The 461373-nt window shown below is 41.2% G+C and carries 420 protein-coding genes, 27 tRNA genes, 1 other RNA gene, 2 pseudogenes and 1 riboswitch (1 of these 451 only partly in view); of the genes and pseudogenes, 192 read left to right on the forward strand and 258 right to left on the reverse strand.

What is annotated here, in order from left to right:
* A partial coding sequence (locus LPA49_RS00005) for an integrase core domain-containing protein (protein ID WP_230235243.1) occupies window positions 1-257 on the forward strand: 257 nt, incomplete at its 5' end.
* 39 nt (window positions 258-296) lie between these two features.
* On the opposite strand, the gene LPA49_RS00010 is transcribed toward LPA49_RS00005, so the two are convergent.
* The 6 genes from LPA49_RS00010 to yejK form a co-directional block, all read right to left on the reverse strand.
* On the reverse strand, window positions 297-1163 hold the full coding sequence (locus tag LPA49_RS00010) for a PhzF family phenazine biosynthesis protein (protein WP_180310891.1): 867 nt from the start codon (window positions 1161-1163) through the stop codon (window positions 297-299).
* Between the two features lie 286 nt (window positions 1164-1449).
* Window positions 1450-1869: a hypothetical protein gene (locus tag LPA49_RS00015; RefSeq protein WP_180310892.1), complete on the reverse strand. Its 420-nt coding sequence runs from the start codon at window positions 1867-1869 to the stop codon at window positions 1450-1452.
* Window positions 1870-2849: 980 nt separating this feature from the next.
* Complete coding sequence (locus tag LPA49_RS00020; protein WP_180310893.1) at window positions 2850-3122, reverse strand: hypothetical protein; 273 nt, start codon at window positions 3120-3122, stop codon at window positions 2850-2852.
* A gap of 24 nt (window positions 3123-3146) precedes the next feature.
* Window positions 3147-3512 carry a cupin domain-containing protein gene (locus LPA49_RS00025; RefSeq protein WP_074989399.1) on the reverse strand — a complete coding sequence of 122 codons (366 nt, stop codon included), beginning with the start codon at window positions 3510-3512 and terminating at the stop codon, window positions 3147-3149.
* Window positions 3513-3667: 155 nt separating this feature from the next.
* Window positions 3668-4171 (reverse strand): DinB family protein, encoded by a 504-nt coding sequence (locus LPA49_RS00030; RefSeq protein ID WP_180310894.1) that lies wholly within the window; start codon window positions 4169-4171, stop codon window positions 3668-3670.
* A 190-nt stretch (window positions 4172-4361) separates the two neighbouring features.
* On the reverse strand, window positions 4362-5378 hold the full coding sequence (yejK, locus tag LPA49_RS00035; RefSeq protein WP_180310895.1) for a nucleoid-associated protein YejK: 1017 nt from the start codon (window positions 5376-5378) through the stop codon (window positions 4362-4364).
* Between the two features lie 63 nt (window positions 5379-5441).
* Between yejK and LPA49_RS00040 the strand changes: the two genes are divergently transcribed.
* The 6 genes from LPA49_RS00040 to LPA49_RS00065 all read left to right on the forward strand — a co-directional run bounded on the left by LPA49_RS00040 (window position 5442) and on the right by LPA49_RS00065 (window position 11119).
* The gene (locus tag LPA49_RS00040; RefSeq protein WP_036967930.1) at window positions 5442-5654 is read left to right on the forward strand and encodes a DUF1414 domain-containing protein; all 213 of its coding nucleotides are present in this window, start codon (window positions 5442-5444) and stop codon (window positions 5652-5654) included.
* Window positions 5655-5659: 5 nt separating this feature from the next.
* Entirely contained in the window at window positions 5660-7153 is a 1494-nt protein-coding gene (locus tag LPA49_RS00045; protein ID WP_036967927.1) for a DUF3413 domain-containing protein, read from the forward strand.
* 75 nt (window positions 7154-7228) lie between these two features.
* A complete protein-coding gene (locus LPA49_RS00050) occupies window positions 7229-7702 on the forward strand; it encodes a DUF4124 domain-containing protein (RefSeq protein WP_036967925.1) in 474 nt (157 codons plus the stop codon).
* A 100-nt stretch (window positions 7703-7802) separates the two neighbouring features.
* A complete protein-coding gene (aceK, locus tag LPA49_RS00055; protein ID WP_036967922.1) occupies window positions 7803-9527 on the forward strand; it encodes a bifunctional isocitrate dehydrogenase kinase/phosphatase in 1725 nt (574 codons plus the stop codon).
* Between the two features lie 16 nt (window positions 9528-9543).
* Window positions 9544-10482: a LysR family transcriptional regulator gene (locus LPA49_RS00060; protein ID WP_036967919.1), complete on the forward strand. Its 939-nt coding sequence runs from the start codon at window positions 9544-9546 to the stop codon at window positions 10480-10482.
* 193 nt (window positions 10483-10675) lie between these two features.
* Complete coding sequence (locus LPA49_RS00065; RefSeq protein ID WP_036967916.1) at window positions 10676-11119, forward strand: PA2169 family four-helix-bundle protein; 444 nt, start codon at window positions 10676-10678, stop codon at window positions 11117-11119.
* Window positions 11120-11176: 57 nt separating this feature from the next.
* Here the strand turns inward: LPA49_RS00065 and LPA49_RS00070 are convergent, their stop codons facing one another.
* Window positions 11177-12154, reverse strand: coding sequence for a catalase family peroxidase (locus LPA49_RS00070; RefSeq protein ID WP_230235244.1), 978 nt, complete (start codon window positions 12152-12154; stop codon window positions 11177-11179).
* Window positions 12155-12443: 289 nt separating this feature from the next.
* Here LPA49_RS00070 and LPA49_RS00075 point away from each other — a divergent pair, with 289 nt between their 5' ends.
* Entirely contained in the window at window positions 12444-12842 is a 399-nt protein-coding gene (locus tag LPA49_RS00075; protein WP_036969180.1) for a biopolymer transporter ExbD, read from the forward strand.
* A 58-nt stretch (window positions 12843-12900) separates the two neighbouring features.
* Here the strand turns inward: LPA49_RS00075 and LPA49_RS00080 are convergent, their stop codons facing one another.
* The 3 genes from LPA49_RS00080 to LPA49_RS00090 form a co-directional block, all read right to left on the reverse strand.
* Window positions 12901-15717, reverse strand: a complete 2817-nt coding sequence (locus LPA49_RS00080; protein WP_230235575.1) for a TonB-dependent siderophore receptor — start codon at window positions 15715-15717, stop codon at window positions 12901-12903.
* Window positions 15718-15932: 215 nt separating this feature from the next.
* Complete coding sequence (locus LPA49_RS00085; RefSeq protein WP_036967913.1) at window positions 15933-17003, reverse strand: FecR family protein; 1071 nt, start codon at window positions 17001-17003, stop codon at window positions 15933-15935.
* Entirely contained in the window at window positions 17000-17560 is a 561-nt protein-coding gene (locus LPA49_RS00090; protein ID WP_074989402.1) for an RNA polymerase sigma factor, read from the reverse strand. Before LPA49_RS00090 ends, LPA49_RS00085 begins: the two co-directional genes overlap by 4 nt.
* A gap of 674 nt (window positions 17561-18234) precedes the next feature.
* Here LPA49_RS00090 and LPA49_RS00095 point away from each other — a divergent pair.
* The 8 genes from LPA49_RS00095 (at window position 18235) to LPA49_RS00130 (ending at window position 29972) form a co-directional block, all read left to right on the forward strand.
* Window positions 18235-19440: an efflux RND transporter periplasmic adaptor subunit gene (locus tag LPA49_RS00095; RefSeq protein WP_065978498.1), complete on the forward strand. Its 1206-nt coding sequence runs from the start codon at window positions 18235-18237 to the stop codon at window positions 19438-19440.
* Between the two features lie 14 nt (window positions 19441-19454).
* Entirely contained in the window at window positions 19455-22628 is a 3174-nt protein-coding gene (locus LPA49_RS00100) for an efflux RND transporter permease subunit (RefSeq protein ID WP_036967904.1), read from the forward strand.
* A gap of 117 nt (window positions 22629-22745) precedes the next feature.
* A complete protein-coding gene (locus LPA49_RS00105) occupies window positions 22746-23339 on the forward strand; it encodes a hypothetical protein (protein ID WP_065978500.1) in 594 nt (197 codons plus the stop codon).
* 84 nt (window positions 23340-23423) lie between these two features.
* Window positions 23424-24482: an agmatine/peptidylarginine deiminase gene (locus tag LPA49_RS00110; RefSeq protein ID WP_118844375.1), complete on the forward strand. Its 1059-nt coding sequence runs from the start codon at window positions 23424-23426 to the stop codon at window positions 24480-24482.
* Window positions 24475-25368: a carbon-nitrogen hydrolase gene (locus LPA49_RS00115; protein ID WP_036967897.1), complete on the forward strand. Its 894-nt coding sequence runs from the start codon at window positions 24475-24477 to the stop codon at window positions 25366-25368. The genes LPA49_RS00110 and LPA49_RS00115 overlap by 8 nt, the downstream gene beginning before the upstream one ends.
* A 22-nt stretch (window positions 25369-25390) precedes the next feature.
* Window positions 25391-28864: a transcription-repair coupling factor gene (gene mfd / locus LPA49_RS00120; RefSeq protein ID WP_180310898.1), complete on the forward strand. Its 3474-nt coding sequence runs from the start codon at window positions 25391-25393 to the stop codon at window positions 28862-28864.
* Window positions 28864-29697, forward strand: coding sequence for a CsiV family protein (locus LPA49_RS00125; protein ID WP_036967893.1), 834 nt, complete (start codon window positions 28864-28866; stop codon window positions 29695-29697). Before mfd ends, LPA49_RS00125 begins: the two co-directional genes overlap by 1 nt.
* A gap of 11 nt (window positions 29698-29708) precedes the next feature.
* Window positions 29709-29972 carry a lipoprotein gene (locus LPA49_RS00130; protein WP_036967891.1) on the forward strand — a complete coding sequence of 88 codons (264 nt, stop codon included), beginning with the start codon at window positions 29709-29711 and terminating at the stop codon, window positions 29970-29972.
* Between the two features lie 26 nt (window positions 29973-29998).
* Here the strand turns inward: LPA49_RS00130 and LPA49_RS00135 are convergent, their stop codons facing one another.
* The 3 genes from LPA49_RS00135 to LPA49_RS00145 all read right to left on the reverse strand — a co-directional run bounded on the left by LPA49_RS00135 (window position 29999) and on the right by LPA49_RS00145 (window position 35175).
* Entirely contained in the window at window positions 29999-31366 is a 1368-nt protein-coding gene (locus LPA49_RS00135) for a hypothetical protein (protein ID WP_036967889.1), read from the reverse strand.
* A gap of 108 nt (window positions 31367-31474) precedes the next feature.
* Entirely contained in the window at window positions 31475-34177 is a 2703-nt protein-coding gene (locus tag LPA49_RS00140; RefSeq protein ID WP_075593483.1) for a TonB-dependent receptor, read from the reverse strand.
* A 575-nt stretch (window positions 34178-34752) separates the two neighbouring features.
* A complete protein-coding gene (locus tag LPA49_RS00145; protein ID WP_230235245.1) occupies window positions 34753-35175 on the reverse strand; it encodes a hypothetical protein in 423 nt (140 codons plus the stop codon).
* 343 nt (window positions 35176-35518) lie between these two features.
* On the opposite strand from LPA49_RS00145, the gene ccoN reads away from it, so the two are divergent.
* The 11 genes from ccoN to ttcA all read left to right on the forward strand — a co-directional run bounded on the left by ccoN (window position 35519) and on the right by ttcA (window position 45447).
* Window positions 35519-36952 (forward strand): cytochrome-c oxidase, cbb3-type subunit I, encoded by a 1434-nt coding sequence (gene ccoN, locus LPA49_RS00150; protein WP_036967883.1) that lies wholly within the window; start codon window positions 35519-35521, stop codon window positions 36950-36952.
* A gap of 12 nt (window positions 36953-36964) precedes the next feature.
* Window positions 36965-37639, forward strand: coding sequence for a cytochrome-c oxidase, cbb3-type subunit II (gene ccoO, locus LPA49_RS00155; RefSeq protein ID WP_036967880.1), 675 nt, complete (start codon window positions 36965-36967; stop codon window positions 37637-37639).
* A gap of 5 nt (window positions 37640-37644) precedes the next feature.
* A complete protein-coding gene (locus LPA49_RS00160; protein WP_010373992.1) occupies window positions 37645-37830 on the forward strand; it encodes a cbb3-type cytochrome c oxidase subunit 3 in 186 nt (61 codons plus the stop codon).
* Entirely contained in the window at window positions 37827-38792 is a 966-nt protein-coding gene (gene ccoP, locus LPA49_RS00165; RefSeq protein ID WP_065978503.1) for a cytochrome-c oxidase, cbb3-type subunit III, read from the forward strand. Before LPA49_RS00160 ends, ccoP begins: the two co-directional genes overlap by 4 nt.
* 150 nt (window positions 38793-38942) lie before the next feature.
* Window positions 38943-39434 (forward strand): FixH family protein, encoded by a 492-nt coding sequence (locus LPA49_RS00170; protein WP_036967874.1) that lies wholly within the window; start codon window positions 38943-38945, stop codon window positions 39432-39434.
* 9 nt (window positions 39435-39443) lie between these two features.
* On the forward strand, window positions 39444-41819 hold the full coding sequence (locus tag LPA49_RS00175) for a heavy metal translocating P-type ATPase (protein WP_230235246.1): 2376 nt from the start codon (window positions 39444-39446) through the stop codon (window positions 41817-41819).
* A complete protein-coding gene (gene ccoS, locus LPA49_RS00180) occupies window positions 41816-41983 on the forward strand; it encodes a cbb3-type cytochrome oxidase assembly protein CcoS (protein WP_036967866.1) in 168 nt (55 codons plus the stop codon). The genes LPA49_RS00175 and ccoS overlap by 4 nt, the downstream gene beginning before the upstream one ends.
* Complete coding sequence (locus LPA49_RS00185) at window positions 41976-42647, forward strand: sulfite exporter TauE/SafE family protein (protein WP_036967863.1); 672 nt, start codon at window positions 41976-41978, stop codon at window positions 42645-42647. Before ccoS ends, LPA49_RS00185 begins: the two co-directional genes overlap by 8 nt.
* Before the next feature lie 38 nt (window positions 42648-42685).
* Window positions 42686-43420, forward strand: coding sequence for an FNR family transcription factor (locus LPA49_RS00190; RefSeq protein WP_036967860.1), 735 nt, complete (start codon window positions 42686-42688; stop codon window positions 43418-43420).
* A gap of 102 nt (window positions 43421-43522) precedes the next feature.
* Window positions 43523-44446, forward strand: a complete 924-nt coding sequence (gene uspE / locus LPA49_RS00195; protein WP_036967857.1) for a universal stress protein UspE — start codon at window positions 43523-43525, stop codon at window positions 44444-44446.
* A 95-nt stretch (window positions 44447-44541) separates the two neighbouring features.
* Window positions 44542-45447, forward strand: a complete 906-nt coding sequence (gene ttcA / locus LPA49_RS00200; protein WP_065978506.1) for a tRNA 2-thiocytidine(32) synthetase TtcA — start codon at window positions 44542-44544, stop codon at window positions 45445-45447.
* A gap of 74 nt (window positions 45448-45521) precedes the next feature.
* On the opposite strand, the gene LPA49_RS00205 is transcribed toward ttcA, so the two are convergent.
* From LPA49_RS00205 to LPA49_RS00220, 4 genes are all read right to left on the reverse strand, one after another.
* Window positions 45522-46097 (reverse strand): NAD(P)H-dependent oxidoreductase, encoded by a 576-nt coding sequence (locus LPA49_RS00205; RefSeq protein ID WP_036967851.1) that lies wholly within the window; start codon window positions 46095-46097, stop codon window positions 45522-45524.
* A gap of 46 nt (window positions 46098-46143) precedes the next feature.
* Window positions 46144-46503: a MerR family transcriptional regulator gene (locus tag LPA49_RS00210; RefSeq protein ID WP_180310901.1), complete on the reverse strand. Its 360-nt coding sequence runs from the start codon at window positions 46501-46503 to the stop codon at window positions 46144-46146.
* Window positions 46504-46890: 387 nt separating this feature from the next.
* Window positions 46891-47559, reverse strand: coding sequence for a DUF2987 domain-containing protein (locus tag LPA49_RS00215; protein ID WP_180310902.1), 669 nt, complete (start codon window positions 47557-47559; stop codon window positions 46891-46893).
* Window positions 47552-48370 carry a glucosaminidase domain-containing protein gene (locus tag LPA49_RS00220; protein ID WP_180310903.1) on the reverse strand — a complete coding sequence of 273 codons (819 nt, stop codon included), beginning with the start codon at window positions 48368-48370 and terminating at the stop codon, window positions 47552-47554. The genes LPA49_RS00215 and LPA49_RS00220 overlap by 8 nt, the downstream gene beginning before the upstream one ends.
* Before the next feature lie 214 nt (window positions 48371-48584).
* On the opposite strand from LPA49_RS00220, the gene LPA49_RS00225 reads away from it, so the two are divergent.
* Window positions 48585-49880 (forward strand): anti-phage deoxyguanosine triphosphatase, encoded by a 1296-nt coding sequence (locus LPA49_RS00225; RefSeq protein ID WP_036967839.1) that lies wholly within the window; start codon window positions 48585-48587, stop codon window positions 49878-49880.
* Window positions 49881-49977: 97 nt separating this feature from the next.
* Window positions 49978-51069 (forward strand): YdiY family protein, encoded by a 1092-nt coding sequence (locus LPA49_RS00230; protein WP_051501754.1) that lies wholly within the window; start codon window positions 49978-49980, stop codon window positions 51067-51069.
* 79 nt (window positions 51070-51148) lie between these two features.
* On the opposite strand, the gene LPA49_RS00235 is transcribed toward LPA49_RS00230, so the two are convergent.
* The 6 genes and pseudogenes from LPA49_RS00235 to LPA49_RS00260 all read right to left on the reverse strand — a co-directional run bounded on the left by LPA49_RS00235 (window position 51149) and on the right by LPA49_RS00260 (window position 57180).
* Window positions 51149-53302, reverse strand: a complete 2154-nt coding sequence (locus LPA49_RS00235; RefSeq protein ID WP_036967836.1) for a prolyl oligopeptidase family protein — start codon at window positions 53300-53302, stop codon at window positions 51149-51151.
* A 159-nt stretch (window positions 53303-53461) separates the two neighbouring features.
* Window positions 53462-54463, reverse strand: a pseudogene (locus LPA49_RS00240) (branched-chain amino acid aminotransferase); the annotation flags it as partial.
* A 176-nt stretch (window positions 54464-54639) separates the two neighbouring features.
* The gene (locus LPA49_RS00245; protein WP_065978510.1) at window positions 54640-55428 is read right to left on the reverse strand and encodes an SDR family oxidoreductase; all 789 of its coding nucleotides are present in this window, start codon (window positions 55426-55428) and stop codon (window positions 54640-54642) included.
* A 35-nt stretch (window positions 55429-55463) separates the two neighbouring features.
* Window positions 55464-55967: a DUF962 domain-containing protein gene (locus LPA49_RS00250; RefSeq protein ID WP_036967827.1), complete on the reverse strand. Its 504-nt coding sequence runs from the start codon at window positions 55965-55967 to the stop codon at window positions 55464-55466.
* Between the two features lie 92 nt (window positions 55968-56059).
* The gene (locus LPA49_RS00255) at window positions 56060-56464 is read right to left on the reverse strand and encodes a hypothetical protein (protein WP_180310904.1); all 405 of its coding nucleotides are present in this window, start codon (window positions 56462-56464) and stop codon (window positions 56060-56062) included.
* A gap of 53 nt (window positions 56465-56517) precedes the next feature.
* Complete coding sequence (locus LPA49_RS00260; protein ID WP_180310905.1) at window positions 56518-57180, reverse strand: Crp/Fnr family transcriptional regulator; 663 nt, start codon at window positions 57178-57180, stop codon at window positions 56518-56520.
* 54 nt (window positions 57181-57234) lie between these two features.
* Between LPA49_RS00260 and LPA49_RS00265 the strand changes: the two genes are divergently transcribed.
* Window positions 57235-58524: an amidohydrolase gene (locus tag LPA49_RS00265; protein WP_230235247.1), complete on the forward strand. Its 1290-nt coding sequence runs from the start codon at window positions 57235-57237 to the stop codon at window positions 58522-58524.
* A 70-nt stretch (window positions 58525-58594) separates the two neighbouring features.
* On the opposite strand, the gene LPA49_RS00270 is transcribed toward LPA49_RS00265, so the two are convergent.
* The 5 genes from LPA49_RS00270 to LPA49_RS00290 all read right to left on the reverse strand — a co-directional run bounded on the left by LPA49_RS00270 (window position 58595) and on the right by LPA49_RS00290 (window position 69110).
* A complete protein-coding gene (locus LPA49_RS00270; protein ID WP_036967814.1) occupies window positions 58595-59050 on the reverse strand; it encodes an N-acetyltransferase in 456 nt (151 codons plus the stop codon).
* The gene (recD, locus tag LPA49_RS00275; protein WP_230235578.1) at window positions 59037-60971 is read right to left on the reverse strand and encodes an exodeoxyribonuclease V subunit alpha; all 1935 of its coding nucleotides are present in this window, start codon (window positions 60969-60971) and stop codon (window positions 59037-59039) included. The genes LPA49_RS00270 and recD overlap by 14 nt, the downstream gene beginning before the upstream one ends.
* A 104-nt stretch (window positions 60972-61075) precedes the next feature.
* A complete protein-coding gene (gene recB / locus LPA49_RS00280) occupies window positions 61076-64657 on the reverse strand; it encodes an exodeoxyribonuclease V subunit beta (RefSeq protein WP_230235248.1) in 3582 nt (1193 codons plus the stop codon).
* Window positions 64644-67946, reverse strand: a complete 3303-nt coding sequence (recC, locus tag LPA49_RS00285) for an exodeoxyribonuclease V subunit gamma (protein ID WP_230235249.1) — start codon at window positions 67944-67946, stop codon at window positions 64644-64646. Before recC ends, recB begins: the two co-directional genes overlap by 14 nt.
* Window positions 67947-68066: 120 nt before the next feature.
* Complete coding sequence (locus LPA49_RS00290) at window positions 68067-69110, reverse strand: alkene reductase (protein ID WP_065978515.1); 1044 nt, start codon at window positions 69108-69110, stop codon at window positions 68067-68069.
* 126 nt (window positions 69111-69236) lie between these two features.
* Here LPA49_RS00290 and LPA49_RS00295 point away from each other — a divergent pair, with 126 nt between their 5' ends.
* Both LPA49_RS00295 and LPA49_RS00300 read left to right on the forward strand, forming a co-directional pair.
* Window positions 69237-69818 (forward strand): TetR/AcrR family transcriptional regulator, encoded by a 582-nt coding sequence (locus tag LPA49_RS00295; protein WP_036967802.1) that lies wholly within the window; start codon window positions 69237-69239, stop codon window positions 69816-69818.
* Between the two features lie 631 nt (window positions 69819-70449).
* Window positions 70450-70848 (forward strand): DUF2750 domain-containing protein, encoded by a 399-nt coding sequence (locus LPA49_RS00300; RefSeq protein WP_074989413.1) that lies wholly within the window; start codon window positions 70450-70452, stop codon window positions 70846-70848.
* A gap of 119 nt (window positions 70849-70967) precedes the next feature.
* Here the strand turns inward: LPA49_RS00300 and LPA49_RS00305 are convergent, their stop codons facing one another.
* The gene (locus tag LPA49_RS00305; protein WP_065978516.1) at window positions 70968-72380 is read right to left on the reverse strand and encodes a polysaccharide lyase family 1 protein; all 1413 of its coding nucleotides are present in this window, start codon (window positions 72378-72380) and stop codon (window positions 70968-70970) included.
* A gap of 174 nt (window positions 72381-72554) precedes the next feature.
* Between LPA49_RS00305 and LPA49_RS00310 the strand changes: the two genes are divergently transcribed.
* Both LPA49_RS00310 and LPA49_RS00315 read left to right on the forward strand, forming a co-directional pair.
* Window positions 72555-75512, forward strand: coding sequence for a TonB-dependent receptor (locus tag LPA49_RS00310; RefSeq protein WP_180310908.1), 2958 nt, complete (start codon window positions 72555-72557; stop codon window positions 75510-75512).
* Window positions 75513-75592: 80 nt separating this feature from the next.
* Window positions 75593-81760 carry a pectinesterase family protein gene (locus LPA49_RS00315; protein WP_230235250.1) on the forward strand — a complete coding sequence of 2056 codons (6168 nt, stop codon included), beginning with the start codon at window positions 75593-75595 and terminating at the stop codon, window positions 81758-81760.
* Between the two features lie 94 nt (window positions 81761-81854).
* Here the strand turns inward: LPA49_RS00315 and LPA49_RS00320 are convergent.
* The 21 genes from LPA49_RS00320 to LPA49_RS00420 form a co-directional block, all read right to left on the reverse strand.
* Window positions 81855-81942: transfer RNA gene (locus LPA49_RS00320), tRNA-Ser, on the reverse strand.
* A gap of 150 nt (window positions 81943-82092) precedes the next feature.
* Window positions 82093-83133 (reverse strand): quinolinate synthase NadA, encoded by a 1041-nt coding sequence (gene nadA / locus LPA49_RS00325; RefSeq protein WP_036967789.1) that lies wholly within the window; start codon window positions 83131-83133, stop codon window positions 82093-82095.
* Window positions 83134-83263: 130 nt separating this feature from the next.
* Window positions 83264-83339: transfer RNA gene (locus LPA49_RS00330), tRNA-Lys, on the reverse strand.
* A gap of 53 nt (window positions 83340-83392) precedes the next feature.
* Window positions 83393-83468, reverse strand: a tRNA-Lys gene (locus LPA49_RS00335).
* Window positions 83469-83521: 53 nt separating this feature from the next.
* A tRNA-Lys gene (locus LPA49_RS00340) sits at window positions 83522-83597 on the reverse strand.
* A gap of 64 nt (window positions 83598-83661) precedes the next feature.
* Window positions 83662-83737, reverse strand: a tRNA-Lys gene (locus tag LPA49_RS00345).
* Window positions 83738-83799: 62 nt separating this feature from the next.
* Window positions 83800-83875: transfer RNA gene (locus LPA49_RS00350), tRNA-Lys, on the reverse strand.
* Between the two features lie 61 nt (window positions 83876-83936).
* Window positions 83937-84012: transfer RNA gene (locus LPA49_RS00355), tRNA-Lys, on the reverse strand.
* Window positions 84013-84076: 64 nt separating this feature from the next.
* A tRNA-Lys gene (locus LPA49_RS00360) sits at window positions 84077-84152 on the reverse strand.
* A gap of 168 nt (window positions 84153-84320) precedes the next feature.
* A complete protein-coding gene (gene ybgF / locus LPA49_RS00365) occupies window positions 84321-85079 on the reverse strand; it encodes a tol-pal system protein YbgF (protein ID WP_036967786.1) in 759 nt (252 codons plus the stop codon).
* A 12-nt stretch (window positions 85080-85091) separates the two neighbouring features.
* Window positions 85092-85634 (reverse strand): peptidoglycan-associated lipoprotein Pal, encoded by a 543-nt coding sequence (gene pal / locus LPA49_RS00370; protein WP_036967784.1) that lies wholly within the window; start codon window positions 85632-85634, stop codon window positions 85092-85094.
* A gap of 34 nt (window positions 85635-85668) precedes the next feature.
* Window positions 85669-87027 carry a Tol-Pal system beta propeller repeat protein TolB gene (gene tolB, locus LPA49_RS00375; protein WP_036967780.1) on the reverse strand — a complete coding sequence of 453 codons (1359 nt, stop codon included), beginning with the start codon at window positions 87025-87027 and terminating at the stop codon, window positions 85669-85671.
* 9 nt (window positions 87028-87036) lie between these two features.
* Window positions 87037-87975: a cell envelope integrity protein TolA gene (gene tolA / locus LPA49_RS00380; RefSeq protein WP_036967778.1), complete on the reverse strand. Its 939-nt coding sequence runs from the start codon at window positions 87973-87975 to the stop codon at window positions 87037-87039.
* A 2-nt stretch (window positions 87976-87977) separates the two neighbouring features.
* Window positions 87978-88412, reverse strand: a complete 435-nt coding sequence (tolR, locus tag LPA49_RS00385) for a protein TolR (protein WP_036967776.1) — start codon at window positions 88410-88412, stop codon at window positions 87978-87980.
* Window positions 88399-89103, reverse strand: coding sequence for a protein TolQ (tolQ, locus tag LPA49_RS00390; RefSeq protein ID WP_036967773.1), 705 nt, complete (start codon window positions 89101-89103; stop codon window positions 88399-88401). Before tolQ ends, tolR begins: the two co-directional genes overlap by 14 nt.
* Window positions 89104-89581: 478 nt before the next feature.
* Entirely contained in the window at window positions 89582-89824 is a 243-nt protein-coding gene (locus LPA49_RS00395) for a hypothetical protein (RefSeq protein WP_036967770.1), read from the reverse strand.
* A gap of 337 nt (window positions 89825-90161) precedes the next feature.
* The gene (gene ruvB / locus LPA49_RS00400; RefSeq protein ID WP_036967767.1) at window positions 90162-91166 is read right to left on the reverse strand and encodes a Holliday junction branch migration DNA helicase RuvB; all 1005 of its coding nucleotides are present in this window, start codon (window positions 91164-91166) and stop codon (window positions 90162-90164) included.
* Window positions 91167-91173: 7 nt separating this feature from the next.
* Window positions 91174-91794 (reverse strand): Holliday junction branch migration protein RuvA, encoded by a 621-nt coding sequence (gene ruvA / locus LPA49_RS00405; RefSeq protein WP_036967766.1) that lies wholly within the window; start codon window positions 91792-91794, stop codon window positions 91174-91176.
* A gap of 1 nt (window position 91795) precedes the next feature.
* Window positions 91796-92320 (reverse strand): crossover junction endodeoxyribonuclease RuvC, encoded by a 525-nt coding sequence (gene ruvC, locus LPA49_RS00410; protein WP_036967765.1) that lies wholly within the window; start codon window positions 92318-92320, stop codon window positions 91796-91798.
* 126 nt (window positions 92321-92446) lie between these two features.
* Window positions 92447-94948, reverse strand: coding sequence for an ABC transporter permease (locus LPA49_RS00415; protein WP_118844392.1), 2502 nt, complete (start codon window positions 94946-94948; stop codon window positions 92447-92449).
* Window positions 94938-95657: an ABC transporter ATP-binding protein gene (locus tag LPA49_RS00420; RefSeq protein ID WP_036967761.1), complete on the reverse strand. Its 720-nt coding sequence runs from the start codon at window positions 95655-95657 to the stop codon at window positions 94938-94940. The genes LPA49_RS00415 and LPA49_RS00420 overlap by 11 nt, the downstream gene beginning before the upstream one ends.
* Between LPA49_RS00420 and LPA49_RS00425 the strand changes: the two genes are divergently transcribed.
* Both LPA49_RS00425 and LPA49_RS00430 read left to right on the forward strand, forming a co-directional pair.
* Entirely contained in the window at window positions 95658-96275 is a 618-nt protein-coding gene (locus LPA49_RS00425; RefSeq protein ID WP_065978522.1) for an arylesterase, read from the forward strand.
* A gap of 103 nt (window positions 96276-96378) precedes the next feature.
* A tRNA-Pro gene (locus LPA49_RS00430) sits at window positions 96379-96455 on the forward strand.
* A gap of 22 nt (window positions 96456-96477) precedes the next feature.
* On the opposite strand, the gene LPA49_RS00435 is transcribed toward LPA49_RS00430, so the two are convergent.
* Window positions 96478-97809: an AarF/ABC1/UbiB kinase family protein gene (locus LPA49_RS00435; protein ID WP_180310910.1), complete on the reverse strand. Its 1332-nt coding sequence runs from the start codon at window positions 97807-97809 to the stop codon at window positions 96478-96480.
* 280 nt (window positions 97810-98089) lie between these two features.
* On the opposite strand from LPA49_RS00435, the gene LPA49_RS00440 reads away from it, so the two are divergent.
* The gene (locus LPA49_RS00440) at window positions 98090-99388 is read left to right on the forward strand and encodes a diguanylate cyclase (protein ID WP_182395014.1); all 1299 of its coding nucleotides are present in this window, start codon (window positions 98090-98092) and stop codon (window positions 99386-99388) included.
* Window positions 99389-99475: 87 nt separating this feature from the next.
* Window positions 99476-100369, forward strand: coding sequence for a TIGR01777 family oxidoreductase (locus LPA49_RS00445; RefSeq protein WP_036967749.1), 894 nt, complete (start codon window positions 99476-99478; stop codon window positions 100367-100369).
* Window positions 100370-100480: 111 nt separating this feature from the next.
* Here LPA49_RS00445 and LPA49_RS00450 read toward each other — a convergent pair whose 3' ends face one another.
* Window positions 100481-101440, reverse strand: a complete 960-nt coding sequence (locus LPA49_RS00450; RefSeq protein WP_036967747.1) for a LysR family transcriptional regulator — start codon at window positions 101438-101440, stop codon at window positions 100481-100483.
* A gap of 108 nt (window positions 101441-101548) precedes the next feature.
* Here LPA49_RS00450 and LPA49_RS00455 point away from each other — a divergent pair, with 108 nt between their 5' ends.
* The gene (locus LPA49_RS00455; RefSeq protein ID WP_065978525.1) at window positions 101549-102493 is read left to right on the forward strand and encodes a sodium-dependent bicarbonate transport family permease; all 945 of its coding nucleotides are present in this window, start codon (window positions 101549-101551) and stop codon (window positions 102491-102493) included.
* Between the two features lie 85 nt (window positions 102494-102578).
* Window positions 102579-102998, forward strand: coding sequence for a hypothetical protein (locus LPA49_RS00460; protein ID WP_065978526.1), 420 nt, complete (start codon window positions 102579-102581; stop codon window positions 102996-102998).
* An 11-nt stretch (window positions 102999-103009) separates the two neighbouring features.
* Here the strand turns inward: LPA49_RS00460 and LPA49_RS00465 are convergent, their stop codons facing one another.
* From LPA49_RS00465 to LPA49_RS00475, 3 genes are all read right to left on the reverse strand, one after another.
* Window positions 103010-103390, reverse strand: a complete 381-nt coding sequence (locus LPA49_RS00465) for a hypothetical protein (protein WP_036967741.1) — start codon at window positions 103388-103390, stop codon at window positions 103010-103012.
* 125 nt (window positions 103391-103515) lie between these two features.
* Window positions 103516-104091, reverse strand: a complete 576-nt coding sequence (locus LPA49_RS00470) for a hypothetical protein (protein ID WP_075594360.1) — start codon at window positions 104089-104091, stop codon at window positions 103516-103518.
* A gap of 73 nt (window positions 104092-104164) precedes the next feature.
* Complete coding sequence (locus LPA49_RS00475) at window positions 104165-104350, reverse strand: hypothetical protein (protein WP_075594361.1); 186 nt, start codon at window positions 104348-104350, stop codon at window positions 104165-104167.
* Between the two features lie 266 nt (window positions 104351-104616).
* Here LPA49_RS00475 and sbcB point away from each other — a divergent pair, with 266 nt between their 5' ends.
* The gene (sbcB, locus tag LPA49_RS00480) at window positions 104617-106062 is read left to right on the forward strand and encodes an exodeoxyribonuclease I (RefSeq protein WP_074989316.1); all 1446 of its coding nucleotides are present in this window, start codon (window positions 104617-104619) and stop codon (window positions 106060-106062) included.
* Window positions 106063-106166: 104 nt separating this feature from the next.
* Entirely contained in the window at window positions 106167-106970 is an 804-nt protein-coding gene (locus tag LPA49_RS00485) for a hypothetical protein (RefSeq protein WP_180310912.1), read from the forward strand.
* Between the two features lie 65 nt (window positions 106971-107035).
* On the opposite strand, the gene LPA49_RS00490 is transcribed toward LPA49_RS00485, so the two are convergent.
* Window positions 107036-107917 carry an NAD(P)-dependent oxidoreductase gene (locus tag LPA49_RS00490; RefSeq protein WP_036967732.1) on the reverse strand — a complete coding sequence of 294 codons (882 nt, stop codon included), beginning with the start codon at window positions 107915-107917 and terminating at the stop codon, window positions 107036-107038.
* Between the two features lie 119 nt (window positions 107918-108036).
* Between LPA49_RS00490 and LPA49_RS00495 the strand changes: the two genes are divergently transcribed.
* Window positions 108037-108552, forward strand: coding sequence for a glutathione peroxidase (locus tag LPA49_RS00495; RefSeq protein ID WP_065978532.1), 516 nt, complete (start codon window positions 108037-108039; stop codon window positions 108550-108552).
* On the forward strand, window positions 108518-109501 hold the full coding sequence (locus LPA49_RS00500; protein WP_180311636.1) for a 2-hydroxyacid dehydrogenase: 984 nt from the start codon (window positions 108518-108520) through the stop codon (window positions 109499-109501). Before LPA49_RS00495 ends, LPA49_RS00500 begins: the two co-directional genes overlap by 35 nt.
* 131 nt (window positions 109502-109632) lie before the next feature.
* Here LPA49_RS00500 and LPA49_RS00505 read toward each other — a convergent pair whose 3' ends face one another.
* Window positions 109633-110958 carry a sodium-dependent transporter gene (locus LPA49_RS00505; RefSeq protein ID WP_065978682.1) on the reverse strand — a complete coding sequence of 442 codons (1326 nt, stop codon included), beginning with the start codon at window positions 110956-110958 and terminating at the stop codon, window positions 109633-109635.
* A 148-nt stretch (window positions 110959-111106) separates the two neighbouring features.
* Between LPA49_RS00505 and LPA49_RS00510 the strand changes: the two genes are divergently transcribed.
* Window positions 111107-111847: a 4'-phosphopantetheinyl transferase superfamily protein gene (locus tag LPA49_RS00510; protein ID WP_180310913.1), complete on the forward strand. Its 741-nt coding sequence runs from the start codon at window positions 111107-111109 to the stop codon at window positions 111845-111847.
* Here the strand turns inward: LPA49_RS00510 and lysC are convergent.
* Both lysC and nhaD read right to left on the reverse strand, forming a co-directional pair.
* On the reverse strand, window positions 111824-113203 hold the full coding sequence (gene lysC / locus LPA49_RS00515; RefSeq protein ID WP_065978684.1) for a lysine-sensitive aspartokinase 3: 1380 nt from the start codon (window positions 113201-113203) through the stop codon (window positions 111824-111826). The two genes, LPA49_RS00510 and lysC, sit on opposite strands and share 24 nt — an antisense overlap.
* An 81-nt stretch (window positions 113204-113284) precedes the next feature.
* Window positions 113285-113457: riboswitch (Lysine riboswitch) on the reverse strand.
* Between the two features lie 85 nt (window positions 113458-113542).
* Complete coding sequence (nhaD, locus tag LPA49_RS00520; protein WP_074989311.1) at window positions 113543-114790, reverse strand: sodium:proton antiporter NhaD; 1248 nt, start codon at window positions 114788-114790, stop codon at window positions 113543-113545.
* A gap of 148 nt (window positions 114791-114938) precedes the next feature.
* Between nhaD and LPA49_RS00525 the strand changes: the two genes are divergently transcribed.
* From LPA49_RS00525 to LPA49_RS00545, 5 genes are all read left to right on the forward strand, one after another.
* Window positions 114939-116213: a hypothetical protein gene (locus LPA49_RS00525; RefSeq protein WP_036967717.1), complete on the forward strand. Its 1275-nt coding sequence runs from the start codon at window positions 114939-114941 to the stop codon at window positions 116211-116213.
* Between the two features lie 2 nt (window positions 116214-116215).
* Window positions 116216-116761, forward strand: coding sequence for a hypothetical protein (locus tag LPA49_RS00530; RefSeq protein ID WP_062564547.1), 546 nt, complete (start codon window positions 116216-116218; stop codon window positions 116759-116761).
* Window positions 116761-119547, forward strand: a complete 2787-nt coding sequence (locus LPA49_RS00535; protein WP_180310915.1) for an ATPase — start codon at window positions 116761-116763, stop codon at window positions 119545-119547. The genes LPA49_RS00530 and LPA49_RS00535 overlap by 1 nt, the downstream gene beginning before the upstream one ends.
* A 164-nt stretch (window positions 119548-119711) precedes the next feature.
* Window positions 119712-120263, forward strand: coding sequence for a DUF4136 domain-containing protein (locus LPA49_RS00540; protein ID WP_036967710.1), 552 nt, complete (start codon window positions 119712-119714; stop codon window positions 120261-120263).
* 181 nt (window positions 120264-120444) lie between these two features.
* Window positions 120445-122283, forward strand: coding sequence for a TonB-dependent siderophore receptor (locus tag LPA49_RS00545; protein ID WP_180310916.1), 1839 nt, complete (start codon window positions 120445-120447; stop codon window positions 122281-122283).
* 51 nt (window positions 122284-122334) lie between these two features.
* Here LPA49_RS00545 and LPA49_RS00550 read toward each other — a convergent pair whose 3' ends face one another.
* Together LPA49_RS00550 and LPA49_RS00555 are read right to left on the reverse strand one after the other, a co-directional pair.
* A complete protein-coding gene (locus LPA49_RS00550) occupies window positions 122335-122586 on the reverse strand; it encodes a hypothetical protein (RefSeq protein WP_065978689.1) in 252 nt (83 codons plus the stop codon).
* Between the two features lie 107 nt (window positions 122587-122693).
* Window positions 122694-122942 (reverse strand): YkgJ family cysteine cluster protein, encoded by a 249-nt coding sequence (locus LPA49_RS00555; RefSeq protein WP_180311637.1) that lies wholly within the window; start codon window positions 122940-122942, stop codon window positions 122694-122696.
* Between the two features lie 162 nt (window positions 122943-123104).
* Between LPA49_RS00555 and LPA49_RS00560 the strand changes: the two genes are divergently transcribed.
* From LPA49_RS00560 to LPA49_RS00580, 5 genes are all read left to right on the forward strand, one after another.
* Window positions 123105-124277: an efflux RND transporter periplasmic adaptor subunit gene (locus LPA49_RS00560; RefSeq protein WP_036967700.1), complete on the forward strand. Its 1173-nt coding sequence runs from the start codon at window positions 123105-123107 to the stop codon at window positions 124275-124277.
* A 3-nt stretch (window positions 124278-124280) separates the two neighbouring features.
* Window positions 124281-127433, forward strand: coding sequence for an efflux RND transporter permease subunit (locus LPA49_RS00565; protein ID WP_036967697.1), 3153 nt, complete (start codon window positions 124281-124283; stop codon window positions 127431-127433).
* 320 nt (window positions 127434-127753) lie between these two features.
* Entirely contained in the window at window positions 127754-129373 is a 1620-nt protein-coding gene (locus tag LPA49_RS00570; RefSeq protein ID WP_036967694.1) for a murein L,D-transpeptidase, read from the forward strand.
* 8 nt (window positions 129374-129381) lie between these two features.
* The gene (locus LPA49_RS00575; protein WP_180310917.1) at window positions 129382-130245 is read left to right on the forward strand and encodes a D-Ala-D-Ala carboxypeptidase family metallohydrolase; all 864 of its coding nucleotides are present in this window, start codon (window positions 129382-129384) and stop codon (window positions 130243-130245) included.
* Between the two features lie 189 nt (window positions 130246-130434).
* Window positions 130435-131877, forward strand: a complete 1443-nt coding sequence (locus LPA49_RS00580; RefSeq protein ID WP_180310918.1) for a serine hydrolase domain-containing protein — start codon at window positions 130435-130437, stop codon at window positions 131875-131877.
* A gap of 166 nt (window positions 131878-132043) precedes the next feature.
* On the opposite strand, the gene LPA49_RS00585 is transcribed toward LPA49_RS00580, so the two are convergent.
* On the reverse strand, window positions 132044-132982 hold the full coding sequence (locus LPA49_RS00585) for a LysR family transcriptional regulator (protein WP_036967684.1): 939 nt from the start codon (window positions 132980-132982) through the stop codon (window positions 132044-132046).
* Between the two features lie 103 nt (window positions 132983-133085).
* On the opposite strand from LPA49_RS00585, the gene LPA49_RS00590 reads away from it, so the two are divergent.
* A complete protein-coding gene (locus LPA49_RS00590) occupies window positions 133086-133742 on the forward strand; it encodes a nitroreductase family protein (RefSeq protein WP_074989299.1) in 657 nt (218 codons plus the stop codon).
* Window positions 133743-133786: 44 nt separating this feature from the next.
* Here the strand turns inward: LPA49_RS00590 and LPA49_RS00595 are convergent, their stop codons facing one another.
* The 5 genes from LPA49_RS00595 to dapB form a co-directional block, all read right to left on the reverse strand.
* Window positions 133787-134830: a S66 peptidase family protein gene (locus LPA49_RS00595; protein ID WP_065978695.1), complete on the reverse strand. Its 1044-nt coding sequence runs from the start codon at window positions 134828-134830 to the stop codon at window positions 133787-133789.
* A 118-nt stretch (window positions 134831-134948) separates the two neighbouring features.
* Window positions 134949-135425 (reverse strand): transcription elongation factor GreA, encoded by a 477-nt coding sequence (greA, locus tag LPA49_RS00600; RefSeq protein ID WP_036967677.1) that lies wholly within the window; start codon window positions 135423-135425, stop codon window positions 134949-134951.
* 51 nt (window positions 135426-135476) lie between these two features.
* Window positions 135477-138695, reverse strand: coding sequence for a carbamoyl-phosphate synthase large subunit (gene carB, locus LPA49_RS00605; RefSeq protein WP_036967675.1), 3219 nt, complete (start codon window positions 138693-138695; stop codon window positions 135477-135479).
* 16 nt (window positions 138696-138711) lie between these two features.
* Window positions 138712-139848, reverse strand: coding sequence for a glutamine-hydrolyzing carbamoyl-phosphate synthase small subunit (gene carA / locus LPA49_RS00610; protein ID WP_036967672.1), 1137 nt, complete (start codon window positions 139846-139848; stop codon window positions 138712-138714).
* A gap of 207 nt (window positions 139849-140055) precedes the next feature.
* Window positions 140056-140853 carry a 4-hydroxy-tetrahydrodipicolinate reductase gene (gene dapB, locus LPA49_RS00615; protein WP_065978698.1) on the reverse strand — a complete coding sequence of 266 codons (798 nt, stop codon included), beginning with the start codon at window positions 140851-140853 and terminating at the stop codon, window positions 140056-140058.
* A gap of 290 nt (window positions 140854-141143) precedes the next feature.
* Here dapB and LPA49_RS00620 point away from each other — a divergent pair, with 290 nt between their 5' ends.
* Window positions 141144-142457: a Na+/H+ antiporter NhaC family protein gene (locus LPA49_RS00620; RefSeq protein WP_036967666.1), complete on the forward strand. Its 1314-nt coding sequence runs from the start codon at window positions 141144-141146 to the stop codon at window positions 142455-142457.
* Between the two features lie 126 nt (window positions 142458-142583).
* Window positions 142584-143366 (forward strand): nucleoside-binding protein, encoded by a 783-nt coding sequence (locus LPA49_RS00625; RefSeq protein ID WP_065978699.1) that lies wholly within the window; start codon window positions 142584-142586, stop codon window positions 143364-143366.
* 215 nt (window positions 143367-143581) lie between these two features.
* On the opposite strand, the gene LPA49_RS00630 is transcribed toward LPA49_RS00625, so the two are convergent.
* The gene (locus LPA49_RS00630; protein WP_180310919.1) at window positions 143582-143770 is read right to left on the reverse strand and encodes a hypothetical protein; all 189 of its coding nucleotides are present in this window, start codon (window positions 143768-143770) and stop codon (window positions 143582-143584) included.
* An 89-nt stretch (window positions 143771-143859) separates the two neighbouring features.
* Window positions 143860-144657, reverse strand: a complete 798-nt coding sequence (locus LPA49_RS00635; protein WP_065978701.1) for a M48 family metallopeptidase — start codon at window positions 144655-144657, stop codon at window positions 143860-143862.
* Window positions 144658-144852: 195 nt separating this feature from the next.
* Here LPA49_RS00635 and LPA49_RS00640 point away from each other — a divergent pair, with 195 nt between their 5' ends.
* Complete coding sequence (locus tag LPA49_RS00640) at window positions 144853-146052, forward strand: multidrug effflux MFS transporter (protein WP_036967656.1); 1200 nt, start codon at window positions 144853-144855, stop codon at window positions 146050-146052.
* 24 nt (window positions 146053-146076) lie between these two features.
* Here the strand turns inward: LPA49_RS00640 and grpE are convergent, their stop codons facing one another.
* Entirely contained in the window at window positions 146077-146685 is a 609-nt protein-coding gene (gene grpE / locus LPA49_RS00645) for a nucleotide exchange factor GrpE (RefSeq protein WP_036967654.1), read from the reverse strand.
* Window positions 146686-146743: 58 nt separating this feature from the next.
* Complete coding sequence (locus LPA49_RS00650; RefSeq protein WP_036967651.1) at window positions 146744-147688, reverse strand: HrcA family transcriptional regulator; 945 nt, start codon at window positions 147686-147688, stop codon at window positions 146744-146746.
* 121 nt (window positions 147689-147809) lie between these two features.
* Between LPA49_RS00650 and nadK the strand changes: the two genes are divergently transcribed.
* From nadK to LPA49_RS00670, 4 genes are all read left to right on the forward strand, one after another.
* Window positions 147810-148694, forward strand: coding sequence for an NAD(+) kinase (nadK, locus tag LPA49_RS00655; protein ID WP_036967648.1), 885 nt, complete (start codon window positions 147810-147812; stop codon window positions 148692-148694).
* Window positions 148695-148789: 95 nt separating this feature from the next.
* Complete coding sequence (locus tag LPA49_RS00660; protein ID WP_036967646.1) at window positions 148790-149353, forward strand: hypothetical protein; 564 nt, start codon at window positions 148790-148792, stop codon at window positions 149351-149353.
* Window positions 149354-149421: 68 nt separating this feature from the next.
* Window positions 149422-151095: a DNA repair protein RecN gene (gene recN / locus LPA49_RS00665; protein WP_065978704.1), complete on the forward strand. Its 1674-nt coding sequence runs from the start codon at window positions 149422-149424 to the stop codon at window positions 151093-151095.
* 78 nt (window positions 151096-151173) lie between these two features.
* On the forward strand, window positions 151174-151572 hold the full coding sequence (locus LPA49_RS00670) for a hypothetical protein (protein WP_036967641.1): 399 nt from the start codon (window positions 151174-151176) through the stop codon (window positions 151570-151572).
* A 188-nt stretch (window positions 151573-151760) separates the two neighbouring features.
* Here LPA49_RS00670 and LPA49_RS00675 read toward each other — a convergent pair whose 3' ends face one another.
* The 3 genes from LPA49_RS00675 to gltB form a co-directional block, all read right to left on the reverse strand.
* Window positions 151761-153878, reverse strand: coding sequence for a S8 family serine peptidase (locus LPA49_RS00675; protein ID WP_180310920.1), 2118 nt, complete (start codon window positions 153876-153878; stop codon window positions 151761-151763).
* Window positions 153879-154094: 216 nt separating this feature from the next.
* Window positions 154095-155510 (reverse strand): FAD-dependent oxidoreductase, encoded by a 1416-nt coding sequence (locus LPA49_RS00680; RefSeq protein ID WP_065978706.1) that lies wholly within the window; start codon window positions 155508-155510, stop codon window positions 154095-154097.
* Window positions 155511-155519: 9 nt separating this feature from the next.
* Window positions 155520-159977, reverse strand: a complete 4458-nt coding sequence (gltB, locus tag LPA49_RS00685) for a glutamate synthase large subunit (RefSeq protein WP_036967633.1) — start codon at window positions 159975-159977, stop codon at window positions 155520-155522.
* A 696-nt stretch (window positions 159978-160673) separates the two neighbouring features.
* On the opposite strand from gltB, the gene LPA49_RS00690 reads away from it, so the two are divergent.
* The 6 genes from LPA49_RS00690 (at window position 160674) to LPA49_RS00715 (ending at window position 167918) form a co-directional block, all read left to right on the forward strand.
* Window positions 160674-161927 (forward strand): efflux RND transporter periplasmic adaptor subunit, encoded by a 1254-nt coding sequence (locus LPA49_RS00690; protein WP_074989286.1) that lies wholly within the window; start codon window positions 160674-160676, stop codon window positions 161925-161927.
* Between the two features lie 21 nt (window positions 161928-161948).
* Complete coding sequence (locus LPA49_RS00695; RefSeq protein ID WP_036967628.1) at window positions 161949-162656, forward strand: ABC transporter ATP-binding protein; 708 nt, start codon at window positions 161949-161951, stop codon at window positions 162654-162656.
* A gap of 2 nt (window positions 162657-162658) precedes the next feature.
* Window positions 162659-163972: an ABC transporter permease gene (locus LPA49_RS00700; protein WP_036967626.1), complete on the forward strand. Its 1314-nt coding sequence runs from the start codon at window positions 162659-162661 to the stop codon at window positions 163970-163972.
* Between the two features lie 11 nt (window positions 163973-163983).
* Window positions 163984-165189: an ABC transporter permease gene (locus LPA49_RS00705; RefSeq protein ID WP_180310921.1), complete on the forward strand. Its 1206-nt coding sequence runs from the start codon at window positions 163984-163986 to the stop codon at window positions 165187-165189.
* 117 nt (window positions 165190-165306) lie between these two features.
* Window positions 165307-166635: a sigma-54 dependent transcriptional regulator gene (locus LPA49_RS00710; RefSeq protein WP_075594377.1), complete on the forward strand. Its 1329-nt coding sequence runs from the start codon at window positions 165307-165309 to the stop codon at window positions 166633-166635.
* A complete protein-coding gene (locus LPA49_RS00715; protein WP_118844413.1) occupies window positions 166635-167918 on the forward strand; it encodes a PAS domain-containing sensor histidine kinase in 1284 nt (427 codons plus the stop codon). The genes LPA49_RS00710 and LPA49_RS00715 overlap by 1 nt, the downstream gene beginning before the upstream one ends.
* 40 nt (window positions 167919-167958) lie before the next feature.
* Here LPA49_RS00715 and LPA49_RS00720 read toward each other — a convergent pair whose 3' ends face one another.
* On the reverse strand, window positions 167959-168297 hold the full coding sequence (locus LPA49_RS00720; protein WP_036967616.1) for a Grx4 family monothiol glutaredoxin: 339 nt from the start codon (window positions 168295-168297) through the stop codon (window positions 167959-167961).
* Between the two features lie 262 nt (window positions 168298-168559).
* On the opposite strand from LPA49_RS00720, the gene LPA49_RS00725 reads away from it, so the two are divergent.
* The 5 genes from LPA49_RS00725 to LPA49_RS00745 all read left to right on the forward strand — a co-directional run bounded on the left by LPA49_RS00725 (window position 168560) and on the right by LPA49_RS00745 (window position 175038).
* A complete protein-coding gene (locus LPA49_RS00725; RefSeq protein WP_036967613.1) occupies window positions 168560-169141 on the forward strand; it encodes a superoxide dismutase in 582 nt (193 codons plus the stop codon).
* A gap of 239 nt (window positions 169142-169380) precedes the next feature.
* Window positions 169381-171303: a PrkA family serine protein kinase gene (locus LPA49_RS00730; protein WP_036967610.1), complete on the forward strand. Its 1923-nt coding sequence runs from the start codon at window positions 169381-169383 to the stop codon at window positions 171301-171303.
* A 26-nt stretch (window positions 171304-171329) separates the two neighbouring features.
* Window positions 171330-172616: a YeaH/YhbH family protein gene (locus LPA49_RS00735; RefSeq protein ID WP_036967607.1), complete on the forward strand. Its 1287-nt coding sequence runs from the start codon at window positions 171330-171332 to the stop codon at window positions 172614-172616.
* A 20-nt stretch (window positions 172617-172636) separates the two neighbouring features.
* Entirely contained in the window at window positions 172637-174151 is a 1515-nt protein-coding gene (locus LPA49_RS00740) for a SpoVR family protein (RefSeq protein ID WP_036967604.1), read from the forward strand.
* A 5-nt stretch (window positions 174152-174156) separates the two neighbouring features.
* Entirely contained in the window at window positions 174157-175038 is an 882-nt protein-coding gene (locus tag LPA49_RS00745; protein WP_118844414.1) for a universal stress protein, read from the forward strand.
* A 203-nt stretch (window positions 175039-175241) separates the two neighbouring features.
* On the opposite strand, the gene LPA49_RS00750 is transcribed toward LPA49_RS00745, so the two are convergent.
* Together LPA49_RS00750 and LPA49_RS00755 are read right to left on the reverse strand one after the other, a co-directional pair.
* A complete protein-coding gene (locus LPA49_RS00750) occupies window positions 175242-176207 on the reverse strand; it encodes a diguanylate cyclase (RefSeq protein ID WP_036967597.1) in 966 nt (321 codons plus the stop codon).
* A 3-nt stretch (window positions 176208-176210) separates the two neighbouring features.
* A complete protein-coding gene (locus LPA49_RS00755) occupies window positions 176211-177215 on the reverse strand; it encodes a response regulator (RefSeq protein WP_036967595.1) in 1005 nt (334 codons plus the stop codon).
* A gap of 222 nt (window positions 177216-177437) precedes the next feature.
* Here LPA49_RS00755 and tpx point away from each other — a divergent pair, with 222 nt between their 5' ends.
* On the forward strand, window positions 177438-178004 hold the full coding sequence (tpx, locus tag LPA49_RS00760; RefSeq protein WP_118844803.1) for a thiol peroxidase: 567 nt from the start codon (window positions 177438-177440) through the stop codon (window positions 178002-178004).
* Window positions 178005-178068: 64 nt separating this feature from the next.
* On the opposite strand, the gene adk is transcribed toward tpx, so the two are convergent.
* The 10 genes from adk to LPA49_RS00805 form a co-directional block, all read right to left on the reverse strand.
* A complete protein-coding gene (gene adk, locus LPA49_RS00765) occupies window positions 178069-178713 on the reverse strand; it encodes an adenylate kinase (RefSeq protein ID WP_036967590.1) in 645 nt (214 codons plus the stop codon).
* Between the two features lie 180 nt (window positions 178714-178893).
* Window positions 178894-180807: a molecular chaperone HtpG gene (htpG, locus tag LPA49_RS00770; protein ID WP_036967589.1), complete on the reverse strand. Its 1914-nt coding sequence runs from the start codon at window positions 180805-180807 to the stop codon at window positions 178894-178896.
* Between the two features lie 159 nt (window positions 180808-180966).
* Entirely contained in the window at window positions 180967-181575 is a 609-nt protein-coding gene (recR, locus tag LPA49_RS00775; RefSeq protein WP_036967569.1) for a recombination mediator RecR, read from the reverse strand.
* A 10-nt stretch (window positions 181576-181585) separates the two neighbouring features.
* Window positions 181586-181912 carry a YbaB/EbfC family nucleoid-associated protein gene (locus LPA49_RS00780; protein WP_036967566.1) on the reverse strand — a complete coding sequence of 109 codons (327 nt, stop codon included), beginning with the start codon at window positions 181910-181912 and terminating at the stop codon, window positions 181586-181588.
* 59 nt (window positions 181913-181971) lie between these two features.
* On the reverse strand, window positions 181972-184359 hold the full coding sequence (dnaX, locus tag LPA49_RS00785; RefSeq protein WP_180310923.1) for a DNA polymerase III subunit gamma/tau: 2388 nt from the start codon (window positions 184357-184359) through the stop codon (window positions 181972-181974).
* A 3-nt stretch (window positions 184360-184362) separates the two neighbouring features.
* Entirely contained in the window at window positions 184363-184908 is a 546-nt protein-coding gene (gene apt, locus LPA49_RS00790) for an adenine phosphoribosyltransferase (protein ID WP_036967559.1), read from the reverse strand.
* Between the two features lie 137 nt (window positions 184909-185045).
* On the reverse strand, window positions 185046-185168 hold the full coding sequence (locus LPA49_RS22285; protein WP_256213662.1) for a hypothetical protein: 123 nt from the start codon (window positions 185166-185168) through the stop codon (window positions 185046-185048).
* A gap of 86 nt (window positions 185169-185254) precedes the next feature.
* Window positions 185255-186013 carry a DUF2063 domain-containing protein gene (locus LPA49_RS00795; protein WP_257473648.1) on the reverse strand — a complete coding sequence of 253 codons (759 nt, stop codon included), beginning with the start codon at window positions 186011-186013 and terminating at the stop codon, window positions 185255-185257.
* On the reverse strand, window positions 186006-186869 hold the full coding sequence (locus LPA49_RS00800; protein WP_036967556.1) for a DUF692 domain-containing protein: 864 nt from the start codon (window positions 186867-186869) through the stop codon (window positions 186006-186008). The genes LPA49_RS00795 and LPA49_RS00800 overlap by 8 nt, the downstream gene beginning before the upstream one ends.
* A gap of 54 nt (window positions 186870-186923) precedes the next feature.
* A complete protein-coding gene (locus tag LPA49_RS00805; RefSeq protein WP_065978714.1) occupies window positions 186924-187511 on the reverse strand; it encodes a hypothetical protein in 588 nt (195 codons plus the stop codon).
* Window positions 187512-187683: 172 nt separating this feature from the next.
* Here LPA49_RS00805 and LPA49_RS00810 point away from each other — a divergent pair, with 172 nt between their 5' ends.
* On the forward strand, window positions 187684-188661 hold the full coding sequence (locus tag LPA49_RS00810; RefSeq protein ID WP_065978731.1) for a tRNA-dihydrouridine synthase: 978 nt from the start codon (window positions 187684-187686) through the stop codon (window positions 188659-188661).
* Window positions 188662-188712: 51 nt separating this feature from the next.
* The gene (locus tag LPA49_RS00815) at window positions 188713-189048 is read left to right on the forward strand and encodes a TraR/DksA C4-type zinc finger protein (protein ID WP_230235251.1); all 336 of its coding nucleotides are present in this window, start codon (window positions 188713-188715) and stop codon (window positions 189046-189048) included.
* Window positions 189049-189074: 26 nt separating this feature from the next.
* Here LPA49_RS00815 and LPA49_RS00820 read toward each other — a convergent pair whose 3' ends face one another.
* From LPA49_RS00820 to pyrC, 10 genes are all read right to left on the reverse strand, one after another.
* Complete coding sequence (locus tag LPA49_RS00820; RefSeq protein ID WP_180310924.1) at window positions 189075-190079, reverse strand: hypothetical protein; 1005 nt, start codon at window positions 190077-190079, stop codon at window positions 189075-189077.
* A 56-nt stretch (window positions 190080-190135) separates the two neighbouring features.
* Window positions 190136-191395 (reverse strand): lipopolysaccharide assembly protein LapB, encoded by a 1260-nt coding sequence (locus LPA49_RS00825; RefSeq protein WP_036967545.1) that lies wholly within the window; start codon window positions 191393-191395, stop codon window positions 190136-190138.
* 11 nt (window positions 191396-191406) lie between these two features.
* On the reverse strand, window positions 191407-192024 hold the full coding sequence (locus LPA49_RS00830; RefSeq protein ID WP_036967542.1) for an energy transducer TonB: 618 nt from the start codon (window positions 192022-192024) through the stop codon (window positions 191407-191409).
* Complete coding sequence (locus tag LPA49_RS00835) at window positions 192024-192428, reverse strand: biopolymer transporter ExbD (RefSeq protein ID WP_036967540.1); 405 nt, start codon at window positions 192426-192428, stop codon at window positions 192024-192026. Before LPA49_RS00835 ends, LPA49_RS00830 begins: the two co-directional genes overlap by 1 nt.
* Before the next feature lie 14 nt (window positions 192429-192442).
* Complete coding sequence (locus LPA49_RS00840; RefSeq protein WP_036967538.1) at window positions 192443-192967, reverse strand: MotA/TolQ/ExbB proton channel family protein; 525 nt, start codon at window positions 192965-192967, stop codon at window positions 192443-192445.
* Window positions 192967-194331, reverse strand: coding sequence for a MotA/TolQ/ExbB proton channel family protein (locus LPA49_RS00845; protein ID WP_036967535.1), 1365 nt, complete (start codon window positions 194329-194331; stop codon window positions 192967-192969). Before LPA49_RS00845 ends, LPA49_RS00840 begins: the two co-directional genes overlap by 1 nt.
* A gap of 6 nt (window positions 194332-194337) precedes the next feature.
* Window positions 194338-195108 carry a DUF3450 domain-containing protein gene (locus LPA49_RS00850; RefSeq protein WP_036967533.1) on the reverse strand — a complete coding sequence of 257 codons (771 nt, stop codon included), beginning with the start codon at window positions 195106-195108 and terminating at the stop codon, window positions 194338-194340.
* A 474-nt stretch (window positions 195109-195582) separates the two neighbouring features.
* A complete protein-coding gene (locus LPA49_RS00855) occupies window positions 195583-196197 on the reverse strand; it encodes a response regulator transcription factor (protein WP_036967529.1) in 615 nt (204 codons plus the stop codon).
* Between the two features lie 435 nt (window positions 196198-196632).
* The gene (locus LPA49_RS00860; protein WP_036967526.1) at window positions 196633-196842 is read right to left on the reverse strand and encodes a cold-shock protein; all 210 of its coding nucleotides are present in this window, start codon (window positions 196840-196842) and stop codon (window positions 196633-196635) included.
* A gap of 329 nt (window positions 196843-197171) precedes the next feature.
* Window positions 197172-198218: a dihydroorotase gene (gene pyrC / locus LPA49_RS00865; protein ID WP_075593165.1), complete on the reverse strand. Its 1047-nt coding sequence runs from the start codon at window positions 198216-198218 to the stop codon at window positions 197172-197174.
* A gap of 191 nt (window positions 198219-198409) precedes the next feature.
* Between pyrC and LPA49_RS00870 the strand changes: the two genes are divergently transcribed.
* The 3 genes from LPA49_RS00870 to LPA49_RS00880 all read left to right on the forward strand — a co-directional run bounded on the left by LPA49_RS00870 (window position 198410) and on the right by LPA49_RS00880 (window position 203283).
* Entirely contained in the window at window positions 198410-200782 is a 2373-nt protein-coding gene (locus LPA49_RS00870) for an EAL domain-containing protein (RefSeq protein ID WP_180310925.1), read from the forward strand.
* A gap of 796 nt (window positions 200783-201578) precedes the next feature.
* Window positions 201579-202466, forward strand: a complete 888-nt coding sequence (locus tag LPA49_RS00875; protein WP_036967517.1) for a LysR substrate-binding domain-containing protein — start codon at window positions 201579-201581, stop codon at window positions 202464-202466.
* Window positions 202467-202518: 52 nt separating this feature from the next.
* On the forward strand, window positions 202519-203283 hold the full coding sequence (locus LPA49_RS00880; protein ID WP_065978718.1) for a YdcF family protein: 765 nt from the start codon (window positions 202519-202521) through the stop codon (window positions 203281-203283).
* A gap of 18 nt (window positions 203284-203301) precedes the next feature.
* Here the strand turns inward: LPA49_RS00880 and LPA49_RS00885 are convergent, their stop codons facing one another.
* Window positions 203302-204054 (reverse strand): Nif3-like dinuclear metal center hexameric protein, encoded by a 753-nt coding sequence (locus LPA49_RS00885; RefSeq protein ID WP_065978719.1) that lies wholly within the window; start codon window positions 204052-204054, stop codon window positions 203302-203304.
* Between the two features lie 150 nt (window positions 204055-204204).
* Between LPA49_RS00885 and LPA49_RS00890 the strand changes: the two genes are divergently transcribed.
* A complete protein-coding gene (locus tag LPA49_RS00890) occupies window positions 204205-204582 on the forward strand; it encodes a hypothetical protein (protein ID WP_036967506.1) in 378 nt (125 codons plus the stop codon).
* 28 nt (window positions 204583-204610) lie between these two features.
* Here the strand turns inward: LPA49_RS00890 and LPA49_RS00895 are convergent, their stop codons facing one another.
* Window positions 204611-205087 (reverse strand): HPP family protein, encoded by a 477-nt coding sequence (locus tag LPA49_RS00895; protein ID WP_065978721.1) that lies wholly within the window; start codon window positions 205085-205087, stop codon window positions 204611-204613.
* Between the two features lie 96 nt (window positions 205088-205183).
* Here LPA49_RS00895 and LPA49_RS00900 point away from each other — a divergent pair, with 96 nt between their 5' ends.
* A complete protein-coding gene (locus LPA49_RS00900) occupies window positions 205184-205726 on the forward strand; it encodes a TetR/AcrR family transcriptional regulator (RefSeq protein WP_036967499.1) in 543 nt (180 codons plus the stop codon).
* 47 nt (window positions 205727-205773) lie between these two features.
* Here the strand turns inward: LPA49_RS00900 and LPA49_RS00905 are convergent, their stop codons facing one another.
* The 7 genes from LPA49_RS00905 to LPA49_RS00935 all read right to left on the reverse strand — a co-directional run bounded on the left by LPA49_RS00905 (window position 205774) and on the right by LPA49_RS00935 (window position 218928).
* Window positions 205774-208959: an amidohydrolase family protein gene (locus tag LPA49_RS00905; protein WP_180310926.1), complete on the reverse strand. Its 3186-nt coding sequence runs from the start codon at window positions 208957-208959 to the stop codon at window positions 205774-205776.
* A gap of 104 nt (window positions 208960-209063) precedes the next feature.
* Window positions 209064-209888: a M90 family metallopeptidase gene (locus LPA49_RS00910; protein ID WP_075593148.1), complete on the reverse strand. Its 825-nt coding sequence runs from the start codon at window positions 209886-209888 to the stop codon at window positions 209064-209066.
* A gap of 96 nt (window positions 209889-209984) precedes the next feature.
* Window positions 209985-211919, reverse strand: a complete 1935-nt coding sequence (locus LPA49_RS00915; protein ID WP_180310927.1) for a hypothetical protein — start codon at window positions 211917-211919, stop codon at window positions 209985-209987.
* Window positions 211920-212008: 89 nt separating this feature from the next.
* Window positions 212009-214912, reverse strand: a complete 2904-nt coding sequence (locus LPA49_RS00920) for a two-component regulator propeller domain-containing protein (protein WP_180310928.1) — start codon at window positions 214910-214912, stop codon at window positions 212009-212011.
* Between the two features lie 125 nt (window positions 214913-215037).
* On the reverse strand, window positions 215038-215694 hold the full coding sequence (locus tag LPA49_RS00925; RefSeq protein ID WP_036967488.1) for a CatA-like O-acetyltransferase: 657 nt from the start codon (window positions 215692-215694) through the stop codon (window positions 215038-215040).
* Window positions 215695-215958: 264 nt separating this feature from the next.
* Entirely contained in the window at window positions 215959-216999 is a 1041-nt protein-coding gene (locus tag LPA49_RS00930; RefSeq protein WP_036969160.1) for a Glu/Leu/Phe/Val dehydrogenase, read from the reverse strand.
* A gap of 402 nt (window positions 217000-217401) precedes the next feature.
* Entirely contained in the window at window positions 217402-218928 is a 1527-nt protein-coding gene (locus tag LPA49_RS00935) for a fumarate hydratase (RefSeq protein ID WP_036967485.1), read from the reverse strand.
* A 181-nt stretch (window positions 218929-219109) separates the two neighbouring features.
* Here LPA49_RS00935 and pabB point away from each other — a divergent pair, with 181 nt between their 5' ends.
* The 3 genes from pabB to LPA49_RS00950 all read left to right on the forward strand — a co-directional run bounded on the left by pabB (window position 219110) and on the right by LPA49_RS00950 (window position 222520).
* On the forward strand, window positions 219110-220456 hold the full coding sequence (gene pabB / locus LPA49_RS00940; protein WP_180310929.1) for an aminodeoxychorismate synthase component I: 1347 nt from the start codon (window positions 219110-219112) through the stop codon (window positions 220454-220456).
* 5 nt (window positions 220457-220461) lie between these two features.
* Window positions 220462-221040, forward strand: coding sequence for a CoA pyrophosphatase (locus LPA49_RS00945; RefSeq protein WP_074989271.1), 579 nt, complete (start codon window positions 220462-220464; stop codon window positions 221038-221040).
* A 103-nt stretch (window positions 221041-221143) separates the two neighbouring features.
* Complete coding sequence (locus tag LPA49_RS00950; protein ID WP_036967478.1) at window positions 221144-222520, forward strand: L-serine ammonia-lyase; 1377 nt, start codon at window positions 221144-221146, stop codon at window positions 222518-222520.
* Window positions 222521-222597: 77 nt separating this feature from the next.
* Here LPA49_RS00950 and cysB read toward each other — a convergent pair whose 3' ends face one another.
* Window positions 222598-223575, reverse strand: a complete 978-nt coding sequence (gene cysB / locus LPA49_RS00955) for an HTH-type transcriptional regulator CysB (RefSeq protein WP_036967477.1) — start codon at window positions 223573-223575, stop codon at window positions 222598-222600.
* Window positions 223576-223881: 306 nt separating this feature from the next.
* Here cysB and LPA49_RS00960 point away from each other — a divergent pair, with 306 nt between their 5' ends.
* The gene (locus LPA49_RS00960) at window positions 223882-224640 is read left to right on the forward strand and encodes a hypothetical protein (protein ID WP_065978727.1); all 759 of its coding nucleotides are present in this window, start codon (window positions 223882-223884) and stop codon (window positions 224638-224640) included.
* 26 nt (window positions 224641-224666) lie between these two features.
* On the opposite strand, the gene LPA49_RS00965 is transcribed toward LPA49_RS00960, so the two are convergent.
* Complete coding sequence (locus tag LPA49_RS00965; protein ID WP_065978728.1) at window positions 224667-225959, reverse strand: NCS2 family permease; 1293 nt, start codon at window positions 225957-225959, stop codon at window positions 224667-224669.
* A gap of 121 nt (window positions 225960-226080) precedes the next feature.
* Between LPA49_RS00965 and LPA49_RS00970 the strand changes: the two genes are divergently transcribed.
* Entirely contained in the window at window positions 226081-226545 is a 465-nt protein-coding gene (locus LPA49_RS00970) for a sel1 repeat family protein (RefSeq protein ID WP_036967474.1), read from the forward strand.
* Between the two features lie 23 nt (window positions 226546-226568).
* Here LPA49_RS00970 and LPA49_RS00975 read toward each other — a convergent pair whose 3' ends face one another.
* From LPA49_RS00975 to dnaQ, 10 genes are all read right to left on the reverse strand, one after another.
* A complete protein-coding gene (locus LPA49_RS00975; RefSeq protein WP_118844424.1) occupies window positions 226569-227291 on the reverse strand; it encodes a helix-turn-helix domain-containing protein in 723 nt (240 codons plus the stop codon).
* A gap of 206 nt (window positions 227292-227497) precedes the next feature.
* Window positions 227498-227574: transfer RNA gene (locus tag LPA49_RS00980), tRNA-Asp, on the reverse strand.
* 50 nt (window positions 227575-227624) lie between these two features.
* A tRNA-Asp gene (locus LPA49_RS00985) sits at window positions 227625-227701 on the reverse strand.
* A gap of 31 nt (window positions 227702-227732) precedes the next feature.
* A tRNA-Asp gene (locus tag LPA49_RS00990) sits at window positions 227733-227809 on the reverse strand.
* A 37-nt stretch (window positions 227810-227846) separates the two neighbouring features.
* Window positions 227847-227923 (reverse strand) — tRNA-Asp (locus LPA49_RS00995).
* Between the two features lie 31 nt (window positions 227924-227954).
* Window positions 227955-228031 (reverse strand) — tRNA-Asp (locus tag LPA49_RS01000).
* A gap of 40 nt (window positions 228032-228071) precedes the next feature.
* Window positions 228072-228148 (reverse strand) — tRNA-Asp (locus tag LPA49_RS01005).
* Between the two features lie 27 nt (window positions 228149-228175).
* A tRNA-Asp gene (locus tag LPA49_RS01010) sits at window positions 228176-228252 on the reverse strand.
* A gap of 98 nt (window positions 228253-228350) precedes the next feature.
* Window positions 228351-229679, reverse strand: coding sequence for a TIGR03503 family protein (locus LPA49_RS01015; RefSeq protein ID WP_074989324.1), 1329 nt, complete (start codon window positions 229677-229679; stop codon window positions 228351-228353).
* 54 nt (window positions 229680-229733) lie between these two features.
* Entirely contained in the window at window positions 229734-230444 is a 711-nt protein-coding gene (dnaQ, locus tag LPA49_RS01020; RefSeq protein ID WP_230235252.1) for a DNA polymerase III subunit epsilon, read from the reverse strand.
* Between the two features lie 68 nt (window positions 230445-230512).
* Between dnaQ and rnhA the strand changes: the two genes are divergently transcribed.
* Window positions 230513-230983, forward strand: a complete 471-nt coding sequence (gene rnhA / locus LPA49_RS01025) for a ribonuclease HI (protein WP_118844425.1) — start codon at window positions 230513-230515, stop codon at window positions 230981-230983.
* A 74-nt stretch (window positions 230984-231057) separates the two neighbouring features.
* On the forward strand, window positions 231058-231921 hold the full coding sequence (locus LPA49_RS01030) for an MBL fold metallo-hydrolase (protein ID WP_118844426.1): 864 nt from the start codon (window positions 231058-231060) through the stop codon (window positions 231919-231921).
* Here LPA49_RS01030 and LPA49_RS01035 read toward each other — a convergent pair.
* The gene (locus tag LPA49_RS01035; protein WP_036967464.1) at window positions 231892-232650 is read right to left on the reverse strand and encodes a class I SAM-dependent methyltransferase; all 759 of its coding nucleotides are present in this window, start codon (window positions 232648-232650) and stop codon (window positions 231892-231894) included. The two genes, LPA49_RS01030 and LPA49_RS01035, sit on opposite strands and share 30 nt — an antisense overlap.
* A 53-nt stretch (window positions 232651-232703) precedes the next feature.
* On the opposite strand from LPA49_RS01035, the gene gloB reads away from it, so the two are divergent.
* The gene (gloB, locus tag LPA49_RS01040) at window positions 232704-233477 is read left to right on the forward strand and encodes a hydroxyacylglutathione hydrolase (RefSeq protein WP_182395080.1); all 774 of its coding nucleotides are present in this window, start codon (window positions 232704-232706) and stop codon (window positions 233475-233477) included.
* Between the two features lie 144 nt (window positions 233478-233621).
* A complete protein-coding gene (locus tag LPA49_RS01045) occupies window positions 233622-235205 on the forward strand; it encodes a LysM peptidoglycan-binding domain-containing protein (protein WP_230235253.1) in 1584 nt (527 codons plus the stop codon).
* A gap of 57 nt (window positions 235206-235262) precedes the next feature.
* Here the strand turns inward: LPA49_RS01045 and speB are convergent, their stop codons facing one another.
* The 4 genes from speB to LPA49_RS01065 form a co-directional block, all read right to left on the reverse strand.
* Window positions 235263-236186, reverse strand: coding sequence for an agmatinase (speB, locus tag LPA49_RS01050; RefSeq protein ID WP_036967455.1), 924 nt, complete (start codon window positions 236184-236186; stop codon window positions 235263-235265).
* A 3-nt stretch (window positions 236187-236189) separates the two neighbouring features.
* On the reverse strand, window positions 236190-238103 hold the full coding sequence (gene speA, locus LPA49_RS01055; RefSeq protein WP_065979330.1) for a biosynthetic arginine decarboxylase: 1914 nt from the start codon (window positions 238101-238103) through the stop codon (window positions 236190-236192).
* 195 nt (window positions 238104-238298) lie between these two features.
* Complete coding sequence (locus LPA49_RS01060) at window positions 238299-238760, reverse strand: hypothetical protein (protein WP_051501748.1); 462 nt, start codon at window positions 238758-238760, stop codon at window positions 238299-238301.
* 71 nt (window positions 238761-238831) lie between these two features.
* Window positions 238832-239293: a GNAT family N-acetyltransferase gene (locus tag LPA49_RS01065; RefSeq protein WP_036967450.1), complete on the reverse strand. Its 462-nt coding sequence runs from the start codon at window positions 239291-239293 to the stop codon at window positions 238832-238834.
* 236 nt (window positions 239294-239529) lie between these two features.
* Between LPA49_RS01065 and cysZ the strand changes: the two genes are divergently transcribed.
* Window positions 239530-240258, forward strand: a complete 729-nt coding sequence (cysZ, locus tag LPA49_RS01070; protein ID WP_036969154.1) for a sulfate transporter CysZ — start codon at window positions 239530-239532, stop codon at window positions 240256-240258.
* A 30-nt stretch (window positions 240259-240288) separates the two neighbouring features.
* Here cysZ and LPA49_RS01075 read toward each other — a convergent pair whose 3' ends face one another.
* From LPA49_RS01075 to hemA, 14 genes are all read right to left on the reverse strand, one after another.
* Window positions 240289-240789 (reverse strand): hypothetical protein, encoded by a 501-nt coding sequence (locus LPA49_RS01075; protein ID WP_036967447.1) that lies wholly within the window; start codon window positions 240787-240789, stop codon window positions 240289-240291.
* A complete protein-coding gene (locus tag LPA49_RS01080; protein WP_230235254.1) occupies window positions 240786-244364 on the reverse strand; it encodes a tandem-95 repeat protein in 3579 nt (1192 codons plus the stop codon). Before LPA49_RS01080 ends, LPA49_RS01075 begins: the two co-directional genes overlap by 4 nt.
* A gap of 15 nt (window positions 244365-244379) precedes the next feature.
* Window positions 244380-245465, reverse strand: a complete 1086-nt coding sequence (gene rlmM / locus LPA49_RS01085) for a 23S rRNA (cytidine(2498)-2'-O)-methyltransferase RlmM (RefSeq protein ID WP_065979332.1) — start codon at window positions 245463-245465, stop codon at window positions 244380-244382.
* A gap of 9 nt (window positions 245466-245474) precedes the next feature.
* On the reverse strand, window positions 245475-245843 hold the full coding sequence (locus LPA49_RS01090; RefSeq protein WP_036967443.1) for a DUF423 domain-containing protein: 369 nt from the start codon (window positions 245841-245843) through the stop codon (window positions 245475-245477).
* Window positions 245840-246484: an alpha/beta family hydrolase gene (locus LPA49_RS01095; RefSeq protein WP_036967440.1), complete on the reverse strand. Its 645-nt coding sequence runs from the start codon at window positions 246482-246484 to the stop codon at window positions 245840-245842. Before LPA49_RS01095 ends, LPA49_RS01090 begins: the two co-directional genes overlap by 4 nt.
* 1 nt (window position 246485) lies before the next feature.
* Window positions 246486-247382 carry a transcriptional regulator GcvA gene (locus LPA49_RS01100; RefSeq protein WP_036967434.1) on the reverse strand — a complete coding sequence of 299 codons (897 nt, stop codon included), beginning with the start codon at window positions 247380-247382 and terminating at the stop codon, window positions 246486-246488.
* Window positions 247383-247495: 113 nt separating this feature from the next.
* Window positions 247496-248350, reverse strand: a complete 855-nt coding sequence (gene kdsA / locus LPA49_RS01105) for a 3-deoxy-8-phosphooctulonate synthase (RefSeq protein ID WP_036967432.1) — start codon at window positions 248348-248350, stop codon at window positions 247496-247498.
* 10 nt (window positions 248351-248360) lie between these two features.
* The gene (locus tag LPA49_RS01110) at window positions 248361-249614 is read right to left on the reverse strand and encodes a DUF819 domain-containing protein (protein WP_036967429.1); all 1254 of its coding nucleotides are present in this window, start codon (window positions 249612-249614) and stop codon (window positions 248361-248363) included.
* A gap of 15 nt (window positions 249615-249629) precedes the next feature.
* Window positions 249630-250457, reverse strand: a complete 828-nt coding sequence (locus LPA49_RS01115) for a tetratricopeptide repeat protein (protein WP_036967428.1) — start codon at window positions 250455-250457, stop codon at window positions 249630-249632.
* Window positions 250458-250585: 128 nt separating this feature from the next.
* Complete coding sequence (locus LPA49_RS01120) at window positions 250586-250960, reverse strand: SirB2 family protein (protein WP_074989267.1); 375 nt, start codon at window positions 250958-250960, stop codon at window positions 250586-250588.
* A 21-nt stretch (window positions 250961-250981) separates the two neighbouring features.
* Complete coding sequence (locus LPA49_RS01125; RefSeq protein ID WP_180310936.1) at window positions 250982-252520, reverse strand: DUF3369 domain-containing protein; 1539 nt, start codon at window positions 252518-252520, stop codon at window positions 250982-250984.
* Between the two features lie 45 nt (window positions 252521-252565).
* On the reverse strand, window positions 252566-253408 hold the full coding sequence (gene prmC, locus LPA49_RS01130; RefSeq protein WP_036967419.1) for a peptide chain release factor N(5)-glutamine methyltransferase: 843 nt from the start codon (window positions 253406-253408) through the stop codon (window positions 252566-252568).
* A 2-nt stretch (window positions 253409-253410) separates the two neighbouring features.
* Window positions 253411-254496 carry a peptide chain release factor 1 gene (gene prfA, locus LPA49_RS01135; RefSeq protein ID WP_036967416.1) on the reverse strand — a complete coding sequence of 362 codons (1086 nt, stop codon included), beginning with the start codon at window positions 254494-254496 and terminating at the stop codon, window positions 253411-253413.
* Between the two features lie 7 nt (window positions 254497-254503).
* Window positions 254504-255760, reverse strand: a complete 1257-nt coding sequence (hemA, locus tag LPA49_RS01140; RefSeq protein WP_036967413.1) for a glutamyl-tRNA reductase — start codon at window positions 255758-255760, stop codon at window positions 254504-254506.
* Between the two features lie 83 nt (window positions 255761-255843).
* On the opposite strand from hemA, the gene lolB reads away from it, so the two are divergent.
* The 16 genes from lolB to LPA49_RS01220 all read left to right on the forward strand — a co-directional run bounded on the left by lolB (window position 255844) and on the right by LPA49_RS01220 (window position 262502).
* Entirely contained in the window at window positions 255844-256431 is a 588-nt protein-coding gene (lolB, locus tag LPA49_RS01145) for a lipoprotein insertase outer membrane protein LolB (RefSeq protein WP_074989264.1), read from the forward strand.
* A 2-nt stretch (window positions 256432-256433) separates the two neighbouring features.
* A complete protein-coding gene (gene ispE / locus LPA49_RS01150; RefSeq protein WP_036967407.1) occupies window positions 256434-257300 on the forward strand; it encodes a 4-(cytidine 5'-diphospho)-2-C-methyl-D-erythritol kinase in 867 nt (288 codons plus the stop codon).
* Between the two features lie 85 nt (window positions 257301-257385).
* Window positions 257386-258333: a ribose-phosphate pyrophosphokinase gene (locus LPA49_RS01155; RefSeq protein WP_036967404.1), complete on the forward strand. Its 948-nt coding sequence runs from the start codon at window positions 257386-257388 to the stop codon at window positions 258331-258333.
* Between the two features lie 150 nt (window positions 258334-258483).
* Window positions 258484-259092 carry a 50S ribosomal protein L25/general stress protein Ctc gene (locus tag LPA49_RS01160; protein WP_036967397.1) on the forward strand — a complete coding sequence of 203 codons (609 nt, stop codon included), beginning with the start codon at window positions 258484-258486 and terminating at the stop codon, window positions 259090-259092.
* A gap of 19 nt (window positions 259093-259111) precedes the next feature.
* The gene (pth, locus tag LPA49_RS01165; protein WP_036967395.1) at window positions 259112-259696 is read left to right on the forward strand and encodes an aminoacyl-tRNA hydrolase; all 585 of its coding nucleotides are present in this window, start codon (window positions 259112-259114) and stop codon (window positions 259694-259696) included.
* Window positions 259697-259730: 34 nt separating this feature from the next.
* Window positions 259731-260822 carry a redox-regulated ATPase YchF gene (ychF, locus tag LPA49_RS01170; RefSeq protein WP_036967393.1) on the forward strand — a complete coding sequence of 364 codons (1092 nt, stop codon included), beginning with the start codon at window positions 259731-259733 and terminating at the stop codon, window positions 260820-260822.
* A 453-nt stretch (window positions 260823-261275) separates the two neighbouring features.
* Window positions 261276-261352: transfer RNA gene (locus LPA49_RS01175), tRNA-Met, on the forward strand.
* A gap of 60 nt (window positions 261353-261412) precedes the next feature.
* A tRNA-Leu gene (locus LPA49_RS01180) sits at window positions 261413-261497 on the forward strand.
* A gap of 35 nt (window positions 261498-261532) precedes the next feature.
* Window positions 261533-261607, forward strand: a tRNA-Gln gene (locus LPA49_RS01185).
* 4 nt (window positions 261608-261611) lie between these two features.
* Window positions 261612-261688: transfer RNA gene (locus LPA49_RS01190), tRNA-Met, on the forward strand.
* Between the two features lie 86 nt (window positions 261689-261774).
* A tRNA-Leu gene (locus LPA49_RS01195) sits at window positions 261775-261859 on the forward strand.
* A 40-nt stretch (window positions 261860-261899) separates the two neighbouring features.
* Window positions 261900-261974 (forward strand) — tRNA-Gln (locus tag LPA49_RS01200).
* Window positions 261975-262039: 65 nt separating this feature from the next.
* Window positions 262040-262124 (forward strand) — tRNA-Leu (locus tag LPA49_RS01205).
* A 40-nt stretch (window positions 262125-262164) separates the two neighbouring features.
* Window positions 262165-262239: transfer RNA gene (locus LPA49_RS01210), tRNA-Gln, on the forward strand.
* Between the two features lie 65 nt (window positions 262240-262304).
* Window positions 262305-262389 (forward strand) — tRNA-Leu (locus LPA49_RS01215).
* Window positions 262390-262427: 38 nt separating this feature from the next.
* A tRNA-Gln gene (locus LPA49_RS01220) sits at window positions 262428-262502 on the forward strand.
* Between the two features lie 121 nt (window positions 262503-262623).
* Here LPA49_RS01220 and LPA49_RS01225 read toward each other — a convergent pair.
* Window positions 262624-263793 (reverse strand): FAD-dependent oxidoreductase, encoded by a 1170-nt coding sequence (locus LPA49_RS01225; protein ID WP_230235255.1) that lies wholly within the window; start codon window positions 263791-263793, stop codon window positions 262624-262626.
* Between the two features lie 258 nt (window positions 263794-264051).
* On the opposite strand from LPA49_RS01225, the gene miaB reads away from it, so the two are divergent.
* The 5 genes from miaB to lnt are packed head-to-tail and all read left to right on the forward strand — an operon-like array spanning window position 264052 to window position 269493.
* On the forward strand, window positions 264052-265497 hold the full coding sequence (gene miaB, locus LPA49_RS01230) for a tRNA (N6-isopentenyl adenosine(37)-C2)-methylthiotransferase MiaB (protein ID WP_036967384.1): 1446 nt from the start codon (window positions 264052-264054) through the stop codon (window positions 265495-265497).
* Between the two features lie 50 nt (window positions 265498-265547).
* Entirely contained in the window at window positions 265548-266600 is a 1053-nt protein-coding gene (locus LPA49_RS01235) for a PhoH family protein (protein ID WP_036967381.1), read from the forward strand.
* Entirely contained in the window at window positions 266597-267052 is a 456-nt protein-coding gene (gene ybeY / locus LPA49_RS01240) for an rRNA maturation RNase YbeY (protein ID WP_036967379.1), read from the forward strand. Before LPA49_RS01235 ends, ybeY begins: the two co-directional genes overlap by 4 nt.
* A 22-nt stretch (window positions 267053-267074) precedes the next feature.
* Window positions 267075-267959 (forward strand): CNNM family magnesium/cobalt transport protein CorC, encoded by an 885-nt coding sequence (corC, locus tag LPA49_RS01245; protein ID WP_036967376.1) that lies wholly within the window; start codon window positions 267075-267077, stop codon window positions 267957-267959.
* A complete protein-coding gene (gene lnt, locus LPA49_RS01250) occupies window positions 267940-269493 on the forward strand; it encodes an apolipoprotein N-acyltransferase (protein WP_230235256.1) in 1554 nt (517 codons plus the stop codon). Before corC ends, lnt begins: the two co-directional genes overlap by 20 nt.
* A 136-nt stretch (window positions 269494-269629) precedes the next feature.
* Here lnt and LPA49_RS01255 read toward each other — a convergent pair whose 3' ends face one another.
* From LPA49_RS01255 to LPA49_RS01265, 3 genes are all read right to left on the reverse strand, one after another.
* Entirely contained in the window at window positions 269630-270106 is a 477-nt protein-coding gene (locus tag LPA49_RS01255; RefSeq protein ID WP_230235257.1) for an FKBP-type peptidyl-prolyl cis-trans isomerase, read from the reverse strand.
* Window positions 270103-272505 (reverse strand): Lon protease family protein, encoded by a 2403-nt coding sequence (locus LPA49_RS01260; RefSeq protein ID WP_065978076.1) that lies wholly within the window; start codon window positions 272503-272505, stop codon window positions 270103-270105. Before LPA49_RS01260 ends, LPA49_RS01255 begins: the two co-directional genes overlap by 4 nt.
* Window positions 272506-272574: 69 nt before the next feature.
* On the reverse strand, window positions 272575-273033 hold the full coding sequence (locus LPA49_RS01265) for a zinc ribbon-containing protein (RefSeq protein ID WP_074989684.1): 459 nt from the start codon (window positions 273031-273033) through the stop codon (window positions 272575-272577).
* Between the two features lie 176 nt (window positions 273034-273209).
* On the opposite strand from LPA49_RS01265, the gene leuS reads away from it, so the two are divergent.
* From leuS to lipA, 13 genes are all read left to right on the forward strand, one after another.
* Window positions 273210-275798, forward strand: coding sequence for a leucine--tRNA ligase (leuS, locus tag LPA49_RS01270; protein ID WP_075593703.1), 2589 nt, complete (start codon window positions 273210-273212; stop codon window positions 275796-275798).
* Between the two features lies 1 nt (window position 275799).
* Entirely contained in the window at window positions 275800-276291 is a 492-nt protein-coding gene (gene lptE / locus LPA49_RS01275; RefSeq protein ID WP_065978078.1) for an LPS assembly lipoprotein LptE, read from the forward strand.
* Complete coding sequence (gene holA / locus LPA49_RS01280) at window positions 276291-277331, forward strand: DNA polymerase III subunit delta (RefSeq protein WP_065978079.1); 1041 nt, start codon at window positions 276291-276293, stop codon at window positions 277329-277331. Before lptE ends, holA begins: the two co-directional genes overlap by 1 nt.
* Before the next feature lie 12 nt (window positions 277332-277343).
* Window positions 277344-277979: a nicotinate-nucleotide adenylyltransferase gene (gene nadD, locus LPA49_RS01285; protein WP_036967354.1), complete on the forward strand. Its 636-nt coding sequence runs from the start codon at window positions 277344-277346 to the stop codon at window positions 277977-277979.
* A 56-nt stretch (window positions 277980-278035) separates the two neighbouring features.
* Window positions 278036-278353 (forward strand): ribosome silencing factor, encoded by a 318-nt coding sequence (rsfS, locus tag LPA49_RS01290; RefSeq protein ID WP_036967352.1) that lies wholly within the window; start codon window positions 278036-278038, stop codon window positions 278351-278353.
* A 28-nt stretch (window positions 278354-278381) separates the two neighbouring features.
* A complete protein-coding gene (gene rlmH, locus LPA49_RS01295) occupies window positions 278382-278852 on the forward strand; it encodes a 23S rRNA (pseudouridine(1915)-N(3))-methyltransferase RlmH (protein ID WP_180310938.1) in 471 nt (156 codons plus the stop codon).
* An 8-nt stretch (window positions 278853-278860) separates the two neighbouring features.
* Entirely contained in the window at window positions 278861-280741 is a 1881-nt protein-coding gene (mrdA, locus tag LPA49_RS01300; RefSeq protein WP_036967349.1) for a penicillin-binding protein 2, read from the forward strand.
* Window positions 280738-281844 carry a rod shape-determining protein RodA gene (rodA, locus tag LPA49_RS01305; RefSeq protein ID WP_036967346.1) on the forward strand — a complete coding sequence of 369 codons (1107 nt, stop codon included), beginning with the start codon at window positions 280738-280740 and terminating at the stop codon, window positions 281842-281844. Before mrdA ends, rodA begins: the two co-directional genes overlap by 4 nt.
* Window positions 281844-282614, forward strand: a complete 771-nt coding sequence (locus LPA49_RS01310; RefSeq protein ID WP_180310939.1) for a septal ring lytic transglycosylase RlpA family protein — start codon at window positions 281844-281846, stop codon at window positions 282612-282614. Before rodA ends, LPA49_RS01310 begins: the two co-directional genes overlap by 1 nt.
* A gap of 54 nt (window positions 282615-282668) precedes the next feature.
* Complete coding sequence (locus LPA49_RS01315) at window positions 282669-283829, forward strand: serine hydrolase (RefSeq protein WP_036967339.1); 1161 nt, start codon at window positions 282669-282671, stop codon at window positions 283827-283829.
* Between the two features lie 181 nt (window positions 283830-284010).
* Complete coding sequence (gene ybeD, locus LPA49_RS01320) at window positions 284011-284289, forward strand: DUF493 family protein YbeD (RefSeq protein WP_036967336.1); 279 nt, start codon at window positions 284011-284013, stop codon at window positions 284287-284289.
* 19 nt (window positions 284290-284308) lie between these two features.
* The gene (gene lipB, locus LPA49_RS01325; protein WP_036967333.1) at window positions 284309-284962 is read left to right on the forward strand and encodes a lipoyl(octanoyl) transferase LipB; all 654 of its coding nucleotides are present in this window, start codon (window positions 284309-284311) and stop codon (window positions 284960-284962) included.
* The gene (gene lipA, locus LPA49_RS01330; protein ID WP_036967331.1) at window positions 284959-285924 is read left to right on the forward strand and encodes a lipoyl synthase; all 966 of its coding nucleotides are present in this window, start codon (window positions 284959-284961) and stop codon (window positions 285922-285924) included. The genes lipB and lipA overlap by 4 nt, the downstream gene beginning before the upstream one ends.
* A 29-nt stretch (window positions 285925-285953) precedes the next feature.
* Here lipA and LPA49_RS01335 read toward each other — a convergent pair whose 3' ends face one another.
* The gene (locus LPA49_RS01335) at window positions 285954-286472 is read right to left on the reverse strand and encodes a YdcF family protein (protein WP_180310940.1); all 519 of its coding nucleotides are present in this window, start codon (window positions 286470-286472) and stop codon (window positions 285954-285956) included.
* Window positions 286473-286480: 8 nt separating this feature from the next.
* Window positions 286481-287074, reverse strand: coding sequence for a TetR/AcrR family transcriptional regulator (locus LPA49_RS01340; protein WP_036967326.1), 594 nt, complete (start codon window positions 287072-287074; stop codon window positions 286481-286483).
* Window positions 287075-287188: 114 nt separating this feature from the next.
* Here LPA49_RS01340 and LPA49_RS01345 point away from each other — a divergent pair, with 114 nt between their 5' ends.
* Together LPA49_RS01345 and LPA49_RS01350 are read left to right on the forward strand one after the other, a co-directional pair.
* A complete protein-coding gene (locus LPA49_RS01345; protein ID WP_180310941.1) occupies window positions 287189-288268 on the forward strand; it encodes an MBL fold metallo-hydrolase in 1080 nt (359 codons plus the stop codon).
* Window positions 288269-288395: 127 nt separating this feature from the next.
* Window positions 288396-290033, forward strand: coding sequence for a M28 family metallopeptidase (locus tag LPA49_RS01350; RefSeq protein ID WP_180310942.1), 1638 nt, complete (start codon window positions 288396-288398; stop codon window positions 290031-290033).
* 60 nt (window positions 290034-290093) lie between these two features.
* Here the strand turns inward: LPA49_RS01350 and LPA49_RS01355 are convergent, their stop codons facing one another.
* The 4 genes from LPA49_RS01355 to fabB all read right to left on the reverse strand — a co-directional run bounded on the left by LPA49_RS01355 (window position 290094) and on the right by fabB (window position 298281).
* Complete coding sequence (locus LPA49_RS01355) at window positions 290094-294401, reverse strand: FimV/HubP family polar landmark protein (RefSeq protein WP_180310943.1); 4308 nt, start codon at window positions 294399-294401, stop codon at window positions 290094-290096.
* A gap of 320 nt (window positions 294402-294721) precedes the next feature.
* Complete coding sequence (locus LPA49_RS01360; RefSeq protein ID WP_075593707.1) at window positions 294722-295738, reverse strand: aspartate-semialdehyde dehydrogenase; 1017 nt, start codon at window positions 295736-295738, stop codon at window positions 294722-294724.
* Window positions 295739-295769: 31 nt separating this feature from the next.
* Entirely contained in the window at window positions 295770-296891 is a 1122-nt protein-coding gene (locus LPA49_RS01365; RefSeq protein WP_036967315.1) for a 4-phosphoerythronate dehydrogenase, read from the reverse strand.
* A gap of 175 nt (window positions 296892-297066) precedes the next feature.
* On the reverse strand, window positions 297067-298281 hold the full coding sequence (gene fabB, locus LPA49_RS01370) for a beta-ketoacyl-ACP synthase I (protein WP_036967312.1): 1215 nt from the start codon (window positions 298279-298281) through the stop codon (window positions 297067-297069).
* A gap of 179 nt (window positions 298282-298460) precedes the next feature.
* Here fabB and mnmC point away from each other — a divergent pair, with 179 nt between their 5' ends.
* Entirely contained in the window at window positions 298461-300506 is a 2046-nt protein-coding gene (mnmC, locus tag LPA49_RS01375) for a bifunctional tRNA (5-methylaminomethyl-2-thiouridine)(34)-methyltransferase MnmD/FAD-dependent 5-carboxymethylaminomethyl-2-thiouridine(34) oxidoreductase MnmC (RefSeq protein ID WP_180310944.1), read from the forward strand.
* 136 nt (window positions 300507-300642) lie between these two features.
* Window positions 300643-301281 carry an SDR family oxidoreductase gene (locus LPA49_RS01380; RefSeq protein ID WP_180310945.1) on the forward strand — a complete coding sequence of 213 codons (639 nt, stop codon included), beginning with the start codon at window positions 300643-300645 and terminating at the stop codon, window positions 301279-301281.
* Here the strand turns inward: LPA49_RS01380 and LPA49_RS01385 are convergent.
* Complete coding sequence (locus LPA49_RS01385; RefSeq protein WP_036967304.1) at window positions 301278-302051, reverse strand: sulfite exporter TauE/SafE family protein; 774 nt, start codon at window positions 302049-302051, stop codon at window positions 301278-301280. The two genes, LPA49_RS01380 and LPA49_RS01385, sit on opposite strands and share 4 nt — an antisense overlap.
* Before the next feature lie 192 nt (window positions 302052-302243).
* Between LPA49_RS01385 and LPA49_RS01390 the strand changes: the two genes are divergently transcribed.
* The 4 genes from LPA49_RS01390 (at window position 302244) to LPA49_RS01405 (ending at window position 305421) form a co-directional block, all read left to right on the forward strand.
* A complete protein-coding gene (locus LPA49_RS01390; RefSeq protein WP_180310946.1) occupies window positions 302244-302960 on the forward strand; it encodes an enoyl-CoA hydratase/isomerase family protein in 717 nt (238 codons plus the stop codon).
* Between the two features lie 366 nt (window positions 302961-303326).
* Window positions 303327-304106 carry a hypothetical protein gene (locus LPA49_RS01395; RefSeq protein WP_230235258.1) on the forward strand — a complete coding sequence of 260 codons (780 nt, stop codon included), beginning with the start codon at window positions 303327-303329 and terminating at the stop codon, window positions 304104-304106.
* 93 nt (window positions 304107-304199) lie between these two features.
* Entirely contained in the window at window positions 304200-304400 is a 201-nt protein-coding gene (locus tag LPA49_RS01400) for an AlpA family transcriptional regulator (protein WP_175082105.1), read from the forward strand.
* Window positions 304390-305421, forward strand: coding sequence for a replication initiation factor domain-containing protein (locus LPA49_RS01405; RefSeq protein ID WP_230235259.1), 1032 nt, complete (start codon window positions 304390-304392; stop codon window positions 305419-305421). Before LPA49_RS01400 ends, LPA49_RS01405 begins: the two co-directional genes overlap by 11 nt.
* A 526-nt stretch (window positions 305422-305947) precedes the next feature.
* Here the strand turns inward: LPA49_RS01405 and LPA49_RS01410 are convergent.
* The 6 genes from LPA49_RS01410 to LPA49_RS01435 form a co-directional block, all read right to left on the reverse strand.
* Window positions 305948-306166: a hypothetical protein gene (locus LPA49_RS01410; RefSeq protein WP_230235261.1), complete on the reverse strand. Its 219-nt coding sequence runs from the start codon at window positions 306164-306166 to the stop codon at window positions 305948-305950.
* Between the two features lie 109 nt (window positions 306167-306275).
* Entirely contained in the window at window positions 306276-307187 is a 912-nt protein-coding gene (locus LPA49_RS01415; protein WP_230235262.1) for a hypothetical protein, read from the reverse strand.
* Between the two features lie 95 nt (window positions 307188-307282).
* Window positions 307283-307834 (reverse strand): hypothetical protein, encoded by a 552-nt coding sequence (locus tag LPA49_RS01420; RefSeq protein WP_230235263.1) that lies wholly within the window; start codon window positions 307832-307834, stop codon window positions 307283-307285.
* Between the two features lie 590 nt (window positions 307835-308424).
* Entirely contained in the window at window positions 308425-308817 is a 393-nt protein-coding gene (locus LPA49_RS01425; RefSeq protein ID WP_230235264.1) for a hypothetical protein, read from the reverse strand.
* An 18-nt stretch (window positions 308818-308835) separates the two neighbouring features.
* Window positions 308836-309000, reverse strand: coding sequence for a hypothetical protein (locus LPA49_RS01430; protein ID WP_230235266.1), 165 nt, complete (start codon window positions 308998-309000; stop codon window positions 308836-308838).
* A 511-nt stretch (window positions 309001-309511) separates the two neighbouring features.
* A complete protein-coding gene (locus LPA49_RS01435; RefSeq protein WP_230235267.1) occupies window positions 309512-309859 on the reverse strand; it encodes a helix-turn-helix domain-containing protein in 348 nt (115 codons plus the stop codon).
* 658 nt (window positions 309860-310517) lie between these two features.
* Here LPA49_RS01435 and LPA49_RS01440 point away from each other — a divergent pair.
* The 3 genes from LPA49_RS01440 to LPA49_RS01450 are packed head-to-tail and all read left to right on the forward strand — an operon-like array spanning window position 310518 to window position 316589.
* Entirely contained in the window at window positions 310518-313229 is a 2712-nt protein-coding gene (locus LPA49_RS01440; RefSeq protein WP_230235268.1) for a DNA methyltransferase, read from the forward strand.
* Window positions 313222-315294 (forward strand): DEAD/DEAH box helicase, encoded by a 2073-nt coding sequence (locus LPA49_RS01445; RefSeq protein WP_230235270.1) that lies wholly within the window; start codon window positions 313222-313224, stop codon window positions 315292-315294. Before LPA49_RS01440 ends, LPA49_RS01445 begins: the two co-directional genes overlap by 8 nt.
* Before the next feature lie 14 nt (window positions 315295-315308).
* Window positions 315309-316589: a GIY-YIG nuclease family protein gene (locus LPA49_RS01450; protein ID WP_230235271.1), complete on the forward strand. Its 1281-nt coding sequence runs from the start codon at window positions 315309-315311 to the stop codon at window positions 316587-316589.
* 392 nt (window positions 316590-316981) lie between these two features.
* Here the strand turns inward: LPA49_RS01450 and LPA49_RS01455 are convergent, their stop codons facing one another.
* The 7 genes from LPA49_RS01455 to LPA49_RS01485 all read right to left on the reverse strand — a co-directional run bounded on the left by LPA49_RS01455 (window position 316982) and on the right by LPA49_RS01485 (window position 323763).
* Complete coding sequence (locus tag LPA49_RS01455; RefSeq protein WP_230235273.1) at window positions 316982-318391, reverse strand: caspase family protein; 1410 nt, start codon at window positions 318389-318391, stop codon at window positions 316982-316984.
* Window positions 318392-318406: 15 nt separating this feature from the next.
* Complete coding sequence (locus tag LPA49_RS01460) at window positions 318407-318607, reverse strand: hypothetical protein (protein WP_230235275.1); 201 nt, start codon at window positions 318605-318607, stop codon at window positions 318407-318409.
* Window positions 318600-319082 (reverse strand): hypothetical protein, encoded by a 483-nt coding sequence (locus LPA49_RS01465; RefSeq protein ID WP_230235277.1) that lies wholly within the window; start codon window positions 319080-319082, stop codon window positions 318600-318602. Before LPA49_RS01465 ends, LPA49_RS01460 begins: the two co-directional genes overlap by 8 nt.
* A 568-nt stretch (window positions 319083-319650) precedes the next feature.
* Window positions 319651-320481, reverse strand: a complete 831-nt coding sequence (locus LPA49_RS01470) for an HNH endonuclease (protein ID WP_230235279.1) — start codon at window positions 320479-320481, stop codon at window positions 319651-319653.
* 49 nt (window positions 320482-320530) lie between these two features.
* Entirely contained in the window at window positions 320531-321466 is a 936-nt protein-coding gene (locus LPA49_RS22345; protein WP_230235280.1) for an HNH endonuclease, read from the reverse strand.
* A 414-nt stretch (window positions 321467-321880) separates the two neighbouring features.
* Window positions 321881-322567, reverse strand: a complete 687-nt coding sequence (locus LPA49_RS01480) for an HNH endonuclease (protein ID WP_230235283.1) — start codon at window positions 322565-322567, stop codon at window positions 321881-321883.
* A gap of 119 nt (window positions 322568-322686) precedes the next feature.
* The gene (locus LPA49_RS01485; protein WP_230235284.1) at window positions 322687-323763 is read right to left on the reverse strand and encodes an HNH endonuclease; all 1077 of its coding nucleotides are present in this window, start codon (window positions 323761-323763) and stop codon (window positions 322687-322689) included.
* A gap of 962 nt (window positions 323764-324725) precedes the next feature.
* Between LPA49_RS01485 and LPA49_RS01490 the strand changes: the two genes are divergently transcribed.
* Window positions 324726-325856, forward strand: coding sequence for an aromatic-ring-hydroxylating dioxygenase subunit beta (locus LPA49_RS01490; RefSeq protein ID WP_230235286.1), 1131 nt, complete (start codon window positions 324726-324728; stop codon window positions 325854-325856).
* 170 nt (window positions 325857-326026) lie between these two features.
* On the opposite strand, the gene LPA49_RS01495 is transcribed toward LPA49_RS01490, so the two are convergent.
* The 6 genes from LPA49_RS01495 to LPA49_RS01520 form a co-directional block, all read right to left on the reverse strand.
* Entirely contained in the window at window positions 326027-326821 is a 795-nt protein-coding gene (locus tag LPA49_RS01495) for a hypothetical protein (RefSeq protein ID WP_230235288.1), read from the reverse strand.
* Between the two features lie 465 nt (window positions 326822-327286).
* On the reverse strand, window positions 327287-327982 hold the full coding sequence (locus tag LPA49_RS01500) for a GTPase domain-containing protein (RefSeq protein ID WP_230235290.1): 696 nt from the start codon (window positions 327980-327982) through the stop codon (window positions 327287-327289).
* 33 nt (window positions 327983-328015) lie between these two features.
* Window positions 328016-328972, reverse strand: a complete 957-nt coding sequence (locus LPA49_RS01505) for a 5'-nucleotidase (protein ID WP_230235291.1) — start codon at window positions 328970-328972, stop codon at window positions 328016-328018.
* A 477-nt stretch (window positions 328973-329449) separates the two neighbouring features.
* Window positions 329450-330643 carry an integrase domain-containing protein gene (locus tag LPA49_RS01510; protein WP_138617019.1) on the reverse strand — a complete coding sequence of 398 codons (1194 nt, stop codon included), beginning with the start codon at window positions 330641-330643 and terminating at the stop codon, window positions 329450-329452.
* Between the two features lie 339 nt (window positions 330644-330982).
* The gene (locus tag LPA49_RS01515) at window positions 330983-331237 is read right to left on the reverse strand and encodes a hypothetical protein (protein WP_230235293.1); all 255 of its coding nucleotides are present in this window, start codon (window positions 331235-331237) and stop codon (window positions 330983-330985) included.
* 85 nt (window positions 331238-331322) lie between these two features.
* Window positions 331323-332354, reverse strand: a complete 1032-nt coding sequence (locus LPA49_RS01520; RefSeq protein WP_230235294.1) for a hypothetical protein — start codon at window positions 332352-332354, stop codon at window positions 331323-331325.
* Between the two features lie 140 nt (window positions 332355-332494).
* Here LPA49_RS01520 and LPA49_RS01525 point away from each other — a divergent pair, with 140 nt between their 5' ends.
* Window positions 332495-332707, forward strand: coding sequence for a hypothetical protein (locus LPA49_RS01525; RefSeq protein ID WP_230235296.1), 213 nt, complete (start codon window positions 332495-332497; stop codon window positions 332705-332707).
* A gap of 98 nt (window positions 332708-332805) precedes the next feature.
* Here the strand turns inward: LPA49_RS01525 and LPA49_RS01530 are convergent, their stop codons facing one another.
* The 29 genes from LPA49_RS01530 to LPA49_RS01670 all read right to left on the reverse strand — a co-directional run bounded on the left by LPA49_RS01530 (window position 332806) and on the right by LPA49_RS01670 (window position 358858).
* Window positions 332806-333474 (reverse strand): hypothetical protein, encoded by a 669-nt coding sequence (locus LPA49_RS01530; RefSeq protein ID WP_230235297.1) that lies wholly within the window; start codon window positions 333472-333474, stop codon window positions 332806-332808.
* Between the two features lie 138 nt (window positions 333475-333612).
* On the reverse strand, window positions 333613-334020 hold the full coding sequence (locus LPA49_RS01535) for a LexA family transcriptional regulator (protein ID WP_230235299.1): 408 nt from the start codon (window positions 334018-334020) through the stop codon (window positions 333613-333615).
* 107 nt (window positions 334021-334127) lie between these two features.
* A complete protein-coding gene (locus tag LPA49_RS01540) occupies window positions 334128-334919 on the reverse strand; it encodes a hypothetical protein (RefSeq protein ID WP_230235300.1) in 792 nt (263 codons plus the stop codon).
* A 61-nt stretch (window positions 334920-334980) separates the two neighbouring features.
* Complete coding sequence (locus LPA49_RS01545; protein WP_230235302.1) at window positions 334981-337509, reverse strand: host specificity factor TipJ family phage tail protein; 2529 nt, start codon at window positions 337507-337509, stop codon at window positions 334981-334983.
* Complete coding sequence (locus LPA49_RS01550; RefSeq protein ID WP_230235303.1) at window positions 337493-337834, reverse strand: hypothetical protein; 342 nt, start codon at window positions 337832-337834, stop codon at window positions 337493-337495. Before LPA49_RS01550 ends, LPA49_RS01545 begins: the two co-directional genes overlap by 17 nt.
* A gap of 59 nt (window positions 337835-337893) precedes the next feature.
* Entirely contained in the window at window positions 337894-338385 is a 492-nt protein-coding gene (locus LPA49_RS01555; RefSeq protein ID WP_230235306.1) for a DUF1833 family protein, read from the reverse strand.
* Window positions 338382-341936, reverse strand: coding sequence for a hypothetical protein (locus LPA49_RS01560; protein WP_230235308.1), 3555 nt, complete (start codon window positions 341934-341936; stop codon window positions 338382-338384). Before LPA49_RS01560 ends, LPA49_RS01555 begins: the two co-directional genes overlap by 4 nt.
* Before the next feature lies 1 nt (window position 341937).
* Window positions 341938-342405 carry a hypothetical protein gene (locus LPA49_RS01565; protein WP_230235310.1) on the reverse strand — a complete coding sequence of 156 codons (468 nt, stop codon included), beginning with the start codon at window positions 342403-342405 and terminating at the stop codon, window positions 341938-341940.
* A 2-nt stretch (window positions 342406-342407) separates the two neighbouring features.
* Window positions 342408-344534 (reverse strand): hypothetical protein, encoded by a 2127-nt coding sequence (locus tag LPA49_RS01570; protein WP_230235311.1) that lies wholly within the window; start codon window positions 344532-344534, stop codon window positions 342408-342410.
* 241 nt (window positions 344535-344775) lie between these two features.
* Window positions 344776-345111: a hypothetical protein gene (locus tag LPA49_RS01575; protein ID WP_230235312.1), complete on the reverse strand. Its 336-nt coding sequence runs from the start codon at window positions 345109-345111 to the stop codon at window positions 344776-344778.
* Complete coding sequence (locus LPA49_RS01580) at window positions 345111-345575, reverse strand: hypothetical protein (RefSeq protein ID WP_230235314.1); 465 nt, start codon at window positions 345573-345575, stop codon at window positions 345111-345113. The genes LPA49_RS01575 and LPA49_RS01580 overlap by 1 nt, the downstream gene beginning before the upstream one ends.
* Before the next feature lies 1 nt (window position 345576).
* Window positions 345577-345975: a hypothetical protein gene (locus LPA49_RS01585; protein ID WP_230235315.1), complete on the reverse strand. Its 399-nt coding sequence runs from the start codon at window positions 345973-345975 to the stop codon at window positions 345577-345579.
* Complete coding sequence (locus LPA49_RS01590) at window positions 345972-346478, reverse strand: HK97-gp10 family putative phage morphogenesis protein (protein WP_230235316.1); 507 nt, start codon at window positions 346476-346478, stop codon at window positions 345972-345974. Before LPA49_RS01590 ends, LPA49_RS01585 begins: the two co-directional genes overlap by 4 nt.
* Window positions 346471-346800, reverse strand: a complete 330-nt coding sequence (locus tag LPA49_RS01595; protein ID WP_230235318.1) for a phage head closure protein — start codon at window positions 346798-346800, stop codon at window positions 346471-346473. Before LPA49_RS01595 ends, LPA49_RS01590 begins: the two co-directional genes overlap by 8 nt.
* Window positions 346797-347405, reverse strand: a complete 609-nt coding sequence (locus LPA49_RS01600) for a head-tail connector protein (RefSeq protein ID WP_230235320.1) — start codon at window positions 347403-347405, stop codon at window positions 346797-346799. The genes LPA49_RS01595 and LPA49_RS01600 overlap by 4 nt, the downstream gene beginning before the upstream one ends.
* A gap of 5 nt (window positions 347406-347410) precedes the next feature.
* On the reverse strand, window positions 347411-347665 hold the full coding sequence (locus LPA49_RS01605; RefSeq protein ID WP_230235321.1) for a hypothetical protein: 255 nt from the start codon (window positions 347663-347665) through the stop codon (window positions 347411-347413).
* Between the two features lie 56 nt (window positions 347666-347721).
* Window positions 347722-348969, reverse strand: coding sequence for a phage major capsid protein (locus LPA49_RS01610; protein ID WP_063528664.1), 1248 nt, complete (start codon window positions 348967-348969; stop codon window positions 347722-347724).
* Window positions 348970-349037: 68 nt separating this feature from the next.
* Window positions 349038-349760 (reverse strand): head maturation protease, ClpP-related, encoded by a 723-nt coding sequence (locus tag LPA49_RS01615; protein WP_230235323.1) that lies wholly within the window; start codon window positions 349758-349760, stop codon window positions 349038-349040.
* A 23-nt stretch (window positions 349761-349783) separates the two neighbouring features.
* Entirely contained in the window at window positions 349784-351028 is a 1245-nt protein-coding gene (locus LPA49_RS01620) for a phage portal protein (protein ID WP_230235325.1), read from the reverse strand.
* Window positions 351028-352737: a terminase large subunit gene (locus LPA49_RS01625; RefSeq protein ID WP_230235326.1), complete on the reverse strand. Its 1710-nt coding sequence runs from the start codon at window positions 352735-352737 to the stop codon at window positions 351028-351030. Before LPA49_RS01625 ends, LPA49_RS01620 begins: the two co-directional genes overlap by 1 nt.
* Entirely contained in the window at window positions 352738-353205 is a 468-nt protein-coding gene (locus tag LPA49_RS01630; RefSeq protein ID WP_063529819.1) for a P27 family phage terminase small subunit, read from the reverse strand.
* 92 nt (window positions 353206-353297) lie between these two features.
* The gene (locus LPA49_RS01635; protein ID WP_230235327.1) at window positions 353298-353675 is read right to left on the reverse strand and encodes an HNH endonuclease; all 378 of its coding nucleotides are present in this window, start codon (window positions 353673-353675) and stop codon (window positions 353298-353300) included.
* Window positions 353668-353961 (reverse strand): HP1 family phage holin, encoded by a 294-nt coding sequence (locus LPA49_RS01640; protein ID WP_230235330.1) that lies wholly within the window; start codon window positions 353959-353961, stop codon window positions 353668-353670. The genes LPA49_RS01635 and LPA49_RS01640 overlap by 8 nt, the downstream gene beginning before the upstream one ends.
* 158 nt (window positions 353962-354119) lie before the next feature.
* A complete protein-coding gene (locus LPA49_RS01645; RefSeq protein WP_230235331.1) occupies window positions 354120-354548 on the reverse strand; it encodes a hypothetical protein in 429 nt (142 codons plus the stop codon).
* Window positions 354541-355014: a lysozyme gene (locus LPA49_RS01650; RefSeq protein WP_230235332.1), complete on the reverse strand. Its 474-nt coding sequence runs from the start codon at window positions 355012-355014 to the stop codon at window positions 354541-354543. The genes LPA49_RS01645 and LPA49_RS01650 overlap by 8 nt, the downstream gene beginning before the upstream one ends.
* A gap of 189 nt (window positions 355015-355203) precedes the next feature.
* Window positions 355204-355563 carry an antiterminator Q family protein gene (locus LPA49_RS01655; RefSeq protein ID WP_230235334.1) on the reverse strand — a complete coding sequence of 120 codons (360 nt, stop codon included), beginning with the start codon at window positions 355561-355563 and terminating at the stop codon, window positions 355204-355206.
* Window positions 355564-355877: 314 nt separating this feature from the next.
* Window positions 355878-357236, reverse strand: coding sequence for a virulence-associated E family protein (locus tag LPA49_RS01660; protein ID WP_230235336.1), 1359 nt, complete (start codon window positions 357234-357236; stop codon window positions 355878-355880).
* The gene (locus LPA49_RS01665) at window positions 357236-358285 is read right to left on the reverse strand and encodes a PriCT-2 domain-containing protein (protein ID WP_230235339.1); all 1050 of its coding nucleotides are present in this window, start codon (window positions 358283-358285) and stop codon (window positions 357236-357238) included. The genes LPA49_RS01660 and LPA49_RS01665 overlap by 1 nt, the downstream gene beginning before the upstream one ends.
* 150 nt (window positions 358286-358435) lie before the next feature.
* On the reverse strand, window positions 358436-358858 hold the full coding sequence (locus LPA49_RS01670; protein ID WP_230235340.1) for a hypothetical protein: 423 nt from the start codon (window positions 358856-358858) through the stop codon (window positions 358436-358438).
* Window positions 358859-359024: 166 nt separating this feature from the next.
* On the opposite strand from LPA49_RS01670, the gene LPA49_RS01675 reads away from it, so the two are divergent.
* A complete protein-coding gene (locus tag LPA49_RS01675) occupies window positions 359025-359456 on the forward strand; it encodes a DUF4364 family protein (RefSeq protein ID WP_230235344.1) in 432 nt (143 codons plus the stop codon).
* Here LPA49_RS01675 and LPA49_RS01680 read toward each other — a convergent pair.
* The 4 genes from LPA49_RS01680 to LPA49_RS01695 form a co-directional block, all read right to left on the reverse strand.
* Complete coding sequence (locus LPA49_RS01680) at window positions 359419-359658, reverse strand: hypothetical protein (RefSeq protein ID WP_230235345.1); 240 nt, start codon at window positions 359656-359658, stop codon at window positions 359419-359421. The genes LPA49_RS01675 and LPA49_RS01680 overlap by 38 nt on opposite strands.
* Window positions 359659-359719: 61 nt before the next feature.
* Window positions 359720-359923 (reverse strand): hypothetical protein, encoded by a 204-nt coding sequence (locus tag LPA49_RS01685; RefSeq protein WP_230235347.1) that lies wholly within the window; start codon window positions 359921-359923, stop codon window positions 359720-359722.
* A 24-nt stretch (window positions 359924-359947) separates the two neighbouring features.
* Window positions 359948-360259, reverse strand: coding sequence for a hypothetical protein (locus tag LPA49_RS01690; protein ID WP_230235348.1), 312 nt, complete (start codon window positions 360257-360259; stop codon window positions 359948-359950).
* A 108-nt stretch (window positions 360260-360367) separates the two neighbouring features.
* Window positions 360368-360589: a Cro/CI family transcriptional regulator gene (locus tag LPA49_RS01695; RefSeq protein WP_230235353.1), complete on the reverse strand. Its 222-nt coding sequence runs from the start codon at window positions 360587-360589 to the stop codon at window positions 360368-360370.
* Between the two features lie 127 nt (window positions 360590-360716).
* Between LPA49_RS01695 and LPA49_RS01700 the strand changes: the two genes are divergently transcribed.
* The 16 genes from LPA49_RS01700 (at window position 360717) to LPA49_RS01775 (ending at window position 368726) form a co-directional block, all read left to right on the forward strand.
* On the forward strand, window positions 360717-361355 hold the full coding sequence (locus tag LPA49_RS01700) for a LexA family transcriptional regulator (protein ID WP_230235354.1): 639 nt from the start codon (window positions 360717-360719) through the stop codon (window positions 361353-361355).
* Between the two features lie 20 nt (window positions 361356-361375).
* Entirely contained in the window at window positions 361376-361933 is a 558-nt protein-coding gene (locus LPA49_RS01705; RefSeq protein WP_230235356.1) for a hypothetical protein, read from the forward strand.
* Between the two features lie 146 nt (window positions 361934-362079).
* Window positions 362080-362484, forward strand: coding sequence for a LuxR C-terminal-related transcriptional regulator (locus LPA49_RS01710; protein WP_194442376.1), 405 nt, complete (start codon window positions 362080-362082; stop codon window positions 362482-362484).
* Window positions 362485-362501: 17 nt separating this feature from the next.
* Window positions 362502-362666, forward strand: coding sequence for a hypothetical protein (locus LPA49_RS01715; protein ID WP_157066240.1), 165 nt, complete (start codon window positions 362502-362504; stop codon window positions 362664-362666).
* Between the two features lie 100 nt (window positions 362667-362766).
* Window positions 362767-363030, forward strand: coding sequence for a hypothetical protein (locus tag LPA49_RS01720; RefSeq protein WP_230235357.1), 264 nt, complete (start codon window positions 362767-362769; stop codon window positions 363028-363030).
* A gap of 110 nt (window positions 363031-363140) precedes the next feature.
* The gene (locus LPA49_RS01725) at window positions 363141-363842 is read left to right on the forward strand and encodes a hypothetical protein (protein WP_230235358.1); all 702 of its coding nucleotides are present in this window, start codon (window positions 363141-363143) and stop codon (window positions 363840-363842) included.
* 70 nt (window positions 363843-363912) lie between these two features.
* A complete protein-coding gene (locus LPA49_RS01730; protein WP_230235360.1) occupies window positions 363913-364677 on the forward strand; it encodes a hypothetical protein in 765 nt (254 codons plus the stop codon).
* Window positions 364664-364834, forward strand: coding sequence for a hypothetical protein (locus LPA49_RS01735; RefSeq protein WP_194442378.1), 171 nt, complete (start codon window positions 364664-364666; stop codon window positions 364832-364834). The genes LPA49_RS01730 and LPA49_RS01735 overlap by 14 nt, the downstream gene beginning before the upstream one ends.
* Window positions 364835-364845: 11 nt before the next feature.
* A complete protein-coding gene (locus LPA49_RS01740; protein WP_230235361.1) occupies window positions 364846-365430 on the forward strand; it encodes a 3'-5' exonuclease in 585 nt (194 codons plus the stop codon).
* Between the two features lie 84 nt (window positions 365431-365514).
* Window positions 365515-365880 carry a hypothetical protein gene (locus LPA49_RS01745; protein WP_130051109.1) on the forward strand — a complete coding sequence of 122 codons (366 nt, stop codon included), beginning with the start codon at window positions 365515-365517 and terminating at the stop codon, window positions 365878-365880.
* A 2-nt stretch (window positions 365881-365882) separates the two neighbouring features.
* Entirely contained in the window at window positions 365883-366152 is a 270-nt protein-coding gene (locus LPA49_RS01750; RefSeq protein ID WP_016899773.1) for a hypothetical protein, read from the forward strand.
* Window positions 366149-366415, forward strand: a complete 267-nt coding sequence (locus LPA49_RS01755; RefSeq protein WP_230235362.1) for a hypothetical protein — start codon at window positions 366149-366151, stop codon at window positions 366413-366415. Before LPA49_RS01750 ends, LPA49_RS01755 begins: the two co-directional genes overlap by 4 nt.
* 13 nt (window positions 366416-366428) lie before the next feature.
* Window positions 366429-367121 carry a DUF2786 domain-containing protein gene (locus LPA49_RS01760; protein WP_230235365.1) on the forward strand — a complete coding sequence of 231 codons (693 nt, stop codon included), beginning with the start codon at window positions 366429-366431 and terminating at the stop codon, window positions 367119-367121.
* 9 nt (window positions 367122-367130) lie between these two features.
* On the forward strand, window positions 367131-367283 hold the full coding sequence (locus LPA49_RS01765; protein ID WP_230235367.1) for a hypothetical protein: 153 nt from the start codon (window positions 367131-367133) through the stop codon (window positions 367281-367283).
* Between the two features lie 2 nt (window positions 367284-367285).
* On the forward strand, window positions 367286-367489 hold the full coding sequence (gene xisR, locus LPA49_RS01770) for an excisionase family protein (protein ID WP_230235368.1): 204 nt from the start codon (window positions 367286-367288) through the stop codon (window positions 367487-367489).
* On the forward strand, window positions 367470-368726 hold the full coding sequence (locus tag LPA49_RS01775) for a DUF3596 domain-containing protein (RefSeq protein ID WP_230235369.1): 1257 nt from the start codon (window positions 367470-367472) through the stop codon (window positions 368724-368726). Before xisR ends, LPA49_RS01775 begins: the two co-directional genes overlap by 20 nt.
* 38 nt (window positions 368727-368764) lie before the next feature.
* Here the strand turns inward: LPA49_RS01775 and LPA49_RS01780 are convergent, their stop codons facing one another.
* The 3 genes from LPA49_RS01780 to ssrA all read right to left on the reverse strand — a co-directional run bounded on the left by LPA49_RS01780 (window position 368765) and on the right by ssrA (window position 369961).
* Window positions 368765-369229: a hypothetical protein gene (locus LPA49_RS01780; RefSeq protein WP_230235370.1), complete on the reverse strand. Its 465-nt coding sequence runs from the start codon at window positions 369227-369229 to the stop codon at window positions 368765-368767.
* On the reverse strand, window positions 369195-369377 hold the full coding sequence (locus tag LPA49_RS01785; protein ID WP_230235371.1) for a hypothetical protein: 183 nt from the start codon (window positions 369375-369377) through the stop codon (window positions 369195-369197). Before LPA49_RS01785 ends, LPA49_RS01780 begins: the two co-directional genes overlap by 35 nt.
* Window positions 369378-369604: 227 nt before the next feature.
* Window positions 369605-369961: a transfer-messenger RNA gene (ssrA, locus tag LPA49_RS01790) on the reverse strand.
* Window positions 369962-370239: 278 nt separating this feature from the next.
* On the opposite strand from ssrA, the gene LPA49_RS01795 reads away from it, so the two are divergent.
* Window positions 370240-371865 (forward strand): FapA family protein, encoded by a 1626-nt coding sequence (locus LPA49_RS01795; protein WP_036967253.1) that lies wholly within the window; start codon window positions 370240-370242, stop codon window positions 371863-371865.
* Here the strand turns inward: LPA49_RS01795 and rnt are convergent.
* The gene (rnt, locus tag LPA49_RS01800) at window positions 371849-372529 is read right to left on the reverse strand and encodes a ribonuclease T (RefSeq protein ID WP_036967250.1); all 681 of its coding nucleotides are present in this window, start codon (window positions 372527-372529) and stop codon (window positions 371849-371851) included. The two genes, LPA49_RS01795 and rnt, sit on opposite strands and share 17 nt — an antisense overlap.
* A 216-nt stretch (window positions 372530-372745) precedes the next feature.
* On the opposite strand from rnt, the gene LPA49_RS01805 reads away from it, so the two are divergent.
* On the forward strand, window positions 372746-373624 hold the full coding sequence (locus LPA49_RS01805) for an OmpA family protein (RefSeq protein WP_036967246.1): 879 nt from the start codon (window positions 372746-372748) through the stop codon (window positions 373622-373624).
* A gap of 25 nt (window positions 373625-373649) precedes the next feature.
* On the opposite strand, the gene LPA49_RS01810 is transcribed toward LPA49_RS01805, so the two are convergent.
* Window positions 373650-374555 carry a DMT family transporter gene (locus LPA49_RS01810; protein ID WP_036967245.1) on the reverse strand — a complete coding sequence of 302 codons (906 nt, stop codon included), beginning with the start codon at window positions 374553-374555 and terminating at the stop codon, window positions 373650-373652.
* 401 nt (window positions 374556-374956) lie between these two features.
* Between LPA49_RS01810 and LPA49_RS01815 the strand changes: the two genes are divergently transcribed.
* A complete protein-coding gene (locus LPA49_RS01815) occupies window positions 374957-376159 on the forward strand; it encodes an aromatic amino acid transport family protein (RefSeq protein ID WP_180310965.1) in 1203 nt (400 codons plus the stop codon).
* Between the two features lie 94 nt (window positions 376160-376253).
* Here LPA49_RS01815 and ggt read toward each other — a convergent pair whose 3' ends face one another.
* Together ggt and LPA49_RS01825 are read right to left on the reverse strand one after the other, a co-directional pair.
* Window positions 376254-377933, reverse strand: coding sequence for a gamma-glutamyltransferase (gene ggt / locus LPA49_RS01820; protein WP_230235374.1), 1680 nt, complete (start codon window positions 377931-377933; stop codon window positions 376254-376256).
* Window positions 377934-377990: 57 nt separating this feature from the next.
* A pseudogene (locus LPA49_RS01825) lies at window positions 377991-378552 on the reverse strand (GNAT family N-acetyltransferase).
* A 50-nt stretch (window positions 378553-378602) separates the two neighbouring features.
* Here LPA49_RS01825 and LPA49_RS01830 point away from each other — a divergent pair.
* Window positions 378603-378968 carry a hypothetical protein gene (locus tag LPA49_RS01830; protein WP_036967240.1) on the forward strand — a complete coding sequence of 122 codons (366 nt, stop codon included), beginning with the start codon at window positions 378603-378605 and terminating at the stop codon, window positions 378966-378968.
* Window positions 378969-379022: 54 nt separating this feature from the next.
* Here the strand turns inward: LPA49_RS01830 and LPA49_RS01835 are convergent, their stop codons facing one another.
* Window positions 379023-381245, reverse strand: coding sequence for a TonB-dependent receptor (locus LPA49_RS01835; RefSeq protein ID WP_180310966.1), 2223 nt, complete (start codon window positions 381243-381245; stop codon window positions 379023-379025).
* A 390-nt stretch (window positions 381246-381635) separates the two neighbouring features.
* Here LPA49_RS01835 and LPA49_RS01840 point away from each other — a divergent pair, with 390 nt between their 5' ends.
* Together LPA49_RS01840 and LPA49_RS01845 are read left to right on the forward strand one after the other, a co-directional pair.
* Window positions 381636-382481 carry a VOC family protein gene (locus LPA49_RS01840; protein WP_230235376.1) on the forward strand — a complete coding sequence of 282 codons (846 nt, stop codon included), beginning with the start codon at window positions 381636-381638 and terminating at the stop codon, window positions 382479-382481.
* On the forward strand, window positions 382478-382630 hold the full coding sequence (locus LPA49_RS01845; protein ID WP_162898041.1) for a hypothetical protein: 153 nt from the start codon (window positions 382478-382480) through the stop codon (window positions 382628-382630). The genes LPA49_RS01840 and LPA49_RS01845 overlap by 4 nt, the downstream gene beginning before the upstream one ends.
* A gap of 70 nt (window positions 382631-382700) precedes the next feature.
* Here the strand turns inward: LPA49_RS01845 and LPA49_RS01850 are convergent, their stop codons facing one another.
* The 8 genes from LPA49_RS01850 to rlmE all read right to left on the reverse strand — a co-directional run bounded on the left by LPA49_RS01850 (window position 382701) and on the right by rlmE (window position 390101).
* Window positions 382701-383654, reverse strand: coding sequence for a general glycosylation pathway protein (locus LPA49_RS01850; protein WP_180310968.1), 954 nt, complete (start codon window positions 383652-383654; stop codon window positions 382701-382703).
* Between the two features lie 174 nt (window positions 383655-383828).
* Window positions 383829-383913, reverse strand: a tRNA-Leu gene (locus LPA49_RS01855).
* A 75-nt stretch (window positions 383914-383988) separates the two neighbouring features.
* A complete protein-coding gene (secG, locus tag LPA49_RS01860) occupies window positions 383989-384336 on the reverse strand; it encodes a preprotein translocase subunit SecG (protein ID WP_036967228.1) in 348 nt (115 codons plus the stop codon).
* 1 nt (window position 384337) lies between these two features.
* Complete coding sequence (tpiA, locus tag LPA49_RS01865) at window positions 384338-385087, reverse strand: triose-phosphate isomerase (RefSeq protein WP_036967226.1); 750 nt, start codon at window positions 385085-385087, stop codon at window positions 384338-384340.
* Window positions 385088-385156: 69 nt separating this feature from the next.
* Window positions 385157-386512 carry a phosphoglucosamine mutase gene (gene glmM / locus LPA49_RS01870; protein WP_036967223.1) on the reverse strand — a complete coding sequence of 452 codons (1356 nt, stop codon included), beginning with the start codon at window positions 386510-386512 and terminating at the stop codon, window positions 385157-385159.
* Complete coding sequence (gene folP / locus LPA49_RS01875) at window positions 386505-387353, reverse strand: dihydropteroate synthase (RefSeq protein WP_180310969.1); 849 nt, start codon at window positions 387351-387353, stop codon at window positions 386505-386507. Before folP ends, glmM begins: the two co-directional genes overlap by 8 nt.
* Window positions 387354-387467: 114 nt before the next feature.
* Window positions 387468-389414 (reverse strand): ATP-dependent zinc metalloprotease FtsH, encoded by a 1947-nt coding sequence (gene ftsH, locus LPA49_RS01880; protein ID WP_176714535.1) that lies wholly within the window; start codon window positions 389412-389414, stop codon window positions 387468-387470.
* A gap of 57 nt (window positions 389415-389471) precedes the next feature.
* On the reverse strand, window positions 389472-390101 hold the full coding sequence (gene rlmE / locus LPA49_RS01885; protein ID WP_036967218.1) for a 23S rRNA (uridine(2552)-2'-O)-methyltransferase RlmE: 630 nt from the start codon (window positions 390099-390101) through the stop codon (window positions 389472-389474).
* 89 nt (window positions 390102-390190) lie between these two features.
* On the opposite strand from rlmE, the gene yhbY reads away from it, so the two are divergent.
* Window positions 390191-390487: a ribosome assembly RNA-binding protein YhbY gene (yhbY, locus tag LPA49_RS01890; RefSeq protein ID WP_036967216.1), complete on the forward strand. Its 297-nt coding sequence runs from the start codon at window positions 390191-390193 to the stop codon at window positions 390485-390487.
* Between the two features lie 68 nt (window positions 390488-390555).
* On the opposite strand, the gene LPA49_RS01895 is transcribed toward yhbY, so the two are convergent.
* Window positions 390556-391716 carry a serine hydrolase gene (locus LPA49_RS01895; RefSeq protein WP_036967213.1) on the reverse strand — a complete coding sequence of 387 codons (1161 nt, stop codon included), beginning with the start codon at window positions 391714-391716 and terminating at the stop codon, window positions 390556-390558.
* Between the two features lie 116 nt (window positions 391717-391832).
* Between LPA49_RS01895 and LPA49_RS01900 the strand changes: the two genes are divergently transcribed.
* The 6 genes from LPA49_RS01900 to LPA49_RS01925 all read left to right on the forward strand — a co-directional run bounded on the left by LPA49_RS01900 (window position 391833) and on the right by LPA49_RS01925 (window position 397764).
* Window positions 391833-392636: a hypothetical protein gene (locus tag LPA49_RS01900; RefSeq protein ID WP_074989710.1), complete on the forward strand. Its 804-nt coding sequence runs from the start codon at window positions 391833-391835 to the stop codon at window positions 392634-392636.
* A gap of 190 nt (window positions 392637-392826) precedes the next feature.
* The gene (locus tag LPA49_RS01905) at window positions 392827-393675 is read left to right on the forward strand and encodes a MipA/OmpV family protein (RefSeq protein WP_036967207.1); all 849 of its coding nucleotides are present in this window, start codon (window positions 392827-392829) and stop codon (window positions 393673-393675) included.
* A complete protein-coding gene (locus LPA49_RS01910; RefSeq protein WP_036967206.1) occupies window positions 393665-394051 on the forward strand; it encodes a DUF3019 domain-containing protein in 387 nt (128 codons plus the stop codon). The genes LPA49_RS01905 and LPA49_RS01910 overlap by 11 nt, the downstream gene beginning before the upstream one ends.
* Window positions 394052-394230: 179 nt before the next feature.
* On the forward strand, window positions 394231-394938 hold the full coding sequence (locus LPA49_RS01915; RefSeq protein WP_036967204.1) for a response regulator transcription factor: 708 nt from the start codon (window positions 394231-394233) through the stop codon (window positions 394936-394938).
* Between the two features lie 10 nt (window positions 394939-394948).
* Entirely contained in the window at window positions 394949-396238 is a 1290-nt protein-coding gene (locus tag LPA49_RS01920; protein ID WP_065978103.1) for an ATP-binding protein, read from the forward strand.
* 173 nt (window positions 396239-396411) lie between these two features.
* The gene (locus LPA49_RS01925; protein ID WP_074989701.1) at window positions 396412-397764 is read left to right on the forward strand and encodes a sodium-dependent transporter; all 1353 of its coding nucleotides are present in this window, start codon (window positions 396412-396414) and stop codon (window positions 397762-397764) included.
* Window positions 397765-397787: 23 nt separating this feature from the next.
* Here LPA49_RS01925 and LPA49_RS01930 read toward each other — a convergent pair whose 3' ends face one another.
* Window positions 397788-398225 carry a GNAT family N-acetyltransferase gene (locus LPA49_RS01930; RefSeq protein WP_074989702.1) on the reverse strand — a complete coding sequence of 146 codons (438 nt, stop codon included), beginning with the start codon at window positions 398223-398225 and terminating at the stop codon, window positions 397788-397790.
* Between the two features lie 64 nt (window positions 398226-398289).
* Window positions 398290-399033, reverse strand: coding sequence for a sporulation protein (locus LPA49_RS01935; protein ID WP_230235378.1), 744 nt, complete (start codon window positions 399031-399033; stop codon window positions 398290-398292).
* Between the two features lie 224 nt (window positions 399034-399257).
* Here LPA49_RS01935 and LPA49_RS01940 point away from each other — a divergent pair, with 224 nt between their 5' ends.
* From LPA49_RS01940 to LPA49_RS01950, 3 genes are all read left to right on the forward strand, one after another.
* Window positions 399258-400829, forward strand: a complete 1572-nt coding sequence (locus tag LPA49_RS01940; protein WP_036967189.1) for a cation:proton antiporter family protein — start codon at window positions 399258-399260, stop codon at window positions 400827-400829.
* Window positions 400830-401113: 284 nt separating this feature from the next.
* The gene (locus tag LPA49_RS01945; RefSeq protein WP_036967185.1) at window positions 401114-401395 is read left to right on the forward strand and encodes a hypothetical protein; all 282 of its coding nucleotides are present in this window, start codon (window positions 401114-401116) and stop codon (window positions 401393-401395) included.
* Between the two features lie 140 nt (window positions 401396-401535).
* Entirely contained in the window at window positions 401536-401751 is a 216-nt protein-coding gene (locus LPA49_RS01950; RefSeq protein WP_065978107.1) for a DUF3820 family protein, read from the forward strand.
* Between the two features lie 316 nt (window positions 401752-402067).
* Here the strand turns inward: LPA49_RS01950 and LPA49_RS01955 are convergent, their stop codons facing one another.
* The 6 genes from LPA49_RS01955 to ilvY form a co-directional block, all read right to left on the reverse strand.
* Entirely contained in the window at window positions 402068-403324 is a 1257-nt protein-coding gene (locus LPA49_RS01955) for an ATP-binding protein (protein ID WP_074989703.1), read from the reverse strand.
* A gap of 6 nt (window positions 403325-403330) precedes the next feature.
* Entirely contained in the window at window positions 403331-404023 is a 693-nt protein-coding gene (locus tag LPA49_RS01960; RefSeq protein ID WP_074989704.1) for a response regulator, read from the reverse strand.
* A gap of 14 nt (window positions 404024-404037) precedes the next feature.
* On the reverse strand, window positions 404038-404424 hold the full coding sequence (locus LPA49_RS01965; RefSeq protein WP_036967167.1) for a DUF3019 domain-containing protein: 387 nt from the start codon (window positions 404422-404424) through the stop codon (window positions 404038-404040).
* Window position 404425: 1 nt separating this feature from the next.
* Complete coding sequence (locus tag LPA49_RS01970) at window positions 404426-405289, reverse strand: MipA/OmpV family protein (protein WP_036967164.1); 864 nt, start codon at window positions 405287-405289, stop codon at window positions 404426-404428.
* Between the two features lie 149 nt (window positions 405290-405438).
* Complete coding sequence (locus LPA49_RS01975; protein ID WP_180310970.1) at window positions 405439-406488, reverse strand: GGDEF domain-containing protein; 1050 nt, start codon at window positions 406486-406488, stop codon at window positions 405439-405441.
* Between the two features lie 227 nt (window positions 406489-406715).
* Entirely contained in the window at window positions 406716-407618 is a 903-nt protein-coding gene (gene ilvY / locus LPA49_RS01980; RefSeq protein ID WP_036967158.1) for an HTH-type transcriptional activator IlvY, read from the reverse strand.
* A 137-nt stretch (window positions 407619-407755) separates the two neighbouring features.
* Between ilvY and ilvC the strand changes: the two genes are divergently transcribed.
* From ilvC to LPA49_RS02000, 4 genes are all read left to right on the forward strand, one after another.
* Entirely contained in the window at window positions 407756-409228 is a 1473-nt protein-coding gene (gene ilvC, locus LPA49_RS01985) for a ketol-acid reductoisomerase (protein ID WP_036967155.1), read from the forward strand.
* A 142-nt stretch (window positions 409229-409370) separates the two neighbouring features.
* Window positions 409371-411284 (forward strand): methyl-accepting chemotaxis protein, encoded by a 1914-nt coding sequence (locus LPA49_RS01990; RefSeq protein ID WP_036967152.1) that lies wholly within the window; start codon window positions 409371-409373, stop codon window positions 411282-411284.
* Between the two features lie 93 nt (window positions 411285-411377).
* Window positions 411378-412562, forward strand: a complete 1185-nt coding sequence (locus LPA49_RS01995) for a tetratricopeptide repeat protein (RefSeq protein WP_074989706.1) — start codon at window positions 411378-411380, stop codon at window positions 412560-412562.
* The gene (locus tag LPA49_RS02000; RefSeq protein ID WP_177222594.1) at window positions 412504-413415 is read left to right on the forward strand and encodes a M28 family peptidase; all 912 of its coding nucleotides are present in this window, start codon (window positions 412504-412506) and stop codon (window positions 413413-413415) included. Before LPA49_RS01995 ends, LPA49_RS02000 begins: the two co-directional genes overlap by 59 nt.
* Here the strand turns inward: LPA49_RS02000 and LPA49_RS02005 are convergent.
* Window positions 413404-413721, reverse strand: coding sequence for a GIY-YIG nuclease family protein (locus LPA49_RS02005; RefSeq protein ID WP_036967146.1), 318 nt, complete (start codon window positions 413719-413721; stop codon window positions 413404-413406). The two genes, LPA49_RS02000 and LPA49_RS02005, sit on opposite strands and share 12 nt — an antisense overlap.
* Window positions 413722-413837: 116 nt before the next feature.
* Here LPA49_RS02005 and LPA49_RS02010 point away from each other — a divergent pair, with 116 nt between their 5' ends.
* Complete coding sequence (locus tag LPA49_RS02010; protein WP_036967144.1) at window positions 413838-414200, forward strand: outer membrane protein assembly factor BamE; 363 nt, start codon at window positions 413838-413840, stop codon at window positions 414198-414200.
* A gap of 101 nt (window positions 414201-414301) precedes the next feature.
* Here LPA49_RS02010 and LPA49_RS02015 read toward each other — a convergent pair whose 3' ends face one another.
* Both LPA49_RS02015 and LPA49_RS02020 read right to left on the reverse strand, forming a co-directional pair.
* Window positions 414302-414628, reverse strand: a complete 327-nt coding sequence (locus LPA49_RS02015) for an RnfH family protein (protein WP_036967142.1) — start codon at window positions 414626-414628, stop codon at window positions 414302-414304.
* A complete protein-coding gene (locus LPA49_RS02020; RefSeq protein WP_036967139.1) occupies window positions 414625-415065 on the reverse strand; it encodes a type II toxin-antitoxin system RatA family toxin in 441 nt (146 codons plus the stop codon). Before LPA49_RS02020 ends, LPA49_RS02015 begins: the two co-directional genes overlap by 4 nt.
* Window positions 415066-415198: 133 nt before the next feature.
* Here LPA49_RS02020 and smpB point away from each other — a divergent pair, with 133 nt between their 5' ends.
* Both smpB and LPA49_RS02030 read left to right on the forward strand, forming a co-directional pair.
* Window positions 415199-415678, forward strand: coding sequence for an SsrA-binding protein SmpB (gene smpB, locus LPA49_RS02025; RefSeq protein ID WP_036967136.1), 480 nt, complete (start codon window positions 415199-415201; stop codon window positions 415676-415678).
* A 190-nt stretch (window positions 415679-415868) separates the two neighbouring features.
* Window positions 415869-418472, forward strand: coding sequence for a TonB-dependent receptor (locus tag LPA49_RS02030; protein WP_118844450.1), 2604 nt, complete (start codon window positions 415869-415871; stop codon window positions 418470-418472).
* 67 nt (window positions 418473-418539) lie between these two features.
* Here LPA49_RS02030 and LPA49_RS02035 read toward each other — a convergent pair whose 3' ends face one another.
* Together LPA49_RS02035 and fadR are read right to left on the reverse strand one after the other, a co-directional pair.
* Window positions 418540-419145 (reverse strand): peroxiredoxin C, encoded by a 606-nt coding sequence (locus tag LPA49_RS02035; protein ID WP_036967121.1) that lies wholly within the window; start codon window positions 419143-419145, stop codon window positions 418540-418542.
* A 313-nt stretch (window positions 419146-419458) separates the two neighbouring features.
* A complete protein-coding gene (gene fadR, locus LPA49_RS02040) occupies window positions 419459-420172 on the reverse strand; it encodes a fatty acid metabolism transcriptional regulator FadR (RefSeq protein ID WP_230235380.1) in 714 nt (237 codons plus the stop codon).
* Between the two features lie 285 nt (window positions 420173-420457).
* Between fadR and nhaB the strand changes: the two genes are divergently transcribed.
* Window positions 420458-422038, forward strand: coding sequence for a sodium/proton antiporter NhaB (gene nhaB / locus LPA49_RS02045; RefSeq protein ID WP_036967117.1), 1581 nt, complete (start codon window positions 420458-420460; stop codon window positions 422036-422038).
* A gap of 56 nt (window positions 422039-422094) precedes the next feature.
* Here the strand turns inward: nhaB and tyrA are convergent, their stop codons facing one another.
* The 6 genes from tyrA to ffh form a co-directional block, all read right to left on the reverse strand.
* The gene (gene tyrA, locus LPA49_RS02050; RefSeq protein WP_036967115.1) at window positions 422095-423219 is read right to left on the reverse strand and encodes a bifunctional chorismate mutase/prephenate dehydrogenase; all 1125 of its coding nucleotides are present in this window, start codon (window positions 423217-423219) and stop codon (window positions 422095-422097) included.
* A gap of 496 nt (window positions 423220-423715) precedes the next feature.
* Entirely contained in the window at window positions 423716-424075 is a 360-nt protein-coding gene (rplS, locus tag LPA49_RS02055; protein ID WP_004587324.1) for a 50S ribosomal protein L19, read from the reverse strand.
* A gap of 33 nt (window positions 424076-424108) precedes the next feature.
* Window positions 424109-424876, reverse strand: coding sequence for a tRNA (guanosine(37)-N1)-methyltransferase TrmD (trmD, locus tag LPA49_RS02060; RefSeq protein ID WP_036967113.1), 768 nt, complete (start codon window positions 424874-424876; stop codon window positions 424109-424111).
* The gene (gene rimM / locus LPA49_RS02065) at window positions 424876-425409 is read right to left on the reverse strand and encodes a ribosome maturation factor RimM (protein WP_036967112.1); all 534 of its coding nucleotides are present in this window, start codon (window positions 425407-425409) and stop codon (window positions 424876-424878) included. The genes trmD and rimM overlap by 1 nt, the downstream gene beginning before the upstream one ends.
* 17 nt (window positions 425410-425426) lie before the next feature.
* Window positions 425427-425675, reverse strand: coding sequence for a 30S ribosomal protein S16 (rpsP, locus tag LPA49_RS02070; RefSeq protein WP_036967110.1), 249 nt, complete (start codon window positions 425673-425675; stop codon window positions 425427-425429).
* Window positions 425676-425916: 241 nt separating this feature from the next.
* On the reverse strand, window positions 425917-427293 hold the full coding sequence (gene ffh / locus LPA49_RS02075; protein ID WP_036967108.1) for a signal recognition particle protein: 1377 nt from the start codon (window positions 427291-427293) through the stop codon (window positions 425917-425919).
* 243 nt (window positions 427294-427536) lie between these two features.
* On the opposite strand from ffh, the gene LPA49_RS02080 reads away from it, so the two are divergent.
* From LPA49_RS02080 to LPA49_RS02090, 3 genes are all read left to right on the forward strand, one after another.
* Window positions 427537-428340, forward strand: a complete 804-nt coding sequence (locus LPA49_RS02080; protein WP_065978555.1) for an inner membrane protein YpjD — start codon at window positions 427537-427539, stop codon at window positions 428338-428340.
* 61 nt (window positions 428341-428401) lie between these two features.
* On the forward strand, window positions 428402-429670 hold the full coding sequence (locus tag LPA49_RS02085) for an HlyC/CorC family transporter (RefSeq protein WP_141687232.1): 1269 nt from the start codon (window positions 428402-428404) through the stop codon (window positions 429668-429670).
* A gap of 151 nt (window positions 429671-429821) precedes the next feature.
* The gene (locus LPA49_RS02090) at window positions 429822-430661 is read left to right on the forward strand and encodes a mechanosensitive ion channel family protein (protein ID WP_065978556.1); all 840 of its coding nucleotides are present in this window, start codon (window positions 429822-429824) and stop codon (window positions 430659-430661) included.
* 301 nt (window positions 430662-430962) lie between these two features.
* Here the strand turns inward: LPA49_RS02090 and LPA49_RS02095 are convergent, their stop codons facing one another.
* Both LPA49_RS02095 and gshA read right to left on the reverse strand, forming a co-directional pair.
* Complete coding sequence (locus tag LPA49_RS02095; RefSeq protein ID WP_036967095.1) at window positions 430963-431571, reverse strand: transglycosylase SLT domain-containing protein; 609 nt, start codon at window positions 431569-431571, stop codon at window positions 430963-430965.
* 135 nt (window positions 431572-431706) lie between these two features.
* Window positions 431707-433281, reverse strand: coding sequence for a glutamate--cysteine ligase (gene gshA, locus LPA49_RS02100; RefSeq protein ID WP_180310972.1), 1575 nt, complete (start codon window positions 433279-433281; stop codon window positions 431707-431709).
* Window positions 433282-433671: 390 nt separating this feature from the next.
* Between gshA and LPA49_RS02105 the strand changes: the two genes are divergently transcribed.
* Window positions 433672-435219, forward strand: coding sequence for a PAS domain-containing methyl-accepting chemotaxis protein (locus tag LPA49_RS02105; RefSeq protein WP_036967088.1), 1548 nt, complete (start codon window positions 433672-433674; stop codon window positions 435217-435219).
* Between the two features lie 85 nt (window positions 435220-435304).
* Here the strand turns inward: LPA49_RS02105 and clpB are convergent, their stop codons facing one another.
* The 3 genes from clpB to rluD all read right to left on the reverse strand — a co-directional run bounded on the left by clpB (window position 435305) and on the right by rluD (window position 439685).
* Window positions 435305-437881 carry an ATP-dependent chaperone ClpB gene (gene clpB / locus LPA49_RS02110; protein ID WP_065978558.1) on the reverse strand — a complete coding sequence of 859 codons (2577 nt, stop codon included), beginning with the start codon at window positions 437879-437881 and terminating at the stop codon, window positions 435305-435307.
* Window positions 437882-437979: 98 nt separating this feature from the next.
* On the reverse strand, window positions 437980-438702 hold the full coding sequence (pgeF, locus tag LPA49_RS02115) for a peptidoglycan editing factor PgeF (protein ID WP_180310976.1): 723 nt from the start codon (window positions 438700-438702) through the stop codon (window positions 437980-437982).
* 5 nt (window positions 438703-438707) lie between these two features.
* Window positions 438708-439685: a 23S rRNA pseudouridine(1911/1915/1917) synthase RluD gene (rluD, locus tag LPA49_RS02120; protein ID WP_036967080.1), complete on the reverse strand. Its 978-nt coding sequence runs from the start codon at window positions 439683-439685 to the stop codon at window positions 438708-438710.
* Between the two features lie 133 nt (window positions 439686-439818).
* Here rluD and LPA49_RS02125 point away from each other — a divergent pair, with 133 nt between their 5' ends.
* Window positions 439819-440580, forward strand: coding sequence for an outer membrane protein assembly factor BamD (locus tag LPA49_RS02125; protein WP_036967077.1), 762 nt, complete (start codon window positions 439819-439821; stop codon window positions 440578-440580).
* 74 nt (window positions 440581-440654) lie between these two features.
* Here LPA49_RS02125 and glnB read toward each other — a convergent pair whose 3' ends face one another.
* On the reverse strand, window positions 440655-440993 hold the full coding sequence (gene glnB / locus LPA49_RS02130; protein WP_036967074.1) for a nitrogen regulatory protein P-II: 339 nt from the start codon (window positions 440991-440993) through the stop codon (window positions 440655-440657).
* A 137-nt stretch (window positions 440994-441130) separates the two neighbouring features.
* On the opposite strand from glnB, the gene LPA49_RS02135 reads away from it, so the two are divergent.
* Entirely contained in the window at window positions 441131-441676 is a 546-nt protein-coding gene (locus LPA49_RS02135; RefSeq protein ID WP_180310977.1) for a GspH/FimT family pseudopilin, read from the forward strand.
* A gap of 71 nt (window positions 441677-441747) precedes the next feature.
* Window positions 441748-442281 carry a GspH/FimT family pseudopilin gene (locus LPA49_RS02140; protein ID WP_180310978.1) on the forward strand — a complete coding sequence of 178 codons (534 nt, stop codon included), beginning with the start codon at window positions 441748-441750 and terminating at the stop codon, window positions 442279-442281.
* 23 nt (window positions 442282-442304) lie between these two features.
* Here the strand turns inward: LPA49_RS02140 and LPA49_RS02145 are convergent, their stop codons facing one another.
* From LPA49_RS02145 to murJ, 13 genes are all read right to left on the reverse strand, one after another.
* Complete coding sequence (locus LPA49_RS02145; protein WP_180310979.1) at window positions 442305-442727, reverse strand: type IV pilin protein; 423 nt, start codon at window positions 442725-442727, stop codon at window positions 442305-442307.
* Window positions 442711-445995 (reverse strand): pilus assembly protein, encoded by a 3285-nt coding sequence (locus LPA49_RS02150; RefSeq protein ID WP_180311640.1) that lies wholly within the window; start codon window positions 445993-445995, stop codon window positions 442711-442713. Before LPA49_RS02150 ends, LPA49_RS02145 begins: the two co-directional genes overlap by 17 nt.
* Window positions 445996-446007: 12 nt before the next feature.
* On the reverse strand, window positions 446008-446490 hold the full coding sequence (locus LPA49_RS02155) for a type IV fimbrial biogenesis protein PilX (protein WP_036967062.1): 483 nt from the start codon (window positions 446488-446490) through the stop codon (window positions 446008-446010).
* Window positions 446478-447467, reverse strand: coding sequence for a PilW family protein (locus LPA49_RS02160; RefSeq protein WP_075593730.1), 990 nt, complete (start codon window positions 447465-447467; stop codon window positions 446478-446480). Before LPA49_RS02160 ends, LPA49_RS02155 begins: the two co-directional genes overlap by 13 nt.
* A gap of 1 nt (window position 447468) precedes the next feature.
* Window positions 447469-448023: a type IV pilus modification protein PilV gene (gene pilV / locus LPA49_RS02165; RefSeq protein WP_075593731.1), complete on the reverse strand. Its 555-nt coding sequence runs from the start codon at window positions 448021-448023 to the stop codon at window positions 447469-447471.
* A gap of 158 nt (window positions 448024-448181) precedes the next feature.
* Entirely contained in the window at window positions 448182-448892 is a 711-nt protein-coding gene (locus LPA49_RS02170; RefSeq protein WP_268260695.1) for a LytTR family DNA-binding domain-containing protein, read from the reverse strand.
* A complete protein-coding gene (locus tag LPA49_RS02175) occupies window positions 448889-449917 on the reverse strand; it encodes a sensor histidine kinase (RefSeq protein ID WP_180310980.1) in 1029 nt (342 codons plus the stop codon). The genes LPA49_RS02170 and LPA49_RS02175 overlap by 4 nt, the downstream gene beginning before the upstream one ends.
* Before the next feature lie 38 nt (window positions 449918-449955).
* Window positions 449956-450885 carry a 4-hydroxy-3-methylbut-2-enyl diphosphate reductase gene (gene ispH, locus LPA49_RS02180; RefSeq protein WP_180310981.1) on the reverse strand — a complete coding sequence of 310 codons (930 nt, stop codon included), beginning with the start codon at window positions 450883-450885 and terminating at the stop codon, window positions 449956-449958.
* A complete protein-coding gene (gene fkpB / locus LPA49_RS02185) occupies window positions 450885-451325 on the reverse strand; it encodes an FKBP-type peptidyl-prolyl cis-trans isomerase (protein ID WP_036967041.1) in 441 nt (146 codons plus the stop codon). Before fkpB ends, ispH begins: the two co-directional genes overlap by 1 nt.
* A complete protein-coding gene (gene lspA / locus LPA49_RS02190) occupies window positions 451322-451822 on the reverse strand; it encodes a signal peptidase II (protein WP_180310982.1) in 501 nt (166 codons plus the stop codon). The genes fkpB and lspA overlap by 4 nt, the downstream gene beginning before the upstream one ends.
* Window positions 451823-451831: 9 nt before the next feature.
* Entirely contained in the window at window positions 451832-454657 is a 2826-nt protein-coding gene (gene ileS, locus LPA49_RS02195; protein ID WP_180310983.1) for an isoleucine--tRNA ligase, read from the reverse strand.
* Between the two features lie 25 nt (window positions 454658-454682).
* The gene (gene ribF / locus LPA49_RS02200; protein WP_065978564.1) at window positions 454683-455609 is read right to left on the reverse strand and encodes a bifunctional riboflavin kinase/FAD synthetase; all 927 of its coding nucleotides are present in this window, start codon (window positions 455607-455609) and stop codon (window positions 454683-454685) included.
* A 73-nt stretch (window positions 455610-455682) separates the two neighbouring features.
* Complete coding sequence (gene murJ, locus LPA49_RS02205; protein WP_256719264.1) at window positions 455683-457263, reverse strand: murein biosynthesis integral membrane protein MurJ; 1581 nt, start codon at window positions 457261-457263, stop codon at window positions 455683-455685.
* A gap of 243 nt (window positions 457264-457506) precedes the next feature.
* Here murJ and rpsT point away from each other — a divergent pair, with 243 nt between their 5' ends.
* On the forward strand, window positions 457507-457767 hold the full coding sequence (rpsT, locus tag LPA49_RS02210; RefSeq protein WP_036967030.1) for a 30S ribosomal protein S20: 261 nt from the start codon (window positions 457507-457509) through the stop codon (window positions 457765-457767).
* A gap of 63 nt (window positions 457768-457830) precedes the next feature.
* On the opposite strand, the gene LPA49_RS02215 is transcribed toward rpsT, so the two are convergent.
* Entirely contained in the window at window positions 457831-458214 is a 384-nt protein-coding gene (locus LPA49_RS02215; protein ID WP_036967027.1) for a response regulator, read from the reverse strand.
* 158 nt (window positions 458215-458372) lie between these two features.
* Between LPA49_RS02215 and LPA49_RS02220 the strand changes: the two genes are divergently transcribed.
* From LPA49_RS02220 to smrA, 3 genes are all read left to right on the forward strand, one after another.
* Complete coding sequence (locus LPA49_RS02220) at window positions 458373-458816, forward strand: hypothetical protein (RefSeq protein ID WP_180310984.1); 444 nt, start codon at window positions 458373-458375, stop codon at window positions 458814-458816.
* A 100-nt stretch (window positions 458817-458916) separates the two neighbouring features.
* Window positions 458917-459162: a hypothetical protein gene (locus LPA49_RS02225; RefSeq protein WP_036969134.1), complete on the forward strand. Its 246-nt coding sequence runs from the start codon at window positions 458917-458919 to the stop codon at window positions 459160-459162.
* 148 nt (window positions 459163-459310) lie between these two features.
* Entirely contained in the window at window positions 459311-459892 is a 582-nt protein-coding gene (gene smrA / locus LPA49_RS02230; protein WP_036967020.1) for a DNA endonuclease SmrA, read from the forward strand.
* A 59-nt stretch (window positions 459893-459951) separates the two neighbouring features.
* Here the strand turns inward: smrA and LPA49_RS22295 are convergent, their stop codons facing one another.
* Both LPA49_RS22295 and LPA49_RS02235 read right to left on the reverse strand, forming a co-directional pair.
* The gene (locus tag LPA49_RS22295; protein ID WP_036967016.1) at window positions 459952-460086 is read right to left on the reverse strand and encodes a hypothetical protein; all 135 of its coding nucleotides are present in this window, start codon (window positions 460084-460086) and stop codon (window positions 459952-459954) included.
* Window positions 460087-460182: 96 nt separating this feature from the next.
* On the reverse strand, window positions 460183-461103 hold the full coding sequence (locus LPA49_RS02235; protein WP_075593736.1) for a glyoxylate/hydroxypyruvate reductase A: 921 nt from the start codon (window positions 461101-461103) through the stop codon (window positions 460183-460185).
* Window positions 461104-461218: 115 nt separating this feature from the next.
* Between LPA49_RS02235 and LPA49_RS02240 the strand changes: the two genes are divergently transcribed.
* Window positions 461219-461373, forward strand: the 5' end (the start) of a protein-coding gene (locus tag LPA49_RS02240) for a lysophospholipid acyltransferase family protein (RefSeq protein ID WP_180310985.1). 1561 nt of this gene lie beyond the right edge of the window; the window shows 155 of its 1716 coding nt (coding positions 1-155); the start codon lies at window positions 461219-461221; the stop codon falls past the right edge of the window.

The following is a 461373-nucleotide window of genomic DNA, read 5'->3' on the forward strand; positions in this document are numbered from 1 at the left end:
TTAATGAAAATGGCATTACTCCATCGATGACCGATGGCTATGATTGCTATCAAAATGCATTGGCGGAGCGCATTAATGGCATATTGAAGCAAGAATTCTTACTCTATAAATGCCAAAACCTGAAAGAGCTACGTGAACTCGTCGAAGAATCAATAGTAATATACAATGAAATGAGGCCGCATTTGAGTTTAGGCATGGAAACCCCAAACCAAGTGCATAAAAAAGACCAGGAGCAAAAGCTACTGGCCTTCAATTAAAACCGTCAACGTATTTTAGGACGAGACAAGATATATACACTATATTTCGATTATTTGGGTTCCGAAGCCACTGGCGTATCCACCCACTAACACCTGACTCACACCTTGTTTGTCTGATCTAACGCATGCTGAGATATGTGAGGCACATCCCATAAGTCGTCCTTGTTCAAATTTGAAATGATTAATGTGTTCAGAATAAAGATGCCTAGTTAAGTAACAAGCAAGCGCACCACTCGCGCTCCCTGTTGCTGATTCTTCTGGAATACCCACTAAAGGTGCAAAGTTTCGACAACTTGCAGTCAGCTTTTCATGCGCATCGTAAAGCTCAAATGCATGCACACCAATCACTTCATGTTGTTTACAAAAATCACTGAGAGCAGCGTTATTAACTTCAATTTTATCGAGATAGCCCCGTGGTACAGGAACGATAATATCGGGTAAACCTGTTGTGATTACGTCTATCGGTAAAGCCGTTGATGCTAAAACCGCTTCATCAACCCCCAATAATCCAGCGACCTCATGATACGCAAAGCTGCCGAGGTATTTAGGTAAGGTTTGCTCCATCGTAACTTGACCGTCATTGGCAATCGTTATTCCGAGTAGACCCGCTTTGGTTCTCTGCGTGTAATTACCCGCAGCTATCACACATTGGTTGAATAGAGTCGAAAATACAGCAAGCGTAGCATGACCACAAAAATCGACCTCTTCTGTTGTGGTAAAAAATGACACCGAAAAATCGACCTCTTCATCGTCTGATACAAAGGCCGTTTCTGAAAAGCCCACGGCTTTCGCAATAGTCAGTTTTTCCGCATCAGAAAGTTTATCCGCATTGAATACAACACCGGCAGGGTTACCTCCGCTTCCATCTGCAGTAAACGAGTTAACTAAAAATGCTTCTACTTTCATTCACACAACTCTCTTTTTAGATTTAACGAATCAAAGCTACAGATAGTGTCAATATAGATAGTATTGTTATAGTCAGTACCAATATAGATATCACCGATATAAAGAGTACTGATATAGAGAGTACCGATATAGACGTTGAATATCCGTAGTTGTAATTTATAGCTTTGCGCCTTATTCTCAAACAGCACTATCAAATCTTGCGCAGTGCAACTTGTCTCACCTTATCTGTTGACGAGATGGTACTTTGGATATGTGCTGCAATCATAATGACTTTATTTAAATTTGCCTACAAACTAGCCCATTGTTGTTTCAGTCCTACTAGATGAACAACACCTAAAGATAAACAAATAATTGAACTCCAAATCCAAAACTCGGGAGTTCGACCTTGGGGTGACTTTACAAACAAAAAACCGACGATGCCCCGGGCAATATAAATGAACGTAATTAATATAAGCGCTAAACGCGTTAATGGGAGTTTGAAAATAATCCCAGCAGCAGAAAACGCATACATTGACCACATTGAGAGCACGAGTGTAATGCCACTGGTTATAAGGGTTGGTTTTATACTACCTTGCTCAGATAGTAGCGCCATTTGTTCCCCCGCACCAAAAAAGCGATACCACGGTGCGCCAAAATAAATACATCCAAGATGCAAAATTGCTACGATTCCACTTAATACACCTGCAATAATAAGAAATATATTCATGCTTTTAAAATCCCTTGTAAACAACTCAATAGTCATAATAGAAAAACAATAGCATTAAAAAGCGAATAAAAATTTTAAATATTTTCGTGCTTATTTAACTTCTATTCACCTAAATATTGCACAAGCCCTGCAAGTAAAAATGCCAACCACAGTAATGAGACTATTGCAGAAAATAACAAAGATGGTTTAACAGGCTTCCGTCTACATAAAGTCTTAATAGTGCTTAGAACACTTATAATGCCTATAAACGGAAAGCACAAAACTGTTAGTACTACCCTCAAGCTTGGCTCTGCAAAAAATAAAGAGAAAAAACTAGAACCTTTATCTTCGAACTGTTCAAGTTTTAATGTTATATAGTAAATATAAATGGGCAAACTAAAAATAATAAATATTAGAGCAAGAGAAAAATAAAGTTGATACATAGGCTAGACATCCTTTTCTAACTAAAACTAAATAATGGAATAATCAATTTGAGAAAAAACAGGGATAAAACCTTCTCATATTATCCACGGAATACTTTTGAAATGGATTAATTTTTACCTTAATATCACCTTCATCGAATAATCCTGTAGAATTAGCGACATGATAGATTTGTTCAATAATACATTCTTCATGATGGGATTTCAGGATACTTTCAGAGCAGTCCATTATAAAGTGTGGCATTAGTTCTCCTAACTAACATTTTCATTTTAACAACTTGCTAAAAAATGGGTTAAATGTGCTCAAAATAAAGAGCAGTATTAAAAGAAATTTACACCTCAAAACCTTTTCTTAGAATACGTCGTAATCATCTCAGTAGATTAGCGGTTATTTTGTCTCTGTTACAGATAAATATTAATAATTAGGCAATTATATTTTTCAGCATCAGAAAGCTTATCCGCATTTAATACAACGCCTGCAAGGTTCGCGACTGTGCCACCTGCAAATTTGCTACAAATGCAGTTACCATCATTACACGCTTCTTTTATATAAATTAAATACTAAGGCCATTGCACTTGCTCTATAACGTAACGATATGACGCCCATGCTTTATAGATCGATATTAATATTGGCTGTTTTTTATAAACTACGTGAAATATAAATACGGGTAATTGCCAAATAACAACTATGCTAATCTGTATCACTAAAGCGATAAACACAAACTCTGTATTACCTAAGAAAAACAACAGCAACAGACTGCTATTTAATAGCAAAAACACCCACACACTGCGCAGTGCTGCCTTTTTCAGGGTTTGTAATTGCTGCTGATTCAAATCTGACACCATCAGACTTGTTTGTTACACCCAAACATCATTCGCTGCGGTCAGTTCACCACCAGCTTCACCGGTATTTACCACGCCTTTCGGCTCAACAAGCATAATTTTACATTCAGTCTTCGCGTGGGGTTTATGTTCAACCCCTTTAGGGATTACAAACATTTCACCCGACTCTAAATTTACAATGCCATCTCTAAATTCGATTTCTAGCTCGCCTTCAATAACAATAAACACTTCATCAGTATCAGGGTGATCGTGCCAAACAAATTCACCTTCAACTTTAGCGAGTTTAAATTGATAGTCGTTCATTTCTGCAATTACTCGCGGTGACCAATGTTCAGTAAATTTAGAAAACTTCTCTTTAAAATTAATTGCTTTGTAAGTCATAAAATCCCTATTCGTAAATTTAATTTGAGGGTCGAATAAATCAAAAGACTCATCTCATTTATCTCTGTTATCTTCACTTTCAGTGACAATTAAACTCTGGATATACGCTTTATGTCGTCTTGAGGTTTTGCATATAACGCCCCATAAAAAAGAGGCTATACTATAAATCTTCTTAATGGCTCTAATTGATGCAGATAGCGAGTGAATGTGTCCTTAGGTCTCTCTAAATTATTTGCCGCAAGTACCCTAGATGCCATACCTCTGTGATTACTGCCATGAGTTAACAAATGGATTAGAATCTCTGCCACTGACATCTGCCCTGTATCACCATCAACAAATTTAAATGAAACAACCCGCTCTAGTTCTTCTTGCTGTACTGTTTTAGAATACTGAACTAACCATGAGTCATTTTCATCTACCCTCTCGCGCAACTCTAAAAATGTTGGTGTTTCAACGGTATTATCATCACTGTATTTTTCAGGTTCTCTCAAAATTCGGCTAATAAACAGGCTATCGACGACAGTTGTGTGATTTAAGATTCTGACGAAAAAGGTTGCATCACTTTCTGGAAGCCCTGAAAACTGCTGTTCTCCTAAATCAAGCAATTGAGTATTTGCCCACTTTTTGTAGTGAAACGCCTTAGAAAAGTCCCTATTCATCCTTACGTATACGCCAGCTTTTTACCAATCTTGACCGATAATACCCTAAAAGATTAATACCTAATAATAAACTGTCTTACTGCAAGCCTTAATTATTAAACAATAAAAAGCCCAGCAGTAACTGGGCCAAAAGTCTGTCAATTTTGTCGAGGTTTACCCAACTGTCTAATGCCTTAACGCATGACTTTATTTAACCTTCTTCTTGCTCCATAAAGCGTTGCAGTTGGTCTTTTAGGTTAGGTGGAATACCTTTAATCACAAGTGTGTCTGTTGCTTCATTATATGTAACGCGCTCGCCTAGGTGTTTGCGCTCAAAGCTCACACTTACGCCACCACCCATACCAGAGAACTTAACCATGCTCGTTACCGTCTTTTTATCAACAGGGAACGAGTCTTCCAAATCATAGTTTTGTTCTTGGCAAAAGCTGTCAAATGGGCTGTCATCACTTTTAGATAATGTCGCCGATAATTCTTTAACGTTGGCATCTTCACCTGTGGTCACACAGTCATTACAGTAATCGAAAACTTGTTTACGAAGCTCATCTTTTTCTGATTTATCAAACTGTTGCTCTGATAAGTAGTCTTCAACGGCGTTAAGCATTACTTGGCTTTGTTGTTTAGGGTCAATGCCCTCTTCACAACCTAAAAAGTCTAAAAAGAAATCCGCAACCTTACGACCCGCACGCCCTTTAATAAAAGAAATATAGCGATTATCTTCCGCTTGCGTGTCCCAGGCTGTCAAATCGACACGCGCAGCTAATTGCATGCGTGAGATATCTAAGTGACGCGATGACGCTAAATCAAGTTCCGAAGTAATTGAATAATGTTCTTTAATATTGATCAGCGCAATTAACACATAATCACTTGCAACATATTGATAATGGCAAAAAACTAAATAACCAGTTTCGTTAAACGCATACTTATTTAGCTCTTCTTTTAATACATTTGTGGCCTGCTCAGTCATGTGCCAAAAGCCCAGCTCATTGTTTCGATAGCTCTGCATTGCAGAAGCTACAACACTGTTTTTCTCGCCACTGAATGCACAATACCCTTTACCCGGTTTACCATTGTAAGCATGGTGAAGCTGTTCTATGAATACAGCGACTTTGTCGTTAACAACCATTTCATCATTGCGTAAATGAATTTCAGTATCGCCGTCTTTTTTGTCTACATAATGAACGACTAATTTTTTAACATCTATTGTCATCTTTGTTTTTCACGCCTCTGGTGTTAAAATACGGGAATATAACTCTTTTTATCGAACCAACTGATGCCTATCATATCAAAATATTCTAATGAGCAAGTAGAACAAATCGTTGATCAGCTGATTGATGTACTTACAGAGCATAAAGCGCCTGTAGATTTAAGCCTTATGTGTTTAGGAAATTCTATCACGCATATTTTAAAAGAGCATGTACCTTCAGAGAAAAGACAAGCGGTTGCCGACAACTTTGCCAAAGCATTAGCGCAGTCGGTTAAATAAGATTTATGAATTTATCGCAACAAAGTCAATTTTCATCAAAAGTAAGTCAGCTTCTTAGTTGGGGCCATTGGTTCACCTTCGCAAATATAGGTTTACTGCTGTTTATCAGCTTAAGTTATTTATTTGCCGACAGTGCCCCCACTACTTTTGTGGGTTACCTGTACATGTTTGTAACTTGGTTAAGCCACACAAGCTTTATTACGTTTATTGCCTTTGTTCTGACGATATTTCCGCTGAGTTTGGTGTTTCCTTACCCTCGACATATTCGGGGGATGGCCGCTGTAATTGCAACCTTTGGTGCATCACTGCTGACACTTGATGCCTACGTTTATTTCAACCTAGGCTATCATTTGAATTCATCAGCTTTACCTGAGATTGTGTCGTTATTGTGGCATCGTCTTACAGACTCCCCAGCACTCACGACTATTTTTGCGGGCGGTATCGTACTACTCATTTTAGCTTTCCAGTTATTAGTCAGTAATTACACTTGGCATCATCTGGCACGCTTAAAACAGTATAAATTCGCACGTTATGCTACGAGCACAATCTTAGTGTGTTTTGCTCTTAGTCACAGTATTCATATTTGGGCAGATGCTAATTTAAAATTTGATATTACTAAGCAAGATAATGTACTGCCATTATCGTACCCAACAACTGCAAAAAGCCTGCTGGCTAAAAACGATTTACTTGACCTTGACAGCTATAAAGAAGCTCATGATGTTAGGCTAGATCCGCACAATATTGATTATTTAGCACCGACGCCTCCAGCACAATGTGTTGATGAAACTACAGCAAAAATCGATATTTTAGTATTTTCAAACAACGACGCCCTTGAAAGCTTTGTAAATACTCAACCAAATTTACGTAAAACTGATTTATTCTTACAACCTATTGAAGTTGAAGATACGTTATTTAGCCTGGTTTATGGCTTACCGGCTTTTTACAAATCACCTATATTTGAAAAACAGCAGTCGCCTGTTTGGTTAAGCGAATCTCGCTCACTACAGGTAGAGGGCTTCGAACAATTTGAATTTATCAATTCAACCAATGAAGACTCATCAATAAGACTTGTCAGCGCAGATGAAACAACCACAGTGCGTAATAATGCACACGCTGTTTTCGCATTTAGCCTTGCTCAGCATAGCAACGGCATTGTGATTACGTCTCGCCTGTACAGCTCAGATAAAAAAGTTGTGCAAACAGACGGGCTTATTCAACCAAGTGACATAATAGCCACCAGTGTTGGGCATTATTTAAATTGCCAAACGCTCGCGAAACAAAGCATGCTAGGCAGTAATTTATATAAACGCCATGATGATACCGGCGTAAACTACTCTCAAAATGTGTTTATTGCATTTAAGAAAGATAGAATTACTTTAATTGACTCGGATGGTAATTTTAAAAACATCTCTGCAGCTCAGGGCTTTGCAATAGAGCAGCGACTTGATGTACCCTTTTTAGTGCAAAGCATTAAAAAACTAAAACGCTATACACCTTAGCCCTTTTGATTATTTGCTATACGAGCTGGCTTTATTATATTTAATAACACGTATTAAAGTAAGGACACGGATGTCATGAAAGCCACAATCACCGCGTTATTTTCCTCTCTTTTCATTACCTTTTCTCCCGCACTTACAGCGGCGGAATACTATAAATGTGTAACTGACAAAGGCACCGTATTTAGCCAATTTCCTTGTGGGAATCGCGCAACTAAACACCGCATTACAGTAACTGATCCTGATATACAAGCACCTGATAATTATGTTAAACAACTTAATGAACTGGAAAGAGAACAAATAATAAAGCGATTAGAAGCCGAAATTCGTAGTCAAAAACATCGTTTAGACATTTTAAGTCGCGAACGTGACAGAGCGCAGTACCAACAAGAGCAACGGCTTAACCGCATTTTGTCTGATTCACAAAGCAAGCAAATCAGCAAAGACATACAAAAGCAGCTAAACAGTATCAATAAGCAATACCAACGAGACGTAAAAAAGGCTAATAAAAAGCTGGCTGACTTAGAAAAAAAATTAGCACGCTATAATTAATTAACTTTACTATTGGGTTTCACTAATAAATAACATATTCTTAACACGGATAGAGTTAATGCTCTAAACACGACATTTCAGCCGTTTCGAAGGAGTTTGTATGCAGCCACAACATATTGCGGAGTTAATTTTATCTGGCTTTCGTAATCACTATAAACTCTTCCAAGCAATAACAGCCAAAGCCCCTATCGCATTTGCCAACCGAGATTGGCAAAAGATTAATGAAATTAGTAAGCTCAGAATTAGCCATTATGATGATCGGGTTAACGAAACCATTACCAAGCTAAAATCGCTGAATGAACAACAAATTATTGAGCTCAATCAGACTTGCTGGCTCGAAACCAAACAAATATACCAACAATTTTTAAGCTTTCACCCACAAGCCGAGCTGGCTGAAACTTTCTATAACTCCGTTTTTTGTCGCTTATTTCACCGCCGCTATTTTAATAACGACTTTATATTTGTAAAAGCCACTCTCGCAGATGCTCCCGCCCTCCCAATGGAAGCTGAATATCGCAGTTATTTTCCTGTCGTAGATGGGCTAAGACCCACAATACGTAAAATTATTAATCAATTTGACTTTAAAGCCCCTTTTGTGGACCTTGAGCGTGATATTCGATTGTTGGTTAAGGCGTTTTATAAGCAAGCTCCCGATACACACCACCAAGCGTGGCACATGCGCTTTGATATCCTTCAAGCCCCTTTTTACCGAAATAAAGCCGCTTACATTGTTGGCCGAGTGGTGTCTGAAAGTGGCGTACAACCTTTTATCATTGCTGTTTTACACCATGAGGATAAAGGCTTATACCTTGATGCGTTGCTGACGAAATCATCGCAAATGCGGGTTATCTTTGGTTTTGCCCGCGCCTATTTTATGGTTGAAACGCATGCTCCTTCTGCATTAGTTCGTTTTTTAAATCAATTAATGCCCAACAAAACATTGGCAGAGCTTTACAATGCAATTGGCTTTCATAAGCAAGGTAAAACCGAGTTTTATCGTGAGTTCTTACAGCATTTAAATAACTCAAACGATCAATTAGTTATTGCCCCTGGCACACCGGGTATGGTGATGATGGTATTTACTCTGCCATCCTTTGGCTATGTGTTTAAAGTGATTAAAGACACCTTTGGCGAAAGCAAACCGTTTGGGCGCGATACCGTGCTTAAACGCTATCAATTAGTTAAAAGTCATGATCGTGTCGGACGCATGGCCGATACTATAGAGTATTCTAACGTCGTATTTCCTCTGAGTCGTTTTGATAGTAAATTGTTAGCAGAGCTGCATAAAACAATCGCCTCTTCAATGATTATTGAAGGTGACTGGCTGATCATAAAACACTTATATATTGAGCGGCGCATGACACCATTAAATATCTACCTTGAAAATGCCAGTGAACAACAAGCATTTGAAGCCATTGAAGAATATGGTCAAGCATTAAAAGAAATGATAGCCGTGAATATATTTCCAGGCGACATGCTATTGAAAAACTTTGGGGTAAGTAAGCATAACCGCGTTATTTTTTATGACTACGATGAAGTGCAATATTTAACTGATATGAACTTTCGTGCCTTACCAAAAGCCAAGTCATACGATGACTACTTAACGAATGAGCAAAGTTATTCAGTGGCACCGCAAGACGTATTTCCTGAGCAATTGTGCACCTTTGTTACGGCTAACCCTGTGTACAAACACTATTTATTAAGTACACACCCAGAGCTTGAAGACCCCGCTTATTGGCGACAAGCTCAATATAATATTAAGCAAGGCGTGGTAAGCCACATTTACCCTTACCCTGCTGCACAACGATTTATCCATTATTGGTAAACACCAAGGACACAGAATGAATATAAGTAAAATAGATTTAAACTTACTTGTTTACCTAGATACATTACTCAGAGAGTGCAATGTAACCAAAGCGGCTAATCAGTTAAGCATTACACAACCCGCAATGAGTAACGGTTTAAAGCGCCTGAGAAATTTATTTAATGATCCGATTTTGGTACGCACCAGTGAAGGAATGGTGCCGACAGAGCGTGCTAAAGAGCTACAACCTGTCATACGCGGTATTTTAATGACGTTAGAAGAAACACTCGCTCCTAACCGTGAATTTGAAGCATCTCAAAGTAAACGTGTATTTCGTATTATGGCCAGTGACTATGCGGCCAGTACCCTTGCGCCCAAACTACTTAGTAAGTTACACGAAGAAGCGCCTGACACCACGCTTGATATCCTGACCCCCAGTGACGTTACGTTTCATGACGTTGAAAACGGCAAGGTCGACATGGCAATTAACCGCTTTGAAAACTTACCCCAATCGTTTCACTACAAACAAATTTGGAAAGACAGTTTTTGCTGCTTAGTAAAAGCCGACAACCCTATCATTAAAGACTTCAGTCTCGATAGTTACTTAAAAGCGCGCCATATTTGGGTAAGTAAAACAGGTTTTGGTGTTGGCGTAGGGATGGATCCAAAAGATGTCCAAAAGTTAGGTTGGGTAGACGAAGCGCTTGCTCATTTTGGTAAGCACCGGAATATTGCAACCTTTACTCGAAACTATCATGTCGCCATTCACCTGGCTAAAGAGCAGAATTTAGTGGCCACACTGCCATCAAAAGCGGCGAATATTTATTTAGATGATCCGGGATTAAAAATTCTTGAGCCACCTTTCCCTATTCCGCCTTTTGAACTCGACATGATTTGGAGCCCTCTTTTACACCGTGATGCCAGCCATATTTGGCTTAGACAAAAAGTAGCTGAAGTGGCCAATGAGCTTAAGTAATATTTTACCTATTAACCTGTAATTATTGCTGGTACGCCTTTTTATATGGGCGTACCAAACTCTCTTTATCTCAAAATAAAAATGTAACACTCTGATTATTAATGATAATACTTTTATATTAGGGATTGGAACATGCTTTGCTTCATGTAGAGAGCATTGTTTTAATTCAGTCTATATTATTAGAGAGGTCATTATGCAAACACATCAAGGACATGACGTTCATCATATTGCAGATATCATTCAAGTTATGAATAGTGGTATCGATTTTTATGAAAAAGCACAGGAAAAAGTTTCAGACCCCAGTATCGTCGCGTTATTTCAGCGCATGATCGATGCCCGTAAAGTAAGTATTGAACGTTTACAGCCATACGCCATCAACCAAACAGGTCACCGTGAAAATGGCTCAGACTTTGCGGTAGAAGCTCGTAAAGCTTACACATCTTTAATCACTAAACTCGGTGCAGACAAAGATGCAACCTACGTCAGTGAGCTTGAAGAAGTCGAAGACAAAACACTCGCAGAAATAAAAAGTGCGCTCAAAAAACCTCAACCCCACGACTGTGAAGCAGCGTTATCAAAAACCCTGCTAACTATTCAAAGCTGTCATGCCGAAATGAGTAAAATGAAAAAGCATTAACTGCTAATCATATGAAGCCCAGCATAACTGGGCTTCATATTGAAAATTTAAAGAACGTTATTGCCCAGTAATACGTTTTGAAAATGAAATAGCATAAGCAGTTGAGCGCAGCTTTAACACTTCATCTTCACTTGGCATAAAGCCTTGTGAAAGCAGATTTGGGTCGTAATTAGTAAAATCACACCCTGATTCACCCGTGGATTCTATCGTGAGCTTTCCTAAATTAACTGTTTTGCGATCAGCAGGCCATTGCACTGAAGGATCCGTTAATGCATCACCCGGCTCGGCTAATTCAGCTTGAAAACGGTAATGAACTTTCCCTTTCGCTAAATCCTCTTCAAGTCGCTTAGCAAGAAATGATTTAGGTAATGCTTTCATTTGTTCTTCAGTTAGTACTTGTTCTTGCGCTTCTGGCACCATGGTCCATCTAAAAGCTTGCTTAGTGCCCTTTTCATCAACCATGTAAAAGGTATGCACACCAAAATAACGTGAAGACACATACGATGCTGGCGGGTTATGGCTTTGTAACCAATTAAATTGCCCTAACGTACTCGGGTTTTGCTCTCTGTATGCTTTCACTTTTGCAAAATCGATTTCACCTGTTTTTTCGTCAGGTACTAAGGTACTTAGCAAACCAAAAAATGCTTCAGGGCTGTTACCTGCAAATACGGGCGTAGTTAGCCCTGCAATATTGTGCACATCCCCATTTTCTAGCACAAACTGCACCCCTATTCCTCGCGGAGAACGTGATGTTTCATCAGCATTAGGGTTACCTCCACCCATAGAAAAACGAATATTTGCTCTTGATGGTGCGTTAAATAAAGGGCTGATTGAATACTGTTTTGCTGCTTGATTAGGTGTAAATGTGCCCACAGCGCATACACCTTTGGCGTGACCTTTTCTAATTCCGGGCTGCTTACCTGACAGCTTCTCAAATAAATTTATGAAATCTTGCCCGTTAACTGATTGCTCAGCAAAACTTGCTGTCGGTAAAACAAGGCACATAGCACAAACTAAAGACTTAATTTTTAGCATTTATCCATCCTTTAAACTTAGTTCCAACAAAAATGACCTGACAAACCTCGAAATGATTTCATCAAAGTTAATAAATATTTTTACCAACAAAAACGCTACAAACTTTTAATAAACTTAGAATATTTATTTAACTACAGTATTTTTAAAAGCTGCTAACTTTAAATTTAGGATCCGAAAAATGGCTGTGGCGCCCAGCATTTTAAAAATAATCCGTGTTCTTAACACGACTATGGCTAGTCCACTTAATCGTAAATTTTGTGGCTTGGTCAAAAACAACAAGGACCTAATTATGGTGAAACAACCTAAAAAAACCACTGCAAACGCTGATGTAGATATGACCCCGATGCTCGATATTGTATTTATATTGCTGATATTTTTTATCGTTACAACCTCATTTGTTAAAGAGCGCGCTATAGAAGTCAATCGCCCTTTAGCAAAACCAACTCTTGAAAACCCAAAAAAACAAGCGCAATTTACTATTACTGAAAACGACAGTATTTACTTTGCAAACCGACTTATAACACCAGAGCAAATTATAGCTAACCTCGCGTTATTTGCCGCACAGTTTGAAATGACACAGGTGCAAGTAACTGCAAGTGAGCAAAGCAGCCACAAAACCTTAGTCACCTTGCTTGATAAAATAAAACAATATCAAGATGTTCCAATCTCTATAAGCACGTCTCTATAACTAAAAAAGGGCCTAACGGCCCTTTGAAGGTTAAATAATAAAGGAATCGATAGGATTTTTAGAACTTATATTCTGCGCCTACGTAGTAGTACGCACCGTTAAAGCCAAAGGGTGCTGAGCGACGTGAATAAGTGAACACACCCGGGCTTGAAACAATAGTGTTTCCATTTGCATCAACAATGGTACCCGAACGCGAATTACCAATGGTATTCTTATCGGGGTAAACATCAAATAAGTTGTTTGCACCAATATTAAACGACAGATTTTCGTTAAAGAAGTAGTTAACTTTTACGTCAGTTAAGATTTCAGCACCATACGTTTGGCGACCTCCATCTTCTACCGTGTACTCACCGTAACGATTAAGTGATAAATTGACCGTCCAGTCTTCTAGTCGGTAAAGTGCACTTAAGTTAATGCGGTCTTCGGGTTGCCACTCTTCAATAATCGATGTTTCTTGCGCAGAAAACACATCTTCAACCGGAATCGTTTCAAGCCCACTGCCTGCAGGGGTGAATAAATCAACGACATCCGTTTTTGTAAAGTTAGCAGCAAAAGTAAAATCAAGTGTTCCACCAAGGCCCTCGGTATTCCACGTTGCGACTAAATCAACCCCTTCGGTTTCTGTATCAGCGCCATTTAAGAAGAACTGTCCAGCTCCCGCGCCAGCGCTTTCTAACGCTGCATCTAATGTGTCGGATAATCCTTTCCCTAAACGATTACTGATCACAATACGGTCATCGATATCAATCGCATAGTAGTCAATAGTCAGGTTGATGTTATCTGTGACGTTGTAAACAATCCCTAAACTACGATTTTGCGATTTCTCTTCTTTAAGTTTAGGAATACCAATAGATTGCGCCAACGTACTGTCATTTCTGAAGGTGCCCACTTGCTCTGCAATTAAGTCACCATTTGGTCCAACAACAAACTGTGTGCTTACGTTATTAAAGTACAGCTGCTGCATTGAAGGCGCTCTGAATCCTGTGCTCACAGCCCCACGTAACGAAACATCTTCAGTGATTGACCAGTTACCCGCCAGTTTAAAGTTAACGGTATCGCCAAAACCTTTATAGTTATCGTAACGAAGTGCACCTGAGATAATCACATCATCAATTACATACGTTTCAGCGTCTAAATAAAATGAAATTACATCGCGTGACTCATCCACTGACGAGGCCGGATCGGAACCACCAAACCCTTGAGCACCACTTGCAGCATCAACACTTCCTATGCCGTCATTAAGGCCTGCATAAATACTTACCCCATCAACTGTATCGTAATCACGATACGCATACTCACTTCCCTCTAGGATGCGAAATTCATCGGTACGAAGCTCAGCACCCAACGCCAGCGAAAAGTGCTCGTAATCTTTGGTGTAGTCAAGATTGAGTGTTTGTAGTGATAACTCAAGACCATAGGCATACGCCGAGCGCGGGATCGTAGTTCGAATTTCGTCAGCCGTTAAGCCTTGCTCATAACGAAGGTAATTAGCATACGAGCCATTAATCGTATCGCTTGTGGTGTAATCGATGCTGTTTTCGCCATAGGTGTATGACAAATCAATACTCGCGTCATTATCAAATGATTTTTTGAAACCAACATTGTAGGACACGTCATCGATTACTGTGTTAATTTTTGGTAGAAACCCCATAGGAATGGTTGCATCGCCATCTTGTAAAACAGGGTTACCACTTTCATTGGCATTATGTCGGAAGAATGCGGCTGATTCATTTTCACGGTTCGAATAAGTAATAAAACCATAAAGCTCACCACCAGCAAGTTCATAGCCTGTATTAACTGTGAGGGCAAATTGCTGTGAATCTGCATCACCAATTCTAAAAGTATCGCGCGGGGCTGTTAGCTCACGAGGATCGCCCGCGAGTAATGTGCCATCTTCAAGCTCAGTACAGCCATAAAATTGACATGAACCATGTAAGCCTGCACGGTTTGTTGGCGCACGATCTCGATAATTAATCGTCGTATTTAAATACCCTTCGTCGCCTAACGCAAACCCTTTATTAAAATCGATATTAACTGTTTCGCCATCGCCCTCTGAGTACTCACCATAATTAATCGCCGCTTTACCGCCTTCTTCTGCGTCTTTTAATACGATGTTGATAACGCCCGCAATCGCATCTGAACCATATTGTGCTGCGGCACCATCACGCAAGACTTCAATACGTTTGATGGATGCAGCAGGAATCGCATTCATGTCTGTACCGGCCGTACCACGACCAACAGAGGTATTGATATGAATAATACTTGCCTGGTGACGGCGCTTACCATTAATCAGAACTAACGTTTGATCGGGCCCTAAACCGCGCAATGTTGCTGGTCTTAACGCATCTGTACCATCGCTGATAGACGAGCTGGAAAAGTTAAATGAAGGCGCAATGGCTTGCAACATACGGCCAACCTCAGTTTGACCTGTATTTTCCAGTGCTTCTGCGCTTAAAATATCTACCGGTACAGGTAAATCTTCAACTGAACGCCCTGCGACACGGCTACCCACGACAGCTATTTTCTCAATATTTTCCTGTGCAGCTTGATCAGCAGCTACCGCCTGTGTATTCGAAGCAAACAGTAACGGCACGACTGCAGCGCTGATCCCTGAAAGGTTTTTCATGTTGTTATCTTTCCTATTGATTTGTTTGAGTTTTATACTCAGTAAACCATTTTGATCAACAACCGCATCGAGCTCAGTGCCTTTTAGCATGGCATCTAACGCATCTAATTTGGTGTAAAAACCAAACACAGATTGCGCTTGATATTGCTTTGCTAAATCGAACGAAAATATGACTGTTTGGTCGGTTTGCTTTGCAAATTCAATCAAAGCCAAATCAGCTCGTTGCGCTTTAATATCAAATTGCAGCATTTGTTTTTCAGCAGCGATGACTGTTTGACTTACATTCAGTCCATAAACAAAACAGGCCGCTGGTAACAAATACACATGTTTACTGCGCAACTTAACCAAACAGTTGAGAAAGAAAAATCCACTACATAAATTTAATTTTTTTGTGTTTAATTTTTTATGACAAGCAGCGTCTGCACCATTAACTGCATGAAATAAGTGTGCTCTCATAAGCAATATTAACTTTTAGTCGCTAAGGTCAAAGTAACACGATGTTCACCTAATCGTTGATGTTCAACAGCTAAGTTAGCAGCCAAAGAATCAAGTAAGCCTTTAATGTCGCCAGCTTTAAATACTCCCGCCACTTTCAATGTTGAGAGTTCAGGGTCAAGGAGTTCAAAGCGTGTTGCGGTGTATCGACTCACTTCCTGTAATGCGTCGCTGAGGGGCTCACCATTAAAAATAAGCATGCCATGTTGCCACGCTAAATCACGTTGCACATCATCTGCTGATAATTGTTTTATTGGCTCTGTTTTACTGTGTTTAATCAATGCTTTTTCACCTGAAACAACAACATTCGCTTTAAGTTTTTTAATATCGTTGCTGGTGTCTGTTGCATCTTTAAGACGATTAAAATCAGTGGCGTCAACCTGAGTACTGGGGTCGGCAATCATCACTTTGCCTTCTGTTACAACGAGTTCTAGATCTGATGCCGTGTTCCGCTGCACGTTAAACACAGTGCCTAATGCCGTAAACGATTTATCACCCGCTATCACAGTGAATGGACGACTCGCATCTTTTGCAACATTAAATCGTCCTTCACCTCGATTCAAAATGAGTTGGCGACGATTACCTGTGTATGCAACTTCAAGATTTGTGTTGGTATTTAACTGAACAATAGTACTGTCTGGCAGGACAAAGGTGGCTTGTTCGCCGACTTTTGTTCGGTAAATTTTTGTAAATTTAGCATGATCGTTTTCAGCTGAATGCCAATAGCTTGAATAGATTAACATGATGCAACCAAGTAGCATCACCACTAAAAAGCTCGCAGCGGTAGCCATCCCAAATGAAGTACTTTGTTTTGTAGGCGCTTTATGTGGAAACAAGCTGCTTAATTCATTTAGCACACTCATTTCATCCCATAATTGTGCTAACTCAAACAATGCATCCTGATGCGCTCTGCTTTGACTTGCCCAAACTTGTAATTGTTTAACTTCCTCATCTGATAAGCCACGGTCAATCGCGCTTATCCAACGGCTTGCCTGCGCTTGAATCATGTCGTGTGAGGTAAATGGGTGAACATTACTCATTTATTCACCTCTTTGGCTGTAAATGTGTTTGTTTCAGGGTAATTGTTTTGTTGAATATCGTGGGCTTTCATCGCACGGTGCGCATGTAACAATCCTTTAGCGATATGTTTTTCAACAGTGCTCGTACTTAGGTTCATTTCTTTGGCAATTTCCTTTTGGCTCAAACCATATACTTTTTTAAGGATAAAACACTTTTTAACTTGTGGGCTCAATTCATTTGTTACACGACAAAAGAACAAAAATCGCTCTTTAGAGGTGACTTCATCTTCCAACGCCATTGTGCGCATATGACGTTCAACTTGCTGCTGTTCATCCAATGAATCTTTGTATTTATTATCCCATTTAGCTATATGATTAAGTGCTAAGTGCTTCGCTGTTTTAAGCATATAACTGTGCGTAAATTCAATATTTTGCTTGAGATCAGCCTCATAACTTTTAATAAAGGTTTCTTGCACTATGTCTTCGACATCATCTGGGCTCACAATGCGAGATACAAAGCGCCTTAGTTTATTAGATATTTCAGCAAACGTTGATGTTACCCCAATGTGTTTCGTCATCCCTAACTCACCTTTATTATTTTTATTACTTTAGGGTACGAGTTTTCATTATAAATACAAGCGTATTTGTTAAATTTTTGTTCCTCACGTAAACAAAGATTTCATAAACTCATACAAAGTCTGTTTTTACGAGTTGCTAAACTACAAAACAACTTAATATAGCCTCCTGTGAGCCACTGTGCCGACAGGCAAAAAACCAGACTATCAAGTCAATACAATTATACCAACCTGTCATAATACTGAATCATTCTGAGGGAGAGACCTGTCGCTACCTGCGCTAAACATGTCTGATTTACGCCTGCATGGATGCAGGTGGTAGAGCAATGCAGGAGCAATTGCCGAGAACACCTAAATAACGACTCTTTTGCCTCCTTAGCAACGACGTTTATCGCCTCAAAATAGCTCACTTCGTTAAGCAAATTGGTATGGATGAACTGGCTAAATTATTTAATCACTAACCCGCAATTAGAGTACACTGTATGTGCGCTATCTCTTTGTGAAGATAGCATTTAATTCTCTGATTATCTCACCTGTAAAAAGTAAACTAAAGGGTGTACCTTTCGCTAATTTGGGTATAAACTAAACGCGCTTAATTTCTGCATAGTATCGCCTTTCGATAGTGTATAGGCTATTTTCTATGCTTACCTACTTAACAATTGGACTGTGGAGTAAACATGCGCCTGCCTTTCGCGTCTGCCAAATTATCATTATCTGCGTTGTTTTTTGTAACTGCACCTTTACTATTACAAGGTTGCTCAGAAGCACCTCAGCAGCAACAGGGTCAAATGCACCCTGCCGCGGTAGCAACTATGACAATGACACCGCAAGATGCCCCCTTTACTATCGAATTACCTGCTACGTTGTCTGGTTCAAAAGAAGTCGAAGTTCGTGCTCGCGTTGCGGGAATTCTTGAATCACGTAATTTTGAAGAAGGTCAACGTGTTGAACAAGGTCACTCTTTATTTACTATCGACCTTGAACCTTATCAATTAGCGGTTGACCGTGCTCAAGCTGCACTTGATGGAGCCAATGCAGCGTTAGTACAAGCTAACAGAGATGTAAAACGTTTAGCTAAATTACGCGCAGAAAAATCTGTGTCGCAACGCGATTACGATAATGCGAGTTCAGCTTACGACATTGCAAAAACAGATCTCGAGGCGGCGAAAGTTGCCCTAAAACAAGCGCAGTTGAACCTTGAATATGCACAAGTTAAAGCCCCGGTTGCCGGTGTAATGGGTCGTGAATTTGTCTCAGAAGGGACCTTTGTATCGGGGCCCGATTTATTGCTTACACAAATGACACAGTTTGATCCAATCCGTATCCGCTTTGGTTTATCTGAGCGAGAGCAGTTACAAATGCGTCAAGATGTTCAAAATGGCTCTCTGACCTTACCTGAGCAAGGCCATTGGCAAACAAAAATTAAACTTCAAGACGGCTCTGTGTACGGTAAAACAGGTGAAGTTAACTTCTCAGATGTGCGTATTAACCCAAATACAGGCACCAGTGAATTTCAAGCGATTATTCCAAACCCTGATTTTCAATTACGTCCTGGTCAATTCGTCCGTATTGAGTTAAGTGGTGCTGTGCGTAAAAATGCGATCATTGTGCCACAGCGTGCTGTACTGGATAACGGCACAGGTAAGTTTGTGTACGTTGTCAGTAAAAATGAGCAAGGCATGGATGTTGCCCTGCCGGCTCCCGTAACGGTAGGAGAATGGGTTAAACAACCAAATAACGAGCAATATCAGAACTTTTGGCTGATTAAAAGTGGCCTTAAAGAAGGCGATAACGTGATAGTTGATGGAATGGCGCGTATTTTCTTCCCTGGTATGCCAGTGAATGTTGGCCAATCGGCTGCAAATTCAAACCACGCAGAATAAACACAGGGAGTCTTATGTTTTCTCGTTATTTTATAGACAGACCTATTTTTGCGTTTGTTATATCTATTGTCATCGTATTGGCAGGTCTTGCTGCCATGCGCAGTTTACCCATTGCCCAATACCCTGAAATTGCGCCCCCAGTCGTTCAAGTAACAGCTGCATACCCAGGTGCGTCTGCAGACGTACTTGAGCAAACAGTTGCTGCCCCAATTGAAAATGCGATCACCGGTGTTGAAGGCATGATGTATATGTCATCAACCTCGACGAGTGCAGGTTCAACCACTATTGAAGTCACATTTGAAATTGGCACAGACGTAGACCAAGCCGCAGTAAATGTGAACAACCGTGTTAAACAAGTTGAAGCGCGTTTACCAGAAGAAACACGCCGTCAAGGTGTGGTTGTTCAAAAAGGCTCATCCAGCTTTTTACAAGTGCATGCCTTTTATTCACCGGATGGTTCTCGCTCAAGTTTATGGACATCAAACTATGTCACCATGAACGTGCTAGACCGTGTAAAACGTATTCCAGGCACTACGAGTGTGCAGATTTTTGGTGCCAAAGACTACGCTATGCGCATTTGGTTGCGTCCTGATGTTATGAGTCAATTAGGCGTGACTGTCGAAGAGGTGGCCGGAGCGATTCGCGTTCAAAACTCCCAATATGCCGCAGGTAAAATTGGCGCTACCCCCACTGCATCCTCACCACAAGAGCTTGTTTATAGTGTAACGGCACAAGGCAGACTCTCTGAGCCTGAACAGTTTGAAAACATTATTATCCGTTCAAACCCAGATGGCAGTAGCTTACGCTTGAAGGATGTCGCGCGTGTTGAGCTCGGGTCCAAAGATTATAACTTTAAAGGCACAATCAACGGTAAAGAAGCGGTCCTGTTGGGTATTTTCTTACAACCCGGCGCGAATGCACTTGATGTCGCAGACGAAGTAAATACTGTAATCGAAGAGATGAAAAGCCAGTTTCCAACCGGTCTCTCACATTTAACTTCTTACGACACGACACGTTTTGTTGAAGTCTCAATTCGTGAAGTTGTTAAAACACTGCTCGAAGCCATGGTATTGGTATTTTTAGTAGTGTATTTATTTTTGCAAAACTGGCGCGCAACATTAATCCCCACCCTTGCTGTGCCTGTGTCTCTGCTTGGAACATTTGCCGGCATGTACATGCTTGGCTATTCGATTAACTCATTGACGTTATTTGGTATGGTGCTCTCGATAGGTATCGTGGTTGATGATGCCATTGTGGTACTCGAAAACGTTGAGCGTATTATGCACGAAGAACACTTAAGTGCACGCGAAGCGGCAATTAAAGCAATGCGTGAGGTCAGTGGCCCTGTTGTTGCAATCGTTTTAGTGCTGTGTTCTGTGTTTGTGCCTATTGCATTTTTAGGCGGCTTAACTGGTGAATTGTTCCGTCAATTTGCGATCACCATCTCTATTGCGGTGAGCTTATCGGGCGTAGTTGCACTAACCATGACACCTGCATTATGCGTCCTAATCTTAAAACAAGAGCATAAACAAACCGCGCGGTTTTTCTTATGGTTTAATGCAACCTTCACAAAAATTACGAGCCGTTATGTTGGTGCCGTCGGATTTATGGTTCGTCGTGGATTACTCGGCTTAATACTCATGACAGCAATGATTGCTGCCACAATTGGACTGTGGCAGAACACACCCGGTTCATTAGTACCAGACGAAGATCAGGGCTATTACATTTCGGCTATTTTCTTACCCGATGGTTCATCGCTTGAGCGTACAGAGCACGTTACTCAACAAGTTGTTAAAGCGGTGCAATCAAACCCTGCCAACGAAAACGTCGTGGCATTTACGGGGTTTGACTTTATCGGTGGCGGGTATAAAAACAGCGCTGCAACCTTGTTTGTCACTCAAAAACATTGGGATGAACGCGAGGTCGACACGAAAGCGCTTGTTCAAGAATTGTTTATGAAAACAGCCGGGATAAAAGAAGCACTGGTACTTGCCTTTAATCCCCCCGCTATTTTTGGTCTGGGAAATACAGGTGGTTTTGAGTTTTATATTCAAAACAAAGGTGACAGTGACCCTGATAAACTGCAACAAGCAATGCAGTTAATGACAGCAGAAGCACAAAAGAGCCCTATCATTAGTGGCCTTCAAACTCTGTGGCGCCCAGATGCCCCGCAACTGCGTGTTGATGTTGACCGCGAGCAAGCTCGTGCAATGGGGGTTGAAATAGACGATGCCTTTACCGCACTGGCTGGTAACCTAGGCACCTATTATGTAAACGACTTCAATAAGTTTGGCCGTGCATGGCAAGTGCTTATGTCTGCGGATGCTGAATTTAGAATGAAACCTGATGACATCAAACGTATCTATGTTAAAAACAACCTAGGCAATATGGTGCCCTTGTCAGCGTTTACAACAATTGAATACAGCCGAGGCCCTGAGAACTTAAACCGCTACAATAACTTACCAGCCGTAAAACTAATGGGTAATGCAGCACCAGGTTATAGCTCAGGCCAAGCAATTGCCGAAGTAGAACGGATCGCAAACGCAGTGCTCCCCCCTAACATGACCTACGAATGGACAGGGTCTGCGTACCAAGAAAAACGCAGTTCAGGGACAACGGGTATTGCACTAGGGCTTGCTGTGATCATGGTGTTTTTAATTCTGGCAGCATTGTATGAACGTTGGTCATTACCGCTCTCAGTGATGCTAGCATTACCCTTTGGTACGTTTGGTGCATTGATTGCTGTTTGGCTGGTAGGCATGACTAACGACGTTTACTTCCAAATTGGCTTAGTCACCCTACTCGGTCTAGCGAGTAAAAATGCCATATTAATCGTTGAGTATGCGCTAATGAAACATCAACAAGGGTGGAGCGCAAGTACTGCTGCATTGGAAGCAGCTCGCTTACGTTTTAGACCCATTATTATGACCTCATTAGCCTTTATATTGGGTGTTGTACCATTGGTGTTAAGCTCAGGTGCCGGTGCTGGAGCCCGTCACAGCGTTGGTACAGGCGTAATGGGCGGCATGATGGCGGCTACCTTCCTCGCAGTGTTCTTTGTACCGCTGTTCTTTTATTGGCTGACTGAGCGTAAGTTAACTGAAAAACGTTCAAGGCAAGAGCTTGCTGATGAAATTGCTGCGCACCATAAGCAAGAGCATGTCGATACGCAAGAAGGCAACTTATAAAAAACGAAGGGCAAACAATAAGTTTGCCCTTTTTTTATAAGTCATTTGTCAGTATTTCATTACTGGTAATTTGTGCTTTGCGGCGCTAATATTAACTAAATATGTGTGGAGTACAGCATGAACAATCAAAAATTAAGCGAATTTGAGCAATACTTTCAGATAGAAGAAAGCAACCGCGTGAACTTATACGCTGTTGAGCCACATGTTGTGCCGAAAACGCATGCTGAACTTGAAGCCGATATTCCCGCCCTATTTAAGCTTGCAAATGAAGTGAATGAACTTGAGCAAAGTACATTACGCCCACTGCGTAATTTAGGTGACATAGCTCAAGAGCTGGCCATATTTTTACAAGCTCAATCACGTAAAATAGACTTGATTATGAGCCACATTCTGGCCTCTGAACAGCCCGAAGATAACGCAAATTATTGTGATAGTTATGGTGGCGGTGGCGTAAAACTCACATCGACTGAGGTATACGAATTAGGGCAAACGTTTAGAACCAAACTATTTTTGCAGCATGAAGCATCAGCGATATATTGTTATACCGAATTAGTTGCGATTGAAAAGCGCGATGATGATAAATACCAATACACTTTATTATTCACTGCCATTCGCGATGCAGACCAAGATTTAGTCGTTCGGGCAGCATTGCATGCACAAACTCGCCAGCTTAAAAAACGTCAACAAGAAAACACGTCGCAAAGCAGTTAAAAATCCTGCTTTATCGCGCACAAAAAGCTGACATCTATGGCTAAAATGCTAAACTAGCCCCACCTTTGTTTGTTTAATACCTTCATGAAATTTAGACTTTTACCTGAATGGGCTGAGCAAGACGCTGTAATGCTCACTTGGCCGCACCAAGATACCGATTGGGCTGCAATTTTAACGGTTGTAGAACCCGTTTACGTCGCCCTATGTCAAGCAATTAGCCAACAACAAGATGTGGTGATTGTTGCTCATAACGACGCACTTAAAAACCACATAAGTGCCCTACTGGCCGACGCGGGTGTTGATGCACACCGTATTCACTTTGTCGTTACCCCGTGCAACGATACATGGGCTCGCGACCATGGACCGTTAACCTGTGCGAACCTTGATAACGCAGCTGATTTAAAAATCATGGATTTTATTTTTAATGGCTGGGGTAATAAATTCGAAAGCCAGCTTGATAACCATATTAATCAAGTGCTCGTCAAACAACTAGCAAACCCAAACACGGCTTATCAGCAAAGTGATTTAGTGCTTGAAGGTGGCGGCGTTGAAATTAATGAGCACGGTGTGCTGTTGACGACCAGTGAATGTTTGTTAAACCCGAATCGTAATCCATCGTTATCTAAAACAGACATCGAGCAAATCCTTAAAGAACAATTAGGTGCCGAATCGTTTTTATGGGTTGATCACGGCTATTTAGCGGGTGATGACACAGACAGCCACATTGATACGTTAGTGCGTTTTGCACCAAACAATACGCTTGTATACGTTAAGTGTGATGACGAAAATGATGAGCATTTTGCTGCATTAGACGCGATGGAAAAACAGTTACACACGTTTAAAACACACCAAGGTGAAGATTACAGGCTTATCGCTCTTCCTTGGCCTAAAGCGGTGTTTAACGATGACGGTGACAGATTACCCGCCACTTATGCCAATTATTTAATCATCAATAAAACAGTGCTTGTGCCAATTTACGGTGATGAACATGACTCACTGGCATTAGCTCAAATTGCAATGGCCTACCCAGAACACACCGTACTGGGTATTAACTGTTTACCAATTATCCATCAGTTTGGCAGTTTACACTGCATTACGATGCAATTACCGCGCGGCTTTTTAGCAGGAGCAAACAATGACTAAACCAACGCATTTAAAGGTTGCCCTTGTTCAGCAATCTAATTCTGATAACGCCCAAGAAAACATGGCAAAATCAATTGCAGGCATTCGTGATGCAGCAAGCCAAGGCGCTAAACTGGTTGTTCTTCAAGAACTACACCGCAGTTTATATTTCTGCCAAACAGAAGACGTTGATGTTTTCGATTTAGCAGAAACAATTCCAGGCCCAAGTACAGACACACTGGGTGCGCTGGCAAAAGAGTTAAATGTGGTGATCGTGTCATCATTATTCGAAAAGCGTGCCACAGGCCTTTACCATAACACCGCCGTTGTACTTGAAACAGACGGCAGCATTGCGGGTAAATACCGTAAAATGCACATTCCGGATGATCCGGGGTTTTACGAGAAGTTTTACTTCACACCGGGGGATTTAGGGTTTCAACCAATTCAAACCTCAGTGGGTAAACTCGGTGTGCTAGTATGTTGGGATCAATGGTTCCCTGAAGCCGCACGCTTAATGGCGATGGCGGGAGCTGAAATCTTAATTTACCCAACAGCCATCGGCTGGGATCCTCGTGATGATAAAGACGAGCAAACGCGTCAAAAAGACGCCTGGGTTATTTCACAGCGTGCGCATGCTGTTGCCAATGGTGTGCCCGTTATTAGCTGTAACCGCGTTGGTCATGAAAGTGATCCAAGTGCGCAAAGCGAGGGTATTCAGTTTTGGGGTAATTCGTTTATCGCAGGCCCTCAAGGTGAAATCCTTGCACACGCAAATAACAGCGACGAGCAGTTACTTGTTGTTGAACTTGACCAACAACGCAGCGAAAACATTCGCCGTATTTGGCCATACCTACGTGATCGTCGCATCGACCACTATCAGGATCTAACAAAAATTTATCGAGACTAAACACAGTTTAAAGGAGTAGTAAATGGCGTTTGCGCAATGGGCAGCATTGCCTTGGGTAAAATCTGAGAAAGATAAAATTCACTGGGGACAACTAACCGGCAGCGGGCTGAGTATCGCAATAGCCGAAGGTGTGAAACAACATAACGAACTTGTTGTGATTGTCACCCCAGATACACCAAGCGCCCTTCGCCTTGAAACTGAACTCGAATTTTTATTACCTGAAAACCCAGTCATGGTCTTCCCTGACTGGGAAACGTTACCTTATGATCATTTTTCACCGCATCAGGATATTATCTCTGCGCGTCTTGCCACTCTTAACACCTTAAAAAAAGAACAACAAAGCGTGTTAATTGTGCCCGTGTCGACCTTGATGCTACGCACTGCTCCCGCGTCATTTATCTATGGTTCAACCCTTAATTTTACGGTGGGTGACACGCTAGATACTCACACCCTACGTGATAACCTTGAGCAAGCAGGCTACTTACATGTTCAACAAGTGATGGAGCATGGTGAATATGCAATACGTGGCTCAATTGTTGACTTATACCCGATGGGGAGTCCTCACCCATTCAGATTAGACTTTTTTGACGATGAACTAGACAGCATCCGCTTGTTTGACGTAGAAAGCCAACGTTCTGATGAAAAAGTCGATAAAATAGAGCTCTTACCGGCCCACGAATTCCCGACAAACGATGCAGATATAGAACGGTTTAGAATTAACTATCGTGAACAATTTGGTGCCAGCTCCGAGCAAGATTCTATCTACATGCAGGTAACCAAAGGCACTTGGCCTGCGGGGATTGAATATTACATGCCGCTGTTTTTCGATCAACTAGCGACAATTTTCGATTACCTTCCTAACAATACCACTTTCATGCACTTTGGTGATATTGAGCATGCCGCTGAGCAGTTTTGGCATGATGTAAATGTACGCTATGAAAACCGCCGTGTAGACCCTCTTAGACCGCTTCTTGAGCCTATAAAACTTTATCAAAGTGTCAATGAACTGTTTGGTGAGTTTGCACACTACGCGCGAATACGTTTATCACAGGCAAAGCTTGGTACGAAAGCAGGACACACAAATTTAGCCAGCAACGATTTACCCAATGTACGTATTGATCATAAATTGCATGAGCCGTATCAAGGCTTAATTGACTATGTTGCCAGTGAAAAAAAACAAAAAGGCCGTGTGCTACTGTCTGTAGAGTCTGACGGACGACGTGAATCGCTGCTGACACTGTTAAGACCAAGTGGTTTAAAGTTTAAAGAATTTAATTCATTCACCGACTTTACCCAAAGCTCCAGCGACGTGGGTTTAATTGTCTCGCCCCTTGAACAAAGTGTGGTACTGGATGGTAAACCCCGTTTAACCATCATTACAGAGCAAGAGTTATTAGGTATTAAGGTGTCTCAGCGCAGACGCCGAAAACATAAATACGAAGCAAGCCAAGATGCATTAATTCGCAATCTGGCCGAACTGCGTCAAGGTCAACCAATAGTGCACCTAGATCACGGTGTGGGTCGTTATCAAGGTCTTGAAACCATTGATGCTGCAGGGGTGATTACCGAGTTTGTTACGATCACCTACGCAAACGAAGCCAAACTCTATGTGCCCGTTTCTGCACTTCATATGTTGAGCCGTTATTCAGGTGGAGAAGAAGCAAGTGCCCCACTTCATAAACTGGGTTCAGATGCATGGGAAAAAGCGAAAAAACGCGCCGCAGAAAAAGTACGCGATGTCGCTGCTGAGCTGTTAGATATTTACGCAAAACGCCAAGCTAAACCTGGCAATATGTTTAAGCTTGACGGCAGTGCTTATCGCCAATTTAGCGACAGCTTTCCATTTGAAGAAACAGACGACCAACGCAACGCCATCGAAGCTGTACTGGGCGATATGCAAAGTAAACAGGCTATGGACCGATTGGTGTGTGGTGATGTGGGTTTTGGTAAAACAGAAGTCGCCATGCGTGCTGCCTTTGTTGCCGTAAATGATAACAAGCAAGTCGCCGTGCTAGTCCCGACCACGTTACTTGCACAGCAACATTTTGAAAACTTTAAAGATCGCTTCGCTGATTTGCCAATAGAAGTCGGTGTTTTATCGCGTTTTAATTCGACAAAAGAGCAAAAAGAAACACTGGATAAAATGGCCGAAGGCAAGCTAGATATTGTCATAGGTACTCACAAATTAATTCAGCAAGACATTAAATTTAAAGACTTAGGCTTATTAATCGTTGATGAAGAACATCGCTTTGGTGTTCGTCAAAAAGAAAAAATAAAAGCACTGCGCGCCGATGTCGACATTTTAACCCTCACCGCCACCCCGATTCCGCGTACACTGAATATGGCAATGAGCGGCATGCGCGACTTATCGATTATCGCCACACCACCGGCTAAACGATTGGCTGTTAAAACCTTTGTAAGACAACGTGATGCTGAGCTCATTCGCGAAGCTATTCTGCGTGAAATTAAGCGCGGCGGCCAAGTTTATTTCTTACACAATAATGTTGAAACAATCGACCGTGTTGCTGAAGAAATTACTGGGTGGGTACCAGAAGCGAGCGTTACCACTGCACACGGACAAATGCGTGAACGCGAGCTTGAGCAAATCATGAGTGATTTTTATCACCAAAAATACAATGTGATTGTGTGTACAACAATCATTGAAACCGGCATTGATGTTCCGACTGCAAATACCATCATAATGGATAGAGCCGACAAGCTTGGCCTAGCTCAGCTGCATCAGCTTCGCGGCCGCGTTGGTCGAAGTCACCACCAAGCGTACGCGTATTTATTAACAGGCAATCCAAAGTCATTAACTAAAGATGCAGTAAAACGCCTTGAGGCCATCGAGTCTTTAGAAGATTTAGGCGCAGGCTTTGCGTTAGCGACACATGATTTAGAAATTCGTGGCGCGGGTGAGCTACTCGGTGATGATCAATCAGGGCAAATGCAGAGCATCGGTTTTAGCCTTTATATGGAAATGCTTGAACAGGCCGTTAACGCACTAAAAGAAGGCAAAGAGCCAACACTGGAGAACCTGCTAGGTCAACAGACTGAGGTTGATTTAAAACTGCCAGCCTTATTACCGGATGATTATATTCATGATGTAAATGCACGCTTAGGAATCTATAAACGCATCGCAAGCTGTGCTAATCTCAATGACATGGACGAGCTACAGGTCGAGTTAATAGACCGATTTGGTTTACTCCCAGATGCCACTAAAAACTTATTTAGTTTGCAACAACTGAAATTGCAAGCCAGCAATATTGGCATCAAAAAGATTGAAGCAAACCCGAAAGGCGGCTATTTTGAGTTTAGCCAGCATACAAAGGTTAACCCTAGCTTCATTATAGGTTTGATACAAAGTGCTCCGCATATATATAAAATGGACGGCGCAAATAAATTGCGTTTTGCGATCAGCGAGGCGAACCCTCGTGAACGCTTGAAAATGGTCACTGCAATGATTGCAGATTTCGAAAAAAAGGTTAGCCATTAATGTTGTTTAGAAATAGTTTTATTTTACTTTGTTGCTTATTTACAAGCTCATCGTTTGCAGCACGCTGGTTCGAAATAGAAGTGCTTATTTATAAACAACGTCCAGCGCCCTACTTACAAGAAGATTTCTCGTTAAAACATGATGAAATCAATGCAAAACGTTCGAAAGACTTATTATCACCTGTCTACAAAGCGCACGCTAAACAAGCTTGTATTAACGGTGATAGTCGTTTTCGTTCACAGTCATTTACTGATGAATTGATTAATTCAAACCCACATTCGAATGTCTGTGACGACAGCGTTGATTTTTTAGCAAGCTACAACGAATTACCAGTCTCTCCCCCTGTCGAACCACGTGAAGACACCGACGAAATTTATTTAATGGCGCCTGAGCAACTGCAATTTACTGAACAGAAAAACCAGCTTGATAGAAAAGGTTTAACACCGTTATTACACACCGGTTGGCGTTTTCCTGAAATGAGTGAATCACGCGCTCAAAGTATTCGGTTATTTGCAGGCAAACATTTAGCAGCAAGTTCACCTGCTATTGAACCAGATAACAATGACTTTATTAGCCTAGTAACTCCATCAGAGCAATATATTCCAGAGAGTTTGCAACAAACGCCTGATTGGGAATTAGATGGTTTAATGAAAATTTACGTTCGTCATTACCTTTTTATAAATGCTGATTTTGATATTAGTCAGCGTTTAGAAACCGGTGATTATGAAAAAGCCCGCTTTTCACAATTTAAGCGTGTGATCAGCAACGAAATACATTATTTCGATCATCCTCGTATGGGCATGATCGTGCAAATAAGACGCTACAACCATTAATGGAATCTATTATGAAAAAATATATGGCAATTGCTGCTGCCGCTGCAGTGTTAACATTAGCTGGCTGCTCTAAAGTAAACCTTGAGAACTATGAAAAAATAAAAATCGGTATGGATAAAGCAGAAGTTGAAGCTATCTTAGGCTCGGCTGATAAGTGCGAAGAGAAAACACTGCATACGAACTGTATCTGGGGTGATAATGATAAAAATATCGAAATCACTTTAGTTTCAGATAAAGTATCGCTTTATAGTAAAACAGGTTTAGACGCTAAATAATCCTGTAAGGGTGGCATATAGCCACCCTACTCACTCTTATCTAATTGACTGTGGATCAGCTCTATATTAATAATTTTGCTGCGATTTAACGTAATTTTGTAGCGTTCATACCTAGTTTCGTGCTCATTTTCTGAAAAAACTAACACCAAATTTAATTGGTAACGCCTCTCAACTGCCTGCTTTGATATTTTATTACTGTCGAGATGATAGAGTTTCCCCTCACCACGTTTTAAGTAACGCGCAAACGGCGCTAAGCTAAAGCTAACAGTTTGTTGCAACGTATCATACCCGGGCAAAAACTCTTTTGCATTGACGTGTGTTTCACTGGCAAAGTGTAACCATTGTGCTGCTTGTTTATTTTGATGGCGACGCTTAGAAAATATCTGACGCACTTTTTTTGGGATCCGCTTGAACGAGGTGTATTCGAGCCAAATGTACTGACTGGCGATCCTGTCTTTTGTAATACTGTTCTTAAACTGAAAACGCCATTTCGGCCTGCCTCTCACAATGGCACGCCAAATAACACGTGTTATATCTTCTTTAAATATTTCACGCAGCCCGTAGATCACCCCTAAAATCAAAATTAATGTCGCTGTCACTTCAGTAAAGGTTGAGCGTGCATTAAGTACAACCAGCATCACAAAAGCCATTATAACGGCAGTGACAGTGCCTTTAACCATTCGCTTTAGATAACTATTAAGATGCCGTGTGGTGCGATTTAAGATAACGCCATGCTCAATTAAGCGTTGTAATAAACGCATTTTATTTGTAATGCGGTTTGCATCTTCAAGGGTTGATTGCGAATTATACTCTTGTTCTTCTCGGTAGCTGTTTTCTGCTTTACAGAAATCGAGCAACTCACCACGCTCTTTTGCAAAATCGCTACTGCGCGGCCCTTCGTCTAATAACTTTAAAAATGATTGTTCAACATGCCAGCTTAAATAGTTATCGGCATTTTTATAAAATGGCAGCAACTTTTCATCATCTGGGGTATAACGACGTAGTTTTTTTAGTAACCCTTCAGTTTGCTCACACAACTCCATCGCCGCAGGGTAAAACTCGTCAGCTTCGTTATGTTTTAGGGTGTCTTTAATATCTGCATTGAGTGCTAGACGCACCTGATAACAATATAAATTTAGGTTTTGCCTATAATCTTGTTGCTCACCTTTGTTTTTACTCACAAACCGACTTCGCACCAGTGGCAAGTGAATATTGTTCGCATTGTAAGCTAGGTGCGACTTAAAGTGGTTGTTGAAGTACGCTTCTTCACTGAGTGTTTGTGGGTTGACACTCATTTCATTTGGAATAGAAAAATACAGATCGAGACGCTGCTCTGCGCGGGGACTTAGCTCAGGTTCGATAATAAAAGATAGGTTTTCGTCTTGTTTAAGCAATATCACCTCGTTGTTTACTTTTACACTGTAAGTTTACGCCGAGATAGCTTTTCAGACAATAAAAAAGGCCCAGTAAAAACCGGGCCTTAATAATCATTTCAAACTAGATTAGAACTTAACGTTCACACCAGCGTGGAAACGACGACCTAGTACATCGTATGTGTACGGGTCAGTGTTTGAGTCATTGTTACCTGTGTAGTAAGGTGGCTCTTTATCGAACAAGTTATTAACACCTGCAGATAGAGTCACTGTATCAGATAGTAAGTATGAACCACTGATGTCATGATAAACAACTGATGGTGTTGTAGGTGCTAAACAGCTTGATGGATCACTTTTACATAGGTAGCTATCCATTCCTGCGATATAACGTGCCTTGTATGTTGCATCCCAGCTTTCGCCACGTGCTGATAATGTAAAGTTAGACTTGATATCAGCGTAGCCACCAGAACCAGAAGTGATAAGACCCGCGTAATCAGTCGTATCATCAAGTACTGTTACAACGTACTCGTCTAGGTAAGTAGTATCTAGACCCGCTTTCCAGTTAAGGCCTGCAGCTTCAAAGCTGTAAGTTAGGTTTAAGTCGATACCAGAAGTCTTCTCAGAACCAATGTTTTGTAATTGGTTGTTGAATTTAACACGACCCGTGCTATCCATGCTGATATTCGCTGATTGACATAGCACTGTATTAGCATTGTCAGACGTTGCTAAACACTGATCAACAATGTATTGCTCATTAACTGACGCAATCGCATTCTCAATTTCAATTTTGTAGTAATCAAGTGTCATGCTGAAGCCTTCAAACCACTCTGGCTCGTACACGATACCAGCAGTGAACGTATCAGCTTCTTCTGGAGTAAGTAGAGAGTTACCACCAACAGTTACTTCAGCTTGGTCCTGAGCACCTGGGAAAGTGATCTGTTCAAACGATGGTGAGTTACCTGAGTAAAGCTCTGATACAGTTGGTGCACGGAACGCAGTTGACACAACGCTACGTAGCATTAATTCATCGTTTGCTTTCCATGTTAAACCTAGTTTCCATGTTTCATCTGAACCGAATGTGCTGTAATCAAACGCACGGATTGCTGCGCTTAGTTCAACATTTTGTGCAAATGGTGCATCAGCTAGTAGTGGTAATGCAAATTCAATATATGCTTCATTTACATCAAAACCGCCTGCTGTCGGCTCAACCATAGGGTCATTTGCAAGACCTTGTGCTGTTAGAGAGTCTGGTGTGTACCATGCTTTCTCTTGACGGCGCTCAACACCTGCAGCGAATGCAGCATAACCTGCTGGCATTTCAAACATTTCACCAGATACTGATGCTGCTAGGATGAATAATTGGCTACCACCATTGTTTACTTCTGTGTAAACATTTTTACGGAAATCTTCAGATACCCATGCTGCTTGGTCTAATGGGTTAAAAGTACCCGCAGTAATTTGATCTTGGATAGCACCCATGTTGTGAAGGTTGCTTAGCTTATCTACAGAGTCGTTACGACCGAAGTTAGCAGATACATCCCATGAGTAGTCGCCTACAAAACCTTGTGCACCAACAACAGCACGAACTGTATCTACAGACTGTTCGAAGAAACGAGCACCGGTGTCAGACATACGACGACCGTAAGAGATCTTGTCGCCATATTTGTAGTTCATTTCTTGAGTCACGTAGCTGCCATCAGCATTTTTATCTAAGTAACCGTCACCATCTAGATCAACACGTTGATCATAGCTTTGGCTAAGAAGTGAATTACCCATGTTTTCAGTGTATTCAAAGTCAAACCATACTGGCTGTGGTGCCATTTGTTGCTCTGACCAACGCTTCGTGTAAGTGAACTCAGTGAATAGAGATGTATTATCTGATAATTCATAAGTTGCTAAACCAGTCAGGTTTAAACGCTCCATTGGCGTATAAAGGTAGCTTGCTGGTGAGTAGTTATATGCATCAGCATTGCCATAACGGTGATATTCACCACCACGGCCCGTTACACCGCTGTCGTCGATAAGAGATACTGGTGTATCTTCGCCTTTAGCATTAACCGTTAGACCTTTCTCACCGTTACCATTCCAGATGTGACCACCTTCGTTGTAAGATGAACCAGTACAGTAAAGACCATTGCTGCCTTCAGCTAGTGGACACTCAGAGAAGCTACGGTCAGCTTGAGATGCTTTACCACGGTCAGTGTACTGCATACCGATTACGATATTACCTTTATCGAATGATGTACCAACAGTGAAGTCAACTGAGTTTTCTGTTGCATCGCCTTCGCCAGTGATCGCAGTATTTGCGTTCATGTCTAGGCCTTCAAAATCATCTTTAAGAATGATGTTAACAACACCTGCTACCGCATCAGTACCATAAACAGCAGAAGCACCATCTTTAAGCACTTCAACTGATTTGATCATTGATACAGGAATTGTGTTTAAGTCAACAGTAGAAGCTGCACCAGTACCCGATGCAATCATACGGCGACCGTTAACAAGAACCAATGTACGGCTGCTACCTAGACCACGTAAATCGATACGTGCATTACCACCAGAACCATTGTTGATACCTGGGTTAGTCATCGCACCGCCAGTGGCAGTCATTTTTTGTAGTACGCTATCGATGCTTGTTGCACCCATCGCTTTAATATCGTCTGCGCCGATAATTGTTACTGGGCTTGCGTTTTCCATATCTGAACGCTTAATGCGAGAACCCGTAACTTGAATTTTTTCAATAGACTCTGCTGCATTATCAGCAGCTAATACTTGCATGCTTGAGAACATTGGGATTGCTGAAACAACAGCTAAACCAAGAATTGATTTTTTCATGTGAAACCCTACTTGTTGGAAATTTACCTTTAGTTAGGTAGCGCTCGTTATTATTAGAATCACGAGTCAGCGGAGGGCAACTTAGGCGTAGTTAACTGAACGAAAACTGAATGTTAGATTAAATAAAAAACACTCCAAAAATTACGTACCCATTTAAGGTAATAAGGTTTCACTATGTATCAATGTTAACAATAAAAAACCAATACAAAACAAATAGGTACAAAATGTTTAAAACAAAAAAAACACGATTGAAATCAATTACACACACTTTGTAATCAAGTGTAACTGCGATGGATATTTGTCTTTAAATGAAAATTTTACAAGTTGATCACACAACGTTATAAAAACCGTAATAGGTCAATATGTCTGCTAACCATAGTTATTCACAAAAAATAACTAAATTGGCAAAGTTAGCTTTTAAACAAGGTATTAGAGGATGGTTTTTGTATTTTGTTCACACGGATTAAATTTCCATGCAAAAAAGCAGTATGAGCGTGTTATTCAAGATAAGTGGCAAACGTAAAAGCTATTACCTATTATAAGGCAATGAGGAGGCTGTTAATGCTCAACCTTATTTACACAGCATGGCGAGAGTCAAAGTAATAAAAAACACTCTGCTGACGGTTTTGCGCATCGGTAAAAACGACTGTCATTTTCCAGGTCATCACGGGTTCGGAGCACACTCCGACCATCGTCTGGGCCGACCAATAACTGCTTTTTTGGGTAAACTGTAAAGGGATATACCCCATATACATCGTAACCCCTTCTAGTTTTGCCGAAACGTTATACGCATTTGGAGGTAATTTAAGGTTGATTGAAAAGGGAGTTTCTGGGCTGATGGCTGAATTGGACAACCAAATTTCCACATCGTTTGCAAACTGACAATGTGTATTTTTTTCGCACGTTGCACTTGTCTGTGGCTCATCTATACTTTGCCTGTCACAAGCAACTATGAAAACACTCAAAAACAAAATGTAGATGGTTATTGTAGTTCGCACTCAACTTACCTGTATAAAATAAAAGCGGATACTAGTCCGCTCGTCTATGAAAAACAACTAGGCTAAGTAGAATAAGTTAATAAAAATACAATGACTGACAAAAAATAACCAACAAAGCGGGAAAATTTGATTGATGTCATAATTTTATGCAATTGACCTATCTTTTTAAGGTCAAAAATTTTATCATTTCCATCGCAAAATAAGGGTTTCTCGAGTTTGTTTTCTGAAGCTATCATCTACAGCTAGCTTTGGGTAACACGCTTGTGAAGTAATAGTAGGCCCCACTTATTACTAAGTGGGTAATTCATTTCTAAAACGCATTAATTGCAGCGGAAGCCAGAAAATGAGCCAAACAGTAGCATCACAAACTGAGTACAATTATAAAGTTGTACGCCAATTCGCTATTATGACAGTGATTTGGGGCATCGTTGGCATGAGTGTTGGGGTTCTGATTGCTGCCCAATTAGCTTGGCCAGCACTTAACTTTGATACACCATGGTTAACTTACTCTCGACTACGTCCGTTACATACGAACGCAGTAATTTTCGCATTTGGTACAAGTGCACTTTTTGCGACGTCTTATTACGTCGTACAACGTACGTGTCAAACGCGTCTTTTCTCAGATAAACTAGCGGCCTTTACCTTTTGGGGTTGGCAACTTGTTATCGTACTTGCCGCGATTACCTTACCGTTAGGTATCACGAGCTCAAAAGAATACGCAGAACTTGAATGGCCAATTGATATTCTTATCGCGGTAGTTTGGGTAACCTACGCCGTTGTATTCTTTGGTACGCTAATCAAACGTAAAGTATCGCACATTTATGTTGCAAACTGGTTCTATGCTGGTTTCATTATTACTGTTGCCGTATTACACATTGTAAACAGCATGGCAATTCCGGTGTCACTAACTAAATCATACTCTATTTATGCGGGTGCAGTAGATGCGATGGTTCAGTGGTGGTACGGTCATAATGCTGTTGGCTTCTTATTAACTGCTGGTTTCTTAGGTATGATGTACTACTTCGTACCAAAACAAGCAGGTCGCCCTGTATATTCTTACCGTCTATCGGTTGTTCACTTCTGGGCGCTTGTTTCTTTATACATCTGGGCAGGTCCTCACCACCTTCACTACACTGCGCTTCCAGACTGGACGCAAAGCTTAGGTATGGTTATGTCAGTTATCTTATTCGTCCCATCATGGGGTGGTATGATTAACGGTATCATGACGTTATCAGGTGCATGGCACAAACTTCGTACTGACCCAGTACTTCGCTTCTTAGTTGTTTCACTGTCTTTCTACGGTATGTCTACGTTTGAAGGTCCAATGATGGCTATTAAGTCTGTTAATGCACTTTCACATTACACAGACTGGACAGTAGGTCACGTTCACTCAGGTGCGCTAGGTTGGGTTGCGATGATTTCAATCGGTGCAATTTATCACTTAATCCCTGCACTATTCTCTCAGGGTCGTATGTACAGTGTTAAACTGGTTAATACACACTTCTGGTTACACACTGTAGGGGTTGTTCTATATATCGTAGCAATGTGGATTTCAGGTGTAATGCAAGGTCTTATGTGGCGTGCAGTAAACTCAGACGGTACGTTAATGTACAGCTTTGTACAATCACTAGAAGCATCGTATCCGTTCTACATCATGCGTTTCCTTGGCGGTGTATTCATCGTAACGGGCATGCTAATTATGGCTTACAACGTTTACCGTACAATTGCTGCGAAGAAAGATTCGCTTCAATTAGACGCTGACGCACAATTAGCATAACGGAGTAGGATGATGAGCAATAATAATTCACAAAACAAACATGAAATAGTCGAAAAAAATGTTGGCCTTATGGCTATCTTGACTGTCTTTGCGATCAGCTTCGGTGCACTTGTAGAAATTACACCGTTGATGTTCCAAGATGATACGACTAAGCCTGTTGATGGCCTACGCCCTCTTACAGCTTTAGAAATGGAAGGTCGTGATATTTATGTACGTGAAGGTTGTTACAACTGTCACTCACAAATGATTCGCCCTTTCCGTGACGAGGTTGAGCGTTATGGTCACTACTCTGTTGCTGGTGAATCAGTATGGGATCACCCATTCCAATGGGGTTCTAAACGTACTGGTCCAGACCTAGCACGTGTTGGTGAGCGTTACTCAGACGATTGGCATCATGCGCATTTAATGGACCCACGTGCTGTGGTTCCAGAATCAAATATGCCAGCGTTTCCTTGGTTAGACGAAAACAGAGTCGATACGACCCATACTCTTAAAAAGCTTCAAATATTCCGTGATAGCTTCGGAATTGATAAAGCAAGCACCCGTTACGACGGTAAAGGTTATGGAAGCGATGAAGAGTTACAAGCTGACATTGCGAAAATTGAAGCCATGAACAATGGTGAAGGCGCAACTGAGATGCAAGCTCTAATTGCTTACTTACAACAGCTTGGCACACACTTGAAGTAATTATTATGGATTACGGAACATACAGAGGCATTTTAACTCTGGTAATTTTAGTACTGTTTATTGTGATTGTTGTATGGGCATATAGCAAGCGTAGCAAACGTCGTTTTGATGACGCAGCTAATGCCATATTTGAAGATGAAAAAAAACACAACAACACAATCTCTAACGAGGAAAAGGAGTCTGAGAAATGACTAGCTTTTGGAGTATATGGGTTATTGTATTAACCCTTGCGTGTCTTGCTATCATCTTCGGCCTACTTCTGTGGAACTTAAAAAACTACACAGGTGTTAAAGAAGGCGAAAGCTGTGGTCACGAATTTGATGGCATTGAAGAGCTGAATAACCCACTACCAAAATGGTGGACTTACATGTTCTTTGCAACATTCGTTTGGTCAGTTTATTACTTAGCGGCTTACCCGGGTTTAGGTAACTGGGAAGGTTTAGGTAAATGGACAAGTTCAAACCAAGGTATTACGTCTTTAGAAGAGTCTAAAAAGGCTACTGAAGAAGCGTTAGCCAATGGTGTAAACGTTCAATTAGACCAAGAGTTTATTGCAGCAGATGAGCGTTTTGGCCCAATCTTTGAGTCGTTCGCGAAACAAGACATTGAATCACTTGTAAAAGATGAAAAAGCGCTTGAGATTGGTCAACGTTTATTCTCTCAAAACTGTGCTCAGTGCCATGGTTCAGATGCGCGTGGTGGTCAAGGCTTCCCTAACCTAACGGATAACGATTGGTTATACGGTGGTTCACCAGACAAAATTAAAGAAACGCTTCTTTACGGCCGTGTTGCAGCAATGCCACCTTGGGGTGATGCACTTGGCGAGCAAGGCATTAAAGAAATGACTGCTCACGTACTTAGCCTTTCGGGTCGTACAGTTAACCAAAAAGACGCTGAAGCTGGTGCAGCTAAATTTGCAATGTGTGCTGCGTGTCACGGTGCTGACGGCAAAGGTTCGGTTGCTCACAACTTACCGTTTGGTGCGCCTAACCTAACCGACAATATCTGGTTATACGGTGGTTCTAAACGTGCTGTTGAAGAAACACTGAGAAATGGTCGTGCAGGTGTGATGCCAGCATGGAAAGACATTCTTGGTGAAGACAAAGTACACCTTTTAACAGCGTACGTTTACAGTCTGTCACAAGAAAAATAACCGCGCGGTTAATAAAATGTATATACAATTAATCTTTTAATTCAATAGATTAATTAAGATCAAAAAAGCCTCCATCTGGAGGCTTTTTTTTAGTCTTTTGCTTTTAGATCCGATAAAATGCGTATAACGTTTTTTGAGGTAGTAAGTACTATGAATCCCACTCCTTGGTATAAAAATTTCTGGCCATGGTTTTTAATCTCTTTTCCACTTGCCGCTATCATCGGTTGTGCGGGTCTTATTTATATGGCAATAGGCAACGGACCTGACATGGTTGTTGATGATTATTATAAAAAAGGAAAAGCAATCAATTTAGAGCTTAGTAAATTTAATAAAGCCAAAGCGCTTTATTTACATGGTGATTTAAACGTTGCTGATGACAAAGTCACGTTTGTTTTCACTAAAGGTGATGCCAGTAATGTTCATTCTTTAAAAATGTCATTTTATCATCGCACCATTAAAGCTAACGACTTTGATGTAAGCTTAATGAAAAATGCTCATGGTGACTTTACAGCCCTGCTCGATGCTCATGTTGATGGTGCGTATACCGTATTTATTGAACCTGTCGATAACAGTTGGAAACTAAAAGAAGATATTATTCTTCCAACAGCTAAAACAATTTCGATTAGCCCTGAATATAAGTAGTTAACGCTCATGTCTGATAATTGCTTTCATTGTCTTGAAAGTGTGCCAAAAGGCTTTAATGCAACTGTCGTAATAGATGGGAAGGCACAGCCTATGTGTTGTATTGGCTGCCAAACAGTGGCCGAGAATATCGTTGCCCAAGGCATGACCGATTACTATAAGTTTAGAACTGTTCGCTCTGGGAAAGTTGAACAACTTGTTCCAGAGCAATTAGAGCTTATAAAAAGTTACGATAACGAAGATATTCAAGATGAGTTTATTGCCACCTCCCAAGAGTTATCTGAGGTTTTACTCACCGTTGAAGGGATTACCTGTGCCGCCTGTGCTTGGCTTATTGAAAAGCAGCTACTTAATTTGTCAGCCATCAGACGCGTAGATGTAAATACCTCAACAAATCGTGCCATGATCCAGTGGGATAAATCAGTCACCCCACTGAGTAAAATAATTACTGCATTACATGAAATAGGTTACAAAGCCTACCCCTTTCAAGCCGACTTAGAAGCCAGCCAAAAGCAACAAGCTGCAAAGGCCTATATTCGCCGCTTAGGTGTCGCCGGCCTGATGACTATGCAGGTAATGATGTTTGCTTTTGCAATGTACTTTGGCATGTTTTCTGGCATGGAAGAAAATTTTGAACAATACTTTCGCTGGATAAGCCTCGTACTTGCTTCGCCGGTTATTCTTTACAGTGCATTACCCTTCTTAACGAATGCAATTAATGGATTAAGAGCAAAACAGCTGAATATGGACTTACCCGTCTCTTTGGCTATTTTTGGCGCGTATGGCGCAAGTTGTTATGCAACCATAATGTCGGTTGGCGAAGTGTATTTTGAATCAATCTGTATGTTTACCTTTCTATTATTGTTGGGTAAGTATTTAGAGTTCAGAGCACGATTAAAAGCCAGCGAATTCACAGCAAACCTACAAAAACTACTCCCGCTTACCGCACGCATTATTGATAACACCCATCAAGAATCAATCATTGCCGCTAAAAAACTCAAACTGGGCGACGTGGTACTTATAAAAGCTGGTGAAACAATCCCCGCTGACGGGATAGTTATTAAAGGTAAAACAACGGTCGATGAAGCGATGATGACAGGCGAGCATCAACCCGTTAATAAATTTGTTAATCATCAAGTATTTGCTGGCACCATTAACCACGATGGCGTGATCAGCATTGAGATTAATAAAATTGGCCAAAACACCCTTATTAATCAAATTATAAAACTGCAACATACAGCCCTAACTAAGCGTCCACGACTTGTTGAGATAACGGATAAAGTGGCACAATGGTTTGTCGCATGCTTATTGCTTTTTGCCTCAATCACCGCTATTGGCTGGTATCAAGTTGATCCTGAACATGCATTTTGGATCACCATTTCTGTATTGGTTGCAACCTGCCCGTGTGCGCTCAGCTTAGCGATTCCTACGGCACTCACTTGCGCCGTGGCAAGCTTAACTAAACGCGGTATATTAATAAAACAAGCCCACGTCTTAGAGACACTCCCTCAACTAAGTGATATCGCCTTTGATAAAACAGGCACACTCACACAAGGTCGTTTTACAATTGAGCGCATTGAGTTAATAGATAATACGTACTCAGAAGCTGAAGCATTAACTCTTGCTGCTCAGCTAGAGAGCTTTTCCGAGCACCCGATTGCCAATGCCTTTGCAGGGTTTAACAATAGCGTCAATCAGTTCGAAAATGTCACTATTGAACCAGGCAAAGGTATCATTGCTAACCTTAATAATGAGCACTTTGCGATTGGTAAAAGTGGCTGGTTTGAAACCGATAAAGCAGACGCCCAAGCCACTTTATATGTAAACAAACAGATTGTTGCACGCTTCTACCTATCGGATAGTTTGCGTAATAATGCCGATAAACTCATTAAAAACCTTCATGCACAACACATAAAGTGCCATATGTTAACTGGGGATGCCTCAAACAGTGGGGAACGATTGGCTAAACAACTAAATCTCGACACTGTTCACGCTGGCTGCAGCCCACAAGATAAGCAAACGCATGTTGATGCCCTTGCAAGTAAAGGCGCTGTGGTTGCTATGGTTGGAGACGGCGTTAATGACAGCCCAGTTTTTGCAAGTGCACACTTATCAATTGCGATGGAAACTGGGGCAGATATTTCCAAAAACAGTGCCGATGTGGTATTACTCAATAGTGATTTAAGCGCCATTGAGCATCTGCTTAGCGTCTCGAAAAAAACGCGCAGAATTGTGAAACAAAACTTGGCGTTATCACTTATTTACAATGGTTCGATTTTACCTTTAGCAGCATTGGGGCTCGTTGCGCCTTGGATGGCTGTTATTGGCATGTCTGCAAGCTCCATTTTGGTTATTACCAACTCATTAAGGTTATTAAAACTATGAGTATCATTTACATGTTAATCCCGATTGCGATTTTGTTTGTAATAATCGCTATTGGTGTATTTTTTTGGGCTGTAAAAAGTGAACAATTCTCAGATTTAAATAAACAGGGCCACAGTATCCTGTTTGAAGATGACAAAGAGCAGCACAACAAAAGTAATGATTGATCCCCTTTTCATTAGTGCATTTGTTATGGGGTTACTTGGCAGTGGCCATTGCTTAGCGATGTGTGGTGGCATTGCAAGTAGCTTACAGCTTGCCGCCGACAAAAATCGTGCTGTGAGCTTTTCTGTTGCCTACAATGTAGGGCGCGCGCTGAGTTATATGTTAGCGGGTGCTTTAGTCGCGGGTATCAGCAGTCGCTTTGCAGCACAGAACACCAGTATCGCCCTCGCTTTATCATTTTTGAGTGGCATTTTTATGCTACTTGTGGGCATCTATATTATGCGTTTGGCTGCCACATTACAGTGGTTAGAAAAACTTGGGAAAACGCTCGTGTGGCAGCATTTAGCAAAATTAAATCGCTATTTATTGCCGGTTAATACAACCCCTAAAGCCCTGCTTTATGGTGCGCTTTGGGGTTGGCTGCCGTGTGGATTAGTCTACTCTGCACTGACATGGGCCCTGACGAGCCCTTCTGCGCTTCATGGTGCAGGGGTTATGCTATTTTTTGCCCTAGGCACATTTCCAGCGATGGTCAGTGTTGGCCTCGCGAGTCAAAAAATAAACGTTTTTTTAAACCATGTTTGGACTAGGGTTATTCTAGGAAGCGTAATAATATGGTACGGTGTATACTTATTAATTATAGCAACTGACAGGCTCGTTCATTAACCTTACGAGTTGTTAACTTATTAGAATGGATTTGATGTATGGACTTTTCACAAAACAAGTCAAAAGGCTTATGCACTATTAGCTGTAATAATTGCAGTATTAGTCAGCTGTGTTTACCATTTTCGCTTAATGGCCAAGAAATGGATCGTCTTGATGAGATTATCGAGCGTAAAAAGCCTCTTCACAAAGGCGACTTTTTATTTGAGTCGGGTGAAAAGCTAAATGCAATTTATGCAGTTCGCTCAGGTTCATTTAAGTCTTATACGCTTTCGGAGCAAGGTGATGAGCAAATCACAGGCTTTCATTTAGCCGGTGATCTCGTTGGCTTTGATGCTATCAATAAAATGTCTCATCAAAGTTTTTCGCAAGCGCTTGAAACATCAATGGTATGCGAAATTCCATTCGATACATTAGATGAATTGGCAGGAAAACTACCAAAATTACGCCAACAAATTATGCGCTTGATGAGTAACGAAATTAATTACGACCAAGAAATGTTGTTACTGCTTAATAAGAAATCAGCAGAAGAGCGTTTAGCCAGCTTTATTTACAACCTTGCAGAACGATTTGGTGAGCGTGGTTTTTCGCGTAAAGAGTTCCGTCTTACAATGACTCGTGGCGAAATAGGTAATTATCTTGGTTTAACCGTCGAGACAATTAGCCGCTTGCTAAGCCGCTTTCAAAAAGCCGACATTATCAAAGTTGAAGGTAAATTTATTACCATTTTAGATCAACAGGCGCTTGCTTCAACAGCCGCGATTAAATGTAAATAGAGTTTGATATAGCGCAACTTTCTATTGCTTGCCCCTTTAACTGCTCAGAATTTAGGTTACACTCAAGGTATATCTTTTTGCAGAACAGTTAAGGAGCAGCATATGGACGCAATAAAACGAATTTTAGCAGTAATAGATCCCACCAAGGAACAACAACATAGTTTAAGCCGCTCAATTGACCTAGCCAAAAAGTCAGGCGCAACCATCACTGCTTTTCTTAGTATTTATGACTTCTCCTACGAAATGACCACAATGCTTTCTTCTGATGAGCGTGAAGCCATGCGCGAAGCTGTCATCAAAGACCGTCAAGTCTGGTTAAATGAACAAATCGCCCTTTACCCTGAATTATCAATTGATAGTTGTGTTGTTTGGCACAATCGCCCTTACGAAGCCATTATTAATACGGTGATCAATGACGGTTATGATCTTGTGGTTAAAGGCACACATCAGCATGACACCCTTAAATCAGTGATTTTTACACCGACAGATTGGCACCTCATTCGTAAGTGCCCTGCACCGGTGTTATTAGTTAAAGAAAAAGAGTGGCCTGCACATGGCAATATACTCGCAGCAGTGAATGCAGTCAGTGAAAATGAGCAACACCTTGCGCTGAACAAACGTATTATCAATGATGCACGCTTTATTTGTGACCTTGCTAATGCGCAGCTTAATTTAGTGAATGCCTACCCTGCTACACCGGTAAATATTGCTATCGAAATTCCTGAGTTTAACCCGGGTGTATACAACGAATCGGTTAAAAAGCATCATTTTGAATCAACCTTAGAACTAGCAAAAAGTTTTCAAATTGATGAAGCACAATGCCACATTGAAGAAGGTCTTCCTGAAGATGTGATTCCTGATGTTGCTGCAAAACTTAACAGCGAGCTTGTGGTTATTGGCACTGTAGGCCGCACCGGTTTAAGTGCTGCATTGGTTGGTAATACAGCTGAGCATGTAATTGATAGCCTAGATTGCGACGTATTGGCTCTAAAACCAGATGGCTACGTGAGCCCTTTAGCAAAATAATTCTCATCGTTGCGGGAAACAAATAATTGTTGTTTACCCGCGCTTCAAATATAATACGCCCCTTTATTTTACCCATGTATTTATAAGGGGGCGTAGTGTCTCACTCAGCAGAAGCTAAAGCGCAATATAACTTTAATAAGTTACAAAAACGCTTACGTCGATTAACCGGCCAAGCCGTTATGGACTTTAATATGATCGAAGATGGCGATCGTATCATGGTCTGTTTATCAGGCGGCAAAGACAGCTACACCCTATTAGATACATTACAGCATCTACAACGTGTCGCACCGGTTAAGTTTGATTTGTTCGCGATTAACTTAGACCAAAAGCAACCAGGGTTTCCTGAGCACGTTTTACCCGAATACTTAGATAAACTCGGTATTGAATACAAAATAGTTGAAGAAGACACCTACAGCATTGTTACCGATATTATTCCTGAAGGTAAAACAACCTGTTCACTGTGCTCACGCCTTCGTCGCGGTATTTTATACCGTACAGCGAAAGAAATGGGCGCGACTAAAATTGCCCTTGGTCACCACCGCGATGACATGATAGAGACGTTGTTCTTAAATATGTTCTACGGCGGTAAATTAAAAAGTATGCCCGCTAAATTAATGAGCGATAACGGCGAGCATATGGTGATTCGCCCACTGGCATATTGTAAAGAAGTCGATATCGAAAAATACGCAGAGCGTATGGAATTCCCTATTATTCCATGTAACTTATGTGGCTCTCAGGAAAACTTGCAGCGTAAACACACAAAAGCCATGCTTGCTGAGTGGAATAAACAGCATCCGGGCCGTATTGAAAGCATTTTCACGGCAATGCAAAACGTCGTGCCGTCGCACTTAGCTGATAAAGACTTATTCAATTTTAAAGACCTGCAAACAGGTGATGTAATTGATGGTGGCGATATCGCCCTTGATAAGCCAGATATCCCAAAACAGCCTGCGCTTGATGACGAACACATTAGTGACGTTGTGACAATTAACCTAAGCTAATGGTTTAAAAAAACATTTAACTAATTATTAGGAGAGCAAAGAAGCTCTCCTTTTTATTTTTGGTAAAAAATTATCTAACTAACTTTCGCTCCTAATCGAGCTGCTTTCTCAAGCCAGACTTTTCTTTTATTGCTACTGGAATTTATAACTGGCCCAAAATATGTAGTGGTTTTATTTTTAATGCCAGAAAAGTCCAAAATACAATGTTTAAAATTCTTATAGATAACATTCCCTTGAATGTATTTATACCAAAAAGCAGGGGTATCTAACGTTATTAATAACTCTGATGTACGTCCTTTTAATAACTTTTTCGGTATTGATTTACCTTCGACATATTTAAACGAAAACCCCGGTAAAAAAACTCTATCAATCGCCCCTTTAAACTTAGCAGGCATGGTTCCCCACCAAACAGGACTAACAATCACAATATGCTCAGACCACAGAATCTTCTCTTGGAGATCTGCTAAACAAGGCTCTAAATCAATCACTTTGTCATAGCCTTCGGCTAAATTGATTTCGAAATTCAAGTCACCGATATTCACGTGCTTAACGTCATGTTTTTTTATGGCAACTGCTGCATACTGTTCCGCTAAAGATTTACACAGGCTGGTTAGTTTGGGGTTAGCATTGATTACTAATATTCTTTTCATACACTGACATATCCATTTAGAGTGAGGACACAGTGTAAACTCTCACCTAAGGGTAAGAGTCAAGTTCTTGAATACACTTATCAATTGAAATTCGGTAATTTTTAATGCGCTCTCTTTGAACTTCAAGCTCCTTTATCTTTTCTTCGACTGCAGCTTGCTTTTGAATAAGGCAATGGCTGACAGCCTGCCAATCAAAATCCTCGTTTTCTCCCTTCAAAGCAACCATATCTGACAGTGCAACTCCCAGAGTTTGAGCCTCTTTTATTAATTTGATTAAATAAATATTCTCTTGATTATAAACTCGATACTTTCCAACCCTAGAAACAGTCAGTAATCCCACTGATTCATAGAGCCTTATTGCTCTTTGTGTTGCCCCATACAGTTTAGATACCTCATTGAGATACATTCGAACGTCCTTATCCACCAAATCAATTTATGTGACATGCTTTATTTGTATTTAAGAGATAGTGTTAGATATAGATTTTTCAGATTAATACCATTGTGCTTAATTAAGTGGTCTATTTTGAGGCAATAAAACCGCGTTGATAACAAGGCAAAAATTTAGTTATTTAGTTGTTCTCGGCAATTGCTCCTGCATTGCTCTACCTCCTGCATCCATGCAGTCGTAAATCAGAAATTTTTAACGTAGGTAGCGACTGGTTTAATCACTCAAAATGATTAAGTATTTTTGCAAAATGGTATAAATCATTAAAGCGTAATTTAAAGCAACAAAAAAGGACCTGTAAAGATCCTTTTTTGAATAATAAGCTATGCTATCAAAAAGATGACTCAGCTATTTTACAATCCACGGCGTTGCACTAATAAGATTTGCACTGCTATTAAGCAGAGTCTTATCATCTTGCCACTCATCAGTAATTTTAATCGTGCAGCGGTTTTCTTTACAGCTAACCCCCTCACCCGACATATTTGCAGGAGCGTCAAATTTAAGTACGACTCCTTGTTGCTCAGGTAATAAAAACCACATTAGTTTGCTAACAAAAAAGCCCGATAAATCAGATAAAAGCTCATCAAACTCTTGGTTAAGCTCAAATAAATTCGCTTTTGTTAGTGCAAAGTTACTAAGCTCTGTTGCTTCAATTTGCAGCTTTAATTGGCAATCATGCTGAGGGTTTTTAGGCTGTACGACAATCACAGCTTTATCCGTGTCTAACTGCTTATCAAAAGGCAATAACAGCTGTGCATTGTCGGTGTACGTTAAATCGAACTCTTGTTTTTCGGTTAGAATTTTACCTGACTTAATCGTACATACTTCGTTAGTGGCAATATCACTTAAATAAAAGTTAACTTGTGCGTACTGAAACTCCCCCTTGTTTACGACTTTTAAACGGTCGTAAAAACCGTCATATGCAATCACAAACTCACTAGCAGTTGCTTTAAAGCTCGTAACGCTTAATGCACTGATCACACCCACCACTTTTAACAAAAAAAAGATTTTATTCATCAAAATATGCTCTGTTCTGATTAATCATCGTGTTTAATTCTTCTATGTATGCTTCACGTCGCTCAGAATACGATAACAACCCTTGGGTTAGTTTTGTCGCTTCAATCGGTTTTTGTTGGCGACGTAAATCTGCGCGGATTGTGCGTAAATCTTTATACGCCGCATGGGTATTAATATTCTTAAAGTAAGAGCTTACAGCACCACGAACAGATTTGAATGCCGTCACTTCATGAGCCGCCTCATTTGCACGACGTCGTGGCACCATGCCACAGCCTTTGTTATAACACCATTGGCCAAAAAAGTTTAAGCCAATACGCGCAAAACGCGATGTTCCCCATGCTGACTCATTCGCCGCCTGCATTAAGGCAAGTTCTTTTGGAATGATATCAACACGACGCAGTGCTTGTGTCAAAGACAATACATCAATACTTGTTGGTAATTTATAACTGGTAAGAATTTTCTTAATATCAGACAGCTGCTTACTCGTCAGAGGCTCATTATATTCTAGCATCATACGTGCAATTTCTAAGCTGGCACGCTGCTGTAGAATTTTCTTGTTTTCAGCTTCAACATGGGGACGAATAAAATCAAAAAACGCCTGTTTCTTTTCTTTTACATCAGTAAAGCCCGCAAAGTCAGGCAGCTTTACATTATGTAATGGCTTTTCTTTTTTAATTACTCGCTGTTTACCCTGCTGAGTTGCCTCGGTTTGGTCGGCCTCCTCCACTGCAACATCTTGATTCATGAAAGGCGATAATAACGCCCATGCAAAAAAAGCGGTCAGTAAACCTCGAAAAACGTACTTAAGCATGTATTCTCTCAAATAAACTACAACTCATGTGCGGTAAAGCCACGCACACACAAAGGCGGATTATATCAAAGAGCTAATTTTTTCGCGAATATCAGCGTATTTTTTTGCCCTAACTCAACATGACTTGCTGCGAATCACGTCCAATTTACTCGCAATTTTCAAGTGCTTGCGTATACTAAAGGGCAACTGAGCGAGTAATTATAAGGTTCTATTTATGTGCCAGTCTTGGCAAGCGCGTATCATTGATCAGCAAAAATATCGCCCAAACGACAACCGCACTGCCTGGCAGGTTGACCGCTCTCGTATAATTCACGCGGCAGCATTTAGACGTTTACAAGCTAAAACTCAAATAATGGGCATTGGCCTAAACGATTTTTATCGTACTCGCCTCACCCATTCTCTTGAAGTCGCACAAATAGGCAGTGGTCTACTGCGCCACCTTAAAAAACAACACCCAAATTTTAGCCATTTCCCCAGTGGTAGCTTACTTGAAACCTTGTGCCTTGCTCATGATATTGGGCACCCTCCTTTTGGTCATGGTGGTGAAATAGCCCTTAATTACATGATGCGTGAACACGGTGGTTTTGAAGGAAATGCGCAAACCCTAAGAATTGTTTCTAAGCTTGAGCCATACAGCAATGGCTATGGTATGAACCTAACACGCCGCACTTTGCTTGGTTTTATAAAATACCCCGCTTTTATTGATGACTTATGGCACACCATTCCACCGCTCTCTGAGCAGCGCAGCTTTATTAAAGCTGATCACTGGCGTCCTGCAAAAGGCTTATACAAAGACGACAAAGATGTGTTTGATTGGATTGTCGCGCCACTATCAAAAAACGACCAGCACATTTTAAGTCGCCATTATAACGTTGATGAATTCAGAGCAAAAACACATTATAAATCGATTGACTCTGCCATCATGGAGCTCGCCGATGATATAGCTTATGCTGTTCATGACCTGGAAGATGCTATCGCCACAGAAGTACTCACATTAGCTGATTGGCAAAACCATGCATTAACGCAGTTACAAGCACTAAACTCACCATGGTTAACAACGCATTTAAGCTCTATTACGGCGCGCCTTTTTTCACACCATGAATATGAGCGAAAAGATGCCATCGGTGAGCTTGTTAATACTTTTATAATTCACGCCAATTTAGTGGTGCAAAATGCTGATTTCGAATCAGAAATCTTGCAATACACGGTTAGTTTACCCGACGAATTTGCAAGCATTCTTAATGTGTTAAAACACTTTGTATTTAAACGTTTAATTCGTGAACCGAAAATGCAGCAAGTTGAATTTAAAGGGCAAAATTTACTCATTGAACTGTTCAGTGCGTTTGCAAGTGATCCTATGCGTTTACTGCCAGAAACCACCCAAGAAATGTGGCTAAATGCACACCAACAAGGTGATAATGCAATGCGTATTATCTGCGATTACTTATCGGGGATGAGTGACGAATACGCATATAAAACCTATCAACGCCTATTTTTACCCTCTGCTTAAGGACTTTGAAGAGGGTAAAATATTGAGCTAGTATTTAATTAGTACCTAATTACTATAACAACTTTCTTTCGCATTTTATTAAACATGGATTGGAATAATGCTCAAAAAATACCTGCTTATTAGCACGCTTTTACTCTCTCCTTTAACTTGCTTCGCAAATGAATCCCTGCCTGATCCACTGTTAGAAGAGCGTGGTGTCATCATTAAAGATGCCAGTCAATTTGACTGGGTAAGGCTCAACTCAGGTGAATGGCTCAAAGGTGAACTTATCGCAATGTACGATAAAGAGCTTGAATTTGACAGTGATGTACTCGACACCCTCGTAATTGACCGTGAAGATATCTATATGATTGTCTCTGACCGCCATCACACAGTACGCTTTAACGACGGCACAGAACTCAGTGGCACACTTAATATATCAGGCGGTTATGTAAAGGTCGGTGACTTACCGGCAAAGTATCGCTATCGTGATTTAGTGTCGATTGCCCCTTCAATCGACAGTGAGCTCAGCGCGTGGACAGTAAAAATTTCCTTGGGTGCTGATTTATCGCGAGGTAATACAGACCAAACAGAATACTCTGCCAGAGCCGATATTAAACGTCGTACGGCATCGAGTCGCTTTTTAGCCGAGTTTTTAGGCTACCGTACCACCAGCGATGAACAAGTAACTAAAAACAACATTAGAGCCAATGGCACGTTCGACTGGTTTTACACTCAAAAAATGTATTTCCGTCCTATCTTTTTTGAATATTACCGTGACCCTTTTCAAAACATTGCTAATAAATACACTGTAGGCGCAGGTGTCGGTTATTACGTGATGGATACCGACAAAACTGAGTGGGATTTTTCAACTGGCCCTGCGTATCAAAAAACTGAATTTGATACTGTCACCACCGGTGAAGACAAAAGTAATGCGTCAATGTCTTACTTTATTGGCACTAATTTTGAGCATGAACTTACTAAAAAAATCGACTTTACCTTCAATTATCGCTACCTCACGGCCAAAAGTGATACAGGAGGAGATTCTCAATACGCTATGGCAAGTTTCGAGATTGATATTACTGACGACATTGATTTTGATATCTCTCTGGTTTGGGATTACTTAGCAGACCCGATTGCCGACGAGAATGCCGTGGTGCCTGAAAAGGAAGACTATAAAATGATTTTTGCTTTGGGAATCGATTTATAAAATACGCGTTTAAAAACGATCGTTTAAAACAAAAAACGCCGAACAATTTTGCTCGGCGTTTTTGTTACCACTCATTAAATTAAAGTGATTTAACACCCATATTATAAAGCGTGAAACCATAGATATCAGCGTACTGATCAATAATCTTACTGGTTGGTGTACCCGCGCCATGACCCGCGTTAGTTTCAATACGGATCAGGTAAGGGTTCTGTTTTGCACCTTTTGCTTGTAACTCAGCGGCAAATTTAAATGAATGAGCAGGTACAACACGGTCATCGTGATCGCCTGTCGTCACAAGCGTTGCAGGGTACGTTACCCCCTCTTTTACGTTATGAACAGGTGAATACCCTTTCAAGTAGTCAAACATCTCTTTACTTTGTTCACTAGTACCGTAGTCATACGCCCAGCCTGCACCCGCTGTAAATGTGTGATAGCGCAGCATATCCAGTACACCAACAGCCGGTAATGCTACTTTGAATAGCTCTGGGCGCTGGGTCATAACCGCACCAACTAATAAGCCACCGTTTGAACCACCACGCACAGCTAAATAGTCTGGCGAGCTGTATTTTTTATCGTTTAGATATTCTGCAGCCGCAATAAAATCATCAAATACATTTTGTTTTTTAAGCTGTGTACCATTAATGTGCCACTGTTTACCATATTCACCACCGCCACGAATATTAGCAACTGCATACACACCACCGTGCTCAAGCCACGCTGCAACTGTTGGGCTGTAGCTTGGTGTTAAACTTACATTAAAGCCACCATAGCCATATAAAATCGTTGGATTTTTACCGTTAAGTTCAGTGCCTTTCTTATACGAAATAATCATCGGTACTTTCGTGCCGTCTTTCGATGTGTAAAACACTTGTTCAGACACGTACTCGTCGCTGTTAAATTTAGCACCCGACTTGCGATAAACATCCGATTGCCCTGACTCAATATCAAATGAGTAAGTGTTACCCGGCGTCGTGTAATTCGTGAAAGAATAATACAGCGTGTCAGCGTCATGCTTGCCACTAAAACCATAGGCTGTGCCTACACCTGGTAAACTGATTTCGCGAACTAACTTACCTGATTTATCGTACTGCTTAACTTGCGAGATAGCATCGACCATATACTTAGCGAAGAAGTAATTTCCCCCTTTAGTCAGGCTCAATACATTGTCTGTTTCGGGAATAAGATCTTGCCAGTTTTCTGGGCTTGGATTATTCGCATCAACTGTCACAACACGTTTATTCGGTGCATTTAAGTTTGTTACCAAATACAATTTACTGCCATCATTATCAATAATGGATGTATCAGAATCTGTGTTGTCTAAAATTGTCACCAATTCGCTATCTGGATTAGATAAGTCTTTAATAAACAGTTTATTACCAGATGTTGAGGTACTTGCCGAGATGATCAAGTAGCGATTATCACGGGTAACAGCAGCCCCAATATAACGATGTTTTTGTTCTTCTGTGCCACCATAAACTAACTGATCATCCGCTTGAGAAGTGCCAAGCTTATGATAATACACTTTATGTTGATCAGTTTTAGCCGACAGCTCACTCCCTTTTGGCTTATCGTAGCTTGAATAATAAAAACCTTCATTTCCTAACCACGAAATACCACTAAATTTCACATCAACTAACGCCTCTTCAATAGGCTGCTTAGTGGCAGTATCAATAATAATAATTTTACGCCAGTCGCTTCCACCCTCTGAAATCTGGTACGCAGCTAGCGTGCCATCTTCGGTAAACGTTAATCCCGACATAGAGGTTGTGCCATCAGCACTGAATGTATTAGGGTCAAGGAAAACTTCAGCCTCTGAGTCACCTTTTTTACGGTAAACAACGTATTGGTTTTGTAGGCCATCATTTTTGTAGAAATAGGTGTACTCGCCCTCAGTGAACGGCGCAGTGACTTTTTCATAGTTCATTAGCTTTTCGAGAGTCGTTTTTAATTCATCTCGATAAGGAATATTCTTTAGGTAAGAAAATGTCACCTCATTTTCGGCTTTAACCCATTGCGCCGTCTCTTCGCTCATGTCGTCTTCAAGCCAACGGTAAGGATCGGCAACCTTTTCACCGAAATACTCGTCAACAACATTGCCTTTTTTAGTTTCAGGATAATTCACGGCAGCTTTTACCTCTGCGGTTTTTACTGTTTGTTCTGTCTTCGTTGTGGTTGATTCACTGCAACCAGCCAGTGCAATTAGAATTGCACATGCAAGCGTCTTCTTAATCATAATCTTCATACTTTTTAGTTATTGTTAACAAACAGAAAATAGAGTTAATGAAATAGAAAGTCTAGCAATTTGCGGTTAAACACAGCCTAGGCTGTAAACCAATGTAAAATACCAATAAAAAAGCCACGCAAGTGCGTGGCTCTGCAATAAAAAGGGTGCCTATACTTTAGTCAACCAACCGTGGTTGTCCGGTGATTTACCCCATTGAATATTATTCAATGCTTGGCGTAACTTCGCCACTTTCTCACCCGGCTCGCCCGAGCCTACTTTAAACTCTTGGTCGTTATGAATAAGTGTACCAACAGACGTCAGCACTGCAGCAGTGCCTGAAAGCGCAGCTTCAGTACCTGGCTTAGCGGCACGCTCTAGTAATTCACTTACGGTAAAGTTGCGTTCAGACACCGTCATACCTAAATCTCTGGCAATAGTTAAAATACTATTACGCGTAACACCGTGTAAGAAAGTGCTATCAAGTGCCTTGGTGATAATTTCATCACCATCAATAAGAATGAAGTTGGCAGCACCCGTTTCTTGTACGTCACCACCTGGGCAGAACAATATTTGGTCAGCCTGATGCTCAGAGCGTGCTTGTAAAATAGGCCCTAATGCACTGGCGTAGTTACCACCACTTTTTACCATACCCATATGAGGCGCACAGCGCATGCCGTCTTCTTCAAGTAATACACGAAGTGCTGTTGCACCCCCTGCAAAATAATCACCTACAGGCGAAAGAAGCACATACAGTAATGAACTCATTGAAGGCGCAGCCGCTTTACCAATTGCCGCTTCTGTACCAATATGAGTTGGGCGAATATACATTGAACCCGGAGGGGCTGGCGTTTCGTCTGCGTACTCTTTAACAATGTCTTTGATCATTTGCTCAAGCATACTTTCATCAAAATCAGGCAAGTTTAATAGCTTTGAGCTTTGCTTCATTCGGGCAATATTTGCGTCCATACGAAAGATATAGACCGAGCCATCTTCGTGACGAAATGCTTTTAATCCTTCAAAACACGTGCTTGAATAATGTAATACGTGAGCACCTGCGTGTAATTCGATTTTATCAGATGGGACCAGCGCGCTTTCACTCCATGTGTTGTCTGCAAAGCGTGCTTGGATCATGTGTGGCATAAATACAGTACCAAATGCGGCCATTGTTGTTCTCTCTTGTTTGGACTACTTTTTCTCCATTGTATGCTAATACCTCCCCGTTTAACCATAGCTAACGCATGCCTTTTATCGATTAAAGTGCAAATAATTTCACCTCGCAGTATAAAAAACACGCAATTTAATTGCGTGTTTTTTATTAATAATCATTCACGGTCACGTTTTTGCTTTTACCGGTAATTCATTCGTGCCGTTAGTCGATTAAAAAAGCGAGGGAAAAAGCGTTTAATTGTCGGCGCTAAACCGCTGATCCCTTCACCAACGACAACCTCATCCTTTTCCGCTTCTATGGCTTTGATCATTTTCGCAGCAGCTCTGCCAACATCCATCCCATTTTCAATCGATTCTTCGGGTTTATTTTGTGGTTTACCTTGCCCATCCAACGAATTATGCGCAATGGCTGTTTTGATTGATCCGGGACAGATTGTTAAACAATTGACATTTTTATCTGCCAGTTCAGCACGCAAACAATCCATAAACCCCACAACCGCATATTTTGAGCCCGAGTAACCGGTTCTGAATTTAGAGCCAACTTTACCCGCCACACTGCTTATAGATACAACCATGCCCATACCTTGTTTAACCATCTGCGGCACGACCACTTTCGTTAATGCAATAAGGCCAAAGTAGTTCACCTCCATTAACTGGCGATACACACTGAAATCGTTTTCTAAAAACAAACTGCGCTGCGACACCCCGCCGTTATTAATTAGCACATCAATACGCTTAATACGTTCAACAACCGCAGGCATCTCTTTAAGCAGCGCCTCAGGCTCTGCTAAATCGAGTGGCACAACATGATGCATTCCGCCTAAACGTGTATTTAGCGCTTTTAATTTATCTTCATTACGGGCAGATAAAACCAAGATTGCCCCTTTTGCAGCCAATTGTTCACACAGTGCTTCACCAATACCTGATGATGCCCCCGTAACCCAAACTATTTTATCTTTTAAATTCATGTGTGTTCCTTTTCTTATTGTTATTATTGCTGTTATCACGCTTTATGAGGACCTGCATGTTGCTCAATGTAATCAGCAACATCTTTATAAAAACCAAGTATGATTAAGGCTTCTACGACAACAAATAAGGGTCCAATAACGAGGCCAATAATGTCATCAACAAAGGCGGGTTTTTTACCTTCATAGTAATGACCCATAAATTGAAATAGCCAACCCACCACAAAGCAGCCCACACTCACAGCCAGCCACATTGATGTTGAAAGCACAACGACAGGCTGTGCAATAATGCTCAATAAAGCAAAGCACACAGCCATAATTAGCCCCATAGAAATACTGAGCATTAAGTAATACAGGCACGTAATCGCAATAACAATACTTGCCACTGTTAACGTAACGGGTTCAAGCATGATTGTTGCGCGTTGCAATAAACAAATAATGGCAAACACAATCAAGGGAATACCAATAAAATGTGTATAGATATTGCGTTTTGAACGGTGATAAAGGGCGTAATTGCTCAGCTGTTGTTTGAGAGTTTTCATTATTATTCCTGCCAAAACTGTGTTCAAAACTCAGATTAGCAGAAAATTTACCACTAAGAATGTCAACTAGCCGACATTTTAAAGTAACTGCATTAAATTAGCGCATCGATGACCTTGCCTTTTTCGGCTTCTGGCTGCATATCCATGCGCTCGCGTCCTTTTTGATATTCTTCATCAAGCATGCCTTGCAACTTATTCATTTTTTCTTGCAGTGCTTTGGTATCTGCACCTTGTTGTTGCATTTGTTCAGCAAGCTTTTCTATTTGCGCTTTGATTTCATCGATTTTCTCTTTATCTACCCCTAAGCGCTGATAAACAAGAGCTTCGTTTGCTGTCTCTAAAAATGAACTTGGTTCGGGTTGTTTTCTTAATAGACTTTGTGCATCAGAAGACGTTTGAGGCATCAATTTTGATTCTGATACATCCAGTGCTCGCTCAAGTTTATTAGTGCCTGAGTAATGATAAGCTTTATATTGGTTATGAAAAGTAATAGCCACACGTAATCGTCCTTTAAACTTGTCTGAAAAGATGTAGCAATTTTAGTTCCAAGCTAACATTGAGCTAAGAGTTTATCTAAATTTTCTATTTCAACTATCTGATACTTAAGACTAATAACTGACTCTGTTTGCAATGATTGTAATATTTGATTCACTGTTTGCCGTGTTAAATAAGTCATATCGGCAAGTTGTTGCTGAGAAAGTGGCAACCTAGTTTGCCCCGATAAGTGGCACAACATATACAGTCGCTTACTGACTTTTTGCTTTGCCGTAAGTAACGCATGATCTTCTAAAGAATCAAACAAACTTCTCACTTTCTCGGTTAATAACACCCCAAAGTCATGCCAGTATATCGGGTGTTCGTTCAGCAATTGAGTGAGTGCTCGTTCAGACACATGTATAAGGCGCACTGAAGTATGGGCATACACATCGTGGGTGCGTTTGCCGCCATCAAAAAGCGCCACTTCACCAAACCACATGGCACTTGTTACAAAACTAAGCACCGCTTCTTTACCTTGTTTGTTTACGCCCGATACACGTAACACCCCACTTATTACACAATACAAACCCGTATTTTCATCACCGCGCAAAAATAAGGCATCACCTGCATTACACGTGATTAATTTAGCGTTTTTAAGTAAGTGTTGCTTAAACTCTTGGCTGCGATTTTTAAACCATTTATCGTGGTTAATTATCGAAAGGTCTTGTTCATTCAATTATTTATACTTACATTGTTATGAGTGCAATTACTTATAATAAGAGGATACAGGATGTTTAACAAACTACTTTCGACCAGCTTACTGCTCAGTGCTATGTCTGCTCCTGCATTTGCCAGTGATATAGAGGCAGAACTTAAATCAGCCAATAAAAGTGTCAGTGAAAAGGTCATAAAATGGCGCCGCCATCTGCATCAATATCCAGAACTGAGCAATCGTGAATTTGAAACGGCAAAGTATGTTGCTAAACACCTTCGCTCATTAGGACTAGAAGTGCAAACAGGCGTAGCTCACACCGGTGTGGTGGCCAAATTAAAAGGCGGCAAAAAAGGGCCACTTATCGCGCTTCGTGCAGATATGGATGCCCTGCCGGTTAAAGAGCAAGTTGATTTACCTTTTACATCAACACAAACAACTGAATATAAAGGTAATACCGTGGGTGTTATGCATGCCTGTGGCCACGATAATCATGTCGCAATCTTAATGGCTGCTGCTGAGTCTTTGGTAAAAATTAAAGATAATCTCGCTGGCGATATTCTATTTGTATTCCAACCTGCAGAAGAAGGTGCACCCGATGGCGAAGAAGGAGGTGCTGAACTAATGCTAAAAGAAGGCTTATTTAAAGAAAAACCCGAAGCCATCTTTGGTTTACATGTCACCAGCTCACTAAACACAGGGCAAATTGGTTTTCGTGAAGGACCGCTAATGGCCAGCGCCGATAAATTTACGATTACTGTAAAAGGTCGCCAAACTCATGGCTCGCGTCCTTGGAATGGGGTTGACCCCATTGTCGCGTCATCACAAATTATTATGGCAACGCAAACCATTGCATCACGCCAAGTTGATGTAACAAAAGCCCCTTCTGTTGTCTCCTTTGGTGCCATTAATGGGGGTGTACGTAATAATATAATCCCTGATCAAGTTGAAATGGTCGGTACAATTCGTACTTTTGATCAAGACATGCGTGCTGATATTAAAAAACGCTTAGCTAAAACCGCCGAAATGGTGGCTGAATCTGGTGGCGCAGAAGCGCATGTTCACATTGATCACGGTTACCCAGTCACCGTGAACGATGTTGAATTAACCAAGAAAATGACACCAACACTTGCAGGTGTGGTTGGCAAAGAAAACCTGATCACAACGCCATTAATAACAGGGGCAGAAGACTTTAGTTACTATGCCTTAGAAACACCAGGAATGTTCTTCTTTTTAGGAGTTACGCCAAAAGGTCAAGATGCCGTAACAGCGCCTAGTAACCATTCACCACACTTTTTTGCAGACGAGAAAGCATTACAATTGGGTGTCAACGCCATGACGCAATTAGTGGTTGATTACCTTAAATAGTTGATTACCTTAAATAGTTTATTACCTTAAATAATAATCTTGTAAAAAGAGCCGAACTAATCGGCTCTTTTTATTTAACCATGTAGATACAATCTGCCAAAGGCATTAGGGCTGGGTACTTGGATTCTTGAAAACCTAATTTTTTATAAGCTGCAATGGCCAAGGTATTGTGGGTATATACGAACAACGACACTGTATTACAGTGCAATTGCTGTTTGCCCTGCTCGCTTAATAAATTAATCAGTATTTTTGCAAGCCCTTGCCCCCGCATATTCAAAGCCACGACCAAACGTCCTAAATGACAGCATCCTTCACGTAAGTAATATTGGCCAAAAGCCAACATCTGGCCCTCATTATTTACCAGCGCGTATGAGTTCAGTTCATCAAGATTTAAATCTTGTTTAAAGCTGTGTGCATCAAATGGGAAGTTAAAAAATGGCCCAGACCAAATACGCAGCTCCGCCTCTGTGTTAAACCAACCCATTAGCTTAGTTAAATGCTCATCAGTTACGCTAACTAGCTGCATGTTTTAACCTATCGAATAAACCCGATGCTCGGGTAACTGATTTATTCATTGCCATTAGTAACACGTTTTTATCTGCCACCAGCTCAAAGGTGTTTTTTGCACGAGTGATCCCCGTGTACACAAGCTGTCTGTTAATCCCTTGGTTTGCTTGATTTATTGGCGGTAAAATCATCGCTGTATACGCAAACTCAGAGCCCTGCGATTTATGAATAGTCATGGCATACACTTTATCGTGAGCGGGTAAACGAGCTGGCGAAAAAGCACGAATGTTTTCTTGCTCATCAATAAACATTGCTTTTAGTTGACCTTGCTCATCGTGCATTAAAATACCAATATCACCATTGAACAGTTTTAACTGATAATCGTTTTGGCTGATCATAATGGGCATGCCCAGGTAATGGCGCTGATATGGTGAAATAAGCCCTTGTTGTGACAGTGCTTTTTCAATTCGAAGATTAAGGCTATTTACGCCATAATCGCCCTCTTTCACCGCTGCCAGTAATTGATAGTCAGAAAAAGCATTGTGCACTTTAGCCACCCCAGCACCTTCGCGTATCAGTGTTAAATACGCCTGATAATGCTGGGCTGCTAACTGAACAAAATGCTCAATCGGTTTGTTAATGACATTGTAATTAAGTTTAAGGTCGCTAAAGCCGCCCTCGTTCACCGTTTGCTCAACATACCCAAGTAACCCTTGGCTATTAGTATTAACAGCTTGCGCTAATTGACCTATGCCGCTTTTGCCGTCAAAACGGTAGCTTTGCTGTAAAAACGCAATACAGTCGCTTAACAAGTAACTGCCTTCACTGTGTGAAAGCACGGCGCGATTATTAAAACACACCCGATTGAGTTGCTCTGCCCGCGCTTGGCTGTAAGCGGGCATTTTTTCAAGTGTTAACCCTTGGCATAAATCGCTGAGAATACTGCCAGTATCGACCGAGGCTAATTGGTCTTTATCACCCAGCAGAATTAACCGAGCATGACTTGGCAGCGCCTCAATTAATTTTGCCATTAACGATAAGTTAACCATGGAGGCTTCATCAATGATCAACACATCTAAATGCAGTGGATTGCGTTTGTTATGGCGAAATTTATTCGTGTGCGGAATCACGCCAAGTAAGCGGTGAATCGTTTGTGCCGTTTCAGGAATAAGCGGTGCGATGTCTTTTGGGATCATACTGAGTTTTTGCTTCGCTCCCAAAATTGACTCACTTAAACGAGCCGCGGCCTTACCCGTTGGTGCAACCAACTTAATTGTCAACGGTGCACTTGCATACAACGACTGCATAATAGCTAATAATTTGGTGACAGTTGTGGTTTTACCGGTGCCTGGCCCTCCGGTAATCACACTAAAGCCTTTGGTGGCGGCTATGGCACACGCTACTTTTTGCCAATTTAACGTTTTAATAGGATCTGCGGGGTCTTCACGGTGAGCTTCATCAGGGAAATACTCTGTCAAAAGCGCAGTTAACGCCGTTTCATCGATGTTTAGTGGTTTTGCGGCCAAATGACTCAAACGTGACGCTAACACAGTTTCATACTGAGCTAAGCGCGCAAAATATAACTTATTAGCAAACAGCAGCAGTGGCTTGTCATCACCCACACAAGCTGCAGCCATGAGCTGTGTTTCAGCTTGCTGCGCGTCATAGTTTTCTGAAAACGGCGAAATAATATCAGGTGCAGCAATGCTTGCGTCTGATACTGCCTGTTCTCTAATTGCAAACGGATTTTGCCAATTAATAGCGTTTAAATCTAAGCAACTATGCTGGCTTTGCTGAGCGACGGCAAGCAACAAAATAAGGTAGAACACCTCATTTTTCTGGGAGGTATCAGTGCCTATTAAAAGCTCAGCAAGTTTTACATCCACTAAGCGAATACGTTTCGTCTCTAACAAAAAGTCCAGTAAGGGCTGTGTTTTCATTTCAACCTCAGTCCCCTCTAATGCCTGTACAGGCTCCTTTAACGGTTCTTTGTGTTTGCGAGGTTGCTCTGGTTCACGTTCATCAAAGCCAAATGTCATCTGACTCATAACATTGCTCCTCGTGCAAATAAACTATCCAGCTCAAGTACTTGCTGCTTTGTAAGCTGATTAAAGTACACCCCTTGGCCATCACTCATGCCCCGTAAAAAGGTGTAATACACGCCGCCTAAATGGGTCTCTATGTCGTAATTTTTAACACGTTGTTGTAATAAGCGATGCAGTGCAACAGTGTAAATCAAATACTGTAAATGATATTGGTGACTGCTCATCGCTTGCTCAAGCTGATCATGTTGATAATCAGCTGCGCTGTTGCCTAAAAAGTTCGACTTATAATCAAGAATGTAATACTTATCCTGCCAACAAAAAATTAAATCGATGAAGCCTTTTAGTAAACCTTGCACATCAGTAAAGTCGAGTTTCCCCGGTAAACCAAAATGTTTTACCAAAATTTGATTTAACTTATCACTTGAAAGCGATAATAACGGTAAATTAAACTCCATTTCGACTAAACACACTTCAGGCGAAAGCGCCGATAAACAAAGCCCTTTATCGTTTAGTGGACACTTTAAAGCGGCATTGATCCAGCTTTCGGTCATTGCCTCCCAACTATCATCAATGTGATACTTGGCAAACAGTTTTGCTATTACCTTATCAAGAGCATGGTCGTCACGCTCGTTGTCAGGTCGTTTCAATGCATAGGGATCCGTAAAATCCAATTGCTCAAATATTTCGTGTAAACAACTGCCCGGCTTCGCACCTTTCGGGAAACTATAGGGGGTTAGTTGCACTGCTTGCTGCGCTAAAAATTCATCTTTTTCGTGATCTTCATCACTGCGCCCCAGTTCAATATGATCAGTCTGCTTTTTAAAGGTTAATGCACTAAAGCTGGTTGAACGCCAATCTCGTTCAATGTGGGTTTCGAGTGTGTTGACTTGATATGACTGCTCAGCATCTGTGCTTGTTAGGTCAAGCACAGTGACCTCATCGGGTTGCGTAAAAGCTTCAAAATGCATATGCGCCGACTGAGCACAAAAATCGCTTAATAACCTGTGCCACTCATCAGCCGATTTAATTTCTTCCCCTGCAAACAGTACATGACCAATACTGGTACTTTGTATACCAGGGCGATTACTGCGCCCTTGTGCAATGTTATACACACCGACTGAGCAAAAATGTACAGCACGGGTCAACGCCACATACAATAAACGCAAGTCTTCAGCTAAGCGTTCTTGCTCTGCTTTTTGTAAGGCCTCATCACTGTTAGCAAGGTCGTAAACCAGTTTTCCGTTATGATGATAAAGCGCTTCTTTGGTTTCACGGTAGCCACAAGCAAACGGCATAAACACTATCGGATATTCCAAGCCCTTTGAAGCATGCTTCGTGACGATTTTTACTAAATTGGCATCGCTTTCAAGACGAACTTGCACCGCTTCACCCTCTTGTTGGCTGACCTTTTGCGCAAACCAGCGCAATAATCGGTGAGTGCCTTCTAGTTCAATTTGCTTTTGCTGCAAGATTTCACCTAAATGGCGAAAATCTGTCAGCCAACGTTCCACGTTATAACCAAGCCCCTGCCAGCGTGCAGCGAGTTGATTGTGGCTCAGTAAGCGCTCAAGCATCGCCATCGCACCTTGCTTATGCCAAATATGTGAAAGCTGAGCGAAAAAGTTTAAATGTTCTTGCCATTCGCTTTCGTTTTCATGTAACGCATAAATACGGTTATAGCTTAAGCAAAACAAGGGGCCTGCCAGTACGCCGCGCAATAATGATTCATCGTACTGACCATGAAGCGCAGTTAAAAAGTTTAATAAATGATGACTAAGCTCTTGCTGAAACACGCTATCGCGAGATAAATACACGCTGGCAATGGCTGCCTCACTCAACGCCGACTTCATCAGTTGTGCTTCGTTTCTATCTCGCACTAATACACAAATATCGGCAGCGGTGACCGCTTTGCCAGCAATTGTGGCGGCACCTGAATGCGCCTGTTTAAGTAAGCGTGTGATTTTTTGCGTGTAGTGCTGGGCAAGCGCCTGCTGGGCAACCCCTTTGCTGGTTGGCTTATTATTAGCCTGAGCGTATTCATCAACAAACACTGAAAACTCAAATGCATTGGTGGTTTCGCCATTGATTAAAAACGCTTTGTTTTCAGGCTTCCCCTTTGCATGAACTGCTTGAAACGGAATCGCATCGTTATAAATAAAGCTATTAGCGTTTTTAGAAAAAATGCGATTTACACTCTCGACCACCCCTTCACTTGAGCGAAAGTTAGTGTCTAATGTGTATTGTTTTTGCGCAACAACCGCTTTTTTGGCACCAATATAGGTAAAAATATCTGCACCACGAAAACCATAAATAGCCTGCTTTGGGTCGCCTATCATAGCGAGTGTGGTATTTTTAGCGTTATAAATGCGGCTAAAAATACCGTATTGCACAGGGTCGGTATCTTGGAATTCGTCTATCATGGCAACAGGAAATAAGGTCGCTATTTTTTCGCTTAGCACGTCTCCTTGGTCGCTACAAAGTGCCTGATGCAAGTTAGTTAGCAAATCATCAGGGGTGATAACCCCTTGCTCCTGCTTACGTTTTATAAGTGCATTCGCAACCCATTTTGTTGCATATTGCACTATCGCAATATTCAAACCGTTATTAATAAGGCTACTCAGTTTGGCCATTTCATCAAACTGTGCCGTCATTGCGTGACTAAGCAAACTGCCGTTTTTCTTATAATTCGCAGGGTCGCTTAAATTCTCTGTGCTCCAAACTTCAAACGAATACTTGCTGGTGCCAAATACAAAAAAGGTGTCGTCATTGTTTAGATATTCTTCAAGCGCTGCAAGGCTGTTTTTGCGGCCTGGCGTTTTAGAACCACTCAGATCAGACGCTTTTACAGCATTGATAAATTCACTGTCACGGCATGCCTTTTTAAAAGCAGGTACTTTTGCGACAAAGTTATCGCGTGCTTGCCATATTTCATCAAGGTTGTATTCAGGGGTAATAATCGCCCCTTGTTTGCTGAGCAAGCTGACCACGTGCGAATACATCGACGATGGCACCGGGAAAATATCAGTAATCGCTTCTGTGCGCGCTTTTGACTGTGGGTATACAAAGGCACGCCAAAAATCATTGAGTGTTTCTTGAATGAGCTCTCGCTCATCTAAAATAAATTCTAAGTTAAACGCTACACCCGACTCAAACGCGTGCTGTTTGAGCATGCGCTGACAAAAGCCATGAATAGTAAAAATAGCCGCTTCGTCCATTGATTTGGCCGCAGCGTCGAGTAAATCAAACGCCGCGTGTTTGTCATTAACTTCATTGATAATTTGACTAATTAATTCATCTTCAGGATTTTTGCCCAGCAGTGCATCTCTGGCATTGATTATGCGTGCGCGCACACGGTCTTTTATTTCTTGGGTAGCCGCCTCAGTGAATGTAACAACCAATATTTGTTCAACACTGAGCGGGGTATTTAAAAGCGCAGTGCCATCTTCGTCCGTCGCTTTTTGTAAGCCCAATAAATAACGTAAATACAACCCCGTTATAGTGTACGTTTTACCTGTACCGGCACTGGCTTCAATCAGGCTTTGCCCACAAAGCTCCATGCTAATAGGATTAAGCGTTTGCATGGTCAGCCTCCTGCGCTAATTCAACCAGCGGCGATAAAAGCAGCTCACTCCAATGAATAAACTCGTCTTCGCAGTCTTTTAGATTCCGAATGGTTAGGCGAATATAGGGGTTTTCTCCTTCACCCACCCCGATATATTGCGGGGCAAATTTATTATTCGCTTTTGCCATGTCTTTATTTGTTTTAATGTACTCGTAGCCACTTACCGGAAAAAATGCCACTGGCCGCGTAAGTAATGCTTTATAGAGCATAAACCAATCGTTCAAATAACCACGTGCATCGTCTTGTGAAAGCGCTGAAAAACTAATTTGTTTATCTAAACCAAGTATTAAGGTTTCAACATGTTGGCCCATGATCTGTGCAGCTAAATGCTGAATAAAGCCCTTAATCACGTCTTTGGCTTTAATGCTTGCGGTACGATAAAACACCTGTTTTTGCCCGTAAATGTGGTTAAGCCAGCCCTCTAAGGTGGTATTTTCAAGAGTTATTTTGACTTCAATTGGCAGCAACTCATCATCTTGAATATGGGCTTTCACCTGCCCTGCTAACGCATCAACACGGTGCTGCATACTTTCAAACACCAAATCGCCAACATGCGCTTGGGGCAACTCGCCGCGTTGCATGATTTGCGCTTTATTAAGTGGTGTTTCTAGAATACTGGCTTCTAAAATTTCATCTAAGTAGAAATAGCGACGCAGTGCATCAAGGCTAAATGGCTCTTCATCTTTCGCAATATCATTAAATTGCGGCAACCTTAAGCCCAAACTCTGCTGATAAAAGCTTTCGTGCGGCTGACACACACTGCGAATAAACTGGTTTAGCTCAACAATTTGCTCGGGTGATACACACAAGTCTTGCTGTGGCTCTGGCGTAATACTTTGAGCGGGTATCCACACCGGGTTATAGCTGTGTAATTGTGTTACCGTAGGCTGTTTAGTCTTGAGATAATAAGCAGGATTAAACGGTTGCAAGTGCTGATAATTAATCAGCGCCTCGGGCAGTGCTGCGTGACAGTCTTTTTCATCGTCAAACTTAAAGCTACGGGCGATGTATTCTAACAGCTCACTGACGAGTGTTGAGGGCATTCTTGGTTGGTTATCAAAACACGAGCGCCCAATATAACTGATATATAAGTTTTCACGGGCGCTTAAAATGGCTTCTAAAAACAGATACCTGTCATCTAGTTTACGCGAACGGTCGCCTTTTTGGCGTTTTGAATACGGCACTAAGTCAAAACCAATGGGCTGCACAGTACGAGGGTAATCGGCATCGTTCAGACCCAGCATACACACCACTTTAAAGGGCACGGCACGCATTGGCATCAGCGTACAAAAGTTCACTTGCCCAACTAAAAAGCGCTGTCCTACGCCTTTCTCTTGAATACCTTGCTTCACTAAATAGCTAACAATACGCTGCGAAACATCCCTTTGGTAATCACCGTTTTCGTAGTGCTTAATGAACGTATCAAGCACTTTTTGCAGTACCAGTAAATCCCAGCTTTGCTCGCCCTCATCACTGTAAATTTCGCCAAGCAGGGCTTTTAAAATCACGGCTTTTTCGTTTAATGGCGCATCATCGTGTAGTTTTTCTTTATAGCGAGCCAATACATCAATAAATTCAATTAATTTATTAAGGGTATTTAACGCCATGCCTTCGACTTCATCGGCACTGTAAATTCCCGAAAATGGCAGGTGTTCATCACGTTGTGCCACCCCTAGCAGTAACCGGTTTAACCCATGCTGCCAGGTATTTAAATCAATAGCAGGAAGACCAAAACTGTCTTTATGCGCGGCATCTAAGCCCCATTTAACGCCCACTCGCTCAAGCCAAAAACCAATTTGTTCGTATTCATGAGCCTCTAAGTTAAACTTTTCGGCGATTTGTGTGACTTGCAGTAAATCAAGAATGTCAGACACACCGAACCGTGAGTAAGGTAAATCGGCCAAACTTGCAAATGAACTCAGTACAGGCTTTTCTTGTTCAATGGCTAAATCGGCTAACGCATAAGGAATAAAACGACGACCTTCTGCACCACCAAAAACGGCCTCGATATACGGGCTGTAGGTGCCAACATCGGGCATCATCACAATAATATCTTTCGGCGTTAAGTGTGGGTTTTGGTTAAACAAATTTAGTAAGTAATCATGAAGCCGCTCTACTTCACGCAGTGGCGTGTGACAGTCACTGAGCACAATACTGGTATCGCCTGCTTTAATTGGCAGTTTACCTTCATCGTTAATAAACCATTCTTTATCGGGTGTAAGCGATTCGCCTTTAAACGCTAATTGATAAATTTCAGCGTGAATTTGCGATAATAAAGTGTCATCAAATTCATTCTCAAAACCATCTAACCACTGCGCGTCTAGCTGCAATAATTGCTCAAAGTAATCTCGGCCTAATTTCCCCCACGACGATAGCAGCGGATTACCAATAAAAAAGTACTCATGGTCGGGATTTTTTGCATGGTCTTCAAGCGCATCTAGGTGCGGACGTTTGGCATATTTTGCAGCAATTTTAGCAGCCGTTTTTTCATCTAAAGTGTCACCCCAATAGTGCTCGCTTGGGTTGAAGAAAAACAGAAACACCTGCGTTTTTTTCGCAATGGCTTGGAACACTTCAAGCTGACTACTGGCAATCGCCGAAATACCAAATAAGCTAATACGCTCGGGTAATAAGCTGCTATCCATCGTTTCAAGCGCAGCGAGTAATTGGTCTTGCATATTGGCACGATGATATTGGCTTTGGCCAAGTTGTTTACTGTGCGCCACCAGCCTACGCCAAAGGTCAGGCTGCCAAGGTGCTATGCCTATATCAACATCATCGAGTTGATCTGTGCCCTGCTCCCACGTGGCAATCCAATGTGGACGATACATTAGGTATTGGTCATACACATCGGCGATTTTTTCACATAATGCGAAGGTCTTTTGGCCATCAGTATCGCCATCTAAATACGTTTTTAGAGGTAAATACAACGGCTCGTCAATACAATCAGGCAGAATAGCAAACAGCTTCCACGCAAGGTTTGCTTTATTATAGGGAGATTCACTGGGCACATCGGGCAATAGTTGCTGATACAGCTGCCAAATAAAACTAGATGGCAGTGGAAAATCAACCTGTGCGGCAATGCCTAAATGTTCACTTAAGCCTATTTTTAGCCACTGCGACATACCGGGTGACTGCACAAGCACAATTTCTTTTTTGAATGGACTCGTTAACGGATTAACTTTAAGAAGAGCGTGAAACCGCGCTTGCAGTGCTTCCATGCGATTTGATTGAATTATATTCAGCACTTTACACTGTCCTTGCTTGAAACTAACTAATTGACACAGTGTAAGATATTTTAATTAGATGGGATAGGGATAAGAGTCACCTAAGTACGCTCTTAGGTGACAATTTAAGCGATCTGCAGATTAGATAAGTTCTGCCAGCATTTCTTCGCTGTAAGGTGTTAATGCTTCACCATGGGTAACTTTACTAATGTAATCTGGGTTTGCGATAAAGGGGCGTCCAATCGCGATTAAGTCAAATTGGTTGTTATCGATTGCCTGATTAGCTGACTCAAACGTATAACTACCTACACCCACTAATGTACCTTTATATGCACTGCGTAAGTATTCAGATGTCGTTTTATTTTCAAGGCTTGCAAAACGCATACTGTCATCAAAAATACCCGCATGAAGATAGGCAAGATTGCGACTTTCAAGCGCTGTTAATAAATAATCAAACACGGCCTTATCGCGGTTATCTTCACTCATATTAAAATACGCACCCGGAGATAAACGTAATGCTGTTTTATCTGCGCCAATGGCTGCGATTACAGCATCTACCACTTCTAAGGCGAAACGTGACATATTTTCTGGTGTTTGACCGTATTGGTCATCGCGTTGGTTGGCAGCGAAGTGTAAGAATTGATCAATTAAATACCCATTTGCACCATGGATTTCAACCCCGTCAAAGCCCGCTTCTATAGCGTTTTCAGCCGCTTTAGCGTAATCAGCAATTAAACCTTGAATGTCTTCAATGGTTGCTGCTTTTGGTGTCACGTAAGTTAATTCACGCATGCGTGGCACAGACCCTTCTACACCGATTGCCGAAGGAGCAAGTACATCACCACCAAAAAAATGTGGGTGAGCCACACGCCCTACATGCCAAAGCTGAGCAAACATTTTGCCGCCTTTCGCATGCACTGCATCGGTGACTTTTTTCCAGCCTTGAATCTGTTCGCTGGTAAATAGCCCTGGGGTATTTGGGTAACCCTGTGCATCAGGGCGAATAATTGTCGCTTCACTAATGATTAAACCGGCATCGGCACGGCGTGCATAGTAGTCAACCATTGCTTGAGTGGGGACTAAATCATCATCACTCATACAGCGCGTAAGCGGCGCCATTAATACACGGTTTTGCAGTTCAATTGTGTCGTTTAACCTAAAGGGAGTTAATAAATCAGTAGCCATAAATGTCTCAATTATTTTTGAATGTACATTCAAGATAGGGATTCTTGAATCATTATTCAAGGCTATTTTTGAATATTTGTTCAAGATTAAGTAGACTGCAAATAATGACCTCAAAAAGTTGATGTAATGAGAACTGCTGAATTTGATAATGACTATGTGTTAAGACAAGCCATGCTAGCCTTCATGGAGTTTGGGTATGCTAAAACCAGCATGCAAAAACTAACGCACGTTACTGGCCTTCACCCCGGTTCGCTGTATGGCGCCTTTGGCAATAAAAAAGCGATATTTTTAAGAGCTATAGAACAATATCAAAAAGATCGTAATCAACAGTTCACAGCGTTATTTCATAATAAACAGCCTATTTTAGAAACACTTAAAAATTATCTGACCCTCATTGTTGATGAGTGTATCAAAGGCGAAGTAGCAAAAGTGTGCTTACTCACCAAGAGTATTTCAGAGGTAGAAGGCAACGATCCGCAAATTTGCAGCGTGCTACGTGGCAACTTAAATGCCTACGAAAATACGCTTGCCGAACAAATTCAAAAAGCCCTTGATAACAACGAATTTAAAAGCAGTAAAACCGCGCAGCAATTAGCGCGCTTTTTAGTTATGGGTATTTATGGTATCCGTACTTATGCGCTCACTAATAGCGATCCAAAAGCGCTACAGCTGCTTGCCGATGATTTATATTGTGCCCTTCTTAATTAACTCACGGCATTCGCACTATTAATAACTACTATGTCGCCACGCCAATAGCGAATAGTTATCTTACAAAAAGCAAATCAATTTAGGAGACCACTTTTCTCTTATTACACATACACATATAGCAACTGAGCCTGGAAAATATATATTTACAATCACAGCAAGTAACCATGACTTCATTGAACAGCTCAGTGTTAAATTAACTGTCCTGCCCCATAATCCCACTTTGTAGGTTTACTCATCCCGATAAATTGACCCTTCCTAACGACCCAACTCACAGCGTTATCAGCACGATTACTGTTGTAGAAAAAGTGCACGTGTACCCTGCTTATGTCACTGTTAATATTAATTCTTCGTGGATAAATGATTTATCTTTTGCATTGGTGCCACCTTCCAGTGAACGATTTCAGTTACTTAAATCTAAATCGATAAGTGCAAAATCAACACACACCGAACCAACAACTATCTAATTTATAAACAGCGAATGCACCAATGGCTTGCCGCTTACATTAATAGCCGTGAAGGCGCATTAACCACCATTCATTGCACAGAGATAATCGCTTTATTACTTGTCATATTAATTTATCACCTTATGATTAAGATAATGCTGTGTATAACTAAAAAGAGTGAGCCTGTCATGAATAATGCAACTGCAAAACGTGTTGAAACAGAATTAGACGAAATCCTTGCCCTTGGTACAAAAAAACGACTCGCTTATATGTTTGAAATGGTTCACGAATTTAAACAGATTTGGATCCTTAATGATGAGCACGGCTGTGTAATGCTTACCAATGAAGACGATGACTGCGTACCCGTTTGGCCTAGCCGTGAGTTTGCACAAAGTTGGGCAACCGGAGAGTGGCAAGATTGCGAGCCCAAAGCGATACCCGTCAAAGATTGGTTGAGCCGCTGGACGCCAGGTCTTGAACAAGATGACTTACTGATTGCCGTTTTTCCAACTGAACAAGATGACGGTACTATTTTATTCCCTGACGAATTTGACTCGCAACTAAGAGTGCCAAAAAGACGCTTTTAAATCATGCTTATAACTTAACAAAGGGAGCAATAGCTCCCTTTGTTATGCGGTATTTACCGATAGGCTATGATACCAATCCGTAAAATACCTAATCCTGCCAATTTAACAAAAATTATTGACTACTTTGCTAAATGCTCTAAATATAATTCTAATTTTTGTGATTCGTTTAATGTTTTTAGCACCGCTTCTTGTTGTGCAAACCAGCTATCGGCAATACCGTCGTTATTTTTATCTTGAACAACAGCAACATCTTTAAATTGAGCTTCATACGCTTGCCAGCTAGGAATAACGTCAAGTTCATGATTAATTAACCCATCCCCTGTTACGGGACGCTTGTCATTGAGTTGGTCATAAACTAACTGATCAACGCTGTCTATGAACACGCCATTTGCATTTCTATTCGCTCCCGCTAACTGATTTTGTGCGATGTCATAAAACACCTGCTTCGCATTCTTTGCTTTAAAATCAGACTCTTTCTCAACTATAATTTTTTTATCACTCAACCAAGGGCTGTTTGCTTGGCTGGCGATACGTTTCCCTTCTTTTTTATTTCTATAATTGACAGCTAACCAGTTTTTATCATCAAACTCTGGGTACCCTTCTAGAATATTTCCAGCGATATAAGCTTGGTTTTTGCTAATGAATGGGGAGAACCAAATATCCGCAAATTGAATGCGCTTGCTCGCTTTACCCGGTTTGTAATAATTCGCTATTAGGTTAAATCGCCCATTCTCAGAGCCATACACATTATTGTGTCCCCAATTAAAAATAATATTATTACTCACTTCGATAAATTCATCTGTGTAAGGGTAAGGAGATTTTAGTCTGTGTCCATTTATACGGGGAGTTCTACTTGCATGATTTGCTATTATATTATTAATAAAAGAGGCATTAGCTCCTCCCCAAATACCACCATAACCATGTTTTCCTTTAGGATGAATAGAGTCGTTTAAGCTATATGAAATAATAGAGTTTTGTAATGTGAAATTACGATTATTGTAAAAGCTACCCGTTTCATCAACAGACCAGCTTAATGAACAATGGTCTATAATAACATTGTTAGAATTGCGCACAGTTAATGCGTCTTCTACCACCTTAAATGTCCCTAATCGAAAACGAATAAACCGAATAATCACATCCTCTGCATTTGAGACAGTAAATGGCGCACCTGAAATGGTAATGCCTCCCGCAGAGGTTTGCCCTGCTAGCGTAATTCGACCGTGGTTTACTTTTAATTCTTTTGACAGCTTAATCACCCCAGACACAGCAAATGTAATAACGCGAGGATGCTTTTGATTAATTGCGTAACGTAAGGTTCCGGGCTCATCTTTGTCTTCGAGGCTCGTTACAATATACAATTTCCCCTCTGCGCCACCTCGAGAGAATTTACCAAACCCTTCGGCACCATCAAAGGCAATAGACCTAGGCGTTAACGACTGACCCATACTATTTGCACTAAATAGTGACACACTCAATGCACCAAACAGTAGCAATAGGACGTTTCGACGAAACCGGTATTGTTCACTTTTCATTCAAACCCACCTTTTTGTACCTTATAGAAAAAAACCAGCCTTTATGCTGATTAAAAAATTGACAGTTTAATTAATGCGGTGTTAACTTTATGTTATCTTCATTTGCCACCGGTGGCAAATGAATTTTTAAAAATAAAATAGAACACAATAAAAGCCTTTTAAAAAGGAACAACAATGAAAACGATAAAACTCAGCGGTATTGCAGCAGCACTTTTGGTTGCCCTGCCCGTCTATGCACAAGACGCACAGACAACCAAACCCGTACCGCAAACAGCGTCTAGTAGTAATGAAAAAACAGCGATAAAGAAAGCCCAAGATGAAGATGATGACATGGAGATCATCGCTGTAACAGGCATTTATCAGGCTGATTTAAAAGCCCGAGCAATGGAACGTGAAAGCAAAGCATTTAGCTCTGTGATTGCTACAGATGATTTAGGTAACTTAGTTGACCAAAATGTCGCTGAGTCTCTACGTCGTGTTCCCGGTGTCACCTTAGAAAGAAGCGAAGGCGAAGGTAAATATGTAGCAGTACGTGGTCTTGGTCCCAAATTTGTGTCGGTAAATATGAATGGCGCGGAACTTTCTGGTGCAGGTGATGACCGAAAAGTCGGCCTTGATGGCATAACGGGTGACTCTCTTGGTGCAATTGAGGTGTTTAAAACGCTCACACCTGATATGAACTTAAACTCAATCGGTGGCGCAGTAAACGTAAAAGCTATTTCGGCTTATGACCGTGGTGACAATACACTGAAAATAAAACTTCAAGATTCTTACAATGAAATGAGAGAGGCACATTCACCGAAGTTTAGTATTGATGGTACACAGTTGTTATTTGATGACAAAGTTGGTATTGGCTTTGCGGCCAGCTATGAAGACAGACAAACACAAGTCGATGAAGTACGTCATCACAGCTCTCGTGATATGAACTTTTTAAAAGGGGGTATTGGTCTCTCTGAAACAGAATTAGCAAATGCAGAAGAAATTTTAATCCCTGCACAGCTCGAAAACCGTCGCGAAATAGCGGATCGTAAACGTACCAATGCCACACTGAATGTCGAATTCAAACCAAATGAAGACAGCTTTTACTATATTCGTGGTAATTATTCAAAATACACCGACGACGATATCGCTCAACGTGAATTTTATAACTTTTATAATGGCGATCAAGAAGACGAAGTTATTTATGTTAACCCACAAACTAAGGAGTTTGCACTTTCAGATATTGATGTTTACAACCAGTATTTTATTCAAGAAGGTGAAACTGTAACCACCAACTATAGCTTTGGTGGTGAAAACTACTTTGCTGAGTCGTGGCGCGTAGATTATGAATATGCTTACTCTAAAACAGACGATGAATCAGTGGGTGATCGTCGTGTGCAATTCCGCGAACGAGAAAATATCGTTTATGGCAAGGCTGGCCGTGATTTTATTACTGCGAAAGTATTAACGCCTTCTGAAGCTGCGGCTCTTGGTGGTTTTGAGCTTGACCCAGACAATGATGTTTTTGCTGGTGAGGCCGACGGTGATTTAAGCGATCTTTCTAATATGCAATACGATAACCTATTCATGGAAGACAGCACCCGCACAGACGAAATCACAAGCTTTAAACTTAACTTTCAAAAGGAGTTTGATAGTCAGTTTTTAAATTCTATAAAGTTTGGGGGCACCTATAACGAACGTGAACACTATAGAGATAAAGATCGTTGGAGTTACACGATAAATGCTGATGATTGCGATGGTAATGAAACCTGTATCGCTGTTGCTAACTCTAATATTACCGATTATGACTATAGTGTGCCCGCTGGTGATTTATTCACCTACCCTTTAGTGTCCGCGCAGGATGTTGAGTACATGGTTGATTCAACAAAAATTACGCGCGAAAATGCCACCGGTGGCGAAGTGTCAATCGACAGCACTAAAGAAGACTATGTACTCACCGAGGACACGTATGCCGCTTATGTTATGGCAGAACTGCAGTTATCAGAAACAGTAAGCGTAATAACGGGTGTGCGTTATGCGCATACCGAGTTTTCGTCGACTGGTTTTATGTCACTTGAAAATGACGATTGGTCATTTGGTGGTGAGCATACCTTAGATATTGCAGTTCCGTTACCTGAATCATCAATAACTTACAGTGAATACTTCCCTAGTATGCATCTTCGTTATGAACCAAATGAAACGATGTTAGTTAGAACCTCTTTATGGACCAGCTACACTCGCCCTTCGTTTAAACAAGCACGAGGATATGCACGGTTTGATGATGATATCAGTTTATGCGACCCCACAACCAATACATGTTATAGCGAACCCGATGGGCAAAGTGCATTAGAATTACAAAACTATATTTTGGGGCCCGACAATGCACTTCAAGTTGGTAACCCAAATCTTGTCGCAATGACATCAGACAACTTTGACGCCTCATTTGGTTGGTATCCTTCCAAAGAATTATTCGTTGAAGTAGCTGTTTTCTATAAAAATATTGATAACTTCATTGTTGATGTCAGTGGTATTCAAATGGGGTTAGATGAGCTACCTCTTACATTACCTGTTGATCATGTTTCTGACTTCGCGATTCCACAAGACTTAGTCATAAATCAAGTTGATATCACCTTAAACGGTGATAAAGCAACCGTGTATGGTATGGAGCTTAGTTATAACCAGTTTTTTGAAAACGGCTTATTTTGGCAAAGTAATATGACCGTCGTCAGTAGTGAGTCAAAACTCGATGACACCATACGCTATGAAAAAATGCCGTTACCAGGCCAAGCAGATATTACCGCTAATATTGCGCTGGGTTGGGAGAATAAAACAGCGTCACTTAGGCTAATCAGTAATTATCGTTCCGATATTTTAGAGCAAGTAGGCTCTTGCCCTATTTCAGCAGACAAAAATGATGCTAAAGCATGTAAAACATGGGCTGATATCTACCAAGATGACATATTAACCTTTGACATAAAAGCGACTTACGACTTCAACGAACACCTTTCATTCTACTTTGATGCAATCAATATCACCGACGAGTCAGACCTTCGTTATTTCACCGGTAATGATCAGTCTGGCGGCGAGATTTTGTATCAACGAGAAGATTATGGTCGGACATATCAACTAGGAATGAATTATAAGTTCTACTAATAATTCAACTACTTAAAACAACAATAATCACTGAACACACGCGTTTGTGTTGCTAAACGCGTTCATCCTTGGAGGGATGTATGAATAGCACAATTAAAATTCCATCTTGCTTATTGCTTGCTGCCGTACTTGCAGGCTGCGGCGAAGAAAGCTCTGTCAACGTAAAAGAGGCGCCACTCCCCCCTATTCAAGGGGTTTTTATAGATAGCCCTGTCGCCGGATTGACCTATAACAGCCCGTCTGTGACAAACGGTAAAACGGACAGTAATGGCCAATTTGATTATTTCCGTGGTGAAGCGATCACATTTTCTATTGGTGAGCTGACATTTCCAAGTGTCGCGGCCAGCAATGTTGTCACTCCACTGAGCGTATTCTCTACAGACACCGTATTTCATCCTGCTGTAATCAATAGTTTGCGTTTATTGCAGTCGTTAGATGTGGATGGTGACACCAGTAACGGTATTACCATTAGTGACGCAGCAGCACAGGCTGCCGTAATGGAATTAGCCCAAGGACAAACACCTGCAGAATTCTTTGCCAGTGACGATTTTGACGAAAAGGTAAATCAATGGCTTGCTAACGCTGGGGGAGCAAATACCAGCTTAGTGAGTGCTGATACTGCCATTATGCATTTTGTAGATTTTATTTTTGAGCAGTATAACAGTACACAGCCTCTCGCCTTCACTCCTGCCGACTTCACGGGAACAATTTATAACCCCGTTGTAAAAGGGGCAAAAGCGAGTATTGAAATGTGGCAGTTTATACCTAGTGAAGAAGGAGCAAGCACGGGGTCATTCACTAAGCTAGTCGATGGGAATGAAACGCTTGTTGGCAGCTATGAGTTTCAGTTTGGTAATCGCGTTTTAGTATTAACAACCAGTGAAGGTGATACACCGAGTAAGCATTATTTAATTTCTCGCTCGCACAACACTGTCAATAATACCTTTAGTGTGTGCTCTACAAATGATGCAGCACAGCTTGCAACGTTAGTACTTAGCTGTGATAACAACGATGATGCATACAACAATATTTTAGCATTTGATGAACAGCAAGCCCAAAATGAGCTGGTAAAGCTTAGTGAACTTGCTGAACAAACCGGTCTTGCGTTAAACGAAGAATTCGATACCGACACTGATACATTCTTCTCATCCAGTTATAAGAGCCTCTCTGATGAGCAAGGAAGTGGGCCTCTTTATTTTAAATCTGGCGGCAGTGCCATTATCAATGAATTGGGTCAGCTTGTTTTGGAAGGTGACCGTTTCACAATCGGTAATACCCTACCTGGTAAAGAATCATCGCCAAGCGATACAACGGGTGTGGGGATATACAATTTAAGCGAAGGCTTCACTATTAGCTTTGACGTCATTAGCCATAATGGTGCAGGCTCTCTTTCTTTATACGTTGATAACAATACAACAAGCCAAAGTAACTCTGTGCATGCTGATGCATCAAAGTTTTATGGAAAATCGATTGATGAAACCAACCTGCCTGTCGGACAACGCTTCTCTTATACTTATATACCTGGGCAAGATGTTAATACAGGAACTGAATTAACGCACCCAGATGCACGCGGTATTCTGAGCGCAGATATTAAAAACTCTTACTTTCAAATCAGAACCGATTCAGCCGCCTTATTAGTCATAGATAATCTAAAAATAGAAACAGTTGCGACAGATGTGCCAGAAGTTGTGCCACCTGTTGAACCGCCAATTGATCCACCTGCGACAGGTGAGATTCCCACTGTTGAACTGCCTTACACAAACGATTTTACGACTGTTACTGGTGATATTTTTTCTGTCGACTATCAAAAAATAGTTGATAGTCAAGGTAATGAAGTTCCGATGTTTTCAAAAACTGGAGGATCCGTCACCGTCGTCGAAAACGGCTTAGAACTGGACGGGGGCCGATTCACTTTGGGTAATACCACTGCGGGCGTGGAAACCAGCGAAAATGATACAAACTCAACGGGGGTATTTGATTTATCAAGGCCTTACCAAGTCGTCATGGATATTGTCAGTGCCAGCGATCCTGAAGGTGACAACAAGTTCCAAATCTATGTCGACAACAATACATCAAGTAGCTCTAAATCGATGCACGGTGGTGAATCTCGATTCTTCAACGAGTTAATCAATGACTTAGTTGTTGGCGAAACCTTAGTCGTACCCGGAAAACTCGCTACCAAGAACTCTTTTTTACAATTGCGTACCGAGACAGGCGGTAAAGTAGTGATTAATAATTTACGCATTGAGTACGTTGAAGACCCAAGTATCTTTAAGTGTTCAGATGCACCTGAACTGTATTTTTGTGATGATTTTGAAAGTGGTGATTTGAGCAACTGGAAAATTTTAGCAACGCCTACTAACGTAGACGGTGCCATGGGTGAATTCGATATTTTAAATATCAACGGTAATAACATGATGCGATACACCGCAGGCAACGCAGGCGGTGAACTTATTTTAGCTACAGACGAAGCAATGCAAAATATCCCACAAACAGGTAATTATTTTGTAGAAGCGAAAATTCGTCCTCGTCAAAACAGTACAACAGCAAACAAACAGTTGTATATGATGGCCCGTTATCAAGATACAGGAAACTGGTACGGTGGCGGTTTAAATGTACAAAACTCATCTAGTAGCACGCGAGTAGAAGTTGCTGTCAGCACCGAGGGCTCTATTGCACGCCCTGTTCAGGCAAGTACACCTATTTTACTCGGCGAAAAAGGGGGCACAGAAGACGGTGTTTGGTACACCACCCGTTTTGAATTAATCAATGATCAATTAACCATTTACTTAAATGGTGAAAACTTAGGCTCAGTGAGTGATACAAATTACAGCGCACGTGGGCTAATAGGTTTATTTACTAATAACCGTTCATTTGAATTGGATGACTTAAAAGTTGGCGATCCGACTATCAAACCCATTCAACTCACACTGGATTACAAGGACCCTAACTGGGACACCTCAACGACAGCTGAACCATTAACAATTAATGTCACCGCCATTAAAAATGATGGGGTAACAATTGATGAATTCACAGTGACTTCAACTGATGACAAAATTGTCAGTGTCGATATCAATGGGAGTGTAATTACTCTCACCCCAATGGCGGCCGGTAATGCCACGATTACGTTCGTCTCTGGTTCTGATAGTACCATAACCCGAACAATAGAGGTGAGTGTGGCTGAAGGTTTTGTCATGCCAACAACTGACTATGGCGACTTAGCTGGAAAATTATTTCCTGAAAAAAACAGTGCCAATCAATTTATTGATACGCAATTTAGCCTTACATTTGATAATGAACCAAGTTTAGGCGCTTTAGGTGAAGTACGTATTTATAAAGTCAGCGATAACAGTTTAGTCGATACCCTTACCGTTGGTAAAAACATTGACCACATTGGTTTTGCTGGACAAGCTAAAGTTCGCTCTGTTTACTACTATCCACTACAGCTAAATGGGAACACGCTCACCATTAAACCACGCAATAATACCCTTGAGTATGGACATACATACCGTGTTGTAATTGGTGATGATGTCGTGGTTGGTGCAATGCTAAATGGTCAAGAATTTAGTGGCCTAGGTGATAACAGTCAATGGGACTTTGTCACTAAAGTAAGCATGCCTGCAGGTAATCAGCTGCTCGTTGATGATGAAGGTGCGGCAGACTTTAGAACTGTGCAAGGTGCACTTAATTTTGCTATGCAGTACTTGGGCAAAGATGAGCACACCACTGTCTCCATAAAAGACGGCATCTATAACGAACTGTTATTTTTACGCGATAAAAACAACCTCACTATTCAAGGTGAAAGCCAAGAAAACACCGTTATTCAATATGAGAATTACGAGTCTATGAATGGCGGCACGGGTGGCAGTGCACCTATTAGCACAGGAACACCTAACGGAGGTAGAAGTGTGTTTTTAGTAGAAGGTGTCGACATGCTGACCCTTAATAATCTCACCCTTAAAAATACGCATATTCGTAATAAAGTGGATTCGAACCAAGCAGAAACTATTTATTTCAATAGCCCGTACCGCCTAGTTGCGAACAATGCCCGCTTTAAAAGTGAACAAGATACCCTCCTGTTAAAAGGATACTCATGGTTCTACAACACGCTTGTTGCAGGGAATGTTGATTTTATTTGGGGTTACCCAACAACGGCGTTATTCGAGAGTTCAGAGATCCGTACAATCGGTGATTCAAAAGACGGTGATCCTTTAACTGACTCAGCGGGTGGCTATGTTTTACAAGCGCGTGTACCTGTAGAAACAGACCCTGGTTTTATTTTCTTGAATAGTCGATTCACACATGGTCCTGGCCCCATTGGCAATGATGTTTTAGATAACTCAACATACATTGCAAGAAGTGGAGGCAGCGATACATACTTTGATAATATAACCTTAATAAACAATAGGTTTGATACACATATCGCTAAAATTGGCTGGGCTGTTCAAGGTGTAAATAATCAACCTGCTCCTAACCCTAGCGTTGCCACAGCAACCAGTGGTTGGCGCGAATATGGCAGTATGGATTTAGACGGTAATCCACTTGATTTATCTGAACGCGAAGGTGGCTATATTCTTTCAGATTCAGAAGTCAGCGAGCTGCTAGACCGCGAAAACATTTTTGCAGATTATAACGACGGTCAAGGATGGAGTCCAAAACCACTTGCTATTCCTCAACTACCGGATGAGCCTGTCAGCATTGCGCCAATCAATCCTAGTCGAGGGTTTGCAGGGTATAACTATAATATCACCGGAGGTGAAGGCGGTACTGTTGTTACTGTTGATAATGGGGCTTCATTAAAAGCAGCCCTAGCACAAGCGAAGTCTTCAGCATCCGCTATTACTATCTATGTTGATGGTGTAATCACAGATGCTAACAGTGGCGGTGATAATAAATCTATTGAAATTAAAGATATGAATAATGTCTCAATTATCGGTGTGGCTGATAGAGGTGAGTTTAATGGGATTGGCATTGCTATTCGCCGCGCTAACAACATTATCATCCAAAACTTAAAAATTCATGAAGTACTCACTGGTGGTAAAGACGGAATTTCAATTGAAGGTGATGAAAACGAAACAACAGCAAACATTTGGATTGACCATAATGAGTTGTATTCTTCGCTCTCCGTGGATCAAGACTATTATGATGGCTTAATTGACTCTAAGTCGGGTGCTGAGAACATTACCATTTCTTACAACTATATACATGATAGTTGGAAAACTTCATTACATGGCCATAGTGACAATGACGACAGCAGTAATAAAAACCGTCATATCACCTTCCATCACAACCGCTTTGAAAATATTGTCTCTCGGGTCCCTTTATTTAGGTTCGGTAATGGTCATATTTTCAATAACTACTATAACAATATCACTTCAAGTGCAATTAATTCACGTATGGGAGCTGAGCTACACATAGAGAATAATTACTTTGAAAATACCAAGAACCCTGTGGTTTCTTTTTATTCAGCACAGATTGGTTATTGGAACACATCAGGTAATTATCTAGGCGAAGGCATTACATGGAGTGATGCGGCAGATGGGGATGTACGAGCAGAAGTGACTGAAAACGGCATGACGCCAACCAGCTCATATAAAGCACCTTATGAATATACGCTTACGCCTGTAATGGATGTTAAAGCACATGTACTTGCTCATGCAGGTGTTGGTAAGCTGGATCAAAGTGATTTAAACATTCCTGATATTCAGTCTCCAACGGAGCCTCCTATACAAGAACCACTTGGATTGCCTTTTACTGAAAACTTCTCTGCTGCTAATACTGATGAGTTTTTTAGTAACAGCTATCGTGATATTTCAGGAGCTGCGGGTAACGAACAAGCGCTGTTCTACCGTGTAACAGGTAATGTTGACGTCGCTGGCGGACAGTTAACAATGACTGGCGCTAGAATTAGCATTGCTAACACAACCCCAAGTACCAGTACGACAGGAAATGACACCGAAACAACAGGCTTGCTTGATTTATCAAACAACTACCAAGTAACGTTCAAAGTTGCAGCGGTGGCTGGAAACACAGCCAAAAACTTTCAAATTTATGTCGATAACAATACTTCGGGTAGTAGCAATTCAATTCATGGCACTGCGTCTAAGTTTTATTCTGTGCCGCTGTCTGACTTAACAGCAGGCCAAACTTATACTGTGGATGGACTCGTTGCAACCAGCACTTCATTCATCACCATAAGAACGGAAAGTGAAGCGACTATCACATTGGATGAAATAAGCATTCAATAGTGCATTTCGCATTACGCTATAAACCTCGCAATTGCGGGGTTTATTTTTTTATAAAGAAAATTTGATAAAAATAGACAAGTATATTGAAAGGAAATGGCGGTGACGGAGAGATTCGAACTCTCGATACGTTGCCGTATACACACTTTCCAGGCGTGCTCCTTCAGCCACTCGGACACGTCACCTAAAGCGTTAACTGATTAACGCGGCGTTATAGTATGAAAACAACCCTACATACGCAAGGGGTTTTTAAAATAGCTAACTTAAGTGGCTAGTAAACAAACAAAAAAGGCAAGGTATGTACACCTTGCCTTTCATTTCTATCGCAACAATTCTTAGCGTTGTAGTGTCGCAGAGAACTCTAACATGCGATTAAGCGATTTTAACGCGCCTTCGCGTAAGTCCATATCAACAAACACTTCTTTGCCTTGTGGGTCTGTTAGGGCTTCTTCAATCGCTTTTAAGCCGTTCATAGCCATCCACGGGCAATGTGCACAGCTTTTACATGTTGCGCCTTCACCGGCTGTAGGTGCTTCAAAGAATTCTTTCTCTGGGCATAACTGCTGCATTTTATAAAAAATACCGCGGTCTGTCGCCACGATGAACTTTTTGTTGTCCATGGTTTGCGCAGCTTTAATTAGTTGGCTTGTTGAACCAACAGCATCAGCAAGGGCAACAATCTCAGCAGGTGACTCTGGGTGTACTAACACCGCTGCATCTGGGTGTAGGGCTTTCATGTCCTTTAACGCTTTGGTTTTAAACTCGTCATGAACGATACACGCGCCATTCCACATAATCATATCGGCACCGGTATTCTTTTGAATATAAGAACCAAGGTGCTTGTCTGGACCCCAAATGATTTTTTCGCCTTGCTCATCTAAGTGCTCAACGATTTCAAGCGCACATGATGAGGTAACAATCCAATCGGCACGTGCTTTTACCGCCGTAGAGGTGTTAGCGTACACCACTACTTTACGATCTGGGTGTTGATCACAAAACGCAGAAAACTCTTCAATTGGGCACCCTACGTCTAATGAACAGGTCGCAGCCAAAGTTGGCATTACAACTGTTTTGTTTGGCGTTAAGATTTTTGCTGTTTCGCCCATAAAACGCACGCCGGCGACAACAATAATATCCGCATCGTGTTTAGCACCAAAACGTGCCATCTCTAACGAGTCGGCCACACAGCCGCCTGTTTCTTCAGCAAGTGCTTGAATTTCAGGATCCGTATAGTAATGGGCAACAAGAACTGCATTCTTGTCTATTAGTAATTGTTTAATACGTGCTTTGTACTCAGCTTGCTCATCTTTTGATAACGGCGCTGGCTTTGGAGGAAAGATATAATCCTCAGGCATAATTTGTTCAGCTAGACTCATTTCTCGACCACTTAGTCCACAGTGCATTCATGGCGCGAATTATACGAGAATATAACTCTAAAGAACAGTATTGCTGAGTGCTGTTAAAGATAATTAAGGGATAACTTAGATAAAAAAGATAAATTAAGCGTGGTGGGTCATGATGGACTTGAACCATCGACCAATGGATTAAAAGTCCACTGCTCTACCAACTGAGCTAATGACCCGCTCTGATATGTAATGCGTAAATCCGCCGATATGCATGACCATTCAAAAAGAATGGTGGGTCATGATGGACTTGAACCATCGACCAATGGATTAAAAGTCCACTGCTCTACCAACTGAGCTAATGACCCGCTCTTGATATGTGATGCGTAAATCCGCCGATATAAATAACCATTCAAAAGAATGGTGGGTCATGATGGACTTGAACCATCGACCAATGGATTAAAAGTCCACTGCTCTACCAACTGAGCTAATGACCCGCTCTATTACTTACTAAAAGCTATACGTAAATCCGTCGATTTTAGATTACCATTCTAGAAAGAATGGTGGGTCATGATGGACTTGAACCATCGACCAATGGATTAAAAGTCCACTGCTCTACCAACTGAGCTAATGACCCGCTCTATTGCTTATTAAAAGCTGCGTAAATCCGCCGATATTAACAGTACCATTCAAAAAGAATGGTGGGTCATGATGGACTTGAACCATCGACCAATGGATTAAAAGTCCACTGCTCTACCAACTGAGCTAATGACCCGCTCTGCTGCTTATTAAAAGCTGCGTAAATCCGCCGATATGTAACTGTACCATTCAAAGAATGGTGGGTCATGATGGACTTGAACCATCGACCAATGGATTAAAAGTCCACTGCTCTACCAACTGAGCTAATGACCCGCTCTGTTACATTATTAAAGCTGCGTAAATCCGCCGATATCTAAAAGTATACCATTAAAAATAATGGTGGGTCATGATGGACTTGAACCATCGACCAATGGATTAAAAGTCCACTGCTCTACCAACTGAGCTAATGACCCGCTCTTTTAGCCGCATTTTGGCTGTTGTTACCAATCGCCTGCTGCGGGCGCTTATAATACTTATTTAAATGCTGAGTGCAACAGAAAATATCTCTTTTTTTAAGTTTTTATGTCTAGTTGCCTAATTTTAGACCGCTTAAGTCAAAAAGCAGTCTAATCAGGTCAAATCTACAGTTGCGACAGACGTTCTGTGGCTAATTTAGCAGCGGTTGTACTTGGGTACTGATTAATTAAATCATTAAAGGTTTTAAGGGCTTGTTCGCCTAAACCTTGATCAACAAGTAAGTTGCCTAACTTCAACATAGCATCAGGACGTTTATTCGAATTCGGAAATTCATTCACAACCACTTTAAAGTGTTTAGTTGCAGCAGCGGGATCGTTTTGAATTGTTAAAAGCTGCCCTAACCAATAATGCGCGTTTGACGCATACACTGAATTTGGATAAGTCGTTAAGAATGTTTGGAACTCAGGTATTGCTTGCTCATAACGCTTATCTTTCATAATTAGCGCCACAGCACGCTCATAGGCTTCATTTTCAGATAAGTCTGAGCTGATAGTCTGTGATGCATTTATATCTGTGTAAGTATTCGTTGGCTGAGTTGCTGCCGCAGGCTGAGAATAGGCCTGACTAACGCGATTCTCAATTTCTTGATAAAGCTCACGTTGACGTTGGAGCACTTTTTCAAGCTTATAGCTTTGCTCTTCAGTAATGCCACGAACCTGACTCACTTCGTCTTGTAATATATTCAACTGCTGCTGAAGCTCAGCTTGCAATAAATTACGTGACTTCATCATGTTTTCTAATGCGATTAAACGCTTCTCTATGCTCGATTGCGAGCTTGCAGCTTCTGAAACAGGAGCGGGAGCAGCCCATAACTGGGTGCTCCCGCTTAAGATCATTGCTGCCAAAATAATTTTCGGCTTCATAATGTCTCTTTCTTAGTAAACTAATACTGCGCGACGGTTTTTAGCGAACGCTTCTTCAGTGCGAGATTTAACCATTGGCTTCTCTTCACCATAGCTCACTACCGACATTTGGCTAGCAGAAACACCTAAGCTTTGTAGATATTTTTCTACTGCTTGACCACGGTGCTCACCTAATGCGATGTTGTATTCAGGCGTACCGCGCTCATCTGCGTGACCTTCGATTAGTACTTTAACTGAAGGGTTTTGTACTAAGAACTCAGCGTGTGCTTGTAGAAGCTCAGCGTATTTGCTTTGGATTTTAGCGTTATCAAAACCAAAGTAAATGATTTGTTCTTGACGTAACGCTTCGTATTTTTCACGAAGTGCTTCTTCAGCTTGTTGCTCTGGAGTAAGCGTTGCAACTTCAACTGTATCATTGTTGTTTGCTTGCTCAACCGCACCTTGGTTTGTTTGGTTTGCAGCACCTTCGTCAACACCTGAAGAAGAGCTACATGCTGCTAAAGTCATCACTGGCACAGCAATTAGCAGGCCTTTTAAAGTTTTATTAAGTTGCATTGAATTGATTCCTATATTGAGTAAACCAGTAAAATTACTGTAAATAAGGCGACCAAGCCGGTGCCTTAACTTGTCCGTCTAGCACAGGTAAGCGTGCTTTAAAGCGACCATCCATAGAAACTAACGCTAACACCTGTTTATTATTATGAAGCGTGCTGTAGATAATCATCGAGCCATTGGGTGCAATACTCGGCGATTCATCTAGGCGTGTTCTCGTTAATACTTGGAACGCACCTGTAGCTAGCTCTTTCTTAGCAAGATGGTATTGACCGTTTGTACGGTTCACCATCACTAATTCTTTTCCATCCGGTGAAACCGAACCTGCTAAGTTCATGTCACCATCAAAGGTCATTCGTTTTGACCTACCTGTTTGCAAATTTAACTTATAAATCTGAGCATTACCACCCCTTTCAGAGGTAAACACGATATCTTGACCATTTGGAAACCATGATGGTTCAGTATCTATACTGCGGTGATTTGTAAGTCGAGTTTCTTTGCGTGTTGCAAGGTCTAATAAGTACACTTCTGTTGCGCCATTACGGTCTTTTGATAGCACTAACAGTAGTTTTTTACCATCAGGAGAAAACTGAGGCGCACCATTAATACCAGGGTGACTGGTAATTAGTTCGCGTTTTCCTGTATATAAGTCTTGAATGTAAATTTGGCTTTGGCGATTTTCAAACGTTACATACGCTAACTTAGTCCCATCTGGCGACCACGCTGGTGACATAAGCGGCTCTTTAGAGCGAAGCAACACTTGCTCATTAAAGCCATCATAATCAGCAACCACCAATTGATAAGGTTTAGCGTCATTTTCACGCACAATGACATAGGCAATTTTTGTTAAAAATGCGCCTTTTTCACCCGTAAGAGCTTCGTAAACCACGTCGCTGATACGGTGTGCGTACCGACGAAAACCATTTTCACCAATAACACTTTCTCGTGCATCTAAAATATGATCTTGGCTTTTAACCAACTTACCGTTGCTCATTAATTGTGTTTCGCCGCCCGTAATTTGGCCACGAATCACATCAATAAGTTCATATTTAACACGGTAACGGCCATTAGGTTGTTGCTCTACCTCACCCACTAACACAGCCTCGACACCTTTATTAACCCACGCGCCGTAATCAACATCTGAATCTTTAGCAGGAAGCTGAGGCATGGTATTAACGTCGATCGGCTTAAATTTTCCGCTGCGCATTAAATCGGCAGCAATCACTGAACTTAACTTTTCAGGGATAGGACCCACACCTTGATATTTAAAAGGCACAACCGCAATTGGGCGCGCACCATCGATACCATCGGTGATCACGATTTCTAATGCAGCACTGGCAATGCCATGAAAGCCCAGTAATACAATAAAACATGCTGTTTTTATCTGGTTAAACATATCATTCCTTTAAAATTGAGGCGCTATTGTTAAATTAATATTTTTTAATTGCTCAAATACTTCACGATCTGGTGAAACAGGTAGCGTGTCAGCCATACGCACTGCGCGCATCGCAGCTTCGCACACTAACGTATCTCCACCCAATGATTTAACTTGGGTCACCAAACCATTAAAGCCAAGGCGAATATTAAGGCGACATTCTTTGCCTTTCATCTTCTCATCTTTTAAGAAGTTTTGCTGAATACGCGCCATAATTAACGCTTTATATTTCTCAACTTCGCCAACAACCTGCTGCTGACGCACTTTATCACGTGCAGCCTGTTCTGCAGCCAGTTGCTCTTGGAGCATTTGCTCTTGCAATGCCTGCTGACGCTTACGCTCTGCTTCAGCCTCTTTGCGTTTACGTTCAGCTTCAGCTTCTGCAGCTTTACGCTTGCGCTCTTCTTCCGCTTTTTTCAATGCTTCTTCTTCGGCTTTACGCTTCTGTGCTGCGGCTTTTGCTGCTGCTTCGGCTTCTTGCTTTTGTTTTTCAGCTTGCTGCGCTTTAGCACGTTCTTTCTCTTGAATTTCACGCGCTTTCTTTGCTTGAGCTTCAGCTTCGGCTTTTTCTTTCTCTTTCGCACGACGCTGCTGTTCTAATTTTTTCAGACGGCGGTCTTCAGCTTCACGTTGCTTACGCGCGTCATTAGCACGACGCTCTAAATCACGAATACGTTTTGCTTCTGCTTGCTTTTTAGCTTCTTCTTGCTTTTTTAGCTCGGCAATCTTTTGCTCAACCTTCTGCTGATCAACCGTGACGGCTGACACCGCTTTTTCAGGCTCAGGTAATGCAGGGTTTAAAGTCACCTCCATTACTTTTGGTGCTGGCATATGAAAATTGGCTGTCGCCACTAATAAACCTGCAATTGCCAAGTGCAAAAGAACTGATTTTATTACTGATGCACCCATAACTAGCCTTTATTCCCCTCAAACGATTCGGTCATAAGGCCAACTGAAGGCACCCCTGCATTTTTAAGAAAATCCATTAACAACAGTACTTCTTGATAAGATACACGACCTGAACCTTTGATCATAACCGGAGTATCGGGATTTTTTTGCAACTGTAATTTAATCACAGCAGCGACGTCTAATGCTTCCATCGGTGCTTCTGGGTCAGTGCCGATACTGACATAATACTTACCTTCAGCGTCAATTGACGCAATGATAGGCGGTGTATCTTTTGTATCGACAAGATCAGATTCTTCCATTTTTGGCAAATCTACTTTCACCCCATGAGTAATTAATGGGGCTGTTGCCATAAATATAATAAGTAGTACCAACATAACATCAATGTAAGGTACTACGTTTATCTCCCCTACTGGGCGACGTTTTTTACGCTGATACATTCGCTTTTGCCTCTATTTGCGTAGCTGCTTGGCGGTGTAAAATATTGGCGAACTCTTCCATGAAGTTAATATAATTACCTTCCAGCTTTTCTACTTTATTTGCAAAACGGTTGTAAGCAATAACGGCTGGAATTGCCGCAAATAAGCCCATTGCAGTTGCAATAAGTGCTTCGGCAATGCCCGGTGCAACCATTTGTAATGTAGCTTGTTTCACTTCACCTAGTGCGATAAATGCATTCATGATACCCCATACAGTACCAAATAAGCCGATATAAGGACTAATAGAACCAACGGTCGCCAAAAACGATAAACTAGATTCTAATTTTTCAACTTCACGCGACAAAGCAACACGCATTGAACGATGCGTGCCTTCCATAACGATACTGGCACTTTGGAACGTATTTTTTTTGTGGCGTGCAAATTCTTTAAAACCGGCAACAAAAAGAGCTTCAACGCCCGAAGCTCCGCCTGGGCGGGCAGACACTTCATTATATAATTTACTAAGATCAACACCTGACCAGAACTTTTGCTCAAAACGCTTTGCGCCATTTAATGCATCAGAAATCGCTTTTTTACGTTGAAAAATAATTGCCCATGACATGACCGACATACCCACTAATGCCAACATCACTAATTGGACAAGTACACTGGCTTCTAGAATAAGATCTAAAAAGTTAAGCCCTGATCCCACGTTAAACTCCTAAAATAGATTTCTATATAATTTGTTATATTTTTTACACTTGCATTTATTGACCACAAACTTGGCCAAAAGTTACATCTAGTGTATCTAGTCAATAATGAACTGACAACGCTCTTGCTGTGAAATAGCGGCAAATAACGGTGAAAAGCACTCAGCTTAGCTATTTTTTGCTCACAATCCTTTAAAAACTTATTTTTGCTATGTTTTCACTGCAAAAATGAGTACCACCATTAGGCAACTAAAAATATAGCAAAACCTCATAAAACACGGCGTTTATTCATATTTTACGCATAAACACCCAAAACATGTTTTGCAAATCTACTACAGAATACTTAAACTAATCCTGAACAATGTTTGTTGATATTATAAAAATCATTTTATTCATAAACTTAAAGTAAAAACACTCAATAAGTGAACAAAAAGAAAACAAACCAACAAATCACTCACATTAGTTTTTTTTATCTGAAAATTAAATTTTTCTAGTTTGAAGAAAAATCCACCATTGCGTATCATTTCCCCATACCGAGCTGCAACCTTTGAAAGTTTTTTCATTAAGCTCCGTTTTTTGCAATATGAAGTTTCGTATTGCACTTGGTTGACTTAAACAGGATAAAACCTCTTTAAGAAAACCGTAGTTCCCTGGATTACTTCCTTCAACTTGTTGTTTGCCCGCATGCTTATGCGGGCTTTTTTTTGCCTGCACAAACGTCAATGAGAATACCTACAGATAACTTAACAGCATGTGAATTACAGATGTTAAAATGAGACCATCAATCGTGGTTTGTGGTTTGTGGTTTGTGGTTTGTGGTTTGTGGTTTGTGGTTTGTGGTTTGTGGTTTGTGGTTTGTGGTTTGTGGTTTGTGGTTTGTGGTTTGTGGTTTGTGGTTTGTGCAAAATAAATCCACATTAACCTAAGGCAAGCTTTTTATATTTAATCGCTACAGTAACCCCCGCTCGATCCACCTTCTAATATCTACCTTCTAATATCTACTTTCTAGTATCTACTTTCTAATATCTAAAAACTAAAAACCCCGCTAAGCGGGGTTTTGTTATTTATCTGGGGTAAGACCAAAATGAAGGTAGGCAATATCAGAAACGAGTCGCCCTCTGGGCGTGCGTTGAATAAATCCTTGTTGAATTAAAAATGGCTCAATGACATCTTCAATAGTCTCTTTTTCTTCGCCAATGGCAGCCGCTAAGTTATCGAGACCAACAGGGCCACCCATAAACTTTTCAATGATGGCAAGAAGGTATTTTCGGTCCATGTAATCAAAACCGCTTTTATCAACATCGATCATATCAAGTGCTTGTTCAGCGACTTCGGCATTTACTTTACCGTCTGATTTAACTTGCGTGTAATCTCGTACTCGGCGCAAAAGTCTGTTTGCTATTCGTGGTGTACCGCGTGAGCGTTTAGCAATTTCAACGGCGCCTTCGTCACACATGATTAAATCTAAATATCGAGCAGAGCGGGCAACAATTTTTGATAAATCTTCAACCGAATAAAACTCTAAGCGTTGCACAATGCCAAAACGATCTCGTAATGGCGATGTTAACGAGCCAGCACGCGTTGTAGCCCCTATTAATGTGAAAGGCGGTAAATCGAGCTTAATTGATCGTGCCGCAGGACCTTCACCAATCATAATATCGAGTTGATAATCTTCCATTGCGGGGTAAAGTATTTCTTCTACTTGTGGACTTAAGCGGTGAATTTCATCAATAAACAGTACATCGCCTTCTTCAAGGTTAGTTAATAGCGCGGCTAAGTCGCCCGCTTTTTCAAGAACCGGCCCTGAAGTCGTTTTAATGTTTACATTAAGCTCATTCGCTACAATATTAGCCAGTGTTGTTTTACCCAAACCCGGCGGACCAAAAATGAGTAAATGGTCTAACGCTTCACCACGATGACGAGCGGCTTCAATAAAAATTTCCATTTGTTGCTTAACATGCGGCTGGCCTGTGTAGTCGTTTAATAGTTTTGGACGTATTGCACGATCGACACTGTCTTCATTACTTTGTTCACTCGCATCAATTAAGCGATCTGCTTCAATCATGGTGTACTCACAACATTGACTTTAGAGCTTCTTTAATAAGAACCTCTGTTGTCATACCTGGTTTATTTACAGCTTTAACCGCTTTTTGCGCTTGCGGTAGTTTATAGCCTAAAGATTCAAGTGCTGAAACAGCATCATCCGCAGCATTATTCGCTACTAGCGTATCATTACTTGCAGGCTCAATAATGGCATTATCGCTAAATGGTGTGAATAAGTCATTACCCCAATTTTTTAGCCTGTCTTTCATTTCAAGTACCAAGCGCTCTGCAGTCTTTTTGCCCACCCCAGGCAGTTTAACCAAGGTTGTCGCATCTTCATTGTTAACACAACTAACAAACTGCTGCGCCGACATGCCCGACAAAATGGCAAGGCCAAGTTTAGGGCCTACCCCATTTGCTTTTAACAGCTCTCTAAATAAAGCACGTTCAGTTTTATTATTAAAACCAAATAATAACTGTGCGTCTTCGCGAACAACAAAATGAGTATAAATAACCGCTTGTTCACCCACATTGGGTAAATCATAAAAACAGGTCATTGGCATTTGCACTTCGTAACCGACACCACTTACCTCTATAAGTATTTCTGGTGGCTGCTTTTCAACAAGTAACCCGTTTAATCGACCTATCATATTACTTCCTTAATCGTCCTCTTACGGTTTTGCTCGCGCTGCCCGCAAGTTTAATTAAATTTTGTTCTGAGTGAGCATGGCAAATGGCAATTGCTAACGCATCGGCAGCGTCGGCTTGCGGGGTTCCCGGCAGTTTTAGAATATTTTTAACCATATGCTGTACTTGCGATTTATCGGCACCACCATTCCCCACGACCGCCTGTTTTATTTGTCTGGCTGAGTACTCAAATACGGGCAACTCTGCCATTGACGCACCGACTATGGCGGCCCCTCGGGCTTGACCAAGTTTGAGTGCTGAGTCAGGATTATGTGCCATGAACACTTTTTCAATGGCAAAATTATCCGGCGAAAACTGTTCAATTAACTGGCTAACACCTTGATAAATCATTTTTAAGCGTATAGGAAAGTCGTGATCAGCAAGCTTTATACAGCCACTCCCTAAATAAGTAAATTTAGTACCTTGGTGGGCTATTACCCCATAACCTGTTAATCGTGAACCAGGATCAATCCCTAAAATAATCGCCAACTAACTGACCCATCTATAAAATCATCATCTGCATTTAATAATGCCAGAGCACTGTATAAATTACCAGTAACTAATTACAGTTCATAAAAAATGCCCGCAATTGCGAGCATTTTTTAAACATCGTCTTTATCCTAGCGACCGCAGTAAACCTTGAGTATTTTTTCGCATAGTGCGCGCTATCATTAAATACCCTAAACACGCAACAAATAACCCACCTGCTGCAGGGCCTATTAACCAAATATGTGGATGCAACTTACCTGCTAATTCGAACATTTGTTTTTGTACAATTAACAAAGCAACATCACTGACAACAGCCGCGACTAAACCGGCCGTAAAGCCTAATAATAAAAATTCATACAAGGTCGCGTTTTTAATTAATCGCCCTTTAGCGCCTAGCGTACGCAAAATAACAATTTCTTGCATACGCTCACCTAGGCTGGCTTGCACTTGCGAAATAAGCACTAAAGCACCACACGCAACAACAATCGCGAGTACAAAGCCAATCGCTAACGATACTTGCTCTATTGTTGAGCGTATTTGCTTAATAAAGCTTTCAACATCAATCGCATTCACCGTTGGGTATTGACGTAATAACTCACTAAACTCTCGCTTTTGATCTTTATTTACACGCACCGATGAAATGTACGTCGCAGGGAAACTTTGCAGCACATCGGGGCTCAAAATAATAAAGAAATTCGGTTTTAAGGTGTTCCAATTTACTTTACGTACACTGGTAATTTTGGCATCGAATGACTGAGCGCCAATTAAAAAGGTGAGTGTATCGCCCAACTCTACATCTAAACGCGCTAACATTGACTCTTCTAATGACGCCTCTGCCACTGAGCTCTCGGTAAACCATGTACCGTCAATTAACTCATTTTGCTTGGGTAGCTCAGCGCGCCACGTAAGATTTAACTCTCGGCCAATACCTGAACGTGCTTCTTCATCTTTTTTCTCATTGTCTTCTAATGATACCTCACGAGCCACCAGCTCACCATTAACGGCATTAACACGACCACGAACAATCGGGTAAAAATCTGACGTAGGCATGTCACGCTCTGCTAAAAACGACGTGATAGGTTCAAGCTCAGCTTCTGTTATATTCACTAAAAATGAGTTTGGCGCATCGGCTGGCAATTGTGACTGCCAATCTGAAATCATGTCGTTTTTAAGTACGATTAAAAACAACAGTAATTTAATAGCAAGCGCAAAGCTTATAAGCTGCACCGCATTTACGTTCGCTCGCTTTTGAATTGAAGCAATCGCTAAAGACCAGCTATTACCAGGACTTAAGCCTAGCTTACGACCCCCACCAAAAATAAGCTTCGATAGACCAAATAGCACCACGATTAAAAACGCTGTTGAGGTAAATAAAATGGCCGTAATTTTAATGTTATTACTGAACAACCACATTAACAAAAACACCGTTAGCGCCGACATTGCAAGGTGAATTTTGCTCACTAATAAACGGTCACCCAAGTTGCGACGAAGTACACGCAATGGGGGAATATCAAATAAATCCAGCAGCGGCTTAATCGAGAACATAACGGCACAAATCACGCCTGTACTGACTGCGATAAGCCAAGGTTTTGCCGATGCGCTTGGCAGCTCTGTGCCCATTGACTGAGCAAGGTAATCACTGGCTATCATTTGTAAAGAATAACCAATAACTAACCCCAAAATGACCGACATTGTGCAAACTAAACTTAAATGTAATAAGTAAATTTTACGGATAGTTGCCCTACTGCCGCCAAGAGTTTTCATCATTGCGACTGGGTCATATTGCCTTTCACAGTAGCGTTTTGCCGATACCGCAATTGCCACTGCCGCTAAAATGATACCTAACAAACCTGCCAGTAATAAAAAGCTCTCCGCTCTATTTAAGCTGTTCGCAATAGGTGATTGCCTGTCTTTAACACCATACCACTGTTGGTTTTCTTTCATTTGGGGTTTAAGCCAAGCATAAAAGGTGTCTAAGTCACTTTGCTCACCAGCATACAATTGACGATAAAACACGCGACTCCCCGGCTGGATCACCTGTGTCGCGTCTATGTCACGTTCATTAATTAAAATGCGTTGACTACTGGAAAAAACATTAAAAGGAGCATCGGGTTCTTCGGCAACCACTCGACTTGCTGTAAACGTTGCAGCGCCCAGCTCAACTTGACTACCAACCTGAATATTAAGCGCATAAAACACTGACTCACTAAGCCATACTTCACCCATTTTTGGCACTTCGTCAGTAACAATAGCATCTGAAGTTAAGCGTGTTTTTACTTTAAGTTCGCCTTTTAATGGATAACTATCAGAAACCGCCTTTACTGAGCCAAGTTGCATTTCGTCACCTGCAAATAGCATGGTATCGAAATACGTAATTTTTGCAGTGCGTAAGCTCTGTTCCTGCGCTTTTTGCAAATACTCTGTTGGTAACTGATGATTACTGGCCAACACACGATCCGCAGCGATAAAGGCACTACTTTTTTGCGCAATACTTTGACCAATTCGGTCTGTTACCATAGAAAGTGTTAATACAGTGAGCACAGCCAAAGCAATAGCCGCACTGATCACCGTTAATTCACCCCGTTTAAACTCACGTGAAAACAGTTTAAGTGCTAACTTAGCCCACATTCGCTTGCACCTCTTCGCTCTCTTTTACTGTTACTAATTGACCTGCTTCAATGTGTAAAATTTGTTGGCATTTTTCAGCAAGCTGTTCATCATGAGTTACTAAAATAAGCGTGGTACCGTGTTCTTTATTCAGTTCAAAAAGTAAAGATTCTATCAATCTGCCATTTTTGCTATCAAGGTTTGCAGAGGGCTCATCCGCGAACAAAATTTTAGGCGTACCAATGAATGCACGCGCAATTGCAACACGCTGTTGCTCACCACCAGAAAGTTGCGAAGGATAATGCCCCACACGGTGGCTAAGACCCACTTTTTCGAGTAACTCTAGGGCTTGTTGTTTTGCATTTTTACTACCAGCAAGCTCTGCCGGTAGCATCACGTTTTCAAGCGCGGTTAAACTTTGCACAAGCATAAAAGACTGAAACACAAACCCCACTTTATCAGCGCGTAATGCCGCGCGGGCTTCTTCATCTAAATCGTGCAATGCAGCGCCGTCTAAATGAATGCTGCCACTGGTTGACTGGTCAAGACCTGCTAATAAACTCAGTAACGTAGACTTACCCGAGCCCGATGTGCCAACAACGGCCACAGAATCGCCCGACTTGACATTAAAGCTGATGTCACTGAGGATGGTTAGGTCACCCTCCACTGTGGTGACTGTTTTAGTAAGTCCATTAACTTGAATAATGTTTAATTGAGAAAGCGCTGACATATGATGCATCCAATCCTACGTTTTATATTCGTTTTACTGTTAGTAATCAAACCACTTACGGCAGCAGCTGACAACACAATTTTAATTTTAGGTGACAGTTTAAGCGCCGCTTACGGCCTCAAACAAGAGCAAGGTTGGGTTAAATTGTTACAAGATAAGTACGATGAAAAAAGCCAACCTGTTAACTTAGTTAATGCAAGCATTAGCGGTGAAACAACTGGCGGAGCACTTAGACGACTCGATACCCTGCTAGCCGAATTTGAACCCACTCATGTACTTATTGAGCTTGGTGGAAATGACGGTTTACGTGGTTTTCCAATCAAACGTTTACACGCTAACTTACGTGATTTAATTAACAAAAGCCAACAAGCAGGTGCCAAAACTGCCGTGATGGAAGTTCAGATTCCACCAAATTATGGCCCCCGCTACACTAAGTTATTTACCGACAGCTTTGAAAGTATTGCCAATGAAACCGACAGCGAACTTATGCCATTCTTTATGTTAGACATAGCAGGTCGCCCGGAGCTCATGCAAAACGACAATTTACACCCAAACGCTGATGCCCAACCATTAATACGTGATTTCATGTATAAAACGATCAATGATTGGCTAGATTAACACCTAGCCTCTGTCTTTATTGCTTAAAATGAACAATAAACAAGCAATCAGACCACAGGTGTATTGATTTTTATAAAAAAAGACGTACTATTGCCTCAAATGTCGGCATATAGCGCAGCTTGGTAGCGCACTGTCATGGGGTGTCAGGGGTCGCAGGTTCAAATCCTGCTATGCCGACCATTTTCCTCCCCCCACTGTATCTCTAATCGCTTTCTTTATTGCGTTGCAGTTTAAACTCAGTGAATATTTGGTTCACATCTACTTTTGCGCCTAACTTTGCAGCGATTAAAAACAACCCTACTAACTTCCTGTGTACGAATAGTGCGTCAACTGGTGGTGCATGCCAGTATTGCGATGCAGTGCTCATTTCAAGACCGAGTTCTTTGATGCGTTTTGGTAAATCGCTTTTAGCGAAATCGTACTCGCCTTGACAGCTAAGTGGCTCACACGCGAGTAGAAAAATATCGACAACGTTATCAATGTATTCTTGCGCTAGTTCTTGCCCAAAATACCCGATACGCTTGGCTGCTGCTGCAACTTCTGCCCTGTCATTTTTGGCGGCTGCTGATAATAATTGCAAATAACCATTGCTTATATGTTGAGGTAATTCACGTGTTGCGCCAAAGTCTAATAACACTAAACGCTGCTGGTCCATTTGATACTGATAGTTGGCAAAGTTAGGGTCTGTTTGTATCAGCTTAAAGGTAAATAGCTCATTTAAAAATAAACGCAGTAACTGTTCTACCGCTTTGTTTCTTAACGCTTGATGTGCATCTACAAGTGCCTCTATCTCTTGCCCTTCAACAAAATGCATGACTAGTATCTGCTTTGAGCTGAGCTCATCAACCACTTTTGGAATAACGTAGTTTTCATCATCGGCTAAGCAAGCGCGATAACGTGTTAGGTATCGTGCTTCAAATTCGTAGTCTGCTTCATTTATCAATTGCTGTTTAGCTTCATCAATAAGGGGTTGCAGATCCACATTTTTTGGGAGCAAGCCACTTATTTTGAGTAGATAAGCAAGGTTATCAACATCACTGGCGATCCCTTTTGCAATGCCTGGGTATTGAACTTTCACCGCCAGTTTTTTCCCCATTTCAGTGTAGGAAATATGCACTTGCCCTATCGACGCAGCAGCGAACGGCCGTAATTCAAAGTGCGATAAGTGCTCTAGCCACGCATCCCCCCAATGGTTGCGCATCACCTGTACGAGCTGTTTGTGTGGCATAGGTGTCGCCTCAGCACGTAACCGAGCGAGAATAGCCGACAATTCGGGCGTAAGTAACTCACCACTGTCCATCGACAACAGTTGGCCTAATTTCATTGCTGCACCACGTAAATGGGCAAGCTGCTCGGTAAGACGCTGAATATTCTTAGGCTGTAATAATAATTCTTGACGAGAGGTTTCCTTGCCAGCGACCCATGCTTTTGCGCTTGAAAACAGCATATTTCCCGCCACTTTCGAGACTAAAGCACCAAGGCTTGCAGCCCTTGAAAACCTTGATGTAGGCACTGCACTTTGTTTAATAGTCATAGCGTGTCACGTATTTTATGTATCATGTTTTAAATACGTAAGTAAAAGAACTTTAGATCCCCTTTGTATTGAGCTTTAACAATGTATGTAATTTTAAACGCGACACAATACACGCTATAAAAATCAATTAACTTGTAGTGAAGATAAAAAGTGATTTCGTCATTTATCACTCAAACTACGTCATTTTAAGCCACTAAATTGAGGCGAAAATTGGAAAATTTCTAAGTATCGACAATACTTTATTATTATAAATCACTCATTTCTCAGCTCTGGCCTCTCAATGTCTCTTAGAACACAATTAATATTATTATTGAGCACTTTGTTTATTGTCGTTTTGATAAACACTTTTATTGTCTTTATTCTCGACAGAGAAGGCCGTTTAAAATTTGATGTACTTAATCGTACTCATGAGATTATTGATCAATCTGAACGACTCTATAACCATATTATTAATGCTGAAACGGGCCAAAGAGGTTATCTTTTAACAGAGAACCTCAATTATCTTGATCCCTACTACCGTGGTTTAGAAAAAACGAAAGAACAATTCCTAATACTCAATAAGCTGACTCTGAATGACAAAAAACAGCAACAAAACCTTGCACAACTCGATGCATTGATTGAGAAAAAATTCGCCGAACTGAATTTAACGATTAATTTAATAAAACAAAATACGCCCGATGCAGCCGAAGAGGCAAAAAGCATTGTTTACACCAACGAAGGTAAAGCGTTAATGGAGCAAATTGAGGCGTTAATAAAACAATTTCAAAATGTTGAGCGTACAAGGTTGGCTGAGCGAAACGCAGATTTCCAGAATAACCGGTTACTTATTACGCAAGTCGTATCTGTGCAAATTCCGTTATTTATTTTCCTATCCATTTTTTGTGCTTTTTACATTAACAATAAGCTGTTTAAACCGCTAAAGAGATTACTTAAAAATACCGAAAAGCTAGAAAAAGGCGAAATACCTGATCGTATTGAAAAATGTGACACCAATGAAATTGGCTATTTACTTCGACGTTTTCATCGTATGAGCAACATTATTTACAGGCGCACCAACAAGTTAAGTTTTTTGGTAAGTCATGACCACCTTACAGGTGTGTTGAACCGAACAGAGCTTGACCGTCAATTAAAATTCGCCATTAGTGCAAGCTCAAAGAACAATAAGATGGCTGTTATATTTATCGATATTAATCAGTTTAAACAATTGAACGATCAATACGGTCATGTCATTGGTGATAAAGTGCTTGTTGAAGCTGCTAAAAGAATAACTGGCGCTGTGCGTGCTGATGATGATGTATATCGTTATGGCGGTGATGAATTTATTATTGTGGCTCACCACCTCAGAAAACTAAGTTATATTGATGCGATGATCAAGCACTTGCTCGATAAGTTCAACAGCCCCTTTGAGGTAGAGCAGCATAACTTAAAAGTCACTTTAAGTATTGGTATTGCTGTCTCACCCGATCACACAACTGACCATACACAATTATTAAAATTTGCTGATCAGGCAATGTACGAAGCCAAGCAAAGCCAGTTACACACATATAAAATTTTTCAAGGAATTGAGGGAGATAACTGAACTTATTCAATGCTTATTACGTACAAATTTGCAAAAAGCTCAGTCGCTATGTATAAAAAACATACACTCATTTAATTAAGGTGCCCTATGCATATTTTATTAACAGGTGGAACAGGCCTCATTGGAAAGCATTTGTGCCCATTTCTTTTAAACCATCATAAAGTCACAGTACTGAGCCGAAATCCTATTCAAGCCAATGTATTACTGACTCATCAAGTGCATGCTGTAAAGTCGTTGGATGAGGTTGATTTTGAAGATATAGATGCAGTGATAAATTTGGCTGGCGAGCCTATTGTTAACAAACGTTGGAGCGAGTCACAAAAACGCCGTTTGCTCGACAGTCGAATAAACCTAACATTGCAAATATCTAAAGCGATTAGCCGGTGTGAAACGCCTCCTCATACCTTTATTTCTGGTAGCGCCATTGGTTTTTATGGTCGTCAAGGCGACAAACATATAGATGAGGAATTTAATGATATATACCCAGAATTCAGCCATGTTCTCTGTCGAGATTGGGAGCATGCAGCCACCAAAGCGCAATCAAGCAAAACCCGTGTTTGCTTGCTGAGAACGGGTGTTGTTCTTGCCAAACAAGGTGGCGCACTGAGTAAAATGTTACCTGCATTCAAGTTTGGTTTTGGTGGGCCTTTAGGGCATGGTCACCAAGGTATGTCTTGGATCCATATTGACGATATGATTCAGCTGATATTATTTGTACTGACCCACGACGACTTGCATGGGCCAATTAATGCCACAGCTCCAAACCCAGTTGACAATAATGAGTTTAGCCAAACATTAGGGACGGTACTTTCGCGCCCCGCCATGCTCAGAATGCCTAGTTGGTTACTTAAGCTGATGATGGGTGAAATGTCAGACTTACTTATCCATGGTCAGTTCGTCATGCCGAATAAATTACTCGCGCATAACTATCGCTTTCATTACCCTGAGCTAAAACCTGCGCTGGAAAGTTTAAAACTGTAATACATTGATAAGTAGAATTAAATTTGTATAAACCTTTACTGTATACTGTTATGCAGTAAAGGTTTTCTAACTATCATGGCAAACCAGCGACGTACCAAAATATACATGTAGCTACGTCTTCATGGTTAAACTGTGGTTTAGCGTATGAAGCTCATTTGTAACCCATTCTTTGTCTAAGCACTGTTCTAAATTAAGTTCTGCAAATCTTAAAAAATTACGTGCAGCATGGGACAAATGCCGATCTGTCCGAACAACAAAATACCAATGACTTGCCAGCTGAACATCAACAACATTAAGCATACAAAAGCTTTTATCGTGTGCTGGCAATACATGACGAGACACAACACCTAATCCCATTCCAGAACCGACGGCAACCCTAATAGCCTCATTACTTGCCATTTGCACGGTGTCACTAAGTACAAAGCCACGGCTTTGTAACTCACTTTCGAATAACATGCGTGTCGCCGAACCTGGCTCACGCAATAAAAAGCGCTCAGTCATTAAATCATGCAGTGTTACGTGTGAAGATTTAGCCAGAGGGTGATTCATTGGGGCGATAAACACTAAGGGATTTTGTAAAAAACGCCCTGCTTTCGCGTGCTCAAGCGACGGTGGATGACTAAATACATAAATATCATCTTCACCTCTTTCAAACCGAGCCAATACTTCGGCCCTGTTTCCTATTTCTAACGGAAGTTCTACATGCGGATGTAAATTACTGTATGGCCCTAATAGTTTTGGCAGGATGTATTGCGCTGTATTTACAATCGCTATTTTGCAACGTCCCCGCTCACCGCCTCTCAATTCAACCAAATAATCTTGATAATCGTCAAAATGACCAAACACTTGCTGACAAGTTTGAAATAAAGCAAACCCCGCTTCGGTAATATGAATACGCTGCTGGTTAACCACAATGAGAGGCTCGTTTACAGTTTCTTGCAGTCGCTTTATTTGCTGCGATACTGTTGGCTGCGTTAAATGTAATTGCCTTGCCGTTTCACTAATTGAACGTGTTTTAACTACACACATAAACACTTCTAATAGCCGAAAAGAAATATGTCGTAAGTCCACAACCTCACCTCATAGATAAAAACCTATATGATGGTAGCATTCATTTAATTATTTACTATGTGTTTTTTTATTTAGAATAGCGGCGCTTTTAACTAAGAGGAGAAAAAAGTGCCTGATATTGTTGTCATGTTTTTTGTTTTAGGGTTAGCCGCAGGTTTATTACGATCTGATCTAAAAATTCCGCAAGCAACTTATGAAACTCTCAGCCTATTGTTAATGCTAACAATTGGTTTAAAAGGTGGCATGGTGCTACACGGAAATATACATTGGCAATTATTACCTGAAATGGGATCGGTATTGTTACTCGGAGCGTGTATCCCTCTTCTACTTTACCCCGTACTCAAACGCTTACTTAATTTATCGGTCGCAAACAGTGCAAGTATTGCAGCACATTATGGCTCGGTGAGTGCAGGTACATTTGCTGTTGCTTTGGCGTACGCCGAATCAAATTCACTTGTGGTAGGTGCCGAAGTAACCCTGTATCTCGTCATGCTTGAGCTGCCGGCCATTATTGTTGGCTTATTGCTTTATCGCCGACTAGGAAATAAAGCCTCTGCAGGTAACCTATCGCTTAAGGCGCTGTGGCATGAAACCTTAACAAACAAAAGTGTTATTCTGCTTGTAGGTGGCGTTATTATAGGCATGATGTATGGCACACAACAAGGCAGCCAAGTTACGAGCTTACTAACCAATAGCTTTAAAGTTGTATTAGCCTTATTTTTACTTGAAATGGGTCTTATGGCAGCACAAACACTACGCCCTATTCCATGGCATCATTGGCGATTAGCGTTGTTTGCACTTATTACACCCAACTTATTAGGTGCGATTGGTGTTGGGGTTGGCACCGCATTGCAGCTTGAGCTTGGCTCAATCGTAATTTTAGGAAGCTTAGTTGCTAGCGCATCTTACATTGCAGCACCTGCAGCGATTAAAGCAGCAATCCCCGATGCAGATATTGGCTTAGCCATGTTAAGCTCGCTTGGGATAACCTTTCCGTTTAATGTATTAGTCGGTATAGGTTTGTATCATCATATGGCATTACTAATCTCATAAAAAAGTGAATTTAAACATCACTTTATGAATGCGATTTGGACTAAAGTCGTTTAATATAAAGAAAAAATGTGCAAGGACTTGCTATATGTTTGATCAATCTCTCAGCACAGAGCAACAGCATGTGAGTAACATTTTTAAGCGCTTATGTGCTGAATACAATGTGCAAAATAATGCAGAACTTGAGCACCATTTATCATTACAAAGCGGATTTAGTGAGCACTGTATTTTCAGTGCCACCATCCCTTATTCATTAATTGATAAAACGAGTAAAGCAACACACGTGAGTTTTGACTATTTACTTAATGGTCAAAATCAACACACGGTGCAATTAAGTAATGACCAATTAAAAGCGATTAAGAACGGCATTATCAAAAGTATCAAAAAAATGTCTATGGCTGGCTTAATTAAGGGTGAAAATCACAATCAAGAAACACTGGGTGAGCTGGCAGAAATTCATGTAGAACAGATTGAAAACGAGTTAAAAATACAAAGCCAAGTTAAATAACTTGGCTTTTTTTAATTCTTGCCTTTGTATAACTCATTATAGATATCGGCAATATTATTTTGTTTATCATAGTAGCGCTGCAATTCGCCCAGCGATAAATCTTTTAACGTATCATCAGTAAAATCTATTGGTTCGGCAAATTTAAAGTTGGCTACATTTGGCGACTCGCCTAGTAAAGCCGCAATTTCACTTTTTAAAGCTTCGGCTTTATTAAATAATTTGAGCGCTTTATTTATATCGGTTTCATTTTCAGCCTGAATGGTACACCAAACGACTTCAACCGATTTGCTTCTTATTTGATCTTCAAATATGTTTTTACGCGCAATTAGCCATGTACTCGCTATAAGCAGGATAGCTAAAACGGCAATTGCACTGTAAATTAGTTCAAGCATCACGTTCCCTCGGTAAACTAAATGTTACTATACACCCAAACTTGGTTCGTAATACATCAGGAAAAAGCATTATAAATGATAGTACGAGGCTGATATATAAGAAATATCTGATTCGCGCCCAATCTCTAGTGTGGCCAACTTGGACTCACCAAAAATTTTAACTTCGTTTTAAGCAAACTGGGGAAAAGCATCACCACAGCTAAGGCAATACTAATGTAAAGGACGACAAAACTGTAAATGTAATGAATATAGGCGTGCTCGGCTTGGATATCCAAGACAACAAATTTAAACCATAAAATAAAATGAGATAAAGCAATAATGATTGTTAATTTGAGCACACAAAAAAATAATAAGCCAAATTTATAGCTAAGCTTCACATGCAGTATGTAAAGCAACCATATACTCAAAAGGTTAAACAAACATAGTGCTAAATATACATTCTGTGCATTATTAACAGCGTGGCTTTCATGTATGTAAAGAAGAACTTTTTCCATTAAAAGCGACGTAATTAAGTACTTAGTTACTACTACAGCAATTGATAAAAAGTCACTAAATAGCTCTTTGTTTTTTACTGCTCTATAAACAGACAAAACTAAAGCAACTAAATACATCAACGAAATTATGACTTGCAATGAAAAAGCATCTCTACTTTCACTAGCAAACATAAATTCATTATATAAATCAGAGATGTAATCAATCATATCCCACCCTTAAACCGCGGGTAGGATATAACTATATTTAAAAGAAAACCAGCAATTCAGCTGACTTAGAGAATTAGTTTTCTTTTTTCTTAGGATCTTTAATAATGATGATACCGCCAGAACCTTGTAACTCTTGCTTTTTCTTTGGATCTTTAATAATAATAATTCCGCCACTCCCCTGAAGTTTTTGAGTATCAAAACTTGTTGCTGGTGCTGCGTCGAATGCTAAAGTAGATAGTAATAGGGCTGATAAAGTCATTTTTTTGTTCCTTCATTGTTAAAGATGCTGTTTCTTAGCAAGTACTGCGCCACTTATATTGCTATTTTAGTAACACAACACTCTTAATCTCTATATAAGCATAAAAAACAATCGATAGGCTATTTTTTGTTCTACCCTTGTTGGTAAAATAGACATTCCCTAACACCTTTACGCTTTGCTCTATAAACTAATAAGGCTCTATGCCATAATTCTGTTAACTAATAAATTTAATGGTAAGCGCACATACGCTTAGCAAGGTTTAATGCATGGCATATCAAGAACAACAGCAACCAACAATTTACTGGCATGACTACGAGACCTTTGGCGCCAGCCCGCAAAAAGACCGCCCGAGTCAATTTGCTGGCATACGTACCGATCTTGATTTAAATATTATTGGTGAGCCGCTCATTGAATATTGTAAACCCGCGGCAGACTATTTACCGCACCCAGAGGCGTGTTTAATAACCGGCATTACACCACAAATAGCCATGCAAAAAGGACTGCCTGAAGCCGAATTTATGGCAAAAATTCATGCCGAGTTTAGTCAGCCTAACACCTGTGTAGCTGGCTATAACAGTATTCGCTTTGACGATGAAGTAACACGTTACAGTCTATATCGTAATTTTTATGACCCTTACGAGCGAGAGTATAAAAACAATAATAGCCGTTGGGATATTATTGACCTTGTTCGTGCTTGTTATGCGTTGCGACCAGAAGGTATTGAGTGGCCATTAAAAGATGATGGCACACCCAGCTTTAAACTTGAGCATTTAACTGTTGCTAACGGCATAGAACATGCCGCAGCTCACGACGCGTTAAGTGATGTTACTGCAACCATTGCGCTTGCAAAGCTTATAAAAGAAAAACAACCCAAGCTGTATCAATTCTTTTTTGGTTTACGCTCTAAAAAAGCGCTGGCTGATTTAGTTGATGTGTTCAACATGACACCGCTGGTACATACTTCATCACGCATACCGGCAAGCCAAGGCTGTACTAGCTGGATAGCGCCGATGAGTTTTCATCCAGTAAACAAAAACGCCATCATCTGCTTTAATTTAACAGATGATCCGCAGGTGTTATTAGATTTATCGGTTGAAGAGTTACGGACACGCCTTTACACCAAACACACCGACCTTGGCGAAAACGAGGCCCCTGTCGGCTTAAAACTAGTTCACTTAAATAAGTGCCCTATTCTTGCGCCCGCTAAAACACTATTACCAGAAAATGCCGCACGCCTAGGGATAGACCGCGAAAAGTGTTTGCAAAACCTTGCTATATTAAAAGCCAATACTGAACTTCGCGACAAAGTAACCGAAGTATTTAACGAACAACGTGACTACGGTGAAACACATAACCCTGACTATCAACTATATGATGGCTTTACGAGCCATGCCGATAAAGCCAAATTTGCCATTATTCGCGATGCAAGCCCTGAGCAACTGGCCACAATGCAGTTAGATTTTGAAGACAAAAAGTTTAACACCTTGTTGTTTAGATACCGTGCTCGCAACTGGCCACACACCTTAAGCCAAGACGAACTTGCACAGTGGCGTATGTATTGCCAAAATAAATTAATGCACGGCGATGACAGTCCTTCTATTAGCGCACACGATTTTATGATTACGCTCGAAAATTTAGCTCATGAGCACGACGATAATGAAAAAAATCTGCACATTTTAAAAGCACTGTATAACTACGCACAAAGTATGTAATATAACCATCAATTACCATGCTTTTTGTGAAAATGGCACCTTATAAGATTAAACCGTTTATACAAAAAGCAATGCTCTAACATTATATAAATAAAGGAATATTTATGAAAAAAAGTATGCATTTTACCCTATTTGTCATTTTATTCATTGGCATAAGCCATGCCTACTCTTTTGAATCCAAAATGGATTTCGAAACTTACATACGCGCTTGTATATATAAACCTGATGCTAGCTATATGGGTCAGTGTAATGAGATGGGAGTAGATTACGAGAAGATTGATACAACACTTTATTCTGAAAATAATGATTCAATCTCATTTTCTACAAATGTCATTAAATCTAGGGCAGTTATATTTAAACAGTTCCACCATGGCTTTATAATTAATTGTAATGCTTGCTCAGCACCAACAAGTGTTTCTGATACTTTCAGTGCCTTCACTCGCTTTAAAAAAGCTTTTGAATCAAGTGCATTACATAGCGCATTTACTTCCACAGTTGTAACCAGAAATAACCGCAATACCTCAGAGCCAAGTGTGCAAAATAATGGAACAAGTTTCAGTGAAGACTTCAAAAACTTTGCAAGCGGAACTATAGATTTCAAAGATGTATTTGCATCCTTGTTTGATAGTGGAGACCAAAATATCGTCTTAGTAAAAGACAGTCGCGGCGAACCTTTTGCACTAATAGAGATAAAAAATGGCAAATATAGCTTAGTCGCAGATTTAACGAAAACAGTTAAGAACTCAGATGGTTCAACACTCTTCAATGCAAACCTAAGTACCAGTAATACACAGCCTTTTGTAGATATTGTCTATGGGGGCTCACTTAATATAGGCACTCATTGTAAAATTGCCTTTACGAGAGCTGAAAATGGGCAAAGATTAGTCTCGCAAGTTAGCTGCTATTAAAATAGTTTTTATAAGAGTTCACATGTGCCTAGCAATGCTAGGCACTTTTTATGACCAATACCCCATTACTTTTTATGCAACGCCTCAATACGTGCTAATAAACTAGAGGTATCGTATCGGCCGCCGCCTAAGGCTTGTACATCGGCATAATACTGGTCAACTGTTGCCGTCATAGGCAACGTTGCGCCGTTCGCTTTTGCCTCATCAAGAGCAATGCCTAAATCTTTACGCATCCAATCGACTGCAAAGCCAAATTCGTACTCACCTGCCCACATTGTTTTGTAGCGGTTTTCCATTTGCCATGAACCTGCGGCACCTTTAGAAATTGTTTCAATCACTTTTTCACCATCAAGGCCAGCTTGTTTAGCAAAGTGAAGTCCTTCTGCTAAGCCCTGTACTACCCCGGCAATACAAATTTGGTTCACCATTTTGCAAAGCTGACCTGAACCTACTTCACCTAATAGTTGGCTAAAACGACTAAAAGCAGCCATGACAGGTTGCACAACACCAAAGTCAGCTTCTGCGCCACCCACCATCACAGTGAGAACACCATTCTCTGCACCAGCCTGACCACCAGACACCGGGGCATCTAAAAACGCAATACCTTGTTGCTTAGCTTTAGCACCCACTTCACGAGCGACTTCTGCTGAGGTCGTTGTATGGTCAACTAAATAGCTACCGGCTTGCATGCTAGCCAGTACACCATTTTCGCCGTACACCACTGAGCGTAAATCATCGTCGTTACCAACACACATAAACACAATGTCAGCGTCTTTTGCCGCTTCTTTTGGCGTTTCGCTGTAGTGACCTTGATATTCTGATACCCACTTTTGTGCTTTTGCTGTTGTGCGGTTATAAACAGTCACGTGATGACCTGCGTTAGCAAGATGACCCGCCATAGGGTAACCCATGACACCTAATCCGATGAAGGCGACTTTCATTGACATAAAACTGACCTATTTGAGTGATAAATTAGTAACAATTTCATTATCTCAATCGAATAACTAAAAAGCGAATGAAAAAGCGTTCATTAATTTTAAGTAAGTTAAAAACACACAGGTAAAACATGGATAGTATATATCGTTTTAATGCCCAGCTTGCGTCTGGTGAAAATTTTAGCCTTGCGTCGCTACAAGGCAAAACCACTCTTATTGTTAACATTGCCAGTAAATGTAATTTTTCGATGCAAATGGCAAGTCTCGAAAAACTTTACAACACATATAAAGACCATAATTTTACTGTGCTGGGTTTTGCCTGTAACCAATTTGGTCATAATGAGCCACTCGAAGGTGGAGAATTATTAGCGTATTACCAGCAACACTTTAATGTAAGCTTTCCTCTTTTTAATAAAGTGCTCGTTAATGGGCCTGAGGCGCATCCGTTATTTAATTATTTAAAATGCCATACACGTGGAATTGCGCAAAACCGCGCAATTAAATGGAATTTCACCAAATTTCTTATAAACTCAGAAGGTCAACTCATTGCACGGTACGCCCCGCGTACCAAACCTGAAACCCTCAAAATGGTGATAGAGAGTAATTTAAATGATAAAGCTGGCCTTATTCAGTGCGCAAAAATATGAGAAACCCTTCTTTGACAATAACTCAACTAATTACAGTGAGTCTGTTTCTCTGAGCTTCATTGAGCAATCACTGAATATAACAACCGCACCATTAAGCAAAGGTTTTGATGCTGTATGCGTGTTTGTTAACGATACCGTTGATAAACACGTCATTTCTGCTTTAGCGAACGATGGTGTTAAAGCCATTTTATTACGCTGTGCTGGCTTTAATAATGTTGACCTTGAAGCCGCCAAAGAGCATGGAATAAAAGTTTGCCGCGTACCCGCTTACAGCCCAGAAGCAGTTGCAGAGCATTGTATTGCGCTCATGTTGACACTTAATCGCAAAACACATAAAGCATTTAATCGCGTTCGCGAAGGCAACTTTGATTTAAATGGCTTACTCGGCTTTAACCTATTTAAAAAAACCATTGGCATTATTGGCTGTGGTAAAATTGGCTTAGCACTGGTAAATATTTTAAATGGTTTTGGCGCTAACGTTTTAGTGTGTGATCCTAAAGTAAAAGCAGGGCCATTTACGCTATGTGACTTAGATACCCTACTCACGCAAAGTGATGTCATTTCTTTGCACTGTCCACTAAATGAGCATACCCATCACTTAATTAATGAAGCTGCATTTGAAAAAATGAAAGAAGGTGTCATGCTAATCAACACCTCACGCGGTGCGCTACTAGACAGTAAAGCCTGTATCAATGCGCTAAAATCAAAAAAAATTGGCTATCTGGGGCTTGATGTTTACGAACAAGAATCAGAACTGTTCTTTAAAGATCACCGTGAAGAAATTATGCAGGATGACATTTTTTCTCGCTTAGTCAGTTTCCCAAACGTACTTGTTACAGGTCACCAAGGTTTTTTCACTCAAGAAGCCCTTAACGAAATAGCTTGCACCACACTGCAAAGTGCTAATGAGTTAAGCCAAGGCTTGCCACTGACTAATGAAGTTATTTAAATGCGCTTAACTCTATGCGCTTAAAATAGTTCTATGCTCTTAAAATAACTCTATGCACTTAAACAATAAGGGCGTAAGGTTTGCGCCCTACGCCTTTTAAACAAGTGACTCTCGAATTAAAGCTGATAGTTTTATTTCAACAGCGCCACATTCACGAACACTGCGGTCATCAGTAACGGACACACAAAACGAATGTACTGAGCGAACCAATAATGTGGGCCACTCGCCACTTGGTGTAATTTGTTACCACGTTTCCATAACCAACCTACAGTAATGAAATAAAACAGCCCCATCAGCGGTAATTGGTATTGTGTTAATACCATAATCACTAAGCCAAATAACCAATCAAAGTTAAGAATGATCAAAGATGAAGCAACAAACACAACTAAGGTTACAAATAACGTGGCTTGTTTACGCTCAATGCTGTGATTTTCAACTAAAAATGCGACAGGAATTTCAGTTGATGAAATAGTTGAGGTCACCGATGCAATCGACATCAACACAAAAAACAACAAGCCAACCAGTAAGCCTACTTGCCCCATAGTGCTAAAAAGCTCAGGTAATATTGCAAAAATTAATTGCCCCTCACCGACTAGCTTACCATTACTGAATACCTCAACGCCGTTGTGCTGAGCAACAAAAATGGCAGGAATAATTAATAACCCTGCTAAAAATGCCACCCCCGTATCAAGCAATGCAACCGTGCCTGTTAGTTTTGGTAAGTTGGCGTCTGGCTTTAAATATGAGCCATATACCATCATACACCCCACACCTAACGACAATGAAAAGAACGCTTGCCCCATCGCGGCAATAATTAAGTTTGCATCGAAAATTTGACTAAAATCAGGCACTAAATAAGCAGCAAAGCCATCCATTGCGCCATCAAGGGTGGCAATATAAGCAATTAAAGCCACCAGCAACACTAACAATAGTGGCATTAAGCGGCGTGACCAGGTCTCGATACCCGATTTAACCCCTTTTAAAATAATACTGGCTGTTAAGATAAGCATGAGTGGCGTAAACACAAAATTGCGCGCCATTGAATCACTGTGTAAAAAGTCACTGAGCTTAGCTAAACCAAAAAAGCTAGCGATTGGTTCAAGCGCATATGCAAGCATCCAACCTGCAACAATCGAATAAAAACTTAGCATCACAATGGCGCCAAATAGGCCTATGTAACCCGCTGCGGCACCGACTTTTGGCGAGGTATCTTGCCATGCACTTGATAACGCTTTAACAGGATTTGCTTGCGCTTGATGACCTAAATACAGTTCGGTGTACAAGGCTGGAAGCGCTAATAAGAAAATAACAATAAAATAAACAAGTAAAAATGCACCGCCGCCATGGTTTGCCGCTTGCGTTGGGAAACCCCAAATATTACCTAAACCTACTGCCGCACCAGAAGCGGCGAGAACAAAACCAATACGACTTTGGAAGCCGTCACGAACTTGTGCCATACATCTACATTTCTGTTATTATTTTTCCTCATTAAACCATAATTACAGTCAACTGCGTAAACAATTTGCGTTTGTGTGTGCCTGCAACCGTGCATTTGCTGTAAAAATAAACAAATCTAATTCTGAGTATATGCGAAAGCCGCAAACCATGAGCAGTCACTATTTTTCTAACACTTTAAAAATTGATTCAGCAGTAAGTTCAGCTGATAAACAAATCGTACTTGTGGATGCTTCACATATCGATATTAGTGCCCTGCCGGTTAGTAAATTACTCAGCCAGTTTGAGCAAAGCGTACTTGCAAAGCGCAAAGTACAAGCAGCAAAACAAGAGTACATTGCCACACGGTTAACACTTAAGTATTTATTAAAGCTCAGCGTTCCAGCATTTAAAAACACACCTCTTTGCGACATTTCAAGCCAATTTGATGACGCAGACAGCAAGCTTAAACTACACACGCCTGAGGGTGAGCCCATTTGGGCCTGTTTATCGCATTCGCGTGGTTTTATCGGCGCAGCACTCAACCCTGAGCAACATAAATTTGGTTTCGATATTGAACACTACACAAAAACACGCCCCTTTGTAAAACTTGCCAAACACTTTTATCACCAAGAAGAAGTCAACCTAATTAGCGCCTTTAACGATATAAACGAGCAAGCTGGGTGTTTTTTTAGAATTTGGACACTCAAAGAAGCGTTGGCCAAAGCAACTGCACAGCCTATCGCTAAGCTCTTGAGCCCAAATGTGTTTGAGGAAATTGAAAAACATAGCTTGACCGCATCAAGCCGAACCGTAAATGATTTTGATATTAGCGTGGTGGCACAAAAAAGCACTGACTGGCAGTGCTCTTTTATGACATTTGACGACTTACGCCGCGTTTTGGCTTTCTAATAAACGACTATGAATAGCTTGAACAACAAGGTCAGACTCACTCTGCTCAACTAAAAAGCACAGGTTATGTTTACTTGCACCATGGCAGATTAAGCGAATATTAAAATCACTCAATACCTGCATTAAGTTAGTTTCTTGCTGACGTAATTGAATTTCTGAACCAATTAATGCTACCAACGTTAAGTTATTCTCAACCGATACATGACAAAACTCAGAGAGTTTATCTAAACAGGCTTGATCAAGCTCTGGGCGTGATGCGTTAGGTGCGTTATCTAAGGTAATTGCCACACTGATTTCAGAGGTTGTTACTAAATCAACCGAGATATTAAACTCACTTAAAATAGTGAAAACACGCGCTAAGAAACCACTGGCTAAAAGCATTTCTGGGCTTTTAACCGTTAAAAGAATTTGGTTTTTACGCTGTGTGACTGCTCGAATACCAGGCTGCTCTGACTTTTCTTTTTCAATCCATGTGCCCCCTAATTGCGGTTCACGGCTTGAGCCAACAAACACGCTAATATGGCTGCGACTTGCCGGTAAAATAGTCGCGGGGTGCAATACTTTTGCCCCAAAGGTTGCCATTTCAGCGGCTTCGTCAAAGCTTAGTCGAGCAATAGGCGTGGCTTTTACACATAAACGCGGATCTGTACTGAAAATACCCACTACATCAGTCCAAATATGCACACTTTTAGCGTTAATTGCTTCTGCAAGCAATGCCGCGCTGTAGTCAGAACCACCACGGCCTAACGTGGTTGTTTGGTTATGCTCATCACTGCCAATAAAGCCTTGGGTTACCACAACTTGTTCTGCTAATAAGGGCACTAAATGTTTTTGCGCTGCCGCGGCTGTTGCAGCAATGTTTGGGGTAGCTTTTGCAAATTGACTATCTGTTTTTAAGACTTTACGCACATCAAATCGCACAGCATCTAAGCCCTGACCACGCAGTACTTGAGTAAATAAATAAGATGACAGGCGCTCACCAAAGCTCAGCAGTTCATCTTGCTCAGCGGCCGATTTAGCCCCTGCTGCTGCAAGCGTTTGAAATGCTTTTAAGGTTTCATCAAAGCCATGAGCTAAATCAGCATCCAGCGACAGCTCGGCTAAAATATTTTCTTGAATAGCAATAACACCTGTGATGTGTTCATCGCGCTGTGCTGCGCTTAAATCACCTTTACACAGTGCAACTAAATGATTGGTTACGCCCGCACTTGCACTCACTGCAACAACGCGTACTTGATTATCTGCACAGACAATTTCTGCACAACGACTCATGGCGTCAAAGTTAGCTACACTGGTGCCACCAAATTTTGCAACTACATAATCTGATTTCGAGTTGGCGGCTAATTGGGTATTCATGTCGTCTCCTTTTGTGGGTAACAATCCACATTAATTCAAGAAGAACTCGGCAAGGGGTGCTTTGATAAAAAAGAGTAGTCCACTGCCAGAAGCTCTCCACCTAGTTTGGTGACAGTTTTGAGGATTCAGCCCCATAAACCGAAAAATAACCGCGACGACCGATTACTTTCCTCGGCGAGTACTTCCCTCTTTAATGGTCATTGGCAATCGTCACCTCACATTAAATACCTAAGTATCGCACCTCTTCTGAATGTTAAGTTAACACCTGGTTAAAATAACAAAGCCTGCTATAAAAAGCAGGCTTTGAAACTTATCGTTTAGACGTCTAGCTGTCAAGTATTAAATAAAACTTCCCGCTAGGTATGAGCCATAATAACCCGTTGTATAAGCTATTAATAAATACAGCGACATTTTTAAATAACTCATAAACGTTAATGCTTTTACTTTACTCATTGCGATAATACCCGCTGCAGAGCCGATAATAAGCATTGAGCCTCCGACACCTGTCGCATAGGTAAACGATAACCATTGCTGAGGGCTCATGACAATATCGGCTTTCAGTAATGCAGCCGTTAGCGGCACGTTATCAACCGCAGCCGACAACAAGCCCATTAAGTAGTTTGCATACTCAGGCGCCATAAGCTCATATAAGTGCGTAAATTTAGACAGCATACCCACTTCTTTAAGCGCACCTACGAGTAGCAATACCCCCACGAAGAATAAGAGCGTGTCGTATTCAATTTCACGAATATAATCAATAATTTTTTTGTTAACGTCTTTCTTGCGCATTAAAAATTGCGCCACTAAAAACATTAACGACAAACCAAATAAAAAGGTTAATAGTGGTGGCACACTATAAAGCACACTGAGTGTTAGGGTTGCGATAATCGTCGAGAAAAAGATCACCGCAATGGTGATGTCGGTCTTTTCTATGCGGCGGGCAGCTTGTTTTTCGAATACGACATTCCCTGACATCCCCGTAGATAGCATAACAGCCAATAGCGCCACACTTGCAAGTGAAGGCACAATAAGCAATAACAAGTTACCGATGGTGACTTTCTCATCAAGGAAAATCATTAAGGTCGTTACATCACCCGTAATAAGTGATACCCCACCAGAGTTCACACTGAATACAATGAGGGTCGCGTATTTTATTAATTTTTTAGGATCAAGCTTTAGCGACATCACTACTGCAAGCGAAATTAATGTTGCTGTGATATTGTCGGAAATAGAAGAAAACAAAAACGCAAAACCACCAATCAAAAACATCAGCTTTCGTTCGCTGATTTGATTTGGCATAATTTTGTGAACAATATTTTGAATAAACCCTTTCGAGTTTAAATAAGCAACAAAGGTCATAGCAGCCATTAGGAATAACCACAAAGTAGCAATTTCTAAAATATTGTGATCAAGTTGATGTTGTATAGTTTCTGGGCTTTGCCCATGAATTGGAGAGATAAACAAGATAATCCAGCATAAAGTGCCAAAAAAAAGCGTCGTTTTGGCCTTGTTTACATGGATAATATCCTCTATAACGATAAGCAAAAATGCCACCGCTATCAGGGTTAGGATAAGTGGGGTTACCATGGTGTTTGAACAACCTTTATAAAAATGTAAAAATTGTAAGTCGAGTGTTTCGGCGCGGATTCTAGCAGCATCTAAGTCATAAAACTATTCTCAATTACATAAATTACTACTAAACGCTAACACCAAAATTTTGATTTACTGGAGCCGTATGATCCCAGCTAAAAAGTTATTAAATACCCTTACAGAGCATTGGGGGGTGTTAGAACTCTTATTTAAACGTTTTAAGATGGCTGATTTCAGCTTAAAAGACGTGCAAAATGCGATAAAACAAAAACAGCCAAGCTGGTCAAATGAACGCATTTATAAAGAAACAAATCGTTTATTGAATCAAGATATTATTATTCCACTGGCAAAATCTTCGCAATTAGAAATCAACCGCGCAATTGCTGACTTTGCAACCTTTTTATTGCAAGAAGAACATTTGGGTTTAGCACAAGAGATCAACGTATTAGTTGATGACTTAGCACGCTTGGGCAACCGCTTAGCAAAAGCCGGAGAAATTGAAGATTACGACGAGCTGCGTCGCTTTAGCCGAATTATGGATGATCGGGTTCGCAAAATAATGAAACTGTTTAGCCATAACGAAAACGCTATTTTAAATATTGTTGAACAAGCTAAAGCTAATAACGCAGTACAATCGCTACAAAAACGCTATCAAGCTGTTATAGAAGCATTTGACGAATACATAGAGCCAATGCTTGAAATGGTTGATATACGCGGCGATTTCCATGCTTGTTTTAACACCATTGAAACGCAAATAAGCCTTCAGATTGAACAAATTGATCGGCTCGGAAAGTCATACCAAGACAAACGCATGCTTGAGCAACTTCGAACGCGTATTTTAGAAATGCATTTAGTGGGTCGCGAAAGCCTGCGTAAAAGTGCTGATATGCTAATGCCACTGCGTGAAGAGCTGCGCCGTAATAACTTGATCACCCGCCAAGCAGCGAAAGTACTTGGGCTTGTGCGTAAAAATGGCGTTGATAACATGCTGAGCGCCGTGCAACCTAATTTTGTTTCTGATTCACAACGCTTTTCACTTGGTCAACAACGCCATATTATCGCCTATATGGCAGGTTTAGTTGACTTTGAGCACGATGAATACGAGCTACCAGAGCATCAAGATGTGCCGGCGTACCAAAGCCCTAATATCCCCGATTACAACGATGTAAAATCACAGTTTAAAAAGCGCTTCAAAAAGGCCACCAAAAAGTCACAACCGCTGCTTAGTTTCTTAGATGAAAGCTACCCCGACCTTGACGCTGACGAAATGCTGTTTTTATATCAAAAACTCATTAGCGATGGCGACCTTGAAATCAGCCAAAGCCAAGAAAAAGTAAAAATAAAGATTGCCCAGCAGCACTTTTCACTCTACCCGTTTAATTCATCGCCTGCTGATGACAAACAAGCAACAGAGCAATAACTATGACAGATATTAATTTAGATGATTTAACACATCTACAAGCGATTAATAAAAAGCTCACCTCAGGCTATCACATTAGCGAGCAAGACACCTTAATGTGGCAAGAGCTTGATCAACACATTGATGCTTATCGCGCCCTATTCAATGCACTCGGTCATGATTTACAACACGATAGCCGTGGCTATTACTACTTTGGCAGCGATGAAAGCACACCTAATATGGGCAAGATCTCGCGCGCTATTGCACTGACTATTTACATTTTGATTGAACACTATGCCAACACAGGTAAAGACCCGATGCGCGCTTTGTTCGACGAAGTTAATGACTTAGAGCTCATGCAAACCCTTGTGCAAATTAATAAACATTTGTTTGATCAACTTGAAATTTTCTCTGGCTCAGATTTACGTAAAGATGTGTATCTACGTATGGTGCGCTTAGGACTTGCCCGCGAAGTTGAAAACGGCTTTATGCTACAAGCCCCTATTTATCGTTATATCGATGCATTAATGGAAGTAAACGAAGAAACCTACCTAGGAGATGACGAATAATGCAAAGCCAAAGCCTATACGGACTCAGTAAGCTTGCGCTATTAAATACCGCTGGCTATGCAAAATGCGTGATCCCGCTTGATAAAAGTAGCTCGATTTGTGCCCCTAACAATACCGGTAAAAGCTCTGTTATTAATGCCCTGCAGTTTCCGCTAATTAATGATTTACGCCTTACCGAGTGGGATGGTCACGATTTAGATGAAACCCGAAAGTTTTATTTTTCATCCGACCAATCATATATATTACTTGAAGCCGACTTACCAAACGGCCCAGTAGTCATTGGGGTTGCTGGTTTGGGTAAAATTGCAGGATTCGCACATCAGTTTTTTTGCTATCAGGGCAAACTACACCTTGACCATTACACCCAAGGCAAAACTATTGTTAAGTTCACTAAGCTGTTTAATCATTTAAAAGAGCAAGGATTCAATCCTATTGAACTTAAAGCACAAGAGCTCAACGCCCTTTTAACTGGTGGTGCGACGCCGTTTGATGGCGATATCAATTTAAAAATGATCCCGCTGAATAACGTACAAGACTCGGCAATTTACAAAGAAATCTTCCGCCGTATTCTTAACTTGCACAAGCTCGGTGCCAGTGATGTTAAACGCTTTATGCTGCGTGTGTTTGAGCGCCATATGTCAAACTCTCGGGTAGACTTTTATGAAGTATGGCGTCGCTCATTCGACAAAGTAAACCGTGCCAAACGCGAGTTAAAAGCCCTTGAATCAATGCAAGAGCCTATTGCAGCCCTTGAATCTATGCTTGAAAATCAAACCGTATTAAAAGGTAAACTGGCTGCGTACGCACCTAAGATTGACCAAGCTTTAATTGACTTTGAAAGCTATCAACAAGAGCAGCTAACAGAGCTCAATCTTGCCCTTGAAGATATCGAGCACGAAAAACACGAATTTGAACAAAAGCAACAGTTATACATTCAACAGTCTCGCGATATTGAACGCAAACAAACGCAAATTGAGCAATGGTTTTTAGACTACCGAGCATTAAAATCTGAGTTTGAACTGGTTAATAAAGCCACTTTAAAAGTAAGCCTTACCCAGCTTAAGCAGGACTATGAGTCGCTGTCGCATTCATTAAACAGCGCACAAGGGCAAAGCTTACACACGCTTGATTACCGCATCAGCGAAACACAAAAGCAAATTAAAAGCTTAAAGCTGCAGCTGAAAAACTTAGAGTTCAACCTCTTTACTCGTATGCGTGAAGACTTGTCTTTAAAAGAGGTTGAAGAAATTTCGCGTATTCTCAATCCCGATATTCTCTCGTTTGCGACCACCAGCAATGGGGATGTCGAGATTACTGACGAAGATGCCTTTGGGGAATTTTTAGAGCAATTATCAGCCAACGTAAAAGGCGGTATTCTTACCCTACCGGGTGCAACGATTAAGCTCAAAAAGCTTAGCCCAGTGCAAATGCAAACTGGCGAAAACAAAGAGCAATTAACCGCACAATTAGCCGCACTTGAAAACTCATTAAAAGAGTTTAAACAGCAGCGCGAAGTTGCTGCCAATGTCGCCCAAAAGCAAAAAGAGAAAGACGCGCTTTATGATGAGCTAATGGCCTCTGAAGAGGCGTTAAAACGCTTTGAACAATTTGAAATCATGCAGCAATCTGTTGATGCGCAAACCCTGCTTAAAGAGCAGCTAAATGCTGAACGCGAACAAGTGGACGACTACCTGCAAGATATCCAAAAAAACAGTGGGTCAATTAGTGATCGTCGTTCAATTATCAAATCGAAAAAAGATCTACTCGCCCGCCAAGCTGACCGCTTACGTCAAGTTAAGTCGGAGCGAATTGACCATACTCTCGATTTTTACTCAGGCAAAGTAACGCCGTACATGATCGAAATCAGCATTGATTTTGATAACTTAAGTGATCTCATTCATCATTTTAATAAAGATTGCCAAGAGCTGAGAAACTTTGATATCAACGTGCGCAATACCTACATGCATATTTACAATGCAGGAATTACAAAGTTCGATAACGAAAACGATGAGTTCACTAAGTACGAAAAACTAATAAGCGCGTTTAACAATATTGATAACGAACGCGATGCGGTTGAGCGCCAAGGCCGAGTTGCCCTTACCGAAGTAGCCGCCACCATTAAAGGCCTTCGTGAAGACCTAGATCGCCTTCGCCGCGAAATGAATAGCTTTAACAAAGGCATTAGTCAGCATCGTATTTCAAACTTACAAGCCTTTAAGATCAATGTGATCCCGCGAAAAATGTTGGTTGATAGTATCGACACCATTATCAGTACCTCAAACCAGTTTGAGCAAGGTGATACTCTCGATTTATTAAGCCAAGAGCCGTACAGTGAGTCGGCAGTAAACGAAGCAAAAGATCATTTAATTAAGCTCGCTTCAGATAAAGCGGGATTAACACTGACCGATTTATTTGATATTCGCTTTGAGGTAGTAAACCGTGCAGGTGAAACAGAGCACTTTGAAAAAATTGACTCTGCGGGCTCTAACGGCACACGTATAACAATTAAGTTACTATGTGGCATGCTGTTTATTCGCTACCTGTTAAGTGATCAAGAACAAAACTTATACCGTATCCCTATTTATATTGATGAAGCGGCGGATATCGACCCACAAAACCAAAAAGCAATAATAGAAACCGCTTTGAGTTTTGGCTTTGTGCCAATTTTTGCATCTGTTAAGCCACAAGTGAGTTGTGACTACATTGTGCCTATTCGGACAGTAAAAGATGGGGCACAAAACTGGGTCGATGAAAAAGACTGGATTGAGGTCGAACACAGCGCCTAATCACATAAATTAATAAATGATTCAGTCAAGGATGACTATATTTACATTCTATTACATTACTTTTTTTGAAATGTGCCATAGTAACTAAATAATCATTCAGTTGAATTATTTTTGTGTTATGTTATCAATCAAGTAGTGGAAATTTTTGCCAAGGAGCAAACAGTATGAAGAACTTATTAATCGCAACGGCTGTTTTATTTTTAGCGGCTTGTGCTAAAACCCCTGATTGGGATTACGATAAATCAGCTGACTTTAGCAACTATAAAACTTTCTCGTGGGTTCCTAACGCGAGCCTAACAAAGAATGTTGCAAACTACCAAATCAGTCCATTAATGGAAAAGCGTGTCCGCGAAGCGGTAAATGCTGAACTTGAAAAAAGTGGTATGCAACTGGTTGACGTTGCACAAGCTGATGTACTTATTAACTACCATGCATCTGTTGATACTAAAATCGATGTAGATACGTTTAATGTTGGTTATGGCGCACGCTGGAATTATTGGGGCATGGGCTACAACACGCAAACAACAACGCGTGAGTACGAAGTAGGCACATTAATTTTAGATGTTGTCGACCGCGCTTCTAACCAACTTGTTTGGCGTGGAGCTAAAGAAGGTCGTTTACAAAAGAACCAGTCACCAGAAAAACGTACTGAAGTGATCAAAGAAACTGTCGCGAATATTTTAAGTAACTTTCCGCCACAGTCAGTGAAACAATAATTACATGTTTCGATAAAAGACCGCGATTAATTCGCGGTTTTTTTATGCCTAAATCAATGCTGGTTGGAGTGGTATAACTCAGTGATTCAGATACAATAGCCGCAATTTTGCAGTGGTTTGCCATGTTTATACGGTAATTAACCCCACTGCTCTCAACACAGTAATCATAAGAGAGTTTTAGATGGTACGAGCGGTACACTTCACACTTCCTGCATTATTCGTCACTTGCTCACTGTTTGCAGAAGAAGCAAACAACATTGAACAAATCACCGTTGAAGTATCAGCAACAGCCAATAAAGAACCTGTTGGCACCTTTGATGCGCCCGTTTCAAATTTAGAATACGACCCACGTGTCGACTTACAATCACGTAATATGGCTGAGGCACAAGCCGATGTGACGATACGGGGTGGTATTTTTGAAAATACCGGCTTTCGTGTTGGCAGCAGCACCTTATTCGATCCACAGTCAGGGCATTACTTTGCAGAAATTCCTATTGCACCGCAGATGCTAGCAGGCCCAGCGGTTCTAACCGGTGCTGATAACGCTCTATATGGCATGAATAGCTCTGTAGGGACCGTTTCATTTGGCTGGCGACCTATTACAAGCACGGGGAGTGCTTCGTTAGGGATTGGTAGCAATGGCTTTAACTTACAGAGTATTCATGCAGCGCACAGCCAAAAGCTTGAGAGCATGCCTGATTGGCGCTTAGGCTTTGAAGGTGAGTATTCGCATTCAAAAAGTGATGGTTCTATTAAGAATGGTGACCATGATTTTGAACGCGCATCGGCACGCATTCAACTGGCAAGTGACACTTCACAAACTGATTTAATGTTCGGTAAACAAGCAAAGTTTTTTGGTTGGCCCAACTTATACACGCCGTTTAATTTTAATGAAACCGAAGATCTTGAAACCACTTTGGTAATGTTAAATCACAAACACTTGTACGGTGCGAGCAATACATTTGAAGTGACCGGTTATTATCGTAAACATAACGATCACTATGTATTATCACGTGAAAACCCCGCTATTTTTGAAGCTTTTCACGAAACAACGGTAAAATCACTGGGGTTATCGGGCCGCCACGCACTCAACACGGCATATGCAATTAACTACTCAGGGCAATTTATTGCAGATTCTATTGAGTCTACTTCTCTTGAAAACAACTTTACTTCACGCAATTACACGAAGTTAAGCGTATTGCCAGAATACACAACAGCACTTGCTACTGATAAACAGCTTACCGTGCGTGCGGGTGTAGCATTTGATAACACAAATCGTGATCGTTCAGATACCTCCTTCATTGCTGATGCGAGCCTTAAAGTTGTCAATCAAAATGGCAGTGAACACACGTGGTATGCGTCATACGCAGAGGCAACTCAAGTACCAGGTTATACAGCGATTGGTGGCAGCGAAACAGGTGGTTTATTCAGAAGTAACTACAACCTTGAGCGCGAAACGACCGACAACCTCGAGTTAGGCTTGCTAATTGAAGAGCAAACATGGCGCTTAGATTCAGCGATATTTTATCGTAAAGATAAAAACCTCACTGACTGGACCTACCGCTTTGATGCAACCTCAGCGCGTTTTGCCAACCCTGTTGATATTGATACTTTAGGGGTTGAGTTCCTAGCTAATAAGTCGTTTGACACCACCGAGCTTATTGCCAGCTACACCTATTTAGAAAAGTCCGAAGATTATGGCGCAGCGGATATTGATGCGAGTTTTTACGCCCTAAACTATCCAGATCACCGTTTAACACTCGGTGCAGTTTGGCAACCAATGGACGTACTTGAACTGCGTATTGATAATGAATGGCGTAAACAGCACAGCAATCGCCTGAGACGCTCAAGCGATGAAGCCTTCTTTACGCAACTGACGCTAAAATTCACTCCAGCTCAGCTTGAAAATGTGTTTATTACTTTAGCAGCAGACAACATATGGGATGAATCATTCGAAGAAGTCCCCGGCACTCCAGGACGCGGCGAGCAATACACACTAAGCGCTACGTATAGCTGGTAGTTCACAAACCAAAAATGCCAGTCAATAAGACTGGCATTTTCGGTTACATTCTTAAGCTAAAAATGAATGGTATAAGCCATAAAATATCGGAGAGCTAACTAAAAAACCCACAAATAATATTTTAAAAAAACTATCTTTGCTTTCAATCGAACTCATAATCGATACAGAATCCGTATCAGCCTGTTCTATGGGTTTAAATCTTCGGTAAGTTTTTACCACCACTAAACCGATAATGAATGGCATGACAATAGCTAATACAACTAACAACAAAAATAACCACGCTTCATTGGATGTGTGTCTCATATTCTTCCTTAATTACAAAATCAGTGTATCGTAACTAAAATAGAACCAGCTTGCTAAATGTTTTATGATAAATATTGTTTAAAGCTTTTCAGAAACAACAGCCAAATTTATGTCATCTGTTCAAGTTCGGTAATTAGATACAATGCTTGTTCGTTAGTCGTGCCACACACATCTATCGTGGCAGAAAAGTCGCTACACACCTTTGGCCTTGAGGCATCACCAAATAATTTACACAAATTATTCTCATCAAGCTGAATACAGCGCTCTCCGGCCGCTTTGCCGTTTGGCATCCCTGGAATGGGTGAGCTAATACTAGGTGCAATACAACAGGCGCCACAGCCTAATCTACATGCCATTTTATCTGTCATCACGTACCTCTTTAAGAACCTTTATCGCGTCTTTGTAATATGTGTAATGGTTTGTTACATCTTCAAACGCCTTGTAAACACTTTATTGCGTATGCTTAGCCTAACAAATTTTAAATTTAATCATTACCGTCAACCGTGAGGGAATATCCCGTGGCTAGTAAAAAACAAATCATTCTCCCTATTGCCGTTTTAGTCGGCGGCTTAGGAATGGCTTTTGCGTTTGCCTCAATGAAGCAAGCCCCTGTCGAAAAACCAGAACAAGATACGCGTCCGCTTGTATCGATTAAACCATTGAGCTTCGATACGATTACTCTCGATGTAAAATCGTACGGCATTGTTAAGCCAAAGAATCACACCGAGCTTGTAGCGCAAGTTAGCGGCCAAGTTGTATCGCTTTCTGATCAGTTTGTACAAGGCGGATTTGTTAAGCAAGGCGACATTCTAGCACGAATTGACCCAAATGATTACGAAGCAGCACTTATCGAAGCCGAAGCTGGGCTTGCACAAGCAAGTTCTGCACTGGAGATTGAACGTGCACAAGTTTCTGTTGCGCAAGCTGAGTGGGATCGTATCAAAGGCGACTCTCATCAAGTTATTCCCTCTGAACTTTACCTACGTAAACCACAACTCGCTGAAAAACTTGCTAATTACCGTGCAGCGCAAGCAAGCGTTAAGCGTGCTAAACGCAACTTAGAACGTACTTATATTAAAGCCCCTTACGATGCCATTATCGAAGAACGCTTAATTAGTTTAGGCAGTGTTGTTAACCCGGGTAACAGCTTTGGCAGTTTAAGTTCTACCTCACTTGCTGAAATCCGCTTACCCGTTGCCGATAAAGACTTACAGTATTTGGATAATCAAGGTATTGGTGCAAACGTTTCTATTAGCGCCGAGTTTGCTGGTAAACAAACCACATGGCAAGCTACCATTGTTCGCACTGAAGGTGTGGTAGACCAACGCAGTCGAATGAATTATTTAGTTGCCCAAGTTGCTACGCCCTACCAGCAAAAAAATCCATTACGTTTTGGCTCATACATCAACGCGACTATTCAAGGTCGCGCTTTAGATAATGCCATTGTTGTGCCACACCACTTAGTAAAAGACAACAAAATTGCCGTTTTACAAGAAGGCGAAACACTGACATTTAAAACCCTTCATATCGTGCGTGAACAAAATGGTATGGTGATCGCGGATAACGGCCTTGCGAATGGCGAAAAACTCATTACCTCAGCCCTTGAGTACCCCACTGAGGGGATGGCTGTAAAGTTAGATAACGCTGAGTTAAGCGCGCCAACCACGCAACTCGCGTTAAAAGAGGACTAAGTCATGACCACGCAAAGAGAAAAAGGTTTAATCGCGTGGTTTGCTCGCAACCCTGTTGCAGCAAATCTCCTCATGATCTTTATTTTAGTAGGCGGTTTGCTGACCGCTATGTCTGTTCGTAAACAGATGTTCCCACAGTTTGAAAGTAACTGGATCAGCATTCAAGCTGTTTATCCGGGTGCTGCTCCACAAGAAGTAGAAGAAGGCATCACCATAAAAGTCGAAGAGTCACTTGAAGGACTCGAAGGTATTAAACGCTTAATTACTTACTCAAACCGCGGGTTTTCACAAGCCTGGATCGAAATTGAAGAACAATACGATCCGCAGGAAGTGCTTGACGAAATCAAGATGCAAGTTGACTCAATTAATACCTTTCCTGCAGAGATGGAACGGCCTATTGTTCGCCGTGATAAGTACGAGCAAGAAGTCATGATCTTGGCGCTTTATGGCGATATGAGCAATTACCAACTAAAAGAGCTGGGTAACGACATAAAAGATGAACTTCAAGCGTTACCGCAAATCAACTTAGTTGAATTTCACAGTGGCCTAAATTATGAAATTGGCATTGAAATAAGCCCTGATAAACTGCGCGAGTATGGTTTAACGTTCCGGGATATTGCGACTGCCGTGCGTAGCTTTTCGGCAAATATGTCGGCGGGTCAAATTCGCTCTGAAAATGGTTATATTTCAATGCGTGTTGAAAACCAAGCTTACCGTGGTAAAGAGTTTGAGAACCTCCCGTTATTGCACCTACCCGATGGCGCACAAGTGCTACTTGGCGATGTAGCCACCGTGAACGATGGCTTTGAAGAGGGTCTGCAATACTCAAAATACAATGGCAAAAACTCATTAACGTTTGAAGTTAATGCCTCTAAAGATCAAGATATCACCAAAGTTGCAGCGGTTCTTAAACAGTACCTTGCTGATAAAGCCCCACTCTTACCAGAGGGTGTAAAATTATCACCTATTGTCGATTTAACTTACTACCTTGAAGGTCGTCTAAATATGATGATCGATAATATGATTTGGGGGGGTATTTTGGTGATGGTGGTACTCGCCCTATTCTTGCCATTGCGATTAGCATTTTGGGTCATGATGGGGTTGCCTGTGTCTTTCCTAGGTGCTTTTTTAATGATGCCAATGGGCTTTTTAGATATCACCGTTAACCTTGCATCCTTGTTTGCCTTCATATTAGTTCTGGGGATCGTCGTTGATGATGCCATTGTGGTCGGTGAGTCAGCCAGTGCTGAAATTGAAAAACACGGCCATAGCCTTGATAACGTTGTGCGTGGTGTAAAACGCGTTGCCATTCCTGCTACATTTGGTGTACTAACAACCATTGCTGCATTCTTACCGCAAACACTGGCGTCGGGACCTGGTTCTGCGTTCTCTAAAGCCATTGGTGGGGTAATTATTTTATGTTTAATTTTCTCTTTGATTGAATCGAAACTTATTTTACCAGCTCACCTAGCGGCAATGAAAAATAAGCCTGCCAACCCAAAAAACCCTTTACATCGTTTGCGTTTAGGTATGGATAACGGTTTGAAAAACTTTGTCGATAATTATTACACGCCATTTATTGGTCACTGTATCCACTATCGATATACCGTTATTGTTGGCTTTATTTGTGTCCTTATTGTGAGCGGTGGTATGTTTGCAGGTGGTTTAGTGAAGTTTGTTGCGAACCCTAAAATTCCGCATGACTTTCCGCGCATCTCAGTCGAAATGAACTTATCGTCATCTGAGCAAGCAACGCTTGAGACAGCAAAAACAATTGAAAACGTCATATTAAATGTCGATAAGCAACTGCAAGAGCAGTATGGTCAATCGATGATCCGTGACTTATCAGTCAGCTTACGAGGTCGCACCAATGCCAATATTATGGCTATTTTAGTTGAGCCTGACTTACGCCCTATCGATACATTTCAGTTAAGTGCGTTATGGCGTGAACAAATGCCGCCACTGCCTGGTGTAAAAACACTTAACATTCAAGACAGCATAATGAATGGCGGCCGTGATGATGGCGATGTAAGTTTTCGCTTAGAAGGCAAAGACATTAACAAACTAAAAGAAGTCGCAGCAAAACTTAAAGAGAAACTTAACAGCATGGAAGGTGTTGGTGACGTTAATGACTCACTACAATCGGCGACCGATGAAGTACAGCTAGAACTTAAACCTCTTGCGTATAGCTTAGGTCTTACACTGTCTGATGTTGCTTCGCAAGTGAGCTTTAGTTACTACGGATTAGAGGCACAACGTATTCTTCGCGAAGGTGAAGAGATCAAAGTCATGATTCGCTATCCACGAGAATCACGCAATGCTGTGAGCGACATTACCGATGCACGTATCATTACGCCAACGGGTGTTGAAGTGCCGCTGGCAGAAGTTGCTAAAGTAAATATCGTAGATGGGGTTAACCGTATTCGCCGAGAAAATGCAAAGCGTACTGTTAATGTGTGGGCTGCGGTTAATACCGAGCAAGCAGAACCATTTGCAATCGCAAAAGAAATTCGTGATGAGTATTTACCCAGCCTACTTAAAAACTACCCAGGTGTAGAAAGTAATGTAGCAGGACGTATTCAAGAAGAAATGGACAGTGTGGCTGAGCAAGTACGTGATTTTGCTCTGTCGATGATGATTATTTTTGCATTATTAGCGATTCCACTTCGCTCATATTCTCAGCCATTTATTATCATGTCGGTTATTCCATTTGGTGTGATTGGTGCCATGTTTGGTCACATGATTTTAGGGATGACCATGAGCAGCCTGTCGGTGTTCGGCATTATTGCGGTTGCAGGTGTAGTTGTGAATGATTCACTCGTAATGGTCGATTTTGTTAATAAAGCCCGAGCAGAAGGAGTCGCAATTAAAGAGGCAGTAATGCAAGCAGGGGCACGCCGCTTTAGAGCCATTTTATTAACGTCGATCACTACATTTATAGGTGTATTGCCAATAATTATGGAAACCAGTTTACAAGCCAAAATAGTTATCCCAATGGCTGTATCGCTGGCGTTTGGTGTGTTATTTGCGACCGTGATTACATTAATTTTAATTCCATGTCAGTACGTGGCATTAGAAGACTTCAAGCGTTTAATTGCTAAACTAAGAGGCAAAAAAACAACGCCTGATGCCCCACTACAGACATCGAGTAACTAAGCCCTCTCCTTATCCCAACCAAGCGCTTGGTAAGCTTTCTTACCAAGCGTTTTTTGTTAAAAAATAAACAAATATGTTCCTAAAATTTTCATAACTTTGCTAAGCTTAAGTGTGTAAAAAAGAAACAAATTCAAAGAATACTAATTTGCATATTCTAAGAGTTATTTTTAGGCGAAAACCCTCGTCGCGAGCACTGCAAAATTTCGTTGTTCAAAATCAGAAATTTTTAACGCTGTCAGCATCAGGTTTTACCCCTCTGAATAATTAAGTATTAATGCTAATTAGTGTCACTCTTACAAACACGTTATAAGGACATAGCTATGAAATTTATTCGCTACACTGCCTTGGTTAGTTGTTTATCTTTTTGTATTCCTGCGCTGGCTGAAAACCCATATTTACAACAACAGCTTGAACCTATTTTAATTGGCGAATCTCATTCTGTAGAAAGCGAACTAATCCACTCCCCTGAAATGACTGTTGCCACCTACAAAGCAAATAACTTTGAACGTGTTTGGTCTGATTTTGCGTACACAAAACAAGCTCTTAATTTAATTGCACAAGCTGAGCTTGAAGGACTTTTCCCTAACGATTACCACTTTGACACGCTGATGGCATTGGCAAAAGAAATTGACAAGCGCGGCACGCAAGCCGTCGAAGCACAATTCGATGTGCTGATGACCGATGCCATCATGACTTACGCAAAACACCTGATTCGCGGTAAAGTGAACCCTAAACTACTATCCGACACATGGAATTACGAGCAGTCTGATGTCACCCCAGATGCCGCTGCAAAAGCGCTGCTTAAACATGTAAAATCAAAAAGCCTCGAAAAAGGCCTTAATGATTTAAAACCCACTCTGCCCCACTATAAAACCTTGAAAGATGCATTGGTTTTTTATCGCGAACTTGACACCAAAGGTGAGCTTGCGAATATCACATTACAAAATAAGGTATTAAAACCCGGTCAATCAGACCCCGCTGTGCCACTATTAAAACAAAAACTACAACGCTTAAACTACTACTCTTCTGGAATTTCAGATGAAACCAGTTACGACAATGAACTTGTTGAGGCTGTTAAAAAATTCCAATATTTACATCAAGTTGCTGACGATGGTGTAATAGGAAATGAAACCATAAAGCTGCTCAATAGAGATTACAGTGAATATGTTAATGATATCTTAGTTAATTTAGAGCGCATTCGCTGGGTAGACAACACCATTACCGAGCGTTTTTTAATCGTTAATATTGCGGGGTATATGCTTTATCTGTTCGAAGATAACAAACTTCAATGGAAAACCAATGTAGTTGTAGGCCAAAACTACACAAAAACCCCCATATTCAAAGGGCAAATGAGTTACATAGTAATGAACCCGACTTGGACAGTACCACGGAGTATTTCTGGAGGGATTATTAAGAAAATGAAAGATAACCCCAACTATCTGAATGAAAAGGACTTTGTGGTAGTAGATAGCCGCCGTAACCCCGTAGATAGCAAGAGCATTGACTGGGCTAATGCGAGCCGCAAAAACTTCCCGTATTGGTTTGTACAGCAACCTTCAGAAAATAATTCACTGGGACAAATCAAATTCATGTTCCCAAATAAATACTCAATTTATTTGCACGACACTCCTGCAAAAAGTTTATTCCAGCAAGACCAACGTGCATTCAGTCATGGTTGCGTGCGGGTTGATGAGCCACTCACACTCGCTGAAAAAATATTAGGAACCTCGGATGGTTGGTCTCGCAGTAAAATTGATGACGCTATCTCTGCTAAAGAGACACAAAAAGTAACCCTGTCAAACCCGCTTGATGTCTTTTTAATGTATTGGACCGTGGCTGCAAATACAGATGATGGACTGCATTTTTACTCTGATGTGTATAATCGCGATCCTGTATTACTAAAAAAACTCACTAAGCCACTTTCAAATGATTCAATCTAGAGGTATTTATGAAATTTAGCCTAGTGGTTATCAGTACGTTGTTTGCATGCATAACGCTGCCTATCAGTGCACTTGAGCTCAACAACTCGCTGCACAGTATTGTAATGGATGCGAATGAAGTGCTCACCCTTGATAACACGGCTGACTTTTCTGCTACCGATGTGTCAGATGTAAAAACAGAACGGTTAGGCCCAGCAAGCCTCGCCGTTTATGCTCCTGAAAAAGCAGGGTTTTATTCTTTAGTACTGGCAAATTCACACGCTGAACGCACCTTAATGGTTATTGTAAAAAAGCCGTTTAACGCCAAAAACAAAGTACTGAATAATTACCAAATTGGCACGTACCCTGCTCCATACAAAAACAACCCACAGTACAGTGCCCCATCAGGGCTTATTGAAATAACAGAGCAGGATTTAACACGCCAATTAACACCTCATGTGCAAGTTAGAAATGTGATTTGTAAACAAGTGAGTGGTTTTCCAAAATACCTTTATGTTAATAACGACGGGTTAATGATGCTCGAAGATTTACTTAAATTTGTGCAACGTGAAGGGATTAAAGTAACTAAATTTGCCTTTATCAGTGGCTATCGTACGCCTCATTACAACCGCTCTATTGGTAATGGACGACACAGTCGTCATCAATATGGTGATGCCTTTGATTTATACATCGATGAAAACGGCGATGGACGCATGGACGATTTAAACGGTGATGGCAAGCTCACCATTGCCGATGTCGATGTACTTTATAAACTGTTCGAAAAATTTCAAAAGCAAAGCCGCTACACTGGCGGTATTGGCCGCTATATACCTGCGGCTCATCATGGTGGTTTTGTACACATAGACAACCGTGGCTTTACCGCAAGGTGGTAAGACACTCTATTAATAAATGAATTGTAATAGAATGTTTCTATTATATTCCAATAAGATAAAGACTAAGCTATTGTGAATTAGTACAAAAATCACACTAAATAGAAAATCCATCGCTCACATAGTGTCACGGCTAAAACGAGACTGCCTCTTTTGGAATTAGAATGGATTAGATTCATCATAAGGACAGCAATGAAAACATTTATAAATTACATAAAACTACTCTTTATCATTTCAATAATTATTTTTACAAGCCTTGCCCGCAGCCAAGATATGCAAACTGAGATGGCTCACTTTATTCAAGGTTTTCATGACTACAAGCAGTTCAATGGCAATGTACTAGTCGCTAAAGATGGAAAAGTACTGTTTGAAAAAAGTTATGGCTACGCAAACTTTGAATGGGATATTGAGCACAGCGAGAAAAGTAAATTTAGAATAGGTTCGATTACAAAACAATTTACTGCCATGCTCATTTTACAACTTGCGCAACAAGGTAAGCTCAAACTTGATGAACCTCTGGCAACGTACCTTCCTGATTACAGGCAAGATATCGCAGCAAAAATTACTCTTCGACAAATACTCAACCATACTTCTGGGCTTAGTAATTACACTCAATTAAAAACATTTCGCGACGAATATAGTAAAAACAACTACAGCGTTGATGAATTTATCCGCTTATTGTGCAGTGATGATCTATTGTTCGAACCCGGCACTGAATTTCGTTATAGCAACTCAGGCTACTTTATTTTAGGTGCAGTAATTGAAAAGGTAACGGGTCAAAAATACAAAGACGTATTACAGAAGAATATTTTAGATCCACTCGGAATGAACGACACTGGCTATGATTCTCACAATAAAATAATTAAATTTCGCGTATCGGGTTACGACAATGGCCTAACTGGCTACAGCAATACAGACTACTTAGATATGTCTATCCCGTATGCTGCTGGGTCTATGTATTCAACAGCACGAGATTTACTAAAATGGGATCAAGCCCTTTACTCAGATAAGTTATTGAACAAAGAATATAAACAGCAGATGTATCACGTGTCTGAGCAAAGAAATTATGCGCTTGGTTGGGAAGTAACTAACCTTGATAAAAGCACCTATGGAAAACCCCTGACACGTATTCAACATGGCGGTGGCATCAATGGTTTTAATGCATTTATAAGTAGGATCATCGAAGACAAATTACTGGTTATCATTTTAAATAATACCGGTGGTGCGCCACTCACCCCCATGACTAATGGCCTACTTGCAATCTACTATGGCAAACCCTACGAAAAAGCGACAGAGCATATAGATAGCAAACTTTATAACGTATTTAAACGTGAAGGTATTGAAGGGCTAAAGAAAACCTATCAGCAAATGGTGAGTGATGGTAATACGCCAAGAGAAAGGTCGCTAAACTACTTTGGCTATGAATTAATGCAGATGGGTGAGCTAGACGCCGCAATCACGGTGTTTGAACTCAACAATCAATCTTATCCAGATTCCGCAAATACGTTTGATAGTTTAGGTGAAGCATATTTAGCAGCCGGTGATAAACAAAAAGCATTAGCAAGTTACAAAAAAGCGCTCACGCTAGACCCAGAAAGTAACAGTGCACACGACGCGATTGAAAAACTGCAATAACAAAAGAAGCCACGCCACGTGGCCTCTTTTTACTTTTAGCATGGCTAAAGCGCTCGCGGGCTCACTTTAATTTAAAGTATAAAGCCTGAGAGGAATTTCACCCTGCTCTGAGAATGTTGCTTAGCCATAAAGATGAAAAAGCCTCGTTATTCTATACTTAAAATAATTAGTTATCGAGTACCCGCTTATCTAAAATACCCTTTTCAATCAGTTGATTGAGTATAGCTTTGGTTTTTTCGCGGCATATATCCCGAACTAAACGAACAGCAGGTGTAATTGATTGCCGACTTGGACAGATAAGCCACAGCTCTGCACATAAATGTGGATAGTCTTGCATAACAGGTATCACACGTTCATTAAGCAAATCATCACTGATATCAATGCATGATTTAACTGCAAGGCCTTTACCTGCAACACACCATCGTCTGACTAAATCACCATCATTAGAGGCACGGCGACCTTGCATTTTTACCTTAAAACGTTCTGTGCCGTCAGTAAAATCCCAGACATTATTAATGATATCTTGCAGTTGATAAAAAAGCCCCTGATGTTGTTTTAAGTCATTTGGGTGCTTAGGCATACCATGCTTGGCTAAATAGTCTGGGGTTGCACATAATATACGTGGCACATTACAAATTTTGAAACCATAAAGATTGGAATCTGATGGCGAGCCATAGCGCAGTGCAAAATCGACTGAATCACGGTAAAAGTCAACATTACTATCACTGATATGCGGTCTCAAGCTGAGTTTAGGGTACTCATCTAATAATTCATCAAGCCAAGGAATAATCATATTACGGCCCAGATCAGATGATAACGCCACTCTAAGCTCCCCTTCAATTTCATCATGCTCGCCTTTTAATGCAAGAGTTGCTTGCTCAAGCATGGCAATTGCCTGCTGACATTGAGGCAAAAAGCGCTCACCAGCTGCTGATAAACGCAAGTGACGCGTTGTTCGCACAAATAACTCAGTACCGAGTGCTGCTTCAACACGCTTTATTGCTGCACTCGCTGTTGCTGAGCGCATATCTAGTTTTGCAGCAGCGGTAGTAATGCTGCGGAATTCAGCGACCTTGAGGATTAATTTCAGATCTTCAACCAACATATTAACTAAAATTTTTTGATAATGTTTATTGAATTATGCGCTTTATCGCTAAGTATGCAAGGCGTACACTCAGTCATATTGTTATACATGCGGGAGCAATTACATGACACACCCTATTATTTCAGACTTACAACGCCGTTATACAAGCAAGCGCTACGATGCAACTAAACGCATTAGCCAAGATGATTTGGCCGTTATTTTAGAAGCACTGCGCTTAACTCCTTCATCGATTAACTCGCAACCATGGAAATTCGTAGTAATTGAATCAGACCAAGCAAAACAGCGTTTACACGACAGCTTTGCAAACAAGTTTCAGTTTAATCAATTACATGCGAAGGCCGCCTCACACACTATATTATTTGCTTATAACCCTCGCTACAAACGTGAAGATTATGAAAAAGTCATAGAGGCAGACATTGCTAATGGACGTACAAAAGCAGAAAACAAAGAAAGCGCTTTTGGTGCCTTTGCTTTTGTTGATTTAAATACCGATGAACAAGGCAATAATGCACAGTGGACTAAGTCACAAACGTATATTGCGTTAGGCAATACCATGCATGCCGTGGCTCGTTTAGGCATTGACTCTACTCCGATGGAAGGGGTTGATAAAGATTTACTCGGTGAGCTTTTCGCTGATGAGCTAGATGGGTATGTCTGTGAAGTTGCTTTGGCAATTGGCTATCACGAACCTGAGCAAGATTATAATGCTGCATTACCAAAATCGCGTTTAGATAAAGATACTATTATTTCAGTGATTTAAGCGCTACATGCCGTGTATTACGCCTACTCTCGTAGGCGTAATATTTAATTTAACGTTGTATTGACCTTCACATTACGCGCCATACCTTCACTTAAGTCAGCAGTAATCGTTGCAAAACCACCATTAATAAGCGCTAAATTTGGCGCAACATGTCCAATGTCTGCATCGACAATAACCGGAAATAAGTTGCCTTTAAATGCGAGCTCAATTGCTTGGTATTCATCAAAGTAGCAGTCGTTATTTATTGCAGGGCTGCGACCAAACACAACGGCATTTACATCGGTAAAAACATCATTCAATTTTAACGATAACAAACAGCGTGCAAGTGCCATCGGGCTGAGCTCTGCATTTTCTAAATATAAAATAAGTCCTTCAGGTGCATACTGTTTTTTAAATTCATGTAATGCGTAGTAATTAGAAGGTAATAGTAAACCTAACGTATCCAAACAGCCGCCTATCAAGCGCCCTGACACTTCAATTTTACGTGTGTCTTTGTAGTTTATACAACGCCATTGGCTCGGTGCAGTTAAATCAAACTGTGCCTGCGGCTGGTGCGAATAGTCTATAACAGACTGCTGGTAATAAGGTGAGGCCACTTGATTTAATTGACCTTTTTCACCTAATTGTAGTGCTTTGAAAATGTTTGCTAAGTATTCATCAGGATCGTCTGGGTGAATTTGCATTAAATTTGCTGCGTGCAGTGTTGCCCAACCACATCGTGTCGTTAAAGCACATGCAAATGTACTGATATCTGAAAATCCCACTAACCACTTCGGTTGTGCTTGGCTTATCGCATTAAAATCAAGTAAAGATAAAATTTCCATGGTGAGATCGCCGCCCCATGGCGGCATGATAGCGGCAATTGAGTCATCTGTTAAAAACTGCATTAATTCATCTGCACGCTGTTTTGCAGGACTATGGGCTTCGCGTAAGCATGCCCCTTCTATAACTTGAAAGCCTTTTGCTTTTAAGCCCGCCAACACAAGATCTAAACGTGCGTGATATGCTTGATCAACCCCTGATGAAAAAGCGCAAATGGCTATTTTATCGCCTTTTGAAAGCGCTTTAGGGTAGTGAATTTTTGCCATTGTCACCTCTATATAATCGTTAATAGAACGCCAACGTAACGAATAATTGGGTGGCTGTAAACAGGCATAAAAAAACCGCGGTATAAAACCGCGGCTTCATCAATGCTTGGTTAAGCTATTAAATATACTCAACTTCAATGATTTCGTATTCAACTTCACCATTAGGTGTTTTAATGGTAACGGCGTCATCAACCTCTTTACCAATTAAACCACGCGCGATTGGCGAGTTTACAGAGATCAGGTTATTTTTGATATCTGCTTCATCATCACCCACGATTTGGTATTTAACCTCAGCGTCGGTTTCAACATTAACGATAGTAACCGTTGTACCAAAAATAACTTTACCTGTCTTAGGCATCTTAGTTATATCGATGATTTGTACATTTGAAAGCTTCGCTTCAATTTCTTGAATACGACCTTCACAAAAACCTTGTTGCTCACGAGCAGCATGATATTCCGCGTTTTCTTTCAAATCACCATGCTCACGTGCGTCAGCAATATCAGCAATGATTTTTGGACGGGTAACTGTTTTTAATTCGTTAAGTTCTTCGCGCAGTAATGCTGCACCACGAACCGTCATCGGAATTGATTGCATATTATTCTCACTTAATCCCAAGGGCGAATCACTCGCCCTTGGCACATTTCCTTAGTTCATTCGCTGGTGTAGTTCCTGAACTGACGTCACTTTGCTACGGTCGTCTGCTTGGTTTGCAGTACAGTTAGCAAATGCCGCGTTCAGTGTCGTTGTGTAGTTAGTCTTGTGCTGTAACGCACCACGACGTAACACCTTCGAATCTTCAATCGCTTGGCGACCTTCAGTAGTGTTTACAATGTAGCTGTATTCACCATTTTTAATTCTATCAAGAATATGAGGACGACCTTCGAATACTTTGTTTACGCGACGAACTGCAATACCAGCGTCTTCAAGTGCTTTGGCAGTACCACCTGTTGCATCTAGCTCAAAACCAAGTTCAGTCATAGTTTTAGCAAGTTCAACAATACGTGGTTTGTCACTGTTGCGTACCGATAGTAACGCGCGACCACCGCGTGGTAAAGTGTTGCTTGCACCTAATTGTGCTTTAGCGAACGCTTCGGCGAATGTTTCACCAACACCCATTACCTCACCCGTTGAGCGCATTTCTGGGCCACGCATTGGGTCAACACCTTGGAACTTAGCAAACGGTAATACAACTTCTTTAACGCTGTAGTAAGGAGGAATCACTTCTTTGGTGATACCTTGGCTTGCCAATGACTGACCTGCCATACAACGCGCTGCTACTTTAGCAAGTGCTACACCCGTTGCTTTTGATACAAACGGTACTGTACGCGCTGCACGAGGGTTTACTTCGATTAAGTAAACTTGGCCGTCTTTCACTGCAAACTGTGTATTCATAAGACCCACTACGCCAAGCTCAAGTGCCATGTCTGTCACTTGCTTACGCATTACGTCTTGTACTTCAGCAGTTAATGAATGAGCAGGTAATGAACATGCTGAGTCACCTGAGTGAACACCTGCTTGCTCGATATGCTCCATAATACCGCCGATAATCACTTGCTCACCGTCACAGATAGCATCAACGTCAACTTCGATTGCGTTATCTAAGAAACGGTCAAGCAATACTGGGGCTTCATTTGATGCAGATACCGCTTCAGTCATGTAACGACGTAAGTCATCTTCATCGTAAACGATTTCCATCGCACGACCACCAAGTACATATGAAGGACGTACAACCAGAGGGAAACCGATTTCAGCCGATTTTACAATCGCTTCTTCTAGAGACGTTACTGTTGCATTTTCAGGTTGAAGAAGGTTTAAACGCTCAACAAGTTGTTGGAAACGCTCACGGTCTTCAGCACGGTCGATTGCATCAGGTGACGTACCAATAACTGGCACACCATTCGCTTCAAGTGCACGAGCCAGTTTAAGTGGAGTTTGACCACCGTACTGAACGATTACGCCTTTTGGTTTTTCAACACGAACGATTTCTAATACATCTTCAAGCGTAATTGGCTCGAAGAATAGACGGTCAGATGTGTCGTAGTCTGTTGAAACAGTTTCAGGGTTACAGTTAACCATGATTGTTTCGTAACCGTCTTCACGTAGCGCTAATGCCGCGTGAACACAGCAGTAATCGAATTCGATACCTTGACCAATTCGGTTAGGACCACCACCAATTACCATGATTTTATCTTTGTCAGACGGGTTCGCTTCACACTCTTCGTCATACGTTGAGTACATGTAAGCTGTGTCTGAACTAAATTCTGCCGCACACGTATCAACGCGTTTGTAGACTGGCACGATATTTAATTGGTGACGTTTTTTGCGAATTTCAGCTTCAGATACACCCGCAATTTCAGCGATACGTGCATCAGCAAAACCTTTGCGTTTAAGCTTGCGTAAGAACTCGGCATTTAAACCAGCCATACCTACTTCGCTGATTGTTTCTTCGTCTTTTAAGATATCTTCGATTTGTACTAAGTACCATGGATCGATTTTAGTCAATTCGAATACATCTTCAACGCTCATACCATGACGCATTGCATCAGCAACATACCAAATACGCTCGGCACCTGGCTCACGCAATTCACGAATGATTTTCTCTTTCGCTTTCGGGTCATCAAGCGCAACAATTGGGTTAAAACCTGTTGCACCCACTTCAAGACCACGTAATGCTTTGTGTAGTGATTCTTGTTGGTTACGACCAATAGCCATAACCTCACCCACAGATTTCATCTGTGTAGTAAGACGGTCGTTTGAACCTGCGAATTTTTCGAAGTTAAAACGTGGGATCTTAGTCACAACGTAATCGATTGAAGGCTCGAATGAAGCAGGTGTTTTACCACCCGTGATATCATTTTGAAGCTCGTCAAGCGTATAACCTACAGCTAGTTTCGCAGCGATTTTAGCAATTGGGAAACCCGTTGCTTTAGACGCTAGAGCCGATGAACGAGATACACGAGGGTTCATTTCAATGATAACCATACGGCCATCAACTGGATTCACACCAAACTGTACGTTTGAACCACCTGTTTCAACGCCGATTTCGCGAAGTACCGCCATCGATGCATTACGCATGATTTGGTATTCTTTATCCGTCAACGTTTGTGCTGGTGCAACGGTGATTGAGTCACCCGTGTGAACGCCCATTGGGTCAAAGTTTTCGATAGAACATACGATGATACAGTTGTCGTTTTTGTCACGAACAACTTCCATTTCGTACTCTTTCCAACCGATTAATGATTCATCAATTAGAAGTTCATTTGTTGGTGATAAATCTAAACCACGCTCACAAATTTCATCAAATTCTTCTTGGTTGTATGCAACACCGCCACCGGTACCACCCATGGTGAATGATGGACGGATAATACATGGGAAGCCTATACGAGTAAGTACATCGTGTGCTTCGTCCATTGAGTGAGCGATTTCAGCACGCGGACACTCAAGGCCAATATTTTTCATTGCAGCGTCAAAACGCTCACGGTTTTCTGCTTTATCGATGGCATCCGCAGTTGCACCGATTAGCTCAACACCGTGTTTAGCCAACACACCGTGCTTGTCTAGGTCAAGCGCACAGTTTAATGCTGTTTGACCACCCATTGTTGGGAGTACAGCATCTGGCTTTTCTTTTTCAATAATTTTTTCTACCACTTCCCAGTGAATTGGTTCGATGTACGTCGCATCGGCCATTTCAGGGTCAGTCATGATAGTTGCAGGGTTCGAGTTTACAAGAATAACTCGATAGCCTTCTTCTCGTAGTGCTTTACACGCTTGTGCACCAGAGTAGTCAAATTCACAAGCTTGACCGATAACGATCGGGCCCGCGCCTAAGATAAGAATGCTTTTTATGTCGGTACGTTTTGGCATTGTTACTCCGGTTAAATTAGTTAGAACGAGCTTGCATCAAGTCGATGAAGTGGTCGAATAAAGGTGCTGCATCGTGAGGACCTGGGCTTGCTTCAGGGTGACCTTGGAAGCTAAATGCAGGCTTATCAGTACGGTGAATACCTTGTAGCGTACCATCGAATAATGAAACGTGAGTTGCACGTAAATTCGCTGGTAATGTCGCTTCATCCGCTGCGAAACCATGGTTTTGCGCAGTGATCATAACCACATTGCGGTCAAGGTCTTTAACTGGGTGGTTACCACCGTGATGACCGAACTTCATTTTTACTGTTTTTGCACCAGAGGCAAGCGCAAGTAATTGGTGACCTAAACAAATACCAAAAATTGGCGTATCTGTTTCTAAAAAGGTCTTAATTGCGTCAATGGCGTAGGTACAAGGCTCAGGGTCACCAGGGCCGTTCGATAAGAAAATACCGTCTGGGTTAAGTGCGAGTACGTCTTCAGCAGATGTTTGTGCCGGCACAACGGTTAATTTACAACCGCGGTCAACTAACATGCGTAAGATATTACGTTTAACACCGAAGTCATAAGCAACAACGTGAAATTTCTCGTCTGCTGCTTCTAGCGTTTTAAAGCCTTCACCTAATGTCCAGCTTGATTCACGCCACTCAAAATTTTCCTTGGTTGAGACAACTTTTGCTAAATCCATGCCTTTTAAGCCTGGGAAGGCTTGCGCAGCTTCGAGCGCTTTATTCTCATCTAACTCGTCGCCTGCAATGATACAACCATTTTGAGCGCCTTTATCACGTAAGATACGTGTTAATTTACGAGTGTCGATGTCAGCAATACCTAGGATATTGCGTTCTTTTAAGTAATCACTTAACGATTGCTCGTTACGGAAATTACTTGCTAGCAGTGGCAAATCACGGATCACTAGGCCTTTAGCCCAGATTTGACCCGCTTCTTCGTCTTCGCTGTTAGTACCCGTATTACCGATATGTGGGTACGTCAAAGTTACGATTTGTTCCGCGTATGAAGGGTCAGTCAAAATTTCTTGATAACCAGTCATAGACGTATTGAATACTACTTCACCGACTGACATGCCGTCAGCGCCGATTGCAGTACCGCGAAACACTGTGCCGTCTTCTAGGACTAACAGAGCGGATTTAGTCAAGTTAACCTCCTAACAGTAAAAAACGGGAGTAAAGTCATTTGCTCTACTGCCCGTTTAAAGCGATTGGAAACACGCATTTATGAATTTTTGGCAAATTGGCGCTATTTTACAGTAATTTGCTTTTCAGATCTAATCATAATTAATAAAATAGTAAAAATAAGCGTTATTAACTTAATTTTCACTGAAACTGCCAAAAAAGAAACTAAACTACTTCAAGTCAAGCACATCTTGCATGTCATAAAGTCCAGCCGGCTTATTTTTCAACCAGCCCGCAGCTCTTACAGCACCTAAGGCAAAGGTCATTCTAGAACTTGCTTTATGAGTTAATTCTAGTCTTTCGCCAGAAGTTGCGAAATATGCGGTGTGTTCACCTACTATATCTCCGCCTCGCATGACCGAATAACCGATTTCATTTTGCGATTTTGCTTGTTCATCGTGGCTTCTATCGAAACGTGCAACGTCATCATGTTGCCAGCCTTTTGCCTCTGCAATAGCCTCACCAATAGCTAAAGCCGTGCCCGAGGGCGCATCAATTTTATGACGATGGTGCGCTTCAAAAATCTCTATGTCCATGTCATCGCCAAATTTCACAGCTGCAGTCTGCACTAAGTTAAGCAGTAAATTAACGCCTACGCTATAGTTACGAGCAAAAACAATCGGGATATACTTTGCTGCATCGTTTAACGCTTCAAGGTCGTCGTGGGTTAAGCCTGTCGTGCCGATCACCATGGCTATATTTTTTTCTACCGCTGTTTTGAGGTGATTACGCATCCCCGCGGGTAAAGTAAAATCAATAAGTACGTCAGTCTCTTTTACATCAGTTTCTTTGCTAAATTGCACATCCGCATCAGCGGCACTGTTTAATTGATTAACAGCTAAATTAATAAGCGGTGAATTTTCACGGACATACGCCCCCGTTAACACAGAGTGCTCATTTTTTGTAACAGCCTCTAATAGTGCAAGCCCCATGCGGCCATTGGCACCAAATACACCTATACGGTTCATACTTTTACCTTATCTATTCTTATTAGCTGGCTAGATTTTATCGAAAACTCATGTAATAGTCAGGTTAGCTTATAAAAAATACAGCGCTAATTTTTTGGATTTATAAAATAACAACAATAATAACAGATAGCCTTTGCATTTAGCCATCTATACATTTAAACTTCTTCCTTTGCGCCGATTTGGTCTTTGGCTTGCGGGCGCTGTTGTTGTTTTTATTTTCATAAAACAACAACTAAATACAGCTAAAAGAAGTTTTTGGCTGTGTTTTTGGTTATCTAACGAGGAATATGATGCAGCCATCATTTAATAAAACAAAAGCAAAACTTTCTTTGCTGCCGCTTTTGGTGTTTGTCGGCTTATTTTTAGGCGCAGGCTTATACTTACAATCTCAAGGTGTTGATTACGCCTTTTATCAACTACCGGCACCGGTTGCTATTTTACCTGCCATTATGTTGGCCTTTATTTTAAATAGAAACACGATTAACCACAGTGTTGAAACGTTTATAAAAGGTGCAGGTCATAGCAATATCATTACTATGTGCTTGATTTACCTTCTTGCAGGTGCATTTTCTGCCGTCGCAGGCGCAACGGGGGGTGTTGATGCCGTCGTGAATGCCGGTTTATCTCTTATTCCCCCAGCTTTATTACTTCCGGGCTTATTTTTAATCGCTGCCGTGGTTTCAACTGCCATGGGCACATCAATGGGCACCATCGGCGCGATTGGCCCTATTGCCTACGCCGTAGCGCAAAAAACGGGTATCGATCCGGCATTGATGGCCGGTACAATTGTATCGGGTGCAATGTTTGGCGATAACCTATCAATCATTTCTGACACAACTATTGCGGCTACCCGTACACAAGGTTGTGAAATGAAAGATAAATTTCGCGAGAATCTAAAGATTGCTCTGCCTGCTGCTGCACTCACCATTGCATTATTGTTCTTTTTAACACCGGCAGCTGAAGCGGTTGAAACACAGGATTACGATATATTACTCGTGCTTCCGTATGCCTTTATTTTAGTGCTAGCGGTGATGGGATTTAATGTATTTGTGGTGCTGTTTAGCGGGATTATTTTCGCAGCACTAATGGGCTTTACAGGCAGTTATGAAGGCGCAAGCTTTGTAAAAGATATCTACAAAGGCTTTACCGATATGCAGGAAATTTTCTTGTTATCTATGTTTATTGGCGGCCTGTCAGAATTTATTCGTATAAACGGTGGCCTTGATTACATTGCTAACAAAATTCAGGCAATCACGAAAATTATTGCTAAATGGCATCGTAAAGTTGCTGATCAATTAGGTATTGCAGCACTCGTAATGACGAGTAACGTATGTATTGCTAATAATACGGTGTCTATTATTGTTGCAGGCCCTATTGCGAAAAAACTGGCCGATGACGGTGAAATCACTGGCAAGCGCTCAGCCAGTTTATTAGATATTTTTGCCTGTGTAACACAAGGCTCTTTGCCCTACGGCGCACAAGCCTTATTGTTAGGTGCAACGTTTAAAATCAGCCCTTGGCAAGTATCTACATCGTCATATTATTGTTTTATTCTCGCGTTTACTGCGATTGCGGTAATATGCTTACGCCGTAATAAAGCCTAAGTTAAATATTTTTGAGCAGATACGTCATTTTAAGGACGTATCTGCTATAATCCTCACTTTGTATCCCCCTTTATATACTAATTCGCTTAATCAAGTGAATTGTTATGACTACATCAATATTGAGATATGAACTTGAAAAAGATCCTTTCTATTGCTGCGCTATGTGCAGCGAGTACTTCGAGCTATGCGGCTAATTGGAGCTCAACGCAATTACACATCAATAACGGTGAGCACAAAAATCCGTTTTCTTTGGCTAAATCAAACACAACGGTTGTGTCATTACAGCATGCATCTGGTTATGACTATGGCGATAACTTCTTTTTTATTGACTACAGTGATGATGATTTACAAGATGGATATCAAGATAAAGACTTTTATGGTGAATGGTATTCAACCTTCAGCCTGTCAAAAATCTCAGGCAACGATTTTTCATATGGTGCGATTGCTGACGTAGGTTTAACTGCGGGCTTTAACGCTGCTGGAGACTCAAAGGTTCTAAAATATTTACCCGGTGTAAAACTAAGCTGGCAAGCACCAGGTTTTAGCTTTTTATCAACGTTGTTTACAGCCTACATTGATGACAGTGAAGGTGTTGCTCGTGGTGGTGCTCCTACTGAAACAAACAGCTGGATGATTGATGTAGCATGGGGCTACCCATTCACTATTGGCTCACAAAAATTTAATGTGACAGGCCATGTTGAGTACATTGCAGAGCGTGAAAACGAATTCGGTCAAGACGTTAAAGCATGGATTTTAGCACAGCCTATTATTACATGGGATTTAGGTCATGCAATCAGCATGAAAGAAAATACCCTGTTACTTGGCCTTGAGTGGCAATACTGGCATAACAAACTAGGCACAGATACCACTGAATCAGTCCCACAACTTCATGTTGAGTGGACGTTCTAGCGAGTTGCGAGTTGCGAGTTGCGAGTTGCGAGTTATCAATATTAAAGCCTGCAGTCAGCTAGACTACAGGCTTTTTTTAATTAAATTGATCAGAAGTCCATTTAGCCACATAGCGACCACCCGCAACGGCTATTTTCTCTAAGCGGTCACAAGCGTCAAAGGCTACTCCAGAACCAATTTCCTTCGTTGTTTTCGCTATAATCTCATCACTTTTTTTAGTTGCACATGTAATGTTGCTGATGAGCTTGGTCTAACCGATGGGAAAACCCATCTATGGAGTTAATTTCAATATATTTTGCTTCTATGAAATACTCTGCTTTGGATTTATCTTGCCGTTGTTCAAGTAATGTTACTGAATATTTTTTTGCCAAGTCAGTCATTGAATTAGCTAATTTATCAAGCATGATACAATCACGTTGAACTTTATCTGCTTCAACTCCAAGTGCAAAATGGAATTAAAAAGAGCTGCATAAGCAGCTCTGGTAAGATTTTATTACAGTTTACACTGTGGGTTTCTGCCCTGCGCTTTTGCCGCTTGTTGTGCTTTTAAAGCCGTTGGCATGTGTTTTTGTAGCTCTTTAATTCGATTACCCGGTGCTGGGTGAGTCGACATGAATTCGGGTGTGCCGCTGCTGCCAGCTGCACTCATGTTTTGCCATAATGACACTGACTGCTCTGGATTAAAGCCAGCCTTTGCCATTAAATCTAAACCTACAATATCAGCTTCAGATTCATGTGAGCGGCTAAAAGGTAACACCACACCAAATTGTGCGCCGAGTCCAAGTGCTTGCATAATTTCACCGCGATATTGCACATTACCCATATCAAGCGCAGCACCACCGACTTGTAAACCTGTTTGAATCAAGGAGTTTTGCGATACACGTTCATTCGAGTGCTCAGCAATAACGTGTGCAACTTCATGGCCTAACACGGTCGCTAGTTGATCCCTGTTAACCGCTACTTTTAATAATCCGGTATGTACGCCAATGTAGCCGCCTGGTAATGCAAACGCATTCGCGGAATCTTCTTCGAACACCACCACTTCCCATGCTTGTTGAGCATATTCACGCGGCAAAACAGAAATCACATCGTCTGCGATGCATTTTACATACGCATTAACTTTTGGGTCGGAGTTAATCGGCTGTGTTTTCTTCATTTCAGCAAAGCTTGCTTGGCCCATTTGACTCATTTGTTGATCTGAGTAGAGCGCGATCTGTGTACGTCCCGTTGGAGACGTTTTACACCCTGCTAAAACAGCGGTGGCTAACACGACCATCATTAACTTTTTCATGTGAATCCTTACAAATACTATTAGTGCAATTGTTGCTAATATAGCAAAGCATTCATTAATTTTATATGAAAATACATTTCCCACCGTGCAAATGTGATTTTTCAGTTAAATCTTTTAGTTAGCAGGCAAACTAAGTTCACCAACGAACCACTCGCTGCTACAATAGGGGTCTATTGATTGATAAATGAGTTTCCAATGCCTTCCCCCGACACATTAAATAAACGCATTTTATTGCCGTTACTGGCAAGTATTGTCGCCATTACTCCGCTGGCAATTGATTTGTATCTACCTGCGATGTTGGTCATTGCCAATGACTTACAAACAACCATGCCAAATGTACAAATTTCATTGAGTATCTATTTAGCTGGCTATGCACTGGGTATGCTATTTTTTGGCCCTATTGCCGATGAGCTTGGTAGACGATTACTGGCTAAAGTAGGCTTAGCGCTGTTTGGTTTAAGTTCGTTAGCACTGGCATTTTGCCATAACATAGAGCTTTTTTGGTCACTTAGGGCAGTACAGGCTTTCACTGGTGCCGCGGCAACCGTGGTTGTACCGGGTATTATTCGTCATATTTACCGTGAGAATACGGCAAAGGGGATGTCGTATGTATCGATGATCATGATGGTAGCGCCCCTTATCGCCCCCACGCTTGGCTCTTTAATTATGGGCATTTCGACATGGCAGGTTATATTTTTAGTGTTAGCTGCGTATAGCTTTGCGATTTTAGCACTTGTGCAACTTTACTTAATTGATATCCCTATTTTCAAAAGTCAGCAACGCGGTTTAGCGTTATTTTTTAACAGCTATAAAACCGTCTTTTCACGTCAAAGTGCGCGTGCCGACATCGCTAGCTCTATGTTTGCCTCGTTCGCATTTTTCTGCTTTTTAACGTCTGTGCCTTACGTTTATTTGGACTTTTTTAAAGTAGATGAACAACTCTTCGGTATTTTATTTGCCTTTAACGTACTTGCCTTAATGTTCGGTAACTTTATGAATACCCGACTTGTACCACGCTTAGGATCGCGCAAATTACTGTTTATAGGCTTAGGTATTGGCTTTGCATCGGGCTCAGCATTACTGCTGTTTAGTTTAATGCATTTGTCGCTGTATTTTATCGTCGCAAGCATAGCGCCTTTAATGATGAGTTTGGGGATTGTGGCAAGTAATGCCGACTCATTGATTTTAATGCAATTCGAGGAAAAGTCAGGGACTGCAACGGCGGTAATTGGTACGTTACGTTTTGGCAGTGGCGCACTCGTAGGACCTATCCTCGCGTTTATTCACCCACAAAGTGCGGTGCCATTTTCAGCCATGATGTTCAGTGCGCTTATCCTTATACTACTTGTGCAGCTTTGGCATCGAAAATTAGACAAAAAAAATGCCTGTCTATGACAGGCATTTTTCTCTAAAAAGCGTTTATTCAGCTTCTTTCGATACCATTACCATAGCAGGACGCAGTAAACGACCGTTTAACGTGTACCCTTTTTGCATAACTGCAAGTACCGTATTAGGTGCTACATCATTGCTTGGTTGAATTGACATCGCTTGATGGAATTCTGGATTAAACTGCTCACCTTGTGGGTTAACAATTTCTACACCAAACTTAGACACGGCATCGTTGAAGCTTTTTACCGTCATCTCGATACCTTCAAGTACAGGCTTAAGCTGCTCATTTTCTTTGTCAGAAAACTCAATCGCACGCTCTAAATTATCAATCACGGGTAATAATTCGTTAGCAAACTTCTCAAGTGCAAACTTGTGAGCTTTTTCAACATCTTGTGCGGCACGGCGACGCATGTTTTCAACATCTGCTGCGGCACGTACAACACTGTCTTTTTGATCATTTATAGTTTGCTTTGCAGCTTCTAGTTCACTATAAAGTAGTGCAATTTCAGCTTCAGGGCTTAGTTCTTCGCCTTCAACTTGCTCTGCTGCTTCAACGGCTGCGTCAACATCCGCTTGCATTTGTTCAAATTCTTCGTTTAGTTCAACTTCTTGCTCTGGTGATTTTGTCTGCTCAGACATAGCTTAAATGCTCCAATTCTTTACAACTGCGGTAATTATGGGGATTGAATAAAAAGATTCAAGAGGTTGATGACCCGATTAACTCAAATTCTTGGATGATTGCTTCAATTTGTGCTGATTTTGGACAAATAACACAAAAACGACTCTGATATTCGAGGTTATTAAAGTAAGGAAGGCTGATCACCATTAACTCATCACAATCGGTAAATGGAAGTTGTTCTGTGTTTAATACCGACAAACCGTTTCTAAATGCGAGCTTGTCTTCAACAAAATTTAGAAATGAGACGCCTATATTTAAGCTCGTTTGACAGTCTACTTGCTTATATAAATAGTTTTCACCTACCACAATACTGTTATCAGACCCCAGTTTCTGGCTCAATTGGCGAGTCCATTGGGTCAACGAGTCATGGCAGTTGCGCGGTGCAGTATTCGCCATTGCCTGCATACGGTAAAGACCTTCCATCAGAGTTTGTTGACTGAACACCGTATTAAGCCACGTTGCAAACTGATAGCGAACCGAATCACTGGCGTCCTCAGGTTTACTAATACAAATATTGTGACTTTGCCCTGCTCTATCAATCAGTAAAATAAGCCAATCACTGCCATCAAAGTCAAGTACTTCAACCCTAAAAACCAATTGCGAACTCACTTGCGGTAAACCAACACAACAACATACTTTATAACGTTGGCTCAAGCCGTGGGCCAGCTCAACAAGTTGTGCTTGTTGAGGTTGCCAATACGTCGCAATTTCGGGCAAAGAGAAAAATTCGGTTAACCAATAGTCAAACCCAGCATTTGTTGGCACGCGGCCTGCCGAGGTGTGTGGCGAATAAAGCAACCCTTCTTTTTCAAGCCTTGCCATTGCATTTCGCACTGTGGCAGAGCACACAGCCATGCCCTTTTGCTTTGCTATACGCGTTGAAGCCACTGGTTGGCCCTCGCCATTACAATATAGGCTCATTACGGCTGAAAAAATTTGTTGATCGCGGGGGTTTAATTTCATAATTCTTACATCTTGACACTTGCCCTAAGATATTTGGGCACTGCAAGTTTATTTCAAGTTATTTTCAAAGCATTAATTTTTAATGTAATCTATCCCTATGAAATAGTTAAGTGCACGTACCATGGACTCACCGTTTAAAACCATAGGTTTAATTGGTAAACCTAACCACAGCGCCGCGGCTACAACGCTACAGCGATTACACACCTTTTTACGAGCGTTAGGTTTTGAGGTGCTCGTTGAGCAACGAACGGGTCGGCAATTAGAAGATGTGCCTGCGAACAACCTCGTTAAACTCGTTGAGTTAGGCGAGCGTGCTGATTTAGCCATCGTTGTCGGTGGCGATGGCAACATGTTAGGTGCTGCACGTGTTTTAGCGCGTTTTGACGTTGCAGTGATTGGCGTAAACCGTGGTAACCTCGGATTTTTAACCGACTTAAACCCAGAAGGTTTTGAAGCAAGTTTAGAGCAGGTTCTAAGCGGTCAATTCATTGAAGAAAAACGCTTCCTGCTAGAAGTAGAAGTATACCGACATGCTGAACTTAAAAGCGCAAATTCAGCGGTTAATGAAGCGGTACTCCATGCCGATAAAGTCGCTCACATGATTGAGTTCGAAGCCTTCATAAATAATGATTTTGTATTTTCACAACGCTCTGATGGTTTAATCGTATCTACACCGACTGGCTCAACGGCCTATTCTCTCTCTGGTGGAGGGCCTATTTTGACACCAGAACTGAATGCTATTTCGTTAGTACCCATGTTTCCTCATACTCTTTCGAGTCGCCCTTTAGTCGTTGATGCCGATAACGAAGTACGCCTTAAACTCAGCCTAGAAAATACCGACAGCTTACAAGTGAGCTGTGACAGCCACGTTGTTTTGGCTGTTTTACCTGGCGATGAAGTGGTTATCAAAAAAGCTGACAAACGGTTACGCTTAATTCATCCAAAAGAATATTCTTATTACAATGTACTGCGAAAAAAACTGAACTGGGGTAGCCGCTTATTTTAAACAGCAATTTTCTTCTTAAATAATTGCCAAGTGAAATCTATTAGCGCAAAATAATTCACTTTACCGTAGTACACATTTAAGGAACCTAAGCAAAAATGAGCTATATAGTTTTTCTTGCTCTTTTATTGTTGATCACTCTACTAGGCTGCTATTGGATCATCGAAAGCAACCGTCGCAAAGCGATAGAAGCCGAAAAAAAACGCTTTCATCAACGTGTAAAAGAGATCAATAACGACTTCAAAATTAAATTAATCGAATTTAGTGAAGCAAAGCTCATTCGCCCTAAAAATGTTGCACGTTTGAACCAAATCACCAGTAATTACTTTGTCGTTCAAGCTCACAACGAAGAAAATCTAACGCATTTAGAGTTTATTAGTGAGTTGTTTATCAGCACCATAATCATGGAAGCAAACAAAGCACAAAGCCCGCATGAACATGACCAACTTGCCGATAGATTACAATACTTTATGGCACAACTTCCTTATAATGGCATTGAATACAATAAAGCGTTTTATCAAGAAGTATTACCCTCATTAATTGAAGTTATTAAATACGCGCCACCTATTAATCAACATGATGACCCAGCGCAAAGCCAGAGTCCATCAATGCCTGATGAATTAAATCACGAAAAACAGATATCAGAATTAACAAAAGCATAAAAATTTAATTTGCAAAACCCGAAAACACTGTATAAATTAACAGTTAATTAGCTGGATGGATAAACAGTATGTTAATCGGGTTAGAAATTAAAAACTTTGCCATTGTAAGTAACTTGAGTACTGAGTGGCACAATGGCATGACAGCCATTACAGGTGAAACAGGTGCAGGGAAATCAATTGCTATTGATGCCCTATCGTTGTGTTTAGGCGAACGCGCCGATGCGGGTGCTGTTCGTCCAGGAACTGAGCGTGCAGAAATCTGCGCGCAATTCGATATTACCCAATTACCCCTTGCACAACAGTTTTTAGAGCATCACTTACTGTCTAATGCAGAAGGTGAATGCTTACTGCGCCGTGTTATTTGTAAAAATGGCCGGAGTAAAAGCTATATTAATGGCAGCCCTGTCACTGCTGCGCAGCTTAAAGAGCTTGGGCAATACCTCATTTCTATTCATGGTCAACACGCGCATCAGCATTTATTAAAAGCCGAGCATCAGCTGCATTTACTGGATGCATATGCTGGCCATACAAACCTGCTTTCCAATGTTAAAGAACGTTTTAAAGCCTATCAGGCGCTAGTAAAAGAGTTTAACCACTTAGAACAACAACAAGCGCAACAAGCGGCTCAAAAACAGCTACTTGAATACCAAGTTGCTGAATTAGACGAGTTTGCCTTACAACCCGGTGAGTTTGAAGAAATAGAAGCTGAGCACCATAAGTTAAGCCACAGCCAAACTATTTTAGAGTCGTGCCAGCGTGAACTTCAGCACTTATACGAAAGTGATGAGCAAAGTGCATGCTCAATGCTGCAACACAGTGCACAGCAATTTGCTGAACTTGCCGGCTACGATGATAGCCTATCTAGCATTGCAGCGCTTTTAAGTGAAGCCGCTGTTCAGGTTGAAGAAGCAAGCCGTGAAATTCGCAGCTATGTAGATATAACAGATTTAGATCCTGCTCGCCTCGACGAAGTAGAAACTCGTTTAACTGGGGCAATGGATTTAGCACGCAAGCACCATATAAAACCGGAAGAGCTGGTAGAATTTCACCAATCAATTGCGCAAGAGCTTGCTTCAATTAGCTACAATAGTGACCGCTTAGCATCACTAGAAACCGAGATAAATACAGCCCTTGATGAATATAAAGACGCTGCACAGGTTTTAAGTGATAGCCGCCAGCGTTATGCTGAAACACTCAACACATTGATCAGCGATAGCATGGCTAACTTATCAATGGAAAATGGCCAGTTTGCGATTGATATTCAACAAACAAGTGATAAAGCCCCCAGTGCAATGGGGTTTGATACCGTGGCGTTTTTGGTATCGACCAACCCTGGGCAACCAATGCAAGCTTTATCGAAAGTTGCATCGGGTGGCGAGCTTTCGCGTATCAGTTTAGCGATACAAGTCATTATCGCCCAGCGCGTGACAACGCCAACACTCATATTCGACGAAGTCGATGTGGGTATTTCTGGCCCAACGGCCTCAGCGGTTGGCAAGTTATTGCGCCAGCTTGGCAAATCAACCCAAGTTATTTGTGTTACGCACTTGCCACAGGTTGCTAGCTCTGGGCATCAGCAATTTTTTGTTGCGAAAGAAATTGCAAATGGTGAAACCTACACACAAATGAATAAGCTCAGTAAAGATGGACGAATTGATGAAATTGCCCGTCTACTCGCTGGCGATAATATTAGCAAAATGGCCAGAGCAAATGCGAAAGAGCTGATTAGTGCGCATGCATAACCACTCTCGCACTTAATGACATTAACGTTTTAGTAATTAATTAAGGCTATTGTGCATAGCCTTCGACCGGATTATACAATGAATAAACAACGTAAGTTTGGGTTAGCAAGCGGGTTATTATTGAGCTTAAGCTCACCTTTACTGCACGCCTCTGTGTCATATACACCTGTCGTGTCACAAAATTATATGTTCGCTCTACTACAATGCACTTTATTTGCGTTTCCTATCGTGGCGCTACTTTTGGTGCTATGGAGCCGATGGAAGCACCTAAGGTTTAAACAACGTTTACAAACATATTTATATGCTTCTGCAGCAATGATGCTCATACTGTTTGTAATAGTGAGCCAGCAATCAGAGACAATTTCTGTTTGGTCTGTTGTTGTAATGATTTGTCATTTTATCGTGGTAAGCCTTGCTTACTTTTTATTAAAACAACACAGCAATAAAGTAAAAAACACGTTATCAGGCTGCTGGTAGTCTGTTTTAAATTGTCGGGCTTTTTCTCTCATTTAAAAAAACCTACTGATTTTTAGCCATCGTTACACATAGCTTTAAACAGGGTCAGTTAATAAGAATAAGCAATTATAATATTAGTAACGTAGTTAATATTGGTAACGTAGTTAAAGAAATTAGCGGGTAAGCGTAATGTTTACCCGCTGCTTATATTAGTCTTGAGTGACTATCTGCCAGTCGATACGATAATTAGTCACGACGCTGGTATACCCTTTTACTTTGAAAATATAGTCTCCAGCTTCTGTAACCGATAACTGTGCTGTTTCGGGGTTATCAAGTGTCGCAGAGCTTGCGAGGTCTTCTCCCTGACTGTTTGCTATTGAAAAATCAAGGTCTGCAAATGGTTGCCAACTTAAGACCGCAGTCACACCCATAACATTATCAGGTACTGAAACTAAATGCTCAATAATGCTATAGGCTGGGTCAACACCAAGCCCAGCAAGATCTAAACTTACTGATGGTCCCATTGTACCCTCAATACTTGGCATTAACTGTGTAGTAAATGACACACCGGGCTGGGTGACAATACCGTCAAATTCGAATCGATCTAATGCGACTTGTCCTGATATAGTGCGCACTTCAAGTGTATGTGCTGAGTCGTCTAATTGGTTAATTGCCACGGTAATGGCTTCGCCTTTTTCACCACTGACGCTCAACGATTCATACTCGACTCCATCCACTAATATACTGACCTCTCCTTGGTTAGTTGCCGCAAAGTGTATTTTCGCACGCTCACCTTTAAAGCCAACATAAGCAATATTTCCAGGCCCTTTTGCTTTTGCCAGTGTGCCGTTATAAGCACTGCTATCCGTTGTTTCTGACCACTTGCCGGCAAAGTAAACTTTATCAGCAGTGTTGTCTGCTTGCTGCCAAGCACCTTGACTCGAAAATTCAGTGTCTCCAGCTAAAAACTGGCGCATATTACCTTCAGTTTGTAATGCAAGCTCAACTGCTTTTTTCACATTAATATGACCCGCCCCTACTTCGTGCGGTAAGTACTGTCGCCCTGTTTCATCAAACATGTCATCGGCACTGGCTTTTAAAATTTCGTCAATTTGATCAGGCGATAAATGCGGGTTTGCTTCAAGCAGCACAGTCGCAGCACCTGCAACAAAAGGGGTTGCCATCGACGTGCCACTCATCGTCGCATAGTAAACATAATAATCAGGGTTATCTAAATCGATGACCGGTCCTAAAGCGGGCAAAGGGGTATTGAGTGCTCGCGTCGAATATATGCTTGAGCCAGGTGCTGTAATGTCGGGTGTTTTAATCGCATCACCTGGCACACCACGGCTAGAAAAATCAGCCAGCATTCTATTCGGCGTGCCTGCTGCGACGTCAATAACCCAAGGAGCGACGGCATACACATTGAGGGTATCATCACCGTCGCCATCGTTACCCGCAGCAAAAGTGACAATCATGCCGCGTTTGTATGCTTCGAATGATGCTTTGTTTACAGGGTTATTAGGGTCGAAGTTACTTCCTGCTCCCCCTCCCCAACTATTCGTAATAACATCAATATCGTATTTGTGCTGGTTAGCTAATGCATAATCAAAGCCTTTTAAAGAATGTAAAATTGAAATGGCTTCACCAGCAGAAATACCGACAATCTTTGCATCTGGGGCAATGCCATCATGCAAATTAGCACGTGTAGGATCATTCGCAGAATCAGTGCCACTGCCCGCAACAGTGCCAGCAACATGGGTGCCATGTCCTGATGATGTATCGGTGTTTGGTAACCCTTCGATATCGGCGGTCAAACCGTATAAATCAAGATCGTTTATTAGTTTTACATTTTGAATGGTTTTATCACCGTAAGCTAAATCGGGATGTGTCGCATCGACTCCTGAATCGAGTACAGCCACAACGCCACCTTTGCCTGTAAATAAATAGTTATCATGTACAAAATGACCGCCAGTGATCTCACCCGAGTTATAGTTGTAATAGCGCAGTGGCGCATCATAATAAATACTTTCAATGGCAGGGTTATTTTGTAACTGTGTGACGAGTGAAGGAGTCAGCGTAGCGCCAACCATGGGTAATTCTTTTAAGGCTAAGTACGGCACACCGAGTGACTGCATTACATTATAAACCTGCTGTTTATCTTTAAAGCTTATAATGACTTTGATACTTGGTTCAGTAAGGCTTTGAGTTAGGCTTGTTGTTGATAATTTTTCTGCTAATTCTGGGCCTAGTAAGGCTTGTGCTTGAGTGGCAAAGCTGCCAACCATGCCAAGACCGATGAGTATACTAGAAAGTTTAGTTCGCATTGGTTTATCTCCTGGATTAGTTTGTTACTTTTTTGTAACTACAGAACATATACTCGCAGCGAGTGACACTCACCGATATAGGGGAAAACCCTCATAAGGCTTTAGGAATAGCCCCTGCGTACGCAATCAATATTTTACAAGCACAAAAAAAGCAAGCCCGCAGGCTTGCTTTAGTATCTATACAAAATTATGAATGGGGAGTATTGCAGATAGCTTTTACACCTCTAGGTAATCCATAATTCCTTCTGCCGCATTGCGACCTTCAAAAATAGCCGTTACCACCAAATCTGAGCCGCGAACAATATCGCCACCAGCGAAGATTTTAGGGTTCGTTGTCTGATGGGTAAATTCACCTTGTTCAGGTGCATTAATACCACCCCAATGGTTAATTTCAACGCCATATGGTTCAAGCCAATCCATTTTGTGCGGTTTAAAACCAAATGCCATTAACACTTTAGTGGCTTCTATCACATGCTCTGAACCAGCCACTTCTTCAGCACGACGGCGGCCATTTTCATCTGGTTCACCCAGTTGCGTTTTGACCATTCTTACGCCTGCAACTTTACCTTGCTCGTCAACTACAATGCCTTTAGGTTGCACGTTAAAAGTAAACTCAACCCCTTCTTCGCGGGCATTTTTAACTTCACGTTTAGAGCCTGGCATGTTTTCTTCATCACGGCGATAAGCACATGTTACTTTGCTTGCACCTTGGCGAATTGACGTTCTTACGCAGTCCATTGCGGTGTCACCCCCGCCCAATACAACCACTTTTTCGTTGGCCATATCAATATAAGCTTGCTTGTCTTCAGCGTAGCCCATAACACGATTTGTGTTACCAATTAAGAACGGTAAAGCATCATGTACGCCATCGGCATCTTCATTTTCAAATCCTGCGCGCATACTTTGATAGGTCCCTACGCCTAAAAAGACTGCATCATATTCAGCAAGAATTTCATCTAGGGTAATATCAACACCGACTTCCGTGTTTAGTTTAAACTCAACCCCCATTTCAGTGAAAATTTCACGACGCTTCTGCATCACTTCTTTTTCAAGCTTAAATGAAGGAATACCGAAAGTAAGTAACCCCCCTATCTCAGGGTGACGGTCAAATACCACCGGTTTAACACCATTACGCACTAGAATATCAGCACAACCTAACCCGGCTGGACCTGCACCAATAATCGCCACTTTTTTATCAGACCAAACCACATAAGACATATCTGGTTTCCAGCCCATTTTAAAAGCAGTGTCTGTAATATATTTTTCAATATTACCAATTGTTACAGCACCAAACTCTTCGTCAAGTGTACATGAGCCTTCGCATAAGCGGTCTTGTGGACACACTCGACCGCAGACCTCAGGTAAACTATTTGTACGATGTGACAGCTCAGCCGCTTCTAATATACGGCCTGTACGAATTAGCTTTAACCATTGCGGTATATAGTTATGTACTGGGCATTTCCACTCACAATACGGGTTACCACAATCTAAGCAACGGTCCGCTTGTGAATTTACTTGCGTCTCAGAAAACGGCTCGTAAATTTCCACGAATGATTGTTTACGTGCCGAAATCGGTTTTTTACGCGGGTCAACACGTTGTACATCGATAAACTGGTATACATTTTCGCTCATACTACCCCCTTACTGAGCCTGAACACGAAGCTCTGCACTACTGCGTGCTCGGTGTCCGAGTAAACTTTTTACATCACTTGATTTTGGCTTCACCAATTTAAACATCGGAATGTATAAATCAAAGTTCGCTAAAATCTGCTCAGCGCGGTTAGACCCCGTTAGCTCTAAATGCTCTGCAATAAGACCACGAAGATGCTCTTGATGAGACGCTAAATCTTCCAGCGTAACAATTTCAACAAGCTCAGGGTTAATGCGTTTTTCAAAGTCATTGCTTTCATCAAGAATATAAGCAAAACCGCCCGTCATCCCCGCACCAAAGTTAATACCGACTTTGCCAAGGACACACACAACACCGCCTGTCATGTATTCACAGCCGTTATCGCCCACACCTTCTACAACCGCTTGCACACCTGAGTTACGAACAGCAAAACGCTCACCCGCACATCCTGCTGCAAACAATTTGCCGCCAGTAGCACCGTACAAGCACGTATTACCTGCTATGGTTGCTTTGTGGCTTTCAAATGATGATCCCATCGGTGGGCGAATGACAAGTTTGCCCCCCGCCATGCCTTTACCAACATAATCGTTAGCGTCACCCACCAACGTCATTTCTAGGCCTCCAGCATTCCATACACCAAACGACTGACCTGCAGTGCCGTGTAACTCTATAGATACAGGATCGGCAGCCATACCTTGGTTACCGTGCTTAGATGCAATGTATCCTGATAGCATCGCCCCCACAGAGCGGTCTGTATTACACACGCGGCTCACTAATGAAATACCCGATTTTTCATCAATCGCTTGCTTGGCTTTATCAAGCAAGGTTTCATTAAGCTGACCTAAATAGTGCGAGCTGTTTGGCGCACTGCAATACAAGGTTTCACCGGTTGGGTTGTTCGGCACAGCCACAACTGACGATAAATCAATTTTCTTTTGCTTCGGCGTTTTGCCTTCAATCGCCTCAAGTAAATCTAAGCGACCAATTAAATCGGTTAAATGGGTTACCCCTAAGCTTGCCATGATTAGACGCGCTTCTTGTGCAATAAACTTAAAGTAGTTCATCGCCATTTCTGGTAAGCCATGGTAGTGCTTCTGACGAAGTGTATCGTCCTGCGTTGCTACACCAGTCGCACAGTTATTCAAATGACATATACGTAAGTATTTACAACCCAGTGCCACCATAGGACCCGTACCAAAGCCAAAGCTTTCAGCACCTAAAATAGCGGCTTTAATAATATCGAGACCGGTTTTCAAACCACCATCCGTTTGTAATCTAATACGGTGGCGTAAGCCATTTTCAACCAAAGCTTGTTGTGTCTCAGCTAGGCCCAACTCCCAAGGACTGCCTGCATATTTAACAGAAGTAAGCGGGCTTGCACCTGTACCACCGTCATAACCCGCAATCGTAATGAGGTCTGCATAGGCTTTTGCTACACCCGTTGCAATCGTACCGACACCGGGTTCAGACACTAATTTCACTGAAATTAGAGCTTCAGGATTCACTTGTTTCAAATCAAAAATTAGCTGGGCTAAATCTTCAATAGAGTAAATATCATGATGCGGTGGCGGTGAAATCAACGTTACACCCGGTACTGAGTAACGCAGTTTAGCGATATAAGGCGTTACTTTTTCACCCGGTAACTGACCTCCTTCACCGGGCTTTGCACCTTGTGCTACTTTAATTTGAATCACATCAGCACTGCGTAAATAATGCGGTGTTACACCAAATCGGCCTGAGGCGACCTGTTTAATACGTGAATTTTTCTCGGTGCCATAGCGAAGTTTATCTTCACCCCCTTCACCTGAGTTAGAACACCCACCTAAGCGGTTCATGGCAATAGCCAATGCTTCATGTGCTTCAGGTGATAGTGCACCAATACTCATTGCCGCCGAGTCAAAACGCTTATACAGCTCTGTTGCTGGTTCAACATCATCGATACTGATTCCGGCATCAGGAATTTTAAGCGCCAACATGTCACGTAAATTTGTGATTGGGCGGTTATTAACTAAATCAGCGTAAGCAACGTAATCACTGTACTCACCCGAGCGCACTGCTTTTTGCAGAGTTTGGATCACATCAGGGTTGTAAGCATGATATTCACCACCGTGAACATACTTTAATAAACCACCATGGCTTAATAACTTGCGCTTACTAAATGCGAGCTTATGAAGCTTACGTTGATCATCATCAAAGTCAGTAAAACACGCACCTTTAATACGGCTTGCTACACCATTGAAACAGGTTTCAATAACCGCTTCTGACAAACCAACCGCTTCAAACAGCATCGAGCAACGATATGAGGCAACTGTACTGATCCCCATTTTCGACATGATTTTGTAAAGGCCTTTGTTGATCGCATTACGATACGCCAACGTGACTTCACAATAGCTCTTGTTGATAATTTTTTTATCGCTCATTGCAACCAGCGATTCATAGGCCAAATAAGGGTAAATCGCCGTCGCACCAAAGCCTAATAACACAGCAAATTGATGAGCATCTCGCACGCTACCTGATTCAATAATGATGTTTGATTCACAACGTAAGTTATTATCAACTAATCGTTTTTGAATTGATCCTACCGCCATTGCAGCAGGAATGGGTAGGTGCGTTTCACTAAAGTTACGGTCACTCAAGACTAACATCACACACCCTGATGCGGCTTTTTCTTGCGCTTCGTCACAAATACGTGTGATCGCTTTTTCAAGGCCTTCTTCGGCTGTGTAAGTAATATCGATTTTGCAGTAGCTGTAATGCGCTTGGTCAGCACTTAACAGCTGTTTCATGTCTGCGTACATCAAAATCGGTGTTTCAAATTGCAGACGTTTCGCATGACCCGTGGTTTCATTGAACACGTTTTGCTCACTACCAATACACGTGGCAAGTGACATAACATGATTCTCACGCAGAGGATCAATCGGTGGATTGGTTACTTGTGCAAACTTTTGGCGGAAGTAATCAAATAATGAACGGTGCCCTTCAGACAGCACGGCAAATGGGGTGTCATCACCCATTGAGCCCGTTGCTTCTTGACCGTTTTCGCCCATGACACGAACAACACTGTCGAGTTCTTCGTTAGTAAAGCCAAACATTTTTTGATATTTCAGCAGTGTTTCGTCATCAAACGAGCGATTACCTGCATCTTTTTCAGCCAGTTTTTCGAACGGAGTCAAACGCTTAACGTTAGCTTCTAGCCACGCTTTATACGGGTGACGTGATTTAAGATCTTGGTCAATTTCGTCAGAGTGCCAAATTTTACCTTGGTGAGTATCAATTACTAATAATTCACCCGGACCAACTCGTCCTTTTTCAACCACTTCGTCTGGCGCGTAATCCCAAATACCCACCTCAGAAGCAAGCGTAATAAATCCATCTTGCGTAATGACATAACGCGCTGGACGAAGGCCATTTCGGTCAAGGTTACAGGCCGCAAAACGACCATCAGACATAACAATACCAGCAGGGCCATCCCATGGTTCCATATGCATAGAGTTAAAGTCGTAGAAAGCACGTAAATCGTCATCCATGGCTCGGTTTTTCTGCCATGCAGGCGGAACAAGCATACGCATCGCACGGAATAAATCCATACCACCCGCTAAGAACAATTCAAGCATGTTATCTAAGCTTGATGAATCAGAGCCACTTTCGTTGACAAATGGGGCTGCTGATTGCAAATCAGGGATCAGTGGAGATGCAAATTTATAAGCACGGGCACGTGCCCACTGGCGGTTACCTTGAATGGTATTAATTTCGCCGTTGTGCGCTAAATAGCGGAACGGCTGCGCCAATGGCCAACGAGGTTGCGTATTGGTAGAAAAACGCTGATGAAATACACAAATCGCACTCGTCATGCGCATGTCAGCTAAATCGAGGTAAAAGTTCGGTAAATCCACAGGCATCATCAAGCCTTTGTAAACCGTTACCAAGCCAGACAAGCTCGCAATATAGAAATGCTCATCATTTTCTAGGCGCTTTTCTGCACGGCGACGCGCAACATACAAACGACGCTCTAAATCTTTTGGACGCCAGCCCTCAGGTGCGCTGACAAAAATTTGTTCAAAGCCAGGTAGTTGTTTTTTTGCAATTGGCCCTAAACAAGATGCGTCTGTCGGAACGACTCGCCATCCTTGGATATTTAAGGTTTCTTTTTCGAGCTCTTCACTCAAAACATCTTTAGCAGTCTGTGCAAGCACGGGATCGGCATTTAAAAACACCATGCCGACTGCGTAGTTCTTCCCTAAATGCCAATCGTGTTCACTGGCAATTGCACGAAAGAAACTATCGGGTTTTTGCATTAATAAACCACAGCCATCACCTGTTTTACCATCAGCAGAAATACCACCACGGTGTTCCATGCGATCTAGGCCTGTGATTGCGGTTCGAATCAAGCGATGACTCGCCTGACCATTGACCTGGGCGATTAAGCCAAAGCCACAATTATCTTTTTCTAATTTTGAGTCGTATAACATAGACCCCTCCCCTTGCTACAACGACTAGCGGTTCAGTCTTTTGTGACAGTGCTAGCAGACGAACAAAACTATCGCCAAATAAACCATGAGTCAATAGAGTTTTGAATACATATTCATATTTATGAATATTTCTCACTTGAGGACGCACTTTAAAGTCTATGCTATTTTTTTACATTTAGACGCTATTTAACCATTATTTTTTTATGACACTGGTGTCAATTTTAACAGTTTGTAAAAAACCATCCTGAAAACGGATAGTTTACGTTAACGTAAACTGACAACCCATTTTGCATAAATATTCAAATCATGCATAGTAATGCAGTTATTTTGCGCTCTCTCAGCTGTTAGCTGCTTAAATATTTACCAATACATTAAGCTTAGTTACAAATAGCACTTTTTAGCAGCCGACCTTAGTCTTACTTACCTTTAGGTGTTTACCTCTGCGTCAACCAATGCACTTTAAAAAGTGTCCGCTGCGGACACTTTTTCTGTCCGCGGACAGAATAAAAACCTCAAATAAAAATAAAAACATTAAAAATCAATGAGTTAAATATTGGCACACTATTGGTATAGATAGGACATTATCGAATTAGAGGATCGAAACATGTTCACTATGAGTTTGTTTATGACATCACCACTTACCATGATTGCCATTGGCTTCATGATTATATTTTTTGAGAATCGTAAGGAAGTATGATGATTAAAGATACCAGTGCCCAAGATATAACCGTGGCTAAAAAAAGAAACATTAAAAAACCACTGTTGTTCACTGTGAGTGTTCTTATTGTGAGTGCCCTTGGCTTTCAAGCACTCTTTGCGAGCAACGATGGGAGTGTGTCTGTTGATAAAGCCAGCTTACAAATAAGTGAAGTGACTCAGCAAACCTTAATTAGAGATGTGGCAGCAAGCGGGAAAATTGTCGCGGCTAATGCACCTAAAGTTTACAGCCCCGAGCGCGGCTTTGTCGATCTTAACGTAAAGGCTGGCGACAGTGTTGAAGCAAACGAAATTATTGCTGTGGTTAAAAGCCCAGAGCTTACCAATGAATTAAAACAACAACAATCTGTGTTGGCGCGTTTAGATGGTGAATTACAACGAAAGCAACTTGAAGCACGTAGACAAAAATTAAGCTTAACAAAAGCACTTGATTTGGCACAGGTAGAGCTAAATGCCGCTGATAGAGAAAACCGCCGTGCGCAATTATCTATCGAGAAGCACCTTATAAGTCAGATCGATTTAGAAAAAGCCGTAGACGATTTAGCCCGCGCGAAACTCTCCTTCAAGCATGCAGAACAAGAAGTCAGCCTTGCTAAAGACACACTGGCATTCGAGCTAAAAGCTGCAGAGCGAGACCTTGCTCGTCAACAACTCATTGTGGATGACTTATTACGCCAAGTTAATGAGTTAACAATTAAAGCCAGCGTCAGTGGCATTGTAGGTAATTTACTCGTGCAACCTAAAGAAGCGGTTACACAAAGCCAACCATTAATGACACTGGTTGACTTAAGTAATTTTGAAGCACAGTTGCAAGTACCTGAAAGCTATGCCAATGAGCTAGGCCTTGGCATGCAAGTAGAATTAACTCTCGGTGCCCGCCAAGTCATGGGGACATTATCAGCAATCTCGCCGGAGGTGAATAACCGTGAAGTCACAACACGTGTTCGCTTCGATAAAGAAATTACCGGCATTCGCCAAAATCAACGTTTAACCGCACGCATTCTTTTGGAGAACCGCGACAATGTTTTACAAGTTAAGCGTGGTGCGTTTTTACAACAAGGCGGTACCCGCGCCTATAAAGTAGACGGCGACATGGCCTATTTAATCGATATAAAAACAGGTGCTAGCAGTATCAATGCCGTTGAACTGTTAGAAGGGGTAAAACCAGGCGACAAGCTAATCATCTCTAACTACGACCGTTATAAACAAGCACCGACTCTCGTATTACGCTAACAGCAACAAGGAATAATTATTATGCTTACAATGAACAACATCAGCAAAGTGTATCAAACAGACATGGTACAAACTCATGCATTACGTGATTTCAATCTCCATGTAGAAGAAGGTGAATTTATTGCTGTTACTGGCCCGAGTGGTTCAGGCAAAACGACCTTTTTAAATATTGCCGGTATGCTAGAACCGTTTTCAGAAGGCCAGTATCTTTTAGATGGTATTGATGTAGGTGGTCTAAACGATAATCAGCGTGCTGATTTACGGAACCAAAAAATAGGCTTTATCTTCCAGGGGTTTAATCTGATACCTGATTTAAATCTATACGAAAATATTGAAGTACCTTTGCGATATCGAGGAATTAAAGCTGCTGAGCGTAAACGTCGTATTGAACAATGTTTAGAGCAAGTAGGTTTAGCGTCACGTGCTAAGCATTTACCGCAACAACTTTCAGGTGGGCAACAGCAACGCGTGGCCATTGCCAGAGCACTTGCGGGTGAACCCCGTTTTTTACTTGCCGATGAGCCAACGGGTAATCTAGACAGCTTAATGGCGCGCCAAGTAATGGAATTGCTCGAACAAATTAATCGTGATGGCGCCACCATTGTCATGGTTACTCACGACCCTGAACTTGCCCGAAGAGCCCCGCGAAATATCCAAGTGGTGGACGGTCAACTTGCCGATTTCACGCTTTACCAAGGCACGCAAAACCTCAAAGCGGCAGGAGTATAGTTATGTTCCTTCATTATCTAGATTTAAGTTGGCGAAGCTTTAAGCGCACGCCCTTAGTGAGTTTTTTAATGGTATTAGCGATTGCCATTGGCATTGGTGTAACGATGACGAGCTTGTCGGTGTATCACATGATGTCTGCCGATCCGATCCCGCAAAAGAGTAGCCAACTATACAGTGTGCAATTGCAAATAATGGACGAGGGTTCAACTTGGTGGACAAAAGATAATTTACCAATGCAATTAACCTATCAAGACGCGGTTAATTTAAATAAGGCAGAAGCCGGCGGTAAGCGCGTCACGATGGTGCGCACTGGGTTTTCAGTTTATTTAGACTCCGATACCGTAAAACCATTTATTGGTCAGGCGCGTTTAACAACCCCCGACTTCTTCGACATGTTTAACTTATCATTTTTATACGGTGGCGTGTGGAGTCAGCAACAAGAAGCAACTGCTGCACCTGTAGTCGTTATCAGTAAAAAGCTCAACGACAAACTATTTGCAGGAGAAAACTCAGTTGGCAAAATTATCTACCTTGATGATGCCAGCTATGAAGTGGTTGGGGTTATGGATGACTGGAATATTACGACCAAATATTACGATTTAAATAACGGCGCATTTAATAAAACCGAACAACTCTACCTGCCTTTTAGCTTATTAAAAGCACGTGAGCTTGAAAACTGGGGCAATACAAACGGCTGGAAGCACGAAAAAACCAATACGTTTAACGACAAGCTTAATTCTGAATTAGTTTGGCTGCAATTTTGGGTCGAACTAAAAACACCCGCAGAAAAGCAAGCGTATGAAGATTTCTTAATGGCTTATATGCAAGAACAGCAAAAGCGTGGTCGCTTTAACCGCGAAAAGCTTGAAGCGAAATTGCGTGATGTAAACGAGTGGATGGAATACAACAATGTGGTAAGTGAAGATAACGAAATTCTCGTTGGCCTAAGCTTTATGTTTTTAGCGGTATGTTTGGCAAATATTCTAGGCTTATTACTGGCTAAATTTCTTCGCCGTGCGCCAGAGGTTGGCGTACGCAGAGCTTTAGGCGCAAGCAAACGCCAAATTTTCTTTCAACACATTGTCGAAGTGGCCATGCTCGGGTTTTTAGGCGGTATTTTCGGGGTTATTTTAGCCCAAGTGGGACTTTTAGGTGTGCGCCAAAGCTACAGCTACTATCAAAGCTTAGCCACCATGGATTTAACCATGTTACTTAGCGCCCCTGTAATAGCAATTAGCACCTGTGTAATCGCAGGTCTTTACCCTGCGTGGCTGGTGTGTAAAACCAACCCTGCTATTTACCTTAAGAGCCAATAAGGAACTGTGTTATGTTAGAAATTAAACCTATATTTCATGCCTTATGCCGCTCAAAGGTTGGGGCTATTCTGTTACTAATTCAAATTGCCATTACCACAGCAATCGTCAGTAACGCCGCGTTTATTATTCAAGATAGAATTAGCTATTTAAGTCAAGAAACAGGCTACCCAGAACAAAACATTTTTATTTTTAATGTGATGATGTTCGGACAAGACACCTCGCCAAGCCAACAATACGAGCTTGATGAAGCTATGTTACGTCAAATTCCTGGGGTGGTTGATGCTGCTTACTCTAGTACCACACCTCTTTCGGGCAGTGGTTCATCATCTGACTTTAGTTTAAAACCGGCCCCACAAGAGAGTAAATCAGCACGTAGCTCATATATGTTTATCGACGAGCACGGCATTAACACGTACGGTGTTAACTTAATTGCTGGGCGTAATTACAGCGAAGACGAAGTGATCGTAACAGAGAATTACGATGAGCTTTCGAAGGTCATCGTGGTGAGTAAAAGTCTATCTGATGAGCTTTTCCCTGATGGTAATGGCTTAGGTCAATCTATTTACTTTGGTGATATTCCTTTAAAAATTATTGGTATTGTCGATGTAATGAAAGGCCCATGGCTTAAAGATAGTCGCCCAGATAATGTGGCATTAATTCCGTTCATTAAAGCAGGTAGCAATGCACGCTTTGTCGTAAGAACAGAGCCTGGGCAACGCCAGTCTGTAATGAACCGTGTTGAAGAAGCCATGCTTAAAAACTACAACAAACGCGTTATCTCGCGCATTCGCGGCCTTGATGAAGACAAAGAGCAGTACATGGCTGAAGACACGCTTATGATGCGTATGTTAATTGTTTTAATCACAATTTTAGTGTTGGTCACTGCGCTGGGTATCTTTGGTCTTACACTCTTTAATATTAGTAAACGCACGAAACAAATTGGGACTCGCCGTGCTCTTGGAGCAAGAAAGTCCGCCATTATTAGCTACTTTTTAGTCGAAAATGCCATGATTTGCAGTGTAGGTTTAGTAATAGGCATGATAGCAGCGATGTATTTAGGCCAATTACTGATGCAACATTTCTCGATTGCTCAGTTAGATGTGCGTTATGTAATTGCCACTGCAAGCGCTGTGTTTATTATGAGTTTGCTTGCGGTTCTTGCGCCAGCCAAACGAGCTGCGAACATTTCACCCAGCATTGCAACACGCACCATTTAGTTCTCCCAAGCTATGCTACACTGGATTTACAGTGTAGCATTTATAAGTACACACTTAAGTTGGCTCTTGCACCGGACTTACTTAACATATTTAGGAAAACAGCAAAAAAATAATAATATGGAAAAAATACTTATTGTTGATGACAACCCCGCGATATTAGACGCCTTGTCATTATTATTAGAGATCCACAATTTTACCGTGGTTACTGCAAGCACCCCATTTGAAGCAATCCAAGCAGTACAATACCAGCGTATTTCATTAGTTATTCAAGATATGAACTTTACCGCCGACACCACCTCGGGTGAAGAAGGCAAGGCGCTGTTTTATGACTTACGCAATATAAACCCATTACTGCCTATTATCTTAATCACCGCATGGACCGAGCTTGCAACAGCTGTTGAGCTTGTAAAGGCGGGTGCCGCAGACTATTTACCAAAGCCGTGGGACGATACAAAACTGCTGACTTGTATCAATAATTTACTCGAACTTGGTAAAGCGAAACAACAAAATGAAACTTTCGCACGCCACCAGCAAGAACGCGAAGATTCTATTAAAACTGCCAACCTTGTCGGCCTTATTTATAAAAGCACAGCGATGGAGCATATTGTTAATCTTGCTATTCAGGTGGCAAAGTCAGACATATCAGTGCTTATCACTGGCCCAAATGGCAGTGGCAAAGAGCGCATAGCACAGATAATCCAAGCCAACTCTCTGCTTGCAGACCATCCTTTTATCACTGTTAACGCCGGTGCATTGCCAAATGAACTCATTGAAGCTGAATTGTTTGGCGCTGAAGCTGGCGCGTACACAGGTATCACCAAGCAACGCATTGGCCGTTTTGAAGCCGCCGATGGGGGCACATTATTTTTAGACGAAATAGGCAACCTACCGTTGTCCGGTCAAATGAAACTATTACGTATTCTGCAAACCGGTGAATTTGAGCGTTTAGGATCAACGCAAACTCGAAAAGTAAATGTGCGGGTTATATCAGCAACAAACGAAGATTTAACGCACGCGATTAAAGCGGGTCATTTTCGGGAAGACCTATATTATCGTCTCAATGTTATTGAGTTAAACCTGCCTAGCCTAGCTGACAGACCCGATGATATTCTTGCCCTAGTGGCACACTTTTTACCACATCGCAGTGTGTCTCTAAGCACCGAGAAAGCCCTGCTTGCCCATCCGTGGCCGGGTAATGTACGTGAACTTGAAAATGCGTGTAAACGGGCTGCCGTATTAAAACCAACTGGCAATATTGAACTTGCCGACTTTGGCTTAAACGTCGATACCACTAAAGCGACATCACCCAAAAGTGAACCGACAAAGCACGATATTGAACTGGCAATGCGCGAACACCAAGGGGTGATTGCTAAAGTTGCGCGACATTTTGGTCTTAGCCGACAAGCGCTGTATCGCAGACTCGATAAATTTAAGATAGATTACTAATGTTAAGAAATAAGATTATTCTATTGTGTGTTGTTGCAGCGGTAGTCCCTCTATTACTGGTAAGCTATTTTGCTGCTCTTCCTGGGTTATATACTTTGCTTGCAGTCATTGGTTGCGCCTTGCTAGCTGGCCTTTTGGCGTACCAGTTAAGCCGCCCTTTAGCTGACGGTATTGCGTCTCTTGAATCTGGATTGCTTAACTTTAAAGACGGTGAACTGGCCACCCTTTTGGCCTATGATAGCAAAGATGAACTGGGTGACTTATGCCGACTTTATAACCAAACAGCAAAGCAACTTCGCCAAGAAAAGCAATGGATATACCAGCGTGAATTAATGCTCGACAAAGTACTGCAAAGCTCTGAGCAAGCGGTGCTACTTATTAACGATCAAGGTTTTATTGTTTACAGTAATCACAGTGCTCGTAGCTTGTTTGAAGCAAAATCAGCTATCGAAGGACTTAAACTAGAAAATGTGATAAGTACCTGCTCTGAACAACTGACACGTGCTATCAACAAAGGGATTGATGGCTTATTTACCCTCGATAAAACGGAACAAGAATCACAAACTTGGCATATGGCAACGGGCCGCTTATTACTTAATAATCAATACCACCAACTGTATGTGTTCAAACAGCTCACACGGGAACTCAGCCGCCAAGAGGTTGAAGTATGGAAAAAAGTAATCCGTATCATCAGCCACGAACTCAATAATTCGCTGGGCCCAATGTCATCAATGCTCCACAGCGCACAGTTATTAACAAAAGAAGTCGACGAGCCACGTTTAAAACGCGTATTCACCACCATTGAAGACCGTATCAAACACCTTAATGAATTTGTTCAAGGCTATGGTAAATTTGCCAAATTACCCACTCCTCAGTTATCAGCGATTAACTGGCCATCAATCGTCGAGCAATTAAAAAGCCAATGGCAAGTCAATATTACTCTTGGCGATAACGTAAACACACAAGCCGATCATACTCAGCTTGAGCAACTGCTGATTAATTTATTAAAAAATGCGTACGAATCGGGTACTAAACCTGAAGACATCAGTCTGAGTATTCAACAAGAAATGGCCAGCACCCACATTACTGTGAGCGACAGAGGCAAAGGCATGAGCGAAACTGTAATGGCGAATGCACTGATCCCCTTTTACTCCACTAAATCGACAGGCAGTGGTTTAGGGCTAGCGCTGTGCCGAGAAATAGTTGAAGCACATCACGGGCAAATTAGCCTTCACAACCGCGAGCAAGGTGGCTTAAGTGTGCATGTGATTTTAGCGCAATAAAAAAGCCGCTTATGCGGCTTTCTCGGCAAACTAAGTAAGATTACTCAGCGTCTTGTTCTTTGTACTTTGCAGCTGTTTCTGTGATTAATGGTTGTAATTCACCACGTTGAAACATTTCGATGATAATGTCACAGCCACCAATTAATTCACCTTCAACCCAAAGTTGTGGGAATGTTGGCCAATTAGCGTAAGCAGGTAACTCTGCACGAATATCTGGATTAAGAAGAATGTCAACGTAAGCAAACGGTTCACCACACGCCATTAAAGCTTGTGATGCTTGAGAAGAAAAACCACAGTTAGGTAATTTTGGTGATCCTTTCATGTATAAAAGGATTGGGTTTTCAGAAATTTGCTGTTTAATTTTATCGATGGTTTCCATTTACAACCTCAAAAGACATTGACTTACTACACTGGCCTTGAAAAATATTCACTGTGGCCTCAGATATATAACTTAAAATGGACTATAACAGTCACAATTTTAAAGAGTCTTTAGCAATAGCATTGCTGTTTGCTAAAACTTGAGTAAAATACTCAACAATTATAGTAACACTATAATACCATTTGGTATAGGTGAGTACGCTGTTTACCTCGCTATTACCTATAACTGAGTGGACTATCAACCAAGAAGATGGAGATAAAAAATGGCATTTGAACTACCGTCACTACCATACGCAATCGATGCATTAGAGCCACATATTTCAAAAGAGACTCTAGAGTTTCACCACGGTAAACACCACAACACATACGTTGTAAAATTAAACGGTCTGATCCCAGGCACTGAATTCGAAAACAAATCTCTAGAAGAAATCGTTTGTTCTTCAGAAGGTGGTGTATTTAACAATGCTGCGCAAATCTGGAACCACACATTCTACTGGAACAGCCTATCTCCAAACGGTGGTGGCGAACCAACTGGCGCTATTGCAGACGCTATCAACGCTAAATGGGGTTCTTTCGAAGCATTCAAAGACGCGTTAAACGACAAAGCTGTAAACAACTTTGGTTCAAGCTGGACTTGGTTAGTTAAACTAGCTGACGGCACTCTTGATATCGTTAACACATCAAATGCTGCTACACCATTAACTGATGAAGGTGTTACACCAATCCTAACTGTGGATCTGTGGGAACACGCTTACTACATCGATTACCGTAATGTTCGTCCTGATTACCTAAAAGGTTTCTGGGCACTTGTTAACTGGGATTTCGCGAACGCTAACTTCGCTTAATTCTGTTTAACTTGCAGTAATTAAAAAAAGACGCTCCGGCGTCTTTTTTATTGCCTTTTTTATATCACTGTTCAGCCGCAGCCCAAGCGCCATAATAAATGCGTACCAAGATGATCTTTTTTCAATTAAATTCTTAATTTTCTTGCGCAAAAATTCAAAATCGTGACTAAGCTTTAATTAACCTTTGCTTTTTTCTTAATCTAATTACACGTCATTTTAGCGGGTTTTCGGAGGTCTCTATGAGTATTTTTGAGCATTACCAATCACGATACGAAGCAGCGCAAGAAGAAGAATACAGTATTGAGGAATTTCTCGAGATCTGTAAGAAGGACAAATCAGCTTACGCAAGCGCACCTGAGCGCCTGTTAATGGCCATTGGTGAGCCTGAAATTATTGACACATCGACCGATGCGCGGCTCAGCCGATTATTCTCCAATCGTGTCGTTGCGCGCTACCCTGCATTCCACGATTTTTATGGTATGGAAGACGCCATTGAACAAATCGTTTCTTACTTAAAGCATGCTGCGCAAGGTTTAGAAGAATGTAAGCAGGTATTGTATTTACTTGGCCCTGTGGGCGGGGGTAAATCATCTATTGCCGAAAAACTAAAATACCTGATGCAACAAGTGCCTATTTATTCAATAAAAGGGTCCCCTGTCAATGATCACCCTCTCGCTTTGTTTGATCCAAACGAAGATGCTGAACTACTCGAGAAAGAATACGGCATTAAGCCACGCTATTTAAAAACAGTGATGTCACCGTGGGCAGCCAAGCGCTTAAGTGAGTTCAATGGTGATATAAGCCAATTTAGAGTGGTAAAACGCTACCCTTCTATTTTGAATCAAATTGCGATCGCCAAAACGGAACCGGGCGATGAAAACAATCAAGATATTTCGGCATTAGTCGGTAAAGTCGATATTCGTCAGCTTGAGCATTTTGCACAAAATGACCCTGATGCTTACGCGTATTCAGGTGCACTTTGTTTAGCGAACCAAGGGTTGATGGAATTTGTGGAAATGTTTAAAGCACCTATTAAGGTACTCCACCCGCTACTCACGGCCACCCAAGAAGGTAACTATAATGGCACCGAAGGTATTAGTGCCCTTCCCTTCAACGGCATGATTTTAGCTCACTCGAATGAATCTGAGTGGCAAACATTTAAAAATAACAAAAACAACGAAGCATTTTTGGACCGTGTTTATATTGTTAAGGTACCTTACTGCTTACGCGTTTCTGAAGAAGTGAAAATCTACAACAAACTTCTTGAAAACAGTGAACTTCACGATGCGCCATGCGCACCAGGCACGTTAAAAACATTGGCACAATTTACCACTCTTTCACGTATTAAGGAGCCAGAAAATTCAAGCATCTATTCAAAAATGCGTGTCTACGATGGTGAAAGCTTAAAAGACACCGACCCGAAAGCGAAGTCATACCAAGAATACCGTGATTATGCAGGTGTTGACGAAGGCATGACTGGGCTCTCTACACGTTTTGCCTTTAAAATTTTATCGCGAGTGTTCAACTTTGATACCACAGAAGTCGCAGCAAACCCTGTTCACTTGTTTTATGTTTTAGAGCAGCAAATTGAGCGCGAACAGTTCTCAGCCGATGTGGAAGAACGCTACCTAAGTCACTTAAAGGGCTATCTAATCCCGCAGTATGTCGAGTTTATTGGCAAAGAACTACAAACTGCCTATTTAGAGTCTTATTCTGAATACGGACAAAATATTTTTGATCGCTACGTAACCTATGCTGATTTTTGGATTCAAGATCAAGAATATCGCGACCCAGATACAGGCCAACTTTTTGATCGAGCAGCATTAAATGCAGAGCTCGAAAAAATTGAAAAGCCAGCAGGTATTTCGAACCCGAAAGATTTCCGTAACGAGATTGTCAATTTCGTACTGCGCGCACGTGCGCACAACCAAGGCAAAAACCCGCTTTGGACCAGTTACGAAAAACTTCGCACAGTGATTGAGAAAAAAATGTTCTCGAACACCGAAGATCTGCTTCCGGTTATTTCTTTCAATGCGAAAACTTCTGCCGAAGATCAGAAAAAACACGAAGACTTTGTCAACCGTATGGTTGAAAAAGGCTATACCCAAAAACAAGTACGTTTGCTTTCTGAATGGTATTTACGCGTTAGAAAATCGCAGTAAAAAACGTTTGTTTCAAGGGGGTTGTTATGGCGCATTTTATAGACCGACGCCTGAATGGAAAAAACAAAAGTACGTTGAACCGTCAGCGTTTCATCAGGCGTTATAAAAAACAGATTAAAGAAGCTGTATCTGATGCCATTAATAAACGCAGCGTAACCGATACGAGCAGTGGCGAGAGTATTTCTATTCCACAGCGCGATATTAGTGAGCCTGTATTTCATCAAGGACGAGGGGGCGATCGGGAGCAAATACATCCAGGAAATGACCAATTCTCAACAGGCGATAAAATTAAACGCCCGCAAGGAGGCGGTCAAGGGGGTGGCAGTGGCGAAGGTGACGCAAGTGATTCGGGCGAAGGCCAAGATGAGTTTGTTTTTTCTATCTCTAAAGACGAGTATTTAGATTTATTATTTGAAGATTTAGAGCTGCCAAACTTACAGCAAAATCAACTTGATAAACTCGTGCAAATGAAAACGCATCGCGCTGGTTTTTGTAGCGATGGTATGCCCAGTAATATTGATATAGTGCGCTCATTACAAGGCTCGCTCGCTCGCCGTGTTGCAATGACAGCGGGCAAAAAACGACATCTGAGCGAACTTCAAGGACAATTAGCGCTTTTGAAAGCAGAGGAAGAGCCCGACAAAGCCGCCATTGCCCTGCTTGAGCGTCAAATTGAAGAGCTTGAAAGTCGCATAAAAGCCGTGCCGTTTATTGATAATTACGACTTACGTTTTCGCAATTACGAAAAACGTCCCCACCCGACGAGTAAAGCCGTGATGTTTTGCCTTATGGATGTGTCAGGTTCGATGGATCAAGCAACAAAAGATATGGCAAAACGGTTTTATATTTTGCTGTATCAGTTTTTGACTCGCAGCTACAAAGATATCGAAGTCGTGTACATTCGCCACCATACACAAGCGAAAGAAGTTGATGAGCAGGAGTTCTTTTACTCACAAGAAACCGGTGGCACTATTGTGTCGAGTGCGCTGAAATTAATGAATGAAATTATCGCTGAACGTTACCATGCAGATGAGTGGAACATTTATGCTGCACAAGCATCTGATGGTGATAACTGGGCCGATGACTCTCCTCATTGCGGTGAAATACTCCGCAATAAATTACTCAAAGCAGTACGTTACTATGCGTACATAGAAATTACGGCGCGTGCGCATCAAAGTTTATGGCGTGAGTATCAATCAATAGCACAAACACACGACAACTTTGCCATGCAACATATTCGTGGTGTAGAGGACATTTACCCTATTTTCCGTGAATTATTTAAAAAGAATCGTCAGCAGCAAGGCGCCGCATAGCCTTGCGAGTGAGGTAAAATATGGCCGATAAACGTATTAGTGACGGACCTGATTGGACGTTTGATTTATTAGCACAGTACCAAAGTGAAATTGAGCGAGTCGCAAAGATCTATAAGCTCGATACTTACCCGAATCAAATAGAAGTGATCACTGCTGAACAAATGATGGATGCTTACTCAAGCGTAGGCATGCCTATCGGTTATAGTCATTGGTCATACGGTAAAAAGTTTATTCAAACAGAGCAAAATTATAAACGCGGGCAAATGGGGTTAGCGTACGAAATTGTTATAAATTCAGACCCCTGCATTGCTTACCTAATGGAAGAAAACACCTTGCCAATGCAAGCTCTCGTGATGGCGCACGCGTGCTATGGCCACAACTCATTTTTTAAAGGTAATTACTTATTTAAAACCTGGACCGATGCAGGTTCTATTATCGACTACTTATTATTTGCGAAAAATTATATTGCGCGCTGTGAAGAGAAGTACGGTATTAATGAGGTAGAAAACCTTATCGACTCTTGTCATGCCTTAATGAACTATGGGGTTGACCGTTATAAGCGCCCGCAAAGAATTTCGCTGTATGAAGAGCAAAAGCGTCAACAAGAACGCGAAGATTATCTGCAATCGCAGGTGAATGAATTATGGCGAACTATTCCAACATCTCAACAAGAGTCGAAAAAACACGAGCGTCGATTTCCTGAGGAACCACAAGAAAATATTCTGTATTTTATAGAGAAAAATGCCCCGCTACTTGAATCATGGCAACGTGAAGTAATCCGTATTGTGCGAAAAATTTCACAATACTTTTACCCCCAAAAGCAAACGCAGGTGATGAATGAAGGTTGGGCAACGTTTTGGCATTATACGATTTTAAACCACTTGTATGATGAGGGAAAACTCACCGATGCCTTTATGCTCGAGTTTTTACAAAGTCATACCAATGTGGTTTATCAGCCGCCTTATAACAGCAATTATTATTCTGGTATTAATCCCTATGCATTGGGCTTTAATATGATGGTTGATATTCGCCGAATTTGTGAAAATCCCACTGATGAAGATAAAAAGTGGTTCCCTGAATATGCTGGAGCCGATTGGCTAGAAACCCTGCATTTTGCCATGCAAAACTTTAAAGATGAGAGCTTTATTAGCCAGTTTTTATCACCTAAAATTATCCGTGACTTCAAGCTATTTACTATTATTGATCATGAAAAAGAGCCAACCCTTAATGTCGGCGCGATACATGACGAAGTGGGCTATCAACAAGTACGTGAAACGTTATCTGCACAATATAACTTAAGTAATCATGAACCCAATATACAAATCTATAATGTTGATATTAGAGGAGATCGTTCTCTAACCTTACGCTATGTACCTCATAAAAACATTCCGTTAGCTGGCTCAAAAGATGAAGTGCTGAAACACCTTTACAGGTTATGGGGGTTTAAGGTAAAACTGGAACAAGAATCTTCAACCGGTGAAATTTCACTACTTGGTGAATGCCCAAAAAGTGATGCACGACACACAACAGAGTAGATCACATGGATAAAAAAATACTGGTCATCATCGACGCTATCGCCGATGCCAAAACCTCGATACTTCACGCCAAACAAAAAGCGAAGGGGGTTAGGCATATTGATATCGTCGCATTTAGCTATGAAGATACCAACAGTATTTTATTTTCGATTCCACCCGAAGAAGCACTTGCTATTCAGGATAAAGAATTAGGTAAAATTCGTGACACACTATCACCTTTAATTGACAGCCATTTAGAGCAAGGTAGCTACACATTCCAAACGCTTTGGCATGAAAGTCCTGAGCAGTGGCTTGCTAATGAGCTTGATACGTCAGCGTACGAGCTTGTGATTAAAACGCGTCATATTGATGCAGAAACACAGTTTAGTGAGCTTGATTGGCAGCTTATACGCTTCAGTCCCCTACCGCTTTATTTAGCTGCTGATAACAAGTGGAAAAACAATACTAATGTGCTCGCTGCGCTCGACTTAGGCAGTGAGAAAGCCACTAAATATCGTCTTAACGAAGCAATGATAAAAATGGGTCTAGCGTATGCCGCTGATTATGAAAGTGATTTTTTTGCTTGTTATACCGTGCATGTATCGCCCTTTTTACGCGATTTGGGGTTAGTTTTTTCTGATGAGCAAGTTATTAATGCTTATGAAAAACTCCCCAGTGCCCAACGCGCACTGATTGAGTCATATAACCTCAAAGAAAAGCTAGAAATTAAGGCAGGTATCGTCGAGCAAGTGATCCCCAGTATCGCCGCAAAACTCAGTGCAGACCTTGTAATAATGGGTACGGTGGGTAATACAGGAATTAAAGGGCATCTTATTGGTAATACAGCAGAAAAGGTTATGAAATTACTAAAAACGGATATTTTAGTGATCCCTCCTTTCGATAACTAAAGCCAGACTTAATATCAATTAGCTTAATTAGGTGGTCTATTTTGAGGCAATAAAACCGCGTTGATAACACGGCAAAAATGTCGTTATTTAGATGTTCTCGGCAATTGCGCATACATCCATGCAGTCGTAAATCAGACATTTTTAACGCAGGTAGCGACAGGTTTAATGCCTCAAAAAGATTAAGTCTTGTTTTGCAATTGGTGTCATAAGTCTGAATAAGCCGTCACTTTATTACGGCCATTTTGTTTAGAGTGGTATAAGGCTTGATCAGCTGCTTCAATCCACTTTTCATAACGCTCAAACTTTTTCTCATCAGAGCACGCAAAGCCAATACTCACCGTGAGTTTAATTTGTTTATCACCAAAATAAATTGACGAATTTTCAATAAGAGCACGTAAACGCTCTGCAAAGATCATTGCACCTTCATGATCCGTATCAAGCAAAGTTACGGCAAATTCTTCACCACCATAACGGCCTGCTAAATCAGTTTCACGTAATGTTTTTCTCAATAAATCAGCAATATGACGCAGTGCTTCATCACCAGCACGATGCCCATGCTCATCGTTAACGGTTTTAAAATGGTCGATATCAAACATTAATAACGTACTGCAGCCACCGCTTCTGGAAATACGCATGTATTCTTTACGTAGTTTTTGCTCCCAGAATCCGCGATTAGTTAGCTGTGTCAATGCATCAGTGCGACTCATTTGTTCGAGCTTCGCATTAACGTCTTCAAGTTCTTTTTTATTCACCGCTTCATCGGTCACATCGTAAATAATAATACAGATATGTGATACTTCGCCGGTCGTTGTGGTGAGCGGAATAAAGGTAGCATTTTGATACATATGATCCGCTTTACCGGTAATTGGACGGTAATTTTTAAAACGGAAAATATAGGGTTGCTGCTCCCAAATCGTGAACGAGCGATTATTAAGAATAAACACAGATTCAGACTTACTACGAAACCATTTTTCATCAATTGATGGAAAGAGATCAAATAAGTCTTTGTCTTTTACTGCGCTTGGCAATAAACCCGAATGGTTTTCCATAAAACCATTCCAAATGCAGACTTTATAGTCTCTATCAAGCACCACAAGGCCTACATCAACGGTATTAAACATATCCATTAACCAATGGAGTTCATTCATATTAAAATCGGCTGCAGGCATAGTTTAGTCTTCTAATAAATAAGCTACTTTATATTTTAAAGTTTTTAATGAGTCCTCAGTAAACAGCAACATAAGATCACAATTAATGTTGTGATTTTCAATGCCGTAACTGATCTCAATGGCGAGAGTTCGTTGCCAACGTGATTTATTGGCTTTAACCAAATCAGACACATCACAATGCTGACCTAACACCACCGGATGACCTTGACTAAAACGCATATCAAGTTGCTTTGACAGCCCACTCAAAATAGCGCCTATTAAGATGTTACTGACATCCATTAACAGTTCAAGCTCAACTTTATTGTTAAGCTCTCCTTCGTAATTCATTAACGAAGCAATTTCTTTAAAACTCGAATCATTTAACAGCAATAACGCTTCACCCGACACGCCACCGCCAATAAAGCCTTGGCACACACCTGACGTTGAGGCATTGGCATCAATCGACCGCAAGGCCATATCAAGCTCATTGACTTCAAGTACATTTACGTTCGGAATTGGAAGCTTTACAAACACATTCAATAAACGTGCTAATAAGTCCCCTGCTTGGCCCATAGCAACATTGGTGAGTTCTTGGTATATGTCACGTACATCGGGGTCGACTTGCTCACCTAGCTTATTTGCTAAGCGCTCCCGCATGGCTTTGTCTTTAATACCATGATGTTCAATAATGTTCGCGAGCTTTTCTGCTGAGCAGGGTTTCTGAATAAAATCGATTGCGCCAAGTTCAAGCACGCGTTGATGCGCATTTGGCTGGATATCGCCCGAGACGACAACGGTTAATACATGTAAGCCTTGATCTTGAATGGCTTGCAACACTTCATAACCATCCATTTCGGGCATATTTAAATCAAGAAATAAAATTTCGGGCTGTAAACGCTTAATTTGTTCAATACAGTGAATGCCGTTTTCAGCAAATTCGACTTTTATATCCCAATCATCAGGTAAAGAGCGCGCTAATTGTCTACGCGCTAATTTTGAATCATCACAAACTAATACCGATGTTGACATATATTCTCTCTAAATACGCACTTTTGAACTAGCTAATACAAAATGCACTAACTTTATTATTATTTTTATAAACAAAAATCGGACTACGCACACATGTTAATCAAACTACAGGTTATTTACAATTTTAAATTGTGGTAAACCTTGGAGCTATTGGTTCAGTATAATACACTGATGTTAAATGCGTTAATTTGAAGGAATGAAGTAATGTTGTTACGCCCTCTTATGTTTGCTCTTGGAGCAGTTTGTACATTCAGTTATGCCAATGATTTAGTAGAAAATAGTTTAGATGCTGGCAAAGTTTCTGCACAATCGAAACCCGTCACATTACTTGGACAAGGTGTTAAAGTAGGTCAGCAAGCCCCTAACTTCAAGGTCGTAGATGGTAATTTCACCCCTGTCACTCTCAACGACTATCAAGGGCAAGCCGTATTATTAAGTGTTGTGCCAAGCCTTGATACGGGCGTTTGCAGTATTCAAACAAAACATTTTAATGAAAAAGTAGCTTCTGAGTTTCCCAGCATTGCAATGCTAACATTAAGTGCTGATTTACCCTTTGCGCAAAAACGCTTTTGTAAAGCCGAAAATATCGATAAGGTCACGGCATTGTCTGACTCTGTTTGGCGTGACTTTGGTCAAAACTATGGTTTGATCATTAAGGATATGGGGTTATTAACCCGTGCAGTGTTCGTTTTAGATAAGGAACACAAAATCGTTTACAAACAACTTGTCGATAACCTCTCTAAAGAGCCCGATTACGACAGCGCAATTGATGCACTGAAAAAGCTATAACCTCAGCGATACTAAAAACAAAAAACCGCCAACAGGCGGTTTTTTTGCTTAGTTAATCCTAAGATTAACCAAGTAGTTCACCAAGTTGTTGGCTTACTGCTTCAACAGCTTGTGTACCATCCAGTTTGTGGTACTGAGTGTTACCCGCTTTTGCTTCAGCTTGGTAATAGTCAACAAGTGGTTTAGTTTGGTCGTGGTAAATACCTAAACGTTTACGTACTGTTTCTTCAGTATCGTCATCACGAATAATAAGGTCTTCACCTGTGATATCGTCTTTACCATCTACTTTTGGTGGATTGTAAACAACATGATATACACGGCCAGAACCTGGGTGTACACGACGACCGCCCATGCGCTCAACGATGATTTCGTCAGCAACATCAAATTCAATAACATGGTCAACAACCACGCCATTTTCTTTCATTGCATCAGCTTGAGGAATAGTACGTGGGAAACCATCTAGCAAGAAACCTTTTTCACAATCAGGCTTTGCAATACGCTCTTTAACAAGACCAATAATGATTTCATCAGATACTAATTGACCTGCATCCATTACTTTTTTAGCTTCAAGACCAAGCGGTGTACCTTCTTTGATTGCTGCACGCAGCATATCGCCCGTAGAAATTTGTGGAATACCGTATTTGTCCATCAAAAACTGAGCTTGAGTACCTTTACCTGCACCCGGCGCGCCCAAAAGAATAATGCGCATATCATTGTCCTCTGTGTGATACTAATCTTTAATTATGGTCGATCAGTGGAGTTTTGTTTTTAGAGCCTGAATTCTTCCACAACTGAGGCTATACCTCAAGTAACTTATACCAATTGCCTATATTAGCGGCAATAAAAAAGGAAGCTGGGCTTCCTTTTCTAATTCAAACTGTAAAAACGCTTACTTGCTTAAATCTAGCATTAGTTTATTCAAGCGAGTTACAAAGCCAGCAGGGTCTTTTAAGGTACCGCGCTCAGCCAGTAATGCTTGGTCAAGTAGGACATGTGACCACTGAGTAAACTTGTCTTCATCTTGTTCAACATTTAAATGCTTCACAAGTTGGTGCTCTGGATTAAGCTCAAAAATTGGCTTTTGCTCAGGCACTGTTTGACCTACTGATTCCATTAGTTTTTGCATTTGCGAGCTCATGTCATGCTCATCAGCAACAACACAGGCAGGCGAGTCGGTTAAACGGTGCGTAAAGCGTACATCTTTAACACTATCACCCAGGGCTGTCTTAATACGTTCAACTAAGCCTGCCACTTCTTTTTCTGACTCTTCTTGCGCTTTTTTGGTTTCTTCATCATCCATGTTGCCAAGGTCTAAGTCACCACGAGTGATTGACTGGAATGATTTTTCGTTGAACTCTGTTAGGTAGCTCATCATCCACTCATCAACACGGTCACTTAGTAGCAATACTTCAATGCCTTTCTTACGGAAGATTTCTAGGTGCGGTGAATTTTTTGCCGCAGCAAATGAATCAGCAACCACGTAGTAGATCTTATCTTGTTCTGGCTTCATACGCTCAATGTATTGATCAAGCGATACATTTTGTGTGCTTTCGTCTGTGTGTGTTGAAGAGAAACGCAGCAACTTAGCAATAACTTCTTTGTTTGCCATGTCTTCTGCTGGGCCTTCTTTTAACACTTGACCAAACTCGTTCCAGAACGTTTGATAATCTTCTTCACGGTTTTTAGCCATGCGCTCAAGCATTTTAAGGACACGCGATGTACACCCTTTACGGATTGCTTGTGTCACTTTGTTATCTTGTAAGATTTCACGCGATACGTTAAGTGGTAAGTCATTTGAATCAAGTAGACCTTTCACAAAACGCAGGTAGCTTGGCATAAATTGCTCAGCATCATCCATAATGAAAACGCGTTGCACATACAGTTTTAAACCTGTTTGACGGTCACGATTCCATAAATCGAATGGTGCTTTTTTCGGGATGTATAACAAGCTTGTGTATTCAGTTTTACCTTCAACCTTGTTATGCGCCCAGCTTAATGGCTCTTCCCAATCATGACCAATATGTTTATAGAATTCTTTGTATTCTTCGTCTGTTACTTCTGACTTGTCGCGAGTCCACAGTGCCGTTGCGCGGTTAATACCTTCCCATTCGCCTGGTTGTGCTGGGATTTTCTCGCCATCAGGACCTTCAGATTCTGGTACTTCTGCTTTGTACATTTCAACAGGAATTGAAATATGGTCAGAGTATTTAGTAACGATACTGCGTAAGCGATATTCATCAGCAAATTCTTTTTCGTCTTCACGTAAATGAAGAATAATTTCAGTACCACGGGTTGGCTTATCAATTTCTTGTAGCGTGTATTCGCCTTCACCAGCTGATTGCCATTCAATACCTTGGCTCTCACCGGCTTTACGGGTGCGTACCGTTACTTTATCCGCAACGATAAATGCTGAGTAAAAGCCTACACCGAATTGACCAATTAATTGTGAATCTTTGCTTTGGTCACCCGTTAAGTTTTGAAAAAACTCTGCCGTGCCTGATTTTGCAATCGTACCTAATGAGTTAATTACATCTTCACGGCTCATACCGATACCGTTATCAGTAATAGTCACTGTGTTTGCATCTTTATCGGCACTGATACGTACTTTTAAGTCGGCATCGTTTTCATATAAATCGCCATTTGAAAGCGCAAGGAAACGTAATTTATCTGCCGCATCTGACGCGTTTGATACGAGTTCACGTAGGAAAATCTCTTTATTAGAATAAAGAGAATGAATCATCAGGTTTAATAGTTGTTTGACTTCTGTTTGAAAGCCTAATGTTTCTTTTTGTGCTGCAGTCATTGTGTAAATCTCCAATTAACAAAGTGTCTTATCTGCACTATGACTCATATATGGGGCAGGCTTTAGGAACTTCAAGGCAAAAAATTAAATTTGCAGGTAAATTGGAGATAAAACACAAAAAAGCCTGCATTAAGCAGGCTTTTGATACCGTTTTGGGTATTAGTTTTGATTTACTGCGCGTCGCCCGCTAAAGGCATGCATTAGGGTCATGCCATCAAGCAAGTCAAGCTCACCACCAACTGGCACACCGTGAGCAATGCGTGAAGCATTCACTTGGTATTTGTGACAAAGCTCTGCAATATAATGGGCTGTGGTTTCACCTTCAACACTTGGGTTGGTTGCGAGGATCACCTCATTAATGCCGCCGTTTTGCAGTTTACTTTCTAGGATATCAAGGCCGATTTCTTTGGGGCCTATGCCATCAATTGGTGACAAGTGACCCATTAAAACGAAGTAAAGCCCTTGATATTGTCCGGTTTGTTCAATAGCAAGTACATCGGTTGGCGATTCAACCACACACAATAAACCACTATCTTGGCGTTTAACACTTGAACAAATATCGCACACAGGCTGCTCTGTGAAGGTACGACAAGACTGACAGTGCCCTACTTCATCCATTGCTTTTGTGAGTGCGTGGCCAAGTTGTTTACCCCCTTGGCGGTCGCGTTCAAGTAAATGAAAAGCAATACGCTGTGCTGACTTCGGGCCAATACCCGGTTGGCAGCGCAGTGCTTCAATTAACTGTGTTAAACTAGGCGATAGTTGCATAAATGTTCACTTAGAATGGCATTTTCATACCTGGTGGTAATTGCATACCGCCAGTTACTTTGCTCATGCGCTCTTGTGTTTCTTCGGCAACACGGCGTACAGCGTCATTACATGCTGCTGCAAGTAAATCTTCGATCATATCTTTGTCGTCTTCCATTAGGCTTTCGTCAAGCTCTACACGACGTACATTGTGGTTACCTAGCATCGTTACTTTAACTAGGCCTGCACCTGCTTCACCTACAACTTCTAGGTTTGCGATTTCTTCTTGGGCTTTTTGCATGCGCTCTTGCATTTGCTGCGCTTGCTTCATCATGTTACCCATTCCACCTTTAAACATAACTGTCTCTCTTTCTAAACTACTTTAATTGGCATGAAGATAAGGGCTATTGTGTGTAATTACAATGCCTGAATACTGTTTTCGTCGATTATTGCGCTAAATAATTGTTGAAATTGCACAATGTTCTCATCGCTATTTATTACATCTATTGCTTGTTGATGACGGCCTGCATCAATCTTTTGCTGAATCAAATAAGGCGAATCTATCACCCCATCTGCAAAGTCGATATTGAGCTCTACATTATGGCCATAAATCTCGCTTAACGCTGCGTTGAGCTTTTGTCTTAGTACGGCGCTGTCGAGGTGACGTTGTGAAGAGTCGACTTCAATATGAAGCTGACGATCATTCTTTGTGAAAATAGAATGTAGCGCAAATTGACGCATACGCCCACCTAGTCCCATACGTTTTATTAAATAAGCCCATTCATCTTGTTCGTGTGCAAATTTAATACTGCTGATCGGGCTTTCAAAATCATCAGGAACAGGAATACTAGGCTCTTCTGCTACAGGCTCCGGTGCTTTTTGTGGATTAATCTGCTCAAGCAACTCAGGGGCTAAATTTTCTGTTATGGTTTGATGCTTTGCTTTAAAGTCGACTTTTTTTACTTTATGACTGCTCTCCCCCGTCGGCTGGGGGCTTGGCTTTTTTACATCAGCAGCCACTGTTTGCTGCTGAGGTTGAAAATTCGTTGATGCTGAACCATGTTGCGTTGGCTCATGTACTGTCGATTCCGCGGGCTCTGGCTTTATGTCAGTTTGACTTGCAGCACCGCTTAAACGCCCTGCACCAGAAATATTACGATCTTTTAAAATACGTGCAATTGCCGATTGAGCCAAGCTTTGCTGCTGTTGTAATTGCACAGGCGCTGTTTGCTCTGCCTGCGGCAGTGGTTGCACATCTGGCTCGTTAGCAATAAAACCCTGATCATAAGCGCTACTCATCACATCATCATATTGCGCTGCAAGCGATGAGTCCATTTGAGCATCGTAATCATCATAGTATTCTGTCGCTGGCATATCAGGCGTATCGGTACTATTTTGTTGATACAAAGAAGCCGCTGACTGTTTATCAGAACTCCCTAACGTATCAAAAGATTGACTAGGTTGTTGTGACTGCTCAGCTGTATTATCGACTTTTTGTTCAGGTTTTAGGTCAATCTGTGGTGCTGCCGCTTGTGTAACCGTAGGCTCGGCTTTTATTGGCTGTGGCTGCAAAGGTGCTTGGTTTACTGCCGTAGACGTTTGCTCGGATGCTGCTTGTTCACGCTGAGCTGATGATTTTTTTAAGATATCACGTAGTGCACCTGCACCACTTGGTTTCACCTGCTGTTGACTATTTGTCGGTGTTTGGCTTTGCGCAAATTGTGTCGGTTGGAATGCCAACAAACGCAACATGATCATTTCAAACCCTAGTTTTGCATCCGGTGCCCATTGCAAATCTTTTTTACCATTTAACAGCAACTGGTAATACACTTGCATTTGTTGAGCATCGGTTGTTTGTGCAACCTGCTCAATAAAGTCTCGGTTAGTCTCATCAAGTGCAGCGGCACTGGGGACTAATTGCACAAGCTGAATAAGGTGAGTAAGTGCAATTAAATCATCCAATAAGGCGACAAAATTTGGGTTTCGACTGACAACCGCTTTCACTTCGGCCAGAAGTGCATCACCATCTTGGCATAAAACGGCTGCTAACATGGTTTGACTGTAATGTGTATCCATCAAACCAAGCATGGTTTGAACAGCTTGATGATTAATATTACCGTTTGTCTGAGCAATAGCCTGATCGGTTAAGCTTAAGGCGTCTCGCATACTGCCATCGGCGGCTTTAGCAAGGATAGACAACGATTTATCATCAAAGCTTAATTGTTCTTGATTAAGAACATGAGCAAGTTGATCATGAATTTCTGATTGTGATAACGCGTTTAAATTAAACTGTAAACAGCGCGATAGAATTGTCACTGGCAGTTTTTGTGGATCGGTCGTGGCTAATAAAAATTTCACATGCTCTGGCGGCTCTTCCAATGTTTTAAGTAGCGCATTGAAACTGTGCTTTGAAAGCATGTGAACTTCATCGATAAGGTAAACCTTATAACGACCTCGCGTTGGTGCATATTGCACGTTATCAAGGATTTCACGGGTGTCTTCTACCTTGGTACGCGATGCAGCATCGATTTCTAATAAATCAATATAGCGACCCGCTTCAATGTCGGTACAGCTTGAGCATTGACCACAAGGTTCTGCAGAAATTCCTTTATCGCAGTTTAGACTTTTAGCAAATATACGTGCGATGGTTGTTTTACCCACCCCACGGGTTCCAGTAAAGAGATAAGCATGATGAAGTCTGTTTTGTGTTAATGCATTAACTAACGCTTGCTTAACATGAGACTGTCCCACTAACTCGTGAAAGGTTTGTGGTCGCCATTTCCTTGCTAGAACCTGATAACTCATTAATTATTCGCCTTCGAATTCAACCAACTTTAGAATTTTAATGCCCATTTGTGCAACACGCTGCTCTCCACCAAGCTCTGGTAATGAAACAACGAAAGCAGCATCGGTTGCATGACCACCTAATTTAGCAACAAGTTTAGCCGTTGCTTCAATTGTGCCGCCTGTCGCGAGTAGGTCATCTACTAATAACACTTTATCACCTGCAACGATAGCATCAGTATGAAGTTCAAGTGTATCTTCACCATACTCTAATTGGTAATTTTGCGAAATGACTTCACGCGGAAGCTTGCCTGGTTTACGCACAGGAATAAACGGAATACCCAGCGCATAAGATAGGGGTGCACCAAAAATAAAGCCACGTGATTCTGTACCAATGATTTTAGTAAATCCTTGATCTTTGTACGCAGAAATAAAGCTATCAATTGTTGCTTTAAAAGCGTCTGCGTTTGCCATTAAGGTTGTTACGTCACGAAACATAATACCTGGCTTAGGGTAATCAGCGATAGTTGCAATGCTCTGTTTAATGAGCGCTGAAGTTGCTTGAGTCATAATTTATACTGCTCAATAGTTAATATAACAAAGCTTGCGAGTATAACATCGCCTTATTTAAAAGTCGGTAGCAAGTTTTGAAATAAGCACAAAAAAGGCTGCATTGCAGCCTGATGTCTTAAATTTGCATACGCATATTAAGATAAAGCGGTGATCCAGCCTAGGATAGCGTTAAGGCAACCAATACCAGCAAACACTGCTAGGAACGCAATAAAATACGTTGCGTTGAACGGATCTTTAAAGTCTTTATCATTCGACATAATTACTACCTTTCTATTAAGCACGATAAAACAAAGCGCACATAATAGTCGAAGTGCTTACATCAATAAAGCGTTTATGCTGTTTTTTAAGGTGCTCGCTGAGTGACAATGACGCCTCGTTCAGCCATTGAACTCAGTGTACTTAATGCTCCTTGATACAGCTGTTCTAATGTAAATTGTGGAACATGTTTTGCAACCTGCTGACATACCTCAGCTAAATCAATACCGGGTTGTGATTCGATAATACTTAACAATAAAGCGGTCATTGCATTTGTTGAGAGAAATTGTACCTCATCGTTGTTATCGCGATACACAACAAAATAATAGGGTTCGCTGGCAGGCACTGTAGGTTGATGATCCTGACTGATTGTATGTACTGGGTAAAGATAACTTAAATTACGAGCCAAACTGGTTAAATATAAACCTGCACGCGCAACTTGGTTAGCTTCTAAATTTATTTCATGACTACCTTGATGTGACACCGATACATCGAGTTCAACCCATTCATAATGGGCTAATTCGAGGATAAATGGCGGATCGTTTTTTTGCTTTGTGTAGCTGCCAGCAAGAAACTGTAAAAACTCTCCTGCAATGTCTAAAAAAAACGGGGAACTGCAATCATGTTTACTAAAAAACTGCCGCACTCTTTGTTGCCAATCATCTTCTTTATACAAACTTTTTAAAACAGGAAATGCTGAACTTACAAAACCATCAACATTATTGAAAAATAAGTCACGATAAATCGCCATTCGTCGCTCTTCAACATCAGCTGGTTTTGCGTTGTGAGCAGGATCACGGATATGCGCCATAAATTGCTGTTGGACTTCAATAAAATGACTAGGCACTTTGTTTCACCGTTGGTTGATTTGTTTTTAAAGCTGCTCGTTGTAAGTTATTAATAATTGCCAGCTCAGCAAGAAGCTCATTCATTGGCGGTATATTAAAGTCACGCTCAAGCAGTGTTGGAAACACACCGTGCACATCATACGCCTTTTCTAGCAGCTGCCAAACAGGGTCTATAACGGGTGAGCCATGCGTGTCGACTAATAAATCCTCAGCTTCAGTATAATGCCCCGCAACATGTCCATACGCTATTCGATGGCTAGGCAAGCCCATTAAAAAATGCGTTGCATCGTAGCCATGATTTATTGAGTTTACATAGATATTATTAACATCGAGTAAGAGTTGGCAATCTGCTTCTTCAAGTATCGCTTTTGTGAATTCAAGCTCCGTCATTTCTTGGCCTGGAGCCGCATAGTACGACACATTTTCGATAGCGATAGTCTGCTCTAAAATATCTTGAACCTGTTTAATACGTGAAACAACATGTTTAATAGCTTCTTCAGTAAAAGGAATTGGCATTAAATCATACATATGACCCTCTCCCGAACAATAGCTTAAATGTTCACTAAACAAGCGTATGTTATGCTCTTTAAAAAAGGCTTTTAATGATTTTACAAACTCGACATCCAGCGCAGCGGGTGAGCCGATTGATAACGATAAACCATGACAAATAAATGCATGTTGCTCTGTAAGTTGCTTAAACTGTTTAGCAAAACGACCGCCTAGCTTCAACCAGTTTTCTGGTGCCACTTCTAAAAAATCAATTGGCTTTGGGACATCTGCGAGCATATCATCAAGCATTTCACGTCGAAGTCCTAAACCAATTTGGCCAAAATCCAAGGTCGATTCAAATGACATATCATCTCCTACTAAAAAGGGCCTAAATGGCCCTTTTACTCGCTAAGTAAAAGCTTAGTGGTTTGAACCACACTTACCTTCACCACATTTACCTTCTTTAGCAGCTTTTTTAGATTCCTTTTTGTCAGCGCCACATTTACCTTCGCCACACTTGCCTTCTTTGGCTGCTTTTTTAGATGTCATTTTGTCAGCGCCGCATTTTCCTTCACCGCACTTGCCTTCTTTGGCTGCTTTTTTAGATGCCATTTTGTCAGCGCCGCATTTTCCTTCACCGCACTTGCCTTCTTTGGCTGCTTTTTTAGATGCCATTTTGTCAGCGCCGCACTTACCTTCGCCACACTTACCTTCTTTGGCTGCTTTTTTGTCAGCGCCGCATTTACCTTCGCCGCACTTACCTTCTTTTTCAGCCTTTTTCTCGGCACCGCATTTACCTTCGCCGCATTTGCCTTCTTTTTCTGCCTTTTTCTCGGCACCGCATTTACCTTCGCCACATTTGCCTTCAGCAGCATCAAGCTGGTAACCCGCTTGCATTTGTTGGAACTCAAATGGGTTTGCATTTACATCTGTGGCTACAAAGCTTGATGCACCCACAACAACGGCGCCTAATGTTAATGCAATTGAGTTTTTCTTAACTGTGTTCATACGATGACTCTCTTTTTTATAAGGTATATTAAACAAGACCCGACGATTAAAAATTAATTTCATATTTATGCAATTATTTTAGTAAATCGCCCTACAAAGCAAATTACGATTTATCAAGTTGCTAATTGCAGGTAAAATACGCGTCCAATTTTTCATTAAGTTTAATGGTATTATGCAACTAGTTTTAGCACCAATGGAAGGCGTTGTCGATTTTAAAATGAGACAGCTTCTTACTGACATAGGTGGGTTTGATTTATGCGTGACTGAATTTGTGCGTGTTGTTGATGCAACACTTCCAGAACGTGTATTTCATCGCTACTGCCCTGAATTAAAAACAGATGGCTACACCCGTGCTGGAACACCAGTGAGAATTCAGCTACTTGGCCAAGTTGCAGATGCATTAGCTGAAAATGCTGTAAAGGCGATTAGCTTAGGCTCACACGGTATTGACCTAAATTTTGGTTGCCCCGCAAAAACGGTCAATAAAAGTAAAGGCGGCGCAGTACTATTGAAAGATCCGGAGCATATGTACGACATCATTAAAACGGTTCGCGATGCTGTAGATAGCAAACATCAAGTAAGCGCTAAAATTAGACTGGGTTTTGATGATGATAGTAATAGCCAAGAAATCGTTGATGCGGTAGTCAGCGCGGGTGCATCTAGCCTCGCTATCCATGCAAGAACAAAACGTGATGGCTACAACCCTCCTGCATACTGGGAAAAAATCCCGCCATTAATTAAAAATAAAGATATTGCTGTAGTGGCTAATGGTGAAATATGGCAAGTCGAAGACGCAATGCTGTGCCAGATTCGTAGTCAATGTCAAAACTTAATGCTTGGCAGAGGCGCCTTGGCAATGCCAGATCTTGCAATGCAAATTAAAGCGCATGTAAACAATGAAACATATACTCCACTGCAATGGGAACATGTTATTTACCACATTATTCACTCATCAATGCACCAAGACGAGAGTAAGTGTGAAAAATATTTTGCTTCTCGCACCAAGCAGTGGCTTGGTTATCTGAAACGCCAATACCCACAAGCACATACACTTTTTGATGAAATTAGACGTTTAAAAGCGAAAGATGACGTTGCAAATGTACTAAGAAAGTATGCCAAAGCGCCTAGTTTTGATGCAAATCATAACTAATGGATCGCTTTTGTTGGATAATTAAAGTATTGCCCACTTGGAACAAACGCGATGAACAATACTGAAATCCAAACAAAGCTATCTGCGGAACTGGCGCAGGTTAGACAACGTTTACTTGATATGTTGGCTAGTTCTAATCAAGGTCACCATCAGCTACTACTCTCGCAACTTAAGGATAACCCGCCTTCTGTTTGGTTAGAAATGACAGCGAATAATCTCGGACCCGAATTTCAAATATTGATATCTCGGTTAGAAAAACTCGAAGCAACACTGTGCCAAATTGATATTGGTCAATATGGTTATTGCTGTGACTGTGAGGAAAAAATTGATAATGAGCGTTTAATTGCAGACCCTGCAAGCCAACGCTGCCGACACTGCGCTCCTTAAAGCGCAGTGTTGAATAGATAACCTAGTTAACGCGCAAAAATAAAGCTCATTGCAGGATAAAGTACAATATCTTCGATTAGCCAATCAGCCTGCTGCTGATTAACACTTAAACGCTTCATTAAATTTACCCGTGCTTGTTGCTCATTCCAAGTGTGATAATGAATCCCTAAATCGGTTTCCATCATTACAGACCAAAAGTATTGTTCATCTTGATTCAATTGACGTTTACTTTGTTTGACATCAATGAAATCTAATTGCCAGTCAAGCCCAGCATGTAAATCGCCGTCCTCTAAATACTGCAACACGAGTGGCTTGTTATGTGATGAAAAAACAGGTGATGACAAATCGACTGTGGGCTTTTCTTTTAGTAAATGCTGAATCTCACTTAACCAAGACAAGGGTGGCTTTGTTGTATTGGCAAAATAATTAAGTTTACTTTGATACCAATCCTTACCATTCGCAAGCCCAACTAACCCCAGCTTTGTTCGAGGCTTGTATTGCGCTAAATATTGATTAAGCTTCGTTAGTGCCATCACGACATTTTCATTATTATTATCGAGGTGAGATATCACCATACTGCGTAACAACTTTAGCTCAAGCTTATTAAGCCTTAAATTACTTTGCTCAGCCTCTATGAGTTTTGTTTCTACTCGCTCTATCCACTTGCAGAGCGCTTCCGGTGTGTAATCATCTTGCTTTATAGCATTACTTATCACATCACGCTGTACGGGCCATACAAAAAATCGTTCTGGATATCGCTGCGCAATAATTAAATAATTTAACTGCGCTTGCTGTGAATCACTCAACTCAACATTTGCTAAGCCTTGGTAAGCAAGATGACGAGCCTGTAAGTACGCTTCAGAAAATGGCCAATATGTTTTGCCACCATTGTCTAGCTGGGTTGATAAAAGATTATTTATATTGCCAATTTGCTGTTGTCCTTCGGTATACGTGCTAAAGCGATCACTTTGCTCACTGCAAGCAGATAACATGACACTGACTAATAACAACAAAACGATCTGTCTTATCATAATAAAATTCCATAAAAAAAGCCCCAGAGGGGCTTTTTATTTTAAAACAACATCAATTAGATTTTTACACCGTTGCGAGCGGCTTTATCTTTGATGTAGGTCGACCAGCTCTTCGCAAATTTGCGCGTGCGCGGATCATCCATTGCTTTTGTAATAGCAGCATACGCTTGCTTATACTTTTCTTGGTAGTAATAAGCTTCAGCTAAGTCTGTATAGATAGATCCCGTTTTATCAGAACCTAACTCTAATGCCTTGTTCAAACGAACAACGGCTGCACCATAATTTTGCGATTGTAAAAGTAATGAACCTGCTTTGCGATAAAGCTCTGCATCGTCATCAAATTTAGCCGCTTCTTCATAGTACTTAGCTGCTTTCTCAATATCTTTTGAGCGGTGATAGTTAGATGCCACTGCACTGATATTTTGCTTGTTACGAACCACTTTTTCTTCGTTAATTGCCTTTTCAAGCACAATAGCTGCTTTGTAAGGAATTTCGTTTAACGAGTAAAAGTTAGAAAGTACTTTGTATTCAACTTCGTTTTCAAAATAGCCATTTTTATAGGCAACTTCCATGGTCGCTAGACCTTTCTTGAAGTCTTCAGTTTGAAGGTAGTATTTACCTAAACCAACCCAGGCTTTTTTGTCTTCAGGCCAAACACGAACAATCTCTTCCGCTACTTCTACCATGTTTTTGTACTGTTTAAGTTCAAAATAGGCAGCTAGCTTTAATTGGTAAGAAGCTTTAGAAGGCTCCTCCGCCAATTTGATTGCTTTGTTTGCAGCTGGAAGAACGTCGTTAAACTGTTTTAACTCATAGTTTGCTTGCGCAATACGAGTGTAAACTTTGTCGTCTTCTTCACCTGTGAAGTCCATCCAAGCGTAATACGCATCTTTTGCTTTTGCGTATTGCTCAGTACCCGCGTACATGTCACCTAATAGTTTTAAGCCTTGCGATTGGTCAGCAAAGTTTAATACATCAGGTTTCACCGCCGCTGCGACATGCTTAATAGCCAGTTTGTACTGCTCTTTTTGAGCGTACATTTGACCTAGGTAGCGATCAACAGTTGCCTTATCAAACTCATCCGATGGATCAATTTCTTTAAGTAATGCAATCGCTTCATCAAGCTTCTCTTCATTGTACAGGTCGAATGCTTTAATAACTTTCTTACCAACGCGCTCACCCATTACTTTAGTTTTTGCTTTTTTACGCGCTTCAATCTTCGCGTAATCTGGCGCTGCTAAAGCAGGTGCAGTGAAAACCACACCTGAAAGAGTCATAAGAAGCGCAAGTGCTGTTACTTTAGATAAATTTCTCATTACTCGCCTCCTTAGTTGCCTTGGTTAAGTTTAAAGTCTAGTTGTACTTGAAGACCAAATTGTTTTTGTGGTTTACCATCGATGATTTTCGGACGGTATTTCCACTTACGAAGTGCACGTTTAGCTTCGCGGTCAAAGATACGTTTTGGATCAGCATCGATCACTTCAACATCTTCTACACCACCTACTTCATTGATAGTAAATGAAAGTTGAACCCAACCTTCTTTACCGTCACGCGCTGCTTGCGTAGGGTATTTTGGTTCAATACGAACGATAGGTGTCGCATCACCATCACGTCCAAATGCACCTGGACCACTTAGGCCTCCAGCTGTGCCACCCACATCGATGCTTGGCATATTAAATGACAAACCACCAGTGTTAGGGTTGCTGTTTTCCGGCTGAGGCGGCTGCGGCTTAGGCGGCTGCTTTGGCGGTGGCGGAGGCGGAGGCGGAACACGCTTCCTCTCCTGCACCTTAGATTCAGGCGGATTCGTCATAATTTCGACTACAATCTGTTCTTTTTGTTCAGTCGCACGATCAGCTCCACCGGAGATGAGGTACGCCATGAAGTAGAACAAGCCGAAAGTAACTGCCCCACCTGCAATCAGTGAAAACAGAAAACGAATCATTACTGATCTCCAGCTATTGAAATTTTAAGGTTATCACCCGTCGCTTTGATCTGGTCCATAACTTTAACTACTACGCCGTGTTTTGCTTCTTTATCAGCTTGCAAAATTACAACTTCAGTAGGTTGTTCTGCTAATAAACTTTCAAGTTTAGCTGAAACACGTTCAACGTCTACTTGTTGTTTATCAATCCAGATCGCACCGTCAGCACGAATAGCAACAAAAATATTTGCATTTTTTTGCTTCGTAGCTTGGGCTGCCTTAGGTTTATTGACTTCGATACCAGCCTCTTTAACGAACGATGTAGTTACGATAAAGAAAATAAGCATGATAAATACGATGTCAAGCATTGGCGTCATGTCAACCGCTGCTTCTTCTTCTTCACGAAAACGTTGTTTACGTGCCATATTTAATTCTCTCTCTAGTGATGAGGCATGCTATCTACAAGTTTAGCTTTCGCCATTCTTGCTCTCGCTTCAAGGCGTGAGCTGAAGAATACTCCAGATAGTGCCGCAACCATTCCAGCCATTGTTGGGATTGTTGCCATTGAAATACCTGATGCCATTAAACGTGCGTTACCAGTACCTTGAGTAGCCATGGTTTCGAAAACCGCGATCATACCCGTTACAGTACCTAATAAACCGATTAAAGGACAAATAGCTACCAATGTCTTAATCAACAACATACGCTGATCTAATTTTTCAGACGCTTCAGAAATCCATGCTTCACGGATTCTGTGTGCGTACCAAGACGTAGTGTCTTGGCGGGCATCCCACTGAGCTACAATATCCTTCGTCATACGAGGAAACTCAGCTAGTAGGAACCAATAGCGCTCAATCATTAAAACCCACATAAGAAAGAGTGCTATCGCGACCACGTATAAAACCTGGCCGCCTGTGCCAACAAAATCCCTGATAGATTCCCAGATCTCCATCAGGACTAGCATTAGGCTTTCTCCTTCTCCGCGTGAGCTGCGATGATACCAGCGCTTTGCTCATCAAGGACATGTAAAACCGACTTACTACGACCAGCAACAATTGAGTGAAGTAGGATAAGTGGTAGAGCTGCAATTAGACCTAACGCTGTAGTTACAAGTGCTAGAGAGATATTACCAGCCATGATCTTCGGATCGCCCGTACCGAACAATGTGATTGTTTGGAACGTAAGAATCATACCGATTACCGTACCTAGTAGACCAAGTAATGGTGCGATTGCTGCCAAGATCTTGATGATGTTGATACCAGCTTCGATGCGAGGCGTTTCACGTAGGATAGCTTCGTCAAGTTTAAGCTCAAGGTTTTCAACGTCTTGATTCTTGTTGTCAGCATAAACCTTAAGAATACGACCCAGTGGGTTGTTTGTATTCGGAGTAGAAAGGTTTTTAAGCTGGCTCTTAATCTTAGTGCTAGTAAGCGCAAGATCAACGAAACGTACTACGAAGATTAGTAGACCAACAAGTAATAATACTGTGATGATATAACCAACTTCAGCACCTTGCTCATAGTATTCCATTAACGATTTCTTCTGCGTATTGATACGTAAGATCGCGCCACGAGTCGGGTCGATGTATACGCCAGCATAGTTGTCAGCAGATGTATTTTCTAAATCGCTAATACCCGCTAGGATGTAGCTATCAGGTTGCTTACCTAGAGGTTGGATTGCTTTCGTTTCTGGAGAGTAAATTAAATAACCATCATCAGTTACTAAGTTAAAGTTACCGATACGCGTTACTTTTTTCACAGAAGATGAACCGTCAAGACCAGCAACTTCAGTTTCAAATGTTGAAACTTTTGCAGACTCAGTCATTTCAGTTTGAAGTGAAATCCAAAGCTCTTCTAATTCGCGAACTGTTGGAAGTTCTTTCGCTGCAGCTAATGAGCGAAGTACTTCAGCACGTCCTGGCTTTTCAGCAGAAACAAGTGATGCTTCGATTGAACCGATTGCATCAGCTGCTGCACGACGTACAACACCGAACATCTCACCTAACGTACCTTGTGCATTTAAAAGAGCTTGCTCTTTCTCAGCTAAAGTATTTTCGTTTTGAGCATATTCTTTAGCTAAACGGTCACCACGCGCTTTTTCAGCAGCTAGGTCACTTTTCGCTTTGTTAAGTAACGCTTGCTTGTCAGCGCGAGCTGAAAGGAACTCTTGTTCACGTTGCTTATTTAATTTACCTTCAGAGATACGTTCTTGCTTAACTTGCTCAAGAATTTTGTCTAAAGCATCAGTGTTTGCATGTGCATTAAGCGCGGTACCTGCAGAAACAGATAGTACTGCTGCAACAGCAAAACCTTTAAATAGTTTCTTCATTATTGATTACTCCGCGCCAAAGATTGGTAGTTTAACAAGTTCTAATGTCGCTTGTTTACGCGCCATACGAATAACTTCTTTAACAGGTTTTAGGTATTCTTCACCTAATTCTTTCCACTGTTTAGTGTTGTTATCCCATACCCACGCATGCTTAAGGTCAAAAGACTGAGCTACGTAAGTAATACGACCTAAACGACCGAAGTCAACGTTGATGCTCTTACCATCGATCTCAAGAGTACCTTGAGCAGCAGTTACAGCTGAGCTGTACGCAGTTTCAACAGTGTAAGCTTCAAGAACTTGGCGGAATTTTTCAGATGTAGTAACTGATGCTGACGCCATGATGTCACGAAGTCTTTCAACACGTGCTAGACGGTTTTCAAGATTAAACGGAACGTCCGCTTTGATGAATTGCTCAAGCGTATCGATCATGCGATACATCAAAGGCACAACGTTTTGTTTCGTGTTATCGATTGTTGCGATTTGACGGTCAAACGATTCGATAGAAGCGTTTTGGTCAGCGACCAAACGTGCTACGTGATCGTTATAAACCTTCATTAGCTCAGTTTCATCAACAACGCTACGGTACTCAGCGATTAGCTCTTGAGTTTGACCATATACATTGTCAATTTTAGTTTGAGACTTAACAGCAGCCTTTTGAATTTGTTGACCTGCATCTTGCACATCTTTCAAAGGATCTGCAATCACATTGCTGCTTGCAAATGCAAAAGCGCCAACCAACGCAGATGCTACAAGACTCTTTCTGATTTTAACAGACATAGTTCCCAACCAATTAAGTAATGTTACTTTTATAATTTAATTATCCTCCGAAGAGGACAACCCTGATATCTTTTAATAGATATCAACCCTCCAATAATGCTAAATGCATTAGAGTCTGTCAACTTGATGTTCGGGTTTCATCGGAAAAATTTGGTCACTCGTCGTTGCTATGAAAATAGCCAAAACAATGAATTAACAAAAATATAACAGAGGTGTTCGCGTTAAGGTTCTATAACCCTTGATTGGCAATCATTCCGTTCAGATTAGATTCAAACTTAAACATAAATGTAACATTTAATAAAAGTTTAAATAGGTAAAGATAAGTGAAAAAAAAAATCTCTTTTTTTTCTAACAAAACGGTTTTGAAGAATTTTTATGCATTAAAAAGAGATTAATGTTCAATAAGCAGGCAATTCACCCTTCCGACTGGAAGGATGAATACAGTGAGCGTGTTATGTGTCATCAAGAAATTGGTTAGAATACCGCGCGATCTTTTACAAGCTTTGCCAACGATATTATTGAGTCTACCTCAAGCTTTTCAAAAATCTTTGCTTTATAGGTGCTCACTGTTTTATTGCTAATAAATAGCTTCTCACCGATATCTTTATTGGATAGTCCTTGCAATAAATAATTCATTACCGCAAGTTCACGCTCAGTAAGCAGCTCATCAATGTCTTTTTCACAGGCCACTAAGTGGTCTTGTGGAAAAAACGTGTAACCTCGCAAAATCATTTCAACAGCTGACGAAATGTCTTCTAAGCTTTCTGCTTTATTAACAAAGCCTTGTGCACCTAATTTAGCAGCGGTACGAATAATGTGTTTGTCTTGCTTAGCTGACAAAAACAACACTTTCCCAGTAAAACCGCCACTGACAGCTCGCTTGTATAAACTAAAGCCGTCGGAGTCTTCCAGTTCAATATCTAGAATCGCTAGCGCAACATTATTATTCTTTAAAAACTGCAGCGCCTCCTTTTGACTTGCAACAGCTTGAACTTCGTTTACGAGAGTTGACTTCGCTAGCACCATTTTAATTGCTGTTGCCACCATCGGGTGATCGTCTACCAGCAGAATATTGTTTCCTATGCTCATCAATTAGCAAACCTTCATTATATTTTATCAAACAAGTATGAATTACTCAGCATTTTTTCTACGTTCGAGTTGTACTAAGTTTAGCGGGAAATTTTCAGATTGTTGAAAATATCTTCAAACTTATTATCACCAGTTTGAAATCGTAACTTGAGTGATAAAAACTACCAAATTACACAACTATCAATGTCACATTAAATAGATCCTGCGCAAAGCATATAATACTTTAGTTATGGAGAGTAGCTTTTAAGGAATAGTTATTTAACTTATAGCCGAATGGCTGATATAAAAAACCTAAATTAATGCCTTTGGAGGAATATAATTTCGGTACATGAGAAGTAATTGATTAAATTATGCAGAGGAAGTGTGTTTATTAAGAATGAATTTTGGTGAAACAGAAACTGTTTCACCAAAATGTACTAAGTTTCACATAAAAAATTATGCTACTTCTACGTTCTCAGCTTCAGGGCCTTTTTGACCTTGTTTGATGCCGAAAGATACTTGTTGGCCTTCGCTAAGAGTGCGGAAGCCTGTACCTGTGATAGCACTGAAATGTACGAATACGTCAGGACCATTTTCTTGTTCAATAAAACCAAAGCCTTTAGCTTCGTTGAAGAACTTAACTTTACCAGTAACCGTGTTTGACATACCAAATTTTCCTGTAAGTCAATTATTAAAATTCAGCCATAATGGCTCTATCCTCCCTGAGTGAATGCCCAATAAACTTGGGGTAAAGTACAGGAAGAACTAATAACCAACCGGTAACCGTACAAGCCGCACATTATCCGTAAATTCAATACGCAAAAACTCAAAGCAACTTAAGACTAACACAATAAATGTCTTTTAGCTCTATTAATCGAAAATTATTTTAAGGTCAACCTTCAGTTTTAAAAATATGACAGGCGTATTTCTAAACAATTAAATTACAATGAAAAAAGCCCATCAACTTTGATGGGCTTTTATTTCTTTATTTTATCTTACTTTACTTGCCAGTCCATTTGCGCTTCGGCCTTAATAGGCACTACCTGCGAATCGCCTAATTTATAAGTAGCAGGCACTGTCCAACTTTCTTTCACTAACGTGATGGTATCGCAATTGCGCGGCAAACCGTAAAAGTCAGGGCCATAATGACTCGCAAAGCCTTCTAGCTTATCTAAAGCCCCCGCTTCCTCAAACGCTTCTGCATAGAGTTCAATCGCTGCATGTGCGGTATAAGCACCCGCACAACCGCAAGCAGCCTCTTTCTTATCTTTATAATGCGGTGCAGAGTCGGTTCCCAAGAAAAACTTTTTACTGCCACTTGTCGCCGCCGCAATCAGCGCTTGCTGATGGATATTGCGCTTCAGTATAGGTAAACAGTAATAATGTGGACGAATGCCGCCTGCCAACATATGGTTACGATTGTATAAAAGGTGATGAGCTGTAATTGTTGCAGCAACATTATCTGGTGCGCTATTAACAAACTCTACCGCATCTTTTGTGGTGATATGCTCAAGGACAATTTTCAAGCTTGGGAAATCATTCACAACATCGGCAAGAATGGTTTCTAAAAACACTTTTTCACGGTCAAATATATCTATCGATGAATCTGTCACTTCACCATGAACAAGTAATAACATACCGACGTCTTGCATCGCTTCTAGAACTGGGTAAATATTCTTAATTGATGTAACACCCGAGTCAGAGTTTGTTGTCGCACCTGCAGGGTAAAGCTTTGCAGCAACAATTTTTCCTGTTGCTTTTGCTTTTTTTATCTCTTCTGGGCTCGTTTTATCAGTGAGATAAAGCACCATTAGTGGTTCAAAATCACCCTGTGGGCCAGCCGCTTTAATACGCTCATAATACGCCAATGCACTATCGGTACAGGTAGCCGGTGGAACAAGATTAGGCATAATAATCGCACGACCCATGTAGCGGCTTGCATCACGGACAGTATCGACCAATTGATCACCGTCGCGTAAATGAATATGCCAATCGTCTGGTCGTGTAATGGTGAGGGTTTGAATCGTATTTAAATCTGACATTGCTGGTTTCCACGGCTAAGAGTTAGAGGGATAGCTTAAACGAGGTTAAATCACTAATTGACTTACTTTCGTTTATATTCAGGTGCGTAGTTTACACCAGTTTCAGTTTTTTTTGAAAATAACTTTGTGGATATATTGATAGTAGGTTAACGTAATTAATTAACAGATTATTTGGCTCATTTTTCTTTATTATGCCTAAACATTTAGATACCGCGAGTGCACTTGAAGTCAAAACAGATCAGTTGCATATCATTAATCAGTTTTCATCATCGTTGATGCAGTTAGACACCATAGAAGAGCTACTTGAGTACGTCACATCACATGTTGTAAACAGACTCGGGTTCATTGAGTGTGTCATTTACTTAGCAGATGATGAAGCACGTACCCTCAAAGAAGTTGCTTCGATGGGTAAAACAAATAGCGGTGATAACTCTTATTACATTGACCGCACAGAAATTAGTTTTGATCAGGGTATAACCGGGTATGTTGCATCCACTGGCAAACCTTTAATGATAGGCGATGTAAGACACGAAAAACGTTATATCGCAGATGCGCGCCCCGCCCTGTCTGAATTATGTGTGCCGCTGGTTTATAAAGAAAAAATCTTAGGGGTCATTGACTGCGAGCATCCGCAAAAACATTACTATAATGATGCTCACCTTGAGATTTTATCAACGGTTGCCCATTTACTCAGTGCAAAAATCGACCAAGTCAGAACCGTTAAAAACTTAAAGCAAACTGTTAATCAGTTAAACGATGCGCAAAAACTTGAAAATTGTATGCTACAGATAGCCAATCTTACCTATCAATCTAGCGAACTCGACAGCTTTTTTGAGTCACTTCATGCCATTATTACCACGCTACTCAGGGCTGATAACTTTTTCATCGGGCTTTATGACAAAAAATGTGATGTGCTCGATATCGTTTATATTATCGAAGAAGGAGTGCGCTCTAACGCACACAAAAAAATCTCTAAGGATCTATTAAAAGACACGGCTTCCTATTATCTGCTCACAACAGAGCAATCTCTATTATTCAATAAGGAAGAATTCCAGCAACATATTGATGCAGGCCATTTTAAAATGGTGGGTCGCCAAGCAGAATCATGGTTAGGTGTTCCCTTTAAAGTAAATGACAGAATTAGCGGGGTCATTGCGGTGCAAAGCTACAGTGATCGTTATCACTACAGTGAGCATGATCGCGCGCTTCTTACCTATGTAAGTCGCCAAATTAGCATGGCTATTGACCGTCAATTATCACGTCAAGAATTAGAGCACCGTGCATTACATGATGAACTAACAGGGTTAGCAAACCGTTCATTATTAATTGAACGCATAAAACACGGCATATTGCGTTTAGCACGTGCGAATAAAGAGACCCAACATGCGTTGTTGTACTTAGATTTTGATCGGTTTAAAAGTATTAATGACTCATTAGGTCATGAAGTGGGTGACCATTTTTTAGTGAGAATTTGTGAGTTAATTCAAGGCACCATTCGTAACACAGATACTTTTGCCCGTTTAGGGGGAGACGAATTTGCGATTTTTATGGAGAATATAACCGATAAGCAGCAAATAAATGATGCCCTAGAGCGAATTCAAACTGCACTAGCTGATCCCCTCAATATTGACGGCCACTTATTACAGGCTTCTACCAGTATTGGCGTTGCATTTTGTGAGAGTGAAAACGACAAAGCTTACAAATTATTGCAACATGCTGATGCAGCCATGTACGAAGCTAAATCTTCAGGGCGTGGACACGTAAAGTTTTTTAATAACACAATGCGTAAAAAGCTAAAAACCCATGCCGATATCGAAAATGATTTACAGCATGGCATCGAACACAATGAATTTGAACTGTATTATCAACCAATTTTTACAATTCAAGAGGCACAGGTCATTGGCTTTGAAGCACTGGTACGCTGGCACCATCCAACCAAAGGGTTTGTAGCACCGAATGATTTTATCCCCGTTGCAGAAGATACAGGGCAAATCATCAACTTAGACCTGCATTTACTCGACTTAGCAGCTCAGCAAATTTCACATTGGTATCAACACGGACTTCCCTTTACCAGAGTCACTGTTAATGTCTCGTCTAGACACTTTGCGAGTCTTGATTTTGTAGCCCAAATGCATGCTTTATATAAAAAGTATAAACTTCCGTTAGGGTCACTCTGTCTAGAAATTACAGAATCAGGGCTAATAGGTAATTTAGAACTCGCAACTAAAATAATAAAAGGGTTAGCGCCCCTTGAAGTAAAACTTTGCTTAGATGACTTTGGGACAGGTTACTCTGCCCTAGGCTATTTACACCAATTACCGATTCATATCTTAAAAATTGATAAGAGCTTTATTGATCATATTACAAAATCACATAACCCATTAATAGATGCCATATTATCTTTAGCACAATCACTACAGCTTGATGTGGTTGCAGAAGGAATTGAAACTGAGCAACAGCTAGCCATCTTAAAACAAACACCGTGTAAATTTGGTCAAGGCTTTTTAAAAGCAAGGCCAATGCCGGCAAAGGATGCTAAAAACGTTATTTTACATGGCTTATAAAAAGCATACTCGCCTTTATAAGCCATGAAAAAAACGACCTTACTGTAAAAAGACGGATTTGTTTATTGATAAGCTTGCTGTAATAACCTTTAGCAACCATACGCAATCATTTTCAGGCATTAAACCTGACATACACAGCGTTAAGGATGTCTGATTAACGCCTCCATGGATGCAGGAGTTACAGCAATGTAAAGGCGATTACCAAACACAAATAACACAGCTACATAACACAATGTGCTTGCTACCGACGCGGTTTTCTTACCTCACATTTATTGCCACTAAATTAAAAGCCTTGCTAGCAACGGGATGACTCAACGTATACCTTTTTATATCGGTGTTAATATAACTTGCTAACACTGAACAAAGAGCCCTCTATTGAGCAATATATACATGCCACTCCCCTCTACACAGCACATTAATCTTTCTCACTCTATACCTTAAGTTTACCTTTATACCTGAGTACACCTTATGCCTAGTTCACATTTTTAGGCTTCAAAAGCTAAATTTGGCACTGGCGGCACTGGGGATACCTTTATTGAGTTTTCTCTTTTTTGTCGCTTTTCCTATGACTGCTAAATTCGCCACTTATAAACTTGAGGTAAATTCATGGAAATATCGCAGCAAGTGTAAAAAAACAAACTGACAACGCTGTCATTTATTGTTTAGAAAGGTTATTGTAAACATGCAGTAAAAAACAACGCTATTTTAGACGTCTAGACGTTGAAAAAATATAAACGAAAGCGTAATATGTTTGTAATCTGAGTTTGACTCACATTTTTCATGAGATTTTTTAAAGATGATTGATATAAAGCACCTTAAAACAATTGCGACACTTAAAGAAACCGGTTCTTTAGTTAATACAGCCCGAGAACTCTTCTTAACGCAATCAGCGTTATCACATCAGATTAAAGATCTCGAAAATAAACTCGACTGCCAGTTATTCGAACGGAAAACACAACCGGTTCGTTTCACACCGCAGGGCATGCTCTTACTTGAATTAGCCAACGAGGTGCTTCCTCGGGTAGAAGCCACAAAATGTCGATTAAAAGAGAGTCTTAATCAACCAATATCAAACTTGAGATTAAGTGTTGAGTGTCACGCCTGTTTCCATTGGCTGTTGCCAACAATTAAAGAATTTAATAATTTTTGGCCAGACATTAAAGTCGATTATGAACGCGGTTTTAGCTACGATGCTATTCCTGATTTAATGAATGACGAACTCGATCTTGTGCTTACATCAGATATTCGTGAACCAGATCAGCTCGAATATGCACATCTATTCGACTTTAAATTAAAATTAATCGTGGCACCTGATCATGAGCTTGCAAAAAAAGCCTATGTGACCGCCCTGGATCTGAAAAACGAAACAATCATTTCATACCCTATTCCACGTGAACGTCAGGACATTTTTAAGCATTTTATACAAAATGCACGCTTTGACGGCACACTTAAAACCGTTGACCAAGGCTTATTAATTTTTCAGCTTGTTAGTGCTGGAATGGGGGTTGCTGCGCTACCAGACTGGTTAGTTACACCTTATGAAAGCCAAGGCTTGATAAAATCAATTCCATTAGGTGCTCTAGGTCTTACACGTCCTATGTACTTAGCAATGAAAAAAAATATGAAAGATAATCCTGTATATCGTCATTTTTTGAATACTTGCAAACTAAATAATGGTCGCTAAACACAGATAAACTATCTAACATCGTTATATCTTACAATCACTTGTATTTACTATGTTTGAAATTAAGAAGATAATTGGCTCATTGTTAATGCCACTCCCGTTGCTTGGCATAATAACATTACTAATGGTATTTCTAGCGATAACACAGCGACGAAAAGCGCTCTATTTAGGGTTTATCAGTGTATTAAGCCTACTAATTGTAAGCACCCCTTATGTTGGTCAAACACTGATTGCTTCAAGTAATAACCCACAATGGCAATTTAATAAACGCCAACACTCCCAGATTGATAACATTGTTGTTTTAGGTTGTACCATCATGCCGCATCCACAACTTGTTGCTAATAACCAACTGGGCGATTGTGCTATAAGCCGCTTATTAGAGGGTGTAAAACTTGCGCATCAATACCCGGATGCTATTTTATTTGTCTCTGGTGGTGGCTTTGCCAATACCACAAACAGCCAATTGATGTTTGAAACAGCCAAGACATTAGGTATAGCAACATCAAGGATCAAACAAAACCCGCTTGCGATGGACACCGCAGAAGAAGCGAAAAGACTGGCGATATATTTGGTCGACAAAAAGAGTGCTTTAGTCACATCTGCAAGCCATATGCCGCGCGCAAAAGATCTCTTCAACGCGCAAGGAATCGAGGTAATACCCGCAGCAACAGATTATAAAGATTACAGCCAATTTCCCATGTACAAACAATTTATCCCCAGTGCCGATGTACTCGTTGCAGTTACACGAGTGAGCCACGAAAAGGTAGGCAGTCTGTGGATTAAATTACGCCGCTGGATTGATCCAGAGGCGTTGTAATCACTTAACCCTGTTAGATTAAACAGGGTTATCAATATCTATAAAAGTAACATCAAAACCATGCTGCTCAGCTAAAAGCTCGCCAAGTGCTTTTATTCCGTATCGCTCAGTAGCATGGTGACCTGCAGCGAAAAAATCAATTCCTTGCTCTCGCGAGCTATGAATAGTTTGCTCAGATGCTTCACCTGTCAAATAGGCATCAATACCTTGAGCAGCAGCTAAGTCAATATAACCTTGCCCGCCCCCTGTACACCAAGCAATGGTTTCAATCTTGTCATCGCGCACTAAGCTCGTTAAAGGTTCACGGTGTAGCACTGTGCTAATTTTGTCTGCAAACTCTTTGCCCGTTAAAGGTGTTTTTAAAAATCCTTTTACTGCGACGCTGTTTGGTCCCGCTTCAAGGCCAGCGCTAAGTTCAATATCTAATAAGTGTGCAAGTTGCGCATTGTTGCCAATGACGGGATGAACATCTAATGGCAGATGATAAGCAAATAAGTTGATATCATGAGCAAGTAACGCCGCTACACGCCGTTTTTTCATACCTGTGATTGGCTGAGACTCACCTTTCCAAAAATATCCATGGTGAACCAAAATAGTATCCGCGCCGTGATCAATAGCCGCATCAATCAATGCTTGGCTTGCCGTGACCCCTGTCACTATTTTTTTTACCTCGTTTGCACCTTCAACCTGAAGCCCATTCGGGCAAAAATCTGCGATTGAGTCGGGTTTTAGAATGTCGTTTAATAACTGAGTAAATTGTTTACGTTGCATATAGAAATCGTCCTCTACCCCTTAAATTTGTGCAAATTTTGGCGTTTATAAGTCAAAAATGGAAGGAAAATCGCAAAAAATTGAAAAGTAAGCTGAAAATAGGTATAAATATATATTCTTAATCTGTGTTTACAACGTATAGGGTCTCTGATGAGCAAACTAGACAAAACAGAAGTGTTAAATGCCTTCGAAGCAGCTTATGAAGCAGCGAATGGTAAAAAACCTGAAATCACAACAAAACCTGGTTGGTATAGCATCGACGGTGGCAAAAATTTGCGCCTTGCTGATGTTGCAGCGCTGACTGAAGAGCTCACTTCTGGTAAAACAGCTGAGCCTAAAGCAGAAGAAGCACCAAAAGCACCGGCAAAAAAAACCAAAACTAAAACCGCTGCGCCAGCTAAGTCAGTTAAAAAGTCACCATTCACCGTAGTGAAAGCGAATGATGATGGTTTCAAAGCTGAAGAGCTGTGGATTGTTAACCTAGCTGAAAAAGACCACGATTGTCGTTTACCTCGTGGTGTTGTGTAACTAATTACACATTGGGAAAAAACCGCTACTAATTAGCGGTTTTTTTATGCCCAGTTATCGAGATATTTATCAAGTATTGTGAAACAAAACCACAAAGCACAATAAATACGGTACCTGTTAATACGGGCATTACTAAAAAATCCCAGCTTTGCAACGATTGCATTATTAAAATAGGATTTGCCCCAGCGGCAGGATGCACTGTGCGTGTTAGCATCATTAATGAAATAGCCAACCCACTGGCAATAGCAATCTCAAAAGGACTGACACCAACAAAATTTACAAATAAGACTCCTATAAACGCCGTTATAAGGTGACCACCAATCACATTTCTGGCCCGCGCAAGTGGACTTGTAGGTACACCAAAGACTAAAACGGCAGTCGCTCCAAATGGAGCCATTAACCATATGCCAAAATCCCCTCGTTGCTGTAAGTAAGCAAGTACAAAAATAGCCAGCGCTGCAAATCCACCTGCAATAACCGCTTTGTTAATTGTTTTGTCCATCATATCTCCATTGCTCAAAGTAGACCGAATTGTCTACCTGCAAATAGTAGACAGCTCGGTCTACTTATGTCAAGCTAGAATTTCTATCTAGGAGCAAGCATGGATAAAAGAACACACATTACATTGACTGCACTCGAATTGTTTTACGATAAAGGAATTCACAGCGTGGGGATTAATGAAATTATTAGTGCAGCAAATGTAGCTAAAAAAACGATGTACCATCATTTTGCAGGTAAAGATGAATTAATTTTAGCGTGCCTAAACGAACGGCATACTACATTCATAACGTGGCTTGAGAACGCCACCAACCAACAAACGACATTACACGATTTTCAAGAACGTTTATTTACAAGCTTCGAAGATTGGTTTCATTCTAAGGTTGCAGAGCTTGGAAACTTTAATGGCTGTATGTTCATTAACGCAGCGGCAGAATACTCAGCGCCGCAAAGCCCAGTCAACCTTGCATGTAAAGCACATAAAGCCGCTGTTTCTTCACTCATCAAACAGCGTTTGTCAGAATGTAAAGACGTAAAAGCCGAGAAAATTGATTCTCTTTGCCACTATTTAATGACACTCACTGAGGGAATGATTTGCCAAGCAAAAGTGTCTGGTATGAAGCAATTCCCTCGCCTGCTAAATTAAAAACCATAAAAAAAGCGGCTCAATGGCCGCTTTTCACTTTACGCTATTTATATCTTTTCAAAATATAATTTATCACGTTGTTTTCCGCCGACTTCATTCATCGTTGCCGCGTCAAATAAACGACCATTCACCATGGTATAGTCGATTTTGTCGGTATCGCGAATATTCGTCAACGGGTTACCATCAATAACGATAAGATCCGCTAATTTACCCGGCTCTAATGAACCAATATTTTTATCTAAGCCGATGTATTTAGCAGGATCGAGTGTCGCCGCACGAATTGCTTCTAGCGGCGTCATACCGCCTTGAGCAAACATCCAGATTTCCCAATGTGCAGCTAAGCCTTCACGTTGACCATGAGCGCCCAAATTAACCAATACTCCTAAGTCTTGTAGCTCTTTAGCAACGCGTGCGTTGTTAAAGTGGTTGTAATGATGATCGGGTGCTTTTACTCGACGCATTGAGCGCGGTAAAAGTTGGTTTTTAGGCACAAATTTACTTAGGCGTGGGTGGTTCCACACATCCGTTTTATCATACCAGTAGTTTTCACCCCAAATGCCGCCATAAGCAACACCTAACGTAGGTGTATAACCTACATCACTTTGCGACCATAGTTGGCGAATATCATCATAAATGTTCGCAACAGGAATTGAGTGCTCAATACCGGTATGACCATCAACGACCATGGTCAAGTTATGCTGCAATAATGAGCCCCCTTCTGGCACGACCATCATTTCAAGTTCACGCCCAGCTTCAATTACTTGCTGACGCTGTTCACGGCGAGGCTGGTTGTATGACTTAACACTAAATGCACCCACTTTTTTCAAGCGTTCAAGGTGGAATTTAGCATCGTCAAGCGAGTCAATATGCGATGTATAGCCCGGCATATTGGCACCGTACAGTATTGTACCGGTAGAGAAAATGCGTGGTGCTACTATCATGCCTGCTTTTTGCATTTCACTCGCAGCAAAAATTTCGGTGGTGTCGTTCGATGGATCATGAATTGTCGTAACACCCAGCGATAAACCAGCAAGGTTTTTCCAGTTTTGTTGCGGGATTATTTCATCACTGGCTTGCGCACCATGAGCATGGGCATCAACAATGCCTGGCATAATCGTCTTGCCGGTCACATCAATAACTTCTGCACCTTTAGGAATTGTTACAGAGTCTTTGCTTCCGACTGCTTTAATGTGTTTTCCATCAGTTACAATCACACCATTTTCAATAACTTGCTCACCATTCATGGTAATGATGCGTGCGCCCGTTAGTGCAAACATCCCCTTTGGCTCAGCCATTGTTTTGGTAAAGCCAATGTTGTCACCACTTTTCACTTTAAAATCTGTGTCTGCGTTTTTATTTATGTCAAATAAACCCGCTAAACTTGCATGATAAAGCTCAGGACCAAGACTCCAATACAGTTTATCACTGGTTCCACTCCAGCTAATATTCTCGCCCGCACGAACTGATAATTGTTCAATTGGGAATTGACTATCTTTCGGGCCAATATTAATGGTTTTACCGCGTTCAACAAAAGGGGTTACAAACACTTTAAAACGCTCAGCAAATGCCAAATATTTACCATCTGGCGACACTCTGAACTCCGTTGCATGCTCAGACTCATACAGCTTACGTACTTCTTTTGACTCAAGCTCAACCACACTAAGCGTAGGTTTAGGCCATGGGCTCATTACATAAATACGGTCATTCATTGCGCCAAATTGCGGCTGGTAACCTGACTTAGTGATCAGTGAGGATTCACCGCCCTTGGCACTAACAGAATAAATGCCCGGCTCTAATGACCAGGTTGGATTGAGGATACTGCCACCCGATGCTTTACGATAAACAACCGTTTTACCATCTGGGCTAAAGGTAGGTTCTACATATTTACCTGGTTCTTCTGTTAACTTATTACCTCGTCCGCCTCTTGAAGAAACGACACGCACAGAGCCTTGTTCATTGTCATCCCACGTTGTATAAACTACTTTTTTACCATCGCGGGAAAACTGTGGAAATAACTCAAAATGATCGTCTTGTTTAGTTAAGCGTTTCACTTTACCTGACTCAAGATCACGCTTATAAATATGACCCAAAGCTTCAAAAATGGCTGTTTCACCGTCTGGTGAAATTTGCACATTGCGCAGCATTTTTACCGCAAAATTATCGCTATCGATATTGTGTGTAAACCGCACTGCTTTTTGAATTTGTTTATTGGTTTCTACCTTAAATGGGATACGTGATACTGATTTATCATCAACATCTAATTTATGAATTGTGCCACCAGCCCAAAACACTAATTGCGCATTATCTGGCGTCCAAGCAATGGTCGGGTAAACACCGTGTATTGCCCATGTTTCTTGCATATCTCGCTCAAGCTCACCATATAACTTTGTATGCTCACCAGTGTGAAGGTCATATAAATATAAGCTTGTTTGAAAATCATCACGCTTGATATAAGCCAGCTTTTTACCATCTGGTGAGGGGGTTGGACGAATAGCGCCCCCCATTCCATCAATAATAGTTTCAATTTCACCGGTTTCACGGTCATAGCGTTTAATTTTGTAGATACCCGCAACTGAATCTTTTGAGTAATGGAATGTTTTACCTGGTGTAGCATCATGTGAAAAATACACATAACGACCGTCAGGTGAAAACATCGGTTCACCTAAATCTTTTTGATCGTTTTCACGTGCCGTTAACTGCACTCCCTTACCACCGGCTTTGTGGTATAGCCAAACTTCACCCGCACCGAGTGAGCGGCTTGCTGTAAAGTGCTTACGCGCAACTAAATAGTCGCCATCGGGGCTCCATGCAGGGCTATTTAATAAACGAAACGTTTCGTCAGTGACGGCCTTTTGGTTTTCACCGTTGACATCCATAATCCAAATGTTATCACCACCACCTTGATCGGATGTAAACGCAATGTATTTACCATCAGGGCTAAAGCGCGGTTGCATCTGCCACGCAATATCACTTGTTAATTGTTTTGCCGTACCGCCCGAGATTGGCATAGTGTAAATATCACCCAACAGATCAAACACCAAGGTTTCACCATCAGGACTAATATCAACATTCATCCACGTGCCTTGTTCAACACTGATTTTGGCATCTAAAAACTGACCTGCTGGCGCATCAACTCGCCACTTTTCATCACCTGACTGCTCGGTTGCTATTACTTGCCCTGTAAAGGCGAGTGAAATCGAAACAGCCAAAGCCGTATGAAGCATTTTCTTCATGGAATTCTCACTTGTTATTGTTTTGTTATTTGCACACATATTGATTGCATCAAATAGCATAGCAAGATTCCAGCATTACGTGTTAAACAGTCGTAAATTGGCGACTAATGCCACGCAATGGGATCAAATTCATAATAGCCTACCAATAAATGATAAATTTCAGGATCGAATTGCCTAAGTGCAGCAGGCTTTTCAAGGAAAGTTTCGGTGATCACGGCAAAAAACTCGGCTTCATTGGTCGCCCCATAACTATGAATAACATGGGGCATACCGTAAGCAATGTGTGTTTTAAGCTGATTAAAAGCACGACTGAATACTTTGGCCCATTGTTGATAGTCAGCATTACTAGCAAGCAATGGCGTGCCTGTCGTTTTTCCTGTTTCTTGGTCTAGTTGATGAGCAAATTCATGGAATACCAAATTGTGGCCATCACTAGGGAGTCGGCTTCCTTCTAGCACATCGTGCCAGCTTAAGACCAAGGTGCCACCAGGCCATGACTCACCTTGTCTCACGGTATTATGATAACTAACAAGACCTGCACCATCGCGTGATGTTTGTGGTGCATAATAGGCACTTGGATATAATAAAATGTCTTTCACATTACGATATAAAGGCCAAGGCTTATTGAGCACTAAAACACATGCATCTGCAGCAACAATGAGTTTCATTGCATCATTTAACTGCAGGCCATCACACCCAATAAATCGCTTTTCATTTAAGAACCAAACAATATGACGCTCTAATTTTTCACGATCAGCGTCCGTCATTTTTTGATAAATAGGCATGTACTTCAACAGCAATGACTTCTGCTCTGAAGTAAGGGAATAGGTCAGGTACTTTTTATGCCAAAAATGATTTCGAATATCATCCCAGCGCCAGTAACCGACAATAAAAATGAGCAAAAAAAGTAACAAAACAAGGTTAAGCATTATCATCGCCTAAAATATAATCTTGTTACTTTAATGTGTGCAAACAAAAAAAGATCAATTGTCTGCACACATTTTTATTTAAGTTGCAGTAAAAAGTTACAGGACAGGAACCGTTGCCGAACCAGTTACCACTTCTTTACTGCCTTTGACTCGATACTCATAGTCGAAGGTAATCGTATTAACGTTACCAGACGCGTTATCATCAAGGTATGTTACATCCCACGGTAGTCCATGCATATACATTAAGCCATCTGGTAAAGAAGTATATTTAATTGCATTGCCCGAATCACCATAGGCCGTTTCATTTAATGCAATTGAAACTAGGTTTCTTAAACTATCATTATAAATATACTCACCAGAGACAATTGTAAGCTCTTCGTAAACAGGATTCATAGTGCCATTGTTTGTATAACCCGTTAAGGTAATATCAAGTTCGGCAAGTGATGCAATAGACGTTGGTAAGTACAATCTCACGTTATTACCACGACTCGATGATGCTGCACTCTCACCCGCTGAGTTAGTAGCGTGAATCAATTGGCCAGCTTTCAAACCATTATTATTATCGAATTTAACATCTTCGATTGAAAACGCAGCTTTATCAGCAACCGTAAATTCATTTTCAAATGAATAATTAGCAGTTAAAGCAGTTTCTTTATCAATCACTGAATTTAAACGGTACTTATAACGACCAACACTAAGCGCTTGCTCAGGCAATACTTCCACAAAGGTATCATTTAATGACAATGATGAAGTCGTTGTAATGTCTACATCCTTTCTAATAAAAAATGTACTGCCAGCAGGGACTGAATCTGTTGTTGATTCATTACCACGGATCACTGTAAGTGAATTGCTTCTCACCAATGAAAAGCTATCTTGTGTAAGCTCTATTGGTTTTGAGAAGAACAAGTAATAACCATTATTCAACGCATTAACAGTTTGGCTAAGCAAATCTACTTGCGTCGTTTGTGTGCCTTTATTGGCCTTAAAAATCACCGACACAACACCGTCTTCGACTTGGAAATTACCTTGGTTATAGATATTGCCGACCACCAACTCACCATTTTCTTCTCTAACAGAAAATGAATCAGATAAATAATTCTGACCATTTACATCTGTAAAAGCCGACATTCTTACAGTAAGTGATGAGCTGCCTTTAAAGTCATAAACATACTCATTTTCTGTCGCATCAAAGGTCAAAGGATTAGACTCAAAATCATTGCTTGATGCCACTAATTCAATATTTGAAAAGACTTGACCAGTTTCATCGATGACTTTAACACGTAATTGATACTCTTTTGTCGCATCTGTATCTTTAAACAAAATGGTTGCATCATCATTCAATGTGCTAAATGAGACAGAACTTTGATTGTAATAATTTTGTACAAGCTCATAATCATTAATAGCATCGTTATCAACATCCATATCGATATGAAGAGCAATTGCATTTCCCAAACCGACAGGTTTCTCAATTGAGTAAAGATTAGTTTGCTCGTTATAGGTCGCACTGAAAAAATGCTCATTGCGAGATTGCCACGTGCTATCTGTCAGGCCTAATGATGTAGTATAAGTGAACTGAAGGTCTTTAATGGGTGTATTTTCACCATCAAGCAATGCCGTGAATTGAATGGTCTCAGTTGTAGTAACTGAAAGTGAGCCTAGCTGGCTGACTCCAGAGCCTGAGTTACCATAAAATGCACGCTGTTGAAACGAACCATCAGTACTTGTCACAAGTAACACGTAATCAGAATGTTTTGGAATATTTTTCAATTCAAACATGCCATCACTCAGCGAAATCGCCTCTGACCAAGTATTGCCAATTTTAATTTGAATTTGTGCATTAGTCGCTAAGCTGTCAGTGACGTAATTTTTAACCGTTCCTGTTAAAGTCGCTGTTTCAGCTTCTTGAGTGGCCTTATTTTGTTCTTCAATTGCACTGACTAGTTCATCGTTATTGTTGTCTTCAACTTCTAAACAACCAGATAATAAAAAACTCGCAGAAATTGCGAGTGCAATAGTATGTTTTTTAAACATAAAAACTCCATTTAATTATTATTGTTTCCCTTGTGGGGTCTACTATTATAATGAACTTAAAATGAATAAAAAAGCCATTTGTGACCAATCTACAAAATTGATGTTTCTTTATTGTAAATTACCACTTTGTTCCTGCCATTATTTTTAGCGTGGTAGAGCGCGGTATCGGCATGAGAAAGTAGCCGATCATAGTCGGTAACATTTGCATTATCTGCAACACCGAAACTTACAGTGACAGACAGTTCTTTCGCAAGTTCAGAAAAATTATAATCCGCGATTTCTAAGCGAATAATTTCACATAAACGCGCGGCTTCATCAGCACCTTTATGAGGAAATAGTAAAGTGAACTCTTCGCCCCCCCAACGCGCAGCATAACCTTCATCTGGAAAGTTGATACGTAACAAACGGGCAATTTCACAAATCACTTGATCACCAATCAAATGTGAAAAATTGTCATTAATTAATTTAAAGTGGTCAATATCCATAATCGCAACACTTAAGCTTTGCTTATTATGTTGGAACTGACTAAAGTTCTCGAATAGCCAACTATCGAATGCTCGTCTATTAGGTAGCTGAGTTAATTGGTCATGATTAGCGAGATGCGCGAATGCATCTGCTTGGTTCTTTAAATCGTGCATTTGTTGCTCGACCTTCTCCGTCAGCTCTATTTCAATGCGTTTATAATGATATAAACGGTATTTATATATTGCATAGGCTATTAAAAATAAGCCCAAAATAAGCACTAATTTAAAGCTGGTCTTTTGCCAAAAATATGGCGCAATTCTGAATCGTAGCGTTTGTTCATTGTTTTGCCATTCACTATTTGGATAGCCCGCACGGACTTTAAATGTATATTCTCCCGGAGGTAAGTTTGTATACTCAGTAATAGCTAAGCGGCCTCTATCAACCCATTCTTCGTTGTAGCCACTTAAGTGAGTTTGATAATTTAGACGCTGCGGCATAATAAAACTTAAGCCTGCATAATTAAATGACACCCTTGAAATACCCGCTGGTAAACTTAGTACATCACTTTTAGCGGGCAATGCAACGGGCTTACCATCAACTTCAAAGCTTTCTATGACTGTTGACAAACGGCGTTTACTCGCTTCTTTTAATCGCTCAGGCTTTACAATCGCAACCCCTTTTGCCGTTGCAACCCAGAGTTGACCATCAGAATGTGTCACTGCTGCAGGGTTAGAACCGCCATTTGCTTGCGCGCTCAGCATGCCATCGCCTTCATCATACAACTGCATAGAAACAACAACTGACTCCGCATCCGTAGGGTTATCTAAAAATTCAGTAAGCTGGGTTTTATTGAGCTGAATAACACCTCGATTACTGGTTAACCACAACGAGTCACCTTGCTCAATAACCTGAAATAATTTATCAACGGGTAAGCCCTGTTCACGTCCAAACAAATGCATAACATCGGTCTTCAAATCGTAACGTATGAGGCCTCGATCCGTTGCGAGCCACATTTTTTCGCCATCAAGATAGAAACCAAACGCATATTCAGTGCTAAATTTTTCAGGAAATTCTATGTTAGAAAATGTGTTTAATGCGGGATCAAAAATAGACACTCCAACACCCGTACCAACCCATAGCTGGCCTTGATTATCTTCAGAAAGTGCCATAATAAAATTGCCAGCTAAGCCTTCTTCAGTAGTGTAAGAATGAATTTGTCCGTCGTCTGTGAGCTTTGTAAGGCCGCTGGCAGTACCGATCCATAAATTATGTGAGCTATCGAATAATACCGCTCGTACCTCATTATTAAGAAGCCCATTAGTGCGATTCTTAACTGGGTAAATTTTGTTATTCACCACTTTCATGAGGCCACCAGTGTACGTGCCCAGCCATACATCCCCATTTTTGTCTTCAGTTAAACTTAGCACTGACAGGGGATCACGTTCATATGCTTGGTTTAAGGTGGTTATTTCCCCATTTATAATTCGGTTTAAACCATTGCTACTGCCTACCCACAAACTACCATCAGAATGAGACAATACGGTACGAACATAATCTGAAGCAAGACCACGGCTTTGGCTCCAATTCGTAAACGGGGCTTCACGCAGTCTGAATAGCCCTGCATTAGTACCAACCCAAATGCTTTTTTCACGGTCCTGCAGTAATGACAGAATACGGTTATTCGGCAAGCCATCATCGGCATCGAGATTTTCAAGGCCTGATTGCCTCAATCTAAAAACACCTTTGTTGATTGTACCGAACCAAATGTCTCCTTGGGTATCTTCGAGCAAACTCGATATGGATTCATGATTGAGCGTTGCATCAACAGAGACAAATTTATCGTGTTGCTTTTGCCATGCCCCTTTTTCTGTGCCGACGATTAAGGTACCCGACTGAGTCAATAACAGCGTAAAAGCAGAGGCATCAGGTAAACCGGCCTCTTGACCAACTTTACTGACCTTTTTACCTTCAATTTTGTATAAGCCATCACTGGTTGCAGCCCAAATGACATTCTGTTTGTCTTTTATTAGTCTGTATGCACTCAGTTTATCAACCAATGTGTGTTCTGTTGCTTTTTCTGATGCACGATACACAATACCTTGTCCCTCAAGAGCGAGCCAAATTTCGCCTTGTTCTGAGATCAATGCATGATTAATCATGGTCGATGAACTTGGAAGCGACCGCCACTGACCCTGTGAGCGCACGGCAATCCCACCTCGTGCTCCAACAATGTATAAATCGCCATTATCCATGGCTATCAGACTTCTTAAACCTGAATCAGGCAATCCTGGGATCTCGGTTCGTGTAAAAAGTTTAAACTCTCGACCATTAAAACGCGCCAACCCTTCCCACGTTGCTATCCAGATATAGCCATCTTTCGTTTGTGCAACACTGTTAATGCTATTGTGAGGTAAACCTGAGCGTGTATTCCATGTCTCAGTAAAATAGTCACTCAATGAAAGGCGAGTTGATTCTGCAAAAGCGCTAAAACATACACACAGTAAAATGAGACTAACTACCCGCGCCATAAAGCTTAACCTTTAATTATTGTTCTTTTCAGTGATGCTGTGTGGTGCTCATATCGTCAACCAACACTTCCATTACTACTACATTAGTTGCAATTCTTACTCACTTTAATCACATTTAGCAACAATCAATTACAGTAATCATTAATTTTTTCTTGCAAGATTTGAACAAACCGAGCGACATGTAAACCATCCATTAAAGCGTGATGGACATCAATGGATAGCGGGATCTTGCCGGTTCGCTTATCGTATTGACCAAACACCAATTTAGGAATACCTAACCCGTGCCCCTCACTAACGGCATGTGAAAACCCCGTGAAATTTAGCCAAGGTAAAACAGAAATATGAATGAGATCGGGTTGCCCTTCTGTCGCTGCAAACGCTTCTGAGAAGAAAGGTTGCCCTTTGCTTTCTTTTGCTACCTGCAATGCATGCTCAGAAAAGCGTTGAATAGAATCATGTTTTTCAAAGTAACTGAAACGCAATGTATCATCATCAGCTAACTCAACCACACTAGCACGTACAGTTGATAGCTGAATAGGACACGAATCTATAATACGCTGGCGCATGGGCGCATAATCGTGGCAAGCCTCTAAAGTCAGAAAAATATAGCTATGAAAAAATGAATACGGCGCTGACTTACACTGCTCATAAAGTGCAGCCATGTCGAGCGACACACAAACATTAAAGTAAGGGAGACTAAATTCTTTGAAAAAAGCAAAATGTTGCTTACGAGGCCATGACTCAAGATCAATTACGTGACAGTCATTTGGAAGAGAATGCATTGGGTGGCCCTGTGAAATAAAAAAACAGTGTAGCCAGATACATTCATTAAGTCATGTAATTGCGATTAAAATCCGCGATAGTCTATTGGCTTTTTAGGGCTGTTTGCATGTTGTCGCAAATAAAGGTATTTGCCGTAATATGTTATAGCTGTAAGCTTAATTAAGCGGTTTATTTGGAATAATATTGCAAATGGGTATTGAAGCCTATTTGGGCACAAAAAAAGGCGCGCCATGCGCACCTTTTTAAACAGCAAATTAATTAAATTATAAGCCGTTTTCGATGATTTCTAATGCAAGCTCATCAGCAATTAAATGCGTTGATTTTTGCTCTTTCTCTGAGCGAGCAAAAATTTCTGTTAGCGTATCAAAAATACCTTCAACGTGCTTCGTTGACGCCTCTGCACTGTAGCCTTCTGGTGCTGTTTCGTAATACACATTAATGATACCACCAGCATTAATTACATAGTCTGGCGCGTAAAGAATGCCTTTTTCACGAATGATTTCACCGTGGCGAGACTCTGCGAGTTGATTGTTAGCACAACCAGCAATAATCGTTGCTTTTAAACGTGGAATTGTCATGTCGTTTACTGTTGCACCTAACGCACAAGGTGCATAGACATCAACATCTAGGTCATAAATTTCATCGATACCCACTGCTGTCGCATTAAAGTCATTAACAACACGTGATACAGCTTGTTCGTTAATATCAGTAACAAACAATGTTGCGCCTGCTTCATGAAGGTGTTTACAAAGACCATATGCAACGGCACCTAAACCTTGCACAGCAACCTTTATACCCGATAAATCTTGATGACCACGTTGATGCTGTAACGCGGCTTTAATACCTAAAAATGTACCATAAGCAGTGAAAGGTGATGGATTACCACTTTTACCTTCGAGACCCAGCACATAGTTAGTTTCTTTATTCATGATTGCAACGTCATCGCACGTGATGTTTACGTCTTCTGCTGAATAATAACTACCACTTAAACGCTCTAGCTGACGGCCAAACGCACGGAAAAGCTGCTCTGATTTAATTTCTTTTGCATTACCGATAATAACAGACTTACCACCACCGAATGGTAAACGTGCAACCGCATTTTTGTATGTCATACCTTTCGATAAACGAAGGGCATCGGTTACTGCGTCTTCGTCAGTCGCATAGTCCCACATTCTACAGCCACCTACAGCTGGACCTAACTTGGTATTGTGAACCGCGATAATAGCCTTAAGGCCTGATTCTTTATCTGAACAAAACACCACTTGCTCGTGGTTATCAAAGTCGACTTTATTAAATACAGCCACAGTTAAATACTCCGAAATTTTCTTACCCTTTTTGGGGTGTGAGCGCTGAAATTGCCGAGACTTTATCACTTCGTTTGCTCCCATGCCACTATATGAGATGATAAAACTAAGCTAAGTTACGCGATTGAAATAACAACGCAAAAAGCACGTTAAAACAGGAAATATATACCTATATAAATCCACATAAAGCATGATTAATTCAAAACAAAAGTAAATCTACTAAATCTTTTTTACGTGAACGTAAAGGTCAAGTATAGCGTAAAGAAAAAGTGACAAAGTAATTCAGTAGCAAAAGCCTGAAAACACACACTTTAAGTCAAAAGTGTGGATGAGAAAGAGACTGGTCAGAGCTGAAAAAAAACGGCGCTCGGGCGCCGTTTCATATAAACGATTTAATGACGATTATTTTAATTTACCATCAAGCTCTTCGATTTTAGCTTTCCAAATTGCTGGGCCTTGCGTGTGAGCATTGGCACCTTCGCTGTCAACAGCAACAGTCACAGGCATGTCTTCAACTTCAAACTCGTAGATTGCTTCCATACCTAAATCTTCAAACGCCACTACACGCGCTTTCTTAATAGCTTTAGATACTAAGTAAGCAGCACCGCCTACCGCCATTAAGTACACAGACTTATTGTTTTTAATTGATTCAACCGTTGCAGGACCACGCTCAGCTTTACCAATCATACCAATGATGCCCGTGTTTTCTAACATCATGTCAGTGAACTTATCCATACGCGTTGCCGTTGTTGGGCCTGCTGGGCCTACAGCTTCATCACGAACCGCATCAACAGGACCGACGTAATAGATAAATTTATTATCGAAATCAACACCTTCAGGTAAACCTTCACCTGATTGGATCATATCTTGTAGGCGTTTATGCGCCGCATCACGGCCTGTTAAAATAGTGCCAGAGAGAAGCACAGTTTCACCCATCTTCCACTCTTGCGTGTCTTCTTTAGTTAGCGTGTTTAAGTCAACACGGCGTGTGCCCTCGCCAACTTCGAACGTCACTTCTGGCCAATCTTCAAGTTTAGGAGCTTTAAGCTCTGCTGGACCTGAGCCATCTAAGGTAAAGTGAACGTGACGCGTTGCCGCACAGTTCGGGATCATTACAACAGGCTTAGATGCCGCGTGCGTCGGTGCCGTTTTAATTTTTACATCAACAACGGTTGTTAAACCGCCTAGACCTTGAGCACCAATGCCCAACTTATTCGCACGCTCAAAAATATCAATACGCATTTTTTCTTCTGTTGTCTCAGCGCCGCGTTCAATTAGCTCGTGAATATCAACCGGATCCATTAAAGATTCTTTAGCAAGCACGGCTGCTTTTTCAGCGGTACCACCAATGCCTATACCTAGCATACCCGGCGGACACCAACCAGCCCCCATTGTTGGGAGTGTTTTTTCAACCCACGCCGCAACATCATCCGATGGGTTCAACATGACCATTTTTGTTTTGTTTTCTGAGCCGCCACCTTTAGCTGCAACCATCACTTCAACTTCGCCACCTGGCACTAAGTCGATATGAACCACAGAAGGTGTATTATCTTTGGTGTTTTTACGCGTACCAGCAGGGTCTGCAACGATTGATGCGCGTAATGGGTTATCTGGGTTTAAGTAAGCGCGACGTGTACCTTCATCAACCATTTGCTGAACAGTCATGTCTGTTTTATCCCACTTAACATCCATACCCACTTTAACGAAACAGGTAATAATACCGGTATCTTGACACAGTGGACGTTTACCTTCAGCAGACATGCGCGAGTTAATTAAGATTTGCGCAATAGCGTCTTTTGCCGCTTTACTTTGCTCTTTATTGTACGCTTTTTCTAAGGCTTGGACGAAATCGAGAGGGTGATAAAAAGAAATGTATTGCAATGCATCTTCAATGCTATCAATGAAGTCTTGCTGACGAATTGTACTCATTACGGGTTCCTTAAGTTTTTATCACGTCGCTTAGTACGTGATCCTGAGTAAACCGGTGACGAAGATTTACTCTACGGGTTAGTCATGGCATCACTATAAAGGAAATCATAACGCTGCCAATCAAATTTAACTTATGATAACCTCCTCGCCCGTTTCGGGCTAGTTATTCAAGGCAATGTAAATGATAAACGATGAAAATTTGTGCATAAAATTAGATTTAACCGATGATTGTATCTCACTCTTTACTCATTTTGCTCATTTGCCCTATGCCGTGTTACTTGATTCAGCAAATAGTAATCATGTAAACAGTCGTTTTGATATCATTGCCATTGAACCACTAAACACATTAGAAGTTCGCAACAACCAATGCTTTTTAAATGGCGAAGCGCAACCCCGTGATTGCTTCACGCTAATGAAATCAGCACTTAATGATTTTGATAATACAGCCAATCCAAACGGGCTTCCTTTTACGGGGGGCTGGCTGGGCTACTTTGGATACGATTTTGGTCGTGTAATAGAAACCATGCCATCGCATGCCGACAATGATATTGCGATGCCACAAATGGCACTGGGTTTATATCCTGATGCACTGATTTTCGATAAACAGCAGCAAAGCTGGTTTTATGTTGCTCAGCGACACCATAATCGTTTAGCTCAATATCAACACTTTTTATCTCAAACACCCACAGATTCTGTACCGTTCACTCTCAATAGTGATTGGCAGTCGAACATGACAAAAGCCAGCTACACTGAAAAGTTTGAACAAATTCAAGCCTACTTAAAAAGTGGCGACTGTTATCAAATTAATCTAGCACAGCGTTTTAGCGCTGAGTTTTCAGGCTCAACATGGCATGCATATCGCACCTTAAGAGACGCCAACAAAGCACCTTTTTCGAGTTATATAAACCACCCAGACGGCGCCATTTTATCGATTTCTCCAGAGCGTTTTATTGCCATAAACCAAGGAAAAATTGAAACCAAGCCAATTAAAGGCACACTACCACGTTTAGCCAAACACGCCGATGATGAGGCACAAGCACTGCGCCTACAACAGTCAGAAAAAGACCGTGCCGAAAATGTCATGATTGTTGATTTATTACGTAACGACTTAGGCAAAGTGGCAAAACCGGGCTCGGTTACTGTTCCCGCCTTATTTGCCATTGAAAGCTTCCCAGCGGTGCACCACTTAGTCAGCACTGTTCGAGCCGAATTAGCGCACGGTAAAGATGCTGTAGATCAAATACACGCTGCATTTCCTGGGGGCTCTATCACAGGCGCACCTAAAATTCGTGCCATGGAAATAATAGAAGAGCTCGAGCCACATCGCCGAAGCGTATACTGTGGTTCAATTGGTTACTTAAGTGCCTGCGGTAATATGGACACGAGTATCACCATACGTACCTTAGTGTGCCATCAGGGCACGATATACTGCTGGGCCGGAGGCGGTATTGTCGCAGATTCACAGGTCGACTTGGAGTACCAAGAAACATACGATAAAGTAAATAAAATATTGCCTTTACTAAAGTAATAACCTTGAATAGCCAGCAATTAATCACCCGCTTCAGCTTAAGTATGGCCACTGAGCCTGCACAGCAAATTCACATTAATGCGGATAAGCGTGCCAGTGCGGTGATGTTACCGCTCATCGATGTTGAAAACGACGCACATTTAATATTGTGTAAGCGTCCTCGTCATTTACTTCACCATCCAGGGGAGATCTGTTTACCGGGTGGTAAGTTCGAGATGCAGGATGAGTCATTAATGCACACGGCACTGCGGGAACTTCATGAGGAGCTTAATATTGCTGCACATAATGTTACAGTGCATGGGCAACTTCATCAGTACTCAACATTAACAGGGTTTACGATTGCCCCCTATGTATGCAGCCTTGCTGCAGGAACCGGTTGGCAGGCAGATCCCAGCGAAGTCGAAGTGAGCTTTTTACTGCCTATTTCACATTTAAGCGATCACAGAAACTGGCAACCGCTAAGCTTTCAACGAAACGGTAAAACATTCGTTTTAAAAGGCTTAATGACACCGCATGGTCTTCTATGGGGAGCAACAGCCAGTATTATTAATAACTTTATAAAACAACTCGCCCTACCAGTTTAATTTTCATGCTTTTAGGGTTACACACGCTCACATACACGTTATTATGTGACACCGTTCAAAGGCAGAAAATACGCCGTATTTAATAAAAAATGAGTAGCAAATTATGATCAGTGCATTCGATATGTTTAGTATTGGTATTGGCCCATCATCATCTCACACTGTTGGTCCAATGCGCGCTTCACGTTTATTTGTAAATGAGCTAGAAGAAAAGAACTTATTGTCTCAGGTAACCGATGTAAAAGTTGAGCTATTTGGCTCGCTTGGCCAAACAGGTATCGGCCACGGTTCTGGCAAAGCCGTTATTTTAGGCTTAGCAGGTTACGACCCTGAAACAATCGATGCTGACTTAGTTGATGACATATTAGCTAAAATCGAAAAAGAACAAGTTATCTACTTAAATCAGAGCCACAAAGCGAAATTCCCTAAACAAGGTGCGATTGTTTTTCATCGTAGAAAAACCTTGCCTAAGCATTCAAATGCGATGGAAATCATAGCAAGTCAAAATGGCGAAAAGCTCTTTAGTAAAGTGTACTACTCTATTGGTGGTGGCTTTATTGTTACAGATGAAGAGTTTGAAAATGAAAAACAAAAAGCCCTTGATGTTCGTGAAGAAAATCCAGCACCCTACCCCTTTAATACAGCCAAAGAATTGCTAGAGTTATGTCGCGAATCAGGTTTTAGTGTATCGACATTAATGATGCATAATGAGAAAACGTTGCGCAGCGAAAATGAGATAAAAGACACCCTTTTTAATATCTGGCAAGTAATGAAAGCCTGTATAGAGCGTGGTATGCGTACCGAAGGTATCCTCCCTGGAGGCTTAAAAGTTAAACGTCGTGCCCCCAGCTTACACCTTAAACTAAACATTGAAGTAAACAATGATCCGCTGCGTGCTATGGACTGGGTTGATTTATTTGCGCTTGCAGTAAACGAAGAAAACGCAGCGGGTGGCCGTGTGGTCACTGCGCCAACAAATGGTGCTGCCGGTATTCTTCCTGCGGTTCTAATGTATTACAACACCTTCATCAAAGAAGTAGACCGTGATATTGCGACACGTTATTTATTAACAGCGGCTGCAATTGGTATTTTATATAAAAAGAATGCGTCAATTTCTGGCGCAGAGGTTGGCTGTCAAGGTGAAGTCGGGGTTGCTTGCTCTATGGCTGCCGGCGCCCTGACCGAAATAATGGGTGGTAACGTAGTACAAGTAGAAAATGCCGCTGAAATTGGCATGGAGCACAACCTAGGTTTAACTTGTGACCCCGTAGGCGGTCTTGTACAAGTTCCGTGTATTGAACGCAATGCTATGGGGGCGATTAAAGCGATTAACGCCTCTCGTTTAGCTATGCGCGGTTCTGGTGAACAAAAAGTAACGCTCGATAAAGTCATCAAAACCATGCTCGACACAGGTAATGATATGAAAACTAAATACAAAGAAACCGCACGCGGCGGTTTAGCGGTTAATATCATTGAGTGTTAATTAATACCATATATGGTATGACACATGCCCATTATCAAAAAAGCCGCTTTTAAGCGGCTTTTAATTTAATAACTTCACTACTTGATTGGCAATTCAATATTTTCAAACAGCTTATCTACGTCTTCTTGATTACGCAGTAAACTGGCGCGTTCAACCAATTCTTTTGTTAAATGAGGGGCAAAGCGCTCAATGAAGTCGTACATGTAACTACGCAAAAAGCTGCCTTTTCTAAAGCCAATCTTAGTGGTACTCGCTTCAAATAAATGACTTGCGTCAATACACACTAAATCGTTGTCTGTCACTTGATCAATTGCCATCGACGCTACCACGCCAACCCCAAGGCCAAGACGCACATAGGTTTTAATAACATCGGCATCCGTGGCTGTAAACACAATATGCGGTTCGAGCCCATGTGCACTAAAGGCTTTATCAAGTTCAGAGCGACCTGTGAAGCCAAACACATAGGTAATTAACGGATACTTCGCGACATCGGCAACAGTCAGGTTATCTGCTTTTTTCGCCAACGGGTGTGTTTTTGCAACCACAATACTGCGATTCCAGTGATAACAAGGCAGCATGACAAGGTCAGAATATAAGTGTAATGCTTCGGTCGCGATAGCGAAGTCAGCATCACCACGTGCTGCCGCATCAGAAATTTGCTGCGGCGTGCCTTGATGCATATGCAGTGACACCGCGGGGTATTTTTTCATGAACCCCTGAATGACATTTGGCAGCGCATAACGGGCTTGTGTGTGCGTGGTTGCAATGTTCAATTTACCTTGATCTGGCAAAGTATGTTCATTTGCGACGGCTTTGATACCTTCAACTTTCGACAAGATTTCTCGTGAAATATTAATGATTTCATTGCCAGCACTGGTTACATGTGTCAAATGCTTACCACTACGGCCAAAGATCTGAACACCCAATTCGTCTTCTAGCATACGAACTTGTTTTGAGATCCCTGGTTGAGATGTAAATAAACTTTCAGCTGTCGCAGAGACATTGAGTTTATGATTTTGGACTTCGACTATATATCTGAGTTGTTGTAGTTTCATGGCTGCATTGTAAACGTTGTTATTCTTTATTTATAAAGGCTGCTAAGCGCAATGCCAAGTGATATTTCATCGCACTGTCATTTTTTACTTTTATCGCGATTCTTTCTAAGGCTACCACATTCAACTGTGACTCGGTAGCGATGTTTATTCATAAAATACTCAATAAACATGCTTGCTTAACACGACCCTAATAAAAAAGAATGGTTGATTGATAGTTTATTGCACATAAGTATGCGCAAAACTATCCAGATGTAATATTTTTAATGTAAGATAAAAAAATTAGATAGTGAAAACTGAGATTTAGCTATGATTGTTTCTATCATCATTATGCTCATTGTTGCCTTGATTGTCATTGCACTGTGGGTAAGCGCGGTGCAACAACATAAAGAAAAACAAGAGTCAGAGCGTCGCAAAGAACTAACAAAACAGAAAAAAATCATCGAAGAAGCAGAAGAAGTACTGCTCAATAGTACAAACATTCCGATGTCTGAAAATATTTTACGTATTATTCAGCGCCGTGTTTATGATGCATTAGCGAGCATGGTGCAGCTATCACCTAACTCAAAAGAACTAAAAAGTCGCTTAAACGAAGCTAAGCAGCGCTTGACCTTGCCAATTGACTCTAATAATTCTGATGCACTTGTATTACCCGATAATGACAAACAATTAATTTCGCTGATCCAAAGTATCAAAAAGTTACGTGCATTACTGCGCTCTGAACATGGTAAAGGCAAAGTAGATAGTCAGGTATTTGTGGCCGAGGATAAGCGTTTAGAAAAGTTGCAATTAAGAATCAATGTTGAAAGCCAAATTAAGCGCGGTATTTCAGCGCGTGCAGCAAACATGGTTGGCTCAGCACGTCAGTACTTTGAAAAAGCGTTAGCCACACTTGCTTCTGTAAGCTACAGCGATGACTACATAAATACTAAAAAGCAGGAAATCGAAAATTACTTAGAAGCTATCAGCACGGAGCTAAAGGCGTCGAACGCAACATCAAGAAAGAAAAAAGCAGAGCAAGAGCAAGACGATTTAGATGTGTTATTTGCCCCAAAGAAAAAGTGGTAATTCACTTTTTCTTTGGTCTGCATTCATTACGATAAAAACGCGAATTTAATAATAAATAGCGCAGTTAGTACCCATACACTCACACTGATTTCATCTTTTTTACCACACACTAATTTAACCGCAGTATACGCAATAAAACCCAGTGCAATACCATGCGCAATTGAAAACGTTAGCGGGGTCATTAATAGCACTACGCTTACAGGAATTGCATCTGTCATGTCATCCCAATTAACCAGCTTTAAATTTTGCATCATTAAGACGGCCACGTACAATATCGCGCCTGCTGTTGCGTAGGCTGGGATCATACTGGCAAGCGGTGCAAAGAACATCATAAGCAAAAAGCAAATTCCCACGACTACCGCCGTTAAACCTGTACGCCCACCTACAGATACACCGGCCACTGACTCAATGTATGATGTGGTTGTCGACGTTCCTAGCATAGAGCCTGCAATCGTGGCAGTACTGTCCGCACTCAGCGCTCGGCCTAAACGTGGCATTTTACCTTGTTCATCAGCAAGGCCCGCTTTTTGTGTTACAGCGACAAGCGTGCCTGACGTATCAAATAGATCTACAAAGAGAAACGCAAAAATAACCGTCAACATCGAAATTTCTAGTGCGGCTGCAAAATCTAATTGCATAAACGTAGGCGCAATTGAAGGTGGCATAGAAACAATGCCTTTGTATTCAACAAGATCTAAACCTAATGCGATGCCCGTCACTAACAAGATGCTGATCAACACCCCACTTTTCATATCACGATACAATAGCGCAGCAATCACAAAGAAGCTTAAGATAGCCAATAAAGGGCCAGGCGCAGTAATATCACCTAATTGCACCAGTGTGGCAGGACTTGCGACGATTATCCCTGCATTTTTTAATGCGATTAGCGCTAAAAAAGCGCCAATACCCGTTGCGATAGCACGCTTTAAAACCAAAGGAATCGCGTCGATAATCCATTCTCTGACTTTAAATAAGCTCAAGCATAAAAAAATACATCCCGACATAAACACCGCACCAAGCGCTGCTTGCCAACTGTAACCCATACCAAGTACGACACCATAGGTGAAAAATGCATTTAAGCCCATGCCTGGAGCCAACGCTAATGGGTAATTTGCCCACAACCCCATAATAAAGCACCCAATCGCCGCAGCAATACAGGTTGCTACAAACGCAGCACCTTGGTCCATACCTGCTTCTGCTAGCATCGCTGGATTAACGAAAACAATATAAACCATAGTGATAAATGTTGTGATACCCGCAATGGTTTCACGGCGGACTGACGTGTTGTTTTCACGTATTTTGAAAAGTCTTTCGAACATGTTGAACTTTAAGTTAAGATTAATTGGCTAATTTTATCATATTTTCTCATAATTAGAGGACAATTTACCTTGCAATGTTCTAAACTAATAAGGTCTTTTATTTCAAGAAAATAACTAAACTATGTCTGATAAATCGCCAGTAGGCTTAGATTTAGAGCAACAACTTGACAACGTACTTGCCTTTATAACGCAGCCTGATACAGGGGATGAGCCACAAAAAAGTACGCAATCAGTTGAAAAAACACTAAACAAAGCTTTGTATTATCTTAAAAACGAACAAGCGCCACTTGCTGCTAAGTGGATGCGTTTAGCTGCAATGGCAGGTAATCATAGAGCACAATTTTACATGGGGCTGTTTTTTATAAAAGGCCAAGGCGTGCCGCACAGTGTTTTCCATGGTTCCGTCTGGTTGAGTCTCGCCAGCAGCCAAGGTTACGAGCCTGCAACCGCTGCCCTAAATGATTTAAGAAAGCACATTAGTACTCGCCGTCTGCAAGACGCACAAAGCTATGCAGCAACGCTATATGAACAAATCCACCAGCAACAATTTTCGCACCTTATTCCACACAACCCTGACGCCAATTAACAAGCGTCAGGATTCACTGCTAATTACGAGTGTTTTGTCAGTTTGCTCTCAAAGGTGATAAGTCCTACGCCTATCACAACCAATAAAATACCAACAAACTCAAGCCACACATGGCCTTTATGCGACTTAATAATAGGTGTTTTTGAAGTTACACTAAATAAACGCCTGCCCTGTTCGCCTGACTCGACGAACGAAGTGCCTTTATAGTCAGGTGAAATAATAAATTTAAAATCACGTCTGTTAGTCATTTCGCGATGTTTTGCATCTATATTTTCCCCGCTTTTATCTACGAGTAGTGTCCGCCAATCATAAAAAATACCATCCGGCTCATTATCTTTCACTACACCGTATGATTTGTACTCATAAAATTCTGTGTTAAATAACTTTTCTTGATGGCCTAAATAAAATAGCGCACAACCTAAAGCACTAATCAGTATGGCGCTATAAATCAGTGAACGCTGTTTAATAAATTGTTTGTTAGTTTGTTGCTTATACCAAGCTTCAATATCAGGCACATTAATCAGCCGAGCTTTATCTACTGAGTGTTTTAATGGCTGCATAAAATCACAAATGGTTAAATTGAGTGCGGCTAATATAGAGCGAAATGTGTCATTAGAAGGCACTGACTTATCGTTTTCAAGTTTTGATAAGTAACTTTGCTCTATCCCTACTTGCTCAGCAAATTCTGGTTGGTTTAGTTTAAGCTCACTACGATAGTGTTTTAGTTGTGATCCGAATGTACTCATAACGCATGTCCTTTTCTATTGTGGAGCGGTCATTCTTTGCTATTCATGCAGAAATAAGAAGCTGAATAAATATGAATAGTGAAGAATATTAGCAAGTTAATTGGAAAGATACGAGATACGAGATACGAGATACGAGATACGAGATACGAGATTATCAGAATAAAGGGGTGTTTTTTAAAATCAATCATTTGTTTGAGGAAAACAAATGGCGGAGTGGACGGGACTCGAACCCGCGACCCCCGGCGTGACAGGCCGGTATTCTAACCAACTGAACTACCACTCCGCAGTGGTATGTGCATGGGGTAATGCACTAAATTTGTTCATGATATCAAGTGGCGGAGTGGACGGGACTCGAACCCGCGACCCCCGGCGTGACAGGCCGGTATTCTAACCAACTGAACTACCACTCCGCAGAGATATCATTGTTATTACTTAATTTGTTGGCGGAGTGGACGGGACTCGAACCCGCGACCCCCGGCGTGACAGGCCGGTATTCTAACCAACTGAACTACCACTCCGCGATACAAATTTTGTAATTAAATAGCTGTTAAATAGTGGCGGAGTGGACGGGACTCGAACCCGCGACCCCCGGCGTGACAGGCCGGTATTCTAACCAACTGAACTACCACTCCGCAGTATCTAATGCTATTTATTTTTTCCTATTGGCGGAGTGGACGGGACTCGAACCCGCGACCCCCGGCGTGACAGGCCGGTATTCTAACCAACTGAACTACCACTCCGCGAAGGAAAATGTTTTACAACCATTAGTTGTGTAAGTATTGGCGGAGTGGACGGGACTCGAACCCGCGACCCCCGGCGTGACAGGCCGGTATTCTAACCAACTGAACTACCACTCCAGCGCGTACTTACAAATTGTCGAAAATTGGCGGAGTGGACGGGACTCGAACCCGCGACCCCCGGCGTGACAGGCCGGTATTCTAACCAACTGAACTACCACTCCACAATTTCGTTGCTGACTGAGTCTCCCCTGACAGCGGCGTGAATAATACGAATCACCCTCTGGTTCGTCAAGGGCTTTTTTGTATTTTTACAGGTTTTTTAGTCATCTGACATCGAAAGGTTTAAAATTTCACCTGATTTGTCATTTTTTGAACCATTTTTGCCAACTTCATTTTCATTCGTTGCTTGCTCAACATTTTCAGATGAGCTTTTTTTCTTTAAAAACGGTAACGATAATTTGAATTTAAGTGGTTTCTTTTGCACAAAAATACGAATGGCTAACCACCCTAATAGAAGAACGATTAAATTTCCAACAACAATAAGTGTCACCATTAGCACAGTGGATGCTTTTTTTTCTTCTTCTAGGATTCTTTGCTGCTCAGCTTGCGCTGCTAAATCGACTTCTGGACGAACAATTTCAGGTACAATCTCAATGGGTCGTTCAATTTCAAATTTATACGTCGGCAGCGTCGCCATAAATTCACGGTCATTTATATTGCTACCAAACACCGATAGCTCGACACTGTATCGACCCCAATCATAATTTTTGATTGCTAATTCTCTGGTTTGAGATTTATCAGCATCAATTGAAAACATTTGCTCTTCATTATTGGGGTAATAGATTTTACCTTGAATAAGCACTGTTTCTGGTTTGACGATTTCAGGGTTTAAAGTAATCGTTAAGGTATGCTCATCGGTATCTTGCTTTGCTAATGCCATGTCATAGCTAAAAGGAGGCTCATGAACAACAATCGGCTTTTGTACTACAGTGCGTTTTAATATAGGTGTTTCTATATATAACTCTGGTTGCCACTCCCCTGCTGGGAAGACTAATTTAAACTCCCCGGTAAACACACCATCAAGGGGGCGCTCATCAAATCCACGACCATCATCTTTAAAATCGGTAACACTTTGTGTGCCCGCTCCAAAATTAGCGAAGTCACTGTTATTGGTACTTACAAAATCAACATGTAGACTTATGACATCTCGAAATTGCCCCACCTCAATTGGCTTACCATCATTGAGTACTCGGCCTGTTAATTTAATGGTTTCGCCACGAAACAACATGGGAGGGAGAGGGTCTACACGTAATTCAATTTCGCCTAATACCATTACTCGACTGTCTGGCAAAATACTGCCAACGACTTGCCAAGGGCCAGGCATCGGGTCTGTGATGGTGATCAAATCGTAGCTTAGTTCATCATGCCAGTCTAAATTGGCGTTCTTCACCGAGTCAGTCGCGTAGTACTTGCTGCCATCTGGGCGTACAAGCACCACGGCGGGTGCACCGCGTTTACGGAAAAATAATAACGTAATTTTATCAACTTTGTGATCAATGCGAAAACGGTTATCTAGTAGAGGAATTTCATTTTGAATCCCGTCACGCTGTAACGGGGTTATTTTATCTTGCTCAGTGGCAAGTCCCATCAAGGGCAATACACACACTAATCCTGCTAGAAGCTGTTTTCTCATTTTATTACCTTATTCTGCACGCCATAAGCATTGACCGCCTTTTGCGACCAAGTCTAAACGCTCTTCATGAGCGGCATGCTCTTGCTCTGTGGCCTTTAATACAACCAGTGGCGCTCTATCAGCGCTCACGCGTCGAATACCACCCATTTGTTGCTCTGAACCTTCATCTTTATTCTGATTTAAATTTAGCTTAACTTGCCCACCTGTCATGGCGAGGTAAACGTCGGCTAAAATCTCGGAATCCAGTAATGCGCCGTGTAAGGTTCGCTTTGAGTTATCAATATCATAACGACGACATAACGCATCAAGGTTATTCTTTTGACCAGGATGCAAATCACGCGCCATCTTCAAGGTATCAAGAATTTGACAGACATCTTCAGTATTCGGATAGCCCTGATTCAACAGCGCAAACTCATTATCCATATGGCCGATATCGAACGCCGCGTTGTGGATGACAAGTTCTGCGCCTTTTATGTACTCAAGAAATTCATGCGCTATTTGGTGATACAACGGTTTATCACGTAAAAACTCATTAGTAATACCGTGAACATCGATGGCTTCTTCTTCAATGTCACGCTGTGGATTTATATACACGTGAAAATTGTTGCCAGTAAGGCGGCGATTTACAAGCTCTACACACCCGATTTCAATAATCCGATGGCCTTGCTTTGGGTCAATACCCGTGGTTTCTGTATCTAAAACTATTTGTCTATGTGCCATATCGTCTTAAGCCTGACTCTGGTATCTTTCTATAATCACTTTATTGTACATAATATCAAGGTAAAACAGTGCAAAAAACCGTAGAGATTTACACCGATGGGTCATGTTTAGGTAATCCGGGGCCAGGAGGTTATGGCGCAGTAATGCGGTATAACGGTCATGAGAAGCAATTAAGCCAAGGATATACCCTTACTACAAATAATCGGATGGAAATGCTCGCAGCCATTGTTGCACTCGAAACATTAACCCGCCCCTGCCATATTATCCTTACCACCGACAGCCAATATGTCAAACAAGGTATTGAGTCATGGGTTGAAAACTGGAAAAAACGAGGCTGGAAAACCGCAGCCAAAAAACCCGTCAAAAATGTCGACTTGTGGAAACGCCTTGATGCAGCTTGCCAACGACACACCATTGAGTGGCGTTGGGTAAAAGGTCACAGCGGGAATAAATACAATGAACTCGTTGATGACCTTGCCCGTGAAGCAGCAGGTGGCAATGCCCTACTTGAAGACACCGGTTACGACGAAGCAAGTTAAAAATTAACGCAGAGCATTTAAAGTTTTTGTTATATGTTATAAGATTTAGCTATAACAATAATTAAGGACTCATTATGGCTCTGCGCATTCATTCTTTTTTTCATCAACAAAGCGCAACTTTGTGCTATCTAGTATGGTGTGAACACAGCAAACACTGCCTACTTATTGATGCACCAGCTGATTTTGATATGCCAAGTGGTGAATTAAGTTTTAGCACTGCCAATGAAATTATCGCCTACATAAAGCAGCATAAACTTTCATTACAGTGGTTGCTCGAAACACATGCTCATGCAGATCACATTACCGCATCAAGCTATATTAAACAGCAACTGCAACACGCTCACCCATGTAAACTGGGCACCGGTGAAGGTATTGTTCACGTACAAGCACATTTCAGTAAGCTTTATAATATTGATATGCCATGTAATGGCGAACCCTTTGAGCAACTATTCGCTGATAAAGCACAGTTTCAGTTAGGGGAATTTACAGTCGATGTGATTGCCACCCCCGGTCACACCCCTGATAGCGTGTGTTATCACATAAATGGCAATGTATTTGTTGGCGACACTTTCTTTATGCCAGACAGCGGCACAGCACGTTGTGATTTTCCAGGCGGCAGTGCGGCTGAGCTATATGATTCTTTACAACGTATTTTATCACTGCCGGATGATACCCTGCTTTGGATGTGTCACGACTATCAACCCGACGGCCGAGCACTCGCGTACAAAACAACGGTTAAAGAACAGCGAGAGCAAAACGAGCATTTAAAAGGTGATAAACAGAGTTTTATTGCAATACGTGAAAGCCGAGATGCAACGTTAGCAGTGCCAAAATTGTTGCATCCGTCGATTCAATTAAATATTCGCGCTGGCCAGTACCCGCTTAAAAGCGATGACAAACAGCACTATTTAGCTATCCCGCTCACAGTGCTGCTTTGATGTTTGGCGAAGACCTGCGCCTTTTACAGGTGAAAATTGAGGTCTTGCGTGCCATTTAGGTTTAATTGGCGTCAGTGGTGCTACTCGCTTGCGTGCCACGAGTAAATAGACACTGCCCATAGGCTTTAAGTAATGTTTACCGAAGCGACGCCATGCCGCAAATCGCGATAATCGATTACCTCGTGCAAGCGACGAATGGATAAATCGCTCATCAGAAATAATTTCGAACCCTAATAAATTCAGCCAGTCTTTGACGCGTGAAGGGGTAAAAAAGCGCCCCGTCCAAGGCAGCTTTTGACGGCTAAACGGCAACAATTGAGCCAAGCCACATAAACTAAATGGATTAAAACCGCTTATTACAATGTATCCACCTGGGATCAGCGTACGGTGTGCTTCTCGCAATATATGATGCGGGTCAGAATGGTACTCTAAGCAATGAGATAAAATACACGCATCGACACTGTGCTCATAAAAAGGCAGTTCATCAACATCGGCAATAACACCGGTAAATAAGCCCGGCTCAGCAACACAAACCTGATGCTTAATGGGGCTCTCACTCGTAGCAAGCTCGCCACTTAAATTACCTAATTTAAGCATGTGGTAACCAAACATGCGTGGCAACCAAGGTGTTAACTTTCTTTCAATTTCAGCACGCAAATAGTCCCCATGAGGGAACTGCTGCCACGAGTACGGCTTAGGACCTTCTTGAAAACTAAGGGCTGGTTTCATTTTCTGAGCTCGTTATACTGTATCTTAACTGTCACTTTATAGAGCAATTAAACATGGTGCAAGTTAAAGCAATTAAAGCCTTTTCTGATAATTATATCTGGTGCATTGTAAATAATGACCAACAAAGCGCTTGGGTCGTTGATCCAGGCCAAGCAGACCCCGTCAACCAGTATCTTGATGAGCATAACCTCACCTTGGCAGGTATCTTAATTACACACCACCATTATGATCACACTGATGGTGTTGAGCCATTGCTCAAAACCAACCGTGACATTCCCGTATACGGGCCAAGACACAGTCCGTTTAAAGGGATTAATCACCCGCTTTCAGAAGCAGACAAAGTCACGGTTTATGATCGCACATTTACAGTGCTTGCTACACCTGGCCACACTTTGGATCACATTTGTTATGTTAATGATGAATTGAGCTTTACGGGCGATACACTCTTTAGTGCTGGTTGTGGCCGCTTATTTGAAGGCAGTGCAGAACAAATGTGGCATTCGTTATGTAAACTTAAATCGCTGCCTGATGACTGTAAAATCTACTGTACCCACGAATATACGCAAGCCAACTTAGCGTTCGCTAAGGCGGTTGAGCCAACAAATGAAGCATTATTGAGGTACAGTGATAAAATAGACACATTAAGAGCAAATGATGACATCAGTCTGCCCACCACCATTGCCATTGAAAAACAGCTAAATCCATTTTTACGCAGTCATTTGCCCCACATAACTGACCAGTTACCCGACACGCTAAAAGTTAATTTTAACTTAAATGAACCTTGGCAACGTTTTGCTAGTCTCAGGGCGTGGAAAGATAATTTTTAAAACGTGTATTATCTTGGTTACAATTTTGTATTTTTAGATCAGTACGTTGTAAAAATAAGCTGACATAAATTGGTCATAAAGTGGCAATATGTTCTCTGAGCAGGTAATATTCGCCGAGTTTTTTTACCTGATGTATGGGTATGTATGTATAAGTCTCCTTTAGTTTTAACGCTTGCGCTGGTTTTGAGTGGCTGTCAATTAACAGCAACTGACACTGCTGGGTCAGATAATGACAACCGTGTTGAGCAACAGCTTGCAGGCGCAAGCCCCAGTGACATCAATGATGCATTGATGCTCAACGCACAGTATCAGCAATTAGCTGATACTGATGAGCCCCCCCCAGTATTTGATGATGTATGGGAGCGTATTCGCTACCAGCTATCTATTGATGTACCGCAAAATCGCCCTGTTGTCGCCGAGCGTAACTATTATGCACGCCATCAAGCATACTTAGATCGTATCGCCAAACGTGCCGAGCCTTATCTTTACTTTATTGTTGAAGAAGTCGAAAAACGTGAAATGCCTATCGAAATTGCACTGCTGCCAATTGTTGAGAGTGCATTTGATCCCTTTGGTTATTCACATCGCAGTGCATCAGGCATATGGCAATTTATGCCACAAACAGGCGAGCGTTTCGATTTAAAACAAAACTGGTGGTATGACGGTCGTCGCGACATCGTGCAATCAACGCGGGCTGCTTTAGATTACTTATCCTATTTGCACAAGACCTTAGAAGGTGACTGGTTAAATGCAATTGCAGCCTATAATTCAGGTGAAGGTCGTTTACTAAGAGCGATTAAAAAGAACCGTAAGAAGCATTTACCGACCGATTTCTGGTCGTTAGATTTACCCAAAGAAACCACCTCTTACGTACCAAAGCTGCTCGCACTTTCTGATCTTGTTAAACGTAGCGATGAATTTGGTATTAAGTGGCAACCGATTATTAATGCACAAGTTATCGATGTCGTTAACGTAGGAAGTCAAATTGATTTAGCCCTCGCTGCAGATATGGCAGGTATTAGCTTAACGGAGTTATACCGTTTGAACCCCGGTTTTAACCGCTGGGCAACCGATCCGAATGGGCCGCATTTCTTATTATTACCATCAGATAAAATAGACACCTTCTCTGAGAAATTGGCAAAAACAGAGCAAAAAGATCGTTTACGCTGGCAACAGTATGTTGTGGCGCGCGGCGATAGCTTATCGGTTATTGCGAAAAAGTTTTCAACCAGTGCGGGAGCGATTAAAACACTCAATAAATTGTCATCAAACACAATACGTGTTGGGCAACAATTATTAGTGCCTTTAAGTGATGGCGAAATTAACAGCCAACACCTGCCAGACTCTGTTCGCATGGCTGCAAATAAAGCAACGCGAAAAAAACTGAGCCATAAAGTAGCCAGTGGTGACACGTTGTGGGACATAAGCCGCGAATACGATGTCACAATTGCTGAACTTGCTAAGTGGAATAATCTTAAGAAAAATGCAGTGTTACGTGTTGGTCAAACACTAACGGTGTATAAAGATGAAAAAACACAGCTTGCAGCGACTAAAACGACCGAGCGCACCATTACCTATAAAGTTCGCCGTGGCGATTCATTAGCACGTATCGCTGCTAAGTTTAATGTCTCTGTGGATGATATTATAAAGTGGAACTCGTTGGCTGGGCAAAAATACATTCAACCAGGCCAAAGGTTAAAATTAAGGGTCGATGTTCGCAGCGCCTAAGTTTAAACTTACTGCCAATAAAAAAGAGCGCCTAAGGGCGCTCTTTGCATCTCACATTTAGTATTTGTGTTTTAAGGCCCACAAATGCAGTAATTCATTAGCAATCGTGGCCGCCGCAATGGCTGTAAGCTCACTTTGATCATACGAGGGTGAAACCTCAACCACGTCCATACCCACCATATTAATGCCTTTAAGCGCTCTTAATATTTTTAACACTTTATCACTGGTTAAACCGCCACATACTGGTGTACCAGTCCCCGGTGCAAATGCGGGGTCAAGGCAATCAATATCAAAAGTCAGGTAAACAGGTAAGTCCCCTACTCGCGCTTTAATTTGCTCTGCAATCACATCTGCCGACAGGTCATTTGCTGCCATAGCATCAATGACCGCAAATTCATGTTTGCTCTGATCAAAATCAGTGCGAATACCAATTTGAATGCTGTGGTCAACGTCAATCAGCCCTTCCATCGGCGCATGATAAAACATAGTACCGTGGTCATAGCGTGAACCATTACTGTAAGTGTCTGTGTGCGCATCAAAATGCACCAAAGCCATTTTACCATGCTGTTTGGCATGTGCGCGCAGCAATGGCAACGTCACAAAATGGTCGCCACCTAAACCTAGTAACGTTTTACCTTGACGTAAAATTTGCTCAGCCGCTAATTCAAGCTGCGCAGTGAAATACTCAGGGTCGCCTACGGGGTAGGTAAAATCCCCTGCATCCGCTAACTTTAAGCGCTCAAACAATGGGAATGTCCAAGGGTATTTGGTTTCTTCCCATGCAAGGTGTACAGAGGCGCGGCGTATAGCGTCTGGACCTAGTCGTGCACCTGGACGCCCCGATGTTGCTAAGTCAAAAGGTAAACCTAATACCACGACATCCGCATCAATTGCAGTGATGTTTTGCACCATTGGCTGGCGTAAAAACGTCATGCCGTTTGAATATAACGAATGATCTGTATGGTCAAACAATGTCGACATTGCTTATAACTCTTCTAAATAAGTGTAACCGTTTAAGCCAGCTTGCAGCTCGTCTAACACGCTTTGCTGTTCAGTTTCTGGCAGTTTTGTAGCCACCAGCTGAGCATAAGACTGCTGGAAGCTCTCTACATCTAAATGCACATAACGCATCATGTCAGCCACCGAATCACCTTCGTTAATTTCAGTGATCTCTGCCTGACCTTGCTCATCCATTTTCACAATTGCGCTGTGTGTGTCACCAAATAAATTGTGCATATCGCCTAAAATTTCTTGATAAGCACCCACTAAGAAAAAGCCCATTAAATATGGTTTTTCTTCGCTATATGCAGGCACAGGTAGCGTACTTTCAATGCCTTGGCCATCCACATAGTGCTCCATGGCACCATCTGAATCGCACGTAATATCAAGTAGTACAGCACGTTTTTGTGGTGCTTCTGTTAAACCACTCAATGGCAAAACAGGGAACACTTGGTCAATACCCCATGCATCAGGTAGAGATTGAAACAATGAAAAGTTCACAAAAAACTTGTCTGCTAAACGCGCGTTCAATTCATCGATAATTGGACGATGAAAGCGGTTTTTATTATCCATGTGTTTGTTAAGTTCATAACAGACACGAAGGTTAACTTGTTCCGCCCATGCACGCTCTGTTAAATCAAGTAAACCCAGTGCAAACTGATTATGCGCTTCGGCTAAATCACTTTGACTATCATGGTAGATTTCAATCAACGCACGGTCGTCGTTATCACCACTTAGCTGTTGCCACGATGTCCACATATTGTTTAATAAAAGAGGTGCATCGGCCGCAGGCGCAAGAATATCTTCAGGCTCGTAGCTTTCAGTACCAATCACATTCGAAATCAATACCGCATGATGCGCAGTCAGCGCACGGCCAGATTCAGAAATAATACGCGGCATTGGTTGCTCATACTGCTTACAGGTATCACCAATGGTGTAAACAATGTTATTCGCATATTCGCTAAGACTGTAGTTCATCGAGTTATGTGATTGACTGCGTGTGCCATCGTAATCAACTGCTAAGCCACCACCCACATCTAAGCACTCTATTTGCGCACCTAACTTGCGCAACTCACAGTAAAAGCGTGCCGCTTCGCTCACGCCTAAACGTACGTCACGAATATTGGCCATTTGCGACCCTAAGTGAAAATGCACAAGCTGAATTAAATCTAATTGTTCAGACGCTTTTAAGCGATTTACCACGCTCAGTACTTGCGATGCCGATAAACCAAACTTTGATTTTTCGCCGCCACTCGCTTGCCACTTGCCTTTACCTTGTGACGCTAAACGAACACGAATACCAATACGAGGCTTCACGTTTAGCTCTTTTGCTTGGCTGAGCACCATGTCTAATTCAGATAGCTTTTCCAGTACGATGTAAACCTTATGACCCAGCTTTTCGCCGATAAGTGCCAGACGAATATACTCTTGATCTTTGTAGCCATTACATACAATCACTGCACTGGTTTTTTCTGCCATCGCTAAAACAGTCAGTAGTTCGGGTTTACTGCCCGCTTCTAAACCTAATTGCTTTTTCTCAACATCGGCTTGGCTTGCCACAATTTCCTCAACCACTTCGCGTTGTTGATTCACTTTAATTGGGTAAACAAGCAGGTAATCTCTCGGATAACCATAGTTTTCAATCGCCGTATTGAATGCCTGACACAGGCTGTGTACACGGTGATGTAAAATTTGAGGAAAACGCACAAGCGCCGGCAAACTTAAACCTTTGTCTTGTAGTTGCTGTGCTATATCGATAAGTGCAATGGTTTGCTCTGGGGCATGGGCCTTTGGCGCAACATACACATCACCTTGATCATTTATACCAAAGAATCCTTGGCTCCAATGACGAACATTGTAGCTCGTGCGAGCTTGTTCTAGTGATGTTGTCTCTTTCATCTATCTTTCTCTTTTATTTAATGGTGCCAAAATCGGCAAGGGTATTGCCGCGCATTAAAAGAAAAATAGTGACTTAAGTCCAACAAGTATTTTTACTCGTAACGAGTGATTTTTGATGTGAGAAACTGATTAAGTTGTAGATTACATTGGCTGAAGAATCAGCGTATTTAATAACGTGTTTAGTACGTGGCGTTCTCAGTGCTTAACGTGAATAATTTCGTCAGCCTTTGCAGAGGAAGACCCTAACTGTCGCCACGCTTCATATTGCTCACCATTACGCCACGTGATACCGATATACTCTTGCCAATGTTCAAAGTCTTTACTTCTGTATTTTTCAACCCCACATCCTCCGGCACCAAAGGCAACACGACAGAGTTTAACAATCAGGTAGGTGCCATCAAACTCTAACTGGCGCGGGTTTTCAGTTGAACTGGAGCAAGTACTCAAAAAGCGAGGCGGTATTTTCAATATAATTCGCGAGGTAATTTCACCCTTGTCATTAAAAACACCGGTTACCGAATGGCATGAATTGAAATAAAAGGTATTACTGCCAACAACAAGGTCAGAAGGGCTATGTTTATTACGTTGCTCGGGGGATACACGCACCGTGTCTGACTGTTTATTATCGCCACATGCACTGAGTACAATAAGCGACAAAAAGCCAAACAGACGCGCACATAATTTAACTATAACAATAACCCCATAAATAATGTGATTAGGTTAACTCGTTATTGATTAAGCCCTAATTCCATAAATAAACTTTGTGGGTTTTCAGTGTAATTACCAAACGGCCCACAACGATGAAACCCCAAGTTCTCATACAAACTAATTGATTCTGTTTGCTTAGGGCCTGTTTCCAAGCGAATAAGGGGAATTTGTTGCTCTCCCGCATGATGCAGTAAAATTTGCATAATACGACGTGATAACCCTTTACCTCGATAGCTTGGTTTTACATACAAACGGCGAATTTCGCCATAAGGCGGATTCCCTTCTTGCATCACAATAGCACCGCAGGCAACAATACCATCCTCGTTTTTTAAGCCAATTGCATACACGTTAGGTTCTGCTAATTCTTCGACGCTTAATGATTGTGCGGTTGCAACTGGATATAAAGAGTTTATAAGTCGGTCTATATCAGAAAACACGTGTACTACTTCAGGATCATGTGGATTTAAATCGACTAACTGCATAAAACTCCCATCTTGAATATGTCATTTTTGTTAATTCTGTTAACAATAATATCGGATCATCGTCTGATCCTCTAGTGCTGTTTTCATTATTCGTTCTTATCGGTACGTATGACTACCATACTACCGCGTAGTTCCTTGCTATGTAACTGAAAAAACACTTTGTTACGGAAAAAGGCTGTTCAAATACAGTGAAAATCATATACTGCAAACACGAAGTAATAATGAGAGGTTATCGCGTGCAGTTTACTCAAGGTATGGAATACTTCTTTTCTGGCTTTAAATTAATTAGCCAAAAAGGGTTAAAACGTTTTGTACTTATTCCTTTATTAATCAACATCGTACTTTTTGGCAGCTCACTGTTCTTTTTATACGGCTGGCTTACCGATGGCTTTGCCTATTTAAACTCGCTGTTACCAGAGTGGCTTAGCTGGCTTGAATGGTTAATGTGGCCTATTGCCGTATTAGTGATTTTATTTAGCTACAGTATGTTGTTCACCGTCATCACCAATTTTATTGCCGCCCCCTTTAATGGCTTGCTGAGTGAAAAAGTCGAGCTATTTTTGACGGGTCAAAAAGTCAATGATGATGGGCTACTTGATACCATGAAAGATGTGCCACGAATGCTTGGGCGTGAATGGACAAAACTCTGCTATTACTTACCAAGAGCAATTGGCTTTTTTATCTTGCTATGGATTTTACCTGTTATTGGTCAACTCTTATGGGTGTTGTTTACGTGTTGGATGTATGCCGTTCAATATGAGGATTACGCATTTGACAATCACAAAGTCAGCTTTAATGATATGAAAGATGATTTAAAAGAAAAACAAACTCTCTCTTATGGTTTTGGCCTTGCCGTTATGGTGCTCACAGCAATCCCCTTTGTTAATTTAATTGTGATGCCTGTTGCAGTCTGCGGAGGCACCCGTTTATGGGTTGATAATTACCGCAGTAAATACCGCCGTTAAATCTTAAAAGCCATTAAGCCAATAGTGACACTATTGGCTTTTTAGTACCGTGTAATCGAGTTTCACCGGTAAAGGGTCTGAAAGACCTAAATCAGAACGCGGTTCTTCAAATTTACTAATAACCGCATCATACGTATTTTCGCCGATATTGACTGTGAACGGTTGTGCAAGCTTGGTGATTATTTTAAGTTCAGCGTGCTTGTTTTCTAATTCTAATAAGCCATCTTCCCGTGTTTTAACAAGTAAAAAATGCGCGCCATTTTCAAAGACAATACGAGCTTGATGAGATTGTCGGTGTTCTGCACGCCACTGCCCTTGCTGAAAAACAGTAATAACATCACTGACACCATCGGGCTCCAACAGACGCTCTTTTTTAAACTCACATTGTTCACACCCTTTTATTGATTCTGCTTGCCAATTAATCGGGTAACCATCAAAGCTAAGTCTTGATGACATTTGCCATGCAGAATCTGCAGCAGGCTTGCAGCCACAGAGCGCGAACATCACACTTATATACACGAAGGACTTCATGGGTTTTCACCTTGTGATGTTCTTACTGCTTTGATCTCTTCTAATAAATAACGTGAAGGAGCTTGCTCTTCAATGATGTGTTGAACAGGCACTTGAGACACTTCTGATTGATCATTTTGAACAGTATTAATTCCTAAACGGTTACCCGAGAAAAAGGTATAAAAGCGCAGCTTAATAAGACTCCACTCATCGACATCACTCAACGTTGCAATGTTACTATCACCATTGGTGTCTTGGCTTAAGGTTTCAGTAAGATCTAAATTACAGTTATAGTCTATCGCAGTGGAACCTGGGTAGCCCAAGCCATTTGCTTCATTAATATTTGCTTCGTCGAGTGCATTTCCCAAACCATGAGAAAACGACATCACAAAGTTATCAGGCGACCCTTGTGGGCCATTGATAAGGTCGGCTGTTTGCACACCACAATTTGGGTTGTTTCTATAACGACTTGAATAATAACGGTCACCTTCATTATTTCCTATTGTCGCTAAACCGCGTAATTGATAAAGATAATTCATAATACTTAAATGGTTCGGCTTATAGTTCACGGCATTATTACCGCCATGATCAAGCCCTAAATTATGACCCAGTTCATGCATGATTGTCGCAGCCTGGTAGTTATAGGCTAAATTGGTTGAGATTTGATTGTCCAACGACAAGCCCCAGTTGCCAAGGCTTATCATTAAATCGTTACCGTTAATTTCGGCAACGCCAGATGACCCTGCACTGCCATCAACATTGCGGCTATTCGCCATTAACATGTAATGAAAAATCGGTTTACGGCGCATATCGAAATTAGCCATTTTATAATGAAATAAACTCTCAACGCCTTGGTTAAAGCTATACGGTGTATATTGCCTAAAGATAACACGGTCACCGCCACCTAAATCATGATCAGCAGGTGATACCCCCTCAGCTTGGTGAAACAAATCACCCACATCAAAATGCACCACGATGTTTTCTGCAGCGAATGACGATGCCACTTTTTCAAGCGCCATCCTGTGAGGTGTAATGCCTGCATCACTGCTGTCCATGTAATCTACTTCAATAAAGATATCTTTTTGATTTGCTCTGGCTCCCCAATCATAAAGTGGTAATCCAGCAAATGTTGAGCCTGGTTGCTCTGAGCAATCAGGAATACCGTCTTCGTCTTCATCTAACGAGCACGTGATATCATTGACCCCTCCAGGAGTGGTAAAGGTGCTGTATGTCCAGTCGGTGGCACTATTCGTATCTGTGCTGCTCTGGTCACGCTTGATACTTGAGCCCGTAAAGTTCAAGATTGTGGGTGCCGCTCCCGTTTGCCATTGACCCACCGATGTCGGTTCCGTTGTATCATTTCCAAAGCGAACAAAGTCAATAGTTTGAGCTTGATCGCTCGTCAGTAATTCAATAAACCCATTTAAAAACCAATAAGGGCGAACAGTGGAACCAATGTCTCCAATAAAGGCAATGTATTTATTCTGATCAGCAGCATCATAAAATAATGAATCCCCAAAGCGACTGTGAATAATCACATACTCACCGGCAGCAAGAATTTGATTAGGTAGAGTAAAAATCGTAGAAGCCGCAACGCTATTATCCGCGCTATCACGACTCTTAACCCTGACGCTGTAATCAACCAAATTCACATCACTGTTAGTGCCATTGTAAAGTTCAAACCATGGGGTGTCGTTCGTAAATCGAATCGCCACCACCTCGGTGATTTTTAAATCTTCGCTGCCCGTCGTAAATGTTGTAATAATCTGTGCAGACACGGGCGTATCGGCAAAATTAACTAAGTCACTGGTCAGCCTTAATTGATATTGTGTTGACTCACTCAAAGCAGCCGTAAATTCAGCACCGTTAAAGTATTCACTGGTATTCGCTTCTGGGCCTGATAAGACCAGTGAGCTAAGCGCTAAACAACTGTTAAAGTTATCTGCTGATAATTGCACTGAGCCAGTACACACCCCTTCGTTTTCATTAAACGATAAGCTTGTGGTCTTCATTACGTCAGATAACGAAAATGAGATACGCGCGTTTGCACTCACTGCCTGACTGTTATCCTGTGGGCTCACATTCACGACAGTGGCTGCTGTTGTGTCTGTGATTGTAACGCTGACTGTCGCCTCGTTACTGTCAACACCATCTGATACGGTCACTTTGAAGGGGGCTTGAGCAATACTATTTTCTGCTGGCTGATATTGGTAATTAAAACGTGTCGCATTGAGCGTAGTGATGGTTGCTCCCCCAATGTCACTGGCAAAAGTAACCGATAACTCATCATCGTCAGCATCGCTTACGTTAACCGTGAAATCCCTCGGTTGATTAAACTCCGTAGTAAAGGCAATAGCGTCAATAGTGGGCGCTTTGTTAACATGTACAATCGTAAACGTCAGCGTTAACGATGATATCGCCCCCATGTCATCGGTTGCCGTGACTAACAATACGACCTCACTATTCACAGACACTTCGGGGGCAGTAAAACTAATTGCTTGGCCATTTTGAACAAAGTTTAGTGTGGGTCCACTTTGTTGCTGCCACGTAATTTCACTGACTGTGCCATCAGTGTCGGTCACAATAACACTGATTGACGCCTCAGTGAGCTCAGTAATATTGGCAATAGGGTCAGCCGTAATCACTGGGGCAACATTTACAAAATTTTCAATCACGACATCATATTCGGCCAAGCGTGTAGCCCCGTCGTTATCTGTAACAATGACTTGAAAACGCACGCCGCTATCTGCATCGACTTCAGGGGCTGTAAACATCAATTCGCTCCCACTGGCAGTAAATGAAGTTGTAGGGCCTGATACTTGGCTCCAACTGTAATTTGTAATGCTGCCATCGCTATCAATGGCAACCGCACTTAATGTGCCCTCCACCCCTTCTCGGATTGTTTGCTGCCCAGAAATTGATACTGAAGGAGCAATATTGGCACTGACCACAACACTAAAATCTGTGCTTGTTTGCTCACCAAAGTTATCTGTCACGCGCACAGTAAATGCCAATTCTGTATTACTGCTCACTGAAGGGGTCGTAAAACTGATTTCACTACTGCCATTACTAAATACCACACTTGGCCCAGCTGTTTGACTCCAGTTATAACTCAGGACTTCACCGTCAACATCGGTGGCATTTGCACTGAGTGTTATTATATTGCTAGAGGGGGAGATTTGTGGGCCCTGTACAACGATACTCGGTGCTTGATTAACATTAACAATGGTCGCTGTATACGAGGCACTGGCTGTCGCACCTTGATTATCAGTCACGGTGACTGAAAAACTGATGGGGGTATCTTCGTTTACGGCGGGAATAGCAACAGTGAGTTGCTCATTACTGCTGGTTATACTGACTGTAGGGCCGCTTGTTTGCTGCCATGTAAAGCGGCTAATAGAGCCATCTGAATCACTTGCTGATGCCGCAACCGTCAGTGTAGAAAGTTCATTGACTTGGCTATTGCCCGACACCGTGACTTGTGGCGCTTGGTTACTGGCAGATGCAGGCTCATCGCTGCCGCCTCCGCCCCCACACGCGGTTAAGAAAATAGGGAATAAAATACACAACCAAACCGTTACTATTCTATTCCCCATTTTGCTATCCTCTATTTAACTGTATAGGCTTTGCGGCACCTTTGTGACATTTAAATGAACCGTAACCTCTTCACGGTCATGGTATAAATGTTTTGCCTGAAGCTCATAACTAACGCCGTATTTTTCAAGCTCTTCCTTAATCATCTTTAAACATTCATAAACACTGTCGAAGCGTTTTTTCATTGGCAGTTTAAGATTAAAAATAAGCTCTTTTGCGTATGCATTCACGGCCCAATCAATCATAAGATTAGTAACTTTTGCTGGCTTTTCCACCATATCACATACTAACCAATGAATATTTCGCTTTTCAGGACGGTATTTAAAGCCATCAACACGGAAATGTTTTACTTGTCCGGTTTCCATTAAATCATCGTTCATTGGGCCGTTATCTATGGCACTAACAAACATACCACGACGAACCAATTGGTATGTCCAACCACCCGGACACGCCCCTAAATCAACGCCTCGCATTCCTGGCTGCAAACGGTCTTCGGCTTCATGAGGCGGAATAAACACATTAAACGCTTCATCAAGTTTAAGAGTTGAACGGCTTGGTGCGTCATTTGGCATACGCAGGCGTGGGATACCCATAAAAAATGGCGAGTTATTAAAAGTATACGAATACCCTACATACGCAGTGTCATTACTTAAAAAGAGTACATGCAGCACAGGCTTTTTATCAGCAAGTTCACGCGTAACCGTCGCGCGTTTTTCGAGGGCTTTTTTTAGCGGTGTCGAAATCTTTTTACAAAATTTAGACAACTCTTTACCTTCATTGGTATCTGGGGTTTCAACTCGTAGGTCACCACAGGATGGAAAATCAACGGTTGCATTCACAATCGCACTGACCCTGTCTTCAAGCGGCATATTATCGACTAAAGTACCGGTAAACCATTGGCGGGCAAAGACCATGTTTTTGAAATCTATTTTTTTTATGATTTCATCGCCATGGCTCGGATCAAAACATTCATAGACGACAATTCCAGTGTTCGGCTTCGTTTTTACATAGCCCGCAAACCCTTGTTCCGCAGCCTGAAAAGTGATTTCAGCGGCAGCGTCGCTTTCAAACCCACTGCGACAATAAATAACAACACTCGACATAGATAACCCTTAAAATTTATACCGTGCGGCTTGAACTAATAAAATAGTCCAACCAATAATAAAGCACACACCGCCTAGGGGTGTGATTGGACCAAGCCATTTCGCACCTGTTAATGCGAGTAAATATAGGCTGCCACTAAATAACAAAATACCGGCGATAAAAAAGCCACCAGCCCAACTTAAGTTCATTCCCCACTTAATTAAAATCGCGATGGCGATTAAGCCCAAGCCGTGCACCATTTGATATTCTGCAGCTGTTTTAAAAATACCTAATGCATAGTCCGATACGCGGCTTTTTAAACCATGCGCAGCAAACGCGCCTAGCACAACCGACAGCATGCAAAACAGACTCCCCGCGATTAAATAAAGTTTGATCATTGTGAATCTCCATCAATCAACTTAAGTATAAATTGGGCCGCAAGGTTCGCAGCGTGTTGTAAGTTATCGTCTTCAGTTAAACCACTTTTCTTACGCGGTTTTAATGAATGATCACCGTCTTTTAGCCAGCTAATTTCTGGCGGATTATTCATTTCAAGCTCGGCTAATTCTTGCTGATTACCAAAAGTATCTCGTTCACCTTGAAGTACTAAAAAGGGGCATGGCATATCGATGAAGTGATCGATACGAAGCTTATCGGGTTTTCCGGGAGGGTGAAACGGGTAGCCAAACGCAACAACACCAGCAACCTCTACAGCGTCCTCTTGTGTGCAAAGCATAGAAGCCATTCTACCGCCCATCGACTTTCCGCCAATAAATACAGGTAAATCTGGCTGACGATGCGCTAACACTTCAGCAAAATAAGCCAGCAGTTTAGGGGCACGATCTGGGGGCCTGCGTTTATTGGTCTGTTTTGCGATTTGCATATACTGAAAGTCAAATAACGCCACATCAATCTGATGCTGGCTAATTAACGTTGCCATATTTTGCATGAACGCTGAGTCACTTCCCGCCCCTGCGCCATGAGCAAATATAAACTGTGCACGGGCATCACCCGTTGCACTTTTAAACCACTGTAACATGTTAATACTCTTGTTCTTGTTCAACTAAGCTCAGCATCCAGTCTTTGAAAGAAACTATTTTCCCCAGTTCTGTTTGCGATTCGCGTATCACTAAATAATAGGCATTTTTACTTTCTAATGAGTGATTAAACGGAATCACTAAGCGCCCGGCATCAATATCGGGTTTTGCTAAGACACTATTCCCAATTGCCACGCCTTGACCATGCACTGCCGCTTGGAGCACCATTGATGAGTGACTAAAAATAGGACCTTGGTTTACTTGGACATTACGCACTCCGGCTGTTTTCATCCACGTTTTCCAATTTTTACGCGTTGTGTCATGCAACAGAGTATGGTTAGCCAAATCACTCGGCTGATTTAAAGGCTTAGGCCCTGTTAGAAGCATGGGACTGCATAACGGCACAAGGTATTCTGTGTGTAACTTGTAAGTTTGTACGCCACTCCAATGACCACGACCATAGTAAATGGCAATGTCTACATCATCAGACAATGAATTTTCGTCTTGATCTTGTGCTTTTATTCGCACATCGATTTCAGGGTGTAACTCATTAAATAAACTAAGCCTTGGCACCAACCATTGAATAGCAAAACTGGGCGTTAAACTAACCGTTAAAGACCCTTTTGCCCCGCGTGCTAATAACTTTTCAGTGGCATCAATCAGCTGAGTAAATATCTCTTTAATATCGAGAAAGTACCCTTGCCCTTCTTCCGTTAATAATAGCGAACGATTTTTACGAAGAAATAATTTAAGGCCTAAATGCTCTTCCAGCGTTTTAATTTGGTGGCTGACCGCGGCTTGTGTCACATACAGCTCTTCAGCTGCTTTGGTAAAACTCAAGTGACGCGCTGCAGCTTCGAACGCTTTTAGTGCATTTAAGGGAGGGACACGACGAGACATAAACACCAAGCTTAGAATTAGTTTTTCTTATGCGTCGATTATAGCGATACAAATAAAAAAAGGCGACCTTGGTCGCCTTTTTCGTCATTAAATACTCATTAATACTGAGTATTCTATAAATCGCTTGCGCTGGTGTCTAACGGTGCAAAGCTTTTAATTAAATCATCAACTGCTTTCATTTGTGTTAAATACCCTTCAAGCTTACTTAATGCAAGGGCGCAAGGGCCATCACATTTTGCTTCGTTAGGGTTAGGATGCGCCTCAATAAACAGACCCGCAATACCTAATGCCATACCACTGCGAGCAAGCTCTGCCGCTTGCGCACGACGACCATCAGCCGAATCAGCACGGCCACCCGGGCGTTGTAACGCATGCGTTGCATCAAAAATAACCGGAGCCATTGGCTTCATGTCATCCATACCGAGCATATCAACAACAAGGTTATTGTAACCAAAACTTGTACCACGCTCACACAGCGCCACATTATTGTTGCCTGCTTCATTAAATTTCTTAATGATATGACGCATTTCGTGCGGTGCTAAAAACTGTGGTTTTTTCACGTTAATAATTGCACCTGTTTTCGCCATCGCGACAACTAAATCAGTTTGGCGTGCTAAGAAAGCAGGTAATTGAATAACATCAACTACCTCTGCCACTGGCGCAGCTTGGTGTGGCTCATGCACGTCGGTGATGAGTGGCACGTTAAACGTTGTTTTAATTTCTTCGAAGATTCTTAACCCTTCTTCCATCCCCGGGCCACGATAAGAGTTAATTGATGAGCGATTTGCTTTATCAAATGACGCTTTAAAAACATACGGGATATTTAGCTTCGAGGTTACTTCGACATAGTGCTCAGCAATGCGCATTGCTAGGTCGCGAGACTCAAGCACGTTCATACCACCAAACAACACAAAGGGTTTGTCGTTTGCTAATTCAATCTCGTTGATTTTAATTAACTGGTTGTTCATTTTTTATTCCTTAAGGTGCAACAGCTTGCAGCATTAATCCACAAATATATGCCATATAGGTTCCGACACCATAGCCCAAAACTGCCAGTAAAACACCAACAGGGGCAAGTGATGGATGAAACGCTGAGGCAACTACGGGCGCTGATGCTGCCCCGCCTACATTCGCTTGAGACCCAACGGCCATATAAAATAAAGGCGCTTTAATTAATTTCGCTACAATCAGCATTAAGCTTGCGTGTGTCAACATCCAGATCACACCCAAAACAAAGTACATTGGCGAATCAAAAATAGCCGTAATATTCATGTGAAGACCAATTGATGCCACCAAAATATATAAGAAGCTTGAAGCCACTTTTGATGCACCAAATGCTTCGATATGACGTACTTTAGTAAACGATAAACTAATCCCGATTGTCGTCGAAATTACAATTAGCCAAAAGAACTTACTGTTTAAACTATATTCTTGTGCCCATGGGAAGTTAGCGCCAAAATACGGCCCTAAAAAGTCCGCACAAAAATGCGCCAAGCCCGTTATACCAAAGGCAATCGCAATAATGGTCATGTAATCATTAAGTGTTGGCATACGTGCATGTTCAGCATGATAGGCTTCAACACGCTCTTTAAGCTCTTCAATTGCACGGGTGTCTGCCCCGGTTTTGGCATCAATGGCTTTGTGATTAGCAGCCATCAGTAACAGTACAGCCATCCATAAGTTAGCCACAATGACATCAACCGTTACCATTGCCGAGAAAATATCCCCACCAACTTCAAACATTTCTTTCATTGAGGCCTGATTAGCGCCCCCACCTATCCAGCTACCTGCGATAGTTGTCATGCCGCGCCAAACCGCATCGGGGCCATGACCACCAACGGCTTCAGGGTAGACCGCGCTCATCACTAAAATCGCTAACGGACCCCCAATCACAATCCCCATGGTACCGGTTAAGAACATGATTAACGCTTTCGGACCAAGGTTTAAAATGGCTTTTAAATCAATGCTGATGGTTAACAGAATTAAACAAGCCGGTAATAAGTAGCGAGATGCTACAAAATAAACATTCGACGAGTGACCATCAACAATCCCAAAAGTATTTAATAACGAGGGTAAAAAGTAGCACAGCAGGAGTGCGGGTACATATTTATAAAATTTTCGGCATGCCGCATTATTACTATGTGAGGTTTTAAAGATAAACCCCAAAATAACGGCAAGCAAACCAAGTACGACTGCGTCATTGGTAATAAGCGCACTGTGGGCGTCAGTCATAAATGTTCCTTTAATTTAGTGGTGTGTATTATTGTTATCTTCGATTTCAGCAATTTGATGCTGAATAATCTCTATGGCCGGATCATCTGGGCATTCATTAATAAAATACTGCAAATCGTCACGGGCCATTTTAGGGCAATCTAATTGATTAAGCAGGTACCCTCGGTCACGGCGTTCATAGGGGTCATCACCGAGTAGTTCCATTAACATGTCAACGCAATGAAGGGCATGACCAAACTTGCTCTCGCTGATAAACGACCACTTTTGCTGTGCTAAATACAGCTTATAAAGCTCTTCTTCAAAAATTAGCTCAAGTGGTTCTTGTTCATCACCATTCTCTTCACAGGCATTTTCGGGGGTAATATACCAACTTTGCTGGCCCGTACTTGGCTCAATTAAATAGCCCTCTTCTTCGCTTATTGCGACATGAATATGAACTTCACCTTGACTTAAAGTCACTGTGGCATCAAATTCAGCGTGTTGTAATAAGTGACAAAGTAATATCGCCAGTGTGGTTTGTGTACCACTACGCATCGTAATGGTGTAGCTAAAGCTGTTTAACGTGTACTCAGGCACTTTTAGGCTTGAGGCACTGAACAACCATTGCTGATAAAAGGTATCAAGAAGTTTATCTAGACGCTCGTGTGGCTCTTTAAATTCAGTACAAAGTGCTGATACGGTATCTTCAAACTCATTTAATGTGTCATAACAAGCAGTTAAATCTACCTGTGTGTCCCACGTTAATTCAGCATCGATACAACGATAAAGCACGTTTGAAGAAAATGCGTCAAAGGCCTCATCTTGATAGGATTCATTGTGATCTTCAAACCAAGGGGTGGTCATTTATACTGCAACATCTCTTTCGAAAACGAGATGCTAGTTTACCTACTTTTAGCGTCAGTTGCCAATCTTGAAAAGAGAAAGTGAGCAGCGGTATAACGGTTAACAGTCGATATACCGCGTTTCAATGTTTACAGGATAAAAGCGTTCTTTGCAGAGGCGAGATAACCAATCGCAAGTAAAATGAAGGTTGTCACAACAAGTAAAATGACACGTGCCGATTGTGAGCTTTGTCTGGCTGCAACAATTCCTAAAGCGATATAGGCAATCACTAAAATAATTTTTTCAAGCAACCACGACTGCTCTAGCGGGTTAAACCCAGCCATTACAATCAATGCAACAGCAGAAACCAACAACAACGTGTCGATACTATGACTGCCAATAAAAACGATTTTATTCTTTGCTAATGTGGCTGTTTTTAACCGCGAAAAAGAGCGAACGTAAAATAAAATGATACTCAACACAGCGAGTAACATGTGAGTGTGTTTAACTGCTAAATAATCCATATGCCTCAATTCTAATTGTCATTAATCTGGGTAACGTACAAGTACGTCTTCTATTTCTTTAATGCGTTGATTAAACACATCTATTAACTTTGGATCAAACTGTTTTCCTTGCTGAGCGTTTATCTCTTTTACAACATCTTCAAGAGACCAAGGTTCTTTGTAACAACGCTTGTGTCGTAGTGCATCAAACACGTCGGCCAGTGCAACAATGCGTCCAGCAATCGGGATATCGTCCCCTTTTAAGCCTGCAGGATAGCCGGTGCCATCCCAACGCTCATGGTGAGATAACGCAATAACAGCTCCTGTGTTAACAATATCACGTGACGAGTCTTTTAATATTCGGTGCCCCTTTTCTGCATGCTGTTTCATGATTGCCCACTCTTCATCGCTTAGTGGCCCTGGTTTATTGAGAATAGCGTCAGGTATCCCAACCTTTCCAACATCATGAAGAGGAGCTGCATGTCGAATTAATTCAGCTTCGCGCTTAGGTAATCCATAGCCCACAGCCAATTCGTAGCAAATGTGCGACACACGTTTTACATGGTTTCCTGTTTCGGTAGAGCGTTGTTCAAGCGCTTCACTTAATCTAAACACCAGTTCTTGTTGAGTTGCTTCTATTTCAGCCTGAAGCTGAACGTTTTCATAAGCAAGTTGCACGTTTTGTGAAAATATCTCGATGAGGTGGCGCTGTGTATCGGATAAGTGCTTTGGAATACCCGAAATAAACAGCATAGAATTATGATTGTATTCACTGCTGCAATACGCAAATAGGTAGTTTTCACGGTAAACGATGGTTTTTTCTCTTAGCGCTTCCTGACAAGCTTGTAGCTGCTCTTCATTGAGCACCTCTTCAATCGCTTTGCCTTCGCTGCGTTCAAACTCACCTTTGCCTGAGAATACAACGAGCTTTTTCTGGTTATCGAGCGGGTTACTTGCCACCAGACTCGTAGCATACACGGCTTGCTCTACTGTACCGAGCAATGAGGTGAGTTGTTGCATCACCCCTTCAATAAAGTGCTCTAATGAATGAGTAGAAAAAATATCACGCGATGCTTTTATAATTTTTTCAAGGCCTTGGCGTGATTGCTCTATAGATAAGATATCGCGATACGAACGCAAACTCGACATCACCACTGTAAAGAGCTTTTGTGCTGTCAGCTCTGTCTTAGATTTGTAATCGTTAATATCATAATTAACGATTACTTGTCTTTCCGGTGCCTGACCGGGTTGGCCCGTACGAAGAATAATACGAATATGATTGTTCTTTGCAGTTTCACGAATATATTTTGCAACCCGCAGGCCAGCATCATCGGTTTCCATTACTACATCGAGTAATACGATGGCTGCATCTGGGTGCTGCTCTATTAATTGCTTTGCCTCTTCACCTGAGTAAGCACTAATAAATTCAAGACGTTTGTCTTGGAATTCAAAGTCACTGAGCGCAAGCTTTGTTACGGCATGTACTTCTGGTTCGTCATCAACGACGATGACTTTCCAACTACCCTGAACCACTTCTGATACATCATCAAGTGCTTCATCCGAAAACAAAAAATCATCCATTGTTTGGGACCCTCAAAGGCTATATGCGCACAGTGTTCTGTTATTTTATTTAGGCCATTGTGCTAACGTTACACGGTCATTACCGCCAAGATCTTTAACTGTAAGTATATGGCTATACGACATTTGTGCAAAAAATTCTTGAACTTTAACACTTTGTTGGTAGCCATGTTCAATTAAAAGATAGCCATTTGTTGCTAAATAGTCACGTGCCATTGTAATTATTTGCTTAATATCAGCCATGCCATCATCATCAGCCACCAAGGCTGACAAGGGCTCAAAACGCACGTCACCTTGGCTCAAATGTTCATCATCGTATTCAATGTACGGCGGGTTACTAACAATCAGATCAAACTTTTTATGGTTTACAGCGCTAAACCAATTACTTAAAGCAAAAGTGGCGTTGTTAATATTAAGTCGTTGTTGATTCTCGTTAGCAAGCGCAACGGCTTCGGGTACTCTATCAACCCCTAATACTTGCCAATTGGGCATTTCACTGGCCAGTGCAAGCGCAATTGCCCCCGTCCCGGTTCCTAAATCGAGCACGTTTGCAGCATGGGGTAATTCAAGCCCCAGTGCATACTCAACCAGCGTTTCCGTATCAGGACGAGGTATCAAAGTGGTGGCATTCACCTTTAGTGGCAAACTCCAGAATTCTCTAATGCCGGTGATATGCGCGACAGGTTCACCTTGCAAGCGACGCTGGCATGCATGATTAAACTCAGCTTCTTGCTGTTCCGTTAGGTGTTTTTCAGGCCAACTAAATAAGTAACTACGGGGTTTGTCGAGAATAGAAAGTAGCAGGACTTGCGCGTCTAGTTTCGCGCTGTCGCTGCTAGGCGTTAATAACGCCGTCGCAGCAATCAGTGCTTGTTCTATGCTTTGTGGCACGATTATTCATCGCCCATCGCAGCAAGTAAATCAGCTTGGTGTTCTTGCATTAGGGGCTCGATAACACAGCCTAAATCACCTGCAACAACTTCATTTAAACGATACAATGTTAAATTAATACGGTGATCAGTAATACGACCTTGCGGGTAATTATAAGTACGAATACGCTCTGAACGGTCACCACTGCCCACTAGATTACGACGCTCTGATGCTTCAGCCGCTTGGCGTTTTTCATCTTCGGCTTGTTGTAAACGTGCACCAAGTACCGACATCGCTTTCGCACGGTTTTTATGTTGTGAACGCTCATCCTGACACTCAACGACCACACCCGTTGGAAGGTGGGTAATACGAATTGCTGAGTCAGTTTTATTTACGTGCTGACCACCGGCACCCGACGCACGGAATGTATCGACTTTAATATCTGCAGGGTTAATTTCGATAGCCTCTGCCTCAGGCACTTCTGCCATAACCGCAACGGTACACGCCGAGGTATGAACACGGCCTTGCGACTCAGTTTCTGGTACACGTTGAACACGGTGCGCCCCTGATTCAAACTTAAGCTGGCCGTACACGCCTTCACCCGAAATATGTGCGATAACTTCTTTATAGCCACCGTGCTCACCTTCGTTGGTGCTCACTATTTCGACTTTCCACTTTTTCGTTTCTGCGTAGCGGCTGTACATGCGGAATAAATCGCCCGCAAAAATAGCGGCTTCATCGCCCCCCGTGCCTGCGCGCACTTCTAAAAAGACGTTGTTATTGTCTTTCGGATCTTTTGGTAGCATTAAGATCTGAATTTCATCTTCTAATGCAATAATTTGTGCTTTTGCTTCTTTATATTCTTCTTGCGCCATTTCGCGCATCTCAGGATCAGAGTCTTTTAGCATTTCTTCTGCTGCAGCGACATCATCTTGTGCTTGCTGGTACGCTAAAAACGCTTTAACAATTTCTTCTAATTCTGAATATTCTTTAGATAAGGCACGAAAGCGATTTTGATCGCTGATCACAGAGGGGTCGCTTAGCAGCGCTTGCACTTCCTCATAACGCTCGACTAAGGTTTCTAACTTTCTATAAACAGACTCTTTCATTTAACGGCTATTCCTGATCAATACCTAACATTTTCTTTAATTGACTTAACTCAGCGGCTTCACCATTTTTAGCCGCATCTTGAATAGCACGGGTAGGTGCGTGCATCAAGCGGTTGGTCAGTTTGTTTGCCAACTCGAGTATCACTTTTTCTGCGTCTTTGCCTGCTTGCAGCTGGCCAAGTGCTTTTTCGACAAGTTCTGATTTAATATCTTGTACATCATTTCGATACAGACGAATAATATCGACCGAATCGAGAGACCGCAGCCACATGACAAATTCATTGGTGCGCGCATCAATAATTATTTGCGCTTGCTGCGCCGCTTGTTCGCGCGCGGCGATATTCTCGCTCACTATCGCTTGTAAGTCATCTACTGAATACAAATAGGCCGCATCTAATTCGCCTACTTGGCTCTCAATATCCCGAGGGACAGCAATATCAATAAACAGCATGGGCTTGTGACGACGTTTTTTTAAAGCCTGCTCAACCACCCCTTTACCAATAATTGGCAAAGTACTCGCGGTAGAACTAATAACAATATCGGCATCGTGGAGACGCTCAGGTAGTTGCGCCAAAGCGATAACATCAGCGTCAACTTCGACAGCTAAACTTTTTGCACGCTCGATGGTGCGGTTTGCCACCGTGATTTTTTGCGGATCATTTTGGTATAAATGTTTAGCCACCAGTTCAATGGTCTCACCTGCCCCAATCAGCAATACGTTGGTTTTATCTAACTTACCATAAATATGCTTGGCTAAATTAACAGCAGCATAAGCCACGGATACCGCACTGGCACCAATGTCTGTCTCTGTGCGAACTTGCTTTGCTACCGAGAACGTTTTTTGAAACAAGCGGTCAAATGTCACACCAATGGCATCATGCGTTTTTGCATTATGGTAGGCTTGCTTTATTTGCCCCAAAATTTGTGGCTCACCCAATACCAAGGAATCAAGGCCGCACGACACACGCATTAAATGATTAATAGCCTGCTCGCCCTCATGATAATAGGTGTTACTGCTCAGTTCTTGTTCATCCAAACCATGGAAACTGGCTAACCAGTGCAACAGTGTTTGGGAATTACGCTCAGCAAGGCTACAATAGATTTCGGTTCGGTTGCAGGTCGAAACAATAACCGCTTCATTAAAATGCGCATGGCCACTTAATTGTTGTAACGCCTCAGACATTTGCTCAGGCGAAAACGCGACTTTTTCGCGTAATTCTACGGATGCGGTTTTGTGATTTATACCAAGTGCTACGATGGTCATATGTACCAAATATTGCTAAGCCCAGCTGTAAAGGCGTTAATTTTACCAAAAATCAGCGGAATATGGAAAGTAAGGAACGACATTTGATTAAACAATATTTGATTTTATTCATGTTTTTTTTATTTATCAGTGGTTGCGCCCAAAAAACATCAACGATTGACTACGTTTACCCTGATTGGAAAACCCGCCTTGATCACCATGCCAAGTGGCAAGTACAAGGAAAAATTGCCTTTATTAGTTCAGAGCAACGTCAATCAGCTAACGTCAATTGGCAACACGACGAGTTACACAGCGACATGATCTTAACCAGTTTTATCGGTACCCGTATTTTGTCGTTAAAACAAAATGCATATGGCGCTGAAATTGAATACGACGGTGATGTTTACACAGACCGCGATGCCTCCTTATTACTTTACCGGCTGACGGGTTTCACTATTCCGCTCAATAACGCGGCGACATGGCTCAAAGGGACCGCTGACAACGAACACACCCAATTTGACGAACTCAATCGCTTAACAAGTCTAATATGGCACGCTGAAAACGGCCAGCAATGGCAAATCACCTATTCTCATTATATAAAACAAGATGGCTATTGGCTTCCAACAAAGCTGAGCCTTAAAAACCCGCAAATTCGTATTAAAATTCAACTTAATGATTGGCAGTTTAATTAATCATGACAGAAACTTCGCACGCTCCACTCACCTTAATAGCACCCGCAAAACTAAATCTGTTTTTACATATTAATGGTCGTCGTGAGGATGGCTATCACGAACTCGAAACCCTGTTCACGTTTTTAAATTTTGGTGACGATTTAACGTTTTCACTCACCGATGACCGTAAAATTACCGTCACGGGTGACACACAAGGCATTCCTACTCACGACAACCTCATATATAAAGCCGCATTTTTATTGCAACAACATTGTCAGTGCCAGCAAGGTGTAAACATTCATTTAGTTAAGCGCTTGCCTATGGGCGGCGGTGTTGGTGGTGGCTCATCAGATGCGGCAACCACCTTACTGGCACTCAATAGATTATGGAACTGTAATCTGTCATTGGCTGAATTAGCACAGCTAGGAGTCACGCTTGGCGCTGATGTGCCCGTGTTTATTAATGGTCATACCGCAATTGCGCATGGCATTGGCGAGCAATTACATAATGTTGAATTAACCCCAGGTTGGTTCTGTGTTGTGCATCCTGGCGAGCATGTGAGTACGGCAGAAATCTTTACTCACCCTGATTTAAAACGCGACACAGCCAAGCTAAAAGCTGATTGGCAAACAGAAAATTTACGCAATGATTGCGAGCCTTTGGTCAAAAAGCTCTGCCCCGAGGTTGAAAAAGCCCTCCAGTGGTTGCTAAAATACGCTCCGTCAAAGATGACTGGCACGGGCGCTTGCTGCTTTGCTGAGTTTTCAACTCAGGCCGAGGCAGAACAAGTTTTAGCTCAGTTGCCAGAAAAGTGGACAGGTTTTGTAGCAACTAGTGCTACACTTTCTCCTGCTCATACAGCATTAAATGCTCACTTTGAAATGAAGTAACGTACAAGTAAATGTAAAAGTTAACCTGCTTTGGTGCCTACCAAAGCCTGTTAGTCCCAAAATTCAGTGCCTGAGGAACCCTACCGTGCCTGACATGAAGCTCTTCGCTGGTAACGCAACACCTGAGCTAGCTCAAAAAGTTGCAAAACGTTTGTATATTGAATTAGGCGATGCTGTTGTTGGCCGTTTTAGTGACGGTGAGATCAGTGTTCAAATTAATGAAAATGTTCGTGGCTCTGACGTTTTCATCGTTCAATCAACCTGTAACCCTACTAACGATAACCTAATGGAACTTATCGTTATGGTTGATGCCCTACGTCGTGCGTCTGCTGGACGTATTACTGCAGTAATCCCATACTTTGGTTACTCACGTCAAGATCGTCGCGTACGTTCTGCTCGTGTACCAATCACAGCTAAAGTCGTTGCAGATTTCCTATCAAGTGTAGGTGTTGACCGTGTTCTAACGGTTGATTTACACGCTGAACAAATTCAAGGTTTCTTCGATGTGCCGGTTGATAATGTATTCGGTAGCCCAGTGCTATTAGAAGACATGAAAGAACGCGACTTCGATGACGTTGTTGTTGTTTCACCCGATATCGGTGGTGTTGTTCGTGCTCGCGCAATCGCGAAGCTATTAAACGATACAGACCTTGCTATCATCGACAAGCGTCGTCCACAAGCTAACGTTTCACAAGTAATGCACATTATTGGTGACGTTGAAGGTCGCGACTGTATCATCGTAGATGACATGATCGACACAGGCGGGACACTGTGTAAAGCGGCAGCTGCACTTAAAGAACATGGTGCTAAGCGTGTATTTGCATACGCAACTCACCCTGTACTTTCTGGCAACGCAGCTGAAAACATCCGTGAATCGGTCATCGACGAAGTGATTGTTACTGACTCAATTCCACTGTCTGATGAGCTTAAAGCACTGGATAAAATCAAAGTGCTTACGCTTGCAGATATGCTTGCTGAAACAATTCGTCGTATCAGCAACGAAGAATCTATCTCAGCGATGTTTGAACACTAATAAACACGCAGTGATAGCCAAAAAGCACCGTCTAGGTGCTTTTTTTGTGGTCGTTATTTATTTTCCCTCAAAGTGGTGGTATGATAGCGCGCCTTTTGGCTGGGGACCTTGGTCGCAAAGGCCCTAAGACTTTTAATTTTTGGAGACATTATGTCAACTTATACATACAATGCAGAATTACGTACAGAAACAGGTACTGGTGCGAGCCGCCGCCTACGCCGTGAAGATAAAGTTCCTGCAATCCTTTACGGTGCTGACAAAGAAGCTGCATCAATCGTTCTTGCACACAAAGATATGATCAAAGCGCAAGAAGACGAAGGTTTCTACACGCACATCCTTACTTTAAACATTGGCGGTGAGTCAGTTGAAGCTATCCTTAAAGATATTCAACGTCACCCGTTCAAGCCTAAGATCACTCACTTAGACTTCCAACGTGTAGATGCTTCTCACAAACTTCACACTAAAGTGCCAGTACACTTCATCGGTGAAGAGAAAGTAACTAAAGCAGGTAACACTGTTGTTCACCAATTAACTGAAATCGAAATCACGTGTCTTCCTAAGTCACTTCCTGAGTTCGTTGAAGTTAACGTTGCTGATTTAGTTGCAGGTGATTCAATCCACCTTTCAGACCTTAAACTACCTGCAGGTGTTTCATCTGTTGAGCTAGCTAAAGGTGCAGACCACGATCAGTCAATTGTTACTGTAAAAGCTAACAAAGCTGCTCCTGCTGAAGAAGCTTCAGAAGACGCTGCAGAATAATTTTTAAGGTGTACACACCTTGAATTCTATTCAAATGCTTGTGGGCCTGGCTAATCCAGGCCCCGAATACGCAAATACACGCCATAATGCAGGTGCTTGGTTCATTGAAGAACTCGCAGCACGCTATAACTGCACACTCAAACACGATCCTAAATATCACGGCCTCACTGGCAAAGTGATCATTCAAGGCCAAGAATTTAAATTACTGATCCCAACTACTTACATGAATTTAAGTGGTAAGGCGGTGAGTAGTCTCGCTAATTTCTTTAAAATCCCTGTTGAGAACATTCTCGTAGCGCACGACGAAATGGATCTTGATCCCGGCATTGCTAAACTAAAAAAAGGTGGCGGCCACGGTGGTCACAATGGTTTAAAAGATATTATTGCGAAAATGGCAAACCAAAAAGATTTCATGCGCCTTCGTATCGGTATTGGTCATCCGGGTCACCGAGAAATGGTGACAGGCTGGGTACTTGGTAAAGCCGCTAAAGAAGATCAAGAAAAAATGGATGCCGCTATTGATGAGGCAGTTCGTTGTATGGAAATTCTTGCAAAAGATGGTGTGTTAAAAGCACAAAACAGACTACATTCATTTAAACCTTAATCCGTTTTAATGAAATTACACAAGGTATCTTACTATGGGTTTTAAATGTGGCATCGTTGGCTTGCCAAACGTTGGTAAATCAACATTATTTAATGCACTAACTAAAGCGGGAATTGAAGCCGCTAACTTCCCTTTCTGTACCATCGAGCCGAACACAGGTGTGGTACCGGTGCCTGATGCACGCTTAAATGCATTAGCCGAAATCGTAAATCCGCAACGCATTTTACCAACAACGATGGAATTCGTTGATATTGCAGGCCTTGTAAAAGGCGCTTCAAAAGGTGAAGGTTTAGGTAACCAGTTCCTTGCGAATATTCGTGAAACTGATGCAATCGGTCATGTAGTGCGCTGTTTTGAAGACGAAAACATCGTTCACGTTGCCGGCACTATCGACCCTGCTGACGATATTGATGTCATTAACACCGAATTAGTACTGGCTGATATGGACAGCGCTGATAAAGCAAGTTTCCGTAATGCGAAAAAAGCCAAAGGTGGCGATAAAGATGCAAAAGAACAAAACGCAGTTCTAGAAAAAGTAAAAGCACACCTTGATGAAGGTTTAACGTTACGTTCTTTAGAACTAACAAAAGAAGAAAAAGCAGCTATTAAGCCTTTAAACTTCTTAACAATTAAACCAACAATGTACATCGCAAACGTGGCAGAAGATGGTTTTGAAAATAATCCATACCTCGACAAAGTGCGTGAAATCGCAGCTGCAGAAGATGCGGTTGTTATTCCTGTCTGTGCGGCTATCGAATCAGAGCTATCTGAGCTTGAAGAAGAAGACAAGCTTGAGTTTATGGCTGACTTAGGTCTTGAAGAGCCGGGCCTTAACTTAGTGATCCGTGGCGGGTACGAATTACTTAAATTACAAACCTACTTCACAGCAGGCGTAAAAGAAGTACGTGCATGGACAATTCCTGTCGGCGCAACAGCACCACAAGCGGCAGGTAAAATTCATACTGATTTCGAACGTGGCTTTATCCGTGCACAAACTATCGCTTTTGATGATTATATTGAGTTCAAAGGTGAAAGCGGCGCGAAAGAAGCAGGTAAAATGCGTCAAGAAGGTAAAGAGTACATCGTGAAAGACGGTGATGTTATGAACTTCTTATTTAACGTATAAGTTGTGTAGCACACTCTATATAAAAGGCTCGTTATCACGAGCCTTTTTTGTTTTCTGAATTGACACCACGACGCGCAGGCTATTTTTAGCGCTGTAAACAGAGCTATTTTATCTATTTGCTCTGTGTATAGTATTCTACTCCTATCACTGTAAATACGTTTATGTGTTATAAAAACTCTCAACAAAATAGTTTTTAAATTTACACACTTAATTTTTGTATAAAAATCAAACAGATTAAAAGTGGGCTTTTATTAGCAACAATACGTAATATACTTTTAGTGGTGTCTTTGTCTGTCAAAAAAACAGCAATTTAAATAAAATTTAGCCGCTTAGCTTAATTTTAATGCAAACAAACCCTGTTAAGCGTTTTTTTGCAAAAAAGGTGTTGACGGATTTAGGTCATATCAGCATAATACGCCCCGCACTCAGCGATGAAGTGCTAACAAAAAAGATGGCTAAGTAGCTCAGTTGGTTAGAGCACATCACTCATAATGATGGGGTCACAGGTTCAAATCCCGTCTTAGCCACCATTCTTTTTGTTGCTCAATGAAGAGTTAAAAATAACTACCAGTGTTTTTTAAACACAAAATGCGGGAGTGGCGGAATTGGTAGACGCGCTGGATTTAGGTTCCAGTAACTTCGGTTGTGAGAGTTCAAGTCTCTCCTTCCGCACCATGTTCTGATAAGAACTAAAATTATCAAATTTTTGTTGGGATATCGCCAAGCGGTAAGGCAGCAGGTTTTGATCCTGCCATTCCCAGGTTCAAATCCTGGTATCCCAGCCACAATGGCTAAGTAGCTCAGTTGGTTAGAGCACATCACTCATAATGATGGGGTCACAGGTTCAAATCCCGTCTTAGCCACCATTCTTCTTTTAGAATGGCTCTGCAGGAGTTTAAACTGCACTCAATGAAGAGTTAAAAATAACTACCAGTGTTTTTAAACACACAATGCGGGAGTGGCGGAATTGGTAGACGCGCTGGATTTAGGTTCCAGTAACTTCGGTTGTGAGAGTTCAAGTCTCTCCTTCCGCACCATGTTCTTGATAAGAACCAAAACTATCAACTTTTTCTTTGTTGGGATATCGCCAAGCGGTAAGGCAGCAGGTTTTGATCCTGCCATTCCCAGGTTCAAATCCTGGTATCCCAGCCACTTTCTCTACCAAGAGAGTGAATAAGAAAAACTCTGTATAGAGTATAAAAATGCAACTTAATGATGCGGGAGTGGCGGAATTGGTAGACGCGCTGGATTTAGGTTCCAGTAACTTCGGTTGTGAGAGTTCAAGTCTCTCCTTCCGCACCATGTTCTTGATAAGAACCAAAACTATCAACTTTTTCTTTGTTGGGATATCGCCAAGCGGTAAGGCAGCAGGTTTTGATCCTGCCATTCCCAGGTTCAAATCCTGGTATCCCAGCCACTTTCTCTACCAAGAGAGTGAATAAGAAAAACTCTGTATAGAGTATAAAAATACAACTTAATGATGCGGGAGTGGCGGAATTGGTAGACGCGCTGGATTTAGGTTCCAGTAACTTCGGTTGTGAGAGTTCAAGTCTCTCCTTCCGCACCATGTTCTTAAGTAGAACTAAAACTCTTCAAGTTTAGCGTTGGGATATCGCCAAGCGGTAAGGCAGCAGGTTTTGATCCTGCCATTCCCAGGTTCAAATCCTGGTATCCCAGCCAACTTCCTTTCTAATTTCTAATTTCTAATTTCTCCAAAATTTAATTCATTTTATTTAGCGCAAAAAAAAACAGGCTAATTTTCATTAACCCGTTTCTTTATCGTTTATGTGTATTATTTTGTTTAACTGAGTGTCCCACTAATGGCATATTTTAATACCCAGTTCTTAGCCGGGCCAATATTGTTCGCTAGTTTTAAAAACTTACTACGTGCCCAACTGAGTGGCTGTAGTTCATTTGAGAATCCGAAGTAACAGGCATCCATCATACTCATCATAAGTAAATTAGCGCGACGACGTTTCTTCTCATACTGCTTTAATACCGCATGCTGACCAACATCATCGTGGCCAGCAAGAACCTCTGCAAGTGCAACCACATCTTGAAAACCTAAATTAACCCCTTGGCCTGCCAAGGGATTAATAGTGTGTGCTGAGTCGCCCACTAAGACTAAGCGCCCTTGCGAATAATCATTTGCGTGCTGACGAGCCAATGGAAAAACAGCATGCTCAAGTAACTCAAATTCACCCGGCAACTCAGGAAAATGCGCAATGAGTTGGGCTTTTAGTTGTTCTGTGGGGAGTTTATTCCAACGGTTTAAAACCGACGCGTTGTGGTAACAAATTAAATTTGCATACGGGGCTTGCATAGGCAAAAACGCCACTGGGCCCGTTGGTGTAAATTGTTGCCACGTTTTAACTTGTTGCGGCGCATCCAGTTTAATTAACACACCCATACAGTGTTGACCATATTGCCACCCTGTTACACCTAAGCCAGCTTTGCTACGTAATTGTGATTGTCCGCCATCTGCAGCAACCACTAAATCAGCCGTATATTGGGTGTCATCGTAATGAAGCGTGATTGAATCACTCTCTTGGCTTATCTCTGTAACCGGTGTTGTCTGCTCAATGACCTCGATGCCATATTGAGAAAATTGCTGCCAAAGACTCGCTTGAATTAGGCTATTTTCGATTAAATGACCCAGATGTGTTTCACCAATATCATGGCAATCAAACAATAAGTTTTCACCTTGTTGCTGATACGCCTCAAGCTGTTGGTATGGAGCGATACGATTTTGGCGCAATAACGGCATTGCCCCCAGCTCATCAAGTAAGTTTTCTGAAAAACGATTAATAGCCGAAATGCGAATATCCACCTTATCTGAACTGAGAATGTCATCAGCATCGATAAGGTGCTTTTCAATAATAGTGACGTCCCTGCCCTGCTGTGCCAGTTTAACAGCTGTGGCAGCACCTACCATGCCACCACCAACAACAATTACCTTATTTTTCTTCATTTAATAGTCGCTCATTTGGCTATTTGAATACGGCATAAATTGTAACGTAATTCACTAAACTGTGTCAGTGCATTTACGCGTTAAGAATTTTAAAACAGTGACTTGTTTGATTTCACACCACAAAGATAAAAACTATACTTGGATCTGTGCGGGTATCCAGCTAAAATACGCGTCCTTTAAGTCGGCATTAAAGCCGCTTAATCCTGTTTCTAACACATTTTTGTGTCACTACCGAATTGAAAACGAGGCTATATTTCAATGAGTAAAAAGCTGCATATTAAAACCTGGGGTTGTCAGATGAACGAGTACGACTCTCAGAAAATGGCGGATCTACTGGATGCGACTAACGGCTATCAGTTAACTGATGAAGCTGAAGATGCAGATGTGATCTTACTCAACACCTGTTCAATTCGTGAAAAGGCGCAAGAAAAAGTATTCCACCAGCTAGGCCGTTGGAAACTATTAAAAGACGATAAACCTGACCTTATCATTGGTGTAGGTGGCTGTGTAGCGTCACAAGAAGGTGACTCAATTCGTCAACGTGCGCCGTTTGTCGATGTAATTTTTGGCCCGCAAACGTTACACCGTTTACCAGAGATGATTAAGCAAGTGCAAAGTGGCGACAGCACATCTGTTGTTGACGTATCATTCCCTGAAATCGAAAAGTTCGACCGTTTACCTGAGCCAAAAGCAGAAGGCCCAAGTGCGTTCGTATCGATTATGGAAGGCTGTTCTAAATACTGTACTTTCTGTGTTGTGCCATACACGCGCGGTGAAGAAGTAAGCCGTCCACTTGATGACGTACTACTCGAAGTCGCCCAGCTCGCTGAGCAAGGCGTACGTGAAGTAAACTTACTAGGTCAAAACGTAAACGCTTACCGCGGTGAAACGCATGATGGCGAAATTTGTTACTTCTCTGACCTACTGCGTTATGTTGCCGCGATTGATGGTATTGACCGCATTCGTTACACCACTTCGCACCCAGTAGAGTTTACTCCTGACATCATCGATGCATATGCCGATGTACCAGAGCTTGTCGACCACTTACATTTACCAGTGCAAAGTGGCTCTGACCGTATTCTTAATTTAATGAAACGTGGGCATACAGCTCTAGAGTACAAATCAACGATTCGTAAATTACGTAAAATTCGCCCTAACTTAAGTATGTCTTCTGATTTTATCATTGGTTTCCCTGGCGAAAGCAAAGCAGACTTTGAAGCAACAATGAACCTTATCAATGATATTGGTTTTGATATGAGCTTCAGCTTTATCTACAGTGCACGCCCTGGTACACCAGCAGCTGATTTACCGGACGACGTATCAGAGCAAGAGAAAAAAGAGCGTTTATACCTTTTACAAAACCGTATTACGCAAATGGCACAGCAAATCAGTCGCCAAATGTTTGGTACTGAACAGCGAATTTTAGTTGAAGGTCCTTCTAAGAAGAACCCTATGGAGTTACGTGGCCGTACTGAAAACAACCGTGTGGTTAACTTTGAAGGCCCACATTCAGTGATCGGTCAATTCGTTGATGTACGTATTACTGAAGCGTTGCCAAACTCTTTACGCGGTGAATTAATTCGTACAGAATCAGAAATGAATCTGCGCCGTGATATTGCGCCATCGTCTATTCTTAGTAAAGCAGCCGAAGCAGACGCTGCACAAGCCCCTAACGAAATTGGCGTTGCAACTTTCGTCCCTTAGGGTGAATTTTGGTGCTGGCCCTTGCCAGCACCCATCAATAGGAAGCAATTTTGAGTAATCAATTAAAAACTTTAGAGATTTATTTAGAACCCGCCGACAACAAACGCCTTTCATCTTTATGTGGTCCGTTTGACGAAAACATCAAACAAATTGAACGCCGACTAGGTGTTGAAATTGCCCATCGCGATAATTTTTTTAGAGTCACTGGTAAACTTCACTGTGCAGCAGCCAGTGTCGAAATCTTAAAAAACCTTTATGTTGATACTCAACCAGTTCGTGGTGAAATTGGCGAAATTGAACCCGACGCTGTGCACTTAGCGATTAGCGAATCAAACGCCCTTGATCAAGACGACAACCCGGGCGTTTATGGTAAAGACATGGTGATAAAAACTCGCCGTGGCGTTATTAAACCGCGTAACGATAACCAAGGCGTGTATGTGGCTAATATTCTGCATCACGATATTACCTTTGGTATTGGCCCTGCAGGCACAGGTAAAACCTACCTTGCCGTTGCTGCTGCTGTTGATGCACTGGAGCGTCAAGAAATTCGCCGTATTCTGCTTACTCGCCCTGCCGTTGAAGCAGGTGAAAAACTGGGTTTCTTACCTGGCGACTTGAGCCAAAAAATCGACCCTTATTTACGCCCTCTTTATGATGCATTATTTGAAATGCTCGGCTTCGAGCGCGTTGAAAAACTGATCGAAAAAAATATTATCGAAGTAGCACCGTTAGCGTACATGCGTGGCCGTACATTGAATGACGCATTTATCATCCTAGATGAAAGCCAAAATACCACCGCAGAGCAAATGAAAATGTTCTTAACCCGTATTGGTTTTAATTCTAAGGCCGTTATTACAGGCGATATCACCCAAGTAGATTTACCGCGTGGTGCGCGCTCGGGCCTTCGCCATGCGATTGAGGTACTTAACGGTGTCGATGAAATTAGCTTTAACTTTTTCCAATCACATGATGTGGTACGCCACCCTGTTGTGGCGCGTATTGTTGAAGCCTATGAGCGCAACGATGAAGCTGAACGTTTAAAACGGGCTGAAAAACAACGCGTAAAAGAAGCGCAAGCAAACCAACAAGAAGCAAACTCGTGACCGAATTAGATTTACAAATAGCGTGTGAGTTTGACAACTTACCAAGCTTTGAACAATTTCAACTGTGGGCTGATAAAGCCCTCAGTCACTACCGTGAAGATGCTGAACTGACAATTGTGATCAGTGATGAGGCACAAAGCCAACAACTCAATAATGACTACCGTGGTAAAGATAAACCGACTAATGTCTTATCATTTCCATTTGAAGCCCCCCCTGGTATTGAGTTACCTTTAGTGGGTGATTTAATTATATGTCCAGCTATCGTTTTAGCTGAGTCAATTGAGCAAGAAAAAACCTTTCACGACCATTTTGCCCATATGGTGATCCATGGATGCTTGCATTTACTTGGATTTGACCATATAAAGGACGAAGATGCACTCGAAATGGAAAGCATAGAGAAGCAATTACTTGCCGATCTGAACATTGCTGACCCATATCGAGACGATATTTAAATTTACGGAGCAATTAGACGCAATGAGCGACGACAACTCGCAAACTAGCCAGGGTTCTTCTGGTAAAACGTGGCTGGGCCGCATAGCCCAGATGTTACAAGGGGAACCCCAGAATAGAGAAGAGCTGGTAGAAGTAATTGCCGATGCGCAAGAACGCGACCTTATCGACCCTGAAACAAAAGAAATGATTGAAGGGGTATTAGGTGTGTCAGAACTAAAAGTTCGAGACATCATGATACCACGTTCTCAAATGGTGACGCTTGAAATTGACGCACCATTAGAAGAGCTACTCCCGATGATGGTTGACTCTACACATTCTCGTTTCCCCGTGGTTTGTGAAGATAAAGATCACATCGAAGGTATATTACTCGCAAAGGATTTATTGCCTTTAATTCTAAATAAAGATGAACTATTGCCATCACTACGTGACTATTTACGTCCTGCTATGGTGGTTCCTGAAAGCAAACGAGTTGATACGCTGTTAAATGAGTTTCGTCAACAACGTTATCACATGGCCATCGTTATTGATGAATACGGGGGTGTGTCAGGATTAGTAACCATCGAAGATATTCTCGAAATCATTGTGGGTGAAATAGAAGACGAACACGATGAAGAAGAGGAACAACAAGATATTCGACAAGTTGCGAAACATGTTTACGCAGTTCAAGCTCTAACACCTGTTGATGACTTTAACGAATATTTTAAAACGGGTTACAGCACCTCTGACGCCGATACAATTGGTGGTACGGTTTTACATGCGTTTGGTCATATGCCAAGCCGTGGTGAGACGATAGACATTGAAGGCTTACAATTTAAAGTCACCAATTCTGACAATCGTCGCATCTTACAATTGCAAGTCACCATTCCTAAGGCTGATGATAACGACAGTGAAGAAACTGCTAACTAACCTCTGGGTTCTTGCAAAAGATAAAAAAGCCTGGCTCGCACTTATTGCGGGCCTCTTTTTAACCTTAAGTTACGCCCCCTTTAATCTGTGGCACATTGCCTTTCTTTCTCTTGGTGCACTGCTTTATTGCATCAACCCTCTTGCAAACGGTAAAGACGCAGCAAAGCGCAGCGCAAAATATGGCTTCATCTTTGGTTTAGGGTGGTTTGGTGCCGGTATCAGCTGGGTGCATGTTTCAATAGCCACCTTTGGTGGAATGCCATTAATTGCCTCTCTTGGTTTAATGGTTGTTTTATGCGCCTACCTTGCACTTTATCCAGCTTTAGCTGCTTGGCTTAGTACTCGACTGGCTTCAGGGCCTTATAGTTTTGTGTGCTTATTATTGGCAAGTATTGCGGTCACTGAGTATCTGCGTGGCACGCTACTGACTGGGTTTCCATGGCTTAGTTTTGGCTATACACAAACAGACAGCCCACTAAACTTTTTAGCCCCTGTGATTGGTGAGTTTGGTATCACGCTTATATGTGTATTAATCGCCTTTGCGCTATATCGCTTAATAAGTAAAGACATTAAACCTTTGATAGTCTCTGTCGCCGTGCTCATTGGCTTATATTTTATTGCAGGTAACAGCCCAGTTAAATACCAAGATAAAACGATTAAAACCGTGCTCGTACAGGGTAACATCAAGCAACATTTACGGTTTGAGCCGTCTGAGTTTTGGAATACCATGAGCAAATACCAAGACATGACACGCCTGCATTGGAATGCTGATTTAATCGTTTGGCCTGAAGCCGCCGTGCCTGAGCTAGAAGCCCTTGCGACGCAATATTTATCTGGCCTTGACAGTGCCGCAACATTTAATAACACCGCACTTATCACTGGCATTGTTGATTACCAGTACGACACCCGCAATATTTTTAATACCCTCATTGTACTTGGTAAAAAAGAGCCCAGTGACAATGAAGGTCACTATCAGTATTTAGGGCATAACCGCTATCAAAAGCATCAATTGTTACCCATTGGTGAGTTTGTGCCATTTCAAGATTTACTGCGCCCTATCGCCCCTCTATTTGACTTACCAATGTCATCGTTCACCCGTGGTGATGAAGTACAAGATAACTTGCGCGCCAATGGTTTAAATATTTTGCCTGCTATTTGCTACGAAATTGCCTTTGCCGATTTAGTGCGTGGAAACTACAGAAGTGATTCTGATATTTTGTTTACTGTTAGTAATGATGCCTGGTTTGGAGATTCTCATGGCCCGCATCAGCATATGCAAATAGCCCGTATGCGCGCCCTTGAGCTTCAGCGCCCGCTTATTCGCGTAACGAATACCGGTATTAGCGCTGTGTACGACCCTATCGCAAAATCGCAATTGAGCATGCCACAGTTTAAAGCCGATGTGCTTGAAGCGAATATCACCCTAATTCAAGGTGACACGCTATACAGTCGTTTAGGTAATTGGCCGGTATGGCTGGCTGTTTTATTACTAACTGTCATAGGGTTAGTTAGAAAAACCAAAGCAAACGCGTAAAGAATACGACTGTGTTTAATTAGAGTACTATTTTGAGGCTATACCTAATGGGTATAGCCTCATTAATCCCGCGGAATTAAATCAAAAAAAGGGCTCCATTTATGAAGCCCTTTCTTTTTTGTCGTTTGGCTGACGCTTACGATTCAATCTTAAGAAGTTCAACCTCAAATATTAGTAACGAGCTTGGCGGAATGCTACCAACACGTTTACGCCCATAGGCAAGCTGTGGCGGGATATAAAAGGTGAACTTATCGCCTTCGCTCATTAGCTGTAAGCCTTCAGTCCAGCCGGCAATCACTTGGTTTAAACCAAAGCTAATTGGCGAATTGCGTACGACTGAACTGTCAAATACACTGCCATCCATGAGCGTACCATGGTAATGCACTTTCACCTTACTGCTAGTATGTGGCTTAGCTTCATTACCCGCGCTGTGCTCAATTTTGTATTGCAGCCCAGATGCTGTTTCATGAATATCATCAGCTTTACCATTTGTCGCTAAAAAATCAGCGGCCAACGTTTCATTTTCAAGTGCTTGTAATTTCGCTTTTTTGCTATTTTTAAAAATCAAAAAACAAAATACACCTATGACCAATAAAAGAATTAAGTTAATCATTCCGCTTCCTTTTCATCATCATTATCGCCATTAACAATATCGGCAATATTTGCAAGTCGGGCTAATGCCAAGGCATTAATAGAGCCGTCTTGATAGCCCTGCTCCGTCATTTCACCCGCGTCTTTGTCCATTAATAGACTTAACGCCTGGTCTACTGTTTCAACGGCATAAATATTAAAGCGGCCTTTTTCAACGGCGTCGAGCACTTCATCATCAAGCACCAGGTTCACTTGGTTTGACTTTGGAATGATCACGCCTTGCTCGCCCGTTAAGCCACGCATTTTACAGAGTTTAAAGAAGCCTTCGATTTTCTCGTTAACACCACCAATAGATTGCACGTCACCATGTTGGTTAATTGAGCCTGTAAGCGCAATTGACTGGCTAATAGGTAAGTTGGTTATTGCCGAGATAAGCGCACAGAGCTCGGCCAGTGACGCACTATCACCGTCGATATAACCGTAACTCTGTTCAATCGCGATATTAGCACTGAGCGTTAAACTAAATTGCTGCGCATATTTGTTACCTAAGTAGCCGGTTAGTAGCATCACCCCTTTTGAGTGAATTGCTTTACCCAGCTCGGCCTCACGCTCAACGTCAATGACCCCATCAGCACCGGCATAAACCGTGGCAGTAATACGTGCAGGCGTACCAAACGATGTATCACCGATATGCAGCACCGTTAAGCCGTTTACTTTACCCACAGCCTGACCTTCGGTAGCAATGAGGATCTGCCCCTCTTTAATATCGCTAAGCATGGTTTCTGAAATTTGCCCAGTACGGTACTGTTTACCAAGAATGGCTTCATCAATGTGGTGCGCATCAATCAGTGTATGTCCATCTTGCTTGGCATAAAAACTGGCTTCGGCCACCAACTCAAGAACATCTGCAAAACGTGCAGACAGCTTATTTTGATGCTCAGCTTGGCGATAACTAAACTTGAGTAAACGTGCCATTGCCGCTTCGTTTGCAGTACAATTTAAGGTTTTCTCACAGTATTCAGTCACTTTGGTAATAAACTGGTACTGCAGCTTATCGCTGCTTGGTAAGTAATAATCAAAGTCAGCAAGCACACGAAACAGCTCAGCAAACTCTTCATCGTACTCACCAATGGTGTAATACAAATCACGTGAACCCAGCAGCACAATTTTTACATCCAGCGGAATAAGCTGTGGACGTAAAGTAAAACTGCTCCCCACTGAACTGTCTTGATATGGTAAGTCGTTCTTAATTTGATGCGTTTTTAAAGACAGTTTTAGGCCATCCCACACTTGTGGATTCGCCATTACTTTTTCAGCGTCCATAATCAAGTAACCGCCATTAGCACGGTGCAGTGCACCCGGCTGAATTGAGCGATAACTGGTTATGAGCGAGCCCTGCGATGTCGCGTATTCAATTTTGCCAAAAATATTGCCAAACGTTGGGTTAGGCTCGTAAACAACAGGCGCTGCATCCCCTTCTTTAAATTCGACTAAAATATTGGGTGCGAAAAAGTCGGTTAACATGCCCTTGCGGTCAAAATCTTCTTTGTTTTCGTCGTTGTCATCATCGTCGAGCCACTCCAGCACCGCATCAATGATTTCTTCACGTATGTCTTTTAAATAACGCAGCACGCCAATATGCGTTGCATATTTGTGCTCAAGCGCTTTAATAAGTGGCTTGGTCGCTAACTCAGCCGTTGATTTTTTAAGATTACGCAGTTTTTCAGATGATTCACGTTTCCAACGCGGTAACTCAATCAGCGCTTCGATTAACGCATCTTCGAGCTTTTCAATCACGTCATAAAATTCAATACGCAATGGCTCTTCGAGTGCCGCAAACTCACTGTCGCTTAATTGCTTACCATTAACCAATGGTGCAAACCCCACCACGCCATTTTCTTCGATAAGCGCTACACTTTGCTCAAGCGCGGCAATTTCTACTGCGGTTATAGCTGCATCGTAAGTATCGGTGAATTCACGGTCTATTGATTTCTTCTTACGCTGATAACCTGGGTTATCGAATGCAGCAGGGAATGTATCAAGCACTTCATCAATAAATGAATCAATATCATCTGCAAGCTGCTTGCTTTGCCCAGCTTGCATAAACAGCGCGATAGGCTCGCGGTGGTCGTCGTAATTATTGACATACAGCCACTCATTAGGCGTTGGGCGGCCTTTTGAATGGGCTGTTAGCTTGTCTTTCACTAAGGTAAAACGACCCAGTGCAGCCTCACCCATAACATAAACATTGTAACCAGGTAGCTCCATACCTAATGAAAAATCGAGCGCACTTTGAGCACGTTGTTGGCCAATAAACGTTAAAGCCTCTGGGTATGGATTATTCATGCATGTAGCAACATGACTGGCGGCAATTTCTGGCGCTAAGGTAGAGACTGGCAATGGGATTAGTTTTTTTGTCATTCTAACTTCTTATTTCCCAGGATTAACTGGGCATTATGGGTAACGCCCAGCTTTTGCTTGCGTTACAGATTAAGGTTGTAATGCCTTACGGCTAAAGTAAATACCACCGCATTCAGTACAAGGGGTAATTTGAGTAGCATGGTAAACATCGTAACTATGTTGGCAATTTTTACATACTAATGTGCCCATGGCTATCCATTCTCCCTGATGATAGACACCATTGTGCTTAAAATCTTGATTTAGGGCCTGCCATTCTAACTGGGTTTTGTCTTCGATGTGCGATAACTCGTACCAAAGCGACTCTTTTAGTTCAAGCCACGCTAAGGAGTCATAATGTTTATCGTTTTCTTTGATGTGATCAATATCGCGTTTAAGGTAGTCGCGATACAGCTCAAGTTTTTCTTTTCCTAGATCTTTAAGTGCCTGCTCAGATTCAACAAACTTCTCCATTGCCTCCTTCAACTCGTGGTCTTTTACATCTTTAAGCCATGCACTTAAATCGCTGAGCCATGTTTTATAATCTGCCATCGTTTACTCCTTCAAAAGTGATGAAAAATCAGTACTTACTATAGTTGAGTATAGGTTAACCTGCCCTGAAAGTGATAATTTCGGAAAAGCCCTTATTTGCCGCTGTGATTAGCCTGTATTTTGGGTTATCCTTAGCGACAATTTTTTATCAATTTGCAAGAAGTCTGGAATCGTAGATGCAAGAGCAATATAACCCGCAAGACATAGAGTCAAAAGTACAAGCCTACTGGGATGAAAACCAAGTATTTAAAGTCACTGAAGATGAGAGCAAAGAAAAGTATTACTGCTTATCAATGTTCCCATACCCAAGCGGCCGACTGCATATGGGTCACGTTCGTAACTACACTATTGGTGACGTAGTATCACGTTTCCAACGCTTGCAAGGTAAAAACGTAATGCAACCTATGGGTTGGGATGCGTTTGGTCTTCCAGCTGAAAATGCCGCAATTAAAAATAATACGGCACCGGCTAAATGGACATACGAAAACATTGACTACATGCGTAACCAATTAAAGCAATTAGGCTTTGGTTATGACTGGGATCGCGAAATCGCGACGTGCCACCCAGAGTACTACAAATGGGAACAATGGTTCTTCACTAAGCTGTATGAAAAAGGCTTAGTATACAAAAAGATGTCAACAGTAAACTGGGATCCAGTTGACCAAACAGTGCTTGCCAACGAGCAAGTAATCGATGGTCGTGGCTGGCGTTCAGGTGCGATTGTTGAGCAAAAAGAAATTCCACAATGGTTCATCAAAATCACTGATTATGCTCAAGAGCTTTTAGATGATTTAGATAAACTTGATCACTGGCCTGAGCAAGTTAAAACCATGCAACGCAATTGGATTGGTCGTTCTGAAGGCTTAGAAATTGAATTCAAACGTGCCGACAACGATGACACATTCCGTGTTTACACAACACGCCCAGATACCTTTATGGGTGTGACTTACGTTGCTGTAGCAGCCGGTCACCCAATTGCACAAGAAGCGGCTAAAAATAGCGATGCTGTTGCGATGTTTGTTGATGAGTGTAAAAACACCAAAGTTGCTGAAGCCGACATGGCAACCATGGACAAAAAAGGCATTGCAACTGGCTTTTACGCAATCCATCCATTAACAGGCAAGCAAGTCCCTATTTGGGTCGCTAACTTTGTACTGATGGACTATGGTTCAGGTGCGGTAATGGCGGTGCCTGCGCATGACCAACGTGACTACGAGTTTGCAAGTACTTACGGCCTAGAAATTACGCAAGTTATTGCACCTGCAGCTGGCAGCGAAGATACGGTTGACCTTGCAAATCAAGCTTTCACAGAAAAAGGCGTGTTAGTAAACTCAGGTGAGTTTGATGGTCTAGAGTTTGATGCAGCATTTAATGCGGTAGCAGACAAGTTAGAAGCACTGGGCGTTGGTGAGCGTAAAGTAAACTTCCGTTTACGTGATTGGGGCGTGAGCCGTCAGCGTTATTGGGGTTCTCCAATCCCTATGTTAAGCGACGAAAATGGCCAAGAGATTGCCGCTACTGAAGACATGTTACCAGTACGCTTACCTGAAGATGTGGTTATGAATGGTGTTACATCGCCAATCAAAGCGGATCCTGAATGGGCTAAAACAACCGTAAATGGCGTACCTGCATTTCACGAAACTGATACATTCGATACCTTTATGGAATCATCGTGGTACTACGCACGTTACTGTAGCCCTCGTTTTGACGAAGGAATGATTGAGCCTGGCGCTGCAAACTACTGGTTACCTGTAAACCAATACATCGGTGGTATTGAGCATGCGATTTTACACTTACTTTACTCTCGCTTTTTCCACAAACTATTACGTGATTTTGGCTTAGTTAACTCTGACGAGCCATTCGAGCGTTTGCTGTGCCAAGGCATGGTATTAGCAGAAACGTTCTATCGTAAAGATGAGAAAGGCGGTGATGTGTGGATATCACCAACCGACGTACAAACTGAAACTGACGAAAAAGGTCGTGTGACAAAAGCATGGCATAAAGTAGATGGTGAGCCGGTATTCTCTGCAGGCATGAGTAAAATGTCGAAATCGAAAAACAACGGTATCGACCCACAACAAGTTATTGCCGAATACGGTGCCGATACGGTGCGTTTATTCATGATGTTCACAGCACCTCCAGAGCAAACTCTTGAATGGTCTGATTCAGGTGTAGAAGGCGCAATGCGTTTCTTAAAACGTGTTTGGAAATACGCAGTCGATGTTGAAACCGTAGGTTATCAAGCACTTGATAAAGCTGCTTTAAGCAACGATCAAAAAGTACTTCGTCGTGAGCTTCATAAAGCCATTGCAAAAGTGACCGATGATGTTGAGCGCCGTCAAACGTTCAACACAGCAATTGCTGCCATTATGGAACTTTCAAACAAGTTATTAAAAGCGCCACTTGCTGATAAACAAGATGTCGCGATAGCAAACGAAGCGCTTGAAGCATTACTTATCATGCTTGCACCTATTACGCCGCACATGTGTCATCAACTATGGCAAGACCTTGGCAAAGAAGGTGACATCTTAGATGCTTCTTGGCCAACCGTGGATGAGTCGGCACTTGTTGAAGATGAAAAGCTAATCATCGTACAAGTTAACGGCAAGCTTCGTGCTAAGTTAACAGTGCCAGCAGATGCCACTAAAGAGCAAGTTGAAGCCCTCGCCTTCGCAGAAGATAATGTGACTAAATTCACAGACGGCGTGACAATCCGTAAAGTAATTTACGTACCAGGCAAGCTTCTGAATGTGGTTGCTAACTAAGATGGCAGCGCTTCATGCACTGAAAAACAGACTAGCTTTAGTGCTAGTCTGTTTACTGGTAACAAGCTGTGGCTTTCATTTAAAGAAAGCCTCTAACTTACCGGATGACTTAAAGGTGATCTCGCTGGTTGGTGATGACGAAAAATCAACCCTGTTCGAGTTAGTCGAAAAAGAGCTAATAGCAAGTAAAGTAGAATTTGACCACGGCGACAGTTCAACGCCTGAGCTCACTATTCACAAAGACCGCTTAGAGCGACAAATATTGTCGTTATTTGATAACGGTCAGGTCGCAGAATATGAGCTTGCTTATAGTGTCAGTTACACCCTTAAACGACCAGGCCAAGAAGCGGTTAACCAACGTTTTGAGCTGTATCGTAACTACCAAGACGATCCTGATAACGCACTTGCAAAAGCCAAAGAACTTGAGCTGCTGCTGAGTGAAATCAGAAAGCAAGCAAGCCGCCGTATTGTTAGAGAGTTATCGCAACTGTAATGCGTTGTTATGCGAATCAACTCACCAGCCAACTAAAAAAAGGCCTCGCCCCTTTCTACATGGTGTTTGGTGAGGAGCCCTACCAAATAGCGGAATGCGTATCACAGATACGTCAAGCAGCTAAACAGCACGGTTTTGACGAAGTCATCAAATTCACATTGATGCAGGGCTTTGATTGGCAAGAGATTATTGCTCAATATCAAAGTATGTCACTGTTCAGTGCACGCACCCTGATTGAATTTGATTTAAACGAGCAAAAACCGGGCACCACGGGCAGTCAAATATTTAAACAGCTTACTGAGCTGGTCAATGATGACACTATTTTAGTGTTAAAAGGCGCCAAAGCCAGCCAAGATATCCAGCGTAGCGCTTGGTTTAAAGCACTCGATAAACAAGGCATCTTTGTGCCTTGTTATCCGCTAACAGGCAATCACCTAACCCGCTGGTTAGATGAGCAATGTTATCGTTTAAATTTAAACCTGCATAACAATGCTAAGCAAAGCCTCATAGAAGCAACTGAAGGCAACCTGCTTGCGTGTCATCAAGAGCTTGAAAAGCTCTCACTGCTTTATGGCAGTGACTTAGTTGACCAACAAGCCGTGATGCAAGGGCTGCTCAATCAATCAAAGTTTGATATTTTCGATTTGAGCGATGCATTACTCAAAGGTCACGCTGAGCAAGCAGTCAAAGTCATGACCAAACTCGCTGCGGATAATACCGAAGCCATGAGTATTTTTTGGGCTATTAATAAAGAAGCCAGCAACCTACTTGCTATGCAGCATGCCAGACTAACGGGCGCCAATATGACTGACTTATACAAGCAGTTTAATATTTGGAAGAATCAACAAGCGACAATCCAACACGCGCTGAATCGTTTAAACAGCAAAGTACTTGAGCAAATAATTAAACAACTCGCTCAATTTGATGCCGCTTACAAACAAGGTAACTTAATTGCCCCTTATCAAGCGTTGACTCATATTTGTTTAGTGTTTTGTCAGCCGTTATCAATCCCCTTACCTTGTCATCCACATTCTGACTGAGAGTCGTAACTGATGATTGCTATTTTCGGTGGCACGTTTGATCCCATTCACTTAGGTCATTTAAATATGGCTGAACAGTGTGTTAAACAGTGCCAATTGAATACCCTCTATTTTATGCCTTGCGCTATCCCCGCTCATAAAGCAAAACCGGGGATAAGCGACGAGCATCGGATTAATATGCTCAAGCTTGCGATAGCGTCTAACCCGCAATTTGCCATCGACTACAGAGAGCTTAACCGCAGCGGTGCATCGTATTCATTACTGAGCTTAAAAGAGCTTCGCAGCGAACACCCGACCGCCCCTATTCTGTTTTTAATCGGCATGGATTCGTTTAATAACTTAGATAAATGGTATCAATGGCAAGAAATAGTCACACTGTGTCATATCGTGGTGTATCAGCGCCCTGGCCAAATATGCCATGTTGAGGGTGAACTGGCCGCTTACAAAGCCGATGCGTTGACTGACAAACTCGCGCAACTAAAACAATCACCTGCTGGCAAGTTATTCTTTTTAAATGGCTTACAAGTAGATGCTGCATCGAGTCAGATTCGAAAACAATTATATTTAAATGATCAGGCCGCGGAACTTTTACCCGCTAGCGTCAGTCAATACATTGCGCAGCATCATCTTTACCAAACAGATGAATAAATACTATCTGCGTGATAAAATAACACATTACGATTATTTACTTTTGAGAAAACACTTTGGATTCTAAACAACTACTCGCATTTGCCCTTGATAAAGTCGACGATATGAAAGCCCGTGACGTGGTACAACTTGATGTTCGTGGAAAATCTGACATTACTGACTACATGGTGGTGTGTTCAGGTAATTCTAAACGCCACGTTCAGTCTATTGCTGATCATGTCGCGAAAGAAGCACGCCATGCTGGTGAAGAGCCACTTGGCTACGAAGGCCAAAATGAAGGTGAATGGGTACTGGTAGACCTCGGTGATGTGGTTGTGCATGTAATGCAAGACCAAACTCGCGACTTCTATGATCTAGAAAAACTTTGGGGTTAACCCTTAGCAAGGACATAGGTAAAGCATTTTGAAGATACAATTGATTGCCGTTGGCACGAAAATGCCAGCATGGGTAGAAAAAGGGTTTACGGAATATCAACGCCGGTTTCCGCGTGATATGCCGTTAGAACTCATTGAAATCCCAGCAGGAAAGCGTGGTAAAAATGCGGATATCAAACGTATTTTACAACTTGAAGGTGAAAAGACATTGGCGGCTATCCCCAAAGGAAACCGCATTGTTACACTTGAAGTAACCGGTAAGCCGATGGATACGCATCAGCTCGCTAAAAGTATGGAAAAATGGCAGCTTGATGGCCGAGATGTCAGCCTACTGATTGGCGGTCCTGAAGGGCTTGCACCTGAGTGTATAGCAGCCTCTGAGCAAAAATGGTCTTTATCGAACCTAACGCTACCGCATCCGTTGGTGCGTATTATTGTTGCTGAAAGCCTTTATCGTGGCTGGAGCTTAAATAACAACCACCCTTATCATCGCGAGTAGTAAAGCCCATGCGAAAACACAGACCCACCATTCGAGACCACTCGGCTGAAGCAAATTTATTTGCCCGTCGAGCATTTGTGGGTTTTGTGTTTGTTACCCTGCTTATTGGTGTCTTGTTATCAAATTTATATAACATTCAGGTTATTGATCACCAAGACTATCAAACACGTTCAAACGACAACCGCATAAAAGTAATACCAATTGCGCCTAATAGAGGCCTGATTTACGACAGAAATGGGGTGTTACTTGCCGAGAACAAACCCGTTTACAACCTTGAAGTCATTCCTGAAGAAGTTGATGATCTTGACAAAGCACTGGCTGCTGTTGAGCAACTAATTACGATAAGCGAACAACAAAAAGCCGACTTTTTAGACGATATAAAACATAATCGCCGCTTTAAAAGCCAAGTGCTTAAAGCACGGTTAAACGAAACCGAAGTAGCCACGTTTTCAGTAAACCAACATAAATTTCCAGGGTTCAGTATTGAAGCGCGTTTAGCACGCTATTACCCGTATGGCGATACACTCACTCATGCCTTAGGTTATGTTGCCAAGCTAAACAAAAAAGAACTCACTAAACTTGAAGCCGAAGACCAAGCAACGAATTACCGCGCCACTCATGACATTGGTAAGCTTGGTATCGAAAAATACTATGAAGAGTTACTACACGGTGTTGTTGGCTCACAACGCGTTGAAGTAAACAACCGTGGTCGCGTTATCCGTACTCTCAGTCTGACTCCGCCAGAGCCGGGCCATGACTTAGTGTTAACCTTGGACATTGGCTTGCAACAAATAGCCCAGCATGCCTTAAAAGACATGCGTGGCGCAGTGGTCGTGCTTGATGCAAAAGATGGGGGCGTGCTGGCAATGTATTCAAACCCAAGTTATGACCCAAACTTATTTGTGCATGGCATTAGCAGTAAAAACTACAAAGAATTATTAAATCCAGACCGCCCACTTATTAACCGTACTACGCAGGGTCGCTATGCTCCGGCATCGACGGTTAAGCCCCATATGGCCATTTTAGCCCTCGAAGAAGGTTTGGTAACAGAACAAACACAGATGTGGGATCCGGGCTTTTTCCAAATTCCGAATGTTGAACACAAATGGCGTGACTGGAGACGTTGGGGCCATGGTCATGTCGATGTTTACAAAGCGATTGAGGAGTCATGTGATACCTACTTTTACGATGTTGCCTACCGACTAGGCATCACTAAAATCAGTGACTTTATGACTCAATTTGGCTTTGGCGAGCTCTCTGGTATTGATATTCATGAAGAAACAACGGCAATTATGCCATCTAAAGAATGGAAAGAAGCCCGTTTCAGAGAATCATGGTGGCGAGGCGATACAATCTCGGTGGGTATCGGACAAGGTTATTGGACCGCGACCCCGATGCAAATAGCCAATGCAACTAACATTTTGGTTAATAAAGGCATTGATCATCCACCTCACCTTGTGCAAGTAGCCAAAAAAGAAAACGAAGTAACGCAAATCAATAATGATGAAAAGCCCCCTGTACAACTTAAAAACCCACATCATTGGCAAATAGCCCTCGATGCAATGCACAACACAGTGCATAAAGTAACCGGTACAGCACACAAAGCGTTTAAAGGTGCAACCTATGACCCAGCCGGTAAAACCGGAACGGCGCAGGTAGTCAGTATTGCTCAAGGCGAGCGATATGATGCAGAATCACTCAAAGAACGCCAACGAGATAACGCAATATATGTTGGCTTTGCCCCTTATAATGACCCACAAATTGTGGTGTCGGTGGTCGTCGAAAATACCGGTGGGGGAAGTACTGTTGGTGCGCCAATTGCGCGCCAATTAATGGATTACTACTTTTCTGCTAACCCTATAAAACTTGCTCAAAGTGATGCGCCATGATCCCATTAAATAAAAAACGCTCGATTTGGCAGCGCCTCCATCTTGATGTACCTTTGCTGATTGCGCTCATGCTCATGATGGTCGCAAGCCTTGCTATTGTATACAGTGCCAGTGGTCAAGATTCTGCAATGATGATCCGCCATGCTACACGTATGTTTGGTGCTGTACTGGGCATGTTTATTCTGGCGCAGTTTTCACCGAATACCTTAAAAAGCATGGTCATTCCTCTGTATTGCTTGGGCTTATTAATGCTCGTTGGCGTGTTGTTCTTTGGTGTCAGTTCCAAAGGCGCGCAACGTTGGCTTAATTTAGGTATCACGCGTTTCCAGCCTTCCGAATTAATGAAAATAGCCGTGCCAATGATGGTTGCCTGGTACATTGGCCGTAATCACCTGCCACCACGCGCGATTCATTTAATCATTGGTTTTGTAATTGTGATGGTGCCGACCATTTTAATTAAAGAACAACCAGACCTAGGAACGTCAATCTTAATTGCCAGTTCAGGTATATTTGTGTTGTTTTTATCAGGCTTAAGCTGGCGCTTAATTGGCTTTTTCTCAGCCGTTGTTGCACTCGCTGCATGGCCATTTTGGCATTACGGAATGCATGACTATCAACGTCAGCGAGTACTCACCTTTTTAGACCCTGAAAGTGATCCTTTAGGCTCGGGTTATCACATTATTCAATCAAAAATAGCCATTGGTTCCGGGGGAATTGAAGGTAAAGGCTGGTTGCAAGGGACCCAATCGCAACTTGAGTTTTTACCCGAACGCCATACTGACTTTATCTTTTCGGTACTCAGTGAAGAATTTGGTCTATTTGGTGTTTGCTTACTGCTGTGCATGTATTTATTTATTATTGGTCGTGGCTTGTACATTGCCGTAAATGCACAAGACGCATTTGGTAAACTACTCGCTGGAGCCTTAACCCTGACTTTCTTTGTCTATGTGTTTGTGAATATAGGAATGGTTTCTGGCCTATTACCTGTCGTTGGTGTCCCCTTACCCTTAATTAGTTACGGGGGGACTTCTATGGTGACCCTGATGGCTGGATTTGGCATTATTATGTCTATCGCCACCGATAAAAGGATGCTGTTAAAATAATGACCCACTTAATAAATGCCCTTTTAATCGCGCTTATCTGTGTTGTGCTCAGCGCATGTAGCTCACCGTCGTCACAACAAGGGCGCTATGCAATGCAGCATGATGCAGCGCCACTGCGAACACCGACAGAGCTTGAAATGCAAGATGCTGTGGTCACTGCTGTTATCAAAAGCGCCAGTGCAAGCCGCTCCTACGAGGTGAGAGGAAAGCGCTACACGCCCATGCTAGATGAAACGGGCTACTCAGAAGAAGGCATCGCTTCTTGGTATGGTCGAAAATTTCACAACTACCACACTTCGAACGGCGAAATATACGATATGTTTGCCATGACTGCAGCTCACAAAACACTGCCGCTGCCAAGTTTTGCTCGCGTCACGAATTTAGATAACGGCAAATCAGTGATTGTACGTGTTAATGATCGCGGCCCTTTTCATGACGATAGACTGATCGATTTATCTTATTCTGCAGCATATAAGCTTGGCTACTATCGTCAAGGTACAGCCCGTGTTAAGGTTGAAGCCATTACACTTGCAAATTCTGCCCCTCGTTTAAGTTACATACAGGTTGCAGCGGGAAGTACTCTTTCTAATGTCGAAGCGCTCGCGTTTCAACTTCGCCAGCAATACCATGTGCCAACAAACATTGTTGAAAAAGACGGGATCTATCGTCTGCGTCTAGGGCCAATTAAAGATGCTGCAGAAGCACAATCCGTTTTAGATAAATTAAAACAAAACCAATTTCAGAACGCGTTCTTGCTTTACAGTGAGTAAGACCTTTAGAATGGGTTAACGCGACATGTTTAACTTCAACCATTAATGAGTACGATGAAATCTATAAAATATAAAATCTTAAGTGGCGTTTGTGGCCTTGTTTGCACTGCTAGCGTATTTTCTGCAACAGCCCAAATCATCCCCGCCCCACCTCAAGTTAATGCTAAAGGTTACTTTTTGGTTGATTTCACCACAGGAAAAGTAATTGCCGAAGGCGAAGCTGATACAAAACTAGCACCAGCAAGTCTGACCAAAATGATGACCAGTTATGTCATTGGTACAGAAATTAAAGCAGGTAATATCTCACCGACCGATATGGTAACAGTGAGCGAAAAAGCATGGGCAAAGAACTTTCCAGAGTCATCAAAAATGTTTATCGAAGTGGGTAAACAAATCAGTGTTGATGATCTTAACCACGGTATCATAATCCAATCAGGAAATGATGCGTGCGTAGCAATGGCAGAGCACATTGCAGGCAGCGAAAGTGCATTTGCTGATTTAATGAATGCCCATGCTGAAAAACTAGGCATGAGCAACAGTCACTTTGTTAATAGCCATGGTTTAGATACCAACGAGCACTTTACCACGCCACGTGATATGGCAACACTAGGCGCTGCACTTATCCGTGACGTACCTGATGAATATGAAGTTTATGCAAAAAAATCATTTACTTATAACGGCATTAAACAATACAACCGTAACTCATTGTTATGGGATGAGAGCTTAAACGTAGACGGAATTAAAACAGGCCATACCTCAGAAGCGGGTTATAGCTTAGTTACCTCAGCAACCAAAGATGATATGCGTTTAATTGCAGTTGTAATGGGAACTGAAAGCGAGCGTGCACGTAAGGTAGAAAGTAAAAAACTACTTAACTACGGTTTCCGTTTCTTCGAAACAATCACACCCTATAAAGCAGGTGACAGTTTTGCAGAGCAACGTATTTGGATGGGTAATAAAGAAAACGTATCGTTAGGTATTTTAGAAGATACACCCATTACTATCCCACGCGGTCAACGTAAAAACTTAAAAGCGAACTTTGAGCTTGATAAAACCTTAGAAGCCCCACTGGCGAAAGGCACTAAAGTAGGCACACTTTTCTTACAGCTTGAAGGTGAAGAAATTGCGCAATATCCACTTGTTACCTTAGAAGAAGTGGAAGAAGGTAGCTTCTTTAGCAAAATTTACGATTACTTACGTTTACAAATAATGTAAACCCGTAAAAAAGATTATAAACGCCTTGCACTGCAAGGCGTTTTTTTTTGCCTGAAAAATGATAGAATGCGCCCCATATCAGTCGCGCTGGGTCGAGTGCGTCGTAATCCAGTTTGCTTAACGCCAAGAAATGGCAAAGAAAACGTCTATTAAGCAGACCATTGTTTGAGGAGTCACCGTCGTGGTTCAACCTGTAAAAGATACTAAGTTTGACGAGTATTTAGATTTCCCTTGCCCATTCACATTTAAAATCATGGGCTTAGCTAATGTAAATCTGACAGATCAGATCCTAGAAAAGCTGCAACCCATTGCACCGGGCGATTACGCACCTAAGATCAAACCAAGCAGTAAAGGGAATTATGAGTCAGTCACACTTGTTGCTACGGTAACAAGCAAAGAGCACATCGAAGAAATCTATAACGTGATCAGCAACATCGATGACGTACGTCATATGCTATAGACTGATTACGGAGTAAGTCGTGAGCGAGAGAGAATTAATCGTTCGCCAATTAGGGCGACAGCGTTACATGCCAATTTGGCAAAAAATGCAATCATTTACCGATACCCGCGATGAGCACACAGCTGATGAAATTTGGCTTGTGGAACACGAACCTGTTTTTACACAGGGTCAGGCAGGTAAGGCAGAGCACCTTTTAAACACCGGTGATATTGAAGTGATTCAAGTAGACCGAGGTGGTCAAGTGACCTATCACGGACCGGGTCAACAAATGATGTACGTGCTGTTTAACCTTCGCCGTTTAAATATTGGCGTTCGTGAACTCGTCACTTGGTTGGAAGAGTGTATTATCGATACACTTAAAGATTATGATATTGAAGCCTATGCAAAGGCGGATGCACCTGGCGTTTATGTTAACGACAGTAAAGTTGCATCGTTAGGCTTACGCGTTCGTCGCGGCTGCTCTTTCCATGGTTTAGCACTGAATGTAAATATGGACCTAAGCCCATTTTTACGTATCAATCCATGCGGTTATGCTGGTATGAACATGGTGCAGACAACCGATCTCAATGGCCCACAGAACCTAGAGCAAGCAGGTTCAGGGCTTATTAAACACATGATTAAAAAGCTTAATGCTACTGTGGTTAAGCACACTGAAGGGTTTGAAAACGAATGAATAAACCAGTCAAAATGGAACCAGGCGTAAAACTGCGTGATGCTGAGAAAATGGCGCTGATCCCAGTGAAAGTTTTACCAACAGAAAAGAACGAAATGTTACGTAAGCCAGAATGGCTTAAAATTCGTTTGCCAAAATCAACAGAGCGTATTGATGGTATTAAAAGTGCCATGCGTAAACACGGCTTACACTCTGTGTGTGAAGAAGCATCGTGCCCTAACCTATCAGAATGCTTTAATCACGGTACAGCAACCTTTATGATTCTTGGTGCAATTTGTACGCGTCGCTGCCCGTTTTGTGATGTTGCGCATGGGCGTCCATTAAAGCCTGATGCGGCAGAGCCAGAAAAACTAGCTCTAACGATTAAAGATATGAAGTTAAGCTATGTTGTTATTACGTCTGTTGACCGTGATGACCTACGTGATGGCGGTGCACAACACTTTGCTGACTGTATTCGTGAAATTCGTAAGCATAACCCAAATATCACCATTGAAATTCTAGTACCTGATTTTCGTGGCCGTATGGACAGAGCGCTTGATATCTTAATTGAAACGCCGCCAGATGTGTTCAACCACAACTTAGAAACGGCACCACGATTATACAAACTAGCGCGTCCGGGGGCTGATTATAAATGGTCATTAGAGCTACTTCGTCGCTTTAAAGAAGCGCACCCAGAAGTGAAAACAAAGTCTGGCCTAATGGTCGGTCTAGGCGAAGAAATCAGTGAGATTGAAGAAGTATTACGCGATTTACGTGAACATAACGTAGATATGCTCACGGTAGGTCAATACTTACAGCCTTCAAAGCACCACTTACCGGTTAAACGCTACGTGCCACCAGCCGAGTTTGATGGTTTAAAAGCTTATGCTGACGAAATTGGCTTCACACATGCTGCATGTGGCCCGTTTGTTCGCTCAAGCTACCATGCTGATCAACAGGCAGCAGGTAAAGAAGTTAAATAACACTTCTTATTAAACATTTAAAAGCCGCGCTATAAAATTTTATAGCGCGGCTTTTTTGTAGACATTAAAATATTTTGCTCTTCTCTTAACATTGCCTGCTGTTCATGAGCACGTAACAAAGCAAGCTCAGTGGCTGGTAAAGGCGTGACTGCAGGCACACACTCAAATTCCATCAAAGGCATAATGTGTCGAAAAACATAATGAACACGTTCAATATGAAACTCAGAGCTGACTAATAGTACTTTTTTAATCTCAGCACGGTCTAAAATAGGCTGTGCAAGTGTCGCATCTTCAAAGGTAAAACGGCTTGGGGCATGCGCCAAAAAGCGAGATACTGGAATACCTTGTTTAACTAAATAACGCTTGGTTAATTCGCCATGCGGATACGCACTTTTATTAAAGCTGCCAAAGCCACCTGTACACAATAGACTTGCATGTTGATGATCGCGAAAAACGGCGTAGGCTTTATCACAGCGTGCTTTTGCAATAACAGATAATCTGCCGTCAGGTTCATTTGGAGCGCCTAATACTACAATTGCCGTTTTCATCAGAAATACTATCGTTGATAACGCGCTAAAAACATTTTCACGGTTTCGCTAATCACTTTCTCTTCTGTGTCACCATTTTGGCGCTCAAATCCATACAAAAGAGGATAAAAGATCAGCGATTTTAATTGATACACAAACTGTTTAGCCGCAAATTCAGCATCGTCAATATGTAACACATGCGCGTCACTGGCCGCCTCTAAAAAAGCCACTAAATCTTGCATGCAACCCATACTGTTGTTGGCGAGCGACTTAGCTAAATCGGGCTGTTGGAGCATTTGCATAAAAGCCACTTTCGCTATTTTTAGAAACTCTTCAGAGGTAAGCAAAGCCACCTCTTGCACAGCAATTTGTGTTAACTGCTCTGCAATAGGGTGTTGCTTATTAAAAATAACGGCTTTTTCTTGACGCACTTTTTCAAACATAAACACCAGAATAGCCTGAAACAGCACACCTTTATTTTCAAAATGATTATAAACAGTGCGTTTAGAAGCGCCCGCTAAGCTTGCAACCTGATCCATACTCGTCTGTTCAAAACCTTGTTGAAAAAACAACGTTTCAGCTGCATTCAAAATATCGAGTCGTTTTCTTTGTGATAATTTCATGTACTTCCCCCATGACATCAATAGTGTAACGCAAAAATAAAAAATGCACTAGATAGTTTACTTTTAAAGCAAACAATGAAAAACTACACCACTCAGTTTACTTATGGTAACGATATGAAATTTCTAAGATGGCTCGTAATCGCCACAGTATGCTTCATGGTCGGCGTGTTAATTATGAATAATCAAATTGCCGCTGAAGGCGTAAGTGATGACAGTCACTCAGCTCAATTAGTAGATGGCACCTTCTATAATAATGCAAAGGTTGAGCAGCCTGGTTTTAGAAAAACGCTGGGAATCTTCATACGTTTCATGACAGAAAAGAAAATTGATGCAGAACCCAAACACGAACTGCCTATGTATGCTTTATCAACACAGCAGCTTGCGTCTTTATCGAATGACAGCGTCCATTTTGTGAAACTGGGCCACTCATCAATTTTAGCTAAAGTGTATGGTGAGTTTTGGCTGTTTGATCCTGTATTTTCCGAGCGAGCTTCGCCATTTTCGTTTATGGGACCAAAGCGTTTTCAACCTACGCCAATACGCATTGAACAGTTACCTCACATTGCGAAGGTTTTTATCTCGCACAACCATTATGATCATTTAGATAAAGCAGCTATCAAGCAACTGGCCGACAAAACCGACTCTTTTTATGTTCCGCTCGGTGTAGAAAATGAACTCATAAAATGGGGAGTAAAAAAGCAAAAAGTGCTTAGCTTTGATTGGTGGCAAGAGCATACGACTACAAACAGCCAAATCGTTTTTACACCCACACAGCACTTTTCAGGCAGAGGTTTAACGGATAGAAACAAAACACTGTGGGGCTCATGGGCAATAAAAGTAAAAGACAAACGCTTTTATTTTAGTGGTGACTCTGGTTATTTCGCGGGCTTTAAAGAAATTGGCAAACGCTATGGGCCATTTGATATTACCTTTATTGAAACTGGGGCTTACGACCAAGAGTGGTCGAATATTCACATGACACCAGAGCAATCTGTTCAAGCGCATTTAGATTTACACGGAAATATCATGGTCCCAGTGCATAATGGCACATTCGATTTAGCATTTCACGCCTGGTATGAACCACTCAACCGCGTGACTAAAAAGGCTGTACAAGAGCATGTCTCGCTAAGCACCCCACTAGTTGGCGAGGTATTCAGTATTCAAGATCCTGCGATAAACAAAACCTGGTGGTAAATTTTTCATGGCTGAAAATTGAATGATTATCTACTCATCCTGAATAATCAGTTGTTTGTAGCGTCTTTCTGGACAGCCCTCTTCTCGTCCCATATAGTGAAACTCTGTACAATCAACCAGAAAAACTATGACAACTTACCTTAAATACGCAAGTTTAGCGCTTGCCGTGGGTTTATTAGGTTGCTCTGAGCAACCAACCCCAAGCGCTGATGAAGCAAGCACTGATAAACTAAGTACATCCACGCTTGAAGCCGTCAACATTGACAAAGTACGTTCACACATTAAAACACTTGCCTCTGATGAGTTTTTAGGCCGTGGTCCACTCACAGAAGGCGAAACTCTGACCATTAACTACTTAGCTGACGAATACAAAAAGCTAGGCTTAACGGGCAGTTTTAATGGCAATTTTTTACAGCCAGTGACAATGGCAAAACTCACGCCTGATCAGAATATGACGCTAAAGGTTGGCGAGTTAAGCTTTAATGCTGGCAGTGATTTTACCGCACGCACGCAACAAATTAATCCAGAGTTCAACATTGCTGGCTCTGACGTGGTGTTTGTTGGCTATGGTATTAATGCCCCAGAGTATAACTGGGATGACTTTGCTGACATTGATGTAAAAGACAAAACAGTTATTGTACTTGTCAATGACCCAGGATTTGCGACTCAAGACGACACGCTATTTACAGGCAATGCCATGACCTATTATGGTCGTTGGACTTACAAATACGAAGAAGGTGCACGCCAAGGTGCAAAAGCCGTGTTTATCGTGCACGAAACAGCACCAGCCGCTTACCCTTGGGGAGTTGTTGAAAGCTCGAACACAGGCAGTAAATACACACTTATCGACCAAGACAATAATGCATCAGACATTCCTGTCATGGGATGGATTGATGAGCAGGCCGCAAATGAAATTTTTGCTCAAGCAGGCTTTGATTATCAAACCGAAAAAGCCAACGCATTAAAAGCTGATTTTAAGCCGCTTGATTTAAAAGTGAAAGCGGAGCTGACATTGAAAAGTGATATCTCCCAAGCACAATCGCATAATGTTGTAGCAACACTTAAAGGCAGTGAAACACCTGATGAATACATCGTTATTGGCGCTCACTGGGATCATTTTGGTACGAAGCAAACCGAAGAGGGGCTGAAGATTTATAATGGTGCTGTCGATAACGCTTCAGGCACCGCAGCCACTATTGAAATTGCCCGCATTTTGAGTGAAATGCATAAGAAAAAGCCATTCAAACGCTCAATAATCTTCGCAAATTTCACCGCAGAAGAAACGGGGCTAATTGGTTCAGAGCAATTCGCTACCGGCGAAATTGCCCCCACCAAACAAATGGTGGCACTGCTTAATATCGATGGTATGAACGTACTTGATGGCGTTGACTACATTTTACAATACGGCAAAGGCATGTCTGAAATGGAAGACTACCTAGCTGAGGCAGCACAGTCACAAGGACGTCACGTAAAGATGGATCCAAGACCACAGAATGGCTTGTTCTTCCGCTCAGATCATTTTTCATTGGCTAAACAAGGCGTGCCAAGCTTGTTATTTATGAGCTTAGGCGATACAGACCCCGACTATATTGCTCATAAATACCATAAAGAAGCTGACGACTATTCGCCGCAATGGTCAATGGGCGGTGTGAAACAAGACATTGAACTGATTGTTGATATTGCAGCCAAGCTTGCTAATAACGGTGATTGGCCAAAATGGAAAGCCGAGTCTGATTTCAAGGCTCGTCGTTTACAAGATAGGTAATACCCTATATTAAATACAAAAAAACCGAGCGACTAAGCTCGGTTTATTTACTTTGATACTTTATGACTTAATTTTAGCTTTTAAAGATAGCGCCTCTTCTTGCACTTCTTCTGGGCCATTGGCAATCACATCTTCAATTGCCTCTAACGCAGAATCAAAATCATCTATTTCGATATACGCTCGCACTAAATCAAGCTTGGCAGAGTAGCCCCCACTTTCAGCATCAACATCTGTAGGGTTATCACCTGCAAGCAAGTCATTAAAATCGCTAAGACCCACATCCATATCAACATCGTCATATGGTTCAAAATCAAGCGCTTCATCATCACTCTGTTCAAGCAATGAATCTATATCAACAAACTCATCGTCTGTTTGCTTAGAGGCTTGTTCATCTGAGGGTTCAATATCAGTTGAAAAGTCACTTTCGTCTGCGGCTTCAACTTGCAGGTCTTCATTTAACAGTGCATTGAAATCAACGTCGAACTCACTGGCATCCGTTATGTCTGTTTCATCCGGTTCGGCGAGCTCATTAAGCAATGCATCAAAATCTGTTTGCGTCAGATCTGCCATAAAATCATCATCGATTTCATCATCTGACAGCTCACCGATACCGTCACTATCCGCAAGAGTAGATTCAATATCAGCCAGTGTTTGCGCATTATCTGCAACACTTTCTAGTTCAGCCTCTTCTAACTCAAACTCTTGTAAATCATCAAGCTCTGGTAGCGGGTCATCTACTGTTACTTTATTTTCAAGTTCAGCAGAGTCACTTTCAGGCTCAAATGCATCAGCTTCAGTGAATTCATTATCGAGCAAAAGATCATCATCAAAGTCATCTTCAAGCTGGTCAAGTTCATTGCCACCTGCGAGTGAGTTAGCTAGATCTTGCTCTGCTTGGCTCGGCTTTATCGTATCTTCGTTTTTGAGCTCTGTGTCATTATCATCTAACTCAAAACCTGCTTCATCTAACTCAAGTTCTGGGTATTCCTCCAGTTCTTGGCTTGGTGTCACCGTATCTTGCGTTAAAGGTTCGTCTTCAATGTCTAAATCAAATTCATCGGTTAACTCGTCCTCGGCAAGCGGGTCGTCACCTAAATCAATTTCAACCTCTTCAAAGTCCTGCTCGGGTTCATCAATAGACCAATCTGGTGGGGCAACATAGTCTTCGTCTTCACCGATTTCGTTGAGCAGTTCATCAACACTTTTTAATGCCGGATCATCATATTCATCTAAGCGGTCATCTTCGTCTAACAGCTCATCACTGTCTTCATTAAATTCCTGATGCAGAGCTTCATCAATGTCTACTTCTTCTGTGCTATCAACTAATTCAGATGCCACTGATTCTACATTCATGTCATCAATTGCTTGATCAGCATCAGCAAGATCAGCTAATGAGTCTTGTAGATTTTCGTTATGCTGCGCGTTGTTGTCTTCTTCGTTCGATAGGTCAGAGATTTGCGCTTCTGTCTCTTGCTTAAGCTCATTTGCTTCTTGAATGAGTTCATCAATATCATCGAGATCATCGTCTTCAGTAATCAGCGAATCATCTAACTCATCTTCATCATTAAGTGTATCGACGCCTGTCTCTTCATCGGCTTCATCTTGATCGGTTTCGACTTCATCAAGTAATGAATCAATGTCGTCAATATCAAGCGCGTCATCAAGCTCATTTTCATCAACCTGTTCATCGAACTCAGGTTCTTCATCGACTAATGGCTCTTCACTCTGCGCGTCTTCAATTGCAGCTTCATCCGTTGCAACCTCATCAAGTAGTGAGTCAATGTCGTCAACATCAAGTGCATCGTCTAGCACGTCTTCGTCAACAGACTCGTTTTCATCAACCAACGCATCTTCATCAACTAGATCGTCAACTTGAGGTTGGTCGTCAGCTTGAGGCTGGTCATCCTCTTCTGGCTCTTCACTGAGTGTTTGTTCAGTCGTAGCTTCATCAGTTGAGGCTTCATCCAATGCAACGTCATCAAGGAGTGAGTCAATGTCATCAACATCTAGTGCATCGTCTAGTTCATCTTCGTCAACTAGCTCGTTTTCATCGACCTGTTCGTCAGTTTGAGGCTGGTCATCAACTTCAGGCTCTTCACTGAGTGTTTGTTCAGTCGTAACTTCATCTGTTGCAGCTTCATCCATTGCAACGTCATCAAGGAGTGAGTCAATGTCGTCAACATCGAGTGCATCGTCTAGTTCATCTTCGTCAACTAGCTCGTTTTCATCGACCTGTTCGTCAGTTTGAGGCTGGTCATCAACTTCAGGCTCTTCACTGAGAGTTTGTTCTGTTGCGGCTTCATCCATTGCAACGTCATCAAGGAGTGAGTCAATATCATCAACATCGAGTGCATCGTCTAGTTCATCTTCGTCAACTAGCGCGTTTTCATCAACTAGCTCGTCAACTTGAGGCTGGTCATCCTCTTCAGGTTCTTCACTGAGAGTTTGTTCAGTCGTAGCTTCATCAGTTGAGGCTTCATCTGTTGCAACGTCATCAAGGAGTGAGTCAATGTCGTCAACATCGAGTGAATCGTCTAGTTCATCTTCGTCAACTAGCTCGTTTTCATCGACCTGTTCGTCAGTTTGAGGCTGGTCATCAACTTCAGGCTCTTCACTGAGAGTTTGTTCTGTTGCGGCTTCATCCATTGCAACGTCATCAAGTAGTGAGTCAATGTCATCAACATCTAGCGCATCATCATCACTCGCTTCATCTAATAAAGCATCAATATCGTCAGCATCGACCGATTCCTCTTCCACTGTGTTCGATGTGTGTGCTGGCTGCTCATCCGTTTGCACGTCATCAATTAAGCTATCGATATCAAAATCATCTTCATCGATTAATTCAGCATCAATAGTGCCTACAGGGGTCTCGTCCTCTTCATCGAGTAAGTCGTCAATGTCATCTAAATTAACGTCTTCATTTTGCTCTGAGCTGGTATTATTGTTTTGCTCGTCAATTAGGCTGTCAATATCAAAATCGTCTTCGGCAAGCTCTTCACTTAATGCCGCCATATCATCGTTTTTGTTGCTGTCTTGCGAATCATCGGTGTTGTCGCTGGCGAATAGATCATCAATATCATCCGCACTTAAAATATCGCCTGAAGAGTCGACTTGTGATTGTTCACCTTCTAAATCAATTTCATCGCCTAAGCTGTCGTCATCAGATTGATCAAAATCTTGCTGTAAAAATGCGTCTAAATCATCATCTTCACTGCCTTCTGACTCATCATTAAACACAATATCGTCACTTAAAAGCCCTTCGAGTTCATCTTGATTTAAAACACTGTCATCGTCGTCAAAACTATCATCAATACTGTCATCAAAGATAATGTCATCATCTGGCAGCATATCTTGGTCTAAGTCATCATCTAAGCGAACACTCAGATCATCGTTATCTTCAACGGGGTCAGGAATAAGCGGATCATTATCGACTAGAGGGTCTAACTCATCATTTTCAGTGTAAGTTGGGCTTTGTGGTAGAAACTCATCGTCATCGCTGGCTTCTGGCGCGTTGTTATTTCTTTTTTTCAAAAACAACACAACAGCCGCAATAATAAGTAACGCAGGAATGAACATTAAAGCACCGAGAACAAATGGGTTGCTTAAAATTGACGACACGTTAAGCCCACTGTCCTCTTCAATCTTTTTTGCTTTTTGCTGCTCTATAATCTCATTCTGTTTGGCAATTAACTCTTTAAGTTGCTTTTGAATTTCACTGTCTTGTCCGAGTTGGTCACGAACCGTTTCTAGCTCTTTCGAAATACCTGTTAGCTGTTGTTTTAACTTATTATTTTCGGCAAGAATTTCTTCAACATTATCGACCGATGTTTTAAATTGCTTTTGCAATTCAACAAGCTGCGTGCCTTGCTCAGTTTTGATTGTGTTTATTTCTTGTTTAAGCTCTTGCTTTGCTTCGTCTAAATCGACTTTACGAGCTTGCGTCACCTTTTTTTGCGATTCGTTTATTTCGGCGACTGTTAATGTGCCATTTTTCTTTTTCTCCCACAGCTCATCGTCTTGCTCAGATCGGGCTTTCGCTAGGGTCGGGTTAACAGCACGCATTTCTGCAATAGTCGGAATTTTAAGATACGCGCCATCACGCATGTGATTCAGGTTTTGATCTAAAAACGATGACGGGTTTTTGTCGTACAATGCTTGCATAACCTGATAAATGCTTACAGAGTTATCAGGTCGAATTTTAGCGGCAATACGCCACAGAGTATCAGTCGGTTTTATCGGACCAATTGATCGCCCCTGCGCACCATAATCGACGCCTTTAGGGCCTTTAAGAGTGGAGCCTTCATCAGAGTAAGTCGGTGTTACCACCAAGGCAGACGCTAATATGAAGAGTGTTGCTAAACCGCGCATGCTGATCCTTTATGTTTTAAATGTTAACGCAGCAACGTTGGTTGCTTAAACATCAAGTAATTCTTGCAGAATTGATTCTTAATTATGCTTTCTTGCAAGCTCTATTCCAGCTGCAAACTATAAACCAGTTGGTGAGCAATATCTATTGCAACACGTTGATAGTAAATAGCTTAAATATTAGCGGCTGAGAGACTTTTTTATTGTTATGTTAAGTTTATACGCTTTTACAGCGTATGCGGCAATAATTTGGCACTGAAAACATAAAAAAAGCGGCAATTAGCCGCTCTCTTTACTGAATGACTCAGTCAAAATCATCAGATTTAAAGGTAGTTTGCAATTAGCTCTTCAGCGATTTGCACACTGTTCGTTGCAGCCCCTTTACGCGTGTTGTCACTCACTACCCACATGTTTAAGCCGTGTGGATGAGAAATGTCTGCACGTAAACGACCAACATACACAGTGTCATTACCACTTGCATCAGATACCGCTGTTGGGTAATCACCCAAGTCATCAATCAGTTCTACACCGGGTGCATCATTCAGTAACTGTTTTACATGCTCAAGATCAACTGGCATACGTGTCTCAATATTAATCGCTTCACTGTGACCAAAGAAAACCGGAACACGAACACACGTTGGGTTTACCACGACACTCGTGTCACCTAAGATTTTTTGTGTCTCGTTCACCATTTTCATTTCTTCACGGGTATAACCGTTGTCTTCAAAAGTATCGATTTGTGGGATGACATTAAAGGCAATCTGCTTAGAAAAAACAGCATTATCCATTGGACGCGCATTCATTAGGTTAGCGGTTTGCTTAGCAAGTTCATCAACGGCCTCTTTGCCCGCACCCGACACAGCCTGATAAGTCGATACATTAATACGGTCAATACCGTATGCATCGTAAATAGGCTTTAACGCGACCAACATTTGAATAGTTGAGCAGTTAGGATTTGCAATGATATTGCGGTTTCTAAAATCCGCTAAGCTCGATGCATTCACTTCAGGTATCACTAATGGTACATCGAAGTCATTGCGAAAATGCGAGGTATTATCAATCACCACACACCCTGCGTCTGCAGCAATGGGAGCGTACTTTTCAGAAACATTTCCCCCAGCTGAAAATAAACCTATGTGTGCCTGGCTAAAGTCAAATCCTTCTACGTCGAGTACTTCAATCGATTCACCACGGAATTGTATTTCCTCACCCGCACTGCGGCTACTTGCAAGCAAGAACAACTCGCCAACCGGAAATTTACGATCTTCTAAAGTTTCGATAATTTGACGACCCACTAAACCTGTGGCGCCTAAGACAGCAACATTAAATTTTTGCGACATGTGTTTTCCTCATATGAATAAAGTACTGACTTTATTCGTTAATTCTAAATCCCAGTGCAGCTAAAGCGGCTTCACAGGCACTGTTTGCAGCCACCGACAGTGTATTAAACTCACGTCGTGGCGGGTAATTTTTCCGTAGGCTATCAAACCCTTCTTGATTTAACTTACTACGCAAGATGCCATCATCACGACGAACATCGTAAATAAGGTGTACTAAGCGGCCTATGTCATCTAACGTAAAGGTTTCACCGAGCGAGACAGCATGGCTAATTGGTTCAGGTAAAAAATCTTCCAGCGACTTCAGTGCTGCAACCCCCTCAAGTTCGCACACTTTTTGGTACAACATTTGAGTACCACGGGCTTTTCCTTCAAGGGTATGGCCTGCAATGTGCACACTCGCAAAACGCACATAATTAAGTAGCGGAGTGAGTATATTTGGCTCGTTTTCCCAAACATCAAGCACGCAATCAAGTTTCGCTCCTTGCTCAAATAACTCTAGCAAAGCCTGATTATCGATAACATCACCACGGCTTGCATTAATAAGCGTCGTGCCATCTTTAAGCTTCGCTAAACGTTGTTTGTTTAACATATGCAACGTTTTATGCGGCCCCTGCTTCACCAACGGCACGTGAAACGTAATAATATCGGCAGTGTCAAGAAGGGTATCAAAATCAGTATGTTCTACTAATTCACCGGTCTCATGCTTAGGAGGATCGCAGAGCAATACGTTCATACCCAGTAGGTTTAACTTATCGCGCAGACAACTACCAATGCTGCCTACCCCAACAATACCAATGGTTTTACCTTGCAGTGACTCAGCATTTTCTTGGCATAAAGCATATAAACTACTAATAACATATTCTGCTACAGCAACGGCATTACAGCCCGGCGCACTGCTAAATGCAATATTGCGCTCAGCCAGTAGTTCAGTATCAATGTGGTCAACACCTATGGTTGCCGTACCAACAAACTTCAACTTATCTGCCTGAGTTAATAACGCGTTATCAACATTTGTCACTGAACGAGTTAATAGTATATCAACCCCAGCCAACTGCTCAGGTTGTAAGTTACGGCCATCAAATCGCTCAACATCACCAAAATCGGCAAAGTACTGCTCAACCAATGGCATATTTTGATCTGCAAGAATTTTCATCTGTGTGTCCGAGAAGCAGAAAAGTGGCGCTATTGTAACGAAAATATAGCTATACGGATAGCGTAACTACTCATACAGACTCACGCTTAATAAATATAAAAGGCAAAGAATACAGTGCAGAGTTAGAAACGAAAAAGCCGAGCAAACGCTCGGCTTTGGCAAATACTGGAGAGGTTTAACCTTTATATTTGCTCATTACTAGTGTGGCGTTTGTGCCACCGAAACCAAAGCTGTTAGACATTACTGTATTCAGTTCAACGTCTTTACGCTCAGTAACAATGTTTAGACCTTCTGCTTGCTCATCTAACTCATCAATATTGATAGAAGGTGCAACAAAGTTGTGCTCTAGCATTAACAACGAGAAAATAGCCTCATGAACGCCTGCCGCACCTAATGCGTGACCCGTCATTGCTTTTGTTGCACTGATCATCGGTGAGTTACCGCCAAACACTTCTTGAATTGCGCCAAGCTCTTTAACATCACCAACTGGGGTTGAAGTACCGTGCGTATTTAAGTAATCAATGCCGCCTTCAAGACCTTGCATTGCTTGCTTCATACAACGTACCGCACCTTCACCTGATGGTGCTACCATGTCGTAACCGTCAGAAGTTGCACCATACCCTGTGATTTCAGCGTAGATGTGTGCGCCACGAGCAAGTGCATGCTCAAGTTCTTCAACGACAACGATACCGCCACCACCAGAGATAACAAAACCGTCACGGTTTGCATCGTAAGTGCGCGATGCTTTCTCAGGAGTTTCGTTATATTTAGTCGACAATGCGCCCATTGCATCGAATTCCATCGCCAGTGTCCAGTGAAGCTCTTCACCACCACCCGCAAAGATCACATCTTGCTTGCCAAGTTGAATTTGCTCAACCGCATGACCAATACAGTGTGCAGATGTTGCACAAGCAGAACTAATTGAGTAGTTAACACCTTTAATTTTGAATGGTGTTGCAAGACATGCCGACGTGGTGCTCGCCATCGTGCGCGGTACCATGTATGGACCTACACGCTTCACGCCTTTTTCACGCAGAATGTCAGCGGCTTCAACTTGCCATTTAGATGAACCACCACCCGAACCCACTAATAAACCAGTGCGTTCGTTTGAAACTTGCTCTTCATTAAGGCCTGCATCTTCAATTGCTTGTGCCATTGAAATATAAGCATATGCTGCTGCATCGCCCATAAAACGCATCGCTTTACGATCAACAAATTCTTTAACATCAATATCGATTTTGCCTGAAACGTTGCTACGTAGGTTGTAATCAGCAAACTCTTGGTTGAACGCGATACCACTACGGCCTTGTTTTAATGATTCTAATACTTCTTCTTTGTTGTTACCGATGCTTGAAACAACACCGATGCCCGTAATAACGGCTCTTCTCATGGGTAATTACCTTAGCTCTATACTAAATTGTGTTCTATTTTACGCTGAAAATACACGTTAAGTGGTCAGCTTTCTAGCGTACACATGTACTCTGAATGTGTAGCTTATAAATAACGCCAGACTATTTCAAAGAAAACACGTAAAATAATGAAAAAAAGTTGTAGTTATTTAGTTAAACCATGATCAAAAACGCAAATATACATTTTAATCACCTTGGTACACCCGTCGCCGATCAGTTTGACGATGTTTACTTCTCCAATGACGATGGCTTAGCTGAGTCGCATTATGTGTTTTATCAACAAAACAATATCTCGCAACGGTTACAAAATCATGACCGCGCGCATTTTGTTATTGCCGAGACGGGTTTTGGTACAGGGCTTAACTTTTTAAATACCTGGCAGCAATTTGCTGCTCACCTTGATAGGCAGCATGACAAGCAAGAAGTTCAAAATCAACACGACCTTAGTGTAAATAAAAGTGACAATAGCTCGGTTAGACGCTTGCATTTTATCTCGTTCGAAAAATTTCCAATTAAACGTGATGACCTTGCCCATGCACTAAAGGCGTGGCCTAGCTTACACACATTTAGTGCCCAGTTAATTGCTCAATACCCCATTAACCTTGCTGGCTGCCACAGATTAGAATTTGCCGACGGGCGAGTCGTGCTCGACCTTTATTTTGGTGACGTACAAGACAGCATTGATGCCATGAGTTATCCACGTGAAGGCGTTGTTGATGCATGGTACTTAGACGGTTTCGCGCCGAGTAAAAACCCCGATATGTGGCAGCAAAGTGTGTTTAATAAGATGCGTGCAATTTCACGCGAACATGCCACCCTAGCTACGTTCACAGCTGCAGGATTTGTTAGACGCGGTTTAAATGAAGCCGGTTTCGCTATGGCCAAAGCCAAAGGCTACGGCAAAAAACGTGAAATGCTGATTGGCACCTTAACAACACCCACAGAGCAGCAATCTGGCCCTGCGTATTTTTCTCATCATGCAAGTACATTAAATAACGTTGCTGTTATTGGTGGCGGCATCGCCAGTAGTAGTGTGATGTACTCTTTAGCTAAAAGGGGCATTACAACGACACTTTTTTGCCAAGATGACGCACTTGCTATGGGAGCCTCACACAATGTTCAGGGCGCTGTTTACCCGCACCTGCAAGCCAAGAACTCACCGCACAGCGAAATGTTTGCGCATAGCTTTTTATACGCAAAACGCCTATATCAACAATTACTCGATGACGGCTTCAACTACCCTCACCAATGGTGTGGTGTATTGCAACACGCAGTAAAACAGGGCTTGGCTGATAAACACCAAAATTTAGCCGACCAAGCGCTTTGGCCAACTGAATTAATGCGCAATGTCAGTGCGACTGAAGGCGATGATATTGCGGGAGTAAACACAGGCTACTCTGGCGTATTCTTTGAACAAGGTGGCTGGGTAAACCCGCCTGCCTTAGTGACCGCCCTCTTTAATAAGGCATACTCACTCAATTCAATTGAAACCCATTTTAACTGCCATATTGAACAACTTGAAAAAACAGAATCAGGTTGGGTGTTACATACAAAAACACAGCAATTTGGTCCATTTAGCGATGTAATAATATGTGCGGGCGAGCATAGCGACCAATTTAAACAAACCCAGGCATTGCCCGTTGTGGGTGTGCGTGGTCAGGTATCGCATGTTGAGGCAAGTGAGCAATCCAAACAATTAAAAACGGTGCTGTGTCATAAAGGATATTTTACCCCTGAGTTTCAAGAGCATCACTGCATGGGGGCAACATTTGAGAAAAACTCAAAAAGCCGCGAAGTAAAAGAGCAAGATAACCAAACAAACCGAGAACAACTGCTTAGCTTCTATAAAGACAGTGACTTTGCCACATCATTAGGCGAAATTACCGCAGCCAAAGCAGCAGTAAGATGCAGCTTTATTGATCACCTACCAATGGCTGGCGAGTGGGCGGAGCAAGACGATTATGTCAATGCCTTTGCGAATTTAAGACTCGGAAAACGTTACCAATATCAGCCCTTAGCAAAACCTCAACAAGGCTTGCATGTGCTTACAGGGTTTGGGGCAAGAGGTCTGTGCAGTGCGCCACTGTGTGCCGAACACTTGGTCGCCTGCTTAAACAATGAACCCAGACCTTTTAGCGAACGTGTTAGCCAAGCAATTCACCCTGCTCGCTTTATTATTCGCGACCTAATTCGTAATAAAATCTAAAAAGACAGGGGGCTAAAAAGGCCCCTTCTTTTTCAAGCCGATTACAAATTAGTTTAATTTGTCCCTTTAAAATTAAGATCACACCCCAAAGTAGTAAGTTACACGTAAAAGTTAACGCAACTGGAAGGAGTTTGGTATGAAAACCCTAATCATAGGTGCAAGCGGACAAATAGGTAAAATGACCACCCAAAAAATGCTCGCTCAAGAGCATGAAGTCGTGGCATTAGTACGTGATAAAAGCAAATTGACTGATATTGAGCACCCAAACCTGAGCATTGTTGAGCAGGATCTAGAAAATGATTTTAGTCGCGCACTTACAGGGATACAGCAAGTTATTTTTAGTGCCGGCTCTGGTGGTGCAACCGGTGCCGATAAAACCTTGCTCATTGATTTATGGGCTGCGGTAAAAGCAATTAACTATGCAGTTGATGCACAGGTTGAGCACTTTATCATGGTAAGCTCCATTGGCGCTGATGATCCCGATGGCATTGAAAGCAGCATCAAACCTTATTTAGTGGCTAAGCACATGGCCGATGAGCATCTACTACACAGTGGCTTACATTACAGCATAGTAAGACCAGGCACACTCCTTAACGAATCGGCGTCTGGATTATTCACCATAAATCGTCCTGCAACACGCCAAGATGCTGTGATAAACCGAGAAGATGTTGCTGATGCACTGGTTTATATCGCCAGTCATAGACCTGATAAATCGCAACTATTCGAGTTATTTAATGGTGACAAACCACTCGACGAGCTATTAGCAGGTAACTAAGCAAACACAAAATAGATTCCCTGCCACGCAAGTTGCAGGGAAAGTAATGTCAGTACTAAACGAAAAATTTGTTTAAATTTATCTGATGAGATACGGTGCAATAGCTTCAAACCCAGCCAAGTGCCTATTGCACCACTCATAATCATCGACATTACAAGCGGCAACCACTGCCAAAATGCAAACCCGACAGCACCATACAAAATAGCCTTTAAAGTATGCTGCACCGTCATACAACTCGAAAATGTCGCGGTAAATTGCAGCTTATTGTAGTTATTTACATACAAACAACTACCAACCAGCGGCCCACTGGCACCCACAAACATCGAAATAAACGAGGTCCAAAGCCCCGCTAAAATGCGCCAAAGCGTTGATGTTTCTCTGATCTTAGGTGTCACACCCCAAAGCAAATAGAGCACAAAAGCTGCCACCACTATTTTCATTAACTCAAGCGGAATAGCGGTGACTATAGTTGACGCTACCAGTGCACCAAAGATTCCTCCCAACGAGAAATATAAAAACATAGCGCCATCGATATGCTTAAAAGTATATAAAAAGCGGTTCGCGTTAGAGCCCAGCTGCACTAAGCCGTGCACAGGGATCACCACACTCATAGGCATCAGTGACGCCATAATGACTAACAACATTAACCCGCCACCAGCACCAAATGCAGCAGACACCATCGAGGTAAAACCTGCCAATATAATTAAGATAATTGTGCTGATCGGGCTTAACAACCCCCCACTAAAGAAATCCCAACTTACCAGTTCCATTATCGCGCTTTAAATAGAGTGTTTAGACTAAAATTACCATGGCAAGATAGTATTAGCGACTGTTTGAAACTGCATTTCGACTAAAAGCGGAGAACCTCCTCAGCACTCAAACTGGTCGGACTAGAGGTTTATTTTGTGCAACTGATGGTATATAACTATATCTATAACAAAAGAAAACGATAAAGGCACACCATGACCCCCATAACCGTAAGCACACAAGGCAGTGTTGCTATTCTCACTATGACCGCAGGTGAAAACCGCCATAACCCCACGTTTGCAGAAGCATTTTTAAATTGCCTTAATGACATTGAAGCGAACTCAGAACACAAAGCACTGATTATTACCTCAAGTGATGAAAAATCGTGGAGTTTAGGTATAGACACCGACTGGCTAATGCCCGCTTTAAAAGCACAAAAATATGAAGAAGTAAGTGGTTTTATGCACGCTATGGATGCCGTATTTAAACGTTTGTTACTTTACCCAATGCCAGTCATTGCCGCTATTAATGGCCATGCATTTGGTAATGGGGCTATTTTAGCGTGCGCCTGCGATTTTAGATTTATGCAAAGTAACCGTGGCTTTTTCTGTTTTCCAGAAGTTGATTTATCGATTCCGTTTTTACCAGGCATGATTGAATTTGTAAAAAAATCGATGCCTTATTACCGCTTTAACGAAATGAAATTGACAGGACGCCGGGTTACCGCAAGCGAGCTTGTTGCAGACCACGTCATCGAACAAGCCTGCCCCGACAGCGAAAGCTTGTTTAATACCGCATTCGAATTTGCCAGCCAGTTCGATAAAAAACGCCCTATATTTGCCGAACATAAAAAGCGCCTTCATAAACACATCATCGAAACGATTGATGTTGAAAACAAACCCATCATCGATGCCGTTCAGTTGGTTGTGTGATTTAATGTGATTAACCCCTTCAGACTCAATGAATAAGAGGTGTATTTTAGGCAATAAAAAAGGCCGCTCTTAGAGCAGCCTTTTTCATATTTGGTGGAGCTGGGGTGAGTCAAACCAAACAAACAACCATTTGATTTTAAATGAAAATTTAGAAATACAAAAAATCCATGGGCCACACCATGGGCCTCAAACCATCTCTGAACCCCGGGTTCAACTTTGCTCAAAAACAGGGATGAAAAAATTTTGAAATTTTCCCCTTTTTTAATGCTTTCAGCATCGTATTTTGTCTGATAAGTTCGAAATTGTACGATGAGTACCTAATATAGCAGGGATGCCTCAATTTTAAAATTAATACGTGGAGGCAAAATGCATCTAAACGAAATAACAACTAATGCACATGAAATAACCAACGATTTTATTTCAGAACAGATTCAAATTTCCGGCTCTAAAAAGAAAGCTCTTAAAGTTTTAGAAGAAGAACAAAAAGATTTTCTAAAATGGATGAGAAATAAATACTTTGAGAATCCATCAATTCCAAAAACAACTCTACCTAATAGCGATGAATTAAAACGCTTTGTCGAAGAGTCAAATAGAATGACTGAAGCAAATAAAGAAAAAATCGAAGACTTAGAGGACTCTGATTTTTACTACATGTTGCCTCAGATGCTCACAAACCTAGGACTACATGATATCGCGAATGAAATTTTATTTAGACAATTAAAACAAGAAATAAAACCTTTACTAACAGTTAAAATTGAAAAGCTTCAAGGAGAAGTACAAAAAGAAGAAGCAGTAAAAGACAAAGCTCGTAAAAATGGTCGTAGTGGTGGTCAGATTAAAGCTGAAAAGTATCAAGGTATTGTTAATTTCGCACTAAATGAATATGTATCAAATTACAGCACAAGCACTTTAAGCCGCAGCCACATAGCGAAAATAATAAAAAATAAGGTTAACAATTTCATTAAATCAAGAGCCGATCTAAGAAGCGTAACACCAGAATTTTCAGAAGAATCTGAAGCTATTTTAAAATGGATTTCTAACTACTCACACTTCATTAAAAATAACGAATGGAAACCCAAAACCTCACAAGCAGTAAAAAACTTCTATTATTCTCAGCAGATAAAAAAGTCTGAGCCTAGCTGCTAGGTACGATTCTCAGACTCTTAAATTTCCAGTTAAATACATCTCAGACAAGGGCGAACAATATCGATCGCCCATGATAATAGGAAGGTATCCGTGATGAATACTACCAATTCACAAATTGATCGCTTTGTGCGTGAAGCAGAATGTAAACACTTAACTGGGCTCTCTAGAACAACTCGTTATGAAATGGAGCAAGAAGACAAATTTCCAAAACGTATAAAGCTGAATACACGAACCGTTGCATGGAGACTTTCTGACATTCAAAACTGGATGGAGGAACGTATTAATGCAGCCTAAGATCATAACTAAGCCATTACGTGAGACAACACATAGTAGTAATGAATTAAAAAACAGTAAGTTACACAACGAGAAGTTAATGCCGTTAAAGAGTACAGATAGTCCTTTTCTAGAAGATAATAATTTCAAAACTCGAATTGATTATTTAACTCTAAAACTATTTACAACTAGTGATGCACAATTCGAGTCAACTATCTATTTAATCAAACAATGGTTAACTACCCTCAGAATTAAGGTGTCTAAAGATAAATTTAATAAAAAGTACTTTGATGACGGCATCCTACTAGAAAGTACTGATGTAAAAGTACACTATTGCGGGGCTATAAAATGGAATGCTGATAAGCAATTCATAATTGTTGAACTCACAGGCTATGCGTGTGAATTGATTAATATTAGTCAATGCTATTTCTTTCCGCTTTTAGAATTGATGGAAAGAAACCGCTTTGAAATTAAACGAGTTGATATAGCTTTAGATGACTTCTCAAGCCGTTACAATATCCGCTTTATACAAAAAAAGTATTCTTCTGGTGGCTTTTCGCCTTCCTCTGGGCCAAAGCCAACCAGAGAAAACATTAGCTCATCAACAGGACGAACTATCTATATTGGCTCAAAAAATGCCAGCAAACAGATGGTCATATACGAGAAGGGTAAACAATTACAGCTGCCAAAAGATTCACGAGAGTATCAATCATGGACAAGGCATGAACTTAGACTAAGAGGTAACAAGAATATAATTATCCCTGGTGATGTTCTCACATGTCCTGATAGTTATTTTTTAAATGCATACCCAAAAGTTTATCGATGTATGCTTAAAGGCGTTGAGGCAAGATCTATAGCAAGAGAGATAAAAACGCGATGTAATGCAGTTAGGGATAGGGGTCTAGAAAATCTAAGCAAACAGTATGGCCCTACCCTATTATTTGCAAAACAGACGTTGACAGAAAAAGAGATAATACAAAAAACTATGAGACCAGCAAAAAGATTTCAACCGAGTTTGCCTCTTAGTATGATGGTTAGCTAACTCTATAAATTTAACTTCACCAGTCAGGTTTGATTTCATGATCTAATCAAATCTGACTGTACTTTAAAGCCCACGCTTGCACTCATTTCAACTTAGTATAGTACCGAGAACTATCTTCAATTAGCTTTAAGCAAGCGAAAAAGACATAGTAGAGTGCTTTCCGCCTAACTTATATTTGGACAAAAATGAGTTAATGTATTTATTCGAAAACGCCCGCATAATGGGCGGATTAGCTTGGCTACAATTAGCGAAGAATGAGCGCCAGCCAAGCGTTAGGCGTCCATTATTAATGCGTTTGTTATGTGTCTTTTTGCCGATTGAAAAAAATGAGCCTAACATCACAAAGGCAACTAAAAATAGCGGATAAGCTGTTTCTTTGTCAGAAGAGGTATATCCTCCAATGAATAAATCTTATTTCCATCAAGGATAAACTCATAAGCCATCGCAAAATCATTATTATTTGGCAGAATGGAAACTATGACCGAACGACCGATTAAAGTTTGTTTTTGGTCATCACAATCGGTTCTCAGTGAAACTTATCTAATACTTTATAGGAAGAACTAATGCCATCGCTTTGCAATACAACCATCAGTGATCCGTCTTTATTGCCTGAGTTACAACTTACTGATTCAATCTTGCCGTTCTTTTGAATTAGGTCAATCTGGGATACTTCATCCTGCGCAAGCTTCAGGGTACCTAATCCAATAAATACCATTGCAAGTAATACCCAATCACCGTACTTCAATACTTCACCTGAGAGACATAACTCCGCGTTAAGAGGCTATAAAATAATTGGCTAAAATTAGCGACGAAGGAGAAAAAGCCAATTGTTATTTGTCTTTTTGAACGATTTGTTATGCTAATTCCATGCGATACTCTTCAAGAAAGCTACTATTTGATAATAGAATAAACACTTTGATCCCATTAGAATTGTACATATCTTCTCCCCAAGCTCTTAAAGCAGCAAGCGGCCCATCCGTGTCCATATTTGACTCATAAGGTTCAATTTCTAACACTTTAGGTAAGTGATTTAGGTCTAAGAATTTGTTATCAGAGATGCAAGACTGAATTTCCGAGCTTAATAGATCAGCTAAACGAATTGGTGATTTTGAAATTATTTCAGGAGAGTGCCAACCAATATCACTTCCTGTTCCAGAAAAGGAATAATAATGCTCATGTGTAGTTACTCTTTCATGAGGAATAATTGATATATGCTCTTTTAAAAATGGAACAAACCCAATTGTAGACACCCAGTCGTTTCGGTGAAGTCGATAGTGTTTGTTGCGAAAAGGAAAGTAATGATATCTCGTTACGCTGTCAAACAGAGAATCATAATAACTTTGCTTATCCAAGGCTAATGGCGCTACATAAAACGCTTGAGAACATCGCTGATTGGCATACTTTAACAACACATTGTGTTGCAAGTCATTAGCTTTAATAGCCTTTTTTCTCAAAGGAAAATACAGTGTTGGATCATCGGGCAAACCATGATGCTGCCGAAACTCACGTATACCTTCTAATTTACTGCGATTCTTCCTAGTTGATACCGGTACTAGCGAAGCAGAATACAAACCTTCCGATTTTTTAAACTGCATTAAAAATGCAAAGCCACGATCATAGAATTTTTTGTCTGCACCTGTTAGTTGTTCATTAACATCATATAATCTGAATGGAGCATTTTTAGATATCCACCCAAAAAAGCCTGCAACATCTGACTCTACCTGAGCCTCTGACAGATTTGATTTTATTTGATACTTTGAAACCATCTTGCAGCTCATCCTTATTTACTATTCGAATAACACCCTGTTAAGGGGTAAATTGTAGTTGGCTAAAATGTGAAGCGAAGCGGAAAAACCAACTGCTATTTATCCCGCTTAAACAACTTGTTAACCATTTTAGATAAGCTACTTACTTTTGACTCTTTTTTACTTAATGTTTGAATTGTCTCTCTATTGGGAATTGTTTTTCTAATACTGTCGATATAATTAGTTAGTGGAAGCCATTGCCCATTAATCTCTATATCAATTAATGAAAAATCGATACCAAGCTCACTATACCCGTTGCTATTAGGTTTTTCTTTAACCCAATATAGGTGAGCTTCACCCACATTAAACCCTTCATCCCACTGCCAGTTAAAACCTTTATTATCAATATCACTTTTTTTAAATCGAAGTATATGAGAAGGCTTCCGTTTGAAATCATTGTTTAAGGAATAAATCGCTTTTCTATGCGTATCGTAAAAACAGAACCTAAAAATGGAATCTGAAGATTTTTGTTCTTTTAAAACATCATAAAGTTTATGTAATTCTTTATGCATTTTCTGTTCATATACAGGATGATACTCCAGAGCACGAAACTTGTTGCCTCTTATTTTATGAAGACGCTTATCTATAGAAACATGATAAATATACATGATGATCCAATATGGCTAACAATCTTATAGTGTGCGCGTCGCGTGTCTTTCTGCCGATATAGCGCATGCATTAATAAATATACTTTTAACAAATAACGTAATGCATTGCCAACTAATATGTTTTAGAAAAAAGAAAATGCACTCGTCGCTCAATTTTGGAAATCAATGAACTTTTTTAAGCCAGCTTCATTGTTTAGCTATCTCTGAAAATAGATCTTTTAGTATTTATGTTAACTAATTTTGGGACAATTATGAGTTTAGTTCCAATGTCTTCTTCAGACTCAAAGCCACCATCAGAGAATAAGAAACAAAAGTATGTTGTCGGCACATATGCAACTGTCAGATTTGATTGAGTTCTATTGTTCGAGTTTGATAGTTCAAGTTAAGACTTATTCAGTTTCATTTTATTGTCTTGCGATTATTATCTATAGTACTTGCTCTTATCGCAAAAGCTTATTCATTTCCAATTAATCCAGATAATCCTATCTACATTTTTTTACGTAAGTATTATCATCTAGCTTGTATAATTGGTTATGGTTTTTCATATCTAGTATTCATATATGCTTTGCTTTCCGCATTAGTTGCAACCTTTACGTTACTACGCGTAACTTCATGGTATGACGCATTGCATACAGAGCAAAAAGAAAAAAACAATGAAGCAACAGACAGTCAACAAACACTTGAAGAGTAGAGAAAAATTTCACAAAGCTTAGAGGAGATTGCAAATAAAAATAAGCTATAAATACCCATGTGGAGAATTTAGGTTTATAGCTTGTAATTGACTTTACCTTATCTCTGATTCTTGTATCGATTTGAAGGTGGGTATTCAACCAGCCTAACAACTTAGGCTTAATAAATTCTGCTATAATTGGTTCATCTCGACAACCTTTCCAAACCTCCAAAGTTTCATAAATCTTAGTATGTGGGTCATGTGTAATTCGAGTTTTATTATCTTTAATTGCAACGCCAGTAATAACTTTCACTTCACCTTTGGCATATAGTCATGCTTTATCAGGAAGAGCAATGTGACCATTAGTATGAATAACTTTTTTAACAACTGAGGCAAAATGTTTGTGTGCAGCATGACCTGAAAAAGTTAAATCATCGACATACACAGTCATTTCTGAATCATGCTTTTTAGCTAATGAAAATAATCGTTCGAACATACGTATTGGACCAAAACGCCAACGGCATACTAATCTGACTGCCAGTAGGAATATGACAATTATAAGTAGAAATAGATGCTAGTAAGTCCGCAACATCTGCTGAGCATCTCAATAGATTAAAATATAAATCAAACACCATTTTCCGAGTTGTAGAAGGGAAAAAGGATTTAATGTCAGTTGCTAGAACGTTGTGTTGGCCCAAATGCTTTTTAGCATTTGAAATGTGCGGATGTTCTTTTCTACCTGAGTGGAAATAATCAGGAAGTTCTACTCATCCTAATAAGGAAGCGATCCTGCAATGAACTATTTTAGTGAATCTTTTGGGTGTTGAATGGCCCTTGGTTTACCAGATTTTCCTATTAGTTGGAAAACACTATAATTTCCCTGATATTGAGTTAGGTTTTTTAGCTCACTTGTTTTTACTCGTTACAATTCAGCTAATTTACGTTTAGTTGTCAGCTTGTATAAAGGAGATTCAATTAAAGTATATTTTCTACGTCGATGGTCAATATCAGGCTTTAGTTTTCGAGTCATTCTTTTCAGCAAACCATTCCATTACATTTATGACTTTAGCAGCGACAGCGTTTTTTAGCTTGCTAGAGGTCACTCCCTTTTTACCTAAATTTTCTGAAAAGAAAAATAAAGAAGATACAGGTATATCAAACACTTCTGAGTATTTATTTAAAAGCTCTAAACTGGCTGGCTTTTTACCAGTTTCAATTTCAGATAAGTAAGACTTAGATATATCTAAGTTCTCAGCTAGCTCATTTTGCTTCATACCATGAAACTGACGAATTACTTTCAATGCTACATTTATCATATTGGCCTCAAAGAAAAAAGGAACACTAGCTGTCGTCATCTTCCAAGAATCGTAATATCTTAAATAAAAGATTAAATACGAACACTACGCCTTTAGAAAGTATCCAAATTAAAGACTTAGCCTTGTTAGGCTTTTTCTTCGGCAGTGTCGTTGAACACGATAGTATTTTCTTCAAGCATAAAAGCTCCTTATTTCTAAATTCCCATCCAACCAAATTGTGGAATAGTTTCGCCCAATTTAGAAAAATGAGAGTGTCCAACAGTGACCCCCTAATTTTCACACCGTGTTTCGCCCACGGTGTCTATCCTATTATTTCTTACGATACCAACCAAGAGTAACAGGAGTTGCGCAGGGAAAAAGACAGAAAGTTTAAGCGTTCCACGAACACCCGGAGGTATTCAATTGGTTGGCGAGGTTCTCTATAACTATCAGCACAATAACTGTACATACAATAACCCATGCTGTCAAAATAATTCGCTATTAGCGAACTGTTAAATTTGATATGATTCAATACATATTTGGAATATACGTTAAAAGCTCTCATTCAAAATCACATTAAATGGTAGTGATTCAACATAACAACCAATTGCTTTTTAATAGATTTTTAACCTGAAAATGTGTACAAATATGTAGGCAAGAGTTGCTCTTGAATGTTGAATTAGAAAAAAGTAAAAGCGAAAAGCTTTAAGAGGGAATTGTGGCGTTTGATCAATCAAAGTTATTTAAAAAATTAGAAAATATCGTTAGTGGCTTGAACAAAGATGAGTTTGTTTATGATTTTCTACTTGCGTTTGGCTCCCCTAAGGCGACTATAACAAAGCTAAAGAATAGCTATGGCTCCGCTGGTAGTCTTTTAGACGAAAGTGTGGTCTTAAAAAATAAAATACATTTTCAAACTTGTGAGCCAATACAAAACCTTCATGCCCTTTGTGAATCATCTAAAAAATCAAGCCATATATTAAAGAATAAAATACGTTTTATTATTGTTACTGACTTTGAAGATGTCGTGGCTTATGACACGAAAGCAAAAGATACATTAGATATTGAATTTATAGATCTTCCGAAAAGCTACGCTTTCTTCCTTCCATTGGCAGGGATTGAGAAATTTGAAGTTACTTCTGAACATCCCGCAGATGTAAAAGCATCATACAAGATGGGGCAATTGTGTGATGTTATTAGGCGGCACAATCAGATTGATACCGAAGAGAAGACTCACGCCTTTAATGTTTTTCTAACGAGATTACTATTCTGCTTTTATGCTGAAGATACTGGTATCTTTGATGAAAATCAGATGATCAAGGCTATTCAGAACACTACTGAAAAATCAGGAAAAGATCTCAAAACCTTTTTTGGTACGTTATTTAGGGTTCTTAACATACCTAAAAATTCGTCTGAACGTGATAGTTACCCAGCACACTTCACAGACTTTAAATATGTTAATGGTGGCTTATTTGCAGATACGGAATGGATTCCAGAGTTTACTGATAAAGCTCGCAGGATGATCATTGAGATCGGTGCTTTAAGTTGGGATAAAATAAACCCTGATATATTCGGCTCAATGTTTCAGGCTGTAATTGATCCTGAGCAAAGAGGCTCATTGGGGCAACATTATACTTCTGTTCCAAATATTCTAAATGTAATCAAACCGCTTTTCCTTGACGATTTACGACTTGAACTGGAGCGTTCTAGAAATAGTGTTCACAAACTCCATAAGTTATTGATACGCCTACAACGGGTCAGAGTCTTTGATCCTGCTGCTGGAAGCGGAAATTTCCTAATAATAGCTTATAAAGAACTTAGAAAACTTGAAATGGAAGTTTTTAAAGCACTAGATTGTCACGCAGAACAATCAGTCATGTTTATGTCGAGTATTCGCCTTAGCCAGTTCTATGGTATTGAAATAGATGATTTTGCTCATGAGATTGCACTGTTATCACTTTGGCTAGCAGAAAACCAAATGAATAAAATGTTCGAAGCTGAGTTTGGTGTTTCAGAACCAGACCTACCATTAAAGGCATCAGGAAATATTTATAGAGATAATAGTCTTAGGGCTAATTGGGATAAAATCTGCCCTAAATTCGACTCGTCAGGTCCGCTTGAAGTATATGTCTGTGGGAATCCGCCCTTCATTTCATTTAAAGAAAGAAATAAAAGTGAAGAGCAATCAAAAGACATGGAATTATTGTTCTCGCAGGCTGGCAATTGGAAACAAATAGATTACGTGGGTGCATGGTTCTATAAAGGAGCTAAATATATACAAGGTACTGATGTGAAATTAGCGTTTGTTGCCACTAATAGCATTATACAGGGAGATCAGGTTAGTTTACTTTGGGAAAAAGTTCTCGAACAAAATGTTGAGATAGCTTTCGGTTACAGAAGTTTCAGTTGGTCAAACAGTGCAAAAGGAAAAGCCGCAGTTCATGTCGTAATTGTTGGTTTAGCATCTACAGCAAAAGAAAAATATATTTTTGAAATTGGTTCTGACAACAATGTAATAAAACGAAAGGCTAAAAATATTTCACCCTATATTATTGATGCTGCAAATATTATAATAGCCTCAAGCAGTAAAGCTTTATCACCTGAAGCAAAATTAATGCAAGATGGTAATAACTACACCAAGTCAGGGGAGCTCTTTCTAACTCCAGAGAAGAAATTGACTGTAGAAAACGAATATCCAGAACTAAAAAAATATATAAAAAGAGTCATAGGCGGAGACGAGTTTCTAAACAATAAAGAGAGGTATTGCTTTTGGTTAGTCGATTATGATGTTAATGAACGCCACCCTTATTTAGAAAATATTTTACAACGTTGTAAGCAAGAAAGGCTTGAGAGTAGTAAGAAAGAAACCAGAGAGAAAGCTTCTCTTACACCGCACCTTTTTCCAGAAATAAGACAACCTAAAAACGGAAATTATTTAGTGGTTCCCAGAGTAACATCTTCTCGAAGAAAGTATGTTCCAATTGATGTTTTGCCTCATGACACGATCACAACTAATCAAGTTTTGATGGTCACAAATTCAAATTTGTTTGACTTCGGGATTTTAGCGTCAGAAATGCACAATGATTGGATGAGAACTGTTGCAGGTCGATTAAAAAGCGATTATCGCTATTCAGCTTCTTTAGTTTATAACACCTTTCCTTGGCCTGGTGTTAATGAAAAACAAAAAGAAAATATCGAGAAATTGGCTGAAGAAGTGTTATTAGTAAGAGCTGATCATGTTGAAAAAACTCTATCCCAAATGTATGACCCAGATAAAATGCCTGAGGACTTACGAGAAGCTCATAAAGAATTAGATATTGCCGTTGAAAGGTTATATCGAAATAAACCATTTGAAAACGAAGCAGAAAGAGTGGAGTTTTTATTTAAAAGATATGAAGAATTAATTTCTAAGGAGGGAAATAATGCCTAATTTAGTAAACGTAAAGTTTGACAATCAATCAATCGATGATGACAGTAAGCTCGGTATGAGACCTATGCAGGCTCGTGTTTTTGAAAAGCGTAACGAACAATACCTATTGGTTAAAGCACCTCCAGCATCAGGAAAATCAAGAGCACTAATGTTCGTTGGTCTTGATAAGTTAATAAATCAAGGTATTAAAAAAGTGATTGTTGCCGTGCCAGAAATGTCTATTGGTAGTTCATTTAAGACAACAGATTTAATGAGTCATGGTTTCTTTGCAAACTGGGAAATGGATGAGAAATATAATCTTTGTCAAAGTGGTAGCCACGGTAAAGCCTCAGTTTTTCGAGAGTTTCTTACTAACTGTTCAGCTAAAGTTCTGTTATGTACTCATGCAACGTTTCGGCTAACTCTTAAAGACTTAGATGTCGATTTACTAAACAATACACTAATTGCTATTGACGAGTTTCATCACGTTTCGGAATCAGGCGATAACCAATTAGGTAACTGTCTAGATGTGGTTATGAGAAATACCAATGCTCATATTACAGCAATGACGGGGTCATATTTTAGAGGTGATACCTTAAAAATATTGAGCACAGAAGATGAAGCTAAGTTTAAGCACGTTTCATACTCTTATTACGAGCAAATACAGTCTTACAAACATTTAAAATCATTAGGCATTGGTTACCATTTTTATCGTGACGGCTATTTGTCTGGATTAGGTGAAGTACTGGATGTTTCCAAGAAAACGATAATCCACATACCTAACGTAAACTCCAGAGAATCAACAGGTGACAAATATGGGGAAACTGATGCGATTCTTGATGTTATTAGAGGTGGTGCTGATGGCGAATTATCTAGGGATGCAAATGGTATTTACCACGTTCCAACAATCTTACCCGATGGCACTCATAAAACTCTAAAAGTTGCAGATTTAGTTGATGACGGTCAGGATCGCCCTAAAATTCAGTCTTATTTAGACAACATTAGTAGCCCTGATGACCTTGATATAATTATAGCTCTGAATATGGCTCAAGAAGGTTTTGACTGGATTTACTGTGAACATGCTTTAACAATAGGTTTCCGCTCAAGCTTAACGCAAAAGATACAAATAATCGGAAGAGCAACTAGAGACTGTGAAGGCAAAGAACATGCGCAGTTCACTAATTTGATTGCGGAGCCTGATGCTTCATCCGAAGAGGCTGCATGGGCAGTGAATAACATGCTCAAAGCAATCAGTGTATCTTTATTAATGGAACAAGTATTAGCCCCAAAAGTTAACTTCAATATTCGTGGGGAAATAGTTGATGACGAAGGTGATTATGTTATTGAAATAAACACTTGGGATAAGCCACCCAGTGATCATGCAAAAAAAGCGTTAGAAAACAGAGATACAATTATTGCCGAACTTACCAATGATACTAAGAAGCTACATTCTGCTCTTACGGGAGAGTATGAGCCTGAAGTTTGGCTAAACCATCACATCCCTAAGTTGCTAAGAGATAAATATCCTGAAATAGAAGATGATGAGATCGTAAGACTGTCGGAAATATTTCTGACAGCTATGACAGTTCCTGCTGTTGGTGGCAAAGTAGTAACAGGAAAAGAATTACCTGATGATGCGAAACCATTTGTGCCAGAAGATGATAACGAACCATATACAGGGCCAGAGACAGGTGCTGAAGCGGAGCCAGATAAGAAATTCTTATTATTAGGTAACAAGTTTGTAGCTATTGATGACCTAAACATCAACCTTATTGCTGGTATCAATCCATTCCAAAAAGCTTATGAAGTTATTTCTAGGGAAGTCGATGCTGACTTACTTCGAATAATTCAAGATCAAGTTAGAGCAATGCAATCGGATATGGATATTGAAGAAGCTATGCTTCTCGCTGACAGAATTGTTGAATTTAAAGATGAACATGGAAGAGCCCCACAAACCGGGAGCCATGATGATATTGAGCATAGACTAGCGATTGCACTCCAAAAGTTGATGGTTTGGGCACAGGAGCAAGCAAATAAAGAAGTTGAAGAAGGTCAGGAACAAATGTCCTTTAGGGAAGAGCTTTAATTTAAGGATCAATAATGAGCGAAGGACGTAAAACTAGAAAAAATAAAATTGAAGCCAAAAAGCTCTCAATGGATGAATTTTGGGCCAAAGAAAAAAGCCGATTATTCAAAGATGTGAAGCCTAAAAAGAGAAGCTACAATACATCTGGAAGTCCTGCTGTACAATCTCTTTTAGAAATCAATGAATTCTTTGAAACGAATAAGCGCGAACCTTCTAATGAAGGTCCATTTGAAGAGAAAAAACTTGCTAGAGCATTAGCCAAGCTTCGAAAGATTAACGATAGAACTGACACTCAAGATGCAGATTTGTACGGTCTATTGTCTGTAAAACATGTTGAGCATCATGAAGTTTCGAAAGAAAAAGATGAAGTCAAAGAGGAAAAAGCTTCATCCAAGCTCGACAAAACTAACGATAAAACACTTGCCAATAGCATCTTGAGCCTCTTCGGAGGCGGGAAGCATGATAGTCTGTTTAATACTAGTAAACTCAAGCAAGCTAAAGTCAAAAATACACAAGAAACCTACGGTAAAAGAACTCCTTGTCCTGATTTTCATACCTATATACCTGTATTCAATCAGATTAAGAAAATGATCGACTCTAGAGAATCAGTAATCGAACCGTTTAGACGAGGGAACGTAATTAATATAGGTGATGCATTCATTTGGGACGGTATTACTTGCTTTGTTGCTGAAGAATTAAAAATGGAGTTAGATGCTCAAGGAAAGCCCAACCCTCGCTTACGAGTTATCTTTGATAATGGCTCTCACGCCAATATATTAAAGCAATCCTTCAGCCAAGGGATGTATCGATCTAATGGTACAAGGCGTATTTCCAGAAGAGTAGATAGCTTATTAGGTAATTTAAGCAAGCCTCTTGAGGAAAGATATGGTAAAAAAACAGGGGAAATATATTTCCTCGCTTCACATTCTACTAATCCGGAAGTTATAAGATACGACAACTTAATTAAGATTGGCGTAACTGAAAATACTACTCCATTACGTACTAGAAATGCAGAAACTGAATCAACTTACTTATTTGCACCTGTACGAATTTTAAAAATTATTCCATGTTACAACATGAATGTTGTTGGCCTTGAAACACTAATCCATACAGCTTTAAATGACTTTAGAAAAGAAATTGTTTTATCCAGTAAAAAAACTGGAAGGACTATTACAGCTAGGGAATGGTTTGATATTTCGTTAGATCGAGCTGTTGATGTTGCTATGCAAATAGTGCGAGGAAACTACAGTGGTTATTCGCTTGATGACAGCGGTAATCTCTACAAAATAACTTAAAATATGTGAACTAGTTGTAGTTGCTCATATCTGATCTTACAGTTTTGACGAATTAGTTTACATTTTATCTGACAGGCAGCTACGAGCGATGAACGGAAGTTAAATCCATTTCTATTTCTGACTGCTTATTCGACAAAGCGGACATTAGCCTAACTCATATTTGGACATTTTTGAGTTAGGACTTTTGCTCTACTATGTGAGTTTAAGATTAATATTTCTATGGCTAACGCCCCACTAAACTGCGCCACTTTGTGGCGTCAGATTTCAGTGGCTTGTTATGTGTTTATTTAGCTCAACTATTAATAAACATCTATTTGGGAAATCAGCAGTATCAATGACATTCTGCTTTAATTGAATAAGTCTATCGATTGCAGTCAGCTATTTTATTCAAGTTAATTTTTACTTCCAGAAAATGAAATTAAATATTTTTTTGCGAAGTCATATGGATCTGACACATAAGCTTCCGAAATGTCGGCAGGCTCATCAAACCAAGAGTGGTGAGACCATTTCCACTTTTTTGTTCCTTCGAATTCGTTAAATGAATCCCAATTGGCTCTTTTCTCATAAGAGTTACACGTTAGAATCAAGCATTCTGTCAAACGAGGAAGGAACACTATTTCAGAAAAAATGCGATTAAGAGCCATAGACTTCGGTTCAAAATAAATTCCGACATGAACAGATTTTAGTTTGCTATGATTCCATATATTATACTTCGTATCATATTCATCTTCTGTAACGAAGGCTGAAAGAACTGCACTACTAATTCCGAATGGATTCCGCCGCTTAATTCTCTCTATATCACTTTCAACGAGCGAATCCGATCCGCTTCGACGTGACAATAGATCAATCACTGAGCGCTTATTCTGAACAAGTTCAAAGTCGTCGTATTTCACAGTCCGAACCTCAAAAAATTCAGATATTTCTGACATTTTCTCTGACGCGCTTAAAGTATGTTCGAACACACTATCTATAAATTCCTGCGCTTTTGCCATCTGTGGAATTAATGCTTCAATACTTTCAATAGCCTCTTTTGCTAGAGCAAATTCTGTTGCAGGAGGTGAAGCCACTTGTTGATCGCCATCAGAAACGACAAAATAGGAGTTTCTAAAGTCGTTTAAGTGCAGCGCATCGGAACAAAATTTTTCTTGAGAAGTGCTCTGACGTATGAAGTGCGGTGTTTGGCTGGGGTGGTTTATGAAAGCATCTCGTAGGGCGCTCTCAACATCAGAATAATAGACTGGACCTTTCTCTTTATTCAGGCAAGCCTTGATAAATTCGTCAGTAAAAAGACTGATGTGGTCGCCTGCAAGCGAAAACTGGTTTTCAGTGCAAGATGAAAACTGTACAAAATTGGAAATCCCGCTCTTCAAGGTGTATGACAGTGGAGTCGCTTGGTTTTTGATTATGCTGCGCCCAGCTTCGCATGCATCTATCACAACCACTGACAATTCAGATTTAAACAGACGAATCAAGTCAAATGCTTCGTTTCTCGATAGGCCAGTGGTATTTGGCGACGACTCCTTAAAACTTGAAAAGCACATGAAAAAGTCATCAGAATTTGAGAGGCCATGGCCAGAGAAGTACAAAAATATCTCTTCAACTCCATCACTAGACTCCGCTAACACTCTGAGCTCATCTTTAACTAAATTAACTGGTTTATCTATATACACCTTGATACTACTAAATTTTTTAGTAGCCAAAAGCAATTCACGCATTTTTTCTACATCGTTAGCACAACAATTTAGCGCCGCCAACTCATCGTACTTTGTATTGCCTATAAGAATTGCAAGATTCTGACTCATTTAATGCACCTAGATTTATAAAGTATTTTTGTGTTCAAAAATTAAATGTTTCACTTTAAAGATAAAGCGCATAAAAAAATCAATACTCACTTTACCATCTGGAGTACGCATAGGTTTCGCTTTAACACATAACGCCGCCAGCAGGGGTGACAAAACCAGAAGCGAAGCGGCGGTTTTGTCATCCCTCTGGCTAGCCTTGTTACGTGGCTTACTCAAACTCACTGTATGAGTAAAATTTTGTCCTCTCTAAGAGTGAAATATAAGCCTGCAATGGCTCACATTTAGATTTCTCTTTGACTGACTTTAACTGTTGATTAAACTTTCCAGACCTCCACAGCCTAGCTATTACAACCTTATCTCTTTCATTAAGATCGACTTTGTCTCGTTGCCATAAATCAATTTTCATTTCACGATAGAGATCAGCTTGTCTTAGTGAAATAGTTGTTTTAGCTTGGAGTAGAGCTTCGTCAATAGCGGTGCTTATCTCACTGCTTATAACATGCTCGGGAGCGCCATTTGTATCAACCGATATTTGACCACCCCAAAAGAGGTTATTTTCCCCCTCGATGAACACAAAGTATTCACTATACAGTGTTGCTTTAATAACTTGATCAGCAGTAATGATCACTGTAGGCATGCCAAAACCGGCCAAGTAATTCCCTTCATAAACCTTAAGTATTGAGTCGGTCATTCATATCTCCTGATGAACTTTGAGCACGTAACAGCTTATTAGTGCGCATGCGCGTTTACCTCATTGGACCAGTGAAAACGGGCAAAGTTAACTATTTGTATACAATGAACTTATCAGTATTTTGCTAAATATACCATCAAGAAAAACACGCATGCGCGTTTCCCAAACCTATTATCTAACCCATAGGGTTTATAATTGAATGATTTTAATGATATTTTCCAAGGTTGAAACGTGAAAACGCGCACGAAGTTGGGATAAAAATCGTCATGATTTCAATATGACTGTATGCCTGTCCAGCTTTTAGGCATTTCAAAGAATTGCATAGTTTGAGTGAATTGGATGAAAATTTCTAGGCAATAAAGTCTGCTCTTAACTGCTCCACCGACCAGGTGCCAACAAACTTTGGGACAAAAACGAGTTATATTCAAAACCCTCCATTAAACAAAAAAGTTTTAGGAAGTTGGCAGTATTAGGCGTATTCCTATAGAAGTTTTTATGACCTATCACCTTAATAACCGGCGCAGCTTTGCTGCCCCGCCACCTGAAATGCGCGAAGTTAATTAACTTATTACAAAGAATTTTGCTCAGCCTCGTGGGCTACTTTTTTAAGTGTTTCATTATAGGCTTGTGCGTCATTGGAAAAATGTGCACGCCTATGGCAGTTAGGGCAAAGAGCTACTACGTTCTCAGGGTGGTCCGGCCCACCGTCTGCGAGCCTATGAACATGATGGCACTCAAGATATGGCCCGCTTTTAGTCTGAAAGGGAGCGCTTGCTCCACACCCTTCGCATATTCCCTTTGATCTAGCGATAACGTAAAGCTTTAGTGCTAGTGAGCGATAAAAAGCAATTTCTTGTTTTTCTTTGGGTGTACTTGTTCTATAGCTTTGGCTTAAGGCAGCTTTACGTAAATCTTTAATGCTTTTGTTCTTAAGCTGCTTCGGACTCTCTGGAGAAAAGATAGCTTTCGGTTCTGCGGCGGTATTTTCATTGCCAGATGAATCTATATCTAGGTGAAAGACGAAGGCTGTTCTATTGTTTCCTTCTCGGTCAGGACGATCTTCCTCATGATAGCCCAAACACTCTGCTGAACCTATGTAACGCACGTATGCTTTTCGAATATATTCAAATACGTGAATGGCTTTACCACTTATTGCATGCTCAAAAATGGCTTTATTACCAGACACCATTTTCATGTCACCGATTTGCCCTTCGCCTGTATACCAGAATAAACCATCGTCGTGATACTCATCTCGATAGCCATGCTGTTCGCCCGAGTCAGAGGTGAAAATAAAAACCACTGGGTGATTTTTCGGTGTAGATATTCCACCTTGAGCCTGGCCACCATATACACCATGAATTTCTTCTTTTCTTTTATATTCTTTGCCAATTTCAAACACAGTACTTCCTTAAGTCTTGTAATAAATTAATAGCTTGCTAATTGCTTAATTACTTGGCACTTATCCAAAACTTTTCAACGTAATTTTGATTAATTGCTAATTCAAGTTCATGAGTGTGTTTTTTGTTAGCTAGTTCCGTTTGTTTCAACTGTTTTAATAGCTTCTCGTTTCTTGAATTCAATCGTTCAATATCAAGTTGGGAGGGGATAACATTTAGTTTTTGAGAGTTACAGCCTTTGTGAGCATAAACTAAATTCCATAGATCATCGCTATACATAAATGACCAAGGGATCACATGATCGATACTTAATTGGTCTTCATGAATTGGGTTGCGACAAATAAAGCATATTCTTTTACTATTTGTAACATCAAGGTAAGGCCAAAAAGGCCGCAAAGATTTTCGCCTAATTGACTCTCCTAAATCCATTGATTTCACTTTTTTAGCAACTCGAGGAGATGTATTAAACTGCTCTAAGATCTGAGTCCAACGAAAGTTAATAGAATCAAACAAGAGTGAAGAGTTTTGAGCAAGGACCTGTATATTTTCTAATAAGATAAAGTCAGCTCCTTGTTCATAAAAATAGAGTTCAGCCTTTTCATTGCCTAAATTTAAAAAACGCCAACTAACATCCCTTTTCAAAATGCTCACCAATTTTTTATAGTTGATGTCTAATAAATGCTCTACTAGCTCAAATCGTTTGGGAATTTGCGTTCCTTGAATCACATAAAAAGAGTTAATTAAGTATTTTACTTCTTTAATAAACTCGGGAGGTTTTGAAGGGTTACTCCCTTGTACTAAATCAAAGAAAATTGTTTGATTCCAGTAATTCCGAAGCATCACCTTAGCTATTTCTTCTAAATAGATCCGAGGTTCGGTTCTATTAATTGACAACTCAACAATTGCTCTGGCCCAAGCCATTTTATAGGTATTATCGACGCTGCTATTTTGAATAACTAATAAAAATTGGTTCAGAAAATTAGTCACTTAATTAAATCCTTATATTTCACGATATAATTTGATGGGTTTTGAGCAATCGCATTTAGCTCTTGCCATTTCGTCCAGGTCTATTAATTTCTGCCATCCATAAAATATCTTTTGAACCACGATTTTTTAGCTAAAACACACAAGATTGGATTCATTTATATCTGTAAATTTTTCCTTTCACTTCTCTGCTACCAGAACCATATTTAAAAGAGATATAAATCAATACACCAGCATTTACATGGGTTATCAACACCTCATTAAGGTGAGAGCCATATGACCACTGTTCTCAAATTGAACGCTATAAATACAAAAACAGACCCAAAGCAATAATGCCAAGCGTTTGAATCACTCTTAAATTGTTTGCTTAGTTTATGACTTACCAGTCGCGGGAAGTAGCCCAGAAAAAATTGGAGTTTACTTAAGCTTACTCAATTTTAATTTCAAATATTCAGCGTTTGGCTGGTTCTCTAGGTCCGAAGGTGCGCGAAAAAACAAAGCTGTTTCACTTATACTACTATGAATAACTGAATAATCAGGCTCTATTACAATTAAACCTCTATCAAATGCAATTTCATGATTTACACACAAACAAATACCGTTACTCACACAGTCAGGGCCCCCATTTACTACATCCATAATGTGCGCAGCACGCAATAAAGATGCCTCCTCGATTGAACACAATGCACATTTATTACCGTATGCTTCAAGAACTTGTTTTCTAAATGAGGCCTGTTTTCTGACTGGTTTCTTTACTACAGATTCCTGCCATTCTCTTCCATTTGGATAAGGACGTCGTTTTTGAAGTTCTTCCTCTGACTCATATGTGTAGTTTCCGTCCTCATCGACAGTAGCACGAGGGAGGCTTTGGAAACGTATTCTACTTACATCTAAAAAGACTGGAGGCCCTCCGGGTGAAAGCATTAGCACCAGTCTTATTTCATCTCTAGTTTGATAGTGTTCAAACATCACTATAGCATTAAAGTTATCATCTAGCGCCTTTATCCATTTAGGTTCTAAATTTTGATTTCTACCCTCTCGGATAGAAGCATCATTTGCTTCTTCAAGAATTTTCTTTGGCAAATATATAAATGTTTTATTCATATACTCCTCGATAGCTGATATGTAAACTTAATACCTTGCTAAAGTGTGAGTAACGCAATACAAAAGTTACCGTACAACGCCTTAATCACATAAGCTATTGCAAATTAAAATACCACGCGTTACCTATCACTTTTAAGCAACTTTTTAGGCGAAATCAACTGACCTGAACTGTCAAAAAGTATTGAGACTTCTCCTTTTTTTAGCCTTTCCCTAAAATTGTCAATGGCGACTTTCCCATCTAGTAGATCACCTAGTAACATATCCATTATTTTACCAAAGAGATCTTGCTTAAATGGCTCAAAGACAGGTTTTGAACCATTGAATTTACATATCATTTTTGGAGGTTCGATTCCTGACTTATCAGAAATTGTAGAGTGATTGGGTGGATTCTTTAAGTGTAAATTGCAACAAGCAAAGTTTGCCACCAGTTCACGAAATTGCATACTTGTGACAGTTTGACCTAACATTGGTAAGATCGAATATCGCAGTTCATTTTCAACGGCACCTGCATCACCAAAGACAGCGATAGCGCCTACGTTATTGACGATTATTCCTGACGTATTTGCAAAGGATACATCCACATAATCAAAGTCTTTCTCATTATCAACGTTATCTATTTCTATAATAAACAAAGAACCAATACAATGTGAGTCCAAGTTAGATTTTGTGTATGGCACACGGCTCAAACAATATATATGATGAAAAATTTCCCACTCGTACCCAACACCTTCTGCAATCGATTTATGTTCAAAACTCTTGTTTAAATACATCCGTAATGATTGGTCTTTGATATGTGTTTTAACAAAAATTACAGCTAGCCATAGATACAATTTTAAATTGCCATCTTGTTTAAGATATTCCATAACGCCTTCAAAGCCACCAGAGAAAGCTTTACTCAATGGAACCTCTAGCTCTTCACTCAATAAACTATTGCATTCTATACAGCAAGGAACAACATACTGACCATATTTCAGTTTTGTATCATTTGGCAAATTGACGTTTTCATTGTGCAGGTTAAATTTTTTAAGAATCCAATTTGGTATTACATGTTCCTTGTTGTAGTTGCCTGACTTCAATACTTTAGTACATATAAAACATACATCTGAGTTGCAAACTTCTGATGCAAATGCTTTGATACTAACAAATGTCGTTTTACCCTTTGCGTCAACAAAGTTTCCGTTGCTTAACTTCATCATATCTCCCTTCGCTTAGCATATAATTAGCGAGTAAATCGCGCGTTTCCCTATCCCTGCGTAGCTCATATTTCTTATTTTTTATTTATAAAGGGTTGAAAAATGGAAGCCAGTTCTTCATGTGGTCGTTACATTGCAGGTTATTCGCTAACCCAACTGTACTCACAAGAACAATCAATACTTTTTAAGTTAGATTGAGAGTTTTATTCACTATCTAAATAAGCTTCAACCAAGCTCAATGGCTTTTGCTGAAGCACTTTAAATCAGCTAATAAATTCCTACTTTAATATTGCTACACTATGTTATCCGTAAAGCTATGTATAGAGGAAATGTAGAATACCTTAGAAACATCCTAACAATTTAGGTTCTTAGACTTAAGTTAAACAAATAATTGCCTTTTAAAAATAAGCAGGCCGAACAAAAATTTTAATCTTCAAATTTGCTAGATTCTCGCTAGATTAGAAGCGGACTCATGACTTACCGATAATGTATATTTAAAGGGTTTAGCTGCTAATAGAGAAAATAATATGTAAAGACATTTTCTAAATTCAATAATTTCAACCAAAAAAGCTCACTTAACAAGCGGTCACAGTGCGACATAAATCAGCTTTGGCGTTATCAATTGAGGCGTTTTTCATAATTATTTTAAATAATATAAAGATGTATACGTTTACACCACAAAGAAATTAATCAATTAAAAACAGTACGTTATAATTATCAATATCCGTGGAACATATGACATATGCGCGACATAAAAAGAAACTGTCATAACTTTGTCGTCACGCATGTTTCTGAGTGCAATCCGTAAAAATAAGCTTGGCATGATAGAAATATTTGATCCCATCGAAAGAGTGCGTGGAAAGAGTCACCAAAAAATAAATTGACAAAAATTGACAGTAATTGACAATGACTAATAAAACAATTTGATAAATACTCTTTCCAACCTTAACCAACGGAGAAATTATATGGGTAGTTATACGAAGCTTGAGTCACAGTTAATTGTTGTTCATTCGATCAAGGTTGCAGAAAGAAGAGGCGAATCTCAAGCGGAGATATGCGAAGAGTTTGATATTGACCCATCACTGCTATCAAGAGCAAAGAAAGGAGAGCGAAAACTTCAAAATGAAACTCTAGATATGCTAACAAGTCATTATGGCAGACCAAATAGTCTTGCCGCTGGTATTTACATTAAGGCCGAAAAGCTCAACACTACTTCTGAGTTTAAAAAATCATATAACCTTGTAAACGATATTCTATTTGCACAGAAGCTTAATGAGGTTTGGTGCTGCCCAGCCTTTTTGAAAACAATACAAATGATTCTGCTAAATAACGATGCGGAGCCTTACGATGAATTGAATCTAAAGAGCCAATTGCATGAATTATTAGCTGATGAGGCCTTTAAAGAATGGTTCGATTTATATGAACCTCAATCATTAACATTCACCTTCCCACTATCTCAAAAAGAGTCAAATATTGCATATCAAGGCCCAAGTCTAAAAGAAATATTAGCTCTTTATAAAATCCATGTAGCGACTAAGGATGAAATTTACATAACATTTTTCCAACGATTAGGCCATATGGCATATGGCCTTTGCGGGTTAAAAGAATTTAATTTCGAAAACACGGTTTTTTCGTTAAAAAATTTACCAATCGAAGAGGAATACGTTATCAGGGGAAGTAGCATCATGAACTTGTCTGGCCAATTAAAAAATAAAAAGCTATTAGATACTTATAAATTTTTCAAACAATATAGTTTAAAAAAGCACTTGAATTGTTTTCCATTCTCGTATCCAGAAGCCAAAGTAAAGGACCGGACAGAGTATGACTCTTCTTTGAATTTATCTGAGTATAGTTTGACCATCTATCAAACTAATAACTTGGAATATTATGCAGAAATTAAAATTTTTGATACTAGCTCAATTTTAAAAACCCAAAAAAGAAAGTGCCTTGTGAAACTAGATGGTACAAAAATAATTGAGGATTTAATGATTATCTTTAAAGCCCTCAACATAGAAGATGAAATTGATAAACAAAATTTAAAAATTAAGTTAGCTGAAGTTGGTGCATCTTTACCTGGAGTAATATCTTTGGACTAACAAAATAAGTCGTATTATTTGAATAAATGTATAGCTCAACCTAGAGTTAAATAACTAAATTTAAGATAGGTTGAGCGCAATATTTTATGTCTGAAGATACTAAAAATAATTAAAGTTTAAATAAAATTTACTTTAACACTCTCACCCCCTTTATAAAAATTAAGTTTTTTTTAAAACTCAACAATAACATTAACCTTTATAGCAGATTTAATTTCCTCATAAGAGTTTCTGACTTTCTCTAGTGATGTTTTACCTTTAGCAAACTTACACATCAAATCTAATTGCGCATTTAATGTTGAGTCAAACACTTGATTAAAATCCTTTGAGAAGTCAAGCTCAAATTCATGCTTACTGATAGGATTAAATGTTAATTCTCGTAGTTCTAAAATACTTGTAAACATGTCATCATGAAATAGATTGTATCTTTGCATAATTTTATTTGCAGCATCGAAGTCAGGCTCGCAACCTGAAGCTATGATATTCATATTCATAATCTTACTTTCGACACCATCAAAATAATTGTTATTTTCAGATTTGAATTTAGCGCTAGCCTTAGCTGTTACCGCTTGTTCAGCTTTAATATCTAATTTAAATGAATCATTATTACTTTTAGCAGATTTCAAATTCTCAATATTTTGAATAGTTATTGACTTTGCTCCTAATGCTACGCACAAATTTACCCAAATCCTGTATTTTTTTAGGGTGCTATCTTCTGCAAAGCTATCTATTGTATTAAACTGATTACTATAATCCCCTTTAACAAGTATCTCACCTGGCTTTATATTTGATGGATTTGTTACTTTAATTAAACTATCAAGCTTTTCATTAGCAACAGGCAAAATAACTATCTCTGTATCCAGCTGACTTTCATTAAATTTGTTAAAATCTGTTTGCGAACTTACTTTAAGCTCATTCATGAAGTTATCATCAACTATTAAAACTTTCTTTGTATAATGATTTATCATTAAAAACCTTTACTATTAAATAATATATGAAAAAACAAATAAAATTTATTTCCATTTAAAAAATCAAAAAGGTGCTTAATATTACTCTTATAGTATTCATTAAACTTCCTATTTGTTAACCTCTCTAAATTCTCAACTAGCTCAGTGTCCAAATTTAGTTTTTTATCATAGACATTAAGTAACATCATAATGGGTGATATTCTACCACTTTCATCTCTAGTGTCCGGCTCTAGACAAATTAGACAATCTCCATAAAACGTGACTTTGCAATTTATAGTGTGATTAGCTATTCTCCATTGCCTGCCAGTATCAGAAAAACTATCTAGAACTTGCCTTATAAGCTCCCCCTCATTTGAGGAAGAGTTTAGGTGAAAAATCCGGCAAGATCTCCGTTCTAATTTAAAATACTGCGTACCCCCAGCACCATCTAATGTTTGAGTATAAAAATATGTTTTGAATAATCTTTTATTGCCCATAAATATCATAAGAAATACTCTTTAACATGTTCCTAAAGCTTTTTTTGTCTATAAGATTTGCAGAATAAACATGACCAACAATACCTTCTGAGTTCACCAGTTCCTCCCCTAAGCTCTCAAGTTTTTCAAAGATTATTTTAAAATCACTACTATCTTGGATTTTGTTATTAACTTCAGAAGGGTTTATATCTTTAAATGTAGATTTATCAAGGTGGGTACAAATTATGTTAACGGGTTTAATGCTATTTATACCTGTATTACTAATTGCTTCAACAGTAAGTTTTAAGTCATTTTTAACATTTAGTATATATTCTTTATCCTCAAGCTTTGATAAATTTATAAGGTAAAAGATATGCTGTTTTTCTTTTACCAACTTTTTCCATGATCTTTTTCTATCATCAGTTCCTGGGAAATCTGTAATTTCCTCAATTTTGAAACTCTTATCTTCATAAGTTAATGGTTTTATATCCTTAAAGCGAATCATTTCAGTAGTTGCTCTTTTTTCTTTTGGTAACTCTTTTTGTTGTAATTGATACACAAAAGTCGTTTTTCCACTATTGGGTCTACCCCATATAGCAAAAGTTCCTAATGAAATAGTGCTTCTCTTTTTGTTGTTAGCTCTTGCATATAGCCCTGCTCCTATAGCTGTAACAGCAGCAACTCCACCTATAATTATTGGTAGCATCCTTCTTATTTCCTTCTATTGGTATACTTAAACTTATGTATTCTTTAATTGTGAATTACTCAAATAGGGAACCTTCCCCGATGGTACCAAGTTTGCTGCAGCTTCGAGATGTATATCTTGATCATCAAAAAAAATATGTGGCCTAAAAGCTTTCAGTACTTTTCCCTTTTCCAAGCCTCCAAGGAAAAATGCTTCATCTACATACACCCCCCATGCTCTCAGAGTCTTTATGACACGCATCTCTGATGGACTATTTCTTGCGGTAACAATAGCGATCCTAACAGGCGAATACTCGACTCTCATTGGTAGGCGATCTTGTAAAGTTGCTAATTTTTTTAACAAAGTAGCATAAGGGCCTTCTTCCATAGGAGTATCTTGCATCGCATCCTCTTGTGCATGAAAAGCTTCCATTCCTTGGGATTTATAAACTAACTCACTCTTATCAGAAAACAATACTGCATCTCCATCGAAGGCCAACCTTACCTGCCCATCAGGAATACTAGATTCTTCTTTGGGTGGAGTTTTTAAAATGGCTGCAGCAGAGTGCTTAGAATCAATAACTTGTTGTGCATCTGCAATATCAGTAGTTAGAAATAAATCGACATCAAAAGCTTCAACGTAGTCAGCAGCTGATTCACCTGCAGTAAAAGCAGACCTTGTAATATTTAATTTTTCATGCCGAATGCTATTTAAAACTCTTAAACCGGTATCAGGGCTATTTCTAGACATAACTACAACTTCAACTAAGGGAGATTTATCCGTGCTCTGCATGAATTTATTAAGCCCTAATAGAGCTCTTACTAAGGGGAAACCTGTACCTGGTTCTAAAGGTTCAGATTCATGTTTTTTCATGTACTCCCGAAATAGCTCTATTGCTTTATCAGGATCCAAATTTTTAGTTTCACTAAAAATTTTATCGGACTCACTCATATCGAATAGTGCGGTTGCAGAAATACCTACAACGAGTGTGTTGGAAAGATCAAATGGCATGTAACATCCTTGCAATAAGAAATAATTATTTCCCGCAATTACAGTAAATAATATTTCTGAATCCCTTTTTAACTATTCTTAGCAAATTAAGAGTTTATTTCAAATAAAATAAGATAAAATTAGGGTTTCCCCTTTAAACCCTTAATTTTAGATTGAAACCAAACATGTTAATTTACTAAATTCATTGTATTTACTCTTACATCCTGTGGTTTAGTATGCTTGTAAAGCCAGACAAGCATTGATCATATCTAAAATACCTTTTATTGTTTCTAGTAAGCAATGAATTTGCTACGAGTATAAAAACATTGAATATAGTAAAAAAATAGCTGTAAGTGCAATCAATTCCATAGCTAATCTATTGAGGAAAGCTTCCCCCTTAGTCAGCTTCATTTAGACTCACTAAGGGGCAAGCCACAGGGTAAACTGAGAATGTTTGTTATCTTCAATCATGTTCAAGTACCGAAAATACGCTTCAACTCAAAAACAATCCATCAAATGCTCACTCCACCACTCCATCATTTCCTTTCTGCGAGCCAAATATTGAGCTCGGTTATATGCTCGCCTAACCTCATTTTTATCAGTATGGGCCAATGCGCTTTCAATCAAATCAGGGTCGAAGCCCTTTTCATTAAGGATTGTACTACCTAAAGCTCTTAAGCCATGAGCGACTAGAATGTTTTGAAAGCCCATTCTTTTTAATGCAGCATTTGCTGTTTGTGGATTGGTGTGAGTTCTAGGATTTCGGTCCGCAGGAAATATATATTCTAAATGAGCACTTATTGGTTTCATAAGCTCAAGCAAGTGTAGAGATTGCTTAGTTAAAGGAATTTTATGCTCCTTCCTTGCTTTCATTCTTTCTGCAGGAATAGTCCAAATTTCATTTTCAAAATCTATTTCAGACCATTTAGCACAAGCTGCTTCTGAAGGCCTGCATAATGTATGTAGTTGCCACTCGATGAGGCAACGCGTTGTATATTTTATACTTGCACGATTTAGTCGTTCTAATAATTCAGGTAACCTTTCTGGTTCAATGGTATTCATGTGATTACGTTTAGGAGACTGAAAGGCACTCTTAATTCCAGCTAATGGATTAGCATGGATAATTCCCGTATTAACGGCATACGTCATGATCTCATTTACACGTTGGCAAAGACGTCTTATTTGCTCATACACTCCTCGCGCTGCTAAAGGTTGCATCACTTCAATAACTAAAGGCGCGGTTAAGTCTCTTATTGCTCTATCTCCTAGTCGAGGAAATAAGTGGTTTTCTAAAGAACTCCATAAATCCTCAGCATAGCCTTCTGTCACAGTAGTCTTTTTTATTTCGAACCACTTTTGAGCCACCAGCCTAAAAGTATTTTGAGCTTCGCTTATTTCAAATGCCTCAGCCTGTTTTTTGTGTTCTTTTGGATCAATGTTTTTTGCGAGTAATGTGCGAGCTTCTTCTCTTAATTGCCTAGCTTCTTTTAGAGTAATTAGTGGGTAAGTACCAAAGCTAATATTTGTTCTTTTTTTGGTATAGGGAGGACTATATCGAAAGATCCAAGATTTAGTTCCTGATGTAAGAACTCTTAAAATTAAACCTTCGCCATCTGATAGCTCATAATTTTTATCTGAAGCTTTAGCTCTTTTTATTTGAGTATCATTTAATCGAGTCGCTACTTTAGGCATTGTCTGCACCTGCTGAATGTGGTCACTTTGAATTTATGGCCCATGGCTTTTGGCCTATCAATTTGGTGGGCCACTCTATGGTACATCGTTACCCGAAAAGTGCAAAACAACGTCGAACAGTACAGATACAAAAAACCCCTCAAACCTAGAAGGTTTAAGGGGTTTCAGGTCGTCTTCGGTGGTAACCGAACACTGTATTGGTGGAGCTGGGGGGATTTGAACCCCTGATAGAATGGATGCAGACTACACAGGGGTATTATTTACTATGCCGTTAAGGTCTGGTGTAGTCTCTTTTATTTATCAAACTGATCCAAAATAGATCCAAAACTGCGCTTTGGACTAAAGCTTCTTAGCTATTTTTATAGCGAACTGTTCAGCTTGAGGTCTTATATCTTTTGGTGTACCAAGAACTGCTGGGGCGTCTTTTTGATGTTCTAAAATTGCTTCACAAATCTCATCTTTTGTCGGTGTAAATGGTAACTTTTTTACATTGGATACCGCTAACTTAAAATTACTTTCATCACTTGGATGACCAGTAAACCAAGTTGGTTTTCGAGCCCAACATCTCAGCGCTTCAAATAGTTGGTCCTTCATATTTCTCTCCTTAAGTTTTATGTATAAAAATCATACTAATTAAAAAATCAAAACTAATCTATATAAAGTTTAAGGCTGACAAAATTTATAAATTTTTATCCGGTATACCTAGCATCCTTAACATTTCATTTTTTACACTTCGTAATTCATGAGCTGGAAGTGAATTCGGTGCTTTATGAAATATACTATACCCCTTAGCATATCTTTCCCGATAGTTATCATATGCATCTGATGTATAGCTATTCATAAATTGAACATTGGCCAGCTTCCCCAAACTATTAAATAGCTCTAAAAGTTCTTCTTGGTCTTGTTGATCTTTTTCTTGTTGATGATAGAAATAATCTCTCACTTCCTCATAATCATCTGCATTTTCATCTAACAAACCATGATAACTTGGACTAAAGGCATAGTCCGTTGATACAGCAACCATCAACAAGGCAAGTTTTGTCTTAACATTTTTTCGCTCTGCTAACCTACTGGATAAATTATTAACATTATTGAATGCCGTTCTATTGCGAATATTGTCTTCATTAATTTTAGCTGGAGCTATGATCAAGTCTGGTTCAAGTTCGTCAAAATAATCCATCGCAAGCGTACGGTTAATATCAAGGAAAACAAAATCATAATTTTCTATAATATGTTTTAGTGATTTTGGAGACGAAGAGTAAGGAATATTCAAATCATTTGTGAATCTCATATTATTTGATTCATCAACTTGGATAGTTCTTGGGAATGGGTAGTTATGCTTAACTGACATTTCACCAAACATTGCACTTCCATTTCGATCCGATATTACTAAAACTTCATATCCATCTGCCATAAGAGCAATACTTATATCAATTGTAAGTAGAGTATGTCCTGCCCCTCCTTGGCCGCCATAAAAGCTAACTAATTTACCTAATTTGCCTTGTTTGTTTGGTGGGTAAGGTAAACCATGTTTCAAACAAAATAGCTCCAATGTCGCTGGGGGTATTCTCAAACTGCTACTTGCTGATAACGGAGCTTCGTATCTTTGCCATAACCTTAGGTTCTTATAAACACTATCAGCTGCTTGTTGACTTGATAACCCTAATTTTTTACGCAAAGCTCTTAAGTTTTCTGGTGTTATTTGGTTCATTTACTACGTCCTTTTAATCTAATAACAGCCAAATACGTATCTTAGGACGTAATTTGTACCATAGGACGTAAATATTTTCACTTTTTACCTTACAAAATCACTTGTATCTTTTCCTCAACGAAAACATCAGGAAATACCAAATGCAAAACAACAAAGCGCTACAACTAAAAAACGAACTAGATAAAAATATTTATCAAGCAGAAGCAGCAATCAATGCACTGTGTATTGAAGACCACTTTGAGGCAATGGATAAAGATACCCTCGCAGGCATGTTATGGGTGCTATCTGAGAATATAGAAAAGATAAAACGAAGTGTGAGGACAATTTCAGTGCCTAAAAGCCCGCTTTATTAGCGGGTGATAATTAAGTATCTTTAATTGAATCTGTCATAAAAAGCTTTTAGCAAACCCTGTAGCAAATATAGCTAAAAGCACTATGATGATAAATTTATCTACTGATATAAATTTATTAAGCCTTGTTTGACCTTTTTGTCATAGTCTTTATCTCTTATGCAAAATACAAATTCAGCCGTATAAAAAAAGTTTATGATGATATATATGTCAGTATTTTTCATCTCTACAAAAGTATAGTTTACTGTCTGACCGTTCACACTAAGCCACTCAGCATCCTTTAGTCTATCTTCAACTTCTACTTTATCTTTTTCATAAACAAAAGGTGTTGGAACAAGTGAAATTGATTTACTATTAATTAGTACCTCGCCAAACTCCTTAAAATAAAGCCCTTTAGCACATTTTTCAGCTGAATCTAAAACTATTTGTGTATGCTCTCTTGCATTCCATAGCCTTATTTTTTGCCCGTAACGTTCTTCTATATTTAAATTTTCTAAAAGACTTCTTTTTAATTTGTGGTTTTTTTCAAGTGTTTTACTGACACTATTAAACAGCGTATTTCCATTCAGGTTAGCCATAAAGCCAATAAACACTTTAAAGACCTCATCATTCTCTGAAGAGCCATTATTACATGATTCACAGGCTTTAACCGTATGTAAGTTTGGAATCGTTTTCCTTAACTCTTTAGGGTAAAGCGCTTTTTGTGGTAAATGCTCTTTTGTTAACTTTTCCGTAGGCTTACCACATAAAGCACACTCTAAAACTGCCATAAAAAACTTCCTTAATGAGATAGTACAATCGACAGGACTCAACAACCATTTAACGGTATTATTTTTGTTGCTAACAACATACTAAATAATCCAGCTTAATTTAAAAGTCCTTTTACTCTTTTGTAAAACAAGTATTTATCATTTTGATAAAAACTCAGCACAAGGCTTATGCAAGCGAATGCTTCTGGTTACAACCCCTTCTAAACAGAAATCATCCTCTGGTGAAACATATACAGGTTTAAACTCATCAGAGGCTGATAACAGCAACCGGTTATCTTTATCTATGATCTTACATACAAAGCAACCGTTGTAACTAGCAACAACAATATCACCATTACTCGCATCAACAGCTCTATCAACTAACAGCAAGTCCCCATCAAAAATACCTACTCCCTGCATAGACTGCCCTGAAGCCATGCCAATGAACGTAGCATCAGGATGCTTAATTAAGAGCTGATCAAGCGATAGTCCTAGCTCTTTGTATTGAGCTGCAGGAGATTCAAAACCCGTGATACCTGCTTCGATATAAATAGGAATAACTAACATAGAAAAAACCGAAACACTGTATATAAAGACAGTATAATTTAAAGGCGGGATTTCGTGAAGTGAATTATGTTATGTGCGGTGCGTATTACTACGCTAGTACAGTGAAATCATTTCAGACGTTTTTCTATCTCTCTTACGATGGCACTCACTTTAGGATCTTCACCTTCAATTAGCTCAATTAGACTCGGTAATCTATATTTTCCTACACAAAAAATCAGTTCTTTTATAAACGTCTCTTTATCCTTAACCAAACTAATATCTCTCAACAATTCAGTGAACTTGTGAGTAAAAATAGACTCTGCATATAGCGTTTGATCACTTTTAAAAAGCTCTTTAGATAAAGATTTAAGCGTTAAAAACTGCTGATATGCTTTTTTTCTTTCAGTATGTAAAGTACACAAAATAACCTGGCCAAAATTACAATCACCAAGCTTTCTCGTTAACTCTCTTTTATACAACCTTGCATCAATTCTTTCAGGAAAAGTAAGTTTGTTTTCTCTGAAATACTGCTCAATATCTTTCATTAGTCTTTCTTTTCCATACTCTATAAATGTATCTACTGAATTTTCGACTAATTCTTTGGATAAAGGGTTTGATAAATCCTCACAAAACTCTCTCAAGTGCACTTTAAATAGGTCAAAGCTTCTTGAGTCATGAATGTACTCACGTGTAGCTTCAAGTTCCTTTTTACTTGTTTGCCAAGTAAAGAAAATTAGTATTATTGAAATAATCAAAAGCCCAGGGCTTAAAGCATTATTATAAAAACTAGCTACCGTTAACCAACGTTCTGCATTTTGATTTCCTAAATCAACACCAAAATTAAATGCAAATCGCAAACAAATCACTAGAATGGTGCATGAAACAAATACACCTAGCCCGATTAAAACCTTATTTTTCAAACTCAATCCCTCTATATTTGAAGAACAACTATCAATCTTAAGCCATTAAATTGCAATTAAATTAAAAATAAATATTTGGAATTGTGATGCTTGTTGTTGTTGGCGCCGGGCTATCATCATCTAGGTAAACTCGTTCATCATCAAGCTCAGCGGTTACTGAAACCTGATTTGTTGATGACGGCTTAATATCTTTTATAAGCACACCATTACACCATCGTGTACTGATCCCAAACATATAAAGGGGTGGTTCAATTGAACCGTCTAGTACCGGTGTAAAGTCTAAATCAGCATCGATGACGACTTCATTGGACTCAGTCCCAAGTGAAGCATTGTAAGGGCCTGATAGAGTGCCGTCTGGCTTTCTTAACGCTAGAATATGTGTTTGCCCTGTTTGCCATTTCAGTTCAGGGTTATCAAGGTAGATAGAGCGACCAACATGCCCTACAACAGTACCCGTTTGTTCATATCCAGGAATATCATCAGCAACTGCGCTATAGTCTAAGTACTTTGAATTCAGCGCATCCATTTCAGTTTTGAAATCAAACCGAGTACGACGATAACGACGAATGCGGCGTTTTCGCATACCAAACTGATACGCTTTGTCGCGGTTTGTTATTCCAAAAGCTCTGATTTTTTCAGGATTAGCGCCTTCGTCACCCGCTAACAAGCAAAGTATCGTTTCTGACTTCCAAGTAACTGGGTCGAAGTACTCGACTTCGATGCCATCAGGTTCATCATCGTCCATTAGTTTGATAGAGCGCTTAAGCATGCCAACATAGTTATCGGGTTGATACATATGACGGAAGATTGTTCGCTTTTGATCTCGTACAGGTGTGATTTTCCCATAATCAATCGTGGGCTCAGCAAAACCGACGGCAAGAACACGTTTAAGAACTTCAAAAACAGTACTCTCACTGTCAAACACAGCATTAAATTCATCTGCACGGCCATGCCAAATAGGATGTAATGTATTTAGTGATTCTAAACCAATTTTGTCATCGCTATGCCCTGCACTTTTTAATACATGTGCAAAGAATGGTGCTATATCAGTTGTTGGCCTTGGTGCACTCCAAGCGCCATTTTCATACACAGGCAAAATACGGGTACCAATAACATTAAATTTATTTTCAGCTGTGCCGGCTAAAGCATTTGTGCCACGGATCTTAATTGCTATGGTGGTTAAACCATCATAACTAGTCGCGCTGTTTAATTCGGCCTTAAGGGCAGTCCAAAATATATCGTCATAAATACGCGTATCGTCAGTTGCTGCAGTGGCCCTTTTTACTCTTACCTCAGGCCTTATTTTAGATGGTAATGTAACTGGTACCGTTCGCCCTAGTTCATCATTTGTAGAGCTGGTAAATACTTCGTCATCAACTGCAGTCCAGTCTTGAGCACCTTCAGCACGGTATTCTATTTGAACGGTGACTGTGCGACTTAAAAAATTACCATCATCATCAAGTTCACCTAAACCTTGTGGTAAACGAAAATCGAACCAAAGTTTGTCAGTAACTTCACCTGCTGGGCACGCAAAAAAGGGCCCGTTAAATTGACCATCGCCGCCACCATCTTCGACGATAACCGTTGCACTCGATGTACTTTCAGTTACAAAACTTGTCCATGTTGGGTCATCTTGGGACTGCCCATCAACCTTATTCACCTGGCTACCATCTGAATCTTTGTTTAGCAGCTCAAAATACCCATCGTTTTGGCCATTTAAAGAGCCTGTTATTGAAAGAACTTCGCCAACTGAAAATGGTGGAACTGATTTAAAGCGAAGAGGCCTACCAAGCTCAGCATCCCACTCAACATAATGAACTAATAGCTCATCACCAGCGAAAGAGTACTCATAAGAGCCATTATCGCCCCCTGTTGAAGTAACGCGCCCTTTTAATTCAATACCGGTACTTCCTGAAGTTGAACCTACTTCACTTGAGGTATAAACATTTCTGAATGCTTCATGGCCTGTTACGTTTTCGCCTGGTTCAAACACCTGTATATCAATATCGCCGGCATAACTTGTTGTTGGAGTATTACCGATAAACATTTCATTGGATAATATTTCATATCGCCCAACACCTACGCTTAACATTAAATAAAGCCATTGCTCATTATCAATATATTCTCGTCGTGGCATTGTTAAATAGTCAGGGTAAATTTTATGGCGCCCTGCTCCTTCAGGGATAATGCCCATAAGCCTGGGCTTATTTCCTTGGGTATTTACATCATAAATACTGCTGCCATCGGGAGTCGTCGAGTTATAGTTATCGGGGATTTGGTTTGCAGTGTATACGGCATAACCCACAGCGATTACAGCAATAACCGCATAAGCGATAGTGGCAGGCTCTTTTGGCTCAACAATAATATTTACATCATCCCACGCCTTAAATTGATAAGTCTTCCAATTTGTAGGTAATAAGATCTGCTTATTAATAAGCACAGTAAATAGTGGTTCTTCACTTTCATAATAAGCAGGGACATTTTCAGTCAGCCATTGATGAAGTGTCGAACCTACCTTACATTTGCAAGGCTCCATTAAAGACGGGTCTAATTTGTTTGGGTAAACCTTGATATCAACCCACGTATTCATAAAATTTAACCTCTTTAAATAACCGTTTGAAGTCATCGATGCTGTCAATGGATGGCCCTTTACGGCGGGATGTGTGCAGTATTTCAAGCTTACCGTCGATCAGTTCAACTGTGCCGATATGAATTAAGCTACCAAACTTAAAACCACACACCACTGCACCGGGTGATGGCTCGCAGGGTCTAAAGCTAGAAACAATTTGTTGATACGCTTCAGTAAGCAAACTTTTATCGTCGGGGTGAATATGGCCAAACGATTCGAACAATGGTTGACCATAATAGTGATGGAGGCGATGCCGAGTTTGACCCCAACAGTCAAAACCAAACATATCTCTCCCCTCATTCACATAGGGAACACTTAAATAATCATTAATTGTGTATGACATTATTAACTGAAGTATTTGAGCCCAGGGGCAATGGAAGGTGTATAGCGCTTGTTAGGCCAAGCTTTATTTACAAGATCATTAAATGATGCAACTACATTGATGCTCTGTGAAGTAGCTTGAACGTCAGCAGCTTTCATTGTAACTGCCGGCTCTGCAGGTTCGCTTAAGTCACTCGATACATAGACCCGGTAAATTACATCAATTTTTACGCCCGCATCAATTGCCTGATCAATCAGTGCAAGTGCTTCACCAGATACATTATCAATTTGAAATTGTAAGTCCTGGCGCCCTTTCACACCTCGTTGCGGTAACGACACTCCCATACCGCTGGCTTTAAATGTAACCATGTCGCCATTTTCAATACCGGCAATTAGTTCATCAAAGCCATCACAAATCCTAAGTTCCCATAAATCGGCAGCCTTAAGTTCTAGTGTGTGAATAGGAATGTCGTTAACTGGGGCACTTGCGTAGATGCGTTGGAGTACTTCACTCATTTAAACTCCATAACCTTTCCAACATAGCTTGAGTTTTTTATCTCACTACAGAAAAGAAGTGGAGTTGTAGTACCTTTTCTAAAGGTGCCGTCTATATCAGAAATCTCAACCTGGTCTCTAAAGTTAATATTTTCAATATTTTCAACATTAATGTGATTAATATTTATTGCACCTGATTTTTGAACTCGTCCTAGCTGGCCAGCAGGTATATCTTCTAATGCAATACCTAAAAACAAGTCTTTATCATCACTAGATTTCATTAAGCGAGCGTTTAACATACTCCCTTCCATAGCTATGCCATCACCTCTCTTAATTCCAGAGTTTGAAACATTTTTAACAGTTACTTCGTGCTCTGGCTGGTAAATTTTCGCTACATTTTCGAAAGGATTAGATATATAAAACGCACGCTCATTATCATTTAAAGCATTGTTTAATTCCGCTAATACCGTGGAATTACTCATTTGTGAATAGTCTTGATCAAGTATTAAGCTTGTATTCTCAACACTATCAAATGTAATGTTCAAAACTTTATGTGCTGAAGTACAATCGCCAAGCCGCTGCCCTAAAGAAACACCTTCAATACTGCCAACAATAGACCATTGACTATAAACTTTTGCTGGTAGCCCAATAGAGCCAACTCTATAATCAGGAATTCCAAATAAAGCATCTGCTGCGGAACCATCAACAAGAACCGATGAATTGGCACCTTCTATTGAGCGTAACTCTAGAGTTTGAGCCGTTTGAGTAGCTGCCCATGCGACATTCGTAGAACCAGAGATATGAACTTCTATCTCCATTCTATTCGCTTTTTGATTTTCTTGCTTAGTAGACAACCAAGGAGCATCATTCATTCTCAAATGGCCTCTTAGTTCACTGTCTTTTATTACTAATCTATCTGGCTGGCCAGAACCTAGCGCCTGAAGAACAATTGCATGACCATCATCTGTTGTACAGATCGATTTAGAATTATTAAGCTCAACATAGCAAGGCTCTTTAAAGTCTTTATTTGTATGGAAATAAAACGGGCTCGTTTTACTTACCCAAATTGTTCTTATGCTATATATCTGTTGCCCAGAATGAGTACCGCAACCCCAAGCATGCTCAGCTCCCCAAACAGAGTTTGCATCACCTCCTATGCTCTCTTGATAATCTCGTGCATCTTGATTACCAAAGTGTTCAACATAACAATCTATTATGTGTTGCAAAGCTTTATATGGGCTTGCTCCACTATCCGAATGTATAGGGTACCGCATATTTTTGGCCGTAATTTTAATATTGATTAACTTGCTTGTTCGATTCATCCAAATTGTTTGGAATGTTGGAATGCTTGATACTTCAACATCATTTGGCAATTCACCCTTTAACCAAATTCTATCTCTATCTCCTATGCCAACTACATCAACAAAATTAGGAATGTGATAATTGCTTTCTGAATAAACCCCTTCATGTAGTTCAATTTTCACTCTTTCTAAATTAGATTTCCCTGATTCTATGGCGCAAGCATCTTTTAAAGACACGTAATCACCACTACCATCCTTTTTAACAGTCACAACCTTAAAGTAAGTAGGCTCAGTTACTACTTCTGATAGTAATTTAGAAATCTCCTCTCGAAAGTCCGTTATTACCTCAAGTGTTGATACATCTTTAGAGTTAGAATCGATTACTTTAAATCTAAGATCTCTTAGGTTAATGAACCCATCGGTTGATCTTAACGATGAACCGGCTATTTGGAAATAGGGTCCTAGTTGCTTCTCGTCACCTGTTAATTCCCAAGTAAATCTAAGTAACATCAGTGAGTCACTTAGAACTACTTTAGATGCATAAACTGCATTATAGTTGGCGGTTCCATCATTTTTGAAAACTGACAATGCAGAGGCTAGGTTTGTTTCATCAGTTAGTTTATCTGAGGTGTCTACTAACAAGTCTATTTGTAATTTTGCTCCCTTGTACTTATTTAGTGAATCAATAGGGAATAAATAACGGCAATAACTTGACTGGCCTGAAGAACCAGCTGGTATAAGAAGTCCGCGACTATCATTAATAAATGAAGAGCCATTAAATAGCTGCCCCTGTAGACTTAAAATATTTGTTAAGTCTCCTGATGAGACATTTAATTTATCAAGCTTATCTTTTAATGCGATGTCATTCGGAGTCTCTAAATCATTGTCACTTTCAACTATTTGAAAACTGTTCGATTTCAAATGAAAAAATCTATCTTCACTTGTATTGATAGTGCTTGCAACTTGAACATAGATACCCATTCTTTCATTTGTACTGCCTCTCAAAATATAATCAGCTGTAACTAAAATTGTGTTTTGATCTATCAGCTCTTTCTTAATACTTCCAGCTACTGCTTGGGCAATTCCTTCAGTACCGTTTACATTCGATGCTAATGTTAAGTAGTCTAATAAGTTATCAGATGTTGTTATTTCTAACCGCAACCTAACTTTCGTGCCTGAATTAGATGCAAAATTATCAAGTGGCAATAAAAAAGTAATATATGAATTAACACCATTTGAACCCGCAGGTAAAAATAAACCATTACCATCTTCTAAAAGTTCAGCACCATTAAATAACTGAGACTGAAATGTTGTATAAGGAAATAATTCGCCAGAAGTTATATTGTTGCTACTTAACTTGTTTGAAAGAGATGAGATGTCATCTTTTACAGCGGTCAATTCTTTATTTAAAACATCACTACCTGACTGTGCATCAATAAACGACCAGTTTTGCGATAAAAGTTTAACCCATACGTCATTTCCTACAGCAGGGTTTGAATTAGAAACTTGCAAATATGTAGAGACACGCGTTTCATCGCCAGAAAATTCATAGTCAAATAAAATAACTAGCTTTCTATCTGATTCTTGATAGTATGTTTTGTTGGTGATTTTCCCGGTCGTACCAATTGTGTTAACTTGATGAACCCAGTTTGGTATTGACTCTAATATATTTTGGCTTGTTTCAAGAACCACAATAAATCTTGCTTTTCTGCCTGAATAACTTGCGGAATCATTTGCTAAAAAGTCAAATATATAGCGATTGTATGTACTACCACCAGTTTCGCCTTGGGGAATTATCCAACCACCTACGCTTGTATCTTGTGATACATTTTCACCGTCAAAAGGAGAAGCACCATTAAATACTTCACCCTGAGTCAAAAGTGGTGACTTAAACTTAATGCTAGCAGTAAATATTTGATTATATAGCTGATTAAAAGAATCAAACTTTGATTTTTGCCAAGATCCTGTTCCACTATCTCCAATTTTACCATAAACCCCATTATTACTTTCTGTAGGGTCGTTCCAAACTTCCGCTAATGTATCTTTAGGGTGAACTAAGTCTGCATTTAGTTCAGAAAGTGTTGAAAAGCTTTTTTTACCACTAACCATAGTTCTTAATGATTCAAAATTAGATTTAATTGCTTTAGATATACTATCTTTTGTGACACCGTTTACTTGCACTGTTTCATCATCAGCACCTGCTAAAATAGTATTCAATTGACCAAGTAAGGTCTCAAGCTCTGTAACTAAACTAAAAAATGACTTGGCCACTCTAATTCTCCTGGTAAGTATCTAAAGCGTCAGAAACGCCATTAACAAATTCATCTAAGGTGTTTGGTTCTAATAAGTTATTAGCAGTAGCTTCTTCACTCACTACCTGCCTCTCTTTAATTTCGATATTCGCGCTATAACTCCAAAACCCGCCATTGAAACTGCATGACTCCAGTGGGCTTTGTTTGAAACGTACATCGTGATCAATTAAGCCTTGGGGGGTGCGAATTGGCATAACAAACCAGTTAACCGCATCGTTGGTACCGTGTTTTACAAACCCTTCTAAAATAACGGCCTGGTCAGCCTTTAGTTTCCACGTTGCAGCCATCGTCGTTGGCACTGATTGAAAGCGCTTGCGCTGCCGAGCTCGGCCGCTCGCCATTTCAGTTCTTAATAAATTAGGGTTTTGAGATAATCGGTGAGTTGAAACAAGGGGAAGTTTTAGGTCTTTGGGGTAACGAACTAACATACTTAGAACCCCTGCCTTTGTAAGCCATAGGTATTTTCAAGAACCATTGAAGCTTCACCTCCTTGGCGTATACTCGTCACAAATATATTGATTACTTCTTCACCTGATGGCCCTGAACTACGTGTTGTCGAACCTGCTCTACTTGCATCTTCATACAAATTCACCGTTACATTTGAACCTAAGCTCTGTCCTTTTGTGTGATCAACAACAGTCTCTTGAGGATGAAGCATAGCTAATTGGCCACCTTTTCCATCGAGGCCACCAGTTCTTGGTCCATCCCAGGTATAACCACCACCATCGAAAGATGCTAAGCCACTCACTTTACCCGCGTACATACCACCGGCAGCAATAACAACACCTGCAGCTGCGGCGCCGAGAACAGGCCCAACGTAAGGAATATCTGCAAGCGCGTTATAAGCTTTCATTGCAGTGTCATAAGTATTGGTCCAAATACTCTGTAAAGAATTTCTTTTCTCTTCATCGAGCATCGTTTCGCCTATTGCCATTGCAGACTTAGCATAACTAGCATTTTTACCTTCCATGCCATCAAAATATCCGCCCATCACATCCAAAAGACCACCATAACCTTCTTGCATCATTTTTTTTCTATCAGTTTCAATGTCTGCAAGCTTTTGTTGGTGTTCTTTTTCTTTTTCAGCGCGTAATTCAAGCTGCTCTTTCTTTATTTCGCTTACCCTTTGCTCATGCTGGGAAAGTGCTTGTTCTTTAGCTATGTGGTATTCGGCTTCAATTTCAGCGGTAATTAGGTTTTTATCTCGAAGTAGTTGAAACTCACGCTCCATTTCAGCTTGTTTACGTTCAAAGCGTTTATTTTCAAGTTCGACCTCTTTGCCTTCAGCTTCTAGTTGAGCATCAAAAATTTGCTGATATTGATTTCGAGCAGAATCAATTAATCGCTGCGCTTTTTCATCAGTAACTTTTGGATCTGAATTTATTAATAAGTCACTTAAATCTTTTTTATCAGGGTTATTTACTTGCTCTTGAGCTGCTGCCTCAAACTTGGTTTGTACATCGGCTATCCATGTTTTTATTTTTTCCGATGGCATTGGCTCCATGGCCAATTCACTTAGTTCTTTTGCTAAGTTAGCAGTAGTAGCAGAGAATGAATCTCCAAATTCTTCTAATTGCTTAAGCCCTGACGATTCCATATCTAAAGCTTCTAGGACTGGATTGATTGCTCGGGCTACATCAGCAAACCTTTGAACTGCAACGTTAGCTAATTCTGCTACCCCTTGGCGTAACAGTAGAAATATAACTTGTAAGCCTCGACCCATATCAGCCAGAAAGCCAATACCTGAAGCTACTTTTGTGACGACTTGCTGCGCAATTGAGCCAAAACCACCGGCTTCTTTGGCTGATTCTGTCCACATATCAGAGATAGCGCCAATAATAGGTGCTGTTTCAATAGCTAGCGTTTGGCCAAAGCTATGCGTGGTTTTTTGGGCTTTATCAAATGCATCATTTGCCATTTCGACTTTAGCTGCATCGATACGGTCAAAGGTCATGCCTAAATCTTCTGCTTCTTGCATCATCGCGCTAATACCATCAGCGCCAGCATCCATAAGGTTAATCATCTTAACCCCTGACTTACCCATTAGGCTTTGCGCGATATAAACCTTTTGACTTTGGTCTTCTACATCTTTGAGTTTGTCAGCAATAACTTTAAATTGTTCTTCTGGCGCTAAACCTTGTAAATCTTCAATTGCTAGGCCTAGCCCCTCTAAAGCATATTTAGCTTCACCAGTGCCTGTTTGGGCTACTTGACCTAGACCCTGTTGCATACGCTGCAATGACTTGGTTAATTCTTCATTGCTTGCGCCATATAAGTTTGCCGCATGCTGTAACCCACCAAGTGCTTGTGTAGTTACCCCTAATCTATCAGCGGTTTTTGCTTGCAAGTCTATAAATTCAGCATTTTTAGCATATATAGAGGCATACGCAGCAACACCCGCAGCACCAAAGCCAACCATTGCTTTTGTACTTGTACCCACCAATTTTCGAGTTTTATCAGCCCATGATTGAGTATTCTTGGTGGCTTTCTTCAGCTCAGCCGACAACTTGCCACTTTTACCGATCAAGTCGATAGTGAGTGTTGCAATTGATGACATAGTTAAGTTCTCTTACGTTGGCGCCAAGGACAGGTATTTAAAAACGCTTCTGTTTCACGTTGCTTTTTACTTTGTTCAATTTTGCGCTGCTCTGAACGGTCGAACGTTAGCCCCATGTTTAATCCTTGATGGACTAAACGAAGCTCTAGTTCTTCAGCTGGCAAACGTGAATGTAATTCGTAGATTGAGCAACCTAAGTTATCTGCTAAATTGCAGAGCGCATGTAACTCAGGCTGCTTTTTTAGTTTTTTTCAATAGCTTCAAGATTATCTTGAGATAGGTTTGTAAAGAACAAACCTGTTGTGTGGATCATTCCAAGCTGCTCTACATCCATTAGTTGAGGTAGTTTTGCAGCTTCTTTGTCATCATACTTACCGTGAAGCATGTAATAAGTGTTTCGCTGAGCTAGCTTTTCCAGCTTTTTAGGATCAGCATTTTTATCGGAGAACACATCTCTTGCTTTCACTTCATCAGTAGCCGGCAATCGATGTAATTCAATTTTACCCACACCTTTTACGTCAAACACACGTGTGGATGTGGCGAGTTTACCCGCCATGATTTCTGCTGCTGTAATCATTAGGCACCAGCCCCAACAGTATCAAAATTAACTTCTTGCAGTTTGCCAATACATGCAAACATTTGCTTACCAGTCTCTTTGCCTGATTCTCCCGAAAAGTAATCTTGAGGAACAAATACAAAGTTAATAACACGACCGCTAGCACGAGTAATTTTCATGCTGATATTTGTGAAAGCTTCAACCTGATCAGTAAATGCTTTTTGGTCTGCATTACCAGGAATATCTCGCATGACTAATTCAAAGTCTTGATCTTCAGGAAGCGCTTTATCGAAGTATGAACGCCTTGTAGCGCCAATATCGGTATCATCTTCCCATTGTTTGCCTGAGTTTACCTGAGGGATTACGTCAATCCCTGGTAAAAACTTGTCAACAGCTTGCTCTCCTGTTGAACAAAATTGCAGTGTTGAACCATGTGAGTCAACAGTATCAGCTGCTAGGCCAGTTGCTGGAATTGGATCTGGCATTTTACACCTCGTTAATTATGTTGTGATAATGAAAAATGTATTCGTATGACTCACGGTATAACTTTGAGCCAGTATCGAAGTCGGGTATGCGGCGATTTTTTAGTGCTAATTGCACTTTCACATCCGTATCGACAAACCCTTTTTTGTTGAAAGTTGATTCAATTTCTTTCGCTATTGCTTTAGCGTTAACTGGTAATTTGCTGTAGCAATCAAATTGCACAAGTGCTTCGCTTTGGTTATCTTCCATGTGAATTTCTATAGGCGTGTCATCATCAATCACAGTCAGCAAAATATAGTTATCTTTGCTGTTGTGGTTTTCCGTCAGATGGAAGTTTTCACCAATAAGCGCCACCAAACCTTGTGATGATAAAGCTTTTGTTCTTATGCTATTTTCTATCATTGTGCTTTGTTCTTTTTAGCTATACGGCGTTGCGCCATTTGAATTCGTTTTGCTAAGCGGTGATTGATAACTACCACGACCTGGTTTGTCCGCTTTTGGAATGCTTGGCGAATAAATGGTTGAGCCTTTTGATTAGTAGTCCCGTATTCAACCTGCACTATATAAGGGACTCTAAAAACCCCTACTTTTACAAGTGATACAACGCCTTTACCAAAGCGTTTTGTTTCTGCACCTGTGCGATTTGTGCTGGCACGAATTTTAATGCGAGATTTTAAAAAGCCAGGACGGATTTCTACTTTTTGGCCGCTTTTAGTTTTAACTATGCGGGCAAGTTCAGATTCAGGTGCATTACGTTGCATACCTTGTTGATATTTCACAGCACCATCACGTATAGCGCTTGTCATAATACCTGTCGCTTTTTTAGCACCTATCTCTTTAGAAATATCCTGTAATGCTTGTTCCATTTGCTTTAAACCCGAGATATCAATTCCTGCATCAAGCATTGGTGATCTCCTTTACAGCAATAATGGTTTGAATATTTTCGAAATCTTGATTTATTGGTTCACCAATAATTTCAAATTGGCGCTGCTTAAATGTGATTTGGTGGGTTGCTTTAATTTTACTGCTATAACGACAGGTGATTGTATGGGTAACCTCCCCCATTAACTGGCCGCTTTGCTCTAGTTCTTTAGACGCTCCAGTATGAATGTTCACCCACTTAAAAAATTCATGCGCGAAATAGTCCGTATTGTAGCCGTCATCTGACTTGGTATTTTTACCAAAACTTACTTTGCAATTGTATTTAGCGGCTGGCATGGTTTTCATAATAGTTCTACCGCTAATTCGTTTGCGATTGCTTTAAATGCATTTGGCATGTCATAAAGCTGCACGGGTGCGGTGTCTTCACGGTTTCTAAACCAATCTGCCACTAAAATTAAAATGGCTTGTTTAGCAAGGTCGTATTTGTCTTTGTCAATTAACATATTTGCGTCAATTGCATCATTCACCACAGCTGTATGACCCATGATGCATTCTATTTGTACTGCATCAGCTACTTTAAAGCCGACAGCTGGCCAATTTCCGCCTAATTTAGGTGTAATGGTGGCTGTTAAGCCATGTTCTACAACGCGATACTCTGTTGGCTCAAGCGTTACATATTGGCCCAATGTATTTATGTATTTAATTGATGTGATGCTCCTAAGCGGCGCGGTAGGTAAAACAATTTCCTTACAGAATTTAGGCATAGCAAATTGCCATGTTTGTTCTACGAGTAAACGGCCAGTGCGTTGTTCAAACCGTTTTCGCGCTCTCGGTACCAAGGTTTGCAAATAATCATGGTGATCTTCATCTGCATAAGTATGTGCTGCCAATTCTTCTACGGTGAATGGCTCAATCAAAGGCGCCTGGATTAGCTTTCGGAGCATTTTCATTGTTGTTACTCTTCGCCGTCAGTATTGTCGCCAGTGTCACTCTCTGCGTCTTCACCTGTCACATTAAGATCAACAACTTCAACTTGTAGCTCTTTGCTGCAATACTCTACCGCTGCTTTGTCACTCGATAACTCACCAACCTTTATAAGGGGTTCAAGTAACTCAGCATCACCTTTTACAAGTGCGTTTGGTTCAAAAAGTTGATCAGCAATCACGCATGCAACCAGTACACGTGCAGTAATTTGTTTTTTAGCTGCCATGGTTAAGTCCTTACTTAAATAAAAAAGCCCCTTTTCAGGGGCAATTGGAGCATCAATTAAGCGGCTGCATTTTGGTAGTACTTAACAGCACCACCTACATCGATGCAGCGGCCACCTGTACGCATAAACGCTAAGAAACCAACTTGGCCTTTGCGGCTATACGCACTGTCTGTGAAGCGGAAGAACAGCATTTGTGATACATCACGCACAATGTATTTAGAGAAATCACCAAACAACACAGACTTAGCGTTTGCTGCCATAGCTGGAATGTGTTGGTTAGTAGCATATGGCTTGCCCAAAATTGTATTTGGTTCAGCTGACTCAATACCAGGTAACCAAAGTGGTCGCCCTTGGCTGTCTTTAAGCTTCTTAACAATTTTGATTGAAGAGTCGTTCATCATGTAACCGCACTTCATGCTACGGCGATAAGCAGGATCAACGCTGTGTTCCAGATCAATAAGGTCATCAACAGTAATTGTTGCAATTTGGCCTGAACCGCCCACTTTACCTGCAGTGATATCTGCCAGAATACCGTGTGGCTTACCCGTTCCATCACCATTAATAAATGCATCTTCTGATGTGCGGCCAATACGCTGGCCGATTAAGTTGTTAATGTAACCCTCAAGGTCAAATTGAGTGTCTTGCAACAATTGGAATGGCACTGCAATGACTTTTGAGCTGATCATATGCGTATCAATGTTACGCACACCGAATGAAGTATCTTCGTCATCTGCTGTGGCATTTTCTGCTAACCATTCACCTTGCTCAGCGGTTGCGTTTGCTGTAGGCCAAGGAATTGTAGAACCTGTTTGTGTAGGTACCACAGTAGCCAGTTCACGCATGCCACCATAAGCTTTTAATGCCTGTGAAATACCAGGTGCAATTTCATCAGCAGTGAGGTAACCCCCCTCTGAACCTTGACCAGTGCTCATCGTATTTTTAGGGCTATCAATACGAGCTTGTACTGCTGCGCGTTGTTCTTCATTAAGCGCCGACATACCACCACGTAGCCATGTTGCGTACGCTGCTTTTTCTTGCTGAATTTGGTGCTCAGCTTCATCAGTAGAGATGCCGTTTTGGTCTGCACGATCTTGAATGGTTTGCTTTGACTTAGCCTGTAAATCGAGCACTTTTTGATGACGGTCAAGCTCACCGTCTAATGCATCGATTTTATTAACCAGATCATCATATTTTTTCTGCTTATCATCAGTCCAAGCTTCATCTTTTGGATGATCTGTGACTAATTGGTTTAGGGTGACAGCTAAACCTTTGCGCTGCTCCCGCTTATCTTGAATGCTAGGCATAATGTATTCCTCAATTTTAAGTATAAAAAAAGCACCTTTCGGTGCTTTCGATAGTTGTGCCAGCGGAGCTAGCTAGTTGCCAGCAACATGTTGGCAAATCGTTCTAGCCTTTCACGCTGCGGAAATATATTTTCAGGGGCTTCGGGTTCAGGTGCGTTTTGATACGTTGTTAAATCCCAAGCTTTATTGGTAGTTTTATCTGTGCTTTCATCTTGCATAATGCTATCAACAAAGCCGTGTTCTAAGGCTTCTTGTGCGGTAAACCATGTTTCAGCTTGCATCCAGTTACGAACTTGTTCTTCACCAGCTTCTGTACGCTTTTCGTAGTCATTTACAATGGTGTTATCAACTTTATCGAGCATGTCTGCTGTATCACGAATTTCTTGTGCATTACCCAAAGCAAGTGTCCAGGCGTAATGGATCATATAAAAGCCTGAATCAGCAATCTCAATTGTATCGCCGGCTAATGCAATACGTGTTGCAGCGCTTGCAGCTATACCATCAATATGAACATGAATTTTTGCAGGATGCGCTTTTAAACTTGAATAAATTGCCGTCGCTTCAAATACATCACCACCTGGGCTATTTATGTAAACATCGATGTCCGTGGCATCACTTACTGTGAGCAAATCACGTTTAATCATTTCTGCAGATACGCCCCACCAAGAGTCAATTACATCGTAAATTAAAAATGCGGGGCGGTTTTCACCTGCATTAGCTAACGGTGACTGTTGTTTAATTTGATAGCCAACTTGTTCACGGTTTTGGCAGTTGTTTTTAATCAACTGCATTAGTTTTCGGCTGTTTCTCATAGTTAAATGTCCGTTTGTTGGTTGTTTGAAGCAGTTGCATCGTAAGGTAACGCGTAACGGCCACCCAGTTCTGGTAGATTTTCAAGCTTTCTCACTTCATCAATGCTCATCCAGCCAGGGCCTTGTGAGCCCCCAATCGCTTGACGGTATGCTTCGTTGCGATCTTTTAAGGTTAAACGCATTAAATTAGCAGCGATAAATTCAGCAAACATGGGCTTTTTCAAAAAGAGTTTGCGGTTTACTTCTTGTTCAAAGCGGTTGAGGTGGGGTCCTAGCGTAAAACGCAAGAACGATAAGCCAATCTCACCGATGCCACTGCCCCAGGATGTTGTCTTTTGTTCTTGATTTACCATAAAGCTAGGCAGACCAAACGCTCGTGCTATGTCTGTGATTTGAAATTCGCGTGATTCAAGTAGCTGTGAATCTTTAGCTGATAAGCTTAATGCTTTAACATCAGTGCTTTCATCAAGTACTAAAGGAAACTTAGCGTTTTCTACACCGCCATAAGCTTTAACCCATGCCGTGCGAAACTTTTCCTTTTGTTGTTCATCCCATTTGCCTTTTTTTACAACAGCTACGCGTTGTGTTGATCCTGATTTGAAAAACTCGCCACTGTGTTGCTCCATGGCAAGCTCAAGGCCAATACTGTTAAATGCGCCCCATTGAATAACCGACATAGACTTAAGACCATTAAAACCAAAGCCAGGAAAGTGCAAAATATCATCTTGATCAAAGCCACGAGCAGTACCATCAAGTGTAAAAAAGTAATTTAAACGCCCATTGTTATTAACTACATTCATACCTACAGGGCTGATTGGTAGTATTTCTTCTACATCACCGTTTCTATCTCTAAGTAGAACAGCATACCCATCACCATGAAGCAGCATGCTCGATACTATAAACTCCCAAAATGCAGCTGCACTCCACGCGGGTGTTGGCTGTAAGTTAAATAAGTTAGCTAAACTATGGTTAGGGACTCGTTGTTTATCGTTCTTTTCACTTTGTTCAAAGATATGAACGGGCATCTGAGCAATAGCGCCGGCAATTAATCGCACACAAGCAAAAACGATGGATACTTTCATGGATGTTTTTGGTGTAACAGCTGGGCCTGCAAATGAAGGCATTACCCCAAATAGATCAGCCAAGGAATTAATATCTTGTACTGATATGTCGTTTTGCTCAGCAGTATTGCTTACTTGTGTCGTGCTTTTGCTGCTTGAACGACTTAAAAAAGGGATTTTAAACATTAGAATTCCAAAAACTCTTGGTTAGAACCATCATCTTCTTCAGGCTGCCATGAGCCTATAAAGGCGAGTAACATAGCAACCGCGGTATCAATCTTATTGTCTTTATGCTCTTTGACTGGACGAATATATTTGCCGTCCATGGTTTCTTTCGCGATTACGTTTCCTAAACACCAGGTAAGAACAGGATCACCATTGTGGTGAATGCGGCCCTGCCTTAGTAAGGTTTCAAACTCACGCATAGCCGGTGAAAAATTGGTGTAGTTTTGCGCGACTTTTATTGGCTCGATGCCAGTGTTGTTTTGAACACGCTGTGCGATAGGCGCTGCGCCTGCTGGGTCGTAGAACAAGCCAGTAATTTGATAATTTTCGTTATCAGTTTCAATCGCGCGTTCGACTTCATCGTAATCAATGCTTGTTCCATCGCACTCTAAGAGGTCACCTTGATCAACCCAGTCTCGGTAAATATCAATTTCGCTTGCTTTCGCTGCAGTGACATAGGTTTTAGCAAACAAGTAGTAGTGAAGTTTGCCATCAATTGTGCGGGTAAAGCATGTTACGTCGGCTGTTAAATCATCCGATTCAGATAAATCGACGCCTTTTGTTCCCTCATCTCCCAAGAACTCATCCATGCTAATTGAGTGATCGGCAGCTGCTTTCCAATCTTCCATATTAAGCCAGCTTTCTTTTGCGCCCACCCATAAATTTAAATGTTTTGTTTTAAATGCATTTTGCTTACGTGCTGATTGTTTAGCTTTGTTAAGTTGGTTTTTTAAACCATCAACATCAACTGAAATACCATAGTTAGGATTGGCTTTTATTAATGTATTTTCATCTTGCCAATCATCATCTTTATCTGCTGCGTAGATAATACAGAATGTTGTTTCATCAACCCGAGTGCCCTCTAATATTTCTTGGCATTCTTTCCAATGTTGACCACATGGCCCAAACCAATTAGAGCCGGCTGTTGAAATTATAAATTCGAGTGGTTGTTCTCTAGCCCCCATCCCAGTGACCATGGTATCTCGTTGCCTGTCATCAGGGTGTTCGTGATATTCATCACAGAGGTAACAACTCGGCGAACCACCATCACCAGGATCACCTATCAAACGTTCAAACTTACCGCCGTCTGATGTACTAGAAATTTGCTGAGCTAATAATTCGACCTTAAATTGCCGACGATAAGCAGGTTGCCTCGTGGCCATTTTATGGGCTGGTTGAAAAACCTCATTAGCTTGCTTCTGGTTGGTTGCACCACAATAAACTTCAGCGCCTGGCTCATCATCGTTCGACAACATGTACAGCCCAATAGGTGCAATCCACGTTGACTTGCCATTTTTCCTTGGAACATAAACAGCTGCAGATCTAAAACGTCTGCGCTTACTGATGATATGCTTCCAACCAAAGACCTGGGCTGTTATCCACTTCTGCCAAGGGCTTAAAGCAATTAAAGCGTCCTGCCCTTTCGCCCTTGCCCACTTTCCCTTTACATGACTAAAGGTTTCAATAAACCTTATGGCTTTTAGTGCAGCCTCTACATCAAAGTAATATGGAAAATCTTTTGTACCAGCGCGTTCTAAATCTCGACTTTCACGCTCAACAGCTAGTTTCTCATAACGATTTGCAAGGCGTTTACCGCTTATAACATCGTTAGCGTACTGCTCTATATCAGCAAGGTGATCACGCTGAAACGTTGGGTAGTTTTTCCGCATCTAATACAAGTCATCAAACAGGCCAGGTTGTAAATTGTTAAACCTTTGGTCCGTTGCTGGACTACCACCAATCTGATTAATTAAGCTGTTTAGCTTTCGCCAATCATCGTTGTACTGAGCCACCTCAGGACGATTCTTATGTTGCGCACCATTGCGTCCAACTGTTGTGTAGGTCCAACCAACATCCTCTTGGTCTAAGAACGCTTTTGTTTCTTCCATGCGAGCGATAACAACACAGTACTCTCTAAAGAACCGTGTGAAGTGTGGTTTAAAACGATTAATTTTCACATAAGCCGGAACATCCATTTCCCACACTTTTTGTTCAGGTTTTGACATACCACGCGGACGCGATTGGATCGCGATTTTTTTCGCTTCCTTATCGCTCATTTCCGCTTTTTCTTCGGTACCAGGAAACTGAACAACCTTATCGTCATTCTTCTCTGCTACTGATGGGTATCTACCTGACATAAACTAGCTAACTCTCTATAAAGTGGGCTTTTTCATTTCATTTATAGCCCGCATAAAAATCTCATTAGGGCGGCGGTGTACAGAGCACCCCCCTAGACTTTTGATGCCCCCGGGTGAGTGCTGTGTCTTGACTCACTTGCCGTTTTTTCTTTGTCACAAGACTGGCAAATGGTCTGAAGGTTTTCTATTTTGTCATCGCCGCCTTGAGACAAGGGAACGATATGATCACATACCCCATGATAAGGGCCATGCAGCTCTACTGATGTTAGTACCCCTTTGCTCTTACATATCTGGCAAAGGAAGTTATCGCGATGAAATATATATTCTCTTGTTCGTTGCCACACACGACCACCACGTCCTGATTGCTGATGACTGTCACGCTTACGTCCAAATGCTTTACGGTGTGGGCAAGGCTCGTCATGATGTACCTTGCGACACTTACTACACCAGCTACCAGGTTTGTTAGCCATCTATGTTGTCCTGGCATAACAGCTGTGCATGGTCGCTTTGCTGTAGTGCTTCCATTCTTGCTCGATGGAACTCTCTATCATCTTCATGCTTACGCGCTTCACGTTCGTCACGCTTATGTTGAAACCACGCATTAACTAAGAATGTTAATGCTGCGAATATAATCCCCAGTAATATAGCCCACTCATTCAAGCTAAATATCCCTCCAGCTGCAGTGCCTAAGCTTGCGCTGTAGGTCGTTACACTGACGGCCTTTTGCACAGCTATATCACTTGTTTCTATTCGCATTGTTCCACTCTCGCGCTCTTAATAGCTGCTCATTGCAGGTATCAATAACGGTCTCTAAATACACTGTGTACTGACTGTGGGATGTATTATCTCCAACAGCTTGAATACTAACCTCACAAGGTTTAATGAACTCGTTAGGCATCTGTACAAACTTATACTCAGTTTGTACGACTGTTTTGATTACAGGCTCTAGCGTTGGCGTACTTGAACACGCTGATAACAGCGCTAGGCACACAGTCATTAGCCCAGTTCTTAGTTGTTTCATTAGTCGATAGCCTTAATGCATCAAGTTGTGAGTTAGTTGTTTGAAGCTTATTTTCGATAGAGGTAAGTTGTGCTTGGTGCTTTGCACGAATTTGTTCTAGTAAAGTGCGCTCTTTTAGTAATCGCTTATTTTGCTTCTCAGCATTCACTAAGTTGTTAGCCAGCATCTCAACCTGATTCTTATAGCTCTGAATAGTGCCGAGTAGCTGTTCGTTACTTTCACGCGCTTCATCAAGCTCAGCGCTAACGCCCACATATCGAAACACTGATATCGCAAGCATCACTCCCAAGCCTGAAAACAATACTTTGTTTAAACTAAACATCGCTAAGCTCGCTTAAGCACAACTGGCGCTCTGCTTCACGGCGCTTAATTAAGCCTGGTAACTTCTGGCCATCAGCGTAAACCCAACGCGGTAACTCATTACACGCTTTCACTCGTTGGTCATTGTTCAAAAGTTTTAATAACGTGCTACTACGAAAGTTCCCAGCACCCACGTTGTAATGAAATGACAAGTAAGCAGCATGTTCGCTTGCTGACATTGATACGCTAACAGCTCTTAGCAGCTGCTTGTTATGTTCACCTAAGTCTTTAGCAAACAAACTTAAACATTCGTTCTCTGTGTAGCTCTTGCCTAGCTCAGCTGTCGCTGTGTGGCCAAAGCAAGCGGTAACCACACCAACAGGATCGACATAGCCCGTTCTTACCTCACCTTCAAACTGTGCAATCGTAACGCCTGCAAGCGCAAGTACACCGGTAACACCAGCGGCTAATAGCTTGTTTACTTTCATAAGGGCCTCTAACGAAAAAACCCGCTCAGGCAAAGCCAAAGCGGGTCAACAACAGGAACGTGAGCTAAAAAGCAGAAACTAAAAAAGCCCGAGGCGTTAACCTCGGGCTTTATGTTGTAGCTTTGCTAAGCTTACCTGAATCAGTATAGTTTCTGTCTAGACAAAAGCAATAGTTTTTGAAAAAAAGATCTAGGCCGCTTTGATAAGATCGCAAGCTACCCAGCTAACTATCTCACCCACTATCGAAGATACCTTATCCTTATTAATTTTAGTGCTCTGTGCAATCACTCTACAGCTCAAACCCAAGCTAAAGTACTGGCGGGCAATAAGCGGGTAAGTAGGATCTAAATGCCTCATTCTCGCAATACTGGCATCAAGCACCTGTGCATAGTCATCTTTAATCACTAAAGGGCAACCGTTAATATCTAGCTTAACAGAACGTGATGTAACGAGGTTTTGAGACTTAAGCGTTGGTAAGTTCTTCTCTCTCGCCCAAAGCCCCCATTGTGCTAAATCATTCTCAGCTTGTTCTCTCAGATCTAATTGCATCTTACATACCCGCCGTATTGCTAATAACTTTAAAACTGTTTTGGTCACCCTGTTTTTTACCGTGACCACCCACCGTGACCGCTACAACCCTTATAAATACTACTATGGTCATACTGGTCATAGTGGTCATAGTGTTTTTACATACATTAGGAAGTAACATTATTAAATAGAATATAGATATCAGATGCGTCCGCTCGCACGCGCGCGCGTATGTGTGCGTGAAAACACCGTGACCACCGTGACCACCATGACCAATCCAGTAAAAACGCGGCTTACAGAGGTCACCCCTTGCGGTCATGGTCATAGTAAAAAGACTATCTAGCATCCCAAAAGCCCTCCGGCGGGTAATAAAAGGCAGGTCGTTTGCCATTTACGCGCTTTTTCTTTTTCTCAAAACCAAGGCGATGCATAATTTGGCCAACACGTTTTTGTTCAGGTGGCCGCATAGCATGTGGGTCCATACTCAATGCTTCCCCCATAATGTCAGCGATTGAATAATCAGAACGCATGTTCTTTTGTAGCCAGTCATAAATAAGCCCCTCCCATACATCGGAGTCGAACCTATCCTCTTGTTGCTCTTCAAACAGGTGCTTGTATTCATCCGTAGGCCACCAAGGTGTACCCTCATTTAATAAGTGAACAGCCTCTGCCCATAACTGATCTCTATCTCGTTTTATGGCCTCTTGGCATATCTTCGTACACATCACAGGCCAATAGCGCCGATTACCCGTTGAGTCTTTTAAATATCTATCTTGGTTTGTGGTACCAATAAAAACACACTGCCGCGGGAACTCTTGCACCATACGCCCATAACTGGGGCGATACCTATCAACCTGTGAACCAAAGAACTGTTTAGCTTTGGTGTTTTCAGCCTTATTAAACGCATCAAGCTCAGCAAGTTCAATTCCCCACATCCCCTGCATTTGTTGAAACGTATCTTTTTCACCCAAAGCCATAGGGGTATCGGTGAACCAGTCGCCAAATAGGTTGTGGCACATCGTGGATTTACCCAGCCCCTGCAAACCCTCTAAAATCAACACCGAGTCAACTTTTACAGGTGGTCGCATTACCCGAACTACAGCAGAAACCAAAAAGAATGTGCCAACCATGGCCGCATAATCTGAGTCCTCTACACCTAAGTAATCATGTAACCACATAGCCACCCGTGGCTTACCATCCCACTTTATTGACGTTAAATAGTCCTGAACTGGATGAAAGGCATGCTCTTCTGAATGAACCAAAATAGCACCAAGTACATCACTGGGTTTAGGTGTAAAACCATAGCTTTCAGATAAGTAAATACGTAAGCGCTCGGTATCGGCATCTGTCCATTCACCAAGCTTTGCCATTTTAAACGGTGGCAACTTACGCTTAATGATCCGATAGCTAAAATTGCAATAACCTAAAACACCATCAAAAGCAGGATCGTGTTCTAAAACCAGCTTCGTATTACTAATATTCGCTTGCGGATTGCCAGCATTGGTTCTTTGGAAAAGCCGTTGCCACGGCTCATCCCCCAGTGAACGCTCCCGCGCGTCAGCGTTTTTCGGTGGCGGGTTATCACCATCATTAGCGCTAGGCTTATCAACAACAGCAGATAGCTGCTTTTTAACCTCAGCTAAACCAGCACTTACATGTAAGTCATTCCAATCTGTTAAAGAACGTGAGGCCATCAAGCAGCCTCCTTATTTAAAATACCAGAAAAATCAGGTGCAGCAACAAGGCCATTAACCGCAGCTGCTGCTTCATTCGCTTTAGTAATACCAGGATTACCCTTTGTATTAATGTCGTTATCTGCACAAAACAAAAAGGTCTTATCTTTTAGCTTTTCTGCAAATGCCAAAGCCACAGGTAACAAATTACCCGCATCAAGCGCCACCGCACACGGCCAACCAGTCGCCATATGAATGCTCGCGCCCGTTGCATACCCTTCACAAACAGCCAAAACATTACAGCTATTTGCTTTACCAATAAAGTGAAACATCCCTGATTTACGGCCATGCTTTAAAAATAACTTGGTACCAGTATTGTTGATTACTTGGATGTTCCAAATCTGCTTATTAATATCCATGAGGGGAATGGCCAGACTGCCACGCTTGATATGTAAAAACGAAAAGTCTCTACCTTCATCTTCGCTAGGTAAAGTATCAAAGAAGGCTTTTATCTCTTTACCACCTTCAACTAACTCAGTAGTAAAGTTATCGCGAATAATCAAAATAAACGACTTTTTAAAACCTAACACCCCATAGGCATTTACTTTTTTATCGCTTAAGTACTTATTTGATTTTATCGGTATAGTGAAGTTTTCAATGATGTATTTGGAAAAATCACTAATTACCCCATGCCAACGCTGGCGCGCGGCTTCATCCTCTGCTTCTTTCGCTTCGCGCTCTTTTGCTCGTTTAGCGTAATCAGCGTTGAGTTTGGCTTGTTGCTCAGCCGTCATAGGTTTACGGCTAAACGTAAAGCCCTTCTCTTTAGCCATGCCAATTACAGTACCAATCGTAACACCGCCGCCCGCTTTTACGCTGCGCCACATGCTTTTAACATCGCTTGGCTTATAACGTTCACCGCCAGCGCTCCACGAATCAAAAATATCAAAGCCTGCATCGGCAAACTCATTTTTAATGCCCATGGCAATCCTAACCCAGGTATCACGATCTAAATTTGGGTCAAGATACTGCAAAGCGTCTTGTACATCTTGTAGCGTTGCCTGCTGCATAATCAAAATTCCTGTTAAAAAATGCTTCCCTAAATTAGTATGTTTAGCGACCAAACCAACAAACTAAAATAAGGAAGCTGAATATGTATAAATACCGTCTTTACTACTTGTGTGGAGAGGGAGACATGACCCCAAAAACATATACATCAACTAACCCTGTGCAAGTGGGTGATGTGATTGAACTTGAAAATGGTTTTTATCATCAAGTAACTCAGGTTCTTCAACAAAAGACAGGCGTTCGCCTTGATCTGTCCAAATCTGCTCAATCTGCTGATGAGGCAGAACTTCTAAGAGAGCAACTAGAACACCCCCTAAAGTTCTAGCAGCCTCTTTCGAGACTTCTAATTCACTAAATTTTGTCAGCGGCCACATAAGTCTTGCTTGTGTATCAACACCAGCCTGATGAATTCCCATACTACTTACCCAAACAGCAGCCCTAACCTTTTGTTCTAATGTCGGCTTTGGTACAACGACTTTAAGTTCGTGTAGCTTGCCAGGGTTAGGGTTCAACAAATTAGCCAACACAACAGGATTGATATTGCGTAATTTTTCTAATAGCTCAATTTCAGTCATTTTGATGCCTCACGTTTTTCAATCAACTCAACAAACTCTGTCAGAGTTGTTCTCTTTACATCATCTAACATTGCCTGCTGCATAATTAAAATTCCTGTTAAAAAACGCTTCCCTAAATTAGTATGTTTAGCGACCAAACCAACAAACTAAAATAAGGAAGCAAAACATGTCACTTAAAGTTGATAATCAAAACCACTTTGTTCTAATAAGCTCTTTAATACTTACCTACACCGCTAAACACTTCCCTCTCAGCTTCGAGCTGTCAGATGAAAACTTAGCTAAATCGCTTCGCCGCCATGGGATTGCTGATTACTTTGAAACATTAAGTGAAGTAATCCCCGCCACTATCATATGGTTATCAGACGAAGGTTATATTCGAAAATCGGCTGATAAAAAAAATACCTATACCATTACCGAAAAAGGCTTAAAGAGCATCGAATATAAAATGCAACCACTAAAATTTCCGTATACCGATTTCACAACAGCAAAAGATGACGGATACTCTTTTAAAGAAAATGAAAGTGGTAGAGAGATTGAACTCAAATGCACAGGCCCCGCCCTCAAACTTTTACCTGAGAACTGGCTACCGACTGATTAAGAACAGCAAGTTTATTTTCTAACTTAGCTTTTTCTTCAGCTAGTTGCTCTAGGTGCTTTGATGTATTATCAATTCGTTCTTGGAGCTTCTCTTCTCTTTCTTTAAAAAGACCAAAGTCATTCTGTGTTAACCCAAACTGCTTTGTTTCGCCATCGATGTTAAAAGTTGCAACACCAATACATTCACATTTACCGTTATTCATAAATCACCTGTATAAAAAACATATATTCGTTTAGCTAAATTCCCAGTTATTGATCGACTAATCAAAGAGCTTGCGCGCGAAACTGATTAAATAGCTCATCACAGCTAATTAATTCACTCGTATAAGGGAGTCTTAAAAACGCTCCCTTGTAATTAGCGTCACATTCTTTAGTGCCTTGCTCAGCTGATTCTTTTAAGTGAATTAGCAACTGATCTTTATCTGTAATCACATCTGAAACTGTCTTATTTGTTTTCTTTGTTTGCATCTTATTAGCTCCTTGGGTTCCTGCTTATTCTATTTCAGGTGGTGAAAGGCTTTGAGGTAAAAGCGCTTTATAATTTTTAGAAAACACAGCTTGAGCCATGTGTAAAAAGCTCTCTGTAGGGTAAGAAAATACTTGGATATGCATGTCAGATTTATGGAAATCTGTAATATGAAAGATCAAGTCGTTAGCTTGGTGTAGTTCCTCTATGCGCGTACTGACCAAGTTAGCAACATGCTTATCAAGTTTACTTAACGCCCCTTGCAAGCGTTCAATAAGCGGAATAACAGCATCGTTATCAACGCTAAAATCTATTTTTACGTCTGAGACCTGAGCCATAAATCACCTGTACAAAAAAACATATATTCGTTTAGCTAAATTCCCAGTTACTGAATGGCTAATCTAAAAGCTCAACAACACAGGAACCAAACCATGAAAACAATCCAATCAAGCAGCTTGTTTTGTATCCTCTGGCGGATAAATGTCAGGTCTCAACTCATGACGAGAAACACCCGTCACTCTCTCAATCAAAATAACTTTATCTGGGGCCACTTTGCCGGTTCTTAGCCAATTAGAAATATTTTGCTGGGAAGTATTAATTGCATTTGCAAGTTTCACTTGACCACCTAGCGCGGCAATGGCTTTTTGTAATGCTGGATGAGTGCTCATTTTAATACCTATTTTTGTATAACCTTCGCATAGCATACAACTTAAATTGTATTTTACAACAATTTATATTGTTTTTTATTGTACAAATTATTTTGTAAACTAGCTAAAAAGAACATAGCCAATACTTATGAACACTTTAGCTCAACGTTTAAACTACGTTTTAAAGGAAAAAGGACTAACACAAGAACAAGTTGCTACAGCTGTAGGTTCTAGCCAGCAATCGATTCAGGGAATTTGTGCAGGGAAAACCTTAAAACCAAGAAACCTTCTCGCTATTGCTCGATTTTTAAACGTATCTGCTGATTGGTTAGAATCAGGCGATGGTTTAATGAGCCTTTCGGAAAGTAATACATTAACTATTTCTCAGCATAAATCTGATGTTCCTCTCATTAGCTGGGTTCAAGCGGGCGCTTGGAGTGAGATATGTGAGGCGCTCCAACTGTCAGAAGTCGATGAATTTTATCCTTGCCCGGAGAAACATAGTAGTCGCACCTTTGCTTTACAAGTCGTAGGCGAATCTATGTCACCTGATTTCGTTAATGGAGAAATTATTTTTGTGGATCCAGAGGTTGAAGCAAGAAATGGTTCCTGTGTCGTTGTTAGACAAAACGGTAACTTAGAAGCTACCTTTAAACAGCTCATTATTGATGGAAGCCAAAAATACCTTAAAGCACTAAATCCAAATTGGCCTAAACCTATAATTGAGATGCTACCGGACGCAACAGTCTGCGGTGTTGTAATTGGTAGTTACAGAAAAAGAATTTAATCAACATAAAGGATGTGAATATGAGAAAAGTTATAGCTTTAGCGTTATGCATTATTACAACAATGGCTCAAAGTGCTGAAATGAGAAATGTCGAATGGGGCATGACTGTAGATGAAGTAAAAAAAGCTGAGACAGCAAAATTTATATTAGAAAAAGACAACATGATTGGTTACACCGATAAACTTAATGGTGACGAAATTTTGCTTGTCTATTATTTCACAAGCGGAAAGCTCGGTAAGGGTGTAATTAAATTTGATAACAAAAGAGTTAATAACAATGGTTACATTACAGACTTCAAATCAATTAACTCTTTACTAACAAAGAAGTATGGTCAGCCAATAGAATCCAGAGAGTTATGGGCTAATGACCTATATAAAAATGACCCTCAACACTATGGCACAGCACTCGCAACAGGTTCTTTGATGAAATACAGTAAATGGGATCTAGATAAAACTGAAATTTATCACACTGTAACAGGTGAAAATTTCAAAGTCTCCCATGTTATTGAGTTTTCAGCTAAGAAACTTGGCAAGGATATAGAAAAGCAGAGGGAAAAGGAGAATCTTGATAAATTATAAGCCCTCATTCAAGACTATTCTCAACCGCCTGTTGGCGGTTTTTTTATGCCTATCAAAAACAAAATACAATATTAATTGTATTTATTATTGACACTAACAGTTTTTATTGTATCTTTAAATAACAAATTTAATTGTTATTTAAAACCATGAACCCATTACGCACAGAAACTGGATACCAGCTTGACGATATGCACGTAAGTGCAAAGCCCCATTCTCGCTTACCTGCACAGCAAGCACGTACGCTGTTGCTCGTAGCAAAAGGGCTAACACAAAAGTCAATTGCTGAATCATTGGGTGTAAAACCCACCACAGTTCGCCAAGCCTGTAATGAACTCAGCTTTAAATTTAACACCCATTCAATGCGCCAAACGGTACACCAAGCAATTAAGCAAGGTGTGTTGCGTTACACCATGTGCCTAGTGCTTGTGTTGTTAAGTGCAACCAATAGTGACGTTGAGCGCAGTTTTAGAACGATTCGAGTAACCCGAACTGTTCGCACCACCCGTTTACGCCGACTGCGTGAACTGCAAAACGACTTACTAGCAGCCTAAGGCCAAGGAGAGTGAATATGACCAAAGTATTTATATTCCCAACAGCACGCAATAACGCAGCAACAGCCCCGTTATTACACAAGCTAAAACAAGCTCAGCGCATTAGCCCTTTTGAATTAGTGGTGCCAGAGCTAAAAGCGGCAAACAACCCGCCGCCAGAGCCACCGCCACAAGCGGCCTAAAGCAAGGTTTCACAGTTCGCTGGTACGCACTTGCCCAACCAAACCAGCCGAGTGGTTGCCGTAAGCAACTAAAACAACACAACAGGAAAAGGAAAAAGCTATGTTAAACGTATTCACATCACTGGTGATCAACCAGCTCAAACAACGCATTAACTTCATGAACCAACGCATGCATGGTGAAGAGCTACGCATTTACGAGTCGAACACAAAATATTGTTTGATTGTTCTGGTTGATACGAACACTCATACCGTACTTGGTTCAATAGCCTTAAATGCTAGCGCCAGACGTGATTTATGCATGACTAAAGCCTTTTTAAGCCTGATTGAAAACACACGCATTCCAAGAACAGTTTTGGCAGCATGAAACCCCTTAAGAAAGCCCTATCAGCAATGCTATTCATCACGTTATTAATCGCATTGCTGATTTTTGAACAGAACCTAGAAAGCTGGGTTTAACAACACAGGAACAAACCAATGCAAGAATTACACGCACTAGTTGACAAGAAAGTCGCTGACTTGATTCAAAGTGGCGAGATTGAGAAGTCAATTGAATTAGGGATCGAGAAATCAATTAACGAGTCAATCCGTCGCCAATTTGAGTCATATGGCAACATCACCAAACAGTTAGATAAACTGCTTGATGAAAAGCTAAAAATTGACCCATCACAATTAGATATACCTACTTACAACGACGTAATGCTAAAAGCCATTGAACAAAAAATTGGTGAGTTTTTTGAAAGTAAAGCTGCAGCCAAACTCATGGAAGGCATGAACAAGCTATTTGCTCCACTGCCTGAATCAATGGATATTCACGAATTTATAAACAAAATAGTAGCGCACTGGAAAGTAGAAGATCACTACGACATAGATAACACCGATGAATATGCCACAGTTGAACTTAAAGAGAATGACAGCGTACTTGGTGGTTACAATTTACAAATTTGGAAACAGCGTGAATCTGGTTATTACTCGAAATCTAAAAACTCCTCTGAAGTAAGTTTGTACATCGGTGAGGGCGGTGATATCAGACTTCGACACACATGGAACCCTACCATTCTTCATGGCGAAGATAGCCTAATTATTAAAGCTTACGCTTCCTCAATGGTCATTACTGGTTTAGCTGACTTTGATGAAGACCTCTTAGAGCTTCGCTTACACCCAGATACTGATTGGTAAGCAGTAGTTTCTGACAGCTCATTTAAAAAGTGGGCTGAATTGAAGTTATTACAACACCAGGATAAATACCATGAGTAATCACCCTTTATCAGTCGTAGATGCAATCGAAAACTTAGTTGCGGCTTATAACCAAGAGGTTGCTGAGTTTGACCAAATGGTTGAAAACGAACAGCAGCTACAAATACAAAATGACAAGCTTACTGCTTTGGTAAAAGACTATGAGCAAGGAGCTGCAGTTGTACTTAAAAATGCAAAAAGTGCCGATCAACAGCTGGCGCAAGCACAAAGAGAACGCGATCAAGCATTAGCTAAAGTAAAAGACTTAACGATTACGCTAACCGCGTATAAAGAAATAGCCGGCACACCTAAAAAGCTACGCGACAGAATAAAAAGCTACAAAGACAAGCTAGAAAGCCAGCGCTTAGCGACTGAGCAACAAAAACGCCTTTATCAAAGCGAACGCAAAACAACAGCTGAGCTTAAAACCGAAATAAGCGAACTTAAAAATCGTTTAGCTGCCGCTGACATAGTGCAAATCTACCGTGGTGATACCGACATTGTACAAACCTACCCGTATCACATTGGTGGCATGGTCGAAGGCCACGACGCAAGGCAAACACCACTACTCTACCTACACCAAAGTGGCCGTGGTGGTTTAATCATCCTCAACAAAGATGATGAAGCCGAATTAGTCGAAGCCCCTAAAGGCGGCTTGCGCCCGAAAAAAGACACCTTAGAGCTCTGTGGTAACTGGTTACGCCGTGTTAAAGCCAACAACTGGGACCTAACAGCTACAGATCTACTTACTTTAAGCAATGAAGATGAACAGCTTTGAGCAAGCCACGCTTGAAACCCTGGTCAGCTTTAAAGCCAAAGACCAAAAAGAGATCAGCCGCTTACTAACTAGCAAAAAGCTTCAAAAAGAAGCCTGCCAACTGGTTAAAAAGTGGAACGATAAACGTCAACAACTGGGCTTAGTCCCTTGGACATAACAGGAAACACCATGAATACAGAACTCAACGATGTCATGCTCGACCTAGAAACTATTGGCCAACATTCTAATGCGGTGATCGTATCAATAGGCGCCGTATTCTTTAACCCACTTACAGGCAATATTGGTGCAGAATTTTACCAAGTCATCGACATAGAAGATGCCATGAAATACGGCAAGGTAGATGGCTCAACACTTAAATGGTGGATGAAGCAAAACGATGATGCCCGTTCGATTTTTAACACCAATGACACCATGCCGCTTAAAGATGCCCTGCTCGAATTCAACGAATGGATGTACCAAATCGAAGGGTTTAGAAATCGTGTTGTTTGGGGTAATGGCGCCACATTCGACAACACCATTTTAACCAACGCCTATAAAGCCACCAATATGACTAAACCATGGCATTTTAGCAATGACCGTGATGTTCGCACCATGGTTGATGTTGGCCGTCGAGTACTCGGTATTGACCCTAAAAAATCAAATGCATTTAAAGGTAACCCACACAACGCATTAGATGATGCAAAACACCAGGCTAAATACATTAGCGACATATATCACCAATTTAAACCAGGGTATTGGGATGCACAAATTTAAACGCAACTGCGTGGCCCAACAACGGGCCCGTATACGTCAATACTATCAACGTAAAAACCAGGCTGAGAAACAAAAGGAGTCATCATGGCCAAAAGCAAAATACAAATAACAGCTGGCGATGTATTCAACAATTGGACAGTGCTATCTGAAGAAGCTTGTGGCCAATACTTTTTATGTCGCTGTATTTGTGGCACTGAGCGTTCAGTTAAAAAAGGTAACTTAGGCAAAGTTACCGGCTGTGGTTGTGTACGTAAAAGCTACCAAGCCAGCAATACACCACGCAAAGTAAAAAAACAGCCGGCTAAAGTACCCAAGCAAAAACCAGCGGCACTAAAAAAAGCCGTACCCGTTGCTTATGAAGAACGAACCAAATCGCCACGCGAACAACTAGAAGACCGACTAGACCAACACCGCCTAGAACGTGAACTTAATGAATTGTGTGGTATTTAGCAATGAGCAAAAGAAAAATTGTTTCAGCATTAAAAAGAAAAAATATTCCTTTTGTAAGGGTTGAGTATGTACGCGGATGCCCTACTCCTAGCGGATATGCTAACGGTTGGGATATAGAAATAAGCGAAGCAACAGAGGATAGACTGTTTGAAGCTGGCTTTTCCAATATCAGTACAGTAAATGAAATCGATACCACCGAAGAGGCTCTTAAGTGGATTTGCTCTATGCCAAATCTGGTGTTAATTAAACAAAACGTGGATTCAGTTAAATGAACGCTATCACCATGCCAAAGGCCTGTATTAGCTGTCAGGCCTATAAACACATTGGTAAAAGCGACGATCCGCACTGCCCGCATACCGACTGGCGCGGGCAAGCTAAAACAAAAACCCGTTATGGCCACTGCCAAGTACACAAAACCCAAGTGTTCATAACAGAGCTTTGTAACCAATATCAGCAAGAGCCATTTATAGAAGTGGTTGATGCTGATAATAGGCCTGAGGCTAAACAGCCAAGGCAAGAATGTTTATTGTTTTAACTGTAGGTGACTTATGAATGACCTAGATAAAGTGATTGATAAAATCAAAAAGTTATTGGCGATGGCCGCTGATACATCCAGTCCCAATGAAGCATTAATAGCAGCTAAAAGAGCTAGAAGCCTCATGGATAAATACCAACTTACAAAGCTGGATATTGAGAAACAAACAGGCGATCAATTCTTAGAATCACAAGGTGACAATATTACCTCTAAACGTTTGCGCTGGGTTTTGATATTGCAAAGATCTGCGGCCAGTTTAAACGACTGTGTTGGGGCTGTAACCCACGCTCCTGTAGTTAAGTATTTATTTAGAGGTTTCAAATCTGATGCAGTCGTAGCCAAGCTAACATTTGACTACTTGATTGAGGCTTGCAATAGGCAGTGTGAAAAATCACAAGTTAAAGGAGCTTCAGAAAAAAACTTTTTCCGAATCGGGTTTGCTGAAGCAATTCACCGCCGAGCGATGGATATCAAGTCAGAACGAGAGCAGACATTCGTAAGTTCATCTGGTACGGCTTTAGTACCGCTCAAAGAATCAATGATCGTGGCACATTTTGGTGAATTAAAACCAATGAAATCTAAGCCATTACGCAAACCATCATTTCAAGAAATGCACTCATACCTAAAAGGTGAAGAAGCTGGTAACAAAGTGAGTCTTGAACGTCAAATCGAAGGCGAAGAAAGCCTTAAAATATCTAACTTTTAGGAGGTAGTCATGGCTAAGAAAGTAATCACTATTTTAGAAGAGGCCGATGGCGTCGTTATTGAAATTCGCACCAATGGCCGTCGAGTAAGTTATGAATGTGAAGACCTAGACGAAGCACTAGAAACACTTCCCCACTTAGATGAACTGCAAGCTGGAGAATAACCATGACCGTTACATATGTAAAACTTGGCTGGGTGAAAGCGAAAATCATCGAACAGCATAAAGGCTTTACCGATGATGCACTCAATAGAATGCGCCAAACGGGTAAAATCGTAGAGGGTGTGCACTGGAAAAAAGTGCGCGGTGTTGTTGTGTATAACTATGAAAAATTAGACGAGTATTTTGATAATGACGGCATCGCTGCTTGAGTTTTGTAAAAAGTATGAGGGTGTCACTATCCACGGTAAAAACATACGTATTATGTTCAGTTACCGTGGTGTGCGTTGCATAGAGCCACTTAAAGGAATTTTGATATCTAAGTCAAATATCAAATTTGCATCGAATAAACGCACCGCAATATTACATGAGATTGCAACCAACCAATTTAACTACGCTAAGCATTTTCCTGATTCAGCAAAGGTAAGGTTGTTTGAGGGGAAAGGTGCAGTACCAACAGTGAACACTGCTTTAGACAAATGGCTAGAAAGAAACAAGGCCAACACCCGGGCAGATAACTACAAGCACAATTTAGCCAGGTGCAAATTATACATTCGCCCGCAATTTGGCGAGTTAAAGTTAGACAAAGTCACCTTAACCATGATCCGAGACTGGCGCGATTTAACACTCACCACGTTTTTATCGAATAAAACAATTAACGATGTGTTTATTCCCCTACGTGGCATATTCAAAGATGCAATGGCAGATAGGTTAATAGACTTTAATCCACTCGACCATTTACCAAATTTAAAAAGAAGCCGCTCAGAAAATTGTGACCCGTTCACCTTAGACGAACTGCAGTTGATAGAGTCGCAGCCAACCGCTGATCAAAGTGAGCTTAATGGGTTTTTATTTGCTTGTTGGACAGGTTTACGTGCATCTGAGTGCTACGCGCTTGCATGGGAAGACATTGATTTTGTAAAACGACAAATAAAAATTAGGCGTGGTGTTACTAAAGGCGATTATGCTTACACTAAAAATGACGGCAGCTACAGAACCATCGACCTACTAGACCAGGCATACGACATATTAATTCGTCAAAAGGCACTTTCATTTGCAATGCCGGCAATCAAGGTCGATGTGTTAAAAGATGACAACCGCAGCTATGAAAAAGCAGAGCTTAGATTTGTGTTTATTAATACCCTAAACCAAAAGCCACATACTGATGGCCAAAACGTTAATAAACGATTTTTACAAAAACATTTAAAAAAATGTGGCATTCGCTACCGCGCTATAAACCAAGCTCGCCACACATTTGCCAGCCAGCTGCTTACCAAAGGTGTAGCTGAACGTTGGATAGCTCGCCAAATGGGCCACACATCCATCACCATGTTAGAAAAGCATTACGGTAAATGGATGAACGAAGAAATACCCGACATGGCCGCGAGAGTATCAAAGATATTCTCAAGCCAAAGTCACCAACGAAAAACTAAGCCAGCTAATCCATAAATACTCAGGCACAAAAAAACCCGCTAATTGAGCGGGTTTCATTTAGTTAATTTAGCATCAGCTTCTTGTACAAATTTGTCAATTTGCATTCTTATTCGCTTCATTTTGTTTGGGTCACGCTTATCTTCTTTATCACCAAAAATCTCGTTGTGATCTAGCATTAACTTCATATCTACAAGCTCCCCAGTTTCTGTTTCGTGGAACTTAACCACTACCAGAGGATCATTTTCTTCATCATTTGGGAGTAATCTTGCGTGGTATATACCTATATACCAAGGTGAAGCGCCTTCTTTGAGAGATGAATCTTTAATTCTGCCGTATTGTCTGTGACTCTTTGATTCATAAACTTCGACATAACCTTGTGTTTGCCAAAGCTCTTGAAGTGCTACAATTTCATCAAGCCATTCAGTGTAGTCATAACCAAACTCGGCTGACAACACTGCAAATAACTCGTTAACTGTCGCATCTTCAATTTCTTTTTTTTCTGGGTTTTGCTGTGACATTAGTGATATTTACAGTTCCTAACGCGCTTATTAAAGCTGCTTTTTTTTCATCCTTGGTGCCACTTAGATAGATTCGATTGCTCCTATCGGTAGCCGCAACCATTTGAGAAAACTCTCGCATGTGGTCTTGTTGATTACTATTAAACATGTAACCTCCTACATATAAGTGTCGGTGAATGCGTATTAACCAGAGATATGGTTATCTCATTAACACCATCAACTTTAAAGCACACTATGATGCTTATATGTACGATCCTAGGGTATAGCAAGGAGTATATCAAGTATTATTTTTAACCTGGAGGGTTAAATTGATCCAATACAGATCCATTAGAAAGAGAAAACCCTCGTAACTCATTGAATTACAAGGGTTTTTAATGGTGGAGCTGGGGGGATTTGAACCCCCGTCCGAAAAGCCTCGACCTTTGGTACTACATGCTTAGTATCGTCTTTTAGTTAACCTTTACAGCTCGGACGAACACGATCTGCAAAGGCGAGGCCGCTTAGTTTTAACGCTTCAACCCCGGCCAGGGTTTCCGTCGCGATCATGTGTAAGGGTGACACTCCAAAATCCAGTCCACAAGAATACATGGAAGGAGCGCTAGCCAGCCTAAGCTGCTAGAGAGTAGTTATCGTCGTTTGCGATTACTTTAAATTGCGGCTTTTTTACGAGGCCAACCGCACCTCGACATGCACCTCGGGCGTCTTGAATTCCGTCGAATCCTAATCAGCCCCTGAATTTGGTATCTCATTCAGAGTGTATGTGAAGTATAACTGAGTAAACCCTTTATACTCAAGGCATTAATCAGGTTATTTTGGCATAACCCCTTTGAGTGCTGAAAAACCAAACAGGAAAAGTCAGTTTTTATACGAATTTTCACATATTAAGCATACAAGTTCTTAACATCATACAAAAGTTGTGCTGAAATGGGAGACGTTGTTACCTCTTCTTAAAACAATCCTGTAGCAACGAAAAAATAATAATAACAGGCCTCTTTTACAGGACTTACTTGATGTCGATGTTTTTGTTCGATGAGCAAAGTGGATATGTATCCTTGTGTGAGCATCCGCGCGATGCTGGCTTTCCCATAACGAGTTCACAACTCATTGAGTTAATTGAGCAATCGTCTTACGCAGACTGTGAACTTGTTGATGCCAATATTGGCAAACTTTTTACACCTAGCAGTCAATATCAAAATCAATCATTGGTTGTTGCAAAAGCCGTTGATGCACATATTGAAATCACCGTTGATGAAAAAAATATGATTGCAGAAGCGAGCCTGACAACAGCACGTGGTGGCAAAGTTGTGAGTATGGATGATGCACAAGCAGCGCTATCTGCTGCGGGAGTTAAGCGCGGCATAAGTCACTCTGCGCTTGATACTTTTTTAGGTCAGCAGTTTAAACAACCTGCTGGTGCGCACTACAGTGCTATTGTTGCGCATGGCCGTAACCCAAAAGATGGGAACGATGCACGGTTTGTCCGATTATGTTCAACAGCACAAGATCGCGTTCTTAGCCCACAAGCCACATCGGGTGGCAAAGTTGATATGCGAAACTTGGGCGCGATTATCACGGTTAAGCCCGGTGCGCCACTTATGCAACGTATTCCTGCAACTGCGGGTGAAAATGGCTTTACTGTATTTGGCGATACTTTACCCGCGCAAGCAGGTAAAGATTACCCCCTAGAGCCCTTTGAAGGGACCCGTCTTGATCCGATGAACAGTAATTTACTCATTGCCGACACCAAAGGAGTGCCCGTTGCACTGCCCCGCGGCATGCGCGTAGACGATGTGTTGTGCTTTCATCATGTTGATATCAGTACAGGCCATGTTGAGTTTGATGGCAGTGTTATCATTAGTGGCGATGTTAAAGATGGTATGTGCGTTAAAGCTACAGGTGATATTACAGTACTGGGATTTGTTGAATCAGCAACAATCGAAAGTAAAAGCGAAGTCACTATTATGCTCGGGGCCATTGGCCGGCACCGTGAAAATGAAGATCACTTTACATGCAATATAAGCGCAACACGCACTATTTCGGTTGGGTATGCACAGTTTTGCCATATTAAAAGTGAGCAAGATCTGTTTATAGAGCGTCAAGCTCTGCACTGTGATTTAAGTGCACGTCGTCTAATTCGTGTCGGTAAAGCGAATAACCCTCGCGGCAAAATTATTGGCGGGAATATTTTAGATGCAATGCGTATCGAAACCGGTGAGCTAGGTGCGCCATCAGGCACTAAAACCCGTGTCTTTATAGCGCAGTACTGGCATGATTTAAGACAAAAGCAACAACAAATCAATGACTTTGAAAAGCTGCTTGCCAGTAAAGCAGCCGCCTTACAACAAGCTCGAAAAAAAGCGAATAAAATAACCAATGCAGCTCAACGTGCGCATTACATCAATAAAATAACAGCCAGTGAACAACAAATAAAAATTAAAACCGCAAGCACTAAGAAAAAGAAATACCTTGTTAAGCAAAAGATTGCGCGTTTGTTGGCAACCAGTCGCTTAAAAGTGAATGAGTTAATGCATCCGGGCGTTGAGCTGAAAATAGCACAAGAGAGTAAACATTTTTCACGTATTTACCCTCCCCACTTAGTGCGATACTTCGAAGGGAAAATTACTCAGTCGTTTTAGCGGCTGAGTCTGGCTTTTCATTCTCTTCAGCTTGCTCTGGCAATGGCCATCCGCCTAGTTGTTGCCAACGATTAACAATTAGACAGAATAATTCTGCTGTGCGCTCTGTATCATAGAGCGCTGAGTGGGCTTGTTTATTATCAAACTCAATACCCGCTGCACGACAGGCTTTCGCTAATACAGTTTGCCCCAACGCAAGCCCCGCTAGTGAGGTCGTATCAAAACTCACGAACGGATGAAAAGGTGTGCGTTTAATTTTACAACGCTCAATCGCCGCATTTAAAAAGCCATGATCAAAAGCCGCATTATGCGCAACCACCACTGAGCGCTGACAACCTGCCGCTTTTTGTGCTTTACGTACGGCTTTACAGATTTCTTTAATGGCCTCTTCTTCAGGCACCGCACCGCGTAACGCCGAAAATGGGTCTATGCCATTAAAATCAATCGCGGCCTGCTCTATATTCGCGCCTTCAAATGGCTCAACATGAAAATGCACCGTATGGTCAATGCTTAACACTCCATCGTCATCCATTTTTAAAACAGAAGCAGCGATTTCAAGTAACGCATCAGTGTCTTTATTAAACCCTGCCGTTTCAACATCAATAACCACGGGGAAAAAGCCACGAAAGCGTTTTGCGAAAAGAGTTTGTTCAGTATTTTCCATAGTCTTCTTGGTTTGCCAGTGTAAGCTGGCTATTATGTCAAAAACCACAGCTGCTCTGCTAGAGCAAAAGCGATTAAATCACAGATTCTTACAGGGTTTTTAGGCACAATAATTGCTTTAACTTAATGAGCTAACACGCTGTCAGGCAGTTTTGGACTGCTTGCTATAAAACTTGCCAATTATTTGGCATTGATGATTTGTTGGAGATTTACTGTGATGAAGCTTTCATTACTTTCTTTAAGCCTCGGCCTTTTAACAACGTTTGCAGCCACGCATGCAAGCAGTGCCATGCGCGAATACACTGCTACCGCAGATACTTCAAATTGGCAAATGGTTAAAACATCGCGCTTAGAATGCCAATTAAATCATGAAGTTCCTTTTTATGGCGAAGCCATTTTTAGCACTTCTGCCAGCAAGAATAAAGACGTCAACTTTAATCTCGACATGGTTGTACGTCCAGAAAATTACAGTATTGCTGGTTTAAAAGCTGTGCCGCCCAGTTGGCGTGCAGGCCTACCAGCACGCGATATTGCGAATATGAAATTATTACGTAAATTTGACGGTGAGCTAGGCAATAAAACGGCTTGGGAAATGCTGACAGAGCTCGAAAAAGGCTATCAGCCTACTTTTTATTACCAAGATTGGCAAAACCGTGCCGATAAAATTGCCGTAGGCTTGTCGAGTGTTAATTTTAAACAAGCCTATTGGGCTTTTTTACAATGCCGAGATGCCATGCTGCCTTACAGCTTTGAAGATATCTCATTCACGGTAATGAACTATGAACCTAACTCCAGTAAGCTGACAAAATCATCTCAAAAACGCTTAGATAAAATAGCCGAATACCTCAAATATGACACCAGTATTTCTGCTATTTCAATTTCATCTTATACCGATAGCTACGGTGGTCGTTGGAATAACCTTGAGCTTTCTAAAAAGCGGGCTAAAGCAATCAAAGAGTATATTGTGAGCTTAGGCATCGATGAAAATAAAGTGGATACCGAAGGGTTTGGTGAAAAACGCCATGTTGCCACTAATGACAATATTTTAGGGCGAAATACAAACCGTCGCTTGGTTATTCAAATTGCAAAAATGTAGTCGCCGCTATACGGCGACTACACTGCTAATTCATTTTAATTGGCTTAACGCGTTTAAAGCGCTTAAGCCACTTGTCACCAAATTGAAAAAACGCCAAGCTAATCATAATGACAGTTGCGCCAACAATCAGTGCTTGATCAATCGGCTCATTATTAAATATGCCGCCAATTGCAATAGCAAAACTTGGTGTAATTAAGGTGGTCAAGGCTACCGTGCTGGCATTCAGTTTTTGCAAAACATGAAAATACGCCAATGCACCGATTAACGATCCAAACACCCCTAAGTACACAATCGAGTAAAGCGACTTTACGCTCCAAAGCTCGCTATTGAGTTGACCATCAACCAATAACCAGGTTATAAAAAATAAAGGCGTTACAAAGACTAAAGCACCGAATGTCGTCGCCATTGGGTGAATAGCGATTCGAACACGTTTGATCATCACCCCGCTTAGGCTGAAAAAACACACCGCCATAAATACATACAGCAACCCACTTAGCTGCTCTACCCCACCTTGAATATGACGCTGGCTTACTAAAAAAAGACCGATTAGTGCACACCCAAGTGAAGCGAGTTTTAGTGTGCTGAATTTTGGCTCATTTAAAATTTTCTGCGCCAGTAATCCCGATAAAATAGGTGCCAAACCAAACATTAACGATATTAAGCCAGAAGGCACTGTTTTGGCGGCCATATAGCTCAGTAGCATGCCCCCAAATATGCCGATACTCGAGTATGCATATAAGAATAAGGCGCGACGATGCCAAGGCACTCGGATATTAGCGATAGCAACCACCAATGCAGCAAGCACAAGACCCACCAGCATTCTTAACAAGACTGCCAATGTGGGCGCAACGGTTTCACTACTCCAAACAATACCTAGAGGGGTTGTAGACCAAATCACCACCATTAAAAAATATGAGGCTTTAACTGGCACAAGCTTATTCCTTTAATAAGGCGAAAAAAGCGGAGGAAAAAAACAAAGAATGGCCAACCGCTTTGAACGCGGTTAGTAAAACTTACTTAATTAACCGCAGCACATAACTGACCACACGGCTGGCGTTGCCAGACGCATACTGCGATTATTTGGTCGTTTATTTAGCTGCATCATCATCATAAAAAAGTAAGTAGAAGAGCGTTAAGAATCTGCCTATATGATTATTTTGTCAACTCAAAATTACGACAATGTAGAATAAAATTAAGCCTAATATTTACGCGCCTAACCGTGCTTGTAAATCATAAGTTACAATAAGTTTCTTTGATTTATAACAAAACTATTTAAGTTTTATTAAACAAGTTATATCTTGCATGCCTCTCACGAAGTTTAAGGGTCAAAAAGTGCTTAAAAATAAAACAATAGGTAGCATGTTAATTGTTGCTGGCACCACCATAGGAGCAGGGATGCTGGCATTGCCCATCGCCTCTGCGGGGCTTGGATTCACCACCGCGCTGTCACTCATTTTATTAATTTGGTTTTTAATGACTTACACGGCTCTATTAATGTTAGAGCTTCATCAATATGCAGACAGAGACGCGACACTCAACACCTTGGCTAAATCTTGGTTGGGCAAGCGAGGGCAATGGGTGGCTAACTTTTCAGTTATGTTCTTGTTCTATGCCCTATGCGCCGCATACATAGCAGGCGGTGGTGCACAGTTGCAAGAAAAGCTAAATAATGGCTTGTCACTCTCGCTGGCCCCCCAAGTTGGCTCCATTATTTTAGCCGTGGTCATTGGTACCGTAGTAACGCTTGGCACAAGTAAGGTTGATAAGCTTAATAGAGTGCTTTTCACAATTAAAGTGTGCGTACTGGCAAGCTTATTTTATATGCTCACACCGTATGTGCATGGGCAGCACCTACTCGAAATGCCTATTGAACAAGGTTTAATTCTTTCAGCTATTCCGGTGGTATTTACATCTTTTGGCTTTCATGGCTCCATTCCATCGATTGTTAAATATGTGGGTCTCGACATTAAGGCTTTACGAAGAGTCATGGTGGCAGGTGCCGCATTACCGCTTGTCATTTACATTTTTTGGCAACTGTTGAGCCAAGGCATAATGAGCCAAAATGACTTAATGCAAAGCCAAGGTTTATCTGGCTTTGTTAGCAGTGTAGCAAGTATTGCACATAACCCTCATGTTGCGACTGCGGTCAATGTTTTCGCAGATTTAGCACTCGCCACGTCATTTTTAGGTGTGAGCTTGGGTTTATTTGATTTTTTTGCCGATGCCTTTAAAAAAGGTGATGGCAGCAAAGACCGTATTAAAACGGCATTAATTACCTTTGTACCGCCCCTTGGTTTCGCATTATTTTACCCACAAGGTTTTATTATGGCCCTTGGCTACGCTGCGATTGCTTTGGTTATTCTGGCCGTATTTTTGCCTGTCGCCATGGTTTACAAACAACGCCGAAGCCAACCTGAAACAGGTTACCAAGTAAAAGGGGGTAATGTTGGTTTAGTACTGGCGGCTTTATTTGGTGTGCTAATCATTAGCGCCCAAGGTTTACAGATGGCTGGTGTAATCCCTGCTATTGGTTAATAAAAATCACACACTGAAAAAAGGCACCTTTGGTGCCTGTTTTCATTATTTTGAGGGATTAAACGGGTCGCTACCTGCGTTAAAAATTGCTCACTTAATTAGACGAATTAAGGGTATCAAATACCATCGCTTTACCACGACCAGATTCTTCAGATGCGGCATCGAGCTTGCCATCTTTATTGATGATCACATGCATATCACCAAAGTGACGCTCATCAAGTTTGTAGCCCATTTTTTCAAGCGCTTTAATAACCTTTGGCTCAAGCCCTTTATGGTGTCTTATCACGTTTTTAGGCCACAGTTGATGATGAAATCGCGGGCTATTTACGACTTGCTCAGCAGACATATTAAACTCTACCGCATTTAAGATTGATTCATACACTGAACTAATAATGGTGGTGCCGCCCGGTGAACCGGTTACCATTTTCACTTTATTGTCTTGTAATAAAATGGTGGGTGTCATTGAGCTTAACATCCGTTTGTGTGGTTGAATTTCGTTGGCCTCACCGCCTAATGCACCGAAAACATTCATAACACCTGGTTTAGCACTAAAGTCATCCATTTCATCATTAAGAATAAAGCCTGCTCCAGAAACAACCACACCGCTGCCAAAGCTTAAGTTGATTGTTGTTGTGTTTGCGACCGCATTACCCCACTGATCAATAATTGAGAAATGTGTTGTTTGCTCACTTTCATGTAAACCTGGTTTGATGTTTTCAGTTGTCGAAATTACATCATTACGAATACCCGTTGCACGTTTAGCGAGATAATCATCCGCGAGTAAGGCTGTTTTTGGTACATCGTAAAAATCAGGATCGCCTAAATACTCTGCTCTATCAGCAAAGACTCGTTTGCCGACTTCTGCAAGAATGTGCACATAGCGGGTCGAGTTATGCTCTAAAGGGCCTGTTGGTTTAGCAAGATCATACATTTTTAGCCATTGTAAAATAGCAATGCCCCCTGAACTGGGTGGCGGTGAAGTAAGCACTTCAAAACCACGCCAATGACCTTTAATAGGCATACGCGATTTGGCCTGATAGTCTTTAAGGTCTTGCTCTGAAATGATACCGCCATGCTGTTTCATAAACGTGGCAATTATTTTAGCTGTCTCGCCTTCATAAAAACCCGCCTTGCCATTATCACGAATGCGCTTAAGCGTTGCCGCAAGCTCTGGTTGCTTAAAGGTTTTATTAGCTTTAGCATCAGAAAAATAATCAGCAAAGTTAACTTTTATCGACTTTTTCTGCATTCGCGAAATATATTTTTGGATACTTGAAACAAGTTTCGGGTGCACAATAAAACCGTCTTCTGCCAACTTTACCGCAGGATCTACGAGGGTTTTCCACTCTAAGCTGCCATGCTTTTGGTGTGCTAGCCACATTCCGGCAACACTGCCCGGCACACCACTTGCGTGAATACCATACACTGACATGTTGTCTATCACATTCCCTTTTTCATCGAGATACATATCGCGATGAGCTGCTGCGGGGGCAGTTTCACGGTAATCTATAAAGTCACCTTTGCCGTCTTTTTGAATCAGCATAAAACCGCCGCCCCCAATATTACCGGCCTCAGGTAACGTGACAGCCAACACAAATTGGGCTGCTATGGCTGCATCAATGGCATTCCCGCCTTGCTCTAAAATTGCCCGTGCAGTATCGCTACTGTAACTGTCTGGCATCGCCACAGCCGCTTGTTTGGCTAATAATGGCGGATGAAAAAATAATACAACGAGAAGCGAGACACTGACCGTGTATTTTATTAAAGTTCGCATACTAATTCCTTTTGACGTTTTTATACTCATTTATACATGCCAAACTACTAAGGTCAATTAGTTACGCTTAAGTGAGGTTAATTCTGCTTTCGGACATGAATAAAGCACCGCTGGTAATTCTCCGTGTTCATCTTGGTGCAAGTATTCTTTTATAAATTTTAGCCCTAGCTTTTTCATTACACTAATCGATGCAAGGTTGTCTTTTAGGGGCTGTTGCTGAGAGTGTTTTAACTTCGGGGTGTTGACTAACCGCCAATGCAACACTCAAAGCGGCTTCAGATGCATAACCCTGCCCCCAACTAACACGTTTAAAACGCCAACCAATTTCAAGGTCGCTATAATCTGGCTTATCAAAAAATCCCATTGGCCTCACTAACACCCAGCCAATAAACATGTTGTTGTCGGTAACGCTTACCTGCCATAGCCCCCAGCCCTTTTGTTCATTGCGAAAAGCATTTAAACGGGGAATAAAAGTGTTTTTAATTGTTTGCATTGTTGATACTTTGCCACGGGTTAAATATTTCATTACCTGAGGATCGTTATCAAGCTCATATAATAATTCTGCATCATTTTCGTCCATTAAACGAAAACTTAGCCGTGTTGTTCTAGCTATATTCATTTTTAAATGCTTATACTGCTTATGGTGTTAATTAACCATTAGAGAAAAATATGAAAAAATTAGCAAGTTTAGTTTTACTAGGATGTATTGCCCTAACGGGGTGTGAAGATGCTGATGAAGCAAAAAAAGACGCAGCCGAAGCGAAAGAAGAAGTTAAGCAAGCTGTCAATGATGCATGGAAAGATGTAAAAGAGGCAACCAGTGAGTTTAACGATGACTCATTACAAGCACTGCTAGCAGAAAGCAAAGAAATGGGTTTAAGCATGTATGACGACGGTAAAGAAATTGCCATAGATGCATGGATCGAGAGTAAAGAAGCCGCTGGTGAACTTTCTGAAAAAACCAAGCAAAAAGCAAAAGAGTTGGCTGAAGAATTAAAAGCAGCCCGCGAAAAGCTTGAACAAGAAAAGAATTAAACTGTAAAAAATAAAAGGGTAAGCCATGCTTACCCTTTTTCATTCACCTTGCGATTAAAGCTCAAATTCTTTTTTGAACTTTAAGCCAAATTCACTGCGGTCATTACTGCGCATAACACCAACAAAACCTGACTGCTGTAAACGACCAACATCGTAAACTTCATTCAATACGTTTTCACCGTATAGCGTCACTTCAAAGTCGCCATTAGGGTTTAAATAAGAAATGTTAAACCCAACAAGTTCACGCGATTCAATATGTTCACTTTGGTTGTAAACTGATTGGCCTTGCATGTCACTGCGGTACGAATAGTTTGCGTTAATCGCCACCGTACCACCGTTGCTTAAGTCAACAAAGTACGATGGGGCAAGCATAACAGTCCAGCGCGGAGTTAATGCAGGTGAGTCACCTTTACCAATGCCTTGCACTCCTTCGTCAACCTCGGTGATCTCTGAATCTAAGTAGCCAATCGCACTACGCAGTGTAAAGTCATCCGTAAATGCTATCGTTGTTTCAAGCTCGATACCTTGTGCTTTTGACTCGCCAGCATTTTCAACAATCGTTACAAACCCCCCCCCGGCTGTTGGATCAGAGAATGGCAGTGCTAAATCGGTATAATCTGTGACAAAAACAGCAAGCATCATAGAAATATCTTCATGCACTTGACCTTTAAGGCCTAGCTCATAGTTAATCGCTTTTGTTTCATCAAATGAGACAAATTGATCAGGACCACCAAATGGACGTGGCGGAAAGCCACCTGTTTGATAGCCTTTTTGAATTTGCCCATACAGGTTCATGTTATTGCTGAGCTGGTAAGACGCGTTTACGTCCCATGTTACCGCATCAAAGTCAGCACTTACGTATTTACGCGTTGCAAAGCTTGGAAATTGTGCATCGGCTTCTTTTTTGTCTTTTGAATAACGAAGACCACCGCCTACTGTTAAGTCGTCACTTAAATCGTAACTTGCGTTGATATACGCTGCGTATGAATTTGTTTCTTGGTTAATATCAAAATAACCATAATTACCAAATGAAGCCGTTGTACCATCATTCAATAATCCGTCTGGCGTGTTGAATGGGCTAAATACAAAAGGCCCTGAGCTTGTAAATCCATCTTCATTAAAGAAATACAAACCAGACACAAAATCCATATTATCGTAGCTACCGTTTAACTGGATTTCGAAAGAATACTGATCGGCCCCCCCCTCTTCTGGGAATTCAGATAAATTAAGTGCCACGGCATCATCATCAAGGCCGCCTTCATATTCTGAGCTGCGGTAACTGGTGATAAATTTAGTCGTGTAAGTATTATTAATGTCCCAATGTGCTGATAATGATGTCCCCCAGCCTGAGTAAGCCGTTGATTCGATTCCTGCGACAGTCGTTGCTAAATCATCTGGATTACTTGGTAGCATGTCTTCAGTTAAAAGTGGAAAATCACCATTAAATGGATCATTAGCGTCCAACGGTGCCGTTAACTCGATTGTGTAAGGTGATTGACCTGATTCATTGTCGACGCCATCAACAGAGAAAACAAAAGATAAGTCGCTGTTAGCTTGCCATTTCAACGCCATACGACCACTTAGCTCTTGCTCTTCACCAATTTCGTTTGCTGGATTAACAAGGTTAATTGCCTCACCGACTCCATCACGTTGTTTGTACGACACACTGGCCGACATGCTGACAGTGTCTGTAAGGCTGTTATTAAAATAAACATCACCCGCTAAACGATTGCGACTTCCAACTTTAGCCGTTGTGGTTACAATCCCTTCGTCACCAGGTTGTTTAGTAATAATGTTAACTGCACCACCAAGTGTATTACGGCCATATAAAGTACCTTGTGGGCCTCGCAACACCTCAACACGCTCTACATTCGGGAGTGATAAGTTTGAGCCCATTTGACGCCCAAGGTAGACACCATCTAAGTATACGCCTACGCCAGGATCTGTGGTGATCACGTGATCTTGTAAACCAATACCGCGAATAAACACAGAGGCATGCGCTGCATTACCCACACCATAACGGGTAATATTTAAATTAGGCACGTATTTACCAATATCTTCTAAGTTGCTCATATTGGCTTTATCAATCAGGTTTTCACCGATTGAAGTAACCGCTGTTGGCGACTCAAAAATACTTTCTGTGCGTTTGCGAGCTGTGACTTCTATTTTTTCGAATGCATCTTGTTTCGCGGTGGTTTTTTCTTGCTCAGCGAAAGCTGATGAAGATAAGGCAGCTACAACAGCCACACTTAATTGTGAGAAATGACGTAATTTCAATTAAAACTCCAAAGGATACCGTGTGTGTATTTTTACCTGTAAATCGCAGGCATAAAAAAAGACGCTTAGGTATAAGCATCTTTCCTCTGGAGGGACATTATATGTCAATTTTGTGAAAATACGTATAATTATTTTATATTTTATTATTTTTTATAAACTAAATGCATAATATGTATGACAAATTGGATAACTTTTTCACACAAACCCAATTTTTAAAGAAAAATAATTGCAGAAATTCAAAGAGTAACCCACTTTCCGTCTAAATAATCACCACGCTATGCGCATTATCATAGTTCCTTTAGAAAATATTAAAGTGCACTGCTTTTGATTGAATAATAAACAAAAAATAGTCTATGCTGTTACTTGACCCTATTTTGCAAGGAGCATACTTTGAAATTACTATCCCCATTACGCGCTGCGATTATTGTTGCTGTATCGACGGTGTCCCTCACGGGCTGCCAACTTACCTCCAATGAACTCCCCGCTATTAGTGACTCTGGTACAAAAAACACGGGCCATGTGGTGTGGCATGACTTGATTACGCCAAATTTAGCGGAGTCTAAAGCTTTTTATGGCAAGGTGTTCGGCTGGCAATTTGAACAGGTAAATGACAGCTACACTTTCGCCAAACTCGACGGTAAATTAATTGCAGGCATGGCACAGTTAGATAACACACAAAATGCAAGCCTCTGGTTAAGCCTTATCAGTAGCCAAGATATAACTGATGCCACGAATAAAACACTTGCTGCAGGCGGTAAAGTATTAGTAAAAAGCACTGAAATCAAAGGGCGAGGCACAATTGCCGTATTAGAAGACCCTCAAGGCGCTGTATTTTCATTAATTAATACTGTGAACGGCGACCCCACAGTGAGCACACATGACAATGGGTGGATTTGGCAAGAAGTATGGAGTGATGACCCAATACAAAGCAAAGCTTTTTACCAACGCCTCGGCAATTACTCTTCTAAGGAAAAATCACTGCAACAGCTCAATTACAGCTACCTCGCTGTCGAGGATAAACCTGCCATTGGCTTTGTTAAAAAGCCCGATGCTGAAATCGGTAACACATGGGTTAACTACATTAAAGTCGACGATGTTGATGCAACATTACTTAAAGTAACGGCTGCAGGCGGGGTTATATTAATGGCACCAAATGAAACCGTTCGCAAAGGAAGTGTTGCTATTATTAGAGACCCAGCGGGTGCAGGTCTGGTCATTCAAGAGGAAATAAAATGAAAAAGCGTTTAATTAAAGTCATCACAGTAGTCGCAGCAGCTATTCTATTAAATGCATGTTCACCTTATGCAAGCCTTAATGTAAACGCCCCATTTAAAGTGGGCCCTGTTTATGTTAACCCAAGCATTGGTGTAGGTGGTTCGTTATAAAAACGACCGTCATAGGGCTCATGCGCCCTGTGACGGTATTGCTTTAAGTTATGTGTTTTTCGCCGTCTAATTATTGTAAAGAGGTATTAATTTTGGCACGCTGAACTTGGGTTAATATGCCTTCGGCTTTCGCACCTAAATAGACATAAATAGCCAATGCGATTAACAAACCCACCACCGCAAACATCATCAATACCGCAGGCATCACATATTCTGTTTGACCCAAAGCGGCTTTAAACATCGTAAGTAACGCCTCTATTGACACTGCAATAAGAATGGTTGAGATAAAACGGGTAATAGTGCGACGTGTTGAACTGTGACGAAAGATATCTTTGTGCATTAAAATCTCTTCTTCTAAAATCGTTTTTCCTAGGTCGAAAATAGCAAGGGCTAAGGTAACAAAGATAATAATAGTAAAGGGCTTTAGAGGATCTGAATGTGCCTGCTCGCTCGTAACCAAAGAAAACATGCCCTCGAATACTTTAAATAATAAATAAAATACCAAGCAAAATAAGCAAGCGACAATAAGCCCATACCCTACTTTAAAGTAAGCCGTCATATTCGCTCGTTTCGTATCCCCCATGATGAACTCGATAAGTTCGGTGAGGCACACATCAATAACGACGTAACACGGAGCGCCTTCTTTGAATTGAACAGACTTTATAACCGAAATACATAAATGCCTCGTGGCCGTTGATACATAGGGTGAGGTGAAATGTGCCTCTGTCGAGTTTGATATCGCTGTAAAGTAGGGTCGAGCGCTTAAATCTTGCCCTGCCCCTCTATTAGCTAAGTCTTTCTTATACTGGGGTTTAAAGCACACATTATTACCTAGCTGAATCCCCTGCTCATCTAAACAATACTGCAACTCTAAAAAGGGATACTGCTTAATGAGGGGTTGAACATCTTTTTTTTGAGCAAGCGCTGTATGCACACTTGCCAGAATTGAAAGCAATAAATTTTGAATCAGCCCTTGGTATTCTTCATATCGTTCTATTGCGCTTAAATAACTCATTCTTGCCATAATGGCATCCTCTGGTGAACACACACAAGATAACAAGCAAGGAGAGAACCAAGTTATATATATCTTACAAATCAATGAGGTAGAGTATTAACAGAGGGCGAACAGCACCAAAAAAGTGCAAAAACATACCGAAACGAAAAAAGCCGTGACTTTTAGGTCACGGCTTTTTAAATTTGGTGCGGATGGGGGGACTTGAACCCCCACGGCCGAAGCCACCACCCCCTCAAGATGGCGTGTCTACCAATTCCACCACATCCGCATACAATTCTGTATGATGTTAAGCTGTTTGATTTACTGAGGAGATAAATCGCTTAACAATAATTAGCAACGCTAATTAATTTGGTACGTCAGAGCTTTTCTCTTCTGTCACTGGCACATCAGTTTGTGCTGGAGTAACAGTTTCAACAGCTGGCGCAGCCTCTAGGTTTTCCCACTCGTCCGTCTTTTTAATTTGACCGGCAGTCAGGTTACCTAAAACAATACTTAACACGAAGAAAATCGTTGCAAGAATTGTTGTTGTTTTTGTCATGAAGTTGCCTGCACCTGATGAGCCAAACACTGTAGCAGACGCACCTGCTCCAAATGATGAACCCATATCAGCGCCTTTACCTTGCTGGATTAAAACCATACCAACAAGCGCTAAAGCAACAATTAAATAAACTACTAATAAAATTTCGTACATCTTATACGGTCCCTTTTGCACTTTCACAAATAGCAGTAAATGATTCTGCTTTTAGACTTGCGCCGCCTATTAGGCCGCCATCTATATCTGGTTGTGCAAATAATAATTCGCTATTTTTTTCATTCACGCTACCACCATATAAGATGGTTAGCTGTTCAGCTAAATCACTATCCGCAGAAGCAATTTTCTCACGGATAAATTTATGTACAGCTTGCGCTTGCTCAGGAGAAGCAGTCTTACCTGTGCCAATGGCCCAAACGGGCTCGTATGCTACCACAGAATTCTTCAGTGCTGCTACACCTAATTTGTTAATTACAGCATCAATTTGTGCTGCAACCACTAATTCGGTTTCATTCGCTTCACGTTGTTCTTCGCTTTCGCCAACACATAAGATAGGTGTTAAACCAACGTGTTGAGCGCGAGCAAATTTATCCGCAACTACCGCATCAGATTCACCATAAATACTGCGACGCTCTGAATGCCCTACTAAGGTATACGTTGCGCCTAAGTCTTTAATCAGCTGAGCATCTACTTCACCCGTAAACGCACCCGCTTGGTTTTCTGAGACCGTTTGCGAACCGACAACAACATTTTGTTGTTGCAGCGAACTTATCAACGGGAATGGTGGAAACACCACAATATCAAGTTCATCAGACTGAACATTTTTGATAGCGTTTGCTAATTGTTCAACAAGTTCTAACGAACCGTTCATTTTCCAATTGCCTGCTACCATTGGCTTACGTGTTGCCATATTTCCACTCCACATTAGAAAGCGGGCAAGATACTAACTCGACTTGCCCAAAGTTACAAGAGGTTATTGTTATCCCTCGGTTTGTTTGCTCACAGATTCGACAATTTCAGCAATTTTTTGTGCGCTGTCTAGTACTGTTTTCTCTTGATCAGCCTCTACCATTACGCGAACAACAGGTTCTGTCCCCGATTTGCGAAGTAGAACACGCCCTGTATCACCTAATTTTTCTTCGATTTGTGCCACAATATCGATAACAGCTTGTGCTTGCGTTGGATCCGTACCTTGAGGGTAACGAACATTGATCATTTTCATCGGGTATTTTGTAAAGCCAGCACCTAAGTCTTGCAGTGTTTTATTCTGTGCAACCATGGCAGCTAACACCTGCAAACTCGAAATAATACCGTCACCAGTACTAATTAAATCAAGATTCAATACATGGCCTGAGCTTTCGCCTCCGATTTTCCATCCTTTCTCTTGCAAAAGCTCCATGACATAACGATCGCCAACTTTACTGCGAGCAAAATCAATACCACGCGCTTTTAATGCATTTTCAAGCCCCATGTTTGACATGACCGTGCCAACAACACCCCCACCCAACATATCGTCGTTTGCAGCTTGGCATGCAATAATATAAACAATGTCATCACCATCGAAGACACGTCCGTTGTGGTCAACCATCATCACACGGTCACCGTCACCGTCGTACGCAATACCAACATCGGCATCATGCTCAAGTACTTTGCGCTTGAGTGTTTCAACGTGAGTTGCACCGCATTCAAGGTTAATGTTGACACCATTTGGTTCACACGCATGACAAATGACTTCTGCACCAAGCTCACGCATAACAGACGGGGCTATATGATAAGTTGCGCCATTAGCACAATCTAATACGATTTTTAGACCCTCTAATGATAAACCTTGAGGGAATTGGCTTTTACAAAACTCAATATAACGGCCATCAGCCGTTTCTAAACGACGTGCTTTACCTAATTTATCTGAAGCTACGCAAGTCATTGGCTCTTCCATCATGGCTTCAATTTCAAGCTCAACTTCATCCGCTAGCTTCAAACCACGACTAGAGAAAAATTTAATCCCATTATCATGATAAGGGTTATGTGATGCACTAATAACGATGCCAGCTTCAGCACGGAAAGTTTGCGTTAAATAAGCAACCGCTGGGGTCGGCATAGGGCCAAGTAGGACAACATCAATGCCTGCAGCAATAAGACCTGCTTCCAGTGAAGTTTCTAACATATACCCAGAGATACGCGTGTCTTTACCAATAATAACCTTCTTGGTACCAATTTTTGATAATACGCGTCCAGCTGCCCAACCAAGTTTTAATGCAAACTCTGGAGTAATAGGGTATTCGCCCACCATGCCACGAACGCCATCCGTGCCAAAATATTTTCTTGTTTTACTCATTTATAATTCCTTTCTTACATGCTTGCCATACGGTCAACACATCTAAAGTTTCTGAAACATCATGCACACGAATGATTTTTGCCCCATTTTGGGCAGCAATTAAAGCACCTGCTAAACTGCCAGCTAAACGCTCATCCGTGCTTTTATTTAATAAATTACCAATCATGGATTTGCGTGATAAACCCGCAAGGACCGGTAAATTGAATTGATTAAACTCGTCAAACCTATCAAGAATTTCGTAGTTGTGCGCGAGCGTTTTCCCAAAACCGAAACCGGGATCTAAAATAATACGTTGTTGCTGAATCCCCGCTTGCTCACATGCTTCGATACGCTCGGAAAAAAAGTCATTAATATCTGCAAATAAATCCTCATACTGTGGATTACTTTGCATCGTGCGAGGTTGTCCTTGCATATGCATCAAGCAAATTGCAACGTCAGGGTATGCAGATAATACTTCAATAGCACCGGGCTCTTGTAATGCCCTAACATCATTAATGATATCTGCACCCGCTAAAATAGCCTGACGCATGACCTCACTTTTGCTGGTATCAATTGAAATTATACAGTCGCTTGTTTTTCTGAGCGCTTTAACCAGAGGGATAACACGGTCAAGCTCATCTTCCAATGAAACGTCAGGGGCACCAGGGCGTGTCGACTCACCGCCAATATCAATGATTTTTGCGCCTTGTTCTAAGAGTGTATGAGCTTGTTTGACAGCGCTGTCTAGTTGGCAATAATTGCCGCCGTCTGAAAATGAGTCAGGAGTGACATTTAAGATCCCCATCACAACAGGGGTATCGAGGTGTAAAGTGCGGCCTCGAGGTAAACTAACAGTGGTCATCTATCACCTATACTGCTTCCATGGCGAATGTTTAGGTGCTGCACCTAAACGATTTTTTATGTCGCTACAAAAAAGCCCCGGCAAGCGGGGCTTTTGCTAATCGTATTTTAACGATTATTCAGCTTTGTCATCAAGGTTTGTTTCATCCTTTTTTACTGAATCATCCGATTTTGACTCTTCAGCAACAGGTTCAGCCTTGGCAGCTGGTTTTTTATCATCTGGACGACGGTCATGCATGTCACGCGGTTCGCGCACTGGCTGACGAGCCATTAAATCGTCAATCTGACCCGCATCAATTGTTTCGTACTTCATTAATGCATCTTTCATCGCGTGTAAGATATCAATATTGTCTTTTAAGATTTGCTCAGCACGTTGGTAATTACGATCTGAGAACAAACGAATTTCGCTATCGATAACTTTTGCTGTTTCATCTGACATGCTCATGGCACGGCTTCCACCGCCACCCATGTACATCTCGTTTTGATCTTCAGCATACAGCAGTGGACCTAACTTTTCGCTTAAGCCCCATTGAGTAACCATTTTACGTGCGATGTCTGTCGCGCGCTCAATATCGTTACTTGCCCCTGTGGTTACTTTGTCTTCACCATAAATCAGAGCTTCTGCAATACGACCACCGTAAAGACTAGAAATCATTGACTCTAGTAACTCTTTAGAGTGACTCACACGGTCTTGTTCAGGCAAGTACATCGTAACACCTAGTGCACGACCACGTGGAATAATAGACACCTTATAAACAGGGTCGTGTTCTGGCACCATACGGCCCACAATCGCGTGACCTGCTTCATGATAAGCGGTCATCTCTTTTTCTTGTTCGCTCATCACCATGGTCTTACGCTCTGCGCCCATCATGATTTTATCTTTTGCTGCATCAAACTCAGCCATGCTAACAACACGCTTGTTGCCGCGCGCTGCATATAGCGCCGCTTCATTTACCAAGTTTGCAAGGTCAGCACCTGAGAAACCAGGTGTACCCCGTGCAATCACAGCGGCCTCAACGTTATCGCCTAATGGCACTTTACGCATGTGCACTTTCAAGATTTGCTCACGACCACGAATATCAGGTAAACCAACTACAACTTGGCGGTCAAAACGACCCGGACGTAATAACGCGGGGTCAAGTACATCTGGGCGGTTTGTCGCTGCAATAACGATAATACCTTCATTACCTTCAAAGCCGTCCATTTCTACTAGCATTTGGTTTAGAGTTTGCTCACGTTCATCGTGACCGCCCCCCATGCCTGCACCACGTTTACGACCTACCGCATCAATTTCGTCGATAAAGATGATACACGGGGCTGCTTTTTTCGCTTGTTCGAACATGTCACGGACACGTGATGCACCCACACCAACAAACATTTCTACGAAATCAGAACCTGAAATTGTAAAAAATGGTACTTTTGCTTCACCAGCAACCGCTTTCGCTAAAAGAGTTTTACCCGTACCCGGAGGACCTACCATAAGTACGCCTTTAGGGATACTACCACCCAGCTTTTGGAATTTTGATGGATCACGTAAGAAGTCCACTAACTCTGTGACATCTTCTTTCGCTTCATCACACCCGGCAACATCAGCAAACGTTGTTTTAACTTGATCTTCGCTCATTAGGCGGGCTTTGCTCTTACCGAAAGACATCGCCCCTTTGCCGCCACCGCCTTGCATTTGACGCATGAAGAAAATCCACACACCAATAAGCAGTAACATTGGGAACCAAGAGATTAAAATGCTGGCGAGGAAAGACTGCTCTTCAGGCTTAACACCTTTAACATTTACATTGCTTTTCAATAAATCATTCAAAATGTCTTTATCATACATTGGCATGATAGTTTGAAAGCGCTCACCATTTGTTTTGGTACCTGTAATGGTGCCGGTTGTGCTTTCAATAGAGACCTCTTGAATAGCGCCGCTACGTGCGTCACTAACAAATTGAGTGTAACTTGTTTGGCGATCTGCTTGATCACCACCATTAAAGCTCTGAAACACTGACATTAGCACAACTGCAATGACCAGCCAGAGTATTAGATTTTTCGCCATATCGCTCAAGGGGTTAACCTCTTGTATCCAATTAATTTAAATTCAACTTAACGCAGCACAACTGTACTACAGTTTGTAGCCTGTCGCCACTATATAAACTTCCCGAGAACGGGCACGCGAAGCATCGGGCTTTCTAATTTTTACCGCCTTAAAGCTATTACGTACGTCCTGTAAGTATTGATCAAATCCTTCTCCTTGGAATACTTTGACACAAAAAGCGCCATTTTTCTTCAAAACTTGATGACACATGTCGAGCGCAAGTTCGACAAGATACATACTACCAGCTTGATCAACTGATGTATTGCCACTCATATTCGGTGCCATATCAGAAAAAACGACATCAACATTTTTACCGTCAATACGTGTTAATAATGCATCAAGCACAGCTTCTTCACGGAAGTCACCTTGCAAAAAATCAACACCTGCTAAAGAATCCATCGGTAAGATATCACAGGCAATAACCTGCCCTTTATCACCTACTTTTTCAGCTAAATACTGAGACCAGCTGCCGGGTGCGGCCCCTAAGTCAACCACTGTCATAGCCGGTTTAATTAATTTATCTTTATTTTGAATTTCGTCTAATTTGAATACCGCACGAGAACGCCAACCTTTCTTTTGCGCTTCGTGAACATAAGGATCGTCGAAATGTTCCTTCAACCAACGCTTAGAACTGGCTGAATGTTTTTTGTTTGCCATAAAATTAATACGTAACTAATTAGTAATATTCTCTAGATGGCGTTAGAATACCCTTAATTCAAGCCATATTCAGCAAAATTTGTAACATCATGAAATTATCGAACAAACAAAAGCAGTTTTTAAAAGGTCAAGCACACAGTTTAAAACCGGTTGTATTACTTGGTGCAAATGGTTTAACAGAAGGCGTTTTAGTTGAAATCGAAAGCGCACTTAATATTCACGAGCTTATCAAAGTAAAAGTACCTACCGACGAGCGTGAGACTAAAGCATTGATTTTTGATGCAATTGTTCGCGAGACCGGCGCAGAAAAATTACAAACAATTGGTCATACAATTGTGCTTTATCGCCAAAGCGAAGAGAAAAAAATTCAGCTTCCTCGCGGCTAATTTTGCAACAAAGTCATGCAATAAACTAAAAGCCAGCGCAGAGCTGGCTTTTTTGTAACTAAATTTTATTACTTAAGCGTTTTATCTTCTCTAACGAACTTAAGCGTCCGATTTATAAATTCGGTGGTTAATTCGTTGATCAATCCTGTCTCGGCATTGAGTACTAAGCTAAAACCAATATTTAAATAAGGAAACACCACTAAATCACTTCGGTAACCTTGCACCCAGCCACTATGATAATAAAGTACTTCATCATCATAGTTGTATACCCGCCATCCAAGCCCGTAATATGCATCTTTAACATGACTGCGCCACACTCTTCGACGCGTCTCTTTTTTGGTGTGTGTATACGGTCGGGTTTGTTTGATTAGTGCATCTAAAGGCAATACTTCGGGGTATTGACCTAGCTGCGCGTTAAGCCAAATAGCCATATCGTTTGCGCTGGCATTAACCCCTGCGGCAGCTGCAACCTTGTAGTAATTTTTCTTTAACCGAGATGTATACCACCGTTTTCGGCCACGAACATGAGGGTGAGCAAAATTATCGTCGCGGACCATGCCATCATAACCCACACTCGCATCGACCATTTTAAGGGGGGCAAAGATATATTCAGAAATCCAATGCGTGTAGTCCATTTGAGTCGACTTTAAAATCACCGAGTCAATTAAGCTAAACATCACATTTTGATAACCGTAACATTCACCCGGCTTACATATTGGTTGCACGCTCAGCAGTTGCTCGACGATATCAGGGTAACTCATTCGCGATTCAATCAGATTATCATACGCATTCGGCACTAAGCCGCTTGAATGACTTAAAATATGGTAAATTTTTAAATCATCTTTATAAACGGTATTGGAAAACTCAGGAATAAACTTACTCAGAGGATCATCGATATTAAACTCCCCCTGCGCAGCAAGTTTTGAGGTTAATGACCCTGCAAAAGTTTTTGATACGGATGCCAAACGAAAACGCGTGTGTTTATCAACCTTTCGGCCATTGTCTATTTTTGTGCGGCCTATCCCCCGCACAAAATCATCTTCTCCGACTTTGACAATTGAAAGCGCTCCACCTGGAATACCTTTACTTCTTAATTTTCGAGATAAGTACGTATTGTAATCGTCTAAAAATGTCTGCCATTGTGAACCGCTACCTGCAGCCTGACTGCTAAAAGAAAGCAGTAAAAGAAATGAAAATAGACAAATGATAATAGGTGCTGAGTACTTCATTATTTATTTTTTTAATCTGTTTCGGAAGTTTCTCATAACATAATATCATGAACTTTTGCTTCGACTAACGTACAATGCGCACAATCTTAACTTTTTTCATGGGTAGACTTATTTTTATGCGCTTACTTGTCGTTTTGCTTTTTACTTTAATTTCAGCCGGTTGTGCCCTAAGACCAGAACCAGCTCCGTTGTTAGTAATGCCAGAAAAGCCATTGCTACAAAGCCAACGTTATCAAATAAAGTATGAAACAGACCATGCAGCACCTAAAGTTAAGTCTGTGCAGTTACCGGCTCATACTGTCAGTAAAAATCAAACAGTGACGATTGTTGCCGACAAAACGAGCGTGACAGATACGCTTTATTCACAAATTTCTGAATCGTTAGTGGCAAAACAATTAAAGGTTGTTGATGAAGGTCAAGCGGATTACACGCTCTCAATCCATCAATTAGATTTAGAGTTGGTTGCTGACACTGAGTACACACTCGTAAAACCACAAAAACCATTTCCTTTATTCGATGATATCGCGGTTCAGTTCCCAACTAAGCAGTGTGCAACAATGCTTGGACAAGTGAGTATGCGTTTAACACATAAAAAAACCGGTGATGTAGTTTGGTTTGCAAAATCGTCTATCGATAGCGCAAGCTTTCACCGCGAGCCACTTATTTACAGCTTTGAACAGCAGCAAATGATTAAAAATGAACTCGAAGTTGCCAGTTTCATTCATGAGCAAAACACTGAGCAAGCTCGTCTTGAGCGCATTAACAAAAACATTGAGATACCTGCTTATCAAACTATTTCACGTATGACAGCTCTAACGAAAGAACAAGGCCCGTGTAATCGTACAGAGATAAGCGCGCTGACACCGATGATGCAATACTACCTCACCAGTATTTTAATCGACAAAATTAAAGTCCAGTGAGTCATCTATAAACGCTCACACTGTTAATGTGGCTGCTTTTCTTACCTACTACCCTCAAGGAAAGCAGCGTTTAATTTAAGCCACACTTTTTAACACACCTGATTACACCCCTACATTTTTTTACAGATTTCGGGAACTCATTAACAATATACTATATCCTAGTACGAGCTTATTTTTATTAGTAACAAGGATGACAAACTTGCGAGCCTGCAGCGCCCTTTTATTTATCTACTTATGCATTTTTAGCACGTCGAGCCAAGCAAGTAATCGTTATTACGCCGACAATACACTCGAACCAAGCCAAGGTTTTGCCTGGGATTGGGGAATTGGTGCAGGGTATTATGCTGAAGATTCATACCTTGTTGGCATGGACTCCTATAATGATGGATTTGAGCCCGATATCCATCTTGCTGTCTCTTACGAGAAATTTTACCTCGATTACGACCAAAGCCAATTAAGTGGTGGCCTTTCTCTTGGCTACAGCATTATAGATAAATTTGAGTGGGGTCTTGATATTGTCGGGACGAATGTTCAATCAGGGTTTGACGAAACAGGTTTAACGTTTTACGGCGACGATGTTATCGCGGAACTTGAGGGAATAAAACGCCGCAATTATGATTTTGATGTTGGTCTTCGCCTGTCCCGCCGCTTTGAAAATTCACACATTTCTTTTGAATATTTACACGATGTATCTGGCACTCATAATGGCTGGGTAATGAATTCATTTTTTAGTCAGATCATTCCATGGCGAAACTGGGAATTTCGTTCAGGTGTTGGCCTGAGTGCCTACTCAAGTGACTTTACCAATTACTATTTTGGGATTTCGCAGCCCGAATCACGCGCTGACAGACCTCTGTATATCCCAGATACATCATACAGTCTCATTTTTGAGTTTCATGCGGAATACCCGCTTAATCAGCACTGGGTCTTTTTAACGGGTTGGTTATCAACTTGGTTTTCAAATGACATTCATCAAAGCCCTATTATATCGCAAGAGTATCAGCATAAAGCCAAGGTAGGCCTGCGCTATGTTTTTTAAATACTACTTTTTGTTCGCCTTACCCATTGCACCCGTCAATGCACAAGAACAGACAGCCGATAGCAATACTCTTGTTGCAATACCTGATACCTGTGTGGCACTGCGTGAAGGACGAAATTGTTACGCTGATGTTGAAGTTTCTTGGCGACAGCAGCAAATAGGAAACTACTGTTTACGTAATTCCGACAGCAAACATATTATTCAATGCTGGCTTATGCAGCACAAAGGGCTGTTTAGGTATGAGTTTGACTCTACAGAAACGGTCGGATTTGAGTTGATTAATAGTGATAATGGAAAAATTGTCGCCTCCACTGAAATACAGTTACAGTGGGTATATAAAAACCGTCAGAAAAAACGTCGTTGGCGACTGTTCTAATACCATTCCGCTTAATTAAGTGGTCTATTTTGAGGCAATAAAACCGCGTTGATAACAAGGCAAAAATTTAGTTATTTAGTTGTTCTAAATCAGAAATTTTTAACGCAGGTAGCGACTGGTTTGATCACTCAAAATGATTAAGTATTTTTGCGGATTGGTATAACTATTAGGAGTAGATAATGGAGCATTACGGAACAATTTTACTCGTTGAAGATGATATTTCTTTGGCGAATTGGGTAGCCGAATACTTAACAGAGCAAGGTTACAATACCACACTTTGCCAGCGTGGCGATCTCGTTGTTGAACAAGTTCGCACCTCACCGCCCGACCTCGTATTACTGGATATTATGCTACCAGGGCAAGATGGCATCAGCGTTTGTCGCGACTTAAGGCAGTTTTATCATGCCCCCATTATTATGCTGACCGCCCGAGATGATGAAATGGATGAGGTTATTGGTCTAGAAGTGGGTGCCAGTGATTACATGATGAAACCAGTGCGTCCTCGAGCATTACTCGCCCGTATTAAAGCGGCTCTTCGTTCTCAGTCTGACAAACAAGACTCAGCCACTGAATCGAGTATTATTACAGTAGGCAAGTTAGCGATTCATACCGATTCTCGCACGGTTTACTTTAATGATGAAGAAGTTCATATATCAAGTGCCGAATATTTATTACTGCACTACCTTGCGAGTAATGCAGGCCAAGTTGTTTCAAGAGACGCCGTTTTCAAAGCAACAAAAGGGCGAGAATACGACGGTTTGGACCGTAGCGTTGATGTGCTTATTTCATCATTGCGGAAAAAATTCAGTGATGATCCTCAACATCCCGAAAAAATAAAAACAATTTGGGGACGAGGTTATCTACTGGTCGCCACGGCTTGGCAATAGATTTAAACCTGTGAAAAAGTTTTATATTTCTCTTCTTGGCAGCGCACTTATCTCAATTATTGTATTGGGCTGGCTAATTGACGCCTTTAGTCAGCAAACTCATACGCCACAGGATGAGTTTTATAACCAAACACAAATGATTAAAGGCTTTGCTAAACAACTGGCTGCTATGGCCCCGACCGAGCGTGAACGGGCAATAAAACAGTTAAACAGCGACTTTAATGTGCAACTTGAATATAGACCCACCCAATCACTCGCACTGCCTCATTCATTACTGCAGCAAATAACCCAACCTAACGGCTTAATTCTTGAAGATCAACAAGGTTACTATTTACTGTACAGTGAAGCCTCTCTTGGAGCACATCATCTAAAAATGCGCCTTGGTAAAGACCCTATACACGACCAAGGCAACGACGTGTTACTTACGCTTTTATTTTATGCTGGTTTGTGTGTTTTTATGGGCTTTATTATTACCCCTCTCGCAAAACGCTTAACAGTATTAAATGAAGCGGCAAAACGATTTGCTAAAGGAGACTTAAGCAGCCGTATTCATGTGTCTCATTTCACGTATATACGAGATGTTGAGCTGACCTTTAACCGAATGGCGAGCCAAATTGAGAAGCTATTAGACGAAAATAAATTAATGGCGTCGAGCTTGTCTCATGATATCCGCACGCCTATTGCCTGTTTACGATTTGGTTTAGAAGCCGCACAAGACTGTCCAAATGAAGAAAAACGTCTTGAGTATTTAGCACGCATGGAACAAGACCTTGATCAAATGGAGTCTATGCTAAAAAGTTATCTCGCATTTGCAACGTTAGAACAAAAAGCGAACCAGTTAACTTTTAATGAATCAGATTTACACAGTTACTTACTGACTGTAATCCATCAAGTAGAGCCAAAGTTAGAGCAACGCGCTTTACATTTAGAACATGATATTAAGACAGGATATATTTGCGCTGATCTTCATTGGTTAGCTCGCGCAATTGTAAATTTATTAAGTAATGCATGCGATTTCGCACACTCAGACATCCTCATTACAGCGCACTGCTCACCAGAGCTCGTGGTGATAAACGTAGAAGATGACGGACCAGGGGTCAATGAGCAAAACTGGCATAAAGTATTTAGTCCCTTTTTCCAAGAACAAACTCACCGTAACCGTGATGGAGAAAGTTACGGGCTTGGCCTTGCAATCGCAGCCAAAGTCGCAGATTGGCACCACGGAACCATCAGTGTATCTAAGAGCAAAAAGCTCGGTGGCGCTTGCTTTACACTTTCAATTCAGAATAAAAGCCCCTAAAAATGTTTCAATTGTGTTAATTCTTTCGTATTGTTACGCCCAACAGATTGAAATCTACGCTGACACGACACACGGTAAGACATAGAGCAAAATTGCCCGTCATTAACCCTTTTTATTTAGCGTTAATTCAAGTAGATTGTCAGCGCCGTCACAAATAGAGAAGTAAAAATAATATGAGCGCATCACGCGGGGAGTTCAGCTCTCGCTTTGGATTTATTATGGCAGCTGCAGGCTCTGCGGTTGGCCTAGGAAACATTTGGGGTTTTCCCACTCAAACAGCAAGTAATGGCGGTGCCGCATTTTTAGTTGCTTATTTAATTTTAGCATTTTGTTTAGCCTATCCGGCGTTAATGGCAGAGCTTGTCATAGGACGTCATGGTCAAGCAAATGCGGTTAGCGCTTTGCGTAAGGTAACCAATCAAGCGTGGCAAAAGAAGTTTGCGTTTTTAGTTGGGTTTGGGGGCATTATCTGTGCAGGCTTAATCCTCAGTTTTTATGCCATTGTTGCCGGATGGATGTTAAGCGCAACACTTGAACCCATTGCTCAATTAACAGGGCAAGTGCAAGCCCAGACCTGGCTAAGTGAGCAGTCACTCTCAAGAAACATCATTTTTACCGCCGCGTTTATTATTTTAACGATTGCTATTATTTCAAAAGGTGTCGAAAACGGGATTGAAAAATGGTCAAAGCGCTTAATGCCTGCGTTACTGGGTATTCTGTTTATGTTGATCATTTACGTAATGACACAAGAAGGTGCTGTTGAAGGTCTTAAAGCTTATTTAGTGCCTGATTTTTCGTCTATTTTGAACCCTGAGTTGTTAGTCAACGCGCTAGGACAAGCCTTCTTTTCACTGTCTTTAGGCACCAGCGTAATGATCATTTACGGCTCGTATATAAGTAAAAAAGAAAACCTCGTTTCACTTGGCGCCTATGTCACGTTGATTGATGTATTTATTGCGTTTGTCGCGGGTTTATTAATTATTCCAGCCATGTATGTTGCGCAAGCGCAAGGTGTGCAAATTTTCTCAGCTGAGGGCACCCTGCTTTCTGAAGATACATTGGTATTCCAAGTGTTACCGGCCCTATTCACGAGCATGGGCTATGTGGGTATTTTTGTCGGCTTCGCCTTTTTTGCACTAATGAGTATTGCGGCATTAACATCGTCAATCTCGATGCTTGAGGCGCCGGTATCATACGCTGTTGAACGTTTTGCACTGAAACGTCTGCAAGCAACGTGGTTAATAGGCGGGTTAATTGCGCTCGTCAGTTTTACTATTGTGTTTAACCTTGGCTCATTATTTGGCTTTGTGATCACACTGACCACAAAAATAGCGCAACCACTGCTTGGCTTAATGTGCTGTATTTTTGTTGGCTGGATTTGGCATCGCAGTGCGTTACTAAAAGAGATTCAACAGGGCTGCCCAGAAGCCGGCAATAGCTTTTTTTGGAAAGTATGGCCTTGGTATATCAAGTTTGTATGCCCCATTGCCATCGCACTCGTGTTTGCAAACTCACTGTTAAGTTAACAAATTTTGCAGTAGCCCTGTGGCTACTGCAAACACATATCTTGGTGTGGTATTCCATCTTCAAGGTAATCTTCACCCACACACTTAAAACCTAACTGTTGGTAAAAATCGACTAAATAGCATTGCGCGCCAATTGTAATAGCTCGCTCAGGCCAATGTTGCTGGCAAGTATCAATGGCCGTTTGCACTAACTGTTTTGCCAGACCTTGACCGCGAAAATCAGCAGTCACTAACACCCGCCCAAATGCACTCAATTCAGTATTTTTTGGGTAACAACGAGCATAAGCCGCAAGCCTATTGTCCTTAAATAAACACAAGTGCAACGTTTCTTGATGGTTATCAATATCATCTATTTCAGGGTATGGACAGGTTTGCTCTACCACAAATACATCCACTCTGGCACGAAGTATACTCAATAACTCATCTTTGCTTAACGCACCATAAGTCTTAATTGAAAACATAACTCTCCCTTTAATAACAAAAAACCCAGCCAAAGCTGGGTTTCTAGGTTTTTAGCTTAGCGTATTATGCGAACAATCGCTCAAGCTGATCACACAATTGCGATAAATTCACATGATCATGTTCAATGGTTAAATCAACATATCCATCGCCTCTAAAGGCACGGTCAAGTTCAATCAACACATGTGTTTTATGGGCTTCAGGCACAAAAGACAATTCGATTTCTTGTAATCCAAATAAACTGCGGCTATTCGGTCTGTATTCTAGTTCTTGATAGCAACCTGAATGTGATTGAAAGGTAGGCGCTCGCAAGTACCCTTTTTCGACATCAGCCTTCACCAAATTAAAACCAAGCTTGTCCATTGCTTGCATTAAGGTGCTTACCGCATCATTCGGATACACATGGAGCGAATCACGGTCTGTTGGGTCAAGTGCCATATCAATATCTAAGCCTGTTTCAATCCAAACATGCGACTGATTATACCCTGCGTTGATCTCTGTCATTGGCGTTTCAGAATGTAAACGCGCCTCGAAAGGAATGTGCTTTTCTTCACCCGCGGCAATTGTACCAATCTCGTTAATAGGCCACTTTTCTATAATGTGATTGGTGAAGTAATCTCCATCATCACTTTGTACCTTCACGCGCGTCATTAACGCTAAGTCTAAGCCCGCGATTTCCTGTTCAACATCCCCGCCTTTAATCACAATGACAGCGTTAAATTTTTGGCCGGGTTGTAAATGTTCTGTCTCTAGTACAGTGTCTACTTTTGCTGCACCAATACCAACTGATGCAAGGATTTTCTTAAACATCTTTTCTCCTTAAGCCAGGTTCTATAACAAATTGGCTTAAATTCCTTCGTTACTGCATCTTAACCACAATTAAAAGCTAATGTCAGCGAAAAAATGTTACTTTTGGCGCATTAATCAATAAATAACGCAAAAGTGTTTATTTTTTAAACTCTTTATATTCGTTAGTGTTTTCCAATATAGAATATTTCGCTACACTCATAACAAATGAAGTCAAAAGAAGAATTATGGAACTTATATACTTTGCTACCGCGTTTGTATGTGGCTTTGCTGTTTATCAGCTAAAGCTTCCTCCCCTTATTGGTTTTTTGTTGGCGGGCTTCGCCCTCAACTTATATGGCTACAAAACAACAGAACTACTCAATACTCTCGCAAGCTTAGGTGTAACACTTCTTCTGTTTAGCATCGGCCTAAAACTGAAAGTCTCTAACTTAATAAAACCCCAAGTGTGGGCACCAGCCTCAATTCACATTGTGCTTAGTAGCACGTTATTCAGTGCTTTTATGCTATTGCTGGGTGCGCTTGCACTGCCCCTTTTTGATCAGCTCACGTGGCAAAGTGCCTTACTCGTTGGCTTTGCATTTAGTTTCTCAAGTACTGTATTTGCAGTTAAAGTACTTGAAGAGCGCGGAGAAATGGCAAGCCTACACGGTAAAATCGCTATCGGTATCTTAGTGATGCAAGATATCTTCGCGGTTATTTTCTTAGCCATTAGTACGGGCAAAGCACCTAATATGTGGGCACTGGCACTATTAATAGGCTTACCTGTTTTACGCCCCCTTATGTTTTGGGTGCTCAACCGTTCAAAACACGGTGAACTATTGCCTTTATTTGGTTTTTTCTTTGCACTCGTACTTGGATATCAAGCATTTGAATTTGCAGGCCTTAAAGGTGATTTAGGCGCGCTTATCATCGGTATGATGTTTGCGTCGCACAAGAAAGCCGGTGAGTTATCAAAATCACTACTTAATTTGAAAGATATTCTTCTTGTAGGGTTTTTCTTAAATATTGGCTTAAATGCAGAACTAACGACTCATGCCGTGTTAGTTGCCATGGTGATTGTATTTGTATTACCTATCAAAGTGGCGCTTTATTATGTACTGACTAATCTCTTTAAACTACGCGCGCGTACCTCACTGTTAAGTGCTTTTAGCCTCTCTAACTACAGTGAGTTTGGGTTAATTGTGTGTGCTGTTGCAGCAAGTAGCAATATGATCACCAGTGAATGGCTCGCTGTAATGGCTATTGCCGTATCTGTTACCTTTATATTGGCGTCTCCTTTAAACAAACGTTCAAACGAAATTTATGTCAAACTAGAAAACTGGCTGCTCAAATTTGAAAGCGATACGCGACTTGCCGAAGAGTTACCAGTAAACCTAAATGACACAAAAATTGTTATTTTTGGCATGGGTCGTATTGGCACTGGTGCGTACGAAACGATTAGTCAAACACACCCTAATCTCGTTGCAGGTATTGATATTAAGCCCGATGTGGTAGAAAAACATATTAAGCGTGGCCGACGGGTACTCATAGCAGATGCGACTGACCCTGATTTTTGGCAACGCGTAAATCATTCTCATGTGGGCATGGTTATGCTCGCAATGCCAAAACATATGCAGAATATTTTTGCCCTTGAACAGTTACGTGCCTCGGGTTATCAAGGCCAAGTTACTGCTATTGCGAACTACCCAGATCAGCAAAAAGAACTAGAAGATATGGGCGTAGATTCAACCTATAACTTCTATTTAGAAGCCGGTAGTGGCTTTGCTGAACATGTAAAACAAAAACTTTTTTCTTGATGTAAAAAATAATTCTCAGCACCTAATTATGGTACTGAGAATTATTTTCATTATATTCATATACTTGCTTAGACATAGAAATTAACCCCATACCTGACGTACCCACCCTAGGTCATTCTTATTTACAAAGCTTTACATGCAAATTAGCAATCATTGTCAAAAAAGGAGTAAACTGGGCTTAGATACTACGCTAAGTATCTATTTTTAACACAAAAAAAGTTTATCAGTCTGCTTGCGTACTTCATGATTTATGCACTACTGTTAGACTGTTTAAGGTTGTTTAAATGAAAAATAAGTTTACCAGAGAATCTTTAGCAAACACGGATGATGCACATTCCGGGAAACTTGTAGATATTCAACAGCAGCTTGATGAGTTACAACAAAATGGCATGACAGCGATGGATATTAGAACTGTGCTATTCAACAAGATGCTCGATGTTTATCAAGTTCCGCGTGATCATTTTCTTCGTGACAGTGAAACACCTGAGCGAATTGACGACCCGACTATCGTAACGAGGCTCAAGCAGCTTGGGTTTTCGAAAAAGAGTCGCCAACAACTACATTAGCATTCAGTATTATTTTGCAGTAGTCATTCCGAGGGCCTACCTCCCTCACTAAATAGGCTGTTTCTTGCCCGTCACAGCCTATTTTCTCTTTCCTATTTGCCGTATCATTCATAATAAATATAAGTCCAATTGAGACAGTAATGGATACAGCCCAATTAAAGCTCGCGATAAATACAAAAATGCCGTTTGGAAAGTACGCTGGTCGCCCCCTCTTATTGCTACCTGAACCCTATCTTGTATGGTTTAAACAGCAAGGATTTCCAGACACACAACTTGGCGCGCAACTAGCAATGATGTACGAAGTAAAACTCAATGGTTTAGAGAAAATGCTGATGCCATTATTAGATGAAAAATAATTTCAATTTTCGTGAACTTTTACTTTTGAACGTAGTCTATTACTTTGCTACTTGTTTATTTTTGGTTTTAACCACAGAAAAAGCGCCTAAGGCGCTTTTTTTATGTCTGCTAATGAGTGACTACACGTTAGCTTAACGAAGAGAGTTATGCTGACGTAAAAAACCGTGTAATAACGAAGGTAATACTTTGTAATTGAGGTGCCTTGGCAATTGCTCCTGCACTATTCGGCCTCCTACAAGCATGCAGTCGCCAACCAGAAGTTTTTAACACAACTGACGTCAAGCGTTAGGTTTAGTCACTCAAAATGATGACCTATTAATGCACAGTGGTATAGTCGAGCTTATAGAGGCGAATAATAAATTTTGCCCCACCCAGCTCAGAATTACCCAGTTCTGATTGCCCTTGATGCCAGCTTACAATTTTTGCCACAATAGCAAGACCTAAACCAAATCCACCGGTTTTTTTATCTCGACTCTTATCTAAACGTGTAAATGGCTTAAATACACTCTGCCACTCACTTGGGGCAATACCGGGGCCATCATCTTCAACATTGAGCTGTATATAATCAGGAAATTCTTGCAAACTCACTTGAATTTTATGGGCTGCATACTTTTGAGCATTCCCCAGTAAATTTTGAATGCAGCGTGCCATAAAGTGCTCATCACATTCGTAGTAGAGCTCTGCCGGCGCATTCAATTGCACATCAATGTCAGTGGCAAACTCTAGTTTATTCACAACACTATTAATCAATGCCGTTAAATCACAAGGGCGACGCGTTAAACTTGGCTGATGGGAATCAAGGCGGGCATATTCAAGCATTTCTGACACTAAGGCTTCAAGCTCAGCAATGTCTGCTTGCATGTTATCGATGTAATCGAATGACTTTTCATTTTCTATTTGCTCTTCAAGCATAGCAACCGCAAATTTTAACCGTGCTAAAGGCGTTCTAAACTCATGAGAAACTGATGAAGTAAGCTCTTGTTGAGCTGCAAGCAAATATTGGATGCGTTCTTGCATCGCGCTTAAGGTATCGGTGATTGGTAAGAAAAATGATTTAGACGCATCATGAAGTTCAAAATCTTGTGCGCCACCGACCGCCTCACAAGCAAGTGTCAGCTTATTGAAGTCGCGCCACAGTAAGAAACTCCATAAGCCTACAGGCACACCAATCACGGTTAATAATAGAAAGTAAGGCCAAACCGAGCTAAAACTTGGATTGGACACTGAAAAAGGACCCACATGCAACAACTGCTTATCATTCAGTGCTATGTACCAAATGACTTCTTGTTGGTGATTAAAAAGATAAAGGTGTTTATCAGCGTTTAACTTGGCGTTTAATTCTTCAGGTAGAGCGACATCATTACGGTTAATGCGTTCGCTATTAAACGCTTGCTGTAATTTTTCTAGTCCCTCTTCTGTTTGACTTAAGAGCCAGAGAGATTTCCCAAACTCTTGGTCGAGGGCGATGTGTTGTTGAGTATCTTCATAGGGCCAAAGTTGCTCAATGACCCCACTAACCAGAAACAAAGAAACTATTATATAAAGGTATAAGCTTGCAAACAGTTTCCCCATTAATACTTACATTTCCCATGCATCAGATACGAACAAATAACCTTGTCCCCACACCGTTTTAATACGATAAGGCTTATCACTGTTATCACCCAGCTTTTTACGGATCCGTGATACACGTACGTCAACTGTACGGTCTAAACCATCGTATTGACGACCAATCATATGTTGATGAACATGCTCACGACTTAGCACCTCACCTGCATTTGACGCTAATAACCAAAGCAATTCAAATTCATGAGACGTAAGTGTAATTTCATTACCTTTGAGTGTAACAATGCGACTGGTTTTATCAATGCTTAAATCGCCAAAGGTAATTTCTTCAGGGATTTTGTTTGTTGCTTGGCCACGGCGAAGTAATGCATTAATTCGTGCAAGTAAAACACGCGGCTCAGCCGGCTTAATAACGTAGTCATCAGCACCAAGCTCAAGACCAATAACTTGGTCAAAGTCTTCACCTTTTGCTGTCAGCATTAAAATCGGTAGGCTATATTTATCGCGTACCTGACGGCATACACTAAAGCCATCTTTACCGGGTAACATAACGTCTAGAATCATTAAATCTACCGGGTTGTTTTCAAGGTAATCAAACACTTCATCGCCGCGTTCAAGGACCGCAACATCCAACCCGTTATGCTGAAGATAGTCCCGTGTTAACTGTTGTAAACCGAGATCATCTTCAACAAGTAAAATCTTTGCCATTGGTTGCTCCTGAATTAAAATAAGCTCCACGGTGAGCGTAATCTGCGTCTCGTTGTTTTTGCTTCAGTGCTTTGCACTTCAACTTTAGCTGTTGCAATTTTACTCCCCGTGTGCGGATTGATTAAGGAGTATATTGTTTCAACCTGAACACGCGCTTTATGATGTAACTGCGCTTTTCGAGTGTTCTTCCAGCATTGAATTTGCTGATTATTTTGGTACAAACACACATCTTCAGGCTGCGCCACTTGCCAACTTATTTTTAACTGAAGATCGCAAAAATCATGCTGCTGTAATACAACACACACTTTGGGTGAGATAGCTAAGTGAGTCGCTTGTGCGTGACTCGGGAACCCCCAAATAACAGCAACAAACACACACAGACTTAAAACAAAATACTTCATATTAAAAAATATGATTGAATCCTATAAAAGCAGTCATTGAATACGTGTGTTCAAAAAGCGGACTGTCATCCACGGCTGAGTAGTCATAATATGCTAAATGAAAACGAAGAGAGTTAGTCTCACTCAGAGGCCAACGGGCGTCGATTTTAGCATAAGGTTGCCAGCTACTGCCAACACCAATTACCCCATTTAAAGACTCTTCGGCAGATAAACCATAAAAATAATCATTTAGTTTGGCTGATTTGTACCAAATGCCTACGCTCGGCATTATTTCAAGGTCATCGACTTGATAATGTGCTTGCCATTGTAATGCACTTCGCATTCCTTGGTAGACCCCAGATACATCAGCTAAAGCTTGAAAAGAGAAAATATGGTTATCACGTACGTAGTGGTAGCTCACGCCCGCATCAAGTGCCCAACGACGTTTACGTACATCGTCAATTGTCACCCTTTTCTTAACGAGTTCGTCACTGGTCGTTGATTCAACCATGAAGCTATTTGATGTTTGCAGTGCAAACACATTACTTGGATGAAAATCAATAAAAAAGCGAGTTTCAGGATTAAACTCGGTCACAAAATTAACAACGTGTGAAGCACTTTCATGAAAAGAATAACCGAGGCGGCCATTATCAAAAAACCACTTTTCGCTGTAATAGGCTATTTCAGGTAGCACTACTAAGGGTAAATTTTTACCACCATGTAGCGGGTTCGTCATGACACCAATACCCGCATTAACACTTACGTGCCAGCGATTAATATCGATTTCTTGACTAGCCACACGGCTTTCACGTTCAGTGCGTGTTGATTCATCGGCATAGACTTTACTTGAAAGCAAAAGCAGCACAGAAAAAACGATTACGCACATCCTGATCGTCTGAGACTTCATTATTATTGTTACGACCAAAGAGAATTATGCAATGACACCATACTACCAAGTTGTGAATAAACTGTCCTTAGCAAGTTACAACTATTCACAAATTTGATACATTTATACGCAGTAAGTCTATCACTTTGTTACTCTTCAATAATTTCTATGCGATTACGACCGTGCTTTTTAGCGAGATAAAGTGCCTTACCAGCTTTTTTAATGAGTTGATTTGGTTGACTATTTATTGATTTAATTGCAATACCAAAGCTTGCGGTGACATAACCCAGTACAGTCGTGGAAGCAGGATCTTTAATGTGTAATTTTGTGATGGCTAAACGCAGTTGTTGAGTAAAGTTAGTCATATCACTGATGCTGGCAAACTGCGCAGTGAAACAGAACTCTTCTCCCCCATAACGATAAACTTGGCCAGCACTTGCGATATACTTCAGTAATTTTACCGCAACAGCACGTAAGACTTGATCACCTTTTTGGTGACCAAAAGTGTCGTTAAATACTTTAAAGTGGTCAATATCGACCATCACTAGCACAGCGATTTCGGCTAAATCATCACGCTGACAAAAAACGGTAATATCTTCATCAAATTTGCCGCGATTAAAAAGCCCAGTGAGCGTATCTTTTTCAGCTTTTCTTTTTGAATCAATCAGCTCTTGTTTTAGCGTTATAATTTTTGCATATGCTAGGGCTAGTTGATTTTGAAAATCTTGCGTGCGATTTTGTAATGCGGCTGATTCGTTAGTTAAACGCTCAACACAGTGAAGTACATCATCGAAGCCTCTTTCTTTACTAATATCAGCATCGTGTAACTTCTCCCTGCATGCATATAATACCTGATTAAACTGCGTTGATTGATTAAGCGCTGCAGTTAAATCATGTTGGACTTGCCCTACAACATCATCAAAACTATTCGAAAGCTGATTAAATAAGGATAGGTCATTGACTGAAAGGTACTTGTTGAATAAGTAGTTAGCTTGCTCATAACTACAGCCATTAAATCTGCTAATAAAGCCATCCAGCTCTTTATTTAAATCATGGTTCTTGTCACTAACATAGCAATACCAAATTGCATAATTAAGCGGCGTTATGGGAATTTTATATTTCACCATTAATGGAATGGCTAGCTTTAAACAGTGGCTAGAATAACCTAAAGAATGAGCGGCTTGAGCAGACAATACCATGTGTCGTTGCCATGAATTTTTATTATTTTAAATTACGGTAGCAACACATTGAAAAAAATCAATAAAAAAGCAATTTAACAGACATAAACCAGTACAAACCACGAGTTAAACTTTTAAAAAACCATACTAAATAACTATAAAAAAATAATATACCTATACAAAAACAGAACAACCAAAAGAACCAAATTAAACTCATACACCCAACCAAATAAGCGAGCATAAAAGTATTAGATTGCCTGTTGAGTTAACGATTGCGCAATACTCCAAATCGCATTCAGTGCCGGGTCATGCCGCTCTTTGTTGAGTACCGCTAAACCAATATCAAAACCAGGAATAGTTTGTTCGGCATCACTAATAATTTGAACTTTATCTTTTAGCGGACTGTTGTCGAGCACGATCTTCGGCACCATTGCCACCCCTAAACCCAAACTCACCATTGATACCATGGCTTCATGTCCCGCTACTTGTGCATAAATTCGACCATGAATGTTTTTCTTACGCCACCACTGCTCTAAACGCTGTCGGGATAACCCCTGCTCTGCCACGATAAACTCAAGGTTTGACCAGGCAATATTATTTTCATCTTTAAGCTGCTCACTAATAGGACACACAATTTTAGGAGCAATAAGTACCAAAGGCGAGTAACCAATACTGGTGAATGCTATTTGCCCCGGTAACTTAGCAGGTTTTGCTGCAATGGCCATGGCTTCATGACCATCTAAAACCCGATTAATAGCCAGTGCTGGATCACCCGTATTTAAAGTTATTTCAATATAGGGATGCTGCATCCGTAGCTGTTCTAATATCTGATGTAAAAAACTATACGAGGCGGTGACCGAACAATAAATACTCACATTACCGTATATATGCTGCTGTGGCTCTTGTACATTCGCTTTGAAACGGTGCCAATTCGCTAACGTTGCGTTAGCATATTCAATAAAAGACTCACCCTCTCGAGTTAATTTAACCGTGCGATTATCTCGATTGAACAAGACGACGCCAACCTCCTCCTCAAGCTGCTTAATGTTTCGGCTCAGTGTCGGAGCACTGATATGGCAAAGCTCACTGGCCCTCGCAAAGTGTAATGTTTTCGCCAATGCTAAAAAGTAATGTAGATGCTTGTGATCCATAATTTCACCATTTCATTTTATGAAACACTTTAATGCAAATATATCATTTTACGCAAGGTTTAAAATTGCATACTGTTAACCCATACAAAGAACGACTCTTTGTTTTCTAACAAACTAGTATTAATAGGACACTAACAATGGCGAATTATTTCAACACTCTTCCTTTACGTGAGCAGTTAGCGCAATTAGCGCAATGTGAATTTATGGATCCATCAGAATTTACTGATGGCGTAGACGCTTTAAAAGGGAAAAAACTCGTTATTGTCGGTTGTGGCGCACAAGGTCTTAACCAAGGTTTAAATTTACGTGATTCAGGTTTAGATGTTTCATATACGTTGCGCGAGTCGGCTATTGCTGAGCGTCGTCAATCATTCTTAAATGCATCTGAAAACGGTTTTACTGTTGGTACATACGAAGAACTTATCCCAACTGCCGATGTAGTATTAAACTTAACACCTGATAAGCAACATACATCCGTTGTGAATGCCATCATGCCACTTATGAAACAAGGCGCGACCCTTGCCTACTCACATGGTTTCAACATTGTTGAAGAAGGTATGCAAATTCGCGAAGATTTAACGGTCATTATGGTAGCGCCTAAATGCCCAGGCTCTGAAGTACGCGAAGAGTACAAACGCGGCTTTGGTGTCCCTACGCTTATCGCTGTTCACCCTGAAAATGATCCGCAAGGACATGGCCTAGCACAAGCAAAAGCATACGCGGCTGGCACCGGTGGCCACCGCGCAGGTGTACTAAAATCATCATTTATTGCTGAAGTTAAGTCAGACCTAATGGGTGAGCAAACTATTTTATGCGGCATGTTACAAACCGGCTCATTACTGTGTTTTGACAAAATGGTTGAAAAAGGGATTGATCCTAGTTATGCCTCTAAATTGATTCAATACGGCTGGGAAGTAATCACCGAAGCACTAAAATATGGTGGTGTAACAAACATGTTAGACCGCTTATCGAACCCTGCGAAAGTAAAGGCATTTGAGTTAAGCGAGCAGCTAAAAACAATCATGCGCCCTCTTTATAATAAGCACATGGACGATATTATCAGCGGCGAGTTTTCTCGTGGCATGATGGCTGATTGGGCTGAAGATGATGCAAAATTACTCGCATGGCGCGCAGAAACAGCAGAAACAGCATTCGAAAAGCAACAAAATACTGATGAAGAGATCAATGAACAAACCTTCTTCGACCAAGGTATTCTAATGGTTGCAATGGTAAAAGCTGGCGTTGAACTGGCATTTGAAACCATGACAGCAGCGGGCATCATTGCTGAATCGGCTTACTATGAATCACTGCACGAAACGCCACTAATTGCTAATACGATTGCGCGTAAAAAACTTTTTGAAATGAACAGAACTATTTCCGATACCGCAGAATATGGCTGTTACTTATACAACCATGCGTGTTTACCACTGCTAAAAGACTTTATGCAAAACATGGATACTGATGTCATTGGTAAAGGCCTTGATAGCACCAGCAATCAGGTTGATAACCAAACGTTGATCGCTGTGAATAAAGCACTTCGAGAGCACCCTGTGGAAGTGGTAGGCAGTAAACTACGCGGTTACATGTCAGCAATGAAGAAAATTGTTTAACCCTGGAAAGTAAGTTTCGCTTGTTAGAAACAAAGCCCAATTGCATATGCTTTGGGCTTTTTTTTTGTCCCTACATTTATTCGTCATCTGCAAAGTGTATGCTAAAATTACTCTCTTATTTGTTGTAAACTAAGACACTTTCATGGCGTTAAATCAACTTACCATTACCAAAAAAATAACTCTACTAGGCAGTTCTATTGCTCTTATCGTTGCAGCACTTATCGGTGCAACAGCCCTTTACAGTGCAAAAAAAATCATCGAACACCGTATGATTGAATCTGAACTGCCAAGTAAATTGCAAGCAATTGATAACTATATCACCCACGATATAAACCAAATGATCAGCGCTGCAGAACAGCTTTCTAGCAACGAGTTCGTTTTAGAATGGGCTCGCTCAGGAAATAATAACGATAATACGCTGCTCAAAGAGCTCAACCGCCTTGTTAAACAGTATGATTTAGCCACGGCATCATGGGCCAATCGTGAAACTGCACAATATTGGAATCAAGATGGTTTTTTACGTGTGCTTACGAAAGAGCAAGACAGTTGGTTTTTTGACTTCACGCAATCATCAGTGCCTTTTTCTATCAGTATTTATCAAGAGTCGCCCACTGATGTAAAAATGTTTGTTAACCACCAGCAAACCAATGGTATTGGTCTTGCAGGATTGGCAAAAAGCATTGATGACATGCAAGCCATGCTACAAAGGTTTAAGATTGAAGAAACTGGGTTTGTGTTCATAGCAGATAAAAATGGCTTAATTCAATTACATAAAGATGCCAGTAAAGTGGCTAAGGCAAAACTAGATTCGGTGTACCAGCCAGGTATTACAGACTCTTTACTAACCAATCAAGATTTTAATTTACACGAACTCGACCTGAATGGCGAAGCAACACTGCTTGCTGCCAGCCCAATTAAAAATACCGATTTATTTGTCATTGCTCAAGTGCCCAAAAATGAGGTATTTGCCAGTATTCAAGTGTTACAATGGCAGATAATCAGCTTTGCAATTGTCATTGCGCTAGTTGCCAGCTTCGCAGGTTTCTTATTAGCAAAAACACTGTCATCCCCCCTATCAAAAATGGCAGAGCTGTTCATGCGTTTAGGCTCTGGTGATGCAAACTTAGCATACCGTTTGCCAGAATCTGAGCAGCCTGAACTGGCTAACTTAAGCACGGGCTTTAACCAATTCATTTCAAAAATTGAAACGGCCATCATGCAAGTAGCGCAAGAAAGTCGCGAAATAAGACAAAGCGCGGCCCATGTATTTAAGCAGGCCCAAAAGAACTCTGAAGCACTTGATAATCAAAAAGAACAGACAATTTCAGTTGCTGCCGCAATTAATCAAATGGGCGCGACGGTACAAGAAATTGCCTCCAGCGCCACGAATACCGCAAAACTGACAGAAACCAGTAAACACAGTACCGAACAAAGTCATACGCAGGTGACCCAAAGTAAAGAAGCAATAATTGAATTAGCAACCGACATCGACAACATTACGGAACAAGTTAACGAACTTGCAAACAAAACGCAGGCAATTGCCAGCATTGTTGATGCTATTCGTGGTATTTCTGAGCAAACAAACCTTTTAGCGCTTAACGCCGCGATTGAATCTGCTCGCGCTGGTGAGCATGGTCGTGGTTTTGCTGTTGTTGCAGATGAAGTACGCGCACTTGCCAGCAGAACCTCACAATCGACGAATGAAATCCAAACGATGATCAGTGAATTAACAAGCACATCCGATCTTGTTGTCGAACATATAAATCATTCTAAATCACGCGCTCAATTGAGTGTTAATGCCATGCAAAGCTCTGTTGAGTTGCTTAACACGATCACCAATGCAGCTAATGAGATTAATGATATGGCAACATTAATTGCGACGGCCACAGAGGAGCAAAGCAATGTCGTTGCTGATGTCGGACGCAATATTGAGCAAATTAGCGATATCAGCGATACCGTGATGCATGAGCAGATTGACACTGAGCAAGCAATAAAGGATTTAGCAAGCAGTGCGCAAACGCTAGACGATCTTGTTGCGACCTTTGATAAACGCTGACACCTTTTGTAACAGTAAACACTGACCCTTTTTTAATTACAGCCTATACTTACAGACATGTGATTCCCTAGGCTGTTAATTAAAGGGGGCCTTATGAACGCGCCTACGATTGCTCTATTATCAAGTCTTTGCTTTTTATCAGCATGTAATAATACACCTAAGCAGTTGGCCCCTGCGCCATTAGCACTCACTGAGCTTGATGAATTTAGGCTTTCAAAAGTCGAAAGTCAGGAAGAAATTTTTGCGCTAACTCCGCGTATTAAACGTCAGTTAGACAGTGCTTTTCCTGAAGACACTCGCTCACTCGAGACAACTAAACGCTTACTGCACTTTTTATTAGAAAATGGTGATGCCTCATTGTCTTATCAATCAGGCGCGACACTAACCGCGAATCAAGCCTATGCTGATTTAAATGCCAACTGCCTCTCTTTATCAATATTAGCGTACAGCTTAGCCGAGTATCTTGGTCTTGAAGGGCAATTTCAAAAGGTTCACATTCCAGAGTATTGGGCACGAAATAATGGCTTTAGCTTACTGACAGGACACATAAATTTAAAGGTAAGAGAACACGACAAACACGCCATAAACCGCACGATTATTTATCCTGGTTCGCGTTCATTAGTGATTGATTTTGATCCAAATAGCCGTCAGGCAGCATTTAAAACCAGTCATATTAATAAAGCACGTATCACCGCCATGTTTTATAACAACAAAGGGGTTTCGGCCATGCTTAGCCATGACTATGGTCGTGCATACAGTTATTACAAAGCTGCTATCAATACAGATAGCGCTTATTCAGGAGCTTGGGGGAACTTAGGTGTGCTCTTAAGGCTAACAAACCTCTACCCAGAGGCAGAAGTAGCCTACCAATATGCCATAACCTTAGATGCTGATAACAACACGGCTTTGGGCAACCTAGCACTGCTTTACAATTTGACGAATCGTGAACAACAGGGTGATGCCATCCTCACACAGCTAGATAAAAAGCGTCAAACTAATCCGTATTATCATATTTCGCTTGGCAATGATGCCTACGCAACTGGGCGCTATGAAGATGCGATAGCGCATTTTAAAAAAGCACGCACTTTAGATAGTAACTTACATGACAGTGACTTTGGCCTTGCACGTATATATTTTCAGCTAGGTGACTTGAAACTAGCCAAAAAATACCTGACCATGGCGAACAATAAAGCAGATTTTGATCATGATAAACAGCGTTATGAAAGTAAACTACAGGCACTGCGTTCGCATACTGCAAAGCTTACTGATTACCAGTAGCTTATTTTACTGTGATGCTGCGTTTGCCAGTGCTGACTCTCATTTAAAACAAGATGTCACAACGCTTACTTCAACGCAATTTTATGGTCGGAAAACCAATACAATCGGCGCAAAGCGTGCCGCTGATTACATTGCAAGCCGCTTAACCTCATTAGGCTATGAAGTTCAAGAACAAACATTTCAATACCCCGCAACTTTTTATCAAAAAGCCACTGCCCGCAATATCATTGCAACTAAACCATCCGCTTGCACTCAATGTAAAAAGATTATCTTTACTGCACATTATGACCATTTAGGGCAACGCGGGACTAAGCTCTATCCTGGCGCAAACGATAATGCCAGCGGTGTTGCTGCTTTACTCTATTTAGCAGCGTATTTCGCCGATAAGCCCCATCAGAACCAATTAATGTTCGTTGCCACCGATGCAGAAGAAAATGGCTTACATGGCAGTGACTATTTAGTGTCACAATTAAACAGCGCAGATATCGCATTAAATATTAATCTGGATATGCTCGTGGTTAACAAGCGAAAACCTCGCATTTATGCCTTTTTAGACGGCCAATCAATAGCGCAGTATAAAACAGTAATTACTGGACTTTCTGATGAAAACATTACATTTTTTGCAACCAGTTCATCTGCCCGACTTAATCGATTATTTGATCTTAACGTTGATTGGCGAAGAGCCAGCGATCACTATTCGTTTGCAAAAGCAGGTGTCCCTTATATTTATTTTGGCATGGGACACGATAAACACCATCATCAACCGAGTGATACCCTAGAGCACATTGACTTTAGGTTATTTGAACACGCAGTGAGCAAAATTGCAGAGTTTGTTAGTGCCCTAACCAGGTAACTTGGCTGTGATAACAAACTGCCTTTTTTGCGCTTTGTTTAACTTTTTAACCTGAATCTCAAGCTTACTAGCCTCGCTGCGAGAGCCAACCGGTTGCTGATAAATTAAGGTTAAAGGTCCTTTTCCTTTTAAATTTTTTGCCCCTTTGTCAGCTTGGTGAGCTGCAAAACGTTTTTCAACATCGGTGCTGATCCCTGTATACCAGTGGCCAAAACGAGTCTGCACAATATACAAATGCCAGTGTGATTGAGAACTGTCGCGCTTTTTTATTGATTCAGGTAAACTTTTTGTCGTGTCGGTGGTCAAATCTGTGCCTCGTGAGCATTAATCATGTTTCAGTAAAACAATTATTGAAAAGGGTTTTACCTTCTGTGACTAATCGGTATCATGCAGTGTATAAAAAATAAGGATTCAAACAAATAATGCAGTCGTTTAAAACTTTTTCTTTTTGGTTAGTACTTACCCTTACTTTAAGTGCTACCGCTGGGTGTTCTAGTTGGGTTTATCGCATCAACATTCCTCAGGGTAACTTTTTAGAACAATCTGACGTTGATAAGCTTCGCGTTAATATGACTCGTGAGCAAGTGGTTTACGTACTTGGTAAACCGGTTGCAGAAGATTCATTCGACAAGAATACTTGGCATTATCTTTATGTTTTTAATCTAGGCCGTAGCAATGAACAACGCAAATCGTTAACGGTTAATTTTGAAGATAATAAGCTCGTGTCAATATCAGGTGATTATGAGCAACCAAGTGAGTTCAATACCCCACTTGAACAAGAGTAAATATAAAAACAAAGGGTAGCAAAAGCGACCCTTTTTTGTATGCTAAATAGATAAAACCACCGCTTAGAACGTGCAGTAAGTGATTCACTTTCAATAGGTTACTATGCTTTATTCAGTGGGCGCCCACCGGTAACTTTATTAGCTCTACCTTCTTCTTTGGCTTTCTCTGCACGACGTCTGCGTGCATCTTTGGGGTCTGCAATTAATGGGCGATAAATTTCAATTCTATCCCCTTGCTTAACCTCTTGTGTTAACTTGCAAGTGCGATTCCACACACCTAATGTGAGGTTATTTGCATCTATTTCGGGGCACTTTTCGATAATGCCCGATTTAATAACAGCTTGCTCAACAGTGGTTCCCTCTGGTACTTCGACAAGTAAACTTGTCGCGGTTGTAGGTAACGCAAATACAACTTCAACACTTATCATGAGCGGACTCCATACACCGTTTTCGCACGTTGGGTAAAAGCATTCACCATATTCTTTGCCACTTCGTTAAACACCTTACCAAAAGCAAGCTCAATTAGTTTACTCGCAAATTCAAACTCTAAGTGTAATTGCACTTTACACGCTTTATCGTCTAAAGGTAAAAAATGCCATTTCCCTTGCAAGCTTTTAAAAGGACCATCAACTAAACGTAAAGCAACGGTTTGCTCATCAATAAAGGTATTTTCTGTGGTAAACCACTTTTTTAAACCCGCTTTCGATATTTCTAAACTGGCCGTCATACCGCTGGGTTGTTGTGCAATAATTTTAGCGTCTGAACAATGTGGTAAAAACTCAGGGTACGCATCAACATCGTTCACTAAATCAAACATTTCTTTACTGCTGTACATTACCAGCGCACTTTTTTCTATTTGTGGCATATTCACTCCCAACTGTGTCGGCGAATTTTAGCAAGCTTTGGCTATTTCCCCAAATTTTAGTAACGGGATTATTTGTATAAAGCCTTAAAAAAGCGATGTAAAAACGCTGTTTTTACGTATAATATGAACCACTATGGCTAAGAAAAAATCATCTAAATCGACAAGCAATACTATCGCGCTTAACAAAAAAGCGCGTCATGAGTATTTTTTACACGATAAGTTTGAAGCAGGGGTTGAACTACAGGGCTGGGAAGTAAAAAGTATCCGAGCTGGTAAAGTAAACATCTCTGAGACTTATATTCACATTAAAAACGGCGAAGCATTTTTACTTGGCAGTCAAATTCAGCCTCTCAACAGTGCTTCAACACATGTAATTTGTGATCCGCTTAGGTATCGCAAATTACTTTTGAACAAACGTGAAATCGATCGTCTTATCGGTGCAACAGAGCGTGATGGTTATTCACTGATCGCCACTGCCATGTACTGGAAAAAATGCTGGGTGAAGTTGGAGTTCCACCTCGCTAAAGGTAAAAAGATGCACGATAAACGTGAAGATGGGAAAAACAAAGATTGGGCGCGTGAAAAAGAACGCCTGATGAAACATAAAGCATAAAATCCCTGCTTGAGCCTAACTTTCTGTTAGGCTCTGACCCCCTTACTCTACCTCACTTTTAACATTTTGAAACGTTTCCACGTGTCAACCTCATTCTTTTGTAGTATTTCAAAACCAACCATTTACATGGTATCAATCTTTACTGTGATTATTTCACAAAAATCTCACAATTAAACAAGGATTGAAATTTATGAAGAAAACTCATCACTTTATTCGACGACCTCTTACTGTTTTTACCATTGCCGCATTAGCGGGCACAACTTTCACCTCAGTTGCTGCCGAATCATCAGAAAGCGCTGAAAAAGTTGAGCGCATCGAAGTAACCGGTTCACGTATTAAACGCTCAGATATTGAGGGACCCTCACCTATCCAATCAATCAGTCGCGCAGATATTGATAATATGGGTTATGACAACCTACAACAGCTTTTAGAGCGTATGCCAGTTGCCGGTAATGGCACATTTTCAACCCGTGGGAATAACCAAGATTCAACAGCAAATGGCGCTGCTGCCGTGAGCTTACGTGGCTTAGGTTCGGATGCAACCTTAGTACTTATCAATGGACGCCGTGTTGCTATTAGTGCTTTCGCAGAAAGTATTACCAACTCATTTGTTGATATTAACTCTATTCCTGTTTCAGCAATCGAGCGTATCGATATTTTAAAAGACGGTGCATCTGCTATTTATGGCTCTGACGCGGTTGCTGGTGTAGTTAATATTATTCTTAAAAAAGACATTAATGGTCTAGAGGTCAACTTAGGTTATGGTGGTACTGACGGACCTAATTATGAAGAAAAAACAGCGAGTTTAGTATGGGGGACAAGCACAGAAAAAAGTAGTGCGTCTGTTATTATTGATTATTTTAATAATACGGCATTATCGTCAGATGAAATGGGACGCCTAGGCACCGCTAACCAAGAACCATATGGTGGTATGGATTTCCGCTCTTCGCGTGGTTTTCCAGGCTACTTTTACGTCGATGGCGAAAAAACAATTGACCCATCTTGCCCTGCAGAAAATGCAACCGCCAGTGGTAGCTGTTTATTTGACTATGGCCCCTATGGCTATATAACACCGGCGTCTGAACGTGTTGGCGCTATTTCACAGTTTGAATATAACTTTGATAATGGCATCACTGCATTTATGGAAATGGCAGTACAGCATAACTCCTCACAGGCAGCGGGTGCTCCCACTCCTCTTGATGAAGACGCAGGACTCACGGTACCAGCAAGTCACCCAAACAATCCTTTTGGTCAAGATATTGAAATTGGTCGGTATCGTACCGTTGATGCAGGTCCTCGCCAATGGGATATCGAATCAGATACACTGCGTTTTGTGGCTGGCTTAAAAGGTGAAATTAATGATTGGAGCTGGGAGACAGCCGTTCAAAAAGGCCGCAGTAAATCAATGCAAACAGGCAGTAGAAGCCAGGGCTGGGTGCGTACCGACTTTCTTCAGCAAGAAATTGATGCGGGTAATTACAATCCATTTGGTGGCACCTATAACGACCCTGCGGTTATCGACAGAATTACAACAAGTCTGGTGCGCCGTGGTGAGTCGCATATGACCTCATTCGATGCCAATATCAGTGGTGAAGCATTTAGCTTTGGTGATGATGTCGTTATGATGGCCGCCGGTATTGAATACCGTGAGGAAGATGTAAGTGATATTCCTGATGATCAATTTCAACGTGGTTTAATTTTTGGTACCGAGTCAGTGTCAGCAGCAGCTGAGCGTGACCAGTATGCTGCGTATATTGAGTTTTCAATCCCGCTTGCAGATAACCTAGAGTTACAGTTAGCGGGTCGCTATGATGATTACAGTGACTTTGGCTCAACAACCAATCCAAAAGTAGCTGTACGTTGGGCACCAACCGATTCAATCACTGTTCGTGGTTCTTGGGCACAAGGTTTCAGAGCACCTTCATTAGCACAAATTGGTTTAGGTCCCTCAGAAGAAAGTCAGTTCTTTGTAGATACTTACCGATGCCAAGCGACAGGGCTTGATTGTAATGCACTTGATTACAACATTCAGTTTGCAGGTAATCCAAACCTAGAAGCTGAAGAATCTGAATCTTGGAACGTTGGCTTTATTTGGGCACCCACAGCTGAATTTGGTTTCGGTATTGATGTATGGAGCATAACGCAAGACAATAAAATTGATGAGCAAGAATTCGGCCCTATTTACGATCAAAATTGTAATGATCAAAATAGCACAGTGTGTGTACGACTTGCGCCTCAAGGCGGCCTAAGCTTAGGGGTTATTCAAAAAGTACATAGCACTTTCGAAAATGTATCCTCACAAGAAGTATCTGGTGTTGATGTCTCTGCTAATTACACGCATGCAATGAATGACTACGGGTTCTTAAAATTCAATCTTGAATGGGCATACCAAAATGAATTTAAGAAAGATGGCCGTGATTATACGGGTGAATATCGTTACCCAGAAAATCGTTGGATATTCAGCACTAACTGGGAAATGGGTGACTTTAATACGAATGTGAATGTGAGTTACATCGGTGAGTTTGAAGATACCCCTGATATCGACTTTGACGGTAACCTAGACTTTGATAGCAACACATCACGCATGGTTGACTCTCAAACACTGGTTGATTTACAGACTGCGTATAACTTCTCAGAAAAACTAAAACTCTCTGTGGGCGTTAATAACGTATTTGACGAAGATCCTCCATTTGCAATTGGTGATGGTGATAGCGACTTATATGGCTATGTATCAAGCGTGCATAACCCTCGTGGACGTTATTTCTATACAAAGCTAACAATGCGCTTTAACTAAACGCATACCAGATAAAACAAAACCCGCCAATTGGCGGGTTTTTTAATACTTTCAACAAAGGCCTAAATTATAGGTCGCCTTCGTTTTCAGAAAGGAATTTAGCAACACCTTCAGGGCTTGCATCCATACCTTTTTTACCTTCAGTCCAACCTGCTGGACATACTTCACCGTGCTCGCTGTGGAACGCTAGTGCGTCAACCATGCGAAGCATTTCATCAATGTTACGGCCTAATGGTAAATCGTTAACTACTTGGTGACGTACTGTACCTTCTTCGTCGATTAGGAAAGAACCACGGAAAGCAACACCTGCTTCTGGGTGCTCAACGTCGTACGCTTGACAGATTTCGTGCTTAACGTCTGCAACTAGTGCATATTTAACTTGACCAATACCGCCGTCAGCAACAGCAGTGTTACGCCATGCGTTGTGTGAGAATTGTGAATCGATAGAAACACCGATTACTTCAACGCCACGCTTTTGGAACTCTTCAAAACGCTTGTCGAAAGCGATTAACTCTGAAGGACATACGAAAGTGAAGTCTAACGGGTAAAAGAAGATAACTGCTTTTTTACCTTTGATAGTGTCTTTTAGGTTGAAGTTTTCAACGATTTCACCGTTACCAAGAACAGCTGCTGCAGTAAAGTCTGGTGCCTGACGGCCAACTAATACACCCATTTTTATCTCCAAATATTTGAGTTTATTTCCAATTGCCTACGCAATACTCACATATATATGGTTCCGAAAAAACAAAAACCAAGAGTAAGTATCGATATTTAGCAAGATAGTTTAAAGAGGTTACAGGCAAATGAACAATCGAAAAAAGCGATATATGCAATCGGAAAAATTGATATAAAAAGATATGCGCTATGCCTATCGAATTACCTTATGATGCAGGGTGATTATGAACCCACCTTATTGTTAAATAAATACAAAAAACCCAGCTTAAAGCTGGGTTCTCAAATATAAAAAGGCGCATAACTAAGGGCTGTTAGTCCATGATATCTTCTGGCATATCACCACGGATCTGCTGCCAGATTTCACCCGTTTGATGGCCGTATTTACGCATAAGCGAAATAGCCCCGTCGTGTTCATGACGCTCAGCAAGCGAGGTTAAATCTTTATAAAATTGGCGAGCAAGCTCACGTGTACGCGAATCAGAGAAGTAATGGCAACCGATTTTTGAGTAAAAACCTTTAAAGCCATTTAAGATAAGTACATAGATTCTGTTGTTACCTGCGACAGCAAGTTCATGATGCACTTTGTAATCGTAGTCTGCAAATGCTTGCGCGCTGTCTTCAAGCCGCTCACTTTGCGATAAAATTTCGATCACGCGTTCAGGAGCTAATTTTATTGCAGCACGAGTGTAAATGGCACTAATGTTAGTGCGAGCCGATAGAAGTTGATCGGTAAGCTCTGGCATTTTGTCTTCATCTAGTCGTGCTAACGTCTCTAGAATGTTAAGGCCTGAGGTTTCCCAGAAATTATTAACGCGAGTTGGTTTACCATGTTGAATCGTTAACCAGCCATCACGCGCCAAACGCTGTAGCACTTCACGCAAAGTGGTACGAGTAACACCTATTAACTCTGACAACTCTCGTTCTGCTGGAAGAATTGAGCCAGACGGAAAGTCACCATTCCAAATAGATTCAACAATGTATTCTTCAGCAAAACCTGCTGGACTTTTCGCTTTAAAAATTCTCATTCAATTTCCACTTGGGTTAGCACATACTTCTATCGCACAAAGCGATCAACCCACTGATTGTACCAGATGCTCTGTAACTAACAAGTAAAGTCCATCCAGTGTACATAAAAATCTAAATATAATAACGAAATAATTAGCCTAGTATTAATAAACCACACTTAAGTTAATAATTAACAATCGTTATCGTACTTTAGCTATACTAAAATTACACTAACAGCATATTTACTGTTAACGCTAAGTGAATTAACTTATTAGCGTTATCATCCCATCTAATAAGGTACTGCAATGCAGCAACGAGTTCTGCCGGCAATCTTTAAAAACTTTTTAGGGAATTCGCCACAATGGTATAAATACACCATTCTTGCTTTTTTATTGTTAAATCCGATTTTATTTCAATTAAACCCTTATATTGCTGGCTGGGTGCTGGTACTAGAGTTTATTTTTACCCTTGCTATGGCATTAAAATGCTATCCGCTTCAACCCGGTGGACTTCTGGCGATAGAAGCGATGTTTATTGGAATGACTTCAGCGGGTCAGGTTGAACATGAAATAGTTCAAAATGTGGATGTCATCTTACTGTTGATCTTTATGGTTGCGGGCATTTACTTTATGAAAGATCTGTTACTGTATATTTTCACTAAGTTAGTTGTCTCAGTTCGCAGTAAAACAGTGCTGTCGCTGTCTTTTACACTTGCTGCTGCATTCTTATCTGCATTTCTTGATGCCCTGACTGTCATGGCGGTTGTTATTGCCGTTGCAATGGGTTTTTACAGCATTTACCACAAAGTTGCTTCGGGGAAAGACTCCAGCAGTGAACATGATATAAACGACGATAATCAAGTGCGTCCTGTCAATCGTCAAGAATTGGAAGAATTTCGGGCATTTTTACGCAATTTGTTGATGCATGCTTCAATAGGCACTGCATTAGGGGGCGTATGCACCATGGTTGGTGAACCGCAAAATTTAATTATTGCAGAACGTGCTGGCTGGTTTTTCGGAGAGTTTTTCTTTCGCATGCTCCCCATCACCTTGCCTGTAATGATTGCAGGTGTAGCGACAACTATTCTACTCGAAAAAACGAAGACATTTGGTTACGGTGCTAAATTGCCAGTTCCTATTCACACCATATTATCTGAGCATGCTAAAAAGCTTGAGAAAAAACGAACAACGCGTGACAAAGTCAATTTGGCTATTCAAGCAGTAATAGCGGTGTGGCTCATCATTGGACTTGCTTTACACTTAGCAACCGTCGGGTTAATTGGTTTATCGGTGATTATTTTTGCCACTGCCAGTGCAGGGATCATTGAAGAGCACCAGTTAGGAAAAGCATTTGAAGAAGCACTCCCCTTTACCGCTCTGCTGTGTGTATTCTTTTCAATTGTTGCAGTAATAATCGACCAACATTTGTTTACGCCGGTTATCAGTTGGGTGCTGACATTTGAAGGGCAGTTACAATTGGTGATGTTCTTTATTGCGAATGGATTACTTTCTATGGTGAGCGATAATGTTTTTGTTGGTACAGTTTATATTAATGAAGTCGCTGCCGCGTTAGAGGCGGGGCAAATCAGTCGTGATCAATTTGATTTGTTAGCCGTTGCAATTAATACAGGGACTAACTTGCCTAGTGTGGCGACACCAAATGGTCAAGCTGCATTTTTATTTTTACTCACCTCGACACTCGCCCCCGTGCTCAGGCTTTCTTACGGACGAATGGTCTTTATGGCACTGCCTTATACAATCGTATTGACTGTAGTAGGTTTAAGTATGACGTTATTTAGTTTGTCTGATATGACTGAATTACTCTATCAATGGGGACTTATTCAACACCATTCGGGTGGATTACCTGGCTCATTAGGCGGTCACTAATAAGCAGTGTATAGCGAGCAGCAAACAATGTGCTCGCTTTTACTTAAGCGACAGTGTTAATCAAGCACTTTAGCATCATTCGCTTTATTCAATAAGCTACGACTTTGTGTCAAGAAATGTGCCGTTGCATCTGAAAAATACGCTTTAGCTTCTGCAAAGGCATCTATAAGAGCGGCTTTATCACCCGCTTTTAATTTTTCTAATGTTTGCGCAAACGTATCTTGGTAGTTAGCCAATAAGGCTTCGACATCATCAAATTGCGCAAGCATAATATCAGAGTAAAGCTCTGGCGACTGCGCAAATAAACGACCAACCATCATGAGTTCTAGCTGATAAATGGGTGATGAACAACTTCTCAGTTCTGCGAGTGTATGACTTTGTTTTGCTAAAAACTGACCATAAACAAAAGTCGTTAAGTGGCGCATGACCTGGATAATTTGCATTGCTTCATCATGCTTTTTAGCATCCATTTCCACTACCTGACAGCCCCACACTTGTAATTGTGCCAATAATCCTTGCGCAACTTCATGATTACGTCCTTCACATACCACAACAGTCTGCTTTACCCAATGAGATATATCGGGGCCAAACATTGGGTGTAAGCCAACAACAGGGCCTGAATGAGCTGCCATTAATGCTTTTAATGGCTTTTGCTTCACCGAGGTTATATCAACCAATAAACACTCATCATCAAGCGTTGGTAATGCTGCTACTACCTGTTCTAACGCATTGATTGGCACACTCACTAACACCAACTTTGCGCCTGCTAAAATAGCTTCACTATCAGCCTGCTGTTGTTTATCTAAAATACGGACTTCATACCCAGAACGAATAAATTGTTGGGCAAATAATTGCCCCATAGCCCCTTGACCACCCACAATGACAATCGGAGATAGCTGAGGAGCAGAACAGGCCAAGCTCCCTTGCTGATTTTGATACGCTTCTCGCATCATACGACGCAGGATATCTTCAACAAGCTCAGGGTTAACGCCTTGACTCATTGCCTCTTGGCGACGAGCTGCCAGCAAATCGGCTTCACGGTCAGGCGCATGTAATGGCGCCCCTGTTTGCTGCTTAATAGCCCCTATTTGCTCTGTAATACCATTACGCTTTGCTAATAACGCGACTAATTGCGCGTCACATTCATCGATCCCTGCTCTTAATTCTGCTAGCTTATCCACTGTTACCACACCTCAAACCCAAAACGTAAACTAAAATATACAAAAAAGTAAACCTTTTAATACGAAATATAGTACCAGCATAAGCAGCAAAGTACAAAGTCCTTGGGGCTAATCACACGGGGGAAATACGCCAGTTCAAATATTGCTGTACGGGAATTATTGAAAGAGGTGTGAAAAGTAAAATAAGAAGAAGCCAGCTAATTTCAATCCACAATAATGCTTCATCATTTTGAGGGATTAAACCTCTCGCTACCTGCGTTAAAAATGTCTGATTTATGACTGCATGGATGCAGAAGGTAGAGCAATGCAGGAGCTATTGCCGAGAATGACTAAATAACGACATTTTTGCCTTGTTATCAATGACGTTTTATCGCTTCAAAACTGCTCTCTTAATTAAGCGAATTAATACAATAGAAAAATTGTTCCCTTAAAACCAAAACGGGTTGCAACCCGAAGGCTGCAACCCGTTTTTTTTTGCGTTGATAAACAGCGCGTATTAGTTAAGTTTTTCTCTAATACGTGCAGATTTACCAGAACGCTCACGTAGATAGTAAAGCTTCGCACGGCGAACTGCACCGCGACGCTTAACTGTTACGCTGTCGATAAGAGGGCTGTGCGTTTGGAATACACGCTCAACACCTTCACCGCTCGAGATTTTACGAACTGTGAAAGCTGAGTGAAGACCACGATTACGCTTAGCGATTACAACACCTTCAAAGGCCTGTAGACGCTCTTTGTTACCTTCTTTTACACGTACCTGTACAACTACTGTATCACCAGCGCCGAATGCTGGTACGTCTGTTTTAAGCTGCTCTTCTTCAAGCGCTTTAATAATATTTTGGTTTACTTTTGCCATTATATTTCTCACTTTCCTAGGTGTAACTGTCTTCTAGCCACAAGCTTGTTGGTACTCTTGCTTGAATTCTGCAAGAAGTGCCGCTTGCTCCTCAGTCAGAGCTAGGTTATGCAACAAGTCAGGACGACGTAACCAAGTTCTACCTAATGACTGCTTTAAGCGCCATTTAGCAATTTCTTGGTGGTTTCCGCTGAGCAATACAGCAGGCACCTGTTTATCATCCAATGTTTCTGGCCGTGTATAGTGAGGACAATCAAGCAATCCATCCGAAAATGAATCTTGCTCTGCTGACTGATTGTGACCTAGTACACCAGGCACTAATCGCGCAACAGCGTCAATTAATGTCATAGCGGGTAGTTCACCACCACTCAGAATAAAATCACCTATTGACCATTCTTCGTCAACATATGACTCTATGATTCGCTCATCTATACCTTCATAGCGACCGGCAATCAAAATCAGTTTATCGGAGTTGGCTAATTCAGCCGCACCTTGCTGATCTAATTTGCGCCCTTGCGGGGACATATAAATTACTTTTGCACCATCGCCTGCCGCTTTTTTAGCGTCAAGGATGGCTTGTTTCAATGGTTCAACCATCATCAACATGCCGGGACCGCCCCCATAAGGACGATCATCCACGGTTCTATGCTTATCAGTAGCGTAGTCACGTGGATTCCAGCAGTTAAAGTCAATTAAACCATTTTTAACTGCGCGACCTGTTACCCCTTGAGTGGTAATAGCATCAAACATGTCCGGGAAAAGGCTTATCACCCCTACCCATAACGAACTCGTTTGTGACATTAAAACCCTGGGTCCCAGTCTACGGTAATTTCTCTTGCTTCGTGTTTAACTTCTTTAATAACAGAGTCTGTTAAAAAAGGAATTAAACGCTCAGCTTGGCCAAATGCATCTTTTTTGTTTGCTTTCACAACCAAAACATCATTTGAACCTGTCTCCATTAGGTCATCAACCGTGCCTAAGTCGTAACCCTTATCGGTTACAACAGACATGCCAATGAGATCTCGCCAATAGAATTCACCTTGCGGTAATTCTGGTAGTTGCGCCGCGTCAACAGAGATTTCAACATTGGTGAAAGCCATTGCTTGGTCTCGATCGTTTACTTGCGCAACTTTAGCGATAAAGCCTTTGTTGTGGCGACGCCAGTCGACCACCTCTAAGGTCTGCCATTTACCTTGTTGCCCTATCAACCATGGGCTGAAATCGAAGATCCCTTCGGGATCATCAGTAAATGAATGCACCTTAAGCCAGCCCTTTATACCATAGGGGGCGCCGAGCTTTCCTACAACAATTATCGAGGTGTTCTCTTGACTCATGGTTACACTTACGCCTATTAAGCCGCTTTACGAGCGTCTTTAACTAATTTAGCTACGCGATCTGAAAGAGATGCGCCTTGACCTACCCAGTGTTCAACACGAGATAAATCTAAACGTACTTTTTCTTCCTGACCAGAAGCGATTGGGTTAAAGAAACCTACTTTCTCGATGAAGCGACCGTCACGCGAGAAACGGCTATCCGCAACCACAATTTGATAGAAAGGGCGTTTTTTAGCGCCACCACGTTGCAAACGAATAGTTACCATACCGTCCTCTAAATAGATTGACTGTTTTCATTAATAAGATTTACTCCCCAGTACGGGGAGCTGGGGAATTGTACGAGTTTTTTGCAACATTGCAAGTAAGAAGTGATGCAAAATGTAAGTTTAGTTGATTAAACACTGATCTGTGCGTTAGATCTTACATCTGCGCCTAAATTCGGCATAATTTATCCATTAAAAAAGGAGCTATTTGCTCCTTTTTTATACGTAACGGACTTTTTGAAAATTAAAACTTAGGTCCGCCACCCATCATACCTGGTGGTAACATCCCTTTCATGCCGCGCATCATTTTCATCATGCCGCCTTTACCTTTCATTTTCTTCATCATCTTTTGCATCTGCGTAAATTGCTTAAGCAATTTATTGATTTCTTGTACTTGAGTACCAGAACCCGCTGCAATACGTTTTTTACGTGAGCCTTTAATGATTTCAGGACGGGCGCGTTCTTTTGGCGTCATTGAGTTAATAATCGCCTCCATTTGCACAAATGTTTTATCACCCATTTGCCCTTTTACTGCATCGGGTAAATTTTGCATACCTGGCAATTTATCAAGCATCGACATCATACCGCCCATGTTTTTCATTTGGCGCAGCTGCTCAGCAAAATCATCAAGTGTAAAGCCATCGCCTTTAAATACTTTTTCAGCAACTTTGGCGGCTTTCTCCTTGTCGACTTTCATTTCGACTTCTTCGATCAATGAAAGTACATCACCCATGCCTAGAATACGCGACGCTATACGGTCAGGATGGAATGGTTCAAGAGCATCGGTGCGCTCACCCACACCCATGAACTTAATCGGCTTACCGGTGATATGGCGAATAGATAAAGCAGCACCACCACGGGCATCACCATCAGTTTTCGTTAGAATCACACCACTGAGTGGTAATGCTTCATCAAACGCTTTTGCTGTATTTGCAGCATCTTGACCTGTCATTGCGTCAACAACAAATAAGGTCTCAATAGGATTAATCGCACTGTGTAGTGCCTTGATTTCATCCATCATGTCGCTGTCAACGTGCAAACGGCCCGCTGTATCAACTAAAACAACGTCAATAAACTTTTTCTTCGCGTGGGCAATCGCATTACTGGCAATATCAACAGGCTTTTGCGAAATATCACTTGGGAAAAACTCAACCCCTACTTCAGTAGCTAGGGTTTCAAGCTGTTTGATTGCCGCAGGACGATATACGTCAGCACTCACCACAAGCACAGATTTCTTTTTGCGTTCTTTTAAGAACTTAGCAAGTTTACCCACACTGGTCGTTTTACCGGCACCTTGTAAACCCGCCATCATCACAACTGCTGGCGGCTGCGCATTCAGGCTTAGCTCTTCATTTGCTTCGCCCATGGCTTTTTCAAGCTCTTCACGAACGATTTTAATGAACACTTGGCCCGGGCTTAAGCTTTTAGTTACTTCAACGCCAACTGCGCGTTCTTTAACTTGCTTAACAAAATCACGAACAACGGGTAACGCAACATCCGCTTCCAAAAATGCCATGCGGACTTCACGTAATGTATCTTTAATATTGTCTTCAGTTAAGCGTCCGCGGCCACTGATATTTTTTAAGGTTTTACCTAAGCGTTCTTGGAGATTCTCAAACATGTAAAGGTTCCGATAAAACGTGTTTCACCTGTAAAGCGCGCAAAAAACACAATTTAAGTTGCAATACAGGCAATATTAAATTTCAATTCCTAGCAGTATACCGTAAATGGTGGTCGACAATACAGTGTTCAAGTGCGCTGTTTGAGTTTCTTTTTACAAACTCTATGCTTTTGCCTTGCTATAAAATACAATGGCATCAATGAGACAAGGATTTATTGATATAAATTAAGTGGCCAAAACACGATGATTATTAGTTTAACTATTATTGCTAGTTTGTTTTATGTGTTAGCAACGTCGCATGTGCTTTCACGCCTTTTTCACAAACAAGGCCCAAGCCAAAAGCTCACGGTGATTTTAAGCACCGTAGCAATCCTTGCACATATGTTATTACTGGTGAATTCTGTTTTTCGAGCAGACGGCCAAGATTTAAGCATTGTTAATGTGGCACTTTTAACCTGCTGGGTCATTGTGGTGTCTGTCACGGCGGTGTCGCTTAAGTTTCCTGCAACGTTGCTATTGCCTGTTGTTTATGGCTTTGCAGCTATTTTAACGCTTGCTAGCCTATTTATACCGCATCATGTGATTATTCATACCATTGATGTAGAACTAGGCTTGGTGACACATATCTCGCTATCTTTGCTAGCTTATTGCGTACTTATTATCGCGACTTTATACGCTATACAATTTTACTTTATTGATAAACGCTTAAAGCGTAAAGATTTGGCCATTGTGCACAGCCATTTACCCCCGCTAATGGTGGTCGAGCGTCAGCTCTACCAACTATTAACTTTAGGCACTATTTTACTCACCTTCGCACTTCTGTCTGGTTTTATATTCTTAGACGGTATGTTTGCCAGTGAGTTTATCCATAAAACGGTTTTATCATTGATTGCGTGGCTTATTTTCACGGTTGTTACGGTTGGTCACTTACGCCAAGGTTGGCGAGGAAAACCCGTGGTATTTTCGATCATGATAGCTGCATTTATCCTATCACTTGCTTATTTTGGCAGCCGTTTCATTCAAGAAGTGATACTAAATAAGTTTTAACTTGACTCAGCAAGCTCTCTCTAGCTTAATATGCATTGGTTTATAAAAAAAGGATCCATCGTTGGACGACATATCGACTAGTACCCTGTTTATCGTATTGGGATTATTGATACTTATTTCTGCTTATTTTTCGGGTTCTGAAACCGGAATTATGTCAATTAACCGTATTCGTTTACGCCATCTTGCGAAAGAAAACCATCGCGCAGCGAAACGCGTCAGTAAACTCTTAAGTCGCCCAGACAGACTTATTGGTCTGATCTTGATTGGTAACAACCTAGTTAATATCGCTGCAGCACAGGTTGCGACGATTATTGGTATTCGCTTATACGGTGATGTTGGCTTGGCTATTGCGACAGGTGCTCTGACTTTAGTGGTGTTAATTTTTGCTGAAGTTACACCAAAAACGCTCGCGGCTCTCTACCCTGAAAAAGTCGCGTTTCCTAGCTCTATCGTGCTTAAAGGCTTGCTTAAAATACTCTTCCCGTTCGTTGTAATGGTAAACTGGCTGACCAATGGTATGTTACGTTTATTTGGTATTACGACCGCGCAAATCGAAGAGCACAGCTTAAGTAAAGAAGAATTAAAAACCGTGGTTAATGAATCGGGTGCCTTATTGCCTGCACGTCACCAAAGCATGCTGACGTCTATCTTAGATTTAGAGCAAGTGACCGTCGAAGACATCATGATCCCACGCAACGAAATTGTCGCCATTGATATTAATGACGATTGGAAACTAATCAGTCGCCAACTAACACATGCACAGCATACTCGCGTATTACTTTATCGCGACCAAATTGATGATGCGGTTGGTTTTATTCACTCACGTGATGCACTTCGTCTATTGACGAAAGAGCAGTTTGATAAACCATCATTACTGCGTGCGGTCCGCGAGATTTACTTTATCCCTGAAGGTACCTCGCTGAACACACAGCTTTTGAAATTCCAACAATCAAAAGAACGAATTGGTTTAGTGGTTGATGAATACGGTGATATTCAAGGCCTTGTAACTCTTGAAGACATTCTTGAAGAAGTGGTAGGTGATTTCACCACAACGCAAACACGTACTCCAAGTGAAGAAGTGACAACTCAAGATGATGGCACAGTGCTTGTTGATGGTGGTGCAAACATCCGTGATCTAAATAAAGAGATGGGGTGGGAATTACCTATCGATGGCCCTAAAACCTTGAGTGGCTTAATTGTTGAATACCTTGAAGATATCCCAGATTCGAATTTAAGCCTACGAATAGCAGGCTACCCAATAGAAGTATTGGAAGTGAAAGAGAATATGGTAAAACTGGTGAAAGTTATTCCCAGTAAACGAACTGAATAACAGATAAGGAGTAGCTTGCTACTCCTTTTTTTATAGCTTATTTCATAATTCTACCCCGAAGTTTCCTATTTCATACCTATAAACACACATTAAGCAGCTAATTCGTCTACTATGGCTTGCATATTTTAACGTCTCGTTACATGGAGCAAAAATGGACGAAATATCGATCGAAAAAGTATATAACCAAGCAATTGAGCTACTCATGACGTATGGACCAAAGTTTATTTTAGCGATTTTGGTGCTTGTTATTGGTTGGTGGCTAATTGGCAGAATTGCCAAGATGACCGAAAAATCAATGTATAAAGTAAAGTTTGAAGCAGGCCTGACACACTTTCTAGTGTCGTTTATTTCTGTCATTCTGAAGATACTATTACTTATTTCTGTCGCCTCAATGATTGGCATAGAAACCACCTCATTCATCGCAATGCTCGGTGCTGCAGGTTTAGCTGTGGGTATGGCATTGCAAGGCAGTCTGGCTAATTTTGCAGGTGGTGTGCTGATCTTATTCTTTAAACCTTTTAAAGTGGGCGATGTTATTGAAGCACAAGGTTACATGGGGAAAGTCGTTGAAATTCAGATTTTCGTCACTATTTTGCTTACCTACGATAATGAAAAAATAATCATTCCGAATGGGGCCCTGTCAAACGGCTGCGTGAAGAATAAGTTTGCGGAAGCCACTCGCCGTGTCGACATTGAATTTGGTATTAGCTATGGCGATGACGTTCATAAAGCCCGTGAAGTACTACTGAGTGTCCTTAATGACTACGAATTAGTGCTTAAAGACCAAGAAGCGAAGAAACCTGTTGTGCATGTTAGTCAACATGGTGACAGCCACATTGGTATGCTCGTTTGGGCATGGGTTGATTCTGATAACTATTGGCCTGTGTATTTTGGCCTCTATGAAAAAGTGAAAATTGCTTTCGATGCAGCAGATATCACTATCCCATTCCCGCAGCGCGATGTGCATATTCACCAGTTTCCTGGCAAGTAATCACATGCACAAGTGTACCTAACAGTAACAGAATGGGTACTCTTTGTAGTGCAATTGAATGCAATAAAAAAGCCCGTAGTTGCGTAATGCAGATCAGTTAAGGAAAAACCAATAAAATAAAGGGTTACAGCGATGATTTATAAAAATCTTACTGAAGCCCTTTTGCTATATGGTCTTTAGCTAATTTTGTCCCCACCTGCTTTAAGCAGCTTTAACTGAATAATATTCACATATTTATTCAAAAAACTGCTTAACTGACTGGCATTACGTAGTTGCGGGCTTTTTATATTTTTGTACCTGTTTAACCAAATAAGCGCTCAAACCAGTTTTTATCAAGCTCATCTTCACACTGTTTAAGCTGAGCACCATACCGGCTCGCACGGTGTTTTACTTTATTAGCTACACTCATTAACCACTTTTTGCTTTTGTAGGTACCGCGCTTATACCCGCCCCACCCTTCGTGGTAATTTAGGTATTGTGCGTAAGCATCCCACTTTGATACACCATTCACTTTATGTGTTTTATAAACAAACCAAGCCATAAAATCGATGGCATCATCAAAGTCATCTCTGTCAGCGCCACTGTTGCCGGTTTCACGAATATAGTCTGACCACGTTGGTGTTTTTGCTTGCGAGTAACCATAGGCAGAGCTTGCTCGGCCGATAGGAATAATCCATAAAAAGTATTCCATCGGTGGAGCGGCATCATGACGGAATGAACTTTCTTGATACATCATGCTCATCAGCACATGTTTTGGCGAGCCCCACTTTTCTTGTGCATCACGTGCATCATAATACCAATCAGGTTTTTCTTCGAAAATCTTACAAATATCATGCGGTTGCTCTGGTGGAGCCGTGGCACAACCCGCCATAGAAGCGACCAGCGATAAAATAATTAAATTTTTTTTCATTTTTTTAATATCTCGCTGAACTTTTTCTTATTGAGTCAGTCTGACTTTATGAATGCAGCAGTATAGCATTGTTTCATCCCTGAAGAATCTTTGACGCAGCCAACCTAGGCTGCGTTTTTTTATGCCTAAAAGCCGCTAAGCTTTAGCAAAGTAATCATCTAAAAAGGCCGTAAAAGATAGCGTATCTGCTGCTTTTACTTCACGCTCTTTTGCAATCGAATTGACGGCTTGTTCCCTTAAAAAAGCCGGATCGTAATACTGATAATCCGCAGCTAAATGATTTTCTTTATATTGCTGTGCAAGTGCTAAAGCAAACTGGCCGTTATCTTGGTTTTCTTTTGCAAGTGTTGCAACATAACGCCCTGAAAACGTTTTACTTGACTCAATTACCCAACTCGACAGCTCATGAATTGTTTCGCTGTAATAACTTACGCCATACGCACTGTCCATATAACGCGCAACAGGGATTAGACTCTCAAAAATAGTCGATGCCCAATCAACCAAGCTAACTGCTTCACCTTGTTTTGTTAATTGTAATTCAGGGTTGCGCCCTTCATTAACTACCGCATCAAGGTTCTGCGTGCTTAACTGTTGCTCTTGCCAATCCATTGTTGGAGATTCGCTTAAAAGACAATACGTTAAAAAGACATCGAGGAAACGGATTTGCTGTAAATCGATCCCTGTTTCACTGAATGGATTTACATCAAGTGCACGCACTTCTATGTACTCAATGCCCCCTCGTAATAGGGCATCTGTCGGTGTTTCGCCTGATGTAGCATTACGTTTTGGTCGAATTGGCGAGTAAAACTCATTTTCTATCTGTAAGATATTTTTATTAAGCTGCTTTGGTTCAGCACGGGTGTAGTCGTCAATATGACCGTAGATATCTGAAGGCGTATGAATGGCAGCTTTCAAACCTGCTACGTACTCCTCAAGCGAGTTATACATCACTCGCAACGATGATTGAGCGCTGTTTGTGTAACCTAAATTACCTAATCGCAGTGCGGTGCCAACCTCAAGGTACAATGTGCCTTTGCCCAACTTTTTAAATGGCAGATCAGTTTTTCGCCCTTGTAAAAATGAGCTACATAATGCAGGTGACGCACCAAATAAGTAACTTATTAACCAAAGCTCACGCTTAAAGTTTCGAATAAGCCCCAGATAACCATCTGAAATAAAGGTGCTAAGTGGTTGCTCACTGGCACTCAACACGTGCAAGCTCTGCCATAACTCATCAGGAAAAGAGATATTAAAATGCACACCAGCAATAGCTTGCATCATGCTGCCATACCGATTCTTTAACCCTTCTCGGTACAACGTTTTCATGCGCCCTATGTTTGAGTCACCAAACTGAGCCAACACAATGTCATCTTGATTATCAATAAAGCATGGCATGCTGATAGGCCATAGCAGCTCATCATCCATCTGTGACAAGGTAAACTTTTGCAAATCTTTAAGCTGCGCTAATGTTTGCTCAGCCGATGTGCTAACAGGCGTAATGAATTCTAATAAAGACTCAGAAAAATCAGTGGTGATATGGTCATTGGTTAAGGCGCTTCCCACTCCTTGTGGGTGACCCTGTTTTGAGATAACACCATTTGGTTTAATCCTTAATGCTTCTCGCTCGATGCCACGTTTAATCCCATTTATTGCGTGTGGAAAATGTGCTGTTAACGCTTCTAGCGTTTTATTTAAATTATGTTTTATCAAAAATGCTTCCTCGAGCCGCGTGGCTTTAATCCTAAGTGTATGGGGGCAAAAAATAAATACTCAAGAGTAAATAGTTGTTTGATTTTATGCTCCGTCACTCATAGCTCATCTTGCCATTGTGAATACTATTATACAATTGGTTTGAGGGCACTTCATTGATGCTAAATTGCTTCATCACCCCCATCAGCAAGACCGATTATTTTTGACATTCATTTCATGCAATACAAAAGGGTTAGTTTAAGCATAATTTATCAGACAAGTTATTGTTTTAGATCAAGGGATGAATAAAATTTCTAAAACTTTAGCAGTAATCAGCTTGTCCCCTCTTCCCTTACATTTTTCTGAGATTATAATCCGCACACCGTAATAAAGTATATTTCAAGGACTCATATGCGTCGTGGGCAAGAAATCATTAATCAAGAAGTGACATACTCTGAACAACAGGAGCTTGTCTCGACAACCGATTTACGCGGGGTAATTACCTACGTAAACACAGAATTTTGTAACATAGCGGGCTATACCGAAGATGAGCTATTAGGTAAAAACCATAACATAGTGCGCCACCCAGATATGCCTAAAGCCGCATTTAAAGAAATGTGGGAAAAGCTTAAACAAGGCCACTCTTGGCGAGGCATGGTAAAAAACCGCTGTAAAGATGGACGTTATTATTGGGTTGATGCCTTTGTCACACCCATTTACGAACATGGACAATTAGTCGGCTATCAATCAGTGCGTACAAAACCCTCTGAACACTTGAAAACACGCGCTACGGCTTTGTATCAAAAGATTAATGATGGCAAATCAATCGCCTCGTTTCGCGAAAATGTGTCACTAAGGCAAATAGTGTCTTTGATTATTATTCTTGCGGGGGTTATTGCACTTGGTTTTACCACATCGTTGATGACTGTATTAGCGACACTTGCCATTATTTTACTGCTTGCTGCGCTTAATTATGATGAGTTAATAGTGACTCCTTCAGCACTTAAATCACAGCGTGCAGAGTTTGATTCTGTGTCACGCTATGTGTATTGCGGTGCACACCCATTTAGTATTGCGCAATATAACCAGCAGATGCTATTTGCAAAATTACGAACAGTGCTGGGTCGCGTTAAAGACTCGACCTACTCCTTTAAGAATATCGCTACAAACTTAGATACGCAGTCATCGCTTACTGAGCAGGGTATAGCGGCACAAGGTCAGCGTTTAGGTGATATTGCGACTGCAATGACACAAATGAGCGCAACCATTGGTGAAATATCAGCAAATACGCACCATACAGCTGAAAAAGTAAATGATACATACCAAAGCTGTACAGATATCAAACTGCATATTGAAGACAATAGCGCAATGGTATCAGACCTTGCTAACCAAGTTGAACAAGCAGCAACAACCGCTAATTCATTAGCCAGTGAAGCCGATAAAATCGGCCAAGTGATGACTGAAATTGAAGGTATAGCTGAGCAAACAAACTTACTTGCCTTAAACGCCGCAATTGAAGCTGCCCGTGCAGGTGATCATGGTCGAGGTTTTGCTGTCGTTGCCGATGAAGTGCGTGCACTTTCTTCACGAACACAGAACGCCACTGCGCAAATTCATAGTTCAATTAAAGAAATTCAAGATACATTATTTAGTTGGTCTAAAGTAATGCAGTCAACTAAGCAACAAGCTGATAGTTGTGTTGAAACAACCACACATACTCAAGCTGAGCTTGCGAGTATATTCGCACAGATAAATGAAATATCTGGTTTGGCGACCGAAATCTCTACCGCAGCCGAAGAGCAACAAGTTGTCAGTGCAGATATACGCGAAAACGTTGAAAGTATTAAAGGACACAGCGAAGAGAACTTAAAGCTCAGCTATAACGTAGCTAAAGATGCCGCAGGCCTCGTTGAGGGGTCGCGCAAAGTAAACGATATGCTATTAACGTTTAAAGTTTAGTGTTTCTTAAATAAGCGATTTATTTAAATTGTTTAATCAAACACAAAAGCCGCATCATTTGATGCGGCTTCTTTATTTGCCGATATTAACGGGTTGAAAAAACCAACCCATTTTCATCTGCATCAATATGGATAATAGCACCAGGTAGGTATTCACCTCCAAGCAAGCGCTGCGCTAGCGGGTTTTCTATGGTGTGCTGAATTGCACGTTTTAACGGTCGTGCACCATAGACAGGATCAAAACCACTTTGTGCTATACGGTCAAGGGCAGCATCAGTTACCTCCAGAAGATAGCCTTTTTCGGTTAAGCGTTCACGCAGTTTACCTAACTGAATATCGGCAATTTCTTTAATATGATCATTCGCAAGTGGATGGAATACCACCGTTTCATCAATCCGGTTTATAAACTCGGGTCTAAATTGGCTTACCAACACGCCCATCACTTTCTCTTTTAGCGTTGCATAGTCGTTCGAACCAGCTTGCTCTTGGATGATGTCTGATCCTAAGTTTGAGGTCATAATGATCACCGTATTTTTAAAATCAACGGTACGACCCTGTCCATCAGTTAAGCGGCCATCATCAAGCACTTGTAAAAGTATATTGAACACGTCGGGGTGCGCTTTTTCTACTTCATCAAGCAAAATAACAGAGTATGGACGACGACGAACAGCTTCTGTTAAATAGCCACCTTCTTCATATCCAACGTAACCCGGCGGTGCTCCCACTAAGCGTGCCACTGAGTGTTTCTCCATAAACTCAGACATATCAATACGCACCATGGCATCTTCAGTGTCAAACATAAAACTTGCAAGCGCTTTAGTAAGCTCTGTTTTACCTACCCCTGTTGGGCCTAAGAATAAAAAAGAACCTATTGGGCGGTTTGGATCAGCAAGCCCTGCACGTGACCGACGAATTGCATTCGCTACAGCAACCACGGCTTCATCTTGGCCAATGACTTTGTGATGAAGTTGATCTTCCATTTGCAGTAGTTTTTCTCGCTCGCCTTGCAGCATTTTAGAGACGGGTATACCTGTCCAGCGCGATAAAATTTCTGCAATTTCATCTTCACCAACTTGGTTTTTAAGTAAGCTCATTTCTTGCATTTCTGCTTGCGATGCAAGATCTAACTTGCGTTCAAGTTCAGGAATACGGCCATACTGTAATTCAGACATCCGTTGTAAATCACTTGCTCGGCGCGCGACTTCTAAGTCTAAACGAGCTTGTTCAAGCTCCGCTTTAATCACTTGTGTGCCTTGCAAAGAAGCTTTTTCGGCATTCCATACTTCATCAAGCTCACGATACTGCACTTCAAGTTCAGCTATTAGCTCTTGCATTTCAGTACGACGCTTTTGACTTGCTTCATCTTTTTCTTTGGCAAGTGCATTATCTTCGAGTTTTAACTGAATAATACGACGCTCAAGTTTATCAAGTGACTCTGGTTTAGAGTCAATTTGTAAACGAATTGACGAGCCCGCTTCATCAATCAAATCAATCGCTTTATCGGGTAACTGACGATCGCTAATGTAACGGTGCGATAGCTGCGCCGCTGCAACAATTGCCGGATCGGTAATATCAACAGAGTGATGTAGCTCGTAACGCTCTTTTAAACCACGAAGAATCGCGATAGTGTCTTCTACCGATGGCTCTGCTACGAATACCTTTTGAAAGCGACGTTCAAGTGCTGCATCTTTTTCAATGTATTGGCGATACTCGTCAAGCGTTGTGGCTCCCACACAGTGAAGCTCACCACGTGCAAGAGCAGGTTTTAACATGTTCCCTGCATCCATCGCACCATCAGTTTTACCTGCACCAACCATGGTATGAATTTCATCAATAAAGAGGATTACTTGGCCCTCTTCTTTGGCTAATTCATTTAAAACTGATTTTAAACGCTCTTCAAACTCACCACGGTACTTAGCACCCGCAACTAATGCCCCTAAATCAAGCGACAACACGCGTTTGCTCTTGAGCCCTTCGGGTACCTCACCATTAATAATACGTTGTGCTAAGCCTTCAGCAATGGCTGTTTTACCCACGCCTGGCTCACCAATTAACACGGGGTTGTTCTTCGTACGACGTTGTAAAACCTGAATGGTACGGCGTATTTCGTCATCGCGGCCAATCACAGGATCAAGCTTACCTTGCTCGGCACGCTCAGTAAGGTCGATGGTGAATTTTTTTAATGCCTGACGGGTTTCTTCCGCATTCGGGTCATCCACTTTTTGACCGCCACGAATAGCCTCTATGGCCGCTTCAATTTTTGTTGAAGTAATATTGAGCGCTTTAAATATATCTCCAAGCGGGCCTTTATCATCGCACGCAGCAAGTACAAAAAGTTCACTCGATATATATTTATCTTTACGCTTTTGAGCATATTTATCACATAAGTTAATTAACGAAACCATATTATTCGATAGCTGTACGTCGCCACCAACGCCTTCTACTTTAAAAAGCTTTTCGATTTCTTGTGATAATTTTGTATTTAACTCGTCTGCACTCACACCAGCTTGCGCAAGGAGTGCACGAACACTAGAGCCACTTTGCTGAAGTAATGAATACATTAAGTGCACGGGCTCAATAAATTGATGATCGCGCCCAAGTGCTAATGACTGCGCATCTGAAAGCGCAGATTGAAATTTACTTGTAAATCTATCTAAACGCATGAAGGTTTACCTATTAAAAAAACTAATTGCTTAATTAATGGGTATGATATGTAGTTTGTTCAAGTAAGAGATGAAAATTTAATCACTAAAAAGTGCGATTATTTGCGCCAGATCAAGCTTGCCATTCGCCCTGTTTGACCATCTCGTCGATACGAAAAAAATAATGATGGCTGTGAGTAGGTGCAATACTCTGCGCCATAAATACCCACAACACCAAGCTGAGTGAGTTGCTGCTTGGCAAGTAAATAAATATCCGCTAAGTATTTTTCACCTTGGGCAGTAAATGCATGCTGATGAATCTGGTTTTGATCGCAAAAACAATCTTTAACATCCTGCCCGACTTCAAACTGCAAAGCCCCGATAGCAGGACCAAACCAGGCAATGATGTCAGCAGGCTCAGCCTTAAACTTACTCAGTGTATTGGCAAGAATTCCCTTCGCTAATCCGCGCCACCCACCATGAACCGCAGCAACTTCATCCCCTGACGTTGAACACAATAGCACGGGTAAACAATCGGCCGTCATGATGGCAAGCGGTTGCTGCTTTAGGCGAGTATAAAGTGCATCAGCGCTACTTACTGAATGAATATCAACGCGTTCATCAACCACCACCACATCCGCACTATGTACTTGATTTAACCACACAGCTGGGCTTGGCAATTGCCTCGTTAAAGCAGTGCGATTTGCCTGCACAGCTTGCTCATCATCACCAACATGAAACCCCACATTAAAGCTATTAAACGGTGCCTTAGATACCCCGTTTTCACGAGTTGTACTGAGGGCCCCAATAGTGTCAGGGGCAGTCCATGTTGGCGTAATCATAATGTTTAATACTCAATATTTGGATTGGCTTTCGTATCAGCTCGCAATGCTTCTGTCATAGCGGCCATATCGTCTGGAATAGGCGCCTGCCAAGTCATTAACTCACCTGTGATAGGGTGCGCAATTGACAATTTAACCGCATGCAATGCCTGACGTTTAAAGTCTCTCAGCATTTGAAATAGCTCTGGCGTTGCGCCTTTCGGTGGACGTGGGCGCCCGCCATATAACTGATCACCAACCAGTGGATGGTTTAAATACGCCATGTGCACACGAATTTGGTGAGTACGGCCAGTTTCTAGGCGTAAACGTAAGCGTGTGTGAGCACGAAACTTTTCAGCAACACGGTAATGAGTCACCGCAGGTTTGCCCATTTCATGAACAGCCATGTGAGTACGTTTTGTTGCATGACGGCCAATTGGCTTTTCAATCATACCGCCTGCCGTCATAGTGCCATTACAAATTGCTTCATATTCACGTGTGAAGTTTTCACGCTTTTGCAGTGCAGACACTAAGTGCGTTTGCGCAGGAATTGTTTTTGCTACCACCATTAAACCTGTGGTGTCTTTATCAAGACGGTGCACGATACCTGCACGCGGCACGTTAATTATATCGGGGTAATGATGAAGCAAGGCATTCAATACTGTACCGTCTGGATTACCAGCCCCTGGGTGTACCACTAATCCCATCGGTTTATTGATTACTAATATATCATCGTCTTCATAAACGATGTTTAATTTGATATTTTGTGCCTCGTACTCGCGCGGTGCTTCAATGGTTGTTTCAACACTGACCAGTTCACCACCGAGTAATTTTTCACGCGGGGTGTTTAATATTTCACCATTCACGGTGATTTTATCATCTAAAATCCACGTTTTTATACGTGAACGAGAATAATCAGGGAACAATTGCGCCAATACTTGGTCTAGACGTTTACCGCCAAGGTCAATTGGAACCTCGGCTTGGAGAGAAATTTGCTCTGACATTAGTAACTTTACCCAATTTACCAGTGCAAGCTTTGCTCGACTGGGTTAGAATCGCTTTAATTAGCATTGTATGTATAGTTTACTCGGTTTTCCTCACTTGGCCTAGCCGAAGACATCGAAGGTAATAAATAAAATGATAAATAAAATAGGGAAACGTGCGTTCGCCATTGTTTTTTCAGTTTCATTACTTGGCCTAGGAGCCTGTTCATCTGCTCCTGATCAAGAAGATATTCAACGCGTTCCGAATAAATCTGCACAAGCTTTATATGAAGATGCGAAACAAACGTTAGATTCGGGCCTTTATGCACGAGCTATTGAGTTATTAAGCGCTATTGATTCACGCTATCCATTTGGTCCACTATCAAAACAAGTACAAATGGATCTCGTGTATGCACATTATCAAGCAGGCAATACTGAACAAGCTCTCGCAACAATTGACCGTTTCATTCGTTTAAACCCAAATCACAAAGATTTAGATTACATGTACTACATGCGTGGCTTGGTTAATATCAAAGCAGACAAAAACGCATTCCAAGAATACTTTGGTGTAGACCGTGCGGATAGAGATGCAAATCGCACTCGGGTTGCATTTACCGATTTATCAACCTTACTGAAACGTTTCCCAAATAGCGTTTATGCGCCAGAAGCGAAAAAACGTTTAGTATGGTTACTTAACAAAATGGCGCGTTATGAACTAAAAGTAGCAGAGTACTATTACGAACGTGAAGCTTATCTTGCCGCTGCAAACCGAGGTAAATATGTCGTTGAACACTACTCGCAAAGCAGTTACCTGGATCAAGCATTAGAGATCATGGAGAAAAGCTACGAGAAGCTAGGTTTACCTGAGCTAAGTGCGCATGCTAAAGAAACGCGCGAAGCAAATAAGCGTAAATAGTCTAAGCGCTGAATAAGCATTAAAAAGGCGCCAAATTTGGCGCCTTTTTTACAGTGTGTGTGACTGCTATTTCGTTAAATTGCGTCTTCATCTTCTTCTGCGGTACGAATACGCACAACACGCTCAACATCTGTGACAAATATTTTACCATCACCAATTTTGCCTGTTTGTGACGTTTTAACAATCACATCAATAGCTCTATCTACGTCTTCATCACTTAGTACAATATCTAGTTTTACCTTGGGTAAAAAATCAACCATGTATTCAGCACCGCGATAGAGTTCTGTGTGCCCCTTTTGACGGCCAAAACCTTTAACTTCACTAACCGTCATCCCCGTGATGCCTACCTCTGATAATGCTTCTCGAACATCATCAAGCTTGAATGGTTTAATAATTGCTTCGATTTTTTTCATTTTAAGGCTACTTATTATTTCTTGATTGCCTCGATTTTAGACAATACGGCTCTCTATAGCAAACAAAGCTATGAAATACGGTGATAAAATCAACAATCATGATATTATTAAATAAAGTATTAAAAGTAGAGACAACAATGAAATCATTACAAAAGGGCTTTACACTCCTCGAACTGATGGTCACTATTGCAATCGTGGGCATTGTGGCTGCCATAGCACTGTGGGATAGCTCTGATTTGCTAGAAAATGACCGCGCCGAAAGCTACTTACAAGAATTAAAGCGCAGTATTAGCTTTGCACGGGCAAAAGCCACCAGTAGCGATGCAATTGTTGTAGTCTGTAGTGGAGCAACAGCTAATATTGAGAGTAATACAGCAATGAATTGCTCTAATGATTGGGACCAAGGCACGGTCTTTGTATTTTTTGATTCAGATCAGAATGGCAGTTATAACCCTGCTAATGGCGATACCACTTTGAGAGTCCTCCAAGAAATCCCTAAAACGAGTAAACTGAGTTTCAGTGGCAATAACGCACTTATCTTTGATACTAGCGGCATGATCACCTCTGATCCAGGTACCTTTACTTTTTGTCCTTCTGGCGCAAATGATAACAACAAAGCATTGCAGGTATTAAAATCTGGCACTGCTTTATACCTAGGTGATACAACAAATACCTGTGATTAAGCCCCATAATTTGACACCATTTTAGGTCCAACTATAGTTAATTAAACTGTCACAATTTGGAGTCTTCACGGATGGAGACCTTAAACACATTACACCATAGGAATGGTGCAACACTCATCGAAAGCTTAGTGGTGCTATCAATAGTCGCAATACTTATGAATATTGCGCTGTTTGAATATAAGCCTTATCTAGCTAAAAGTCGCCTAGAAAACCGCACTCACTTAGTTAAACGCGCATTAAGCGTAAGCCGTCATAACGCAAAAACCCACAGCACGTACGTTACTTTTTGTGGGCTGCAAGAAAATCAATGCAATCGAGAGCACTGGCACAAAGCACTCACCGTATTTGTCGACAGGGGCGATATTGGGGTGTTTGATGAAGGTGATACTATTATTTGGGAACTTGAAGCAGTCGATAAACTTGATATGCTAACTTACCCCCGCCATTCAATCACATTTCGTTCAGATGGCACGCCTGTGGGATTTAATAATGGCACCTTTGTGTACTGCCCTGAATACAAAATAGCAAGCCTTAAAGGGCTTGCTATTTCAATAAGCTCTATTGGGCGTACTCGGCTAAAAGACACCAACAAATGCCAATCCTGATATTTCAATTATTCAATGAGGGATTACTTACCCCAGCAGGTGCTCGCACTCGCAGAGCCCGTTGAGGTTTTTAATCCTGTATCTGAAATAGTTAATGTTGCACATTCGCCATCTTGCAAAACGGGCCCTGCTGCGGGTGTGGCAGTAAACGCGAATGTACCGGCATCATTATCGACAACAACTGAAATTTTATAAAAATTATTCTCAGTTGTAGCACTGACCCCTAAGTTAGCCAAAGTTGTTGTATACTGCCTGTTATCGACAAAGAACTGCTCTTGCTTATTGGCAGCATCAAGTAATGCAGTAATGGCTTCTGTTCTGGCGGTGCGTTTAACATGCTCAAAGTAACTTGGTAACGCAATACTGGCTATAATACCTAAAATTGCCACGGTAATCATCAGTTCGATTAAGGTAAACCCTTTTACTTTATTAGTTACTCTTGTCATTTACTTCTCGCTTATAAATATAGGTTTGCTGTGTTTTAAAACCAAAACCAATCGGAGTTGCATCATTAACCAGTTGTATTTTTCCATCTTTAACCGTTAAACCCGGACCTTGTATTTCTTTCACTTTAAAGGGGTTTTGCTCGCCTTTAAGACCTGGTCCTATGGTTAAGAACTGACTCATCTCTTTGACTTTTTCGTCTGTATCTTTGATCACATCTGGGTTATCAGGATCCGGGTCTTCAGGATTCGGGTCTTCAGGATTCGGGTCTTCAGGATCCGGGTTTTCAGGATCCGGGGTTTCATCACAAAAACCATTATTATTACTATCAACACAGCTATCACCAACACCGAAATAAAGCTGAGGTGTATCAGGTACATCATTTGAGGTCGTAAATTTTAGACTATCATACACTTTTGTACCGTAGTGTAAGTGGAACGCATATAAACTCCCTGAGCCCCCTGTTAATGAACACTGATTCGCTGTTTCTGTTGAAGAAGCGGGTGCGTAACTGGTGAAATAAGCGACTCCTCCAATAACCGTGCTTGCTGCCAGTGATTTTTCACCAGCCGCTAGAAGGTTATAATACCAACCATGGTATTGACCTAATTCAACTTCTAAATCGGTAAATTTATCTACACTATCAAGTGCATTACCAAACGGGTCAGCATCCATATTCATTAAATTAGCCTGGGTGATCGCCGCTGGAATCTCATCGCTTTGGAATGAGCGTGTTACTGTATTGATATCGCGGATCATAAACAATTGATCACTCGTTGTGGTGCCCGTTGGTTTAGAGCGATTCCCACTACCTAGTAATACTGCATCAAAGGGGGTATCAATACGTGTTTTAACCGACTTACCATTTACGTCTGTTTCAGAGACCTTACTAAACATTGTTCTCGCAACCATCGGTTTATAAAAGAAACGACGATCTTGAGATGCAAGTGCACTGCCTAAACTCGCAAGTTTGAAGTGTGTCCAAGGACTTTCTGTGCTCGTTGGGCTATTTGAAGGCATATCAATACGCCATACATCACCGCCGGTGTCGGATGCATATAATCGATCAGTGTAACCGTCATAATCAGAATCCAAAACACTAATATCAGAAGCAATACTGTGTTTACCTGCAAAGCCATTTTCACTCGACGTTAAAGCCCACACTTTTTTGCCGCTCTGTGCATCAACAATATAAATACCGCGCCCTTTTGTGTCTTCAGTACGCAGAACATTGTCTTTATTGGTGTCGTACCCTGCACCAAAAACAAGCAGTGGTCGATTTTCATACCCTTTTAAGTTAATGTATGTCACCGTAGGTTTAGACCATGATTGCGCAAGTTCTTTAAAGTCTCCCGTTCCACCAATAATCGGTCCCCCCCACATGAGTCGAGGTGAATCTGGGTTTGTAATATCCAGTCCATAATAATTATTGCCGCCACGTCTTAAGCCAAAAAACGCCCAAACACGATCAGTGCCATTTACAACTCCATCACCATTTTTATCATCAAAGAACACAGAAATAGGTCCATCAACACCATAGACCTTTGATTTTTCTTGATTCTCTCGTAATGGTTTAATAATTTTGTATAAGCTACTGGGTATAAAAGCCCAGCTTTCTTTTAATACATCATTTTTATCTTGAAAAAAGTGTAGGTAACCTGCATTGGTGCCAATTAAAATGCGCACATCATCATTACCGTAATCAATTGTCACAGGTTTTGAGTGCAGAGGATCACCAAAAATATCTTGTCGTTGATCACTGGTACTGCCATCACCGTCTTCATCATCCACATCTATTCCTCGGCTCCACTTGATCGTTTTATCTAACTCGGTCGATAAGAGCCCAAGAGTCAACGAATTGACACTTGTTGCTGTAGTTAAATTAAACTTTAACGCTGCCGCTAAGTCGCCACCTAGTGCCGTAGAAACTGTCGACTTAGTAAAATCAACTAACCCAGCGCTCCCGGCATCGGTATAAATGGTCCGCGATGATAGGTTTGATAACATAAGATTTGCACCACCTTCCTGAACAATGTTCCCGTCTGGTGCTGTATTATCTGGTAACCAAAATGTCTTTGCCCCTTTTGCAATCAAACCATCAGCGTTTAATGCCGGCTTTCCATCCAAATCAACGATTTCATCGCCTGACACTTTCAACTTTTTAAGATTTCCACGCCACCGAGCACCGGTTTCTGGGTAAAACATTGCATAATAAATACCTTCACGACTGCGTGTTTGATCAACATTATTATTCGCAATAGAAGGTGAAGTAAAAGTATCATTTACTTCGCGTATGCGTGTTATCGTATTTTTTAAAGCTTTTGATAATTGTTCTGCAGTGTCAGCATGAAGATACTGACCACCGCCTAAATCAGCGGTTTCTGATAATAAGCGTTTACCATCCTTACTCATACCGCTACCAAAGCCAATCGTATACACCCGCCCTGTTTCATGAATATCAGATGTTGAAGGAAACAAATCCACTTTAACATCTTCAGTGCCATGAATAATCTGCGCAAGCTTGTGTAAATAAACACCCGCAATTTTATCAGAGCCGCTTAAATTGCTACCGAAATAAGATTTATAGAGATCACTGATTTCTCCATCTTGCTCATTATCTGAGCCTGAAGAGGGGTCACCATCTGTCATATAAATAACATTAACAGAGTTATCACAGCGTTTTGCTTCCTCTGTGGTATCAAATGGAGAGATATATGTATAACTGTATTTTGGTTTACGCTTTGACCCCCTTCTGACTTTTGTCTCTACTGACGTGTCTCGCCAAGCCTCATTAACTTTTTCTCCGTAATACAAACTTTGACCCGTAATGTATAAATAGGCTTCCCAAAGCGTCTCTGTTAAAGGTGTCCCCCCGTCAGCAGGTAGTACAGAAATGGCTGTCTTCAAGGATGAAGATGACGAGCCTATTCCAGCTAATACATAACCGCCATTTGTGCTATTAAAACGCATCAAACCGAAATCAATATCGTCATTGTTATCTACTAAGCTTGTAATCGCACTTTTTGCTACACCAAGACGACTGTCTGGGCACACAACATAGCCCGTGTAGCTGCTGTAGCCACAACTTTTACCCGTTGCAGTAGAAAATGCCATACTTCCAGAAGTGTCAAAAATAAGTAAAACACGCGGTTTTTCATTTGTTTTCACATTATAGTTAACGTATAGCTCTATGTCTTCAGCATACACTGCAGTAACCATACAGGTTACAAAACCAGTCAGTATACTGCGCACTAACGTTTTCATTTTCATCATGAGTCTCCGTTAACGGCCTGAGTTACGGCCTACCATCTCTTGAGCAACACCCGTTGTGATTGTGAGTGTGTGATTACTTTTAGAGCCATAGGTAATTGATGTATCTATTTGCAACATGTTGCATGACACACCCGCTGTAAAATTAAACTTGCGTGGACAAGGAATATCACTTGGGCCGTTATTTAAATTAACCATCGAACTTGATGCATCGCCAATATTCCCTAAATCATGAACTCCGCCAGGTATTGCTGATGCTCTTTTAAAAAAGGCACTATTTGCCCCTGCAGCAGCTTGGTTGGCTATTACGCGCTGTACCGTGCCAATTAACTCATTTTCTGCAGCTTCACGTTCTTGTGCTGCATTGGTGATTTTAATGTCAATACTACTGCTACTCATAAGAGTAACTGCAATGCCTGTGACCGCGACAACCATAATAAGAGCAACAATTAACACAACGCCTTGTTGTCTTTTTGCTAACGTTATATACGCCATAAATTAGCTCCCACATTATTTAAGCGAATAGTCGTGGTAAACAATGCTCGACGGTAATTATCAGTAAAGGTTAGCTCTCTACTACTTTCATCTTCACCCAAGGTATACGTTTGATTTTGAATTTTTAAATCGCCATCTGGGGTAAGCGCTCTGACTAATAGGAAAACTTGCACAGTTAAGATGCCATGACGGTTTTCCCAATCAGTATTCGTCATTTGGTTAATACTTTTATACGTATCAACACGGCTATTATTGGTTGTATCGAGACCAAATACAAAGTGCATGTCCTCAACCCCTTCCATTATCGTTTCTGTAACCATGCCTGAGCCTGGTTTTAAACGTCTGCGCATTAAAACGGGCACAGTGACAGGTTGGTCATTTATTGTGTAATTTTGCTCAGAAATGTAATAAACGTGATGACGATAACGCCATACAGTCGCGTTAACATTAAGTGAGGCACCATCAATTGGCCCTTGTACAAACTGAGCTCTTTCTTGTTCGGCAACAAAGTAATAACTGCCAGCACCTGTATCATCAGGTCGAATTTGCAAACCTTCAAGAAACTTTAACTGCAGAACATCTGTATTTTTTTTAGCGTTTTTTATGCAGCCTAATGCATCACCAGTCGCGGTTAACACTGCATACACTGAGCGAAAGTTACTCGTTGCTGTTTTAACCGGGAAACTACCATTGTTAAGCCCTTCAGAACAATCGGGAGTAGGATTAGCGGTTGACTCTGTATTTGCTGGCGAAAACGAGTCTTCATAAAATGTTCCCCAAAAGCCTATTTGCTCAATATCACGTTGCATAATATTAATCGCTAATCGGCCTGTTTCTTGTAACTCACCAATTGTCATGGTGTCACGCGTGGTCACTTTCATACTAATATAGGTGAACATAACGCCACCTAAAACAAGTCCGCCTATAAATAGCGCAACCATCATTTCAACTAACGTAAATCCTGCATGCTTTCTCATATCAAGACCTTAAGTAAATATAGCTTTCAAGCACAATTAAACGACGCTTATCATTGGCTGCACCGCATTCAATTGCCGACGTACCTGCATTTGCTTTAATTGCTTGTCGACCTTGCCAACTGATCACCACGTTAATATTAAATTCACTTGCATTACCCGCTGCGACAGGCGTGCTCTTGATACACACCGTTGCATCATCTAAAGCCCCGGTATTTTCACGCGCTTGAATAGCCCGCACCCATTGCTGTTTATCAAGGGCTGCAAGTTGCTGAGCATTACACGCTGCGTTGTAGCATTGTAAATTGGTATTTAACGCAGTGTCACTTGTGAAAGTGCCATTATAGAGGGCTGTAAATCCTGTGGAATCGTTTGCTCGCATTCGTTGAATAATATCGTTTCCTAACGCCACCGCTGCAGCACGCTGCATTGAATCAAAACTAGCTTGCTTAGCTTTTGCCTGCAGCGCTACAGCGCCTAACAACCCAAAGCTTAAAATCACAAAAGCAATAAGTACTTCAACTAAGGTAAAGCCTTGAACATGTGAATGCCGTGTCATATTAAAATCAGCTCATAGATTTCCATACAATAAGCATAAAAGGACAATAATAAATAGCAATGAGGGTTTAGATGAACGGTCAAATTTATTGATAAGCGGTCCGAACATACCGACTAAAACAGCATCGAAAATTGGCACCGTAAAACTGTGTGGTAAAACTATTCACCCATCGCTTGTTTTACGGTTTTAAGTGCTCGACGGCTAATGGTGAGAGGTTCATCATAATGTCGCATTATCAAATGATGACCACTCGACACAGAGCAATGAAGGCTCTGTATATGCAGCTTATTAACCAAGGTATTACGATGAATACGCAATAATTGTTGTGAGTACGTACTTTCAAGCTGTTTCAAGCTATGCTCGATAATAGCTTCACCGCCAACAAAAATTAGTCGCGTATATTTTTGCTCTGCAACACAGCACACCACATCGTCGATATTGACTCGGCGCATAGCACCCGCTAACTGATAAGTGATATGTGAATGAACAGGCCTATTGACTTGTGTACGATTTAGTTTGCTAAGTTGCAGTAAGGTTTTTGTAAGTGCTTGCTCGGTCACAGGTTTTACTAAATAGCCATCTACCGCTAACTCAAATGCTTCTAGAGCATGTTCAGAGTGGGCCGTTAAAAACACCACAGCCGGAGGTATAGCAAGCAACTTTAATGCCTTTGCGACCTCTAAGCCACTTAATTTTGGCATATTAATATCTAATAACACGATATCCGGTTGCAACTCTTTACACAGCGTTACCGCCTGCTCACCATTGTCTGCATCGCCAACAACATGGTAGTTAGGATGCATGGTTAATAAACGCCTAACACGTGCCCGAGCCAGCGGTTCATCGTCAACAATCAAAACATTGATCATGTAATTTCCTGCCTTGGAATAACGAGTTTAGCTCTAAACTCACTATCGCGATGTGTGGTGGTTAACTTGGCACGATAGTGATAAAAAAGCGCCAACCTTTGGCGAATGTTTTCAAGTGCCATGCCATTACCAGCGCGGCGCTGCTCTGCATTTTCAACCACAGGATTAATAATAATAAACGTATAGCTTTTATCGGTTATATGCATCTCTATGGTAATTTTTGTGCTCTCAGAAGCCGGTTCAAGGCCATAATACACCGCGTTCTCAATAATAGGCTGTATCGTTAGACACGGAATTTCAACGTCTGGGACGCACGCTGGCATCTGCCAATTAACCGTTAATCGCTCGCCATAACGCCAACGCTCAAGTGCAATATATTGCTCACATAATATCAGCTCGTCTTGTAAAGAAATCGCTTTACCGCTTTTCATTGCAGCTTGTGATAACGCAGCTAAAGCTAAAATAGCTTGCTCGGCGGCTTCGGCATCATAATGCGTTAGCTCGGCAGCTGTGTTCAAGCTATTGAATAAAAAGTGTGGACGAATACGTGCTTGTAACGCATCTAACTCAGCATGCGCTAATGCTTTGGTTTGTAGCTCTTTTTGGTTTTGTATAACAACAAATTGACTAAATAATGCCGCCACTAAAAAGATTATGAGTACATTACTCGCGATAAAATAGCCCGCTGATTCAATATAATAAATATCTGCAAAGAGAGATAATACAGCCACACTGTAAAAACACGTTGATAGCAATAATGAAATAGTCAGGATAAGTAGTTGGAAATTATTAGAATAGCGTGCCAAGTATTTTCTAAAAATATACAGTGCGGCAACACTTGTCAGAAAGATTAAGTGCAAAAAGAAACTGAAAATGGCAAGACGAAGCCATACATCGCCTTCGGTTGCAGGGGCAAACGCTAGTAAAATAGCAATAACTTGACTTACCACGAGTGTAGCAAGCACACCTCGGGATTGAAAAAGAGCCGCAATCAACAAGCCGTTTTGATTTGGCTGTGTGCTCATGGGCTCTCCTAGTATCTGTTGTTAACTACTCGTTTAGATTAGCGTAGCTCAACAGGAACGGCAAATACTATATTCTCTTCTTCGCCAGGGTTTTCAACAACTTGGTTTCCACCCAATTCTTTTAGACGAGTAATTACTTGCTGCACTAACACTTCTGGTGCAGATGCGCCCGCAGTAACCCCTACGGCATTGAGGTTGTTAAACCAATCAGCTTCAACGTTACTTGCATCATCAATTAAATACGCTTTAGTGCCCATTTTATCTGCAAGTTCACGTAAACGATTTGAGTTTGAGCTATTTTTAGCTCCCACAACCAGTAACACATCAACTTTATCTGCTAAGTCACGCACCGCATCTTGACGGTTTTGTGTCGCATAACATATATCATCTTTACGCGGACCATCAATTGCAGGAAACTTTGTACGTAAAGCATCAATAACATCGGCAGTGTCATCAACCGACAAGGTTGTTTGACTGCAATAAAATAAATTGTCAGGATTTTTAACCGTCAGATTTGCAACATCTTCCGGTGTTTCTACTAAGTAGATACCCCCTGCTTCGTTATTATATTGCCCCATGGTGCCTTCTACTTCAGGGTGACCATGATGACCTATTAAAATGCACTCGATGCCTTTACGGCTCGCGCGCGTTACTTCCATATGTACTTTGGTAACTAGCGGACAGGTTGCATCGAAAACTTTTAATTCACGACGCTTAGCCTCACTACGTACCGCTTGAGATACACCGTGCGCACTAAAAATAACAATGCTGTCATCAGGAACTTGATCAAGTTCTTCAACGAATACAGCACCGCGGTTTTTAAGACCGTCTACTACATAGCGGTTATGCACCACTTCGTGTCGCACATAAATAGGCTTTTCAAAGATATCTAGTGCTCGCTCAACGATACTGATTGCGCGGTCAACACCTGCACAAAAACCACGTGGGTTAGCTAATAAAATATCCATTACCCTGTTACCTCTAAAATATCGACTTCAAAGGTTAAACGCTGGCCAGCAAGTGGATGATTGAAATCAATCGTTACAGACTCACCTTGTACCTCACGGACAAGTCCTGGTAATTCAGTGCCATCAGGTTGAGTGAAGGCAATAATGTTCCCCACCTCAGCTGGAGTGTCAGCGCCAAACTTACTGCGGTCTACATAGTAAATATTATCTGGGTTTGGTTGCCCAAAGGCATCTTCAGGTTCAAGTTCAAATGACTTACTCTCGCCTGCGGCTAGGCCTAACAAACACTTTTCAAAGTTGGCGGTTAGACTACCATCGCCCATTCTTAATTTTGCAGGCTTATTGTGCACCTTCGTCGAATCAGCTGCTGAGCCATCTTCTAATTTAATTGAGAAATGAAAGATCACTTCAGACTTTTCACCAATTACTGCTTGGCTCATGCTTTTTGCTCCTTAGGACTTTCGCCTGTAAAGGCATCGTATAAAAGTAATGCTGCACCGATACAAATTGCACTGTCGGCAATATTGAATGCTGGGAAGTGCCAATTTTCATAATACACATGCAAAAAGTCTATTACATAACCATAGACAATACGATCGTATAAATTACCAATCGCACCCGCAAGTACAAGTGCATACGCAGAGCACAACACCTTATTACTGGCAGGTAAACGTTTTAACCACCATGTTAAAAGCACACTAATAACCACAGCAATTAAGCTTAAAAACCAGCGTTGCCAACCACCAGCATCACTTAAAAAGCTAAAGGCAGCACCATAGTTATGCACATAGGTAAAATTAAAGAATGGCAAAATTTCAATAGATTCTTTGTAGGTCATGGTATTTACAACAAGTGTTTTTGTCGCATGGTCTACTACTAAAAGTAGTAGACTCAGCCATAACCATACTAAGCCACTTTTTCCGGATAGTTTGCTCACAAACAACTCCTATGCGAACTGACGTTGTTCACCGTCGCCATCAACATTGCTAACACAACGGCCACAGATTTCAGGATGAGCAGGCTCAGCACCTACATCATCACAGTAATGCCAACAACGTTCACATTTTTCTGCCGTTGTTGCTGTAACGTTGATGAACAAGCCATCAATTTCAGTTGCTTGGCTACCTTGTGGTTGTTCAGTAACCGTTTCAACAGTGACACCAGAAGTTAATAATACAAAGCGTAATTCATCACCTAATGCGGCAAGTTTTGAACTTAACGCTTCAGTTGCATAAATACTGACATTTGCTTGTAAAGTCGCACCAATAATGTCTTCTTTACGCGCCGCTTCTAATACGCGGTTCACTTCATCACGTACATTCAGAATTGTGAGCCAATCATTGTTACTGAACTTACCTTGCGTAGAGGCTTTAAGCCCATCGTACCACACTGATGTGAATACAAATTTATCACGTTCGCCCGGTAATGCTTCCCAAATCTCTTGTGCAGTGAAGCTTAAGATTGGTGCCATCCAACGCGTCATTGCTTCTGCAATGTGATAAAGCGCTGTTTGACATGAGCGGCGTGCATGGCTATCGCTTTTCGCTGTGTATTGACGGTCTTTGATTACATCTAAGTAGAATGAACCAAGCTCACCCGTACAGAAATTCATTAATTTTTGCGTTACAAGTAACATTTGGTACTTGTCGTAAGCAGCTAAAATTTCATCTTGTAACTCGGCAGCACGACCAACAATCCAGCGGTCTAGTTCAACCATATCGTCGATAGCAACGTGATCTGTTTTTGGATCAAAACCATTTAAGTTAGCAAGTAAGTAACGGCTCGTGTTACGAATACGACGGTAACGATCTGCCGAGCGCTTGAAGATTTCATCCGATACCGTCATCTCTGCGGTAAAGTCAGTTGATGCAACCCATAGGCGTAAAATATCAGCACCTAGTTTGTTCATCACATTTTGCGGTGAAATAACATTACCCAGTGACTTAGACATCTTACGGCCGTTTTCATCAACGGTGAAGCCGTGTGTTAACACTTGCTTGTAAGGTGCATGGCCATTAATTGCAACCGATGTCATCATTGACGACATAAACCAACCACGATGTTGGTCAGACCCTTCAAGGTAAAGATCTGCTGGGCCCGTCAAGTCTTCACGCGCATCAACAACACACGCGTGAGTCACACCTGAATCAAACCAAACATCTAAAGTATCTTGCACTTTCATGTACTTATCAGCGTCATCACCAAGTAATGTTGCAGGGTCTAAATCGTACCACGCTTGAATACCTGATTTTTCAACTAGCTTAGCCGCTTCTTCGATTAATGCTTGCGTATTCGGGTGTAACGCCCCTGTGTCTTTATCAACGAACAATGCAATAGGTACACCCCATGTACGCTGACGTGAAATACACCAATCAGGTCGGCCTTCAACCATGTTCGCAATGCGGCTTTCACCCCACTCAGGTAACCACTCTGTCTTTTTGATTTCATTCAATGAATCTTGACGAAGGTTCGCTTGATCCATGCTTACAAACCATTGTGGTGTCGCACGGAAGATGATTGGCGTTTTATGACGCCAGCAATGTGGGTAACTATGATTGAGTGCATGATGATGCAACAGCGCGTTATTTTCTGTTAATACATCAATAACACTCGCGTTGGCTTTGAATACATGTTGACCTGCAAACAGTGGCGTATTAGGTAAATAAACACCATTTGCACCCACCGGGTTTGCTACTTCTAAACCATATGCAAGACCAGCCGCGAAATCTTCTTGACCATGACCAGGTGCAGTGTGAACAACCCCCGTACCCGAATCTGTCGTTACGTGATCAGCAACAATCACAGGCACTGTAAAGTCATAAAAAGGGTGAGCAACGTGTAAGTTTTCTAAGGCAGCACCTTTAACATAACCCAGTACATGGTAATGATTGAAACCGTAACGATCCATCGCATCTTTAACGAGTTCAGAGCCTAAGATCAAACGCTGTTGCGCGCCCTCGTCATCAACTTGAACTAATGCATACTCAAGCTTCTCATGAACAGCCACTGCGCGGTTGGCAGGAAGTGTCCACGGTGTAGTTGTCCAGATAACAGTGCTTACAGCGCCTGTACCTTGATGACCATCGGCAAGTTCAAATGCGTTAATAACGGCATCTTGATCTGCAAACTCAAAGCGTACGTCGATAGCAGGTGATTGTTTGTCTTGGTACTCAACTTCTGCTTCAGCAAGCGCTGAACCACAATCTGTACACCAATGAACCGGTTTAGCACCTTTGTGTAAATGACCATTTTTAATAATACGGCCTAATACACGGATTGCATTCGCTTCAAAGTCAAAGTTCATGGTCAGGTAAGGCTTGTCCCAATCACCAAATACCCCTAAGCGTTTAAAGTCTGTTTTTTGACCTTCAACTTGCTTTTTAGCATATTCGCGACATTTTTCACGAAACTCAGCCGCTGACACTTTAACACCAGGCTTGCCAACTTTCTTTTCAACCATTAATTCAATAGGTAGACCATGGCAGTCCCAACCAGGCACATAAGGCGCATCAAAGTCAGACAAGGTTTTTGACTTAACAATAATGTCTTTAAGAATTTTGTTTACAGAGTGGCCTAAATGGATGTCACCGTTTGCATACGGAGGGCCGTCATGCAAAATGAAGGTTTTTTTACCTTTTTTAGCGCTGCGAATTTGACCATATAGATCGTCTTCATACCATGTTTTAAGCATAGTTGGTTCACGTTGTGCCAAATTGCCGCGCATTGGAAACGCTGTTTCCGGTAAATTCAAAGTATGTTTGTAGTCGCTCATTAATCCTACTTTCCGTATCGGCTACCTAATTTAAACCAAAACACTGCTTAGCGGCGGTTACATCATCTGCAATCTGCGCCGTCAGTTGTGTTAATGTCTCGAATTTTTTCTCATCGCGAAGCTTTTTTACAAGCTCCACATGCATAAATTGTCCGTAAATGTCCTGCGCAAAGTTAAAAAGGTGAACTTCTAATAATGCGCGTGTCCCGTTAAATGTGGGTTTGTTGCCAATATTTGCAACCCCAAACAGCTGTTCATTGCCAACGGTCGCTTTCACCGCAAATACGCCATTTACTGGGCATACTTGACGTTTCAAGGCAATATTTGCCGTTCTAAAACCAAGCTCACGGCCTTTTGCCCAACCGTGAATAACACGTCCAGAAATCGCATACCCATGACCCAGCATCGTTTTAGCCTCTTCTAATTGCCCTGCTGCTAGCGCATGGCGGATTAGTGTGCTACTTACTCTGTCATTAAGACGACGAAAGCTGGCCGTACTTTTAACATCTATATTCAGCGCTGCACCCATATTTTTTAGCAACGCAAAGTCACCACTGCGACGTTTTCCAAAACAAAAATCATCACCGACAGTGAGCGCTTTCACGCCGAGCTTATCAACCAAGACTTCGTTAACAAACTGCTCTGCTTCCATGTTAGCAAACTGCTGATTAAAACTAATACAAATTACGCGTTCAACACCCAGCTCTGCTAACAATCGAAGCTTATCACGCAAACGTGTCAATCGAGCGGGTGCGTTATCTTTAGCAAAAAACTCTTGTGGCTGAGGCTCAAATAACATAACAGTGCTGGGTAACTGATGTTTTTGCGCATCAAGTAGCAAGCCTTTAATCACTTCAGCATGGCCTAAATGCACACCATCAAAGTTCCCAATCGTTAACACGCAACCATAGTGTTGTGCGCGAATATTATGAATACCTCTAATTAACTCCATGCCACCTATTTGCCTTTGTCAGCACGCCCAAAACATGTTCATCGGGCTTGAAGCGCCGATTATAATCTTTTTTTTAGTTGGATTCAGTAGTTGCAACACTTTTTATCGTATTTAGTCGTATTCCTAAAATAAAGAGCACAACAAAGTATACCAATACAGCCAACACAAGCAGCCCTGCCAACAACATAACTTGTTCACTAAAGTGCCAGCTTCGCCATGCAAAGTGCTGACCTGCATACCATACCGCAGTCGCCATCAAAATACTCGAAAACAAACACTTAAATGTAAAACCGACGCTCATTGAAGAAAACTGATAAACCCCTTCTTTGCGTAACTGCCGATAAAGTAAAAACGCATTACAGCTGGCCGACATAGACGTGGCTAAAGCTAACCCTAAATAACCAATAAAAGGCGCTAACATGATGTTAAACACCATGTTTAGAACCAAGGTTTTTATGCCTATTTTCACGGGGGTTTTAGTGTCTTGTCGCGAGTAAAAACCAGGCGCTAACACCTTAATTAACATAAAACTGACTAACCCTACCGAGTACGCCATCACGCCATAACTAACCGCTTGAACGTGATCAATTTCACCGTCTTGAAACGCACCATGGTCAAAAAGCACCGTGATGATCAACGGGCTTATCACCATTAAACCAAACATGGCTGGTAAACCTAAGAAAATAACAAATCGCACTCCCCAATCAAGCGTATGCTGAAAATCAAGTGTGCTTTTCGTACTATGTAATTTAGACAGTGCCGGTAAAATCACTGTTGCAATACCAATACCGAATAACCCAAGGGGGAACTCTATCAATCTGTCTGAATAGTAAAGCCAGGCAATGGAGCCTGTCATAAGCATTGAGGCAATCATGGTATCGAGCAATAAATTAATTTGACTAATCGATACACCAAACAAGGCCGGTAACATCAACTTTCGTACTTTCACGACATTTTCGTCTTGCCACCCCCACTTAGGTCGGCTCAACATGCCCGCTCGATACAAAAATGGCAGCTGAAAAATCAGTTGCACCAAGCCACCAATGAACACCCCTATTGCTAATGCATAAGCACCTACTGCAAATTTATCATGCAGAAAAATAGCACAGGCAATAATTGAAATATTCAATAATACAGGGGTAAATGCGGCCACGGCAAAGCGGTTATACACATTCATTACTGCGCCACTAAGAGCAACAAGACTCACAAAAAACAAGTACGGAAACGTGAGCTTTAATAACGCACTCGCTAATTCGAACTTAGCGGCATCCTCTCCCCCTTGCCACCAATCAATAAACCAGCCAGTACCAAATAAAGCAGCAATCACTGGCGAGGCAATCACACCAAATAAAGTGACGATCAGCAAAATTGTGCCCAAAGTGCCCGCAGCCTGCGCGACAAAGAGTCTAACCTTGTCGTCACCTTGCTGCTCTTTTATTTCAGACAATACGGGTACAAATGCCTGTGCAAATGCGCCTTCGGCAAATAGACGTCGTAAAAAGTTAGGGATTCTATTAGCAAATAAAAACACATCAGCTGCCGCACTTGCACCCAGCAAGTTAGCAACAACCGCATCGCGAACTAACCCTAAAATACGCGAAATCATCGTCATCGCACTGACAATCATCCCGGAACGAAATAATCCTTTTGCCACCTTAAACCTATTATCAAAAAACCTTTAAGATGGGCGATTATGCCTAAAATATCTCTAAAGCACTAGGCTCGGACACGACGCTTTGTTACAATGTCGATATTAACTGCTAAAGCGGCAAATTGATGTTCGTTATAAGGAGCAGTTTTTCTTGAGCTGTCAAAAATTCATTGACATTCATGATAAAAACAGGCATATTCCACGGCCTTTAAATTAAGCTTATTTTAAGATTGTTAGGAGCAAACCTTGGCTAACATCAAGTCTGCAAAAAAACGCGCTATCACGAGCGAAAAAAATCGTCAACATAACGCAAGCCGTCGTTCAATGATGCGCACTTACTTCAAAAAAGTAGTTGCTGCAATTGAAGCGGGCGACAAAGAAGCTGCACAAGCAGCATTTGCTGTTGCAACACCTATCCTAGACCGTTACGCAACTAAAGGTCTAATCCACAAAAACAAAGCAGCTCGTCATAAGAGCCGTTTAGCAGCTAAAATCAAAGCGCTATAATTTGTTTTTGAAAGATATAAAAAAACCGGCTTTTGCCGGTTTTTTTTTACCTGAAATTTGACGTTACACAATTTCCAGCTCTGGGTAGAACTTTTTCAACATTGCCGCAATTTTCTTCGGTGTAAACGGCTTAACAACAAACCCTTTAGCGCCTTTATCAATTGCATCTTTCACATTTTCAACTGTTGAATGGGCTGACACCATCACCACATTTGCCTCTGGTGAAATGTCGTTGATATGAGAAATAATTTCTTTTCCATCGCCATCTGGCAATTCAATATCTAAAAAAATGATATTAAACTCTTTCTCTTTACATTCACTTAAACACTGCGCAGCCGTTGAAGCCTCGCGCACGTCATCAATCCCCAAGTGCATGAGCGTTTGATTTAAAAAGCTACGAACTGTTCCCACATCGTCAACGATAAGAATTGAAAGCTGCGTATCCATACTATTCCTCTTAAGCAATAAAGGTTCACACTAATTGAATGTAACTCTGTGACGCAATAAGACAATCAGTGTTATATGATCTGAATTTGACTATTATATCAAAAACTTCGTTATAATCTCATTATAGAGAGCTATGTATAAAAGGCCAGATAAGCTTTATGTCTAATAAAATAAAAAAACAATCGCTGTTAGGTAAAACACCAGCACGAAAAAAACCAACATCGACAACAAAACGACGACCTGCAAACCCGCAACGTGTCTCCCCCCAAACGGTGCAGCAGGCTGGCGCCCACGAACCGGTTAAAAAAAGTGCAAGTCGCTGGTATGCAATTGCCGCTGTTGTATTAATTATGCTAATTACGCCCAAGCCCGTTCTCATTACCTATGAAAAACTAGGGATGGTATCTCAAAGCGTGTATTGGCCAGGTGTTTTTGGCTTCGGGGCAAACCTCTTTGACTCAACCCTTATACCCCGTGCAGACCTTAGCCGTAATGTGATTTACTTATGCCAAGATAAACGCGACCCTGCGAGTTGCCAAAAATACCGTGTAACAGAGCAAAGCGGTTTTTTTGCGGCAATGAAAAAGCTAATAATGGATTAAAAAATCTAATCTGAAAATAAAAAATTACTTGGTTGAAAGCTGTGTAAAAGATCACCATAATGGCGCTCCTTTTTCAACACAGACACTATTAGATACGACCATGCTAAACGAGCTAGATTGGCTTTTAAACTTTACGTTACTTGCACTAGGATTAGGTGCTTTTTTTATTAATCAGTTAACCTTATTGCGTTTTGCTGCTATTAGCGCGTGTAGTTTATTATTTTTATCGTTTAGTTTAGATCTGATGTCATCAAGTGTGATCTCAAATATGAGCTTAGTGTTGATCAACACATTTTATTTATTCAAGGTCTACACTTTTGGCCAATTGAATATTAATCAAGGTTAATCTTCTCCCAAGATTATTTGATAGAACACTTTAACGCTTCTATCATCCTTTACGCCCAAACATCGCTATGTTTGGGCTTTTTTTTACTTACAATATGACTGAACTGAGATACCATATATTCCGTATAAAGATATTTTAGAGGTGCCTTATGTCATTAAACGACTTCGACTTATTTCTCTCTTCTATGGAAGATGTAAAGCCTCTCAAGCACGATACTGTAAAACTCGATACCACCAAGCAAGGCCCTTCTCTGTCACAACAAGAAAAACGTAAAGCCGCTGAGTCTGATCTCGCAATCGATGAAAACTACCTTCGCAGTGAGTTTGTTGAATTACTTGATCCACACGCTGTTTTAGCGTTCAAGAAAGATGGCGTTCAAGCCCAAGTTTATAAAAATCTTCGCTTAGCGAAATATCAGCTTGATGCAACCCTAGATTTGCATGGACAGGCACTCCAACATGCCCGAAGCACCTTATTCAATTTTATTAATGATTGTCATCTGCGCAATATTCGCGTGGTGTTAATTCGCCATGGAATTGGTATTAAAAATAAATCAAAACCGGGTATCTTAAAAAGCTATACCAATAAGTGGCTACAAGAAATACCCGCTGTACTTGCGTTTCACAGCGCACTTAAGCAGCATGGCGGCAACGGTGCTACCTATGTAATGATCAAAAAGTCAGATGAGAAAAAGCACGAGAATAGAGAGCGCCATTCTAAGAGAAGTTAATAACATAATTTAGATGTAATCAGGTGCAACGCTCACTTTGCGAAGCACCTCTTAAAACGTTATGATTGACTTTGTACAATTTCTGGTACGTCAACACCTGCAGCATTGGCTTGATTAAACCATGCAGATATACCTAATACGATTACAGACACCACCACTAAGCTAAGTTTTGCCCCACCTTGATTAGATTTCATAACACCTCTTATTATTATTGTTGGTTTATTGTCCACCAACAGCATAGCAAAGTTACAGATGTTAACAAGCTGTTTAATAAAATAATTTATTAGATGTCAATAACCTTTTGTTCTATCAACCAGATTTACTAGCCTTTCCCCATTTAGCAATCTTTTTACATTACCTGCAATTTGTTCAGTTACCGTGTTTATATCCGATAAAGCAGCACAATGAGGAGTGAGTGTAATTTTATCATGAGACCAAAATGGGTGCCCTTCAGGTAAAGGCTCTTCAGCGAACACATCAAGCGTTGCGCCACGTAAGGAATTGTTATCTAAAGCCGCCAGCAAATCGGCGTCAACGACATGCTTACCACGGGCAACATTAATGAGCACCGCATGATTTTGCAGCTTACTTAATAATGCAGCATCAATAATGCCTGTAGTATGTTGATTAAGAGGCAACAAACACACCAAGTAGTCAACCTGTTTTAGCATTGTATTCAAGCCATTTTCTGTATGGTAACAAGTAACCTGTTGTTCTTGTTTTTCGCTATTTGACCATGCACTTACCGTAAAACCATTCGCCACCAAACGTTTGGCACATGCCTTTCCAAGCTCACCATAGCCTAAAATACCCACATGCTGATGTGCATATGCTCGTTTGGGTTTCCATGCTCCTTGTGATTGTTTTAAAAAATATTCTTTCAATCTTAATTTTTGCGCTAATACATGGGTCAACACATATTCAGCCATATCGCTGGCAAGGGTCTCGTCGACAATACGTACCACAGGAACAGAGGGGGCAATCGCCGTTAAGTCAATGCTGTCTACGCCTGCACCAAACGACGACACAGCTTTTAAATTAGGGAGTTTCGCCCATAAGTCTGCAGGCGCATTCCACGCCAATACAAATTCAACGGCGCTATAATCTGTACATTCTGACCACAACTGTACTTCCACTTCGGGTAATAAAGTACGTAATCGTTCAATTAATTGACTGCAATCTCGGCCAGTGATTGCCACAAGTAAAATCATTTTGTTCTCCGCTTATCGTTAGCGCTCTTTAAAAAGTCACACAACTGCAACTTAACTGTCACAGCGAGCTTTTACCCTACTTATATCGCTAGATGCGTTTAAGATTGAGGTGTGTATGATCAGTGTTGATAAAGTAATAGAAGCAAATTTACCACAGTTAGAAAATTCACCAAAAGTAAAAGGGTTGGTAAAAAAGGGGCTAGGCTATTTATTACATGAACAAGAGTTTGTTGCCTTTGGCGATGCCTACCCTCACTTACAGGGGCTCGA

The sequence above is a fragment of the Pseudoalteromonas sp. MB41 genome, from assembly GCF_020966275.1.
Taxonomy (GTDB): Bacteria; Pseudomonadota; Gammaproteobacteria; order Enterobacterales; family Alteromonadaceae; genus Pseudoalteromonas; species Pseudoalteromonas lipolytica.

Coding starts and splice junctions, on each gene's coding strand:
- LPA49_RS00010 (WP_180310891.1), bottom strand. CDS start 1,163: ATGAAAGTAGAAGCATTTTTAGTTAACTCGTTTACTGCAGATGGAAGC.
- LPA49_RS00015 (WP_180310892.1), bottom strand. CDS start 1,869: ATGAATATATTTCTTATTATTGCAGGTGTATTAAGTGGAATCGTAGCA.
- LPA49_RS00025 (WP_074989399.1), bottom strand. CDS start 3,512: ATGACTTACAAAGCAATTAATTTTAAAGAGAAGTTTTCTAAATTTACT.
- LPA49_RS00030 (WP_180310894.1), bottom strand. CDS start 4,171: ATGAATAGGGACTTTTCTAAGGCGTTTCACTACAAAAAGTGGGCAAAT.
- yejK (WP_180310895.1), bottom strand. CDS start 5,378: ATGACAATAGATGTTAAAAAATTAGTCGTTCATTATGTAGACAAAAAA.
- LPA49_RS00040 (WP_036967930.1), top strand. CDS start 5,442: ATGCCTATCATATCAAAATATTCTAATGAGCAAGTAGAACAAATCGTT.
- LPA49_RS00045 (WP_036967927.1), top strand. CDS start 5,660: ATGAATTTATCGCAACAAAGTCAATTTTCATCAAAAGTAAGTCAGCTT.
- LPA49_RS00050 (WP_036967925.1), top strand. CDS start 7,229: ATGAAAGCCACAATCACCGCGTTATTTTCCTCTCTTTTCATTACCTTT.
- aceK (WP_036967922.1), top strand. CDS start 7,803: ATGCAGCCACAACATATTGCGGAGTTAATTTTATCTGGCTTTCGTAAT.
- LPA49_RS00060 (WP_036967919.1), top strand. CDS start 9,544: ATGAATATAAGTAAAATAGATTTAAACTTACTTGTTTACCTAGATACA.
- LPA49_RS00065 (WP_036967916.1), top strand. CDS start 10,676: ATGCAAACACATCAAGGACATGACGTTCATCATATTGCAGATATCATT.
- LPA49_RS00070 (WP_230235244.1), bottom strand. CDS start 12,154: ATGCTAAAAATTAAGTCTTTAGTTTGTGCTATGTGCCTTGTTTTACCG.
- LPA49_RS00075 (WP_036969180.1), top strand. CDS start 12,444: ATGGTGAAACAACCTAAAAAAACCACTGCAAACGCTGATGTAGATATG.
- LPA49_RS00080 (WP_230235575.1), bottom strand. CDS start 15,717: ATGCTGCAATTTGATATTAAAGCGCAACGAGCTGATTTGGCTTTGATT.
- LPA49_RS00085 (WP_036967913.1), bottom strand. CDS start 17,003: ATGAGTAATGTTCACCCATTTACCTCACACGACATGATTCAAGCGCAG.
- LPA49_RS00090 (WP_074989402.1), bottom strand. CDS start 17,560: ATGACGAAACACATTGGGGTAACATCAACGTTTGCTGAAATATCTAAT.
- LPA49_RS00095 (WP_065978498.1), top strand. CDS start 18,235: ATGCGCCTGCCTTTCGCGTCTGCCAAATTATCATTATCTGCGTTGTTT.
- LPA49_RS00100 (WP_036967904.1), top strand. CDS start 19,455: ATGTTTTCTCGTTATTTTATAGACAGACCTATTTTTGCGTTTGTTATA.
- LPA49_RS00105 (WP_065978500.1), top strand. CDS start 22,746: ATGAACAATCAAAAATTAAGCGAATTTGAGCAATACTTTCAGATAGAA.
- LPA49_RS00110 (WP_118844375.1), top strand. CDS start 23,424: ATGAAATTTAGACTTTTACCTGAATGGGCTGAGCAAGACGCTGTAATG.
- LPA49_RS00115 (WP_036967897.1), top strand. CDS start 24,475: ATGACTAAACCAACGCATTTAAAGGTTGCCCTTGTTCAGCAATCTAAT.
- mfd (WP_180310898.1), top strand. CDS start 25,391: ATGGCGTTTGCGCAATGGGCAGCATTGCCTTGGGTAAAATCTGAGAAA.
- LPA49_RS00125 (WP_036967893.1), top strand. CDS start 28,864: ATGTTGTTTAGAAATAGTTTTATTTTACTTTGTTGCTTATTTACAAGC.
- LPA49_RS00130 (WP_036967891.1), top strand. CDS start 29,709: ATGAAAAAATATATGGCAATTGCTGCTGCCGCTGCAGTGTTAACATTA.
- LPA49_RS00140 (WP_075593483.1), bottom strand. CDS start 34,177: ATGAAAAAATCAATTCTTGGTTTAGCTGTTGTTTCAGCAATCCCAATG.
- ccoN (WP_036967883.1), top strand. CDS start 35,519: ATGAGCCAAACAGTAGCATCACAAACTGAGTACAATTATAAAGTTGTA.
- ccoO (WP_036967880.1), top strand. CDS start 36,965: ATGAGCAATAATAATTCACAAAACAAACATGAAATAGTCGAAAAAAAT.
- LPA49_RS00160 (WP_010373992.1), top strand. CDS start 37,645: ATGGATTACGGAACATACAGAGGCATTTTAACTCTGGTAATTTTAGTA.
- ccoP (WP_065978503.1), top strand. CDS start 37,827: ATGACTAGCTTTTGGAGTATATGGGTTATTGTATTAACCCTTGCGTGT.
- LPA49_RS00170 (WP_036967874.1), top strand. CDS start 38,943: ATGAATCCCACTCCTTGGTATAAAAATTTCTGGCCATGGTTTTTAATC.
- LPA49_RS00175 (WP_230235246.1), top strand. CDS start 39,444: ATGTCTGATAATTGCTTTCATTGTCTTGAAAGTGTGCCAAAAGGCTTT.
- ccoS (WP_036967866.1), top strand. CDS start 41,816: ATGAGTATCATTTACATGTTAATCCCGATTGCGATTTTGTTTGTAATA.
- LPA49_RS00185 (WP_036967863.1), top strand. CDS start 41,976: ATGATTGATCCCCTTTTCATTAGTGCATTTGTTATGGGGTTACTTGGC.
- LPA49_RS00190 (WP_036967860.1), top strand. CDS start 42,686: ATGGACTTTTCACAAAACAAGTCAAAAGGCTTATGCACTATTAGCTGT.
- uspE (WP_036967857.1), top strand. CDS start 43,523: ATGGACGCAATAAAACGAATTTTAGCAGTAATAGATCCCACCAAGGAA.
- LPA49_RS00205 (WP_036967851.1), bottom strand. CDS start 46,097: ATGAAAAGAATATTAGTAATCAATGCTAACCCCAAACTAACCAGCCTG.
- LPA49_RS00210 (WP_180310901.1), bottom strand. CDS start 46,503: ATGTATCTCAATGAGGTATCTAAACTGTATGGGGCAACACAAAGAGCA.
- LPA49_RS00215 (WP_180310902.1), bottom strand. CDS start 47,559: ATGAATAAAATCTTTTTTTTGTTAAAAGTGGTGGGTGTGATCAGTGCA.
- LPA49_RS00220 (WP_180310903.1), bottom strand. CDS start 48,370: ATGCTTAAGTACGTTTTTCGAGGTTTACTGACCGCTTTTTTTGCATGG.
- LPA49_RS00225 (WP_036967839.1), top strand. CDS start 48,585: ATGTGCCAGTCTTGGCAAGCGCGTATCATTGATCAGCAAAAATATCGC.
- LPA49_RS00230 (WP_051501754.1), top strand. CDS start 49,978: ATGCTCAAAAAATACCTGCTTATTAGCACGCTTTTACTCTCTCCTTTA.
- LPA49_RS00235 (WP_036967836.1), bottom strand. CDS start 53,302: ATGATTAAGAAGACGCTTGCATGTGCAATTCTAATTGCACTGGCTGGT.
- LPA49_RS00245 (WP_065978510.1), bottom strand. CDS start 55,428: ATGAATTTAAAAGATAAAATAGTTTGGGTTACGGGGGCATCATCAGGT.
- LPA49_RS00250 (WP_036967827.1), bottom strand. CDS start 55,967: ATGAAAACTCTCAAACAACAGCTGAGCAATTACGCCCTTTATCACCGT.
- LPA49_RS00265 (WP_230235247.1), top strand. CDS start 57,235: ATGTTTAACAAACTACTTTCGACCAGCTTACTGCTCAGTGCTATGTCT.
- LPA49_RS00270 (WP_036967814.1), bottom strand. CDS start 59,050: ATGCAGCTAGTTAGCGTAACTGATGAGCATTTAACTAAGCTAATGGGT.
- recD (WP_230235578.1), bottom strand. CDS start 60,971: ATGAAAACACAGCCCTTACTGGACTTTTTGTTAGAGACGAAACGTATT.
- recB (WP_230235248.1), bottom strand. CDS start 64,657: ATGCAAACGCTTAATCCTATTAGCATGGAGCTTTGTGGGCAAAGCCTG.
- LPA49_RS00290 (WP_065978515.1), bottom strand. CDS start 69,110: ATGGCTACTGATTTATTAACTCCCTTTAGGTTAAACGACACAATTGAA.
- LPA49_RS00295 (WP_036967802.1), top strand. CDS start 69,237: ATGAGAACTGCTGAATTTGATAATGACTATGTGTTAAGACAAGCCATG.
- LPA49_RS00300 (WP_074989413.1), top strand. CDS start 70,450: ATGAATAATGCAACTGCAAAACGTGTTGAAACAGAATTAGACGAAATC.
- LPA49_RS00305 (WP_065978516.1), bottom strand. CDS start 72,380: ATGAAAAGTGAACAATACCGGTTTCGTCGAAACGTCCTATTGCTACTG.
- LPA49_RS00310 (WP_180310908.1), top strand. CDS start 72,555: ATGAAAACGATAAAACTCAGCGGTATTGCAGCAGCACTTTTGGTTGCC.
- LPA49_RS00315 (WP_230235250.1), top strand. CDS start 75,593: ATGAATAGCACAATTAAAATTCCATCTTGCTTATTGCTTGCTGCCGTA.
- nadA (WP_036967789.1), bottom strand. CDS start 83,133: ATGAGTCTAGCTGAACAAATTATGCCTGAGGATTATATCTTTCCTCCA.
- ybgF (WP_036967786.1), bottom strand. CDS start 85,079: ATGAAGCCGAAAATTATTTTGGCAGCAATGATCTTAAGCGGGAGCACC.
- pal (WP_036967784.1), bottom strand. CDS start 85,634: ATGCAACTTAATAAAACTTTAAAAGGCCTGCTAATTGCTGTGCCAGTG.
- tolB (WP_036967780.1), bottom strand. CDS start 87,027: ATGTTTAACCAGATAAAAACAGCATGTTTTATTGTATTACTGGGCTTT.
- tolA (WP_036967778.1), bottom strand. CDS start 87,975: ATGGGTGCATCAGTAATAAAATCAGTTCTTTTGCACTTGGCAATTGCA.
- tolR (WP_036967776.1), bottom strand. CDS start 88,412: ATGTATCAGCGTAAAAAACGTCGCCCAGTAGGGGAGATAAACGTAGTA.
- ruvB (WP_036967767.1), bottom strand. CDS start 91,166: ATGATTGAAGCAGATCGCTTAATTGATGCGAGTGAACAAAGTAATGAA.
- ruvA (WP_036967766.1), bottom strand. CDS start 91,794: ATGATAGGTCGATTAAACGGGTTACTTGTTGAAAAGCAGCCACCAGAA.
- LPA49_RS00415 (WP_118844392.1), bottom strand. CDS start 94,948: ATGTGGGCTAAGTTAGCACTTAAACTGTTTTCACGTGAGTTTAAACGG.
- LPA49_RS00420 (WP_036967761.1), bottom strand. CDS start 95,657: ATGTCAGCGCTTTCTCAATTAAACATTATTCAAGTTAATGGACTTACT.
- LPA49_RS00425 (WP_065978522.1), top strand. CDS start 95,658: ATGATGCATCCAATCCTACGTTTTATATTCGTTTTACTGTTAGTAATC.
- LPA49_RS00435 (WP_180310910.1), bottom strand. CDS start 97,809: ATGACTATTAAACAAAGTGCAGTGCCTACATCAAGGTTTTCAAGGGCT.
- LPA49_RS00440 (WP_182395014.1), top strand. CDS start 98,090: ATGTCTCTTAGAACACAATTAATATTATTATTGAGCACTTTGTTTATT.
- LPA49_RS00445 (WP_036967749.1), top strand. CDS start 99,476: ATGCATATTTTATTAACAGGTGGAACAGGCCTCATTGGAAAGCATTTG.
- LPA49_RS00460 (WP_065978526.1), top strand. CDS start 102,579: ATGTTTGATCAATCTCTCAGCACAGAGCAACAGCATGTGAGTAACATT.
- LPA49_RS00465 (WP_036967741.1), bottom strand. CDS start 103,390: ATGCTTGAACTAATTTACAGTGCAATTGCCGTTTTAGCTATCCTGCTT.
- LPA49_RS00470 (WP_075594360.1), bottom strand. CDS start 104,091: ATGATTGATTACATCTCTGATTTATATAATGAATTTATGTTTGCTAGT.
- LPA49_RS00475 (WP_075594361.1), bottom strand. CDS start 104,350: ATGACTTTATCAGCCCTATTACTATCTACTTTAGCATTCGACGCAGCA.
- sbcB (WP_074989316.1), top strand. CDS start 104,617: ATGGCATATCAAGAACAACAGCAACCAACAATTTACTGGCATGACTAC.
- LPA49_RS00485 (WP_180310912.1), top strand. CDS start 106,167: ATGAAAAAAAGTATGCATTTTACCCTATTTGTCATTTTATTCATTGGC.
- LPA49_RS00490 (WP_036967732.1), bottom strand. CDS start 107,917: ATGTCAATGAAAGTCGCCTTCATCGGATTAGGTGTCATGGGTTACCCT.
- LPA49_RS00495 (WP_065978532.1), top strand. CDS start 108,037: ATGGATAGTATATATCGTTTTAATGCCCAGCTTGCGTCTGGTGAAAAT.
- LPA49_RS00505 (WP_065978682.1), bottom strand. CDS start 110,958: ATGGCACAAGTTCGTGACGGCTTCCAAAGTCGTATTGGTTTTGTTCTC.
- LPA49_RS00510 (WP_180310913.1), top strand. CDS start 111,107: ATGAGCAGTCACTATTTTTCTAACACTTTAAAAATTGATTCAGCAGTA.
- lysC (WP_065978684.1), bottom strand. CDS start 113,203: ATGAATACCCAATTAGCCGCCAACTCGAAATCAGATTATGTAGTTGCA.
- nhaD (WP_074989311.1), bottom strand. CDS start 114,790: ATGGTAACCCCACTTATCCTAACCCTGATAGCGGTGGCATTTTTGCTT.
- LPA49_RS00525 (WP_036967717.1), top strand. CDS start 114,939: ATGATCCCAGCTAAAAAGTTATTAAATACCCTTACAGAGCATTGGGGG.
- LPA49_RS00530 (WP_062564547.1), top strand. CDS start 116,216: ATGACAGATATTAATTTAGATGATTTAACACATCTACAAGCGATTAAT.
- LPA49_RS00535 (WP_180310915.1), top strand. CDS start 116,761: ATGCAAAGCCAAAGCCTATACGGACTCAGTAAGCTTGCGCTATTAAAT.
- LPA49_RS00540 (WP_036967710.1), top strand. CDS start 119,712: ATGAAGAACTTATTAATCGCAACGGCTGTTTTATTTTTAGCGGCTTGT.
- LPA49_RS00545 (WP_180310916.1), top strand. CDS start 120,445: ATGGTACGAGCGGTACACTTCACACTTCCTGCATTATTCGTCACTTGC.
- LPA49_RS00550 (WP_065978689.1), bottom strand. CDS start 122,586: ATGAGACACACATCCAATGAAGCGTGGTTATTTTTGTTGTTAGTTGTA.
- LPA49_RS00555 (WP_180311637.1), bottom strand. CDS start 122,942: ATGGCATGTAGATTAGGCTGTGGCGCCTGTTGTATTGCACCTAGTATT.
- LPA49_RS00565 (WP_036967697.1), top strand. CDS start 124,281: ATGACCACGCAAAGAGAAAAAGGTTTAATCGCGTGGTTTGCTCGCAAC.
- LPA49_RS00570 (WP_036967694.1), top strand. CDS start 127,754: ATGAAATTTATTCGCTACACTGCCTTGGTTAGTTGTTTATCTTTTTGT.
- LPA49_RS00575 (WP_180310917.1), top strand. CDS start 129,382: ATGAAATTTAGCCTAGTGGTTATCAGTACGTTGTTTGCATGCATAACG.
- LPA49_RS00580 (WP_180310918.1), top strand. CDS start 130,435: ATGAAAACATTTATAAATTACATAAAACTACTCTTTATCATTTCAATA.
- LPA49_RS00585 (WP_036967684.1), bottom strand. CDS start 132,982: ATGTTGGTTGAAGATCTGAAATTAATCCTCAAGGTCGCTGAATTCCGC.
- LPA49_RS00590 (WP_074989299.1), top strand. CDS start 133,086: ATGACACACCCTATTATTTCAGACTTACAACGCCGTTATACAAGCAAG.
- LPA49_RS00595 (WP_065978695.1), bottom strand. CDS start 134,830: ATGGCAAAAATTCACTACCCTAAAGCGCTTTCAAAAGGCGATAAAATA.
- greA (WP_036967677.1), bottom strand. CDS start 135,425: ATGCAATCAATTCCGATGACGGTTCGTGGTGCAGCATTACTGCGCGAA.
- carB (WP_036967675.1), bottom strand. CDS start 138,695: ATGCCAAAACGTACCGACATAAAAAGCATTCTTATCTTAGGCGCGGGC.
- dapB (WP_065978698.1), bottom strand. CDS start 140,853: ATGAACCGTATAGGTGTATTTGGTGCCAATGGCCGCATGGGGCTTGCA.
- LPA49_RS00620 (WP_036967666.1), top strand. CDS start 141,144: ATGCAGCCATCATTTAATAAAACAAAAGCAAAACTTTCTTTGCTGCCG.
- LPA49_RS00625 (WP_065978699.1), top strand. CDS start 142,584: ATGAACTTGAAAAAGATCCTTTCTATTGCTGCGCTATGTGCAGCGAGT.
- LPA49_RS00630 (WP_180310919.1), bottom strand. CDS start 143,770: ATGCTTGATAAATTAGCTAATTCAATGACTGACTTGGCAAAAAAATAT.
- LPA49_RS00635 (WP_065978701.1), bottom strand. CDS start 144,657: ATGAAAAAGTTAATGATGGTCGTGTTAGCCACCGCTGTTTTAGCAGGG.
- LPA49_RS00640 (WP_036967656.1), top strand. CDS start 144,853: ATGCCTTCCCCCGACACATTAAATAAACGCATTTTATTGCCGTTACTG.
- grpE (WP_036967654.1), bottom strand. CDS start 146,685: ATGTCTGAGCAGACAAAATCACCAGAGCAAGAAGTTGAACTAAACGAA.
- LPA49_RS00650 (WP_036967651.1), bottom strand. CDS start 147,688: ATGAAATTAAACCCCCGCGATCAACAAATTTTTTCAGCCGTAATGAGC.
- nadK (WP_036967648.1), top strand. CDS start 147,810: ATGGACTCACCGTTTAAAACCATAGGTTTAATTGGTAAACCTAACCAC.
- LPA49_RS00660 (WP_036967646.1), top strand. CDS start 148,790: ATGAGCTATATAGTTTTTCTTGCTCTTTTATTGTTGATCACTCTACTA.
- recN (WP_065978704.1), top strand. CDS start 149,422: ATGTTAATCGGGTTAGAAATTAAAAACTTTGCCATTGTAAGTAACTTG.
- LPA49_RS00670 (WP_036967641.1), top strand. CDS start 151,174: ATGAATAAACAACGTAAGTTTGGGTTAGCAAGCGGGTTATTATTGAGC.
- LPA49_RS00675 (WP_180310920.1), bottom strand. CDS start 153,878: ATGCGAACTAAACTTTCTAGTATACTCATCGGTCTTGGCATGGTTGGC.
- LPA49_RS00680 (WP_065978706.1), bottom strand. CDS start 155,510: ATGAGCGAAAATGTATACCAGTTTATCGATGTACAACGTGTTGACCCG.
- gltB (WP_036967633.1), bottom strand. CDS start 159,977: ATGTTATACGACTCAAAATTAGAAAAAGATAATTGTGGCTTTGGCTTA.
- LPA49_RS00690 (WP_074989286.1), top strand. CDS start 160,674: ATGATTAAAGATACCAGTGCCCAAGATATAACCGTGGCTAAAAAAAGA.
- LPA49_RS00695 (WP_036967628.1), top strand. CDS start 161,949: ATGCTTACAATGAACAACATCAGCAAAGTGTATCAAACAGACATGGTA.
- LPA49_RS00700 (WP_036967626.1), top strand. CDS start 162,659: ATGTTCCTTCATTATCTAGATTTAAGTTGGCGAAGCTTTAAGCGCACG.
- LPA49_RS00705 (WP_180310921.1), top strand. CDS start 163,984: ATGTTAGAAATTAAACCTATATTTCATGCCTTATGCCGCTCAAAGGTT.
- LPA49_RS00710 (WP_075594377.1), top strand. CDS start 165,307: ATGGAAAAAATACTTATTGTTGATGACAACCCCGCGATATTAGACGCC.
- LPA49_RS00715 (WP_118844413.1), top strand. CDS start 166,635: ATGTTAAGAAATAAGATTATTCTATTGTGTGTTGTTGCAGCGGTAGTC.
- LPA49_RS00720 (WP_036967616.1), bottom strand. CDS start 168,297: ATGGAAACCATCGATAAAATTAAACAGCAAATTTCTGAAAACCCAATC.
- LPA49_RS00725 (WP_036967613.1), top strand. CDS start 168,560: ATGGCATTTGAACTACCGTCACTACCATACGCAATCGATGCATTAGAG.
- LPA49_RS00730 (WP_036967610.1), top strand. CDS start 169,381: ATGAGTATTTTTGAGCATTACCAATCACGATACGAAGCAGCGCAAGAA.
- LPA49_RS00735 (WP_036967607.1), top strand. CDS start 171,330: ATGGCGCATTTTATAGACCGACGCCTGAATGGAAAAAACAAAAGTACG.
- LPA49_RS00740 (WP_036967604.1), top strand. CDS start 172,637: ATGGCCGATAAACGTATTAGTGACGGACCTGATTGGACGTTTGATTTA.
- LPA49_RS00745 (WP_118844414.1), top strand. CDS start 174,157: ATGGATAAAAAAATACTGGTCATCATCGACGCTATCGCCGATGCCAAA.
- LPA49_RS00750 (WP_036967597.1), bottom strand. CDS start 176,207: ATGCCTGCAGCCGATTTTAATATGAATGAACTCCATTGGTTAATGGAT.
- LPA49_RS00755 (WP_036967595.1), bottom strand. CDS start 177,215: ATGTCAACATCGGTATTAGTTTGTGATGATTCAAAATTAGCGCGTAGA.
- tpx (WP_118844803.1), top strand. CDS start 177,438: ATGTTTGCTCTTGGAGCAGTTTGTACATTCAGTTATGCCAATGATTTA.
- adk (WP_036967590.1), bottom strand. CDS start 178,713: ATGCGCATTATTCTTTTGGGCGCGCCGGGTGCAGGTAAAGGTACTCAA.
- htpG (WP_036967589.1), bottom strand. CDS start 180,807: ATGACTGCAGCACAAAAAGAAACATTAGGCTTTCAAACAGAAGTCAAA.
- recR (WP_036967569.1), bottom strand. CDS start 181,575: ATGCAACTATCGCCTAGTTTAACACAGTTAATTGAAGCACTGCGCTGC.
- LPA49_RS00780 (WP_036967566.1), bottom strand. CDS start 181,912: ATGTTTAAAGGTGGAATGGGTAACATGATGAAGCAAGCGCAGCAAATG.
- dnaX (WP_180310923.1), bottom strand. CDS start 184,359: ATGAGTTATCAGGTTCTAGCAAGGAAATGGCGACCACAAACCTTTCAC.
- apt (WP_036967559.1), bottom strand. CDS start 184,908: ATGACTCAAGCAACTTCAGCGCTCATTAAACAGAGCATTGCAACTATC.
- LPA49_RS22285 (WP_256213662.1), bottom strand. CDS start 185,168: ATGTCGAATGATAAAGACTTTAAAGATCCGTTCAACGCAACGTATTTT.
- LPA49_RS00800 (WP_036967556.1), bottom strand. CDS start 186,869: ATGTCATTTGAATCGACCTTGGATTTTGGCCAAATTGGTTTAGGACTT.
- LPA49_RS00805 (WP_065978714.1), bottom strand. CDS start 187,511: ATGAACACAGTTAAGAAAAACTCAATTGCATTAACATTAGGCGCCGTT.
- LPA49_RS00810 (WP_065978731.1), top strand. CDS start 187,684: ATGCAACTAGTTTTAGCACCAATGGAAGGCGTTGTCGATTTTAAAATG.
- LPA49_RS00815 (WP_230235251.1), top strand. CDS start 188,713: ATGAACAATACTGAAATCCAAACAAAGCTATCTGCGGAACTGGCGCAG.
- LPA49_RS00820 (WP_180310924.1), bottom strand. CDS start 190,079: ATGATAAGACAGATCGTTTTGTTGTTATTAGTCAGTGTCATGTTATCT.
- LPA49_RS00825 (WP_036967545.1), bottom strand. CDS start 191,395: ATGAGAAATTTATCTAAAGTAACAGCACTTGCGCTTCTTATGACTCTT.
- LPA49_RS00830 (WP_036967542.1), bottom strand. CDS start 192,024: ATGATTCGTTTTCTGTTTTCACTGATTGCAGGTGGGGCAGTTACTTTC.
- LPA49_RS00835 (WP_036967540.1), bottom strand. CDS start 192,428: ATGGCACGTAAACAACGTTTTCGTGAAGAAGAAGAAGCAGCGGTTGAC.
- LPA49_RS00840 (WP_036967538.1), bottom strand. CDS start 192,967: ATGCTAGTCCTGATGGAGATCTGGGAATCTATCAGGGATTTTGTTGGC.
- LPA49_RS00845 (WP_036967535.1), bottom strand. CDS start 194,331: ATGAAGAAACTATTTAAAGGTTTTGCTGTTGCAGCAGTACTATCTGTT.
- LPA49_RS00850 (WP_036967533.1), bottom strand. CDS start 195,108: ATGTCTGTTAAAATCAGAAAGAGTCTTGTAGCATCTGCGTTGGTTGGC.
- LPA49_RS00855 (WP_036967529.1), bottom strand. CDS start 196,197: ATGAGCATAGGAAACAATATTCTGCTGGTAGACGATCACCCGATGGTG.
- LPA49_RS00860 (WP_036967526.1), bottom strand. CDS start 196,842: ATGTCAAACACGGTTACTGGTAAAGTTAAGTTCTTCAACGAAGCTAAA.
- pyrC (WP_075593165.1), bottom strand. CDS start 198,218: ATGTCAGATTTAAATACGATTCAAACCCTCACCATTACACGACCAGAC.
- LPA49_RS00870 (WP_180310925.1), top strand. CDS start 198,410: ATGCCTAAACATTTAGATACCGCGAGTGCACTTGAAGTCAAAACAGAT.
- LPA49_RS00875 (WP_036967517.1), top strand. CDS start 201,579: ATGATTGATATAAAGCACCTTAAAACAATTGCGACACTTAAAGAAACC.
- LPA49_RS00880 (WP_065978718.1), top strand. CDS start 202,519: ATGTTTGAAATTAAGAAGATAATTGGCTCATTGTTAATGCCACTCCCG.
- LPA49_RS00885 (WP_065978719.1), bottom strand. CDS start 204,054: ATGCAACGTAAACAATTTACTCAGTTATTAAACGACATTCTAAAACCC.
- LPA49_RS00890 (WP_036967506.1), top strand. CDS start 204,205: ATGAGCAAACTAGACAAAACAGAAGTGTTAAATGCCTTCGAAGCAGCT.
- LPA49_RS00895 (WP_065978721.1), bottom strand. CDS start 205,087: ATGATGGACAAAACAATTAACAAAGCGGTTATTGCAGGTGGATTTGCA.
- LPA49_RS00900 (WP_036967499.1), top strand. CDS start 205,184: ATGGATAAAAGAACACACATTACATTGACTGCACTCGAATTGTTTTAC.
- LPA49_RS00905 (WP_180310926.1), bottom strand. CDS start 208,959: ATGAAGAAAATGCTTCATACGGCTTTGGCTGTTTCGATTTCACTCGCC.
- LPA49_RS00910 (WP_075593148.1), bottom strand. CDS start 209,888: ATGCTTAACCTTGTTTTGTTACTTTTTTTGCTCATTTTTATTGTCGGT.
- LPA49_RS00915 (WP_180310927.1), bottom strand. CDS start 211,919: ATGTTTAAAAAACATACTATTGCACTCGCAATTTCTGCGAGTTTTTTA.
- LPA49_RS00920 (WP_180310928.1), bottom strand. CDS start 214,912: ATGGCGCGGGTAGTTAGTCTCATTTTACTGTGTGTATGTTTTAGCGCT.
- LPA49_RS00925 (WP_036967488.1), bottom strand. CDS start 215,694: ATGCATTCTCTTCCAAATGACTGTCACGTAATTGATCTTGAGTCATGG.
- LPA49_RS00935 (WP_036967485.1), bottom strand. CDS start 218,928: ATGAGTACAATTCGTCAGCAAGACTTCATTGATAGCATTGAAGATGCA.
- pabB (WP_180310929.1), top strand. CDS start 219,110: ATGATAAACGATGAAAATTTGTGCATAAAATTAGATTTAACCGATGAT.
- LPA49_RS00950 (WP_036967478.1), top strand. CDS start 221,144: ATGATCAGTGCATTCGATATGTTTAGTATTGGTATTGGCCCATCATCA.
- cysB (WP_036967477.1), bottom strand. CDS start 223,575: ATGAAACTACAACAACTCAGATATATAGTCGAAGTCCAAAATCATAAA.
- LPA49_RS00960 (WP_065978727.1), top strand. CDS start 223,882: ATGATTGTTTCTATCATCATTATGCTCATTGTTGCCTTGATTGTCATT.
- LPA49_RS00965 (WP_065978728.1), bottom strand. CDS start 225,959: ATGTTCGAAAGACTTTTCAAAATACGTGAAAACAACACGTCAGTCCGC.
- LPA49_RS00970 (WP_036967474.1), top strand. CDS start 226,081: ATGTCTGATAAATCGCCAGTAGGCTTAGATTTAGAGCAACAACTTGAC.
- LPA49_RS00975 (WP_118844424.1), bottom strand. CDS start 227,291: ATGAGTACATTCGGATCACAACTAAAACACTATCGTAGTGAGCTTAAA.
- LPA49_RS01015 (WP_074989324.1), bottom strand. CDS start 229,679: ATGGGACTTGCCACTGAGCAAGATAAAATAACCCCGTTACAGCGTGAC.
- dnaQ (WP_230235252.1), bottom strand. CDS start 230,444: ATGGCACATAGACAAATAGTTTTAGATACAGAAACCACGGGTATTGAC.
- LPA49_RS01030 (WP_118844426.1), top strand. CDS start 231,058: ATGGCTCTGCGCATTCATTCTTTTTTTCATCAACAAAGCGCAACTTTG.
- LPA49_RS01035 (WP_036967464.1), bottom strand. CDS start 232,650: ATGAAACCAGCCCTTAGTTTTCAAGAAGGTCCTAAGCCGTACTCGTGG.
- gloB (WP_182395080.1), top strand. CDS start 232,704: ATGGTGCAAGTTAAAGCAATTAAAGCCTTTTCTGATAATTATATCTGG.
- LPA49_RS01045 (WP_230235253.1), top strand. CDS start 233,622: ATGTATAAGTCTCCTTTAGTTTTAACGCTTGCGCTGGTTTTGAGTGGC.
- speB (WP_036967455.1), bottom strand. CDS start 236,186: ATGTCGACATTGTTTGACCATACAGATCATTCGTTATATTCAAACGGC.
- speA (WP_065979330.1), bottom strand. CDS start 238,103: ATGAAAGAGACAACATCACTAGAACAAGCTCGCACGAGCTACAATGTT.
- LPA49_RS01065 (WP_036967450.1), bottom strand. CDS start 239,293: ATGCAGTTAGTCGATTTAAATCCACATGATCCTGAAGTAGTACACGTG.
- LPA49_RS01075 (WP_036967447.1), bottom strand. CDS start 240,789: ATGAAGTCCTTCGTGTATATAAGTGTGATGTTCGCGCTCTGTGGCTGC.
- LPA49_RS01080 (WP_230235254.1), bottom strand. CDS start 244,364: ATGGGGAATAGAATAGTAACGGTTTGGTTGTGTATTTTATTCCCTATT.
- rlmM (WP_065979332.1), bottom strand. CDS start 245,465: ATGTCGAGTGTTGTTATTTATTGTCGCAGTGGGTTTGAAAGCGACGCT.
- LPA49_RS01090 (WP_036967443.1), bottom strand. CDS start 245,843: ATGATCAAACTTTATTTAATCGCGGGGAGTCTGTTTTGCATGCTGTCG.
- LPA49_RS01095 (WP_036967440.1), bottom strand. CDS start 246,484: ATGTTACAGTGGTTTAAAAGTGCAACGGGTGATGCCCGTGCACAGTTT.
- LPA49_RS01100 (WP_036967434.1), bottom strand. CDS start 247,382: ATGTCTCGTCGTGTCCCTCCCTTAAATGCACTAAAAGCGTTCGAAGCT.
- kdsA (WP_036967432.1), bottom strand. CDS start 248,350: ATGAACAACCAGTTAATTAAAATCAACGAGATTGAATTAGCAAACGAC.
- LPA49_RS01110 (WP_036967429.1), bottom strand. CDS start 249,614: ATGACTGACGCCCACAGTGCGCTTATTACCAATGACGCAGTCGTACTT.
- LPA49_RS01115 (WP_036967428.1), bottom strand. CDS start 250,457: ATGACCACCCCTTGGTTTGAAGATCACAATGAATCCTATCAAGATGAG.
- LPA49_RS01120 (WP_074989267.1), bottom strand. CDS start 250,960: ATGGATTATTTAGCAGTTAAACACACTCACATGTTACTCGCTGTGTTG.
- LPA49_RS01125 (WP_180310936.1), bottom strand. CDS start 252,520: ATGGATGATTTTTTGTTTTCGGATGAAGCACTTGATGATGTATCAGAA.
- prfA (WP_036967416.1), bottom strand. CDS start 254,496: ATGAAAGAGTCTGTTTATAGAAAGTTAGAAACCTTAGTCGAGCGTTAT.
- hemA (WP_036967413.1), bottom strand. CDS start 255,760: ATGACCATCGTAGCACTTGGTATAAATCACAAAACCGCATCCGTAGAA.
- ispE (WP_036967407.1), top strand. CDS start 256,434: ATGACAGAAACTTCGCACGCTCCACTCACCTTAATAGCACCCGCAAAA.
- LPA49_RS01160 (WP_036967397.1), top strand. CDS start 258,484: ATGTCAACTTATACATACAATGCAGAATTACGTACAGAAACAGGTACT.
- ychF (WP_036967393.1), top strand. CDS start 259,731: ATGGGTTTTAAATGTGGCATCGTTGGCTTGCCAAACGTTGGTAAATCA.
- LPA49_RS01225 (WP_230235255.1), bottom strand. CDS start 263,793: ATGAAGAAAAATAAGGTAATTGTTGTTGGTGGTGGCATGGTAGGTGCT.
- miaB (WP_036967384.1), top strand. CDS start 264,052: ATGAGTAAAAAGCTGCATATTAAAACCTGGGGTTGTCAGATGAACGAG.
- corC (WP_036967376.1), top strand. CDS start 267,075: ATGAGCGACGACAACTCGCAAACTAGCCAGGGTTCTTCTGGTAAAACG.
- LPA49_RS01255 (WP_230235257.1), bottom strand. CDS start 270,106: ATGATTAACTTAATTCTTTTATTGGTCATAGGTGTATTTTGTTTTTTG.
- LPA49_RS01260 (WP_065978076.1), bottom strand. CDS start 272,505: ATGACAAAAAAACTAATCCCATTGCCAGTCTCTACCTTAGCGCCAGAA.
- LPA49_RS01265 (WP_074989684.1), bottom strand. CDS start 273,033: ATGGCAGATTATAAAACATGGCTCAGCGATTTAAGTGCATGGCTTAAA.
- leuS (WP_075593703.1), top strand. CDS start 273,210: ATGCAAGAGCAATATAACCCGCAAGACATAGAGTCAAAAGTACAAGCC.
- lptE (WP_065978078.1), top strand. CDS start 275,800: ATGGCAGCGCTTCATGCACTGAAAAACAGACTAGCTTTAGTGCTAGTC.
- holA (WP_065978079.1), top strand. CDS start 276,291: ATGCGTTGTTATGCGAATCAACTCACCAGCCAACTAAAAAAAGGCCTC.
- nadD (WP_036967354.1), top strand. CDS start 277,344: ATGATTGCTATTTTCGGTGGCACGTTTGATCCCATTCACTTAGGTCAT.
- mrdA (WP_036967349.1), top strand. CDS start 278,861: ATGCGAAAACACAGACCCACCATTCGAGACCACTCGGCTGAAGCAAAT.
- rodA (WP_036967346.1), top strand. CDS start 280,738: ATGATCCCATTAAATAAAAAACGCTCGATTTGGCAGCGCCTCCATCTT.
- LPA49_RS01310 (WP_180310939.1), top strand. CDS start 281,844: ATGACCCACTTAATAAATGCCCTTTTAATCGCGCTTATCTGTGTTGTG.
- LPA49_RS01315 (WP_036967339.1), top strand. CDS start 282,669: ATGAAATCTATAAAATATAAAATCTTAAGTGGCGTTTGTGGCCTTGTT.
- lipA (WP_036967331.1), top strand. CDS start 284,959: ATGAATAAACCAGTCAAAATGGAACCAGGCGTAAAACTGCGTGATGCT.
- LPA49_RS01335 (WP_180310940.1), bottom strand. CDS start 286,472: ATGAAAACGGCAATTGTAGTATTAGGCGCTCCAAATGAACCTGACGGC.
- LPA49_RS01340 (WP_036967326.1), bottom strand. CDS start 287,074: ATGAAATTATCACAAAGAAAACGACTCGATATTTTGAATGCAGCTGAA.
- LPA49_RS01345 (WP_180310941.1), top strand. CDS start 287,189: ATGAAATTTCTAAGATGGCTCGTAATCGCCACAGTATGCTTCATGGTC.
- LPA49_RS01350 (WP_180310942.1), top strand. CDS start 288,396: ATGACAACTTACCTTAAATACGCAAGTTTAGCGCTTGCCGTGGGTTTA.
- LPA49_RS01355 (WP_180310943.1), bottom strand. CDS start 294,401: ATGCGCGGTTTAGCAACACTCTTCATATTAGCGTCTGCCTTGGTGGTA.
- LPA49_RS01360 (WP_075593707.1), bottom strand. CDS start 295,738: ATGTCGCAAAAATTTAATGTTGCTGTCTTAGGCGCCACAGGTTTAGTG.
- LPA49_RS01365 (WP_036967315.1), bottom strand. CDS start 296,891: ATGAAAATTCTTGCAGATCAAAATATGCCATTGGTTGAGCAGTACTTT.
- fabB (WP_036967312.1), bottom strand. CDS start 298,281: ATGAGAAGAGCCGTTATTACGGGCATCGGTGTTGTTTCAAGCATCGGT.
- mnmC (WP_180310944.1), top strand. CDS start 298,461: ATGATCAAAAACGCAAATATACATTTTAATCACCTTGGTACACCCGTC.
- LPA49_RS01380 (WP_180310945.1), top strand. CDS start 300,643: ATGAAAACCCTAATCATAGGTGCAAGCGGACAAATAGGTAAAATGACC.
- LPA49_RS01385 (WP_036967304.1), bottom strand. CDS start 302,051: ATGGAACTGGTAAGTTGGGATTTCTTTAGTGGGGGGTTGTTAAGCCCG.
- LPA49_RS01390 (WP_180310946.1), top strand. CDS start 302,244: ATGACCCCCATAACCGTAAGCACACAAGGCAGTGTTGCTATTCTCACT.
- LPA49_RS01395 (WP_230235258.1), top strand. CDS start 303,327: ATGCATCTAAACGAAATAACAACTAATGCACATGAAATAACCAACGAT.
- LPA49_RS01400 (WP_175082105.1), top strand. CDS start 304,200: ATGAATACTACCAATTCACAAATTGATCGCTTTGTGCGTGAAGCAGAA.
- LPA49_RS01405 (WP_230235259.1), top strand. CDS start 304,390: ATGCAGCCTAAGATCATAACTAAGCCATTACGTGAGACAACACATAGT.
- LPA49_RS01415 (WP_230235262.1), bottom strand. CDS start 307,187: ATGGTTTCAAAGTATCAAATAAAATCAAATCTGTCAGAGGCTCAGGTA.
- LPA49_RS01420 (WP_230235263.1), bottom strand. CDS start 307,834: ATGTATATTTATCATGTTTCTATAGATAAGCGTCTTCATAAAATAAGA.
- LPA49_RS01430 (WP_230235266.1), bottom strand. CDS start 309,000: ATGTTCGAACGATTATTTTCATTAGCTAAAAAGCATGATTCAGAAATG.
- LPA49_RS01435 (WP_230235267.1), bottom strand. CDS start 309,859: ATGACGACAGCTAGTGTTCCTTTTTTCTTTGAGGCCAATATGATAAAT.
- LPA49_RS01445 (WP_230235270.1), top strand. CDS start 313,222: ATGCCTAATTTAGTAAACGTAAAGTTTGACAATCAATCAATCGATGAT.
- LPA49_RS01450 (WP_230235271.1), top strand. CDS start 315,309: ATGAGCGAAGGACGTAAAACTAGAAAAAATAAAATTGAAGCCAAAAAG.
- LPA49_RS01455 (WP_230235273.1), bottom strand. CDS start 318,391: ATGAGTCAGAATCTTGCAATTCTTATAGGCAATACAAAGTACGATGAG.
- LPA49_RS01465 (WP_230235277.1), bottom strand. CDS start 319,082: ATGACCGACTCAATACTTAAGGTTTATGAAGGGAATTACTTGGCCGGT.
- LPA49_RS01480 (WP_230235283.1), bottom strand. CDS start 322,567: ATGAATAAAACATTTATATATTTGCCAAAGAAAATTCTTGAAGAAGCA.
- LPA49_RS01485 (WP_230235284.1), bottom strand. CDS start 323,763: ATGATGAAGTTAAGCAACGGAAACTTTGTTGACGCAAAGGGTAAAACG.
- LPA49_RS01490 (WP_230235286.1), top strand. CDS start 324,726: ATGGGTAGTTATACGAAGCTTGAGTCACAGTTAATTGTTGTTCATTCG.
- LPA49_RS01495 (WP_230235288.1), bottom strand. CDS start 326,821: ATGATAAATCATTATACAAAGAAAGTTTTAATAGTTGATGATAACTTC.
- LPA49_RS01500 (WP_230235290.1), bottom strand. CDS start 327,982: ATGCTACCAATAATTATAGGTGGAGTTGCTGCTGTTACAGCTATAGGA.
- LPA49_RS01505 (WP_230235291.1), bottom strand. CDS start 328,972: ATGCCATTTGATCTTTCCAACACACTCGTTGTAGGTATTTCTGCAACC.
- LPA49_RS01510 (WP_138617019.1), bottom strand. CDS start 330,643: ATGCCTAAAGTAGCGACTCGATTAAATGATACTCAAATAAAAAGAGCT.
- LPA49_RS01515 (WP_230235293.1), bottom strand. CDS start 331,237: ATGAAGGACCAACTATTTGAAGCGCTGAGATGTTGGGCTCGAAAACCA.
- LPA49_RS01520 (WP_230235294.1), bottom strand. CDS start 332,354: ATGAACCAAATAACACCAGAAAACTTAAGAGCTTTGCGTAAAAAATTA.
- LPA49_RS01525 (WP_230235296.1), top strand. CDS start 332,495: ATGCAAAACAACAAAGCGCTACAACTAAAAAACGAACTAGATAAAAAT.
- LPA49_RS01530 (WP_230235297.1), bottom strand. CDS start 333,474: ATGGCAGTTTTAGAGTGTGCTTTATGTGGTAAGCCTACGGAAAAGTTA.
- LPA49_RS01535 (WP_230235299.1), bottom strand. CDS start 334,020: ATGTTAGTTATTCCTATTTATATCGAAGCAGGTATCACGGGTTTTGAA.
- LPA49_RS01545 (WP_230235302.1), bottom strand. CDS start 337,509: ATGAATACGTGGGTTGATATCAAGGTTTACCCAAACAAATTAGACCCG.
- LPA49_RS01550 (WP_230235303.1), bottom strand. CDS start 337,834: ATGTTTGGTTTTGACTGTTGGGGTCAAACTCGGCATCGCCTCCATCAC.
- LPA49_RS01555 (WP_230235306.1), bottom strand. CDS start 338,385: ATGAGTGAAGTACTCCAACGCATCTACGCAAGTGCCCCAGTTAACGAC.
- LPA49_RS01565 (WP_230235310.1), bottom strand. CDS start 342,405: ATGTTAGTTCGTTACCCCAAAGACCTAAAACTTCCCCTTGTTTCAACT.
- LPA49_RS01570 (WP_230235311.1), bottom strand. CDS start 344,534: ATGTCATCAATTGCAACACTCACTATCGACTTGATCGGTAAAAGTGGC.
- LPA49_RS01575 (WP_230235312.1), bottom strand. CDS start 345,111: ATGATTACAGCAGCAGAAATCATGGCGGGTAAACTCGCCACATCCACA.
- LPA49_RS01580 (WP_230235314.1), bottom strand. CDS start 345,575: ATGCCAGATCCAATTCCAGCAACTGGCCTAGCAGCTGATACTGTTGAC.
- LPA49_RS01585 (WP_230235315.1), bottom strand. CDS start 345,975: ATGATAGAAAATAGCATAAGAACAAAAGCTTTATCATCACAAGGTTTG.
- LPA49_RS01590 (WP_230235316.1), bottom strand. CDS start 346,478: ATGCTTGATGCAGGAATTGATATCTCGGGTTTAAAGCAAATGGAACAA.
- LPA49_RS01595 (WP_230235318.1), bottom strand. CDS start 346,800: ATGAAAACCATGCCAGCCGCTAAATACAATTGCAAAGTAAGTTTTGGT.
- LPA49_RS01600 (WP_230235320.1), bottom strand. CDS start 347,405: ATGAAAATGCTCCGAAAGCTAATCCAGGCGCCTTTGATTGAGCCATTC.
- LPA49_RS01605 (WP_230235321.1), bottom strand. CDS start 347,665: ATGGCAGCTAAAAAACAAATTACTGCACGTGTACTGGTTGCATGCGTG.
- LPA49_RS01610 (WP_063528664.1), bottom strand. CDS start 348,969: ATGCCTAGCATTCAAGATAAGCGGGAGCAGCGCAAAGGTTTAGCTGTC.
- LPA49_RS01615 (WP_230235323.1), bottom strand. CDS start 349,760: ATGCAGTTGATTAAAAACAACTGCCAAAACCGTGAACAAGTTGGCTAT.
- LPA49_RS01620 (WP_230235325.1), bottom strand. CDS start 351,028: ATGTTTAAAATCCCTTTTTTAAGTCGTTCAAGCAGCAAAAGCACGACA.
- LPA49_RS01625 (WP_230235326.1), bottom strand. CDS start 352,737: ATGCGGAAAAACTACCCAACGTTTCAGCGTGATCACCTTGCTGATATA.
- LPA49_RS01630 (WP_063529819.1), bottom strand. CDS start 353,205: ATGTCAGGTAGATACCCATCAGTAGCAGAGAAGAATGACGATAAGGTT.
- LPA49_RS01635 (WP_230235327.1), bottom strand. CDS start 353,675: ATGGCTAACAAACCTGGTAGCTGGTGTAGTAAGTGTCGCAAGGTACAT.
- LPA49_RS01640 (WP_230235330.1), bottom strand. CDS start 353,961: ATGCGAATAGAAACAAGTGATATAGCTGTGCAAAAGGCCGTCAGTGTA.
- LPA49_RS01645 (WP_230235331.1), bottom strand. CDS start 354,548: ATGTTTAGTTTAAACAAAGTATTGTTTTCAGGCTTGGGAGTGATGCTT.
- LPA49_RS01650 (WP_230235332.1), bottom strand. CDS start 355,014: ATGAAAGTAAACAAGCTATTAGCCGCTGGTGTTACCGGTGTACTTGCG.
- LPA49_RS01655 (WP_230235334.1), bottom strand. CDS start 355,563: ATGCAATTAGATCTGAGAGAACAAGCTGAGAATGATTTAGCACAATGG.
- LPA49_RS01660 (WP_230235336.1), bottom strand. CDS start 357,236: ATGGCCTCACGTTCTTTAACAGATTGGAATGACTTACATGTAAGTGCT.
- LPA49_RS01665 (WP_230235339.1), bottom strand. CDS start 358,285: ATGCAGCAGGCAACGCTACAAGATGTACAAGACGCTTTGCAGTATCTT.
- LPA49_RS01670 (WP_230235340.1), bottom strand. CDS start 358,858: ATGACTGAAATTGAGCTATTAGAAAAATTACGCAATATCAATCCTGTT.
- LPA49_RS01675 (WP_230235344.1), top strand. CDS start 359,025: ATGTCACTTAAAGTTGATAATCAAAACCACTTTGTTCTAATAAGCTCT.
- LPA49_RS01680 (WP_230235345.1), bottom strand. CDS start 359,658: ATGAATAACGGTAAATGTGAATGTATTGGTGTTGCAACTTTTAACATC.
- LPA49_RS01685 (WP_230235347.1), bottom strand. CDS start 359,923: ATGCAAACAAAGAAAACAAATAAGACAGTTTCAGATGTGATTACAGAT.
- LPA49_RS01690 (WP_230235348.1), bottom strand. CDS start 360,259: ATGGCTCAGGTCTCAGACGTAAAAATAGATTTTAGCGTTGATAACGAT.
- LPA49_RS01695 (WP_230235353.1), bottom strand. CDS start 360,589: ATGAGCACTCATCCAGCATTACAAAAAGCCATTGCCGCGCTAGGTGGT.
- LPA49_RS01700 (WP_230235354.1), top strand. CDS start 360,717: ATGAACACTTTAGCTCAACGTTTAAACTACGTTTTAAAGGAAAAAGGA.
- LPA49_RS01705 (WP_230235356.1), top strand. CDS start 361,376: ATGAGAAAAGTTATAGCTTTAGCGTTATGCATTATTACAACAATGGCT.
- LPA49_RS01710 (WP_194442376.1), top strand. CDS start 362,080: ATGAACCCATTACGCACAGAAACTGGATACCAGCTTGACGATATGCAC.
- LPA49_RS01715 (WP_157066240.1), top strand. CDS start 362,502: ATGACCAAAGTATTTATATTCCCAACAGCACGCAATAACGCAGCAACA.
- LPA49_RS01720 (WP_230235357.1), top strand. CDS start 362,767: ATGTTAAACGTATTCACATCACTGGTGATCAACCAGCTCAAACAACGC.
- LPA49_RS01725 (WP_230235358.1), top strand. CDS start 363,141: ATGCAAGAATTACACGCACTAGTTGACAAGAAAGTCGCTGACTTGATT.
- LPA49_RS01730 (WP_230235360.1), top strand. CDS start 363,913: ATGAGTAATCACCCTTTATCAGTCGTAGATGCAATCGAAAACTTAGTT.
- LPA49_RS01735 (WP_194442378.1), top strand. CDS start 364,664: ATGAACAGCTTTGAGCAAGCCACGCTTGAAACCCTGGTCAGCTTTAAA.
- LPA49_RS01740 (WP_230235361.1), top strand. CDS start 364,846: ATGAATACAGAACTCAACGATGTCATGCTCGACCTAGAAACTATTGGC.
- LPA49_RS01745 (WP_130051109.1), top strand. CDS start 365,515: ATGGCCAAAAGCAAAATACAAATAACAGCTGGCGATGTATTCAACAAT.
- LPA49_RS01750 (WP_016899773.1), top strand. CDS start 365,883: ATGAGCAAAAGAAAAATTGTTTCAGCATTAAAAAGAAAAAATATTCCT.
- LPA49_RS01755 (WP_230235362.1), top strand. CDS start 366,149: ATGAACGCTATCACCATGCCAAAGGCCTGTATTAGCTGTCAGGCCTAT.
- LPA49_RS01760 (WP_230235365.1), top strand. CDS start 366,429: ATGAATGACCTAGATAAAGTGATTGATAAAATCAAAAAGTTATTGGCG.
- LPA49_RS01765 (WP_230235367.1), top strand. CDS start 367,131: ATGGCTAAGAAAGTAATCACTATTTTAGAAGAGGCCGATGGCGTCGTT.
- xisR (WP_230235368.1), top strand. CDS start 367,286: ATGACCGTTACATATGTAAAACTTGGCTGGGTGAAAGCGAAAATCATC.
- LPA49_RS01775 (WP_230235369.1), top strand. CDS start 367,470: ATGACGGCATCGCTGCTTGAGTTTTGTAAAAAGTATGAGGGTGTCACT.
- LPA49_RS01780 (WP_230235370.1), bottom strand. CDS start 369,229: ATGTCACAGCAAAACCCAGAAAAAAAAGAAATTGAAGATGCGACAGTT.
- LPA49_RS01785 (WP_230235371.1), bottom strand. CDS start 369,377: ATGTTTAATAGTAATCAACAAGACCACATGCGAGAGTTTTCTCAAATG.
- LPA49_RS01795 (WP_036967253.1), top strand. CDS start 370,240: ATGTCGATGTTTTTGTTCGATGAGCAAAGTGGATATGTATCCTTGTGT.
- rnt (WP_036967250.1), bottom strand. CDS start 372,529: ATGGAAAATACTGAACAAACTCTTTTCGCAAAACGCTTTCGTGGCTTT.
- LPA49_RS01805 (WP_036967246.1), top strand. CDS start 372,746: ATGAAGCTTTCATTACTTTCTTTAAGCCTCGGCCTTTTAACAACGTTT.
- ggt (WP_230235374.1), bottom strand. CDS start 377,933: ATGCGAACTTTAATAAAATACACGGTCAGTGTCTCGCTTCTCGTTGTA.
- LPA49_RS01830 (WP_036967240.1), top strand. CDS start 378,603: ATGAAAAAATTAGCAAGTTTAGTTTTACTAGGATGTATTGCCCTAACG.
- LPA49_RS01845 (WP_162898041.1), top strand. CDS start 382,478: ATGAAAAAGCGTTTAATTAAAGTCATCACAGTAGTCGCAGCAGCTATT.
- LPA49_RS01850 (WP_180310968.1), bottom strand. CDS start 383,654: ATGGCAAGAATGAGTTATTTAAGCGCAATAGAACGATATGAAGAATAC.
- secG (WP_036967228.1), bottom strand. CDS start 384,336: ATGTACGAAATTTTATTAGTAGTTTATTTAATTGTTGCTTTAGCGCTT.
- tpiA (WP_036967226.1), bottom strand. CDS start 385,087: ATGGCAACACGTAAGCCAATGGTAGCAGGCAATTGGAAAATGAACGGT.
- glmM (WP_036967223.1), bottom strand. CDS start 386,512: ATGAGTAAAACAAGAAAATATTTTGGCACGGATGGCGTTCGTGGCATG.
- folP (WP_180310969.1), bottom strand. CDS start 387,353: ATGACCACTGTTAGTTTACCTCGAGGCCGCACTTTACACCTCGATACC.
- rlmE (WP_036967218.1), bottom strand. CDS start 390,101: ATGGCAAACAAAAAACATTCAGCCAGTTCTAAGCGTTGGTTGAAGGAA.
- yhbY (WP_036967216.1), top strand. CDS start 390,191: ATGAAATTATCGAACAAACAAAAGCAGTTTTTAAAAGGTCAAGCACAC.
- LPA49_RS01895 (WP_036967213.1), bottom strand. CDS start 391,716: ATGAAGTACTCAGCACCTATTATCATTTGTCTATTTTCATTTCTTTTA.
- LPA49_RS01900 (WP_074989710.1), top strand. CDS start 391,833: ATGCGCTTACTTGTCGTTTTGCTTTTTACTTTAATTTCAGCCGGTTGT.
- LPA49_RS01905 (WP_036967207.1), top strand. CDS start 392,827: ATGACAAACTTGCGAGCCTGCAGCGCCCTTTTATTTATCTACTTATGC.
- LPA49_RS01910 (WP_036967206.1), top strand. CDS start 393,665: ATGTTTTTTAAATACTACTTTTTGTTCGCCTTACCCATTGCACCCGTC.
- LPA49_RS01915 (WP_036967204.1), top strand. CDS start 394,231: ATGGAGCATTACGGAACAATTTTACTCGTTGAAGATGATATTTCTTTG.
- LPA49_RS01925 (WP_074989701.1), top strand. CDS start 396,412: ATGAGCGCATCACGCGGGGAGTTCAGCTCTCGCTTTGGATTTATTATG.
- LPA49_RS01930 (WP_074989702.1), bottom strand. CDS start 398,225: ATGTTTTCAATTAAGACTTATGGTGCGTTAAGCAAAGATGAGTTATTG.
- LPA49_RS01935 (WP_230235378.1), bottom strand. CDS start 399,033: ATGTTTAAGAAAATCCTTGCATCAGTTGGTATTGGTGCAGCAAAAGTA.
- LPA49_RS01940 (WP_036967189.1), top strand. CDS start 399,258: ATGGAACTTATATACTTTGCTACCGCGTTTGTATGTGGCTTTGCTGTT.
- LPA49_RS01945 (WP_036967185.1), top strand. CDS start 401,114: ATGAAAAATAAGTTTACCAGAGAATCTTTAGCAAACACGGATGATGCA.
- LPA49_RS01950 (WP_065978107.1), top strand. CDS start 401,536: ATGGATACAGCCCAATTAAAGCTCGCGATAAATACAAAAATGCCGTTT.
- LPA49_RS01955 (WP_074989703.1), bottom strand. CDS start 403,324: ATGGGGAAACTGTTTGCAAGCTTATACCTTTATATAATAGTTTCTTTG.
- LPA49_RS01960 (WP_074989704.1), bottom strand. CDS start 404,023: ATGGCAAAGATTTTACTTGTTGAAGATGATCTCGGTTTACAACAGTTA.
- LPA49_RS01965 (WP_036967167.1), bottom strand. CDS start 404,424: ATGAAGTATTTTGTTTTAAGTCTGTGTGTGTTTGTTGCTGTTATTTGG.
- LPA49_RS01970 (WP_036967164.1), bottom strand. CDS start 405,289: ATGTGCGTAATCGTTTTTTCTGTGCTGCTTTTGCTTTCAAGTAAAGTC.
- LPA49_RS01975 (WP_180310970.1), bottom strand. CDS start 406,488: ATGGTATTGTCTGCTCAAGCCGCTCATTCTTTAGGTTATTCTAGCCAC.
- ilvY (WP_036967158.1), bottom strand. CDS start 407,618: ATGGATCACAAGCATCTACATTACTTTTTAGCATTGGCGAAAACATTA.
- ilvC (WP_036967155.1), top strand. CDS start 407,756: ATGGCGAATTATTTCAACACTCTTCCTTTACGTGAGCAGTTAGCGCAA.
- LPA49_RS01990 (WP_036967152.1), top strand. CDS start 409,371: ATGGCGTTAAATCAACTTACCATTACCAAAAAAATAACTCTACTAGGC.
- LPA49_RS01995 (WP_074989706.1), top strand. CDS start 411,378: ATGAACGCGCCTACGATTGCTCTATTATCAAGTCTTTGCTTTTTATCA.
- LPA49_RS02000 (WP_177222594.1), top strand. CDS start 412,504: ATGAAAGTAAACTACAGGCACTGCGTTCGCATACTGCAAAGCTTACTG.
- LPA49_RS02010 (WP_036967144.1), top strand. CDS start 413,838: ATGCAGTCGTTTAAAACTTTTTCTTTTTGGTTAGTACTTACCCTTACT.
- LPA49_RS02015 (WP_036967142.1), bottom strand. CDS start 414,628: ATGATAAGTGTTGAAGTTGTATTTGCGTTACCTACAACCGCGACAAGT.
- LPA49_RS02020 (WP_036967139.1), bottom strand. CDS start 415,065: ATGCCACAAATAGAAAAAAGTGCGCTGGTAATGTACAGCAGTAAAGAA.
- smpB (WP_036967136.1), top strand. CDS start 415,199: ATGGCTAAGAAAAAATCATCTAAATCGACAAGCAATACTATCGCGCTT.
- LPA49_RS02030 (WP_118844450.1), top strand. CDS start 415,869: ATGAAGAAAACTCATCACTTTATTCGACGACCTCTTACTGTTTTTACC.
- LPA49_RS02035 (WP_036967121.1), bottom strand. CDS start 419,145: ATGGGTGTATTAGTTGGCCGTCAGGCACCAGACTTTACTGCAGCAGCT.
- fadR (WP_230235380.1), bottom strand. CDS start 420,172: ATGAGAATTTTTAAAGCGAAAAGTCCAGCAGGTTTTGCTGAAGAATAC.
- nhaB (WP_036967117.1), top strand. CDS start 420,458: ATGCAGCAACGAGTTCTGCCGGCAATCTTTAAAAACTTTTTAGGGAAT.
- rplS (WP_004587324.1), bottom strand. CDS start 424,075: ATGGCAAAAGTAAACCAAAATATTATTAAAGCGCTTGAAGAAGAGCAG.
- trmD (WP_036967113.1), bottom strand. CDS start 424,876: ATGTCACAAACGAGTTCGTTATGGGTAGGGGTGATAAGCCTTTTCCCG.
- rimM (WP_036967112.1), bottom strand. CDS start 425,409: ATGAGTCAAGAGAACACCTCGATAATTGTTGTAGGAAAGCTCGGCGCC.
- rpsP (WP_036967110.1), bottom strand. CDS start 425,675: ATGGTAACTATTCGTTTGCAACGTGGTGGCGCTAAAAAACGCCCTTTC.
- ffh (WP_036967108.1), bottom strand. CDS start 427,293: ATGTTTGAGAATCTCCAAGAACGCTTAGGTAAAACCTTAAAAAATATC.
- LPA49_RS02080 (WP_065978555.1), top strand. CDS start 427,537: ATGATTATTAGTTTAACTATTATTGCTAGTTTGTTTTATGTGTTAGCA.
- LPA49_RS02090 (WP_065978556.1), top strand. CDS start 429,822: ATGGACGAAATATCGATCGAAAAAGTATATAACCAAGCAATTGAGCTA.
- LPA49_RS02095 (WP_036967095.1), bottom strand. CDS start 431,571: ATGAAAAAAAATTTAATTATTTTATCGCTGGTCGCTTCTATGGCGGGT.
- LPA49_RS02105 (WP_036967088.1), top strand. CDS start 433,672: ATGCGTCGTGGGCAAGAAATCATTAATCAAGAAGTGACATACTCTGAA.
- clpB (WP_065978558.1), bottom strand. CDS start 437,881: ATGCGTTTAGATAGATTTACAAGTAAATTTCAATCTGCGCTTTCAGAT.
- pgeF (WP_180310976.1), bottom strand. CDS start 438,702: ATGATTACGCCAACATGGACTGCCCCTGACACTATTGGGGCCCTCAGT.
- rluD (WP_036967080.1), bottom strand. CDS start 439,685: ATGTCAGAGCAAATTTCTCTCCAAGCCGAGGTTCCAATTGACCTTGGC.
- LPA49_RS02125 (WP_036967077.1), top strand. CDS start 439,819: ATGATAAATAAAATAGGGAAACGTGCGTTCGCCATTGTTTTTTCAGTT.
- glnB (WP_036967074.1), bottom strand. CDS start 440,993: ATGAAAAAAATCGAAGCAATTATTAAACCATTCAAGCTTGATGATGTT.
- LPA49_RS02135 (WP_180310977.1), top strand. CDS start 441,131: ATGAAATCATTACAAAAGGGCTTTACACTCCTCGAACTGATGGTCACT.
- LPA49_RS02140 (WP_180310978.1), top strand. CDS start 441,748: ATGGAGACCTTAAACACATTACACCATAGGAATGGTGCAACACTCATC.
- LPA49_RS02145 (WP_180310979.1), bottom strand. CDS start 442,727: ATGACAAGAGTAACTAATAAAGTAAAAGGGTTTACCTTAATCGAACTG.
- LPA49_RS02150 (WP_180311640.1), bottom strand. CDS start 445,995: ATGAAAATGAAAACGTTAGTGCGCAGTATACTGACTGGTTTTGTAACC.
- LPA49_RS02155 (WP_036967062.1), bottom strand. CDS start 446,490: ATGGCGTATATAACGTTAGCAAAAAGACAACAAGGCGTTGTGTTAATT.
- LPA49_RS02160 (WP_075593730.1), bottom strand. CDS start 447,467: ATGAGAAAGCATGCAGGATTTACGTTAGTTGAAATGATGGTTGCGCTA.
- pilV (WP_075593731.1), bottom strand. CDS start 448,023: ATGACACGGCATTCACATGTTCAAGGCTTTACCTTAGTTGAAGTACTT.
- LPA49_RS02170 (WP_268260695.1), bottom strand. CDS start 448,892: ATGATCAATGTTTTGATTGTTGACGATGAACCGCTGGCTCGGGCACGT.
- LPA49_RS02175 (WP_180310980.1), bottom strand. CDS start 449,917: ATGAGCACACAGCCAAATCAAAACGGCTTGTTGATTGCGGCTCTTTTT.
- ispH (WP_180310981.1), bottom strand. CDS start 450,885: ATGGATATTTTATTAGCTAACCCACGTGGTTTTTGTGCAGGTGTTGAC.
- fkpB (WP_036967041.1), bottom strand. CDS start 451,325: ATGAGCCAAGCAGTAATTGGTGAAAAGTCTGAAGTGATCTTTCATTTC.
- ileS (WP_180310983.1), bottom strand. CDS start 454,657: ATGAGCGACTACAAACATACTTTGAATTTACCGGAAACAGCGTTTCCA.
- ribF (WP_065978564.1), bottom strand. CDS start 455,609: ATGGAGTTAATTAGAGGTATTCATAATATTCGCGCACAACACTATGGT.
- LPA49_RS02215 (WP_036967027.1), bottom strand. CDS start 458,214: ATGGATACGCAGCTTTCAATTCTTATCGTTGACGATGTGGGAACAGTT.
- LPA49_RS02220 (WP_180310984.1), top strand. CDS start 458,373: ATGTCTAATAAAATAAAAAAACAATCGCTGTTAGGTAAAACACCAGCA.
- LPA49_RS02225 (WP_036969134.1), top strand. CDS start 458,917: ATGCTAAACGAGCTAGATTGGCTTTTAAACTTTACGTTACTTGCACTA.
- smrA (WP_036967020.1), top strand. CDS start 459,311: ATGTCATTAAACGACTTCGACTTATTTCTCTCTTCTATGGAAGATGTA.
- LPA49_RS22295 (WP_036967016.1), bottom strand. CDS start 460,086: ATGAAATCTAATCAAGGTGGGGCAAAACTTAGCTTAGTGGTGGTGTCT.
- LPA49_RS02235 (WP_075593736.1), bottom strand. CDS start 461,103: ATGATTTTACTTGTGGCAATCACTGGCCGAGATTGCAGTCAATTAATT.